Below are 461,373 nucleotides of genomic sequence, written 5' to 3' on the forward strand. Positions count from 1 at the left end.
GCGGGCGCTGGTCACATCATAGCGGTCTTCGGTCACGATCTCCGGCAGAAAGGCATCGTAGAACACCAGGCTGCCCGAATAGCCGATGCTCGCCACTATGGAACAGAAGATGCCCCACCCCAGCAAGCTCACATCGTTGAAAAAATAAAGGCCAATGCAGCCGAGACTTCCCAACCACACAAAAAATTTCATAAACACTTTCTTGTTTCCCGTATAGTCTGCCGCACCCGACAGCAACGGCAGGATGAGCGCCACCACCAGAAACGAAAACGACAGCGCGTAAGAATACAACACCGAGTTCTGCAACGTGAACCCCAGAAAGGTCACCATATCACTGCCGTTGTTCACGGCCACGGCCTTGTAGTAGATGGGAAAGATGGCGGTGGCAATGACCAGCGAATAGACCGAGTTGGCCCAGTCATACATATACCAGGCGCGGATGGTTTTCGGATTGTTCAGGGAAGGTGCTGTGGTTCCGTTCATATACAAAAATCCCCTTCCGGTTTGGTTCAGGATGGGGACGTGGCGCGCGAGGTGGGTGGGGACTCGCCGAAACCAAATTTATAACTTTTGCCGGTCTGTGCCAAAAAGCAAAACCCCGGCGTGGCAGGCCGGGGCTTTTCAAAATAAACGCTAAAACAATGAACACTATGGATTGCCTTTCAAGGCCGAGGAGATGACCTTACCTTTTTCGTTGTCGTTCTTGAAGTCCAGTCCGAGGAAGGCCGCCAACGTGCGGGCCACCTGGGATTGATAGAGCTGGCTTTCGCCTTTCATTTCGCCCAGCGCCGGGGTGTCGGGGCCCAGCACGGCCAGCCAGATCTGATCGGCTTCGGCCACTTTGATGCCGTGGTCTTTCCAGGTTTGCGCGGTGGGGCCGCGACCGTGGTCAACGGTGATGATGAGGGTGGTCTTGCCTTTGTATTGGTCGTCGCTTTGCAGGTAGGCCCACAGTTCGCCAATGAAGCGATCGGTGGCGTGCGCGGCGTTGAGGTAGGCTGCATATTCGCCGCCGTGGGCGAAGTCGTCGGTTTCGTCGAAGGCAAAGAACATGACGCGGGGTTTGGCGCGCTTCAGGTATTCAAAGCCATAATAGAAGGTAAAGGCATCGAGGCGCACATCGCCCAACGGGTTGGGTATAGCCGTGATGAGCTGGTTCATCATCTTCTCGCGATCGTTCAGCTTGTCGCCTTTAATCTCTGTGGCGCCGGTAGACACAAACACGCCGCTGCGCTTGTCGTTGATGATGTAGGGAAACACATCCCACGACGTGAAGGCGGCCACTTTGTTTTTGAAGCCCGATTGTTTGTTCACAAACTCCAGCACGGTGGTGTTGGCGTTGTAGTTCTTGTCGTTTGAATTCACATGCTCGTCGTCGGGCTTGCCGGTAAGAATTTCGTTATAGCCCGGATAGGAAAACCACATCTGGTTGGTCACGTTCACCTTGCTTCCCAGGGTGCGGTTGCCATACAACTGGCCTTGTGTGCCAATGGTGTTCCACACAAACGGGAACAACGTTTTGCGACGGTCGGCCGCATTGTCTTTCCAGTATTTTTCTTTCACATGATCGTCTTTCAGGTGTTGCTGCTGCTTCATGTAGGACGAGTCGGCACCGCCAAACATCTCCTGCCAGCGAAAGCCGTCGAGGGTGATGAGGACAACGTTTTCGGTTTTCGGTTTCGACTGGCCGTAGCACAGCGCCGTTGTCAACATAAAAATCACTATCCAGGTTTTCATCTTTTTTGATTGCTTGTAAAAGTGTAACAGGAAGATAAAAAAAGTGTAGCCCTTTTTTGGGCTACACTTCAAGATTATAAGGCCAACTATTGAATGATCCAGAGCTTTCCGTTCAGATCGTCTTCGCCGCTAAACTGGCGGTCCAGGGCTTGCTTGTAGCTCGTGGGGTTGGCAGCTGCCTCGGCCACAGGATATTGCCAGCGCACAGCAATCTTGTTGCCATTGCCCGAGCCTGCGCCTTGCGAGAAGGCCGGCACGCCCGTGCGGCGTTGATTGAAGAACGCTTCCCAGTTCGAGTTCTGCCAGAAGGCAATGTATTTCTGATTCAGAATTTGCGTGAGGCCATCGGGGCCGCCTTTGTATTTCACGTCGGGCTGCGCCAGGTATGTGGTGAGTGATACGGTGATGGTGCCATACACTTGCGTGGCCAGGTTGTTGGCTACTGTGATGGCGCTGCCTTCGCTGATGCCAAAGAAGTTCATCGACGCGTTGATGCCTTTCAGATACCACGCTTCGGCGTCGCCACCGGCCCAGCCGCGGTTGATGCCTTCGGCAATGTTGAAACACAATTCAGGATAGCCGATGATGATAGACGGCTCTGCTTTCGAACCGTTGAAGTCGGCATAGTAGCGCAAGGCGTTGATGAACGAATACTTACCACCTTGTGCGTTGTTGCCCAGGTCGCCCATGCTCAGGCCTGCTTCGGCACCGGCATACGCGTCAAAGCTGTCGAACGTTTTGCCGGCAGCCAGCAGTGCGGGTGCAGGCGTGGCGGCAATGAACGTGCGCGGATCTTTCAGCTTCGTGGTGAGGTCGAGAAATGCCGAGCCCACATTTTCGCGTTGTGCATCGCGGCCCTGGCTGGTGGGGTTTTTTGGATACGGATTGTAGGTCGAGTTGTAGACATACTGCAGGTTGTCGGCGAGCTTCTCCATGAGCGGATACTTCGCAGGGTCGTTCACAATGGCAGCAAATTTTTGTTTGATGTTCAGGTCGCCATCGGCTTCCTTCTTGCTGAGGCTGATGAGCACACGGAGGGTGAACGAGTTCACCACACGTTGCCACGAGGCCAGGCTGTTGCCGTAGTAGAAATCACCTGTGATGCCGGTGCAATAGGCGCCCACGCAACCGGCGTTGTTGGTGGCAATGATGGCCGACAGGTCGCTGTTGGCTTCGTCGAGCCACTTAAGAATCTGTATGTAGATTTCTTTTTGCGTGTCATACTTCGGAGTCGTTTTGTCCGAGCGTTGCAGCGCTTCAGACAACGGCAGGTCACCCATCTTTTGCGACATCAGGTTGAAGTAGTAGGCCTTCAGAAACTTGCTCAAGGCCGCATAGGGATTGCGATCAATCGACGCGCCCTTTTTGGCTTCCAGTTCCATCTGCACCAGGTTCGACAGCGTGCCCACATACTCGAAGTTGTTTTCGGTTTTGGTGAACGGTGTCTGATCATAGTTGTTGGTGCCGTAATAGTCGTAGGTGCTCAGATAAAACTGGGCAGCACTCTGCGATCCCTGCTTGCCGCTCCAGGCGTTCTGATTGTTCATGTGTTCCAGCACGCCGGTGAGCAACAGCGATGGTGGCACCGACTCGGGCAGGTTGGGGTTCTTCACCAGGTCGTCGTAGTTCTGGCAGCCCACCAGCGAGGCAACGGTCAGGGCTACGGTAAATATCTTTTGAAAAGGTCTCATGTGCGAATTAGAAAGTTAAGTTAATGTTTACACCATAGCTGCGCAGCGTGGGCGACGCCAGAATCTGCGACGATGTGTTGGTGCCTATGAATTGATCCCAGTCAATGTCCTTGCGCTTGGCAAAGTAGAACAGGTTGCGACCCACCAGCGACACGCTGGCCGAGTGAAACACAGTGTTCTTCAACACGGTGGCAGGCAAGGTATAGGTAATCGTAACCTGGCGCAGCTTGGTGAACGTTTTGCTGATCAGCGTGCGTTCGTCAAACTTGGTTTCGGTGCCAAGGTAATCCTGCAACGAATAGGGCGATGTGTTGGGCACCAGCTTCAGTTCGCTGTAGTTTGTGATCTGACCGGTCACGGGGTCAACTTCCGGAGCAGGCGAGTTGGCTGCCAGCATCACACCGTCGCCAATGTAGGTTGGTGTAGGGCTCACGTTGTGATTGTTTTCTTTGTTGGCTTCCCACTCGGCCAGACGGGCTGCGCCGTAGGCACCTTCCACTGTAGAGATCTCGCGACCACCCTGCAACAATTTCTTATACACATAGTCAACACCAACGCCACCCACGCGACCATCGAACTGGAAGTTGAGGGCGAAGTTTTTGTAGCTCACGGTGTTCACCACGCTCCACACCCAATCGGGGTTGAAGTGACCAAGGTTTTGCGCCACCAGGTTGTCCTTATAGGGATCGCCGTTGTTTTTGTGAATGATTTCACCGTTCGCATCGCGGTAGAACTTGTAGCCATAGTTGCCGTCAACACGGTCGCCGATTTTATACTCGATGCGCGCATCGGCACCGGGAATGTAGGCTCCGTTCAGCGAGGTAGCGCCGTCGTAGAATTCTTTGTAACGCTCCACATAGGTAGACCAGTTGGCAAGCACATTCCACGTGAGGCCGCTGGCGTTTTTCACGGGCGTGCCGCTGAGGGTAATCTCCCAGCCTTTCTTCTCTGTCTTGATGCCGTTGATGCGTCCGCCTTCGTTGCCCGATGCTTCAGACCACTGCGACGTTACGATGCCCGGGCCGTTAATGGCGTTGAAGTAGGTCAGGTCAAAGCCAATGCGGTTGTCGAGGAATTTCATGCTGGCACCAATTTCCTTAGAAGAGTTGGCGCTGGCTTTCAATGTTGTTGAGGCAAGCACCTTAGTGTAGTCTGCTGCGGGCAGGTTGTGTGCGCGATAGAGCGAGTAGGTGTTGCTGTTGTAGAGCGGACCGTTATACGACGTGCTGTAGGTGTCGCCATATTCCAACGGATTGCTATAGCCAGCCGCCTGCCATGCGGGGCCGCTGTTGGCGTCGGTGAAGGCGCTCTTCACGTTGGCATAGGATGCGCGCAGTTTGAACAACGAGATCACTTCGGGCATCGGAATGTATTCGTTCAGGCTTGTGCTCACACTCACCGAAGGATAGAACCCGGTGTTGTGGCCGGAATAGAACGTCGAGAATTTATCAAGACGACCGGTGGTAGACAGGGTTGCATAGTGACGGAACGAAAGATCGAGCGAGTAGTAGCCGCTGGCCACTTGCATGGGTGCTGTGTAGTTATAAGACTTCACCAGGTTCAGCGAGTTACCAAAGTTGTATACACCAGGCACGCTCAAATAGTCGGTGGTGTTATAGGACGAGTTGTATTGATACGTTCTCAGGTTGCCGCCCACCAGACCGGTGATGTTGAACGCGGGTGTGATGTCCTTATCAACGCTGATCATGATGTCGGTGTTGTTTTCAAACAGGCTGCGCTTGTCTTCGCGATAGTCGCCTTGTTTCTGGTCGCGACCATAGGCCGAAGCCGAATACGGGAACTTCTCCGAACGCATCAGGTCCCACGATGTCACTTGCGTGCGCACGGCCACCTTGGCCCAATCGGTGAGATCATACTTCAGGGCCATAAAACCATAGAGGTCGGTCTTGTGGTGACCACGCAGCCACTCGTTGGCAAAGAACCAGGGGTTGTTGTAGCGGATGTATTCAAAGTTGCGTTGCTGAATACCTTCCTTGCCGGGCTGCCAGTAGTTTTTCAAATCGTTGATGTCCCAGTCTGCACCGGCCCAGATGTCGATGTTGTAGATGATACTGTTGGGGCCATAGGCCACATCGGGAAAGTTGTCGGTGTATTGTTTGTTGTAGTTGAGGTTGGTCTCAAAACGCAGGCGGGGTGTGAAGTTGTAGCCCAGCGACACGTTAAAGTTTGTGATGTTGAGCTGCGTGTTGGGCACAATGCCGCGTTGATAGGTTTGCGTTGCCGACACCCGGAAGTCAGACTTCTCGGTCGAACCAGCGATGGCGATGTTGTTGGTAGACAGGATGCCGGTCTGGAGAAAACGTTGCAGGTTGTTCTTGCCGCGTGCCGTCCAGGGAGTGGCCGTGCGCACACCGGTGTTCGGATCCATGGGGCTGTCGTATTGAGAAATGAGCTGGCCATTGAAGCGGGGTCCCCACACGTCATAGTCGTTTTGGTTGTAGCCGTTCTTCTGTCCGAAGTCGTCATCGCCAAAGCGGTAGGTGTTGTATTCGCCGGGGCCGTATTCGTTTTGCACATCGGGTATGGTAAGGAAGCCTTTGCTGGCCATGGTGCTCGAGTTGAACTCAATGGCAATGCCGCGGTTGTCTTTTGTACCGCGTTTGGTGGTGATGAGGATGGCGCCATTGCGTCCGCGCGAGCCATAGAGGGCGGCGGCGTTGGGTCCTTTCAATACAGTGTAGGTATCGATGTCGTCGGGGCTGATGTTCCAGGAGTCGCTCACCACGGGCACGCCGTCAATAACAATGAGCACATCTGTTTCACCACGCAACACCAGCTGCGGGCGTCCCATCATTTCGGAAGAGGCACCAACGGTGAGACCGGCCACTTTGCCGGCCAGCGAGTTGAGGGCGTTGGGTTCGCGTGCCTTCACCAGGTCGGCACCCTGCACCTTTTGTTGCGAGTAGCCGATCTTGGCGGCGTCTTTCTCAACACCAAGGGCGGTCACCACCACTTCGCTGAGTTGGGTGGCATCGCTGGCCAACGTCACGTCTACTGCCGTGCGCCCGGCCAACGGAACTTCTTGTGCAACATAGCCCACAAACGAAAACAACAGGGTTGCGTCGCCCGAGGGAACGTTGATGGCATAGCGGCCTTGTGCGTCGGAGATCGTGCCTTGTGAGGTTCCTTTCACAAGAATGTTTACACCGGGCAACGGCGAATTGTCTTCGCCGGAAATGATCTGACCGGTTACCGATGTCTGTGCATAGGCACAAACAGCGAACAGCCATGTCGCGGCGAAAAGCCACGCACGACGGGAGGATGTTGCTAAAGAAATGATTTTCCTTAGTAAAGGTTGGTTCATACAGTAAAGTGGTTAAGGTTGCTGCGCGGTGGCCACCGTTTGGCGGGGCTCATCCGGCAGTCAAAGATTGGGGTTTGCCTTCACGTGGTGTTTAGAAGAATGTTATCTGTCGTTTACCATTGGACATGGAAATGAACCGTTTGTGAATGCACGACCGCGAGATGTTGAATGGTAGTCACCTTTGTTTTTTTTTGTGATGGTGGTGACGGGTTCGGAGGTTACCGGAAGGTTAAGGATGGATATTGTGGGGTAACATGGATGGCACGGGAAGAGGTTGGCTTTTGATGGAATTCTTTTGGTGAGGCGTGTGTATTGTGGAGTGAAACCGGTTATATTTCTGTATGCCCAAATTGCATTTTAATAGTGTTCGGTCCGCCGATCTGCCGTTGCACTACGGGCAGGTGCCGCCATGGCTGGCGCAGCGGATGAGCGCGTTGGGCGGGGCGATTGTGGAATCGATTGTATTGGAATATGGGAAGTCGGCCGTGCTGAGCCGGTTAAGCGATCCGTTTTGGTTTCAGGCCTTTGGCTGTGTGCTGGGCATGGATTGGCATTCGTCGGGGATCACCACGTCGGTGATGGGCGCGTTGAAGAAGGCCGTGAACCCGATGTTTAAAGACCTGGGCATTTACGTGTGTGGTGGCAAGGGACGGCATTCGCGGCAGACACCGCTGGAGCTGATGCAGCTTTCGGAAAGAACTGGGTTGAATGGTGATGCGCTGGTCAGGTCCAGCAAGCTCACCGCCAAAGTAGACAACACCGCCATTCAGGATGGCTTCCAGATTTACCTACACACCTTTGTAGTGACCGACACCGGCGAGTGGACCGTGGTGCAACAAGGCATGAACGACGCCAGCGGCATGGCGCGGCGCTATCACTGGCACTCGGAGCAGGTGAAGTCGTTTGTCGAAAATCCGCACACCTTCATCTATGGAAAAAATCAGGGTGAGATTCTGAACCTCGCCGACACCGGCGCCGCACACGCCAAAACCTCGATGCTGGAAATTGTGAAAGAGAAACCCGCCATCATGCTGCCGGAAATTCAGCGCCTCGTTATGCCCAGGCACCACGACGTGCAGTCGAAAGATGTTGACCTGAAACGACTGGGTGCTGTGTTGACCCTCGCGCAGGAACGTGCCCTGCCCGACTTCGAATCGTTGTTGTTGCTGGAGGGCGTGGGGCCGCGCACCATTCAATCGCTGGCGTTGGTGAGCGAAGTCATTCACGGAGCACCGTCGCGCTTCACCGATCCCGCGCGGTTCTCGTTTGCGCACGGTGGCAAAGACGGTCACCCGTTTCCCGTGCCCACAAAAGTATATGACGAGACCATCGAGATATTAAAGACTTCGGTAGAGAAAGCAAAGATCGGCGATCAGGATAAACAAGCGGCCATCAAAAGCCTGACGCTGGTGGCACAACGCATGGAGAAAAATTTCGAACCCGAAGAAGAAGCCTTCGCCAAAGTGATTGCCCAGGAACGGGCGGAGTCCTACAAGTATGGCGGCCGCACTGTGTTTGGAAAAGCAAAGCCGCCTTCTGATAATCAATTGAATCTGTTCTAACCACGTCGTTGACTGTTGGGTCGCGTATTTGTAGCGATGTCAGCATTCAACAAATCAGTTCTATCAAATCCATCTCAACCACGAAGGTGCGATAACGCAAAGAAAAAACACAGAGCCCTTTGCGTTATCGAATGCACCCTCGGGCTATCTGAACTGCCGGTGGTTAACCTCCACAACCCATTCTTTCGCTCCCCGCTTCTCCCCTTGCTTCACAACCTTCATAACCGCCGCGTTCTTTTTTTGTGTTAACGTTTCAATTTCCTGTTCGCACTTCTGTTCATCAAAAAGATGGTGTATCGAAGCTTTGGAAACCTCATCATAAAAATCGTAGTTGATTTGTTGGATCAGGCGCGCCTGCACCTCGTCGAGGTTATACAGGCCTTGCACTTCCGCCGTGATGCACGCGACGGAAAATTTTCTGTCTTCCCATTGCTGAACAGCAAAACAAAGTCCCATCGTTGCAAACGTGCAGAGGATCCAGACGGCATCTCTCAAATGTGTTTGTAAGTTCACCGGTCAATCTGTTTTAAAGTTTGGATATGCTGTGGCACTCGCTCACATCCAAGAGACAGGTGAAAGATGTCTTGCCACTATCGGCGGCCCGAAAAATTTATGCGGTAGGAAATACTGGCCTCCCATCCCACCCAATGTTGCAGGGCCTGGTAGTCGAGGCGACGGGGATTGATGATGATCACTTTGGTGACAACGGTTTCGGGCTGACGGTCATACGACCCGCTCACGCCTCTGGACGGCAACGCCACCACACCCGACTTTTCATAGTGGCCGATGGTCACATCCTGGTAGTCGAACGTTGTGGTGAGCCGATTAAAGGTGGGGCCTGCGCGCAGGTTCAGGTTGCGACCGATGGTGTATTGCACCATCCATTTCATTTGCCAGTGCGCGGCGGTGATGCGAACATTTTCTTCTACAAAGCGACCATAGAAGTTAGACGTGGTCCTGGTGGTTTCGGTCATCGGCGAAAACGAGATGACGGGGTTCACCGAAAAATTTCTTTTGATGTGCAGCGACGAACCCACACCATAGGAACCCTTATACTTGCTGTCGCTCATCCATGCCGCACCCAGCACCGCATAGAACGGACGCATGCCCGCCTGAAATTCGGCACCCACCGAATAGTCGTTCAACACAAAACCTCCACTGGCAAACCAGCCAAGCTTGTTGCGCCGTGTAATCTTGTTGATGTAGCGGGCCGGCACATTGCGCAGCGTGGCCGCATTAAAATATACCTGAAGGTTTTGCAGATCGGTTTCCAGTTGGTCACGGTCCAGCGTAGCGGTAGAATAGTCGGTACTGTTGTCGCCGGTCCATCGGTGAAGAAACGCTTCGTCGGTGGTTGATTCAGGCTCGGGGGCACTGGGCATGATGCTGTTGTTGGCAGGCTTCAGCACCTTCTCCACAAAAGGTTGTGAAGGCATGGCCAACACCGGCGTGAGTGTTTTGATGACGACATATTTTCCCTGCACCTTGAACGACAAGTTCACGAGCTTGCCCAACAGCACCAGCACTTCTTCGATGGAGCGGTTGTGGACCGACAACGTGACGCGATGGTCCATCGCGATTTTGTCGGTGCTATAAATAAAGTGAAGACCCGACACGCGCTCCAGTTCGTGCACGACCTGCTGAAACGTTTGGCCATGAAAGGAAAAGGAATAGCCATGCGGCGAAAATTTTTCCACCGACTGGGACTGGACGACTTGCGGCATCCAGAAGAGCATTGCCGTAACGATCAGATTACGGGCAACCTTCGCCTTCCAATGTAAAAATTGTTCCACTGCTTGCTACGGAAAGGTTAAGCGATTCCGCCACTAAAGTTAAAAGATTTTCGGCAGAATCATTCTCGAAAGTTGCCGTGAGCCGGCAATTTGTGATGTTGGTGTCCGACACTTTTATAGTGCAGGGATAGGCCTTTTCCAGGTCGCGAATCACATCGCGAAGCGGGGCATCGTTAAAGACAAAGCGGTGTGTAGCATAGCCCCATTCGTTTGCATTGACCGAATCGGTGGTTTCGATGTTGCCCGATTTTTCGGCCCGTCCGGTAGCACCAGCTTCCAGGTAAGTGCTGTCGGTGTCGGTATAGACCAACACCTTGCCTTCCATCACCGACACCACAAGTGCGCCGTCTTTCAGCACCACGTTGAAGGCCGTGCCAATCACTTTGATGTTGCCCACGGCGGTGTGGATGATGAAGGGATTCTTGCGGTCGCGTGTCACTTTAAAAAACGCTTCGCCTTCCAGCAAGTTCACTTCACGATGATGACTGTTAAATTCATTGGAGTAGGAAAGCCTGCTGTTCCGGAACACGGTGGCGATAGATTGATCGGGCAGGTTCACGTGTTGCAGGTTTTCGGCGGTGGCAATGTAGGTGGCATTTTCGTCGCCGGGGGTTGTGCGCAGCACGGCATACAGCACCACGCCCGAAACCACCAGGGCCAGCACAGTGGCCGCCACGCGAAACGCCTGCCGGTTCAGGCGCGCCCAACGCGAGGGCACAGACACCGGCAAGGCCTGCTCTTCTTTCAACTGCGGCGCCACGTCCAGCCAGGCAGCTTTGGCGTTGACACGCCGCACCGGTTGCTGCGGGTGCACATCGCGCCAGGTGTCTTGCAACTCCACAAACCTCGACTGGTGACGCAGGTCCTTCAAGGCATCCTGCAACGCCATGGCTTCCTCCGGCGACGCCTCTCCGCAGAGGTAGCGCACCATGAGTTCGTCCGTTATGTCAATGTCATTTCCCTTCTTCACTCGACTCTGATTTTCATTGTTAAACAAAATTATCCTTCAACTTCGATCGCAATATCTTTAACGCCTTGCTCACCTGATTCTCGATGGTGTTCACCGACAGGTTCAGCCGCGCCGCAATGGCGGCATACTTCATCTCTTCATAGCGACTCATCACAAAGATGATGCGGCACTGCTCGGGCAACGCGGCGATGGCGGCCTTCACGCGTTCTTCCAGTTCGTCGGGAAACACGTCGGGCTGTTGCACCTCGTGCAGCATCTGGAGGGCACCTTGTTCCTGGTGCTTCCACTTGATGGCGCGATGTTCGAGCTGGTTGATGCACTGATGATAGACGGACCTGAACAAATACGACCGCATGGAATGATGGATGTCGAGGTCGGCACGTTTCTCCCACACTTTCACAAACAGGGCCTGCACCACATCCTCTGCTTCGTCCATGTCTTTCAGCATGGTGCAGGCATATTGACACAGTCCCTCATAGCAGGCGTGAAACACCTGCTGAAAAGCGCCCTGGTCGCCTCCACGAATAGCCCTGACAATATCCTGATCGGGCACGGTTGCCATCATCATGTGTTAAAGAGAAACCAAATTAGCGTTTTTTACCTTTACCCTTTGTGTAGAGACAGGCAAAATGGCCGATACCACCATAGGGCATACGGATTTTTTTGAATACGCCCGTCCCAACCCTGCTTGGGCCCAGGCGCCAGCCAAACGCCATTTTTGTTGACTTGCCCTGTAACCAATTTCTCAACCCCACGGTTTAGGGGATATGGATCAACTCAGCATGTTTGGTGAAGGTGGCAAAAGCGAAGGCTTGCCGCAAGATGTATTGGCCTACACCCCTGCCCTCTTCAACGCGCACGAAAGTTCAACGTTTCTCGGCGCGCTCATTGCCGACACGCCCTGGGAACAGCGCGTGGTGAAGATGTATGGCAAAGAGATGCTCACGCCGCGACTCACGGCCTGGTATGGCGACGAAAATAAAAACTATGCTTACACGGGCAACCGCTTCCATCCGTTGCCGTGGACGCCTGCGTTACTGGCCATCAAAGAGCGAATTGAGCCGCTGTCGGGTGTGCGCTTCAACAGCGTGTTGTTAAACTATTACCGCGACGGCAACGACTCTGTGGCCTGGCACGCCGACGATGAAACGGAGTTGGGCAAACAGCCCGTGATCGCCTCGGTGAGCTTTGGACAAATGCGCCGGTTCGACATTCGTCACAAGATTAATCATGACCGGAAATATTCCGTGCGCCTGGAAAATGGATCGCTGTTGTTGATGAAGGGCGATCTGCAACAACATTGGGAACACCGCGTGGCAAAGTCCACCACGCCCATGAAGGCGCGCGTGAACCTCACGTTCCGGATCATTCAGTAAACCTCACACACAACGCTTCCGCTGTTGGTGACTTTACATGATAACCACCAGCGCAGCGCCCAGAAAATTTCCTTTTTTAAACGTGACGCCATCGGTGTAGCCGTTCACGCCGGCACCTTCCTGTGCGATGTAGTGCACGCTGATTTTAAAATTGCGTTGGTTAAGATACCAGTTCACACCGGCGTCGTAGAGACGATCGCGACCTGTGAATTGGCCGGCGGCATCGCCACTGTAGTCGGTGATCATGAAGCAGGGCTCCAGAAAATATTTGTCTGCCACAATGAGGTTGTAGCCAGCGCGAATGTGGCCGGTTTGCGCGTGCGTAGACGTTCCTTCTTTGGTTCTGTCGAGCCAGGCCCACTCGCCATCGAGGTTCAGGTTCTTAAAGTTCAGCAACACGTCGAAGCCGTTGATGTGGCTGTTTGAAAAAATGTCGGTGCCACCTTGCTGCGAGCTGAAGCCCGCAATGGTGATGCCGTTGCGCTTGTTGAAAAAGTTGTTGGTCTCGTAGTTGATGGAATACGTTTTCTTTTCGGGGTCGCCAAAGGTGAGGGCGATGCGTTCCACCATGAGCGGCGACCAGTTCTTGCCCGAGCTTTCCGGAAAGTTTTTGGTGTCGGCTGCCGTGGTCATGTTGTTAAAAATGCCGGCATTGTAGGTCAATGAAAAATTACCCTTTGTTTTTGTACCACCCACGTTCAGCCCTGCGGCGCGGCCGTAGTTCTTTCCGTCCATGTGCTGGCGAATGTAGGTTTGGGATACGGATTTGTCGAGGGAGTTCACGTTGATGTCGCCCGTGATACATTCGCGGCTGATCTGGGGTTGAAGATAACCCACCGTAATAAACGCCATTTCGTTGTTGGTGACGCGCGTGGTCACGAAGGCATCCAGAATGCCGAGTGTGCCGGTGTTGGTGGCACCCCGCACAGAGCTGAGTTTGTCTTTGCCAAGATTGTCTAACTGCACCGTGAGCACATAGCTGACACGCTTGTAGGGCTTGCCCTTAAATCCGAAGCGCGCGCGACGCAACATAAAGCTCATGCGGTCTTGTGCAGCTTCCAGTGGACCATTGGCCGCGAACTGGGCTTTTTCACCAGAGGAGTAGGCGCCCCAAAACTGAACGCTCGCTGTGGGCTGAACAAATTTGAAAAGGCTGTCGGGCTTAATCCAATAGTTTTCCTGTGCCATGGCCGTTGTGGCCAGTAGCATGAGTACAAATCCTGGTAATCGTTTCACGTATTGGTAGATGGTGATTATACTGTTTCGAATTCAGACGCTTCAATGGCTTCGTTGCTCTTTGTGTCTGTGGCGGGCAAGCCGCGTTTGAGGCGCTCGTTTTCTTTTTCGAGTTCCACCTGGCGACGACGCATCTGTTCAGAAGTTGCCTGCAACTCTTCCTGATTCTGACGCAGTTCTTCTTCCTGCGCTTTCATCTCTTCAGACATTTGCTGGCTTTGTTCCAACAGGCGTTTGGTGCGCTCGTTGATCTGCACCGTAGCCACCGTGCTGGCAATGCTTTGTGCTATTTTTTCGATGAAGGCAATTTCGTGATCGCGGAACACTTTGAACGACGCCATCTCCAGCACACCATAAACCGATTCGTTATAGAGCAACGGCACAATGAGCAAGGTGCGGGGCACGGCTTCGCCAAGTCCCGACGTGATGGTCACATATTCCTGTGGCACTTCGCGGAGGTGCAGGGTGCCGCGTTCCAGCACACACTGTCCAACCAGGCCTTCGCCGATGCCGACGCGTTTTTTCAAAAACTTCTTCCGGTCATAGGCATACGCTGCCGTCAGCTCCAGCCACTGATCTTCGGGACCATTGCCTTCTTCGAGAATGAAGAGTGCAGCCTGGTTCACACCCAGATACTTCACCAGTTCTTTGATGATTTCGTGTGCCAGCTCTTTGGTGTCGCTGTTGTTGCGGCGAAGCACATCGCCCAAGGAGGCCATACCTTCGTTTGCCCAATCGCGAATGCTTTTTTCGTCGGCTGCTTTTTTCAGGTTGTCGCGCATTTCCAACAGCTCGTTGCCGAGAATGTCTTCTTTGCTCAGCGGGGTGAACTCCTGTGTGAGGTTGCCTACGCCAATTTCTTTGGCAAAGTTTGTATACGAAGCGAGACCGGAAACCACGGCGTTGAGCGACTGTGTCATGGAGCCTATTTCATCTTTACGATCCACGGTCACTTCGTCCACTTTGCGACCTTCGGCCAATTGTTCGAGCTTGTCTTTGATTTGCAGAATGGCATTGGTCAACGCCTTGCTGAAGTAAATCGATACCGTGAGGCCCACGGCAAGAATGATTACCGCCAGGGCGATAATAAAGAATATCATCTGACCGATTTGTGAATTGAGATCGGCTTGTTTGTCTGCCACGGCTTTGTCGATGGCATCTGTATAGAATCCCGTAGACACGATCCAGCCCAGTGGCTTGTAGAGTCGTGAATATGAAATTTTGTTATCCACTTCTTCTGTGCCGGGCTTCTTCATCACATACTCCACAAACGCATCGCCGTTGGCATTGGAAAGTTCGGCGCGCACCTGGTAGATGTTGCGTCCTTTTCCCTTTTCAACATTGTGTTTCGGGTCGTCCAACACTTTGCCTTTCTGATCTTTCTTCTCCGCATGCATAAGCATGGTTGGGAAAGGAACTTTGTTGTCGGTCACCCAGAAGTAGCCTTCGCCTTTGTCAAAGCGAATGGCCGAAAGTTCTTTCAGCGTGCGTTCCATCAGCGCAGGGCTCATGGTCATCTTCGCCTGTGTAGAGTCGGCGTGGGCGTTATAGCGGTCGATGGAATCCTGCAGGTGTTTGTGTTGCACTTCAATCATGCCATAGGCAATGTCGGTGATGTGCTTGAGGTAGAGTTTCAGTTTACCAAGCTCTTCATCGTGATAGGACGCGATGTCGGTGTTGGCCTTGCTTCTGATCTTGTAGATGGCCACGGTGCTGATAAACACGGTTGGAACCAGCAAGGCCAGGCTAATGAGGAGGGTGATTTTTTGTCTAAGCTTCATAGTGGGGGGAGTCTAACTACGTCATTCAGTGTGTAAAGGTCTATACAGATGGGATGGTGCCCGTATCCCGATTATTAAAAGGGAGGATTGGGTTAGTGAAAGGCCTGTGGGCCGAGCGAGTGGCAATGTGGCAACTGGATTTCATCATCTCTTATTATGAAACCCACAAGCTAATTACCGTTCGTATGAAAAGCTGGTGCGTCGCCTCTGCGGCGCTGTTTATCCACGCTGTTCTCTATACTGAAGATAGTCACCTCTGCACCATAACCAAAAGCAAACACCCGTATTTTTAAGCGCCCAGCAATGCTTTTCAAGCTATCCCATACCATTGCTGTCAATACAATTGAAGCCCTCTAAACGAACAAAGAGAGTTTGTTCATTGGGCGTACATGAATGACGAAGGTGCCACTTCAACGGATTGCAATCAACCTAAAACGAAGCGAGCCATAGATGTTTCCATGGCTCGCGTTCTTTTTTTGTGTTATCGCTTCTCACTTCTTCAACAGCTCGAACAACGCCGCTTCTTCTTTGGGAGCCGTGGCATAGAACGATGTGGCGGGAGTCTTCAACGACTTGTCGTAGAAGTCGAAGAAGACCGTGTCGTCAGGATAAAGAAACGTGGTGCGCAGCAAGGGCACGTTGGCCATCTTCTTCATGATCTCGCCTTCGTCGGGAAGACTGGCTGCGAGGGTGATGATGGTGGCAATCTGATCGACCTCCGTAATTTCCCGGATGCTTTGGGGTGGTGTTTCATCGGAGGCATCCGACATCTTTGCGTAATACTCAACGATCACCTTGTCGCAGGGGCGAAGTTTGAACGTTTCGGTGTAGTGTTTGTTCATTTTTTTTGTGTCCGTTAAAGGCGCCTGCGGCGTGTGGCAGGCCGTTAGCATCAACCACGCGATGCCCGCCGCCAGGATGGATTTTTGTTTCGTCATGGCAGCAAAAGTAGCCAGGTTTTCAATATTCCCGAAGTCCAATTTTTCGGGCCGACCCGAATACACCTACCGCCAAAAAAGGGAGGAAAAAAGCACGGTCCGGGACACGGTTTTCATGTCGTCCTGAATTGGGATGGGCAGTAAAAAAAAGGTTTCTCCCCACGGATTTGTTTCACGCACAATATGTTATTGCTCTAGTATTTTTATTGTAATTTTAGACTCCAAAACGAAATTGGTCAAATAATTAGATGAGTGTGATAGTCATTTCCAAAGACGAACTGATACGGGTGGAGGTCCTCAAAGCCTCCCGGAATCTGTTTCAGCGCTTTGGTCTTTTCAAGACCACGATGGAAGACATCGCCAAGGCCGTTGGGAAAGGAAAAAGCACGCTCTACTACTACTACGAAAGCAAAGACGAGATCTTCGACGCCGTGATCCGCGAAGACATGCAGGAAGTGTTCAGCCAGGTAAAAGCCGCCGTCGAAAAGGCAGGCACGGCCGAAGAAAAGCTGCGCATGTTCACCACCAGCAAGATCAGGGCCATCAACCAAAAGGCCAACCTCTACAGCATCGTCTTCGGCGAGATCTCCGAAAACCCCCAGCTTGTTAAAGCCCTCAAGAAAAACTACGAAGCCCAGGAGCTGCAACTGCTCCGCGACATTCTGCTGTTTGGCATCGCCAACGACGAATTCAAGCGCATTGGCGACGACGACCTCGACGACCTGAGCCACATCATGCTCAGCGCCACCCGTGGCATCGAAATGGGCCTGCTCGAAGATTGCCGCATCAAAAAAATGGGCGACCGTCTCGAAGTGATCCTTGACCTCATCTGTCACGGCATCAAGCAACCTCACTGAGTCGCTCCACTCCTTTCTACATTTCTATTGCCGAATGAACGCTCAGGAAATGAGCGCCCGATAGCGATCCACAAACCCCGAGAAGGTTTTGTTTTTTGCATACAACACACTGAACACCGCGATGCCCAACGCCGCGATGGCAATGCCTGCAAACACATCCAGGATGTAGTGGTGTCCTGAATAAACCGCGGCAAGCCAGATGCCCACCGTGATAATGCCAAACACAAATGTCATGTATCCCATCCTGCTTTTCCAGGCATAATAAAACACCACCAACGGATAGGCCGAATGCAGCGAAGGCATGGCCGCAAACACATTGGAACCCTTTGTGTATAGTGATTGAAAAATGGTGATGTTGAAAAAATGATCGAAGCGAACAAGACCGGCCGTGTTGCCGCGGGTGCCCGACAAAAATTCAAATCCGTGTTCCTTCACATACCAAGGCGGTGCCGCCGGATAGGAATAATACACCACAAAGCCCAACAAGTTTGTTAACAGGAACGTGAGCGCAAACTTCAGAAACTGTGCTTTGTCGGTAAAGAACAAATAGGTACCAAACGCCAGAGGCACCGGAATCCAGCAGAGATAAAACAATCCCGACACCACGTCGCCCGCGGCAAAGCTGTGTTTGTCCCAATACTCGTTTGGTGTGAGCACCGTGTTGCCTTCTTTAATACCAAACAGTTTTGCTTCGGCATGATAGAGGCCTTCGATGTGCACATCGTTGAAACGATAGTTTGGAAACGCCTTCATGTAGTCGAAGATGATCCAGAACACAATGAAGACGGAAAAGCCGAGTATGAATTTACGGGTTGGTACCGACGCTATATAGAGCGCGCTAAACACAAGAACCAACACCAATTGATCGGCCTTGAAGCCGAGCAAAAGAAACGAAGTCAACAAATACGTTGCTGAGATAATGCCGGCGGTCATCGCGTGCCGCCAGAATGCTCCGCGGGTCACTGCTTCCACCGGGTAGTCCAGGTTATTTTTCAAAATCCGATCCGAATATTTTATCCCACAAGGCAGAGCTCACACCATAGCCCTTGTTGGGGTCGCCATAGTGATGCTGCATGTGGTGTTGCTTTAATTTTTTCCAGAATGCGCTTTTAAACGTAGCGTGGTGCATGGCATAATGCGATATGTCATAAAAAAGATAGCCCGCAATGAACGCCGCGAAAAACGCGGGCACCCATAAGGCCGGCATTAACCACGCAAACAAAAAGTAAAATCCGGTAGACAGCGGAATGCTCACCGACGGGGGCAGCACCAGCCGCATGGCGTCGTTGGGATAGTCGTGGTGCACGCCGTGGAAAATGAAATGCAACCGGCTTCCCCACTTCGACTTGGGTTCGAAATGAAAGATGAAACGGTGCATGATGTATTCGGTGAGGGTCCAGAACAACAGGCCACCGCCTGCGCTGGCAATGAACGTGAGCACATCGTTGTGCAACACAAAAACGGCGCGGTACATAAAGTACAGGATCACGGGGATAAAAATGAACAGGGGCACGCTGAAATGTACTTTTGAAAGCGGTTCCAACAGATCGCTTTTGAACATACGCGTCGATTCCTTTGCGTTGGATACATAACTCTTCTTCATGACCTCTAGATTAAGGTTTAAAGGTTTGAATAATTTCTTTTCCGGTGCTGGGGTCAACACCCTTCACCTGAGCGCAAACCACATTGGGAAACCAGAAAGTTCCACCTTCGATTTGCAAAAATACACGACTTACCTCGATTTGTTTACCATTGACGGTTGCCAAAATGTGATAGCGGTTGTCGCGGGCCGAACGCGTGAGGTAGAACGGGAGCTTCTTGTAGGACACAAACCGCAACTCGAACGTGTTGTTCTCCAGCTTTTTGGTCTTCAGTCCATAGGCATAGTGCTGTTGAATATACGAAAGATCTTCTTTCTGGCCCTGCTCGCCATAGCGCAACCAATAGACCGACACCGGGTCCTCTTCGTCGGGCTCACCCTCGCTGAGGTTCACGGCATACATGATGGTGTTGGTGTTGGGTGTGCGCTGAACATAGAACAGCGTGTTGGCATCGCTGGGCGGTGTCGGGAAATGACTGCCCACCGTACACTCGCAGGTTTCCGCTTTGGGTACCTCCGAAACCGGTGCGCCTGCCAGGGTGATCAGCAAACTAATCAGAAAATTCATGGTCCACTCCTTCGCTTAAGATCCTTTCTCGTCCAATGCCTTGCGGGCTTCCTGAAGCCGCTTGAATGCCGTGATGTTGGTGAGCACTGCCATGATCGTTAACGGTATGGTGAAGATCGATATGGTCTCGAATACCTGGAATGGAATGCCCGGCACAAACAGCTTGTAGTCACCTCCGATGTAGTAGGACGTGATGCCACAGGCTATGGCCGACAAGCCCACCAGCACCACGCGCTCGGGGCGTTGCATCAGGCCGCCTTTCACCTCCACGCCAAGCCCTTCGGCCCGCGCCCGGATGTAACTCACCATCATCGACCCGATGAGGGCGATGAATGCAAACAGCGAACTGAGAAAATAATGATGGCCGATCAGGTAATAGCAGATGCCGAGAAACATGATCAGTTCACTGTAACGGTCCAGCACAGAATCATAGAGCGCACCAAAGGTCGAGCTCATGTTGCCGAGGCGGGCCACCTGGCCGTCGAGCATGTCGAACAAGCCGGCAAACAGAATGAGCGCTCCGGCCCATCCCACATATTCCAGCTCGCCGCGGTTGCCTTCTTCGGCACCCGCCACAAAGACGGCCGCCACACCCACGTTCAACACCAACCCCACCGTGGTGACGGCGTTTGGTGTGAAGCCGATGCGCACGAGAAACTTCACAAAGGGATTGATCACTTTGTAAATCAATTGTTGCAACACGATGCGAAGCGGTGGCTTCTGCATGCCTTGTATGGAACCGGGGGTAGTTGTACTCATAATCCTAGAAATCAAATTTAAATCTTGCACGAATGCCCCACTGCGACACGTTCGGGTGGTCGAGGTAAGTCAATCGCTTCACCATATCAACACGGATCAGCTTGAAAATGTTGGCTACACCCACGCTGGCCTCGATGTAGGGTTCTTTTGAAAGGGAAAACGTTGTGGTCTCGCCTTCAGGGTTCATCGGGAACACGAACGTGGTCGGGTTATACTGCGGATTGTTTTCATTGCGTATGCCCCCATACAACACCTTCAGTGTGGCCACTTCGCGCCACTTCAGTTTTTTCAGTAACGGAATTTTATTAAAAATAAATCCATTGAAGTAATGATCAAAATTCACGCTGACATACTGGTCGCTCACAAACTCGAGGAAGTTCATGAGGTTATAGGATTGCAGCTGATAGGAATACGTTTGGTTGGCGCGGTGTATGGCCAGCAGCGGAAAGGGAACCTTGCCAAAGATGTAACCGGTTTCTGCCACCACATCGGTGTAGCCAAACTGCGACAGGTAAAAACGTTTGAACACGTTCACCGCCACCGATTGATAGTTGTATTCACTATTGAACAATCCCTTCACACCCGCAATGGTACGTATCGTGAAAATAGGATACTTGTTGGGAATGGGAATGCGATATGCTTTGCCTTGATAGAATTGCTCGCCCGGCGCCCAACGCAATTCCAATGAAAGTTCGGTGGTCGTGACTTGCGGAACGGTGATGGTTGCATCCTGATTGTTGACCTGATAATACAATCCTCCCGCCGGCGCCTGACGCCAGTTCTTGAAGCCCAGGCGATACGAGAAGTGACTGTCGTACTCATGCACGTAGTCGATGTTGTAGATGTCGTTATAGAGCCACTTGTCGTTCACCCCGCGCTTGAACGACAGGAGGAAGTTGTCTTCCTGCACAAACTGAAGTTCCTGGCCCGGAATTTTGGTGTCGCGCTGGTAGCTGAGCCGCAGCGTGTGCGTAGGAAATTGCCAGATGGATTTGCCGGTGAACGAATAGGTAGCACTGAGAAAATATTTCCACTTCTCGTCCTTGAAGCCATAGGCACCATAGGTTTCAAAATACAGCCGCTCGTTAAACTTGGGCGTGGTGCGACCGCCCACACGGAGTCTGAATCCTTCCACGGGGTTGAAGCTATAGAAGGTGTTGACAGGACCAATCTCCCACCAGCCAAAGCTTTTGTAGCCGGCCAGCAACAACGTGGCAATGTCCATGGTGCGCTTAAACGACGGCACCTTCTGAAGACTGTCGATATTCTGATATACTTTCGATTCGGCCACCGACAGTGAGTCGTGGCGGTTTGAAAGCCAGAAGTCATCTTTGTGTTTTTCCGAATCCTCCAGCGAGGTCTTGCTGTCGCCTTCGTAGAATTTTGGTTCGCGTGGCGAATTCACGGTGAAGTCTTTGTAGGACACCACACGTTCGCCATACAATCCTCCTCCCCCTCTGGAAAGTCCGAAGTCAGCACGCATGCGGCTCTTCACCATCTGATAGCGACCGTCCTTGGTTTGTTCAAAGTCCTGATCGATATACAACTCGCGCACCCAGTTCAGGTTTATGTTTTTGTTCACCGACATCTCCACCTTCTGCACGGCAAAGTTGCTATCGAGTGTCACAAACAATTTTCCCTGGAACAAAAAGTCGGCAGAGTTACGAGGCACAAACACCAGCTCGGCGAGGTTGGGTGTTTGATTCTTCAGTGTGTCGGTGATGTAGAATTTATAGAAGGTCGGTGCGCCATCGGCGATAGGGCTAAGAAACTGATTGGTCAACAACTGGATGTTGTTGTCGTAGATATCAATGTCGTTATACAGGTAGTTGAGGTATGTACTCAACCCCTGGTTGTCGATGTAGTCGTCGAAGCTCACCTTCTGGTGGGCCTTGGTCACATCAATTTTCTTTTCGGGTGTGCGACGGTAGTAGCGGTCGCTCAGGGTTTCCTGCAGATAGATGGGCAAGAGTGCCTTGCCGGGAATGGACGTGGTGTCTACGTTTTCAAAGAGCCACTTGTATTTTTTGAAGAGCTTGCGTTCTCTGAATTTGTCGGACATGTTGCTGAGCGACATCTGGAGCTTTTCGTATTCTTCATATTCGGCATAGTCGAAATGCTCCATGCGGTTCTGACGTTTGTGCGAAATCATTTCGCGCACAAGGTCCACCGCGGGGTTGTCTTTGTTCCGGTAGCGTTCTTTCACTTTGCCCGACGTGACCACCACTTCTTCCAGCACTTTGGCATCGGGCGATAGTTTCACGTTGAGCTCCTGCGTTTCGCCGGGCTTGATTTTTTTCACCAGGGTCTTATAGCCGAGGAATGAAAAATGGAGGTTTACATTTTCGAGGTTCGGGGTGTGGATAACATACTTGCCCTCGATGTCGGTGACACTTCCCACGGTGGTGCCTTCATAGAAAACGTTCACGAACGGCAATGCCTCTTTCGTTTCCGCGTCGGTCACCACGCCACGCACAGTGGTGCTCTGACCATATCCGGCACCATACCCCCATAACAACCCTACGACCAGAACGATTCTATACATAACGAACGCTTGCCTGCTATTTAAATACATATCTTTTTTGCAATTGGTAGTTATACGTAACCCCGAGGAAAATCGCTACAACCACTTTTGCAATTCCATAATTTATGTGTCCGTATTTTGTGACGGTCACCAGGAGTATAAATCCGAGGAGAACATACCCAGCCCAAACGATTGCATAGCGCAGGGCCTGGTGTTTCATAGACGCCTGCGTGGAAAGGAACACCCAATGCCGCCCGATGATGAAACTGGTAACTGCCCCGGCAATGTTCCCGACTACACTGGCCACACCATACCAGATGTAGAACAATTCAACGCACACAATGGTGCAGAGAAAGTCAACAAAGGATGCGATCAGCGACGCTGCTTGTGATTTCAGGAACGTAAGCATGGCGTTGTTGTCAGAGTATGGATAGTTTCACCGCCACCTGCAGCAGAACGTTGGTGTAGATGCCGGCCAACACATCGTCGGCCATCACGCCCCAGCCACGCGGGAGCTTTTCCATCGTCCGGATATACGCCGGCTTGGCGATATCAAAAAAGCGAAACAGTACAAACGCGGCCAGCCCGATCCCGAAGCTTACGGGAAGGAACAACACACTGATGCACATGCCCGCCACTTCATCGATCACCACATAGTGGCTGTCGATGCCCCAGTATTGCTCAACCGCCGTAGCGGACCAAACGCCAATCGCTGTGATGCCCAACGTGATGATAAGCACAGCCACAGGGTTAATGCCCGGGGCAAACGCATACCACGCCACTGCGCAAACCGCGGCGGCCACTGTGCCGCTGCCCTTGCGTATGTAGCCGATGCCTAAGACCGTAGCAATAACCTTGTGTGCTGTCATCTTTCCTGTTTACAATGATTCAACCAAATCCTGGTAGTAGTCCAATCCCAGGTGGGTGATCAGATCTTCGCCCATGATGTGGCGCAATGTGTTTTGCAATTTGATAAGCTGCTTAAAGATGTCGTGTTCCGGACGCAGGCCGGGTGCGGTCTGCGGCGATTTGAAGTAGAACGACAACCATTCCTGGATGCCACTCATGTTGGCGCGTTTCGCGAGGTCGAAGAACAACGCGAGGTCCAGCACGATGGGGGCAGCCAAGATCGAGTCACGGCACAGGAAGTTGATTTTGATTTGCATGGGATAACCCAACCATCCGAAGATGTCGATGTTGTCCCAGCTCTCCTTGTTGTCGCCGTGGGGAGGATAGTAGTTGATGCGGATCTTGTGATAGAGATCGCCATAGAGTTCGGGGCTCAGTTCGGGCTGAAGAATGTCTTCAAGCACGCCCAGCTTCGACACTTCTTTTGTTTTGAAGTTGTCGGGATCGTCGAGCACAAGGCCGTCGCGGTTTCCGAGAATGTTTGTGGAGAACCATCCGCGTATGCCCAGCGAGCGTGCGTGCAGGCCAGGTGCCAGAATGGTTTTCATCAGTGTTTGTCCGGTCTTGAAATCTTTGCCGCCGATGGGCACGCCGAGTTCTTTGGCCAGGTCTACCAATGCCGTGATGTCGCAGCTCAGGTTGGGTGCACCGTTTGCAAACGGCACGCCTTTCTTGATGGCTGCATAGGCATAGATCATGCTGGGCGAAATGAGCGGATCGTTGTTGCGCAAGCCGTCTTCGAAGCTGTAGATGTTTTGGTGCACGTCTGCTTCTTCGATGTACTTTTCGGTAGAGCCACACCACACCATCACGAGGCGTGAGCAGTCATTTTCTTTTTTAAAGTTTTCGATGTCTTCCATCACGGCGAGGGCGAGGTCGTATTTGGTCGCCGCTTCTTTCACGTGTTTGCCATCGAGGTTGCGCACATAGTCCTTGTCGAACACAGCCTTCATCGGCTTGATTTTTTCCAGTTCACTCTGGATGGGTTGGAGCAAGCCCAGTTCCAATACTTTCGCATTCACCGCGGCTTCATAGACGTTGTCGCTATACACGTCCCATCCGCCAAACACGATGTCGTTCAGGCTGGCCAGGGGCACAAAGTCTTTGATTTTGGGGTAGCGGTTTTCGGTGCGTTTTCCCAGGCGGATGTTTCCGGTTTGGGTGAGCGATCCAACGGGTTGAGCCAGTCCTTTCTTCACGGCTTCCACGCCGGCAATCATGGTTGTGGCCACGGCACCGAGACCAGGTATGAGTATACCTAGTTTTCCATTTGCCTCTTCAATTTGTTCTTTCATACTACGGGGTTGGGGTTGTTAAAAAAATCAATTCAGTGGCTTCTATGGCTTCAGCCATGTGTTGTCTTTATACCATTGAATGGTTTCCGCCAGGCCGCTGGCCAGATCGTAGCGGGGCGTGAACCCCAGGTCGCGGTGTATGCTGTCGATGCTGACAGACCAACTGGCGGCGGTGAGCTCGGCCAGCTTGTCCTGGTTTAACGCAGGCATTTGTCCCTGCATTTTTCCAACCGTTTCCTGAACAAAGGCCAAGGCCCGCACCATGCTCATGGGTATGTGAACCTTCAATGTTTTTCTGCGCAGTATCGCTTTGGTCAGATTCGCTAGTTCATAGCGATCGTAGCTATGACCATCGGCCACGTTGTAGGCACCGTGCGTGATGGGACTGAACAGCGCATCGACGGCCACCTGTGCCAGGTCTTTCACGTAGATGAAGCTCAGCGTTTGTGCCTGTTTGCCAATGTAGGGCTCGATGCCCTGGGCAATGGTCTTCAATACTATAAAAATGTCGCGGTCGCGCGGGCCATACACGGCCGTGGGACGCAACACAATGGTGGGCAATGCGGTGAGCGCCAGCAAATAGGTTTCGGCCAGCAACTTGCTTCTGCCATAGCGTGTGACCGGGCGCGGGGCATCGGTTTCGCTAATGGGATGGCCGTTGTGTGCCGGCCCCATGGCGGCGAGGCTGCTGATGAACACAAATTTCTTCAGGGGAATCTGCGACTGTGTTAGCGTCATCCCCAGGTTGCGTGTGTAGTCGGCGTTGATTTGATTATACGACGCTTCGGTCAGCGCTTTGGTGGCGCCGGCGGCGTGAATGATGTACTGATATTGTTTTGCTTCCAGGTCGGCACGCACGGCGTGCAGGTTCGAATAGTCGGCCGTGGTGAACTGGATGGGCAGGTGTTTCAGGTGATCGATGTTGCTTGACGCGCGCACCGCGGCGAAGACCTCAAGGTCTTTACGCAACGCTGCTTCGATGAGGTGATACCCCACAAAGCCGCTCGCCCCGGTGATGAGTACGCGTTCTTTCATAATGCTTTTTCAAAAATGCGATAGCGTTTGTAGGGCACGCCCTTGATGTGCTGGAGTGCCGTGTTCATCAGGTCGTTGTTTTCCAGAATCCAGGACGCTTCCGCACGCTTGTATTTCTTGCGGCGATAGGCTTCGATGATGAGCGCATAGAAACACGCTTCGATGCCCAGCTTGCGATAGCCGTCCAGCACGCCCAGGGCCAACACGCGGATGCCGTTGATTTTCTTCAATCCAAAAAGCAATTTGAACAAACCAAACGGCAACAGTCTTCCTTTGCGGATGGTGATGAGCAATTGGTTGATGTCGGGAATGGCCAGCGAGAAGCCGATCACTTTTCCGTCTTTCTCGGCCACCATACAAAAGTCGGTGTCGAGAATCATCTTCATGTCTTTGGCGAGGTAGTCGAATTCCTTGTCGGTCATAGGCACAAAACCAAGGTTGCGGTCCCACGCCGAGTTGTATACTTCGCGTATCTTCACCACTTCTTCGTCGAAGTTCTTTTTGTTGACGGTGCGCAGTGTGATGCCTTTGTTTTTCAACCGGGCAATCAACGCTTCCTTCAGGCGCACAGATTTGTCGTCGTAGCCGTCTTCGCCAAAGCGATAGGCCACGAGGTCCACTTTCTTGCGAAACCCGGCCTGGTCCACCAGCGACTCGTAGTATTCCTTGTTGTAGGTCATCATGGCAAACGGCGGCGAGTCGTAGCCTGCAATGAGGAGACCACACGTTTCGTTTGTCGAGAAGTTTACGGGACCGATAATGGTTTTCACCTTTTGTTCGCGCAGCCATTTTTCAGCTTCCTGAAACAGGAGCGCGTTGATCTCGCCATCGTTCACTGCATCATAAAAACCAAAGAAGCCATCTTCGGCTTCGTTGAATTTGTTGTGATTGTTGTTGAGGATGGCGGCGATGCGGCCCACGATTTTGTCTTTATCGTAGGCCAGAAAGAGCTGAAGCTTGGAGTGCTCGTGAAAAGGATGTTTGCCCGGCGTTAAGAGATCGCGCTGTGCAATGAACAACTCCGGCACGTAGCAGGGATCATCTTTGTATAACTCATGAGGAAAATCTATAAAAGCCGCCAACTGCGGTTTTGAATTTACGGGCACTACTCGCTTCATCGTATACGTTCTTTAATTTTCAGCACGCCCACTTGCCGGAACGTGAGGGCCAGTTTTTCGATGGCTTCTTCAATCTGGCTAAAGGTGTGTGTGGCCATCAGCGAAAAGCGGAGCAGCGAGGCTTGCGAGGGCACGGCGGGCGATACCACCGGGTTCACAAAGATTCCCTGTTGCTGCAGCAGGCTGGTGACCATAAAGGTTTTTTCATTGTCGCGAACATAGATGGGGATGATGGGGCTTTCGGTTTCGCCCACATCAAATCCTTCTCCTCTCAGCAAGCTCAGGGCATAGCGGGTATTGTTCCACAATTGCTCCATGTGCTGGGGTTCGGTTTCCAGAATATCGAGGGCTGCAATGACGCTGGCCGCCGAGGCGGGTGTCATGCTGGCGCTGAAGATGAGTGAGCGGGCCTGATGCTTCAGGTAGTCTATGGTGTCGGCATCGCTGGCCACAAAGCCTCCGAGCGACGCCAGCGATTTGCTGAACGTGCCGGTGATGATGTCCACCTTGTCGTCGAGGTTGAAGTGTGAGGCTGTGCCGGCACCTTTGTGGCCGATCACGCCGAGACTGTGGGCATCGTCCACCACGATGGTGGCGCCGTATTGGCCGGCGAGGGCTACAATTTCGGGCAGCTTGGCAATGTCGCCTTCCATGCTGAAAATGCCGTCGACGGCAATGATCTTGATCGACTCTTCGGGCAGCGTGCTGAGACGGCGCGCGAGGTCGTTCATGTCGTTGTGCGCATATTTGATGACACGCGAAAACGACAGGCGCGTGCCGTCGTAGATAGACGCGTGGTCGTATTCGTCGAGGATCAGGTAGTCGTTGCGACCGGTGAGGCTTGACATCACGCCCAGGTTCACCTGGAAGCCTGTGCTGAATATGAGGGCAGCAGGTTTGCGTGTGAAGGCCGCAATGCGGTTTTCCAGTTCGATGTGGATGTCGAGGGTTCCGTTCAGAAAACGCGAACCTGCGCAGCCCGTACCATACTTCTCGATGGCCTTTTGAGATGCCTCCTTAATGCGCGGATGGTTGGTCAACCCCAAATAGGAATTGGAACCAAACATGAGTACGCGCTTTCCATCGATGATCACCTCGGTGTCCTGAGCTGACGAGATGGGCCGAAAATAAGGATAGATGCCCTTCTCTCGGGCCTCCTTGGCCGCTGTGAAATGGGCGATCCGGGCTTGTAAAAGTTTGTTCATGCAGGGTAGAAATCAAGTGTTATCTGAACCTTATAAGTCCGAATTCCGTTTCGTCTGGATACTTAGACGTCGGAAATCGGATTTTATTCTAAAGTATATTTCGAACGATTTCGTTTTCTGGTCCAAAAGTAGAACAAGTTTTTAACTTTGATCTAACGAAAAGATAAAAAAAATATAATTACCAGCCCAGTACGGGAGGCATTTTCAAACACTTGTTTAAATCTGTGTTTGTATCGTTTGCGCTATTCTTTATCTTCAGTTTACACGCTTTCTTTTCCCTTATTTCATACTGTTTCAAACGGGTGAGTCTCTCTCTTTCCGGAACAAATTTGTGGTCATTCGGCCAGTCCGGAACCACCGTGATTCATCCATCACAATCCGCTATTTAATCACTTCTTTTCCAGACCAGCCGGGCAAGGCCAATGCCGTGGCAGCATCCCATGCTTTCCGACGGTTGCCCTGAGCATCGGTGAGCCATATTTCTGTGGCCGTGGCCGGTACCCGGAACGCACGGGTGGATTGCGACAGATAGCCGGAACCATAATATAATTCCCTTCGCTGCTTCTTGCCGTCGGGTAAGGTCACCTCGGCCCAGACATCGCCGGGGCGCGGTTTTATCCAGACGCCTGATCCAGATTGTTCGAATACTTTCACGCTGTCGCGGGTGGCTGTGGCCATCCACAGCGTGGTGCCAGCGGCCCCGGGCAGCGACACCAGACTCTTGGCGTCGTTGTTCACAAAGAAGCCGCTACGGGCCACGGGCAGCGCTGTGAAGTTGCCTGTGCCATCGCCCAGCAGGGTCACGCCTATGCCGGCGTCATAAAGCCCCGAGAGCGGGTCGGTTGCGTAGGCGTTGCCGATGGCCAACAGGTCGAGGTTGCCGTCGCGGTTGACGTCGGTGGCCTGCATGCCGTTGAGCGGCGAGAACTGGACTGTGATGGGGAGTGGTCGTGTCGTGAATTTTCCACCGCCCTGGTTTTCCATATAGATTGAAGCGAAGGTAGTGGCTCGATAGATGAGGGCGCCGTCAAGTTGTTCTTTGGTGAGTATGGCTTGCAGGGGTGCGTTGCCATAGATGTTGTAGCGAACCAGTTTTCGCTTCAGGCTCACGATCTGGTCGGTGAGGGTTTCGCGCGGGTGCGTCAAAAATTCTTTGCCTTGCACATAGCGTGTGATGAGGGGATCGAACGAGCCGTTGCCATCGAAGTCTTTCGCGTAGATGCTAACGGGTTCGGTGGGCGATGCCTGGAAGAGGGAATTGAGACCCAGGTTTCCACACACATAGTCAGTGTCGCCGTCGTTGTCGAAATCGCCTCCCACAATGCTGCTCCACCAGCCCACGCCGTCGGCAAAGGCGGGTGAGAAAGATTTGCCTCCATTGTTTTTGAAGAACGAAACCGGCATCCACTCTCCCACCAAAGCCAGGTCGGTCCAGCCATCGTTATCAAAATCGGTCCATAGGGAGGCTGTCACCATGCCTACACGCCGCAAGGCCGGCAACAACGATGACGTCACGTCGGTGAATTTTCCCTTGCCTTCATTTTGCAACACCATGCTTTGGGGTGCTTCGGGATAGCGCAAGGGCGAGATTCTTCCACCCACAAAAAGATCGACGTCGCCATCGTGGTCGAAGTCGCATGCCGTCACCGTGCTGCCGCTGCTGTTTTCTTTTGGCAACGCCGTGGTGTCCTGCACGAGTTTGTTTCCGGTGTTGCGATAGAAGCGGTCCTGATAGGCATTGGCGGCGAGGCCAAATTCGGAGCTTCCGCTCACGCAATACAAGTCGAGATCGTTGTCCTGGTCGGCATCGAAGAGCAACATGCTCATGTCTTCCGACGTCTTTGGCGATAGGGAGTCGCGTTTGAAGGTTCCGTTTTTCTGCTGATAGAACAACAGCGTGGCGTGTTGTGCGGGGCCGCAAAGCACCACGTCTTCCAGTCCGTCGCCATTTACATCGCCCACCGAAATGCCCGGGCCAGCCTGTGAATATTTCTGCGGCAGCGTGGCCGTGGATTTGAAGTCGATGTAGTCAGGTTCGCTGTGTTTGTATTGGAGCTTCGCGGTTGCCGAAGCGTTAACAAAAAACGGTTGGGATACTGTTTTTTTCTGATCGGCCACGTCTCCGGCGTTCTTGTGGTCCAAAGCGATTACCTGATTGGCTTTCACATTCGTCAGAATCTGCGATTTGCCATCGGGCCAAACAACACTCAACGTGTCCACGGTGTTCAGCGTGTCCAATCCAAAGTGAAGATAGGACTCGACAGACGATTGATAGCCGCGCTGCACCTGATACTCACGGTACTGCTTCTTTCCCCTTGACGTGATCTCTACTTTTGTGCCCAGGCCATTGGCGTTGCCCGTCGGGCCTTTGAATGCTACGCGCAGGTAGTTTCCTTTGCCGTCGCCCATTTCCACGGTGTTGTTGCGATAGAGAAAGGCTTCGTCGTTGATGTTGTTGATGACGAGGTCGAGGTCCCCGTCGTTGTCGAGGTCGGCATAGGCGGCGCCGTTGCCATAGGCTTCCTGCACCATGCCCCATTCGGCCGATTTGTTGGTGAAGCGAAGGTCGCCGTTGTTCCGGAACAGCAGGTCGGGTTTCTTCACCCCTTCGATCTCGTTGACGGCCGTGAGCAATTTTTTGAGCCGCGTGGCGTCGGTGCCGAACATGGACGACTCTTTGCTGTAGGCCACAAAGTCGAGGTTGGTGATGTCTTTGCGATAGCCGTTGGTGATGAGCACATCCTGCCAGCCGTCGTTGTCGAGGTCGGCCATGAGCGCGCTCCAGCTCCAGTCAGTGGCATAGATGCCCGACAAGTAGCCGATGTCACTAAAGGTGCCGTTGCCGTTGTTGAGCTGCAGCACGTTGCGCACATACTGCGGGCTGTATTTCATCTGGATGTTTTTGTGGAAGCGATCGTAGGCGATGGTGGGGAACATGGTTTTCTGGCGCAGGTTGTCTTCGGGCATCATGTCTACCACCACAATGTCGTTGAGGCCGTCGTTGTTGATATCGCCAATGTCCGCGCCCATGCCATTGTATTCCTGGTGGCGCAGGCGATCCATTTCGTTTACAAATGCCCCCTGGCCCGTGTTGATGAACACGTGGTCGTTCGAGAGAAAGTCGTTGGCTACATACACATCGGGAAAGCCGTCGCGGTTAAGGTCGTTCACCACAATGCCCAGCCCCCACCCTTCCGTGAGAATGCCCGCCTCTGCCGACACGTCTTTGAACTGTGGCAGGCCATTCGTCACGCCTTCGTTTCTAAAAAATTTGTCCACGCTTTTGCCGGTGCCGTCTTTGCGTTGTCCGATGGGTGAGTTGCGCGAATAGTTTTCCAGGGCGTTGGTCAACAGGTACATGTCAAGGTCGCCATCGCGGTCGTAGTCCAGGAAGGCGGCTTGGGTGGAATAGCTCTGGTCGGCCAGGCCCACGCGGGCGGCCACTTCTTCAAACTGCGGCACGCCGTTGGCGTTGTTGCCCTTGTTGTGAAAGAGCAGGTTGGGCGATGTCTCGTTGTCGTGCGGGTTCACGGTGCAGACGTAAATGTCCAACCGTCCATCCTGATCAATATCCACCACCGACACACCGGTGCACCAGAGTTTTGTTTCCACGTTGGCGGCTTGTGTGATGTCGTCGAAGGCTAGCGATCCTTTATTCAAATACAATTTGCTGGTCACCATGTTGCCCGCCATGAAAATATCGGTGAGGCCGTCGTTGTTAAAATCGCCTGTGCCCACGCCCCCACCGTTGTACATATATTCGAACGACAAGACGTTGAGGGTGTCGCTTTCGGTGAGCAGGTTGTTGAACGTGATGCCGGTGTGGCCTGACGACAATAGCTCGAAGCGCGTGGGCGTGGTGTTGCAACTCCAGAGGAGTGCGAATAGCACTGCACAGGGTACAAAGTGTTTCATGAAGGGCCGTTGCAAAATAGTATTCGTAAAATAAATAAACCAGGGCAATGCAGCATTGCCCTGGTTCAAAAGTTTTTAGCAATTCTTGTACTCACCTCACATCAATATCCGGCATTTTGGTCGGCTTGCTTGATGTTGGGGTTGGTATTCAGTTCATCCTAAGGTATAGGCAGGATTTCGTATTGTTGGGTTCGAAATACGAAATCGGCTCGGGGTTCAGCTTATACATCACTGAATATTTCTTCCCGCTCACTTTTTGAGACACGCCCTTGAACATGCTCGAGTTGCCCAAATCAAAGCAAACCTCTCAAAAAACTAAGCCTTAAAAAGATCACTCCATTTTTTCACCGTCGCATTGTTCACCAGCGGCTTGGCCCACATGCCAATGCTGAAGACGTAGCCGAGCGTAATGAACATTACCAGCATCGCCATCTGCAGCCCCACGCCTTCCGCAAGGCCGCCAATGATCAACGGCACCACGGCGCCGCCGGCGATGCCGGTGCACAGAATGCCCGACAATGTGCCGTGGTGATTGGGTACCGAATTCATGCCCAACGAAAAAACCACCGACCACATGATCGACAAAAAGAAACCCGTGGCCGGAAACGTTATCAACGCCATCTCTACACTGCCAAACAGCGATGCTGCCAGCGCCACCATGGCGCCCGTTGCAAACACCATCAGCAACTTGCGGCTGTCGAAAAGTTTGAGCAAGGCCAGGCCCAGAAAGCAGCCCACCGTGATGAGGCCCCAAAAATAGGATATGATGCTGGCGCCCGTAGTGGCGGGGTCAACGTTGTGATAGATCTGCAGAAACTTCGAGGTCCAGTTGGCGATGCCTTGCTCGGTGCCGACGTAGGCGAAGATGCCGATAAAGTATAGGCGCACCGTGCGGTTGCGCAACAGTTCGCGAAGGGCTACGCCGGTGTCCATTTTCTCATCGTCTTTTAATTCCACTTTTGGAAAACGGACGAAGAAGATCACAGCGATCATGGCGAGGCACGTCACGGCAAACACCCAATAGAGGGACACCCATTTCAGCTCGGGGGTTACGATAGCATTGAAGAGTACGATGATGCCAGTGGCCTCACCGTGGTGGATGTTGCCCACCAGGGCGCTGTAGAGCCATGGACTGAGGAAGGACGCGGCACCAAAGAAAAAATTTGCCAGCACGGAGTTGAATGCAAAATGAGCTTCGCCGCCCGCATGCCGCAGCAGCGGATTGATAACCACCTGCAACATAGCCATGCCAATGCCAATGGAGAACAGCGAAAGCAGCGCGATTTCGAACGTGGGAAGCAACGCAAACAACAACGCCGCCACACAGGCCAGCGCAAACCCAAAGATGAGCACGCTCTTCTCCGAATATTTTTCGATGAGCACGCCCGCCGGAACGGACATGACGCCATAGGCCACAAAAAACGAAAACGGCAGAAAGCCGGCGAGGCCAATGCTCAGGTGAAAGCTGTCGATGATGTCGGGCACCAGCGGCCCCAGGATGTTGGTGAGAAAAGAAATGACGGAGAAAATGAGAAAGATGAGGAGGACAATGAATGTATTCTGCTTCATAGGTTTTGTAACTCCGGGCGTCCTAACCGGAAAAGTCGGGGCCGGAAATCAGGTTCACGATAAAGGTGCAAGCACGAGTGTTTACATCCTTCACCTTTAACGTCTAAGATACCTCAAAACGCGGCAATCGCAATCATTGATAATATAATATTCATGGCAACGTAAAGCTTTGGCAAGGGGAAAGACCGTTCTTCGCGCCGGGTTGCAAAAAAAACAACGCACAGGAAAGCGCAGGATGGTTTCCCCGAAAGGATTATTTAATTGCAAGACGGTGCCGTTCCATGGCAAAAGCAAAAAGCCAAAAACCATGACATCGATTGCGCATCGTTCGGTGGTGAACATTTTTCTGAAGACGTGTGCCCTTTTGGACGCGCGCACCGTGATTCAGAAATATTTTCGCTTCTCGCGCGCGCTTTTGCTTGAAGTGAGCGGGAAAGTTCCGATTTTAGAGGTGCTCCAACCGACATTGCCTCTTCCGGTTGAGACGCTTCATTGCCCAGATATCGTTCCACCAAATGGATGCTTGTTATGATCAAGATTATTTTACTCAGCGACTTTGCAGAAGAATATTACAAAAATCTGCTGCGGGGCATCACGCGATATTCGAAAGATCATGGCCCCTGGACGTTTTGCCGCATGCCCCAATACTATCGCGAAACCATTGGCATTGATGGCATTCTGGAATGGGCGCACGAATGGGGCGCCGACGGCATCATCGGACAATTTTATAACAGCGAAGAAGTAACGGAATTCACCAAGGCCAACATCCCGGTGATTGCCCAGGACTTTAAAGAACGGTTCACCAACATCCCCAACATCACCGGAGCCTATCACGAAACGGGACGGTTAGGCGCCGACTATTTCCTGAAAAAAGGATTCAAGAATTTTGCCTTCTATGGCTTCAACAACATTGTGTGGTCGCGCGAGCGCGCCCAGGGTTTTGAAGAACGTGTGAAGGAAGCGGGCTATGACGTGCACTATTATGAACACAAAGAATTGCGCACCCGCGACCTGTGGTACTACAAACCCTCCGAGCTGAGCCGCTGGCTGCAATCCCTACCCAAACCCATCGCGCTGATGACGTGCGACGACAACCAGGGCCATCACATCACCGAAGCTGCCGGCCACGCCGGCATCCGCCTTCCCGACGAAGTGGCCGTGCTGGGTGTAGACAACGACGAGATGCTGTGCAACCTCTCCGACCCTCCCCTATCGAGCATCAACCTCGACGCCGAAAAGTGTGGCTACGAAGCCGCCCGCATGATGGAGAAAATGATTACGCAAAAAAACTTTGTCGCCCGCGACATTGTAGTTAAACCCACCCACATCATCACCCGCCACTCTACCGACATCTTTGCCAGCAACGACAAATACATCGTGAACGCATTGAAATACATCCACGAAAATCTCGATAAAAATCTGAAGGTAGACCAGGTATTGCGCGAGGTGCCGTTGTCAAGACGGTCGCTGGAGAAACGGTTCATTCAAACCACGGGCTACCCGGTGTATGAATACATCTACAACCAGCGCATCGAAAAATTCACACAGAAACTTCTGGAAACCGATCTCACCATTTTCGAAATCGCCCTCGACCTCGGCCTGACCGACAGCAAAAACATTGCGCGTCAGTTCAAACAAATCAAAGGGTTGACACCGGTAGAGTATCGCAAGAAATATATGGTATCCAAACAGGACGCCTAGGCGGTTACGGCGCGCTGAATTTTTTTGATGGCCTCGGCAAACTGCTCCATATCCTGGTGCGTGCCAAGCATGGCATGCTGCAAAATCCACACGGCTTCTTCGTAGCACGCCCGCTCCGCCACCTCGCAATGCACGTTGGTGTAGTCTACTTCTTCGGGGATGGCATAGCACATGAAATTCTTTTTCTGGAACACAGGCTGTTCATAGATGGGCTTGGGATAGCCCATAAATGCCGGCACACCTTCGGCCGCGAGTGTTTCGGCAAATTCTTTTTTCGATAGCCCGTTGAATTTTGTTTTGTCGTAGCGGAAAATATAGAGGTGATAGGTGTGCGTTGTTTCGCCGTGGCCCGTGGTGAGCGGCGATATGCCTTCGATGGGGGCCAGCAGTTCGCTCAGGTATTTGCCGTTGGCTTCCCGTTGTTGTGTTTGCGCATCCAGGCGTTCGAGTTGTTTTGAGAGCAGGGTGGCCTGCAGTTGCGTGATGCGATAGTTGCAGCCGAGGTAGTGGTGTTCATACCATTGCCCGCCTTTCACACGCCCCACGTTGCGGAGAGAGTTCATCCGGTCATAGAGTTGTTCATCGTCCGTCACAATGAGGCCACCTTCTCCCGCATTCAGATTCTTGGAAGATTGAAAGCTGAAGCATCCGGCGTGGCCGATCGAGCCCAGCTTCTTTCCCTTGTATGCGCCGCCGTGGGCATGCGCAGCATCTTCGATGACACGAAGGCCGTGTTTTTCGGCAATGGCCATGATGCCGTCCATGTTGCAGGCCAGGCCCGCAAAGTGCACGGGGATGATGGCCTTGGTACGCGCTGTAATGGCGGCTTCAATTTTTTCGGGGTCAAGATTATAAGTGTCGGGTTCGATATCCACAAAAACGGGAACACAGTTGGCTTCAATCACGATCGATGCCGTGGCAATGAACGTGTAGGGCGGCACAATCACTTCGTCGCCGGGCCGCACGCCCATGGCCATCAACGCGAGGCGAAGGGCCACCGATCCGTTGGCGCAAGTCATGGCATATTTACTGCCACAGTAGGCGGCAAAGTCTTTTTCAAATTTTTCCACGAGGCCACTACAGTCGGGGTTTCCCCACTGACCGCTGCGGGCAACTTCTGTCACGGCCTCCACATCGCCTTCGTCAAAAATGGGCCATTGAAATTTGGTGGTCACGGTTTTTGTTCCGCCGTGCAGGGCCAGGGTGTTGTTCATGTTCGTTTGTGTTTCCATCCTAAAGGTGAGCGTAACAAAGTTCAAGGGTCCGCAAAGAAGATTGCGGGAGGCAACGCGTGGGCTCCACGTTCTGTTCCACGCACGTGGCGAAATAGTCGATCTCGTCGTAGAAGCCTTCGCCGGCATCGCCCGCGGTTATTTTTTCGATGCCTTCGTCTGTAACGATATCGATGTGTTCCGGGCGCAGGCTGGCATATTGCACACTGGCGTTTTCGAAGCGCGCCATGTAGCCGGCCTGAAACGGAAATGCGGAATGAAATAGGTTGCCGCCTTCAATTTTTGCATGGGCTTCGGGGTAGTGCCAGTGCGCCACCACATAGTCGTGCATGCTCAGTGTGCCGGGATAGGCCTGTGCGTTAATTTTTTCAGGTTCGCCCAGGGCGTAAAAAAGAAAGTCGATGTCGTGGATCACCAGGTCGAACAAGGCGCCACCCGACGATCCGAAGTGTTGTTGTTTTTCTTTCCATTGTCCCCATGCGGGCAGGCCGGTGAAGCGTGTCAGCGAAATAAATTTCAGTGCACCAAAGGTTTTGTTGTCGATCCAGCTTTTCAGTTTCACATAGGGCGGCATGAAGCGCACCACGTGGCCCACCATGAGCTTCACGTTTTTTTCTTTTGCCTTCTGCATCATGGCGCGTGCTTCGTCGGGCACAAGACTCATCGGTTTTTCGATGAACACATGGCGACCGTGCTCCATCGCTTCCATGGCCAGGGTGAAGTGCAGGTCGGTGTGCACACAAAGTTGCACGATGTCGATGGTTTCGTTGCGCAGACATTCCTGTAGCGACGTGTAGCGTTTCACCTGTCGAAGGTCGTCGAGGTTCACATCGCCGGTCGAGAAATTTCCGGTTTGTGCATTGAGACGTTCGTCAATATCATTCGGGTGACGCGTCACAATGGCTTGCAGCTTCAGGCGTTTGTTGCGCAGAACGTTGGCGGCATGTGTGATGCCCATAAATCCGAATCCAACAATGGCGACGTGTATCATGGTTGTGTTGTTGCTTTCACCCAATCTACAGGAAAAGAAACATATTTTATAGTCTTGCCCGGCTTCACATCGTCGCGGTGATAGCTGTACACCACGTGAATGATTCCATCGGCGCCCACAATCACGGAAGGATAGTGGCTGGAGGTTGCGTCTTTTGTGCGTGTATCGTTCTCGATGTTGCGTTTCCATTTCCACGTTGCGCCTTCGTCGTCAGAGATGGCGACGGCGAGGTTGAAGCGTTCCACTTCCGTGTCATTAAACACCATGAGCCATTCGCCGTTGGGAAGTGTCACCATGTCGAAGCCTGCGCCGGGGTTGGGAAGGATGTCGTCTTTGGCGATGCTCCAGGTCAGGCCGCGGTCGTGCGACTCGGTGCGTTGCATGCGCAGGGGTGGCGGTCCGTTGTCGCGGAGGTAGGCCACCAGTGTGCTGTCTTTTTTGATGGCGATGGTCGGCTGAATGCCCACGCCGCCCAGGATGGGGTTGCTGTATTGCCAATGCGCGCCGTCGTCGTCAGATAGGGCAAAGAGCGAACCGTCAAAGCCGTCCGAATACAGCGGCAGGATCAAACGATTGCCTACGTAGACTGCTTTGTTTTTTGTTTGCCAGCCCAGTCGTCGTGTCAACGGGTAGCCCAGCTTGGCAGAGGTGTCGTGGGCGTCGTCGGTTATTCGTCCGCTTCGCAGCATGTTGGCGCCGCGCGAAAGGCTGTCCATTTTCCGGCGGTAGGCTTTCCAGTCGCTCATCAGCAGAGCTTTGGCGCTGTCGGCTGTTTGAGGCAGCACCGACGTTTTCAAATAGGCTTCATATTGCAGCAACTGATCGTCTACCTGCCGCACAAACTTGTCGTTTGGTTGAATGCCCCGCTCCGTTTTGTCGCCGGCTTTCACCAGCAACACGTTGTGGCCCGTCCACTCGGGCGCGCCCGGCTGATCATATTTTTCGCTGCACTGATATAACAACAAAGACGTTTCCCATTGGTTGGCCAGCACGGCATACCACATGAGCCAAAGCTTGTGTTGACGGTCCATGAACAGAATGGGGTTGATGTCGGGGAAGCCATCCACATCGGCCATGGTGAACACGGGCGACCATGTGGTATCTCCTTTTACGAGGCGCGACCCCACGATGCGCACGTCGTCGGCCCACCGCTCGCCCGAACCTTGAAACCACGCCGAAAGCAAATCGCCGTTGGGCAACTCCACCACGGTGGAGCCATGCACGTGTTGATCCTGGAAGGGAAAAATAATAGCCGACTGCAAGGTGTCGGTAGGTTGCGTGGTATGTCGCGATGGTTTGCAGGCTGATGCTGCCAGCACGCACAACAGGATGACTAAGGTTCTCGGGTGTATCATGGGGTTACTTCACTTCTTTTTGGTTTAGGGCCAGTGTTTTTTTCACTGCAGCCACGTCGTCGGTTTGAATGAGATCGATGCCCAGGTGCAGGGCGCGCTCATAGGCCTGGGGGGTGTCGTTCTCGTCGAGCAGATCGGAGAACACGCGGACGCCGGCGGCATGGCAGCGACTCACGAGGTCGGCATTCAGGGCGCGAAAGTCTACATCGAACGCATAGGGTTTCAGGCTGGCAATCACCTCCGCTTCACGCGCAACGCCCGGGTGACCCGGCATGAGGCGCGCGTGACTAGATTCTCCGCGAACCGCTTGTAATGTTTTTTCGTCGCCATAGAAAACGGCGGAGTCCAGCAGGTTGTAGCGCTGAAGGGTGTTCACCACTTCGCGTGCGTTGATGTCTTTGCTGTCGACATACAGCCGGCTATAGTGCGACGATGTTTTGTTGTGACGGCTAACCAATTCGCACAGGGCTTCAAATGTCGGCACTTTTTCTTTGGCAAATTTTTTATCGAACCACTTTCCCGCGGAAAGATTTTGAATGTCGTGCAAGGTCACGGTGTTCACGGCCGCGTCTTTTCCGGTGGTGCGTTTTAGTGATCTGTCGTGAAGACACACTTGTGCACCGTCGGCCGTGGTGCGCACGTCTACTTCGAGGAAGTCGGCTTTCATTGCCATGGCGACCTCAAAGGCTGCGAGTGTATTTTCGGGGGCCTGTCTTGATGCGCCGCGGTGTGCGGACACCAGCGGCGGGCGTGCCACATGTTTCACGCTCACCACATACGAAAGCAAGGTCATGCCCGCAAATGCAATGGCCAGCATTTTCTGATCGCGTAACGTCTTTAGCACTTTCATACGCGCATCATTGCTCCCAACCGTTTTCCGCCAACGCCTTCATCACTTTTTCGGGTTCGTCGGTTTGAATGATGCTGGCGCCGTGTTCCAATAATTTCTTTAAGGCACGTTTTTCTTTTCCCTTCCGGATGTCGTCGTCGGGCTGGCCCAACGCATTGATCCACGCACGCGCATAACTTTCTTTGATGAGCTGTATCGTTTCGGGCGAATAGAACGATTCGTCGATGTGCACCACGGGCGGATCGAACAGCACGATGGCCGAGTCGGTCTCTGTGTAGCGATGCGCACGTGGCATGATCATGAAGTCGGGATCGGCTTTGTGAATGGCCGAAAGTATGGCATAGTCGCTGTCGAAGAAAAATACGATGTCTTTTGTTTCGGTTTTCCGGATCACTTTCAGAATGCTCTCGATGCGATCGGTTTTCAAATCGAGGTCTACCAGAATTTTTCCTTCGGCCACACCCAGCGCTTCTTCGAGCGACGGAATTTTGAGCGCTGTGCGTTTGCCTTTGTCGATGATGACAAACTTTTGCAGCTCGCTCCACGTCAATTCTTCCGGGTCGCCTTTTCCGTTGGTGGTGCGGTCCATGGTTTTGTCGTGCATGAGAAACGGCACACCGTCTTTCGACACCTTCACGTCAATCTCCACAATGTCGACGCCCAGATCGATGGCGGCCTGAATGGCCTTGAGCGAATTTTCAGGGTAGCGATGATGCTCTGCACGATGTGCCGCCACCAACACGCGACCTGCCGGATCGAGCAACACGCGGCGTATGGCATCCACGTGTTGCTTCTGCGTCCACCCGGCAATGGGAAGAAGTAAACAAAAAAGAAAAACTATGAGACGCTGGCGCATGGGGTGTTACTTTACAAATACTTCGTCGTTGTCGGCCACATACATGCGGGTGCTCTCGGTGTATTCGCCGCCGTTGGGATCTTTGTATTTCAGATCAAGATAAAACGCACGGTAGCCCTTAGGGGGGAACGCCTGCTTCGAGGTGACCAGGTCCGTTTTCTTTTTCAGACCCAGGCTTTTGCCCGTCCATTTCTCGTCGCGGAAATCGGTGTCGGTCGATTCGGTGGTCCACAGGATGGCGTCGACCAGCTGATCGGCCGATGCTTTCACGCTGAGGGTGATGCCTTTTTTGTTGTAGGTCAGCTGTGGTGCGCACAAGGGATACGGTGCATGCATCAGGGTTTCGCCAAAGAAAGCGCTGAGTGCAGTAAGGGCTTGTTTCTTGTCGCCCAGGTCGTGGCCCACGTTGGGCACATAGTGCACGAAGTTCTGACCGGGTATGCTGTCGATATAATGTTTGATGGCGTCTACCGTCCAGTATTCGTCGTTGGTGCCCATGAAGAGCATTTTGGGCATGGTTAATTTTTTGCGATACGAATAGGGATCAACCATCGTGGTGATGGCTTCGCCTTTTTCGGAGCGTGAGTTTTGGGGGATACCCAGCTTCACATAGTCTTCGATCTGCACGCTATAGGCTTTCCACATCGTGATCTGGTATTCCAGGTTCACCGGCATATTCAGGATGTCGATCACCATCGGCGCGATGGCCGCCACACGCGCATCGTTTGCACCTGTGAGCCACGTGGTCCAGCCACGCTTGGAGGCACCCGACACCACGAAGCGGTTCACGTCGTGTTTCAATGTTTCTTTCGCGAAGGCCTGCACGGCGTCCATGGCGCGCACGGCGCTTTTCACCATGGGGAACAGCAAGGGCCAGGAGTAGTCGCCGTCTTCTTTGAAGTTGTGAAGCGTGAACGAGATCAGCGCATCTTCGGTGAGGTCGCCATAGAGGGGTTGGTTGGGCGTTTGACGCAGCACCGCCACGATGGCTTTGTTTTTCTGCGCCACACCGGCCATCGTCTTGTGAAATTCGTCGCCCTGGCTTGACCAGTTGGGCACACCTTTTTTGTTGCTGCCGCCGGTGATGAACAACATTGCGCCGTCGTATTTATTTTCGGCAGGCACAAGAATCGTTAACTGGTGCGTCCACACATATTCGTGCCATTGCTGCGAGATGAGCAACAGGCTGTAGGCTTTCACATCGCCTATGGTATAGCTGTCTTTTACTTCCCATCGAAAAATCTTGTCGCCGTTGTTCAGGTAACCTTGCAACGCGTTGGTGGGCGTGAGTTGCGCCACGGCCGCACCACTGCAGGCCATCAACAGCACGATACAAACCAGAGATGATAATGTCTTTTTCATGTTTCTTTATGCTTTAACGTTTGTTCATTTTTTTATTTTCCGGTCTTCGTCCAGCCACTTCAACACTTCGGCAATATAGATTTCGCCGGTCATTTCTCCGAGGCTTGTGCGGCTCACGTAGTCGTAGCGTGCAAAGCTGTTGAAGTCCACTTTGGTGAGGATGTAGCCAAAGGCGTCGTTGGTGAGGCCGAAGAGAAACGGATGGTCGGTGTGCATATTCCGTTTGATGTAGAAGCCGATGTTGGGCAAAGCTTCGCCGGGTATGGTGAGCACGCTGGCGGTTCCGATTTGCAGGTAGTTGAGCCGTGTGGTGATGCTGTTGTTTTTCAGCGGTGGCATGTTGAGCGGTGAGTGTTCCAGGATGTAGCGCATCATTTCCGACTCTACGGGAAACGACACGTTGCGTGATGCACACCGCAGCACGGGATCGTTTTGCACGCTGGCCGTTCCTACAATGCGCAGGGCTTCGTCGGCCAGCAGGGTGCCAATGCGGGTGCATTCTTCCCAGGTGTTGGCCTCTTTGCCATCGGGCAGCCGCACGTCGGCCGTGACCATGCCGCCTTGTGCGCCGTTCATAAACAACGCCACACCGCCGACACGCGCCTCGATGCTGGCACAGAGCGGCCCGCACAAATCAGGACTGAGAATGCCTTGCCCCGACCCGATCACTTCGGGGTGCACGGCATAGTTCACCAGTGTGACGATGACTTTGTCTTTATTCTTCCCCGACACGCCCACGGCCTGGATAACACCACAGCGCGGGTCGTAGAGTTTGTCGGCGTAATAGTTATAGGCAATTTTTCCTTTTGCTTCGCCCACGGCAATTTTCAACACCGCCGGTTCCAGCTTCGCCACGGCGTCGTTCACCGCCTCGGCGATGAGCGTCACGCAACGATCGAGGTATTTCAAATCGGCATGCGATGTTCCCGTTTCATCCGGAAATCCGTAGGCATCGGGTGCGCTGTGGGTGTGGGTGGCGCCAATCAGAATGTTTTCCGGCGGAATGCCTTTGATGAGCGCGCGCGACCGGTCGCCCAGCACCGACGACCACCCCAGGTTATCGACACTGACAATGGCGACGCGTGTTCCTCCTTTTTCCAACACCATGGCCCGCACAAACAGATCGCCTTTCTTCAGGGTAGACGGCTTTGGTGTTCCGATGCCGCCCGACACCGGCAACAGCGGATCGGGTGTGATAATGCGAACCGCGGCGGCCGCCTTGAGGGCCTGACCCACAGCCGACGACGCGAACATGGCGGCGGCGCAGAAGAGAAGGAGCTTTAGGTTCATGGTGCGAAGGGTCATGGTCTGGTGGCGTGTGTTAAAAATAGCAGCATACCCGGGTGGTTCATTCGTATATCGCGTAAATGAAACGTGAAAACGCGTCAGTAAAAAAATAGCGGAGGGACGCTCCGCTATTTTCCTTTTTTATAACCCAACTATGAAATTCTAATTCCAGGGCTTGCCTGTGCCTTGCAACAGCCAAGGTTTGGACCATGCGCTGTTTTTGGCATCGGCTTGTGAGTAGCCGGTGATTTCCAGTTTGTCGATGGCCGACATGGTGTTGCTTTCGTTCAACAACAGTTCTTCCTTCACATAATAGAATCGTACGGGGAGCACATCGCGTTTTGCTGCGGGGCCGGCCTTCAGGTCGGGAAGTCCGGTGCGTCTGTAGTCAAACCACGCTTCCGTTGCTGCCGTCCAGCTGGCAATCCATTTCTGCTCGATGATTTGTTCTAACGTGCCGTTGTAGGCTACGTCAGCACCAGCCATGTAGTCGCCGAGGTCGTCGGAAACACCCCATGTTTCGAAAGAGGCTTCGATGGCAGCGTTGTAGTGTTCTTCGGCATCGCCGGCAGCCCAGCCCTTCAAGGCAGCTTCCGCCAGGATGAAATGAACTTCTGCAGCCGATACCAGGCGTGCTTTCAACAGATCGCCTGCTGGTTCTTTATACATTTCGTTCAGAAACGATACGTGCGGATTGTTTGACGTCTGACCGGGTGTAGGGTTCAGATTGTAGGCCGAAGGCAAGGCCGAAAAACTGGTGGGCAATCCAACATACTCAGGATCGGTATCGATCTGTGTGGTCCCTACCTTGTCGGGCGACAAGTGACGCACTTTTTTGCCATTGACTTCAACAATCTCGTCTGTGCCCGCAGGAAACGCAGCACTCACTTCCAATGGAATCTCAACTTTCTGTGCCCACACACCCAGGCGTGGGTCGTTAATTTCCTGCAGTCTTTCCACCAGTGTGGCGGCCATTTTTATTCTCTTGTAGTTGCTTTCGCTGGGATCGAACGCTGTGCTGGCGGGCCATGATGTATCGGGGCTGTTGCCTGTGAAAGGCATCGCAGCATCTTCGTCGGCCGAAGTGATGAGGGGATATTGCGAAGGATTGGCCACGATCTTTTCGATGCCTGCCTTGGCAACGGCGGCTTTCTTCACCGAGATGCGCATGTAGTAGCGCAGCAGCAATGAGTTCGCGAGCTTTCTCCATGCCGCGGGATCACCCTCGTAGAGAACATCCACGTTGCCGTCGATTCCAACATAGTCACCTTTGTTCTTCGACAACAATGTGTTGGCGGCTTCCAGGTCAGCGATAATCGCGTCATAAATAAATTCCTGTGTATCGAACTGAGGTTGCAAATTCTCCATGCCTTCGTCGCCCTTGATGGCTCCGGTATAGGGTGCATCGCCCCAGAGGTCGGTAATCAATCCAAACAACATGGCCTTCATAACCAGTGACGCCCCCTGATGAAATTCATATCCCAATTCGGTTGCTCTGTCGTAGACAAGCTTGTTATTCACAAGGATCTTATAATATGGTCTCCAATCCTGACTTCCACCCCAATCGTAATCGTTGTGTTCGCTGGACCATGCGTCCTTTTGCGTGTGTTGCACCACGCCGGCAATGTTCATATAACCAAGGTTCACAAATGCTTTTGCTGTTTCCGTAACTACTGTTGGAAACACAAGGTTTGGATTCACAACGCTTGGCTGAACACCATTTGTATTCACGTTCAATTCCGTCAGATCTTTACAAGACAGTAAGAAAAGCGGAAGGACCAAAACGAGTACTCTAAATTTTTTATTCATACTAGTTTATAATTTAGGAGTATTAAAAAGTTAAGTTAAGCTTGAACCCCACAGGGATTGTCCAAGGTGTCACGTTATAGCGTTCGATACCTTGTTTGAACTGCGTACCTGCGCGAACGCTGGACTCCTGCTGGAAAGCCGTTTCAGGATCAACACCGATTTTCGCCTTTGTCCAAAGCATGATGTTTCTGCTATACAGGGAAATACTTGCGTTTTGCAATCCCAGGCGTTTTACCAACGTGGTAGGAATGGCATAGCCAAGGGAAATTTCTCTCAGCTTGATGAACGATGCATCAAATGTAGCGGCCTTCATGAAATCCCAGGGATAGTTGTCGCCATAAGGAATGATCTTGGTATCGGGACCGCCTAAGTTTTCGGTATATCCGGTGATGTTTCCATCGCCATCATATTGTGCAATAACACCAGGGTTGAAAACGCCGTAGGGATAGGTGCTTCCGCCATACTCAAAGGGGAATCCACCATACTCAGCCGTAGGGCCACCTACAATGTTGAAGTGATCCTGAACTCTAACCAGGTCGTTATCCACCAAATAATTGCGCAGTGCATCGCCCGAAAGATTTCCGGGATTGATAAGCATGTCGAGGAAGCGTTGTGATTTCAAATCCGACTCGCTGTAGCGATAGGTTTGCGACACAAATTGTCCACCACTTCTCCAGTCGAAGGAAAGGTTCAGCGAGAAGCGTTTGTAGCTTAGCGACGTCTGCATACCCACAATAAAATCTGGATTGAAGTTTCCGATCTTGTTTTTCGAATTGGCCGAGCTCACATTTTGCCAGGAACCGTTTTCATCCAGAATAGGATATCCATAGTAGGGCGATTCTTTGTCTGTCACGGTCACCAGTTCCGCATCATACAAATCGCCGATCTTGTCGCCGACATAGGTACGGGCGCCACCTTTGGCATCTTCCCAAAATGTAAAAACATCCTGACCTTCGGCGAGGTCCTCTATGATCGAAACGTTCTTCGAAAAATTGGCATTCACATCCAGACGGAGATCGCCCTTTTCAATGACCGTTCCACCCAGCGCCAGCTCTATGCCTTTACTTACTACCAAGCCTGCGTTAAATTTCATGGCATCAAACCCTGATGATGGGGTCACCGAGTTAGCCAATATTTGGTTTCGGTTCTGCAGATAATAATACGTAGCACCGAAACGAATACGATTGGCAAACATATTCAGGTCGAACCCGTATTCGTAAGACGTTGCCTTCTCCGGTTTCAGATCCGGAATAAAAATTGTTCCTGACTTCGTCAGCCGGGTGATGTCGCCCCACGCTTCAGCGGGGTCCAGAATGTTTATCAGTTGATATGGATCGGCGTCGTTACCGGCTTGTGCCACTCCACCTCTCAATTTTAGCAAGCTGATGCTATTGGGCATTTTAAACATTTCGTTCAACAAAACACTAAGCGACGCAGAAGGATAAAAATAAGATCTGTTTTCTTTCGGCAAAGAACTTGCCCGGTCGTTACGTCCGGTGATATCTAAGAATATCATGTCCTTATATCCCAAGTTCAAGAGACCGTAGAAGCTGTAGATCGCCTTCTCGCTGCGGAAGTTTCCATACTGAAGATTCGATGGCGCGATGTTCGATAGTGTGTAGAGCCCTGGAATGGTCAACCCAGTGCCATTCCTGGTCTGCGCGCTGACAGTGCTGAATTTATACGTACGGGCATTTCCACCAATTGATGCTGTGACGCTCAATGCCCCTAACTCCTTCTTGTAGGTTGCCAGGAAGTCGGCGTTTCTTTCATATTGTGTAATGTCGTTTATCCCATAGGCACCGCGTGATTCACCTGTATAGCTATAACCGATCTTTGTTTCACGGGTCTCCTTATAGGTATCAAGTGCATAACGTCCCATAAAACTGAATTCGGGTGTGATTTGCCACTCTGCCTTCAGGTTACCATAGACACGGTTGCGTTCGAAGGCGTTCTTTACTTCATGCGCCAGGAAATACGGGTTGTTGTATTCACCAGCTGCATTGTCCTGTGTCAGCTGTTGTATTCCTTCCTGACCTTTCACCCAATAGTCTTTCATGTCGCGAATGTCGATGTGGGGAGAAACAGCATACGCCCATTGCAACGGATTTGTGCCGCGATTTGTGCTGGGTCTGTTGTTGGAGTTGTTGCGTGTGAAATCCAGGTTTGTGCTGATCTTAAGGTTCTTGTGCACATTCACCGACGTGTTCAGGTCAAGCGTGTTCTTAAACAAATCAGAACCCGGCACGAGGCCACGGCTCGACATGTTGGAATATGACAACCGGTAGGTGCCCATCTGCGAGTTGTTAGCAACCGAAACGCCATTCGTTGTAGTGATGCCGTTCTGCACAAAATTCTTTACGTTGTTCGGATGCGATGTGAGCGGTGTGGCAATAGGATCGCCGTTTGCGTCCAGAGGGCTGTTCCACTGAATGGCATTGTAGCCCATGTCCAATTGCGGACCTACGCCACCGGCCGATGCTTCGTCGATTTGCAACACGCCTCCGGGATAGGGATTGTTATCCGGCGTGAAGGGCAGCACGCCTGTAGCAAACTTGCTGTGCATTTTCAGATACTTATAAGGCACATCGAACACCGTGTTCGACGTTACATTCACCGTTACTTTCTTTGCATTGCCACCACTTTTTGTGGTGATGATAACCACGCCGTTACCAGCGCGTGACCCGTATAACGCCGCAGCGCTGGGGCCTTTCAACACCGTCATGCTTTCAATGTTTTCGGGGTTGATGTCGGCAATCGCGTTACCATAATCCACGCGGTTGTCATTTCCCACCTGACCAATGTTGTTCGACGTGTTTACAATGGGCACACCATCGATCACAAAAAGCGGTTGGTTGTCACCAACCAATGATTTTGTTCCGCGGATGGTCATTCTCACCGAAGAGCCAGCGGCACCGGTAGAGTTGATCGTTACGCCGGGAACTCTTGCCGCCATGCCGTTCAACACGTTCTCCTGCACGACGCGCGTCATGTCGTCGCCTTTCAACTTGCCCACGGAATAGCCCAGTGATTGTTCTTCCCGCTTAATACCCAACGCCGTCACGACCACTTCACCCAACGACTCGGCACTGGGTTGCAGCACCACGTCGATGCTGGTTCTTCCGCTAACTGCAACTTCCTGCGTGGTGTATCCTATATAAGAGAATACAATCACCGCAGAATTGTCGGGCGCGGTGAGCGAATACTTTCCATCAGAGTCGGTGATGGTTCCTATTTGTGTTCCTTTCAGATACACGTTCACACCGGGTAGTGAACTGCCGTCGTCGGCCGATGTAATTCGGCCGGTAATCGTCACCTCGACGGCCGGCACGTTGGCCCATGCGCTGTTGGCAAGCAGCATGGCCATGCACCAGGAGAAAAATAATCGCCTGCATTTTTTTAAACTGTAAAGTTTCTCATTCATAGAAGAAGGGGGTTAAATATTCAGAGTTAGGATTGTTTGTGTTTCTTCTTTTGATGTTCATTTCATCAGCGTGATTGCAGTATGCCGAAAAGCATCTCTCATTCTCCTCTTTCTGCAAGCTTTCACGTTACCTCAGTGCTCCAACTTCGGGTTACAGCAAGATGCTTATTTAAATGACGTCATTTATCACGGACCGTGTGCGCGCATTTTGCGTTAACCAAGGCAAGGTTTGCGCAAGAGTCGTTTATTTAATACTCACTTAATACAATGGTTTTCAATTCTTTATATGACACCCGGTGAACGACGCAAAATGCTCCCTCGGTTGCGCGTTGGCGGCAACCGTGCCAGCTTGCGACACCTTTGGACATGACTTCTTTTTTGCGGAATAAAACGGACTACAACTGCACTTTCAACACAGACAGCGACACGATCACAACACCGACATCGCCTCGTTCTGGTTGGTGAGGGCGGCCGCACCGAGCAGGGCCACGTTGGGATTTTGAGACGGATACAGTTTGAGGCGCTTCAGCGACTCGGGATAGAGAAAGTCTTCGAGCGACCGGAACATCGATTCCCGGAACAACGCATAGGCTGTCGACAACGACCCGCCCAACACGATGGCTTCGGGGTCGTAGGTATAGAGCACGCTTTTGATAGCCTGCCCCATGTGCACACCGAACTCTTCCCAATAGGCCAACGCTTCCACGTCGCCCTGCAGGGCCAGTTGGCTGGCTTCTTCGCCGGTGATGTTATATTTTACGCGGAAGAGGTTTCCGCTGGCATAATATTCTATGTTGTGATCGAGGTATTTGAGCAAGCCGATTTCACCCGCGCCGCAGTTGCTTCCCATGAACAGCTGGTGATTGATGATGACGCCGCAGCCCAGGCCGGTTCCCGACGAAATGGCCACCGCATTGCGCACGCCTCTGAGCACACCAAAACGGTGTTCGCCAAGGGCAAAACAGTTCACGTCGTTGTTCACAAACACTGGCACGTGGAAACGGTCTTCCATGATGTTTTTGAGCGGCACACGCTCCCACGCGGGAATGTTGGCCACGTTAAACACAATGCCTTTGTCAACGTCTACCACCGAGGGCACGCCAATGCCAATGCCTTTCACATCGGGAGTCATGAGGGGATGAATAAAGTCCATCAACTCGTCGAGCGTTTCGTGCAACGAACCTTTGTTGTTGAAACGCGCCTTGCGCGGATGAAGAAGATCTCCGTTTCTTTCTAAGGCTGCCCGCACGTTGGTGCCGCCCAAGTCTACCCCTATATTCATAACATTGATTTTGAACGGTTCTGTTGAGATCCCGAAGTAAACAAAACTAACTGCAACACGCCGGTCCGCTCGTAGAACTTTGCGTCAATAAAACTTCAATTTGCGTAAAGTAGTCGTCACTCTGCGGTCGCTTTCACACTGCGGCTTGCCTGCCCGGCGCGATCGAAACTCCGCAAGGTCACCGTGCCCGTGGCTTGCACAGGGCCATCGTAGCGTGTGGATGCAGACGACGGTTCGCTTCCGTCGGTCGTGTAGCGAATGATGAGCCCCGGATATTCGGTGTTTGCTTTCAGTTCTCCGTTCTCCAGCACCGCTCCCGGTGGCGGAATGCGGTATTGATAGCCGCCGTTCAGATAGTGAAGGCGCGGCAGCTCGCGTTTTGCGAGTGCGTTGGCAAACACGTTCCAGCCTTTCAGCATGAGGGCTTCGCGTTGGGTTCTGTTCTCCACGGTTTCCCATGTGCGCTCGGCCGTCCAGGCGCTTTCGGCAAAGCCGATCAGTTTTGGCAGCATGTAGTATTCCAGCATGTCGCGGCCCTTCACGGTCTCGCACCACACCTGCGCTTCAAGGCCCAGAATGTTTTTGCGCGCTTCGGGCTTCAGGTGTTCTACTATGATTTTGTTTTTTGGGTAGTCGCCCACGCCTTCCAGTTCAAGCTTTTGGCCCAGCGAATTTTTCTTGGTTGTCTTAAACATGTCGAAGGGTGCGAAGGTCCAGCTGTGGCGTGTGTCCACAAAGCCGGCCCAATACAATCCGGGCTCCTGCGGATCTTTGCTGTAGGCCAGGTCGAAATAAAAATTCGAGACGTTGCAAAGCACCACGTTATAGCCAGCGTTGGCCAGGCGATAGCCCAGGTCGGGATAGTCAAAGATGTTGTTCCAGATGTAGGGCACAATGTTGGCTTTGGCAAATTCGGGGTTGGGTTCATACTTGCCGCTTTCCGTTTTCACCAGCGCCACTTCCTCCCAGCCGTCCAGTTGCAGGTTGCGCGACTTCAGGCGCTTCACCAGCTCGCGCAGAAAATAGGTTTGCAGATTTTTCGGATCTCTGATTTCGGGATGTTGTTTCAGCAGTTCGGCTGCCAGCGGCGAACGCGTCCAGGCGCCTTCGGCCACTTCGTCGCCACCGGTATGAAATTCGTCCAGCGTGAGGCCCGCATCTTTGTAGGTAGCGGCAATTTCGTCTACCACCTTTTCGTAGAAATGAAACACCGACTCGCGCGCCACGCTCACCACGTTGTCGCTGTAGCCTTGCGCCGATTCATACTCCGAACGATCGTCGGGATCGATGAGGCGATATTCGTTTGCTTCGGTTTCCTTGCCTTCTTTCATGAGGCGTTCGTATCGTGCTTCCATCGCCTTGATGGCCGCGCGGGCATGACCGGGAAAATTCAGTTCGGGAATAACCTTGATGTGACGTTCGGCAGCATACTTCAAAATTTCGATGAAGTCTTCGCGTGAATAATAGCCATGACCATAGCGACCTTCTTCCTTGGAAAACGGCCCCGAGCCATAGGCCGGATGCAACGCGGGAGCCTCTTTGCCTGATGTGTGTTGCCGTTGTGCGCCAACGTCTGTCAGCTCGGGAAGATCTTTAATTTCGAGGCGCCAGCCTTCGTCTTCCGTGGTGTAGAACAGGAAGCGGTTGATTTTGTAGAATGACAACAGGTCAAGTGTTCGCAGAATGGTTTCTTTGGTTTGAAAATTCCGGCTCACATCCAGGTGTAGTCCGCGAAAGGAAAACCGCGGCGCATCCTCCACCTGCATATGCCGAAGCCTGACGCCAGCCGATTTTGTCTCGTAGTTTTTTAAGGGTATGCACGCACGCAAACTCTGCACGCCATAGAACACCCCCGCCGCATCGCTGCCCGTGATGACTACACCCGATGACGTTATACCAAGATGATAGGCTTCCTTTGAAACACCTTTCACCGTGAGCGGCTTTTGTTCGAGCACAATGCATTTGCCCTTGGGCGCATCGATCGAGGTTATAAATTCCTTGCCCGTGGCAGCGTTGAGATGCTTCGCGAGGTAGGCCGCTTCCTGTTCCAGTCCCTTGCCGTAGTGAATGATCCACTTGTTGTCGATGTCAACCGAGTCTGTACCGGCTTCATAGTGCACGGGGGTGGGAAGAATGGGTTGGAGTGCCGACGCGGGGACGTCGGTCATTTCCAGATTATTTTTGAACGACAGGGCTGCCGACGGAATTGGCTCTTCGTCTTTTTCGTTGCGATTGATTTGCTCGGCGCGAAGAAAGGGTTTGCAGGTGTAGTCGGTGACGTTCACAATCTTCTTCTCGTGACCTTCGTCATCATAAAACACAAAATACAATCCCAACGGACGGTCCGTTTCTTTGATGACGGCCTCTATGCCGCGATAGGTTATCGCCACTGCTTTTCCGGGCGCTAGCGAAAAACCTTTCTCCGGTTTCAACACATACCAGTCGCCATTGATGTGGTGCAGGATGGCAGGCTGTGGTGTTTTGTTTTCGAGAATCTTCCGTGGGGCCATGCTAAAGAAGAGCGCCCAGTTTTTTTCATCGAGCGCCTGCTCGCTGTTGTTTATGATTTCGAAGCGGGCATCGAACACTTCCTTCTGATCGGTGAAGTTGGTGACTACTTCCCACTGAACGGCAATCTTGCTGGCCGTGTCGAGCGGATCTTTCCCTGGCTGGCACGCGGCACAACACACAAGGAGCACAAAACAGAAAATGCGTTTCAAAACGTTCATAGCCACGGGCAAGCGCTGGTTTTATAATTTTATGAAGATCTTCTTGCGATACAAAATATATGCGGTAACAAAATTGATACACACAAACAACAGCGCATACAATACGCTGGCAATCTTTGGTGCTACCGCTACGTGTGTGAGCGCCAAAAAGAAATGCTCGTTCAACGGCGCACCGCCAAAGGGCACCAGGTAGAACAGATAGGAAATAACATCCGACGTGAAGTAGACCGCGATGGCATTGGCACCGAACACGATGCCCGGCCATGTGCCACGGGTGTAGCCACGTATGTCGACCAGATAGTAGGAAGTGCCCAGCACCAACGCTGCCAAACCGCCTGTCACCATCACAAAAGAACTTGACCAAAGATTTTTATTGACGGGAAATGCCAGGTGCCACACATAGCCGATCACCACGGCAACAAAACCACAGACCAGCAACAGAATCACTTTTTCGTAGGGCGTTCGTTTGCTCATCAGCAGGTGGCCTGCCAACAGTCCTCCAATGCCCGTCACAATCGCGGGAAAGGTGCTGAGAATGCCTTCGGGATCCCACGTACCCTGCCACATGCGGCCCGGCAAAAGTTTGCTATCTACCCAAGCCGCCAGATTATAGCCCGGCGCTAACATCACCTTGCCCTGCCCCGGTGTGGGAATGAGATACATGGCGAGCCAATAGGTCACCAACGTCACGGCTCCAATCCACACCAACGTGCGAAACGACGCGTTCAGAAACAGAAACGAGCACACCATAAACACAATGGCGATGCGCTGCAACACACCCGTCACGCGCAATTCCGAAAAATGAAAGTGCGGCAACAGCGTCAGAAAAAGTCCAACGCCAAAAAGCTTCAGCGAACGGAAGATGATCTTTTTGTAAAGTCCATTCTTCGGTGTGTTTTGTTCTACTGCTTTTGTAAACGCCAGCACAATGGAGACCCCGACGATGAAAAGAAAAAAGGGAAAGATGAGGTCGGTGGGTGTCAGCCCGTTCCAGGCGGCGTGTTCCAGCGGTTCAAAAATAAATTCACCGTTGCCAGGATAGTTCACCAGGATCATGGCCGCTATGGTGAAGCCGCGCATGGCGTCGAGCGAAGTAAGCCGCGACGGCACGGCGGTTGGTGTGAGGTCGTTCATAACATCATAGCTTTATAAATATCTTCCTGCGATACAGAACATAGGCCGGCAGGAAATTCAGCGCCACAAAACACACAGCATACAGAGCACTTGCCCACTCGGCACGCACCCCGGCGTCAACCAAGGCGTTGACAACCCGGTGGTTCAACGTTTCGCCTTGCAGGGGAAAGACATAACACACCAGGGCCAATAGTTCGGCCATCACATAAACAGCAATGGCGTTGGCACCGAAAATGATGCCGATCTTTGTTCCGTTTGTCCACCCGCGCAGGTCCACCACATAATAGGCCGCTCCCAGCAACAGCGCAGCAAAGCCCGATGTGACCAACACAAACGAACTGGTCCACAGGTTTTCATTCACAGGAAACACAAGTCCCCACACATAGCCTGCTGCCGCCGACACCAGTCCGGCCACCATGAGGCCAATCACTTTATCTTTTGGTTCCCGTGCACTTTGCAGCCAATGGCCCGCCAGCAATCCCGAGATGCCCGACACGATGGCGGGGAACGTGCTCAGAATGCCTTCGGGGTCCCACGTGCCTTGCCACATTTTTCCGGGAAGCCATTGCAGGTCTACCCACGCCGCCAGGTTCACACCCGGTTCAAGCATCACCTTGCCCTGCCCCGGTGTCGGGATCAGAAGCATGCACAGGCAGTAGGCTATCAGAATGCCCATGCCCACAATCGCCTGGGTGCGCGCCGTGGTTTTCAAAAAGAGAAATGCGCAGGGAAGAAACACCAACGCAATGCGCGGCAACACACCGGTGTAGCGCAGGTCGCTGAAGTTGAAATACGGAAGCAGGTTCAGGAGAATGCCCAATGCAAAGAGCTTCAGAAACCGGATCACAATTTTGCGATAGAGCTCGCCCTTGGGTTCGCCCAGCGCCACCTTGCGGCCATACGCCAGCACGATGGAGATGCCCACAATGAAAAGAAAAAAGGGTGCAATGAGATCGGTTGGTGTGAGACCGTTCCACACGGTGTGGCGCAGGGGCGCGAACACGTGCGCTTCATCGCCTGGAAAATTCACCAGGATCATGGCGGCGATCGTGAATCCACGAAGCGCATCGAGCGAGGTAAGGCGTTGGGATGTCATGTGGTTCGTCCGGGTTAGAAGGGTTCACTGACCAATACGTTGTTCGTGGCCTGAGGCGCGCTGATCACGCCCAGGAAACGGCCCATCCAATAGGGCAACAAAAACGTGTCGCCCGCGCTGATTTCGGCTGCTCCACTTCCGTCTTTGTCGAGACGGAAAAGATTCCGGTTGTGCTTCAGCTCGGGGCGTTCGTCGGGGGGAAGAATTTCGCGCGTGGTTTCACTGCGGAAATTTTCGGGTACGAGTTCAATATCTTTACGGTGACTGTTGTGCTGGCTCCACTCAATCATGTCGAGCGGAAATTCTTTGAGATACCACACGGTTTCGTCGAGTCCAAAATCAGGTGCACCGGTCATGGCATAACAGAGATTCCAAAGGCCGTCTTTTTCAGAGCGTTCAAACGCCCAGTGGTCGCGGATTGCTTCCTTGTATTGTGCGCGGAGCGAATCGTTGAGCGCATAGGGATACAATCCCCAATAGCCCAGAAAATACATTTCGTCGTCCGAATTGTTCCAGCCATCCGAAAGCATCCGGCTCCAGGCATCGGCGTCTTTGGGCGCATAGGTGATGTCGCTTATGGGGCGTGTCAGGTTTTTCAGATAGCCGTCGCGATACAACAGCTGTTCCACCTTGTCTTTGTATTCTTTCTTCTTTGTGAAGTGATAGGCCGTTTGCATAAACGCAATGATGTTGGACGAACCCAGGCGGCGGTCGCCTACCATTTCCGGAAAGCGGTTGATGTAGGCTGGATTCCAGCGGCCCCACAGCGTAGGGCGACCGTCGTAGTCTACCAGCGTGAGATCGTTGGCAAGAATGTAGGCGCTCAGCTGATCGATGAGGTGAACAGCGCGTTGCTTCAACGCCGCGTCGTCGCTGTATTCGGCCACTACGGTCAATGCAAAATATTGTCCCACCGTTTGGTCGCTGCTGGCCGATCCGCGCCAGTCCCACGCGGGCGACACGTGTTGCCAGCTGCTGGGCACGCGTGCATAGTCGGGATACCAATAGTCGAGAATGTTTTCGCGATACTCTTCGCGGATGATGGCGATGCCGGGCCGCTCGAACGTGCGACCGAACAATCCCTTCACCGGTGCCAGCGTATGAAGTCGCTCCATGGCTTCAAAAGCTTCTACACAATTCTGCAAGGCTTCGGGGTCGTGCGTCACTTTGTGGCGAAACACCTGGCTGGCCAGATACATCGCCGTCCAGAGGTTGTCGCTGTCGTGATAGCTGACCTGGGCGGTGGCTATGTTTCCGTCTTTCAGATTCGTCATGTCGCAATTGAACCCATAACGAATGTGTCGTTGCCGCACCTGCGCTTCATAGAACTGCGCCTTGTCGAACAGCGTCATCTTTTCAAAGCGTATGCAGGCAAGTCCGGTGGATGTCAACACCAACACGTCGTTGCCGTTGGCGGCAATGTCCTTCACGTGGTTGTCGGGAAGCCACCGTTGAGAAGCGTAGTAGTTGAACTTGCCATCGTCGCGCAACATGAAGGCGCCTTGTGTTGATCCAAACCAAAGATGGTTGTTTATCTCTTTTACGGTGGTGAGTGTGCGTGCAGGCAAAGCCTTGTGCAGAGAACCTATTTGCGTATGACTGTCTGCGTCCCAGGTGCCGTAGCCGTTCGATGTGCCCACCACGATCCGGTTGTTGTGGGTTTGCGTGAAGCACGTAAATCCTTCGCCGCTAAAGGCACGCACAAGGGTTTTCTGCTCCGGCGAAAAAATCAGAACCGACTTTTTTGCCAAAATCCAGAATTGTTTTCGCGATGCGTCATATTGAATGTCGAGTAACACCTCGGGTGTTATGTCTTCCCACAACACCTTGCTGTCCTTCACATACTGCAACGAACGGCCATCGGAAAGTAAAAAGTCGAATGCCGAACCCGCTGCAAAAAAACGGGGATGCGGCATGGTGTATTTGCAATACACCTCCCCTGCCCAGGCGTTGGCCAACACGGCGTGATCGTCGAAGTAAACAAACTGCCGATCCAACGTGGTCAGACCTTTTATGTTTTTATCCTTCAGTGGCCGATAGGAAGTTTCCGGCACAAGGGTGCCCGGCACCAACAGTTGTCCATTGAACGGTTTCAACAAACCCTCGCGCGAAAGCACCTGAACATTGCCATTCCGGTCGGCACATACTTTCTGTAATTCCGTAGGTCGGCCAGCAAGTGTATACTTAACGCCGTAGTCCTGCGTGTAACCAATGTCCTGATAAACGGGCATCGCTGTCGACACACTTGTTTCGCGCGGTGGAGCAGAACATCTCCACAGCAACAAACCAACCATCACGACAGCGAGTGCGCGCAACATCATTTTCCGGCTTTCGTTTCGGTGGGTGCGCTAATCACGTTGAGGTAGCGGCCCATCCAATAGGGCAACAGCCAGATGTCGCCCGCGCTATACTCCGACGCGCCACCGTCGCCACCATCCAGTTCAAAGCGGTTTGCATTGTGACGGTTGATGGGCAATTCGTCGGGCGGCAACACTTCGGTCGTGGTTTGTTCGCGGAAGTTGGGCTCTATGGGTTCGATGTCCTTGCGATGACTGTTGGCTACTTTCCAGTGGATCAGGTCCAGCGGATATTCCTGCAGATACCACACGGCCTCTTTCAAATCGAAGTCCGACGTGCCGGTGAGCGCAGTGAAAATATTCCAGGCGGCCTCCTTCTCGGGTCGTTCCATTTGCCAGTGGTCGATGATGGCGTCTTTGTATTGTGTCTTCAGGGTGTCGTTGAGGGCGTAGCGATACAGTCCCCAATAGCCCACAAAATACATTTCGTCGTCGGAGTGATTCCACGACTCCGAAAGCATCTTGCTCCAGTCGTCGGCATCGGCGGCGGCTTTGCCGATCTTGGCCATGGGATACATTAGGTTTTTGAAATAGCCGTGCTTGGTCATCAACTCAACAGCTTTGTCTTTATAGACTTCTTTCTTTGTGAAATAATAGGCGGTCTGCAACATGGCGATGATGTTGGCTGAATTTATTTTCCGATCGCCCACACCCCAGGGTCTCTTGTTCACATACTCGGGATTCCATCTTCCCCACACCGTAGGCTTTCCATCCCAGTCCACCATATACATGTCGTTGTCCACGATGTGTTGCATAAGCGAGTCGATGAGGGTGACGGCGCGCTTTTGCAGCGAAGGCTGATCGGTGAGCAATTCGGCCATCACGCCAAACGCAAAGATGTGACCAATGGCTTCGTCGCTACTGGTGGTAGCTTTCCAATCCCACTCGGGATGGCGTGCGCGTTGCCAGGCCTTGTCATCATATTTATATCCGCGACGCTCAAACGAACGCGACGGAAATCCTTTCAACTCGTTCACCGTGTAGAGGCGCTCCATGGCTTCGGTGGCTTCGGTGATGTTTTGCAGTGCGTCGTCTTCTTTTGTCACCACATAGCGAAACACTTCTGCACCCAGATACATGGTGGTCCACAGACCGTCGTTGTCAGAATCTTCCAGCGAACCGGTGGCGAGACTGCCGTCGGTCATGTAGGCCATGGTGGCGTTGAAACCGTGGCGTACGTGGCGCGCACGAACTTGTCGTTGAAAGTAGTTTGCTTTTTCGTGAAGGGTCATGGACTTGAACACGATTTGTGCCAGGCCTTTGTCCGTCAGAATCAGGATGGACGCCTCGGGGCCTTCGGCTATGTCGATCACGTCATCGCCGGGGAGCCATCGTTTCGAAGCGTAATAGTCAAACTTGCCGTCGGTGCGCACCTTGAACGCACCTTGCGTTGTGCCAAACCACAGGGCTCCGCCAATTTCTTTCACCGTGGTGATGTCGGTGGCAGGAAGTTTTGTTTGTTTTTCACCTTTGGTTTGTGCCGTAGCGGCATCGATGGATTGATAGCCATCGTGCGTGCCCACTACCAACGTCTTGCCACTTTCAGTGAGTGCGAAGCTTGTGAGGTCCTTGCCGGAGAAAAATGGTTTCACCGAAAGATCGTTCACGGAGAAAACACTCACACCGTTTGCGGTCAACAGCCAGAACGTATCGGCGGTTGTGCTGTAGTCAATATCCAGAATGGTTTCGGACTGTTTTCCTTTCCACACCGATTTTCCATCCTTCACATATTCAAGCTCATGCCCGTCGGAAAGAAGAAAGGCTTTGTCCTTGCCACCTTTCAGCAGCGAAACGGTGGGGATATTATAAAGTGTGTAAAGTTCCCCAGCCCAGGCGTTGCTCAACAGGGCTTTGTCGTCGGCATACACAAATTGATGCTGATATAGGTTGAGTGCCGTAATCTTCTTGTCGGCTATGGGGCGATAGGTTCTGTCGGCAACCAGGGTGCCCGGATAAAGGAAACTACCGGCGTAGGGCTTCAGCAAGCCGGCCGACGAGAAGATCGAGATCACACCATTGCGATCGCTCACAACTTTTTTCAATGCGACGCCTTCCTGGGTCACGTTGTATTTAATGCTATAGTCTTGTTGAAAGGCCACGTCCGCATGCACGGGTTGTGTCGAGGATGTGGCGGATTGATTTGGTGTGCAGGACTGAAGACAAACCTGAAGGATAAAAAGAAGGACAATGGTCCACGGTGCGCGTTTCATGAATGAGCTGTTTCGGTTAGGTAAACAAGAATATTAAAAATTACGGCGGAAGAAATGTGATTTTACGTTTAAGAAGGATGCCTTTGCGCAAGGGGCGCATTTTCCTAGGCTTTCGGCTTCGCGGGTGGCTGAATCATGTCGAGGTATCGGCCCATCCAATAGGGCAACAGCCAAAACACAGGCTCGCGTTCCATATAATGATCGCCCCCCACAATGCCCCACGGATTTTTATCCCAACGCACGGTGGCGCGTATGCTCGCCGGTTGAAGCGTGTTCACCTGAAGATCGCCCATCACCGGCACATGCACCACGCGAACATCTTCGCGCCGGGTGTGATCGATGGTCCAGTCAACAAGATCCAGCGGCGTGTCGGTGAGAAATTCAACAGAGGGCTTCAACTCTTTTTTTTGTTGACGGGCATATACATAGATGAAGTTAATCAGAGGATTGTGATCGTCTTTGCGACGGGCCAGCCATTGATCGATGTGGTCTTCATAAAACTTTTTAAGCTTCGGATCGTCTTCGCCCTTCAGCAGGATGGGATATTGGTAGGCGGCGAGGATCACATCGAAGTAGATGAACCACGCCGGGTTCTGCTGTGGAATCTTCGCCATGTTGTCGAGGTAACCCTCGGTGTTGATGAGGCGGAGATATTCGCTTTGGAATTTTTCGTCGCGGGTGATGTAGTAGGCGAACTTGAGAAACGACAACACCTCCATGGAGTTCAGGCTTCGGTCGGGCGACCATTCGGGATCGTGGTTCAGGCGATCGGGCGACCACACACCCCAACGGGTGGGCTGGTCATCCACGTCGGTGAGGGTGAAGTTGTGTTTCATGAGGTGGGTCACGATTTTTGAAACGTGGCGGCGTATTTCCTCTTTTTCGGTTTCGTCGGCCACCAGGTCATAGTAGGTGAAATATCCAAACATGTGGCCGCAGATTTCGTCGCTGCTGGTGTCGCCCTTCCACATCCAGCGTCCGTCGCGCGATTTACGCCAGCGGATCTCTACGGGCTTGAAGCGTGGCTCTTTCACTTCCTCGTCGGCGCGTTCGCGCTCGGTGTAGGTGCGATTGCCGTCGTGATAGAAGCTCCATGTGGTGGGCACGATGGTGCGGGCAAAAAAGCCGTCGGTTTCGGTCACTTCCTGCAAGAGCTTCAGAAATTGAAACGCCTTGCGCGCTTTGGCTTTTGCGTCGTCGCTCTTGGTGGCGGCGTAGCGAAAACTTTCCATAGCCAGATAGTTGCTGGTGTATTCGCCATCGTTGTCGTCGTCTTCGGCCGCCCATTTTGTGGTGTCTCCTTCTGCGGCAAGGCGGCATTGTCCGGCAATCCACGGATCGCGGATGTGGCGGCGCATGAGCACGTCATAAAAATATTGCTCCTTGCTGGCCAATGTCATTTGTTTTTGCTTGATGGCGCTCACGCCCCGCGCGGTGCCGATCCACGCATTGCCCGATGCATCGAACGTGATGGCGTTCACTTTGTCGTCGACCAGCCAACGCCGGCTGAAGCGAAGCGATGGCGTGAGGTCTGCGGCATAACGCACCACGCCCACATCGGTGCCTACCCACATCACTCCCGAAGGAGAACGGCGCACGGCATTCACATTTATAGAAGGAATGCCCTGCTCCGGAAGCAAGGCGTTTATCTTTTTATTATCCTTAAGAATGGCAACACCTCCAAGGCCTCCAGCCCAAACCTGCCCGCGATCGTCAAACGCGGCACCGCGGATGTAGGCGCTCACCACATCATCCACACTGGAAAACAGGCGCGTGCTATCGGCGGTGGCGTGATACAGCCCAACATCCGAAGCCACCCACAATCCTCCGGCCTGGTCGGAGATCATGTCGCGGATGGAACGTGCCACGGTGTAGCTTTTTTTCTCGCACCGGCCATCGTCACACAACCAAACGCCACGCGGTCCACCGGCATACACGCCTTCCTTGGCAACGCACAACACACCCAGCGGCGACACCGGGCCTTCCACTTTTGCCGTCACATTGTTCTTTATTTTATAGAGGGCATTCCACGTACTCAACCAAACGGACGAGTCGTTGGCGATCGCCACGGCAAACGAAGGACCTTGGGCCGCGGCTGGCAAGGCAGCATCCCATGTCAGCGATTTATCTTTTTTGATGAACACACCCATTGGCGTAGCGATCCACACATTTTTCTTGCTGTCGACCGCGAGGCTGCGCACTTCACCCAGTGCAGCGGGCACCGGATAAGCTTCGTGATACTCCTGCCAGAACGCGGTGTCCTGAAACACAGTCACGTCGGTGGTTGTCGTGGTGGGTGGTGCGCTTTGCTTGCAGGCCATGGCAACAAGGGCCGTCAACACCAGTAGGGATAGTCGCTGCATTGTAGGGATGATAATGTCTCACGTCGCACAATACGACGCTTAACAAGGATATCAAAAATAACAGCCTATGCGAGGGGGATTTTGCGTATATGAAAGGGAGGTTAACGCAGAATGTAAACCGGGCCATTGCGTGCGCTGCCCGTATGGAGCAGCGCACACCGTTGCCTATTTCTGAATCACGAATTCGTCTTTGACAACGCCTTCGCTATTCACCGACTTGTATACCAACTTGTTTCCGTGAATTTCAACGCGTTGATAAAAATATTCGCCGTTGTATTGCTTCACGGCATACGGCTCCGCAGCGATAGCATCGTGCCGGTAGGGTATACTGATCGAGATCGCATACACCGTGCCTTTGTCAAACCCGTCAACCACTTTGCCAGCGGCCATGGGGCGCGACCGCATGTAATAATGAACGTGACCGCCCATCACCATGTCAACATGATACTTGTCGAAGAGTGGCACCCAGGCGGCCTGAATGTCAGGATAGGGTTCTTCAAAATTGTAGGGAGGAAAGTGGAACATCACAAACTTCCAGGTGGCTTTGGTCTTGGCCAATGTCTCTTCGATCCACGGCGTGTGGTCTTCCACATCCTGCGTGGCGTCGATCATGATGAAGAGGGCGTTGCCATATTCAAAAGAATAGCTCGATTCTTCGTCAACACCTTTGGGAGCATTTTTTGGAAGACTGAACAGATCATAATATAACTGTGCGCCCATCCCATCCTGACGGTCGTGGTTACCCGGCACGGGCATGAGCGGCTTTCGGGAGAACACGTCGTGCGAATTGCCATAGAGGTGATCCCAGTCGTCGCGGTTCAGGCCGGTGCTCACAATGTCGCCGGCAATAGAATAGAACGCGGCGTCTTTATTTTCTTTGTCGGCCAGCGACACCAGCTTGCCCGAGTCGGGAAAAGTATGCGTATCGCCAAACCATACGAAGGTGAAATCTTTCACGTGCTCTCCTTCCGTTTCAAAAGAACGCACGTCAGACCATCCGCCTTTGTCGCCGGAGCCCACGCGATAGCCATAGTGCGAACCGGGCTTGAGCGTTGTGATCAGCGCCGTGAAATGATTGGAGTAGCGGTCGTTATAGAGCATACGATCCTGCGTTTGCTTCATCGTTGCTTTGGCAACCAGCGTATCGGCAGTGCCTTCCAACCAGTATTGCACCTCTCCTCCCGACACCGACGGCATCGTGCGCCATTGCACATCGATGCTGGTTTGGGGTGAGCCACTCCAGGTCAACATGATCTGATCGGGCGATGAGCTGCTGGGGAATGCCGTTTTGCGAAACGCGTCAATCACATGCGCTTCGCGGGCGCGACCACGCACCGTAGTGAACAAGGCCTGACCGTTCAACGCGTCCGGAACCTCTGTGATGGTGAGTCCCGACCAGTCGTGATAGGTGAAGGCTCCTACCCGGAGCGTATCTAACGGGTAGCCTGGATACACGTCTGTGATAGCGAGTGCGTCTTCTTTCTTCTGGGGCGCCACGCTGATGAAATACACCGGACGGTGTTTATCAAATCCATTGATGCCCAGGTTCACCGAACCGGCCGGAAAATTCTTTTGCCAAACATCGTAGGTATATTCTTCGTTCTTCACCACCATAGGCGTCTTCACAAATCCCGACGATTCCAGCCAAAAGGGAACGACTGCCTGTGCCTGATGCCGCATGAGCGACACCGTGACCGGAACGTTGACGGTGAACGACTGGTAGCGCGTGGCCAGCACCTGCTTCTCTTCGTCGCTCAGAAATTTGTCTATATAGGCATCATCAATTTTCGCAAACTCCGACTCCTGAACTTTCGCGTAGAGGCGGGTGATGACGGTGTCCATTACTTGCGAAACCGTGCGATCGGGCACTTTCGACGCCTGACGACAGGAAACAAAACATAACGAAACAAGTGTAGCAATAAGGATGAAGCGCATATAATGACGATTGTCTTTTTAAAGTGAAAGAGCCGGAAAATGCCTATGAAAACACCTCCGGCTCTCTACCATTTACCCAAACTAAATTTCTCCATAACCCAATAAGACGTTCGGATGCATAGGACGAACGGTTCTCGTGTCATGTTTCTCAAAAGTAGGATTAGGATGGAACAGTGACGTGAGGTTTTGCGCATAGAATACGTCAAAACACGCAATTGTTTGTTTATGCGTCTGGAATATGCGCATGATTAACGCTTTAATCCTGTTCAAACGAATTATCGCAGGCGTTCACACGCGATCACAAACCAAGCGCTGCAACCGATGTTATCTTAATGTTACGCGCACGCCAACGTCGCGACGGCCAAAACTAAACTGGCATTGCCACGGCCTTTGCACGTTCATGTGAAAGAAAAATAAAAAAAATAGCGCTGCTTAGAAAATTTCACTTAGCAACGAATTTGCGCATATTATATACGTTGTAAGTCAAATGATCTACGTCTGTCGCCAGACATCCGCACAGTAAAAATTTCCTACACCCCGATTTGGATTTTCCCGGGACTCAACAGCTTGGAAAGTTATTCCATTCGATTTAAAATTACCCGGCACTCTTTTGAAGACCGCTTCCCGAACCGATGGATTTTTGTATACCTCACGTATGGCGAAAATTTCTACCTGTAGCAGCACTGACGATGTTGGCGGGTGTTGTCGATATGTCGGCACAAAACCTGGAAACCATCGGCAAGGCAAAGCCGCTAAGCATGAGCGGTGGCATTTCGTTGAACCAGATATTTTATGCTGCGCAAAACATCGACAACCGACGCGATCCTTATTCCTACTTTGTTTCCGGAAATGTAAATTTTTCGTTGTACGGATGGAACGTTCCCCTCAGTTTCACAGTGTCTAACCAGAACACAACGTTTCAGCAACCCTTCAATCAATACAGCCTGCATCCCACCTACAAGTGGATCACAGCGCATGCGGGTTACATCAGTTCTTCCTACTCGCCCTATACCGTCAACGGTCATATCTTTTTGGGTGGTGCCGTTGACCTTGCGCCAGCAGGAAGCTGGAAATTCAGTGCCCTTTATGGACGCTTTCTTAAAGCGGTAGAGCAAGACACGGCACGCGTGAACACATCGTCGCCGGCATTCAAACGCATGGGCTATGGCTTCAAAACGGGCTATGACAAAAATGGGAATTCTATCGAACTCATTCTATTTCATGCCCAGGACCAGGTCAATTCTATACAATCGCTTCCAGACAGTCTGGTCATCTTTCCCCAGGAAAACCTGGTGATCAGTCTCGGCGCAGGCAAAACATTTTTTGAGAATTTTCTATTAAAGGCCGAACTGTCGTCCAGCGCCATCACACGCGATGTGCGTGCCGACCGCGAAGACAATGGCAATGCACTGGCACATGCGGGATTTCTTTTTTCGCCCCGCACATCGTCGGCATACTACAAGGCCTTCAAGTCTTCTTTCGACTACCGGCACGATGGCTTTACGGTGGGCTTTGCTTATGAGCGCATCGATCCGGGCTACCGAACACTGGGCGCCTATTTTTTTAATAACGATCTGGAAAACATAACTGCCAATGGCACGGTCGATCTGCTCGAAGGAAAGCTAACGGTAGCCGCAAGTGCCGGCACACAACACGACAATCTCGACCAGGAAAAAATAAGCACCATGCGTCGTCTTGTTGGCTCGCTCAACATGAATTATACGCCAACCGAAAAACTGAACCTGTCACTCTCCTATTCAAACTTTCAGACCTATACCAACATCCGCTCAACATTTGTCAACATCAACCAGTTGACGCCTTACGACAACCTCGACACGTTGAACTACACCCAGATTGCCCAGAACGCCTCGGCCAATTGCCTCTACACCCTCGGCGGCCCAAAAGAACGACGGCGAAGCATCAACCTCAACATTACCTTCCAGAACGCCGCCGACAAACAAGGCGGAAACAACAGGGGTGGCAGCCAGTTCTACAATTTCAATTCGGGATACTCCCTCGGGCTTGTCCCGAAGAACCTAACGTTTTCGTTTATGCTGAATGGGAACATTAACCGAAGTCCTGCCTTGAACACATTCACCGTGGGACCAACGGCCAGCGTAAGCAAAATGCTGATGGAGAAAAAACTCCGCATCATGGTGTCGTCGTCGTACAACACCGCATACAGCAACGGCGAGCATAACGCTTCGCTATTGAACGGGCGCGTTTCGGGGACCTACACCGTAAAGAAAAAACACAATCTAAATCTGAGCATGGCGATGATAAACCGTGCAAGCCAGGCGGCCACATCCGCAAAAACATTCACAGAGTTCACCGGCACGTTGGGTTATAGCTACGCATTCGCGATCAACTAACAGCCTATCCTAATTCTCACTATTGATTTCTTAGTCCCAAATCAGAATACACGCTGCTTCACAGATCAGCTTGTGGCCGTTGCACTTTAGTCTTATCCTATAAAAAGAATGAGACGTTGTTTAAACAACATGTACTGTTTTGACAACTTATCAAACAATCACAACGGGTAGTCTACGCAACCATAATTTTCATCAACGAATATCTGACAACTCCGACAGCACTATCATGTTTCTCTCGTTTTGCCTTTGTATTGAGAAACACGATAAAGAAAAATAATATAAGAACGCACCGTGTATCATTGAACAAATTCAAGTTGATGCGCAAGTTGACTTTGCTTTTTTTATTTCTGGGTCTTTGGTCGCACCATGCTTTCGCGCAAAGCTATCCCGTTCAAAGCACCACCGTATTGTCGCCACCCTACAGCACCTACCTGTCTGACTATGCAGCGCCAGGAGCGCAACATTTTGCAACTACCCTCCTGCTCAAAGACACGCGCGTGGCAGAATATCCTACCAAACTCAGGCTCACCATCGAGGGCACGGGCATCACCATTCGCACCAAACAAAACTTTGTCCCCCGGCAACCGCTAACGCTTTATGGCGGTGTGCCGGTGACCGTGTATGGCGATGAGCTGGAAGAATATTTTACTCCTGCCAACCTCGACTTTGCAGGCATCAGCCGAAGCCAATTCGAAAAGAGCGCGAAGCTTCCGGAGGGCATCTATCGTTTCAGCGTGGAAGTGCTCGACTACAATCGCGGCACCGTGGTGAGCAACAAAGGTGTGGCCACGGCATGGGTCATCCTAAACGATCCGCCGCTGCTAAACCTGCCGCGCAACAACGCCAAGGCGAAGATTGTGGACCCAACCAACATGGCGTTCACGTGGACACCACGGCACACCGGCTCTCCCAACGCCGCCTTCACCACCCACTATACCTTTCGCCTGGTAGAGATCTGGCCCGCCACCCGAAGCCCATACGACGCCATGCTGAGTCAGCCCACGCTTTTCGAAATCACCACCGACTTCACACAACTTTCCTATGGCCCCGCAGAGCCCGCGCTTATACCCGGCCGAAAATATGCATGGCAAGTGCAAGCCAAAGATGTAGACGGTCGCGATCTTTTCAAGAATCAAGGCAAAAGTGAAGTCTTCGTTTTTCAATTTGGCGATGCCTTGGGAACGCCGGAAGGCCTTTACCTGCAAACCGCCAACACCACGTCGCTGGCCGTGCGATGGGAGCTTACAACGGCGGGTGCCGATGCCGTTACGTTTCGCGCGCGCTACCGTCCCAAAAACAACCGCAGCCACGACACGTGGTACGAAACAACCTCCGAAAATCAATGGGCAACCCTGCAGCCCTTGCAGGCCGATACGGAATATGAAGTGCAGGTACGGGCCGAGCAAATTGGACAGATAAGTGAATACTGCCCGGCAAAAGTTTTCAAAACAGCCCTGCCGGGGTCGAACCAGTTTGTGTGCAAACCCGATTCGCCGCTACCACCGGTTCCTCCCGGCACTACCCCTCCCAACCTGCGCGCAGACGATGTGATAAAAGCAGGTGGCTTCGATGTGAAGATCACGGACGTGAAGGCCTCGGGCAGCGGCTTCTCCGGCACCGGGCTGGCTGTGGTGCCATGGTTTAAGTATGCCAAGGTCAAAGTAAGTTTTAAAAACATAGGCGTAAACGATCAACGCATGCTCTCGTCGGGCGAAATCAAAAGTGTATGGAATGCTGACAGCAAATTCTTACTCACCATTTCCAAACCGACAGATGTAGCAAACGCGGCAAAGACAGGCGAACTGCCCGTGAACATTGTCGCTACCGAAACACTCATCGAAATCACCGGCACCTCGATTGTGACCGTAACAAAAAATGAAAACGGCGAAGTAGAAATCCACACTGCCAATGGACAAAAACAAACGCTCGACAAAGGCAAAAGCTACTCCATAGCCGACCCCATGGGCAACGGCTATGTAGTGGACAAAGACGGCAACATTACCAAAACCACTGCCGACGAAGCACGCGCCGCCGCCACCCGCGGCGACAGGAACTATGACCTGGTGCTTCGGTTTGAAAAGGGCAACGGCAGGTTTGGCTTCGACGCCAAGAAATACGATGCCCTATCGCCCCTATATCAACACCTGGAAGACGGAACAGCCATTGCCTGGAAAGCCACAACAGCATCGGCGCCCGATGTCGTAGCCGCCACGTTGGAAGGCACCGGCATAGACCCCAAGAAGGTGAGATTCGAATTGAGTGGCGTGCCCCTGACACCAACCGTCGCCCAAGACAACAACTACACGCTGAGCGTAACCGGCAAAGCCGAAGGTACACAAGAGGAATTGCTGGCCTTGTATTCGCCCGGCGGCACCGAAAAGAACAAGGTGCTGGGCAAGCTCAACCTGACCAGCTACAACACCCTGGATAAAAATGTGGTGATCGTGCCCGTCATCACAAACAATCAAGATAAACTTCCCCAAGGCCTCAGCAACGATGCCATCAAAGACGAACTGAACGCCATCTACAGCCAGGCCATTGCCCACTGGAAAGTAAGTTTTGCACCAGCCCTGAGCGTGGCCCTGAATCCCACCTTCGACGACGGCAACTCCGGCCTGCTGAGCAACTACACCGCCGACATGAGCAAGGTGATCAAAGCGTTTGGTCCCCTTCAAGCCGACACTTACTATCTGTTTCTCGTATTTGGCCCCACCCAAAGCGGCCCCAACGCCCTGGGCTATATGCCGCGCAGCAAGCAGGCAGGCTTTGTCTTCCTGAAAAACCACCGCGAAAACTCCAAAGCCATCATGCGCACCATGGCCCACGAGTTGGGCCACGGCGTCTTTAACCTCAAACACACCTTCAGCGAGTTTCCCGCCCTGCAACAAAACACAACCGACAACCTGATGGACTACGGCAGTGGGACAACGCTGTGCAAATATCAATGGGATTTTGTGCACGATCCACAGATGGCGTTGCCGTTGTTTGAGGGGGATGAGGATGGCGAATCTATCGCCTCGGCAAGTCTGGCCTGTATAAACGCCGAGATAAAAAACAAATTAAAGGGCAATGTATTCTACGACCCAGCAGGTGAGATCATCGACATCGGTTCAGCCATTCCACACGCTTTTTATTCCATGTCGGAAGAAGATGTCAAACTCAGGGGAAGGCTCGCGGCGTTCAAAGTCGGCGAGGTGATGTATCGGGTTTACTTCTACCCAAAAGACATGCGCTTTGCTGGATATGCGCCCGTAGGAAAAGTATATGATAATATTGCCTCGTTCAAAGCTGATCGCTTCACAGGCACAACAGGATCGGTAGCCAACGTACAGGAGGTGAAGGTAGGTTCAAATTGTGCTTATTCCATTTTCAAAAATGGAGCCTTGGTGGAGACCGGAAAAATGAACCATTGCAAGTGCGAGGAACTCCCTGACACCAAGCCTACAACACCCACCAATGAATCGCTCACGGGTCTGGCTGGGGGATTTTACACCAATCACGAAAAAACGCCGGGAATTGATAAGGAAGTTTTATATAGAGTCTCAATGCTCATCGGACAAATGGGCGATGACTTCTATAAAAAATATCTGCCCGATGCAGAAACGATGCCCTTGACAAACGACAACCTCTTGGTGATGGAGGAATCGTTAAAGTCGTATATCGAACTGCAAAACAGGCTGTATCAAAAAGCAAATCTCTCCAGCTTCGAAATGCTGGTCACGTTTCTCAAAACATGCTATGAAGAATACAAAATGCAACTTAATGGCGAGGTGCGCGACATCGTGCCCTATTGCTTTTGGAAAAAAGCTGACGTGTCGCCAGGGCTATACTACTCAGTTGTCGATCCTGCCTTCAATGCCGGGATTGTAGATGGAGCTTGGGAAATGTTGGTAGGCCTCAGGGATATGGCAAATTTTGTAGACTGCTGGATGCCAATGGCCAGTGTCACTTTTTGGCTGAGCGGAGAATGCCAGATAACACGAGATAAAACACTCAATTTCTTTTCGGCGATGGGCGATGTGGTAAAGGACGGGGCGAAGTTTGATGCCTTCAAGTCGACTGTCTCCACTCAATTTCAGGACTATCTTGGATCGCTCGATGGCTTCCTGCCTAACAATCGTCACGAGCATGGAAAGCTTGTGTTCAACATCGCCAGCCTGTTTTTTGTCGGGGGCGAAGCGAGCGCAGTGGTCAAAGGTGTCAGCATCACTGAAAAGACCGCACTGGCAATGGAAAAACTGGGTGCCGTCATATCAAAAATCAAACTGCCGGCCATTGTTAAATTCATTCCCAAGTCACTCAAGGGTGCCGCAGTGGGCGCAGCCATGGTATTGTCGGTCTCGGCCGGTTCTGTGACAACAGAATTGGCGACCTTTTTCCCAAAGGCTACAGAGTTTGTCATAAACATTGCCGACAATGCGGCAACTGCTGCTGCTAAAGTAGCTGAAGTCACCGAAACAATTGCCGCCAATGCTACCAAAATCGAGGGTGCAATTGCAGCTGCTGAAAAAAGCACGATCACGTTAGTGGACGAAGCAGGAAAGATAGCAACGTTAGGCGAAGGAGCGTTGGCCGTTACCGATATCGGAAGCCATGTGATATTGTCCGTTCACGTGGGACAGAATCTCCAGCACATCAAAGCCTTTGAGAAGGCTACCGCTGCTGTGATTGTGTTGACCACCATGGGCACTCTTGGGCAAAAAGCCAAAGATGCAACATGCACATTCTGCACGCAAGCTATGACATGCGGTTGCTTCGAAGAACTTTCCATAGCCTTCACCAACTACCTGACTACCCTAAAGGAAATTTGTGAGCGCAACCCGGAGAACGGCCTGGCCATTTGCACAAAACTGAAAACGGGAAGCTTCCCGACCAAGCCGTTTTTGGCGAACGCGTCAGAACCAACCACCGACGGGAACCACCTGGCAAACAACAAGGCATCCTATACGGGATCTATCCTCGACACGTACAATTACCTCTACACCCACCACACTTCCAACGATCCTAAAGCACCCTACGCACGTGTGGATTGGAGCGCCCTGACAAGCTTTGGAAAACTAAAAGAAAACGTTCAGGCTGAAGTAGTACAGTTCTCCGACAACACCAAATCGAAAACGCTGATAGAATTTTGCGCAGACGTACGCGATGCACAAGGCTTCCTTGAATTTATAAACCACCCCGACAATTTCAATTTCGTTGATGGCTTTCTGATCTACCGCGAAGCCAAAAACCTAAGTGGTTCGGAGCAATCAGACCGGCTTTCTACCCTTCAGGAAGAACTCAACGAGCTTCAGGTGGGCAATCTCATCAACAGCACGGTGTTTGATAAAACAAAATTTTGGCTGGACAAGGCTGTTGACGTGGCCGCACGCAGGGGGAAATTCGCAGAAGGCAAAGCGTTTGAAGCATACATCGCCAGCCAGTTGAAAAACCCAAACAGCAAGGTCTACCTGGATCTTAAGTCCAAGCACATCGCAGATTTGGATGAACGCAGCATTTACCAGCAGGTTCAGTTTTGCCTGGGCGGCGACTGCCAGTCAAAAGGCAACTACTTTGTGGCCGACTTTGTGTTTGTGAAAATTAACCGGGACGACAGGGGGCGTGAATATGTTGACGTAGTTCTAGCTGATTCCAAATTGAATAAAACTACGGGCTTTACAAAAAATCAAGAGAAAGGCATGTATATCGAAAAACTTGACATTAAAGCCGTTTCAAAAACCGTTAAAAATGGCAATCAAATTGAAGCTAACCCATTAAAGGGGAATGAAATTCCACAATTTGAAGATCGAACATTGCAAGGAACCAGATTAAATCGTTCATTCTTTAAGATATACGGTGACGGTTCATCTTCAGGCTATAGGGGCATTAGCTATTGATTACTCAACAATTACAGCATCATGAAAATGAATATCGAAAACATTGACAATCACTTAAAAAAACTAATTGGATTTGAGTCACTAGGTTTCTATGAGCGGAAAAAATTCGCAACAAGTCACTACTTGATAAAATCATCTCATGAAGCAATCTTTCAGCTATCCTATCGCTATGATCAAAAAGGAGACCAATCATTAGATCTGTTTGGAGCTTTTTTTTATGACATTATTTTCCCGGCAGTTAATCAAATACTGAAGACCGTTCTTACGGAAGATAATTACAAAGATAACTTTAACTCACTGATTACAGTTGATCTCTTTGAAACAACAGTAATCGAAGACAGCGATACCTATAGCCTTAGACGATCTCTTGAGCGCAAGGCGAACCTAATGCCAATTGTTGATGGAGGTATATATTACGAAGATCGACTTATCGAAACGTGTAAATTTCACAAAGCCCTACTGGACCAATTTGCGTTTCCTTTTTTTGAAAAGTATGGAAGTTTAAAGAGTGTCAATGAATTAATCGACAGCACTCCCCAAATGAAAATCGGGAGTAGAATCCTGGGAGAAATGCCACTAAAGAAGCTCATTATAATGTTCCTGAACAACAACACAAAATATCAGGAATACAAGGAATGGCTCTTGGATACTTCCGAAAAGACTTCCGAGAAAGATGATTTCTACAAGCTTACCAAAAACTTGACTGAATATTTGGAGAGCAATCGTTACACCGACATCCATCTGGATATGATTGATGTACCGACCGAACTATCAAAATCCGCTGAAATTTATATTCACTCCACTCCGCTTCTCGAACCCAACCCAAAACTAACAGAAGCCTTCACCAAACAAACAGCAATTCTCGCCGGCATAGGCATTGTTCTGAACGATCAATTTACCCTAACCAACTACAGGCAAGATGCGAATTGGAAAAGCTGGGGCATGGACAACGAAGACGGGGCCGGGCTGTTATACCACCTTTTACTATTTGCCGGCACGCAGGTGCACAACCCTTTAACAAATTCGTATGATGCAGTCTCAAACCATGCCTATTATTTCAATGCCGAGTGGGATGGTTTTGTAGACTATGGCGAGATACTCGAGCGGCTTAATTTGCTCACAGGCAACGCGCTTCCGTTCAGAGAAATCACTGGCCGGTTCGATGATGAGATGACGGGAGTTACATTTTATTATAAAGACGTTTTGTTTACCTGGAAAATGGAATACAAAGATGATTGGACCGACGAGGCCATCTTCGAGCGCTTCATCGGCTTGGTAAACTCAGACCTTACTAAGGAATTCTATATTTTGAGAGAAGGCCAGGGTGGCGTGATCCTCTACTTATCAGACCTTGAAAAAAGAGCATTTGAAAATATATTCCCCACAAGAGCCTTGGAACTCCTGGGGGTTGAATTGTAGATTATTTGCAAAATGGAGCATAGCAGAATAATAACGCAGTTTGCGGAAGGTCAAACAAAACTAAAACAAGTAGGCATCGTCTTGAACAGCAAATTTTCATTGACCGACTTCCGCAGCCAAGCATCCTGGCAACACTGGGATATGGACAACAAGACCGGCAACGACTTTTTGTATTCCTTGCTGCTGTTTTCAGGTCAAGCTATTCAAGACACAACAACCGGCACCCACCAACCCATTTCCAACAACGCCTACTACTTCAGTTCCGAATGGGATGAATCGGTGAACTATGGCGAGATCATCACCCGGCTAAATTTGCTCACCGGAAATGCGCTTCCATTAACCGAAGTTTCCGGACACTTCAACAGCGGTTTTACGGGCGTCACCTTCTTCTACAGGAAAGAATTTCACCGGTGGGAAATGGATCGCTTCGACAACTGGACAGACGAATCCATCTTTCCCCGTTTTATAGCGCTGGCCAAATCAGATTTGAAAAAACAATTTTATATGCACTACGATGGCCCGATTGGGTTGATCCTTTATTATACCGAAACAGAAGTGAGAAACTTTCGCCGCCAGTTTCCGAATACGAAAATCGTAACCTTAGAATGATATTGATTTCCTTGAAAACGAATAAAAATCCACCACAAACTGCACTCACGATGCTGGTGCTGATTGTGGTCATGCTGCAGGCCACAAGCCTGAGCGCCCAGCAACTGCCGGAGCAACTTCGGCTTTACTTTGCTGAAGTGAGGCAAGGGCACTACCCGCCCATACCCAAGCCCTTGTCTATAAGCGAAAATTCCAAGACCATGGTGGGCGCGCTGTCCGCTTACCTCAATGACACGTTGCCAGAGGTGCGGTCGAAAGCGTATACTATTGTGCAGTTGGCAGGAAAAAATGCACGAGACTTTTCTGTGCGCCAACAAGCGGTGAGCCACCTGTTGGCGGGATGCAACGATTTGGATGTGGGCAACCGCGGCACTGCAATCGGTTATTTGAAAACGTTCCGGAAAGAAGATTTTACTGCCGCCGCCAAAGACAGTCTGCGCAGCCTGTTCAACCGCAAGGGCCCGCATATCAACGAACTGATAAGGCTGATCGGTTGGTTGGAACTGAAGGACATGATAGAGGCGATTAGACCCTATACAAAACCCGGCAATACGCAACCTATCCGTTGGGCATCCCTGGTGAGCCTGACCAGGATGAACGACGAAGCGGCCACAACAGAAATGATGCGTCGCGTCAGCAAATTTCCGGTGAACGACAACGTGGTGTATGAACTGTTCCCCGACCTGATCTATTCAAGGCATCCCATTGCCATTGCGTATATGGTGGATGTGTTGAACAGCGACGCAGAAAATTGTCTTAGCGCCGATGCCGAGCGCGAAGCACCGATACCATGTGGCTACCGCGTGATGGAACAACTGGCTCCGATCATTGAAAAATATCCATTGACGCTTGACGAAAGTGGCGACCTCAAAACGAAAGACTACACCACCGCGCTGCAAACCGTGAGAGCATGGTTTGCCAAAAACGCAAAGACTTATGTGATCAACAGAGATTTGTTCTAGCCATGACGTTATAAATGCTTGAAAACAATTTGCAATGTCCGCGACAGAAATTAAATTGAGATAATTAACACCAGACGAAGCAGTCTACCGGACCCTCCCCTGCCTGCGTCGTAAGATTTTGACCCTCCTTTGACCAGCAGTGCCGACCCACTGACTATTGGCCATTGATGACATGCCATGCTCCCTGGCGGGTAGCCAGAAAGCATAATCGATTCAAATTGTGCCGATATGGAAAAATACTATCAAAAAATTCTTTTTTACATTTTCGTAGCTGTCTTTCAATGGACATGGATCCTCCCTGCAAGGTCAAGCCCCGTTGACTCAACCACGGTGATCCACGCCACCAACACGATACCACCTGCTGTTAAAGACGAACTCTACAGAACTTTTGAAGGGCTCACACTGACCACGGGGCAAGATAAGGCTATCGATCCCATTGTCATTTCGCAAGTTGTGGCCGACACCGTGGAAGTGAAGCGCGCCTATGCCCGGTCGTTGTTGGAGAAAGTGAAAAAAGACCAGCGCTTTGTCGAAGCACTGGATGCCCTTTCGGAAATTGAATTGCCCGTGGGCCTGGTCAAGTCCGGTGGTGCGGCCGACTACAGCATTCTCATCGACCGGATCACGATCACGCCAAAAGGTGCCATCCTTGATGTTTATGTTTCGCTCGCGCTTCCGCAGTCGGGCGATCACATTGCATTTCACGGCAACATACCCCTTTCCAATGACGGCGGCATTGCTGGCAACGCCAAAGTATTTTTAGTGGGCGATCACAACCTTAAATTCGGATCGTCCACACAACTCACCATCAAAGGCACCGAGCACACCTATGTAGAGTTTGACTGCAACGGCTTCAAAGGCGTAAGCATCGAGGCCATCCTGCAATTCTCGCGCGACCTCATTGTGCCCGAAGACGAAAACGGAAACCCCAGCAAAAATGAAAACGATCGCGTAAAAGTAGCATTAACCACATACGTCCAAAACCTGAACGACCTGATGTTGCGTGTCTCTATCCCGGCCTTTCAAATCAAGGGGCTTAATGGCTTTGGTTTTAAAGTAACGGAAGCCTTTCTGGACTGGAGCGACCTCGCCAATCCTCCCGGCATACAATTTCCCAAAGACTATCCATCGCCCTTTGTGCAGGCAGGCCAGCCGTTGCTATGGCAGGGATTTTACTTACAAAAACTGGAAATACGTTTCCCTCCCGCATTCGCGAAAAAAGACAGCCCCGGTCGCATAACCCTTGGTGTGGAACAGATGATCCTCGACGACCAGGGATTTACCGGGGAAGTATATGCCGATCATATATTCTCAGCAGGCGATATGAGCGGCTGGGCCTTCACGCTCGACCACGCCGAGCTGGCATTTGTGACCAACCAGGTGAAAGGATTCGAGCTGAGGGGAAAAATCTCCGTACCCAACCTCAAAAAGCAGAAAGACAACACCGCCACAGAATTTGGTTATATCGCCTCGCGTGACGTGAAAGGCGACTACATGTTTGCCGTGTCTATCCGTGAAGCGTTGCGACTACCCTTGTTCGCGGCCGACCTCACCCTACTGCCCGGCTCGTCTATTTCAGTGAAGGAAAAAGAAAACAAATTTTATCCCACAGCCATTCTCAACGGCGAGCTCACCATCAAAGCCTTAGAAAACGGACCCAAGGCCAGTTTCAACGGTATCGGATTCGAAGGCCTTCGCATCAGCAGTGAAGCGCCTCACTTTGATATCCAGTCGGTAAGTTTTGGAAAAGAGGGTAATGAACAGTCGATTTCAAAATTCCCGATAACCATCAAAAACATAGCGCTCAAAAAAGACGGACCAGACCGCATAGGCATCGGACTGGATGTTACGATCAACATCGCGGGCAAGTCGAGCGACGAAGGTTTTGGCGGCACGGCATCGCTAACGCTATGGGGCAAACGCGGAGAAGAAAACATTACACTGGCCAATGGAACAACAAGCACTCAAAAAGGAAGCTGGCAGTTCGATAAAGTAGAGTTGAGTGGCGTGGGGATAAACTTCAAAAAAGGTGGCGTGATCGAGATTGCCGGCATGATCAACTTCTTCGACAACGACCCGGTGTATGGCGATGGCTTCAAAGGATCGGTGTCGGGCAAAATACAAATCATCTCCCTGAACATTGAAGCCCTGTTCGGCCGCACACCCGAATTCCGCTATTGGTATGCCGATGCGTTGGTGGAGTTTAGCAGTGGCATTCCGCTGGTGCCCGGTTTTTCGGCCTATGGTTTTGGTGGGGGCTACTATTCACGGATGAAACAAAGCACCGATGGCAGCGGAAGCAGCATCGGCAGAAACGCCTCGGGCATCACCTATGTGCCCGACGCCAACACCATTGGCATAAAAGCACTGGTGAAATTTGGTGCCACCGCCAGCCAGGCGCCCTACAATGGTGACGTGATGTTGGAAGTAGCGCTGAACACACACGGCGGAATAAACTCTGTGACCTTCACGGGAAATCTGGTGGTGATGGCCCCCGTGTTGCCCGGTGCGTTGGATAAACTCAAGTCGTTGGCGTCGGCAGCCATCGGAGGCAAAGCTGATCAGTTGATGAAAGTGGTGGAAGGACAAGTTTCGGCCAGCGTAAAAATATTGTTCGACAATGTGAACGATGTTTTCCATGCCAACATGGACATCTACATCAACATTGTGGGCGGCATTGTGAAAGGCGTGGGCGCTAACAACCGGGCCGGGTGGGCCGTGATGCATTTTTCGCGCGACGAATGGTATGTATTGATCGGCACTCCCGACAAACCCATAGGCCTGGAGTTGTTGTGGTTGCTCAAGATCAAAAGTTATTTCATGATCGGCCAAAACCTGCCGGGCAGTCCGCCACCACCGAAATTGGTATCCGAGATTTTGGGAGGCAAAGACCTTGACTACATGCGCGACCTCAACGCGGCCAAGTCGGGCTTTGGTTTTGCCTTTGGCATAGACCTAAGTATGGACACGGGCGACGTAAGCTTCCTCATGTTCTACGGAAGGTTTGCAGCCGGCATCGGCGCCGATGTGATGGTAAAGAAATATGACGACCAATATCATTGCATAGGCTCAGACGAAACCATCGGCATCAACGGCTGGTTTGCCAACGGCCAGGCCTATGCGTACCTGATGTGCAAAATCGGAATCAAAGTAAGACTGCGGTTCTACAAAGGAAACTACGAGATCCTCAACTTTGGTGCTGCCGCGGTGATGCAAGCCAAAGGCCCCAACCCGTTTTGGATGCGCGGCATTGTGGGTGGATACTATCGTATTTTGGGTGGCCTGGTGAAAGGTCATTGCAATTTTGAAATAACCATCGGCAAAGAATGTAAAATAGTAGGCAACAGCAATCCACTGGCTGATGTCGACCTTATTTCCGAGTTGAGTCCGAAGAAAGGTGAAACCAACATCGACGTGTTCAACGCTCCTCAGGCAGCATTCAACATACCCATCGGCGATGTGTTTGCCATCACCGACATCGAAGGGCGTCGCCGATCGTTCAGAGGCCGATTGGTAGAATTCGCCGTAACAGAGGGTCAATCCACACTTCCCGGAAACATCCACTGGAACGACAACAACGACGTGGCTGCCTTCGACACACACGACGTGTTGCCCTCCAACAAAGAAATAAAAGTGCGCGTACGGTTGACTTTTGAAGAGCTGGTGAATGGCAGCTGGCAAACCTTGTTCTTCGAAGGAAAAAGAAGTGGAAGAAACCAAAGAAACAAACTTCACCTCGGGTGTTGGTCCGGACCACATACCGCCGTCTAACGTGCTGGTTTCTTACCCGATGGTGGAGCAATTGAATTTTTATCCCAAAGAATACAACCAGGGTTTCATCCAACTGCGCAAAGGGCAACCCGATCTCTTTAATCCTGGCCCCGAGTGGAAACAAGCGCTCTACTTTACCAATGTGGATGCAAAAACAAACCTATCCGCCACACTGAGTTATAGCGCTTCCGACAAACGCATTTCGTTCACCATACCCAATGGATTTCAAAATGACCGTCTGCACAAGCTGGAAATTCTGAACGTGCCCAGCGCCAATGCCCGGCTGGACGCCAACATCCAAAACGTGGAATCTAAAATTGAATCGACGGGCGATACACTCACCACAAAAAAGATTGAAGGCGATTTGGCCTTGCGCGATGCAAAGACCGTTTATGGCGCGCCCTTCCGCACCAGCAGGTTCAACACATTTGTCGAAAAGATGAAAGACATCAGGCTTCACAACACCATAAACGACCCGGCCGAAACAGGCGACCTCACCGTGCTGCGAAACTACATTCTTGGCGCCGAAGCCCTGGAAAAACTGGAGTTGGAAAAAATGGGCGAAGTAGGACCGATCACAAAAGCCGACGCCGTTTTGCAGGGAAATCATTGGTACGAATCGATTGTATATCCGCTCGTGTATCAAGGTTACCCATTGAATGGAAAATTCACAACAGACCGCGACACCACCGAATATGGAATGCCCGCAACACGGGCCGGCTATCTGAAACAACTTACGACCGCACCAACTCTGGACCCTGCTGCGCAGACCGCCACAGCTCCGACCCTGAGCGGCTACTTGTGGTACGACATCATGCGGCCGATGAAAGCCGACTTCAAAGACATACAACGCAAAATTGCCAACTATGTCGCAGACAAACCCAGCCTGATGAACGATCGATTTGAAAACATTCTCACAAAACCGTTCCCGTTCTACAGGCAAGGAAAATATTATATCCGAATCCGGTATCAACTACCCGGAACAACCCAAACAACGAGCAGTTATGATTTTGAACTATACAATGCTGTGCCGGATTAAGAAAGGGCTGGTGGTACTGTTCGTACTCCTCAGCCGATATAGTGTTGCCCAGAATGTGGCCGCAACACCACCGATGGATATTGGTGTGATCGCTCGCCCGTCTACAGATTCCATTGCGTTGCGCTGGGCGCCGGTGAACGTAGACACATGGCTGTTGGCCAATCAGTATGGCTATACCGTGGAGCGGTTTACGTTGGTGCGAAAGGGAAAACTATTACAATCGCACGAACGCAAGCGGCTCACGTCTGTCCCGGTCAAACCTTTGGAGGAAGCCGCTTGGGAAAAATTCACAAACAACAAGTATGGCATGATCGCCGCCCAGGCATTGTATGGCGAAACATTCCAACTAGACGTGGCCAACAGCAACGTGATGGACATTGTGAACAAAGCCAGGGAAGACGAACAACGGTTTTCAATCGCACTCTTTTGCGCCGACATGTCGCCGACCGTTGCCAAAGCGATGGGACTTTATTTGAACGACAGGTCAATAGAACGCGAAGTGAAATACCTGTATCGCATTTCGGTGATCACGCCAACCGACACCATTACGGGCAGCGCTTTCGTTGATACTGCCGAACGGTACAAGCTACCCTCTGTAAAAGACCTGGCAGCCGAAACTTCGGGCAAGGTTGTCACCCTGCAATGGAGCCAACTGCTGCTCTCTGATTATTATACTTCCTACGTGCTGGAACGCTCGGGAAATGGCGATGCGTTTGCCCCCATCAGCGACCTGCCCGGCGTAACGTTGAGCAAGAAGGGAAGGGAAGGCAAATTTCAATATGCGCTCGACACGTTACCTGCCCTGCAAGTAAACTACCAATATCGTGTGCGGGGTGTCACGCCATTTGGCGAATACGGTCCATTTTCGAACGTCGTGAATGTGACTGGTGTTAAAACGACATCATCGTCGGTGATCATCACGTCGGCCATAAGCCCAGACAATCGTAGCGTTGACATTCAATGGGAATTTCCTGTAGCAGAAAATGATGCACTGACAGGCTTTGACGTTACCCGGTCGCCAACATCTTCCGGACCATACAAAGCCATTCACAACGATCCGCTCCCCGCTACAGCAAGAACCTTCAAGGATGTAAAACCGCTACAGTCTAACTACTACAAGGTGAAAGCCAAAACGCTTTCGGGCAAAGAAATAATCTCGATGCCATATCTGGCGCTGTTGGTGGATAGCATTCCACCAGGAATACCCATTGGCCTGAGCGGAAAAGTGGATGAGTTTGGAAACGTGCGCGTCTACTGGAAAAAAAACAAAGATGCCGACATACTGGGATACCGGGTTTATCGAGCTTATTACTCCACCGAAGAGTTTTCTTTACTGACACCCGAACCGATCGCCGACACCACCTTCGCCGATAACGTGCAACTGAAAACACTGAACGAAAAAATTCACTACCAGGTCATGGCCATAGACCGCAGTCAAAACCACTCGGCACTATCGCTCACCCTAAGCCTTGCTCTGCCCGACAAGCTCCCTCCCATGCCACCGGTATGGCTGCCCTCGAAATCGACAAAAGACGGCGTTGTGTTGCGCTGGCAACCCAGCGGAAGCGTGGATGTTGTCCGATACGATGTCTATAAAAAAGGCGACCAACAACAATGGATAAGATTAACATCACAAGCCGCAACCGCAGATAGTCTATACACCTACACCGACGACAACCTGCGCGACAATCGCACGCACCACTACACCGTGGTGGCCGTAGACGAAGCGGGTCTGGAGTCGCCTCCAACATCTGTAGCCACCGGGTTCAAGTTACCTGTGCCGTTGCAAGCTATTGAGATGAATGTGCCGACTGTCGATCGTGAAAACAAACGCATCACCATAACCTGGCAACAATCCAGTCCGCCCGCGACCAGCTTCCGGGTGTATAAAAAAACAAATGACGGTCCGATGCAACTATACACGACGGTAAAAGAAACGGACTTTATCGATACGGCATTGATACCGGGCGATCGATGCACCTATCAAGTAGTGGCGGTCTTTGAGAACGGCGCCTTATCGCAGTTTGGCAAAATGGTGGAAGTGCAATTTTAAAAAACATTCGAATCATGAAACGTATCGTATTGATGACATTGGTTTGTGTAGCGACGACCTGTTCGTTCGGCCAGGGATGGGTGATTGAATTTCAACGCCCTGAAGAATGTGGGTACCTTGCACAAATGTCTATTGGCTTGAGTGGAAATGGATTTTCGGTTACAGAAATCAACGAAACATCCAATCCACCGCGCATAAAAGGCGAGACGTGGAACCAAGGGAGGGGCAAAATATTACACGTAGGAATATCCTTTTCCTTTGGAGGTGTTTCGTGCGGTACGTTCGATTTCGGAAGCGGAGAGTATGAAATCAGTGCAAACGAAGGCAACTGCGCCTTCTCAGGTCAGGTGCAGGTGCGATCAACAAACAATCCAGCCAACTCCTACTATGTTGATTTTACATATTGGCCACGCTTGACCGCTAAACCTACAGTAACCTGCAGCACGGTTACGCTGTTGACGAACCAGTGCGAGAGCGGTCCTCAGGCTTGGGAAATCAGCGATAACCCAGCCGCCCCGTTCAGACCATTATCGGTAACGTCGTTGACGGCTCAGGACTTAACCAATCTTGGCTTCCCAGATCCATACGCAACCTTCCATGTGCGCGTGAACGATCGTGACCGACCGGGAAGAATGAGCGAAATAAAAAGTTTCAAACTCTTAGCACCACCGCCAACTGTGTCAGTCGCATTGCAAACCGATGCACGTTGCTTTGGTCAGTCAAACGCTTCGATCACGTTCAACATTACAAATTCGAATTCAGCGATCAACCGGTTCAGGGTAATATGCAAAAACCTATCCACCGGCTTTGAATTTCCAAAGGAGAATTTATCCTCAGGCAACAATCTACTTGATGGATTAACGGGCGACAGTTGGGAGTTTAAGATAATTAATAATACCAGGGATGATATCTACGGTGCATGCTTTACCACGCAAACAAGACAATTGAATCAGCCCGATGTTGTAGCTATCTCTTTCAACACACCGGGTTACAACGGTTTCCCGATAAAATGCAGTGGTGGAAGCGATGGCGAAACCACTGCGATAGGCACAGGTGGTGTTGGCGGTTACAAAGATTTCAGCTGGAACACCGGGGCCACTTCCGACCATCTTACGGGACTTGCTGCAGGTACATATACAGTATCGCTAAGAGATGCCAACGATTGCCCGGCACAAGGGCAGGTGACGATAACCCAGCCACCTCAGCTTCAGGTGTCATTATCTCCCTCCGCGACCTACAACGGTTACCCTGTCAGCTGTTGGAACAAAGCGGATGGTGCGCTGCAAGCAAATGCTACTGGCGGAGTTTCTAACTACACCTACATCTGGTCTACAGGGTCCTTTGCCAGCGCCGCTACCGGGCTTGCTACGGGCAATTATCGCGTGACGGTGACCGATGGAAATACCTGCACGGCTTCGGCTACTATCGCACTAACAGCGCCAGCGCCCATTAACTTCACAATAAACCAACTAACAGCGTTGGCCTGTGCCAACGATCAAACGGCTTCGCTGGAAGGACGGTCAGTTGTTAATACGATCGGAACCGTAAATTATCAATGGTCATCCGGAGAGACTTCGCCTTCTATCATCAATAAGGGTGCGGGCAATTATTCTCTTACCGTATCCGACGACCAAGGTTGCAGCACGACAAAATCAATGACGATCAATGCTCCAGCAGCGTACACGGTATCGTTGGCCCCGACCTCGAACTTCAACGGCAGCCCCATCAAATGTCACGGCGACAACAATGGAGAACTGATGGCCACCGTAAAAGATCCTGCCGGAACAATCATGAGTGGTGAATATTATCTATGGACCCGCGATGGCGTAAAATTAACGGAAGGCGTCACGGTTGCCTCGATCGATCAGTTGGTAAAAGGACAGTACAAGGTAACCATCACCTACAATCGCGTATGCCAGGTGGAAGCGTTATTCTTGCTTTCCGAGCCCGACGAAATTACCGTGAACGCTCAAGCAACCACAAGCTACAACGGCCAGCCGGTAAGTTGTTACAACGCGACCGACGCCAACATTCGCGCCACAGCGCATGGCGGCACGGGCAGCTATTTTTATCAGTGGGATACCGGAGCAAACACTGCGTTGCTTAGTAATGTCGGTGCTGGAGAGTATACCGTAACGGTGAAAGACGCCAATCAATGCGAAAGCCAAACCGCGATTACCGTAGCTAATCCTGACGCAGTTGCAGCATCGGTTTTATCAGTATCCGACTACTCAGGCTTTGGCATTTCATGTAAAGGAGCCCATGACGGAAGCATCACTGCAAAAGGCACAGGAGGCACAGGTCATTATACCTACAGGTGGTCTACGGGGCAAACGACCGCGTCTCTCACCAATTTGATTGCAGGAACCTATAACCTCATGGTGTCAGACAACAACGGTTGCCAGGGAACACTGCAGCAAATCTTAACCGAGCCGGCTTTACTCATTGCATCTGTCCTCGACAAGAAAAACATTTCCTGCTACGGCGGCAACAACGGAGAAATTGAAGTAACCGCACAAGGCGGAGCCGGTAACTATTTTTTTTCAAAAGACAACAGCACAAACTGGCAGACCGCGCAAACATTTTCCATGCTCACACCGGGTTCGTATACCTTAACAACGCGCGACGCCAACAACTGCGTAGCAGCCACAACGACCTCGCTGACACAACCCAGCGAGATCGCCATAACTTTTGTGAATGTTCAACAAGCGTTTTGCAACAACCCCGCAGGAGCGGCACGCGCGGTGGTAACGGGAGGCGTGGGCAACTATACATACGCCTGGCAAGATGATCAATCGACGACACTCGATACCGACGACAATCTATCCAACGCGAAGGGCGGCATTTATACCTTGATTGTTCGCGATGGCAACACATGCGAGATGCGCTCCCATGTTGCCATCACGAGCACCGACGGAGCAACGTCAACATACGTGTCTACACCCGCCAACTGCTTCGACTCTGCAGACGGCACGGCCATCATCACCATCACCCAAGGCGATGGCCCTTTTTCCATCCAGTGGCCAGACCAGCAAACCACATTGGCTGCTACACAGTTGAGACGAGGCACCTACAACGTGCTCATCACCGATGCGCACCAATGCACGGTCGTGCAACCCGTGGAAATAACAGCCCCCGATTCCCTGGGGCTGGTGCTAAAAACAGCGATGCCACCCTCGTGCCAGGGCCGTTGTGACGGACAGATAATATTAGCCGGTGCCGGGGGAGTTGGATCATACCGCTACAACTGGAATGGTCAATCACTACCCAACCAAACCCAGCTGTGTGCCGGGCAGTATCCCGTAACGATAAAAGATGGGCACGGCTGCGAATTTACTCAAACATTAACGTTAGCGCAGCCCGAACCCTTGAGCATAAATGTGGTAAACCAAACATTGCCCACCTGCAAAGACAAATGCGACGGTGCGTTGCAGATAGAAGGTAAGGGTGGCAACGGCGTATATAGCTATGCTTGGGCTGCTGGAGGAACCACAAACACAATCGACAAAATTTGCCCCGGAAGTTATACAGTCACCGTCACAGATCAGAAGCGCTGCACGAGTAGCCACACCGTAACGTTAGACAACGTCCCCCCCATTCCTGTAGACCTTGGGGGTGGCGTGACTTTGTGCGTAGGCCAGACCTACACCCTTCGCGCAGGCACAAACTGGTCACACATAAATTGGACCAGCGATGTGGGACTTGCTAGCACAGCGGAGAACATCACAATCAAAGACCCGGGAAGCTACTGGCTTAAAGTAACAGACTCACAGGGTTGCGTTGGTCAGGATACTTTTCTATTACAAACATCTTACGATTTGCTGAAGACAACATTCCTGCTGCAGGACGAAGCACAAGTGCGGGACACTGTTACCATGATCGACATATCGTGGCCATTGCCCGAACAGATTGCGTGGCACTATCCACCAGAGATGAAAGTGCTGCAAGACAAAGGCGATGTTCTCTTTGGTCAATTTGCAACGACGGGCACCTATGAGATTGGCCTTGATGCCTATCTGGGACAATGCCACGACCAGCTAACAAAAACGATACGGATAATAGACGCAGACGATGAGCAATCAGGAGGCCGTTTGGGCTATGAGGAATATGTAGTATCGCTCACGATGTATCCCAACCCAAACAGCGGCACTTTCGAAGTGGATGTTACGCTGGCAGAAGTAGCGCCGATTGCACTGAGCGTGTGGCATGCTCCGACATGGAGACTATTGGACAAAACCGAGCGCAGCGGCAAGGATTCATACAGGGTTGCGTATCAACTCAAGTTGAGTCCCGGCACATATATCCTGAGGCTTGATCACAGTCATGGGAAGAAGTATGTCAGGTTTGTAGTTTACTGACAGAGATGTTTTGTTGTGTGCATCCTGCTAGAAAAAACGCCGACAAGCCAACGCTCTCATAATATTATGTCCTTATCTGCTAACGACACCTTAAGCTCCGGCGTAAGCAGATGTAGAATGATCCAGGCCAGTAAATAGGCAGAGCCCGCCACGACAAATAGTGGTCCGTAGGCATGCGTCGATTCCAACAGGAAGCCCGCTGTGGTCGCGCCAAACATTCCGCCGATGGCGCCCACCGTGCTGCCAATGCCAACCGCGGAGCCAACGGCATGTCTTGGAAACATGTCGCTGGGCAACGTAAGCAAATTTGCCGACCAAGCCTGATGGGCAAACAAGGCCAAACCAATCAACGCCACGGCCACCTGCAAATCGTCTGTCTGCGAGGCAAAATATACCGGCGTGACGGTGAATGCCGCCAGCAGCATCGTCACCTTCCGACTCCGCGCCACCGACCACCCCCGCCGGATCAGGAACGACGACAGCCATCCGCCCACCATACTCCCCACATCAGACATCACATAGATGATCATGATGGGCACGCCAATCTTGTCGAGTGTGAGGCCAAACTGGCTGTTGAAGAATTTCGGGAGAAAGAAAAAGTAAAACGAAAAAATGGGATCGGACAAAAACTTCGCCCACGCAAACGCCCACGTCTGTTTGTATTTGAAAAGCTGTCGCCACGGAATGTCGTGTGTGGGCTCTGGTGGATCGCTTTGAATGTAGGCCAACTCTGCCGCGCTCACCTTAGGATGGACATTCACCGGCCGATAGGTTGCTAGCCAAAACACCAGCCATACAATGCCCGACAACCCCGTGAGCACAAACGCCCACTCCCACCCGTAGCGAATGGCAATGACCGGCACAACCAGCGGTGCCACGATAGCGCCAATGCTACTGCCCGACAAAAAAATGCCCGTGGCCAGCGACCGCTCTTTTATGGGAAACCATTCCGCCACCACTTTCACGGCTGCCGGAAAATTGCCTGCCTCGCCCAAACCCAACGCAAAACGCGCCACGCCAAAACCAACGGCCGTGCGCGCGCCGGCATGCACCACTGCCGCTATGCTCCACACCAACACCGCGAACGCGTAGCCACGCCGGCTCCCGTAGTTGTCCATGATCTTTCCCATGAACAGAAAGCCAATGGCATAGGCCACCTGAAAGGCTGTGACGATGAGGCCATAGTGCGAGTCGCTCCAATGCAATTCGGCTTGAAGCTGCGGCGCAAGAATACCCAACACTTGCCGATCGATGTAGTTGATGGCGGTGGCGAAGAAGAGCAGGGCGCAGATGCGCCAACGGTAGTAGCCCACGGCGACGCCTGAGTTCAATAGTTCTGTCTGTGCCAATGCCGATCAATAGTAAGAAACTAAGATAGTTTGTTTAATCGAATTTCCGCTGCATACTATTGCCTCTATGCATATGTAAAGTACCAAACACCATATGATGTTCCTCACCAATGGCGTTTGTCGAAAACCGTTGGCGAGTGACGAACACCCGCTGCATTGATCTAATAATCCGCCATTTTCAGAAGGGTTTGCGTTACTTCATCACGGCATAGCAAGTGTCTATGATCGCGTGTTAATCCTTAACATTTACAAATATGAAAAACATTATCGTTTTCGCCGGCTTCGGTCTGGCGCTGTTTTCGCTTGTGGGTTTCGGGATGCTGTCATCCGATCGTAGCGGCGACATCGACGCATCGGAAGCTGACGCAATCCAGCGCATGATCGTGCAGGAAACAGCAGCCTACTTCAACCGCGACAGCACCGCCCTCTTCAGTTTCTACGCCGACGACGACATCACACAAAGCACCTGGAACAACGCGGAAGGGTCGTATGGAACCTATAAGGGGCTTATAAACATCCGAAAAAACTTCTCCGCCTATTTCCGCAAAAATCCTATCCCGCAACCTCAACCCAATATAGAAAGGTCGCAGTGGCAGTTCAGAAAACTTTCATCCGATTGGATGTGGGTGAACTTCCTTCAGAAAACCGATGGCCCAAAAGGCGAACGTTATACTAACTACGAAACGCGTCTGCTCAGGAATGTGAACAATCAATGGAAAATCGTTGTCATGTATTCTCTTGGCGATCATGGCCATCCACATCCGTAAGCGATTGGCATGGTGGCGGTGCGTTGAGGCAAACACGCACTGACTAAATTCTTTCCTTGCTTAGTGTTGTAAAAAAAGCGGGGCCTCATCATAAATGATGAGGCCCCAACCCGTTTGCGAAATATCCTAAACCTGCCGTAAAACTAAGCACAGCATTTTTCGCGCACGGAACCTGAATGTTACACTATTGTTAATTTTGGAAAGAAAAAACGCCCCTCCACACGAGATTCACGAAAAAACGCCTAAAAACCATACATAGCCACGCCGTTGCTTGAGACGGGCTTGATGGCGAGAGATAGGCAATGCGTTGTATGAACCTGCCGGGAAGGGCACACATCACCAAAAAACTTACTTCGTAAGGTTCCGGAATCCAAAACTTGAATCAGGTAAATATTTATGACGAACATTACTTTCAGAAACCAAAACATAAACAATGAAACACGTTACCGTTGAGATTCATCAAAGTCCCATGCATTTTTACACGCTGCTCGCCGCCGGTCTCCTCTTTCTTAATGCCTGTAGTGACGACGTGGTGGATGCTGTGACCGAACAAATTCCCGACACCGAAAGCATCTTCACCGTGAAAGCGGGAGGCACCGGTTCGGACTACCCCACCAACATCACCGTGGATGCCGATGGCAACACGTACATGACCGGTCAATTTGCCGGAAAAGCATTCTTCGATACAAAAGAGATTCAATCAACCGGCGCAGAAAATATGTTTCTCGCGAAGTTCGACGCCGAAGGCAAAGCCGTGTGGGTGAGCCAGGGTGGCGGCGAAAAACACGACGAAGGTCGCTCCGTGAAAGTTGACGGCGACGGCAACGTGTATGTGACCGGCTACTTTCAAGGTTCCGCCACATTTGGCGCCACGGCGTTGCAAACCGCAGGTGACCTCGACATCTTCCTGGCCAAGTATAATGCTTCCGGCGATTTGCTGTGGGTGAAGAAAGCCGGTGGCGAAGGCTACGATCGCGGCTATGCCCTCGACCTTGACGCCGACGGCAACGTGTATGTGGTAGGTCAATTCACAAGACTTGCCTTTTTCGACGCCTCCACCGTAGTGTATGCCGGCGATGTTACCACCGGAACATTCCTGGTGAAGTATAATCCTTCCGGCGACGTGGTGTTTGCGCGCAGCTCCACCGGCGTAAGCTATAGCGAAGGCAATGCATTGGTGGTATCAGCCGCCGGTGAAAGCTACCTCAGTGGAAGCTTTACGGAGACCATGAAGTTCGGCACCACCACGCTGGAAGCCCAGGGCAAGCTCGACTTGTTCATTGCAAAATATAACGCCGACGGCACACTGGCGTGGGCAAAACGCGAGGGCAGCTCAGGCACAGAAGCCAACCGCGGCATGAGCCTCGATGCCTCCGGCAACCTGTATGTGACCGGCTTTTTCGAGGGCACCACCACGCTGGGCACCACATCGTTCGCGAGTGCTGGTGATCAGGATATTTTCCTTGCCAAATATAATACCTCCGGCGATAACCTGTGGGCCATCAAGGCGGGTGGCCCCGGCAGAGACCGGAGCTATGCCGTGAACCACGACGCCAACGGAAGTCTTTACCTCACCGGCGACTTCATGGGATCGCTTTCCATTGGCACCAACACCCTTGTGGCATCGGGCGATGCCGAGATATTCGTGGCCCGCATCAGCGCGGCAGGCGACGTGGCCTGGTCTAAGAAAGCAGGAGGCATTGGCGAAGACGGCGGCTACTCAGCCAACGTAGACGCCAACGGCGATGTGTATCTGGGCGCCTACTTTCAGGACGTGGTGTCGTTTGGCGCCACCGAATTGACTTCGTCCGGCGATCACGATATCGTGCTGTGGAAATTCAAACAATAGCGTAGAACTGGAATGGCCTTTTATTTCAGGAAGGTTGCTCCAAGTTCATATCATTCTTAAAAAACGGGCCCGACAAAATCGGGCCCGTTTTTTTTCAGCGCTTTTTTGTGGAACCCACTGTAGGAATTTCGCAAGGCCCGCACGTATCTTGTTGCCATGAATTTGAAAGCACTGACGTTCGGGTTTTTGTTTTGTTTTTATAACGCGCTCGTGGTGGCGCAGGGAGCCTTTCAGGTTGTGCCCCTCGGCGTGAAAGGCGGCGCGGACGAAAGCAATCTTTCCGCTTATCTAGTAGGCGCGCCAGGCGCAAATGCATTTGTGTGTCTCGATGCGGGCACCGTACGTTCGGGAATTGACAAGGCTATTGCCACGGGCGCATTGAAAGGCACAGCATCCACTGTGCTGAAGGAAAACATAAAAGGTTATCTCATTTCTCATCCACACCTCGATCACGTAGCCGGCATGATTCTCAACTCGCCCGATGACTCGGCAAAACCGTTGTATGGATTGCCCTTTTGTCTCGACGTGATCAAGGAAAAATATTTCAGCTGGAAGAGCTGGGCCAACTTTGGAAACGAGGGCGAGAAACCCACACTAAACAAATATCGCTACTCACCGCTGGTGCCCCAGCAAGAAACTTCGCTGGAACAAACTACCCTGAGTGTCCAAGCCTTTGAACTTAGTCACTCCACCCCAGGCCAGAGCACTGCGTTCCTTATCCGGCAAGGCGACAACTACCTGCTCTACCTCGGCGACACCGGTGCCGACAACATTGAACAATCGAACAAGCTTGCATCGCTCTGGCAACACATGGGCCCATTGATCAAGACAAAAAAATTGAAAGCCATTTTCATTGAAGTATCGTTTCCCAACGAACAACCTTCCAAGTTGCTCTTCGGACATTTAACACCCGCGCTGTTGTTTCAGGAATTGTCGGCGCTTGACAAAGCCGCTGATCATTCGATCAAAGGTCTGCCCGTGGTAGTCACACACATGAAACCAAACGATGATCACGAAGCAAAAATCAAGAGCCAGTTGCAGACGTCGAATTCGCTGGGTGTTAACCTGATTTTTCCGGAGCAGGGAAAGGCGATAGCGTTTTAAGTTGTATTTACGCGTCATCAAATTCGTTGACACAGTCAACGGTCATCACAACAACATTCATAAAGTTGTAGAGAACTTTCCCCAAATCATTTCATCGCGCACACGCTCCTTAAGCGCTACATTTCCCAATACAAGATTTATACTTTCAGTTTTGGCACGTTCGATTACTCCATCGTTGTTCAAACTGTGATTTCAAGCGATTCCGGCACTGGCTAACTTTTTGACTCCTGCGATCACGACTCGATGACGGTACCGCTTCACTGGCGCTTCGCCATCCACACTTTTTGGTCAGCACCCTAAGGCTGCACAGGAGACGGGATGAAGGGATGATTTTTTTGAAAAGGTGACTTGATTCAGTTCAATTTTTTATTAAACCAAAAAGTATGATGAAACACTATGTTTTACCAGTGGCGTTGGCCTTTCTCTGTGCAGATGTTTATGCGCAGGACGCCAAGACCGACTCAGAAGACATGTATGAACTGTCGTTGGAAGAATTGATGACTATCAACATTGTTTCCGCTTCGAAAAAATCGGAATCAACGTTTGAAGCACCCGTTACGAGTTATGTAGTCACCCGTCAGGACATCCTCAACAGCGGGGCCACGTCCATTCCCGATGCGCTGCGCTTAGCGCCCGGCCTTATCGTGCGCGAAATTGCCAATGGCTCCTATGACGTGTCGATCCGCGGTGGCAAAGACAACCTGCCCTCGCATCAGTTCACCTATCTGAACACGTCGATCCTGGCCATGATCAACGGCCGCCCGGTGTTTAACTATCTGCAAGGCGGAACGTATTGGGAAAATCTCCCGATCGACATCGCCGACATCGAACAAATTGAAATTGTATACGGACCCAATGCGCCACTCTACGGTCCCAACGCGGTGGATGGTGTGATCAACATCATCACACGCAAAGGCGCCGGCGACGCAAAAACATATGCCACGGCCACAACACAGTTTGGCAAGAGCAGTATTTTCTCTGCGCTGGTCGGCACAAAACTTTCAGACAAATGGGAGCTCAGCGTATCGGCCAACAATACCAATCGCAAGCGTGCCGTCACCGAATTCTTCGACTCCAATCAGGACGCGTTCATCACCGACCTGAAGCAATCGACCAACCCGGTTTTGGCAACCGATCCGTTCAGCTATTATCCCGATCCCTCGGTGAGCGCGAAGCGCAGCGGTGCAAACTTCAACTTATACTTCACGCCCACATCCAAAACGGTGTTCACGCTGAACTCCGGCTACAACGACAACCGCACCATTTCGGGAATCAACGCGGGCTCGACTGTGAACCAGATGAGCAACTCCAGCTTTCACCACCTGTTGAAAGCAGAAGTGAACAACTTCACGTTCCAAACATCCATTCTCAGCGGCCGACAAGCACTGGTCGGAAACGTGTCGGAATACAACTATGACTACGTGACGATCGACAACTATCTCGACTACAACCTGAAGGTGAACGAAAAGCTGAGTCTTCGTCCTGCGTTGAGCTATCAGAACGCAACCATCGACGACAGGAAGTTCACGGTGGATGTGAACAAAACCGGCTTGTTCAACAACAAGGCCACCATGTATAACTATGCGGCCTCGTTGAAAGCCGACTACTCTCCCATCCCCGCCGTGCGCATCATCGGCGCCGTGCGTGCCGACAAGTTCAAAGCTCCGGACGATACTTACATTTCGTATCAGGGCATTGTGAACTACAAACTGAACAGCAAGAACATGGCGCGTTTCCTGGCCGGCCGTTCTTATGCCGGATCGTTTATCAACCAGGCCTATTCCAATTTCTCTGTCAGCGACAACGCCTTTGCCAAAGTGATCGCCATGGGCAACGACGATCTGAAGCTGTTGCAAAACAACATCCTGGAACTCGGCTACCGTTCGCAGCTGACACGCGCCATCAGCATCGACATTAGTTTGTTCGATCAGCAGTACAGCAATTTTTCTGCGCAACTCACCCGCGTCACAAAAGAGCCTGTATTTTTCCCCGTGCCACAACAAGGCGAGTTTTCATTGCTCTATCAAAACATCGACCTGAAGTCGCACCAGCAAGGCGCCACCGTAACGGTGAATATGTTTGTGGGCAAAGTGAACATCCGTCCCTTTGTGACGCTGCAACAAACCAAGCTCACAAACTACAGCCCGTATTACAACGAGTATCATCCGATGTTCTATCCTGTCTACAACATCGACAACAAAGCTGATCAGAAAAGTGACTACACGCCGAGCAGCTTTGGAGGTTTGTATGTGAACGTACCCGTGAGCAAATGGAATTTCAACGTGAGCAGCTACTACTATAGCCACTACAAACTCAACGGCATCAGCAGTGTGAATCAAAGCACCGGCGAGCTCATTGCCCGCGACATCGAAAACATCGACGGCAAACTGATCTTCAATGCAAACCTGGGTTATAAGTTCACACCCAACTTCACCGTCTTCGCCAACGGCCGAAACCTCTTCGGTCAGAATGCGCGCGAATCCTACGGCTCCGATCAAATCGGACGTATGGTGATGATGGGGCTGAACGTGAATTTGTAAGGACAGACCATCACACCCGAACCCGGAGCACCGACCTTTTTGTGTCGGGGCTTTGGGGTTTGAGTTTTTTTTGCAAAAAGACTCATTCGACCATCCCAACCCTGCACCTGGGGTGTGGGAATGGGGAAATATTTGTTTCATTTTGGGCTTTTCTCGCCAACCTAACCCCGCGTTCTACCGGGGTCCCCAGGCAAAAACCGGGTTTCGGCTCAAAATTGAAGGCTTACCCCGGTGCCATCCCACGGTATATATACCCGGTACTCAATTTGCAGTCTACTTGGGTGACACCCGTGTGTTTACCCTAACCACCTCACTTATGAAAACTCAAATTTTTGGCGTGCTGTTGGTCGGCTTGGCGATGTTGGGATGCTCGAAAGACCCTCTGCAACAAATTACGCCGCCCGATACCAATACTCCTCCGGACGACACCACCGCCACACATCCGACAACACCCGACAAAGGCACGCACACCCCCATTCCACTCGGCACCAATGCTGCACCGTATGGTTATTACGTCTATACACCCGAGAACTATGCCAGCGATACCACTACCGGAAAAGAATTTCCGGTGCTGATCTTTCTGCATGCTTCCGGCGAGAACGGCAATAGCCAAACGTCTCCTTCTGAGTTAGATAAGATTCTCGTGAGCGGACCGCCGCTCATGATCAAAAGCAACACCTGGTCACCTCCACATCCTATGGTGGTGGTATCGCCACAGTGCCACGAAGGATGGTGGGATCGCGACAACTTGCGCATATTCATTCGCTTTATCAGCGAGACCTATAGTGTTGACACTACGCGCATTTACCTCACCGGTGTGAGCATGGGTGGCAACGCTGCCATGGACCAGCTCAATTCATTCGAAGACAATCAGATTGCTGCCGCGGTGCCCATTGCCGGCGGTGGTGTGATGAACGACTTGTTCACACAACGCATTTCGGAGGTTCCCGTGTGGATGTTTCATGGTCAGGAAGACAAGACGGTGCTCCCGGACTATTCTATGGCCCTGGTGCTTGCTGTGAATGACCTTGACCCTCCTGTGCACGCCAAGCTGACGCTCTATTCAGGCATTGGTCACGACTGTGGCGACATGACCTACAATGGCACGGGCATGGGCAAAGAGAATCCTTCCTTCGATCGTTTCGATATGGATATCTTCACCTGGATGTTTAAATACACCAAGCCTCCGACAGGACACTGATACGTCAAAAAAACAAATTAGCAGGCCTTGCCAGATTTACCCTGGGAAGGCCTGATTTTTTTTAAGCGATATTAATACAACTTCAGACCGCATTACCCTTACAGCCCACGTACAAATATTTCGGGATTGAAAAATATATAAGCAAGTCATTACTTCTATTCCAGTCAGGCTTTACCTTGAGGAAGAATACTTCGGGTGATTTCTTTCCTATCGGACATCCATCCTAAAGGGTTAATGCATGAACGGGCTAAAAAAACTTTCCTTCTTTTTTGTTCTACTGCTTTCTTGGTGTGTGGTGACTCAGTGCACCACAGATTCAACCCCTCCTCCATTGCTGGAGTTGCTGCCGCCCGAACACACGGGCATCGACTTTTCGAACACGCTCTATGAAGATGAGAACCTGAACATCCTCTCGTTTGAATATTTCTACAATGGCGCGGGTGTCGGCATCGGCGATGTGAACAACGACGGCCTCGCCGATGTGTTCTTCGCAGGCAACATGACCAGCAACCGGCTTTACCTGAACAAGGGAGATCTGAAATTTGAGGACATCACCACCACGGCAGGTTTTGCCGCTGCCGGAAAATGGGCCACAGGGGTATCGATGGTGGACGTGAATAACGATGGCCTGCTCGACATTTATGTTTGTTATGCCGGACCGCTGGCCGATCCAAAACGAAGAACAAACGAACTTTACATCAACAACGGCAACAACACCTTCACCGAACGCGCGCAAGCCTATGGCCTTGCCGACACCGGCCACACCGTGCAGGCTGCGTTCTTCGACTACGATCGCGACGGTGACCTGGATGTGTATCTGCTCACCAACATCACCGACAAAACCGGTCCCAACGTGATTCGCCCCAAGCGCACAAAAGGAGAAATGGTGAACACCGACCGTCTCTATCGCAACAACGGCAACAACACCTTTACTGATGTCTCAACCCAGGCCGGTGTAACAATAGAAGGTTATGGACTGGGCGTGGCCATTGCCGACGTGAACAACGATGGCTGGCCCGACGTGTATGTCTCCAACGACTACCTATCAAACGACTTGCTTTACATCAACAACCACGACGGCACATTCACCGACCGCATGGCGCAACACTTCAAACACACCAGCTACTCGGCCATGGGCAACGACGTTTCGGACTTTAACAACGACGGCCAGCTGGATGTGATGGCGGTTGATATGTTGCCGCCCGACAACAAACGTCAGAAGATGATGTTTGGCTCCACGAACTATGACCGCTATCGCTCCGAACTACAGTACGGATACACGCCACAGTTTATGCGCAACACGCTGCAGCTCAACGATGGCAACGACGCCAACGGACAACCGCTGTTCAGCGAAATTGGCCAGCTCGCCGGTGTTGCCGCCACCGACTGGAGCTGGAGCCCGTTGTTTGCCGACCTCGACAACGACGGCTGGAAAGATTTGCTGATCACCAATGGCTATGCACGCGACATCACCAACCGCGACTTTGTGAGCTACCGCATGCAGGAATTTATGCAGCAGGGAAATGACCTTTCGAAAAAGAAAAAACTTTTGCAGGCGCTCACCAGCATCGACGGCGCGCACCTTCCCGTCTTTGCATTCCGGAACAATGGCGACCTCACCTTTTCTGATCAGTCGGCCACATGGGGTTTTACTATACCAGCCTATTCCTGCGGCGCCGCCTATGCCGACCTCGACAACGACGGCGACCTGGACTATGTGACCAACAACATCAACGCTCCCGCATTTGTGTTTGAGAACCACGCCGACACACAGACCAAAAATAATTTCCTGCGTCTTCGCCCGCATGGCCCCGAGGGAAACAGACAAGCACATGGCCTGAAAGTGACCGTCTATCAGCAAGGCGACACACTTCAGTACCAACAGCTTTCTCCCTATCGGGGCTATCAGTCCACCGTGGAGCAAGACCTTCATTTTGGATTAGGAAAAACAACGACCGTAGATTCGATTGTTGCCGTATGGCCCGACGAAAAGTTGCAGGTGCTGACGAACGTTGCCGCAAATCAAACACTCGCGATTGACTACACCAATGCGCACAAGGGAACCAGCCATACTCACATAACTCCCGCACCTGTTTTCATTCCGGTTAAAGATCGTGCTGACCTGGCCTTCCGTCATCACGAAACGGAGTATGCTGACTTTAAGATACAGCCTTTGTTGCCTCACAAATATTCTGAGAATGGGCCGGGCATCGCGGTGGGCGATGTGAATGGCGACGGACGCGACGACTTTTTTATCGGCGGCGCATACAACCAATCCGGTCAACTTTTCACACAACATGCAGACGGCAGCTTCACACAGAAACCGTTGACTTCAAAAACAAAATACGAAGAAGACATGGGCGTGCTATTCTTCGATGCCGACAACGACGGCGATCTGGATTTGTATGTGGTGAGCGGCGGAAACGAATTTGAGGAAGGCTCCCCCTACTATCGCGACCGCTTCTATAACAACGACGGTCGTGGAAATTTTATACTCAATGCAAAGGCACTCCCCGCCGACAGCGCCGCCGGCTCCTGCGTGATTGCCGCTGACTATGATGCCGACGGTGATCTCGATCTTTTTGTTGGAGGCCGTTCCGTGCCACATCGTTATCCGCAAGCCGGGCAAAGTTTTATTCTGCAAAACGATGGCGGACATTTCACCAACGTGACCGACGCTGTGGCACCGGGCTTGCAGCAGATCGGCATGGTGACCGCCGCCCTGTGGACCGATGTGGACGATGATCAACAGATCGATCTCATGCTTGTGGGTGAATGGATGGGCGTGACGATCTTCAAAAACAGCCACGGAAAATTTCAACCCGCCACGGGCAACACCGCGGTGCCGCCTTCAACCGGATGGTGGAACAGCCTTCAGGCTGCCGATGTGGACGAAGACGGAGACACGGACTATATTCTCGGAAACCTGGGGCTGAACAGCCGCTATAAAACCTCGCACGACCAACCCGTCAGCGTTTATGTTGACGACTTTAATCACGACGGAACACCCGATCCGTTGCTGGCCCACTACATTCAGAACGTGAACCGCCCCGCACACCCGCGCGACGATTTGTTTCAACAGATTGTGCAGTTCAAGAAAAAATATCCAAGCTATGCCACCTATTCCGAAGCGACGATGGAGACGTTGATGGCCGGCACAAACACAACACCCCGTGTGTTTTCGAGCGAGACCTTTCAAAGCAGCTACCTGGAGAACAAAGGCAAAGCAGGATGGACACTATCGCCCCTCCCCGTGCAAGCGCAATTCGCACCTGTGTTTGGCATGGTGACCGACGACTTTGATGGCGACAACCATGTTGACATTCTCCTGAGCGGAAACGCCTACGACACCGATGTGTTGTCGGGACGCTACGATGCCTTTAAAGGATTGTTGTTGAAAGGTGATGGCCAGGGAAATTTCACCGCGCTATCGCCCTTGCAAAGCGGCGCACTGATCGACGGCAACGCCAAAGGCCTCGCACTCCTCACTAACCCCAACGGCACAACACTTGCTCTTGCCGCACAAAACAACGACAGCCTGAAAGTCTTTAAAAACACCCGAACGCACCGTGTTATCACGATACGCAACAGCGACGTTGCCGCGATACTCACGCATTCAAACGGAAAGAAATCAAAGCAAGAATTTTATTATGGCAGCGGCTACCTGTCGCAATCGTCGCGCCGGCTGAAGATACCGGACGATGTTACGGCCATTGTGATTTTGGATAGTCAGGGGAAGTCAAGACAAGCAGATCTTCCGAAACCATGACGGGTTGACTCATTGCTTCACCCTCGAGAAGTAACGCAGCTCATAACGAGACTGGTTTTTTCCGGGGAACACGAATGGCATTTCCTTGCGCAACACCAGTTGGTCCTTGTCGAGCTTTACGATCAGAAATTTTCCTGTTCTCTTTTTTTCAAGACTACTCTGGACGAGGCTATCGGACGTGGGCATCTCGTACAGGAAAAAACGGAATTCCGTGCCGCGCGTCATTCTCAGGCGGCCATCGGGTTGATAGTGTTGCAGTGGTTCCTCGTCGAGGTCTTTGCGCATATAGCCAAACCCATTGTAGTAGCTATACACAGAATCTACATGCCACGAGCCCTGCAATAATTCACGTTTATCAGAACAGCTTGCCAGCAGAACAACACATGCAATCGGAAGGATTCTCGTTATCATGGACACAATATAAAAAAAGTGGCATAAAGCAGTCGCCGGCAAGATACTGAATTTACAACCCCGTAAACTGACTTCTCCTGCCGGTTCCTGCTTTACACCTTTTTTATACGCCTTGGACTCCTATCCATTCTCTGCCCGGGCGTGTCGGGCAAGTGGAGTAATGACTTGATTAATAGTTTGTGTTCTGTTTCAATACGCCGGTGCTCAAATCCACTTCACGCTGCGGAATGGGGAAGTAGTAATGCTTGGGGCGTATAAATTCGCGACCGGGTTTGAATGGCCCGCGGTCTTTTGCATAGTGCGCCACGATGTCGATGAGGCCTGCTTTGTCCCAGCGCATCAGATCCTGGTGACGATCGTTTTCGCCGGCAAGTTCCACACGACGTTCGTGCATGATGTCGGTCATGGTTGCACCTGATATCGGATCAAGTCCCACGCGTTCGCGCACCGCGTTCAATTCAGTATCTCCACTTTGACCTGAACGAATCTTGGCTTCGGCCACCAACAAATAGACGTCAGCCGAACGGAGCCAGGGTGCATTGAGGCTTTGGCTCATGTCGCCTGCTTCGGTGAAGTTGGTGTATTTGCGGAAGGCATAGCCTGTGAGGCGTGTATCGGACTCGGCGAACGTGTGCGTCACATCGGTTGTGAGTTGCACTTCATCGCCTGGCTGAAAGATGGAGTAGCCGAGGCGTGGATCGTTGGGTTCAAATTCGTCTACAAGGTCTTGAATGGGTTCGTGAAAGCCCCAGCCACCCAAGCCACCGGGTGTGTGATAAAATGCAGGGGAATCGTCGGTTGTCCATCCACCTTCATACTGCAAGCTATAGAGCACCTCAGGGTTATTCTCCGTAGCAAGCTGAAAATTGTCACCAAAGCTGTCGGCCAGTTTATAGGCATCGTTGGTGGTGATCTTGGTACCGGCGGCAATAGCTTTGGCCCATTGTTCCTGATACACATACAACTTCGTGAGGAAGCCATACGCAGTGCCTTGTGTTACCCGTCCCACGTCGGAGCCGGTATAAGACTCGGGCAACAGGTCCACAGCTTTTAGCCAATCGGCCTCAACCTGAGCCTGCACATCGGCCAGACTAGACTTGGCTTTGTTGAAGTTGTTCGCCAGAACGTCTTCTTCCAAAATCACGGGAACCTGTTCCCATATCACGGCCAGTCTCCAATAGGCAAAGCCTCTGAGGAAATAGGCTTCTCCCAAACTACGCTTGCGCAAGTTTTCGTCCATCGTCACTTTTGGTGAGTTGATCAGCACGGCGTTGGCGCGCGAGATCACTTCATACTTTGTGGACCATGTGTTGAGAATGTGCGAATTGGAGGCGTTGTAGGTAAACAATTCCAATTGTGCCTCCGAGTCGCCGTGATCGCCAGATCGCACCATGTCGTCGGAGCTGTTGTCGAACGTATACTCCGTGTGTGCAAAACCGTCTTCGTTCAGCAGTGGCGAATAGATCGCGTTGGTGGCCGACACAACATCATCGCCGTTGCGCCAGAACTGTGTTGTGGTAAGTTGACCATAGGGTGTAGAGTCCAAAAGATCTTTCTGACAACCGCCTAAGATGGCCATACAGATTACTGCAGCGCCCGTTATTTTTTTCATAAAGACTTTATTATTTCTCATACGCTTAGAAGGTAAGGGTGGCACCAAGGGTGAACGTGCGCGACAAAGGATACTGTGCATAGTCAACACCCAATTGCGGATATTGTCCCGCCTGACGATTTCCACTGGCAAAGCCAAGTTCCGGATTAAGGCCCTTATACTTTGTGACGGTGAACACGTTCTGGCCCGACATATAGAAGCGCGCGCTAGTCATACGGAGCGCATTCGTGACAACTTTCGGAATGGTATATCCCAGTGTGATGTTCTTCAATCTGAAAAATGCACCGCTCTCCACAAATAAATTCGAGGTGCGGAAGTTAAGATTAGGGTCTTCCGAGCTCAACCGGGGAAGTGTGTTGCTGGTGCCATCGCCCGTCCAGCGCCCGGTCACCTCCTGATAGAGGTTGAATGGATATTGCGCGTTGAGTCCTTGCATGCGATCAGCATTGTAGAGGTCTACACCGCCCACACCGAGAAAGAACAGGTTCAGGTCAAATCCCTTGAAGCCAAAGCTTGCGTTTATACCATAATTCACCTTAGGCTGTGGACTTCCCAGGATGCCGCGATCTTTGTCGTCGATGATGCCATCGCCGTTTTGATCTGTGAACCGAACATCGCCGGGATGAATCTGCCCTTGTGTTCTGCGGCTGTCGTTGGCGATGTTGGGATCCGAATCAATTTGCTGTTGATTCTGATACACACCGTCGGCATGCCATCCATAGAACGTGCCGAAAGGATTTCCAACATAACTACGTGTAATCTCTTGGTCGGTGCGCCCGTAATTTTGTGATGCGAGGAAGCTTCCGGGGGTTAACAGCTGTGTGATGCGGTTTTGAATGAACGTGGCGTTGCCGCTCAACGTGAATGTGAAATCACCTGTGGTTTTGCGATACGAAACTTCAACTTCTAAACCTTTATTACGCAGTTGTCCCACGTTCTGATCGGGTATGGCCGCCGATCCCAATGTGCCCAGCGACGGTGGCGACAGCAACATGTCTTTGGTGTCTTTCACAAAATACGCCAAGGTGAGCAACACTCTGTTGTCAAGAATGCCTGCATCCAATCCAATGTTGGTCATCTGAGCGGTTTCCCATCCTATGTTCGGATTAGAAAGCCGATTCTGGGCCGTACCCGACACTTGATCCTGGGTGCCAGTGTTTCCAAATGCATACGGATAGCCTGTCGTTAGCAAGGCGAGGTACTGATTCCGGTTAACGTTCTGATTACCCAATCCTCCCCAGCCGCTGGTAAGTTTCAGGTTGCTGATGAACGATACATTATCTCTAAAAAACGATTCTTCTGAAACGCGCCACCCCACCGAGAATGCCGGGAACGTTCCCCATTGCAAACCATCTCTAAACCTGGAAGATCCATCGGCACGGAACGTACCGGTCACCAGATAACGATCCTTGAAAGAATAGTTTACGCGACCAAACCACGACTGCAATGCGTCATAGCTGCGGCCCCCATTGTCACCGAGTTGATTAACGATGAGGCCGGCTCGCGACATGTAGCGCAACGAAGGATCTTCACTGGCAAAGTTGCGTCCTACTTGCTTGGAATAAATATCGTTATACGTCTGCGACGTGTAGCCAGCTACTACGGCTACAGCGTGGTCACCAAACGTTTTATCGTACGACAGAAAATATTCCTGCAAGAACGACCAGTTTTTATCGTTCGTGAGGGTCAATTGGTTGAAGTTCGTTTGACGATACTGGCTGTCGACTTTCACTTCAAAGTTATAAGTGTCAGAGAATGTTGCATCCACGGCGAGGTTCGCTTTTGCCTTCAGGCCGGTGAGTATTTCATATTCAGCAGTTGCGCTTCCCAAGATACGATTGCGGCTGTTGTTCTTATCCTGCGTGTCGATGGTATAGAGCGGGTTGTTGATGTCGCCAAAACCTGCGATGCTAGAGCTGTAGTTGCCATAGGCATTGCGTACGGGCAAGCCGGGATGGAAACGAATAGCACTCCACAACAATCCATCCTGTGCCGACAGTGTATTGGGAGCATTGTCGTTGGTGTTGGTGAACTGTAGGCTTTGCCCGATCTTCAAACGCTCACCGATTTTGTGGTCGCTGTTGATGCGGAACGTATACCGTTTGTAGTACGAATTCCCGATGATACCTTTCTCGCTATACTTTCCACCAGAGATCGCAAACGATGAATACTTGCCGCCACCGCGGATCGAAAGATCGATGTTGTCGGTTGTGCCTTTTGTGAACACTTCGTCCTGCCAGTTGGTCTTCTGTGTTTGATATTGAGGGTCTTGCCACAAGGCCGGAATCGCAGCGCCGTCGTTGTTGAACGACTCCTGCTTGAGTTGCGTCAGCGTGGGGGCATCGAGCACATCCAATGTTTTGATACGGTGCGAAACACCAGTATAGGCATTGACCGTGATCTTCAGCTTGTCGTCAAACTTGCCACGTTTAGTCGTAATCAGCACCACGCCATTGGCGGCACGTGTTCCATAGATGGCCGACGCCGAAGCATCCTTCAACACATCCAGCGACTGAATGTCGTTCGGGTTCACATCGTTCATGTTGCCCGCAGGCACACCGTCGATCACGATGAGTGGATCAGCATTGTTCACCGTGCCGAGGCCGCGAATGAGGATGTTGCCGGCGTTGCCGGGAGCCCCACCGTTGCGCACCACGTTCACACCGGCTGCGCGACCCTGAAGGGCTTGTTGCGCTCCACCGGTGGGCAGGTTTTCAAAATCAGATCCTTTCACGGCAGAGATAGAACCGGTCACGTCTTTCTTTTCCTGTGTGCCATACCCTACAACCACAACTTCCGAAAGTGTTTTCGAATCGGGCTCCATCTGCACATTGATGACCGTTTGATTGTTCAGCGGAATTTCCTGTGTGAGATAACCAATGAAGGTAAGCACCAGCACGGCATCGTCTTCCGGAACGTTCAGCGAAAAATTTCCATCGGCGTCGGTCACGGCACCAATCGAGGTTCCTTTCACCACCACGTTCACGCCCGGCAATGCGCTTCCGGTTTCATCCTTCACGGTGCCGGTGATTACAGTAGCCAGCACAGCAACGGGTTCATAGACAAAGAGCGGTTGATTGGCCACCCATGCCACGCCGTTGAATGCGGTCCGTGGCGCAGAGGCTGTGAGCATGCTGGTTTGTCGGTCGTGTACCGAAGGCGTCAGGGTGATTTGTCGCTTCTTGATGCGGTAGGTCACGTTGGTTCCCATCAGCAGCTGGCTGAGCACCTCTTCGATGTTCTCGGACCGGATGGTGATGGTGACTTCCTTCTGGATGTCTTGCAGCTGGCTGTCGTTCACCACAAAGTGGTAGTGCGTTTGCCGTTCAATTTCCTTGAGTGCTTTCTTTAACGGGATGTTTCTCAGGTTCAACTCGATCATTCCGGATGCGGGCAGGCCGCCAGGGCGTGCCTGAACATTCCATCCCAGGAAGGGCAGCAGCAATGCCATGCATACCAGCAAGCTTTGTCTGAAGCGGTTTCCCGGTTTCCTTTTTTCGCGGTAATTAATCCCCATAGAAATTGTTGTTAGTTGGTTAAGATTTTATTGGGTCAGTACAATCGTGTTCTTGTCCTTGTGCACTTTCACCCGCGACACTTGCTGGATCAGGTCGAGCACTTCATCCAGGGTTTCGTCTTCCACGGTGATGGACAGACGTTCGTTTAACGACACATTGGCATCGGGCACGATGTTCACGTTGAACCGGCTTTCCAGTTGCAGAATGATGTCGCGCAGCGGCGTGCCGTCGAACGTGAGCTGTTCTTCTTTCCAGGCAGAGAAGTTGGCCGGGTTAACTTTTTTGCGGACCACCTTATTATGATCCGAATCGAGCGTGATCTGGTCGCCAGGGTGCATCACATAGCGCGACTGGTTGCCATCTATCAGCAGTTCAATCTTGCCCTCGGCCAGTGTGGTCTTGGTGGCTGCGTCAGTAGCATAGGCCTTCACATTAAACTTTGTTCCCTTCACATGCACCTGAATATGGTTGGTCTTCACAACAAAGGGATGGTTGTTTTTGCGCACATCAAAAAACGCCTCTCCCGTCAGCAACACTTCGCGGTGCTCGGCGCCAAACGACGCGGCATACTCCAGGGTGCTGTTGCGGTTAAGCCACACAAACGAACTGTCGGGCAGGCGAATGCGCATGCTGTTCCCACCGGCATTGTAAACCACCGACGGCGCGGCGGTGAAGTCGCGCAACAACAGGATGATGGCCAGGCCAGTAAGAGCCAGCAAGGTGATCGATGCAGCCACCTTTAGTAAGAATGTATAGCGGTTTGACTTTGGCACTGCCGGATGCTGAACCAATCCGGGGGTGTTCAGTCCTTTCGACAGTTGATCCCATGCTGTATTGATCTTGGGCTGGTTGTAGCGCGGCAGCGTGATGGACGCCTGGTAAGCATCGTTTATTTCATAGAAGTACTGGCGGTTGGCATCGTCCTGCTTCACCCATTCGTGCAACTGCGCGATTTCTTCTTCGGAGGCATGCCCTTCCAAAAAACGGGTAATGATTTCTTTGATGGGGAGGGGGGCTTCTGCGTCCATGGCGTCGTGTTGCCCGCTAATACAACAAACCCCAGGTCTTACCCTGACAGCGCCCTGAAATTTATTTGAACAGCAACAGCAGCGGCAGCAGTGCCATGTGTTCGCGAAGGTGGAGCCTCAGCTTGGCCAGGGCACGCGACATCTGTGTTTCAACCGTCTTTATGGAGATGTTAAGCTTGTTGGCAATCTCCTGGTATTTGAGGCCTTCGTGGCGGCTAAGTTCAAATATCTTACGGCATTCGGCTGGCAGGTCCTCTAGGGCGGTATAGAAATCCTTTTCAAGATCTTTGGCCAACAGCGCATGATAGGAATGCGACGCGTCGGTAGCCGTTTGCTGAACATAGAGAAAACGCATCAGTTCGGCGTGATGGGTCTTTCGTTTCTGAGACTTTAAGTAGTTGAGACACCGGTTCTTCACACCCGTGAACAGATACGACTGAAGGGACTGGTTTTCGTCGAGGACCTGGCGATTTTCCCACAGGGCCGAAAACAGTTCCTGGACAATTTCTTCCGATTCGGCGGGATCGTTCAAAAATTTACGGGCATAGGCACACAAGGCGGGATATAGTCTGCGAAACAACAGCTCAAGTCCTTTGGGGTCGCCCTGCTTTATGCTGGCGATCAGATCGGCATCCACGTGTTCAACTACCTTATCCATGCCTCATTCAAACTTTAACAAAGAAATCCCCTGTCACGTGTTTGACGACATTGTGCAGGGTGCAATTTCGAACTATTATCATTCTTTTGCGGACTTCAACACGTTTGATTCAGCCAGCCATGCTGCCATGCAGGAAGATTGAAAGGTGTCTGAAAAGCGGGCTCATGTGCTTTTGCTGAAATGTGTTTTCAACTTGCTAAGAAATACTGATGAAAGTGAAGCGGTAAGTTCTTTTATTTGCGAAACCGGTTTCGTAATCATAACAAAAACTTAGCACGGCTTTCAGACCAAGTGTCGCAAACTATGGGTATAACGATCAAAAAAATTGCTTCCGAATTAAAGCTCGCAGTGTCTACGGTTTCGAAGGCTTTGGCCGGCAGCCATGAGATCAGCCCCGAAACGCGACAGCGCGTCGTGGAATACGCACGGTCGGTCGACTACATCCCCAACGCCTATGCCAGCAGCCTGCGCAAACGAACAACCGGCAACATCGGGGTGGTGCTGCCCGAAGTGGCCGACAGCTTTTTCTCCGACGCCATCAACGGCATCGAATCGGTGGCCCGCCAGAAGGGCTATCACGTCATCATCTATCTCACCCACGACGATCAGCAGAAAGAACAAGCCATCCTCAACGACTTTCGCAGTGGCCGCGTAGACGGTGTGCTCATGTCGGTTTCGCTGGGCGACGGCTCACACACCCACATCGAAGAGATGGCAGCACAAAAGCCCCTTGTGTTCTTCGACCGTGCCTGGCAGGACGTGACCGCAGCCCGTGTGCTCACCGACGATGTGGAGTCGGGTTATAACGCCACGCATCACCTGCTGGAAAAAGGATGCCGCCGCATCGGCTTTCTGTCGGTACACAAAAATCTGAACATCATCCAGCAAAGGCTTCAAGGCTACAAAAACGCGCTGGCCGATCATGGTCGACCTGTGCGCGACGAAGACATCATCGACTGCACCCACCCCGACACGAACTACGACACCCTGAAAACCCTGCTGACCAACCCAAACCCGCCCGACGGCCTGGTGTGCTCCGTAGAGTCGCTCACCTTGCTGGCCTACCGGGTTTGTCATGCGTTGAATCTGGCCATTCCCAATGCCGTGCGTGTGGTCGGCTTTTCAAACCTGGGCATCGCGGCCTTGCTCAACCCTCCCCTTACCACCATCACCCAACCGGCTTTTGCCATGGGACAGGCCGCTGCCACATTGCTGTTCAACGCCCTGGAGCGCCGTACAAAAGCCGATGTGCCCGAATTGAAAATCCTGCCGTCGGTGTTGCACGAGCGGGCGTCTACGCAATGAAACAAGGCGGATCGGTACTATTATGAACACTGATCACTAAGGCGACGATTTCTGCTTCTCGCGAAGTGGTCGCCCCAAAAATTTGAACGCGTCCAGCATCATGGCGGTGCCGATGATGCCGGTGGTGCCACCCGCAATCAGAAGCCCTTTGCCCAACTCGTCGTGCTTGCGCCCCAGCATGAGGCCGCCTGCAATGGTCACGGAATAGCCGATGGTGGCCACCAGAATTCCTCGTTTAAATTTTTGCTCGCCCTTGGCCAGGTTCACCCGAATGTTTTGCACTTCGGCCCGTAGGGTCAATACTTCTTTTTTAAAATCTTCCACGTCAGCGGTTTGCTGGGCGTGGGTGGAAAGTGAAATCAGGAAGAAGAAAATAAAACTATATCTCATGGTTTATACGGTTTGGATCTATCGTGTTGCGTTTCGGTGTCATAGGTTCAACCAGGCTTTAAAGTCCGGCGCACGGTCGCGGCTCACCACCAGTTTGTGTTCGCATGCCTGGTTCATCAACACTTCCAGCCCCGTGCTCATCTGGCCTTTCACTTCCCCGATGCAGTCCACGTTCACAATAAATTTCCGGTTGATTCTGAAAAAATCTTTCGGGTTCAGGGTCTGTTCCAATTCTTCGAGCGTGTGATCGATCAAATATTTCCGAAGGTCTTTGCGCGCAATGATGTACACCATTTTCCCATCGGCATAGCAGTAGGCGATGTCGCTCGCATTTTTAAAATGAAGCCGGTTGCCCGACTTCAGGATGAAACGTTCCTTATACGTCTTCATTCCCTGCGACACCAGGGCCTGGATGGCTTTCAATTCCTCGTAGTGAATTTTGCGCGGCAGAATGAGACGCCTGAACTTGTCCAGCGCGTGTGCGAGGTCGTGCTTTTGAATGGGTTTGAGCAGGTAGTCAATGCTATGCAGCTTGAACGCCTGAAGCGTATACTCATCGTAGGCCGTAGTGAAGATGATAGGTACGTCCACCTGCGCGCGTTGAAAAATTTCAAAGCTCTTGCCGTCGGCCAGTTGTATGTCGAGCAGCATCAGGTCGAGAGGAACATTTTTGCTGAGGAAATGCAACACATCCTCCACGCTGTCCAGGGTGTTCACCACCTCGGCTTCGGGGTCGCATTCCAGCAGCAACTCCTGCAAACGCTCGGCTGCCAACACTTCGTCTTCTGCAATTAAAACTCTCATTGGTCAATTTGTAGTAGTGGAAAGGTCACTTTGAATTCCGTATCAGTTCGCTCGATACGCACTTTCTCGTCGGACAAGAAACCATAGCGCCGCGCAATGTTTTGCAGACCGATCTGGCTCGATTGCTCCTTCACCTGTTTTTCTTGCAGCGTATTGACTACGGTGATCGATTCACCGTCAGAAATCAGCAGGATGTGTAACGGCTGCTTTTTGGAAACCACATTGTGTTTGATGGCATTTTCGATAAGCATCTGCAACACCGCCGGGGCAACATAGCGTGTGTTGTCAACCACAATGTTGCGGGTGAAGACAATGTTCTCACCGAAGCGGATCTTCAGCAGAAACAAATACGAGTCGATAAACGCAAGTTCATCCTGCAACGGCACCACCTTCTTCTCCTGGCTATACAATAAGTAGCGATACACATTCGACAGCTGCCCGATGAACCGCGCCGACGTGTCGGCATCTTTATACACCAGCGTCGACAACACATTGAAACTGTTGAACAGGAAGTGTGGATTGATCTGGTTTCGAAGAGACTCGAACTGGGCTTCGGCAGAAATCTTTTTAAACTCTTCCGCCTCCAGCTCCGTTTTCTTCAGCCGGTTCATGTAAAACACAATGGCATTAAGACAGTTCAGAAACAGGTTTATACGAAACCCAAACACCATCAGCAACAAAATGTGCGTGGGCTGCGGCACCGGCGACATGCCCATGACCACATACAATAACTCCAGCGACACCATGCACACAACAGCCACGATAACCAAACTGAACACAAACTGAATGACCAGTATGTGAATCTTGCCCTTGAACAAACCGTGCAGGCGACTGAGGTTCCGTTCCACCATGCGGTTCAGTTCCCACACGCCCAGCACAACCAAAGCCAGCACACCAAAGAGAATAACATCGGGAATATAGAATTCGAAAAGTTTTTCGCCAACGGTGAAATAGATATTAATAAAAGAATAGAGCGACAGCAACAGAATAAAAACATACCGATAGCGAATGCTGAACACGGTGCCTGGAGTTTTGTAGTACGAAATAATTACCGGGCCGGCCGCTTTCACGACCCACCCGGTAATTTTAGAATTCAGAAAATAAGCGTTTACTCTGGAATCAATACTTTGTCGATCACGTGGATAACACCGTTGGTGGCGTGAATGTTTAGCATGGTGGCCTGCAACTTGGCGGGCGCTTCACCGGTTTTCGCACCGGTCACCGTGAGGTTGGGCAGATCGATGGTGACGCTCTTATACAATGTAGCCACCGAACCCGACGACAGATCTGACGAAAACACGCGGGCTGCCACAATGTGGTGTTTCAAAATCTTGGTAAGCGCAGCCAGATCCACCGTGGCCAGGTCAACACCCAAGGCTTCAAAGGCGGCATCGGTTGGAGCAAATACGGTGAGGTTGCCCTCGCCCGAAGCGGCTGCCAACAGATCATCATCTTCACCATCGGTGCGGGCCAGCGCCTGCAGGAGCTTCGTGAATTGTTTGCCCGAAGCGGCGTTGGCCGCATCACTCACAATTTGCGCGATGGTTTTGGAGGGTGGCACAAGGGCACGATCAATCACATGCACCACGCCATTGGAGGCTTGCACGTCGGCTGTGGTCACTTTGGTGGCTCCGTTAATAAAAACACCAGACGACCCTTTGGAGAGATAGATCTTTCCATTCAAGGTCTCGGCCGAAGAACTTCCCGCTGCAATGTTGGCCGCCGTAACCTTCGAAGCCAGCACATGATATCTCAGAATGCCGCTGAGCGTGGCATTTCCCTCGGTTGTATTAGGAGGCAACGCCGTGATGCCTGCCGCGGTGAAGGCCGCATTGGTGGGCGCAAACAACGTGTAGTTGGCGCTTTTGTTGATGAGCGTTTCCACCAGACCAGCCTGCTTCACAGCAGCCACCAGCGTGGTGAAGTTCTTATTGAAAAATGCGGGAGCAACAATGGTTCCCACCACGGGCACGATAGACGGTGGCACCAGCACAGCATCAATCACATGCACCACACCATTCGAAGCTTCCACATCGGCGGTGGTCACGTTGGTGGTTCCGTTCAATTTCACACCCCCGGTGGTGGTCACGGCAATGTCCTCCCCCCCCACGGTCTCAACAGCTCCGGTCTTCAACTCGGTCGATTTCACCGCGCCGGAAACCACGTGATATTCCAACACGTCGCGCAGCACATCTTCGGGCAGATCGTCAAGACTGGTCTGCCCGGTGGCCGTCAGCAACGTGGCAAACGCCGCATTGGTCGGGGCAAACACCGTGTATTTTCCGGAGCCGCTCAACGTGCTCACGAGGTCGGGATATTTTGTGAGCGCCGTAACCAGTGAAGAAAGGTTTGAGTTCGCCTGCGCCAGGGCCACAATGTTTTTTGCTTCGGGCGTGCTGTCATCATCATCATCTTTGCAACTGCCCAGGACCGCGACCATCAAAACGGCCGCCAGCAAAAGCCCTTTGTACTGTAGAATCCGTTGAAGGATTGAATTACCATGTTGTTTCATATCCATGTTGATTTAGTTGGTTTATGAAACATTAAACCCACGCACCCGGCATTCATCTTCAGCCATCCCCCCGAAGGGCAGTCTTTCAAGCGTGACCGTGAAAAATTCAGGAGTGAACGGACAAACAACAAACCTGGTGCGAGGCCTCCGACTCGTACCCAACATCATCCCAGTCTCCGACTGCCCTACCACCCAACAAAAAAGGATTGTAAAGGATGCAAACTCAAAGAATATCACTTATACTTACCCCGTCAACGTGAGCCTGATGCTGCCGTTGAATTCATCAGAATCGGAAGTATGAAGGTTGCCATTTTTATTCCCTGCTACGTAGACCAGTTCTATCCGCAGGTTGGCATTGCCACACTGGAATTGCTTGAAAAACTGGGCGTGTCTGTTTTCTATCCGGAAAAGCAAACCTGCTGTGGCCAGCCCATGGCCAACTCGGGTTTCGAACATCTCGCCACATCGTGCAACGATTTGTTTGTTGAGAATTTCTCAGGCTACGACTACATCGTGTGTCCTTCCGGAAGTTGCACGCTCCACATCAAAGACCACCTGCACGCGTCGGCCAATGAGCCCGCCGCCGAAAAAATTCGCAGCACCGTGATGGAGCTCACCGAGTTTCTGACCGATGTGCTGCACATCAAAAACCTCACAGCCCACTTTCCCCACAAAGTAGGACTGCACCAAAGCTGTCACGGCCAGCGCGGACTTCACCTATCGCAAATGTCGGAACTGGTAAGTCCCGGTTTTTCCAAACCACAGCACCTGCTCAACCTCGTCCAGGGACTTGAACTCATCCCGCTCGATCGCACCGACGAATGTTGTGGCTTTGGCGGAACGTTTTGTGTGGCCGAAGAAGCCGTGTCGGTCAAGATGGGCAAAGATCGTATCGCCGACCACCTTCACCACGGCGCGGAATATATCACGGGGGGCGACATGTCGTGCCTCATGCACCTCGAAGGCATTCTGCGTCGTCAGCGCAGCACCACAAAGGTTATACACATTGCCGAAATATTAAATGCAGGCTAGCGATGGAAGCTCAACAGCATACCGCATCAAAAGATCACGCCACCCTCGCCGACACCTTCAACCGCGACGAACCCCGCGTTGACTGGCACGACAAAACGTTATGGTTCGTGCGCCAAAAGCGCGACAAGGCGGCCTGGCAAATTCCGGAGTGGGAACACCTGCGCGAAACGGCATCCCAAATCAAACACAACGTGCTGGCTAACCTGCATCACTACCTGCTGTCGTTCGAACAGCAGGCACAGCAAAACGGTGTCACGGTGCACTGGGCGGCCAATGCCGAAGAGCACAATCAAATTGTGCACAGCATCATTCAAAAAACCGGCATCACCCGCGTGGTGAAAAGCAAGTCGATGCTCACCGAAGAATGCCACCTCAACGACTACCTCCAGGCACAAGGCATCGACGTGGTAGACACCGACCTCGGCGAACGCATCGTGCAACTGGCCAACGAGCCCCCCAGTCACATTGTGTTGCCCTGCATCCATTGGAAGAAAGAAGAAATCGGCGAGCTTTTTCATAAACATCTTGGCACTCCCGAAGGCAACAGCGATCCGCAATTTCTAACGGCTGCGGCACGCGTTCACCTGCGCGAGCGTTTCATGACCAGCCCCATCGCCATCACGGGCGTGAACTTCGCCATCGCCGAAACAGGCGAAGTGGTCGTGTGCACCAACGAAGGCAACGCCGACCTGGGCGTGCAGCTGTCCGATGTGCACATCGCCTGCATGGGCATCGAAAAATTGATACCCGAGCGAAAGCACCTCGGCGTGTTTCTCCGCCTGCTCGCCCGCAGCGCCACCGGCCAACCCATCACCACCTACTCCAGTCACTTCCGCAAGCCACGCCCCGGCCAACACATGCACATCGTGCTGGTCGACAACGGCCGGAGCGAACGCCTGGGCAGCGACGATTTCAGAAACGCGTTGAAGTGCATCCGCTGTGGTGCCTGCATGAACACATGCCCGGTCTATCGGCGCAGCGGCGGCCACAGCTATCACTATGCCATCGCCGGCCCCATCGGCTCCATACTCGCGCCCGCACTGGACATGAAAAAGAACGCCGACCTCCCGTTTGCCTCCACCCTGTGCGGCTCGTGCAGCAACGTGTGCCCGGTGAAAATCGATATTCACGATCAGCTTTATAAATGGCGACAGGTGTTGGCCAAAGACGGCTATGTGGGCAGCACAAAAAAGAATGGCATGAAAGGAATGGCCTTTGTGTTGTCGCATCCGCGAATCTATCGCATCTCGGGAAGCGTTGGCCGCTGGGTGAGCCGCCACATGCCTTTCCTGGTAAGCAACAGTCTCAACCCCTGGGCTAAGCAACGCGAAATGCCGACAGCTCCAAAACAATCGTTCGGCGAATGGTATCGCACAAACAAACGCAAAGCATGAGCAGCAGAGAAAAAATACTGGCCACCATAAAACAAAACCAGCCCCCCGCCGCTCCACTGCCCAGCCTTGCGCTTAGCGACCTGGCACCCGTGGCCCCGGGTTTCGATGCCGTCCAAAAATTCACGACCGTGCTGCAAGGTATCGGGGGATCAATTGTCGAAGTAAAAAATTGGGATCAGATTCATGCACACCTGTCAGCACAATTTCCGTCGCCTGCCCGCATCATAAATCTCATCCCCGAGATTCACCTTGGCGATTCGTTGAACGCACTGTCCGCCAAACCACACACGCTCGAAGATGTGAACCTCGCGGTCATCAAAGGACAATTCGGAGTAGCCGAAAACAGCGCCATCTGGATCACCGACACCGACATGGGCGATCGTGCCCTGCCTTTCATCTGCGAACACCTGGCGTTGGTCATCCGGGCAAGTTCCATCGTAAACACGATGCACCACGCCTACGAGCGCATCCACACCGGCTATGCCTTCGGAACGTTCCTCGCCGGCCCCTCCAAAACCGCCGACATCGAACAATCGCTGGTGCTGGGCGCACACGGCGCAAAGACGTTGACTGTATTTTTGCTTCCGTGAAATCGCTGGCCTATCGTCGCGTCGAATACGTGATGGGTTTCTTGAATTTTTCCATTTCCTCTCTCCGCAGCATGAAGCTCAACGCAAAATAAAACACGTTAGCATCGATCGGCGCATAAGGCTGTGTGACCACGCCATTCGCATCACGTTCGGAATAGTTGTTATTGTAGAATCTGGAAAGGTAATATTTGAACTTGATGTTGGCGCCGTGTGGCAATTGAGCTCCCACAAAGAAACCATGCTGAAAAAGATTCACGCGATCGCTGAACCACACGTTGAATTTGTCGGTCTTCTTTTCGTTTTCAAAAGTCTTCTCCTTGTAGTTGAATGCCAACTCGATTTCATAGCCCGCATACACAAACTTGCCATCCATGTCGCCTACTTTGAACGCCAGTGGAATACCGACATTGTAAGTGCGCGCCTTCTTGCGGATGCCTGTGCCTGGCACATCATAGATTAATCCCACGTTGCGCAGGGTGAGCCCCGAGAACCATCCAAAGTGTTCATTCCTATCCATGTGCACCCACGTTTGCACGTTGAAGAACGGTGAGAACCGCAGTACCGTGCCACGCTCCGCACCGGCGATCGAAAGGTTGGCCAACGAAAAAATAGCCTCACCCCCCGAAGACACATAAGGCCTTCTTTTCGGCGTGGTCTCTTTATTGGTGTCGGTTTGTGCCAGAGTGGTTATCACAATACTGCAAGCAACCAGAACGAGGAAGTGTTTTTTCATAGTGGTGGGGATAAACCTCTTTAACAAAGAGACAATCCAAATGTTCTGCACCCTCAGCACCACAAAACAAAAAAGCCGGTGACGGCTTTTTGTTACTTAAGGCAAACATGCAAGAAGAGCGAACGTCGAGAACGCGAACGATCACGCGCAATAAATCTTCAGGCTCTCCAGAAGGCTTTCATAGTTCATTTCAATTTTTGTGGACGTGTCCGACAGCATTTCGCGATAATATTTCACCAGCGTAGAAAATCGCTCGTTCCGGTTCAACATGGCGGCCACCGTGCCAACGATGGGCCGTTCAATGATGTCGTTCAGATACAGATTTTTGGGACGGGCATCCCGATTCAGTTCCAGGTCGATGGCCGCCGAACAGCAAAGCGTTTCAAAAAACGGCAGCGCGTTTGTTTCCATGATGCCTTCAAAAATAAAGAGTGCATTCTCCACATCATCGGTTGTTCGCACCGACAAAATATCATTTTCCAAACCCAGGTTACACAAGTTTGCCCCGATGGTGGGGTTGCAATTAAACAGCGTCTCGGGGCAACCCAGAAACGGATTCGCGAAAATGTTTATCGAGTTGATGCGTGTATAGAAGAAGGGCGTGATACTCAAAACATTTTCTTCAACCTGTTGAGAGATGTAAACCTGGTTGTAGCCATAGAGTGTTCCGCGGTGAAACAACACTGTATTTCCTTTACGGTGATAGCGGAAGCCCATGGGTTTTAACAACAGCCTGATCTTTTCAAGGAAGTAATTGTTCTTCATTTGCAGGCTATGGCGATCGTTTCCTTTCATAAATAGAGTATAATTAGAGTCTTGATTATTTTTTTCATGTAGCAAGTAATGCATCAGCACTGCAACTGTATTGCAGTGCTGCGTATCAGAAATAAGTATGACAGGGACGTGCCGTGAGGTCCACACGATAGCTGAGCATAAGCTCGTGCGATCCCCCCGCAAAGGGCCCCACGTTGCCCACATTGAAATCGTAGGCATAGCCAAACCGCACACGCTTGCTCATCTGCATTTCAAACAGCGACACAATGTCGCCGCTGGTGCGGTACGACAATCCCATGGAAAGAATCTTCTTATAGAAGAGCGTGGCGTTAATATCGGCATTCACGGGTGTTCCCTTTTGCAGGCGAAGGAGGAGCGACGGCCTGAACATCATGTCGCGCGACACCTTCAGTATCTTTCCGGCGTTGAGAAAATAATAACGCGGTGCCTCTGCAACGCTGACGCCGTTCGAGACGAGCGTGTTTTCGAAGAAGTAAGGAACCGACAAGCCTACGTAGAACTTTCGCGTGTTATAGAACACCCCAAAGCCAAAGTTCGGCGTCCAGGTTTTCACGGTACCCAGCGCCTCATCCACATCCATCGTGAGCTTGTCGTATGACGACTTGCTGAAGTTAAAGCCGCCCTGCAGGCCAAACGCCAGTTTCCAATCCTGACTTTTGATCTGGTAGGCATAGCTGAAGTTGACCGACAAATTCTCATGCACACCAATGCTCTCTTTCGATACCAGTATGCCAATGCCGATGGGGCGTTTCACCGCGCCCATGTGCGCCGACAGCAACTGCGTTTCGGGTGCACCGGGAATTTTAAGCCATTGAGAGCGATTGACAAGAACACCGTTGAATTGGTTCTGATTTCCTGCGTAGGCAGGATTGATGGCCAGGGGCGTGAACATGTACAACGAGTACAACCGATTCTGCTGACCAAAGGCAAGCTGAAGGCCCAAAGCCAGGCGATCGTGAGGGCGAGTTTTGAAATGGTTTTCATAAATGGCGTTTTTTTAGATTTTGCTTAGCCCGTTGACAAGCCAAGTGCCACTTATTCAAAACTCTGATGATCAGATAATTAACTAAAAAAAGACGTATTTTAAGGATCGCAAGCCAACGATATTTCGTTGGCACCGACGATATTTCGTTGGCAGAATGGAAAATTGGCCATGGTTTGACGCGTTAAAAAAAATCGATTTTTTTTCCCACTGCAAATTTCTTTCAGTGGCGGGCATGACCTTTGGTCCATTCTTCTGCGAGAATAGATGGCGCGAAGGCATTACCCGTTTCGGGTGATGCCTTTTCTTATTTATCAAAGCGATGAAAGGGGTATGTCTTCGACTAGTTCAGAAACATGACCTCGCCGGTGTCGAGGTCGTATAGCGCTCCTACGATTTTGAGTTTGCCTTCGCTTTCCAACTTGGCCAAAGTAGGGCTGTTTTTTCGGATGTCGCTGAGCGATGTTTGAATATTGGCTACGGTGACGGCGTGCACATAGGCTTTGTTCGACGAAGCTTTTTCGCCGGCAAACGAATTTACCTGATCAACAGCCCGCCCGATTTTCCGTACCAGAAAGGCGATATTGCCGGTTTCTATCCGATCGATGCCGGCTTTGATGGCCCCGCAGTTTTCGTGGCCCATCACCACAATCACTTTCGCACCCGCCACGGCGCAGCCAAACTCGAGGCTGCCAAGAATGTCTTCGTTCACCACATTGCCGGCCACGCGGGCGACAAACATATCGCCGATGCCTTTGTCGAACACATCCTCCACGGGAATGCGCGAATCGAGACACGACAGCACAACTGCCTTGGGATGCTGACCGTTAGCGGCATCGCGCACTTGTTTGCTATGGTTTCGCAGGGTGAGGCGGCCGCCACAAAAACGAACGTTGCCGTCTTTGAGGCTTTGAATGATCTGCTCGGATGTGAGCCGCGCCTGGTCTTCGGCCGTTAAAACGGTCTCGGTGATAAGTTCGTCCAGGTTGCGTTCGTCGCATGGCGACTTTGAACAAGCGGCACTCAGGCATGCAAAAACCGTTATCGCCCCGTATTTCATTATCAGTGTTTTCGTCATAGTGGTTGGTTTTTCGAAAGATTAAAAAATTTGTGGCCGGATATAAAAAGGAAAAAGGCGATAACATCAGTTAACGCCTTCAACATTTAGCTAGTCGCCTTTTTCCACGTCTATAAGTTTGGCTTTATGATGTAAAGGTGCAGCATCAAACTGCAATGGGATTGCAGTTTGATTTTTTCGCAATATTTTTTTTAAAAAAATTTTCGGCACGGGTTCTTTCCCGTGCTGATCGATAGCCCGTACAAAAAGAAGTTCGACGCATCGCTTTATCGAATAAGAGAATAAAGACAACGCTTTGTAGGATTATAATGCCAAATGACCAGTCGTTACGGAGGAGCAATGTGATTTGCTTCCACAAACAGGCAGGAAACAGGGCATCACAATTCAGGATCTGTCGTTTAAATTGGCCGACATGAAAAAATCGAAATTCAGTCAGCCTCAGATTTTGAAGATCCTTCGGCAGCAAACCAAAGGCAAGAAAGTCAGAGACATCTGCACGCAGCATAATATCAGCGAACCCACATTCTATCTCTGGAAGAAGAAATTCCTGCAGCCCGTGTCGCGCGACAAGGTCCGGCTTCGGGATCTGGAAAAAGAAATGTCGCAATACAAGAAAATACTGGCCGAACAAACGCTGCTTATCAACCTACTGAAGGATCTGCTTTACAAAAAGTCGTAGATGTTTCCCATACGTCCGAAGAGTCTTCCGCGATTTTTTTCCATTGCGGATACTAATGTGGCAACAGAAAATTCCCACGATCTGCGTCATCGACTGTTCGATGCATTTGTAATACATTCGTTATACACAAAACTGTCTATCGCTATGGAACATGCAGCGCACACCCGAATTTCGGAAAGCCTTTTCAAATGGATTTTGCTCACCGGTTTGCTGGCAGGAACATTGGATATTCTTGCCGCCTTTCTAAGCTTCTATGTGACGAATGGAGGGATGCCCATCACAATCCTTCACTACATTGCCGCCGCAGTTTTTGGAATGGAGGCCTTCAAAGGTGGTGCGCCAATGGCGTTCGCGGGTCTTCTCTTTCACTACATCATCGCCATGGGATGGACCACGCTCTACTATATAGCCTACCCTTACCTCTCCGGTGTGCTCTCTAAAAACAAATATGTGTCCGGAATTCTCTACGGCGCCTTTGTGTGGCTTTGTATGAACCTGGTGGTAGTGCCCCTCACCGGTCTGAAAACAGCGCCGTTCGATCTGGCGAAAGCCGGATTGCAGATGGCCATTCTCATGGTGTGCATCGGCTTGCCCATCGCCTTGCGGGCACACAAGTTTTTTACGTTGCGCGGAAAATAGTTTCTCCACGCATTATCGCTTCCGTCACGGCTTGGGAGGAACAGTTTCTTCGGCGGGTGGCGGAAGTTCTGCATAGTGCCGGGGCAATCCTTTTAACGGAGGCACGTCTTTATTGTGTTTGTTGTACAGCAATTTCGAATCGCTCACAAAGGTGCGATAGGCTGCTTTCGACACCTCGCCTTTCACGGCTTCGAGCGCCTTCGCTTCGTCGGCCAGCACTGGAATAACATAATAATCCTTTTGTGCATCTACTGTGCGGTGCACCCATTGCAGCGCATAGGCTGCGCTGTCGATGGTGGTGATGGCGCTGTCGGGTTTGTATTGAATCTTTTTAAGTTCCAGGTAAGCCATCGCGCCACCGTCTGTGTAGCGCTTCCGTTGTCCGGACACAAAATTGCCCAACGAGTAGGCAACAAACTGATTTTTATCCTTTCGCCATTCCATCGGCTGAATCACGTGTGGATGGGCGCCGATCACGAGTTGTGCGCCGTGTTTGAAACAAAACTCCGTCAGATCTTTTTGCACCTTGTTGGGGAGGCTCTGGTATTCGATGCCCCAGTGTGTGAACACGATGATGACGTCGGGATGGAGTTCTTTCGCTTTTGCCAGATCCCTGTGCATGATGGCTGTGTCGAGCAGGTTCACCACGTTCGATTTGGGAACGGCGATGCCGTTGGTGCCATAGGTGTAGTTGAGCAGCGCCAGGGTGAAGCCGTTCTTTTGCAGGATGAGGGGCGAGTCGTTGAGGCGCGTCACAGTGTCGACAAACGTGCCGGTGTGAGGAATGTTGAAGCTGTCGAGCATCATCACGGTTCGCTCCAGTCCTTTTTTGCCGCGGTCAACGCAGTGATTGTTGGCGGTGACCAGGGCATCGAAGCCAATTTCTTTCAACGTGCGGGCCAGGGCATCGGGAGAGCTGAACTGCGGATAGCCGGTATAGGGCGAGCCGCCCAGCGTGACTTCGAGGTTGGCAATGGAAAGGTCGGCACCCTCTATATAAGGTTTCACATATTGAAAGCACGAAGTATAGTCGTATGATTTTGTTGCAGGTTCGTAGGCGGCGGCGATCTGTGTGCCGTGGCCCATCACGTCGCCGGCAAAGAGCAGCGACAATCGCGTGGTGTCTTGTGCCTGTGCGGCGAGGGTGGTGATGAACAACAGCATGACGGCGATCTGCGTGAGCCGGCATTGAAAATTTGATGTGTGTGTTTGCATAGTAGTTATGAGGTCGTGTGCAGGGTTGGGGTCAGCTTGTTGTGCTGACTTCCATGATTTTATTTTCCAGGATAATAAATACTTTATCGTTCTTCCGCGGATAGATGCGGGCCATGCCGGTGAACATGCCAAAGGCGGGCAAAAGTCCGGATTGTGCTCCGAAGTAAAAACAGGGCAGCGTGACTGACTGTCTGCCTTTGCCCCGAAGGTTCACGCCCGGGTGAATGTGGCCCGCCAAATTGTAGGCGCCTTCTTCAATTTCTTCCAGCGGATGGTGCGTGAAGATAAAAGGACCGATCCGTAATTCATCGTGAAGCTGAATGCCTTTGCGGCTGTACTGGATATCGCTCATGATGTCGTGGTTGCCCAGCACGAGTTCGAACGAGATGTGACGAAAGTGTTTAACCACCTCGCCAAACACTTCCCATTCGGGATTGTAGTGGCTGTGAAAGAGGTCGCCCAGGCAAATGATGCGTTTGGGTTTGGTGGCTTCCACCAGTTCGAGGAGCACTTCAACGTTTCGGTCGTTGGCTTTCACCGGCAGGGGTATGCCCGAACGGCGGAAATGGTTGATCTTGCCCACGTGCAGATCGGCCAGCAAAAGAATCTCTCTTTCGGGCCAGGAAACTGCCTTCTGCGGCCACAATTCCAAACGCTCTCCTAAAATCTCCGTTTCCATGAACGGGTCAATCTAATCATCAAAATTTAATTATCATAAGCATTTTCAACACACTGAAAGTCAGTGAAATAGAGGGATTATAGACAAGTTTTAAGAAAAAAGTTAACATATAGGTAACATTGTGGACGGGAATTCGCCCTAGATTGCACACCGAATTAATGGTTTATGTTCGAATTAGACTTCGCCTATTCAGCCCTGCTCATTGTTTGTCTCATTGCTGCCTGCTCCTTCGAATTTGTTAATGGATTTCACGACACGGCCAACGCCGTGGCGACGGTTATCTATACGAACTCGCTGAAACCGTGGGTGGCCGTGATCTGGTCGGGCTTCTGCAATTTTATAGGTGTTTTCTGGGGCGGCATTGCCGTGGCCGTGGGCATCATCAACCTGTTGCCGGTAGAGACGCTGGTGGACCAAAATATTGCCCATAGTATTTCCATGGTGATGGCGCTGTTGCTGACTGCCATTTTCTGGAACCTGCTCACGTGGTATCTGGGCATTCCCTGCTCAAGCTCACACACGCTTATCGGCTCTATTCTCGGTGTTGGCCTGGCCTATTCGCTATTGCCTGAAGCCGCAGGCGATGCTGTGAACTGGGGGAAAGCACAAGAAATCGGTGTGTCGTTGCTCATCTCGCCGCTGTTTGGTTTTTCGATGACCATCATTCTGATGTACCTCATCCGGACGTTGACCAAGAAAACATCGTATGGTGATAGTCTTTTTAAAGAGCCCAAGAAAAATCAGGCTCCTCCCCTTTGGATCCGGAGCATACTGGTGCTCACCTGCACGCTGGTGAGTTTCTTCCATGGCTCGAACGATGGGCAGAAAGGCGTTGGTCTCATCATGCTCATTCTCATTGGCGTGGTGCCTACCTATTTCGCGTTGAACGAATCGTTCACGCCCACCAACCTGCCTGCCGCGCTAACAAAAATTGAACACGTCATTTCCAGTATCGACTCCTCACACTTGTCGAAATCGGACCGCAATAAACTAGCAGAAGCCACACTCATCAACACACGCCTTCAACAACGCTTTGCCAACCTGCACGATGTTCAGGACATTCCCAAAGCCGAACGTTTTCTGGTGCGCAAAGACATTATGATTATGGACCGCGAGCTGGGCTCACTGGCAAAGAAAGAAGATGTGAAGTTGAGCGAAGCGGAAAAAAAATCGTTGAAAGACGAGTTGAAGAACGTTCGCAAAATTACAGACTACTCCCCTACCTGGGTGTTGCTCATGATTTCCCTTTCATTAGGCCTTGGCACCATGATCGGCTGGAAACGCATTGTGAAAACTGTAGGCGAAAAAATTGGTAAAGAACACCTTACCTATGCACAAGGCGCCAGCGCCGAAATTGTAGCCGCCAGCACCATCGGTATGTCGTCCTATCTGGGTCTTCCCGTGAGCACAACACACGTGTTGTCGTCGGGCATTGCCGGAAGCATGGTGGCCAACCGCGGCGTCAAAAATCTGCAGCCCGACACGGTGCGCAACATTCTCATTGCCTGGTTCCTCACGTTGCCGGTGGTGATGATTATGGCCGGCACGCTGTTCCTCTTGTTCCGCGCGATCTTCTAATCTAACGAATCGAATTGCAGCGCCATGCGCTTGACGCGATCCTCCAGTTTTTCGGAGGTGAGTTTTTCGCGTGTGCGGTCCACCATGATGGGGAACGCAAAGGGCGTGGGCTTGTCGGGATGGGTGATGATTATTTTTTGCTGGGCGATGCGCTCCAGTGCCCTTCGCAGACGTGCCTCTTCCAATTGAAAATCCATCACTTCTTCGTAGGCCTGTTGCAGCAACAGGTTGTGGGCCTCGTAGTCGTGGAAGACGTTGAAAAAAAGTTGTGATGAAGATTGCAGGTACCGGTCTTTTATGGGCTTGCCCGGATAGCCCTTGAACACAAGACCGGAGATGGCGGCGATGTCTCTGAATTTGCGTCGCGCCATTTCGGTAGAGTTTATGCTGGCCTGAATGTCTTTCAACAAATTTTCCACGCCCAGCACGTTTGTTTCGATGGCTTCGTCGATGGGAATGGGTTGGTCAGACAGCAACTCGAAGCCGTAGTCGTTCATGGCGATCGAAAAGGTGATGGGCTGAATCTGCGCGATGCGATAGGCCACCAGCGCGCCCATGCCTTCGTGCACAAACCTTCCTTCGAAAGGATACATGAGCACGTGATAGCCTTCGGTGCTTTTGAAATATTCGATGAGGAATTCGCTTTTCGACGGCAGATGTGAACGCTCCTGCTGCAAGGCAAACAATGGCCTCAGAAAAACAAGCTCGTCGTCTTTCTCCACACCCCGCACCACTTCATCGAGTTTCAGGCGAATCATTTCACTCATCTGCGACGACAACGGCATGCGCCCGCCCTGCCACGACGGCACCGCACCCGACTTCTTGCTGGACTTGCGCACCTGCGCTTCCATTTCTTTGATGCGCACCAGCTCTAGGTTGCGCCCGGCAAACCAGAACACATCGCCGGGGTTGAGACGTGAAATGAAATACTCTTCTACCGTGCCCAAATATTTTCCCGACACAAACCGGACAAACAGCGAGCTGTCGCCCACAATGGTGCCGATGGACAACCGGTGACGCATGGCAAGCGTGCGGTTTTCGATTTTATAAAGTCCTTCGTGGATGCCCACCTTTCTATACTCGTCGTAGGCCTGCAACGAGTCGCCGCCGGTGGTGATAAAGTTGAGCAGCCAGTTCCATTCATCTTCGCTCACGGAGTTGTAGCAGAATGTGGTTTTGATTTCGGCGAAGATCTGATCAGGATAAAATCCGTCGGATACCGACAGCGTGGTGAGGTATTGGATGAGCACATCGAACGACCGGATATAGGGCAGGCGGTCTTCGACAATTTTTTGTGTGATGGCTTCGCGGATCGCGGCGGCCTCCATGAGCTCGAGCGAATGTGTGGGCACAAAGTAGATGCGGCTCACCGCGCCAGGCTGGTGACCACTACGGCCGGCGCGTTGCAGAAAGCGCGCCACGCCTTTGGGACCTCCCACCTGGATGACGGTTTCCACCGGACGAAAGTCCACGCCCAGGTCAAGGCTCGAGGTGCAGACCACGGCTTTGAGTTTGCCTTCGTGCAGTTGTTCTTCCACCCAGTTGCGCAGCTCCTGGCTGATGGAACCGTGGTGCATGGCGATGAGGCCCGACAGTTCGGGAGCGGCATCGAGCATGCGGTGATACCAGATTTCGGCAAACGACCGCGTGTTGGTGAAAATGAGCGTGGTGCTGCTGCCTTTCACGATGTCGATCACTTTTTGAAGCAGCTGGATGCCGAGGTGACCGGCCCAGGGCAACGTGTCGAGTGTGTCGGGAAGAACGGACACCACTTCCACTTTTTTTTCTATGTCGGACCGCACAACGGCGTAGTCTTTTTCGTGATAATAATTTCCCAGCAACGCTTCCAGCGCCTGGTCCATGTTGCCGATGGTGGCGGAGATGCCCCACACTTTGAGGTGTGGCGAAATGGTTTTGAGGCGCGACAACGCCAGCTCCACCTGCACGCCACGTTTGGAGCCCATCAGTTCGTGCCACTCGTCGGCTACCACGGCGCGGAGGCTTTTGAAAAAATCGGGATACTCTTTCTGCGCCATCAGCAGGTGCAGGCTTTCCGGGGTGGTGATGAGCAGTTCTGGAGGTTTTTCTTTTTGGCGTGCGCGTTCCTTCAGCGAGGTGTCGCCGGAGCGCACGCCCACCTTCCAGGGCAGCCCCAGGCCTTCGATGACGCGGTTGCCCGACAGTTCTATTTCTTTTGACAGGGCGCGAATGGGCGTGATCCAAATGATCTGCAGGCCGTTGTTCTTTTTTGTTTTATAGTCAGGGTTGTCGCGGATAAATTCCAGGAGGGCGGGCATGAGCAACGAATAGGTTTTGCCGCTGCCGGTGGGCGCGTTCACCAGCCCGTGCCGGCCGTCTAAAAACGCCTGCCACGCTTCGAGTTGAAACGGAAACGCCTTCCACCCTCTGGCAGAGAACCAATCTTTTCCTATTTTTATGACGTCAGGAGCCATGAATCGCTAAAGTATGATATCCATACCTTCCAAAAAACAATTTCTGGAGAGACCTGTTATTGCAGGTAAACTAGGATAACGTCTGGACGATGGGTAAATATTCAATCAAGGAACTCGAGCAGCTTTCAGGAATAAAAGCCCATACCATCCGCATCTGGGAGAAGCGCCACAACCTCATCGCGCCTTCGCGCACCGCCACCAACATACGCTACTACTCCGATGAAGATCTGAAAAAGATCATCAACGTGTCGCTGCTCAACAACAACGGCATCAAGATCTCGAAGATCGCCGACATGACGCCCGACGCCATGAAGGAAAAGGTGTTGCAGATCAGCTCGCTTAACAACGACACCGGAGTGCACATCGATCAACTGGTGGTGGCCATGATTGATATGGAGGAGGAGCTGTTTGAGAAAATCCTGAACAACCTCATTCTTCACTATGGTTTCGAAAAAGCCATCACGGATGTGATCTATCCCTTTCTGGAAAAAATCGGCATCCTCTGGCAAACGCACAACATCACGCCGGCCCACGAACATTTTATCTCAAACCTGATCCGCCAAAAAATCATTGTGGCCATCGACGGCCTGCCGTTGCCTCCCAAGACGTCGAAAAAAATTCTGTTGTTTCTTCCCGAGGGCGAGATGCATGAGATGGGGCTTTTGTTCTATCACTTCCTCACGCGCAAGGGTGGCTACCGCACCTACTACCTGGGGCAGAATGTTCCGCACGAAGACCTTGTTTCGGTATACAAAGCGCAAACACCCGACATTCTTCTGTGCAGCATCACGTCCACTCCCGATTTGCCCATTGAAGAATATCTGAACCGCCTGGTTCACGATTTCCCGGCATGCCCCATTCTGGTGTCGGGCTACCAGGTGCAGCGCTACAAGGGCGAGAAAATTGCGAACGTGCAGACGTTTTCCACAGCGTTGGAACTGCGCCAATATATCTGAGTTACCCCACTTCCCTTCCCATTTTCATTTTCGTTCAACAGGCCTTCCCAGACCTGAATAGCCCCTCGTCCCCTGAAATCAGCCTTTCGCCCCTATAAATCAAGTTTGTTTAACATTTAATCTAAAAAATATAACAAAAAGATTGGCCAAAAGCGTCTAAAGGGTAAATTTGTTTAATATTTAACCACTAATACTTAAACATTAAAACTCACTGGATATGAAAGCTGTCGAATTCACCCACGAAATAGCTGGCTTACGCAGCACTCTTCAGACCTTTACCCGCCGGTTCACGCACGATCGCGACGAATCGCTGGATCTTGTTCAGGACACCATTCTGAAAGCCCTTATGTATCGCGACAAGTTTCGCGACAACACCAACCTGAAAGGCTGGCTGTTCACCATCATGCGCAACACGTTCATCAACAACTATAGAAAGAATCAACGCGCCAAAACTTCGAAAGACACCACCAAGGATTTATACTTTCTGAATGTGGAGGAAGAACATACCTTCAACCGTCCACAGGAGAGCATGCAATTCCGGGAGATCTGGAGCAACGTGAACAACCTGAAGGAAGAATTGCTGACGCCGTTCAAGATGCACACCACCGGCTATAAGTATCATGAAATTGCCGAGCACCTCAACATTCCTATAGGCACGGTGAAGAACAGAATTTTTCATGCGCGCAAAGAGATCCAAAAACGGCTTCACGGATATTGATTATTGACTAACTTCCCTGAAAAGGATTTATGGAGACGCGCCGCGTAGGCATTATTGGTTCGGGTTTTTCAGGGATATCGGCAGCGTGCTTTCTGGCACAAGCCGGATTTGAGGTGACCATCTTCGAGAAGAACGATGGGCCCGGAGGACGTGCACGAAAGTTTGAGGCAGCGGGATTCATGTTCGACATGGGCCCTAGCTGGTATTGGATGCCCGACGTGTTCGAAGATTTCTTCGGCCACTTCGGCAAACGTGTTGAAGACTTCTACACGCTTGAACGACTAGACCCTTCGTATCGCATTGTGTATGGTCCGGGCGACAGGCTTGACATTCCGGCAGGCATCGACAACCTCTGTGCGTTGTTTGAATCGATCGAACCCGGAAGTGCTGTGCGCTTGCAGCAATTTTTGAAAGAAGGAAAATTCAAATACGACCTTGGCATGCACGAACTGGTTCACAAACCCGGTCTTTCACTCCTGGAGTTTCTCCACAGGGATGTGATGAAAGGTGTGTTGAAGCTTCATGTGTTTGATTCTATCTCAGCCTACATAAAAAAGTTTTTCAAATCGCAGAAGCTCGTGCAGCTGCTGGAGTTTCCCGTGCTGTTTCTTGGTGCCGCACCCGAAAAGACGCCGGCATTGTATAGCCTCATGAACTATGCCGACATGGCGTTGGGCACGTGGTATCCCAAAGGCGGCATGCACAAAGTAATTGAAGGTATGGTGACGCTGGCCACTTCGCTGGGTGTGAAGTTTTCGTACAACAGCAACGTGGAGCAAGTGGAAATGAATGCCACCAAAGCCAAAGGTCTTCGGGTGAACGGTGTGTTTGAACCGCTCGACTATGTGGTGGCGGGCGCAGACTATCATCACGTTGAACAAACGTTGTTGCCGCAGTCCTTCCGTCGCTATACCGAACAATACTGGAACAAGCGTGTGATGGCACCGTCGAGCCTGATTTTTTATTTGGGTGTTGGCAAGAAAATAAATAACCTGCTGCACCACACTTTATTTTTCGACGAAGACTTCAAGCGCCATGCGGCGGAAATTTACGACACGCCACAGTGGCCCTCGGCACCGCAATTCTATGTGTCGTGTCCCTCCAAAACCGACAACACGGTGGCGCCCGAAGGTTGTGAAAATATTTTTATTCTCATTCCGGTGGCACCGGGATTGACCGACACGGAAGAAACCCGCGAACATTATTTTTCGATGGTGATGAGGCGCCTGGAGAAATTTACCGGGCAAGCCATTTCCGAACATATTGTTTTCAAACGGAGCTATGCCCATCGCGATTTCGTTCTCGACTACAATGCTTTCAAGGGCAATGCCTATGGACTTGCCAACACGCTGATGCAGACGGCTACCTTCAAACCGTCGATCATCAACAAAAACGTGAAGAACTTGTTTTATACAGGACAGCTTACAGTGCCCGGACCGGGCGTTCCTCCGGCATTAATCTCCGGCCAGGTTGTGGCCAAAGAACTTATAAAAAAACATCACGAATTCGTAAATTATAATTCATGAAGGAATTGTTTGACACGGTGTCAATTCGTTGCAGCCGCATGGCTACGCATGCCTATAGCACATCGTTTTCGTTGGGGATACGATGTCTTGAACGGGAACTTCGAAACCCGGTGTATGCAGTGTATGGCTTTGTTCGTTTTGCCGACGAAATTGTGGATACGTTTCACGACTACGACAAAGCCGAACTTCTGAAACGCTTCCGCGAAGACACCTTCCGGGCCGTGCGCGAAAAGATAAGTCTCAACCCAATTCTCAACAGCTTTCAGCATGCCGTGAACCGCTATGCCATCGAAGACGAGCTGATTGAACAATTTCTGAAAAGCATGGAGATGGATCTCTACAAAACCGTGCACAACGAAGCGACCTTCAAAGAATACATTCTTGGTTCGGCCGAAGTGGTGGGTCTCATGTGTCTGCGCATTTTCTGCAAGGGCGACAAACCTTTGTATGACCAGTTGAAGCCATTTGCCATGAGCCTGGGATCGGCGTTTCAAAAAATAAACTTTCTGCGCGACCTGCAGGCCGACTATGTGGGCATGGGTCGAACCTATTTTCCCGAGGTGTCGCTTGATCATTTTGACGACTCGTGCAAGAAGCGTATTGAAGAAGGCATCAAAAAAGACTTTGAAGCGGGTTTTCTGGGCATTAAAAAATTGCCAAGGTCGGCACGATTTGGTGTTTACGTGGCGTATGTATATTACCTTGCGCTCTTCAAGAAAATAAAAAACACACCGTCAGACATTGTTATGCGCAGCCGCATCAGCATCCCGAAAAGACACAAAGCCGGGCTCCTCGCCTATTCGTTTTTGAAACATCAACTGAACCTGCTGTGATGGAACACGTGATTTTGGTGGACGAACACGACCGTGCGCTGGGCACCATGGAAAAAATGGAAGCACACCGCAAGGGCATTCTTCACCGCGCCTTTTCGATACTGCTCTTCAATTCCAAAGGCGAAATGTTGCTGCAAAAGCGATCGAAGGCAAAGTATCACAGCGGCAGCCTGTGGACCAACACCTGCTGCAGCCATCCCCTGCCCGACGAAACCATGGCCGACGCCACACGCCGGCGCCTGAAACAGGAAATGGGCATCGACCTGCAACCCGAATTCGCCTATGCCTTCATCTATAAAGCCGCCCTCGACAAAGGGTTGATGGAGCATGAATACGATCACGTATACATCGGCACTTTCGACGGCGAACCTGCCGTGAACACCGCCGAAGTGGAGGACTGGCAATTTGTGAGCCTGCCCACCCTTCGCGAAGCTGTGAAGCATCATCCCGAAGACTATACGGCCTGGTTCAAGATCATATTGAATCACCCGGCCCTGAACGAAATCGCTGTTCCCTAAATTTTCCTTTGCGCGTCACATTGGTTATTTTGGTAGAATAAACCTCTCCTTGTGATGCGACGCATTCTTCTACTTCTTTTGCTGACGTGGCCCGGCGCTTATGTCTTTGGTCAACAAAAAGACATCGACAAAAAACTAAAGGGCTTTGACGACTTTGTGACGAAGGCGATGCACGACTGGAATGTGCAGGGCCTTTCGGTGGCGGTGGTCTACAAAAACAACGTGGTGCTGTCGAAAGGGTATGGCTTTCGCAACACAGCAGGAAAACTTCCGGTGACGTCACAAACACTCTTTGCCATCGGCTCCTGCACGAAAGCTTTTACGGCCGCGGGACTTTGCCTGCTGGAAGAAGACGGCAAGCTTGAACTCGACAATCCCGTGCGCAGCTACCTTCCGGATTTTAAACTGCAAGACGAATACGTTTCGGCCAACATGACGCCACGCGATTTGCTGTGTCACCGCTCGGGACTCCCGCGTCACGACATGTTGTGGTATGGTTCGAACTTTTCGCGTGAAGCGTTGTATGAACGCCTGCGTTACCTTGAACCGAGCAAGCCCTTTCGCACCACCTACCAATATCAGAACCTCATGTTTATGACGGCCGGCTATCTCACCGAAAAAGTGAGCCACCAGTCGTGGGAGCAGTTCACACGCGAGCGCCTCTTTGCTCCCCTCAACATGACGGCGTCAAATTTTTCGGTGAACGATTTGCAACAGGCCAAAGATTTTTCGACCGGCTATGTGGATCAAAAAGGTGTGGTGCAGCCCATGCCCTACATGAACATCGACGCCCTGGGGCCAGCCGGCTCGATAAACTCAAACGCCGACGACATGAGTCACTGGCTGCTGGCCCTCATTAACGGCGGTCAGTTTAAGGGAAAGAAAATTCTTTCGCCCAACACAATACGCCAACTTCAGACACCGGTGATGGTGGCCGCCACGCAAGTGCCGTTGCCCTATGACGAGGCCTTCTACAACCTGTATGGATTGGGATGGGTGATCACCTCCTATCGCGGCCATGTGCGCGTGGACCACGGCGGCAACATCGACGGCTTCTCAGCCTCTACCTGCTTCCTGCCCCGCGACTCTGTGGGCGTGGTGGTGCTGACCAACATGAACAGCTCCGTGCTGCCCACCATTGTGCGCAACCAGGTGATCGACCGCATGCTGGGCCTCACCCTTGTGGACTGGAACAAACGCTTCCTGGACGAACGCAACAAGAACAGGGAACTGCAGGAGTCCATAAAAAAAGAAGAAGACGACCGCCAACGTGTGACGGGCACGACGCCTTCGCATACGCTCGACAAGTATGCAGGCCACTATGAACATCCGGCCTACGGCACCGTGTCGATCGCCCTTGACAGCAACGTGCTCCGCGCCAACGTGCACGGCCTGATGACCGACCTGGAACACTATCACTACGACATCTTCCGCGCCACGGACCAGAAATATTTTGAAGGCGAAAAATTCCTGTTCACCACCGGCATGGACGGCTCCGTGGCCGAACTCCACCTGAAGCTTGAGCCGGCCGTGAAAGACATTGTGTTCAAGCGGATGCCCGACGCCGTGGCGGTTGCACCTACCACGCTGGCCTCGTATGTGGGCGACTATGACTTTGGAGGACAAGTGGCCAAAGTGTATCTGAAAGACACCACGAAGCTTTTCCTCTTTGTGCCCGGGCAGCCGGAGTATGAACTGGCGGCTATCAAACAGCATGAGTTCAAAATAAAAATTCTGGAAGGCTTTCAGGTCAAATTCGAAACCGATCCAAAAGGCCAGGTAACAGAGCTGCTGTCTATTCAACCGAATGGAACGTTCAGGGCCAAACGAAAATGATATGAACATAGTGGCCGGACCGGTGTTTAGAGAAAAAAACTATTTGTGAAGTCATCCCTACTTGCCGCGGCGCGTGCCGTTACCCCATCGGTCACATTGTTTTGGTTTCGGAGAGACCTTCGCTTGCAGGACAACGCGGGCCTTTATTACGCCCTGAAGGAAAACAAAGATGTGCTGCCCGTTTTTATTTTTGACACCACCATTCTAGACACCCTCGAAGACAAGGACGATGCACGCCTCACGTTTATTCATCAGTCCCTGGAAATTCTGAAGCAACAGCTGGAAGAGCTTGGCAGCTCGTTATTGATTCTGCATGGCGACCCGGTGGAGCTTTACAAAAAACTAAATCCCAAAGCGGTCTACACCAATCACGACTATGAACCCTACGCCCGTGCACGCGACCAGCGCGTGAAAGAAATTCTCGAAGCAAAAGACATTGCCTTCCGCACCTATAAAGACCAGGTGATTTTCGAAAAGGATGAAGTGTTGAAAGATGATGGAAAACCCTACACAATTTTCACGCCCTATAGCCGCAAGTGGAAGGCTGCAATGAAACCGTTTTACCTGAAAAGTTATCCGACAGAAAAATATACACGGCACCTTTTAAAAACCACCCCCCTCCCCTTCCCTACACTGAAAGATCTGGGCTTTGTGCCGTCGACTATTGAATTTCCCGAACGCGTGGTGAAAAAATCGATCGTGGAGAAATATGACACACAGCGCAACTTCCCCGCGATTCGCGGCACCACGCGCCTGAGTGTGCACCTGCGCTTTGGCACGGTGAGCATTCGCAAGCTGGCGGTGCTGGCGCGTCAGAAAAATGAAGTGTGGCTGAACGAACTTATCTGGCGCGATTTCTACCATATGATTCTCTGGCATTTTCCAGAGGTGGAAACCAAAGCCTTCAAGCCTGCCTATGACCGCATTGTGTGGCGAAACAATGCCGACGAGTTCGACGCGTGGTGCCACGGACAAACCGGCTACCCCATTGTGGACGCGGGCATGCGCGAACTGAACACCACCGGCTTCATGCACAACCGTGTGCGCATGGTGGTGGCAAGTTTCCTCACCAAACACCTCCTCATCGACTGGCGCTGGGGCGAAGCCTACTTTGCCAAAAAACTATTGGACTACGACATGGCCGCCAACAACGGCGGCTGGCAATGGGCCGCCGGATCGGGCTGCGACGCCGCACCATACTTTCGCGTCTTCAACCCACACCTGCAAACCGAAAAGTTTGACAAAGACATGACTTACATTCGGAAGTGGGTGCCGGAGCTTGATACCCAAGAATATCCCAAGCCCATTGTTGATCATGCGTTTGCGCGCGAACGGGTGCTGCGGGTGTATAAGGAAGCATTGGGCTGATTGCATGTTGGTGTCCCACCAACATGCAACATCTTTCAATAGAAAAACACTTCGTCAATAAACACCCATCCCTTATCACCCTTACCACTATGCCATGTCGGAAGTTTGGGCACAGGCTTGGCCACGATCTTGTAGAACGGGTAGGCTTCGGTTGAGAGCGGGATGGTGAGCGGGGCCACTTTGTTCGCATCGTAGCCCTGGGGTTGTTCCAGCTTTAGGGTGGTGATGTGTTTGATGCTTTTCTCGTCTTGGCCTGCCCACACTTCCACTTCGGCGGGAGGAAACGCATAAGCCCCAAGGTTTCGGCCATAGCTGATCACCATGCGGTGAGGCTTGTCGTTGGCGAAGGTGAAGGTGGCGCTGAATGCTCTCTCGCGATAGCCAAGCCACGACGGTTCCTTCAACACGTCGGCCAACCCCTTGCGATGGTCGGTTAGGCTTTGTGCGCCCTCGCCGGGATATTGCGGGTCAGGTGCCGTTAGCAATGTTGTGTTCGTTGGCTTGATGCCCTCCACGAACACGGTGGTTTCGTAGAGTTCGCTGCAATACCACGTGTCTTTGCAGGCGCGTGCTTTGATGACGAAGGTTTCTGTGGCGTCGAGTGGTTCTTTGTAGAGGATGCCGCTCACGCTGTCGGGACTTGTGCCATCGAGAGCGTAGCGAATGGTGACGCCGGGCATGGTGTGTTTTAGCACCACTTTTTCATCGCGTTTTGTTACGCCATCGTTTTCCAACGCGGGTTTGCTGAGGCGCAGAATGGAGTTGTCGTGAAAGGAATTCCGGACAAACACGATGGCCGGATGCGCCTTCGCCATGTCGGCAACTTCAGCCTCTGTTATCGGCGTGTTCCAGACGTATACTTCTTTTAGTGCGGGAGCAGCAAGCGCGGGCTCCAGATCTTTGGCGTGTATGTTCGTGCCCGACAGCGAGAGCAGCTTCAGTTTTTTCAAATCCTTAAGCGCTGCTAACGTCTTGCCTTCGAGTGCCGAGAAATTCAGATTCAGTCGCTCCAGGTTTTTAAACGTGGCCAGCAGTGAAACTTCTTTATCGGTCACGGGCATGCGCGACAAATTCACGACCACCAGCTGATCGGCCACGGTTTTTAATTCTTCAAGACTTTTCACTTCGTAGGCTTTCTTCACAAAGAAGTCGGCTTGCAACGCGGGGCTGCCCTGATATAATGGAAAGACAGAACGGAACGGCGTGTTCATTTTCGCGACCACGTCTTCCGATGCGGCTTTGAATGTGTATTCGGTTTTTACTTCACTTGTTGTCTGCGCAGGTGTGAACGCGGCCGCGATAAATTTCACGGAGTCGGTCGGTTTGTAGTCGGCCACTTTCATGTCGAAGCTGGCGCCGGTTTTTATCCAGGCTTTCAGCAACGCAATTTCGGGTGTGGTCAGTTGTGGTTTTCCGTCGGGGGGCATGTGTTCGTCGGCACTCAGCGGCAGGTAGAGCGCTTTTATCATCCGGCTTTCGTCAGGGTTTCCGGCAATCCATGCTTCGCCGTTTTTTCCGCCGGCTTTAAATTTATCGGCCGACGTCATGATGAGTCCCCCTTTTGCTTTTGAATCGTTGTGACACGAGAAGCATTTTTTTTCCAGCACCGGTTCAACGGCAAAGTGATAGAACGATGCATTGTCGGCTGTTAAAGGTTCCTTGTTGGTGGAGGTTACGGGGGCCATCACAAAGTTTTCGCCATGGGTGAGTACCGATCCGGTGTGCCCTGCGGCAAGCATAAAAAAAACGGCCGCTGCACCGGCTCCAAAAAACACGGCCTTCTGTTTTTGCCAGTCATAGAACAGCGCCATGAAATAGCAAAGAAAACTAAACACCACGCCACTCACCTTATGTTGCGTGAGCACCGTGCTGCCATAGTCGCCTTGCAGGCTAAGAAAGAAACCAAAGAGCGCGGTGAACGATGCCGACAGCGACGTGACCACAAGACCAATTCTGATGACCGTTGTGAGCGAGAGCGATGCCGTGGTGTCGAGTGTTCGTTGCACCAGCATCAGCAACACCATAAACAACAGGATGCCTATGGGAATGTGCAGCACCATAGGGTGCATGCGACCGGCCACCTGTAGCCAGGGCGGCAGTTGCACTTTTGATTCAACCAGTAGCAAAAAGACTAAAAGAATCTGGATACAAAAAATTGTATGCAGGGCAATGCGCAAGAGTTTCTCCATGTGTCGGGTAGCGTCAGGCCAGTATACCGTTTACCACCTTGCCGGCCACATCGGTGAGGCGATAGCGCCGGCCGAGGTGTTTGAAGGTGAGTTGTTCATGGTTCAACCCCATGAGGTGAAGAACCGTGGCATGAAAGTCGTTGACGTGCACGGGGTCTCGCACGATGTTATATCCAAATTCATCGGTTTCGCCATAGACCAGTCCGGGCTTCACGCCGCCACCGGCCATCCAGATGGTGTAGCAGCGCGGGTGATGATCGCGGCCATAGTTATCTTTCGACAAGTCGCCCTGACAATAGTTGGTGCGCCCAAATTCGCCTCCCCAGATCACAAGCGTTTCGTCAAGCAAGCCACGTTGCTTCAGGTCCATCACAAGGGCCGATGTGGAGCGGTCAACATCTTGCGCCTGCAAAGGCATTTCGCCCACCAGGTTGCCGTGTTGATCCCAGCCTTGGTGATAGAGCTGCACAAAACGCACACCCGATTCGGAAAGCTTCCGCGCCAGCAAACAGTTAGACGCATAGGTGCCTGGCACCAGACAGTCGGCGCCATACATCTTGATGATATGATCAGGCTCTTGCGACAGGTCCGAAAGTTCGGGCACGGCCGTTTGCATGCGGTAGGCCATTTCGTATTGCTGCACGCGCGCCTGTATTTCAGGATCGCCAAATTCCTGGTAGTTCATGTCGTTGAGCTGCGCAAGTTTGTCGAGCATTTTGCGCGTGCCTTCCCGATCGCGTCCGTTAGGGTCTTTCAGGTAGAGCACGCGCTCTTCGCTGCTGCTGAATTGAACACCCTGGTGAATGCTGTCGAGAAATCCGTTCGACCAAAGTTTTGAATACACGCCCTGACCGTTGCCACGCCCGCGCGACAACAGCACGCAGAACGCGGGAAGATTTTTATTCTCACTGCCCAGGCCATAGCTCAGCCATGCACCCATGCTGGGGCGATTGCCCTGCTGTGCACCCGACTGCATGAAGGTGAGCGCGGGGTCGTGATTGATGGCTTCGGTGTTCATGGTTTTGATGAAACAAACGTCGTCCACAATCTTGGCCATGTTGGGAAAGAGTTCGCTCACCCAGGCGCCGGACTGGCCGTATTGTTTGAATGAAAAATTGGAGCCCACCAATGGAAACTTGGTTTGTCCTGCGGTCATGCCCGTGAGGCGTTGGCCCATGCGCACAGAGGCAGGCAAATCCTGTCCGGCCATTTTGTTCAGCAGCGGCTTGTAGTCGAAGCTCTCCAACTGAGAGGGTGCTCCGTTCTGAAACAGGTAGATGACGCGTTTGGCTTTGGGCGCAAAGTGTGGCAGGCCTGCGAGCAGCGAAGCTTCGTCGCCACCCGATTTGAAGAGATCGGGAACGAGCAACGATCCCAAGGCCACGGAGCCGATGCCGAGGCTCATTTTTCCCAAAAAATGCCGGCGCGTGATGTGGTAGCGCTGCTTAATGAATTCGTTATTTTCCATACCTCAAACTTTTGTGATGGATTCCTCCATGTTATAGATGGTGTGCACCACTTGCATGAGGGCGGCAAGCGAGGCTACGTCGGTGATGTTCGCAAAGGGATACTCTCCTGCGTTGATATATTGCTTCGCCTTTTCGGGCGAGGCCTCAAAAACTTTTTTCTCGTCGTCGAAATAGGTCATCAGGATTTTCAGTTCTTCCGCTTTCGGATTGCGCGCCACGATGGCACGGAAGGCGGTCACTGTTTTTTGTTCGACTGTTGATTTTTCCTGTAACAGTTTTTCGGCAAACACGCGCGCCGATTCCAGCACCACAGGGTCGTTCATGAGCACCAGGGCTTGCAACGGTGTGTTTGTGCGCAGGCGTTTCACTTCGCACTGGTCGCGGTTGCTGCCGTCGAACACCAGCATGCTGGGTGGCGGCACGGTGCGCTTGATGAAACAATAGAGGCCGCGGCGATATAGTTTATCGCCGTGATCCTGCACGTAGCGCGCCAGCACACCCCTGCCCGATGTTGACGATTCCCAGATGCCTTTGGGCTGATAGGGTTTTATGCTGGGACCGCCGATGTCTTTGGTGAGCAGGCCACTGCTGGCCAGCGCCATGTCGCGCACGTTTTCGGCCGACATGCGGGCACGGGTGCTGTGCGACAACAAAATGTTTTCGGGATCGGTGGCCAGTTTCTTCGGGCTCACCACCGACGACTGTCGATAGGCGGCCGATGTCACAAACTGTTTCAGGAGGCGCTTCACGTCCCATCCGTTGTTCACAAAATCCAGGGCCAGCCAGTCCAGCAGTTCGGGATGCGATGGCATTTCGCCTTGCATGCCGAAGTCGCCGGCGGTTTTCACGAGGCCGCGACCAAAAAATTCCTGCCACATGCGGTTCACAAACACACGGGCCGTGAGCGGGTTCTTCTTGTCGGTGAGCCAGCGGGCAAGGCCAAGCCGGTTGTTGCCATAGACGGTGGAGTCGAATGGCATGATGGCCTTGGGCAATCCAACGGACACCCTATCGCCGTGTGCGTCATAAACACCACGCTTCAGGATGTAGGTGGGGCGTTTTGCCGGCGCGTCTTTCATGATCATGACCGGCACCGCGGCGGTGTCTTTCTTATTGATGAAGGTTAGAATCTTTTCAACATCGGCCGTGCTGATTTTCATGTTGGGCGGATCGGCCAGCGACGCCAGCGTGATGTCGCCCACAAGGCCTTTCTCGGGCACCTGATTAAAGAAGGAGAATGTGCTGTAATAGTCCTGTTGCAGGATGGGATCGTATTTGTGATCGTGGCACTTGGCACATTCGAACGTGAGCGCCAGAAATGCCTTGCCGAACGTGTTGGTGCGGTCGGTCACATATTCCACGCGATATTCTTCGTCGATAACGCCTCCCTCCTGCGTGATCTTGTGATTACGGTTGAAGCCGGTGGCCAGCAGTTGTTCTTTTGTGGGGTTTGGCAACAGGTCGCCGGCCAGCTGCCAGGTGATGAACCGATCGTAGGGATAGTTGGCGTTGAAGGCGTGGATGACCCAGTCGCGCCACGGCCACATGGTGCGCAGGCCGTCGTCCTGGTAGCCGTGCGAGTCGGCATAGCGCGCGACGTCCATCCAGTACGTTGCCATCTTCTCGCCATATTGCGGTTGTGCCAGCAATTCGTCTACCACGTGGGCATAGGCGTCGGGCGAAGCGTCGGCCATAAACTTGTCTTGCAGGGCGAGCGACGGTGGCAGGCCGGTCAGGTCAAAGCTCACGCGTTTGAGGAGGCGTTCCTTGTCGGCCTCTTCGTTTGGCTCCAGGCCGTTGGCTTCAAGCTTTGCGAGGATGAACTGATCGATTTCGTTGTGACCCCACGCCGTGTTCTCCACGTCGGGTGGCGGTGTGCTCTTCGGTGGAATAAATGCCCAGTGCGGTTTGTATTTCGCACCTTGCTCGATCCATTTTTTGATGAGCGCAATTTCGTGCTCATTAATTTTGAGATTGGATTTCACGGGGGGCATCACCTCGGCGGTGTCGGTGGTGACAAGGCGGAGATAGACTTCCGATTTTGCCGGATCGCCGGGCAAAATGGCATGGGCCGAGGGATTGTCTTTCAGCGCGGCCATGGCACCTTCGGGGGTGTCGAGCCGCAAATGTGCTTTGCGCTGATTGGCGTCCGGGCCGTGACATTTGAAGCAGCGGTCTGACAGAATGGGGCGGATGTGCAGGTTGTAGTCAACAGAATCCGACACGTGCGCCGTTGTGCGTTTTTCGCTGCACGAAAGGTTGAGCATTGCCGGAATGAGGAGGGTCATTGCTGCTGCTGAAAAAGTTTTTCTTTTCATGGCATTCAATGAAGTGGTCTAAAGGTTGAATTTTATTTTGAAACACTCAAACCCTTTCGGGTAAAAAATGTTAAGTGAAATGTATGAAAATTTATTCACTAAAACGTGTGCAAGTTCTTCCGCTTGCGTTGCCCGATGCGTGGCGCTTCTTTGCAGACCCCAAAAATCTTCAGAAGATCACACCACCACACATGGGATTTTCCATTCTCTATCAGTCAGGTTTCGGTGCGATGTATGCGGGACAACTGGTCCGGTATCGCATCCATGTGTTTCCGTTTGTGCCCATGCAATGGCTCACCGAAATCACGCACGTGAACGAACCGCACTACTTTGTTGACGAACAACGGTTCGGACCCTACGCTTTCTGGCATCACCAGCATCATCTGAAAGCGGTGCCCGGCGGTGGTGTGGAGGTGACCGACGAAGTGAATTATGCGATTCCGCTGGGGTGGCTGGGCCGATTTGCCAATGCCCTGTTTGTAGAGCGCCAGCTAAATGCTATTTTTGATTATCGCTACAAGGTATTGGAAGAATTTTTCAACACCGCTAAAATGTCTGTCCAAAAGCCGGTCTCTGCATGAATCTCATCAACTTCCTTGTATACTCGGGCATCGTGATCGGCACATTTCTGTTCTGGGAATTTGTGGCCTGGTTCTCTCATAAATACATTATGCATGGATTTCTGTGGCGCTGGCACAAGTCGCACCACACGGTTCACGATCAGGCGCTGGAGCGCAACGACCTGTTTGCCTTGGTGTTCAGTGTGCCCTGCATCGGCCTCTTTTATTATGCCACGCTGGTGGTCTATAACCCCTACCTGGTGGCCGTGGCCATCGGCATTTTCTGCTACGGCGTGTTCTACCTCGTCTTTCACGACATCATTGTGCACCAGCGCATGAAATGGCGACCCGAGAAAAAAAGCAAATATCTTCAGCGAATCATCAACGCACACTATATTCACCACAGCAAACACACCCGCGAAGGATGCGAAGCCTTTGGTTTTTTGATTGCACCAAAAAAATACGAACCTCGGAAATTCAACTTCAAAAAAGACCGGCAGGAAACCCAATAAGAAACCACTATCGCCCTTGAATTCGAAATACCTTTACCTATCCCTCGATATTTTCGCCATCCTCATTCCTTTAGCAGCCAGCTTTTATCCCAAGGCGCCCTTCTATAAGAAATGGAAATACCTGGGCATCGCCATGCTCATCACCGTTCCGATCTTTGTGATCTGGGACGAAATCTTCACGCGGATGGGCATTTGGGGCTTCAATCCCGACTACCTCATCGGCATAAAAATCGGCTCGCTGCCACTGGAAGAGGTCCTGTTCTTTATTTGCATTCCCTACGCCTGTGCGTTCACCTACTTTGCATTAAATCACCTCATTGAGAAAGACCACCTCTTTCCACATCAGGAACTCATCTCCAGTGCCGTCATTATTCTGCTGCTCATCGGCGGCATCTTTCACATCGACAAAATGTATACCGGCACTACCTTCATTTTCGTATCGCTGTTTCTTGCCTATCTGATGCTAAAGATCCGGCCGCGCTATATGGGGCGGTTTTACTTTGCTTTTTTTGTGATCCTCATTCCCTTCTTTATCATCAACGGCATTCTTACCGGCACGTTCCTCGAAAAGCCTGTGGTGTGGTATAATGATCATCACAACCTGGGCATCCGCATGGGCACCATTCCCCTGGAGGATCTTCCCTATGGCCTGCTGCTCATTCTCATGACCGTTGCGCTGATGGAGTGGTTTGAAGATCGCAACTACTACCGCGCAAAATTCAAGGCAAAAAAATAAGCCCCTCCGTTGGGGCTTAGCAAAAAGCATTCAGTGTCCGGCCTAATCCTACACCGCTTCCAGTTCGGTGTGTTTGGCCAGCTTCACGGCTTTTGATTTCTTTTTCTTGCCGCTTCCTTTCACGGCATCTTCCATGAATTTTTCGGCTTTCTTTTTCTTCTTCTCTTCCCGCTTCATGCTGTTGATGTACATGGCGGCAAGCTTCTTGGCATTCCGCTGCAAAAGCTTCCTGGCTTTTTTGCTGGCTTTGGGCAATTCAAGGGTGTTGAGCGCTTCCTGCAGGGAGTCGTTTATAAGGCTTCTCAAAGCCTTTTTGGAGGTCTTCGTGTTCTTTTCCTGTTCCATAAAAATTGTGGTTGATCTTCCTAAAATACCAAATGTTAGTGGAATATGAACGCCACATGAAAAACTTAACATTGGAGAAAAAAAGCTGTGAAATCTGATCAAAAACAACGAAACCGACGTCCGCGCGAATACCCTTCCGGAGGTTTAACCGGTTCGGGACTGAAGCCCAATATTTTTCAGGCCGTCTATTTCGCAAACAGGGTCAACGCAGCTGCACTCATGGTTCTGATGCCGGTTTTGATGGCTGGCTCGGGCAATGGCGCAAAGCCCGACGAATGCAGCGACGGCAACGGCTGTCCCGACTTCTCGGCGTCCTTGACTTTAGCCGGATCGACGGTGCCAAGCCAGAACATGCAGATCGGTACTTTTTTAGACTGCATGCCGAAGCGACTAAAATCTTCGCCCACCATAGACGGCGGCATCTCTTTCACATTGTCGTTGCCAAGCACCTGCTGAAACACGGGCACCAGCTTGTTGGTGAGGTCGCGGTCGTTGATGGTGGCGGGCGTTTTGGGATCGTTGATGCTGATTTCGGGAAGACGGTCTTCGGGCACGCCGGCTTGCAGTGCCAGGTGCCTGGCTTTGTTTTCGATGGAGGCAATGATCTGTTGTCGCACTTGCGGGGAGTATGATCGCAGGGTGAGCTGCAGTTTCACGTCGTCGGGAATGATGTTGTGCACGGTGCCGCCGTGAATAGACCCTACAGTCACCACGGCGGGCTCGAGCGGATTGATTTCGCGGCTCACAATGGTTTGAAAGGCCAACACCATTTCGGCACTCAACACCACCGGATCTACCGTGAGGTGGGGCGCTGCCCCGTGACCGCCCTTGCCATGCACGGTGATGTTCATCATGTCTACGCTGGCCATGAAGTTGCCGGGGTTGTAGCCGAGAGTTCCTGCCGCCATGGCGGCATGGTTGTGCAACGCCAGGGCTACATCGGGATAGGGAATCTTGTCATAGAGTCCATCCCGGAACATATACTCCGCCCCAAACCCGAGTTCTTCGGCCGGTTGGCCCACCATCACCAGGGTTCCCTTCCAGAATTTTTTTGCGTTTACCAGCGCGCGGGCGGTGCCCACAAACACCGTCATGTGCACGTCGTGGCCACAGGCGTGCATCACGCCCACGTCGGCACCCACCGCGTTTGTGCCGCGGGCCTTGCTGGCATAGGGCAATCCTGTTTTTTCTTCGAGGGGCAGGGCATCCATGTCGGTGCGGATCAGCACGGTGGGGCCTGTGCCATTCCGGAACACGCCGGCCAATCCAAACCCGCCAATTTTTTCGGTCACCTCAAAGCCCAGTTGCTTCAGCTCTGCGGCCATGCGCGCCGCGGTCTTTTCTTCGTGCAGCGACAGCTCGGGATTTTCGTGAAGGTGCAGATAGAGTTTTTCGAGTGAGGGATATTCTTTCGTTACCGTTTCCTGCACCTGCTTAAACGCCGGCGATTGCGCGGCCGCCAGTGAGACAATGAGAAACTGGACGGCAAAGAGACTCTGTAATTTTATCATGGTGCAATTTCGATCTTCCTCCGCCATTAACGCAAGGCCTGGTAGACACTGATTCTGAATTTATGGACAAGGTCGCTGTAGTGCGCATAGGGTTCCACGTTGGTAAACACCAAAAGGATCAGGTTTTCTTTGGGGTCGATGGTGTATTCGGAGCAATACATGCCACCCCAGGTGAGCGAGCCCGTGCTGGCGTTGTCGCTGTAGCGGCTTTGTTCGGTCATGATCTGGAGGCCAAGGCCAAATTTATCCTGGCGCGTCCACACGTCCGACGAGCCGATCTGGTTTCGGAACATCATCTCCACCGTTTTTCGTCCGAGGATCTGACGATTGTTGAAGCGGCCGAAGTTGAGGAGCATCTGGCAGAATTTTGCATAGTCCTCCACCGAGCTGATGAGGCCCGCGCCGGCCGAGAAGTAAGTTCTGGCGCCCGTGGTGGCAAAGAAGCGATAGTCGTTGTTGGCGCTCACCACCAGGGGCTTGTCGGCCCACTGCTTTGAATAGAGCTCCACCAGGCGACCGGCTTTGTCGGCTGGCAGATAGAAGTAGGTGTCGTTCATGCCAAGCGGGGCGGTGACGGCCTCCTTCAAATACACATCAAGTTTTTTGCCGCTGAGAATTTCGATGAGGTAGCCGATCACGTCGGTGTTCAGTCCATACACAAATTTTTCGCCGGGATCGGCAATGAGTGGACGGGCGGCAATTTTTTTCACCACATCGGCCAGCACGTCGGGTTGGGTTGAGTTGAAGAAGGGAACCTTGAAGGCGGGCAGCTTGTCGAGCGGATGTTCGTAGGGTATGCCGGCCGAGTGGCTCAGCAGCTGACGAATGGTGATCTCGCTTTTTGCAGGACGCGTTTCATAGTTGCCCGTGACCGCATCAAAACTTTCGAGCACACGTGGTGCCTTGAACTCGGGAATGTATTTGCTGATGGGATCGTCTAACAAAAATTTGCCTTGTTCAAAAAGCGTCATCAGTGCCACGGTGGCAATGGCTTTGCTTTGGGAGGCGATGCGAAACAGGTCGTCTTTCTGAAGCGGCGTTTTGGTTTCGAGGTTGCGATAGCCATAGCCTTTGTAGGACACCACTTTTCCGTTGCGCGCCACAAACACGGCCACGTTGGGCGCCAGGCCTTCGGCCACGAAGCTTTGCATGAGCGCATCAAGACGCTGCAGGCGCTCGACGCTGAAGCCGGCATCTTCCGGCGATTTGATGGCTGAAAAGGACTGGGGCGACAGTTGCGCGTTTGCCTGAACGAGAACGGCCAGCATCATGACCAGCCAAAACCTGACTTGTAGTTTCATGGGGTTGCGATAGGATTTCAAAGATAAACGAAAACCGTTCGGTGCATCTACCGCCGGTCATATACCGGAGACACTTATCCTTAAAATCTCATCGACCCCACCCGGGCAATGTTATTCCTTTATTTTCGCTCCCGACCCAAACAAACCACCAAACTTAGAGAGCAAGCCCAGCGCGCTTCCCAACGCAATGAGGAAGGTGTTGAGATTATTGAAGAGTTGCTTTTGTGCGACGGCAATGAACACCACTATGCCCATAAGCCCCAACACCAGCACAAGCCGTATGCTGTGCCATGTGCCTTTGTTCTGCACAACTTTTTCGATGTGTTCTTCGTCTTCGGCGTCGAAGGCATTGAGCACAAAATTATTGAAGCTCTCGTTGAAGACGCGTAATGTTCCATCGTTGCGCACGATGCCTTTTTGCATGAGCATCCGCAGCGTCTTTTGATCTTTGAGGTTCACCACACCGTCTTTGGCCAGATCGAACAACAGGAATTTTTCGGCTTGTGAAAGCGCATTCCACACGGCCTCATAATAGGGCTCCACAGTTTCTTCCACGTTCAGAATAAAATCATCCTCCTCCGGCAAGGCCGGTTTAAAATCGGCATTTGAAAATTGGGAGAGATAGAAACACGACAGAAGTTCGTTGCAGGCCTTCTGCGATTTAACGCCGGCTCCCTTTCGCAAACTTATCTCGCGCACTTCGTCGGGTGTCGGGCAAATGGATTTGAAGGCCACCTCAAAATGCCCCAACACGCTTTTCCAATTGCGCAGGGCAATTTTATATTCCGCTATCAAATCGCTGCTGCCTTTGTCTTTATCCGTCGCCGCGCCGTTTTCTTCACCGGACTGGCAACGTGCAATTTTCTTGTGATAGAATTCAAAAAGTGCACCGGGCGGAACAGACGACGTGATGATGATTTTGATGTCCGTTTTTTTTGTGATCAGTGCCTGCAGAAAGCCAAGCTTCTTTTGATTGAACGCATGATCGTTAAGGCCGTACTCGAAATGCTGAACAATAATGATTCGGTGCGGAAGGAAATGCGCAAACGTTCCGGCCCGGCAATTCACGAGGTCGATATCATTGCGAATGGCAAACGCACCCCGAATGGCCTTGTTCACTTCCGAACCCGGCAAGCCCACCACAAACACGCGGTCGGCGCCATCGACCGGTTGTTTGATCCGTTCCAGCAGCTCGTTAAACTTCTTTTTGTCGCTCGCCATGTCGCCAGGCAAAAGACCGGTTCCAAAAATGTACTTCACGCAAATGCGGATAACATTGATGATGAGCAAAAGAAAAAGCACAATAAACAACGTCACACCAATGCCATAGAAAACGCCGGCCGGTCTGAACGTTGGAATAAGATTTACTTTGCTCGACTCCTGGTGCAATCCCCGGCGCGGGTCATGGTTGTAGACGAGCTCAATCGTTTCGCCCGAGGGCGATGAATTCCAGCGCCACTTCCGGTCGTCGGCCTCCTTGAATGCACCGGCGCTGGAGGCACCGAGCGCGCCCGTGATGCGTGGCCAGAACTCAAAAAGCAAACGCTGAATCGGCGCATCACGCCACTCGGCACCACGCTCCGCTCCGTTGAACGGCAAACGCGACGGCGACTGATAGACACCCGCCTGGTCGATGTGATCGCGTAGTGCTACCGGCACCCCTGGTGCACTGAATTCCTTTTGAACATAGTCGAATTGTTTCAGACGCACATCCTCGCGTTCGGCTTCAAGCAACTGCATGTAGCGTGTCCACACGATGCCTTCTTCACGATACGACAACCGGTAGAAATAGGTGACCGGAAGAATGCTGACCAGCGTGAGCCAGAACATGAGCACGCGGGGATAATAGTATGTGCCGTCTATGTCTTTGGAATTGGGGCCTCGGGCAGCTTTTCGTATCCACCGAGTTTTGGCCTTATACCAGTCAACAATATCCTGCAACACTTCTGATCGTATCTGCATCGCCATCACAACCAGAAACGCTGCTGTTGCTATTTGCAGCAGGAAACCCATCGGAGCATTGTCCCACACGGGAAACGTGATGTAGTCGAACAGCATGATCAACGCCGCGCTCAACAGCGCAAAGATTATTTTCTTTCCCTGCGTGATCTCACTCATCACGAATGTGTGAAACACCAAGAGCATAACCGGAAGCACCACGAACCAGATACCCATCACCACGTTGGGTGTCACACAAATCAGCACCATGGAAGCGACAAATATAACAGCTTGGGTCACAATGCCCCTGCAATAGACATCGTCTTTGTTTTCGGCCGGGAAAAGCCAGCGAAGCACAAAGGGTTTGAATTTTAGTTTGGTGGTGCTGCTGGCGCAGAGGAGCAACATGAACAACTGCACGCCCTGAATGATGAAGAGCAGCATCAGAAAAAAGAACGCAAAGAATATGGTGAGCACAATGGGCGTGCGCTGAAAATCTTCATTGTGAAACACCACAAGGTGAAGCGGAATGTTATCGATGGGCTGAACATACATGCGGCCCGGACAACCATCATACTCCGTCGACAGGAAAGCGGACGAGCGACCGGCAATGGCAGCCGTCAGTTTTTTCTGCCGGTCGGCCTCCAGCAAAATATTTTCCTGGTGATTTTTAAACGTGGTGGAGTGAAACCAGACTTCACCCGTCTCGTCAATGAGGCAGAAGCCATAGCCCGGCGGTAGCATGGGATCCATGATGGAGTGCAGACGCGTAGACATAGCCAACACCTTTTCGGCATGCCCATCGCCGAGCCGAATGCCAAAGCCTGCTTCTGGAGTGTGATCCGTCCACGACTGAATGGACTGCAGCGCGAACCTGCGTGTGGGGTCGATGCCCCGGGCGCCGTCTTTCGGGGGCAAATACCAGAGGCTGTCGCCCATGGCCCACCGATAGTATTTCCGGTTTTTCACATTGGGCATAGGATAGTCGGGCTTCACACTTTTGGTGGTGACCGAGATGATTGGGTTGCCCGCATCATTCACCCAGATAATAAAATTGAAGTAGGGAAAAAACCGAAGGGGCTTTACCTTGAAGATATCCCACACTTTTCCATCGCGCGGCTTCAATTCACCTTCGGGGCCAACGGTGTCAGCAGCTTCAGCGCTCGACCAGGGTTTGAGAAAATTGCCATACAGCACCGTTTGCATTTCCCTATCCCTGGGATTTGGATTGGCTTTTTTATCCGCCGTGTCCAGTTCTTCACGATGTTTGATCAACAAGGGTGATTGGTTGACCTGAACGTCCTGTAGCTGATCGTAGATGGCATTCAGCTCGCGTTGAAATCTTGTCTTGACCTGATCGGAAAGACTCCTCAGTTCCAGGTCTACCCGACCTTTCGATTGCAGATTGTCGGTGGTGGACCACAGGATGAGAAACATAACGGCGCTTCCAAACACAATGCAAAAGCCGGCAAACCAAACATTCATGAGGCTGAGTCGCTCGAAGGTGTTCATGAACAACAGCTTCAGCACCGGCATGCTCATCAACAGAAATAACACCACCAGAATGGCCACCGTAATGACCAGGGGATCGACTGCTCGAACCACGTCGTTATAGTTCTCTGCCTTTGTTAGTCCGCAAAGCATCCAGCTTTCGTCGGGGGCGAACTGAATGGTGTGCACAAACATTTTATAGGTGGCATCCGCCAGCGTGATCTCGCAGAAACGTGTGGTCAGCAGTCCCCGTTGTGTCACCAGCAACGAATCGATGTTCTGAAGATCGATGCGGTTCTCGAAGGTTTGATAGGTTTCATCGGCCGACATCAAGGGGTCCTTGTCATGACCATGTGTAGACTCGTCATATCTTTTGATGATGACAAATTCATCAAACGCATTGGGCTTGTAGGCGAAGTCGGTGGTGGCGATGCTGAACACGCCAACCCTGTCGGGGCGTCTGAACGATGGGAAGGAAAAGTAAATGCTGTCGAAGTGTGTATGAACAAGATCCTGCAGCGACTTTTTGTCCATGAAATTATTGTAGCGCACTTTTGGCAAATCGTTTTGCACAATGGCCTTGATTTTTTTTCGAACCCGAGCACCGTACCGTTTCCAGAAATCGGCCTCCTTGCTAGTGTCGGTTTGTAACGTTTTGAGGATATCGTTTTGGAGCTCGTCCAGTTTTTTTGAAATCTGGTAAGTATCGTTGCACGAGTCGCAGGTATTGTCGTGCACCAGTGCTTGAATCCTCGCCAGTTCGGTTTGTTTGTCGCGTGTAACAATCTGTTGAAGTTCCTTCAGCGACGCCTCCCGTTTTGCTTTGTCTTTTTCGTTGCGGGCAAACTCCTTCAATATTTTCTCGCGGCTGAACCACGTTTTGCGAATGGCATTCTCGTAGTCACGGCGTGTGTTCAGCATGTTTTGTCCATACCGTGCCAACGCCCTGTATTTTTCTTCGCGCAGTTTATCTTCGCGTCCTGCCACATACACCAGCAGGTAATATGAAAAGAACGCACCGATCACAAGCAAGGTGGTCAGGGCCACCCAGAAGCGATGATTCAGGGTTGGTAATTTCATAGCCGTTCGAAATTTTGATTAACGACGATACAGTATAGTCCCGCTTGCCACCAACATCATCCGCAATGCTCTAAACACCGACGCCGTATTGCTGGTGGAGCATTGCCATACACACACCCGCTTCATGTTGGTATGCGTATTCGGTAACCCATCACACTCCCCATTTATGGGTAGGTGCGGCTCAATTTTCTTATCATCGTTGCAACATTAAAACAAAAGCCCACCGGATGTTGTCTTTCAGGCAACACCGTGATGGGCTCTCACCCTAATTTAGCACAAAACGCTGAATCCATTACGGGCAAATGGAAGTTGTCTTGTCGTATTCATGTTACAACGCTGAAGCGTCCATCCTAACTCAAAAAAAAATACGAAAAAAGTCTTCTAAATATCCAGGCACTTGTCGTATCTTCATTACAAGCCCATCGCACTGCTTGTTAATTGCAGGGTGACGGGCTTTTTATTTTGGAGCGTAGTTAGAATTGCCGGAAAAAAAATTTCTCGTTCGCATTTTTCCTATACCCGGGGCGATTGCGTTACATAGATTGTATAAAATAAAGAAGAAGAAATTTTGTTTGACCACCAGACGCACAACCACTAAGTATTGAATAGATCCTGGAGTTTACGTTGATCGGAAATCACAACACTTAGTATTGGAAGGACACCCCCTCTTAATCCTCGCCGATATGATAGTAGTATTATGTTATTTCTTTTATGGCACATTCGCGTATCTGACGTTGTGCACGTTGCACTTCGTGACCGTTACCATCGCCGGGCGCCTGCGAAAAGAGCCGCACTATGCTTGGCCCAACGAGAAGCGAAGAATAGCCGTCTTGATTCCTTGTTATAAGGAAGACGGCATTATCGCTCAAACGGTGGCCGCGGCAAAATTTCACGACTATCCCGAATCGCATTTTGATGTGTTTGTGATTGCCGATTCGATGCGGCCGGAAACGTTACAAAAACTGAAGGCCATGGACGTGACAGTGATCCCCGTGGCGTTCGACATCAGCACAAAATCAAAATCCATCCACACCGCCCTGGAGGTGATCGACTCCACCCTGTATGACATCGCCTTTGTGCTGGATGCCGACAACGTGATGAGCCTCAATTGTCTTGAGAAAGTAAACGCCGCCTTCCATTGCGGCGTGCGCGCCCTGCAATGTCACCGCGTGGCCAAAAACATGGACACGCCTGTGGCCGTACTGGAAAGCATCAACGAGGAAATCAACAACTATATCTTCCGCCGCGGCCATCGTGCCCTCGGTGTGGGCTCGAGCAGTGCCGGCTCCGGCATGGCCTTCGAATTTGGACTGCTGAAAGAAATCTTCAACAGCGGCAACATTCTCAACGACACCGGCGAGGACAAAGAGATAGACCTGCAACTGCTGAAAAAAGGCATCGTGATGGAATACATTTCCGACGCTTATATCTACGATGAAAAAACACCGGACGCGAAAGGCTTCTCGCGGCAGCGCCTGCGCTGGATTGAAGCACACTTGTCACACCTGCGCCGCCTGGTGGACAAAGACATCCGCAGTCTTCCCAAAGACCGGCACCTGCTCACGCGCATCATCAGCTACCTCATTCTGCCCCGCACATTTTTTTTAATGCTGGTGTGCAGCCTCATAGGTGTGGCGGTGCTGGAGGGCATCTTTCACTTTGATGTGATGGACCCCGACAAAAAATGGTGGATTGCCGTCATCGCCCTTTATTTTCTTTCACTGCTCCTGGCTTTCCCCGCACAGCATTTTAACACCAAGACGCTCTGGTCTATGCTGAGTCTTTTTTCGCTGGGCACAGCCATGTTCTTCAATGTGTTCAGGATGCGCCTGCACCGGAAAGAGTTTATTCACACAGAGAAAAAAGTAATGCGCACCTAGCGCGATAAAAAAAATAATCAACCTGTATCCTACGCCGCATCGCCAACGGCCTTTTGTCAAACACAAAACCACGGCGACGCTGTCTACGGATGGGGCATTTTCGATGGGGCTCCGTTTCTTTGTTTAGACAATATCTCTATCTTGAGCGATTGTTTAACTCCACACCTAAACTCATGAAACGTATTTCCCTACTCTTGCCTGCACTGGCGTTGATGCTTTTCATTAGCGGCTGTCAACGGCCCAAAGAAACGGTCGCGGCGCATCATCCCGACTCAACCTTCGCGAAACTCTCGGAAGAATTCCTGAAAGGTTATTTCACCTTCCGTCCGGGTGCTGCAACCTACCTGGGGCTGCACGAATACGATCGCGCAAAGCGCGACTATTCAAAAGCCTCCCTGGCCGCCGAACTGCAACGCCTGAAAACCTTTGAACAAAAACTCGCACCCCTGGGCGATTCACTGAGCCCGAAAGCACGTTTCGATCATAAACTTTTGCTGGCGGGCATTCGCCAGGAAATATTTACACTGGAAGACCTCGGCATCTACACCAAAAACCCAATGACGTATGCCGGCGCCATCAGCCTCAATCTTTTTGTACAGCGTGACTTTGCACCGCTAGACGAGCGCGTGAGGTCTATCATCGCCATCGAAGAACAAACGCCGGCCATCTTTGCAGCAGCGCGCGAAAATCTGGCCGACTCTCTGGCAAAGCCCTATGTGGAAACCGCCATTCTGGTGGCTCGTGGCGGTGCCGACTTTATGGAGAAGGAATTGGTTGAAGCCTTAGCGCAGGGTGTGACCGATTCGTTGAAAGCGACGTTCACCACCGTAAACAAAAAGGCGATCGAAGAGCTGAGAGGTTTTGCAACATGGCTCGAAAAGGAAAAGATGCCGAAAGTGCACCAGCACTATGCCATCGGCAAAGCGAACTACAAAAAAATGTTGCTCTACAACGAAATGCTGGACGTGAACCCCGAAGATATTCTGGCGCTCGGTTTGGCGGAGCTGAAAAAGGAACAGGAACTCTTTGCTGAAGTGGCCCGCAAAATCAATCCCAACAAAAGCGCCATCGCCGTGTTCGAAGATCTGAAGAAAGATCACCCCACGGCCGACAACCTTATTCCCGACGCACGCAAAAACCTGGAGAGCATCCGCCAGTTTCTGCTCGACAAAAAAATCATCACCGTGCCCTCGGAGGTGCGCGTAGAGATTAGAGAAACACCCCAGTTTGCACGCTCCACCAGCACCGCGTCGATGGACACTCCCGGGCCTTTCGAAAAAGCCACACAGGCATTCTACTACATCACGCCCGTAGAAAAAACATGGACAACCAAGCAGAAGGAAGAATGGCTTTCACAGTTCAACTATTATGTGACCGACATCATTTCGGTTCACGAAGCCTACCCCGGCCACTACGTGCAGTTTCTGCACGTGAACGCGTCGCCCACATCAAAGATTCAGAAAACATTCGGAAGCTATGCGTTCATTGAAGGCTGGGCACACTACACCGAAAAGATGATGATCGAGGAAGGTTTTGGTGCAAAAGATCCCCTGACACAGGCGAAGTATCACCTCGCGCAGCTGGACGAATCGCTGTTGCGCCTGTGCCGTCTTTGCGTGAGCATCAAAACCCACACCGAAGGCATGAGCCTGGCCGACGCCACAAAATTTCTGCAAGACAATTGCTACTACGACTACAAGCCTGCCTATCAGGAAGCCCTGCGCGGAACATTCGACCCAGGCTACCTCTCCTATACACTTGGCAAGTTGCAGATCCTGAAATTGCGCGAAGCCTACAAAGCCCAGGAAGGTGCTAACTTTTCGCTACAGAAATTTCACGACCAACTCCTCGACAACGGCATGCCTCCTGTGGAGATGCTGCGCGAGATGATGCTGAAGGATCAATCCGGCGGAAAGGCTTTCTAGTCAAAAAAACATAATCACAAAAAAGCTTCCCGGTGCCAAACACGGGGAAGCTTTTTTTATGATGCCGCATGCCAAAGCATATCAGCTATAACGATCGTTGCGCCAGGGATAGGCGGTGTTGGAATATCCACGTTCTTCCCAAAAGCCCGGTTTGTTGGCTGTTAAAAATTCGATGCGTTTGATCCATTTGGCGCCCTTCCAGGCGTAGAGCTGTGGCGTGATCATGCGCACGGGGCCGCCGTGTTCTTTCTGTAGCGGCTTGCCTTCGAAGGTATGCACCAGCAACACGTCGGGCTTCAGAGCTTCTTCGAGCGACAGATTGGTGGTGTAGGTGTCGTAGCCGTAGCACAGCACGTGGGTGGCGTTTTCTTTTGGATGCACCAGCGCGGCAAGGTCCATCAGGCGCACGCCCTTCCACTGCATGTCGAGTTTCGACCATGTGGTGACACAATGAAAGTCGGAAACGTCGTTGGTTTGTGGCAGCTTCATGAACTCATCCCAGGTCAGCCGCACAGGGTGCTCCACGGCGCCGTCCACCGCGAGGCGCCAGCGATCGGCCGTCACCGTTGGGTGATGACCCAGGTCAAGGATAGGCCACTTGGTGGTGAGGATCTGGCCCACGGGTGTGGTGGGCATGCCGTGGCGATTGGGCGGACCCGACCCTTGCGGGTTGTTGTCTGACACCGAGGGTGTGTGTTTGATTTTTTCTTCGAAGCGCGCCTTCAGTTTCATGCGGGCGTCCACGATGCGATCGAGTTTTTCGGGCTCTTCCATGCCCGAAGATACTTTGAAAACCTGAGAAAGAGTTACCCGGGAAAGTCAATGGCCGAATCACGCCTTGTGTTTTCCCTTCGCTTCCGTTTGCATTCGCACGCTTGTAAGGTTTTCGGAGTTGTGTGAATGGCCGGCAAATGAAAGGTAAGAAACGTGTTTTATATTTGACCGCCAAAGGCCCAACGACTGGGGCAGACGCAAACACAACCACATCATCTCGCTATGGAAACCAACATACTCACCGTTCAGGGTCGCATCCGCCGCTCCATTTTCTGGATTCGCTGGGGCGTGGCCGCCGTCATCAATTTCACCCTTGGCGTGGTGATGGGCGCAGCACCCAAGTCTGACATCATTTTGCTGGTCCTTGTGGGGTCGCTGCTCACCTCAACGTTCATCCTGATTCAAGGCGCAAAACGCATGCACGACGTTGGCAAAAGCGGCTGGTATTTTCTGATCCCCATCTACAATGTCATTCTTGCCTTTACGGACGGAACCGTGGGCGCCAACGAATATGGCGAAGACCCGAAGGGACGTGGCGACGCGTGGCAGTGTCCGGCATGCCAAACGCCAAACGAAGCCAACACCACGGTGTGCATTCAATGCCAGTATCAACGGTTCCCCGCGACCCACGGAAGCGTGGAGCAAGGACCTTCGGATAAACGTTTGCTCACCTACATGGCGCTGCTACTGCTGCACGTTGTGGTGATCGCCGGCATGCAACGGCTTTTTCTCGGTCTTGGCAGCATGCACGCGATTCAATATTTCCACGTCGCCACAAGCCTTGTCTGGACGTTTGCCCCACTGCTGGTGGTGCTCAGCATCCAAAAGAAAAACCTGCGCACCATTGCGCTTGTTGTCTATGTGATCTACGCGTTATGGGTTGTGTTTCAAAACATCATGTGGCTGCAACGCATATAGGCAGGGCATAGCGATTTCTATTTCTTTAAGGCCATTCCAACCGGGGAATGGCTTTTCGTGTCAAATGATAACCCTAAACCAAATCATTTATGCGAATTGCCCTTCTCCTCCTCGGTCTCCTGGCATTTGCCTGCGACAACAAAAAATGCGACCCCTCGCCTGCAGGCGAAGCATGCGGTGTCGCTAATCCCGTCGAAAATCTTGTGTGGCTGCGCGACCGGATTACCGAGTTAAAAACGAACAACGCGGAACTTGCAAAATACTTCTACGTGCAACAGTCGACCTACCAAGGCCAGACGGTTTTCATCTTTGGCAACTGCTGCCCCTTTTGCGATTCCATTTTTTTAGTGCGCGATTGCGCCGGCAACACGCTTGACATTGCGAGTGGTTCGGTGGATGGTGCGACCACAGTGATCTGGAAAGCGGAAAACTCTTTGTGCACGTTTCCCTGAGAAACCCTAAACTTTTGTTACACCGACATCCGGAAGTGATCATAAAATGCTTGTTGTCCCTTGGCCGTGATGAGCATGGCGCGGGTGTGTTTCTTTTTCCGAAGCCAATCCAATACCACCATTCTGTCTAACAGCGCCGCGCCCAACGCTCCGGCCAGATGATTTCTGCGCTCACTCCAATCGAGACACGGCCGTAGCAACGTGCGGCGTTGTTGTTTCAGACCTTTGATGTCAACACCAAATTCAGAAAACCACTTCTCGCCTTTCGGGCTCATCACGAACGCCGTTGACGAAGCGATGATGAGTTTTCGTGCCACTAAATTTTCCGCGAGCATCACGCCCACTTTGCCGGCCAGATGATCATAACATGTCCGGCAGTATTTCACGTCCGGTATTTCGCCAGGGGCGGCAACGGACTTTGATGTTTTTGGTGGGATGAGGCTGGCCATTGCCTCGAGTGCGTAGGCCACATCCTGGCGCGAGAGTCTGAAATAGCGGTGCCGGCCTTGCTTCTCCACCATCAGCACATTGGCCTGCACCAGCTTGGTGAGGTGCATGCTGATGTTCTGTGGCGAGGTGTTGGCCGCCACGGCCAGCTCGGTGGCGGTGAGGGCCTTGCCGTCCATCAGCGTCCACAAAATGCCGGCGCGCGTGGTATCGCCTATGAGGCCCATCATGTCTTTAAACTGTTCTTCCATGATTTGTTTGTTGAAGCATGTCGATGCGTTTTTGTGGTCGTTGCGAAAATACTACAGCGCGTGCCTTCCACACTTCAGTGTCCGCTGAAGTGTTGTGTTTCAAATCTACTTAATCTTGTCCTGGAAATATAAATGCCATGACAAACACAACCTTTCTTCAATCCGAAACAGACGATCCGTTTGTGCTCTACCGGAAAATGCTGTCAACGCATCCGTTTTATTGGGACGAACGCAACCGGGTGTGGGCCGTCTATTCGTATGCGCTTTGTCACACTGTGCTGAACGATGCACGTGCTGTGATTCCGGATGTTCATGCCACGGCTCCTGCTCCCTTGTCGCCGGCGGCAATGGCCATCGTTAAAAACCTTGCACGTCTTAGCAACGCCCCTCACCACGCCACCGCGCGGGCTGTCGCCATGGTGGCGTTTGAAGCGCTTCGCCCAGTGGCCGTGGCCGACACGCTTTCGCATTTGCTGGACGATGCAGGCGACCTGTCGGCCTTGGACTGGGTTGAGGCGGTGGCGAAAAAAGTGCCCGTTCAACTTTTGCTCCGCGGATTCAATTTCAGTCCTGCCGATGTGCGCGTCCTGTCTGACACCATGCCGCGGCTGGTTAAAATCATGCAGCCCGCCAAAACACCTGAACAGGTTCTCGCGCTTAACCAGTGTGCCCATGAAGTCTATGCTCATGTGGAGCAACATATTCTGACCACAGGGTTAGTGAAGAACATTCTCTCAGCCATTCCGCCCTCCGAAACACTAAACACAGCAGAAGCCATGACCATGCTGGTGAGCAACATCATCGGACTTTTCATTCAAAGCTATGACGCGGGCCGTGGCATGCTGAGCAACACGCTGTTGCAATGGCTGCAACGCGACACCCGTTTGCCCGCAATCACACATCGCGACGGACTGTATCGATTTGTTTGCGAAACCACGCGCTATGCGCCAACCATACACAACACTCGCCGTGTCGCAGCGGAAGACATTACACTGAATGGACATGTGATTCCAAAAGGTGAAACCATGCTGGTAGTGATGGCCGCCGCGAACCGTGATCCGTTGCGCTTCGAACATCCCGACACATTCGATATCTACCGAAGCAACAACGACGACAACCTCACCTTTGGTAGTGGTGCGCATCAATGTCTCGCCAAACATTTCATGCGCCGCTTGGTGACGGAAACGCTCGTCAGTCTTTTTGATCGCTATAAAAACATAGCACTGCACACGACCCGTGTCACGTTCGAGCCTCTCGTGAATGCCCGCATCCCCGCACACTTGATTATCGCACTAAAACCCTAACTTGTCTTTACTATGGTCGCTGTTATTTTTGAAGTTATTATTCCGGAAGAAAAACAAGGCGAATACCTGCAAATCGCTGCACGCCTGAAACCGTTGCTGGAACAGGTGGATGGTTTTCTTTCTATCGAGCGTTTTCAAAGTCTCTCCACGCCGCACAAAATTCTGTCGCTTTCCTTTTGGCGCGACGACGAAAGTGTGGCACAGTGGCGTACCCTCGAACTGCACCGTGAAGCACAAGCGCAAGGACGCCAGGCCATCTTTACCGACTACCGCCTGCGGATCGCCACCGTGATTCGCGACTATGGCATGTTCGACCGGAACCAGGCACCAGCCGACAGCCGCGCGGCTCATGGATAATAAGCCACGAAGATTTAGCCTGCTCTTTCCTTGACGGGTTCGGGGGTATTGGTGTAACTTGAATGTATCATGAACACCTCTCTGCTCTCCACGTCCGGCTTCATCGTTGTGACACTCGTCACCTATGCCGCGTTCTTCCAAATGCTCCGTCAAAGCCTTCAGGCGGCTCCCCTTGAGATTCTTCAGAAACAAAAAGTCTTCCGGAACAGCCTGCTGGCCGTGAGCGCGTGGGCTCTGGTTTCGGCTGGTCTGGCGCTCAGTGGTTTGCTCGCAGACTTCAGCAGCTTGCCTCCCAAAATGTTTATTGTGCTCGTGGTGCCGCTGGTGGTCATTGTTGCTGTGGTGAGAACCAAAACCGTGGGCATCCTGCTGGCGCACACAAACGCGTCGGCGCTGATCAAGCTGCAGGGCTTTCGCATTGCCGTAGAATTTCTGTTGTGGGCACTCTTCATCCAAAACCTGGCGCCTGTGCAGATGACCTTCGAAGGCCGAAACTTCGACATCGTATCGGGGCTGACAGCGCTTCCCATGGCGTGGCTGGTGGCGCAGAAGAAAATGTCCAGCATGGGCATTCTGATCTGGAACCTGCTTTGTCTCGGGCTGCTCATCAACATTGTGGCCGTGGCTGTGCTGTCGATGCCCACACCGCTTCGCCACTTCATGAACGAACCGGCCAACACCATTGTAGCCCACTTCCCCGAGGTGTGGCTACCGGCTTTGCTGGTGCCGATGGCGTATGGTCTTCATTTTCTCTCCATCCGAAAGACACGCATTGATGCCGCGGGGAAATAATGCCGTGGCTTCCAAGAGTGGGAAAACTTTGGCGATGTTGGGGGTTGCAGAACAGGATAAGTGGTGTGCGGCGTTTTCAAAAATACTATTAACTTATCCCTCTCAAAAAAATCATCAATCACCGCCTAGACATTTACCATCATGACCTGGAAGAAACTCATCGTTTATGCGCTTGTGCTCACGCTCTGCTCGTGCTCGAAAAAGGGAGGAAAAATTATCGGCACCGTGGAGCGGCTTGATCCCGAACTCGATGCCCTGGTAGACTCCGATGCCGAACTTGAAGTGATTGCCGAAGGGTTTGACTGGAGCGAAGGCCCCTTGTGGCTGCCGGAACAGAACATGCTCATCTTTTCGGATGTGCCCACCAACACCATCTACAAATGGACACCCGAGAAGGGAAAAGAAATTTACCTGATCCCTTCCGGCTACACCGGCAGCATACCGCGCGGTGGCGAGATGGGCTCGAACGGTCTCACCCTGAACCCCGATGGCAAGCTGGCGCTGGCCCAACACGGCGACCGTCGCATCGCACTCATGAACACACCGCTGGATGCACCCGCCCCAAACTTTGTTTCGCTTGGCGACAACTACGAAGGCAAGAAACTGAACAGCCCCAACGATCTTGTGTTTAACGACAAGGGTGACGCATTTTTTACCGACCCTCCCTATGGCCTGCCCAACCGCGAAAACGACACGACCCGCGACATCGCCTTTCAAGGGGTTTACAAAGCCTCCAACGGAAAGCTTACACTCATCACCGACTCTATCACGCGTCCCAATGGCATTGCGTTTCTGCCCGGCTACAAGACGCTGATCGTCGCCAACTCCGATCCTGACAAAGCCATCTGGTATGCTTACGACCTGCTCGACAACGACTCCATTGCCAATGCGCGCATCTTCCGCGATGCCACCGCAGAAGCCAAAGTGGAACGCGGTGTGCCCGATGGGTTTAAAGTGGACAGCAAAGGAAATCTCTATGCCTCCGGCCCCGGCGGCTTGTGGATCATGAACAAGGACGGCAAGGTGTTGGGCAAAATAAAAATATCGGAAGCCACCTCGAACTGCGCGCTGTCGCCCGACGAGAAAACATTGTATGTTACGTGCGATATGTATGTGGCCCGCATCAAGCTCAGAGAGTAAAAACAGAATTTAATTTTTCCGTGCCGGCGTTTCACATCGCAAAAAGATTATGACTGTGTTGATCGACGTATTGGGTTGGGTGGGGTCGGTGCTGGTGGTGTCTGCCTATGGATTGAACACGTATAAAAAAATCGCTTCCGATTCGTTTGTTTTTTATTTGATGAACATTGTCGGTGGCATTTTCCTGGTAATCTATTCGTTGGAGAAAGGGGCGTATGCAAACACCTTCATCAACATTGTTTGGGTCATTATCGCCGTGCCCGCCGTGCTAAAGCTTTGGCAACGTGTGAGGCGCGGAACATGAGGCTGCGGCTCTCCGAAAATTTCAAAAAGTTCACGATAAATACTACACTGCCTTGTGCAGGTTGGAAACGGAGTGTTACTTGCGCACCCTAAAAAAAAAAAGGAGGCATGGAGAGTCAGCTGAAAAACATACGAATACAACGCCTGGTGGCCATCCTTTCGGTGGTGCTGTTGCTGGTGAAGCTGGTGGCCTACTACCTCACGCATTCTGTGGCCGTGCTCACCGACGCCCTCGAGGGAATCGTGAACGTGGTGGCCGGGTTTGTGGGACTCTATAGTCTCATTGTGTCGGCCAAGCCCCGCGATGCAGACCATCCCTATGGTCACGGCAAGATCGAATATCTTTCCGCCGCGCTCGAAGGCAGCATGATTGCCATTGCCGGTGTGCTCATCCTATACAAATCCATCACCAACATCATTTCGCCACAACCGCTGCATCAACTCGACATTGGGATGGTACTGGTGAGCTTCACGGCCATTGTCAACTATGTGGCCGGCTCGTTTTGTGTGCGTGTAGGAAAACAAAGCCACTCGGTGGCACTCGTGGCAAGCGGGAAACATCTGCAATCAGACACCTATTCCACCATCGGCATCCTGGTTGGGCTTGCGCTGATTTATTTCACGAACATTTTCTGGTTCGACAGCCTGGTGGCCATCATCATGAGTGTGGTTATTCTGGTGACCAGCTACAAGATCATACGCACCTCCATTGCCGGCATCATGGACGAAACAGACCATGAGCTGTTGAGCGCGCTGGTGAAAGCCCTGAACGAGAACCGTCGCGAAAACTGGGTCGACCTTCACAACCTGCGCATCATAAAATACGGCAGCATCCTCCACCTGGATTGCCACCTCACGGTGCCGTGGTATCTCAACGTGAACGAAGCTCACCAGGAAATCGATTTCCTCGCCGACCTCGTGCGTGCCCGGTTCGGCGAATCGCTGGAACTCTTTGTGCACTCCGACGGGTGTATACCTCAATCCTGCCGCATCTGCACCAAGGCCGTCTGCCCCGTGCGTCAACACCCTTTTGAGAAGCGAATCGAATGGACGGTCGAAAATATTTCGCGCGACCGCAAGCATACGCTCGACAGCTGATAGGGCCGTGACGGGGATATAATATTCAAAAAGACATCCAACCGTGGAAGAACGTTTTTAATACACTTCAGGAATCATTATTTTGACTCCCGAGTCTCATTACCCCTAAACGTATCCCTTCTCACATGAAACGATGTTTACCCTTCTTGCTGGCTGTGGTGGCCATGGCCTGCACAACGCCACCGCCGTCTTCCGATCGCACACTCTATAAATGGATTGACGACGAGTGGGCCTTCCGGATGAAAGAATCTCCCCTCTTTGCTACCTACAACGGCGACACCACACAAGGCAACAAGCTCGACACGTTTCGCCCTGAAGACATTGCCCGTCGTGAAAAATTCTATGGCGATCTCCTGCAGCAAATCAGCCACTATGATCGCACGTCGCTGGTCGCCGAAGACCGTGTGAACTTCGACCTCTTCCGCTTCTATGTGCAGGATGAGGTGGACTATTACACCTACAAAAGCTATCGCATTCCCATTCTTGCCGACGACGGCTTTCACATCAGCTTTGCGCAGCTACCATCATCGTTGCCCTTCTTCACCGAAAAAGATTACCTCAACTACATCGAACGTCTGAAAGCCTTTCCCGCCTATGTTGACCAGAACGTGCACTGGATGAAGATGGGCCTGGCCGACGGATTCACCATGCCCAAGGTGGTGCTCAACGGCTATGAGGTCACCATCAACTCACACATTGTTGCCGACGCCGAACAAAGCGTTTTCTTCAAGCCATTCAAAAACATACCGGCCAGCTTCACACCCGAAGCGAAAGACAAACTGATTGCCGCCGGAAAAGAAGTGATCCTCGCCAGCGTGGTGAAAGGCTATCAGTCCTTTCTCGATTTCATGACGAAAGAATACATTCCGCACTGCCGCGAAACCATTGGCGCATCGGCCCTGCCGGGTGGCGACAAGTATTATGCAAACCGCATCCACTACTACACCACCACCGACATGACGGCCGAACAGGTGCACGAACTTGGCTTGAAAGAAGTGGCGCGCATCAAAGGCGAAATGCAGGAGGTGCTCATGCAGGTGAACTTCAAAGGCGACCTCGCGGCGTTCATCAAATTTCTGCGCACCGATCCGCGCTTCTATCCCAAAACAGCAGAAGAGTTGTTGAAAGAAGCTTCGTTTATCGCAAAGAAAATGGACAACAAATTGCCGTCGCTATTCGGCAAGCTGCCACGTCAACCCTATGGCGTAGTGCCGGTGCCTGAACATCTGGCACCCAAGTACACGGCGGGCCGTTATTCCGGATCGCCACGCAAAAGCGCAGAGGCGGGCCACTACTGGGTGAACACCTACAACCTGCCCAGCCGGACACTCTACACCCTCGAAGCCCTCACGCTTCATGAAGCCGTGCCAGGCCACCATTTACAGATCGCCCTAACCCAGGAACTGGAAGAACTTCCCAAGTTTCGTCAGCAGCTTTATGTGAACACGTTTGGAGAAGGTTGGGGATTGTATTCCGAATGGCTGGGTCTTGAAGCGGGTTTCTACACCGATCCCTATTCAAACTTCGGACGCCTCACCTACGAAATGTGGCGTGCTTGTCGCCTTGTGGTCGACACCGGCATTCACACCAAAGGCTGGACGCGCCAACAGGTGATTGACTACCTCGCGTCGAACACAGCGCTCTCCCTCCACGAATGCACCACCGAAACCGACCGCTACATTTCGTGGCCGGGCCAGGCCCTTGCCTATAAAATCGGCGAACTCAAAATCAAAGAACTTCGCAAAAAAGCCGAGCACGCCCTCGACGAAAAATTTGACGTCCGCGCCTTCCACGACGTGGTGCTGAGCCAGGGCACCGTGACGCTCCCCATCCTCGAAGACATGGTGAACGAACACATTCAACAAGCGCAGAAAAAATAACCGCGGACCAAAAACAAAAGAGGCCCCGACATGTCGGGGCCTCTTCGCTTCTTTATTAAACTTTACTCCTTTATTCATATCTCAACGATTCCACCGGATTAGAACGCGCAGCTTTGATAGACTGATAGCTCACCGTAAGCCATGCCAACAAAATAGCCGCCAGTCCACTGAAAACCAGAATGAGCGGATCCACCGGGATGCGATAGGTGAAGCTTTGCAGCCATTGATTTGAAACATACCAACCCACAGCAGCTGCAGGCACAAAGGCGATGAGCACCAGCTTGGTAAATTCTTTCGACAACAACACCGTGAGGCTGAACACCGTTGCGCCCATGGCTTTGCGTATGCCAATTTCTTTTGTGCGCTGTTCAGACGTGAAGGCCGCCAAGGCAAATAATCCTAACGATGCAATGAAGATGGCCAGCGCCGAGAAGATGCTGAAAATATTGCCCATGCGCTGCTCGGCACGGAACAACTCGTCAAAATTTTCGTCAAGGAAAGAATACTCCAGGGGTTCGTTGGTGGAATGTTCCTTCCAGAGTTTCTCCAGCGTCGCCACTACCGTTTTCGGGCTACCTTCATAACGAATCAGGAGGTTGTCCGAATCCTTTGTGAGCCGTATGGACAGCGGGCGCACTTCTGTTTTGAAGGATTCGAAATTAAAATTCTTCACTACGCCGATCACTTTTAAACGCTTTGTGGTGACGCCGTTGTCATCACCGTTGAACAGGATTTCTTCTTCCAGCGGATGCTCAAATCCAAATTCACGCACGGCCGCTTCGTTGAGCACGATGGCCATGGTGTCGCTGGGGAAATCTTTGGAAAAGTAGCGACCTTCTTTCATCTCGAATTTCATCACGTCCATCTGATCGTGATCGGCAAAATACAAGCCCATGATGTGGTCTTGTTCCGAGCCGGCCGATTTGAATACCGTGGTGTTGTTTACGCCAGGAAAATTATTATTGGTGAAGCTGAGTTTCGCCACACCCGTTTGCTGGGCCAGCGCATTTTTGAACGCTTCCTTGTTGGTGCCCAGGCGGCCGGTGCTTTGCAGCACGATAATATTATTCTTGTCGATGCCCAGGTTCTTTTCCTGCATGTATTGAATTTGCTGATACACCACCATGGTGAAGATGATGAGGAAAATGGACAGCGCAAACTGAAATATCACCAGGAAGCTGCGCACGCCTTTGGTTTTCATGCCGGCGCGCACTTTGCCTTTCAACACCTCCACCGCGTTGAACGAGGTGAGGTAGAATGCCGGATAGCTTCCCGCAACAATGCCTACAAAAATCACAAGCGCCACAATGGCACCAACCAATTGCGGACTGGCCAGCGCTTGCATGTTCATCACTTTTCCACTCAACAGGTTAAACGCCGGCAGCAGAAAATAGCAAGCCACCAACGCCAGCACCACCGCCACAAGACTGTAGAGCACGGACTCCGCAAGAAACTGACCGATCATCTGACCGCGAAGCGAGCCCAGCGTTTTGCGTAGCCCTACTTCTTTTGCTCTTCCCGCAGAACGGGCCGTGGAAAGGTTCATAAAATTGATGCACGCAATGAGGATAATAAATGCACCGATGCCCCCAAAGAAATAAATGTAGGTCACGTTGCCACCGGGTTCCAGCGAATCCTGTGTGGTGGCCCGCAAGTGGATGTCTGTTATTTTTGTGGAGAAATAGCCATACGCACCGCCCTGTTCTTTCATTTGTTTAATGGTGACACCCATAAACTTTTCAAGCTCGGGGCCGATGTATTTTTCTACCAGGTTTTCATATTTCTTATTCACGTCTTCCACATTGGCATTGGGTTGCAACAGGAAGTAGGTATACATGAAGTTATTGAGCCAGATGCCGTTCTTCAGATTTTCGTTCGACACGGACGAGAGCAGCACATTAAAATGTACGTGTGAGTTTGACGGCGCGTTGGCCGCGATGCCCGTTACCTTGAATGTTTTTTTGTCGTCGCCAATCACCATCAGTTTTCCCATGGGCGATTCGGTTCCGAAATATTTCTTCGCCATGTCTTCGGTGAGCACCACGGTGTTGGGTTCTTTCAAAGCAGTTTTCACATCGCCTTCGAGCAGCCGGAAGCTAAAGAATTCGAAGAAGTTGGAGTCGGCAAAGAACACGCGTTCTTCGGTAAACACTTTCTCTTCATATTTCAGCACAGGCTTTCCAAAACGTGGCGTGATGCGGGTGGACGCTTCCACTTCGGGAATCTCCGTGGCCATGGCGTTGGCCAGGGGTGGGCAGGTGTTGGAGGTGCGCACATCCTGGCCTCCAATTTTGCCATGCAAGCCGGCCTGATAGATGCGGTCGGCCTTTGCATGAAAAGTATCGTAGCTCAATTCGTCTGTGATATACAGAATGATGAGCAGGCACGCCGTGATCCCCGCGGTCATGCCGAGGATGTTGATGGCGGAAAAGAACTTGTGCTTCAGGATATTCCTGACGGCGACTTTAAAATAATTTTTGAACATACGATATGAAAGGGTTACTAGGGTTATCCGCAAGGGCAAGCATGGCTCGCCGGGTTTTGGGTGGTGTAGGATCAGACGTTTTTACACGGCCTGATGTTACACATACCCATCGTTTTATTGCTTCTTGTTTTTCAAGTCTCCTTCTCCCCCAACCATCCGGGTCATTCCACCCGCAGAGTATTCACAGGGTTCATCTTCGCCGCGCCCAACACCTTGTAGCCAATGACCACGGCCGACACGAAGAACAACAGAAACACAGACACGGCTACCGTCACACTCGTCATGGGGAGATAATATTTCCAGATGCTGCCCATAAGCGCATCCACGCCGAAGTAGCTCGCCGCCGATCCCAGCACCGACGCAACAACCAGGATGACAACAAATTCCGTGTTGATGATGCGTGTGATGTTTGACACCGACGCGCCCAGCACTTTACGGATGCCGATCTCCTTCATTTTCTTTATGATGTTGAGCGACACCAGCGTGAACATGCCCGTGGCCGACAGCAACATCGCCACCACACCGAGAAAAGCAAAGATCTTCACAATGTTGTTATTGACCGTGGTCGCCTCCACGGTGACCTCGTTGATGAAGCGACCGTTATAGAGCCGGTTGGGGAACACTTCTTTCCAGGAGCTTTCCATGGTTTTGTTGATGTCTACCAATTTATCGGTGGGGCCGTTCACCACCACGTGGGTGTATTGGTCGGGGCCGATGTAGCGCATCATCATGGGTTCCATTTCGTCCCACAGGCCGTTGGTGTATACGTCTTTCACCACACCCACCACATAGAGTTTCACGGTGTCCATCCAAACGATTTCCTTGCCAATGGCTTTGTCCCAGCCAAAGTCTCTCACCAGTCGTTCGGAAACAATGACAGCTTCTTTCTTGTCGTTCTCCGAATCTTTGATGAAGTCGCGGCCTTCGGTGATGTGAAGGTCCATGGCGGCGATGTAGCCATCGCCCACGTTAAGAATGTCTACGTCTTTTTGTTGTGATTCGTATTTGATAGGATCGTTATAGCCCGACGAAAAAAGGCTGTGTTGCGAACCGGCTACTGCGCGGATGTCTTTGTTTTGCTGGATGGCATTGCGATAGGTTTCGAACTCCGACTGGTTGCTCACGTAGGCAATGATCACGCTGTTGGGATTAAAGCCCAGATCGAAGTCGCGCTGATAGTTGGAGTTTTGATAGAACGCGATGGCAAAGATGATGGCGATAAGCGAAATGGAATACTGCAACGCCAGCAACACGCGTGTGAAATAGTTGGTGCCACCAAATTTGAGTTTACCCTTCAGAATGCTCACCGGCTCAAAATGACTGATGTAGAACGCCGGATAACTTCCCGCCACCAGGCCGGTGAAGAACAGAATGCCAATGAGAAACAACAGAAACGATGGGTTGTCGAAATAGTGCGAGGTGAGTTTGATGTCTTCCCATAAAGCATTCCACGAATCCAGCAACACTTCACCCATAAACAGTCCCAACACCAACGCGATGAAACAAATGAACATGGTCTCGCCCAGAAATTGCACAATGAGCTGGCTGCGCAAACTTCCCATCACTTTGCGGATGCCGATCTCTTTCAACCGTCGCGACGAAATGGCGATGGCCGTGTTGGTCATGTTGAAGCACGCGATGAGCAGGATCAACACCGCCATGATGACGGGACTGACCACCGCCGCCGGCGGACTGGAAGGCCACAACCTCGACCATGTGTCGTTGCTGCGGTCGCGGTTGGCCATGCCCACAAACGGATCGAGCACAAATTCTTTGATCACAAAATCCTCGCGCACTTTGTTGTTGTTTTCGGTATAGGTCTGGAGCTGCTTTTGCACGGTGGCAACGCGGGCAGGATCGGCAATTTCCACGAACAGCATGTCGCGGTTTTTCCAATCGTTTTCCTTCATGTTCTTGTCGTCGTCATACACGTTGTCGAAGTGCATGTAGGCATTTTCGCGGAAGCTCGAGTTGGCGGGTTGTTTCCTGAACACGCCTCCCACTTCCACTTCTTTGGTGTCGGCGCCGTTGACCTGCGTGAGCATCTTGCCCACCGCGTCGGTGGTTCCAAAAAGCTTGATGGCCATTTCGTCACTCAACACCACTTTCGATTTGTCTTTGAGTGCGGCCGGACTGCCGTTAATAAATTCGAAGCTGAACATGTCGAACAGCTCCGGGTCGGCATAAGCCAGACCGGCGCGGAAAATATTGTCTTCTACTTTAAAGTCGGAAAAGGACCACCACATGCGCATGGTCTTGTCCACGTCGGGTATGTTCTGGCGAATCACGGCACCCAGGGGAAGCGGCGCGTGTCCATAGAGGGTACTCTTCTTTTCAAATTCGCGTACGGAGCTCACGCGGTAGATCTTCGGGGCATTGACGTGGTGGGCATTGAACCGGGCGTCGTACTCCCAGTTGAAATAAGCCACAATGCAACAGGCGATGGCGATGCCCATGCCAAACACGTTGATGACGATGAACATCTTGTTCTTCATCATGCTTCGAAGGGTGATGCGTAGAAAATTTTTGATCATGCAGGGTTTTATTTTTTTCAGATGTCAATAAGACTCTCTATCATCGGCATAGGTTGCATCCCCAGTGTCAACAAATATGCCAGCCCGAACATGTGCGTATTTGAGCAACGAAAAGGGATCGCTGCCCGGACAATGTTCAAAAGTGTACAGTGATGTCCGGTTAAGTTATGCAAGATGCAACATCGGTGTCATGACCATGCTGACCCAAGGCGGGGGAAATGAAAAACCAAAAGGCTTAAAAAAAGAAAACCCGATGAATGACTCACCGGGTTTTGCAGTATTTTAAAACACGCCTGGCGTTTCTTCTGACCGCCACAATCGCGTTGCCAGACGGCGTTTGTTTCTTAGATGTGGAACTGTTCCTTGATGTTCTCCGTCACCACTTTACCGTCGAAGAGGTTGATGATGCGGTGTGCATAGTTCGCGTCGTAGGGCGAGTGAGTCACCATCACGATGGTTGTTCCTTCTTCGTTCAACTGCGACAGGAGCTTCATCACTTCTTCGCCGTTGGCAGAGTCCAGGTTACCGGTAGGTTCATCGGCCAGGATCACTTTAGGTTTTGCTACGATGGCACGCGAGATGGCCACACGTTGTTGCTGACCACCCGAGAGCTGTTGGGGGAAGTGGTTTCTGCGGTGCATGATGTTCATGCGCTCCAGCACTTCTTCCACGCGTTGTTTTCTTTCGCTGGCTGGCACCTTCATGTAGAGCAAAGGAAGCTCAACGTTTTCGAACACGGTGAGTTCGTCGATGAGGTTAAAGCTCTGGAACACAAAACCGATCGAGCCTTTGCGCAGTTGTGCACGCTGACGTTCGGAGTATTTGGCCACTTCGTGTTCGCCGAAGTGGTACTCGCCACCCGACGGGTTGTCGAGCAAGCCCAGGATGTTCAGCAGCGTTGATTTACCGCAACCGGAAGGACCCATAATGGCCACAAATTCTCCCTCTTTGATATCGAGGTTGATATTGTTGAGGGCGGTGGTTTCTACTTCTTCAGTCGTGTAGACTTTTTCGAGGTTCTTGAGTTTGATCATGGCTGGTTATTTTCTAATGGATGATTAATGTTCGTATTTGGTTCTGACTTATTACTTCTTTTTTTTGCAAAGGTTACTGCGTTAGACAACAATTTGCTTTCAGATGTTACAATCGTGTCGTGAATTGTAGAACAACTTTCTAGTCGTTCAGCACAAGCACCTCGTTGGTGCCAAAGTTCTCATACGACGATGTAATCACTTTGTCGCCGGGTTTCAGGCCTTCGAGCACTTCAAAGTTTTCGGTGTTCTTGCGGCCCAGCTTCACATCGCGGCGCACGGCTTTGTTCTCGCCGTCGAGCACATACACCCAGTTGCCACCGGTGTCTTTGTAAAATCCGCCCACAGGCAAAAGCAGTTCTTCGGACGACTGTCCCAATTCTATTCTCAACCTCACCGACAAACCGCGGCGAATGCCTTGCGGAACCTCACCCACGAAATCCATATCCACATCGAACCTTCCGTTTATGATGGTAGGATAAATATACATGATCTGCAGGTTATAATCCTTATTGTTGAAGGTTGTTGTAGCGTGCAGGCCGGTGGTGATGCGGGGCAGATACAATTCGTCGATCGGCACCTTCACCTTATAGCTTCCCACCACATCCACCTGACCGAGGCGCTGGCCGGGGTTAACGTTTTGACCGGCATCCAATTGCGGACGCGACAGCTGGCCGTCGAGCGGGGCGCGGATCACGAGGTTGTCGAGGATCTTGCCCACCCCTTCCAGACTTTGGCTCATTTTCCGTTCGGAGAAGTTCATCTGCGTGATTTGGCGCTGACGGTCGAGCGAGTCGTTTTTATACACCTCGTAGGTGATCTTCTTGTTCTGCAAGTTGTATTTATAGTCCGCCTCTGTTTTTTCGAACTCTTGCTTAGAGATCAGCTTCTTTTCAAATAGTTGCTTCTGACGCTTGTATTGCGGCTCCAAAATTTGCAATTGACTTTCAATGAGCGCCAGCGTTTGACGTTGCTGCAGGTCGTTTTGGGTAATGCCCAAACGCGTTTCGCGAACACGGTTGATAGATTCGTTCAGCGAAGCTTCCTGCCCCAAGACGGTTAATTCACGGTTAAGGTTGCTCAGCTCCAGAATGACATCGCCGGCTTTCAGCATCGCGCCGCTTTCGGCCACCACTCGTTTGATGGTGCCGCCTTCCACAGCATCAAGATAAACCGTGCGGCTGGGTTCAACCACGCCGGTTTGGGGGATAAATTCCTGGAACACACCGCGCTTCACATCGGAGATGGTGATCTTCTCCTTGTCGATTTTGAGCGTCGATCGCCGGTCGGCAAAAATGAATTGATAGCCAACGAATCCTACGAAGAGAGCAATTCCGCCGTAGGTGGCGATACGTTTAACGGTCCAGGTCTTCTTCTTAATTTGCTTGTCCATTCTGTCTAATTAAAAATTTCAGGGTTTTCGTGAGCGGGCAAGGGTGCGGCAGTTTGAACACCTTCGCTTCACCGGGTCACGTTCATGGCTGCTGAATGCCAACAAGTGTGCCAACCACGGGAAGGCCTTTTTTGAAGTCCTTTTCAGGATCGAGGTGTTCATTTCTCGTTCACATGTGAACGTGTCTGTCCGCATTCGAACGCAAAATCACTCACAAATGGCTATTTTTAGCAAAATTGGCCGGAATTGGGTTTCGGTATGGCCTTTGCCCATTAGCGGACAGCTGTGTTTGTAAATGATACAGTTTTTAGGCCTAAAACGTAAACTTGAATGGAACAGAAACAAGGAAAAATTCTCATTGTAGACGATAACGAAGATCTTCTGAAAGCCGCCAAAATGCACCTGAAGCGGCACTTTGCACAAGTCGACATCGAAAAGAATCCCGAGGCCCTGCCCGCCCTCATGAACAACGAGGACTACGACGTGATCCTGCTCGACATGAACTTCACCAAAGATGTGAGCAGCGGCAGCGAAGGCTACTACTGGCTGGAACGTATCCTCCAGCTCGATCCGTCGGCCGTGGTGGTGCTCATCACCGCCTATGGCGACATTCAAATGGCCGTGAAAGCCATCAAAGCCGGCGCTACCGACTTTGTTTTGAAACCCTGGGAGAACGAGAAGCTCCTGGCTACCCTCTATTCCGCCATGCGCCTGCGCGAATCGCGCGACGTGATCGAAAGCCTGAAAATCAAAAACCACGAAATCAACCAGGCCCTCAACGACCGCTACAGCGAAATCATCGGCCAGAGCTCGGCCATGCAAAAGATATTTCAAACCATTGACCGGGTGGCCAAGACCGACGCCAACGTACTCATCCTTGGCGAGAACGGCACAGGCAAAGAACTGATCGCCCGCGCCATCCACCGGAACTCATCGCGAAAGAGCGAAAACTTTGTAGGGGTCGATCTCGGGTCGATCACCGAGACCTTGTTTGAAAGCGAACTGTTCGGCCACAAGAAAGGCGCCTTCACCGATGCCAAAGAAGATCGCGCCGGGCGATTTGAGCTCGCCAACAACGGCACACTGTTCCTCGACGAAATCGGCAACTTATCTATGCCACTGCAGGCCAAGCTGCTCACCGTGTTGCAAAACCGGAAAGTGAGTCGTGTTGGTTCAAACAAAGACACACCCATCGACATCCGTCTTATCTGCGCCACCAACATGCCGCTCTATGACATGGTGAAAGAGAACCGCTTTCGTCAGGATCTTTTATATCGCATCAACACCATCGAGATCGAGATCCCTTCGTTGCGCGATCGCTTCGAAGATATTCCGTTGCTTGCCAACCATTTTCTGAAACACTACGCCACCAAATACGACAAGCCCGTTACCAAGATCAGCGAAGGTGCCATGTCGCGCATGCACAAACATCCGTGGCCCGGCAACATCCGCGAGCTGCAACATTCCATCGAACGTGCCATCATTCTCAGCAGCAGCAACGTGTTGCAACCCGAAGACTTCAACTTCTCGTCTACTTCTGCTTCGAAAGACGAAAGTCAGCTGAGTTTGGAGCAATACAATCTGGAAGAGGTGGAGAAACTGCTCATCCGCAAAGTGTTGAAAAAGTATAACGGCAACATCACGCAGGCGGCATCGGAGCTTGGTTTGACCCGGTCGTCGCTCTATCGTCGTTTGGAAAAGTATGGATTATAAGTAAGGTATAGCGCCCTTTTTGCGCGATCTGTGGTGGTTATTGTCTATGTATACCGGATTTCCGGTAGCATCCGCCGGGGGACTTGCGGTTCTTCACCGCTTGTTCCGTCTCCGAAAATGCCCTATCTTCAGAGAGCATCCCAGGTCAGCCATTAACTATTACCCATGTAAGAATTGGCTGTGATCTTCTAAAAAGGAAGGTTTCCTTTCTATTCTATTTGTATCGTTTAAAACAAAACAATTAGTTATGAAAAAAACTACAACTGTTATTGCGCTCATGTTTTTTGCTACCGTTGGTGCGTTTGCCCAAGGTGTAAGCGGCGGTCTTAAAGCCGGCTTGAACCTTTCGAACGCCACTTTTTCATCGGACGGCTTCACCGCAAGTCCCAGCATGCTCCCCGGTTTTCACGCTGGTGCTTATTTGACAGCCATGTTCTCTGAACATCTCGGCGTGCAACCTGAGTTGCTGTACTCAGGCCAAGGCTACAAATCAGGAGACGAGAAGTACAAGCTTAATTACATCAACATTCCCGTGTTGGTTCGCTACAACGTGAACGACATTGTAAGCTTCCATGCAGGTCCTCAAATTGGTATCTTGGCTTCTGCAAAAGTTAAAGATTCTTCAGGCAGCGTTGACATTAAAGATACTGCAAAGAGCAGCGATGTAAGCATTGCAGCAGGCGTTGGTATCGACCTTCCTATCAAACTCAACTTCTCTTTCCGTTTTGTGAAAGGCTTGAGCAACATTGCTAAAGATTCTGGTGATGATTTCAGCGTTAAAAACTACGCGCTGCAATTCTCTGTAGGGTACAAACTTTTCGGCAACTAAGCCATCCCGCAGAGTCTAAATACAAAAGCCGTCTCGATCCAATCGGGACGGCTTTCTTTTTCTATCGGTATGCAATGCTTTCCGCTCCTACTCCGCACGTTTTTAATGAGTGTGCCCTCGTAGACGCTGCGATCATGGTTGAGTGCTAAAACCGCAACGTAAAAACCGTCTCCACATCCGGTTCCGAGACCACTGTGATCGACCCATTGTGCATCTGCATGATCTGTCGCGACAAACTGAGTCCAATACCCGAGCCTGAGCGTTTCGTGGTGTAGAACGGAACAAAAATATGCTCAAGCGCCTCTTTGATGATGCCCGAACCGTTGTCTCGTATTTCTATTTTCACCACGTTCTCGTCATAGCTTCCCGTCATTTCAAGACGCGGGTTTTCTGTTTCGGCCAATGCTTCAATGGCGTTCTTCAACAAATTGATAAGCACCTGTTCGATCATCTCCACGTCGGCCTGAATGGTCAGGTATTCCGACGCGCAGGTAACCTGAAAGTTGATGTGTGTTTTTTTCAGCTCCGTCTTCATGAGCTGTGCCACGTGTTCAATCAAATCTTTGAGGCGCACCGTAGCCATTTTGGGTTTGGGCAAAGATGTGTATTCGCGATAGGCATCGATAAATTTGATGAGCCCGCGGCTCCGGTTTTCGATGGTGCTCAACCCCTCGCGCAAATCTTCGGCGCCTTCCTGCTGCAACTGGTAGTGGTCGTCTTTCTTCTCCATGTCGTGATCCAGAATTTCGCGCAGCGTTGACGTGAGCGACGAGATGGGCGTGATGGAGTTCATGATTTCGTGACGCAACACACGTGTCAGGTTTTGCCAGGCTTCCAGTTCCTGCTTTTGCAATTCGGGCTGGATGTTCTGCAACGTCACCAGCTTCACGTCTGTGCCGCGGATGCGCAACTCGGTGGCCTGAATGGTGAGGTAAAGTTCGTTGCTGCCTTTATATAATTCGCCCTTGCCCGGCTCCACGCTGTTGATGGAGTGATAAAGCTTTGGGTCGATGGTGATGAGTTCGTGTATGTTTTTGATGTTGGTGATGCCCATAAACTTTTTGGCGTTGGCATTCACCAGCTGCACGTTGCCTTCGGTGTCGAACGAAAGAATGCCGGTGCGCACCTGTTGCACCACCGTGTTCAGGTATTGGCCGTGCTCCTCCTTTTCGGAGCGTGCTTTGCGAAACGCTTCCAGCACTTCGTTGAAGGCGATGTTCAGATCCTTGAAAGACTGCCCCAGCTTGTTGTCGGACGCGAAGCCTGAAATAAAATCGGAATACTTCACCGACTCCAGAAAGCGTGTGAGCTTCCGGTTGGTCTGGCTCACAAAACGAAAAATTTCCGTGAGCTGGAGAACAATGATGATGCCCGTGAGCATGGCCGCAAACAGCATGTTGGGTCGTGTCACCATATACATGAACAGCGCCATGGTGAGTCCGAGCAAGATCACCCGCAAGATGACGCGGGTTCTGAAGTCATTAAATCCGAAGTTCAAAGGTCTCTCCTTTTCAAGTTTCCGCTTTCAAGTTCACAGTTTCGGAGGTGTAAAACAAACGCCACAGGTCCGCAAGCGTTCAGCAACGCCTGCGACATTTCTTTCGCGTCATCCTATACCAGGCCTACGCCCCGGGGCTTCTTCAATCAACCCCTGGCCTATTCATAGCGCAAGCTCTTCACAGGGTCGTTTGCAGCGACTTTAAAGGAATGGTAGGAAATGGTGATCAGCGAAATGGCCAGGCAGATGATGGCCGCCAGGATCAACGTCACAAAGCCCACGTCTACGTGGTAGGCATAGTTGCTGAGCCATTGCGTCATAATATACCAGCCCGCCGGACAGCCCACACACGCGGCAATAGCAACCAGCACGGTGAACTCCCGGCCCATAAGCTGCACCAGGCTTGACATGGAGGCGCCCAGCGCTTTGCGTATGCCCAGCTCTTTGGTGCGACGCTCGGCAGAGAAGGCTGAGAGGCCAAACAAGCCCAGGCACGAGATGAAAATGGAAAGGATGGCCAGCGTGTTAAACACTTTTCCGCGCTGGGCTTCGGGTTTGTAGAAGTCTTCCCAGTTCTGGTTCAGGAACGTGTATTTGAAGGGATAGCCGGGTGCATAAGCTTTCCAGAGATCTTCTGTGGAGCGCAGCCCCGCCTCTACTTCCTGCGGTTTGAGGCGCACCAAAAGACAATAGGTTTCTTTAACATCCATGCGCAGAATGAGCGGGTCCACGGCGGTGTGCAGCGAGCCGAAGTTGAAATCTTTCACCACGCCCACAATCTTGCCCTTGCGATCCCACATGGTGAGATCCTGGTCGGTAGCACCTTCTTTGAATCCCATTTTTTCAGCGGCCTTTTCGTTCACGATATAGTTTGCCGTGTCGGTCACGCGGGTGCGATCAAACGGACGTCCATCCTTCATGGTCATCTTCATGGTTTGAATAAACTCGAAGTCAACGTTGATGTTGCTGAACAATATTTTCTCGTTCGGGTCCTTGCCTTCCCAGTTCACCCCCACCGTGGAGTTACCAATGTCGATGGGTAGCTGGCTGGCCGACGTCACGCTCTCAATGCCTGCCTTTGTCATGAGCTGGTTCCGGAATGTTTCAAGCTTCGGGCGCACATCGCCTTCCATCCACACGTAAATCACATTGGTGCGATCGAAGCCGATGTCGCGGTTTTGCATGAAGTTCATCTGGCGGAACACCACCGTGGTGCTGATGATGAGGATGATGGACATGGAGAATTGCACCACCACCAACACTTTCCGGAATGTGGCTGCCTTGCTGCCGCTTTTCAATTGCCCCTTCAGCACCTGCACCGGCTTGAACTCGGAGATGACCAACGCCGGGTAACTTCCGGCCACAAACGACGTGAACAGGATGATGGCCCCGAAGATGAGAATGATGCGGCCGTCGAGCAGGTTCAGGCTGAGCGCCTTGCCGGTGATTTCGTTGAACACGGGGATCAGCAAAAGGGAAATCATCAACGCAATGGCCGCGCTGAGACACACGGTCACAAACGACTCGCCCATAAATTGCTTGAACAACTGGCTGGGCACTGCGCCAATCACTTTCCGAAGCCCCACTTCCTTGGCGCGCTTGGTGGCCTGCGCGGTAGACAGGTTCATGAAGTTGATGCAGGCGATGAAGAGCACAAAGATGGCCACCACAAAAAAGATCTGCACATATTCAATTCTGCCACCCGCCTGTTGGCCGTTTTCAAAATCGCCATAGAGGTAGGCTTCTGCCAAAGGCTGAATGAACAGCGCCACATTGTTTTGTTCCTGGTGCGCTCCGATTTCGTCCTTGAATTTGGCCGCAAAATTTTCGCGATTGGTACCTTCTTTTAGTTGAATGTAGGTGCGTATATTGTTGTTGCCCCATTCGTGCAGCCAGGTATTTTCATCCCAGAACACTTCAAACGGCAACAGGTAGGCAAATTGCAACGATGAATTTTTGGGAAGATCTTTTATCACACCCGTCACCGTGAACGAAAGTTTTGTGTTCATCAGCAACACTTTGCCCAACGGCTCTTCGTCGCCAAAATATTTCTTCGCCATCGACTCCGTGATCACGATGGAGTTCTTGTCTTTCAAGGCCGCCGTCTGTTTGCCCTTCAAAAATGGAAAGCTGAACATCTCCACAAAATCCTGATCGGCATACCGCCCTTCCTCATAAAATATCTTGCCGTCGACTTGGAAAAGGTTGTTCACTTCCCACGTGAAGCGTGTAGCCTTCTCGATCTCGGGATACTTCTCTTTTATGAAGGGCGCCATTGGCCCGGGGGTTGACGCGAACGTGTAGATTCTGCCATCGGAATACTTCTGATTCTCCATGACGCGATATAGGCGGTCTACGTTGGCGTGAAAATGATCATATTCCAACTCATCGTTCACCCACAAAAAGATGAGCAACGCGCTACACATCCCGAAGGCGAGCCCCAGAATGTTGACGGTGGAGAACATCTTGTTTCTGAAAATATTCCGGACGGCGATGAGCAGATAGTTTTTTATCATGACAGCGGTTTTTGTTCAAAGACTTCGAATCCCCGGCAGGGTTGCATAAGGTACTCGTAAATACGGGATTGGTTACACCTCCCTCTACAAATCCACGATTTTCCCGTAAACACGGGGAGGCCTGCCTCAAACACTTGCACTCCAAATTTAACAGGAATGTCTTAACTCTAAAAAAGAACACCTCCACCGGGAGGTGTTCTTTGGTGACACGCCTGTTGCAACCTTTTCGCTACTTGCGCGTATCGGTCACTTCGTCAATCAGGTGAACAACATATTGTCGGTGCGCCTTCGTGGCCGCATCGGGAGATGCTGTTTTGGCCAGTGAGGTCTTGATGCGCGTCAGCTCCGAAAAAGCTTCGGCCTTGGCCACGTGGCTGTAGGATGAGTTGATGGCCTGAATGCTGGTGAGCCGGTTCACATATTCTGTTTGCAAATTCTGTCGCGCACTGCTCACGCTCTTTCCGAGGTCGTCTTTAAAGATCGCGTCGGTGAGGTCGGTGATGACTTCCGAAAGCTTGTAGGTATTTCCATAGAGTTCAGAATCCACAATGCGCTGCAAGGTGTTTTGATGCAGGAGGTGATCGAGCACATCGCGTTGCACGGCCAGGATGCGGTCGTGAATCTTGGGATCTTCGTTCGCGCCAAACAGGTTGAAGCCCCGGCGCTGCACCTGCAACATGGCATACAGCTCGCTGGTGCCTTTCAGCGCATCGGGACTAAAGCCATAACGATTCAAAAACGTCATGGCATCTTTTTGCTTTTGATAATTCACCGCTGCAAACGGCGCAGAGGCACCGGGTTGCCCCACCACCGAACGGTCCACATACACGCCACCGATCTGGCGACTCACAACCCGCAGCCCTATGCCGATTTCACTGGTCAGCACCAGATAGGCGTTGCGCACACCCTGATACGACTCGCCGGGTTTGGCAAATTTTTCCTTTAACTTAGGCAGGGTCAACGTCACCAGTTTCAGACGGTCCACGCTGTAGGCCAAAGGGTCGCTCGACATGTCGTCGATCATCACACGGGGGTCAATGCCTCTACCGGCTGTGCGCATGTCGTCGGCGTCGTTGCCAAACAACAAGGCATGATCGGCCGATTTCGAAAGCAGCTCCGCAAGGGCCTTCTGTTCTTCGCCCGCGCCAAATTCTCCATAGCCAAATTGAATGGCCCAATGATCGTAGGGTCCGGGGATCACATCATAATACAATCCTTGTTGTTTTGGATCAAGCGCTACGTTCACGTTGCTGTAGTCCATTACCGAACCGGTGAGGCCTGTTTCGCGACCGAGTTTTTCGTCGTTGATCTTCACGGGGTCGTGCAAGTTGCTGGCCTTCATGTTGTGGTTCAGGCCGAGCGTGTGGCCCACTTCGTGCAGCGTGAGCATATAGATGGATTGTTTCAGCAGTTCGTTTTCTTCGGCGGCGCCACGGTCGAGCGCGTTGATCACTTGCTTGCCCAGCATCACGGAGCGTTGCAGGTGCGATGCAAACGTGCAATAACGTCCTCCGCCTTTTGCGGCATCGTCTTGCAGAAAATCCATGGCGGCCGTTTCAAACAGCTGGCCTTCGCGCAGGCGGTTGGTGATAAACACATACTCCAGCATCACATCGGACCCGAGTATCTGCCCCGTGCGCGGGTTCACAAAGCTTGGGCCATAGCCGCCAAACTGCGGTGTGGGCGACGATGTCCACCGGATCACGTTATAGCGAATGTCGCCGGCATCCCAGTCGGCGTTGTCGGGTTGTTCTTTCACCACCACGGCGTTTTTGAAACCGGCTTTCTCAAAGGCCTTGTTCCACTCCAGCACGTCGTCGCGCACGTGTTGACGAATTTCTTTGGGCGTGGTGTTTTCGATCCACCACACAATGGGCTCCACCGGTTCGGACAGCGCCGCCGATGGATCTTTCTTCTTCAGAAACCAGCGATCGATCGGATCGCGATAGGGTGTAGCTTTGGCCGACGTCATGTCGGTTACTTGTTCCGAGAAAAAGCCTACGCGCGCGTCATCAAAACGCGGCTTGAAATCGTTTTGCGGAACCGCGATAAGACTGTTGCGTATCCGGATGCTCACAAACCGCGGATCGGTGAGGCTGGGGTTGCCGTAGTTCATAGGATAAGGATCTTCAAACACCAGCTCCGCGATGAAGTCGCTGTTCTGCGGATAATTTTTTATAGCTACGAATTTCGATTTCTCCTTGCTGAGGCTTCCGAGTTTGAATTGCTGCCCCGGCTTCTCTTCCGGATCGGGCGATGGCTTCACCTGCTCAAAAGCTTCGGCCAGAAAAAGCTTGTCGGCTTCCATCAGGAAACTGGAGTTGTCTTTGCTGACTGCGGCTATTTTTTCGGAATAGATGATGGGCACGTTTATGTTGGCCTCGGCGGCACGCGACAAAGCGTTGTCGGGACTGAAGTAGTATTGCGTGTTTTGCAAGGCAACTTCCAGTTTATCGAACCGTTTCGTGATCGTGAAAATTTTTCCATACCCATAAGCGCCACGAAACATATAGGAGCCTGCGGCAGGAGCATCGACGCCCTGCGAAAAATGAATAAACTCTTTTCCCAGTTGGGCTTTGGTCACTTCCAGGTAAACCTTTCCGTCGGTGGTATCCTGATAGACCGTGAAGAGGCCCGGATATTTTTTTGACTTCTTGGCGATGTCTTCAATTCGCTTGACTTCATCTTTCTTTTCTTCGTCGCTATTCTTATCGACTTTTGCGACTTCTTTCGAAGGCTTAGACTTGGGTTGAGCCTGTGCAACGGGCACCACGGCACAGGCAATTCCGAAGAGGAACATGGCCCGGAGGAAATCTTTTAAACGCATAGGTAATGAGGTTTTTTTGAAATTTTAAGATAGGGGTTTTGCGTCAGATTTGATATGACGTCCTGATCTAAAAAAATTCATCCACCACGTTAGGGCATGGATAAGAATCGGGACTACCGCATTCCAGGGATTTGCTTTGACCATTCAGCCTTTGACAGGAAGGGCATCATGTTTAAACGCCAACCGAAACCGGCAGCTCTACATAAAAAACAGTGCCCTTGCCCACAGCGGTTTCAAACCAGATGCGTCCCTGCATTTGTTCGATGGCTTGTTTGGCGATGGCAAGGCCCAGACCCGATCCCGATTTTTTTGTTGTGAAGTGCGAAAGAAAAATGCGCTCGGCCACCTGGGGTGCAATGCCCCTGCCGTTGTCGCGGAACGCAAGCCGGTAGGTATTTTCGTGTTGCGTCAGTTGAATCGTTACCCGAAGCGCATGCCCGGGCCGCGCCGCCTGAAACGCATTCAGGATCAGGTTGGAGAACGTGCGCCCCAGCAGTTGTTCATCGCCTTGTACAAAGGCCTCGCGAACGACGCTGTCGAAGTGAATGTCGCCCGACGACGCATGCAACACCACCGTGCGCTTCACCAGCGCCACCAGCTCCAGCCGTTGAATGACCGGCTCGGGCATTTTGGCAAACGTGCTGAACGACGACGCGATGTCGTTGAGCGTGTCCACCTGTGTGAGCAACGACGACACCGCCTTTTCTGTTTTCTCCGGGGTGTTGGTGCCCGCACCAACCGATCGCTCCAATTGCTGCAATGTGAGCTTCATGGGCGTGAGCGGGTTCTTGATTTCGTGTGCCACCTGCTGGGCAATTTCACGCCACGCAGTTTCACGTTGCGTCTGTTCCAGCTCCGCCTTGCTTTCGCTAAGCTTGAACAACATCTGGTTATACTCCTTCACCATCAACCCAATTTCGTCGTCGGCCTTCCAGGTGAGCGGCTGGTTCATTTTGGTGAGTGATGTGCGCTGCAACGATTGGGTGATGAACTTCAGCGGAAACGTGAGCCACCGCGAAACAAAATACGAGACAATTACCAGGGCAATAAAGATCAGTGCGAAGATGTTCAGGATGTTCGACACGAGGTTGATCTGCACACGTTCGAGCGAACTGGCCGATTGAAAAAACGGAATGCCCAGAATGCCCACCAGCTTGCCCGTGAGCGGTGCATTGAGCGGCGCATACGATACAAAATATTCAAGCTTGCCCACGCGCTCCGACTCGATCACCACACGGTCGCCTTTGTTGATCTTCTGCAACGCGCTGGCATTGATGTAGCGCGACATCAGGTTGTTTTCAAAAATGAGCGGTTGACTCGACGCCAGCAATTCGCCTTTCGCGCTAAACACGTTGGCGTCGAGGTTGGTGAGGCCGGCCAGTTCGCCCAGCTGGTGTTCGAAGGTGGTGGCGCTTTCGTTGCCGCCGTTCACGTAGCGGTCCAGTTGCACCGACAGTTGGGTGCTCACGGTTTCGGCGCGGCTCAGGTATTCTTCCACCAGTTGGTTTTGGGTGGAGCGGTTCGTCAGGTTCAGCGTGGTGGCGCTCACCAGAATGAGCGGGAGAAAAAACGAAAGGTTCAGCAACACCTGTATGCGAGCGGAGAAGTAGATTTTTTCGCCCTGAATATAGTTCGCGATGCCTTGTGCCATCAACAACATGAGGATGATGATCAGCCCCAGCACGAGCAGAAACGAAAAGTTAGACAACGCCAGCATCACCGGCGGCTGCTGCGACGACACCACGGCCACCCGGTTGTTTTGATACTCCTGCGCCGCGTGTGTGAACCCGTCGGAGCTTATCCCCTTTCGATACAGATCGGGTTCGCCCAGCCAGTCGCGGGGAAACGCTTGTGCATAGTTGAATTTTCCGGAGCTAAACAAAATCGCGTCCTCCGAAAACACAGCGTAGCTGATGTCTTGTGTGTGATAGAACTGCTGTGTCCGGTTGTCGACCAGCAGTTCGGGATACACGTTGTCGGGAATCAGTTTTTTCAACGAGAGGTCCAGCATCACATGTCCCAGCAGCGAGTTGCCCCGTTTGATGGGCGTCAGCACCAGGTATTTCTGGGTGACGTCTTTGGCCGGGCTGGTCACAAAATACACCCGCTCATAGTCCGTGCGAAAAGCATCCTGATCATAGATCCCGATCACCTGCGACAACGACGACGACGATCGGTTGTCGAGCGGCTCACCCCGTGAATTAAAAAGAAATATCTCTACATCATATTTATTGAAATAGCTGGGTAAAAACACCTGCCGTATTTTCTGACGGATCACATCGCGACTCAGAAACGGAACATTGATGCGCGATTGAATGAAGGCATCGTCTTCGATTTTCAACGACGTTTCCCGCAGCAGGTATTCTCCGAAATAGTCGCGGTCCACCAGAAAGTTTTCGGCAAACTTGAACTGGCTGCTGATTTTTTCCTGTCGTGTAAAATAATGAATGCCATACGCGCCGTTGGCCGACAGAAAGAAGATGGAAATGAAGAGGTAGGCAAATGTGGCAAAGCTCAACCGCCGGAGGCTGGCATAGAGCTTCATGAAATAGACCACCAGAAAATAGGCCGTACCCAAAATCAACGACGACATATAGGATTGTCCCGACAAAGCATTGATGCCCGCAAAAATAATTCCGGCAACAAAAAACGAACCCAGCACCCGCAGGGTGTTTCCATCGGCAATGAGCAGGCGCATGAACGCATGCCCAAAAAAGAACGAACACGTTCCCGCCAGCAACACAGCCAGCGTGGCCATCACCCTAAGCTTGTCGAACTGCAATGACTGCGAGATGTCGATGACGATGGACGAATTGTTATTGATGGTTTGAATAACCACAAACGGAAACAACGCCGCGAACAACACGCATACCCCTGCCACCACCGACAGCAACCATGCCAACACCTTGCGTTGATACATGAAGGGATAGCTCTTGAACCGTTGGTAGTTCCGGAAGGCATAGAAGCACAGCAACAGCAGCGCAAGCTCGTTCAGCAACAAATCGCCCAACGACGCATTCAACGTTGACGACGCAAACACTTTCGGGTTGAACAGATCCGTGGCGTATAGGCCATTCGGAAAATTGAACCGGATCATGAGAAAACGAAGACCGATCAAAAATCCATAGAGAAAAAGAAATGCGCCTTCGGGATAGGGAAGCAAGTCGAGCAGGCTATACACCAACGTCACCAGCAATAGAATGGCCGCGGCAATGAGCACGATGGCCACCACTTTGGGAGGATTGCGAAAAGGCTCCAGGCTGTCGAAGCCAATCTTGAACGGACATTGTCCCTCCACACACACCGGTGCGCCCATGCCCGAACCGGATTCATATACGGAGATGTCGCCCGACGGAAAGACGCGACGATTCCACCACGGCTCCAGGTAGTTATTGGTGATGCTGAACTTTCGCGACAGCGGGATGACGCCCACCAGGAACAACGCGTCGTTCACTTTCCACTTCCGGGCCAGGTAGTCGCCGTTGCCGCCCTTGAGCAGTCGCAGCGTGAATGCATCGGCCACCGACGCTTGTGATGGCACAAAGCTGTTGTCGGTCCACGAAAGCAGTTGTTGGGTGTCGTATACAAAGAAGGCAAAGCGTCGTCGCGAGGGCACATCGTGTGGTTCTTGTTGTGCCAGCGCGTCCAGCAACGCGGCGGCTTCCACATCCATGGCCTGCAATTCGTTTTGCAGACGATGTGCGATCGGTTCGGCTACCGCCTCGGGCGACACAGGCTGGTCTGAAAAATAGGCCGTCATCAACCCGGCGATGAACAACAGCAGACTGCCCGCAGAAAGTATGAGATACTTCGATTTCAAACGTCGATCGGAATGATGATCGATAAAGTTAAGAAATTACTTTGTTTGCGACAGCCGCGCATCGTATTTGATGCCGCCGAACAGGTAGAGATACACAATGCGCGAATAGCGATAGTTGAACGGCACCAGCAACAACATGCCGCCGATGCAAACCGATATGTAGACCATATCCGAAAATTCGCCGAGGCTGTAGAGCAAAAAACTGGCAAAGGCAATGAAGCCCACAGTAAAGCCGTAGCCCACATACATCGCGCCCTGGTAAAATCCGGGTTCAGGCTCCAGCCTAACCCCGCAGTGCGGACACAAAGTGTTCATCACGTTGAACCGCGTCAGGTTATGGATGGGGTATGTAAACAGGTTTCCCTCGCGGCAGCGTGGGCACTTACCGTGCAGCAGCGCCGGCAGATACTTCTTTTCGTGCATTCTTACTTGATTTATACCACAAGTATCCCAACACCATCACCGCCAGATACGGCATGGACAACAAGTAGAGAATGCCTGCATTGATGCCGGCCGCGATGCCTGGATTACCATTGGAGTAGTTGTTCTCCAACGTAGACCGGCACATGGCACACTGCGAAAAGGCCTGCACCGAGGTGAGGATCAAAAACGCGATACTGAGGATGGTTATTTTTTTCATGGCCGTGTGGGTAAAGGTAATCAATTTCAATGGGTGTAGTATGGGCTGATCATCAGATACACCACCACGCCCGTCACTGCCACATAGAGCCAGATGGGGAACGTGATTTTTGCCAGCTTCTTGTGTCGCGCGTAGTCGCCGCGCCACGCCCGTGTGTAGCTGAAGAGCACCAAAGGAATAACCGCGATCGATAACAAAATGTGCGTGATCAGAATAAAAAAGTACACATACTTCAACGCACCGTCGCCACCATAGGGTGTGGGGTCGCTGGTCATGTGATAGAGTACATACATCACCAGGAATGCCGCCGACAAAATCATGCAGGCTTTCATGAGGCGTTCGTGCAACGTGCGATTGCCACCCTTGATGGCGCGCACTGCGCTCACCAGCAACACGGCCGTCAATCCGTTGATGGACGCATAGATGGGTGGTAGAAACGACAGGTCGTAGCCCTGCACACGCACCTTGAATAACACCGCCACCACCACGGGAATGACAATGGACACGGCAATGATCAATTTGTTATACGGCTCTTTCTTCTGGCCCAGGTTGGCTACGTTCGGCTCCATCTCAGTATTTCTTTAATATGATTGTTAGTTCAGTTATCAGTCGGTCCATTTCGTCGAGGTCGGCGGCTTCGTATTGTCCTCGCAGTGCTCCCTTCCTGTCTACCAGGGCGAGGTTGAAGGGTGGCTTCAGAAAGAACACACATTGCTTCCAGGGCGAGGCGTCGTTGTCTATGTGAAGGTAGGCCACAGGGTCTTTTTCGAAGACGCCCTTCACACGCTTCATCTGGTTGTCGGCTTCCTTCGAAAGCGTTCCAAACGACACCAGCACAAGGCTGTCGTTTCCAAAGGGAAGCTTGGTTTGCACACTGTCGGCGATGCGGTAAGGCAGCGTCTTCACGGGCGCACACGGGCCAAGTGTTTCAGGATAGGTTTGGGTGTACAAAGGTGGTACGGCGAACTCGTTTTTTCCAAAAAACTTCAGGAAAAGAAAGATCAAAATGGGAAGCAGCAGGGCCAGGAACAGAAAAATGGCTTTGTTTCTTTTCATACAGAGCGAAGCGTGGTTCGCGAAATTGGTTTGCCGGCAGGGCGCCGCGTGTCGTCAAAAAAAAGAAGGCTTAAGTGCACGCACTCAAGCCTTCGGTATGTGTTACGTTATTTTGTGTCGGATCAATGACGCACCAGGCCAATCGCCATGCCTTCATACACAAAGGCTACCAACATCCACACCACAAAGATCAGGGGGATGAGGATAGACCAGAACAATACTTTCGCTTCGTAGCGCAAGTGCATGAACTCGCCTACGATATAGGCTGCTTTCACAATGGTGAGTCCGATGAAGATCGCCGTCTTCAAAGGTCCGTGACCCATGGTGAAGGCGATGATAAACTCGACTGCTGTAATGAGACCCAGATATCCCGCTACGGTCCACAATTTTTTGATCTTCTCTCTATCGGGAGGAAGAACGGTTACGTGGGTTTCGTGTTCAGAGTGTGCCATATTGTATAACTATTATGCGTTGAATCGTTTTATTGAATGATTTAAACCAGGTAGAAGAACGTGAACACGAACACCCACACAAGGTCTACAAAGTGCCAGTACAACCCTACCTTCTCCACCATTTCGTAATGACCTCTGCGTTCATACACGCCCGTCACGGTGTTGAAGTAGATGAGGAAGTTTAAGCACACACCGCTGAACACGTGAAAGCCGTGGAAGCCGGTGATGAAGAAGAAGAACGCTGCAAAATCCGATGGCCCATACTGGTTGTGCACCAGGTTGGCACCAAAGAAGGTTGTGCCTTCTGCTACGGCGTCGCCATGATGTGCGCCATGGATAAAGTGTGTCCACTCCCAGGCCTGGCAGCTCAAGAAAGCAATACCGCCAAGAAGTGTCCAGAGCATCCATTTCTCAACCGCAGCGCGGTCCATGCGATGTCCGGCTTCAACCGCCAACACCATGGTTACCGAACTCATGATGAGAATGAAAGTCATGATACCCACAAATACCAGTGGCAGGGAAACACCTTCGAGGAAAGGAACAGATTCGAATACTTTTTCAGGAATTGGCCAGTAGCTCTGTGAAAACTTGAAGGCGTTCACGGCGCCTACATACGCCTGATGTGAAGAACGCACCAACCCGTAGGTGATGAGCAATGCCGAAAAGGTAAAAGCATCGGACATTAAAAAGAACCACATCATGAGTTTGCCGTAGCTGGCACCCATCGGTGAGGAGCCACCGTCCCATGTGCTTTCGTCGCCGTGTGCTGCTGCTGTACTTGCCATAGTATTAGTTAGTATATACGTTGTTGATTAAGCGGATAAACGTGTGTGTTTCGGGTGCGTGAGTGATATGCTTTTACCGGCTTTTTTATTACCGGTTCAATAATAGAAAAACAAACAAATATAGCCAAAGTCCATCCAAAAAATGCCAGTAGGTGGCGCACATTTCGATCTGCGAAAGCTTTTTTGAATGCACTTTATAGCGGAAGGCGGCCACCAGCACGATCAGCAAAAACACCACACCACCCACGATGTGCAACCCGTGCACACCCGATATTACATAGACAAACGACCCCGACGGATTTCCTACGAAGTAGACGCTCTCGCGCACCAGCTCGTTCCAGGCCATGAACTGCCCGATCAAAAACGCCACACCCAACAGGGTGGTGATGCTGATGGCCAGCTTGGTCTGTTCCAGGTTGTCGCGCTTCGCTGCGAGATAGGCCCAGTGCATGGTGCCACTGCTGATCACAATGATCACCGAGGTGATCCAGAACAACTGTGGCAATTCAAACACGGCCCAGTTTCCGTCGGCACGGCGCACCAGGTAGGCGCTGGTCCAGGCGGCAAAGATCATCGTCACACTCACCATGAAGATCCACAGCGCGAACTTTTTGGGGTTCATGCCGAGGGGCTTCTTTGCTTCTTCTACTATTCTTATTTCCGCTGCCATACTCTTATCTTTTTTATCTCCCCTTCACGTCAAATTTTATCCAGCACGTAGGCGATCTGCACAATGGGCAAATAGAAAAACGATGCAAACATAATCTTCAGAGCCGACTTCCGGTCGCCCGATTTCATCAATGAAAACGTCATCGCGAAAAACGCGACGCCACAAAGTGTTACTACAATGGCCGACTTAATTCCGGTGATGCCAAACGTGGCAGGAAGCAACCCCATCGGAATTAGAAACATGGTGTAGATCATGATCTGCACGGCCGTGTTCAAATCCTTTTGTCCGCCCGAAGGCAACAGTTTGAAACCTGCTTTTTTATAGTCTTCGTCTGCTACCCAGGCAATGGCCCAGAAATGGGGGAACTGCCAGATGAACTGAATGCCAAAAATGATGAGGGCTTCGTGCGAGATCACACCCGTAGCGGCCGTCCATCCCAACAGCGGAGGAAGCGCGCCGGGAAATGCGCCGACAAAAACAGCCACAGGGCCAACACGTTTCAGCGGGGTGTACACAAAGCCGTAGAGTATCATCGACAACACCGACAAGGCGGTGGTGAGCGGATTGGTGAAGGCTATCAGAATGAGAACGCCCGCAACGGTACAGGTAATGGCCACGGCCACCGACTCTTGCACCGTGACACGATTCGTGGGCAACGGCCGGCCCATGGTGCGCGTCATAAGCACGTCGAGATCTTTTTCAATGATTTGATTGATGATAGACGATGCTCCTGAAAGCAGAAAACCTCCCAGGAAAAGCATGGACAAGGTGAGCCAGTTGATGTCGCGCGATGCCAGCACATAGCCAAAGGCGCACGAGAACGCCACCAAAAAAGACAGCCTGAACTTCAACAGTTCTTTATACGCCCTTGCTTTCGCAAGCACGAAGGGCAATCCACTCAACTGATCTATTTGTGCAACCATCATAATGTTTAGACCAAGGCTGGTTCTTCTTTTCGATTCATCTTCAGCAGGAACAAAAACTGCATTCCAAAGGTGAGCGTTGCGAGCAACAGGTGCACCGGCTGAAGGAAGGCAGGCACGGCAAAATAGGCCATGCTCATACCCGACAAAATCGTCCCCAAAATTAGCAGGATTAGGGCAAGGGTGAAAGCTTTTGCCCCCTCAGTTTTACGCAATCTCAGGATTAATCCCACATGCATGATGAGCACAATCCAGGAGAACGAACGGTGTATGACGAACTCCCCTCCCAGGTTGGCAATCCACGCGTCGCGTGCCACCAGCGTGGCCACCTGGTCGATGGCTTCACGCACCTGTGTGCCCAATAAAATCTGCACCAGCAACACCGCCATAGACGCCAGCAGCCACCAGAATCCCAGCGACGAATTGATCTCCGGGCGGAAGCTGCTCTGGTCTACCAGGTAGACCAAAAGGGCCACGATGAGCAGGGCCAGGAACATGTGAATGGTGATGGTCCACGGGGTGAGATTGCTCGACACCACGAACGATCCCAACCATCCCTGAAAGCCCACCAACACAAACGATAGAAACGCCACTACTGTAAAACGTCGCTGCGTGTTCCAATAGCGGAGCGACACCACAAACACGGCAAAAATGAGGAAGCCAATGATGACGCCCACGATGCGGTTCAGGTATTCGATCCACGTTTTCACGGGATTGAAGTCGCGCTCCTGCAACACCGCCGGGTCGCTCAGGAGGCCCTCCGCTGTTTCGTTCATGCCCAGGGCGTTGAGGTATTTGGCAAAACGTTTATTCTTTTTGTCGCGGTGGTTGGCGTAGATCTCTTTATAGTTCTCCGGCAACTCCGACACCGACGTGGGCGGAACCCAGTTGCCAAAGCACTTCGGCCAGTCCGGACAGCCCATGCCCGAGCCGGTGCTGCGCACAACACCGCCCACAAGGATCAGTATGTAAACCGCAACCAGCGTGGTGAGGGTAAGCCTGCGAAATGATCTCATAGTGTATTCGCTGCGCCGATGGAAAAATGATGTCTCAGAAGATGCTGTAAAAAATCAAGGTTCAAAGCGATGGGCTTGTCCATCGCTTTGAACCTTGAACCGGAAATTCGTCGGGAGTCAATTAGTGCTTGTCTCCTTCCACCACAATCGCTCCGCTGCCATTCGACGACTCCAGTTTGATGAGGTCGTTTTCGTGCGGCAGGTTTGATTCCGGTGTTTCGGAATAGGGTATGTGCTGAGGAATGTAATCTTCTTTTGCACCCGGCTTGCTGTAGTCATAGGGCCAGCGGTATACCGACGGGATCTCTCCCACCCAGTTGCCGTGTCCAGGGTTGCGCGGTGTGGTCCACTCCAGCGTTGTCGAATCCCAGGGATTGATCGGTGCCAGTCGGCCACGGAACATGCTGTAGAAGAAGTTGAACAGGAAGATGAACTGCGACGCCAGCGTGAGTATGGCCGCTATGCTCACCAGCATGTTCAGGTCGGTGAAGCCGTTAAACGTTTCAAAGTTTGTCCAGCTGTAGTAACGACGGGGGAAACCGGCGATACCGATGTAGTGCATGGGGAAGAACACCATGTACACACCCACAAACGTGAGCCAGAAGTGAATATAGCCCAGCGTAGGGTTCATCATGCGACCGAACATTTTCGGGAACCAGTGATACACACCGGCCATCATGCCGAAGAACGATGCGCTACCCATCACCAAGTGGAAGTGGGCTACTACGAAATAGGTATCGTGCAATTGAATGTCGATGGCCGAGTTGCCCAGGAAGATACCGGTGATACCGCCTGTGAGGAAGAACGACACCAGACCGATCGAGAACAACATGCCGGGCGTGAAGTGGATGTTACCCTTCCACAGCGTGGTCACATAGTTAAAGATCTTCACCGCCGAAGGCACGGCAATGATGAGCGTCAACAACATAAAGATCGAGCCCAGGAAAGGGTTCATACCGGTCACAAACATGTGGTGAGCCCACACGATGAACGACAGGATGGCGATGAAGAGCATGGAACCAATCATGGCTTTGTAACCAAAGATAGGCTTGCGCGAGTTGGTGGCGATGATCTCAGACGAAAGTCCAAGGGCCGGCAACAACACGATGTATACTTCAGGGTGACCGAGGAACCAGAACAAGTGCTGGAACAGGATCGGGCTACCACCATCGTGGGCGAGGGCTTCGCCACCGATGTAGATGTCGGAAAGATAGAAGCTGGTGCCAAAGCTGCGATCGAAGATCAGCAACAGGGCCGCGGCAAACAATACGGGAAACGAAAGCACACCGATGATGGCCGTGAAAAAGAAGGCCCAGATCGTGAGGGGCATGCGTGTGAACGACATACCCTTGGTGCGCATGTTGATGACCGTGGTGATGTAGTTGATGCTTCCCAGCAACGAGCTGGCGATGAAAAAGGCCATGGCCACGAGCCACAGCGTCATGCCAAGACCCGAACCTTTGATGGCCTGGGGCAACGCACTCAACGGAGGATATACGGTCCATCCACCACCGGCAGGTCCTGTCTCCAGGAACAACGACACAAACATGATCACGCTGGAAATAAAGAAGAACCAGTACGACAACATGTTCATGAAACCGGATGCCATGTCGCGGGCACCGATTTGCAGGGGAATGAGGAAGTTCGAGAAGGTACCGCTCAAGCCAGCCGTGAGCACAAAGAACACCATGATGGTTCCGTGCATCGTTACCAGCGCGAGGTAAAATTCAGGGTCAAGCTTTCCTTCGGGTGTGATCCAACCGCCCAGCACCGGCTTCAGCCAGTCGAGGTTCATGTCGGGGAAACCGAGTTGCAGACGGAAGATCACCGAAAGTGTTCCGCCCAGCAATGCCCAGAAAATACCAGTGATCAGGAATTGCTTGGCAATTATCTTGTGATCCTGGCTGAAAATATAGGTGGTCCAGAAATTACCTTCATGGTGCTCATGCTCTTCATGATCATCATGGTGGTGAACGTCTTGATGGAGGTGAATATCGGTCGTTGCCATGTCGTTGATAAAATCTTTTTAAACCTATTGTTTTACTTCCGCTACTGTCACGCCGGGATCTTTCTGCATTCCTGCTTTGATCATCGCCGCTTCTTTCAATGCATCCGGCACCTTCTTCAGGTAGTCAGGATTTTGTTTCAGCCATGCCTCTTGCGAAGCCTTCCATTTATCATACGCCTCTTGCTCTTCTACCACAACAGGCATTTTCATAGAGAAGTGACCGCGTCCGCAAATTTCGGTGCAGGCCAGTTCGTAATTGAAGTTGGGGTTTCCGGTTTCATCACGCATCTCCTGCGTGGTCTTGGTTGCCTTGAACTTGAATTGTGTAGGCATGCCGGGCACGGCGTCCATCTTCACACGGAAGTGCGGGAGGAACACGCTGTGCAATACATCTTTTGCGCGGATCTTCAACAGGATCTCCTGGTCAACAGGCAAGTGCAGTTCCAGCGACTTGAAGTCGTCGAACGATTGCTTGTCGGTGAGGTCGAGACCAAATTCGTTTCCGAAGTTGTCGATCAGTTTATAGTTCACTTTGCCAAGGGCTTTGTCTTTCACGCCGGGGTAACGGGCGGTCCAAGCAAATTGCTGAGCCACAAGCTCGATCACTTCCGCATCTTTCGAAGCAGGTCCGGTGATGTCGTTCCAGGCACGCAGACCGGTGAAGATCAACACCGCCAACACGATGGCCGGAATGATGGTCCAGGCCAATTCGAGGTAGTGATTGTCGGGGAAATATTTCGCTTTGCGTCCTACTTTGTATTGATACTGGTAGATGAACACAAACATGATGATGCTGATGATCACAAACGCTGCCACGGTCACCCACATGGTGATCCAGAACAGTTTGTCGGTGACTTTGCCGTGCTCGGAAGCGATGGGCAGCGTGTATTCATGAAAGCGGGTGATCGAGTACCAGAAGAACAGAATCAAGCTTCCGACCAGGAACACGATGAAAAGCGCGGCGTTCACTTTGTTCGCCGTACTTGACTTTTCGTCAACCACACCTCCTTTAGCAATGGCTACCAGGTTGCTCACCCGGAAGATCATATACAAGATCCCCAGAACCAGAACAACACCAAGAATAATAATCAAACTCGTCATATCAGTATCTATACATTAAATGTGGTGATGAAGACTTTCTTGTAACATCGGATCGTTCTTGCCGTACAAAGGCAATTTCGTCAAACTATTCAGCACAACCAGCAGGAACACGGCCGCGAAGATGATGAACACACCGATCTCCAAAAACCCTACTGCTCCATCGTGCTTCATAACACCGGGCGTCACCATGTTGAAAAAGTCGAACCAGTGTCCAACGATGACGATGGGGCAAACCACCTTCAGCATCGACAGGTGTCGCTTCGCGTCCCGTGTCATGAACAACAGGAACGGCAACACGAAATTCACTATGATATTCAGATAGAAGATCCAGCTGTAGGGGCTGTTGTTCATGCGCTCTACGAAGTATACTGTTTCTTCAGGAATGTGTGCGTAATAGATCAGCAGGAATTGTGCGAACCAGATGTAGGTCCAGAAAATCGAGAAGGCAAACACAAACTTGCCCAGGTCGTGAAGGTGATTGGCGTTCACGATCTTGAGGTAGCCGGCGCTCTTCAAATGGGCAGCGATCAGCGTGATCACGGCCAGGCCTGTCACCCACCAGCTGGCAAACACATACCAACCGAACATGGTGCTGAACCAGTGTGTGTCGATGCTCATCACCCAATCCCAGGCGGCAATGGATGAGCTTGCTCCGAAGAACACGAGGAACCAGGCAGACGTGCCGCGGTTTCTGTGCCAGAAAGAAGTTGTGCCTTCAATGTCTTCGGCGATGATGTTCTTGCGCAGGCTCAGGAAGAACCAGTACCACAAACCAAAGAACAACAACATGCGAATGATGAAGAATGCGGGGAACGTTCCGCCGGCCAAGGGCCAGAAAAAGAACGGTGCTTTTTTATTGATGATTTTATCAAACTGAGGTCCACCTTCCTGATAGAGGTAAGAATGTGTCCAATGGAAAACGTCGTGTTTGGTAATGAACCACAAGGCCAGCATCAGCAAACCTGCAAAGGGAATCCAGGTGCCCATGGCCAACGCAATGCGCTTCACGCCTACTGACCAGCCGGCCTGTGCGGCATATTGAATGGCTACGAAAAACAGACCGATAAGACCAAGGCCTGTGAAGTATACGTTGTTCATCCAAAGTGTGGTGAACAGTCTTTTTACCCAATAGGTAGTTTCGTGGTGCTCACCGCCTTCGGCATGATGGCCTTCGGAAGCTGCTGCACCGTGTTCGGCACTGGCTACCATGTCGTGCGATGTCGCTACAGCTGCATGGTGCTCAGTTGCTCCCGCGCCGTGCTCTTCGCCACCGCCGGAAGGACCCTTCATTGCGAATAAAAGTCCTATAACGAAGAAGAGAACACCAACACCCAATAAGATGTAGAGCTTCGTCCGCGTCTCTGGCCTAAATACATAATGTTCTTCCGTTACTTCTACTTGATGATGAGCCATTGTTTTATCGTTATCCGTTTCTGTTCTACGTTTTGCTTGCGTATCGTCTTATTTCTGGAGGGTCTTCACGTATTTGGCGATCTTCCAGCGGTCTTCGGGGCTGATCTGCGATCCGTGTGCCCACATCAGGCCTTTGCCCATGGTGATCACGTGGAAAATGTGTCCTTCGCTCACACCTTTCAGCGCGTCGCTGGTGAGGTTGGCCACACCGTTGTAGGTGGAGCGTTCTTTCTCTTCGCCATTCACGTCGATCTTCACACCACCGGCAGCAACTTTGCCGTCGCCTTTGCCTTTTGCACCGTGGCAATGGTCGCAATAGGTTTCATACAATACTTTTCCGTCGGCAATAACGGCTGCCGAAGAATCCAAAGGGTTTTTCACATTGGCGGCAGCATAAGCCAGGCTGTCTTTGCCAAGGCGATAGGGCAACCATCCCTGCTTGTTGCGCGACACCGTGTGCGGGGCAGGCTCGCGCATGTTCATGTGATAGGGGTTATACAAATTCGAGTTAAAGAATTCCGCATGACCGTTGGGATATTCAATAGACGTTACCCAACGTCCGGCCTCTTCGTCAACGATCTGAGAATAGGGTTCGTAGGCCACGGAGTGATACATGTTGGGAGCATATTCTGTTCCCTGGTTATCACCACCGGCACCGCAGGATGTTAACAGGGCGGCGGCAGAAAATGCTACGAACAATGTGGATAGACAGCGCATAGTATATATTCTCGGATTATTCAAAACTCTTTTCATTCACTTCACTTGCTCCGGCAGCTTTCAGGATGCTGGCGATTTCTGCTTTGCTCTTGCCGTGGTTCAGGTCCAGGTCGATGGCCATCACGTGTTTGTCGTCGGTGCTGCGCACGTCGAACTGGCGGGGCCAGCGATACGGCTTCAGATCACTCACGATCATGAACGTGGCCACCATGCCCAGGGCCGACAACAACACCGTGAGCTCGAAGGTCACGGGGATGAAGGGAGGCAACGACACAAAGTTCTTTCCACCAATGATCATGGGCCAGTCGTAGCCCAACATCCAGATCTGCATGGTGAGGGCCAGGCTCGTGCCGGTCAAACCAAACAGGAAGGCAGCGATGGGAAGACGGCTTCTTTTATAGCCCAACACTTCGTCGAGGCCGTGTACGGGAAACGGAGAAAACACCTCGTGGATTTTCACACCGCTTTCTCTTACAGAAGTGACCCCGCTCAGCAGGACATCTTCGTCTTCAAATACTCCTACTAAAAAATTTTTATCTGCGTCCATTGTCTCTATTTTAACAAGTGCATTAATGATGCGTGTCGTCTGTTGTTTTTTCCGATCCTACCTTGATGATGCTCTTCACTTCGGCCATGTTGATTACCGGGAAGAATTTGGCAAACAACAGGAAGGCACAGAAGAACAAACCAAAGGTGAACAGGTACTCCCCGATGTCATACATGGTCGGGTGGAACATGGTCCAGCTCGAAGGGATGTAGTCGCGGTGCAGCGATGTCACGATGATTACAAAGCGCTCGAACCACATACCGATGTTCACGATGATCGACAAGATGAAGGTTGCCGCGATGCTGGTTCTGATTTTCTTGATCCAGAAAAGCTGAGGCGAAATTACGTTACACGTCATCATCGACCAGTAGGCCCAGGCATAGGGACCTTGCACGCGGTTGTAGAAAGCATAACCTTCATATTCCACGCCCGAATACCACGAGATAAACAACTCGGTGATGTAGGCCACCCCTACTACCGAACCGGTTACGATGATGATGATGTTCATCAACTCGATGTGGTAGATGGTGATGTAATCTTCAAGTTTGAATACTACGCGGGTGATCAGCAAGAGGGTCAACACCATGGCGAACCCGGAGAAGATGGCACCGGCAACGAAGTATGGCGGGAAGATGGTCGTGTGCCATCCGGGGATGACAGACGTAGCAAAGTCCATGGATACGATCGTGTGAACCGAGAGCACGAGGGGTGTAGAAAGACCGGCGAGGATCAAGGCTACCGACTCGTAGCGCATCCAGGTTTTGGCACCGCCTTGCCAGCCAAAGCTGAGGGCGTTATACACTTCGGCGCGGATCTTGTTGCCTTGCACCACAGCACGGTCGCGGATGGTAGCAAAGTCAGGGATCAGACCGATATACCAGAACACCAGCGATACGGTGAAGTATGTCGAGATGGCAAACACGTCCCACAACAGTGGCGAGTTGAAGTTTGCCCAGAGTGAACCAAATGCGTTTGGCAGGGGAAGTGCCCAATAGAAGCCCAGCCAGAGACGGCCCATGTGCATAAGCGGGAACGTGGCGGCGCAAATAACGGCGAAGATCGTCATGGCTTCTGCAGCACGGTTGATCGACATTCTCCAGCGCTGACGGAACAGCAACAAGATGGCCGAGATCAGTGTACCGGCGTGACCGATACCAACCCACCACACGAAGTTGGTGATGTCCCAGGCCCAACCTACGGTCTTGTTAAGACCCCACACACCGACGCCATGCCACAACAACGTGCACACGCAATAGAAGCCATAGGCAAAGAAAACAAAAGACACCGCCATGGCCATCCACCACATGCGGGTGGGCTTACCTTCCACCTGGCGGCTGATGTCGTGCGAAACATCGCCTACTGTCTTGCCACCGGTTACCAGGGGATCACGAACTACTGACGTTACCTGCATTTATATTAAAAGTTATCCGTTATAAACTTAATTCGATATTCGTTTTTCAGTTTCTGCTTATGCTTTAGCAGCATCCTTGTTTCTCACCTTCGTCAGGTACCAGATGTTTGGCTTCACGCCAATTTCTTCCAACACCTGGTAGGCGCGCGGGTTGTCGGTGATCTTGTCGATGCGATGCGGGCGTTCCGGATCGGCAGGTCTGATCTTCAACAGCTTCGAGATTTTGCTTTCAGGATTGTTGATGTCGCCGAACACGATGGCTCCGGTAGAGCAAGATGCCTGGCAAGCAGTCACCACTTCGTCTTCCTGCATCGGTCTTCTTTCTTTCTTGGCGGTGAGTTTGCCAGACTGAATGCGTTGCACGCAGAATGAACATTTCTCCATCACACCGCGTGAACGAACGGTCACATCGGGGTTCAACACCATCTTGCCAAGGTCTGTGTTCATGGCGGGGTTAACCGTTTCGAACTGCTTGTTGTCGTGGTATTTGAACCAGTTGAAACGTCTTACTTTATAGGGACAGTTGTTGGCACAATAGCGTGTACCGATACAACGGTTATAGGTCATTTGGTTGAGACCTTCCGTGCTGTGCGTGGTTGCAGCCACAGGACACACGGTTTCGCAAGGTGCGTTGTTACAGTGTTGGCAGAGCATGGGCTGGAACACCACTTCAGGGTTTTCGGCAGCTTCTTCAATGCCTTTCCAATCGTCGATCTTCGCGTCGCTGCTGTAGTAGCGGTCGATGCGCAACCAGTGCATTTCGCGACGGTTGATCACTTCTTCGCGACCTACCAGCGACACGTTGTTTTCTACGTTACACGCCACCACACAAGCGCCACAACCGATACACGTGTTCAGGTCTATGGCCATGCCCCAATGGTGATCTTTGTATTCGTGTCCTTTCCAGATGGAAACTTCGCCGGGTGCTACTTTGTGTTTAGGATCTGCCCAAGTCGAAACCGTAGGATGGAAACTGCGGTCCCAATGTTTATCCTGGAATTTCTCCAGTGTTGTTTCCTGCACCACCGTTTCGCGACCCATGTAGGTGTTGTGCGTTTGGGTTTGTGCAATCTGATAGTCTTCGTTGGTTTTTTCGAACTTCACGTTGTTGAGTGTGTAGCTCAACGAACCGTTCACTGTTGCCAGGAGCGGGTAAACATTTTGTCCGATGCCGTCGGCAACTTTACCGGCTTTCGTGCGGCCGTAGCCCACAGGGATACCGATGGTTCCAGGCGTTTGACCGGGCTGAACCAGCACGGGCACTTTCACGGGCTTCTTGCCTTCTACTGTTACAGTGAAATATTTGGTATTGCTTTCGGCGAAGTTGATGTCTTTTGCATCTTTCGGCGACACCGTCACATAGTGATCCCAAACGGCTTTTGTGATGGGGTCGGGAAGTTCTTGCAACAACGGGTTGTTGGCTTGCGATCCGTTGCCCACGTTGCCGCTCTCGTAGATCACCAGCTCGAAGCCGGCCGATTTAGGTGTGCTGGCAATGGTGCTGGCGGCAGCATTCACGTCGCCGGCAAACGTCGGAACAACTGCTGCCGAAACGGTGGGCACTTCCAGGATACCGTCGTATAATGCTTTATCCCAGAAGCTTTGGAAGTCGGGTGTTCCTTTGTAGAACCAGGTCTTCCAGTTGCTTTGAACAAATTCGAAGTAGTCTGCATTTGCTTCGCCGCTCCACAGCAAGAGAGTTTCTTGTGCAGCACGCGTCTTGAAGATCGGCGTGATGGCGGGTTGGCCTAAGCTGTAGTGATTCAGTTTGGGCTCGGCGTCGTTCCACGCTTCGAGGAAGTGGTGATCCGGTGCGAGGTACTGAACCAGTGCGCCGGTTTCTTCTTCTTTGTAGCCTGTCGATACGGTGAGGGCAATGCCTTTGAGGGCTGCGCCAAGTTTTTCGCCTTCGGGGTGATCGTAAACCGGGTTACAGTTGTAGAAGATCACGCCGTCGATTTTGCCACCTTCGGCTTCGCTCACAAACGCGGCCATGGCTGCGTCGTCGCCTTGACGGTAGTTCACCGGAAGGTTTACGTCGATGGTGGTGCCGTAGCTGCTGAGCAGGTCGTTGATGCCATTCACGATAATCTGGATCGACTTGTCGTTCGATCCGGCCACCACGAGGGCTTTGCCGCGGGCTGCCCACAGATCGTCGGCTGCCTTGGCTACGTTTTTGATTTTATCGTCGCCGCCGGAAACGGTAGGCTTGCCGGCTTTGGATGCAATGAGGTTATAAAGAGCAACCAGTGCTGCGCCTTCTTCCGAGGGTTTGATTTGTGTTCTGTAGTCGGCGTTGGCACCGGTGATCGAGAGGATAGACTCGAACTGGTAGTGACGCGACATTTCTCTCTTTTCTTCCGATACGTCGCGGGTGATGGCGTATTGCTTGGTGAACTCGATAGGCGAAATCCAGCTTCCGAGGAAGTCGGCGGCCACGCTCACAATCACACTCGCTTTGCTGAAGTCATAGGAAGGAATGAACGCTTTGCCAAAAGAGGCTTCGTTGGCTTTCAGGATTCCGTAGGCAGAGCTTTGATCGTATTGAACAACTTGCGTTGTAGGATATTTTGCTTTGAACTTTTCGATGGCCGCGCGGGTGCTGGGGCTCAGAATGGTGTTGCTAACGATGCGGATCTGGCCGCCTTTGCCGGCGATTTCGCTCAGCTTGGCTCCCACTTGTTTGTCGAGATCTTCCCAGGAAAGTTTTTCTCTCTTCTTTCCTTCGGCTGCTGCGCCGCGGGGGCCGGTGAGGCGGGAGTTGTCGTAGAGCGAAAGCAGGGAGGCTTCCACTTGCGCGCTGGTGCCGCCTTTGGTTACGGCCGAAAGGGCGTTGCCATCAATTTTGATGGGTCGGCCTTCGCGGGTCTTCACCACGATGCTGCAATAGTCGCCGCCGTTGGTGTAGGTCGAAGCGTAGTAGTTGGCGATGCTCGGATCGATTTCAACGGGCTTGTTCACATACGGAATGGCCTTGCGGACAGGCGCTTCGCAGGCTGCCAGCGCTACCGCCGACACACCAAAGCCCATCATCTTCAAGAAATCCCTACGGGAGTGTCCCAGATCTTCTTCCGGCCCTGGCTGAGCAAATTCTTCGTGAGCATGCTTTACAAACTCCGGGTTGTTGGCCAGTTGCTCAATGCCTTTCCAGTATACCTTCTTTGATTCTTCCATAAATCGTTATCGCGATGCGTTGACCGTAAATACTCTATATATTAATAATGACACTTGGAACATTCCAATCCACCTTCATCCTCTACCTTCATCGGTGTCTTCTTGGACTTGTTGTGCAGCTCTACAAGTTTGTCGTAGTAGGCGTTGCCTTTGGTGTTGACATCGGTCTTGCGATGGCAGTCGATACACCAGCCCATGGTCAGCAAAGAGTGCTGGCGAACCACGTCCATCGTTTCGATAGGACCGTGACATGTCTGACACTCCACACCCGCCACGTTCACGTGCTGCGAGTGATTGAAGTAGGCCAGGTCGGGAAGGTTGTGAATACGAACCCACTCGATAGGCTTCTTATTTTCCCAGGCGGCCGTGATCTTGGCAATTTCGCCTTCGCCGGTTTGAGTACCTGCCTTGATCTGGTTGTGACAGTTCATACAGATGTTTACCGAAGGAATGGTAGCGCTCTTGCCTTTCATGACACCGACGTGGCAATACTTGCAGTCGATCTCCATTTGGCCGGCGTGAATTTTATGCGAGAAAGCGATGGGTTGCTTGGGCGCGTAGCCCTGTTGAACTCCCACAGAATACAATCCGTTGATCACCGCTTTGAATCCCAGCGAACCACACAGGAACACTACGATGAAGATGAAACCCGAACTGCGGGTAACCGAACCGAACGTGATGGGTGAGTTAACAATTTCTTTGTCCTCTTCCGAAAGCTCCTTCTGATCGAGGAAACGCTTGAGGGCCGAAACGAGGAAACCTAAAATAACCAGCAACAACACCAGGATGAGGAGCATGCCTCCGAGGATGACGTTGAGGTAGGTTGACGAAACGCCACCACCGTCAGACTGACCTGGCGTAGGCGTAGGAACTTTTTTCGCATCCTCCTTCTTCTCCGTCTCTGCTTTGACGTAGGCGAGGATGTTCATGATGTCCTCGTCTTTAAACGACGAAAACGCCGTCATCTGCGTTTTGTTGTACTGGTTGTAAAGTTTGTTGGCATAGTCGTCTCCACTCGCGATAACGCCGGAGGAGTTCTTCACAAACGACTTGATCCAGTCGATGGAAGGGGCGCGGTTGTAGACGTCTTGCAACGCCGGGCCCACTAACTGCGTTTTCACTCTGTGACAGGCCTTACAATTCGCATTAAACAAGGCTTCACCTGCGCTGATAGCAGCGGGCTCTGTGGAAATATCCTGAGCGTTAGAAGTGAAACTGAGAAATGCGAAAACGAAAACCAGGGAGAGGAACTTGCAAGCGGAGGAGATAAAATTTCTATTCATGTTTGGTTCAGTGTCCGTTTTCAAAACAAGCGGCACAAATCTACTATCGGAACTCATTTTTTCAAATTTATTTAGGCCGTTGCACAATAAATTATGAGGATTTTTGACCCCATTTTAAAACCTGCGAAAGGTAATTAGGGAATGCTTCTGAGAGGCTAAATTCGAAGAATATCAGTGTAATTTAGAATCATTACAAATTGAAACGGCGTGCTTTTCACCACTCGTTTTGTCAATTTTTCACCCACACCTACACAAGGGCAACGGAGGTCCGGGAACTTTTCGATTTTGCCAACGATGGCAGACCGGATGTGCGGCTGATTTCGGTTTTGAGCTGCTTCACGCACACACATTCAACGCCACGTCCGCCTTTCGCGCCTTCAAACACTACGGCAAGTCAGGTGCGATCAAACTAAAAGACAACGGCGGCACAGTCTCATCCTGCGGTCTTTGACCACCCTTCTTCGATGCCCAGCCCGAACAATGCGAAATCATATTTCACCGGATCGGCCGGGTCGAGTCGCGCGAGGTTGGATGTAAGTTCGAGCGCGGTTTGCCAGTCGGTCTGTTTGCGACGGATCAGCTTCAGCCTCCGCCCTACCCGATCCACATGCAGGTCGCACGGGCACACCAGTTGCGCGGGCGATATGTTTTTCCATAAGCCAAAGTCCACCCCTTTGTCGTCGTCGCGAACCATCCAGCGCAGGTACATGCTGAGGCGTTTGCAGGTCGACTTGCGTGCCGGTGTGGAGATGTGCTTGCGGGTGCGATGAGGATAGTCGTCGAGACTAAAAAACAGATCGTGAAAGTTTATCAGTGCCGGTTCAATGGTTGTGGCCCCGGCGGGCATGGCAAACGCCTGCTCCAACGAGTCGTTTTGTTTATAGAACCATTTGAGGAACGCCACAAAATAAAGCGTGTCGGTGGCATTGAAGGTCCGGTGCTTGAACGCCTCCAGCGCCTTCAGGTCTTTGGCTTTGTGATGAAGGATGAACTGATGTGGATCGTTGTCCATGAGGCCCAGCAGCTCGTTGCATTTGCGCACAATGGTGACCCGCTGCCCCCACGCCAACACGGCCGCAAAGAGGCCGGCAATCTCGATGTCCTGCTTTTTGGTGTAGGCATGTGGAATGGAAATCGGGTCGAGCTCGATAAAGCCCGGGCGGTTATATTGGTCCACCTTCTCGTCGAGGAAGGCCTTCAGCTCGTCGCCTTTTAATTTTTTAGCCGCTGTTGCGCGCGTTCCCATGCCGAAGCTAAAGTCGCATCACCGTCCAAAATCATCCTGCACCCGCACGATGTCGCTTTCGTCGGAAGGATTTGCCGCGTCGGTGTGTTGCCAGATCTCGGCAATCATGCCCCAACCGTTCAAGCCCACCAGCCGATGCCGTTGGCCCTGACGAAGACGGATCACCTCGCCCAGAGCCAGCGTCTGCACACTGCCCTGCTCGTCGGTCTCACTGGTCACCACCCCGGCCGTGCCCGCCACCAGCTTCCAGATCTCCGCCCGTCGAAAGTGATATTGCCACGACAGCCGCGTGTCGGGCTGCACCATCAGAATTTTCGGACTAAGCTTTCCGCTAATGCGCAACGTGTCCAGTTCAATGTCGGGAAAGAACAGGTCAGCAAAAGCCTTTGCCTGCGCTTCATCCAGCACAAAGAACCCACCCCAGGGCCGGTTAAAGTCCTTATCGGCCACACGGAACCCCGCATCCCCCAAATATTTTTCCACCGCAGCAAACACCGCAGCCTTGTCGCCAGTCAATGTCAAAGTTGTTTTCATGCAATCAGTTTCGTTAAACGAAGTCGGGAAATTAGGGGAAAAAATTCATTAATACGGAAGACATGGAACAAGAAGAGGCAACAAATCAAAATCGATCATAGAGACGAGAATTAGGGTTTGCCTTTGTCGAACGGCAAAAACGAATTGTAAATAGATTTGTGAGAACGTATCGGCCATCGGGTTATGATTGATGTTGCACGTGTTTAAGAACAGGTAGCTCCTCCGGAGCTCAAATACATGTTAACGGGATTCTATAAACAGGGAGCTCCATCCGGAGCTTAATCCAGATGGACATGTCGATAGTCTCTCGTTAATTGAGTAAGCTGGTGCGGTGCATTCAATACAAGTTAGCGCCAATTTTCATAGACAGGAAGCTCCTAGCGGAGCTATTTCCTATTCGCCGACTCTCTTCCAAAATTCGTTACAATATCATCAACATTTGTAGTCAATTATTTTTTCAATAACAGCAAACACCCCCAACTCACTGCCTATCCGCGTCATATTTTATTCCACACGCCTTCCGTATCCGATCCAGCGTTTCCATCAGCAACAAACTGTCGGCATGGCGCATCACCGGGCTTTCGGTGAGGCCTTTTTGCAAACACGTGTTCACGTGGCGGGCTTCAAACTGGTAGCCGTAGCCGGTTTCGCGATAGACTTCTAATGTTTCGGGGGCTTGTCTGTTTTTTACCAGCTCGAGGTTGGAGGTCGCGTTGTGGAAGCGGTTGGTCATGCGGATGTAGCCTTCGGTGCCGATCAGCGTGGCCTCTACGGGGGTGTCGGCGGCGAAGGTGGCGCTGAGGACGGCGAGGGCGCCGCTCTCGAACGTGAGGGTGATGGCGATTTGTTCGTCCACGCCGGTGGCGTAGGGTTTCATTACGGCCTTCACGTCTACCGGGCGGCCCAGCAACGATGTGGCTAGAAACACGGGGTAGATGCCGATGTCGAGCAGGGCACCGCCGCCCAGGGCAGGGTCGTACAGGCGCTGGGGTGCGGGGGTGTCGGCGCGAAAACCGAAGTCGGCCTGGATCAGTTTCAGGGGGCCGATGTCGCCGGCTTTGATCATGGTGCTCACCTTCTGGTATTGCGGGAGAAATTTGGTCCAGAATGCTTCCATGAGGAACACGTTGTTCTTCTGGGCAGCGTCGATCATGTCTTGCACCTGGTAGGTGTTGAGGGCAAATGCCTTCTCGCACAGCACGGCTTTTTTGTGCTGCAAACAAAGCAGGGCATGGTCGCGGTGAAAGCCGTGGGGTGTGGCAATGTAGATCACATCCACGTCGGGACTTGTCACCAGGGCCTCGTAGGTGTTGAACACAAAAGGGACGGGATGTTCTTTCAGAAAGGCATCCGTTTTTTTAGCACTGCGCGAGGCGATTGCCACGAGCTCAGCATCTTTCACCAGGCGCAGGTCGCCCGCAAACTTCGCGGCAATTTTGCCACATCCTAAAATGCCCCAGCGTATTTTTTCCATATACTTACGACTTGATTGTTTCGGACCGTTCTCGTTCCTATTTACCCTTAACGGGAATTTCTGAAAGAGGGCTGGACCGTTGCGCCGTGAAGGTATGAAAAGGAAAACGCATTTTCAGTTCAAACAATTTGTGGTGCAGCACGACCGCTGCACTATGAAGATAGGCACTGATGCCGTGCTGCTTGGCGCGTGGGGCAACGTCACTCCCGCGACGCGTGGTATGATCGATCTCCCTTCGCCGGTTCGCATACTCGACATCGGCACCGGCTCGGGCGTGATCGCCATCATGGCCGCACAACGCTCGTCCGACCAAACTCAAATCGACGCCGTGGAAATTGAAACACAGGATGCGTTGCAGGCCACCGAAAACTTTGCGGCGTCTCCGTGGTCAGCACGCCTGCACCTCCACACAACGCCCATCCAGGACTTCAGCCCCGGATATCAATACGACGTCATCGTCAGCAATCCGCCCTACTTCATCAACAGCCAGGAGCCGCCCGACAAACGCCGCCTCGAAGCACGACACACCGTATCGCTAGACTATGACACGTTGCTTACTGTTGTGAAAAGACTTTTGAAGCCCGAAGGAAGATTCAGCGTGATCCTCCCCTACACGGAAGGTTTACAGTTTATGACGCTCGCCCAAAAAGCGGGAATGTTCTGTCGCCGCCAGTGCAGCTTTCGCACGCGTCTTGAAAAACCGATTGAGCGCTGGATGCTGGAATTTGCCTGGGCAAACGGCGAGGTTGAAACCGATGAAGTGCTTTTGTATGATGAAGGTGTTCACTGGTCGGCCAGCTATGTGGCGTTGACCAAAGATTTTTATCTGAAGATGTAAAGCATACTGGAGCTCCCGGGGTTCATTCAATTCCTCTCCCCTACCAACTGCTACTCGAGCCTCCACCGCCCGAACTTCCTCCACCCCAACTTCCACCGCTGCTACTACTACTCGACGATGAACTGCTGCCTGAACTACTGGAAGACGTTGACGCCACTCGCATCGGGATTTTAAACTTTCGAACACTGCGCTTCTGACAATGCTCACACTGATAAGTCTTTTCCCCCTGACCGCTGGCGCTATAGGTTGCGTCTATCAATGTTCGGGTGCTATAGAGGTGATAGGTCTTTGCTTTGCATTTCGAACAGACCGTGTAGTCGGTGTTTGCATCGGGGTAGGCCAGCAACTCTGCCGCCTGACACGCCGTGCACCTCCACACATCATAGTCTATGGAACCGACTCTCTCTTCCGCAATCTGTGCGGCTTGCAAAAACGCATCGTCTGCTTTTTCATCCAGCTTCACCGCCTGTCCGCCGCATTGTTTGCAGGCACGCGGCATGTTGCGATAGCGCTTCATGTTGCGTCGATACATAAAGTAAACCAGCAGCATGGGCACCGGAAAAAAGATGGCCGACCAGATCAGTCGTGTGCGTTGTGGCGCGTAGAAATAATATGCACCTTGATTGTCGCCGACTGTCAACAGGGGCTGGACAAGTTGTTGTATGCGGTAGCGTCGCTCCAGAAAAAGAAATACCAGGAAGCCATAGGCGGCCAAGGCAAACACCACGATGTTCCATTCAAAGAAAAAAGCCGTCAGCAAAAAGGCATACGGCAGGAAGATATACAACACAAGCCATCGCGCCCGCGAAAGTCCGATCCAGTTTTTGTCTTCCGATGGTTTGAACCTGTTGTTTGACCGCGCAATAAAAAACGCAAACACCAGCACAATCACCAGCGTCACCATAATGCCTGCGTAAAGAAACTGAGTACCGCCGTTGTCCTGGGTTTCGCTTCTGATCTCCTCGGCAGCCTGGGGATCGGTGAGTATTGAAACAACCCTGCCAACACCTGCAATCATACCGGCGTCGTAGTCGCCCGCTTTGAAAAAAGGAACCATGTCTTGTTGCTGTATGTGCTTGCACACGGCGTCGGTGAGTGTGCTCTCCAGGCCATAGCCCGTGTGGAAACGAACCGTGCGCTGGTCCTGCACAAAAAGAATGAGCAACCCGTTGTCTTTGTCGGCCTGACCAATGCCCCATTTCACAAAGAGCGCCTGTGCAAAATCAAAAATATCCTCCTCGCCAATAGAATTCACCAGCACCACGGCCACTTGCGCCGTCGTCTTTTTTTCAAGCGAGTCGAGCATCGTGTCAATCTGCCCGGCCGCGCTTTCGCTGATGATGTTGTCGGGATTGCTGACGTAACTGTTGTTGATCAGCTTCACATTGGGCACGGTTTCCACCGTATAGCCCTGCGCCCATGAACCGAACGAAACCAACAACAACATCAGGGCTATAAAAAACTTCATGGTGCACGATTAAAGAATGGTCAAATGTAGAGCTTTCCTTCAACGCACGTGCAAGAGACTAAACTTTTGTTCGGGAGAAAGCATGCGATCGCGTAAAAAAAATAAAGCGAGCTGCAATCAACGTGCAGCTCGCCTGAATAATAAAGAGGGAAAGATCAATCGCTAGATCAGGGTAGAAGGAAGCGACTAAATAGCCCTCAGTGTCTTTATAAAAAGTCCGCCACGATTTTGTCGATGTCGGTGGGTTGAATGCCCTGATGCTCTGCAAAAATACTATTTGCTTCGTCAATGTCAAATGTTCTTTCGCCGCGGGCCTTCACGTGCAACATAAACAGATCGTAGAGCGTGGGCTTGGGCACCGATGTCATGGAAATATTGAGGATGGTGAGCGACGACAGGTTGTTGTGAACATTGTTATTTTCAGAGGGTTGATCTCTAAGCCCTAAATCGGTCCAGATGATATTCCGTTCCTGCAAATCCACAATGAGGGGTATCGCCATTTTCGTGTTCGCCGTCAGGTCAAATTTATTTTCTACGGTAACCGGTTCGTATACTTCACCGCTGTCGGGATGTTGGCGCATCATGAATCCGGCAAAACAGATAGGCAGATCGCAATAGGGTTGATTGGTGAACGAATTTACACACATCAATACATACCGCACACCTTTCTCCACAAACTTCGGAATCTCTACGTCAATAAATTCGGACGCACCATCCGGGGCCGACGTGATGTCGCCACTGTGATAGCCGCCAAAATCTTTCAGGTTATAGTATGCAATGGTGGTCGTGAACTTGCTGTCGGTATCCAACGCCAGCACCGACAGATCAAGGTCGGTGCGATCATGACCATCTTTCCAGTAAATAAAAAAACGAAGCGTGTCTCCCACCGGCAACGGAATCTTGCTGCCACGCGAAATGGTTTTCAATGCCTTCGAAGCCGAACGCATCGCCAAAGGCACCGTGTAGTTTTTCAACGCCTCGTCAACATAGACTTTCCCCAGCGGTGCATATTTTCTGAACCGCTCAATCAGTGCACCTTCGCAAATATCAACCACTTGTTCACAGAGCTCTGCGGCAATAGGCGGCAGCTTATTGTCGATGGCCCTCACCCTGCCCACGTCGCCTTTCGGGAAGAATGTGCGCAGCGCGCGGGGCGTGTTCCGCTCCTTGAAATGATTGATCACTTGCAGCAACACCGGCGTTGACACGGCACCGGCCACCGGCCCAAAGGCGTTCAGCACTTCACGTGCGTCGGCGCTGTCGCGGATAAGTTTGTCGAGCCGTCGCGCCAGTTCGCCCGGTCTTGCTTTCAGGAGTTGGATCAGGCTGGTCGTGTCTTTGCGCAGCAACGCCTTCTCCACGCTTCCATAAAAAGTTTGAAACGGCTTGTCGTTGCGTATACAATCAAACGCCTCGTAACATTTTGGGAAGTTTGTTTTATACTCAAACGGATGCAGGCGCTCGCCCAATCGCTTCCAACGGTTTTTGTATCGCAGCATGTCTTCAGTAATGTTTCCACTCTGCTCCAGCATTTGCAGCAACAATCTCCTGATCCGTTTCGGCAGGCTTTTGAATTTGGTGTTTGCCGCCAGGCTAACGTCGCCGCCCGAAAGCGCGGTAGCAATGCGCAACACATCCGTAGCCGTTTTCACGTACGTTTGCACAAACACGGCAACGTCTACATCTTTCTTGAGGAGTGCTCCCACAAACAGCGCCACATTTTCCTTTGATGGAATGGCCGGTGGCACAAGCTTCATCACGCCCTCGCCATACGCATCCACAAACCACAACACAATCTGCTTGTCGGCTTCCGAAATCGACGTCTTGGCGTTGAGCAGTCGGGTCAGTATGGAGTCAAAATCTTCTTTCGATCCCAGACCAATCACCTTCAGGCTCGGCACATCTTGCAGCGCTTCACGTTTGTGCTTCTCGTAGTGTGGCAACAGTCGCACACCAAGGGCATCGCCCATATAGTGCCAGAATGCATTCGAATACAATTCCTCCTCGCTCGCCTGCTTCACCTGTTCGGGAAAGTTGGGATACATAGGATCAAAAATCACATAGGCTCCCACCAGGGTTTTCAGATCGGCAATAAGTTGGGGATAGAATGCTTTCAGCTGCGCCACCGAAAGGGTGCGGGTCACTTCCACCAACTCAGGCGAGAACGTAAACCCAAGACGCTCTATGTTTTGAAGCAGGTTCAGAAGATAGTCGTTTGGCAACACATCGCTGCCGCGTTCGAGGTAGATCTTTTTCCGGCTGAGGTAGATGGAATTGTTCATAGCAATACGCGCTCACGTGAACCACAAATCTAACAGATTCCGGCAACTCGCCTTCATGCCACACGACCGTCCAAAAAACAAAAAAACCGCTTCATCACGAAGCGGTTTCTCTTTTGTTCCGGCAAACGTCTATGGGGCACGTTAGCCTTTCAGTTTCTTCAACTCGCCTTCATAGAACGCGATGTTGGGCTTTTGATTTTCGGGAAGGTTCTTGATGGCCAGCTCCCAGTTTTTGATGGCGTTCTTTTTGTCGCCCAGCGCGGTGTAGCCACGGGCCAGCCCCACATAGGGTGTGAACTTATCTTCGGGATGTTTCTGTGCGTTCATCTTGAATACTTCCATCGCTTTTTGAGTTTTGCCCGAAGCGAGCAACGCCTTTCCATACTGATGCACGGCCTGCACCGTGGCCGTGGGTTGCTTGATGGCTTTGTCCATGATCAGGTCCGACTCGGCGTCTTTGCCCATGGCTTGCAACACCAGCGCTTTGGTTTGCAGCGACGAAAAATCTTCGACGCCAATAAAGCTTCCGCTGATGGCGTTGTCGGCCCAGCGCAGGGCTTCGTCGAGGTTCACTTTGTTTTGGGCGCAGAATTGTGCGGCGGTCATCCAGGGGCCGTTGCTAAAGCCCAGCATGGTGCCTTCCAGTTCGCCGCGCATGGTGTTCACATAAATGTCGTTCACGTTGGGCACTTCAACTTTGAAGGGAACGCGTTTGTTTTCCCATTGCAGATAGGCCGTGGCCGAAGTGAGCTGGCGATCGTCGAAGCCGTAGGTGAGCCATTCGGTATAGGCAGCATCCACGGGAGTGGTCTGCACGCGCAGTGCATCTTCTTTCGGGTTGTAGAAATAGCTTCCCCAGCTGGTGGAGTTGTGCGAGAAGATCCACGTCCAGGGGCCTTCTTTTTCCACGTCGAGGAACACGCCATAGGTTCCCGCTTTCAGGTCTTTGCCGCCAATTTTCACATCGTGCGAAAAGGTGATGGTGGTGTTTTCGTTCGAACCTGCGCGCCACGGTGCCGACTTCGAGGTGCCATAGCCTTGATCGATAAAGCCATAGTGAACAAGTTCGCCCCAGATGTGGCCTTTGCGATCTTCGCCGTTAGGGCCATGCACATCGGGACTGTTGTAGGTGATGGATACAGAGACCGGTCCGATCCATTGCGTCACTGTGCTTTTCTGATTGCCTCCACTGGGGGGCACCGTCAATTGCGCAAACATGAGCGTGGCCACGCACATGCCGAGCGTCAGGGTTAAAAGTTTTTTCATAACTGAGTTATTTGGTTAGGGTGAAAGTAAAGTTAAACGAATCAACTCCACTTAGGGTGTCACCCGCCTGACGGTATTTTGAATAAGGGATGTTATTAAAGCTTATGAAAAGCTTTTTCGGGCGCGAGAATCTGCAAGGCGCCGGGCATGATTTTGATATCGAACTGATCGTGTTCGCCACACGGTTCGCCATCGACGTGATAGGCCACCGGGACTTTTGTTTTGAGTATGATTTCGGGCGCTTCCAGGATTTCGCAGAAGGACGATTTTTCCAACTGACCGGCAAAAAGTCCGTACACAAAATCCATGCGATAGCCCGGCACTTTCTTCATGATGTTCACATGCAGCAGGCCGTCGTGCACGGAAGCGGCAGGTGCCACCCGTGCGTTGTTGCCATATTGCGACGAGTTGGCCAACGCAATGATGAACGCATGGCGATGAAACGTTTTTCCATTCACCGTCAACTCTGCATCAAACTCGCGGGCTTTCAAAAACTCCTGAACGGTTAACGAAACATAGCCGGCCAATCCCCGCTTGGTGCGACCGCCAAACAAGTTGGCAATGTGCCCGTCGAAGCCAATGCCCGACACGTTCAGCGAAAGCTTGCCGTTCACCATGAAGGTGTCCATGCCCAACACACGACTCTGAAAAAGTTGTTGAATGGCCACCGGTGTTTTCACCGAGATGCCCAGGTGCCTGCCCAACCCGTTGCCCGAGCCACGCGGAATGATGCCCATGGGCATGGGGGTGTTGATGAGGCCTTGTGCCACCTCGTTCAGCGTGCCATCGCCGCCCACAGCAATCACCCATTCAAATCCTTTGGGCGCTGCTTCGCGGGCCAGCTCGGTGGCATGACCACGGTCGCGCGTGAATTCGATGGTGCACTCCACATCGTGCTGCTCGCATGTTTCGATGATGCGCCCTTCCAACTGAGGCTGGTAGCCTGTGCCGGCAAATTTGTTAACGATGAATAAGACTTTCTTCATTGTCAATTGTGGCTTCAACATTACTCATTTTTCACGGCAATGCGGCACACCACGATCAAGTTTTAATGAACGCGTTGGCATCCGGTCCATGACATGAACGGTCGCGTGTTGCACAGGCGAAGTGCGCCTCATGTCGGCGTGGACTTACTTCCAATAAAAAACAAAAGGGAACAGGAGAACTGCGGAGAATTACTTTTTTACTTTCTCCTCGATGTATTTCACGGCCTGACCAAAGGTCTGCATTTTGTCGGCGTCGTCGTCGGGAATGCGGATGTCGAACGTTTGCTCGAACTCCATCACGATCTCTGCATAGTCCAAGGAATCAATGCCAAGGTCTTTCACGAAGTTGGCTTCAGGAGTTATTTCCGATTCTGCAATGCCCAGTTTCTCAGTCAATATTTTAGTCACTTTCTGCGGGATGTCTTGCATGGCGATAAAAACTGTTTCGGTAAATGTATTAAATCCGTGTTTGCCCTCCAAACAGAGCCCTGGTTTCGGGTGAGTTTTGGCCTTCGCAGCGAAACAATGCCTGCGTCCACCCCAATCCACAGACAACACGGTGGCCATGCTTTTTGTTCGATACTGCGGGAGCGAATGTTTGGTTATGTTTTGTCAGAAGCGCATGAAGAACTCCGTGCCTTTGCCCACGGTCGATTTCACGCTGAGGGTGCCCTGGTGCTGGCGCATGATCTGGCGCGACAAGCTGAGGCCGATGCCCGAGCCGGTTTTCTTGGTGGTGAAGAACGGAATGAAGATTTTTTCCATGGCCTCGGGGTCGATGCCCGAACCGTTGTCTTTCACCGAAATGACGGCGCGCGACTTCTCGTTCACAAAAACCTTGATCTCGATTTTTTTATTCTCCTGGTCTTCGAAGGCCTGAATGGCATTGCGCACAAGGTTGATAAGCACCTGCTCAATCATATTTTTATCGGCCGAAATCGTAAGGTCTTCGGGATAGACGGAGATGGTCAGTTGAATGCTGCGGTCGGCCAGGTCGCGACGGTGCAGCATGGCCAGTTCTTCCAGCAACGTGCGGATGTCGATTTGCACGGGCCGCGGTTTGGGTATGCTGGTGAGGCTGCGGAATTCTTTCACAAAATGGATCAGGCCTTCGCTGCGCTTGCTGATGGTTTGCAACGACAGGTGTATGTCGCCAAGCTGATCTTTGGTGAGGGGTTCGCTATTGTCTTCGCGCACATGAGGCTTCAGTTCTTCCTCCACAATGGCCGCCAGCGACGAGATGGGCGTCACGGAATTCATGATCTCGTGGGTGAGCACACGCACCAGGTTTTGCCACGCCTCCATTTCCTTTTCTTCCAATTCGTTTTGAATGTTCTGGATGGAAATGAGCTTCACATTTTCGTTGCGCAGCGTGAGTTCAATGGCATAGATGGAAAGTTGCACAAGCTCCTCGCCTATCTTGAGGCGCACCAGTTCGCGCCCGCCGGTTTTCAATTTTTCAAACACATTCACCAGCGTCTCGCTCACTTCGTTGAGGTCGCGGATGTTCACGGCACGGTTAATCTTCAGGAGCTTGCGTGCCGCACTATTAAAGATTTCGATGTTGCCGTCTTCCTTAAACACGATGAGGCCGATACCCACGTGCATCACAATGTTTTTGAAGAACAAAAATTCAGAATCCTTTTCGCGTCGGGCGCTGCGCAGCTTCAGCATGGCCTCGTTCATTTCCTGGTGCAGACGACGCACGGCGGGGTCGTCGCTTTCGGTCTTGAACGAATACGATAGGTCGTCGAATTGAATGGAGTCAAGAAACGACGCGAGGTTTTCGTTGGAGCGGTCCATATATTCCACCAGCAGTTTCACCTGGTAGGCGCTCAGGGCCAGAAATATCAAAGCATACATCCAGTCGCTGCGTGCCGACGATGCAAAAAAAGCAAAGAGAAAAATCGAAGCAGCCAGGAAGGCCACCCTTGGAAGAACAGGTGTTTTCCAATTAAAGTCCATACTTCTCCATTCGACGGTACAGCGATGCACGCGTCAATCCCAATTCGTCGGCAGCTTTCGAGATGTTGCCGTTGTGCATTTGCAAAGCCTTGGCAATGGCAGCGCGCTCCACCTCGTCGAGGTTCAGCGTGTTGTTCACCGGCCCCGAGGTGAGCGAGCGGCTCAGCAGGAAATCGCTTTCCTGCAATGTGGCCGAGTCGGTCATGATCACGGCGCGCTCAATGGCGTGCTGTAGCTCGCGGATGTTTCCGGGCCATGCATAACGCTTCAGGCGGTCGAGTGCTTCGGGGGCAATGGTGTTCACCTGCTTGTGATATTTTTTTGCATAATATGCGAGATAATGTTGTGCGAGCAACGCGATGTCTTCCACGCGTTCGCCCAGCGGAGGCACACGGATCTCCACAGTGTTGATGCGATAGAGAAGATCCTGACGGAACGTTCCCTCCTGCACCATCTTGTGCAGCGGCATGTTGGTGGCACAGATGAGGCGGATGTTCACGGGCGTTGCCTGGTTTGATCCAACACGTGTCACCACGCGCGCCTGCAGTGCGCTCAGCAATTTACTTTGCAAGCTCAGGCTCAGGTTGCCGATTTCGTCGAGAAACAATGTGCCGTCGTTGGCCAGTTCAAATCGTCCGGGGCGGTCTTCGCGGGCGTCGGTGAAGGCGCCTTTCTTGTGCCCAAACAATTCGCTTTCAAACAAGGTCTCTGTGATCGCGCCCATGTCTACCGACACAAAGTTGTTGTCTTTGCGCAGCGAACGTTGGTGAATGGCGCGGGCAATCAGTTCTTTTCCCGTTCCGTTTTCGCCCAGAATCAACACGTTGGCTTCTGTCTTGGCCACCTTGTCGATCAGCGAAAACACTTCTTTTATAGAGCCGCTCTCGCCAATGATGTCGCCAAACGGTTTGCTGATTTGTTCCTCCAGCATTTCCTTCGCTTTTTTCAGCTTGTCTACCTGGTTGTAGGACTGCTTCAATTTTATGGCGGTGGCAATGGTGGCAATGAGCTTCTCGTTTTGCCAGGGCTTTAAAATGAAATCGGTGGCGCCTTGCTTCAGGGCGCGCACAGCCATCTCCACGTCGCCAAAGGCGGTGATGAGGATGACCACGGCCGTGGGGTCGTGCGCCAGAATCTGCTCCAGCCAATAGAAACCTTCTTTGCCACTGGTGATGTCTTTGCTGAAGTTCATGTCCAGCAGAATAACATCGTAGGTATCGTTGTTGAGTAGAAAAGGAATTTTCTTCGGGTTCTTCTCGATGATGACGTGGTGGCTCTGCTTCTTCAGCAACATCTTGGCTGCCAGCAACACATCTTCATCGTCGTCAATCATTAAAATTTTACCACCTTCTGGATTCACTGTGCGATTAGATTTAGGGTGAATGATCTCTTGCAGGGAAATACTGTGCCAACTTGCAAATCATGCGATTCCGGCCGATAGCGCATGCCTGGGCTTTCCTTGAGCCTACAAATATGTTCAAAAATGAACAGTTATGTTACGGTTTTAGGGTTTTAGCCCAAAAAAATCGATGGTTTTGTACCGGATGATGTAGGTGCGCTGGTCGGTGACCAAGGCAAACTGGCCTGCTTCGGGCAATGCTTGTTCGTGCGTTTCGGTGGTGAAGAGGTTAAAAAATTTCAGCTTGTCCTTTTCAATATAATACAGCTCCTCCCCCAGAAAGTTGAAGCTTTTGGCCGACGTGGCAACGGTGCGCAGCCATTTGCCCATGCCATTAAACACCTGAATGCCCTTGCCTGGCTGCAACAGGAACACAAAGCCCTGATATTCGCGCATGAAGGTGATTGACCTGGGATCTTTATACAACTCCGCAGGAATCTTCACATCCACTTCCACAGTCTCCGTTTTTTGAACCACCTTCTTCAGACTTCCGTCTACAGCATCGAGTACCCAAATGTCGTGATCGCCCGACATGGTGACCAGCCAGGGCTCAATCACGAACGACGAATCGAGATGATAAGAAACCGTGGGATCGAACGAAGGGCTGTAGAGTGTGTAGTGCCGGTCTTTCCGGAAATAGGCAAACAATCGCGCGCCGTCGCGGGGGTCGAATTGAGTGAGTTCGTGGTTGTTCAATTTATAAACAATACCAACCGTTCCTTCGGATGTGAAGCGTTGCACCTGGCCGCGCTTGGTGATCACATACAGATCGCCCGGGCGGTCCACGGTGGCAAACACAATGGTGTCGCTCACGTCGATGGTTTTGATTTTTGACTGGGCGTGTGCGGCAACCGTTGCCAGGGTAGACGTGAACAGAAAGAGGAGTGTGCGGATGGTCATGAGGGTGGATTGAATGTTTTTAGCGTCACGTGCCGGCCGTCGTATTCGGCGTAGGTCTTGAAGTGAACCCATTCGCCGGTGTTGATGTAGCGACTGCGTTCGCCAATTTCCAGGTCGAGCGGCAAGTGGCGGTGGCCGAAAATATAGTAGTCGAAATGCTCTTCACGCTCTTTGTCACTGCAATACACATAGAGGAATTCGTCTTCTTTCTTCCCAAACTGCTCGCCCCCCTTTTCGTTGCTGATGCGACTCTTGCGCGACCAATAGTTCGCAATGCCTATGCCAAGATTAGGATGGAGTCTGGCAAACAGCCACTGACAGGTTTTGCTGTTGAAAAACTTCTTGATGATTTTGTAGGTGGTGTCGCCCGGCCCCAAGCCATCGCCGTGGCCGATGAGCAATTTCTGATGGCCCACTACCAGCGTCTGTGGATCGCGATACACCGGAATGCCCAGCTCCGTGGGGAAATAGTCAAACATCCACATGTCGTGGTTGCCGGTGAAAAACACGATGGGGATGCCCGCGTCGCGCAGTTCGGCCAGCTTGCCCTGCAGGCGGATGAAGCCGCGGGGAATGGCATGTCTGTATTCAAACCAGAAGTCAAAAATGTCGCCTAGCAGGTAGATGGTGTGGGCTTCGTCTTTCACACTGTCGAGCCACGCCACAATTTGCTTTTCGCGTTGCAAACTTGCCGCGGGGGTGGGAACACCGAGGTGGAAGTCGGAGGCAAAGAATATCTTTTTGCCGTTTAGGCTCGCTACGGAGTCGATCATAAAAAAACTCAGGTGCTGTTTAGGCACCTGAGTTCAAAAATAAGATTAATAAATGGGAAGTCCTTAGTTGGCTTCGTCCGGCTTGTCGCCTTCCAGCGTTGGTGTAGGGTCTACGCCGGGCTGCTCGTTTTCGATTTGTTTCTTCTCATACTTACCCTGGCCGTTGGTGAACTGCTGGTAGGTGGTGAGTTTTTCAAACGGGCGCTTGCCAATCAATCGCTCCAGGTCGGCCTGGAAAAGAATTTCTTTTTCCAGCAATTCCTTCGCGATCAGGTCGAGGTATTGACGGTGCTGAATGAGCAACTGCTTGGTGCGCGTGTAGGCTGCATCAATGATGTTTCTCACTTCTATATCAATTTTCTCAGCAGTGGCTTCCGAATACGGCTTCTGGAAAGCGTAGTCGGCCTGCTTCGAATCATAGAACGACATGTTGCCGATGACGGGATTCATACCATAGATGGTCACAATGCTGTAGGCCATTTTGGTGATGCGCTCCAGGTCACTCAGTGCACCGGTCGAGATTTTGCCGAAGACAATTTCTTCTGCTGCGCGGCCACCAAAGGCCATACACATCTCGTCGGTCATCTGCTCGGTTTGATACAGGAACTGCTCCCTCGGGAGATACTGCGCATAGCCCAATGCAGCCACACCGCGGGGCACAATGCTCACTTTCACCAATGGATCGGCGTGTTCCAGGAACCAGCCTGCCACGGCGTGTCCGGCTTCGTGGAAGGCCACGATCTTTTTCTCTTCGGGCAAAATGATTTTGTTTTTCTTTTCCAGACCACCAATCACACGGTCAATGGCGTCCTGGAAGTCTTGCATGTCTACAGCTTTCTTGTCGCGACGGGCAGCGATCAGCGCGGCTTCGTTGCAGACGTTGGCTATTTCGGCGCCGGCAAACCCGGGGGTTTGTGCAGCCAGTTTCTTGGGATCCAAACTAGGATCGAGCTTGATGGGCTTCAAATGCACTTTGAAGATGGCTTCGCGGCCCACAATGTCTGGTTTGTCGATGCTGATCTGGCGATCGAAACGTCCGGGACGCAGCAGGGCCGAATCCAACACGTCAGGACGGTTTGTAGCCGCCAGGATGATTACCCCGGAGTCGGTAGCGAATCCGTCCATCTCCACCAGCAAGGAGTTCAATGTATTTTCGCGTTCGTCGTTGGCACCGGGCAATTGGCCACGGCCACGTGAACGTCCGATGGCGTCAATTTCGTCGATGAAGACGATACAAGGCGCTTTTTCTTTGGCTTGTTTAAAAAGGTCGCGCACACGGGCCGCGCCCACACCCACAAACATTTCTACGAAGTCGGAACCCGACAGCGAGAAGAACGGCACACCGGCTTCGCCTGCCACCGCTTTCGCCAGCAAGGTTTTACCGGTTCCGGGAGGGCCTACAAGGAGGGCGCCTTTTGGTATTTTTCCACCCAGCTTTGTGAACTTGCTGGGCGTTTTCAGAAAGTCTACGATTTCTTTTACTTCTTCTTTGGCTTCGTCCAAACCGGCCACGTCGGCAAAGGTGATTTTCACTTTGCTTTCGGCATCAAACAAGGCGGCTTTCGATTTACCGATGTTAAAGATCTGTCCGCCGGGGCCTGCACCGCCGGTCATGCGGCGCATGAGCATCCAGAAGCCAAAGAGCAGCAGGAACAAGAAGCCCCATTGCACGAAATAGCCAAAGTAGTCTTCACGGTCGCCGGTTTTGTATTCGGGTTGGTGATCGGGTTTCTGCTTGTCGCGGAACGTACGGAACTCCTGGTCGAAGTTTCCGGAGTCAACCACTTTCACTACGAAATGCGGTCCTTTGTTGTCGGCACTGCCGCCCATCAGTCCTTTGGTGAGCAGTTCTTTATACTTGGCGTTGTTGAGCGCTTCCTGCTTCAGTGTTACTTCTACGAACTTACGATTCTGTATCAGTTCAACTTTCTTTACATCACCACTTGACACCATCTGCTTGAATTCGTCATAATCCAGGTCCTTCAGGTTGTTTGAATTGCTGAAGTACATGACCCCGAAAATGACGGCCAGGGTGGCCAGGATAACCCAGATCTGGTAGTTACCCCGAGGTGGCTTGGTGGGTAAAAGTGGTTTGTTATTTTCTTTCTTGTCAGCCATTTCTATGTTTCTCTCAATTTTAAAAATATCAAATCAATAACGTGTCGAGCGTATTTAAGTTTTTAGAGGTCTTCAATTTCGGTAATGTCCGCGTCACCCCAAAGCCTTTCGAGGGCATAAAATTCGCGACGATCTTTCCGGAAGATGTGCACCACTACGTCGATGTAGTCGAGAAGCATCCACTCTTTATTGTTTTTTCCTTCGGTGTGCCAGGGATTTTCTTTCAACGTTTTGAAAACTTCCGCGTCCACAGAATCGGAGATCGCGTCCAGTTGCTTGTCGGAATTGCCGGAGCAGATCACGAAGAAGTCGGCCACGGCGTTTTTGATATTGCGGAGGTCCATGATGACGATATCTGAAGCCTTTTTCTCCTGCATCCCCTTCACGATCACATCGCTAAGCTTTTCTGCAGTGGCTCCCTTCCTTTTTTTGGCCATTAATCTATCTTCGTTTTTTGTTTAACCCACAAAACTAATCAATTTACTTTGTATAAAATTCCTGCCAACACCCTTTTCCTCGGAAAGAACCTCGTTTTCGTGCCGGAATGTCACTCTACCAACACCCTGGCCCTGCAACTTTGCCAGACCTCGTCGGCCCCGGAAGGCACACTGGTGATCACCCTCAATCAAACTGCTGGCCGCGGCCAGCGGGGAAACACGTGGGAAGCAGAACCCGGCAAGAATTTCACGTTCTCGCTGGTGTTCAAACCGGCAACACTGGCCCTGAAAGATCAGTTTTACCTCAACATCTTCACCTCGCTTGCCCTACACGACTACCTCGTTGGCAAAAATGCCCCATCTCCCTTCGTAAAATGGCCAAACGACCTCTACACAGGCTCCAAAAAAGTGTGTGGCATACTAGTGGAAAGCCAAATTTCGGGAAATTCGTTCTCGAGCGTGGTGGTGGGCATCGGCTTCAACATCAATCAACAGAAATTCGCAACCGACACCGCCACGTCCCTGGCCGTTGCTTTGGGCCGAACGTTCGACCTCCAAACCGAGCTCGAAATTCTGCTCAGCCACATCGAAGCCCGCTATCTTCAACTGCGGGAAGGAAAACTCAACACGCTGCTGGCCGACTACATGAAGGTGCTCTATGGTCTTCACAAACCCATGCTGTTCACCACAGGCGAAGAAACACACGAAGGTGCGATTGTAGGCATTGACGATTCGGGGCGATTGCGGGTGATGATGGGACAGACCGAACGAACCTTTGGCGTGAAAGAAGTGAGCTATCGCGTACAGTAAAACAGCGTTATACCTCCTCTCCCACCATGTTGCTATCCTGCCGCACCGTGAACGTGAAGGTTGAACCTTTGCCCAACTCGCTGGTGGCCCATATGGAGCCGCCGTTTTTTTCGATAAATTCTTTTGTGAGCAACAGACCAATGCCTGCACCTTTCTCTTGCAGCGTGCCCGGGTTAGAGAAGTGGGTTTCTACATTAAACAGCTTTCGCAAATCGGCCGAGGTCATGCCCACGCCCGAGTCGGTCACCGAAATCTCTACCAGGTCGCCTTTCAGTTTTTCGCGTACCATAATGAGGCCACCGGGCTTGCTGAATTTGAGTGCATTGGCCAGCAAGTTCCGGATGATGAGGCTGATGTGGTTTCGGTCTACCAGCACCGAAAGTGTTTCGTCTATCTCGTTCACAACGGTCACTTCTTTCTGTCGTGCAATTTCGGTGAAGAGCTGAATCTTCTCTTCCACAATGGGCCGCACCTTCAAAAATGTAGGATGACTTTGCAGGCCGTTCAGCTGCGACTGCGCCCAGAACAAAAGGTTGTCGAGGTCTTCGCGCACGGTGTCCAGATTCTGGCGGAGCTTTTGTGTGGTGGTCAGAAATTCTTCGCGCGAAAGTTCTTCCACGCTCATGATGTCCATCAGGCCACGCAAGCTGGCCAGGGGGCTGCGCAAGTCGTGGCTGATAATGGAGAACAGTTTGTCTTTGGTGATGTTGATGTTGCGCAGCTGTTGTGCCTGGTGCTCGATCTCCATGTTCTTGGCATTGAGCTCGTCGTTGGCGCGTTTCTTCACGCGGTTGTTATAGAGTAACACAAACGCCAGAATGGCCATGAGCACAAACGAACCGGCAGAGAAATAGATCCAGATGCGCTGGCCGTTGAGTTCTTCTTTTTTGAGAAGCGAATCTTTCAGCAGCAACGCAATTTTTGCTTCCTTCATTTCCGAATCGAAGCGTGCCTGCATGAGGGCCATCTGCTCGCCGTTGCGCTGGTTGTGCAGCGAATCGTGCACGGCCAGGTATTGCGTTTGATAGTCGAAAGCTTTGTTGATTTCTTTTCGGGACGCATAGATTTCCGACACCAGTTTGAGCGAACGTTCCAGTTCGTTCTTAAAATCGTATTTGCTGGCCAGCGTGATGTTTTGCAACAGGTATGACAGGGCGCGATCGGTGTCGTGCAGGAGGTAGTAGGCTTTGCCGATGCGGTGGAGTGTCGACACTTTCAGAAAAACGTTCTGGAGCTGATCGGCAATCTTCACCACATTTTCAAATTTCTTCAACGCACTCTCATAGTTTTTCTCGTGCACGTCGATGTCGCCGAGAGTGCGGTTGGAAAAGCCTACCAGAAAAAGTTTGTCTTTGCCGTGGCTCCATTTCAATGCACGTTCTGCATAGACGCGGGCCGAATCGTATTGCTGCATGCCGAGAAACGAGAATGCCACATTGTTGATGCTGCGCGACATGGACAGGCTGTCGCGGATGGTGGTGCTGATTTCGTAGGCTTTTTTGAAGTTGGCAATCGCCACCACATATTGCTTTTGTTCGTAGCGTATGGCCGCCACGTTGTTGAGGCAGCGTGAGATAGCCGAGGCGTCGTGAAATTTTTCGGCGATGGCCAGGGCCTCCGTCGACAGTTCGAATGCTTTTGAATAGTCGCCTTTGCGATAGTAGATCCAGCCGAGGTTTTCGAGTGCCTGCCCCTTGCCGCGTTCGTAGTTGATCACCACGGCGAGGTCGTGCGCCTGCTGACCATAATCAAGGGCTTTGGTGTTGTCGCGTTCGCGAAGACTGGTCACCAGTTTGTTCAGCAGCCATACCTTTGTTGTGTCTGACGGAATATTTTTGACAAGACTCTCCAGGCTATCTGTTTCGCTCGTTTGCGCAAAGCAGAAAACCGGAAGCAGGGACAAAACAAGGACAAAGATTGCCCGGTATCGCATAGGGGGATAAAGTGACTTTTCCAGTCATGCAACTTCGGGACACCCTTACTCAAATTCTAGTCAAAAAAGTAGTAAAACCTACATGTCCGCTGCTTTAAAAAAGAATCCACAAAAACTCCCCTAACCCGCTGGATATTAGTCAGAATCGCTGGCAGGCAGCGTCCTCCTGCTGGCCAATGGGCGCTCCCGGCGGCGGTGTGAGCAATTTCTCGCGTTTGTAGTCTTCGGGATTGTTCTGGAACGTGCGGATCCGGTTCAGGGCGAAGGTGTAGTGTGCCCTCCAGTCTTCGTTGGCGGTGATTTTTACTCGTTCGGTCATCCAGTTCCGCAGTTGCTCCACCTTCAAATAAGCAATAGCCCGCACTTGATTTGACGCGTCCGGATCGAGGGACAAAGTCATCAAATTATCCAGCAAAACGTTGTTTACGGTGATCTGGAGTGCGCCTTCGTATCCGTTTTTCGAGGCACTTTTCACGGTGGCCGCGATCACTTTGTCGAGCACGCTTTCCAGCGACGGTTGCTTTTCATCGCGGGCATGATACTCCACCAGGCGGCCGGCCCGCGACGGATGCAGCAACAGGCTCAGCGTCATGTCGGCAGCGCTTTCGGCGGCGGTCAGCGCGTCGAAGGTCAGCTCGGTCCTGATTTTCACCACCTCGCGGTGGCGGTCGAAGCCGAGGGGACGCGGAGGTATGATCTTCAATAAATCTTCTGGAAACATCAGACTTGCAGGGGCAATTGTTTTCAATAATACATCCAGGGCCTTCATTTGTTCGGCCGGCGCCACCATTTCGGTCACCGGCTGGCCGTCGCCGCGAAGGGCGTAGCGGTAGTTCAGGCCACCAATCAGCTTCACGCAGGCTTCCGTTTGGTAGCGGTGAAAGAAGTACATGGGCACCAGCGCTTCTTCAAGTGTGGCCATAGGCGCACCGGGTTTGATGTTGTTGACGCCAAAGTTTTTCAGCACCACCGTGCGGATGTCGAGCACGCGACTCAATTCGTCTGCCGGATTTTTGCCGTTGTCCCACAAGTGGGCATAGGGATGCGAACCACCGGTGGGGCGTGCATCCTGGTCGGAAAGAAACGTGAGGCCGGTTTTCAGCGATTGTTGTATGATGTTGTTCAGCGCCGATTTTTCGTCGGTGCCCGAAGGGAAATCCTGGTAGCCATAGGTGATTGCCACTTTATCCCACGGGCCAATCTTGTCGTCGTAGGCATGGCTGAGATCAACTTTGCCATTCGTCAACGCCACATACGGATGGGGATAGTCCATGACGGAGGCCAGGTTTTCGGTGCTCGACGAATAGGCATGGGCCAGGCCCAACGTGTGCCCTACTTCGTGCGCAGCCAGTTGACGCAAGCGCGCCAAAGCCATGGCTTCCATTTCTTTCGACACGGGCTTGCCCTCTTCATAGGGCGCCAGCAGTCCTTCGGCAATGAGATAGTCCTGGCGAACACGTAGCGACCCGAGGGTCACGTGTCCTTTAATGATTTCGCCGGTGCGAGGGTCGATCACCGAGGCGCCATAGGACCAGCCGCGCGTGGAGCGATGCACCCAGTTGATCACGTTGTAGCGCACGTCCATGGGGTCGGCATCTTCGGGCAGCAATTCAACACGGAAGGCATCTTTATAGCCCGCCGCCTCAAAGGCCTGGTTCCACCACCGTGCACCATCCAGCAACGCCGAACGGATGGGTTCGGGTGTGCCTCGGTCGAGGTAATAGACTATAGGTTCAACGGCCTCGCTAAGCGCCGCTGTGGGGTCTTTCTTTTTCAGGCGATGGCGTGTGAGCAATCGTTTCTCGATCGGTTCGGCAATGGGTGTGGCATAGTCGTAGTACGAGATATTGAAATAGCCGGCACGCGGATCGAACGTGCGTGGCGCATAGTTGTTGTCGGGCAATTGAATGAACGATTTGTGTTGGCGCACCGTCACGCTGGAAGGTGATGGCGTCACGCTGCGGATGTAGTTGCCCGCAGGATCGCCGGCAAACGTCAGCGTGGCTTCAAATTCTGAATTCTGGGGAAAGTTTTTTGTGCGTGGCAAATAGAAGGCCGAGCGTTTCGTATCCAGGCGATAGTTACCTTGTTTGGTTTCGGCCAGCGTTTCGCTCACACCCTGTGCATCCTCCATCAGGAAATCGGTGGCTTCCACCAACACCTTCCCGCCTTCTTCGGCCTCCACCTTGAACCCGTGCAGCACCGACTGTGCAAAGGCTTCTTCCACCGCCCTGCGTTCGTCTTTGTTAGCGGAAATGGCGCGATAGAAATAATTCGGTTGTACCAGCAATACCTTCGGACCACGGCGTTCGAACTTCACCACCTGCTCTGCTCCCAACTTTCCACGATCGAGACCTATATCGTTTGAACCCACCCCTGTGGCAAGGGAATAGACATATAAAAACTCTGTATCAAACTTGTCTATGACGAGAAAGATCTTGTCCTGCTTCTCATCATAATAATATTCGAAATAGCCTGGGAATTTCTGAAGCCCCGCCACTTTCGCAGCGATGGGCGACGAGGTTGCGGCAGGTTCAGGATCGCCTTTTTTGCGTTGTGCCACGGCGGAAAGTGAAAGCATGAACAACAACAGAACGAGGGTATGACTCAGCTTCATAAGGTTAAGGTTAACGCCTTGAAGCTAGAAAAAGAAACGCATGTTCGGAAACAACTATTCTACAAACGGAAGATCGCTGCAAAAGAAAAGGACCGGCTTCGCAGCCAGTCCCTTTCGTTGGTATAGGGTGATGCACCGGTTTAGGATGCATCGTGAAAACCGGTCACGGCTTGTACGTCAACACATATCCCTTGCCCGCATTGTTGAACGGACCCTGGCCATAGCCTGCGTCGGTCACAGAAGGGATGGTTAGTGTCTTGGCGTTTTCATCGTACTGAATGGCACCGCGCCACTGCACACCATAGTCGGGATCGGTCCCCGAAAGCTGGATGTCGCTGCAAACGTCTGTGAAGAATCCCACCACAAGCAGATCGTCGAAGCCGCCATAGAAGTCGAGATCATAGTCGAGGTTGAAATTGCTGATGGTGTAAACCCCGCCGCCGTTGGCCGACACCTGCACGGTGTAGGTGGCGTTGGTTGACTCAACATGCACCTGGTAGTTCCCCGTTTGAATGGTCGAAGGACAACTCACGCCCCACTGCACATTGCATCCTCCAAAGGAAGGTTGAGCGGGTTGGTTGCATAGTTCCGAATTGAGGGCCACGGTCAGTCGTCTTCCGTCGGCTGTGTTGATAGGGAACGTCACGTTAAATGAATCGCCCACGTCGATATCGTCGACAGAATTCAGTTTAAGTGCGCTCACAACATCGGCTCCCGAAATTTTCACGGTCGAGGGGAACGTGGTCACCGAGCGAATCAACACCGGGGCAAACACCGAATCCACATACTTGTCCTGGAAGGGATCGTAGTTGCGGCCTTTGTCGGTATAGACCAGCATGAGATCAACCGAATTGATGGTGGTCACATCAAACCCATCCACGTCGATGGCAAACTCCACATACTCATCGGCCAGCGGATTGAGCGCGTTAAAGAATGTGCGATCGCCATTGCGTGTGATCTTGGTGACGGCGCCGATGTTGTCGTCCATCTTCGGCCTCACATTATCATCTTCACGACACGATATGGCCGCCAGCAGCACGAGGATGAATGCACTTATGTATTTCAATATACTTTTCATGATTTTACTTTTTTGGGTTTAGTTAACATCCCAGAACACGGGCACCGAAACCAACGGCGCAGGATTGGGTGCATTCGGATTCGAAGTCAGCTCGGTGGGGCCAAGCGGGAAGCGCACGGGAAACGGTCCGTTGGGTGCAAGACTGGCCGGCAGATCGGAAGGGAATCCCGTTCTGCGATAGTCGTTGTAGGGCTCCACGCCGTTGCCAAACTGTGCAAAGTATTTTTCTTTGATGATCACATCCAGTCGTTGTGCGTCGGTAGTCGCATCGTCGTAGGCATCTTCGATGTTGGCAATGTAGTTGGCCACTTTTGCTTTCAGGGCAGTGTTGGCGGGCGACGGCGCGTTTTCATCTTTGGCTGCGCCAAAGGCAATCACTTTGTCCATCGAAGCCTGAATGCCTTCGGCGAGCAGAGCTTTCGGATCGCCCGGTGTGCCCAGGGTGAGGGCGGCTTCGGCCAGCATGAAACAACGCATGGCATTGGTGATCCAGGGAGCAACACCTGCGCCGGTAGCAGAAGTAACAACACGTTCGTTGCGCGCGTCATTGTCGTACGAGCCACCGATGGGATACACGCCGAAGGTGGCGCGCAACGTATTGTCGGCAGGCTGCCCCGAAGGATCGCCGTGGTCGCGGCCAATGTAACCGTCTTTCACATCATCGGGCAAAGCTTTCAGCAACGGCCAGAAGGGACAGTCGGTGCGCTGTGCACAAGGTTCCGTTTGAAAATCAAGCTCGGCGTTGGTGCCCTGGCGATAGACGTAGTACAAAATGCGAGGGTCTTCCTTGTTCAGCATAGAATACATGAAGTAGTTGCTCATGTAGAATCCCTTGTTGCCGGCCACGTATTCCTGCTGATAGATGGGGTGCTGGTTGGCCGGCGAAATGTTCGGGCCAAACTCAAACTGAAAGTCATCGGAATTGTCGCCGATGAATTCGGTGTTTGCATCGTTGAGCATGCTGGTGATCTCTGTGCGGGCGCGGTTTGCGTCTACCAAGCGCAGGTTCAGGAGCAGTTTCAACTTCAGTGTGTTGGCGGCGCGGCGCCATTGGTCAAGGTCGGAGCCGTAGATCAAATCGCCGTTCACCACTTCCTTGTTGGTCTCCGACTGGTCGAGGTCGGCCTTGGCTTCGTCCAATGTTTTGAGCATACCGTCATAGATGCTTGCACCGGTGTCGAACTTGGCATTGAGAATGGTCTCGCCTTGCAACGCTTCCGAATAGGGAACATCTCCCCACAGATCCACAATGGTGCTGAACAAATACGTTGACATGATTTTTGAGATGCCTGCATACCCTTTCAACCCGAGGTCGTTAGATTGTTTGATCACCTGTGCAAAATCTTTTAGGGGATCGGCATACAGCTGATTAAATTCTGTGTCGGTGAGGTTGCCCTGAATGTTATAGGTGCTTTCGTTCAGGCTATAGAACTGACGCGAAAAGATGGAAGCGTTTTCGTTTGCCGTGCGCATGGACCAGAAGCCCGCCTCCACAATGGCATTCGGAAACAGCAGATCGATTTCGGCCGTGCTGGGGTTGTTCGGATTTTCGTTCACATCCAGAAAGCTGCTACAGGCGCCCATCGCCGACAGGCCCGCCGCCAGGAAGAATATTCGAATGAGTTTTGTTTTCATAGTGTTCATCGTCGTCTTAGAATGTAATTCTCAGGTTCACGCCATATCGCTTTGTTGTGGGGATGATGCCCAGGTCAACGCCTTGCGCATTGCCCGTGAGGTTGCCTTGCAGCCCTTGCACATCGCCAGCACCCAACGACGTGGTTTCCGGATCGAAGTGAAGATCTTTCGGCATGTTCACTGCGTTGAACCACAGGTTGCGGCCGCTCAGTGAAATGTTTACGGAACCAAACGGTGTTTTCGAAAGCCATGCCTTAGGCAGTTGATAGCCCAGGCTGATTTCGCGCAGGCGTATCGTTGTGCCGTCGAACACTGAAAATTCTTCGGGGCCACCCGAACCAAACGTGTTGATGAAGAACCAGTCGTTTGTGGTAAGCTGTGTGCCGTTGGGAATGGTGTTGCCCTGATCGTCGAGAATAGCTTTTTGCGTGAGCGGATCACCCAACACGCCGGGAATTACCATGGTCACTTCACGGCCGTGCGGGTTGTTGGGGATGGTGCCCGGTGTGAGACCACGGCCATACACCTGGTTATAGGTTCCCGACCAGATGTCGCCACCTTTTTTATAATCCAGCAAAACACCCAACGTAACACCCTTCCAGCTAAACGTGTTGGTCACACCCAACATGAAGTCGGGATTGGGATCGCCAATGATTTCTGAATTGGGCGACGTGATGAGTTTACCGGTAGAAGGATCGACCAACAGTTTGCCATCGTCCGAACGTGCGGCCACCGTGCCTTTAATTTGTCCGAAGGGAGAGCCCACTTTGTGCACCACTTGCACGCTGTTGCTATAGCCGTTCACAAACACTTCGTCCAAACCGTCGGCGAGCTCAACCACCATGTTCCGGTTGCGTGTAAACACTGCGTTGATGTCCCAGCGGAAACCGTTTGCCAGGCGAACTGGGTTGAGGCCCAGGGCCACTTCAATACCTTTGTTGGTCACCTTGCCAATGTTCACAATGCGGCTGGTGTAGCCCGACGAACCCGGTGCCGTGATGGGCACAATCTGGTTTGTTGTTTTGCGATCGTAGTAGGCAAAGTCAACACTGATGCGGCTGTCGAAGAAGTTCAACTCCGTGCCCAATTCCCACTCGGTGGTGAACTCGGGCGTGAGGTTAGGATTGCCAAATGCATCGCCCACCGTCTGCACATTTTGTCCCTTGAAGGGGAAACCGATGGCGGCGATGTTGTTGCCCAGGCCGTTGTTAGTGAAATAGTTGAACGCCTGTGTCTGATAGGGCGACACATCGGCACCCGTGCGGCCAATGCTGGCGCGCAGCTTGCCGTTGGTGAGCACATTGCTGTTGAGCTTGAAGGCATCGGAGAAAATGAAAGACGAACTCACACCACCATAGAAATAGCTACGCGAGCTCTTGGGCAAGGTCGACGTCACATCGTTGCGGCCGGTCAGGTTCAGGAACAAATAGTCTTTGTAGGAGAACGACAAGTCGGCGAAGTAGGCATAGAACCGGCGCTCGGAAACACCACCGCCAAAGGGCGTCACGTTTGCCGTGTTGTCGAGGTCGATGATGCCCGGCACAATGATGCGATTGCCAAAGAAGGCCTGACGATCGGTTCTGCGTTTGTTGAGGTTGTGGCCCACAATGGCCTTCAGCGAAAGATCTTCGCTCAGGTCTTTGTTCACCGTGATGAGCAAGTTACCATCCAACTCCATGTTGCGTATGTCATCCTGTATCACCTGCCCCAAGGCGTTTGACGTGGAGCCGATGGGAAGCGTGGTGATGTTGTGTTGATTAAATCCGTTGAAGCCCATCTGATAGGTCACGTTCAACCAGTCGGTGAAGTCGTAGCCCAGCGACAGCTTGCCATAGAAACGATCTACCTTCGACGTGTTGCGCGAGTTGTAGGCCAGGAAGTAAGGGTTGTCGTTGTCGGGACGGTAGAAGGCGGGATAGCCCGTGGCATCCTGGTAGGGCAAGCCCTTGAGGTCGACGTTTGGCGGAATAAACAACAGGCGTTGTGTGATAGACGTGGCGTTGGTATACAAGCCCGACGTGGGCGGCGAATTCAGATCGGAGTTCACATAGTTCATACTGCCCACCACATACAGCCCGTTGTCGAGCTGCACGTTGCCACCAAAGTTCACCGACGTGCGCGTGCCTTCGTTGCTGGGCACAATGCCCACGTTGCGTGTGCGCGAGATGCCACCGGTGACACGCGCCTTTTCATTTCCACCCGAAACCGACACGGCCGTTTCAAACACGGAGCCGCGCTGAAAGAAATTCTTTGCCGAATTGTAGGGACGCAGCAACACCGAGTCCCCTGCATATTGCGGGAAGTAGGGTTTGCTGGTGGGATCGTTGTAGCGATCGTAGGGATGCGCCACCCAGGCCAGACCCGTTGACGGATCGATGCTATAGATGGTGTTGGCGTTTTGCGGAATCTTCCACACGGGATCGTTCAGATCGAACGGCGCGCCCCAAACACCAATGTTGCCGTCTACATAGAGGAAGTTGTTGCCCTGCGTGTAGCGTGTTTGATATTCGGGAAGGTTGGCGACTTCTTCAACTGAATAGGATGTGTTCAACGAAATTTCCAGGCCTTTGTGCGTGGCCTTCGAACTGGCCTTGGTGGTGATCACCACCACACCGTTGGCTGCACGCGATCCGTAGATGGCCGACGCTGCGGCGCCTTTCAGAATGGTCATCGACTCGATGATGTTTGGATCGATGTCGAGCGAACGACTCGATGCCGTAGTGGCACTGGTAAACGAACCTGTAGCAAATGCCTGTGTGTTGAACGGAACACCGTCAACCACAAACAACGGCTGGTTGTTTCCCAGCAGCGACTTGTTTCCGCGAATGGTGAAGTTTGTTCCTGCACCCACCGCGCCCCCGGCACCCACAATGTTGACACCGGCCACCTTGCCTTGCAGCGACTTGACTACATCGGGTTCCGACTTCTGCGCAATGCGATCGGCTGTGACATTGCTCACGGCATAGCCCAACGCTTTCTTCTCGCGTTCGATGCCCACCGCCGTGACCACCACTTCACCCAACTGGTGCACATCGGGCGACATGGCCACATCTACGGTGGAGCGTCCGGCCAGATCCAACTCCTGCGTCACTAACCCGATAAACGAAAACATGAGCACGCCGCCATCAGACGGAACACTCAGCGAATACTTGCCTTCGGCATCGGTGATGGTGCCCAACGACGTGCCTTTCACACTGACGTTCACACCGGGCAAGGGAGTTCCTCCCTCCTGCTCGGTCACCTTGCCGGTGACCGTGCGGTTTTGCGCCAGCGCCGTGCTCCAAACAACGGCGAGGCACATCCCACTGACTAGTAAAAATTTCCTCATACTTTTTAGGTTTGTTTTTGGTTATTCAGAATCCATCCACGTTGGTGACTAACACCTGGCAGGATGAAAAACAAAACTCCCAAAACCAACTTCCAAAAGAATGACCTATTGAATGGTATATTACCGCGACAACGCTAACGCGAGATGGGTTACAGAATTACAGGGATGCGCGAATGGAGGCGATGGATTCGAGTGCGGGGTTTGGTTTTTTGGGGCAGGGATGTGCGTGAATCATACTTTCCTTCCGACCAATAGTGAACAACGTTGTTACCCTATTTCCCTTCTTTAAACAATGAAGAAGGAAAGTGATACGGAAGATTCCCTTCATCGGCCAGCTCAAAGCTACAGTCGTCCTCTTTGACTATCCTAGCTATTAAATAGCCGGCATTTTTTACACCTATGCCGATATCGACCCGTTAGATTCATCCCAGGTCCAGTTTTGTATATGGTTTTGACATCGTCTTTCTATTTGCGACATCTTATCAATGGTTCCCTTGCGTTCACCTCTTGTACAGTTACCTGATTCCTTTATGGAACCTTTCGTGTACCGCTCACAACAAAAGCTCTTTACTAATGCTGCGTACACTGGTTTGAAATCTACTCCAGCATGCCGATTTCGAGGGGGCCTCCCCCATCTTTTACATAGCTCCTTCTGATGTTAGTCATTCATCAGAAGTTCATGGCGCCAAACTATACAGTTTTTTCTTAATCTGGATAGAGCTATGCAGTATGAAAGTCGTCACCCGCGCGGAAAGTCGACGCAGAGTTTCCAACATGCAACAGTATAGCAACTACGACCAAAAATCTATATTTTAGAAGTTAATAGTTAAACGAAGCCTTTCAGAAGGGCCTGGAAATGAAGGCAGATAAATTTAACTCACTTAATGATTGAGTAGTAGTTATTATGAAGGTGCGGCGATTATTCAAAAACTTTTTGATCTGGACCAGCCATTGGGGTGACAGAATTAAACAACACAAGATGTATAGACTCCTCTGCCTGATCTTGATGCTAATTTCATCATCATCTTTTGCTCAAAAGGCAAATAGTGATAGCGTATACATTAACCACGAATTCAATGGCAGAGAATTTAATTATAGTAAGCATGCCAATTTGTATTTTGAGAAAATACTTGAAAATCGCCACTGGAAGATTCACACCAATTTCAATTTATACGAATGCGCAGTTAGAAGTCCAGTGCAATATATAAACAAGTCATTTTATTCTAATTTTCGTTTTGAGTATGTTGATTTTTATGGTTATGTGCAGTTTTTTAATGACTCGATAAAAAGCCGCCCATATTTAGCACGATCAGTATTTCACCAGGGGCTAGATTTTGGAGAAACTGTTTTTGAAGAAGGTCTCGCTCTGGAAGAAGATACTATATATGGCAATTTTACCTTAGAAAGATCTAAATCCTACGGACCGATCAATATAAATTTATCAGAATTTAATGGAGGCATTACTATTGACGACGCCACCTTCGAACAGGATATTTTATTCCAGAGCTGTAATATTAAGAACAGGATATCGATGATTAATTTGCAATTATTAGGTGAATCGTCACTAATTTTTTTCGAGAATCATTTGCCTGAGTATCTGTTTTTCCAAGGAGTCAAAATAGAACAAGGTGAGATCGACTTGTCAAGGTTGGCATTTAAACCAGGTGAGGTTCATAGAATTGCACTATACAGGGCTGACATCACTAAGTTTCATTTAGATTATATTCACTTCAAGCTGTTATTAGTAGATCAGCATAATAAGGAATTAAGTATCGAAGAAATAAATACGATTTATGAATCATTACTGAGAAACTTTAATGATCGTGGTCAGATTCAAAGCTTTGAACTACTTGACATCGAGTTTAATGACTATAAGTGGGCGCATGGCAAATTCCCTTGGGTTTGGTGGATTCCTCACTATTGGAATTTTTACGGACACAGAAAGGGAATGGTGTTTCTATGGGCTTTCGTCTTTCTATTCATGTTTTCCTTCTTATCATATTTTATGTATGACGGGTTGAACGACAGAAATCATGGAGTGTATGTAATAGAGTCTATTCCAACGGCCAAAAAGATTAATAATTATGAAAGGATGTGGTATTCATTTATTTATACCTCCTGTATTTTTTTTATGTTTAGCTTGAAGATTGATAAAATCAGGTTTAGAAAGAAGGCAATGACGTTTTATCTAGTAGTTGTTTCAATAACGGGCCTTATTTGTATCGCCTATATGGGTGCATACGTTCTTGATAAATAAATTATATGTCTCCCTTGTAAGTTAGACCATCAATTAACATTCATCACCTTCTTTTTCACTAGGTAGCGTTGGCGCTCACGATGGAATACGCAGCAATGGCTCCGTCCTCAACAAAGAGGAGGCCAAACACAATACAGAGGCCAACGCTTCACACAACTACTGACCATTGCCCTTCTGGTGTTGCTTTATTGCGATCAGAAAAAGTTTAACCAACAAATGAAAGCAACACAATCCTTTTGAAGAGCATCATCAAAGCGTAACCCTCTCTTCAGCTCTGTCACATCACCACCCCGCCTCATGATTCCGCTTATACTCCGCCAACACCTGATTATAAACCCGCTGCCCAGGCTTTATCTTCTTCTGATAAGCCGCCACCCGCACAGGATCTTTCACAAATTCACTCGCATAAGCCTGTGCTTCCGCAAAAAGTGAGCGCCCGTTGTTCTGTCGATCGGTCCATTCCACGTTGCTCATGTCGGCGCGTTTGGTCAGGTAGGTTTTGTCGCCGTAGCTTTTCAGCACCATGTCGTCGGCGTGGCCTTTCAGTTTGCGGCGGCCGTTGGGATTGTTTTTCAGATGTGCCATAGAAGTATGTTGTTTTTGGTTTGATACAAATGCCTGTTCGTGCCGGCCTGGGTTGGTAGTGGGTGTAGGGTGGCTGTACTCATCCTCCGTTTATCCTCCGTTTCGAAACGGAGGATAAACGGAGGATGAGTACAGCCACCTAGGAGGAAAGTGCCAAACACATTAAACGCACATACAACCCGAAGCAATAGCCATGGCCGCGCGTTATCAACTTTTGTGCCGGACAGCAATGCGCTTTTAGAGGTATGAAGACAGTTTTTTGGGAAGAGAGGTGGATGAGCCAACGATGCTTCGTTTGGCAGCAACGAAATATCGTTGGCATTTTAAGCTTCGAGGAAGGGACCTGGGCCGTGGGGTGTTTGGCCTGATCAAAAAAAAAGCCCTCCCGTCTGGAGAGCCTAGTCCTTTAGAAGTTCTTTCATTAACCTAAACTTATGAAGAAATTTTTTTCTGCTTGTTGCGAAAAAGGACCGCGACAAAGGTGGTTCGGCTATGTGAATTCTCTGTCACCCACATGGGATGAATTTGTTACCAAAAAAGTAAGCCCGGTTTGGCGACTGACCAGCGTTAGGTTGGGGATAGAGAAAATTATGAATGAAAAAAGCGTGTGACTTACCCTGCTGCCTTCCAGTTTTCGATTTTGGAATTGCCGCGCAGGGAATAGTTGAGCAAGAGGGGTTTGCCTTCGTAGCGCACCAGGGCGTCTTCGTCGAGGCTTAGGAGTTCGATGGTGCGGGTGCGGCCCAGGGTCACGATCGATTTGCCTTTGGCCGATTCGCACCACACCGACTGGGTGATGAGGTCGCTGAGGTCGATGGTGCAGTTGCCCTCGATGCGTTTTATCATCAGCTTTTTGCAGATGCCCTTGAAGGCGATGGAGCCGTCGCCGGCAATTTCAAGCTCCACGGTGTTGCGACCGCAATAGATGAGGCCGGAGAGGTTGAAGTTGCCACGGGCCACCAGCGTCACGTCGCCATGGTTGCCAATCACAATGGAGTCGTCTGTGAAGTCGCCGATGAATTCGATCTTCCGCGGTTTTTGTTTTGGCATCACCCTGGGCATGGCATCTGGGGTTAGGTGGTTGTGGTCGGTTGTCGCTATCAAAAAACGACGGATACCACCTCAACTTCAATTTCCATGAACAGAATATAGATTTATTTTGACCGCGTTTGCAGAAAGAAAATGACTGTCAACATCTTATAAAAAAACGCGCCCAAAAAAATATTAACGCGATATGTCTCTTTCGAAAGGATAATGGGGCGAGCACCTATCGGCCTCGTTGTGTTTTGAGCAAGACCGTTTCATTTTTCTCACCGCAACGCCTCCACAATGCGTCTGCCCTCCCCCACATTTCTCACCCGCCGTGCGTTCGGTTATGCACGTTGCGGTGCCGGCTGTTGTCGGTCACGTTGCTTTGATCTCCATGATGCGGCGGTCGAACTCGTCGTTGTGCAACGTGGATTTGTTGCGGATGCGGGTTTTGTAGGCGTAGATGGTGTTGACGGAGTAGCCCAGAATGCGGGCAATGTCGTCGGTGTCGGTAATGCCCATGCGGATGAGGGCGAAGATGCGAAGCTCTGTGTTGAGGAGTTGGCCGTCTTTCAGCAAAAACTGGTCTTCGGCATTAAAATAGGAGTTGAACGTTTTCACAAAGTCGGGAAACAGTTTCAGAAACACCTTGTCGAAGCCGAGGTAGAGCTCGTCGCGTTCGCGCTTGGCGTTGATGTTGTTGATGATGAAGCGTATGTCGTCGTATTTTTTCTGCGTAAGCTTTTGTTCGACGGAGCGCTTCACGGTTTCGATTTTGTCGAGGTATTCGGAATTGATGGAAAAATAATAGCCGATGTATTCTTCTTTGATGCGGTTGGCCTCGGTGAGCTTCAGGTTGGTGTGTTGCAAGGTGGTGTTGGCCTCCACGATGGTGAGGTCGGCCGCTTTCAGTTTGCGCAACTGGCGGAAGATGATGTAGGCAAAAAGCGTGACCACCAGTAGCAACAGCGACAGGCCAAGGCCGTAGACCAACCAAAGCCTGCGTTGTGTTTCGGAATGCGTGAGGGCGGCCGAGGCAATCATGGGCAATATCGAACCGATTTCCACCATGCGTTGCCGCGCGCCATAAAACTCTGCGTCGTCGAGGGCCTGGCGGATGAAGATGTAGGCATTGGCCACGTCGCCACGTTCGTAGAGCATCCGGGCCAGTGTGTACATGGCGGCGGTTTCTTTGGTGGCCGCGCGAATGTCTGACAGGGCCGACAGCAATGTGCACTGCAAGGTTTTGTCGAGTTGATCCAGGCCGCGATAGGCCACACCCAGGTCGTAGTAGTTCACGGCGCGCTGGGGATCGGTGAGGGTGTGTGTTTTGAAAAGCTCGCCCACGGTTTCCACTACCCGCGCGTGCTCGTTGAGCAAGGCATGTTTCAGCACAGTGACGTTGTAGAAGCGATACGATTCGGGGGCCGACCATTGCAGCGCCGAGTCGATATAGTGCTGGGCCTCGGCCACATATTCTTTGTGATAGTGATGATAGCGGTTGTAGGCGTTCAGGTCGGTATAGGTTTTGGCCAGCAGCCAATAGTAGTTTGCTTTCACGGTGTCGGCCAGGTAGCGCACCTCCACCACATTGAGCGAATCGAAGGTTTCCTTGAACATGCCAGCCGAGATAAGGATAAAACCCAGCTTCACCCGAGCATAGCCAAGCCGCGATTTGTCGTGCAGGCGTCGGCCCGTTTCGATGAGCTTGACGGCGTATTTAAAGGCAGAGTCGTTAATGAAGGTTTTGTACTGATGATAGAACGCGTTGTATAGATCAAACTGCTTCTCCTGCGAGAGACTGTTCACCCCGATCAGGGCCTGACGAAGCTGTGCGATGTTTTTCAGCTTGTGTTGCACATACACGTCTTTCTGTTCGATTTCCTTTCGCAACACGGCAATCAGACTGTCGTTCACGGTGCGCGCCAGGCCACCGGTTGCCAGCAACAACAACATCCCCAAAATCCATAAACTTTTCATAACCCATGGGCCACAGTCAGTAGCGTGAGCACAGCCCTAAGGTCGAAGTTAACAATTTGGTGCATCGGCAAATGGCCGGTTATAAAACAAATTTTGTCCAGTCTTTCCTTGCGTGTGCGCTGGGCCGTTGGCGCCATGAAACCCCTAGGTGATTTTAAAAAATAATTTTACCTTCCGGGTGCCGTTTCACAACGATTGGGTGTGGCACCCGTGTTTTTATCCGATTTGATTCAATCTTATGTTGGTTTTAAGGCGAAAGACAATTCCCCTATTCGATGCAGACAAAAATCTGTTTGTTCGTTTTCACCTCGACACAGCCACAAAAAAAGAATCGCGTCTCGCCATGTGGCTTAGAGACAGCACACCTTCGCCTATGCCGTGGCATGGCGAGGTGGACATTGCCGAAAAAAGGTTCAAGCTGTTACGCTGGACGGGCTTTCAAAAAAGCAACATCACGTACATCTCGCACATCGTTATCCATGGAAAAGAAAAAACGGTTGACGATGAATCGTTTCTTCAAATCTCGTTCGCACTGGGCAATATGGCATTGTTTTTCATTCTTTGGTGTGTTCTGATCATCACTATCGAGGTCGTCAGGAAGCCGTTCGATTTTTGGCTATCGCTTGTCGTGGGTTGTGCGTCTGTGTTGGTGACGTTGTTTCTGATGGTCGATCTTAACAAATCCGAAAACGCCATCGACGACTATATCGAAAAAATCAGAAGTCAGGCATCCGTTAAGCGGGACATGTGATGCTGATTTGGGAATTGGGCAAATGTCGAATCGAAAATCGGGTTGAATTGTAACGGCATGGCCGTAGTAAAACCAGCCTTCGAATTAGGTAGCTCCGATGGAGCTCGTCATTTAAACAATTCACATTCTATAGACAGGGTGCTCCTAACGGAGCAGATGAAAAGGGAATATATCGGGCTGAATGTTCGCGTGGATGTTCACGATGGGAATGCCTTTTGAAGATCACAAGATTGCGGCGGCGAAACTGCAATTATGTTGGGGCATTCAGACATGACCATCCGGGGTGCCGCCGTGGTTGGAAAGACTGCGGCGGCATGCCCGTTGTGATCGCGTTTTCTCAGATCAGCTTTTCGAGGTTCGCTTTGGCGATGGCTTCCGATTTGCTGTTGACCTGGAGCTTGGAATAAATGTTTTTGATGTGGGTCTTGGCCGTTTCCTTGCTAATGAAGAGCTCTTCGGAAATCTGGGTGTAGGTTTTTCCTTCGGAGATCAGTTGCAGGATTTCGGTTTCGCGTTTGGTGAGGGGTGAGTTGGGGTTCACATGAAAGTTGTCGATGACCATGCGGGCTATGCGGCTGCTCATGGGCGCGCCGCCTTTCACAATCTCTTCCAGTGCCGACAGCAGTTCCATGTAGTTGGCACTTTTGGTGATGTAGCCCGAGGCGCCGGCCTTCAATGCTTCAAACACCAGTTCACTATCTTCATAGACCGACACCATGATGATGTCGGTGTGTGGGCTTTTGTCTTTGATCACTTTGGTGCCGTGGATGCCGTTCACACCGGGCAGTTCAATGTCCATGAGCACGATCTCGGGTTTGTCGCGGTTCAGGTTGGCGATGGCGTCTTCGCACGAACCGTAGGCATTCACAACGGTGAACTTTTGTGAGCTGTTCACAATGAGGGTGAAGCTGTTTCGGATCTCCTGATCGTCTTCCACAATCATGACCCGTTTCTTAAATGGCAAGCCCATATTTCAGTGTTTTGGTGAGTTTAAAATTGAGGACGATTTTCGTTCCCTGGTCCTTGGCACTTTGTATACGTAAAAGCGCATTGATCCTGGTGGCTCTTTCACGAATATTTTGAAGACCATTCGATTTTTCGATGTTGTCGGTCAAAAAACCTATACCATCGTCTTCGAAGGTCATCTCAAATCCTTCTTCGTCGCGCTTCAGCGTGAGCGCCACATTTTTGGCGCCCGACGATTTGAAGGCGTTGGTCATGGCTTCCTTAAAGATGAGGTTGGCCTCGCGACTGAAGCCATAGGGCAGCTTTATCTTTTCCTTCACTTCGTTGTAGGCGCGGAAGCTGATGTTCTTTTCTTCAAACAATTTCTCTCCAAAGTCGCGGATGTGAATGAACAACTTCGACAGCTCGTCGTTCACCGGGTCGATAGACCAGATGAAGTCGCGTGTGCCGCTATAGAGATACTTGGCCGAGTCTTCCACTTTTGTGTAGAGGTCGTGGCCGTTGGTGCCGTTGTAGCCGTTGCCATTGGTGTGACCGTTGGCGTTCAGCTTCAGCAGGCTCACGTAGTTGATGATGCGCGTCAGCTGGTTGCCCATTTCGTCGTGGAAGTCGCGGGCAATTTCCTTGCGCAGGGTTTCCTGTTCTTTCTGGCGGATGCGTTCCATCATCATCACGCGGTTCACGCGTTGTTTCACCCGCACATACATCACCAACGTGACCAGCCCGGCCACCAGAATGAACATGCCCACCAGGAAGCTTGCCGTTTGATAGAACGGCGAACGCACCGTGAAGCTGTAGGCAATGCGTGTGTCGGCCCAGCTGCCTTCGTTGTTGGTGCTCATGACGCGGAAGGTATATTCGCCGGGGGGCAGGTTGCTGTAGGTCACCTGTTCAACGGCCGAGGGTCGCGACCAGGTCTTGTCAAAGTTTTCGAGGATGTATTTAAACTTCAGCGATTTTGAGTAACGCTTGTCAACACGGTTGAATTGAAACGTGACGTGATTCTTGTCGGGTGGCAGCGATGGTTTGTAGGGAATTCTGAAAAAGCCATAGGTGCTGTCGGCATAGTCGCGCGCCGAATATTCGCCATAGAGCAAAAGCACGTCGGTGAGGTGCACATCGAACGAGCGGGGTTTGTCGGTGTTTGCGTTGTTGAATTCATAGAGGCCGTCCACGAGGCCGAAGTATTTTTCGGTCGGGCTAAGGTAGAAGGCATTCTGATTGGTCTCCACACCGGCGAGGCCGTTGTCGTAGTCGTAGTGCAGGTTTTCGCTCACGTCGAAATGGCGGTCGAGCTTCACGCGGTTAATTCCTTTTTCGGTGCCCACCCAAATATATCCCTTGTCGTCGATGGCAGCGAAGTAGATGAAGTCTGACGACAGACCATCGCGTGTAGTGATGAGTTTGCGCATGGCGCCGTTTGGATTCAACACCATGATGCCAGCGCCGCCCGTGCCCAGCAACAACAGCGAGTCGTTCAGGGGATTGATGCTTAGCACGGATGTGTTTTCAATTTCCGACATCAGCACTTTGTCCACCTTTCCGTTGTGCAATGTATTGAGGCCAACTTCGGTGCCGATGAAAAGTGTTTTGCTTTTCGGGTTGTAGTGTGTGGTCCAGATGCCGTTGGTGTAGAGGCCGTCTTTGGTGGAAAAGTTTTTGAAGGTCTTTCCGTCGAAATAGCTAAGGCCGTTGCCGGTGGAGACATAGGTACCCTTTCCATCGAAGGCCACGGAGGTGACGGACCATCCGGGCAATCCGTCTTTGCGTGTGAACCATTGGAAACAATCTTTGGCTGCATCATAGCGGCCCAGGCCAGAGGCGGTGCCGGCCCAAATGGTTCCGTCGGGCGCCTGGCGCACGGTGAGCACGGCGTTGCGGCGGGTGTCTTTCGGATCGCTATAGGATTTCATTTTGCCGTGGTTGATCTTCCACAAGCCTTTGCCCATGGTGCCGATCCATCGTGCGCCGTCGCGGTCTTTGGTGATGGACATTACGCCGCGCAGGTTTTCGGAGCTGCAACGTTTGAAGTCCTGCATAAAATATTTGTAGAGGCCCCGGCCGTTCGAGGCAAACCAGGTGTTGCCTTCGGAGTCGACAAGGGCATGATACATGTCAACATCTTTCACCACCGTGTCGCGCCTGAAGGGAACAACGCCGGGTGGTGTCTCCTTCAGCAACGCCATGCCGGTGGTGGTCCAGAGCACGTTGCTTTTGGCGTCTTGGAGCAACACATAGTTGGGCATTTCCCAGGGCACTTTCACCACGCCCCTGTTTTTGATGTCGAGCTTGTAGACGCCCTTCGGGGTTTTGAAAAATACGTCGTGTTTATAGTTGAACAGGTTGTATACTTTGCCCACATCGCCCGACGGAAACGTGACGAGGCCTTTCAGGGTTTGAATCACAAACACGTTGCTGTCGCCGCTGGTGTAGTAACACACTTCGCCACCGGGTGCCTTGTGGCCTCCCCACAACATCACGTCTTTATACAAGGGTTTCTCCCATGACATGAGGGTGTCGCTATAGATCCGGCTCAGCTTTCCACTGGTGGAATACATGAAAAGGGTGTCGCCCAGCATATACATGCTCATAAACTGGCGGTCGACCAGCGTTCCGGGGGGCGCGGCAAAGCGGCGGAAGTGCAGGCCATCGAAGCGTGTAACGCCGCGGGGGTGAAGGATCCAGAGGTTGTCATGCCGGTCGAATTGCAGCGACACCACCTGGTTGCCCAGAAGGCCATCGAGTGTGGTGTAGACTTTAAAATCGCGGCCGTCGTAGCGGGCCAGGCCGCCGCCGGTGGTGCCACTCCAGAGGTAGCCGTTTTTATCTTCCACCATGCCCATCACCTGCGACTGGGGCAGTCCATCTACGGCGGTGTAGTTTCGGATGGAATAGAATTCGTCCTGGGCCAGCAGCTCAGATGCCGCGAGGCACAGTATAAGCAGAAGAAAAGCCCGGCACATACAGATCACCTCGCAAAGAACGTGCTTCTGCTTTTCCCGGTCATACCCCGTGCGGCGGGATAATTTTCCCGGGGCCGGCGAATATCTTTTCCGGTCGGTGTAACCGTTGGTCATTTTTTGTAGTCTTATGGTCATCACCCTATTCCCTTCGCTATGTTTAAAAACTATCTTCTCATCAGTTTACGAAGTTTACAAAAACATCGTTCTTATTCCGTCATAAATATTGCCGGTCTTGGACTGGGCCTGGCCACCTGCCTGCTGCTGGTGACGTGGGTGGTGCACGAATTGCGCTACGACACCTTTCACGAGCACGCCAGCCGAATCCAGCGCGTGTCGCTGGAATATAGCTTTGGCGGGCAAACCTCGCGCACGGCGGTGTCGCCTACTGCCTTACTGCCTACCCTACAAAAGAACTTTGCCGAAGTGGAAAATGGTGTGCGCATCTACAATCCTTCGTCGTGGAATCCCTTTGTGGTGAAACACGACGACAAGATTTTTCAGGAAGAGAAATTTTTCTATGCCGACAGCACATTCTTCCAGGTGTTCACCTTCCCTCTTGTGATGGGCAACACGGCCACCGCGCTCACCGAGCCCAACACGGTGGTGCTCACGCGCAACATGGCGAAGAAATATTTTGGTGAAGCCGAAGCTCTCGGAAAAACCCTTAAGATCAACAACAACACCGAATATCTGGTGACGGGCGTGATCGACAACGTGCCCAGCAACTCGCTGCTGCAATTCGATTTCATCGCCTCTTTTGCATCGCTCCCGGCATCGAAAGAACAAATCTGGTGGAGTGCCAATTATCAAACCTTTGTGTTGCTGCAACCCGGCACCAACGAGGCGGCGCTGTCTGACAAAACTCAAACGCTGGTGAAGGAAGCGCTGGCCAACGAGCTCACCAACCCCGGCGATTATGTGAAATACAATTTCATGCCCCTCACCGACATCTACCTCCGCTCCGACATGGACGAGGCCACCCCGGTGGGCAACATTCAATATGTTTATATCTTCGGAGCCATTGCATTTCTGGTGCTGGCCATTGCCTGCATCAACTATGTGAACCTGGCCACCGCACGTGCAGCCGACCGCGCCAAAGAAGTGGGCATACGCAAAGTGATTGGTGCACTGCGTCAGCAGTTGCTCACACAGTTTATTGGCGAATCGGTCATCATCACGCTCATTGCGCTGGCGCTCTCGTTTTTCCTGGCGCGGCTGGCTTTGCCGGCGTTTGAAAGCATTACCGGAAAATCGTTTGCCGGAGCGTTGTTGTTCAGTCCGGCCTTTATGGGTGGAGCCTTGCTGGTGTCGATCATCATTGCCATGGTAGCGGGCGCTTATCCTGCGCTGGCCATCACGTCGTTTAAGCCGGTGAGTGTGTTGAAGGGAAATTTCAAAACATCGGGCAAGGGTGTATGGCTTCGCCAAGGCCTGGTGGTGTTTCAGTTTGGCATCTCCATCATCCTCATCATTGGCACGCTGGTGGTGATCAAGCAGCTGAATTATCTGCAAGAGAAAAAATTAGGCTACGACAAAGACAACACAGTGATATTGCCACTCGATCAAAAAACAGCCTCGGTCTATACTGCACTGAAGTCTGAAATATTGCGCAGTGGCGCTGGACGCGCCGTGGCACGCGCCACCGAATCGCCCACGGTGATCAACGGCGGCTATTCGCTGAACCTGAAAGGCAGCACGAGCGACCGCGGCATGATTGTGACGGCCATGTCGGTTGACGACGCCTTCATTCCCGCCCTCGGCATCGAGCTCGTGGCAGGCCGCAACTTTGTGGAGACAGATGCCGCCACCACAAAAGCCGACACGACAGGCGCGAGCTACACCTTTGTTGTGAACGAGTCGACACTGCACGAACTGGCCCTTCCCCTCGACAAAGCCGTGGGCACCCCGGTAGACATGAACGGACGCAAAGGCGAAATTATCGGGGTGGCCAAAGACTTTCACTTTGCGCCGCTGCACAAAAAGATCGCGCCGCTAGTGTTGTTCAACGAAGACAGCCAATACAGCTTCCTGTTTGTGAAACTCAACGGCAACCCCACCGAAGCGCTGAGCAAGCTTGAAAAAATCTGCAAGACCACGTTGCCACACCGCCCGTTCGAATACACGTTTCTCGACCAGCAATACAACGCGCTCTATGCCAACGAACAGCGCATGAAAACGCTGAGCACCACGTTCGCCGGCATCACCATCGTGATCGCCTGCCTGGGTCTTTTTGGCCTGGTGGCTTTCTCGGCTGCACAGAAAACAAAAGAGATCGGAATCCGCAAAGTGCTGGGGGCCACGGCCGTGAGCATTGTGTTTCTGATCACGCGCGACTTCTCGCGTCTCGTGCTGCTGGCCATTGTGATGGGCCTGCCGGTGGCATACTGGATGATGCACAATTGGTTGAACGACTTTGCCTATCGCACAGAGATTGGCGTATGGCCGGTTTTGGCGTCGGCGCTGGTGTGTTTGGCGATTGCCTATGGAACGGCAGCGTTTCAGGCGATTAAGGCGGCTTTGATTAATCCGGCGGATACGTTGCGGAATGAATAAGTTGATAAAAATATTGCCTGGCCCGCGTTGGTGAAAAACACCGGCGCGGGCCAATTATTTTGTGACTTTCCGCCTACCTTCGCGTTATGAGGGCAATTGTTACTGCATGACGGAAGCCGAGATACAGCAAGAATATGCGGTCCTGGAAAGGGCGAAGAAGAATCCCAAAGCCTTCGGCGAGCTCTACGAAAAATATTTCGACCGGATTTTCAATTTCGTGTACCGTCAGATCGACGATGAAGATGTGACGGCCGATATCACCTCACAAACTTTTCTTAGTGTGCTGAAGCACCTGGATCGTTATCAGTTCAGGGGTGTTCCGTTTTCGGCGTGGCTCTATAAGATTGCGAGCAACGAGGTGAACAAGTATTATCGCAAACGCAAACACGACAAGGTGTTCAGCATCGAAGAAATTCGCGTGCGCGAACTCATTGAGCAGGCGCACGAAGATTGGGACGAAGAGGTGGTGGAGAAACTGCTGGAATATCTGGGCGATCTGCCCACCGACATGCTGGAAGTTTTGCAACTGCGGTTTTTCGAGGACAAAGATTTTAAAGAAATTGCCTTCATCCTCGACATCACCGAAAGCGGTGCCAAGATGAGAACCTATCGCGCGTTGGACAGACTGCGCAAGAATTTTAAATTACGAATCAAGTACGATGGGAAGGAATGAGATACGACTTCGGCGGCAAAAAGTGAGTTCCGGCAGCATGGCACGCCATCGGAACTATAGCAAGCTCATGGCTCGCCACGAACGCAACCAACGCGTGCAACGCACCATCCGCGCGGTGATCTACGTTGTTGTGGTGATCGTGCTCATCATTCTGATAATTTTGTTTGTGATGGTGAAACACCTCGAACAGCTGCAACAGAAAAAAACACCGGGCAAAAACATTCAACAGACCGAATCGAAAACGGCGCCGTGATTTTTTCACAGCGCCGTTTTTTTGTTGTCACGTTTCTTTAAGGGATCAACCTTCGCTCAGCCCGTTCGCGCATCAGAGCACGCGCTTCAGGATCAGGAAAATAACACCCAGCAAAAACACAATGATCGAGATCTTGTTGATGCCGTGCATCATCCTGATGTTCATATCCGAAAATCGTTTGGGATCTTTCTTGCGGAAGAAATAGCCGCCCACTTCGCCAAGCGAAAAGAAATCTTTCACCGTGTTTTTCTTGTGGGGTGTGCCGGTGTTGTCGTTGCTCGTTTCCATAGCTGTGTTGTTTTGTTCGTTCGCCTCTGTTCCTATTGTCAATTCAATTCCTTTTTCTTTCTAGGAGGGCGCGCCGTGCAGTTGGGGTTCAATCCAGTCGCCATGTTCGCGAATGAGGTTGATGAGCTCGTCTACGGCTTTGGCGGTGGGCACGTTTTTGCGCACCACTTCTTTTCCTTTGTATAACGTTATGCGACCCGGGCCGGAACCTACATAGCCATAGTCGGCATCGGCCATTTCGCCGGGACCGTTCACGATGCAGCCCATGATGCCGATCTTAATGCCCTTCAGGTGACTGGTGCGCGAGCGGATATTGCCCGTGGTTTCCTGCAAGTCGAACAGCGTGCGGCCGCACGACGGACATGATATGTATTCGGTTTTCGAAATGCGCGTGCGCGTGGCTTGCAGGATATTGAACGCTGTTTCGTTTATCTTCTTGTCGGGACCACAGTTTTCGGCCGCAATGAAAATGCCATCGCCCAGGCCATCCACCAGCAAACCACCAAAGTCGGTTGCCGAGTAGAGTTGCAGTTGGTCGATGCTGAGGTTTGCATACGCCTTTCCAATGATGACGGGCACATCGCAGTGGTTGTTCATCAACGTCACAAACAGGCGGCGTTGCTCGGGCATGCCGTGGTTGTTGTAGGTGTCGATGAAGAGCACGGCGGTTTTATCTGCGTTTACTGCAGCCATCAACGCGTCGTTCACGTCACCCAACAACGCATAAACAAAATTCAGTGTATCCGATTTCTCAACGCCCTTCAAATAGTGTTCGGCGCGAATGAAGGGATAGGCACGTGTCTGGCCTTTTTGTGTGAGCCACGTTTTGTGATTATAGATGAGGCCCAGGGTGCCGGGGATCTCGAAGTCGATGGTGGTGTCGCCCAGAAAAACATAGTCGCAGGCCATGTCGCTGATGTTCCATTTGTCGAGGGGCACCGAATAGTGATAGCCCACGGCAAAGAGCGACGCGTGTGTCACTTTTTCTTTTCCCGAAAAGTCGGCGACCACGCGGGGCACAAAATGTTCGCCGCCAATGTTCTGCACCGCGCGTGTTTTGCGGCGGTTGTATTCAAACGGTGTCACCGGGTAATGATCGATGGCCGGAATCGGATCGTGTGGCGCACGGGTGTCGTAGCGTTTGGCAAGCTCGAAAGCCACGGGCACTTCGGCTTCGGGTTCTTCGGTGAGCGAGACGCGGATGGTGTCGCCCAGGCCATCTTCCAACAACGTGCCGATGCCTACGGATGATTTTATTCTCCCGTCTTCGCCGTCTCCGGCTTCGGTCACACCGAGGTGCAAGGGATAGGGCTTGAAACCTTCTTCATCCATTTTCTGCACCAGTAGGCGGTAGGCTTGCACCATCACCTGCGGATTGCTCGACTTCATGGACAACACGATGTTGTAGTATTGTTCGTCTTCGCAGATGCGCAAAAACTCCAGCGCCGATTCCACCATGCCCATGGGGCTGTCGCCGTAGCGGCTCATGATGCGGTCGCTCAGGGAGCCGTGGTTGGTGCCAATGCGCATGGCCGTGCCGTGTTCCTTGCAGATACGCACCAGCGGTATGAATTTCTCGCGTATGCGATCCAGCTCGGCCTGATAGGACGCTTCGGTATAGTCAATGTTTTCGAATCGCTTTTTATCGGCATAGTTGCCGGGATTGATACGCACCTTTTCTACGATGCGGGCGGCCAGTTCGGCGGCGTTGGGTGTGAAGTGGATGTCGGCCACAAGGGGCACGGTGTAGCCGCGCAGACGGAGGCCTTTTTTGATTTCGGCCAGGTTCTGGGCCTCTTTGATGCTGGGGGCGGTGATGCGCACATATTCGCACCCGGCGTCGACCATGCGGATGGTTTGCTCAATTGACCCCTGCGTGTCCATGGTGTCGATGGTGGTCATGGACTGGATGCGGATGGGGTTGTTCCCGCCCATAGGCAGGTCGCCGATCTTCACTTCCACGGTTTGCCGGCGGCTGTACTGAACCAGGCTGTTGCAATAGTGTTTCGCGGCTGCGATTTGGTCGTTCACGTGTTCACGGATTTGAAATGCAAAAATACGATTTTAGTCTTGAGTCCTGAGTTGTTAGCAGTGAGTATTTGGTAGCATGGTAGCAAAGGCAGAACCATCGATTATGGCGATTAGTTATGGGTTAGTCCCTTTTTTTGTCACGAATGCCAATAAGCGATGTCGCCGAAGCCAGGTCTCCCGCCAAACGGCTGGGACTGGCGTGTTTCGAACGAACCAAGCTCGATATTCACCCGGAAGTGGGTTTTGTGCCGGCATTTGCCCAAGAAACTCCAAATGCCCCCGAATAGTTACGGCCAACCACCGAATTGAATGAAAAGACCATTGGGCGACTTTTTTTTCCATAGGCAAGGAAACTTGAGCGGCTGTGCTGTTAATAGTGTAGTTGTAGCTATGAAAGTCCGCGTATCTTTTCTGACCATCCTCGTGCTGGCGCTCACCCTAAGCCAGGCGCATGCCCAATATCCACCCGGCGAACATTGGTATCAAAATCCATTGGGATTCAAGCCTTTGAAACTGCACACCTCCATGGGCATGGTGTTGCCTACCGTGGGGGTGGTGGCTTTTTTGCTGTTCACACCGCGCGACTCGGCGCTGCACAACCGTTTCTCGTTCTATTCGGATGCAGGCTTTTCGTGGGGCTATAAATATCCGCACACCTTTTTGCCGCAGACCAACATGGGCATCAACTTCTTTATGCGCCGCTGGATGTCGCTGGGCATAGAGACATCGCTCTATTTTCCTAACGACAATGTGAACAGCACCGTGGGCATGGCATTGCGTCCTTTTGCACGCTTTTATGTACTGCGCACGAAACACGCACGGCTCTACCTGGAATCGGGTGGCGGGTTGGTTTATTTCTTTCAGCAATTTCCAAAATCAAATCTGCAAGACGAGCGCACGGGCACCCGCATGAACTACACCACCAAATACGGCCTCGGTGTGGAAATGAATATCGCCCGCCGCACTTCCCTGATGACCGGCGTGCGACACCTGCATGTTGCCAATGGCGATTTGAACGGGTCGGATCGAAACCCGGGGCATGATAGCAATGGATTTTTTGTGGGGGTGATTTATCGGTTTAATAAGGATATACATAAGTATTGAGGGTGTGATTCAGTCGGAGACTGAATTGATTGTGGGTACGAGTCGGAGACTCGCACCAGAGCATAAATTACATTTCAAATTCTTACCTTACATCAACATACATAAAAATACCAATCACAATTTTTGTTAAAAGAATTGAAATATGAATACACTGAATGAATACAAAGGCTATGTGAGCACGATTGACTATAGCCAAGCCGATCGCGTATTCTACGGAAAGCTTTCTGGCATTAGCGACACCGTGGCCTTTGAAGGATGCACGATTGACGAGCTCGGAACCGCGTTTAGATTTGCTGTTGATGATTACATTAAGACCTGTCAGGAAATAGGAAAAGCCCCTGAATAAATTCTCCAGGAACCATCCTCGTTGGCGTTATTTTTTTTGAGTCTGCCTATTTCAAAAAATCATTCTCACCTCACCTATTTATCCAAGCAGTTGAGGCTTCTTCGTATACACATCCCACATGAACTCGCCGAAGATGGTGTTGGCCCAGGCGAACCATTTGCGGGTGAAGTTGGTGGCGTCGTTTTTATGGAAGGCTTCGTGCATGAAGCCCGTGCCGCCGTGACAGGATTTGAGAACACGGATGCAGGCGCGGATTTCGTCGTCGCTGGTGCTGGTGAGGCCGCGAATGATGATGCTTAGTGGCCAGATCATGTCCATGCCGGCGTGCGGGCCGCCAATGCCTTCGCCTGCGGTGCCTTTGAAGAAGAAGGGATTGCTGTCGGAGAGCAGGAGGCGGCGTGTGTTCTGATAGATTTTGTCGGTGGCAGGCACGGCGCCCAGATAGGGTAGCGCGAGCAGGCTGGGAATGTTGGCGTCGTCCATGAGGTTGTAGCTGCCGAAGCCGTTCACTTCGTAGGCATACACTTTTCCGAATTGCGCATGCTCCACCACGGCGTACTGGTTCAATGCGGTCTCCACTTCTGTTGCCAAGGCCAGTAACGTTTCGGCCAGCGCAGCATCTTTGCTGACAGCCTTCATCATCTCTGCAGCCTGTTTCAAACTCACCACGGCAAAGAAATTTGCCGGTATCAAGAACGGAAATATCGTGGCGTCGTCGCTGGGGCGGAACATGGAGCAGATGAGGCCCACGGGTTTCACCGGATAGCCATAGCCACTCAGCGGAACGCCATCGGTTGCCCAGTAGGTGGTGCGTTGAAAGTTGTAGGGACCTTTTCCATTCTTGCGTTGCTGCTCTTTAAATACCTGCAGGGTGCTTTGTATGCTTTGCTTCCACGCGTCGTTGAACGGTGTGGTGTCGTTCGAGATTTTCCAGTAGTGGTAGGCCAGGCGGATGGGATAGCACAGCGAATCGATTTCCCATTTGCGTTCGTGGATGCCGGGCTTCATGTCGGTTAGGTCGCTTTTCCATTCGCTCACTTTTGTTTCGTCGTCATAGAACGCGTTGGCGTAGGGATCTTTCAGGATGCAACGTGTTTGACGGTGGATGACACCGGCCACCAGGTTCTGCAACGCGGGGTCCGATTTCATGAACGACAAGTAGGGCCAGATTTGTGCCGTGCTGTCGCGAAGCCACATGGCGTCGATGTCGCCGGTGATGATGTAGGTATCTGGATTTTTGCCCTGTGCTTTCAAAAACACTGTGGTGTCGAGGGTGTTGGGAAAACAATTTTCAAACAACCATCCCAGTTCAGGGTCTTTTACGCGCGTTTTGAAATCGCTAATCGCTTTTTCGATGGCCGGACTGGAGAAATGGCGCTGTGCTTTTGCTGTGCGTACCACTGGAAATTCAATGGTATTGTTCTGTTTCCATGCATCGGGGGCGAGCATGGCTCCGGTTCCGATTGCGCCCAGGTGTTGAAGAAATTCCAGTCTGTCCATTTCGTTTGTATATTTTTTCTAAACAATCGTGTTCGCCATTTACACTTCAACATCGTGCAATCGCGTGATGTCTTTGACCGGAAGTGTTGGTTCAGGTTGCTCTATGTCTATGATCGCTAAGTTTCGGAATTTTTTGGCACGTTGGCAAGCCTCTTTGTGCAAACACTGGAAATGAAAGCACCATGGCGTTCACCGAAGCGAAATAAAAGCGTGTGCGTCTCTCTAGATTGACTTCAACAGCATCATCAAATTATTCTCCTTCACCGGCCCCCATTGTTGTTGCGCATAGGTTGTGTAGTAAGCATGATTCTTAAAAAAGAAAATATTCTGCTGGTTCCAATTCTCCAGGGTGATGACCTTGTTTAGCTGGCGTTCAAATTCCTGTTTCAGGCGCAGCGACCACATCTCATATTCCTCCGAGCCCAGGTGGCTAAGATCGGCGTCGCATAACATTTCTTCCAGCAGGCTTTTGGGACTGGCCGAAAGTTTCGTGGCGATGATGAGGCCTTCAATCTTCAGATAGAACTCTTGTGGCAGGTTGAAATCGCGCAGAAAGCGAAGCGCGATCTTCACACCTTCCTCCTCGTGTTTCACTCCGGTTTCCGTATAGCCGGTGTCGTGAAACCATGCGGCCGTTAACAATGCTTCTCCGTTTGCCTGGGATGTGGCATAGTGTGCAATCAATGAACAGCACGCGCGCACCACGTTCACCGTGTGGGGCAGGGTGTGAAAGACACGTGTGGGCGGGAGCTTTGTGTTCAGGAGCTCCTTCACATACGCCTCAACCCTGTTCAGGAGTTCGGAGTCATAGGGATTCAAGTCCTGCATGGTGCGTCTGCGGTAGAAGTGATGATTCGTTGCTTATTCAAAACACGATCGTAAAAGTGTGCATGCCGTTTTCAAACGTGTAGTGCAGCGTATAGGCCGATGTATCGCATATGCGCTTCACAATTGCCAGCCCCAGGCCGGTGCTGTTTTTGTTCATGCTTTCTTTGCTGAAGCGATCGAACATTTTCTCCACGTTCATGTTCACGGCCTTACCGGTGTTCGCAACCGTGAGCGTTCGTTTGTTGAGGTTGACCATTACTCTGCCTTCCCGCACATTGTGCCGGATGGCGTTGTGAAAAAGATTGGTCAGCAACACCTCGATCAGTGTTTTGTTTGCATCGATCTTTAAGTGTTGTGTGGTTGTGGTAATGATGATGTTCTCCACGTCGGCCATTGGCCTCAACTCTGTCAACATTCCTTCGATGACAGACGACAGTTCCATTTCTTCCTTATCGTTGTATTGCTCGTTGTCGATCTTACTGAGCAATAAAAGATTTTTGTTTAACCGCGACATGCGTTGCGCCGTGGCCTCCAGCTCCATAATGATCTGCGCTTCCGACTCAGTGATGGCCGGCTTCTGCATGAGCATGTCGAGCTTGGATTGAAAGATGGCAAGCGGCGTTTGCAATTCGTGCGATGCATTCTCGATGAACTCCTTCTGTTGAAGAAACACTTTTCGGTTCCTGTCGGTGAGATGGCTCACGGTGCTATTCAGGTCGTCGAATTCAATGATGTTTGTTCTATCGGCACGAATGGGTTCGTTTTTGTCGAGCTGATAGGCCTTGAGCTGATTCAGTGTTCTATAGAAAGGCTCCCACAGTTTCCGCGACAACGAACGATTCAACAACAACAGCCCCGTGGCCAGCAGAATGATAAGCGCCGATTGCACCAACCCAATCGCCACCAGCAACTCGTTGTTATCGACCAACGACATGCGCATGGTCAGGATGTAGTGTTTGCCCTTGATGTCGACACCCGACGACAATTCCCGAAAGGGACGAAAATCCTGTTCGGCGCTGTCGTAGATGGAAACAGATTGGTAGTCTTTCAGGGGTGCGCGTCCGTTGGAGGGTTTGATGTCTACATCGTATGAAAGCTGATCAACAACTTCCAGGTCGGTTTCGAGATCGTCGAGGTAACTAAAGTTCTGGATGTGGTTGAGGAATTGATCGGTGTGCAGGGCCAACGCTTCGTCCACTTCCTCGTTGAGTAGTTCACGAACCGAAAAAATGGAAACGGGTATGCTGATGAGAACCACCACAAGGGAATAGAGGAGCGAGCTGCGCAAGGTTACCTGAAGAAGTCTCATACCGAAAATTTATAGCCGAGTCCGTAAACCGTTTTGATGTAGTCTTCACTACCCGCGTCGGCCAACTTGCGTTTCAGGTTTTTGATGTGTGAATAGAGAAAGTCGAATTTGTCGAGCAGCTCGGCGTTGTCGCCGGAGAGGTGTTCGGCAATGGCATTCTTCGACACCACGCGGTTTTTGTTGGCCAGCAAAAACATGAGCAGGTCATACTCCTTGCGCGTCAGGTCCACCTCGGTGTTGTTCACTTTCACAATTTTTCCCGGCAGGTCGATATTGATTTCGCGGAAGGCAAGTTTGTTGCTCCCGCCAAACTGTTTGCGCCGTATGATGGCCGACACCCGGGCGCTCAATTCGGGCAGAAAGAACGGCTTGGCCAGATAGTCGTCGGCACCCAGGTTCAGGCCCAGCACACGATCTTCAAGCGAATTGTTTGCCGTGATGATGATGACGCCGTCGGACTTGTTGTTTTCTTTCAGCTTCTCCAGAATCCGGAGACCACTGCCGTCGGGAAGGTTGATGTCGAGCAAAATGCAATCGTAGTCAAAAAGCAGAATCTTGTCTTCGGCGTCGTGTGCAGAATAGGCCGTTTCGCACACGTAGTTTTCCTGACGAAGAAACTCCGCCATGCTTTTCACCAACTCCTTTTCATCTTCTATAATCAGAATCTTCATGCCGGCCCAGCGGAAATTTTATTCGTCCCAAATAAAACTCACATTCTGTAGAAATTCTGAAGCAGGTCATTCCCTTCGATTTCCCTTTATAGCAACCCAAAGTCTACAGCATCACGGATCGCCTTCACGCCTTAGACCTGGGATGGAGTCTGTTTTCGGCATGAACGCCCCACCGTTTTCGATACTGTAAGTACGGCCAAAAAAACAGGAAAAGCCATATCGCATCCACCTGAGCTACCACGTTTGGTTTTGGGCATTGCAGCCAAATTCCTGCACTGACGGTTCTACCAAATTCAAATATCCTGTTTTTACAGGATGTTTTTTAACAGGGCGTCACAAGATCTTTGTCAAGGATGTGAACTCCACAATCATCCTTAACGGAATCGCTATGTCAACTTTGCTTCGTTTGTCGCCCTCGTTAACCATGTCGGTCTTCCTGGTCGTCTGCCTCAAAAGCCTTGCTCCTGCTGTGCACGGGCAATCGCTCGATTTTCAAAACACGATCTACTTCACGGCGTCGGGCACAAGCCTCACGTCGTCGGGAGAAACACTGAGTGCGTTCAATTTCACGGGAGCCAGCGCAACGCATCCGCTGTTCACCAACGGCATCTATTATCCCGTGCAAGACTATCTGGGACAGAACATCTGGGTGAGGGTTCGTCACCTTGCTGACGATCCCAATGGCATCACGGTCGGGCACGCGGTGTCTTCAACCGAGGGTTCGCCATTTCGATCCAATGGTTTCGGGGGTTGGGCCGGGTTTCTGTTTCAGTTTGATATTTTCAGAGACGGAGCACTCACGGGCACACGGCAAAACAAACTCAATGGAAGTTTCAAGACCACCATCACCGTGGAAAGCATTGAAACGCTTAGTGATCCCGAGTGGGTGTTCTTTGAGATCAAAGACGATCCAAATTCAGCGTGGGTGCTAAACTCCATCAACTTCACCGGTGTGAACCCCGACAGCAATCCGGGCTTCAGTAAAAGCAACATCCCCTACGACGTCTCAGACGGATTCTCGCCTAATTTTCCAACCACCAGCAACACGGTTTGCGTCATCGACTACCCCGGAGGCGGGTTCTCTGAATTCAGTATGAGTGCCAATAGCGTGTCGCAATTTCAGTATGGCTATGAGTATCCTTCGGGTGGCGGCTATCAAGGTATGCGTTTGTCGTTTGGTGCGGAGCCGCTGGTGCCCACCATCATCAGCTTCACGCCCACCGAAGGCAAACCCGGCACGGTGGTTACGATTACCGGAACAAACTTCGATCCCGTGCCATCGAACAACGTGATGAACTTTCAGAACGGCGCGGTTGGGACCGTAACAACCAGTACTACAACAACCATCACCGTGATTGTTCCCGACAACGCCGGTAGTGGGCCACTCTCCGTTACTGTTTCGGGATTCACAGCCGTGAGCGAACAAAGCTTCACCGTGCTGCACGACGACTCAGCTCCGGGCGACGTGGTGGTCTTCAACGCCGTGTCGCCAAATGGTGATGAAAAGAATGACGTGTTCTTCCTCGAAAACATAGACGTGCGCTCCGACACCCGAAAGAACAGCGTTGTCATCTTCAACCGTTGGGGCGACGTGGTGTTCACCGTGAACGACTACGACAACCAGTCGCGTGTGTTCAAAGGCCTTTCATCCGATGGGAACAAACTTCCTACAGGCACTTACTACTACCACATCGAAATGCCGGATGCCGACCGCACCATCCGTGGTTTTCTGGAATTGAAATATTAAAACGACATCATGAGATACACTCTACTCCTTTGTTTTGTTCTTACGGCAACCTTCTGCGATGGCCAACAGGATCCGCTATACGCGCAATACATTAACAACCCGTTTGTCATCAATCCGGCTTATGGTGGGTTTGGCAACACGCTGCATGCCTCCGTCAGTTACCGGCAACAGTGGACGGGCATGGTCGGTCCCAAAACCATGAACGTCAACATCCATGCTGCCCTGCGCAACAACATGGCCGCTGGGTTCATGGTGGTGTCGGATAAAATCGGCAGCAGCAAGGTGACGGAAGTGACCGGTACCTACACCTATCGCATCGCGCTGAATGCGGCGGGCACCAACCTTGCGTTCGGCCTTCAGGCGGGCATGGCCAACTATCAAACCGACAACACCGGGCTCAACATTCAGGATCCCACCGATCCGTTGTTTCAAGGCAAACAAAGTGAAACCGTGCCCACACTCGGCGCGGGTTTGATTCTGAACAATGATCGTTTTTTTGTGGGGTTGTCCGTGCCACGCATGCTCAAGTCGTCAGTAGAAACGCTGGGGGTTAACAATACCTTGTATTCACAGCATGCCTATGCCCTTGGGGCCTACCTGTTTTTTCTTTCCGACCATCTTCGCCTCAAGCCTGCTGCGCTGGTGAAGTATGTGGCCGGCGCACCGCTGTCAGTTGATTTGAATGCATCGCTGATTGCCCATGGAAAATATCAGGCCGGCATCCTCACACGCAACTTTAATACCTATGGCCTTTTGTTTCAACTGATCGTGAAAGATGTTTATCGCGTTGGCTATGTATTTGAAATTCCTACAGGAAAAGCTGCAGGCTCACAATTCACAACCCATGAGATTACTTTGGGACTAAGAATGAAAGCATTCAGTTTCCACGATCTACCTTCTGCGCTAAGCTTTTAAGATTGTATGGATTGGTTATAATAAAAGACGCAAGGCGAAGCTTTCACCTTGCGTCTTTTATATTTCGCCGATTGTTGATCTTCTGCAACGCAAACTAAGGGGTCACCGCATTCAGTTCAAGGGTATGTGAACCCAGACCCGGTGATGACACAGTGATTTTTATCACACCGGTGCCTGTTGCCTGAACATAGGCCAGCAGTTTCCCCTTGAACAATTTGCGTTTCGATGCTTTGTAGTCTTCGTGACTGGAAAGGCTGCCGCTCTCCAACCCGATGAGCCGACCCGGCCCCTGAATGTTCACATCAACTTCGTTCTCCGCCTTGAGGACAAAGCGGCCATTCTTATCCAGCACGGTGATGTCGATGTGCGAAACATCGTCTTTATCCGCTTTCAGTGTTACGCGATCTGCTGTGGCGTGAAGGCTGGCTGCACTTCCAGGGGTTGTGAGTTTGAAATTCCCTCTCTCTTCATTTTTTGATGATGTTTTCACTTCCAGCTCACCGGGTTGAAACACCGTTTTCCAGACCATCATTTTTTGTGGCGAGGCGCTTCTCGATTTGCTTCCCAGCGACGCTCCGTTCACAAACAGTTCGGCATTCTCGGCGTTGGTGAAGCAGAACACCGCTACAGAGTCGCCCGGTGTTCCGTTCCAGTGCGCATCGCCAAAACCACCGCGCCCGCGACCGCGCGATGTTTTGGAAACCTCGGCTACGGAGAGAAACGTGGTGGGCTCTGCAGACCAGAGGCTCTTGCGATAATAGAATTCAGTCTTTGGATTTCCCGCCATGTCAATCACACCGGCGCCACTGCTGCGCACCGGCCACGCCGAGGCTTCGCCAAGGAAATCGAAGGCGGTCCATAAATATTGCGCGGAGATATAGTCAAGTTCTGCCACGGGTGCCCAGGCATCGTAGCCTTTTCCATTCTCGCTGCCATAGATGACACGCTGTGGATATTTTGCATGATCGTCGGCATAGCGATACTCCTGATAGTTGTAGCCCACAATGTCCAGCGCATCGGGATAGTCGGTGAGGTTAGACATGACCACACCAGCCAGCGCGGCCGTGATGGGTCGCGTGGTGTCGAGTTGTTTAGCAACCTGCACGAGGCGTTTGGCGATCACGCCCATCTCGCTGGCTGGCGGGTTGCCTGCCTGATAGCCTCTTCCGTAGATTTGTGGATTGCGACCCGTGTTCAGCACTTCGTGTGTGTAGGGATCGTTGGGATAATCGATCTCGTTACCAATGCTCCACATGATGATGCAGGTGCGATTACGGTTTCGTTTGATCATGTCCTGCAAATCGCGATCGGCCCACTCGGCGAAATACTTGCTGTAGCCGTCTTTGCCCGGAGTGCCCACGTTCCATCCCTTTATCCATTTGTTTTTTCCGATGGCCCATTCATCGAAGGCCTCATCCTGAACCAGGAATCCCATTTCGTCGCAGAGATCATAGATATAGTCCTGGTGCGGGTTGTGGCTCATGCGAATGGTGTTGCAGCCCAGCGTTTTCAAGGTTTGTAGTCTGCGTTGCCAAACAGCCTTCGGCACAGCAGAACCTAATGCGCCCGCGTCGTCGTGAAAACAAACGCCTTTGAGTTTTATGTTTTCGTCGTTCAGAAAAAATCCTTTGTTTGCGTCGAAGCGAACGTTCCGGAATCCAACCTTCTCTGTGACCTCATCCGTTTTTTTTCCATTCACCACCACGCTGGTGCGCAGAGTATACAACGCCGGATATTCTACCGACCACAGGTCCGGATTTTTCACCGCGAACTCAAGTTTGCTTTCGCTCTCCCCTTCTGCCTTGGCTTGCACCTTTTCTTCGGCATGCGCCACACTAACGCCTTTGTCGTCTACAAGATCCGCCACCACGGTGGCACTGGCCACGGTCTTTGATTTGTTCACAACCGACACCGTAAGCCGGGCGCTGGCCTGCTCAGCAGAAACCTGCGGCGTGGTGAACACCGTGCCCCACACGGCAATGTGCACCGGCTCCACCGCCATGAGATACACATTGCGATTGATGCCAGAGCCGCTATACCATCGCGAGTCGCCGAAGTCAGTGTGATCCACCTTCACGGCAATGGTGTTCTGTCCGGTTTGGCGGAGGTGTTTTGTGATGTCGTAATAAAAAGACGCGTAGCCATTGGGGCGCTTCCCTACATACTGCTCATTGATCCACACCTCGCTGTTTTTATAGACGCCGTCAAAGTAGAGATAGATCGTCTTGTTTTTTTGTGCGGGAAGCAACGCGAAGGTTTTTCGATACCACCCTATGCCTGTAGGCAGGTAGCCCGTGCCGCTGGCCCACGCGTCGCTGAACGGCCCTTCGATGCTCCAGTCGTGCGGAAGGTCCACCGTGCGCCACGATGCATCTGACGTGGCCAGCTTCTCGCCCTTTGCCACATCGCCTTTAAAAAACTTCCATTGATCGTTGAACCGGTAGCCCCGCGATTGCTGTGCCTGCGCGCCTGTGACACACACGGCGACAACAAACAGTACACTGATTTTTATAAGGTTAATTTTCTTCATCTGAATTGCGTTTTATAAATTTAAGGAAGCTCACTTACCAACGTCACGATCGATTTCCTGGGGATAATGATGGCTTCATCGCCGCTCACCTTTGCCAGGGGCTTCAGGTCTTCATCGGCTTTTCCCGCGGTGATATACGGCTGCAACGACGCAATCTGTTTTCCCTTCAACGCCAGCTTGATGGAAGTATCAAGGTCTGCATAGTTGATGATGACGGTGACCACCGTTTTGTCTGCTTCGTTGATGTAGGATGAGACCATCAGGCCCTTCGGGTTGCTGACATCACCCGTAGACGACGACACCCCCACGCGCACCGCGCCGGGACGAACGAACCGGCTGTAGTTTCCAAAAGCCCACAACAGCTTTGTGTCTTCGATGTTGCCGTTCGCTTTGTTTTTGTCTGCATAGATAAGTCCGTCCTTGTAGTCATAGACAGAAATCGATGTCCACCAATGCCAGGCCGAAGCGTTTGCCACGGTGAGGTCGTGATGGATGAGGCGGGCCACATACAACGCGGGAACCATGCCGGTGTCTTTTCCCGGGCCGGGCACTTCTTCCTTATCGCCCAGAATGCAATATTCAGTTTGCCAGAATTCCAACGGCACCGACGCGGTCTTCATTTTTTGCTGCACGGTTTCACGTACCTTAATCATCACATCAACCGGCGCCGACGTGAAGTAGCTGTGCGCAGAGATCATCTTGTCGACCGAGGGCAGTCCACCCAAATAGCGCGACGAGGATTGCAGGAAAAAATCCTCGATCTGATTCCCGCGCGTGGGCTTGTCGCCATTTTCATAGAGGTAGTTCATGGCGGCAGCTTCTGCGATCTGGATTTTGGATGGCAGGTGATCGGCCGTGATCACGGAATCCAATTTTGTGGTGATGTCATACACTTCCTGGTTGGTGTAGGGTGTGCCCTCCTGGTTGCTGCCTGTCCAATCCCATTGGGGTTCGTTAAAAGGGCTGAGGTAGTTTAGCACAATGCCTTCTTTCTCAAAATGTTTCACCACGTTCGATAAGAATTTCACATACGGCACATAGTTCTCCTTGCCGATGTTGGCATGTTCGCCGTCGCTTGAAAATGCTTTGCCGTTCTTCGTCAGTTGCACGGGCGGGCTGTTGGTGAATCCCACAAACAGATTGACACCACGTTGCTTGGCCGATTTCAAAAACCATTGTTGCCCGGCTTGCTTGCTCCAATCATAAGACTTGTCGCTTTGCAAAAAGCCTTCGGCCCTTCGCCACTCGTCGCCAATGTTGTCTTGCGCTGCGCTGCCGCCACCGATGTTGAAGCGCCACAACGAGAGGCCTATGCCCAACGGTTTTCCCTCGGCATCCACCGCGTTGCTAAAAAGCCAGTCGGCCATTTGATTTCGTTTTTCGTCGGGCCATGTGCCCAGAAAGTTGCAGGCCCAGGCATCGGAAGATCCAAAATTTCGGATGGTTTGTTTGCGGTCCGACACATCGATGGTGATGACCGTTGCTTCTGCGCCGACAACCGATTGATCGGATTCGCTTTTCGAACAACCACCAGCCACTATCGCCAGCAGCAAAAACAGGTTTTTAAATCGCATTTGTAACACGTTCTTCATGAGTATGATTTTGGATCATTGTTTAGTTTTATACCGGAACACCAGGGGCACGCCGTCGTTCACGCCCAGCACAACCCTGCGTTCGTTTGTTTTTGTTTTCAACACTGCCAGCGCGCGAACATCGCCCGGTGCATAAAATCCTGTGGCCGGAAACAGCGTGGGTGTATATTTTCCAAGGCCTCCCCCTTTCAATATCAATCCTGAACCTGCGTCGCTTCGTCCGGCCTGAACCCGATAGGGATAAAAGTTTCCTGCCAGCAGCATGTCGTTCACACCGTCGGCATCAAAATCGTCGAAGGCCATGGCCGAGTTCATGCTGAATTGTGCCTCCACGGGCAGCGACATAGTTTCAAATTTTCCGTTGCCCACATTCTTAAAAATGCAGCTTGCCAGCATGACGGCGCGAACAACACTGCCTTGTTTCAATTGTTCCGCGCCTATCACATCTTCCAGCTTTGCGTTCGCATACAATTCGTAGGACGTGAATTTTCGTTTCAAGGCGGGGAGTTGTTCAAGCATTTCGTCGCGCGACGGATAGGGATAGGGTTTCCCCTGCACATGGGTTGACAGGATGGGATCAATTCTTCCATCGCCGTTAAAATCGCCATAGTGAAGCGTGATAGGTTGGTCTGGGGTGGCCTTCAGCGACAGGTTCAATCCGGCATTGCCTGCAACAACGTCAAGGTCGCCGTCGGCATCAACATCGGCCGATATCAATCTGCACCATAGCCCGGCTGTGTTCGCTGTTCCGGCCGTCACGGTGTTGTCTGTGAGCACACCTTTCATATTTTCAAACACCATCACCGGCATAAACTCGCCAGCCAGGATCAGGTCGGGCCATGTGTCGTTGTTGTAGTCCATCCAGACTGCCGATGTCACCATGCCCGGCTTTCTTAATGGCTGCGGTGTTGCGTTGGTGAACTTCAGCACACCGCCTTGCGAATCGTTGCGCAGCAAAAAACTGACTGACGGCATAGGAAAGTTTCCGGGGATTGAACGCGCACCGATAAAAAGATCAAGGTCGCCGTCTTTATCATAGTCTGCCGCCGACACGCAACTTCCGTTGGAAATTTCGTGTGGCAAGGCTTCTGTCGCCACAGCAAACTTGCCGTGCCCCACATTCTCATACAGTCGATCCTGTAACAAGGGCGCAGCCTCGGGTGGAAACTCGGTGCCGCCACGAACAACATAAAGGTCTTCGTCGCCATCGCCATCGGCATCGAACAGGAGGGCACCGGTGTCTTCACCCAAACTGTCGGCGCGCCATGGCTGAGCAGGCAATCGCACAAAACCCGCATCAGTGCCACGATATAGTTTTCCGGAGTGTCCGCTGGCCCCGCCCACAAAAAGGTCATCGTTTCCATCGCCGTCTATGTCGCCCGATGCAAGACAGGGGCCATAGCGCGACACTTGATAGGGCAACAGAAATTGTATTTTATAGTCTATAAAATCATTCTCCACATAGCGGTCGGCAGCGCCGAAAGCGAATTCATTTTCAAACCATGAACTTGTTTCCTTTCGCGTGGGCGTAGTCTTCTCAACTGCTTCCTCAACCGTCAACACAAATGTGGTGTCGGCCTTCAGCTTCGTTCGTGCAGACACTTTTCCGCTGGGCCACATCACCCAAAGTGAGTCGACTACGGTGGTGTTGCCTAAACCAAAAATAATCTCGGCGGGCATGCACGATTGAAAACCCCGTGTCGGAAAGAGCTCCTGCACCTGAACTTGATTATCCGTCACAATGCCAATCTTTGCACCGATAGCAAATGTGTTTGCCCCCTCGCCCTTAAGTTTGATTTTTATAAAATGTTGTCTCCGGCCATCGGTATTGTTCCGAAAAAGAAAAGCCTGTTGATTGATATTATTGGTAATCAAATCCAGGTCGCCGTCGTTGTCGAGATCGGCATAGACAGCGCCGTTGGAGATCGATTTCTCCTGAAGTCCCCAGGCTTCTGTTGTATTTTGAAACGTGAGGTCGCCGTTGTTCCGGAAGAGATAGTTGCTGATTCGCGAGGAAGGAAGTTGCTTCACGATTTCATAAGGCTTTCCGTTTTTACGGCTGTCCTGGTACACATACTTCACAAAATCGAGGTTGGTGAAATCGCGCAAAAAGCCGTTGGTGATGAAGAGGTCTTTGCGGCCGTCGTTGTCATAGTCAGCCAGCAGCGGACTCCAACTCCAGTCGGTGTTCGACATGCCGGCGAGTTGACCCACTTCGCTGAACACGGGAACGCTGTCGCGCATGCCCATATTCAACTGCAACACGTTGCGCATGTTCTGGTGGTGATAACCACTGTCGCGCAGCAAATTGTATTTATCAAATTCATCAGGCCCTTTCAATATCTTTTGGCGGAAGTTGTCTTCCGGCAGCATGTCCACCACCACCACGTCGGGCAAGCCGTCGTTGTTATAGTCGGCAACGTCACAGCCCATGCCGTTGCGGGCAATGTGGCGAAACGATTCTTTCAGCCCTTCGCGAAAGGTGCCGTTGCGTTGGTTCAGGTAGAAGAAGTCCTGTTCTTCATAGTCGTTGGTCACATACAAGTCGGGCCAGCCATCTTCATTCATGTCGGCCACGGAAACACCGAGACCAAAGTTCACACCACTGCCATGTATGCCCGCCGCTGCGCTCACATCCTGATATTTTCCGTCATCGTTCCGATAAAGACGATTGCCATATTGTGGATGACGCAGGGCGCGTAATTTCTTTGAATTAAAAAAAGGATTGTACGTCAGCCGCGCATGGTTCAACAAAAACATGTCGAGGTCGCCATCGCGGTCGTAGTCAAAAAAGGAAGCTTGTGTGGAGTACGTGCCACAGGCATCCAGTCCGTACTCAGCGGCGCGTTCCGTGAACGTTGGGGTGTCGCCGCCATTGTTAATAAAGAGTTCGTTGCAACGATCGGTGTCGGTTCCGGGACCGGAATAACACACATAAATATCCAGTAGTCCATCCGCATTCACATCGGCCAGGGTCACGCCGGTTTTCCATCGCGGTCTTCCTCCTAACCCAGCGGTTGCGGCAATGTCTTCAAATTTCCAGTTTCCTTTGTTCAGGTATAGTGCATTGGGAACGGCGTTTCCCGTAAACAGCAAATCAATTTTTCCATCGTTGTTCAGATCTCCCGCGGCCACACCACCGCCGTTGTAGAGATATTCATAGGTAAGAATGTTAAAGGCATCGTCTTCCACCACGGTGTTGGCAAACGTCACGCCCGTTTGGGTTGGGTTGGTCTGGGTGAACAACGTTTCCGTTTGCTGTTGACAGGCCCACAGAAACATGGGCAACAGTGTCCACCACCCTTTGGCCATCATCTGAACGTATCTCTGAAAAAGCGGGAAGTGCACAGGCATGGGGAGATAAAACAGTGTGCCCCAGACGGGACACACTGTTGTAAGAAAAATTGAAACGATTAATAGTTCGGATTCTGATCCAGTTGATTGCCGGACGAAAGAATTTCAGCGCGCGGGATGGGGAGCCAATAGTGTTGCTCTTCAAACTTGCGTCCATCGAGGGCCACTTTCTTCGCATAGGTAAGCGAGTTGTCTGCATTCTTGGTGATGGAGATTCCGTAGGCTGGTTCGTTCTCGGTGTCGATGGCAATTTTCCAGCGACGCACATCATAGAAGCGATGCTCTTCAAACGCCAACTCTACCTGACGTTCGCGACGGATGGCTTCCCGCATTTCCGATTGTGTTAATCCAGCAGGCAGATCGGGCATGCCGGCACGGTCGCGGATCTGATTGATGGCATCATACACCGAGGCGTCGGCGCCAGCCACTTCGTTTTGTGCTTCAGCATAGTTCAGCAACACTTCTGCATAACGAAGGTAGATCCAGGGTTGCACACCCGCCACATCCCAGGGATTGTCGATGGGAAGTTTGTCGTCCAAAAACTTCAACAGGTAATAACCGGTCTTCGACGCGTTCCAGTTGTCGCGACCATCTTTGCTGTCTTTGCCGCCGGGCAGGAAGGTTTCGATTTCGCGACCTCTGTAGTCTGCACCGTTATACAGGATGCTGGCGTAAAATCTGGGGTCACGATTCGCATAAGGGTCTGCCACATGCGCAGCGTTGTTCCAGTCGAAAGGCACGGCCGTGTTGGCATCCACTTTCACCTCATAGGCATCCACCAGATTTTGCAGGGGCGAGTTGCCTGCCCATCCGCCAAAACCGTTGGGGCCGTTCGAAATTTCGAGACACACGTGACGCGCACCTACAGCATAGAGGCGTTCAAAAATGATCTCGCCGCTCGACGGTGTTTGAAACAAACTACGGTAGTCGGCGTGCAAAGAATAACCCAGGGTCATCACAGCCTTTGCTGCATCCGCGGCCTGTTGCCAGCTACCTGCGCTATACAACGGGCTGGCGGCATACAACGCCAATCTCGACTTGAGGGCCAGCGCTGCACCTTTGGTGGCACGCCCCAGTTTCCAGTTTGAATCGTTGTTGGCCGGGAGACCACTCGCAGCCTGATCCAACTGCGTTGTTACATATTGCAATCCTTCAGCGATGGTCGATTTCTGAAACAGCTTGGGATCGGAAAGATTGTCCTGGAGCGCATACACTAAATCACCCATGAGCACTACCGAACCGTAGTTGCGAATGAGGTCGTGATAACGATAGGCACGGATAAATTTAAGTTCAGCTTCGAGGCGTTGTTTGCGTGACGCACTCATCTTCAAGGCTCCGATCTGAGCCAGGGCATAGTTACATTCGCGAATGCTGCGATAGCTTCTTGACCAAAGGGTGCCGGCGATGCCGGTGTTCTCAGGCGCAAGTTGTCCACGCTGAACCACCCACGTATTGTCATCGTTGTTATAGATCGCTTCGTCGGTGAGCGAGGCCCACAGCGCGTATTCAAAACCGCGACCAAAACCGGGAGGCGTTCCTTCAGCTTCCTTGTCCATGAGCCGAACGCCCATGTAGCGGTTGATAACAAAGTCTTCGAAGAGCGATGAGTCTGAAGCAATGGCTTCGTCAGATATACGGTCCGTTGGCTTTACGTCAAGGAGGTCGCCGTTACACGCCGACAACAGTCCGGCAATTCCCAACGCACCGGCCAGTATTGTGTATGTGAATTTTACTTTCATGGTCTTCATAATTTAGAACTGGATGTTTACACCAACATTGATGATGCGCTGCTGCGGATAGAACTGACCGCTTTCGCTGCTGCCTTCCGGATCGTAGTCTTTCACTTTGGTGATGGTGAACAGGTTGAATGCATTGGCATAGAGACGCAGGGCGCTGATTCTATACTTAGACAACAAGGTTGTAGGAACGTTGTAGCCAATCGACACGTTCTTCAAACGAACAAACGAAGAGTTGTTCAACCAAAAGTTGTTTTTGTAAAGACCTCCATTCACCGACGATGATGCACGGTTGTCTACGCGTGGATAACTTCCTTCAGGATTGGTGGGGCTCCAACGATTGTCGGCCCATGTGCTGTAGAAGTTTCCTACCGTTCCGGATTCTGCCAACACATATTGATTTACACGACCCTGGCCTGCAAACAAGAGGGCAATGTCGAAGTTTTTCCAACCGCCCGACAAATTCACACCGTATGTGATTTGGGGAATGTTGCCATATTCGGTTCGCACCTGATCGTCGGCTGTGATTTTGCCGTCTTTGTTATAATCCTCGTAGATCAGATCTCCCAGCTTTGCATTGGCCAGGTGTGGATTGGAGTCGATGTCGGCTTGTGTACGGAAGATACCGATAGCGTTGTAGAGCAGGTATGTGTTTAGTGGTCTGCCGGTCTGACGTTGATAGTCGAGTGTGCCGGAAGCTTCATCAATAAAGATAATCTTGCTCTTTGCCAACGTCATGTTAGCAGAAGCACCATACCAAAAGTCGCCTTGACGTTTGTTGTAGCCAATGGTAGTCTCAAAGCCCGAGCTTCTTACTTTACCGATGTTTTCAAATGGCACAAGCGGTGCATAGTTCGCGCTGTTGTCGTTGAAGGGATTCGCGATACCCGACACACCCGGGATGGAAGCGTTGCGGGGAGTCAAAATACGGGAACGATCTTGTGTGAAGTAGATAAATTCAAACGTAATGTTTCTCGCCACGGTGGCGTTCAGACCGATGTCTGTTTTCTTTGCTACCTCCCAGGTAATTTCGGGGTTGGCCAGTTTTGTCAGGTCAATGCCGGGATGTTTGTCGCCGCCGATAACATACACGTTATTGAACGAGTAGTTGTTAAAATACTGAAACTGCGTGAGCTTGTCATTGCCAGCAATCTGGTTTGCGTTGTCATTTCCAAGTTCACCGTAGGATGCGCGAATTTTCAAATCGTTGATGGCTTCTACGTTGCTAAACCAACCTTCTTCCGATATGCGCCATCCGGCCGACACGGCAGGGAAATAGCCATAGCGATGTCCGGCAGGAAAGTTTGATGTTCCGTCAATACGCATCTGCGCTTCAAAGAGGTATTTCTCTTTGTAGTTGTAGGCCAACTTACCAATGTAGCTCTTGCGTGCATAGTTGAAGCTGCTGCCGGTGTTGTCGCGGTCGGTTGCCGCAGAACCACCTTGCGAAAGCTCAGGGGTTTGGATGGTGGGGTAATTCAGGCGTGTGGCGTTGAACGTTTCACGATGCACCTTGCTCTGCTCGTAGGCTACAAAAGCGCTCACGTAGTGATTGCCCAATTGTTTTTCGTAGTTAAGCTTCAGGTTGTCGGTGATCATGCTGGTGTTGTCTTGCGACTCCACCATTTTGCCAAGCCCGGAAGAACCACCGGTTACCACGGGCGAGTATGTGCCATCGCCACTGTTGTAGCGATATAAGGTGTAGGGCTGAGAGAAAACCTTTCCAAAATTCCAGATCTTATCCACCGAATAAAAGCCATCGATCGAAAGGCCTTTCACAAATGGCAACGCATAGCTTGCGCGGAGAATTCCGTTAAACACGTTTTGCGGATTCATGTTTGTTCCACCCATATCGGTAGCCATCACCACGGGGTTGTTGTTCTCCACACCTGTCGACGGCAATCCGTTTGGATAGGTAGCGATGGTGGTGGGATAGGCGCGATAGATCGAGCGGAATATATCGTTGGCACCATACGTAGGATACTTGCGATCTTCCTGGCGACCCGACAACGACAACGACACTTTAAAATCCTTTGTCACGTTGGCGTCGATGTTGGAGCGAAAGCTATACTGATTGTATTGTGTTGCGCCGTTTTTATACAAACCATCCTGGTGTGTTTTACCCAGCGACACATAGTAATGAACATCTTCCGTTCCACCTTTGATGGAGAGGTTGTGTTGGTTTTGGAGGGCTACTTTTTTCAGGGTTTCTTTGGCCCAGTTGGTGTTGGGATAATTCAACGGATCAGATCCATCTCTGAACTTCTGAATTTCCGCTTCCGAATAGTGCTGGTTCATGCCCCCGGCATTGTTGGTGTAGTAGTCGATCTCGTTTTGGATCGTAGCATACGTAGCAGCGTCGGCCATGTGGGGCAAACGCGTGGGTGAAGAGAAACCCTGGTTGAAGCTATAGGCAATGGTTGGTTTGCCCGACTTGCCACGCTTGGTGGTGACGAGGATTACACCATTGGCCGCACGGCTTCCATACACTGCAGCAGAAGCATCTTTCAGAATCGAGATGCTTTCAATGTCGTTTGGATTCAGACGTTCCAAACCACCGAGTTGTCCGGGAATACCGTCAACAACAACCAGCACGTCGTTGCTACCGGTTGTGGCCTGACCACGGATAGTAAAGGTACTGCCGTCGTAGCCAGGTTCGCCACCACGGTTACTCGCAATGATACCCGAAAAACGACCGGCCAACGAGTTAGACACGTTGGGCTGTGGACTCTTCACGATGTCGTCGCCTTTCACTTGCGAGATGGAACCGGTGAGCGTTTCTTTCTTTTGCTCGCCATAACCAACCACCACAATTTCAGACAGGGTTTCGACGTCCGACTCAAGCGAAATGTCGATGGCGGTTCGGCTGCCCACCACGGCTTCCTGCGTTTTGTATCCGATGAAGGTGAACACCAAAACGGATTCCGCATTGGGTACGCTGATGGAATACTTTCCATCGGCATCCGTAGTGGTGCCGATGCTGGTGCCTTTCACGATGATGTTGACGCCAGGCAAGGTTGCTCCATCATCGGAGGAGCTTACCTTTCCCTGGATGGTGATGTCGACCGCACGGGGCGCTGCCTGCGCCGCTACCCAGAGGGTCATGAGCATCATGGCCGTGGACAGCAATCTTTTTAGTAGATGTTTAAGATTCATAGAGTTTTGTTTGTGAAATGGGAATCATTTAAGTTCTTCGACGGGCTCAAAAAGCGACAGGGCGTCGCTATCCCGAACTGAAAAATTGGCGTTTCATAGGCGTTAGAAGCGTTAAGGTTATTGACTTCCGGCCTGGGCCTCGTATGTGGCGCAAACCTTTGCATAAAAGTCTCCGAAATCGTTTCCTGAAAGGAGGGGTAAATTGAAAAATCGTGAGGGGCAGATGCGTTTCGGCCCGAAAAAGGCCTTCCTGATGCATTTAAACGCTGAAAATGTTAAAAATGTCCGACCCAACCCTGCTGTCCACAGCATGGGGGGCAGTTGTTCATTTGGGGATGGGCCCGAATTGGCTTAGGATGCGCACGATGCGTGTCAGCCGAAGGCCGGGACCGTGGGGCACAAGGGTGCCAGCGTCACGTTGCTTTTCGAAAAATTCAGGCAGGACTTCAACAAAAAAATCGGGCCGGTCATTCGGCGCCTTCGGTGTTCTTGCTGTATTCGGACGGGGGGTAGCCGAACTCTTTCACAAAGCTTTGACGGAAGTATTTGAGGTCGGAGAAGCCCACCATATAGACCACTTCGAACACTTTGTATTGATGTGACTTCAGCAGACGGGCCGCCTCCTGCATGCGCAACGAGCGCAAGTATTCCACGGGCGTGAGGCCGGTCAGCATCTTCACTTTTTTATAGACCAGCGTGCGGCTCATGCTCAGCGCTTCACACAGTTCGTTCACGTTGAACGCCGGGTTGTCGAGGTTGGCTTTCAGGGTGTCGTAGATGGAATGCAGAAACTTTTCGTCCACGCCGTTCACGTCTTTCGGGCTTTCGGCCACCGGTGTGGCCTGGGTGAAGAGGTTGCGATAGAATCGCTTGAGGTTCTCGCGCAGCTGCAGCAGGTTTTGGATGGTCAGCGACAACATCTCCGGACTGAATGGCTTGGTGATGTAGGCATCTGCGCCGCCTTCGATACCTTCTTTGTGATGCGTGTGCGACGTGCGTGCCGTGAGCAGAATCACAGGAATGTGGCTGGTGCGGAGGTTGGCTTTCAGTTCGTGTGTGAGTTCGATGCCATCCATCTCGGGCATCATGATGTCGCTGATGATGAGATCGGGGTGATATTCGAGGGCGAGGGCCAGCGCGTCTTTTCCGTTGTCGGCTTCCAGAATGCGGTAGCGTTTTTCAAAATATTCTTTCAGGAAAGCGCGGATGTCTTCATCGTCTTCGGCGATGAGCACGCTTTGCAATCCTTTTTTGGCTGCGTTGTCTTCTTCCGATTCAGCAAGCACCAGCGTGGGCAGGGGCGCATGGTCTTCGTGCGGCGCAAACAGAAATTTCTCCGAATCCTTGGGGGCGCACAGGTCTTCGGGTTTGAAATGATCTTTGCCCAATAACAGCGAGATGCTGAACACGGAGCCTTTTCCCTCCACACTGTCCACCAGAATTTCGCCATGATGCAAATGCACCAGCTTCTTCGCCAGGGCCAGCCCGATGCCCGAACTCATCGGCCCCGAGTCGTCGCCTTTATAGAACCAGTTAAAAATGTTATGCAGCTGTTTCCTGGGAATGCCGATGCCATTGTCGGAGACGCGGATCACCACCCTGTCTTCGTGTGGTTGCACGGCTATGCTCACCGCGTTTCCCTTGCCGATGTATTTAAAGGCGTTCGACAGAATGTTGGTGACTGCCATTTCCAGCTTCTCGGTATCAAACCATACTTTGATGGAGGGCACTTCGGATATGAACTGGAAGTCGATGTTTTTTCGCAAGGCCAGTTCCTTGAAGGTGATGTATACTTCCTCCACGAATGTGACCACATTCTCTTCGCTCACCTTCAGCACCACGTTGCCGCTTTCAATCTTGCGGTAGTCAAGCAGTTTGTTGATGAGGTTGAGCAACTTGTGGGCGTTGCGATAGACCATCTTCAACTTGCGCCCGGTAGACGTGTTGCCTTCGCGCATCACCATCTCTTCGAGCGGGCCGATCATGAGCGTGAGGGGCGTACGGAATTCGTGCGACACCTCGGTGAAGAAACTGAGCTTCTCGCGCACGCGTTGCCGTTCGCGCTTGCGCTGCGCCTTTTCAATTTTCAGACGCTTGCGCAAGGTGGCCTGCTTCCGCCGCACCAGCAGCACCGTGCCGCACATTCCACCCAAAACCAGCACATAGAGCAAATAGGCCCATGGCGTTCTCCAGAAGGGTGGCAGAATGGTGACATCAACACTGGCATAGGCATCGCTCCACGTGTTGTCCTGGTTGGAAGCTTTCACTTTGAAGGTGTATTCGCCAGGTCCGAGATAGCGGTAAGTGGCAGATCGCTGGTTGCCCACATAGTTCCATTCGTGATCCAACCCCTCCAGCATGTAGGCATACTTGTTCTTCTCGGGATAGCTGTAGTTCAATCCCACAAAATCAAACGTGAACACCGATTGATCGTGTTTCAAGGTGATGTGTTGCGTCTGGCTGATGACCTGATCCAACACAAAATCGTTTTCATTTTTGGCGTTCACCTCCACCGGTTTGTTAAAGAGTTGAAGACCGGAGATCATCACCTCGGGTTCCTTCAAGTCTTTCATCACCTTCTCGGGATAGAATATGTTGAGGCCCATAGTGCCGCCAAAACACATGTAGCCGGCAATGTCGTTGTAGACCGCCGAGCCGGTATTGTACTGCCCTTCCTGCAAGCCGTCGTTCACGTCGTAGTTTGTGAATTGCTGTTTGTCTTTCTCGAATTTCGAGATGCCTTTGTTGGTGCCCATCCACAGGTTGTCGGCGTTGTCGATGAGAATGGAATAGATGGTGTTGTTGGCCAGCCCGTTTTTGTTGTCGTAGCGTTTAATGGTTTTGGTGCGGGTGTCGTAGCTGTGAATGCCCCCGCCGCCCGTGCCGATCCACAAATTGTTCTGGCGGTCCATGCTCAAGGCAAACACCACGTTGCTGTGCAACTCGTCTTCTTCTTCGGAGGGATGAAATAGACGCTTGCTCACTTTTGTTTCGGGATCGAACTGATGCAAGCCGTCGCCATAGAGGCCCAGCCACAGTTTCCCGCTGCTGTCTTCCGTGATGGCGCGAATGTCGCCATATTGCAACGACGAATTTATGCCGGGGGGATTGCGGTAGGTTTGCGTGGCTTTGTCCAGCAAACACAATCCACCCCGGTTCGTGCCCACCCATATGTTTTTCTTGGAATCTTCAAAGATCACCCGCACATCTCTCCCACCGGTCTGCGACGGACTGCCGACAAACGGATAGTTTACAAATGCATCACGCTTTTCGTCATAGCGAAAAATGCCTTTCGAATAGGTTCCGAACCAGAATGTGTTTTCATGATCGCGCAGCGCACTCAGCACAGAGTTGTCGGTGAGGCTCCCCTTTGCACCGTCGGCGGTGTAGTGGCGCACGGTTTCGCCGTTCAGTTTTGATTTGTAGATGCCGTTGGCTTCAGTGCCAAGCCATAAATAACCATTGGGGTCGTAGGTCATGCCGCAATACTGCACAAAGCTGGATGCGGTCTTGAAATATTGCTTGGTCTGGATTTTCACAAAGCGTTCTTTCACACTGCTCTTCATGTAGATGCCGTCGCCAAAGGTGCCCATCCACAGGTTGTCGTCTTTGTCTTCGTAGAGCGACTGCACGGTGCGTTTGGAGATGTCGTAGTCTACCAGGTTTTCGATATGACGAATGATCACGTCTTCCGGGGCGCGGCTGGTCAGTTGACGCAGGTCAAGCACAAACAACCCTCCGCCCTGCACACCAATCCATAGGTTCTCGTGACGGTCGGCCAACAGGCTGAAGATGTTTCCCCCCGCGATACCCGAGCTTTTGACGTTGAACGTATAGAACCGGTTCTCCTGACGTTTGTAGAGCACCAGCCCGTCGGCCGTGCCAATCCACAGGTTGCCCGAAAGGTCTTCGGCAAAACAACGCACATTCAACGACGGCAATGCTTTGTTGTCAGACAGGGTCTCCTGCCGTTTCACCACTACGCCATTGCTCACTTTAAATACTTCGAGCCCGCCATCTTGCGTGCCCACCCACAACAGTCCGTATTTGTCTTCGTGCAACGCCAGCGTCTGCGTGCTGGAAAGACCCGGCAATGTCATTTGGTTATAGGGCGTGAACACGCCCGTTGTTTTGTTGAAGGAGGCAAACCCAGCCGCATACCAGGCGATCCACAAATTGTGTGCACTGCCTTCGGTGATGAAGCTCACATCGTTTTGCGGCGACGAGCTACCGCCTTTTGTTGGATGGTGTTGATAGAGCGTGAATTGTTCGCGCAACCGGTCAAAATGGTGAAGACCTTTGCGCGACGATACCCAGAAGGAACCTTCGGAGTCTTTGAAAATATTTTGGACAAAATTGTCGGCGAGGCTTTTCGAATTGTCGGAGTCGTGTTTGAAGATCTTGAACGAATAGCCGTCGAAGCGATTGAGGCCGTCTTCGGTGGCAAACCACATGAGGCCCTGATCGTCTTGCGTGATGCTGTTCACCACGCCCTGCGAAAGACCGTCCTTGATGCCATAGCGTTTCACACGACTTTCCGGCTCCTGCTGGCCAGCAGCGCTTAATGTCATCAGCAAAAACAAACCGGCGATCAACCTCATGGTGGTCAGAAATACTTTTTCCAAACATACTGAAAAAAGAAAGACAATCGCAGGGGTGTTGTCGCTCATCCCAAACCTGCACGCTCTATATTATTATAATAAGGCAGCCAGACGGTGTGGAGTTGCGGTGCCCGATCAGGCCTTGTGCCCGAATCAACGATCGGCTATTCGTCACGCAAGCTCTTCACGGGATTCATCGTTGCTACGTCAAACACCTTGTAGCCTATGGTGACAAGCGCTACCGCGAATAAAATTCCAATAGAGACCAGAAACGTTAGTCCGTTCACGCCCTGGTAATATTTCCAGATCGTGCCCATGATGGTGTTGCACCAGGTGAATCCCGCCCAGGCGCCTACAACAGAGGCCACAGACAGCACGATGATAAATTCCATATTCACTGTGCACATGATGCTGCCCACGGAAGCGCCTACAATTTTCCGGATGCCCATCTCCTTCATACGCTTGATAAGGTTCAACGACACCAGGGTATAAAGCCCCGTGGCCGAAAGTAACATCGCCAACGCACCCAGGAAGCTGTAGCCATACACAATGCTCATGTTGAGCGCGCTTGCCTGTTGCAGCACCGACGACAAACGGTAGCCGTTATACAGACGATTCGGGAACAGTGCATTCCATTGCGTATTCATAAACGCGTTCACCGAAGTGACATGGTCCATGCTTGTGCTCACCACAATCTGACTGTAACGTTCCGGCAACACATAGCGGATCATCATCGGTTCCATTTCACGCCAGAGTCCTTGGGTATAGACATCTTTCACGACACCTACCACGTAAAGCTTCAGCGAATCGTGCCAGACAATTTCTTTTCCCAGCGGGCTCTTCCAACCAAAAAGGTCGGCCATCTTTTGTGTGACGATGACAGATTCACGTCGATCGGTTTCTGAATCTTTAACAAAGTCGCGACCAGCCACAAGCTTAATGTCCATTGTTTTCAAATAGTTGTCGCCCACTTCAATGATGTCTACGTCCACGTGCAACGAAGCATGCTTCACGGGTTCGTGTGCCCGGTTGGAAAAGATTCCGCTTTGGGCGCCGGCCACGGAAAGCACTTCGGGATTTTGTTGCAGTGCGTTACGATAGGCATTAAATTCATGCTCGTCATTCACCCAGGCAATAATGGACCCGCGAACATCGAAGCCCAGGTCATACTGTTGTTGATAGCGCGCGTTCTGCAGTAACCCAATGGCGCTCACAATGGTGATGAGCGAGATGGCAAACTGCAAACCCAACAGCGTGCGTGTGAAATAATTTGTGCCGCCCAGTTTTAATTTGCCTTTGAGTATGCTCACCGGCCTGAACTTGCTGATATAAAATGCAGGATAGCTTCCGGCCAGGATGCCCGTGAAGAGAATCATGCACGCCAGAAAAATCAGAAAAGACGGATCGTCAAAATAGTGTGGCGTCAGGTGAATGTTGTTCGCGGTCATGATATTCCAACCTTCAACGAGCAAGTCTGCCATGCCAACACCCACAATCAGCGCCAGAAAACAAATGCACGTGGTTTCGCCGATGAATTGCACGATGAGCTGCCAGCGCAGAGACCCCATGATTTTGCGCATACCAATCTCTTTCAATCTGCGCGACGCTATGGCGATGGCAGTGTTGGTAAGATTAAAACACGCAATCAACAGAATGAACACACTCATGATGGCGGATCCGACAATCGCAGCGAGTGGCGGCGCAGGCCAGGTGTTTGCCTGAACGTCTAGTGCCCTGTCGTGATCGGCCATGGTCGCAAAAACATCGAGCGTATATTCTTCTACCTGAAAGTCGCTTCGCACGGCATTGTTGTTCGCTTTGTATCGTTGCAGCTGTTGGTGCACGTGGCTTACGCGCGCGGGGTTGTCGAACTGCACAAACAGCGTGCATTCTTTTCTCCAATCGTCTTCGCGAACTTCCGTGTACTCGTCTTTGTGATTGTCGAACGGCATGTATGCGGAGCCTTCCTTCTTATAGAAACTGGAGTTCTTGGGCGGCTCTTCAAACACACCGGCAATGCGCACTTCCTTCAGATTTTTTCCATAGACCTGCGTAATGGTTTTTCCCAGCGCCTCCCCGGCGGAATGAAACAATCGAATGGCCATCTCTTCGCTCACAAATACATTGGCTTTGTCTTTCAGATCCGATGCAGTGCCCGCGATGAAACGAAATGTGAACATGTTGAAGAACGCAGGGTCCACATACGAAAGGTTTGCCGCAAACAGATCGTCGTTGCGTTTGAAGGTTGAGCCGGAGCCGGCATACCGCGATGATTGATTTATCTCCTTCATATTTTTATCCACCACCTCGCGCAAAGGCAACGGTGCGTAGCCATAGGGCGTCAGGGTGTTTTCAAATTTTCGCACGGCACTGACGCGATAGATGGTCTTGCCGTTCTCATGCGAAGCATCAAAGGTGCTGTCGTATTCGTAGGCAAAGTAGCTCACGATGCAGCAGGAGATGGCGATGCCCATGCCAAGCACGTTGATGATGATGAAGACCTGGTTCTTCATCATGTTTCGAAAGGTTATGAGGAGATGGTTTTTTATCATGATGGTGCGTATGTCAACAAATATGCCACAATAAACCCGCACTGGAACGGATCAAAAGCTATTGCCTGCAGCACTCGTCCGCATGTGAACATTTTGCGACCGGAGGCGATCGACCGCGCCGTGTTTGCCATTCCTGATCCTATCGGATTTGGATTGCCCGTATGCCCTCGTCTACTTCTGGTAGAGTTCCATTTCGTTCAGCGCCACACAGAAATCGGTTATCCATGCGCCGGCAGCATCCACATACAGAATGTTGGGTTTGTTTCTCTTGTTGATGGTGCCGTCGGCGATCCACGCGCTCACATTGCTCACCAGATATTTATTGCCGCGCAGCGAAAGGTCAATGATGCTGCGATGCTTTCGGATCACATTGGTGAGCAGGATGGCACCGTTGAGAATGGGGCTTATGTTGTCGCTTTGAAAGTCGTTGCACACCATGGCTGCCTCGTCGCTGCTTTGGCTCAGTTGCCAGTCGAGCCGGATCAGTTCGTTGTTGCGTGCGCCTTCATTCAAGCCCTTGAAAAATGTTACCTGCCGGGCCAGCAATTTCGAAATATCGTTGGTGGCTGCGTACTCGCGTCGCAGGTTGAGGAAGGCCTTTGACTGAAGGGGTTGCATGGTCGAAGAGTCGATGCTGTGGGTCGGGTAGGCATATTTTTCGAACGTGACGATGGCTTTGCCAGCCAGTTCGCGCAACGTCACGCGGTCAATGCTTTGTTGTCGGTTGTTAAACATCACGTCGGTTCCCAGGGCATCGGCAATGAACCGGGCAATGTCCTGAGTCGGTGTTTCTTTCTGGCAGAAGTGCGACAACGTTAACACAACAAATTCCTTTTTATTCTCCTTCAGGAAATTTTTAAGCCCGAGCAGCACATCCGAAAATTTCTCACCATAACCACCGCCCATAGCATCGGCCATGCAATCGGACGAACAGTGTTTTGTATACAATACCCCTTTATAGGGACCGACGCGAAGATCAAACATCCGAAGCCCTGCCTTGAGTTGCCGTTCGATAGTTTGAGTTTGCGTCAACACATTGCATTCGTTTATAGAGCCAGCATTGATACCGCCCGTGCCGCTGAGCACGCTCATGCCCGCGTCGTGTGAACCGGGCATCACAATATCCTTCAGGGTATAGTTCGCTTTCGCGGGAAACAAAATATCTTCCTGCCAGCGCGCGGGATTGTAGTTGGAGAAATAGCTCAGGTAAAATTTATTATCCTTTCCCACAAACGACACCACAAACTTCTTATCGTCCACGGCGCACAACGAAACGGGCACGTCGGTGGAATATTCATCGGGCAATTCGGTTTGACTTTTGGGAATCTCCGTTGTGCCCGTTGCAGCATAATAGAGATGATCATCTTTTTTGTCACCTCGCCACACATAGAACAGGCGTGTAGAATTGAAGACGTGGTAGAGTGCTGGTGAAATTTTTGTTTTGAAATGAATGGTCGTTTTGTCACTCCACGTTTTGGAGTCGAGCGCATAGTCGGCGCTGTAGAATTGTGCGTCCTGGTTTGCGCCCTTGAAAGTGACACGGGCGGTGTGGTCGTTCAGTGCCACAACAAACGGATAGTCGCTGCTGCCCGACACGGCAATGGTGTTTTGTTCTTTTGCGCGCAGCGTGCCGTCGGCCGTGGCTTCAAGCAGCGCGTGCACCATGCTGTTCTTGTCATCGGCATGTGATACCATGAGGATGGTGTTGCCAAAGGCCGCGCACGACACGCCGCCCTTCAGCTTCACGGTGTTGGAGAATGCCACGGTGTTCACGTGCGCAACGTCGAACGTGCTGTCGGAATTGTTGATGATGTAGCGTAGGCTCCCGTCGCTGGCAATCCAGAAGGCATAGAGTCGGCTGCCCAACACGCGCAGCACAGGTGCCGCGTTGGTTTGGCTGGTGTTCACAACCTGGATGTCTTCCGAAAATTCCGTAGCGTCCTGCTTACCCAGGTAGGCCACGCTCACCACCGCGTCGTTGCCCATGCTTTTCCAAACCACAAAGAAGCCATTCTTGAAACGGGTGATGTCAACCGCTTTGTCGGTGCGGGCATGTGGCAAATAGTTGACGGGGCTTCCAAAGGTGAGGCTCTGTGCACGGAGGTTGACCGGCAACAGAAAAGTCACAAGCATGAGCGCTCCAAACAAGTTAAACTTCATAGTGTTGAAGGTACTAAAAATGAAAAAGAACTTAACACCTCACCCCAACCCTGCCCGCGGAAATGTTTTCGTCCAGGAAATAAAGTAGATTTGCAGAAACCCTCTACCGGCATGCGAGCCAAAATTCTAACCTGTTTTACCCTGTGCTGCTGCGTGCACGTTGCCGTTGCGCAGGACGCCAACTACTGGTCCACACCCTATTCTCCTGCGGGCTTTCTTGTGCCCGGGGCCGTCATCGCTCACAATGGCGACAGCGGCGTGTTCTTCTATAACCCTGCCCTACTGGCCGGTTCGCGCAAAAATTCGGTGTCGGTAAGCGGCACCGTCTACAACTACGATCATTATACGATAAACAATGCGCTGGGTGCCGGCAAAGATCTCCGAAGCCATGGCGCGTCCATCATTCCACAAATGGTGTCGGGCACACTCGCCCTGAAAGGCAAGCGCTCGGTCACGTTTGGCTATGCGTTGCTTCATGTGCCGGTCATCAACTTTCAGGCGTCACAGCAGCGCGACGACAAGTTCAATGTGCTGAACGATTCCTATAGCCCGGGCGACGAAAGTTTTGTGGGACAGGCCAACATCAGCAGCACCATCAAAGAAACCACCGGCATTGTGAGTGCAGGCTTCAAGATGTCGCCAAAGTTTTCGGTGGGCCTGTCGGCGGAAGTGCAGTTGCGAAAACATGTGTACAACAGAAGTCTCACGATGCGGGCGCTCTACAACGCAGGGGGATTGTTTGGTGAATTTGCAAACGTGCAGGAAGCCTACATCGCCAACTATTCACACATCGGTCTGCGATTCAAAGCGGGCTTTGCCTACGACGCTGGCCGTCATCACCTGGGCTTGCTCATTTCGTCGCCCCTGGTTCATCTCTATGGGCGTGGCTACATTCAATCCGACTTCATCATCAGCGACCTGATCGTCGACAATGCCGCCGACACGTTGAATCTGTTTGCCAACACACGCCAGGAAAAATTGAAGGCACGCTGGAAAATGCCGGTGAGCGTGGCCCTCGGCTATGCCTTCGACTACGCAAAGGGCAAGGTTTATGTAGCCGCAGAATACTTCCGCAAAGTGGATACCTATGGCGTCATCACACCGCGAAACGAAGTCTACATACGGCCCGACGACGAACCCCAAAACTATACCTCCGAACTGCTGCGCTTCAAAGATGTTCGCCGCGCGGTGTTGAATGTAGGCGTAGGCCTCAGCTACTCATTCAACCCCCAACTGACGGGATTGGTCGGCGTCTACACCGATTTTCGCTATGCCGACAATGACCTCGACCTCAAACAAAATTCCGGAAACGGAAATGCTTACAACATCTCGTACTGGAGCCATCTCAACTCCCAGATCGGTGTGAACATCCAACGCCGGAAGTTCAACCTGCGCACCGGCCTGCTGCTCACCTATGCGTCAACCAATAAGTATCCGCAGTTTGTAGACTTTAGCCAGCCTCACGAAGACAACTTCCTGGCAGGGCAGCCCGGCCTCACCACGGCAACACACTTTTCGGCGGGGTTCCTGTTTGCATACGTACACAATCTTTAAACAGACTCTTTCTCATTGGGCATCTTAACCCTAAATAGGTAAGGTCCGGGAAGCAGTTGCCCTTGTCGCATTCTGCAAACATTCTCCCTCACCTCATCACCGTGCTTTTTTCAGGAACGCGCAAAAATAATTGAGCAAACTATTGCGCAGGTATTTGCCTGCCTATATATTAGCAGGCAAATACCTGCATATCCCATGAAAGCCCGACGAGATGTATTTCAAGCCATTGCCGACCCCACGCGCCGGCAGATCATTCACATGCTGGCCGACAAGCCTTTGAATCTCAATTCCATTGCCGAGCAATTTGACATGAAACGCCAGTCTATTGCCACGCACATCAAAATTCTAACGGAGTGTGGTTTGCTGGTGGTGCGGCAACAAGGAAGGGAGCGCTTTTGTGAAGCACGCCTTCAAACGCTGCACGAGGTTTCGAGCTGGGTTGATCAATACAAGAAATTCTGGCACCAGCAGTTCGCGTCGCTCGAAAAATACCTGGACAAGGTTCAAACCATGCCCGCGCGCAAGTCACCGACGCGTGAATCGTCCGTGAGCAAATCGCCGAAGGGCAAAACAACAAAAGGTAAAGCAACAAAATCCCGTAAGAAATGAATACAAAAACCAACCTCGAACACGTCGACCTCGTCATCACCCACGAGTTCAATGCACCAAAGAAATCAGTGTTCAACGCCTTTGGCAGCGCCGAAGCACTTGCCGAATGGTGGGGACCTGTGGAGTGTAAAAACTCCGTCATCAAACTTGATTTCCAACCGGGTGGCATCTTCCATTTCAAGATGGAGAAAGACGGCGCCGTGAACTATGGCCGCTTCCTCTTCGGCGCCATCGAGCCATACGATTTGCTGGAGTTCACCAACGCCTTTGCCGACGCGGCCGGAAATGTGGTGAAGGCCCCGTTCGACATTCAGATTCCTGCAGAGATTTTCTATAGGCTTCGTTTCAAAGAATCACAAGGCAAAACCATCATCACCTTAACCGGCACGGCTGTGAACGCGACGGCCGAAGAAACCGCGACGCTCAAGGCGATCACCGCCAATGTGCAGGAAGGATTTGCCGCAACGTTCAGGGCTTTGGAGAAATACTTGAAAACGGTGCGGGCATAATCCATAAGGAATCGAATCACTTCTTTCGCTGTGGTTGTTGCTGTGTAGAGCAATGTATCCCGCCGCCGCTCCAGTTCAAGGCCATGGCGTCGATGAAAACAATTTCGCGCCCGGGAAAGTGTGTGGCGAATATTTTCCGCACACGCTCTTCCTTCTCCGGCGAGGAACCTGTGTTGGTGTAGGTTGGTACAAGCACAAGGCCGTTGGTGACGAGGTAGTTCATGTAGCTTGAGGCTGGCACCCGCAGCACCGTGTCGCCTGCATGAGGCGCTTCCGATGCTTTGAAGGAGCGCACCCTCATGTCTAACGATGTCTTCCAGTCGTCGACGGTTTCGCGTGCCACCACTTTTTTGGCGACCAGATCGGGCAATGGAACTTTCACGATGTTGAAAGATTTGCCGTCCTGATCGCGTGCAGCTTCCAGAATCTCCAGGTTCTCCGACATGCGCTCGTGGTTCATTTTGTTAATGGTGTTCAGCGCTTTCTCTTCCTCATCAACCCAGGCCAGCAAAATGGTGTTGGCATTGGCAAAGCGAACAAACTCGTCGGTGTGGCCGCCGGTGCCGCCGCCCACATAGTTATCTGCGATTCTTCGCATAAAATGCCACGGGTCGTCGGCAAGGCCCTGCTTCATCCAGATGATATTGTTAACACCAAGCACTCTCTTAAATTCAGGTTCAAGTTCTTCTTTGCTTTTGCCGGGGTTGCGTTTAAAAACCGTGGCTTCGCAGAGAATGAGGGTGCCCTTGCCATTCACTTCAATGGCACCGCCCTCGTGCGCGACCCAGGTCTTTAGTGCCGTGGCGTTTTCGGCAATGGCCATAAGACTGTCTACCTGGCCTGTCATTTTTGTGCGCACGGGTTTGAAGTATTTGTTAACGCTGTCCACGTTGTTGTCGAATTTTTCCTGCAGCCACTGTGGATAGCCATAGCCGTTCCACGCAAAGTCGGCTACGCCAAGTTCACCTTTGCTGTTCACCAGGAAGGCGGCGCCGTGGTCGCGTATCCAGTAGCGTTCGCCGGGCATCACGTAGAATTGCAGACGGGTGGTGTCGATGGAGTGTTCTGACAAAATGTGTTTGGCCACGCGCATCAGGCTGTCGGAGTCTACGGCAATCTTCACCTGCACATGGGGCATCAGCGCGTGAATCACGTTGAACACCACCGGGTGATAACTCTCGTATTCATCTTCCCAACCCAGCCACACCGCGTCGTGAGGTTCCCATTCGGCCGGCATGTAGAAATCTGTCTTTTCTGGTTTCGCGCATGACGCGGCGACAACCACGATCAAAAGAAAACGAAAGAGAATATTCATTGGAAAGAGGGTTTATTAAAGGTAAGCATAGTCAAAAATTAAACACCGTACGTACCGGTAAAATGTTCATGCAAATGATTTTCTTTGAAATCTCAAAATCCCGATCGTCACGTGATAGCCAACCCGCTCATTTCATATTTCGATGCCCTCGTGCCCCTGACAGCCGACGAACAAGACGACCTCGCCGTGCGTGTGGCCGAACAGGTTTTGAAGCGAAAAGAATTTGTTCTGCAAGCCGGCACAGTGTGCCATCACTATACGTTTGTGGTGGAAGGGTGTTTAAAAATGTATAGCATCGACAACGCCGGCAAAGAACACAATCTTCAATTCGCCGCCGAGAACGATTGGATGGCCGACATCAGCAGCTTCTATTCCGACAAACCCAGCAAGCTTTTCATTGAAACACTCGAACCTTCGCGCATCCTGATCATCACCAAAGATGACTTGCTCTTTCTCTACAAGCAATACCCCAAGTTTGTCCGCTATTTCAAGGTGATCTTTGAAAACAAGTTTGTGGAGATGCAGAATCGTGTGCTCCAAAACATCAGCTCCACAGCCGAAGAACGATACCTCACCTTCCTGGAACAATACCCGAACCTTTCCAATCGCATACCCAGCACGCAAATAGCATCCTACCTCGGCATCACCCCGGAATTTCTCAGCAAGGTGCGCAAGGACCTTGCCGGCAAATGATAGGTGGACAGGCGCGGGTCATATAGCGGCTCAGCCTGATCCAAAAAATATCATTCAAACCTGAATTCTTAAGATACATTAAGATCTATGTTTTGCAGGCGGCGCACCTTTGCCCAAGACAAAACCAATGACGAAATGAACAATCTGAAAGAAGAGCGCAAAGGATTTGATTCCTTGGGACTTAGTTATGCCGTGGAAGCCGACGTTCGTGTAGAATCTGCCATCTTCGGTGGCGTGACCAGCTACTGGTTCACACCCCCAAACATTGCCAGCCCCGAAGTGGTGATCTATACTCACGGCGGCGGATACATATACGGTTCCCTCAAATCGCACCGTGCCATGGTGAGCCATTTCGCGAAAGCGCTGGGCCGCAGAATTCTGTTTGTTGAATATTCGCTCGCGCCCGAAAAAACATTTCCCACGGCGCTGAACGAGACCGTTGCCGTGATCCAGCATTTGCACCGAACATTTCCCGAAGTTCAGTTCAGCCTCATGGGCGACAGCGCCGGTGGAAACCTGGCCCTTAGCGTGGCCCTGAACCTGAAACAATTGGACGCACCGGCACCTCTATATCAAATCCTGCTCTCACCCTGGCTGAACATGGACACCGTTTACCCCAGCTATTCGCAAAACGAAAAACTGGATCCCATCATCTCGAAAGATTTTCTTCGCTATGCTGCATCCCAATATGCGGGAGGTAAAGACATAGGCCACCCACTGATGTCGCCGATCCATGGCGACTTCCGTGGTCTTAGTCCCACGCTGACGTTGGTGGGTGCGAAAGAAGTTCTGCGCGACGATTCCCTGGTTCTTCACGCTGCGTCGGTGAAAGCGGGTGCCACTTCGGTATTGCAGGTTTTCGAAAACGCCAACCATGTGTGGATGCTCACAGACATTGAATCGAAAGACAGCAAAGATGCCCTTCGCGCCATGCAGGAATTTCTTACCCTCCAGGAGATTGCCGACATTAAAGTGATGCCCTAGGATGCGTCGTGTGTGCGGGGAGCTTGAATGAATACCTCTATGCCATCCGTTCGCTAGTCGGCTTCATGCTTATTTTTCCAGCGGTCATACCGTTTCCGTAGCAAGTACACGGCGTTTTGACCTCCCTTCTTCTGACCGAAGGTGTTGAGGTCCAGATGGGGTTTTGACTCACGTTCCTTTTTATAGATGGTGATGAAGGCGCTTGTGGCACGTTGCTCCCCACACCGGTTGTCGCCACCAGCGTCCGACCCGGCTTCAAGTGCCTTCATCAACACGTCTTCAAAAGAGAGATGTTGACGTTGGCCGTCCACTACGGCGTCCATCACGTTCTGTAGCACCGAGTCCGTTGTGAGGGTGTTGCCCTGCACCGAGATGCCGGGTGCTGTGAGGGCGCCGCCCAGGCTATGCGTTTGCGTGCCGGTGTAGGTTGAGGGTTCAAGATGACGCAGGGTTAACACAGCATACTGTTGCCGTTCAGGATCGAACGACGGGTTGCGCAGTGCGGCGATGATCTGGTCGGGTGTTGCGTTGGCCACGATCATCTCCACGCCCCGCTCACGGGCATCGTTGTTGCTCATGGCCTGCACCACAATGGCCCCAACGCCCGGCACAATGTGACCGATGCCATAACAGTTGGGCGAGCACGACGCACCGGCAATGCCAATGGTGCCGGTGGCCGAGTCGATGATGATGACAGACCATGTTGCCTGTGCCGTGTGGCTGATTATTAATTGCATCAACAGGGCTATTGCCGCGAGCTTTAAATAGCGCATAGTTAGAAAGTACGTCAGACAAATTTACACTGGAATCTGATTGGTCCGGCATACACCGACCAGCCATTGTTGTATCCAACCGAAAACCCGACTTGGCCCGCAAACCTCCCTCATCGAAACCGGGCGTTCGCTAAGTAAAAGGTCCTGTTCACGAAGTGTTGCTACAGGCGCCTTAAGCACGTGGATATATTCGAACATGACTCCACGAAAGATTCTATCGCTGCTGCCCGTCACCTTGCTTTGGGTGCCGCTCATTTTCTTTTCGCTCCTGCTCTCGCACAACGCCATGCTCTATTTCACGCACGGCGGTGAATACGGAATCCTCCCCGAAAAACGCGTCGCCCAACAAGACATTGTGTGGCTGACGGCCTTCTATGTGCACCTCCCTGCGGGTGTGTTTTGCCTGCTCAGCCCCTTCTTCCTTTTCACGCGACGGTTCTTCAAAGGTGCGCTACCGCTCCACAAGACTATCGGGAAATTATATGTTTGGATCACGTTGTTTATTGTTTGTCCTACGGGCATGTACCTGGCCCTCTACGCCAAAGGAGGGTTCATCACCCAGGTGGGATTTATGTTGCAGGGTGTTTTGCTGGCCGTGTTTACCTATCGCGGGCAGCAGGCCATTCGCGGCGGCGACAAGGTGGAACATTTTCATGCCATGATCCGCTCCTACGCCGTAGCCACAGTTGTGCTTACGTTCCGCATTTACCACATCGTGTTCTTTCTTCTCAACGTGCCTTACCAGGACAACTATGCCATCTCGCAATGGCTCGGGTTGTTTGGCAACATGCTTCTGGCAGAGCTCATCATCTTGTTTACCCTGCAGTCAAAAAAAATAAATACACTAAAATCCCTACCACTATGAAACCCATCCGAAAAATCTTTGCCCTGTGTGTCATTGTCCTTTCGATTATTGTCTTCTGGCTGATGCCCGGAGTCAACACCGCCAAAGACACCACCTATGTTCGTCGCTATGAAGATACCAGCCGGGAGTCTGACTCGCTGGATCAGAAACACAGTTCAAAAAGCAATAACACGAAAGTGGTGCGGCAAAAGAAACTTTACAAAACAGAGAAGATCCGTTCGATGGATAGGTTCGCCAAAATTTCACCAAAGGTCTATAGTCGGGCCATGCAGTTTGATGAGATCCAATACCTGACGAAGGATTCCATTCGCAGCCGCGATTCACTTCGCAGTCTGGTGTTGCGGAATATGAAGACGCGTCGCGTGGATACGGCAACGGTTGTGCATTAGTACGTTGGTTTTTCTGGCGTGAGGGGCCATACCTCACGCCAGTTTTTTTCATCCCCCCTACTCCTGTCTCAGCGACTGGGTTGGGTTGGCCGTGGCGGCGCGGAAGCAGATGAACCCAACCGTGGTGATGGAGATGAGGGCCAGAATGACGAGCGGCACCAAATACACATCCCAACCCGGCGAAATATGAAACGCAAAGTCCGACAGCCAGCGATTCACGCCAAAGTAAACAAAGGGAATTGCAACGACATAGGCCACCAGCAACAGCTTAATGAAATCGCGCGAGAACAGTGCAAGAATAGTCGGCACCGAAGCACCTAACACTTTGCGTATGCCCACCTCCTTGGTGCGATGCACCACAGCGAAGATTGAAAGTCCCAGCAACCCCAGGCAGGCGATCACAATGGCAAGACCGGTGAAGATCCCAAACACAGCGCCCAGGCGTACGTCGGAGTTGTATTGACGGTTAAAATATTCGTCCAGGAAAAAATACTCGAACGCGTTGTTGGGAAACGCTTCGTCATACAGTTTCTTCACCGCATCAATGGATGCCGTCATGTTGCCGGCCTCGAGGTGCACGGAGATGTAGTTCCAGGAGAAGAACTCGGGCTGGATAAACATCATGGGTTCGTAGTTTTCGTGCAGCGAAACCTGGTGATAGTTTTTGATGACGCCCACAATCTCGCCGTGTTGCTCGCGCGGGCCCATGCCGAACGCCACCTTTTCGTTCACGGCGTCTTCGGGTTTGGCATAGCCCAGTTTGCGGCTCATCAGTTCGTTGATCAGAATTGGAGCTTCCTTGTCGTATACAAACAAATCCTTGTCCGTGAACCCGCGGCCTGCCACCAGCCCAATGCCAAAGGTGGACAGAAAGTTATCGTCGATCGACTTCTGATAACAATTGAAGTCCGACTCCGGTCCCTGGCTCAACTTGCGTATGCCGTTGCGCGAGAGCAAAACACGACCGGGCACGCCGTTTGAAACGGATGCATTTTTCACGGAAGCCAGTTGACCCAATTCGCCTTTGAACCACGTGATGTGGGTCATGATGGTGGAGTCGAACACCGCCGGTGTCTTCAGCACCAGCACCTGGTCTTTTGCATAGCCCAGATCCTGATTCTGCATGAACGACAGCTGACGATACATGGTGATGGTGCCCGCAATCAGAAAAATCGACAGCACATATTGAAATGACACCAGCCCTTTGCGCAACCATTGGCCTGAAGCCGATTTATAGAACTTTCCTTTCAACACCTGCGCGGGGTTGAACGACGACAACATCAGCGCCGGATAGGCTCCCACCAAAAGTGTTCCCGCCAGCAGAATGATTGCCGCCAGAATCAAAATGCCCGGGTTGGCAAGCAGGCCCTGCTGATAGAGCACAGCGCTGATCTGCTTTTCGACAAGCTGTTCGAAGAGCGGCATTGTCACCAAAAGAATCGCAGCCGCCAACAACATGGCCATCGCGTTTACCAGGAAGGCATCAAAGAAAAACTGAACAACCAACTGTCGCTTGCTGGCACCTACTACTTTGCGTAGCCCCACTTCCTTGCTTCGCTCCAGCGATTTGGCCGTCGACAAATTGATGTAGTTGATCCACGCCACCACCAGAACAAAAATGCCCAGCAGTCCCAGGAAATAAACAATGCGCTCGCTGCCGTTGGTGTCCTGCTCCAGTGCAAGGTTTGACATGAGGTGTATGGAAGGCACTTTTTGCAATGCCATGCGAATGTCCCATTTGTATTCGCGCTTCACGTCGCCGAGATACTTATCGACAAACGCAGGAAACTTGTTTTCGAATGCCGCAGCGTTTATGCCGGGCTTCAGCAACACATAGTTATAGAACTCGGGCCACCGCCATTGATCATAGCCCCACTTTTCGCCCAGCGAAGAAAACGACACCAGCACGTTGAACGAGAGGTGAGAGTTTTGAGGAATGTCTTTCATCACACCCGTCACGTTAAGGTTGAGCTCACGGTTCAGGCTGAGCTGTTTACCCAGGGCTGGCTCGTTGCCAAAGAATTTTTTGGCGACCGATTCAGCGATCACCACCGAGTTGGGTTCTTTCAACGCGGTGGCAGGGTTGCCTTGCAGCATGGGATATGAAAACATGGTCAGGAATGGCGCATCGGCGAGAAACATTTTCTCTTCGTTGAACGCCACGGCGTTGCCACTTTTGTCTTGTGTGGAAAGCGTGACGGAGCTGATAAAGAAATTGGTGCGGGCCAGGCGCGAGAAGGCCTCCACTTCGGGGAAGTCGGCTTTCATGGCCGGGGCTGTAGCGGGATGGTTGGTTGCCGACTCGTGTTGTGAGTGGTCGGCGTCGAGATTACTAAGCGTGACGCGGTAGAGCCGGTCGGCATTGGGGTTGAACACCTCATAGCTCCGCTCGAACTGAATGTATTGATAGATGAGGCCGCACACCGACAACCCGATGGCCAATCCCACAACATTGATGGTTGAAAACACCCGGTTCCGCACAAGGTTGCGCCAGGCCACGATCAGATAATTCCGAATCATACGCTATATGTTTCCACTGGTGTTGCCAAATTCATTCCACCTTTCGCAACCCGCTGCAACGGATTGTTTCGGCCCTCTTGCTCCCACGGTACGGGTGAGGTGTATCCGATTTTGAAGTGCAGGGGTCCGAAATCGGGCGGTTGCCGGGTTGGACAAGGACCCCTTGCCGGATAATTCCGAATTGCATTATGGTGCAAAATGAAATTGTAAGCCGTAGGACTACTTGTCCTATGGTGATGGGACTATCCTTCCTATCACTATGGGAGGGTAAGTCCTATCACTATGGGAAAGGGAATCGTATTGTAATGAAATTCGTCTTCCTATTGTAATAGGACTTTTTCATCCCCCTGGAGGGAGACATCTATTTTGTTGCTAGCCTCTATTACTGAACTAGTCGCGCACAAAAAATCCCGTGCAATACTTCTCCCCCACCTTCACCCTTATAATGTACATTCCCGGAGACAACGACCGAACGTCAAACGCTTCGTTCTGATTGGTCATGGTCGCGCGATCGTACACAGAAACGCCCGGCAAGTTCACGATCTGAATAACGGCGGTCTGTGCCACCGCATCGTTCGCTTTTATGTTGACATGATCGGCGGCGGGGTTTGGATAGACCTGAAGGCCCGTCTCATCGCCTGACGATGCATCCGGCAATTCGGATGTTGATGTAAACGTATTGGCTGGGACTCGTGAGGTAGCACCTGATGATGTGCTTTCCGAAATGTCCAGCACATTGATGTAGGTGAAGGTGGAGCCTGACGCAACGTTGAAGGCAAGGGTGATGGTGCCTGAGGTGGGCGCAACATCGGCAAACACAATGGTCTCGGTGGTGTTGTTGGCAGTTTCAAGAAGTTGTTGCTGGCCGTTGATGGTGAACGTTGCTATGCGCGAGTCGCCCACCGACATGCGCGAGCCAAAAATGCGCAGACTGTAAAGCTTGCCGTTGTCGAGTCCGTTGATGCGATAGCTTCCACCGGCACCCCATCCGTAGTGACTGTCGCTCACAGCAGAAACGGGATAGTCGAGCAATGGCTGTGTGCTTCCGACCGCGTTGTAGGCACCGTATCCGTTGGAAGGATCTTTCACGATTTCAAAACTCAACGTCGTAGACGCTCCCGTGCTTTCTACCAGGTTGGTGATGGACCCTGTTGCGGGCGAGGTCACGTTGTTCCAGCCGGTGAGCAGTGTCTCCGTGCCGGGCGAACCAAAGTCGATCAGGAATCGTCTGCCGCCTTTCGACTCTGCACTGACGGGTGTTGTCGTGGCACTGACTTCTGTGGTGTATGCAGATCCTCCCGCGCTGTTGACGGCTTTGATGCGATAGAAATATTTTTTTTGAGCCGACACGCCGTTGTCAGCATAGGTGGTGACATTGCTCGCGGTGGTGGCGATCACCGCGAAGGCTGCGCCCGTGGTGAGTGATCGTTCGATTTGAAATCCTGTTTCACTCGAGGATGCATCGGTCCAGCTTAGGTTGATCAATGTTGCTGATGCAGCCGTTGCCTTCAGCGTGGTGGGCGCGGCAGGGAGAGCAACACCTTGTGTTGTGGCGCTGGCCTCGGCGGTGTAGCTGGAGTTGCCACCGCCATTGACTGCGCGTATGCGATAATAATATTTTGTGCTGGCGGCAAGGCCGGTGTTGGCGTAGGTGTTGGTGTTTGGTGCCGTGGTGGCCACGAGTGTGAAGCCCGTTGCCGTGGTGAGCGATCGTTCAATTTGAAAGCCCGTTTCGTTGCTGGCGTTGTCTGTCCAGGTGAGGTTGATCTGGGATGATGAAACCGATGATGCCGACAGTGTGGCCGGTGCAGCAGGAGGTGACTGCGGCGTGAGTATGGTGAGCAACAGTTTTGACATGGCCGTGTTACCGGCCTGGTTCAGGTGGATGTTGTCGCCTGAGTTGTAGCTACCGTTCAGTGTTGTGCCCGAGCTCGCTTTTGTGGCGGTGTAGCCATTCACCTGAACATTCGGTTTGCCGTTGTAGTACGCCTGCAAGGCCGACACATTCACGTTGCTCGCCACCACACCTGCCAGGTTCACGGTGATGCCCGCCGACTGAAGTGTGTTGATGATGTAGTCGATGTTCGCTTGCACGGTCGACAGCGCGACACCGTTGGCCAGATCGTTTCGGCCAATGGAGAGCACCACGGCTTTGGGTTTCAGTGCAATCACTTCAGGAATTCGCCTCACCACATCCGCTGAGCGATCGGAGATGCCGGCGAGAATGTTGAACGATTTGCCCGCGCTGGTCATAGCACTTTCAATCCAACGCTGACTGTTGCTGGAGGCGAACAACCCGTGCATGTTGCTATCGCCCACACCAATGTAGTCGGCGTTCTTCATGGCCGTGGTCGACACTTCCCAATTTGTTACCTCACTATTGGTACCCCCAAACTGGTGAAGACAAAACTGGCCGGTGTTGTGTGCTTTCACATAGTTGCCGGCAGTGAAGGTGGGAAAGGTGAGCTTGGTGGTGAACAGTTGTGTCTTGCCGGTGGCACCATCAAAAATGGTGTAGGTGAACGCGTCTTTCGCCCGCGTCACTTCCACCCAATAATAGGTATTTGCCGTGGGTACGTATTTCGTGGTAGACACCATTTGCAGCGATGTCGTCGACTTGTAGTAGAGATAGATGAAGTTTTGCCCACTGTCCCAACCCCAGCGCATGGTCGTCGAGTAAGGGTCGGCCGTATTCACGCTCTGCACACCAATGCCGATGCCGTAGCTGCTCGCATTCAATGTGGAAGGTGTCTTTACTCTGACGCGTACATTCCAGTTTTCAAGACATGTGTAGCGAAAGGGATTGGCAGGATCGTCGTGATAGATGTAGGAGCTGAACAGCGATGGATTTCCGGTCAACACCAGTTTGTCGGTGTCGCGGCTTATGCCCGTGCCTTTTGTGGGGAACCGTGTGGCCGATGAAAATGCTGTCTCGGAAAAGATCTGACCATAGGCTTGTGTGACGGGAAGTGTCGTGGCGTTTGCTTCGGGAGTGTAGGATGAAGAACCCGTTGCGTTGATGGCACGAAGACGATAGTAATAGGTCGTGCCTTCTGCAAGACCAGTATCGTTGTAGGATGTAGTGCTTGCCCGGGCCGTATACAACAATGTGTATCCCTGTTGACTTATGAGCGATCGCTCTATCTGAAAACCTGTTTCATTGCTTGAAACATCTTGCCAGTTTAGGTTGATTTGGGTTGAGCTGACGGCCGTGGCGGTTATGGCCGAAGGCGATGCCGGGGATGCCGGCGGGGCGGCGAGTGTGATGGCTGTGGCCTCCGGCGTAGATGCTGAACTTCCGCCAGCGTTCACCGCTTTCACTCTATAAAAGTACGACGTGCTGGCAGCAAGGCCCGTGTCGGAATAGTGCGTGGTGTTCGCCGCGGTGGTGATGATCCGAACAAAGCCTGAACCTTCTGTCAACGAACGCTCAATTTCAAACCCGGTTTCATTGTCGGAGCCATCTTGCCAGGTTAAGTCGATCTGTGTGGCCGAACTCGCTTCGGCCACCAACGTAGTGGGTGCTGCGGGTAGCAATGGCAGCGTGGTAGCGTTAACTTCAACACTATACGCCGAACTACCGGCTTCGTTCACAGCTTTCAGGCGATAGAAATACTGTGTGCCTGGAAGCACGTTTGTATCAACCTCTACCGTAGCCTTTGCATCGGCAGAGGCAATGGTTGTGAAATCCGAACCTGACGTCGCCGATCGCTCCAACTGAAAAGCCGTCACCTCTCCCGATTCGGTCCACGACAGGCTGACTTGGGATGAGGTGACGCCGACAACGGCTAGCGTTGGTGTGGCCGGAGGACCATGCAGCGTGGTCACCTGAACTTCTGCGGAGTAGGCCGAATTTCCTCCCGCGTTGAGGGCACGCACGCGATAGTGATACGTTGTGTTTGCCGCTGGTGTAGCATCCGAGTAGGTTGTTACATTCGCCGATAGCGTGGCTACCAAAGCGAATCCGGTTGTCGCCGTCAGTGAGCGTTCCAACTGAAATGCAGTTTCGTTGTCAGCATTGTCCGTCCACCCCAGATCAACCTGCGAGGCCGATTGTGCATTAGCCGTCAGTGAGGTGGGCGCAGCGGGTGGCGGCACAAGCGTGGTAGCACTGACTTCGGCCGTGTAGCTGGAACTTCCCTCGGCATTCACCGCTTTGACACGATAGTAGTAGGTAGTGCCTGGCGTAAGGTTGATGTCTGAATACGTTGTTGTGTTGGGTTCCGTAGTGGTCAGCACGGCATAGCCCGCGCCGGATGTTGACGACCGTTCGATTTGAAAACCCGTCTCGTTGGCCGATGCGTCGGTCCAGGCCAGGTTCACTTGTGTGGACGTACGGGCCATGGCCGTCAACGCTTGTGGTGCAGGAGGAATCGCCGTTCCTTCTTCCACAATGTCGAGCACGTTGATGTAGGTAAACGTTGAGCCTGTCGCTACGGCAAAGTTGATGGTGAGCGTGCCCGACACCGGCACCATCCCTTTGAACACGATGGTCTGCGATGTGTTGTTGGCGGTTTCCAATATTTGCTGCTGGCCGTTGATGGTGAACGTGCCCTTGCGCGAGTCGCCCACATAAAGCCGCGAACCGAAGATGCGTAAGTTATAAACCTTGCTGTTGTCTAACCCGCTGATGCGATACGAACCACCAGAGCCCCATCCGAAATGACTATCGCTCACCGCCGACACGGGATAGTCGAGCACTGCCGTTGTGCTTCCCGAGGTGTTGTTAGCCGCGTAGCCGTTTGAGGGGTCTTTCACAATCAACAGACTGAGCGACGACGGTGCGCCCGTACTTTCCACCAGGCTCACGGTTGTTCCCGTTGCCGGCGTGGTCACGTTGTTCCATCCCGACACGGTGGTCTGGACGGAAGGCGATCCAAAATCGATGAGAAATCTGCGAAGCCCGGTAGTGGCCGTAACCACCGGCGTGTAAGCCGAAGCACCCGAGGCATTCGTGGCACGGACCCGATAGTAGTATGCCTTGCCGGAAGCGAGTCCAGTGTTGTTGATATAGGTCGTGGTGTTTGCGCCAGTCGTTGCCACCAGCGCGAATCCACTCTCCGGCGATGTCGATCGTTCAATTTGAAAGCCTGTTTCGTTTGAGGAGAGGTCCGTCCAATTCAGCACGATGCCTGTGGCGGATAAGGTTGATGCGTTAAATCCACCGGGAACAATCGGTTGCGCAAAAGCTAGCACGCGAATGAGCACTAGCATTCCGCAGATCAGTACAATCTTCTTCATGAGGTCTTTGAGATATTTTATCTAATCCTGGGGGGATAAAAAAAAATGCAAACCCTTTTGATTGCCCACTACAACTACACCGCCCGGATTAAAGTATCAAAGTTCGTGAGCGGCTCCGACGCTCAGTCCCTCATGGTCTACCAGTAAAACTTAAAATGCTCCAACAAAAATGTGAGAAGGTCAAGGGTTTCGGCGAAGATAGTATAAACGTTATAATCCAACACCATATCAAGCCACACTGCTCTTATTAACTTTTGGTTAACTCTTAAAACCTACGTTGTGAAAACCAGAAAGTATTGTAAAAATGCGAAAGGCCGGAAATGCTCCTGATGACTTTTCGAGTAGCCAGTATTGGATCGGGGCGCTTGCTTTTTGGAGGTGTGCCCGGGCAGTCAATTGCCGCTAAGCCGAGGCAACCCTTGGGACTCACTAAAATTCATACAACATTCAAACAACAGACTTCATAGAAACAAACACTATTTTCTTCCCATCACCTGCTCGTGCGCTTTTGCCTCTTCCAAGAATTTGCTCAAGTTCACATCCTTGAAGAACGCCTTTGCTTCTTCATGCTTCTTGATCATTTCGCGGTTGCTTGTGATTCTATCTGTTTCTTGTTGTGTCAGATACTGTTGTGGTGCGTTTGCCCGGATGGTTTGTTTGTTCGCTATGGTTTTCATAAATATGTGTGTTTCGTTACTCTAAAATACAACTACTTCGCCTTCACCATGAAGCTCCGATAGTTTTTATTTTTCCGAAACGGTTCTGTCCGATCGCGCAGTATACCAAATACCCAAAAGCGTTGGCGAATTTCCGATAAGTGTTTTGAGAGCATCATCCTATACAATCTCGTTCTTGCCGGGGAGTTCCCCTGAAAAACAACATAGGCCGATGGATAGAAACGACACAGCACGATTACAGATTCTGCCACCGTGCGCAGAACCTTATCGCGATCGTTGTTATTTGAGACCACATCGCATCGAATATCGCCCATATCGTTGTCCACATCACCAAGAGCGAGGTTAAAGACCAAAGAAAACGTCTGAAGGGGTTCATACCAAATCGATTTCAGAATCTTCCCCTTAGGACCGTCACTGAAAAACTCATACGTCAGTCGATCTTCGCTGACAACCATTGGGTAATGTGGCATTTCCATTTTGATAACGTTAAGATTTCCTGGAACACACGGAAATCATTCCGTGTGCCAGACAAGAATAGAATGTGCCACTGAATTAATTTTGCAGTCAAAAAAAACAGGACAAAAAAGCTCAAAGTAATCGTCTCATCACCCCCTGAACGATACAAACTGTATTAAAAACAAAAATCGGGAAAGTCCTTAGACTTTCCCGATTGCATGTAAATCTCACACTCTATTTCAACCGATCAGTTCACAATCAGGTTCTGTGATGTGTTGGACTTTGTGTTTTTCACTTTCACGATATAATACCCTCGCTTGATGTCTTTCGACTCTACCGTGATATTTTTCCCGCGCGTGGATGTTTCATAAACCTTTCTTCCTTGCGGGGTGAAGATGCTGATGGATGTCTCCTCCCCGTCCACGTTGATGAACTCCAGAGTGATTCCCTTGTTTTCGGCCACGGGATTGGGATACATGAGGAAACCGGCGGGGTTGATTATTTTCTGCACCTCGGCCACCTCCCCGGTTTGATGATAGGAGTGCGTACAATACTTGGACATGTCTATGCCCACCTCACCTTCCGATTGCACCGAGCGTGCGCCGGCCAGCGTGGCAGAAGTGAACCACTTGGTGTTGATGCTGGCTGTGCCGGTCACACCCGTAACCAACTGCAGACGATAATCGAAATGTGCTGTGCGTGTACTTTCACCGTTGTATATGTAGTCGGTGTTTGTGATTACGGCGATTACCACATTGTTGGCCGGTGCCGCATCCAGTCGCAGGCTGCAATTGCCGCTGGAGACATATTGACTGTATACAGGTGTGCCTGTGGTTGTGCGGTATACAAGCTGACACGTCATGTTCGCGCCGATGGGCTGGAAGTTAACCGTCACCATGTTGCCCGTCACCAGCAGGGGTATCTGGTTTGCTCCCGACCATCCCGGCAACGTGCGGGCTTCGGGTGTGAGCGTGCCGCTGTTGTTTGTTGTTTGCACATAGGGTGTGGCAGACCATGCTGCGGGATTCATCCACGACGGTTGCCACTCGGCAGTGACCGACTGACCAAAGTGCGCATTCATGAGCGCCAGGATGGCCGTGTTCCAGGGGCCGAAGTCTACCAACGCCTGCTTGGCACGATACTCGGTGATGAGCCTGCGAATCTGCGTGGCACCAATTCCCGATGCAATGCCTTCGAGCACACGGTTCGGAGAATTTCGCCAGATCCAGGGCACTGCGCCATCGCCCAAAGCATTGCCCAAAAATGTCGGGAACGAACTGCTGTATTGATGACCACCTAGATAAGTTCGCCACGTGCAGATCTGTTGATTTCCGTTAAACATGTTTACACCTTCTGCCGATGGTCCACCAAAGCTTCCATCCTGAAGCCATCCCGAATAACATTCGATGGGCATGAAGGGTGCGATGAAGTCTGTGCCGTTCAGATCACCCATCGTGCTGAAGTTGTTGGTGCGCCGGGCATCGGCCGTTTGTTGCAGCCACACATTGCCACCTTCGTGAAACCAGGCTGATTGTTTTATGCCGGGCAGGTCGGCCAACAACGCATGGATGCCTTCGTGCGTCATGGCGCCCTTCTGAGACTCTCTATCGGCATAGGTACACGCCGGATCAAAACTGTAGACGGGATAGTATGACGCAAGCACCATGGGCCAGCTTGTGCCGTTGTAGGTTATTGCGCTTTGCCATCCACCCAGGGCGGTGTTGGGTTCATTGTCGGTGCAAAGTCCCGAGCCATACAAATAGACTGCGCTGCGATAGCCATTCTTTGCACGCAGATCGGGTGGCCATCCCATCTGGTCGCGGAAGTAGGCGAAGTCTGTGTTGAGCCGCGCCAGCATGGGCGTGACTGCCGCCGAAGTCACGAGCGAATTGGCCGTGGGGCCTTTCCGGAAACACCACCAGTCAGACGATTGTGTGGAGACCACTTGCGGGCAATCGTTCAGGACCTGGGTTGGGGTTTGGAGCGCGGGGAATTCGTCGCGGAAGTTGTAGCTGATGTTCGGAGAATAGACCGGCCATGTGTAGGGATTGCCCGTGCTGGTTCCGCTGAGGGTGACCGTCAAGTTTTGGGTGGTCTGTGTGCCGCAGGTGTTGGTGTAGCGCGCCACATAGGTTCCGGCTTGTATAGCCTGAACGTTGCTGATCAATATTTCGCGTGTGGTGGCGGTGAAGCCGTTGGGACCGGTCCAACTCCACGAACCACCCGACGCCGGTTGCGGGCCGAAGCGCACAGAACCACCGGCGGCCAGGGTAGCCGCTGCCGTTTGCGTCCACGAGCCACCGTTCACTTGCGTGTAGGCTGTGATGGCCGTGCCCGCGCAATTGCTGACGGGTGTTCCCATCACCCGCCATTCCAGGATGCCGGTAGACTGCGTGGTGTTCCGCATCGTGATGCGGATCCTGTTCAGACTCACGCTGGCAAACGTGGCCACGTTGAACGCATTGGTGACCAGGGGCACATTCCCGATGTTTACCCACGATGCACCATTCCAGTATTCAACATAGGCCGTGGTGGGTGTGAGCACGCCGCCGCCATCGTTGAACCAATATACTTCCACCGACGTGACGAGGTAGTTTTGTGTCCAATCATACTGCACCCATTGAAGGGAGTTTGGGTTGTTCCAGTTGCCATAGGCGCCGTGCGATTTGTCGTTGGAGTTGGCCGGTGTGAATCCGTCTTTCACAGCCGCCAGTGTTTCCCACGACGACACAAACGACGTGGTGGGTGTGGCCGATAACGCGATGTTTGATTGCGCCCGTGCATGGAACGCAAGCATACTCAATGCTAACACCAGAAATGTTAACTTCTTCCAGTTGAATTTAGTCATGTGTATAGTTGTTTAAGTTACGAGAAAATGCTTCGAAGAAAATTTGAGATCGCATTCCTTTCCCATGCCGCCAGACCAACTGCGATGCAACCGCGGCTCACCGCCTCACCGGTGAGAAAATAAAATGATGACAATCAAAATTGAAACTTCACTCCATTGCGCCATAGACAATTCAACAACCTGAATGACATTCGTGCGAACTCATTCCAAATAACACCGGAACACTTCTGCAATGGAGGTGTGTGCTAACAGGAGATGAAGTTAATTCATCGTTTGCACCACGGCTCCCTATATCTTAACAGATGGTGATAGAATCTTAACCAGTTTATTATGGTGCACGGAATGTGCACAGGGGATACAAAAGAAAAAGGCATCGTGCTTCGCGATGCCTTCAACCAAATTATAAATTAACCCAGAACTAAAACTATAGCGATGTAAAAGTACGTTGTTCCGCCGGGAACCATTTTACAAATATTAGCTAAAGCCGATAGTATATTACCATCAACCAAACCCGACGACACACTACTTTTATTTGCTGCTGATCCTTGCGGCCCATCCTCCGCCGGAAGCCATCACAACCTTGAGCACATCGGCCGCGGTCACTGCTTTTTGTAATGCGTTTGTAGTCGGTTGCTTCGCGGCCGGCATTCACACCGTCCTGGAAAATTTCGATCTCAAAGGTGCCCTTGCCCAGAAACGACAACGGCACGTTCAGGGTCTGGCCTTCCCAGGTGGCAAGTGCACCCACGTACCAAACGTCATCCTTCTTCCGCGCAAGGGCGGCGTACAGAAACCAATACCGTCTGAACCTATCGTTTCTCCTTCAACCGGAGCACAGTGGTTGACCAGGGTTTACAGGAATATTCAAATTCCGAAGCAACGTTTCGCACCACATCTTCCTGTGGAACGAATTGCCTGGGTTGCTCAAATGAATTTTCATCATCTGGTGAAGAAGACGATATCACGATCGCTTTGCCATTCGATTCCAAAGACGTGTTGTTTATGCGTAGGGAAACCTTTCGGGAAGTGTTTGTGGCATTCACCAATTTAATCACCACTTCATGGGTTTGCTCGTCGCGACCGGCAATGCCAAAAAAATCGAGCGGCTTTGTGTACATCATCAACAGTTTTCCATCCAGGAAACATTCCACGTTTGTGTTGTTCACACGCAGCTCGATGTCATACCAGCGATTCAGTTCGACAGGCTTTTCCAGGCGCACGGGTTGCGACACAATTGCGTCCGCTCCTTTCGTCACTGTTTCAAAAGCTGCCACTTTGTTCAGCCAGGCGCCGATGTGCGCGCGGAGATAATTCTGGTTGTCGCGAAACGCAAAGGGAATCATGAAGGCGTTGTAGCCACCCGTTTTTCTTGCCTTCAACTTCAGCACATAACGATCAAACGACTTCTCTTTCAGCACTGCCAACGGCCATGGCCCATCCTTGGTCTGCGTCAGCATGTTGTTTTGCGCCGACCATTCGCCACCTTCAAAATTCCAGTCCTGCCCTTTCAGGGATTCGCTTTTGTATAGCACATTGCCGTCTTTGACTATCTCGATGTCTTTGTATTCGGCTTGCGTATCCCATGTACTCAAGCCAATGCCTCCCTCGAAGAAAGGTTTGCTGGCGTCAACGGGCACGTTTACATTCGTGGCGAGGTTCACCGTAGCCTTGTTTTCGTTCAGCATCTTGATGGTGTAATATGAAATGCGGGCAAAGCTTTTTGCTTCATCGAATCGGATCAGGTTCACGGGCCAGTCGGTGTCGTGAACGTTCTCCAGCAAGGGCGCATAGCTGCTCATGGTGATGAGGTCCGAATTTCTTTCCATGCCCAGGATGAACGTTGCGTCGTTGAGCGCGGCCGTCATGTTGCCTGTGCCCACACCGCTGTTGCAGGCGTATTCGCCCACATAGAGCTTCCAGTCTTTTCGTTCGTATTTGTCATACCAATCCGCATAGGCCATCGCCCACCCGGCAGCTTTGTAGGCATGCTCGTCAGCCATGTCCATTTTGCTAATGGTGGCTATTGTTGGTTTGCTCAGGTGGGCGATGCCCATTGCGGCCACCACCTGTAGTTGTGGATAGCGTGCTTTTATGGCGTCATAAAAAACATTGAAACGTTTGGCATACTTCTCTCCCACCTGCTCGTTTCCAACCTCCACATAGTGCAACGGGAATGGTTCGGGATGGCCGTTCTTTGCACGCAACGCTCCCCACTCCGACTCCTTGGGGCCGATAGCATATTCGATGGCGTGAAGAATGTCTGTGATGATGGGCGTCACATCCTTGTCTTCAACATACACTCCGCTTCGCATTTCGCAAGCGACGCCACAATTAAACACATACATGGCTTTCGCGCCGATGTCTTCGCAGAACTGCAGGAACTCGTGATAACCCAAGCCGTCGCTCGACCAATATCCCCACGGGCTATAGGTTCCGGAGCGCTGCTCCACGGGGCCTAGCGATCGCTTCCAATTGGGTGCACTTTGTGTGCTGATGCCCTCCACAAAACAACCCCCGGGCCACCGGACGAACGCCGGCTTCAGGTCGGCCAGGTATTGCGCAAGGTCGGCCCGTAAACCATTCTGCCTGCCCTTAAATGTTTTTGTCGGAAAGAGCGAAACAAAGTCGAGCCAAACCTTTCCGGGTTTTGAAAAGGAAAGTTGAAACGTGGCCTTTGCATCGGTGGCGTCTGCGCGAAGCGTGGCTGTCAATTTTTTCCAGTCTTTTGAATTTACGTTTTCAAATACTTTTTCGCCCAGCGTTTTTCCATCACCGCCCACCAGCCTGGCCGTGATATTGCCGGTATAGTTTTGCGTGCGGGTATAGAATGTGAGCGCATAGGTTTCGCCTTGCTGAACATTAATTCCCCAAAAGCCTTCGTTGACCACAGCAACCTTGCCCGTTTTGCCCAGCCGGGTAACTTCAACTTTCAAGGACCGGGGATTCTCCTTGTACAACGGATCGCTCAGGTCGAGTGAAATTTTTCCCGTTGCGCCGCCGCCGGTTGTCAACGTCCATGCGGGATAATCGGACTTGGCTTCGAAAGGCATTTTCCAATCCGACACTTTTTCCGAGCCGAAGTGGGGTGTGCGCGGTGGAATGATGAAGCCCGAGTCGAGCGTGCAGCCTTCGGGGATGCGGCTCTCTTCAAAGCCACGGTTCTGAATCAGCTCGGCATAGAGACCACCTTCGCCACCGTGACTGATCTCCTCGAAAAAAATGCCATGCAACTCTTTTGACACGGGTGCGCCGGTTTTGGCTGCATCCACAATGATGGTGGGGCCCTGTGCCGTGCAAACGTTCCAGACAAACAGGAGAAATGATGTGTGAAGAATCTTATGCATACTATTTTGTCATCCTATTTCCAGGGTTCACGCTTTGTATCGCTGCAGGTGACAGACCGGGGAGATGGAAACGAAAGGTAGTATCAATGTTAATTGTCCGTTTTACAAATATTGCCTGCCCTCAATACGATTTTACCCGTATTCAAATGATTGCAGGCTTGGGTTGGATAGCGTAGTACAATCTCCAAACCCCGTTGCGGCTGATCTGATATTATCCTACCCTAATACTTTATTAACTGTACATTTGACAATTATTAAATTTTTGCGAATATTTAGCTAACAGAATTTAACACACCCCCCAATTCTATGAAGATTCTACCCTTTAAAATCCCAAAGACGTCACAAGAATCTTTCAGGCTTCAAGAGGACCAGGAGATTCATTTTTACGACAATCTTCATCAACACCCTGAAATACAGCTCACCCTGATCCTGAGCAGCGAGGGAAAAGTGATTGTTGGTGATTTTATAGGAGCCTTCAAGCCGGGCGACATTTTTCTGATCGGCCCCAACCTCCCCCACGTGTTTCGAAACGATCAAAAATATTACGACAATCCCCGGGAGGGACAGGCGCATTCGCTTACGGTGTTCTTTGAATGGAAATCGTTTGGCGACACCTTCCTGTCTATGCCCGAACTATCGCACCTCAGCGACTTCTCCCGGCAAAGCGAACGCGGGTTGTTTATCCAGGAACCCATCAAAAGCCGCATCGCGCAATTGATGAAGTGTATGTTCCGCAAAACAGGAATGGACCGGCTGATCGTGTTGCTGAAACTGCTAAACATCATGTCGGCACACAACAACATGGAACCGCTGGCATCGTCGGGTGTGTACAACGAATTTGACGAACTGGACGGGCGCAAACTTGCGGACATCTACCGCTTCACTATGAACGAATTTCATCGCAAGATTTCGCTCGACGAAGTGGCCGACCTGGCCCACATGACCACGAATTCATTTTGCCGTTATTTCAAAAAACGCACACGCAAATCGTATGTCGATTTCCTCACCGAGATACGCATCGGGCACGCCCGCAAGCTTTTGCAACAAGACGACCTGAGCATCTCGCAGATATCCATTGAAGTAGGCTTTAACAACCTTTCGAATTTTAATCGCAAGTTCAGGTCGGTTTGTTCCATCACACCAACCGAGTTCAAAAAGCTTAACGAAAACAAAATGGATATCGCCGCGGTGCACGCTTAGACAAGCGTGCGTCGTTTAACATTTCATTCACTATCTTTTTTACGGCTGAGCAAACTTCCAGCGACTCTTATATCCTGGCGAGAGCTTTTCTCCGATCAGAATCGCACGGACAAATTCTATGGGAATGCCATTTTCCTTTAGAATGCGATCATGAAAATCTTTCTCCTTCATTTTCCCTGACGCAACAAGTTCTTTGCGCAAGGCATACAACTGCAAGCCGCCAATCATGTAGCTCACCTGATACAAGGGGTCGTAGCCCGCAGTGAACGACCGACGTACTTCTGCCTCAGCGTTTGCATACTCGTGGCCCACACGGCTCACCAGAAAGTCGATGCACTGCTGTGGTGTCATTTTTTCGAGGTGATAGCTGAGCGAGAAGATGATGCGGGCACAGCGATGCATGCGCCAGAACAACATGCCAATGCGGTCTTCCGGACTTTTTGCAAATCCTTTGTCCCACAAATTCATCTCCCAATACAACGCCCAGCCTTCGGTCCAGAACGGTGTGTAGAACGCGCTGCGATAGGGTTTGTAACGGCTCTGCATATACTGCTGAAGATGGTGCCCGGGAATGAGTTCGTGTTGCACGGTGGCGCGTGAGAAGTGTGGGTTGTTGCCCCGCATGCTCATTAATTTCTCGCCGTGTTCCATGGTGTTGGTGGGATACGAAATCAGAATTTCCTCACCGCCAAGAAAGAACGGGTTTATCTTCTGTGCTGCAGGCGACATCATGCCCATGCGCCACGTTTCTTTCGCCAATGGTGGGATGGTGACCAGGTCGTTTGTTTCCAGAAAACGAATGGCTTCTGTGGCCAGGCCAAACACCATGGCTGGCTGCTCGCCCGGAGCAACATAGCTACCCTTCACTTTCTCAAGCGCCGCTTTCCAGTCATTTCCAAAACCCATCTCCTGCGAGGCCTTCAACATCTCGGCATCACACCACGCAAACTGTTGCTGCGCAATGGCGATCAGTTCTTCCGGCGAATAGGGAATGAATTCCAGCTCCAGGCTTTTCAATAAAGCACTCTTCCCAATGGGCTTGCCAATGATGCCGCTGCCATCGTCTTTCACCGATGTGTTCTGATAGTTGTCTTTCAGAAAGGAAGCATACGCTGTCAAGGACGAATCAAGCTTGTGAAACGGCTTCACCGTCCACCAGGTGAACTGAGGATCGTAGCCTTTGTAAAAATCAAACGACTCGTGCAATGCACTTTGCAGAGACTTCACCACCAGCTTTGCCTTGTCTGCTTTTTGCCAGCTGTTGAACGGCGCCTTGGCAAATGTTTCTTTTGCCTTTGCAATGGCTTTTGTCATGTCTTCAAAATCCTGCGCCGTCTGTGGACTGTTGACGGTTTTCCCTGTGGCACGCTGTTCAACAAACGCATAGAGCGGCGTGGCAAATTTCAAGACACTCGAAACCTCATCAAACTTTTGTTCATCCAGCGAATGAAAGTAGGCTTCCTTTTCAATCTGGTTTTGCAACAGCACATAGTCCACTTTTGCTTCGGCAGTCAGAGACTCGTAGGGAAGATTCTTTAGAACATTTCTGTAACCTTCGTAGAAAAGATTGAAGCGCGTGTAGTATGCCTTCGACTCTTGCACGGGATACTTTCTATAGAGCGCATACTTGTCTTCACTAAACTGCTGAATCAACTCCGCCACATTTTGCCCGTGACCGGCAGTGACCATAAAAAACAAAAACAGACTGAGAAGACGGAGTTTCATGTGTGCCGTTTAGATATTAGATTTTACTATCGCGATTCTTTCACCAACCTGACCCCGAACAAGGGACCGGCTTGATTTTTTGCTTTGGCCTGGAAGGTGACTTTCACACTTGTTTTTCCCGTCACCAGATGGGTCGGAACTTTGTAAGCGATATCGTAGAACTTGCTTTCTTTGAATTTATTCAGATCCACACTGGCAATCTTTTCGCCATCCACAAGAATGTCGAAATTGCGTCCACGGTTGTCCATGCCCCAATAGGTGGCGATGAGGTTGTAGGAAAAACCCGAAGCCACCTTCATGGTGAAGCTGAACGAGCCGCCATCATTTGCCACTCTGAATTTACGCGTGTGCGACTCTCCTGTTTCCAAATTTTCGCCGGTGAAATTGTGGTCGCGTTCGGGTTGCATTTCGCCGACGCGCAATTCGTCGACGGTGCTTTTCTCCAGCTCATAGGCTGCTTTCTTTTTCTCTTCGTAGCGCTGCTGTTCGTCTTTCCAGGCGAGTGGCGAAAACACATCCCAATACACCGTGTAGAATTCATCGGCCACGCTATAGAACGGTTGAAGGGTCACGTCGCTGGGCGCGCCGATTTTGTTGGTTTTAAAAACCAATGCGTCTTTAGACTCTGCTACAAACAACTTGTTTGCGTCCGCCTCATCCGAAACCAGCACAGGAATGCCCGTGGCAGGATCAGGTTCTGATGTTCCCAGGTTGCCCGCCAGCAATATCGGACCATAGAAAAACGCTTTACGATCCTTATTATCAGGCATCGCCACTGCGTGCAACGACGATTCGAAATCAACGGCAATCTCGTCGTTGTTCTTCCACTTTTGCGTCAGGGCAATGTATCCGTCCTGTGCCACACTTGCCGCAACGGCTTTTCCGTTTACGCGGACCACGATTTCTTTCGGTGCCCACTGCGGTTTCCGGATGCGGATGGTTCGTGTTTGCGCCTGGCTGGTTTGAATGGTGAGCCTGATGGTTTTTTCCTGGGGAATCTTGCTGTTCAAGGTCAGTCGGAAATCCTTTTCTTTCCAGTTCAAAACTGAAGGAATGAAAAGGTTCACATACACACTTCCGTCTTTTCCTCTGAAGAAAATGCTTTCACCATACTTCACATGGTTTTCGATGCCCGATCCCACACAGCACGTAAACGTGTTGAACTCATCGCTAAATTCTTTGCGCGTTCCCATGCGTAAGGGCACGAAATAGCACATCATGCCGGTCTTGTGATTCTGCGATGCCAGGATATGGTTGTACAATCCGCGTTCATAATATTCCATCAGCTCGGCCGAAGGTTGCAGCGCAAACAAGTGCCGGGTCAGCTTCAGCATGTTGTAGGTGTTGCACGTTTCCATAGTGTTGTCTGTGAGCTTGTCGTTGAGCTTGTCGGCTTCGCTCAGGTATTCGTAGTTGCTGTTTCCGCCGGGCGCGTATGAGTGGTGGTTGACAACGGTCTTCCAGAAAAAATCGCCAATCACAAAATCGCTTTTTGCGCCGGTAAGTTCATAGCGACGCACGGTGCCGATCACTTTTGGAATTTGTGTGTTGGAGTGTCGTCCGGGGAGAATATCAACGCGTTTGGCCAACGAGTCAAGCACCACTTTGTCGTGGAACTTATAAGAAAGATCAAGGTACTTTTTGTTTTTGGTGAAGGCGTAGGTATTTACCAACACTTCGTTCATGCCACCGTATTCGCAGAGCAGCATCTTTTGAATTTGTTCGTCGTTTAGATTCTTCAGGGTCGTTTCGGTCCAGTCGGCCATGCGTTGTTCGATGGCGAGGGCCTTGTCGTTATTGCAGTAGAGGTAGGCATCCAGCAAGCCGGCCATCACTTTGTGAATGGTGTACCATGGCGACCATGAGCCGTTCAGGTCAAAACCACGGGAGCGAATTTGCCCCTGCGACACTTCCATGAACACCGAATCTTCGCGGGGAATGGCGCCGACGTAACCTGTCTTGCGGGCCACCTGGCATGCTTCCAACTCGTCAACAATGTAGTTGACACGCTTTAGAAACTCCGGGTTTCCAGAGACAGCATATTCAATGGCGCAGGCAGAGAGATAATGTCCGAGCGTGTGGCCTGCAAGACCATCGCTCTCCCACCCGCCATATTTCTCGGCCTTCGGTTTCAATCCCGAGTGTGTTCTGAATTGTGACAGCAACCGGTCGGGTTCAATCACCAACAGGTATTTGATATCGGCGTCGCGCGCATCGGTGAACACGCTGGGCAACAGGTTCACTTCATTGAGGGCGAAGGGATATGCGGCAATGGCCACCTGCGGTTTCACCTTGACCCGTGCATTGTTTTCGTCAGGCAAATAGGATTGCCCGTTTGCGTCGCGCACTGTCGCGACCACTCCGAACAACGAAAACACTGCAAGGGCCACCGCATGACGGCGGGTATGAGAAGAGATGAATGAAAGCATGACTATTCTTTAATGAACTTACAAATCATTGAAACTATACGAGGCGCAACCTCAATTCAAAGACCACTCCAAAATGCCGCCGGAAAATTCTTTCGGTAAGGTCACTTCCAGGCGCAGCGCCGTGGTCGTGACCGGCTCAAACGATACGGTGGAGTATTGATCTTTCAAAATGTCGTAGCCCTTGGTGGTTTTCACCGGTATCCATTGGTCACCGCTTTTGTAAAGCAATTTCCATCCTGCCGGGATTCTGCAGTCCCCGAAAGGACTGTCGTCAAACCAATACACTTTGGAAGAACTCACGGTTGACGATTTTTCAAAATCATATTGCACCCATTGCACAGTGTCTTTCAAGGGCCACCAGTGGTAGTAGATGATGCTGTGGTCGTTGGAGTTCTTGGGTTCCATCTGGTCGTTCAGCGCCATCAGTGTTCTTGACTTGTGTGAAGCCGAGATGGTGCTGCCCGACGCTACGGTAGGTGCAGGTGTAGGCTGGGCGGCTCCCGGCTGATCGGGTATCCACACCACCATTTCGCCCGCGCCGCGGTGTGCCCAGGTGAAGTACGGAATAAGCTCCACGTCCACGTCGTTTGTTTTTATGTCGGCGGCAATCACACGCGCTGTCGATTTTCCTTTTGCCTTCAGCACATACATGCCGTTGAAGAAATCGGCGTCATACACAGCCTTCACATCGGCGTTGTCGGGAATCACGAGGTTCACCACTTTCTTGTCGGCGTTGTCGGGCCATTCGGCGCAATACACCAGCGGACCGCGTTGATAGGCATAACGATCTTTGTCGGCTTCAATTTTTGTGTTGCCTTCAATTTTCCGAACGGGCATGGGCAGGTGCACACGAATCTCGTCGCCCTTCTTCCATTTCCGGTTCATCACCACATAACCCTTGTCGAGTTTGAACTCCACCGGTTTGCCGTTCACCGACACCGAGGGTTGTTCTTTCATCTTGTCGTGAAAAGTATACAAGTCGCCAGGAATTGGTTTGTCAATCGCCCAGCCCGGAATGCGCACGCGCACATCGAACGCGGCCGCCTTGGCAGGACTCACCAGGATTTGCACATCGCCCTCCCAGGGATATTTTGTTTTTTGTTCGAGTGTTACCGGGCTTTTGTTCACCGTGAAGTTGACGGTGCTTTCGCCATAGAGATTCACATAGATCGAGCTTCCTTTTTGCGCATAGAAGTAGCCGCCGACAGAAGGCACGAACCGTGTCACGTTGCTGGGGCAACAGGCGCAGGCAAACCAGGGGCTCCGCTGATGCTGACCGTGCGACTCCAACGGGTTGGGATAAAAGAAACGATCTCCGGTGAGCGAAACTCCCGAGAGAAATGCATTGTATAATGTACGCTCCAGCACGTCATAATATTTTGCGTCGCCGTGCAACAGGAACAAGCGGTAGTTCCAATACACATTGGCAATGGAAGCACAGGTTTCGTTGTAGGCCGACATGTTGGGGAGATCAAAGTCTCCACCAAAAGCTTCGCCGTTGCCGGTGGAGCCGATGCCCCCGGTCACATAAATTTTCTTTGACACGGCATTTTCCCAAATGTCGTCGATGGCCTTGATATACTGCGCATCCGAAGTCAGGGCTGCAATGTCGGCCATGCCGGCATACATGTAGGCAGCGCGCACGGCGTGGCCCACAGCCTCATGCTGGTCTACCACTTTCTTATGAGCCTGGTTGTATTCGTCGCCTCCCGGACCGCGCACATCGAGAATAAACTTGCCGGTTTCGAGATACTTTTTGTCGCCCGTTACTTTATACAATTTGGCCATGGCCAGCTCAATGATCTGGTGACCCGAGTAGGTATGCAGTTTGTCAGGACCGAAGTCCGCACACACGCGGTCGGCCGCTTTGATGGCGATGTTCAGCAAAGTACGTTTGCCCGTGGCGTGATAGTGTGCCACACCGGCTTCGATGAGGTGGCCGATGTTGTAGAGTTCGTGGCTGAGAATTTCTTCTTTCTCCCACCGTTTGGTGCCTGCCCACTCGTGACCGTTGGCGCCCATGATGGTGCGGTTGGTGTATATGTAACCATCGGGTTCCTGCGCTTTGCCAATGATGTCGATCAGGGAATCCACTTTGGCTTCCAGGGCAGGGTCTTTAAAAATTTGCAGCGAATAGCTTGCACCTTCAATGATCTTATAGACGTCGGTGTCGTCGAAGGTGAATTCGGTGCAGAAGGTGCCCGTCTTCAGACCTGCGGCGATCTCGAAGTTTTTCACGCGGCCCGTCGATTCACATTTTCCCAACGTGAAGGGAATGGTTACTTCATGATTGGTTTTGATGCGGGGCGCCCAGAAATTGTCGCGAAGGTTCACGGCATTGAACAGCACCGGTTGTATGGGATAATCGCCGGCTTGCATTTTTGTCGTTTGCGCGTCAACACTCAGCGTGCTTAGGCTACAGCAGAAAAAAAAGACCGCGCGTTTCATCGTCATCTTCATATCCATTTTTTTATTGCTTTTAATGTCTCCAATAATTGTCTGATCGAGGGTATCAAACCTAAGGCTAATTTGCCGTTGTGTTTTGATTTATATTAACAACTACCGGTAGGATTTTAACCCCACCCTAAACCCACTCATTTTGAGGGATACGATTCCTTCCACGACGGAGGCTCGCGATGCAGCAAGGTGCGCACAAAGAAGTCGCGACGTTTGCGTTCGCCATACTCTCCGCCACCCGAATGGCCCATGCCGGGCACGGTGATCAATTCAAAATCCTTTCCGGCTTTGATCAACGCATTTGCCAGTTGATAGGTGGACGCCGGATCGACGTTGTCGTCCAACTCTCCCACAATGAGCAACAGGTTCCCGCCAAGCTTTGGCGCATTCACAACGTTCGACGACTCCGCATAGTGTGGACCGATGGGATAGCCCATCCACTGCTCGTTCCACCACATCTTATCCATCCGGTTGTCGTGACAGCCACAAGACGCGACGGCAGCCTTATAAAACTCAGGATGAAAGATGACACCGCCCGCAGCATTCTGTCCGCCTGCCGATCCGCCAAAGAGGCCCATGTTTTCTGTGTCGACATAGCGGTACTTTTCTCCGGCAGCTTTTATCCACGCGATGCGATCGGCAAAGCCTGCGTCTTTCAGATTCTTCCAGCACACATCGTGAAACGCTTTCGAACGCCACGACGTGCCCATGCCATCGAGCTGCACCACGATGAACCCCAACTCGGCCAAAGCACTCATACTGTTGTATCGTTCGGTGAACGACTTACCAACATAAAAACTCTGTGGTCCTGCATAGATCATTTCGATGACGGGGTACTTCCTGTTTTCATCGATTTTTGATGGTCGTATAATAATGCCCCAGATGTCAGTCTTCCCATCGCGTCCTTTTGCCGAAAACACTTCGGGCATTCGCCATCCAGCACCAAGCAGGTCCGTGAGGTCCGCTTTCTGAATTTCCATCCGCGTCTTGCCCGTAGCCGTTTCGATGACGCTGCTGATCGGTGCCAGATCGACGCGCGATGCGTGGTCAACAAAATACAGGTGATCGTCTGAAAAGGATGCGACATGATTTGTATTTGACGTAGTGAGTCTGCGGAATCCTGTTCCGTCAAGGTTCACGACACAATACTGCACTAGATACGGGTCCTGATCCTTATCGAGCCCGGAGGCCGCAAAGATCACCTGGCGTTTGGCCTCATCCACATGCACCACTTCGCGCACAACCCACTCGCCCGACGTGACCGGATTAACTGGTTTTCCAGTTGCTACATCATAGAGATACAAATGATTCCAGCCACTTCTTTCGGAAGCCCAGAGTATTTGATTGCTTTCGGAAAGATCGTGGCGATATCGCTTGCCACTGTAGTCAATAAAGGTTTCGCTCTTCTCGTCAACAACAATGCTGACGCCCCCCGTGGTGGCGTCGACTTTTAAGATCCTGTAGGTTTGATGTCCACGCTCGTTGAACTCGAAGGTAAAGAAGCGGCTATCCTTGTTCCAGCGCACGTCTCCCAATGAGAATTGCTGAGCAAACAGTTCGTCAGAGATGGGGACATGTTTTTTCGAATCTATCAGGAACAGCTGCGGTTGTTTGTGTGGCAGTGCATCGCCGGGTTTGAGGTATTCGCGTTGCTGAAGCTTGGGCTGCAGTTGATCGGTGGGCGAAGATTCGATCATGTACATGACGCGCGTTTGTCCCCGCGTTACCTTATAGGCCACCAGCTTCTTGCTGTCGGGCGACCATGTGATGTAGGATGAATAGAAGTCGCCGCTGTTGCCGTCATAGCTCAGCTGAAACGTTTCTTTTGTCTTCCGCGATTGGATAAACACATTGTGCTCTTTTACAAAGGCAAGCCACAAGCTGTCGGCCGATTTTTGCGGATGACTGGAACCTTCGTCGAAGGCATTTCCCCAATACGATTCGGGTTTGCTCTCCGGAATAACTTTCTCGACAGCACACTGGCACGCGGGCAAAAGACAGCTGATGCGCGCGCTGTCGATCGTGAATTTTATGGACTTGTGATCTTTTGCAAACTCGACATCCTGAAGCGGCAGATCCTGTGCACGCATCGGTTTCCGCAGTTTTGCCGAAAGCGCCTGTGCCATGCGTGCATGATCGAAGGCTTTGCGCTGGCTGTTCTTCTCCGCATCAACCAACATAAATTCCTTCCCGGTTCTGGTGTTGTTTTTGTACCAGAAGGTGTGGCTACCGGCGATCCATTGAAACTTGTCAGGGGCGTTATAAACTTTTCCCTTATACAGCGTCCGGCAGGAGTCTGCCCTGCGGTAATCCTGCAACGTGCCTTGTCCGTTCAGAGAGAGGCAAAGCAGTGTGAATGCCGCAAGTGCGAATATTTTTTTCATAACGGATCAGTTAAATCTTTCGGGATTGAACGCCGCGATGTTCATGGTCAGATTTTTTTCATTAACGATCTCCGACACCAGTTTGCCGGTGGCAGGTGCAAGGCTCACCCCCATCATGGAGTGACCGGTGGCAATGATGAGATTTTTGAAACGACTGGAGCGACCGATGTAGGGAAGTCCGTCAGGCGAGCACGGGCGCAGTCCATTCCACACCTCGCGCACATCGGGCACCGCCACGTTCATGTCGGGATAATATTTTGGGATGGTTTCCACAATTCCCTTCACGCGATTCATGTTCACGCTGCGATCGGTCCCGTTAATTTCCATCGTACCTCCGAAGCGAAGCGCATTGCCCATGGGCGTAACGGCCACACGCCCTTCCAGCAACAGTGTGGGCACCTGAATATTTTTCTTTACGTTGGGAAGTGTGAAGCTGTAGCCCTTGCCCGATTGCATGGGAAGATCCAGATCCAGCTTCGAACAAAACAAACCCGACCACGCGCCAGTGGCAATCACATATTCATCAAACTCCAGCACCTTGTCGCCAATGGTGATGCGTTCAATTGATTTTTCGCCGGTAACGAAGTCGCTCACGTCGTGGTGTGTTAAGATCTTCACACCGTTTTTTTTCAGGTGTTCCACGAGGTTCGATACCAACAACTGTGGAATGAGGTGTGCGTCGCCGGGAAAGATCACGCCGCCCCGCGCGGTTACCCGCACATCGGGCTCAAGGGCCTGCACGTCGGCGGGTGTCAACACATGTGCTTCCACGCCGTGGTGGTTGGCGAGGTGTGCTGCTTCAATTTCTTCTTTCTCGGTTTCGGCGGTTTGAAAAAGCATGAGCAATCCTTTTTCCTGATAACCAAAGTCAAATTCTTTGGCGCTATTCATCTCGCGAAACAATTGTTTGCTCAGCATGCTAATCTCTTTCAACAACGGCGCCGACCGTTGCACGTGCTTTTCATTGGCATGTGCATAAAATTTTAATCCCCATTTAATGAGATCGCCATTCAATCGCGGACGTACATAGAAAGGGCTTTTCGAATTGAACATCCAGCGTATGCCTTTGGCGATCATGCCCGGTGCCGCCAGGGGCACAATGTGACTGGGCACCACCATGCCAGCGTTTCCGATAGAGCATGTATCGTCCATGTTGCCTTTGTCGAAAACCATTACGGTGTGACCCGCCTTCTGAAGATAATACGCAGTGCTCAACCCGATTATTCCACCACCGATTATTGCAATATTTTTCATGTTGTTCAATTCGCTAAAAAGTAGACATCCTGCAGTTGGAGATGCGAAATATCTCCATCGCCGAAGACGTCTTTGTTTTTTACTATATCACCTGGAAGCCGTGTGCATACGGGTCGCTGTCGTCCATGATGATGGTGTTGTAGCCCGTCACCATCGCCCACCCTTCTATGCTGGGCACGATGGCCGGCTTGCCGTTCAGTGATGTTTCTTCTTCTACGCGGCCGATAAATTTCGAGCCGATGATGCTTTCGTGCACAAAGGGTTCTCCCACATTCAGGTTTCCTTTGGCATGCCATTGCGCGAGGCGCGCCGATGTGCCCGTGCCACAAGGCGAGCGATCAATGGCCTTGTCGCCATAGAACACGGCGTTGCGCGCGGTCGATGTTGGATCGATCACCGCACCTGCCCAAAGAATGTGACTGCATCCGTTGATGGTTGGGTTTTCGGGATGCACAAAAGAATACTTCGCGTTAATGTCTTTTCGAAGCTCGCGGCTCCAGCCGATCAACTGCTCCGCACGAAAATGCTCAAGGCCCGGGAAGTTTTTCTGTACATCAACAATGGCGTAAAAATTTCCGCCATACGATACGTCCACCGTCAACTCACCAAGGTCGGGACAGATGGCTTTCAGATTCTCCGCGGCGAGGAATGACACGATGTTCCGGATTTTTACCGACGTCACCTTCTGTCCCTTCTGGGTATATTCGATACGGATCAAGCCCGCGGGAACTTCCACCAGAAGTTCGCCCGGACGTTTGGGCACAACCAGTCCTTCTTCGATGGCGATGGTGACCGTGCCAATGGTGCCATGACCACACATGGGCAGGCATCCACTGGTTTCGATGAACAACACCGCCACATCATTTTGCGGATCGCACGGCGGATACAAAATGCTGCCGCTCATCATGTCGTGGCCACGCGGTTCAAACATCAGTCCCTTGCGTATCCAGTCGTATTCGCGGAGGAAGTGTTGTCGCTTCTCGCTCATGTTCTTTCCCTCCAAAGAAGGTCCACCCCCGGCCACCAGGCGAACCGGATTGCCGCAGGTGTGTGCATCTATACAAAAAAAAGTCTTCTTCATTCCGTATTAAAAAAATCAGTTTAAAACCAAGACCGGCTCCACGGTCCATTCGTTGTCTACACAGCGCAAAATTTCCAGCGGGTTTTCATTTTGAAGCTCCGGGGGCAACAATGCCTCGGGCGCGTTTTGAAAACTGAAGGGCCTCACAAAACGATAGATGGCATCGTTGCCCACCGACGTGAACCGCGAATCGGTTGTGGATGGGAACGGACCGCCGTGGTGCATGGCCTTGCACACTTCCACGCCTGTGGGAACACCGTTAAAAATCATGCGTCCACACCGCTGTTGCAGTGCGTTCACAATTTCAGAATACTTTGCTATTTCGATTGCGCTGCCAAAGAAGGAACTTGTGAGCTGACCCGACAATACGTTGATGGCCTCGCCCAGTTCAGCCACATTATTGCAGGTCACGATCAGCGAGAACGGGCCAAACACTTCCTCCTGCAATTGCGGGTTGCTTACAAAATCGACAGCGTTCACTACCGCTACCGTTGCAGCACCGGAAGTATCGTCGTTTGCTTCGGCCACGGCCGAGAGAATGGACACGCCAGCTTGTGCCAATGCTTTTTTCTTCAAGGTTGAATAGTTGCTGGCGATGCCGGAGTGGAGCATCTTACAAGGTACGCTATTTCCAATTTCAGCCGCAAATTCATCGAGGAATCTCTTCAACCCTTCGCACTCCATCACGAGTATCAATCCCGGGTTCGTGCAAAACTGACCCACACCTTGCAACACGGAAGCGGCAAGGAGCTTGGGCAAGGTTTCGTTTGTGGCGATGCTTTCGGGCAACACCACCATGGGGTTCACACTTCCCATCTCGGCAAAAACCGGAATGGGTTCCGGTCGCTGTGATGCCAATCCAAACAACGCCATCCCACCCTGACGCGAACCCGTGAACGCCACCGCCTTTGTGAGCGGATGGCTCACCAGCCGTTGTCCCACTTCAATGCTTGAATCCTCGACGTGTTGAAAAACAAATTCCGGCATATCACATTTCCCGATTGCTGCGTCTATCACACCGGCCACGCGTGCCGATGTTTTGGGATGAGCAGGGTGACTTTTCACAACCACACTGCATCCAGCCGCCAGGGCCGACGCGGTGTCGCCACCTGCTGTGGAAAACGCCAGGGGAAAATTGCTGGCACCAAACACCACCACGGGACCAACCGGAACCAGCAGTTTTCGCAGGTCTGGTTTGGGCAATGGCTTGCGGGAAGCGTCGCCGTTGTCGATGGTGGCCTGCACCCAATGGCCAGCGGCAACCAGCGCGGCAATGGCGCGAAGCTGTCCGGTGGTGCGCCCCACTTCGCCTTTGATCCGGGCTTCGGGTAAATTTGTTTCTTCCTGCGCCAGCTGCACAATGGTTTCGGCATCTGCTTCCAACCCTTCGGCTATGGCCCGGAGGAAGGCTGCGCGTTGTTTTCCACTCACATTTCTATATTGATCAAACGCCTGCGCCGCGTGTTGCAGAACCTCATTCACGTTTGTTTCGCTCATTGTGCGGTGGCCGTTGCTTTTGCTTTTTGACCGTTGCTTCGATTCAACACCGGACGTTTTTTAAGCGCTTCGCGAATAACACCCAACACAGCTGTGCGTTCGTCGCCAGCGAGGATGAGGCGCGGCGGGCGAACAGTTTCGGTGCCCAGACCCACTTCGGCTTCGGCCAGTTTGATATACTGCACCAGTTTGCTGAACGTGTCCAGTTCCAGCAAGGGCATGAACCAGCGGTTGATCTCTACGGCTTCCTGAATTCTGCCTTCCATCACCAGATTATAGATGGCCACGGTCTCTTCGGGAAACGCGCATACCAATCCGGCCACCCAGCCCTTTGCACCTTGCACAAGGCTATCCATGGCAATGGTGTCTACACCGCTCATCACGCTGAACCGGTCGCCGAATTTGTTGATCATGCGGGTCACGTTCACGATGTCGCGCGTGGATTCTTTCACGGCGTCGATGTTCTTTGTGTCGGCGAGGTCTTCGAACATGTCGAGTGTCACGTCCACTTTATAGTCAACCGGGTTGTTGTAGATCATGATCTGCAAATCCGTTGCCTGCGCGATGGATTTGAAATAGGTAACGGTTTCGCGGTGGTCGGATTTGTAGCGCATGGGCGGCAACAGCATGAGGCCACTGAGGCCATTGCGTTGTGCGTCTTCGGCAATTTTTATAGCATCGCGCGTGGCGCCTTCTGCAATGTTGAGCACGACGGGAACACGTCCTTCCACTTTCTGGACGGTGAAGTTCAACAAGTCGCTCTTTTCTGCGCTGGTCAGTACACTTGATTCTCCCAGCGTTCCACCGATGATTATGCCGTGCACCCCTGCAGCCAACTGAGCATCCAGGTTTTTCTCGAATGTTTTGAAATCCAACTGGTCATCTGCGGTAAATTTTGTTGTTACTGCAGGAAAAACTCCCTTCCATGTAATCATGATGAAATGTGTTTAATTATGAAAACAAATTTATGGGCTGGCAACAGCGCCGTTTGTACTTGAATTACCTTCTACTGATACGATTTATTCACATTTTGAATGTTTTCCATCCCTTCGTTGAATATTGGGTATCGCTTTTCATGATTTTGCCTCACTCACCGTCTTCATCCGCTGGTCGTTGCGCCGCATCATGAAGTAATAGACCGGAATGCCCAGCAGGATGATGGCCAGCCCGGGCAGGGTGAAACTCGTTTCAAAAATCAGGAGCAGCAACGCCAGGGCGGCAGCGATGATGATGTAGAGGGCGGGCAATACGGGATAGCCAAAGGCTTTGTATGGACGCTCAACGCCGGGCATGGTTTTGCGTAGGCGGAAAATTCCGAAGATGGTGAGTGCGTAGAATATCAACACACCGAAGATGACCAGCGCCAGCAGTTCGTTGTATTTTCCCGTGAGGCATAGCAGCGAAGCCCACACCGCCTGCATCCACAGGCTGTTTGCCGGCACGCCGTGTTCGTTCAATTCGCGGGCGTGCGAAAAGAATACGTTGTCTTTTGCCATGGTGTAGTAGACCCGTGCGCCCGACATGATGAGGCCGTTGTTGCAGCCAAAGGTGGAGATCATGATCATGACGGCTATGACAATGGTGCCCGAAGACCCAAAGATGCGCTCGGCCGCCACCACCCCAATGCGGTCGCTCTTTGCAAACGCGATGTCGTGCAACGGCACCACGGCCAGGTACATTACGTTCGCCAGCACATACACCACCGTGACGATGACCGTGCCCAGCAACAGGCTCAACCCAATGTTGCGTTTGGGGTTCTTCACTTCGCCGGCAATGAACGAGATGTTGTGCCACGAGTCGCACGAAAACAACGATCCCTTCATGGCGATGGCAATGGCCCCGAAGGCGGCAAGGCCCGCCAGGGGAAGTTGACTCACGGCATCACCTTCTTTTGTGAGCGACGACAGCGTCCACGCGTTTTGCCAATTGGCTTCCCAGATGCTGGCGTCGGCTCCCCACCAGAAACCAAAGCCAATGAGGGCAACGAGTGAAATTATTTTGATGAGCGTGAGCGATGTCTGCACAAACACACCGTGACGAACGCCGCGGGTGTTGATGAACGTGAGCAGCAAAATGACGCCGATGGATAACAGTTGGGATGCCGCAAGGTGAAATGATCCGATGTTGAAAAGAATAGCATCCTCTCCCACCCCCGGGATGAGGTAGGACGTGAACTTGGCAAAGGCCACACCCACGGCCGCGATGGTGCCGGTTTGAATGATGGTGAAAAATGTCCAGCCGTAAAGAAACCCCATCAGTGGACTATAGGCCTCGCGCAGGTAAACATACATGCCACCTGCCTTTGGAAACATGGCCGAAAGCTCGCCATAGCTCACGGCGGCTATGATGGTGACCACGCCCGCCAGCACCCACATGCCCAACAGCAGGCCGGCACCGCCAACGCTGCGCGCAATTTCTGAGCTCACGATAAAGATTCCCGATCCGATCATCGACCCCGCCACAATCATGGTTGCATCGAGCAACCCCACGTTTCGCTTGAATTCGCGCTGCGCTTCCGCCATACTGTTTTTTACGTTCAGGTTAGAATACTACTTTGAAAGATACGTCCCAAACCCATTGGGGCCCGTGTAAAAATTAGCCTTACCTGATACGATTTTCACCACTTGAAAATACCTGTCCGACCCAACCCCGCACGTAAACGTTTGAAGAAAAATGGGTTATCCACAAACGGCCAAAAGAAGACCCAACCGGCTCCGCTTTTCCGGACGGTTTTGAGATTTGATCTTGTGCCCGAAAGATTTTAGGTTTATCCGGGCATAGTCTTCCGGGACGGCCTTTTCACAAACTTTTTCACCATGCATACTCCCGCATTTTCGTCCGAAGTATATACCCGCCGCCGCGACGTGCTGAAACGCAACGTGGCATCCGGCATCATCATCTTGCCCGGCAACAACCTGTCGCCCATGAACTATGCCGACAACACCTACGCCTTCCGGCAGGACAGTTCATTTCTGTATTACTTCGGCCTGGATGTGGAAGGCCTGGTGAGCATCATCGACGTTGACAACGACCGCGAGATCCTGTTTGGCAACAACGCCACCGTAGACGACCTGGTGTGGACGGGGCCCAAACCCACCGTGCAAGAACTGGCTCACCTTGTGGGCGTGCGCGATGCACAACCGCTGCGCGCACTGGCCTCGTTTCTTCAAAACGCAACCGCAAGAAAACAAACCATCCATTGGCTCGCACCATACCGCCCCGACATTGCCATCGCACTTTCCGAATGGCTAACGTTGCCCCTGCAGGCCATTCAAAAAGATTCGTCGCGTGTGTTGGTGCAGGCCATCATGAACCAGCGCATTCAAAAGAGCGACGAAGAAATCGCGGAGCTTGAAAAGGCTGTGGACGTGAGTGTGGACATGCACGTGGCGGCCATTCAATCCGTTCGTGCCGGCATGTTTGAATATGAACTGGTGAGTTGTGTGGAAGCTGTGGCCACGGCGCACTATTGTCGCACGGCCTATCCGTCGATCATTACCACCAACGGGCAAACGCTGCACAATCACTATTATGGAAACTCGCTGGAAGAAGGACGCATGGTGCTTTGCGACAGCGGCGCCGAACTTCCCTCGGGCTATTGCGGCGACCTGACGCGGACATTCCCCATTGGAAAACGCTTCACCACAAAACAAAAAGAAGTCTACCAAATCGTGCTCAACGCATTGCTCACTGCCGAAAGTCTATTGAAGCCGGGAGCGCTTTTTAAAGACATTCACCTCACCGCGTGTCGCGAATTGACCAGAGGCCTTCAGCAACTCGGGCTTATGAAGGGCGACGTGGAAGCATCGGTGCATGCAGGCGCGCATGCATTGTTCTTTCAATGTGGTCTTGGTCACCTCATCGGGCTCGACGTTCACGACATGGAAAACCTGGGCGAAGACCTGATCGGCTATGATGATGAAGTGGTGCGCAATCCACAGTTTGGCATCAAGAGCCTTCGCCTGGGGAAACGATTGAAAGAAGGCTTCACCGTTACCGTTGAGCCGGGGTTGTATTTCATTCCCGAACTGATGGAGATGTGGAAGCAGGAAAAAAAACTTGACGCGTTCATTAACTACAACGCCCTGGATGAGTATAAATCATTCGGTGGTATCCGTATTGAAGACAACTGCCTGGTGACAGCAAGTGGCTCCCGGATTTTAGGCAAACCACTTGCCAAGACAATCGACGAGATTGAAGCTTTGAGAGGCTGACACTGGGACTTTGTTCTTTACTTGCAGCCAGGCAATCTATGCCTTGGCAGCAATCACGCTGTTTGTAAATCTTAGTCGCTTGCTCAGCACCAGCATTACGATACCCGCCAGGCCCACGCCGATGGCAATGCCCAAAAATAATTCTACCATGGCACCGGGGTTCCGCAAGATCCTTTCATTGCTCATGTTGCTGGTGAGCAATCCGGCCAGCAAGTTGCCGAGCGATAGCGACAGAAACCAAACGCCCATGAGCTGTGCTGCAAATTTTTGAGGGGCCAGTTTCTTGACGGCGCTTAGTCCAACGGGATATAAACAGATCTCGCCGAAGGTGTGCAGCATGTAGGTGAAAATAAGCCACAGCGGCAAAGCCTTTTGTCCTTGCATCACCACGTATGCGGCACCCGTCATCACAAAAAAACTGGCGGAGATAAACAACAGGCCGAACGAAAGTTTCACCGGGATGGCCGGGTCTATGTTTCGCTTCGAGAGCCACAACCAAAGCCACGCAAAAAAAGGCGCAAAGATCAACACACCCACAGCCGGAACCGCCTGCAGCCACGAGGCCGGCATAACAAAACCTCCCAGCGCAAGATCGGTATAGCGCAAGGCAAACAAGTTTAGCGACGAGCCTTGTTGCTCGTAGCCCATATAGAAGATAACAGACATTACAAAAAAGCTCAGAATAGCCAACACACCGCGGCGCTCCGCCGCATCAAGCCCGGCCACAAAAAGGAGGTAACCAAAATACAGCACCGCAGATCCCACAATGATGTAGACAAAAGCCTTGGCGATCCACACCGGATCGACGACCACAATTTTGAACACCAAAGCCAGCACCAGTAGCCCGACCAATGCCGAGACAATGCCCAGCGTGCGCGCATTCTTTTTGCGTTCTTCGGGCGTGCGTGTCATGCGTTCTTCGGGGAGATATTTTTCAGTGATTTTGTATTGCACCAACCCGGCCAGCATACCTGCACCGGCAAGCGCAAAGCCGTAGTGCCAGTTCACCTTCTCGCCAAAGTAGCCCGTGATGAACGGCGCCACAAATGCACCAATGTTGATGCCCATAAAGAAAATGGAAAAGCCCGAGTCGCGTCGCGCATTTTCTTCGCGCGCATAGAGCTCGCCCACCAGGCTGCTGATGTTTGGCTTCAGCAACCCCGTGCCTACGGCAATGAGCAGCAGGCCCACAAAAAATGTTTCGGTATTGGAGAAGGCCATGAGCAGGTGCCCGAGGCAAATGGTGCACGCGCCATAGAACACACTCTTGCGCAGGCCACACACATTGTCGGCGATCCATCCACCGGGCAGGGCCAGCATGTAGACCATCATGGTGTAGATGCCGTAGATGGCACCGCCAGTGTCTTCGTTCAGCCCAAGGCCGCCCTTTTCAGCACTGGTGATCATGAACAGCATGAGCAGTGCGCGCATGCCGTAGTAACTGAAGCGCTCCCACATCTCGGTGAAGAACAACGTTGCCAGTCCGCGGGGATGTCCGAAAAAAGTGGGTTGCATGGTGAATTTATCGAATGACGAAACTAGGGTTTGGAATGGGATGTGTAATAAACAAATTTTATCATCATGTAATAGAATTTTAGCCGCTCTTTTTTCGACCGGCGCGCAATCCCTTTCACACTCCGTCTCAAAAATAGCGGAGGGATTTATTTCAGATAAGATAATACCAGCATGAAATAAAAACGTACCATTTACTTTTTGTCTTTATAGCCAAATTCGCTGTAGGGCAAACGTGATTAGTTTTGGAAAAATCACCGTCATAGCCCCCGTCACAGAGAAGGTTGCACCTATGGATATCGACAGCTATACAAATCATCAGAAGATTATCGTCGCGGTGGATTGTATCATTTTTGGCTTCGATGGAAACCAGCTGAAGGCCTTGCTCATCAAGCGAGGCTTTGAACCTCAAAAAGGAAAGTGGTCGCTCATGGGCGGCTTCATCAACAACAACGAAGATGCCGACTGCGCCGCCGTGCGGGTGTTGAACAAACTCACCGGCATGGACAATCTCTACATGGAACAGCTCCACGCCTTCTCGCGAGTCGATCGCGATTCGGCTGGCCGGGTCATCTCCATTGCCTACTTTGCCCTCATCAACATCGCCGACTATAGCGAACAACTTCAGGTGGAACACGAAGCAAAATGGTTTGAGCTGAGTCAACTGCCCGAGCTCATTTTCGATCACACCGCCATGGTGCTGAAAGCGCAGGACCTCTTGCGCGAAAAAGTGGCCCGACACCCCATAGGTTTCGAATTGCTCCCCGACAAGTTCACGTTACCCCAACTGCAGTCGCTCTACGAAGCCATCTACGAAACCTCGCTCGACTCACGCAATTTCTCAAAGCGCATTCTCTCCCTGGGCGTGCTCAACAAACTGGACGAGAAGGAAAAGAAAAGCTCCCGACGCGGGGCGTTCTATTATGTGTTCGACTCCATCAAATACAAAAACCTTGAGGCCAGTGGCGTCAGGTTTGTCTAGACTCCTCTCTTCTCTAAACTCCTTACCGCTACATTCATTTTCATAAGCTTTCTTGTTGGAAGGTGTGATCCTCATATCATATCATCACCCGTGCCATTTTCATCCAAACAATTCATCTGACACTTCAGCATTCTACCCGATGGGCCACAAAAAAAAGCGGGCTCACGTTTTGAACGTGAAGCCCGCTTGCCCTTAAATCACTATCAGTAACCCGGATTCTGTTCGAGATTTGGATTCGTTTCCATCTGTGGTTGAGGGATGGGGAAGATCACACGAAAATCGCCGTTGGGTTTGTGTGTGAGCCAGCGTTTGGTGGTGTACACACCAAAGCGGATCAGGTCTTGCTTGCGATGGTGTTCGCCAACAAATTCCCAGGCAAGCTCATCCAAAAATCTTCCGTATTGGATTGTGCCCGCGTCCGCCTCAGTTACGGCACCGTTTTCATATTTGCCATAGGCATAGGTGCTTCCACCGACCAGTTGAGCTCCGGTCACGGTCGCTTTGTCGGGATCAGCCTTGAACGCTCTCTTCCGAATGTCGGTCACAATTGCTGCCGCTGCGTCTGCCTGACCTTTTCTCATGAGACACTCTGCCTTTATCATCAACACATCCGCATAACGATAGAGGGGCACATCGTTGTCGGGCGATATGGTGAACCCGATGGGTATTTCGTATTTCACAAAACGATAACCTTCCCAATATTCTGCGGCGTCAACACTCGTCATGTAGTTGGGATATTCAAATTGTTTGTTGCCATCCATGATGGGTTCGCCCGAGGCTTTGAATTGCAAACCACCGCGCCAGCTTTCTTCGAGGCGGCTGTCGTCTTCATCGTAGGTGTCGATGAATTGCGGAATGCCACAGCTTCCACCCCAGGGTTCGGGCATGTTGTAGGTTGCCGCGCTCAACGGGTGAAGTGTTTTGAATGGATAGTAGGTATTCTGATCGGCCGTGAACTCCTTGCTGAAAGGGATCGAAAAAATTTCTTCGGGTGTGTTGGTGTTGTTCACCAAAAAGTTGCCCGAGTAGCTTGACATCAGCGAGAATTTTCCACTGGCGATGATGTCTTCCACTTCTGCCAGCGCATCGTCCCAACGGGCCGTGCCCAGATATACCTGCGAGTTCAGATAAAGTTTTGCCAGCGTCATCTTTGCCACCCACTTCGTCACACGACCGTAGGTTTTCTGGCTGTTTTCTTCGTTCAGCAAGGGCAGCACTTCCTGTAATTCTTTTTCAATAAAGTCATACACTTCCTGTCCGGTGTTTTGTTCGGGCAGAAATCCTTTGGGCACGTCGAACTTGGTGATGATCGGAACGTTTCTGAAGTTGTCCAGCAACAGGTAATAATAAATAGCGCGCAAGGCTCTGAGTTCGGCCAGCACTTTGTCTTTGTTTTCTACCTGACCCAACGCTTCAATCTGAAACGCCGCCTGGTTGCACATGTTTATGCCGGCATAGGCGCGCTCCCACAAATTGGCACCGTGCTCAATGGCAGCACCCCATGTGTGTTTGTGCATGTCGATATACAAATCGCCCCAACCTATACCTACGCGAAAGGGCGTCACAATCAGGTCCGACGACTCTTCATAGATGTCGAACAAACCATTCCATCGCCAATACACAATGCGAAGCTGTGCATAGGCCGGTGCAACGATGGTGGTGAGGTCATCGGCGGTAAGCTCGGTTTCGTCGGCCGAAATCTTATCATATAAGGTTTCATCGAGGTTGGTACAGGAAAACATACCGATTGCAATCAACACACCTGACAGCACTCGTTTCATTGTATTTATTTTCATAGTCAGTTTGCTTTAGAAATTAACATTCACACCAATTGTGTAGGTTCTTACCGTAGGGAATTTATCACGGTTATCGATGCCTTGCATCCGGAGGTCGGTGCGGGCAATTTCCGGATCAATGCCTTTATAGCCTGTGATGGTGGCCAGGTTGGAACCGGAAACATAGAGGCGCAGCGAGCGGATAAACTTCAATGCCGCCACGTTCACGTTGTAGCCCAGCGTTGCATTTTCAACTTTCACATAGTCGCCGTTCTCGATGTAGTAGCTCACAAACGCCTGGTTCAGATAGCCCAGTCTCCGTTTTCCATACACGTTGTCCATGGCCGAGCGAAGCACGTTGTAGTTGATGTTGGGGTTCTCATAGAACATGCGTTGCTGGTTCATGATCTGGTAGCCAAAAGCGCCACTGATCACCACGCTCAGATCAAAGCCCTTGTAGCGCAATGTGTTTATCCAGCCTGCGCGATATTTGGGAATGCCGTTGCCCAGAATCTGGCTGTTGTCGTTGGTGGCCATCGAATTGCTGGTCATGGTTTGGCGTGTGCCGTCGGGCAGTTCAATCACCCACAGACCATCATCGGTAATGTCGACTGATTTCAAGCCCCAGAAGTTGCCCATAGGTTGTCCGGGTTCGATGCGATGCGACACCATCGAAATAGGTTCGCTAATGCCATACTCACTGATGTAGTCGTCTTCAATCTGGTAAAGATCATTCGACAAGCTGGTCAGTTCGTTCTTGTTATAGGAGAATGTCACGGTCGAATTCCATTCAAATCCCGAGCTGTTCACCGGTGTTGTTTTCACCAGCACCTCGATTCCTTTGTTTTGCATTTGGCCTACGTTGGCCAGCATCTCGCCAAACAAATAGGGAGGTTGAGGAACGGAGTAGTCCCACAGCAGGTCTTTGGTTTTCTTCACATATCCATCGATGCTACCCGAAACCTTATCATTGAAGAAAGCAAAATCGAAACCGATGTTCACTTCACGCGAAGTTTCCCACTTAAGATCGGGGTTTGAATTGCTTTCGGCCACAAGACCGTTGATCCACTTGCCGTCGTCCAGCACGCTCACACCTGCATAGGTCAACAGCGGCTTCGACTGATAAGAGTCTCTGGGAATCACACCGGTCACACCGTAGCCGGCGCGAAGTTTCAAAAAGCTCACTGCCGACGATCCTTTCAGAAAACCTTCGTTGCTCAGGGTCCATCCGGCGGAAACCGCAGGAAACGTTCCCCACTTGTTGTTCGCTCCGAATTTGGATGAACCTTCGCGACGCACGCTGGCCAGCACGTTGAACCGATCGCCAAAGCCATAGTTCAAGCGACCAAAGAAACCGATCAGTTTGTTATCGTTTTTGTAGCTGCCCATGCGGGCTGTGCCCAAACGCATCGCGTTGCCGGTGCCTAGGTTGTTATAAGCATACGCATCGGTGGGAAAATCAAAATTGTTTGCCCATCCACCCTGGTTCACGTTATACTGGTAGCTGTAGCCCAACAATGCTGTGAAGGAATGTTCGTCTATCACTTTCGAATACTTGGAAGTCAACTCCAGGTAGTTTGTTTTGATCTGGTCGTCGCCGCGCGAAGCAAAACCATTTCTGCGGGGACCCTTCACCGAGTTGTAATGTTTTTTGCTTTCGTAGTAGCCGCGATAGTTGTTCTTGATTTCAGTAGCCAACATCAGATTGGTTTGCCATCCTTCTGTTGGTTCGAGGGTGATGTTGGAGGTTAAACGTGTCCAGTTGTTTGTGATCACGCCCGAAGTCTCGTTCACCAATCCCACGGGGTTGATGTATTGCAAGCGATCGGTTTCAATCCACTTGCCATTCGCATCCTGAATGCCCAGCATCGGGTTTCTTACCAACGCATTTCTGTAAATAAGGGGATTGAACGAGCCGCTGGCACCATCGCCCAGTGCGCCGATATCCTGCGCTCCACGAAGGAGGTTGGCACTCAGCTTCAACTTGTCGTTGAACAGATACTGATTCAGGTCCAGTGAAATTCTGAGCTCCTTGTTAGAGGAACCCTGGAACACGCCATCCTGATTAATGTAGTTCACACTGGCCGCATAGTTGGAAGCCGGTCCTCCGCCTGCCAATGAGATGTTGTGATTTTGCATGTAGGCCTTGCGCGAAATTTCGCCCAGCCAATCGGTGTCGGTCACGCCGCCGTTTGCTTCCGCTTCGCCAACAAAACCATTTCTGAACGTAAACTCCGGTGCATATTTCTGGTAGTCACTGGCCGTCAGAAAATCTGCTTTGCGCGCCATGGTCGACAACGCTGAGTAGTGTGAATACGTGAGCGTGGGTGCCTTGGCACGGTCGCCGTTTCGTGTGGTGATGAGAATCACGCCGTTTGCACCACGAGTTCCATAGATAGCAGACGCCGAGGCGTCCTTTAGCACGTCGATAGACGTAATGTCGGAAGGCGACACGGTATTAAAATCGCCGGGAACACCGTTGATCAAAATGAGTGGTGTAGCCGAGCCTTCCAATGTAGCAATACCACGCAGGGAGATAGTAGGTGCAGCCGAAGGATCGCCTGAGCCGTTGGTGATGGTGAGGCCCGCCACTTTTCCTTTAATCAATTCGGATGCGTCGCGCATGGCGCCGGCCGTAAATTCTTTCTCCTTCACACTGGCCACCGCGGTGGTCACTTCGGCTTTGCGCTGTGTGCCGTAGCCAATCACCACAACTTCCTGAAGCGACACCAGGTCGGGCATCATCATCACGTCGATGTTTGTCTGGCTTCCCACCGTGATTTCTTCCGAGAGGTATCCCACAAAGCTGAACATTAAAACAGACTCAGCGCTCAGCACGTTCAGCTTGAACTCACCGTTCGCATCGGTGGTCGTGCCCTGGCTGGTTCCTTTCACCAGCACACTAACGCCCGGCAAACCTTCCTTTTCTTCTGAAGTAACTTTACCGGAAACTGTAATTTGCGCAAATGCATTCTGAAATGACAACATGGATAGGCACAAGGCCAATGTCATCATCAAGAGTTTAGTAATAGTTTTTCTCATGTAGTAATTGGATTGAGATTAGAATATTTGACATGTTGAAAGTAGGTAATCACCCGACACGCCTTTTTCCAGAAATTATCCTCATGTAATACAAATTTATCCTCATGCGCTTCCGGGGGTTGCCCGACGACCATATTGTGGTGTCGCGCCCTGAAAACGGCGTTGCAACGACTTTTAGTCTTGATCAGGGAAATGACGCGTCCATCCCAAGCCTGCACGAACACAACCGACATGGCGTACAGCAAGATGGGGTATGCAGAATTTTGATTTATCAGCGACCGGTGCCTGACCGATTTTTACAACGGATGGGGCAAACGCAAAAACGCATCCACCGGGTTGCGATGGATGCGTTTCATGTTGTATGTCTATTTATATAGAGAATAGAGACAGCCGCGAAGAAGGCAGGCCTACTCTACCCAGGGCACTTTTGCAGACTTATAGTAGTCGATGTCAAGCGCCTTGAAGCGGGCGGCGTGCTTGCCGAGGCGCACTTTATATTCTTCCCAGCTTTTGGTTCCGGTAGACCAGCCCAGTTCGGCGTAGCCCGGCAGACGGGGAAACACCAGGTATTCGATGTCATTCATGTTGGCCACCGTTTCTGTCCACAAGGGAGCTTCCACGCCGAGGATGTCTTCCTGGTCGATGCCATGCGAGTAGGTGATGGGGTCCCAGCTATAGGCAGAGTCCACATCGATGTAGGCTGCCCAGTGCAAACCAATGCGCGAGGTGGAATCGTATTGCATGTCCAGGTAGGCCTTGGTTGCTGGCGACATAATCAATTTGCTTCCCTTGTCGATTGCACTAAGGGCGTGTTGTTCCTTGTTCCAGTGTTGCACGATCACGTTGTTGTCGATGTTGCCTTGCGCAATCTCTTCCCAACCCACCATCTTCTTGCCGTTGGCTTTCACGATCTCGGTGAAGCGATTCACAAACTTGATGTATTCATCTTTCTTCGTCACGTGGGCTTCGTCGCCACCAACGTGAAAGTACGGACCGGGCGTTATGGCCGAAAGTTCGCGCACCACATCGTTGATGAACCGGAACGTTTCTTCCTTGTCATAACGAAGCGTGCTGAACCCTACCTGTATGCCTGTATACAATTGTGTGGGCTTGTTCTTTGCTCCCAGTACATTGGGCGACGACAAGTCTAATTCTATGCGTCCTTCTTTGGGCACTTGTATGCCACCGTTCAGTTCACCATAAGATGCCAGCGCCGAGTTGATGTGACCGGGCATGTCTATTTCGGGAACCACGGTAATGAAACGGCTCGCGGCATAGGCCACGATTTCGCTATACTGTTCTTGTGTGTAGAAACCACCTTTGCCTCCGCCCACTTGTGTGCTGCCACCGTGCGCCGTGAGTTGTGGCCACGATTTGATTTCGATGCGCCAGCCCTGGTCGTCGCTGAGGTGAAGGTGAAGGATGTTCATCTTGTAGTAGCTGATCAGGTCGATGTAACGTTTCACATCGTCGATGCCAAAGAAGTGGCGCGCCACATCCAGCATCGATCCGCGCCAGGCATACAGGGGCACATCGCGAATGGTGCCCGTGGCAAGTTGCCAGGTGGCTGTTGTGGCCGCGGGTGTTTTCTCGATGGCCGCGGGGAACAACTGACGCAGCGTTTGCAACCCGTAGAATATTCCGGCGGGTTGCCCTGCAATGGTCACCAGTTGGTCGGTGACGGTGAGTGTGTAGCCCTCTTTGCCCAGCGTGGTGTCGGCTGCGGCAGTGGTTAAAAATATTCCGGACTCGGGGGCTTTCTCGCTTGTCTTAATCGCAAGCTCGAAACCAGTGCCTTTGTTGAGCATGTCGGCCAGGTATTGTCCGAGCGGCTGAACATCAGCTCCCGAAAGGGTGATCGTGGTTTCTTTTGTCAGCTCAAATGCCTTTCCGCCAAGCACGGCAGAGTCAGGCTTTGGAATAACATTTTGAAACTGAGCGATGGCTTCGGGTGAAGCATCTTTCGCCTTCTTGCACGACGATGCCGCGACAAGAAGCACTATACATAAAAGAGTTTGTGTGGAAGAAAAGAACTTGAGCATGGGATAATTTAAATTGAGCGTTAATGATAATAACAATGTGTTAATTATCATACGATCATTTCGAAATTATAGCGTGTGCGCTAAAGCACACCGCGCACACATCACACGCACTCCGATCATCCACAAAATTGTCCCTTAATCCAACCTAATCCTCACGATAGAATACCGTGTTCTTAATTGTCGTCGTGACTATATCTTTTTCAGTCGCGAAGCTGCGTCGGCGTCCAGAAGAATTTCGCAGTTCGGGTGGAGCTGCACTACCGAGGCGGGGATGTCGGTGGTCACGGGGCCTTCAATGGCCTTCGCCACCATGTCGGCCTTGTGTGCGCCTTTCACGATGAGGATTAGTTTTCGTGTGTGCATGATGTTCTTGATACCGCGTGTGAGTCCACCGAGCACAATGTTTTCGGGCACCTGTGTTTCTCTTCGCACGCGTGCTTCAAAATCCGGATCCATGGGCGACACCCACGTTTCACTTTCGAACGGTGTGCCCGGTTGATTGATGCCGATGTGACCATTGGCCCCCAACCCTAGCATCTGCAAGTCTGCACCTCCACGTTCGGCCAATCGCTTTTCGAACAATGCCGCTTCGCTTTCAAAATCGTCCGACAACGTTGGCGGCATGATGAAATTTTCTTCGGGTATTCCCAACGGTCCGGCAATCTGATTCAGGATCATGGTGTAGCAACTGCCCGAATATTCGCGCGGGAGGTTGGTGAGCTCGTCCACATTAAACAACGTTATGCGCGACACATCAAACGGATACTGCGCATAAATTTGCGACACGATGGCGTGCATGTTCAACGTTGTTTGTCCTGTCGACAGCCCAATAACCGATGTGGGCTTCTCCAGCATCTGCCCGATGATGCGCCAGGCTGCCGCAACATCAAATGCTCGTTCGTCTTTCGCGATGGTGATTTTCATGAATGTGATCGTTTATAATGTCTTAAGTTCTTCTGTGAAAAAATTATCGATGGCCGCTGCCGCTTCTGCTTCATCTGCACCGTCTACCAGCACGGTAACGGTGTCGCCTCCTTTGGCGCCGAGGGTGAGAATGTTAAGCATGCTGTTGAGTTGAATCGTGCTTTCACCTTTGCGTAAACTCACAATCGATTTATACTTCTTTACCAACCTGATCAACGCGGTGGCTGGCCGGGCATGGATTCCTTCCGCTGCCATAATAACATAGTTCCTGGAAATCATTTCTGTGTCTGTAGATAGTCGATTATCGTTTTTGAATTATCCATGGCCATAACGTTTTCGCAAATTTCGGTGGCTTTGCTGAAGGCATTGTGAATGATCACATTTTTTATGGCGGGGATAGACGCTGCACTCATAGAGAACTCGCGAAGCCCCATGCCCATCAACACCAACGTTGCCTGTGGATCGGAGGCCAGCTCGCCGCAGAGGCTCACGCCGATCTTTTGTTTGTGTGCTTGCTCAATCACATAGCCTATCAATCGCAACACGGCCGGGTTGAAAGGGTCATACAACGCCTTCACCTTTTCATTGCCGCGATCGACCGCCAACGTATACTGACATAAGTCGTTGGTGCCAATGCTGAAGAAGTCAACTTCCTTTGCCAGCAGATCGGCCATCACTGCGGCCGATGGCACCTCGATCATCATGCCGACGGGAATTGTTTTGTCAAATTCAATTCCTTCATCGCTCAGTTGTGCTTTTGCCCGCTCCAGAATTTCTTTCGCCTGTCGAAGTTCCTGCAGGCTGCTGATCATCGGGAACATGATCTTGAGTGTTCCAAAAACACTGGCGCGCAAAATGGCCCGCAGCTGTGTTATGAAAATATCCTGACGGTCCAGGCTGATGCGAATGGCGCGATAGCCCAGAAAGGGATTGTCTTCTTTTGGAAATGTGAAGTAGTCAAGAGGCTTGTCTCCGCCGATGTCGATCGTTCGCACGGTGACGGGTTTGCCTTTCGCTTTCAATGCCGTCTTCTTATAGAACTCCAGTTGTTCGTCTTCCGTAGGAAACGCGGTCCGGTTCATGAACAACAGTTCCGTTCGAAAGAGACCGGCGCCCGCTGCGCGATAGGTCAACGCATCGTCCATGTCGTCGGCGTTGGCGATGTTGGCCAGCAGGGTGATGGCTACACCGTCGGGTGTTATGGCGGGGATGTCTTTTAATGAGGAGAGAAATTTATGTTCTGCATCGCAGGCTTCCTTCCTTGCTTTATATTCTTCGAGCCGAATTTCGTCGGGGTTCACAATCACGATACCCGTCGTGCCGTCAACGATCACTACGTCTTCTGTCTCAATGATGTCGAGGGCGGTGCCACAGCCCACCACGGCGGGGATGTTTTTCGATTTGGCCAGGATGGCCGTGTGCGACGTCTTCCCTCCCACGCGGGTGGCGAAGCCAATGATGCGGCTCATGTCGAACGCAATGGCATCGGAAGGCGAAATGTCTTCGGCCAGCAGAATGGTGTTGGGTGGAAAGGTTTGTTCGTTGTTGCCGGTGTGAAGCAAGTTTTTCAGAATCCGGTCGCCAATGTCCTGTATGTCGGCGGCGCGGGTGCGCAGGTAGTCGTCGTCCATGTTGCGGAACATATCCACCGTTTTGTGAATCACGTCGATCACGGAGTCGATCACATTCTTTTTATTTTTTGTGATCTCGCGAAACACGTCGGCTTTGATCTGCGGGTCGGTCAGGAATTCAATGTGGGTTTCCAGGATGTCAACTTCTTCGTTGCTCAATCCGCGCTGACGTTTCAGAGACTTCACCTCCTCAACCGAAGCCTGCACCGCGAGCTCAAATTTTTCGATTGCCCGCAGCACCTCGCTTTCATCTTTCAGCAAAATGCCCGTCGACACTGCGTCGCGCTTCCGCAGCACGTGTGCCCGCCCAATGGCAATGCCCGGCGACGCCACCACACCGCGAATCTCCCCTCCTGTGTTATATGGTCCTTTTTCCAAGTTGTCTCTTCTTTAAATAATAATCACGAAAACACGTGCAACACACTTCCCACAAAACCGGCGGCCAACAAGCCCAACAACAAGTAGGTTGTCTTGATGTTTTTCTTCAACAGAAAAAACACCACAAACGTGAGCATCAAGGGCACAATGCCCGGCACGATCTGATCCAGGATGCTTTGCACCGAAATCTCGGACCCCTCGGTCCCAATCTGTAACGGTGTCTTTATCGACATGAGCAAGGCCGGCATCGCGCCCACCACCATCAACCCGACAATGGCGGCACCCGTCGTGAGTTTGTCCATCACGTTGCTGCTTGCAATCTTCTGAAGAAACTTGTTGCCCTGGGTGTAGCCAATAAACGTGAGGTGATAGCGAAGCACAACGTGGGGCACATTAAAGATCAGGAGAAAAAGAATGGGGCCGGCCACATTCCCCTTCAACGCCAGCGACGTGCCCACGCCCGCGGCAATCACCTTGAAGGTTCCCCAAAACAATGAATCAAAAATGCCAGCCAGTGGTCCCATCAATCCCAGCTTCACCGTGTTGATCGATTCAGCCTCAAACTCTTTGGACCGGCTGTTTTGTTCTTCCATGGCGGCAGCAATTCCGAGAATCAGCGTTGATCCATAGGGGCTCGTATTAAAAAATTGCAAGTGTCTTTTCAACGCCAGCGCCATCGATTCTTTTGTGGTATAGATTTTCTTCAGGATGGGAATCATCGAAAACGCAAAGCCCGTGTTCTGACAGGTTTCGAAATTAAAATTCGCTTCCAGCGCAAGCGACCGATAGAACAAGCTCCTTACGTCGCGCTTCGAAAACGAAGGCGGCAACACAGGACTTTCATCGTCTGACGACTCATCTTCAGGTGCAGCGTCGCGGTGCGTGATGTTTGTGATGATGAGTGCCATGATCACGCCCAGTCCACCAATGGCAATCATGGGCAATTTCAAATAGCTGCTAAGGATGAATCCGAGAAAAAAGTAGGGCGCCACTTTTTTATTGAACATCACGTTCATGAGCAGGGCAAAGCCCAGGGCGGGCAACATGTTGCCCGCAACCTGCAGGCCGTCGTGCACCCAGGGTGGAATGCGTTCGAGCAATGCCTTCATCGCGTCGGCGCCGAGTTGCAGGGCGAGGAACACGATGAGCCCCATCATCAAAGGCTTTAATAAACCCGACACAATGTGGAGTCGTTGCAGCTTTTGATAGTCGCCCGCTTCGGCATGCTGCATAAATTTTTTGTTGAGGCCCGAGCGAAAAATGAACAATCCGCTCACGGCCATCTCAGCAAGTATAGAGATCGGAACCGCGAGCGCCAACGCCACAGCCGCTCCCTTTCCCGAGAGAATGGCGAAGGCCGTACCCAACACACCTCCCGTGATGACATCGGGAGGAATTGCCGCGCCCACTTTGATGTTGCCCATGAAGATCAACTCCAACGTTGCCCCGATCACAATGCCCTGGTTGAGATCACCCAACACCAGCCCCACCAGCGGCCCCAGCACCAGCGGTCGGTTCAGCAGTGTGGTGCCCAGGAAATCTTCGGAATGCCCGAACATGGCAATCAGTGTAATGAGGATGAACGTTAAGGTCATAGCGGTGGGTTTGCCGGAGTGTTCTACACTTGAATCATGGACGACATCTTCTGCTTTTCGTCAGAGGGCACCTGTCGTATTTCGAGCTCGATGTCGCGGCGCACAAGTTCTTTTATGATGACGATGTCTTCGTCGGTCAGCGCCACGGCTTTCGAGATCTGCTTCGCGCCTTCTCGGGCCCGCAGGCCTCCAAAGTTGATGGCGCGAATCTCCTGAACACCACTCGCCAGCGCGAACGCGTCTTTCACGGTGTTCACGAGCACCAGTATTTTAAGCGCGGCATTCTTGTCGTCGTTCAAAAACACTACGGTGTCGGCTATCGACTTGATGAGTTGTTTCACACCCGCTGGCTTTGCCAATCCCAGGGTCATCTTCTGAAAATCGTCTTTCACAATTTTGTCGTTTGCCACAATGAGGCAATCCACTCCCAGCGACGGCACCCAGGTGAAGGCCACCTGGCCGTGCACAAGCCGGTCGTCTATTCGTATCAGCTTAATCATGATCGTTCTCCTTATTAATTAATGTATTCACATACGTTACCTGTTCGCGTGCATGCATCATCGCGTTTTCAATCACTTCGGGCACTGGTGTGTCGGCGCTAGCCAGCATCACCTCGATGAGCAACGGCAGGTTCATGCCCGACACCACGTGTACATTCGGCCGCAAGGCATAGCGCAGCACCTGGTTGGTGATGCTTCCGCCCATGAGGTCGGAAAACACAATCAGCTCATCGTCGACCGTCACGTTTGCCAACACCGCGTTAAGCTCGTCTTCAATTGACGAATTGTTGTCCACATAGGCATCGATCACAAACACATTGTCCATCTGGCCGATGATGATGTCGAGCGACGATTTTATCCCCGATGAAAACGTGCCGTGCGCTGTTATCAGAAATTTTCTCATGACTATTTTTTGTTTACGGCCCAGTCGATTGTGTTCGCAAAAAGTCGTTTGAATTCCTTGATCTCAAACAGGCCGCCGTGATGTCCAAACAGAAAATAGATGTTCTTGGCTTTCTTTTTTGGATTGGACCAGATCACCGGGTGATCGCCCATCTTCACGTCCGTGGTCGGGGTGTAGCTGTTCTCGTCGACCGTGGCCAGCACCTCCACATTGGGTCTTGGATTTTTATCGAACGTATACCACTCTTCGCCGGGCAGGTTGAAATGCGAAGGCAGCTTGCGAAAAACAGGATGATGTTTTTTCTCGATGTGCACCTCGCCTGCTACACGTTTGGCCACGTAGCTTTTCCAGCGGATACCACCCAGAAATTCGGAAAACCAGTTCCACATCGGGTAGCCATCAAACTCACCCAGCAACGACGCATGGTGAAATCCGATCCACGCGCCTTTGCCGTTTTCGATGTAGTCTTCGAAGGCCTCCTTCGAAGCATCTGACCAGCGATAGGGCGGGTAGTTCAACTGAATGAACAGCTTGTGGTTTGCCAGGAACGTTTCGGAGATGGTGTCAGCATCGTTGATGACAACGTAGTCGAAGTTTTTTTCCTTGCTGTAGGCGTCAATCCAGGTCAACGCGGCGGCCACAAAGCTCTCGTGTATTTCGCCGCGCTCGGCCAGCACCACGGCTTTGAATTTCGGTTGCGCCATGGCTGTCTGGCCTGCGCCAACACACAACAGCATTACAAAACAGGTTAAGCGTAGTTGTCTCATGCTTCTAGTATTTTCTTATTTTGATTCCAGTGCGGTGAGGGCTTGCATAAACCAGGCCGTGTGCGGTATCCATTGTTCGCTCCAGCGCCACTCGTTGCCGTTGTCTTCATACTTGAATGCTATGCCGGAGCCGTCTGCTTTATCTTCCGCTCCCGTGATGCCGTTTGATATGCCTCCCCTTCCGGAACCATGTCCATACATGGCCGCCATATAAGGCACATTCACCTGGCCATAGCCATACATCATGCACAGTTGATAAGGATTGTTGCCCAGCACCCAGTCCATCAAACCACAAACGTAGGTTGCTATGTCGGCACGAACGCCAAGCACATTCTTTTCCGGATACACCAGTCTGCCACCTCTCAACAACACGGTGGCCAACGAACCCACGCGTGCATTCTCACCTTGCCACCACCAGCCACTCTCGTTCTCGTGCGGGATGAAAAAGCCATTTTGAATTTTGTTGTTCAACCGAAACGTTTGTCTGGGATACTGAAATGGATTGGCGACTTCATTCGAAACCTTGAGTTGGTAGTCGATAAATTTCTTTATAGTGGTCAACGCCTTCTCGCGAAGGGCCTTGTCACTTTCCACATCGAGGTAGCGAATCAGCGACAGCACGGGCAGGCCTGCGTCTGATGCATGCCAGAAGGGTCTTGTTTTTTCGTCGTTGCTCCAGAAGAATCCTTCGGGCGAAAGACGCCCTTCCAGTTTTTGTGCGCGACGTCTGGCTTCTTTTTGATACGCTGGTTTTTTTGTAGCAATCCACAACTCGGTGCCGGCCATAAGGGCGGTGTAGTCGTCTAGGATGTTTTCCTTGTGATCGTCGACATATTTTACACTATTCTTTTGCAGGTGGTCAAACGCGCGCTCGGCCGCTTGCAGGTATTGAACAGGTTCGTATTTGCTTTTCTGCTTCCATTGCGAAATGCGCGCAAGCGCTGCCACGCCCATGCCCCCGCCTTCGCGGAAACCGCTTTGATAGTCAGACGTAGTTTTACTATCGGCCAGCAGGCCCACCACGCGACGCTCTTTGGGATCTTTCTTGAAGTAAGAAAAAAGCGTCATGTAGAAATAGCCTTCAGGTGAAAGTGACTTCATGATGTAGTCGGCGCCATAGAAAGCTTCGCTCACCAGCGAGTCTTTAACCTTTGTGTTGTTTAGCACTTCGGGAATGGCTTCAACGGTTTGGATCATCGACCAATCTACCAGCGGTGTTTGCTGGGGGTTCATGAAATTGGTGTAGGCCAGGTGCGAGAAATATTTGCTTACGTCGCCCGATGCATCGCACCAACCGCCGCGCAGGTCAACCGTTTTCTCGCTGCCAAACAGTTTCACATGCTCGTCGCCCATCAGTTCTTCTTTCGAATTTGCTTTCTGGCATTCAAAAAAATTGGCGATGGCCGGAACCAGCTTGCGTGTGAGGAGTTTCGAACCGATCTCAAAGTCAAAAGACTGATACGACTTGCCCTTTAACGAAACGCGGATGGTATAGAAACCCGGTGTGTTAAAGTCACTGAAATCAATCGTGCTATATGCATACTCGTTCCAGTCTTTCACGGCCGCGCTCTTTTGGATCTTGCCGCTGTACACTTCCTCAAGTGTGAGCGCATTCGACAGGGTGAACGTTGCGTCGGCGTTGACAGCAAAGTTGCTCCGGAACATGGCGCGCTTGGGCAACCCGGTGTTGTAGCCGATCTGGTTGGTGAGAATGGACGCGTCGCTTTTCAAGAACGCATCCAGCTGTTTTTGCTCTTTGCCTTCATTCTCCGCCGCCCATGCAATGGCGTTCTGCAAAAGTTTTGTATAGTGAACATTGGTGCACGACGTGGAATCGTGCCCCACACTAATATATACTACGCGATCATATTCCGGATTGGTCCACACCACCGGATGATAGCCCATGGGCACCTTAGGTTTGTAGGTTGCTTCGTCGGCCACGGCCAGGATGTTGGCATGGGCCGGAGCTTTGTCAAACTCATACCACTCGTCGCGCAAGGTAAATGTTATGGGCAGACCTTTTGTGATGGGATGATTGCCGTTTTCAATTTTCACTACACCATCCTGCAGCGGCGGATGCGGTGTGTAGGAAGCACCGCCCAACAACTGGCCATACCATTTCCAATTGCTCCTGCTGCGTTGCTCAAACTGATTGCCGATGAGGCCCGCCGCGTGAACACCGATCCACCCTTTGCCACGCGAAATAAATTCCTGAATGGCATACTGCTGCGATGTGGACATGTCGAATGGCGCAAGGCTCAGCTGGATGAACACCTGGTAGCCCGACAAGTTGAGCGTGTTCACCTCGGCCGTGTCGCGGGTGAAATGAATGTCGAGATTATTCTCCGCAGCCAGCTTCCGGAACATGGGCTCCGATTTGTCGACCATGGGACTGTGATATTTGTCGGTGGCGCCAATCACAAACACCTTTATTTTTCTGGCTGGATGTTCTTCGGTTTGCCCGAAAGATGTGGCACAGAAAAACACGGCGGGAAAACAAAACAGGAACAGGAATGTAACTCTGACGTTTCTCATAAGCGCTGTTGTGGGTTCAATACGAAATACCATCTTGCAAGGCCAGCTCATACTTCTCGAAATCGATCTGATAGAGATGGGGTGATTTATTGGCCGTGCCCACACGTTTCTCGGGAAGCTTGATGAGGAAATCGTAACTCATCAACAGCTTGTGAAAATTTCTTCTGTCGAATGTCCGGTTCAGGATGGTCTCATACAGTTTTTGCATTTCGCGCAACGTGAACTTTGGTGGCAACAGGTTGGCGATTGGTAGATAACGCAAATCTTTTCGCAGCGCCACCAACGCCAGTTCGATCATGTCGTTGTGATCGAACAACAAATCGGGAATGGCCGGAATCTCGCACCATTGATAGGACGCCGCCAGGTTGGGAACCACTTTTTCAAAATCCACCAACGCATAGTAGCCAATCGACACAATGCTCTCGTGAACAAGCTCATACTCGCGACTCTCTTTCGACTTATTGTCGAACAGGCGCGCGGCCTGATCGTCGGTATAATTCTTATGGCGTTGGGCGGCGCCAAAGGTGTGGAACTGTTGCAGGAACACATCGTGTATGCCGGTGGTCTCCTTCAATACACGCGATGCTGCGTCGGCAATCAACTCTTCTTTATAGATCCTTCCGCGGGGCAAACTCCAGTCGATGTTATTCCATTTCAGCAGCAAAACCTTGAGCTCGTCGGCATGAAAACCGAACATCACGCAGTCGACCGAAACGTCTTTGATCGTATTTTCTGAAGGTGTGCCCAATCGTTCCTCTGGTTTTAAAAAGCTCAAAATTTGACGCTTCAAAGCGGTTTTTTACCCTTAGCGTAAATTCTACGCACTAATATAGAAGGTCTTAGCGTAAATATTACGCACTAATGAAAATATTTGTCACCTTGTTGAACCTAACCCTTAAAACCTATGAGGCACTCTGTACGCATCGCGTTCCTGATTCCACTATTTATTGTCGTTATGCTCGCGGGGTGTAGCGAGAAAAAAAACACAACGCCCAACGTCACCAACACGTCAACCGCGGTTCCGCATCCCTTAGATCCTCTTGATGAAAGTGAGATCAACGCGGTGAAACAACTTCTTCTTTCGGAAAAGAAAATTGATTCAACGTATCGCTTTTTCATCATCAACCTGAAGGAGCCACCCAAAGCAGAAGTTCTGAAGTTTGCCGAAGGCCAGCCGTTCAGAAGAGAAGCATTGGCCGTGCTCTATGATTGGAGCAGCAACAAAACCTATGAAGCCGTGATCGACCTCGTGGCCAAAAAGGTGATTTCATTCGAACACATGGCCGGTGTGACCGCCGGCGGCCTGAGCGGCGACACGCTCACGGACATCTTGTTGAAAAAAGATACAGCGTGGCTCGGCGGTTTGAAACGTCGCGGCATCCATCCCGACTCAGTGAAAACATCGTATGTGTTTGCCGGCGAAATGGGCATGGCGCCGGCCGACCACCGCGAGATGATCTGCACGCCTCAATATATCAACAAGAAATATCATGAATTACTCATCGACGGCCTGGTGGCCTATGTAGACCTCACCACACAACACGTATTGAAAGTGATGGACGATGGCAGCAAAGGTTACTACAAACCCGAAGACATTAACTACTTCGATGCCACCGCAGTGAACAACACAACATCCGAAAACAAACCCCTTCTGATTACCCAACCCGAAGGCACCAGCTTCACACTGAATGGCTTTGAGGTGAAGAGCAGCCGCTGGTCGTTCCGCCTGGGTGTTGACAACCGCGAAGGCCTTATCCTCTACAACACACAGTATAACGATCACGGTGTGATGCGCCCCGTGCTCTATCGCGCTTCCATTGCCGAGATGTATGTGCCCTATGGCTCGACCGACCTAACCCATGCCGCCTGGAACTATTATGACGTGGGCGCCTATCGCATGGGACAGTCCGATCCAAAGATCATGAACGGCCTGAAAGCCGTTGCCGATGTGCCCATGAACGCGAAGTTTATCTCCACCTTCTTTCACAACGAAAAAGGCGAGCCTCACAAACTCGACAGCATCGTGGCCGTGTATGAAGAGTCGGGTGGACCGCTGACACGCCACGGCAAATTTTCGCGCGAGGCCCGCAACATTGTGGTGAAATATTTCACGCGCGTGTGGAACTACGACTATGGCATCAAGTGGATCTTTCACGAAGACGGCACCATTGACCTGCGCGCCGAACTGACCGGCATTGTGGGCATCAAAGGCGTGAACCGAACCAGCGACCTGCCCGGCGGAGACGACGCCACGTTCGAAGGAAACTACTACGGCACACTGGTGGCTCCCCACGTGGAAGCGGTGAACCACCAACATTTCTTTTCGTTCCGCCTCGACCTGGATGTTGACGGCACCGAAAACCTGGTAGAAGAAATGAACACCGTGACCGTGCCCGCATCGGCAAACAATCCGCACAACAACGCCTTCGCGAAACAAATGTCGCTGGTGAAAACCGAAGGCGAGGGCCAACGCAACCTCAACCCCGCCAGCAACCGCCACTGGATGATTGCCGACTCAAAAGCCGTGAACGCTCTGGGCCAATTGAAAAGCTACGTGATCATGCCCGGCTCGAACGCGATGCCCTATGCCGGCATTCCCTCAGGCCCGCGCAAGATGGCCGACTTCCTGGAAAGCCAACTGTGGGTGACAGCCTACAACGAAAGCGAGCGCCACCCCGCCGGCGAATACCCCAACACCCGCGGCATCAAAGATGGCATCGCCCAATGGACAAGCGACAACGAAGATGTGGTGGGCAAAGACGTTGTGCTATGGTACAACCTCGGCATCACGCACATTGTGCGTCCCGAAGAATGGCCCATCATGAACACACACACGATGGGCTTCACACTGGCGCCCTTTGGCTTCTTTGATCGAAACCCGGTGATCGACCGCACATCACATCCGCGACAGAAGCTTCAGGGCAACCCCGTGCCGCCCGATGTTTCGCTTTGTGTGCCGTTGCCAAAGGAAAAGAAGCTGGCTTCGGCGAAATAGCCGTGCAGAAAAAAAATATTTTTAAAAAATAACTGGCGCGGGCTTGAGAAATTCGCGCCAGTTTCGTTTCATCGGGTGTCTGCAAAGGCTTCAAGAATTGGTTTTGCACGACGTAACTATGAATTCCTGATTAATTCATATCTTAGTGTCATGGCAAAGGAAAAAGAATATCAAAATCAAAATTTCACAGGGAAAACTGTTGATCTTGAACGCACGCTTGTTGCCAAAATTTCGGGTACTGGGAAAACAGAAATCAAAAAACGACGAAAAGCAGGTCTTTCGGTGTTTTATTTGAAGCAAGGCAAAATTGTAGAGGTGAAGCCCGACCAAACAGAAATCGAAGTCCAATCCGTTGACTCTCGTTGGGTAAAAATCGAAAAAAATAAACGCTCCATACTTATTAAATGAGCCGCTTGCGAGTAATTGCAGGACCAAACGGATCTGGCAAATCGTCCATATTCCAACTGATAAGGGACTTCAAAGAAAATAGCAAAAAAATCCAGACAGGCCCATTTGTCAACTCCGACTTTATTGAACGCACATTTCGTGAAGACGGATTTGTTCGCCTCAGCGACTACCAAATCACTGCACCGTCTTCCCGGATTATTGACGAGTATCTCGAAATTTCTACGTTACAAGATCCATACGATCCCCGCGTTATTAAGAATCTAGTTGTCTTAGAAGATGGCTGCCTCAAAGCCCTTGGAAAAGACTCTACGCCATTGTTGGGAATGGTTGTTTCAGATCTTATCAGAGAAGAGTTATTGAAAAGGGAAATTTCCTTCACTATGGAATCGGTATTTTCACATATCGATAAAGTCAATTTCATGCAGCGGGCAAAGGATAGCGGCTTCAAAGTGTATTTGTATTTTGTCAGCACTGAAAGCCCTGCAATCAACATCAAAAGAGTAGCAGGCAGGGTCGCAGCAGGCGGACATGACGTACCCACTGATAAAATATTAACACGATATGAACGGACCATGCGTAATCTGGAACCTGCCCTTAAAGTCGCATATAGAGCCTACATTTTTGATAACTCCGGCAACGAGACCATAAAAATTGCTGAAAAAGATAACGAAGGCAATCTGTTTCTTGAGGAAAGGGTGCCGCAATGGCTTCTTACATTTCTCGGGGACTGGGTTAATTAGAGCAACGTAAATCCAAACGAAGATGTCCATATTTCGGCATCTTTGAAATCGACGAATCGTTACCGATGAAGGCATTCCTCCTTCATCCCTCCTATCAGGGATTCTACTAAGCTCCCTTCACCCCATTCTCGCCCTCCATCCCACCGCTGTATCAAATCACACAGCAATTGAACCATTCCTGTTACACGCTCACCTCGAAAGAATCGACCTTCACATCCTTTGCTTTCCTGACGTTACAGACAACCACACAAAACCAATTAACGCTTATGAAAAAAACTCGACTACTCTCCTGGAGCTTTCTCCTGCTTGCGTTTTGCCTTGCGATGCACGCCGATGCTCAGTTCAGTCGCGTGGCCTTGCCTGCGGGCCTTCAGCCGACCTCATCGGAAATGGTGATCTACCAAAGCAAGATGTATATGGTGTTGCAAAATGCCGCGCATAACAGCTATTCGCTGCACAAATACGATGGCGCCACGTTCACGACCATTCCCCTGCCCGCTGGCTATAGGCTTTATGAGGACACACACTTTGAAGAGATGAAGGGCAACCTCTACTTCATGCCCGATCACGACGCCAGCCTGCCCACGCCCGCAGAACTGATGCGCTACGATGGCACCACACTCACTCCTATTGACGTGCCGGACGCGCTTGTGCCACGCGACGAGATGCAATATTATTTCCACCGCCCCTTCGCGTTCGACGGCAATCTTTACATGGAGGTTCTCTATCTCGATTCCATCGCCTTAGATCCCTTTACCATCACCTATTGGATCAAGTACGATGGCGTTGTGTTTTCACGTATGCTGGTAGATGGGATCTTCACCTGTCAGCCGTCGGACGGCACCCCGATTGGTTTGCCCAGCGACAAAAAACTGTTTCAGGGCAAGATGTTCATGCGCTATTACCATCACATCACCCGGGAACGCAATTTGTTGAACTTCGATGGAACCGAAATCGACGTCGACTCCGAACACCCGGTTGCGTGGCCCGGCGGATGCGAGATGGAGGTGTTTAACGGAAGTCTCTATGTGCCCACCTTCACACCCACGTCGCCGGGGCGCCCCTATGGTGGCGGAATGAATCGCTTCAACGGCACCACACAAACCGCCGTGTCCATACCACCCACCTTGCGCTATGCTGAAACAACGCTTGAAGTATATGGCGAAAGAATGTTCGGCGCCATGTACGACGGCAGCAGTGTGCCGCGGTGGTATGCCTTCAACGGCACCTCCTTTGCCCTCGTGCCCACACCCGCGGGAACATCCATCTATGCCAAAGGTGATCAACGGGTCTTTCAATGCCAGCTCTACATCACACTGCGCACCAGTGCCGCGGGCGCGCCACCAATGTATGCACTATACACCTACACCGATGCGCTTGTCTGTGGAACGTCCGTCATCCCCGAGCCATTCGATCGCTTCAGCAGCATCGACATCCGGAACTATGGCCACGAGCGCGACTGGTGCTGGACCGGCATCAATGTGGTGTGGACCCCCATCGCGCCCTGCACACCACCCGATTGCATTGACCCGTTCATGAAAGTATCGCTGTTTGAAAAACCGGAAAACGTAACGTGGAGTGCCTCCTATCAAAAACCTTTTCAAGCCTTGTTCCCCATCGAAGACAAGAAACCCCTTGTTGAAACCCTCACCATGGGCAACGCAAATGCTGCACAGAATGTGATCATCTTCGACAAAGACCTTGTGCCCAGCGGCATCGAAAACATTGCATTGCAACTGAAACCCCAGGAAAAACTTTTCAACCTGACGGTGGAAACCGAAAAAGACAAGACCGTGCCCTTCACCATGACCCTTCTCGACGCAAACGGAAAGTCGCTGTGGCAAGGAAAGTTTGTGGCGCCGCTGGCAACGCGCATCGACGCCGTGACCAGCCAACGCGGCACCACGCTGCGCTTCGCCCCCGTGCTGCCGCTGCAAAGCATCACGTCGGTGTCGGTCTATCCTAACCCAGCCGCCAGCAACACGGCCATCGACATCAGCACGCGTGGCACCAATCAAACGGCCACCATCGCCATCAGCAACCTTAACGGAAAAGTGGTATACCAAAAAGAAGTGAACGCACCCGCAGTGGACCATCCCGATCTTTCACAAATTCCAAAGGGACTCTACATTGTTACCGTGACCACCGGTGCGGGATATGCACATAGACAAATGTTGGCGATCAAGTAGATGCCGTGGCGTGTGAAAACGCGCGGTATTGAGGAAAGCACCCGTCTTTTGGCGGGTGCTTTTTTATGAACACAAACTCAATTTCCGCTTCAAAATCTTACCTGTCGTCGGCAACGCCGTCATGAATTCGATGTGGCGGGGATATTTATAGGCGGCTACATGTTCTTTAGTCCAAAGCCCGAGGTCTGTTTCGGAAACGGTGTGGTTTTCTTTCAGCACCACGCAGACCTTCACTTCTTCGCCCAGCGATTCGTGGGGAATGCCGATGAAGGGCACCATGAAACTATTTTTAAGTTTAAAACTACTTATACTCCACCCCTCCCGTAGAGCGCAAATACAATCGCTCTGAATAAGGTAGTGACAAAATCATGCGCGGCTCCAGCGCCATCTTGACCTGGATGAGCACAGCCGTACGGGCAGTGCCATCAACGGTTTGATTGCGGGCCGAAATGAGGCCGTCGGCCGAGGCGATGAAGGGCAAGGCAAGCCCAACGCGCAGATAGACGATTGTAGCACCGGGAATGGTTAGGCCCGGGGTAGTGGTGACAGTAGGTTTGACAACGAAGAGGCCAAAGAAAAAATAGAACATCACAACCACCACAAACACAATCATGATTGCACGAACCGATTTGGGCATAGATGGTTTTGCTAAGGACTTCATGGTGGCGTCGGTAAATGATGTGGAGACAAAGGTAAGGCGACGTGCGCGATTTTGTGTTGTTTGAATTTGGGGAGGTGAAAATAAGATTTAAAGCGCGGTTTTTGGCCTTCGCTATCTCACGCCTGTAGTGGCAAATACCAATACAAGCTCTGTCATTACAAATGGTGCAAAACCAGCCATTTTCACCCCAACCACCCCTTCGCTCACCAAACGCACACACCGTACATAAAAAAATTATTCAAACAAAAGACTCCACTTTCGCCGCTTCTGGGTTAAACCCAAACGAATATGCTGGTTTTGTAAACACCACCGTTGTGGTCGTGCTCCTCTTTATGAAACCAAAAATTCTACATGTTTTTTTTATTTGAGAATACTTTACATTCATAGTGAACATCATTCACAAAATTGCCTTTCTGAAAATCAGACGCTCTCGCACTGTACTTAAATTAAAAAACTGATGCGCAGGAAAGTAGCACATCAGACAAGTGGCTTTTTTATTTCTCTTACTCAGGAATAATCACCGACTTCAGATGACTCAATTCGTAATTTATATCGCGCTCTGTGCGGCCAACATCATCCTGGTCCAACTGATAAACTACACGATTCTTTCGGATCAGCTGCGATTTGATTTCCTCGCCCAAAATTTCACACCGGAACAAATCCGCCTCATTGTGGTGAACTCAAAAATCTGGGGCTGGGTTGGCTATGCCACTATTCCCATTCTAGTGGCATTCAAAGTAGCCGCCATAACCTTTTGCTTGAGCCTCGGACACCTTTACTTTTTCAGCCGGCTGGAATACAAAAAAATTCTCAACGCCGTGCTTCGGTCAGAATTCATATTTCTCGCACCGTTAGCGTTGAAATTGTTTTGGTTCAACTTCATTGAGGAAGACTTTGCGCCGATAGACTTTCAAACCTTCAGCCCACTTTCGGTGACCGTTTTTTATGAAGCACATGCGCTCAGCTCGTGGATCATCTACCCTATGCAAACCATTAACCTGTTTGAGTTGTGTTATGTGTTCTATCTTTCAGTCAGGATAAAAAAAGAAATGGCCGTCAGTTTTTGGGATTCGTTGAAGATAGTTCTTATTCCATACCTCACGCTTCTGGTTTTCTGGCTGGCAATCGCTACCTATCTCACGATCTCGCTTTTTCCGTGATGTGTATGTCCAAGGAAACAACACCCGCCTCCGGCGTTTTAATTGTCCTTGCCGCCGGTTTCTTTCTTTCGATAAACACTACTTTTAGAGGGACTAAGGTCGCTTTCCGCTCAAAGAACGTGCATCATCAACCCGAGCCGAAAGGGAGCTTTTTTATTTTGACAATTTTTTTACTACTCTTTATGGAAATTAACGGCGCGCAGCATCTGGTATAAAAACATCAGCCATGAAGAAAAATTTCGCTCTTTCCATTCCCGCCCCTTGCTCCGAGCAATGGGATAGTTTCACCCCGGCCGCCAATGGGGGCTTTTGCAGCGTGTGTAGCAAGGTGGTGGTCGATTTCACCAAGGCCGGCGATGCGGAAGTGGCAGCTTTTTTCAGTTCAAAACCTGAGCATGCCTGCGGACGCTTTCGTACCGACCAGATGAAAGCCTATGCACATCAGCCCTACCCGCGAATTGCCCCGGGGTTCACGTTGCTGAAGGCTGGGTTTTTGAGCTTGTTATTCTTGTTGACAAGCAAGCCCGCGTCGGCACAAACCACGTTGGCCAAAGCAAACACCGAAATTGCAGCGCATCCACAACACGAACAGAAAAACTCTCCGGCCAACACGGGCATACGCGTGAAAGGTGTTGTTATGGCTGAAAACGATGTGGCCCCCGGCATATCAGTCTACTTGAAAGGTGGAGAACGATCAACCAGCACAGACGAACAAGGCCGATTCGAGTTTCCTGGCGAATTGAAGGAAGGCGATGTGCTGGTGTTCAGTTTCATAGGTTATGAATCGGAAGAATATGTGGTGCCTAACAAAATCACCACCGATTTGCAGATCACGATGACGATGCGCTACCTCACCTTGATGGGCGCTGTGGCCGTGGTTGAGCAGCCTGAGCCAACGCCCTCGGCCTTGCGCAGGTTCTGGAACAGCGTTAAAAACATATTCTGATCGCTCACCCTCTCAAATTGATGAAGGCTCCAGTTTTTTTACTCTGCATAGTTCTCGTTTCTGTTGGCGTCGTACTGAAGGCACAAGTCAGCGACTTCGCGCATGTAGACTTCCGGAAGGCCGACAGTGTGGCGGCATTATATCCCAATCATTCTTTGCACGACCTCCGTAGTCTTGCACTGAAACTAACAAGTCCGCTCCCGACCGATGTTGAAAAGTTTCGCGCCATTTATATGTGGACGTGCAACAACATCGAAAATGATTATGAGTTGTATTTGAAAAACAAATTCGAACGCGAAAGACTCACCACCCTCGAAGACCTTAAAGCCTGGAACGCCAAATTTAATCCGACAGTGTTTGATGCGTTGCTGAACAAGCACCGCACCGTGTGCACCGGCTATGCCCACCTGCTTCGCGAGCTGTGTCTCCGTGCAAACCTCACCTGTGTGATCGTGGATGGCTATGGACGCACGGCTGTGGCAAACATCGGAGGCAAAGGAATTCCAAATCACTCGTGGAGCGCCGTGAAGTTCAATGGCAAGTGGTATCTGTGCGATGCCACGTGGTCGAGTGGTGCCATTGACACTGAGCAGGGCAACTTTGTGAAAAAGTATGATGCGTCCTATTTTCTGGCAGAGCCTTCGCTGTTTGTTCGAAATCATTACCCATTAGACTCGTCGTGGATGTTGTTGAAAAACAAACCCACACTTGCCGAGTTCCTGAACCGGCCGCTTACCTATACAGGAATATATTCCTACGAAATCAATCAACTCAGCCCTGAAACGTATCGCATCACAGCATTGAAAGGACAGCCGGTTTTATTTCAGTTCAAAACCAATGGCGAGGCGCCTATCCGAAGTGTTCAGTTAAATATCAGTCGTGCAGGTAATTTGCGTGTGGCTCACCCCAAGCCTTATCTGACTTCGGAGGGGCTTTACTCCGTTCAACATACGTTCACGTCCAAAGGAGCGTATCAGGTTCAAGTGCTGCTGAACGCTGCCTATGCGTTCTCGTATGCTGTTGAAATCCATTAAGACACTTTGCTCTCAACGATTAACATACAAGACTCCGTTAGACTTTTGCCTTATGATGTCGCCGTGCTTCGTTGTTGCGCGCTGCAATCATTGCTCCGGACAAAACGTTGTGCTATATCTACCGGTTGATCTGTACAGACAACGTTAACTCAATGCTTTTAAAGTTTGTATTGTCATGAACACTGGGTGTGCTCACGTTGGAGTATCGGACGTATGTTCTTAGCGCATGATCTGCTACTGTGAATTTCGCACCCAAGCCCGCAAGGAAGCCAAGGCCAATCTTTTCAACAGGCTCAAGGTGGCCCTCTTCGGTGTTCACCCGGTCTGCCAGCACATTCTCGAGACGCCATCTGAAATCCTGAGCGAGAATGTACTGACCTTGAAATCCAGCATCCAGGAAAAAAGCACCCATGCTATAGCGCATCAACAAGGGGGTTCGCAGCGCCGAATAGCTAATGTATAGATCATTGTTCGTGTCGCCTTTCTGATAATATGTATAGTTCTTATACTTCAGATAAGACAGTTCAAGCAACACGCGCCAATGCTCGAAGGCCCTGGGATGAAAAACGGATAGATAGGCACCAACGGAATAGGCAACGTTGCGATCGACGGAGGCGCCTTCGGGCAGGTTGTTCAGCGTAATGCTCGTGAATGCCGGCCCGCCCAGCACGCCAAATTCGAAGCTGCCTTTTACTTTCACCGGTTGTGACTCTGTGTAGGTACTGCCTGTGCATGCATAATATTTCCGGAACGCTTCCTTGTAGACGCTCACACTCACTACATTTTTTTTCATCAAATCATCGGTCACATGATCACATCCTTTCATCAAGGCTTTCAGCATGCCCAGGCCGGTATAGTCCTTTTTAATCGTGTAGTCCTCGCGCACATCTGCTCTCGTTATCTCATGGATTTTGCCCTCTTCGGTTTCTGCAAAAAGGCGCGATTGGTATTGTAATAGAGATAGGTCGCTTTTATAAATTACTCTGAAAAAACCAGCAAATTCTTCACCTTTTTTATTTTTATAGACCTGCCGCACATAAAAGTCTTTATCTTCAAACACAAATCCAACAATGGCATCGGGCGCGAACGACTGCATCTTGCTGTCGAGTGTTGGCTTGAACACGCAAACGTCAAAGCTCCGGTCGTTCGAACGGTGTTCCAGATAGCCACGCACGGTATCGTGGGCCACGGTGATGTAATAGCCCTTCACAAAATTTGTCTGTGCTTTCAGGCCAATGACTCCGAACAACAAGAAAAAAATAACTACTTTTGCGACCTTCATTTTGGTTTTCACAATTTAAGAGCCGCAAAGCTATACTTTTATCTTAACGTTTTAAACAATGTATTCCAAAGTTCTCGGGCTATTGCTAGTCATCTCGGCCATCTTTTTATTTCGTTGTGGCGACACTGATGTGAACGAGACACGCCCTTACCCTTCGCTCGACACCAAGCCTGTTTCTTCTGTCGATGCAAACGGTGCCATCTTCACGGGCGAAATCATTGCCACCGGCACTGGCGGCATTTCCGATCACGGCTTTGTGTATGACGATATCCCCAACCCGCAAGTCGGCCTGTCGGAGATAATTTCTTTGGGCGAGACCGCTAGCACAGGCACTTTCGTGACCCTGGCAAACCGAAACCTGAAGAAAGACAAAACCTACTATGTGAGGGCCTATGCTTACCCAAAAAACAAAACGTTTGTGGTCTATGGTCAGCAAGTGGAATTTGTGAGCCTTGGCGGAAAGGCACCTGAACTAAAAGACTTTTTTCCAAAGCAAGGTCTCCTTGGCGACACCGTTATTTTTGTTGGTTCGGGTTTCAGCACGGTATCCTCCAACAACTCAATTTCCTTCAATCGCCGCTATGCAACCCTATTCAAGGCAACTCCCGACACGTTGTGGTGCACGGTGCCTGCTACGGCATCGGCAGGCGAAAATGAAGTGGCGGTCACGCTAGACCAAATCACCATCACGCATCCTACCAGGTTTGTATTAAAAACTCCAGTCATTTCTACAGTAACACCCACCGCGGTGTCATCGGGCGACACGCTCACCATAACAGGTATTGATTTTCCGGTCGACAGAAAGATCGTTGAGACCAGCATATTCCAACGGCGGCAATTTGTATTGAGCACATCGCGCACGCAGATGAAAGTGATCGTTCCTCCGGATCCTGTGGTAACAGAAGGGCCCATAACGATAACATCCGGCACGCACACCGCCGCGTCGCCTGGCAAAATTGTATTACAAAAACCTGTCATCACTAACTTCACACCATCCGTCGGCACAGGAGGAACAGAGATAACCATTCAAGGAAATTACTTTAACCCGCTGGCCGCCAACAACGCGGTGTCGATCAATGGCGTGAGGCTCACGATACTTGAGTGGTCGCGAACGATGCTCAAAGTAAAAGTTCCTGCAGGCATCAAACCGGGGTTGTATCCCATTTCCATCACAGTGTCAACACAAACCGCCGTGTCTACCGGCATGGTTGAAATCAAGTAGATCGTATGCTTGTCGGCTTCGGCGTGAGGAAACATAAACCTTCTTCACCACCAAGGAAACGCAATATGGTCGTGCTCCCGACGGGTGCCTATTCATTCTCTTATGCCGTCGAAATCCTTTAAAACACGCCATCCTAAATCTTCCTTTACCCCGCTTTCCCCCCGCAAATCGCCACCTGCTCACTCATACCGACCATCCGCTCAAGTCCACGTTTTACGCCCCCAAATCGCGTAAATTTGCTTTTTCAAGCAAAAAATGAGACCCCGCAATACCCGTTGGTTATTTGGCCTGCTATTATCGCTGTGCGCCGCCGCGGCCCCGGGCCAGGGGAAAATCACGGACAGTCTCGAACACAAACTCGAACGCGCCAAAGGCTGGGCCAAAGTGGACATCCTGAACCAGCTCACCTATGAATTCATCTCGGTCGACAACGACAAAGTGCAGCTCTACAGCAACCAGGCCCTGAAACTATCCCGAACACTACACTACACAAAAGGCGAAGGTGTTGCCCACACCTATCGCGGCGTCTACGAATACTTGTCGGGTCAATTTGCCGAAGCCCATCGAAGCCTGCACACCGGCATGAATCTGTCGAAGGAAATGGGCGACAAACAGAATGTGGGCTACTCGCTTCTCCAACTGGGCAACTGTAGCCTCGAAGAAGTGAACATGGATTCGGCCTTTCTCTTCTTCACCAAAGCCCGCGAGATTTTTAAAGACAGCTCAAGCCCCAACAACCTTTCGAAAGTTTATCGCAACCTCAGCGCGCTCTATGGGCAACGCTTCCAGCAAGACTCACAACAATTCTATCTCGACCGCTCGATTGTGATCCGCCGCTTGCTGCCCGACAAAACGTTGCTGGTCGATGCCCTGGCCTTGCAAGCCACCAACAAGTTGAACGCGGGCAACCTGGCGGGTGCGGAAGTACTGTTACGTGAAGCCGAAGAAATTATTGAACACTATCCAGAAGACCTCGAAAACCTGCACGACGTGCGACACATCCGCGCGCTCATCCTGTTTCAGAAAGGAAACTTCGAAGAAGCCAGTGTGCTGTTCGATTCGGCACGAAACTACTATTTCAAAACATCACTGCTCCGCAAATACGTGACGCTGCTCACAGACCTCGGCAAAGTTTTTTCGGACCGTGGCGAGTACGAACTGGCACTCAACAATCTCTACGACGCCCTGCGCCTCAGCCAGCTGCGGGGCTTTGAAACCGAAACGTATATCATCCGCAATCGCATCGGGCGCGTGAACTATCAGCTTGGTGATATGACCCAAGCCTTGCGACTCACAAACGAATCGCTTCACTCGCGACCCAAAAAACTTTTAACCAGCGAACTTGCCGAAGCCCTCACCTTGAAAGGTGTGGTGCAAACCGAGCTGCGCGATTTTGATGAAGCCAAGTTTTGTCTAGACTCTGCTTTCCGCATCTACAAACGCGTGAACAACGAGAAAGGCATGAGCGAAATTCTGATGAGTCTCGCCGAACTGGAGACCAACCTGAACCACTATCCGAAAGCCCTCGAACTCTACGGCGAAAGTCTGAAGCTTGCCGCTGTGGCCAACAACATCTATGCGCTGGCCCTTTCCAACTGGGGCATGGGCGATCTCTATTTCAGATTGGGTCACTATGCCAAGGCCGCGAGCTATCTCGATCGCTCCGAAGAATATTGCAAGCTCATTCACGCACACGAAACGCTGATCCGAAACTACACCACGCGACGCGACCTGCTCGCAGCCCAAAAACGTTATGAAGACGCGCTGAAGTTTTCGATGCTGGCCAGCCAGCTCAAAGACTCCATCCACCACGTGGACCTGGCCCGTCGCTTTGTGAACCTGGAAAAAATTCAGGAGATCGAACAACGCGACCGGAACATCAAGAGCCTGCAAAAAGACAAACAACTGGCCGACGACAAAATAACATTACAGGAATCGCGTCTGCGCCAACAATACATCCTGCTGGTGACGGGCTTCTTCTGCATTGCCCTGCTGGTGGTGATGGTGGTGATCTACAGTCGTTTCTACCGGCGCATCAAATCGCTGAACGTGGTTATCACCGACAAGAACAAACGCATTGCCGCGCAGGCGTCGAAGCTTCAGGAAGTGAACGGGGAACTGAACCGGCTCTACAACGAAGTGTCGGAACAGAAAGAAGAAATTCAGGCGCAGGCCAACGAGCTCACGGAAAGTAACAAGAGCATCATCACCATGAACCAGGGTCTGGAGCGCATCATCGCGCAAAAGACCGTGGAGCTCCGCAGCACCAACGACGAGCTGGCCAAACACAACAACGAGTTACTCCAATTTTCCTATACGGTATCGCACAACCTGCGCGGTCCTGTGGCGAGACTTCTCGGCCTGTCAACACTGGCTCATTCCGAAACCGACATGGCACAGGCACGGCAATGGCTGAGCCTCATCAACAAAACCGCCGGCGAACTCGACCTCATCATCAGAGATCTTAGCAAGGTGCTTGACCTGCGCAACGAGCCGCAGCAATATCGCGAACGGGTGGGCCTTGATCAGGAGTGGCGACAGAGTGTGAGCCTCTTGCAGGAAAGCCTGACGGGGCACGAAGAGATTATTGCCAACTTCAACGACCTTCCCACCATCATCACCGTGCGGGCCATGCTGCAGAGCATACTCTACAATCTGCTGAGCAACGCCATCAAATACAGGTCGCCCGACCGAAATCTGCGCGTGACAGCGCTGAGTCGCTGCATTAACGGCAAAGCCATCCTCGAAATAACCGACAACGGTCTGGGATTCAATCCACAATTGCACAAAGAAAAACTATTCAAACTCTACACACGCTTTCACTCGCACGTGGAAGGTCGCGGGTTGGGCTTGTATCTGGTGAAGTCCCAAGTGGATTTGCTGCACGGCACCATCGAAGTGGAGTCTACTCCCGGTCATGGCACCTCCTTCCGCATCGTGCTGCCCATGGTGGCCGAAGAAGTTTTGCATTACGCGGGTTGATCACTTGCGGCGATCGTCGCCCTAATTTTTTGGATCATTCACCTTCGCCGTTTCTCATCAGTCAGAAAAGAAACTTTCCCATTGGCTATGCTGTAGACTGCGCCCTGCACAACAATCTCCCCTTGCTGCACTTTGCGCGCCATAGCTTCGGTGCCGTGTGTGATCTTGTGCATCTGGTGAAGCACGTTTGCTTTCACCACTTCGGTCAGGTAGTCGGCGTGTGTGCTGTCTTTGCCGATTTGTTTTATTTCGTTCTCGTTAATCAGCGTATCAAGAATGGTGTTGATGTGATTGGTGGGGTGCAGGTGTTCGGCAAAAGCTTTCACAGCGCCACATCCCTGATGCCCCATCACCAGAATGTATTTCACATTCAACTTGTCGGTGGCGTATTCAATGCTGCCCAACCCGATGTCGGCAATGACGTTGCCCGCTGTGCGAATCACAAATAAGTCGCCAAGGCCCTGGTCAAACACAATCTCGTCGGGCGCGCGGCTGTCGGAACAGCTGATGATGACGGCGAAGGGATGTTGTTCCTTTGCCAAAGTTTTTAACCGCCCGATGGAAACGTTGGGATGGGTTGGACTGCCGGTGTAGAATCGTTCGTTGCCTTGCTCCAGGCGTTGGCGGGGTGAAGATGGTGTGTTGATGGCTTCTGCAGAAACAGAAGCATCGGCCGTTTTGGGTTCGCATCGCGCGAATAGCAAGGCAGTGAATATGGCAAAGGTAAACGTGAAGCGTGTTGTCATCGTTAAAATCTGAACGTTGTGGTGATGCCCGTATAGAAAATGTCTTTGCCGCTTCCGACGGCCTTCAAATATTCGCCCGACTTAAACCACGTGGTTTCGCTGCGCAGATAGATGAACTTGTTGGGCGCGAACTCGAACGTGCCGCTGATCTGGTGGCCAATGAAACGATCGCGGCTATCGCCGGAAGGATAGATCACTTGCGTGCCGGGATTGTAGATGCCGTCGTCGCTGCTGTAGCGCCAGAAGATATCATAGTCCAGCGAGAACGACAGACTCGTGCAGAGCGGAAGTGCGAGCGACGGATGGATGTCAAAAAGATTGGAAGGGCCGATGAGTGCCGCATAGCCAAAATAAGCTCCGCGCGGATAGAGCGGGTTGAAGGAATTGATTTTTCCATCGCCTTTATTTTTGTCGCCGCTAATCAATTCTGTCTTCAGGCCAATCGTGGGTGCTGCGTCGCCTTTGCCGAGGGCATAGTTGAGGTTGTAGGAAAGCGTCCAGGCGCGAATGGAATTGTCTTCCATGTCGCCAAACTGAAAGACGGCTTCCACATCATATTGCAAACGCGAGGCGCTGGACCAAAGTCGGGTTCCCACGGAGTGACGTCGCTCATGACCGGTCACATCGCTCCACGTGGTCTTCTTTTTTTCGATGCCCAGATAATAGACGTCAACATTTTTGAGGACGGGGATGTCGGTGGCGGTGAAATAGGCGCCGCCAAATTTCACGTTGTCGTTCAGAAACTTGTCGTCGAAAATGCCGTCGCGGCTTTGCACATAGTCGGCGAAGAAAACGTCGGCTTTCACATGACCATGCTTCAGCATCACCTTCGCGGCATCGAACGATTGCCGGTTGTTAGGGCCTTCGCGCGTGCTCACCAGCCGACTCGATCCATAGTTAAACTCCTGTCGCCCCACACGCGACACCACCGACCATTCGGCCGATGATGCCAACGCCACATCCAAAAAAATCTGGTGCAGGTCCAGCGGGTTCATCTCAACGGGCGATGGATCGATGCGCCCTGCTGCCACACTGCTCTGCAACTGCGTGAACACGCGCACGCGCCGGCCCAGGTGCAGGTCGGCATGAAGCAACAGCCGGTTCAGCAAATAACCATCGATATCTTCGGGCGCATCGCCCCAGGCTTCGTTGTTGAATTTGAAATACTGATAGCGCACTTCGCCGCCAAAAGAAAGATAGCTCTTCGCCGAAGGTTGACGCGGCATATATTTCATCTGCTCATACCACGACCGCGACGAATCTTTCAGAAACGAATAGTTCTCGTCATAACGAAGATGCTTGAACGCCTGCTGTGCCATCGATGCTGTTGCACAGGCCATCCAGAAGATAAGTATGACGGATAGTTTTTTCATAAGGTAGTTTTTAAAAATAACTTTTGGCGCACGCTTCAATCACTTCTGATATCCGCCATAGTACTTCACAGGCGACCACGTGGGAATAACTTCAGGAACGGGAACATCCCAGGCTTTATAGTCACCCGTCGCATACACCACTTTTCCGTTCACAATGGTGAGCAACGATTCAATCTCCTTCACTTCGTCAGTGGGAATGCTGAAGTAGTCGCGGCTCAACACAATCATGTCGGCAAACATGCCTTTCGCTATTTTTCCTTTGTCGTGCTCTTCACCCGAAAACCACGCACTGCCTTGCGTATAGAGCGACAGCGCTTCGTGGCGCGACAGCACATCGGCCACGGGCCAGAACTGAAAACCGCCAATGGTTTTGCCGGTGAGTTGCCAATGCATAGCCATCCACGGGTTGAATGTGGAGATGCGCGTAGCGTCTGTGCCCATGCCCACGGGAATGCCCATGGCAATCATTTTCTTGATAGGCGGAATCTGATGATCGGCTTTGCCATAGAGCTTGTCATACAATTCTCCCTGATAATACATTCTGAATTGAACAGCGATGCCTCCACCCAGTTTCTTCACCCGCGCCAGTTGAGCGTCGGTTATGGTTTCGGCATGATCGAACGCCCAACGCAAACCCTTAAAGGGAATTTCTTTGTCTACTTTTTCGAACACGGCCAGCATGCGCTCAATCGACTCGGCATAGGTGGCGTGAAGACGGAACGGCCAACGGTTTTTCACCAGCACACGCACCACGGCTTCGAGATCCTCTTCCATCTTCGGGCTCAACACCGTTCGCGGTTCCAGAAAGTTTTCAAAGTCGGCGGCGCTGGCCACCAGGTTTTCGCCAGCACCTTCCATAGAGAAGCCGGTAGTCATCAGCATGTGGTCGTTCTTGTTCGGGTAGGTCACCTTCACCCACTTCTCATAATCTTCCAGCTCGCGTCCCTTCACTTGCGCGAAGAGATAGTAGGATGTTCGGATGTTCAGCTTGCCTTCCTTGCCCAGCGACAACGCCACCGAATAGTCGTCGGGATAGTTTTGTGAACCACCCGCCGCGTCAATGGCGCTGGTCAACCCAAACCGATTCAACTCGCGATAGTATTGAAGGGTGGAGTTGAGTTGTTCTTCACGGCTGAGCTTTGTGGTTAAGCCCAAGGTCATGTAGATGGCCTTTGGTGTTTCCTTCGCATAGAGCATGCCGGTGGGCACGCCGTTGTTGTCCAACTCTACCAAGCTTCCCTCATAGTGCGTGCCTTTTGTATAGCCAAGCACTTCAATGCCTTTTTTGTTGACAAACGCTTTGCCATAGAGGTAGGTGATGAACACCGGTTTGTCGGGCACAGCTTCGTTTATTTCGGCCAGTGTGGGTTGACGTTGTTCTTCAAACTGAAATTCGTTCCAGCCGCCAATCACTTTAATCCACACACCGTCGGGTGTGCGCGCTGCTTGTTCTTTCAACATTTCCATCGCGCGCTTCAGGGTCTTCACACCATCCCAGCGCAGCTCGGCGTTGTAGTGAAGTCCTTCGCGAATGATGTGGATGTGGCTATCGTTGATGCCCGGCACCACCGTGCGACCATTCAGGTCAATGAGTTTGGTGTTGACATCTTTATACTTCGCCAGGAGGTGGGCGGACGGTCCCGTTTCGAGGATCATGCCGCCGCGCACCGCCACAGCTTCTGTAAACTGATTTTCTTTTGTCATCGTGGCAATCTTGCCGTGATGCAAAATCAAGTCGGCCTTTTGCGCATGAACCGGCAGCAAGCCTGTCATCAGCAAGATGTAGCACAACCCGAGAGTGTATTTTAGTTTTTTCATGAAGATGATTTGAGCGTGAACGAGAAATGTTGCCCTGCTATTTTTTCAGCCGCACGGCGTGAATGTCTTTGTAGGCATTGGGAAGATTGAAGTTGTCGTGAAGCCAATGAAACAGCACGTAGCCTTTGTCATATTCTTTAAGCGTGACCGACTGAAGCGTTTGTTCCAAAGTCAGTCCTTTGTCCACGGCTTCTGTAACCTGTTTCTTCAAAGCTTCCACATAGTCGATGGTGTATTTGATGCCGGCCTTTGTGGTGATGCGTCCGTGGCCGGGAACAACAATGGCGTCGCTGGGCAGAAAGTCATACATCTTTTTCAGGTTGTCGGCGGGTTCCAGAAAGAAGCCATCGAACAACCACGGAATGGTCGGGCTCTCGCCAATGAACGGATTGCCCGCCCAGAAAACTTTCGACGATGGCAACCACACAAAAAGATCGGCAGGCGACTGGGCTGTGCCACCGTTCAAAAACTCCACCACCTTACCGTTGCCCAGATCTATTTTCAGATTGTTGTTTTTAGCCAGTGTGATATCGGCCGGGCGATACACGGCCTTCTCTATTTCGCGACCCGTACCAAACAACATCACCATAAATTGTTTGATGTATTCAAAATTTTTCGAGAGATTTTCTTTTGCAAATTCGTTTTGAATGATGATTGTTGACGAGGGCAGCAAATAGTTTGTGAAGCAATGGTCGCCGTGGTCGCTGGTGTTCACGGCATAGAGAATGGGTTTCGCGGTGACGGAGCGCACAAGTTTCATCTGCTGATCGAACAACCGCTTTGTGAGCATGGTCTCGATGAGCAACACGCCCTTGTCGCCCACCACAAACCCGCCGGTAGTGGCTTGCGGAATTCCCTTTGCCGTTTCGGTGTCAACGGTGGTGGGCAGGATGGCATACACATCGTCGGCCAGCTTCTGGAGTTTGAGCTCCACGGTGTTGGCATCCCAGATGGGAACCTTGGGCGGCATGGGCATTTGCGCACGGGCGGGGAGCGCAGCGAGCAAACTTCCGGCAAGCAGCAAGGTGAATGAAATCAATATCGTTTTCATGATGTCCGTTTCTTTTTAGTTAGCATCGGGCGAAAGAGAATTCTTCGCCCGATGTGTTTCCTATTTTGCAAGGAAGAATTCTTTCAGGGCGGTGAGTGTTTGTTCGGTTTGTTCCTGCACAATCCAGTGACCTGAATTTTTGATGGCCACGCCCTTCACATTTTCAGCCACCAGCTTGGTGTGTGTTTCGAGAAAGGGGGCGGCAAAATATTCTGAACCCAATGTCACCACCGGCATCTTGAGTTTTGTTTTCATGAGTTGTTGATTGTCGATCGCGTCCTGGCTGAAGGCGCCAAACCAATGGAAGCTTCCGGTGGTTCCACCCGATTGTGCATAGGCTCTCACAAATTCATCCACTTCGTCTTTGGTGAACGCGTCGTTCACGTGACCCACCACAGGCCAGAAGGCGGTGAGGAAGGTGCGCTCTTGTCCGGCCACCAATTCGCCCGACACGGGCATGGCAAAGAAGCCAAACCACCACGCCGATCCTTTCACCTGCGACCACACGGGTTCAACACCGGGCAGCAACGCATCCATCAACGCAAGCTTCTTCACTTCGGTGGGGAACTGTGCGGCATAGGCATAGGCCACCATCAGGCCGATGTCGTGACCCGCGAGGTTCACGCTGGTGTAGCCCAACGACTTCACCAACTCGTGAACGTCTACGGCCATGTTCTTTTTGTCGTAGCCACTGTCGGGCTTGTCCGATTCGCCCACGCCACGGAGGTCGGGTGCGATCACTGTGAAATATTTCGACAGCTCCGGCAGCAGGCGATTCCACATGTACCAGTTCTGACCAAAGCCATGCACCAACACCAGCGGCTCACCTTGCCCACCAATGACGTAGTGAATGTTGACGCCGTTCACCAGCGCCGTTTTATGTTCGAAGTTCGCGGGGGGCGATGCAGGTTTCAGCGCAGCATCGGCGTTGACAGCCACAGCCGGTTTTTCTTCGACCGGCGCACTTTCAGGCTTCGGGCCGCAAGCACTCATCAGGAATAGGAAAAGAACAGGAAAGATGCCTGCAACGCGCGTGATGCTGGCGTTGGGTTTAGGTTGGGGGGTGTATGTATACGTCATTTGATTTTTGTTTTAGAATTAAAAAGAGATTGGTTTTGTCAGCCGTGTAGGCACAACGATTAAGGTTTTGCCGAAGCTTTGGCGGCGGCTTCAATCACCTTGGCCACCGCTTCGGGTTGCGACATGAAGATTACGTGGCTGCCTTTGAGCTCTGTCACCACAGAACCTGTTCGCTTATACATGGTTCGTTCTATCACGGGGCTGATGCTCTTGTCGTCGGTGGCCACGATGGCAAACGACGGTTTTGTTTTCCAGGCGGGTTGTGTCACGGGCGTGATGAATGCCTTCACGTTAATGGGTGCGTGCGAGGCATACATGAAGTCTGCTTTCTCCTTGCTCACATCGGCGGCAAAGCCTGCGTGAAATTTTGCCTTGTCGTAATAGATAAGGCCTTTGTCGTCGGGGTTCATGATGCCATTCTCAGGAGCGGGCGGGGAGGTCTTCACCAGGTCAAGCGTTGACTCGCCCGCGTCGGGCGCGAAGGCGGCCACATAAACAAGGCTTGTCACCTTCGACGAATTGCCTGCCTGTGTGATCACTGTGCCACCCCACGAATGCCCAACCAACACCGTCGGGCCATCCTGTTTGTCGAGGGCGCGCTCGGTGGCGGCCACATCATCTTCCAGGGATGTAAGCGGATTTTGTACCAGCGTCACCGTGAAGCCGTGGCGCACCAATATCTTATACACACTTTCCCAGCCCGAAGCATCGGCAAACGCACCGTGAACAATGACCACGTTCTTGGCACTGGTTTGGGTTTGTGCATTTGCGGGCGCGCTCATGGCCACAGCACCGAAAAACATTGCAATGGTTAGCAGGCTCGACAAGCCTGCATGCTGTAATTTTTTAGTTTTCATATTCATAGGTTTGGGTTGATGAAATAATACTTGAATTTTCTTTTTGTGTATTTAATGCCGTGTAAAACTATTGCCGAAGCACGCGAAGGTCCACTACCAAAACAGGGTATGCTTTGTATATTCTACCGTGCCACCACAACCTGCGCACGAAGACCATCGGATGCATTTCTGGTCGCCGACGAAAGCGACGCACCAATCTGTTTGAAGGAAGAAAAATTTATTCCTGCGTAGTGCTTGAAAAATTTACTGAAATGCGCAGGCGTTTCGAAGCCCAGCTCATAGGCCACCTCTTTCATGTTGCTGTCGGAATATTTGGCCCTGCGTTTGGCTTCCTGAATGATGCGTTGCCGGATGTGATAGCCTGCCGAAAAACCCGACACACGTTTCACCACTTCGTTGAGATAGTTAGGCGACACATAGAGTTGTGCGGCATATTCCATCACCGACTTCTTCTGCTTGAAATCTTTTTCGATGGCCGCCATAAACTTGCGCACCAAAACATGACCCGTCACGCGCGACGATTTCACAGACACCTGCTCAAACTGCCGGAACACGTGCAGCAAAAATATCTTGAGGTAGCGGCGCAGAAATTCATGCTTCAGCGACTGTCGTCCGTTTGCTTCGCGAATCATCTTTTCCACGATGTCGTGCATCTCGCTGGCGATGTCGGGCTGGAGGGGAATGGCCGCCAGGCTCGAGAACATTTCGAAGAGCTCGCTGTCATACACCCCCGACACATCGTCGATGCCTTCGCGCAAAAACGAATCGCGAAACGAAATCACCACGGCCTTCATACCGGCCGTTTGCCGAAGTTGATGAACCTGCCCGGGCGAGCCACAAAACACGCTATCTTTGCGCATCGCATGGTGAAGCCCGTTCACCTCGTGCACGGTGGCGCCTTCGGTTAACCAGAGGATTTCAAAATTGGTAAGCTTTCCATCCGCGGGCCATGCGTGCCCGATGGAAGGAAGCGTGTAGATATTCAGGAAATTGTCGTCCTGAATGTCAATTGGAGTCAAGAGATCTTTTTCCATAGGTTGAATTCAGATTATTGTCTTTTTATCCAGTTCAGAATGTAGGTTGCTTTTTCTTTCCAGCACGCCTGCACCAGCACAGCGTGATTGGCAGACTCGAACAGCTTATAGTCTGTTACCGAACTGATTTCAGTATATTTTTTATAGTTGCTATAGTTGAGCGACGCCGGAATGGTATGGTCTTTTGCACCAGCCAGGAAAAGCAAAGGTGCATGTGCCTTGCCGAAGTCTACCTTTGCCGCTGCGGTGATGGTGTCGCGCACCAGCAGTTTCGATTCGGGTGTGGCCAGCTTGTAGTAAGTTTGTGTTTGTTCTTCCATCGACATGCCGTTGGTGAAAGCAAACTGCCATTGTTTGAACGACATGAGGAAGGGAACTTTCACCGGCGTGAAAAATCCAAGCGGCCCCCATCCGGCTTTCAGAAACGACAGGTTGAATGTGATTAGGCCCTGCGGCGGAACAGAGTGAATGGCCACACCCAGCGCTGCGAGCTCGCGCTGCACCAGCAACTGCACAATGAGGCCGCCAATGGAATGTCCGATAAGAATGGGCTTCTCCTGTTGCTGACTAACAATGCCGGCAAAATAATCGGTGAGCGCGGCCAGCCGCGTGCTGGCCACTGCAGGGTTAGGATGCGCATTGCGCATCGCTTCTGCATCGTCAGTCTTGTTTGGCCACTGGGGCACAATCACTTTATAGCCCTGGCTTTCGAAATGCGGAATCCAGTTATCCCAGCAAAGGTGCGTGATAAAAGCTCCGGTAATAAAGACAATGGTTTTGGAGGGAGGGGTTTTCATGCTGCATGTTTGGCAGCATACTACCCCAAAGGAGTGCCAATCGATCAATCAAGCTTTTCACACGTTGCCGGCCACTGGGTTCCGCGGACCACCGCGACATTTCGCGGTGTGTCGTCGACGAACCGCGAAATACAACGGCTACACCAGCCAACGTTCGACATGGTTAGTCGATGTACTCGCGGCGGATGCCCAGCTTTTTCATTTTTGATTTCAACGTGGATGGCGGAATGTTGAGCATCTCGGCCGCAGCACCCGGCCCCCACACTTTGCCGTTGCATTTCTTCAACACGGCGAGGATGTGATCGCGCTCCATTTCATGGATGGTTTTTATGCGTGTGTCGTCCACAGTGGCGGCGTGAGGGCTACCGGCCTGAGGCAACGCCACATCATCGATCACCAGCCCGGGCGCCAGCAAGATGCTTCGCTCGATGAGGTGTTCCAGCTCGCGAATGTTGCCGGGCCAGCCATAATTCATCAGCTTCTGAAAGGCCTTCTCGGAAAATCCGGTAATGCGCTTGCCACTCTTCTGGTTGTAGCGCGCAATGAAATACGAGGTCAATGCAGGAATATCTTCCGCGCGTTGGCGCAGCGGCGATAGCACAATGGGAAACACGTTGAGCCGGTAGTAAAGGTCCAACCGGAAGCGACCTTCGGCCACTTCTTTCTCCAGGTTACGGTTGGTGGCCGCAATGATGCGCACGTCTACTTTAATGGCCGTGCGCGAACCGATGCGCTCCACTTCCTTTTCTTGTAGCACACGCAGCAACTTCACCTGAAATTCCAGCGGCAACTCGCCAACCTCATCCAGGAAAATAGTGCCACCATCGGCCTGCTCAAACTTGCCGATGCGCCGTTCGGTGGCCCCGGTAAACGATCCTTTCTCGTGACCAAACAATTCCGACTCGATGAGTGTGAGCGGCAACGCCGCGCAATTCACTTTCACAAACGCCTTGCGGTGCCGCGCCGACAGCGTGTGAACGGCATCGGCAATTCCTTCTTTGCCCGTGCCGCTCTCGCCAAGAATAAGCACCGCCGTGTCTGACGGCCCAACGATCGACACGTGATCCAACACATTCAACAACAAGTGACTCCTGCCCACAATGTTTGTGAACGCATGCCCCACGTTGGCATTCGTCAACGCCGGCGACACCGCGGCCGTGGCGTTCACTTTCGACAACGCTTCCTGCAGACTCCGTGCCCAATGACTCTCCAGTCGCCCGGCCAGCAAAACATGTTCTGCATCATAGGCAAACGGACGACGGCTATAAAAACAAAACGTGAACACTTCGCCACTAAACAAACGCAGCGGCACGGTGAGGTGCGACTGCATGCCAAACGTTTTAAAAACCGTTTGTTTGAATGCCATCGTGCTGTCGGCTTCATACACATCCTGCTCATCATAGATCGTGGCACGACTGTCTACCCTGCTCATGCCACACAACTGCACCAACTGATGCGTGCTGGTCTGTGTGACAATGGAAAGTTCGTTCACACCCAGTGTTTGATATTCATCAAACCCAACACGCAAGAAACTCAACGCCGTGGACCGGTCGGTCAAGCGATTGAGACCAGCACCCAAAAAGTCGAAGGGGAAATAGGGTTGAATGAGTCCGCCCAGTGCCAGCAGCTTTTGTTCCCACGATCCTTCACCCGTCAGAATGCCCGCCAGCTGTTCCTGCAAAACCGACTCTTTTCTGAACTGCGATTCCAAACTATACTCATGCCGGTAGCGGGCAATCTCCAGCGTCACCAACAGATCTTTTTCACGAAAAGGCTTCACCAAAAAACCATAAGGCTGCGTGGCCTTTGCCTGCGACAACACTTCTTCGTTTGAGTTGGCCGACAAATAGACAAACGGAATGTTTCGTTGCTTGAGTTCGATGGCCAGCTCTATGCCCGTGCGCTCATCTTTCAGAAAGATATCCAACAACACAATGTTGGGCGCCTGCCGGGCAATAATGTTCAGCGCCTGCTCTACGGAGCGCGCAAGGTCGCACACTTCATAGCCGGCTTTGGTGAGCAGAAGCCGCAGGTAGTCGGCTTCTACAAACTGATCTTCCACGATCAATATTTTCTCTTTCATAGCGATCCGTTAACGTGATTTGTTGCTACTGTATTCTTTTTTAGTGACGGCGCCTCATAGGCAAAGGTCACACTAATGATGGTGCCCTGATGCGTCTCCATAGAAAAAACACCACTGATGTCTTCGCTCAGGCCCCGCATCAGGTTCACGCCCATGGTGGTGTTTTGTGTATTAAAATCCCCGGGCAGTCCCACACCGTCGTCGGCAATAGAGAGACACATTTTGTTGGCCGACATGTGGCGCAGGCTTATGTTGATGGTGCCCTCGCGTCCGTCGGGAAATGCATACTTGATGGCGTTGGTGATGGCTTCGTTCAGAATCAGGCCGATGGGCAGGGAATGTGAAAAGTCAAGATCAAGACGTTCGCTTGTCACCACAAACCGGATATGCCGGGTGTCGAAACTGTCTTTCAGATACGACACCAGCTCGTGAATGTAGTCGGCCATCACCACGGCCGAGAGGTTTTCTGACTGGTAGAGCTTTTGGTGAATGAGCGACATGGTGTGTATCCGGTGCTGACTGTCGGCCAGCGCACGCAGGGCTTCTTCGCTGCGCAGGTAGGCCGTTTGTGTTCCCAGCAATCCCACCACCATGTGAAAATTGTTTTTTACCCGGTGGTGAATTTCGCGCACCAGCCAGTCCTTTTCGTTCACCAGCAATTGCAGCGAAAAATTCTTCTGGTTAATTTCTCTTTGTTGTTGTTCAAGCCGCAGGTTGGTGCGTTGCTTCACACGATTTTGATTGTAGACCAACCCCAACACCAGCACCAGCAATGCCAACGCGCCCAGTGTCAGGTTTCGGATCACGCGCGCCTGCAGCAACGTGGCGTCCTGCAGTTTGCTTTGTTGGGTAAGCAGGGAAATGTTTTCGTCTTTCAGCCGTATGTCTTCGTCCTTCTTTTCGATTTGATACTGCACGTGCAACTCTTCGATCTGCCTGCTTTTCGCCGCATCAAAAATGGTATCGTTCAACAATTTGTATTGTTGAAAATGATGAATGGCACTCAAAAACCGACCGGCGGCAGAGTCGGCCTTGAAAAGCATGTAGTGGATGTCTTTGTGCCTCGCCATGGATGTGCCAGCCACCAACGTTAGTGCATGCCGGAGATAGGGCTCGGCTTTTTTGAATTGACGGTGGTCTACATAAAATTTTCCCACGTCATACTCGCCGATCATAATCACCTCGCTGCTCCACTCGCTTTCGCGATAGCGACGCGTCATGTCCATGAAATTTTTCTCGGCCCTGTCGTAGTCTCCAAGATCGGCATAACAATTGGCAAGGCTTTGGGCCATGATGGCCGCCTCGGGAGAACCCGCGGGAGGATTTCGTTCCTTTAGCCCCAACAGCAAAGTCAGGGCTTCGCGTGACTTCTTTTGTTTGATGAGCTCCGTCACCAGCAGCGACGCCGTGCGGTAGATTACATATTGCCTCACATTTCTCTTCTCACGTGTGGCCAGACATTTTTTATAGTAGAACTCACTTTGGGCTGGCTGATTCAGTTCCTGATAAAGAAGACCAAGCTCGCCATAGCACAAGGACGAACGTGTGGTGTCTCCGGTGTCGTGCATGGCTTTGAGTGCGTCCATAGCAAAACCAAGACCTTTGTTCAGATTGCCACTGTAGCGATACACTACGGCCAGCAGATAATAGGCATACGGCAACTGCACACACTCGTGTTCACGTGACAGTTCAATGACATCCAGAAATTCCTGTTCAGCATGGTCATAGTCTCCCCAGCGCGAGTGGGCATCGGCCATTTCCAGGCGTGCCTCAATCTCCCGGTTATAATTGCCAATGCTATGATACAGCCTCACGGCATGTCCAAAGGCCGTGTCGATCCTCACCGGGTCGGTCTCCATGTCGGAGAGGCTCATGGCTTTCCGGAACCAGGTGGCGGCTTCTCCACCCAGGTCACCAAGGGCATGTTGCTCGCGCACGATCCGGCTAAACATGGCTTCCGATTTATCAAACTCCCTGCTTCGGTTGAATGCCTCACCCAACAGACGATGACTATCGTATCTATGCCCTCCGGTTTGTTCGTGAAGCGAGTCGCTGAGCTGCACGGCCGTTTGCAGGTATTGGATGGCCACATGGGTGTTCTCGTCGCTGAGTCGTGAGTTTCGGAGATAGATTTCGCCGAGGGTATTGAGCAACCTCAACCGGCTTGTGTCCGGTTTGCTCTGTCGGAGTTTTTGCACCAGCCCCGCAGTCGCATCGTGTAATTTAGGTTGCGCATAGGCCGATGCCAGCAGGCCAATCGAACAGAAAAAGACCAGGCAGGTACGCACTATGCCGTTAAATTCAGTCACCGTTTGGCGCATGAAAGAGGGAATTGGATAGTTAAAGAACGGACAAGACGACGTGCTTTGGAAATTTTTTTTCGCCAACAGCCCTGGTGTCACACTCCCAACCCCACTCTCCCTCCCGATGTTTATCGCAAACCGCGAAATATCGCGGTGGCTCTTTTGCTTAGCCTTGTGTAAAATTCTGATGCTTAATGATCTAAAGCTATGGCACACAATTTGAAAACGCCTGGCACACCATAGGGAACAACACAATATTTATTTTTAATAAACAAGATGCTCGCAGTCGTTTGCAATGATGTGCCGCCATGGGCCGACGTTTTCGCAGTGGAATTGTCAAAAGACTAGTGACTCACCGATGTAGCCTTCGCGCCTGTTACCGTAGCAATTTTTGATGCCGTTTCCTGGTAAGGAAAGGTGACGCGGATGGTAGTGCCCAGATGACTTTCCATTGAAAACACGCCGCTGATGTCTTCGGTCAAGCCCCGCATCAGGTTGATGCCCATGCTGACTTTCTGCGTTTCAAAACCCGGTGGAAGCCCAACACCATCGTCGGCAATGGTGAGACACAACTCGTGGATAGACAGGTGTCGCAGGCTTAGGTTGATGGTGCCCTCGCGCTGGCCGGGAAATGCAAATTTGATGGCGTTGGTGATGGCTTCGTTCAAAATCAGGCCGATGGGCAACGAATGCGAGAAATCAAGATCGAGGCGTTCGCTGGACACCACAAAGCGAATGTGTCTGGTGTCGAAGCTGTCTTTCAGATACTCCACCAGTTCGTGGATGTAGTCGGTCATGGCAATGGCCGAGAGGTTTTCGGTTTGATAGAGTTTCTGATGGATGAGCGACATCGTGTGTATGCGATGCTGACTGTCGACCAGCGCACGCAACGCCTCTTCGCTTTGCAGGTATGCGGCTTGCGTGCCCAGCAGCCCCATCACCATGTGAAAATTGTTTTTGACACGGTGATGGATTTCGCGCACCAGCCAGTCTTTTTCGTTCACCAGCAGTTGCAACGAAAAGTTTGTCTGATTGATTTCTTCCTGCTGACGTTCGAGCCGCAGGTTTGCGCGCTGCTTGATCCGGTTTTGATTATAGACCAACCCCAACACCAGCGCCAGCAACGCCAACGCACCCAGAGTAAGATTGCGGATCACGCGCGCCTGCAACAGCGTGGCGTCCTGCAATTGACTTTGCCGCGTGAGCAACGCAATGTTGTCGTCTTTGAGACGGATGTCGGCATCCTTCTGTTCGGTTTGATATTGAATGTGCAGTTCTTCGATTTGCCGGCTCTTCACTTCATCGAAGATGGTATCGTTCAGCAATTTGTATTGCTGAAAGTGGTGAAGCGCGTGGGCAAACCGGCCACCGGCCGAGTCGGTTTTGAAGAGCATGTAGTGTATATCTTTTCGCCGCGACATGGAAGTGGTGAAAGCCTCCTTCAACGCATGCTGAAGAAAGGGCTCTGCTTTTGTGAATTGTTTACGATCGACATAGAACTTTCCCACATCATAGTCGCCGATCAAAATCACTTCCGAATTCCATTCGCCTTCGCGATAGCCGCGCACCATGGCCATGAAGTTCTTTTCGGCGAGAGCATAGTCGCCGAGGTCGGCATAACAATAGGCCAGGCTTTGAGCCATGGTGGCTGCCTCGGACGGACCGTTGGGCGGATTTCTTTCTTTCAGCCCTTCCAGCAAACGCAAGGCTTCGCGCGTCTTCTTTTGTTTGATGAGTTCGGTAACCAGCAGCGACGCGGTGCGGTAGATGATGAATTGTTGGACGTGCATCTTCTCGCGCACGGCGAGACACTTTTTATAGTAGAATTCACTTTCGGCCGGCCGGTTCAACTCCTGGTATTGAAGTCCGAGTTCACCATAGCACGTGGCCGCACCGGTGGTGTCGCCGGTGTCGTGCATAACTTTCAGAGCTTCCATGGCATAGGTAAGGCCCTTGTTGAAATTGCCCATATAGCGGTGCAAGGCTGACAGCAAATAGCAGGCATGCGACAAATGAACACATTCGTGTTGACGCGACAGATTGATGAGGCTCAGAAATTCGCGCTCTGCAAGTGCATTGTGTCCCCATCGCGAATGCGCATCGGCCATTTCCAACCGCACTTCTATCTCATCACTGAAGTTGCACACGCTGTGATACAACCGCGCGGCGCGCGCATAGCTTGAATCGGTCTCTTCCCACTCAAGCTCCACGTTCATGAGTGCATTGGCCTTTCTGAACCAGGTTTCGGCCTCGCCCTCCACATCACCCAACGCATGCTGTGCCTTTGTTATGCTATTGAACACACCTTCGGCCTCATCAATCTGTTTGCTCGCGATCAAGGCCTCGCCCAGAAGACAATGACTGTCGAGTTTCCGCCAGCCGGCGTGCGCCGGAAGCGAGTCGCTGAGTTGGACGGCCTTGCGCAAATAGTAAACGGCGCGCTGAAGATCTTTTTCGCTGCGACGCGAAACGTTGAGGTGGACTTCGCCTATCTGGTTTAACAACCTCACACGCCCGGTGTCGGGCTTGCTGCGCCGGAGCTTCTCCACCATTTCGGCATCGGCCTTTGACTCCTTATTCTGGCCGCACACCGCCAGCAACATGCCAAACAAAAAGAACACGATGAGGCAGACTCGTGGCATGGCATGAAGTTGCGTCACCTTTTGGCACATCAACAGTAGGGATTTGAGTGTTAAAGAACGGATAACAAATGCGGCTTTGAAAGTTTTTTTCAACCCATTGCACCGGATGGTAGCCCGCTCAACCCAAACCTTGCGTTATGCTAACGGAAATTCGGGATACTCCAGCGGCAAATTGCCATTTTGAAGCATGGGGAATAATCATAGGAAAAACGCCACTTTTGCCAGCACGTTTTCAAAACAGAAAGGCACAACCGATGGCAAACGACTGGTTTTCGAAATCTCTTTCCGTTCTTTTTTTCATGACGCTTGTCTGCTGCAGCCATGACCCCGACCCACAAAACCAACCCAACCCCGGAGGCGGCACCGTCACACCCAAAACCTGCCTCGTGAAAACCGAACGCTCCGCCGCATCAGAAAACACCGTCGCGCGCAACGGCCAAGGTCTTCCCATCACACTAACTTACACACCCTCGGGCAACGCCACGGTGACGTGCTCCATCCAATACGACGCCCAAAACCGCATCGTGAAACTACTCCAGGGGAATGCCTACATCGAATATGCATACGACGGCACCAGGCCCGTGACAGGCACTGTATACACGCGAACAGACACACAGGCATCCTTTCAGGAACTCTGGCAATTTGTTTACCACTACAGCGCTAGCGGCCAACTCGCAACCACAACAGACCAAGCCGGCACAACACACCGCTTCACCTACGACGCCAGCGGAAACATGATTAGCCAACACACCAAAACCACCTCAACCTCCGAAGTACTAACCCACGCCTACACAACCTTCGACACCAAAAAAAATCCGGATACTAAAATCACCTTCGACCAACTGCTCATCCCAAACGGCGCGCAGGGCGACTATTCGATGACCATCCTTAGGCTACCCGCCGGAAGCGCACGCAACGTTACGCAAGAAACTGTGCGCCTTGACAATGGCGGGTACGAGGTGAGGACGTTTGCGTATCAGTATAATGATTCGGGATATCCGATAGTGATGCTTGTGAACGGTGATGGTGGGAGGGAGACGGTGAGGTGGGGGTATGAGTGTAAGTGATCGGGGTTGTAAGATCACCGCGCATCCGAGAAGCGAATGTTCGCTCTCACTACCATGGCTCTTGTGATGCAACCTGTCTCAAGATCAAACAAAACAAATGCGTTGCCTTTCGTGATGATGCAAAACACGTTCAAATTGGCCTCGTCATAACTTCTCCATTTGATGCCGACCACGTTGAGGAATTTGATGAACTCATGAATCGTCGTCTTTTCGGTTACTGTGTTTATTGCGTCGACGTTGTTCAGATCAAGATCAAACACGATGTTTTTCTTTCCGAAGAAAACAATGCCGACCTCATCAATCTCGCCATTCATATAACCGATCCTTAGCCCTTGGTCGTATTCATAAAACCCATACCGTTCTTCACCCACGATGGAGATGGGTTCGCCAAGTGTTTTCTGAGCGACTTCAGTTTTTTGATCTAGGCCAACTCCGGCTAGTCCCCATCCGAATTTTAGAAATTCTGTGAACTCTCCTTTTTTGATCACTTTCAGATATTGGGAATTTTGCCGCTAGTATAGTCATTACTTTCTTAATGCTGGCAAATTAATGTGAACAGAAGGGGTTGCGACGCGGTCTTGACAATGATTGCGAGAATACATATTTTAGATTCAAGATTCCCTGCCCCACCTGATCCACTCGATCGCTAGCCCACCTGGAATCAAATTATCAGCGTACCCCCATGGCACGCAGTATTCGGCTTTCCTATCAATACTAATCATAACATGCAATCAGTTGTCAAAACTGCTATACTCTTCAAAAATCAGCGCCCGACAGGATCAGCTCCACTTCCGAACATATAATCGTAATTCAAAAGAAAAACATGATGTTATCAATAAACTAGGATTTAAATTATGGATTTCAAAATATCAGACATTTACATTGGCGTTAACGACGGAAAAAAAGAAGCCCTATACAAAAGCGACTTTGAAAAATATTTCATTGATTACAATAACATGTATGACGAAGTTCTTAAACCGGAAAAATATCTAATCCTTGGACAAAAAGGGTCTGGGAAAACAATCCTTGCTCAATATATAAAGAAGCAGTCAAAAATTAATGCCCTGTGGTTTTGCGACATCAAATCATTTAAAGATTTCAGATTTCATGAATTGGTTCATCTAAAAACGAATGACATTGCCCCGAATGAATATTCGGCCATATGGCGATGGATTATACTTGTTGAACTCTCCAAACAAATTCTTCAAGACAATGGAATCCAAGACAAGGAGAATTTGGCTAAACTTGAAACCTTTTTCAAAGAAAACTATTACTCCATTGATATTGATAGTAAAAAAGTTGTTGAACTAACAAAAACAAGAAAAATAAATGGGTCAATATTAAAGTCAATTTTGGCCCTTGGCGGTGAACTGAGCTCTGAATCAACACATAGTGAAAGTTCATACTTGTCGTATCTTGAGGATCTAGAACGTGTCCTTCTCAAGCTTTTATCCACATCAAAAAGTCGCCACACCATATTTTTTGATGAACTCGACGATAGATTTCAAAATGACATATTCTACAAGAATTCAATTATTAGCTTGATAAAGTCTGCCGACAGCATCAATTGTACACTAGTTGAAAAAAACCTTGACGCTAAAATTATTCTATTAATTCGATCTGATATATTCTCTATTCTGAATGACACTGATTTGAACAAGATAAAGTTATCAAACTCAATCGAAATTACTTGGGGAGAAAAAGTTAGCGCCGCATCCCCCCTAATTAGTCTTTTGATTCAGAAAGCCAAACGCTCGAATAGATATTTAGATCAGTTTGAAGATATTGAAGTATTCAACCAGCTTTTTCCTCAGCACATCAATGGCGTAAAGCCGGAGAGATTCATGCTCGAACGAACTCTTTTCCGCCCAAGGGACCTTGTCACATTCTTAAATCTCATCATAACGCGCTATCCATCATCAAGGTATTTTGGATGGAAAGGTTTCTTAGAAATGAAAAACAAATACTCAGAATACTTCATTGATGAGATTCGTAACGAAATGTCTGGTCATCTCGAAAGTGAAGAAATTGATCAAGGGTTAAGACTTTTGAAAAACTACAATAGGTACTTCTTTATGTACACTGAGCTAAAAGATTACTATGCTAGCCAGAGGGTACATTATCCAAAAATCGAGTTGGACAAACTCTTAGTTCTCTTCTTTAAATTCAATGTTATCGGCAACAAATGGCATAACGCGTATAAAAATAAAGAGTACTACACTTGGGCACATCGAGATCATAAGGCAGAATTGGATTTCGGAAAACAACTAGTTATTCATCTAGGTCTTCGTGAGGAACTTTCGATGTAAACACATTCTCTTGGATTATACTCCAAACCAAGAGTCAAGTTCAATTGAAATTCCGGCTTTTGCCTTTAGGTTGGCTTGGCCGATAGCCATGCCCACGGTAGTCAAATCCAATGTACTCAGAGAGCTATTTTTCCAGACATCAAATAGAATCTCAAATCCAGGCAACATTAAAAACTCTTGTTCGATCACTGAATTATCAAAAGTATTTGCCTGAAAAAAAGCTTTTAATTTTGCCAACACCACTCCTTCAATCCCATTCTTTGCGCAATAGCTCTCCAAATCACGGTCATTTAAGGCGTTAATCTGGAACAGAGATTCATCTCTGTATGACTGGCGAATTAGCTCCGGATAAGAGCTAAGGTTTTCTTGCAACTTGGCCTCAATCTCCTCCTTTGATAAACCTCTTTGAAAAAGGCCTCCATAACTAGCTCTTAGAATTTCTCCAATTTCCTGAGTCATGATAGTTACCGAAGCACATGCAGAAAACTCCAAATGCTGGTATAAAGAACTATTCGATTTTAGACAAAAGGCAAAGGGAGAAATCATTTTTGTTAACATCTCACATAGCTCATTTGGACTCTTAACTTTTTTGTTCGACGTGTATTTAAGCACAAAAACAACCGTCAGAGTATTTACTTGATCCGTAGTTAGTTTGGCGACTGTGTTGAGGCTTTCATCAAGTACTATTTGATGAAAATTTCGTTGCTTTTGATAGCTCCGATCTATCAACATCTTTACTAAAAGATCGGCCAAATCTCTGTCCCCCGTTTTTGCATAGTTCACCTGCGCATTATAAAGGGCAAATTGCATACCCGGATCTTCCACTGTGTTGATGTTCTCAGGGGCGGCTTTCTTTAATTCCTCCAAAAAACATTCGACTAATTCCTCGGCTCTCTTGTGCGAAACCGCTGCGGCCTTTGTCGATAGTTCAAGAAAATTTGCATTGAACACGTCTTGAGCTATCTCTTTTGCCTCTTTATAGCTAAGCCCGTTGTTAACTACGATAGTTCCACCCTGAAAATTAGTTGAACTATTTCCCCCTTCTTGGGTTTGGTTCTTATCATTGATCATTTTCCATTGATGTTAATATCACCCCCTGCTTGATAGTTCTTGGAATTTCTTCCACCTCTTTGCCTCATTCCAGACTTTGTTTTTTTGCCAGTAAAAAATTGTGCAATCAAAGTACCAACTAAACCAATTGCTGTTATTAATGGCTCCCAATCTCGGCTGTTGTAAAGCCACAAAACAGAAAATGCCAGCGCGATAAGATTCAATAGGATAAAGAAGAGCTTCATGATTTTTTTTTATTAAGCGTACTGCCAAGTGACGGCTTTCCATGAAGTAAAAATAGCACTATTTCAAGCTTACTCTAAACAATAAAGAAAGGGCCTCACGGCCCTTCTCCAACAAACACCCAAGCAGTGCACTACTTCGGCGCATCCGAACTCACATCCCCGTTCCTCCGCCGTCCCTGTTTCCTAAACCTGTCCTGTAATTTATCAGCCACGCTCTGAAGACCCGGAGTTCTCTTGCTGGCTGTTCTCACATAAGAATAGGTTTCCAATGCCGATGTCATGGCTTCGTTTCCGGATGCCATGTGGGTGTGGTCCACTTTTTCGCACAGGATGTCGAGTTTGAATTTGATGCGCGACAGGAATTCGAAGAGGGCGGCGTCTTTTTTAAATTCTTCGATGTTGAAACTGCTGGGCACTACCGTGGGCAAGGCGATCACGGCTTCGAGGGCATCCTTAACAAAGTCGGCGCTGCGCGACCCAAGTTTGGTGATGGCACGGCGCTCCTGAGATTCCAGCGTGATAAGAAAAGGGAGCTTTTCTTCTAACGTGGCGATGGCTGCAAACACGGCGTCTACGTCGGCTTGAGCGATGGATACTGAAAGGTTCTGGTACATAAAATTTTTGGTTTTAAGTTGTTTATGCCAACCCCTTTGCCAAAGTCTGTGCCGCTTTTTTTTCTTGATTTCCAGCGCGCATTCACAGTTTTCCATTTTTGGGCCAACGATATTTCGTTCGTGCCAACGAAATATCGTTGGCTATCCTCTTCTTTAACTCACGGTATGTCCTGATTTTCGAAACCACGGAGGGAGGCTTCTCAATACTTGGCCTTCAAACCGAACCCGCGGCGCTTCGCACTAAACGGTGTGTGTTCCGAGCTTACCCGGTTGACTTCCCTGTCGAAACTGGGCCGGCTCGAACTCAGCCGAGCGAGTTCCTAACTGACTGTGTCATGTTGCGAACTGAACTGACTGAGCTCTGAACTGAACCAGTTCAGTTCGGAACTCCGCGAATTGCTAACTGATGCTAACCAGGTGTAGCGCGAAGCTGACATCTTGACTCTTAACAAATGAGCGGGTTCACTTCGGAAGCAAACCCGCTCAGAAAATAACTGACACGGTTCAGCTCTGAGCTCACCCGGTTCAGTTCGGAGCTCAGCCGAGTCAGCTCGGAGCTCACACGGTTCAGTTCTAAGCTCACCCGATTCAGCTCGGAGCTTACCCAGTTCAGTTCAGAACTCACCTAGTTCAGTTCGGAGCTCACCGGGTTCAGTTCGGAACTCGCCCGATTCAGTTCGGAGCTCACCCAGTTCAGTTCGGAACCAACCCGGTTCGCTTATGAACCCAACTGGGTATGGACGGAACCGGTCGCGCTATCCATGCGGGTTGGATCGGTGTTGCATTGGGCTGTTGCTAATGCTTTGATGCGATCAAGCTTTCGCGTTCGTTCATCAGTTCAATGTAGGCTTTGAGGGTGCGCTTGGCGATGGTGCGCGTGTTGTCCGTCAATCTTTTGGCGTGTTTGTCGAGAATGGTGCTGTAGCGAACAAAGGCGTCGTCGCTGCACGGGCTGATGCCGAGGTTTCGGAGAATGAGTTCGTCGAGGTGTGGTTGGAAGTTGTTGTCGTTGAAGCCTGCTGGTTCGAGCATGGCGAAGAGCTTTCGGCATTTCAATTCTTCGCGCAAGAGATAGAGGAGCGTTTCTGTTTTCTTGGTGATTTTCACCAGAGGGCGGTCGCTGGTTCTGCGTTTCATCAGTCAAAGTGTTTGGTTCTACTTAACGGGGTCGAAAGCAAGATAACAAATACTTACCACTCGGTAATGGACTCAGGAGGAGAATTTCTTGAGTTTGCTGGTTCTTAAATACCCTCATGGCTGGCAATAAGGATACTGAACTAGTAGAAAAAGTGGTCGCTAAAATCAAGAAAATCCGGGAGCAGCGGGGCATTTCTCAATCTCAATTCCTTTCAGACACAGGCATTCACATCGCTAGGATAGAATCAGAACACAGGGACATTTCCATCACTACCTTAAGCAGGATTTGCAACTATTTCGGAGTGACGATGCAGGATTTCCTGAAAGGAATTGGATAATCAATAGACTGGTCAGCAGAAAACTAAACGTCAGTTTTGAGGCTGACGATTTTTTTCAATGCGTTCAATAATAGGCTCCATTGTTTTTCGCACGCCCCGGGGCACGTGTTGGCTTTTGTAGAGGCAATAGAGAAAGTCGCTGTATTCGCTGTCGGTCAGCGCGTCTTTCAGTGCGGCAGCGGCCGTGAGTTCGTACTTCTGTCGCAAGTTCGCGATGCTTCGTTTTTTCAGATTCAGAGGATTGATGTGCACGTAGGTGTCCTTTGCAAACGAAAAGCCATTTTGGCCAATCACAACCTGCTTTGGAATGTAGTAGCAATGAATGCACCCTGCATCGTCTTTGATGCAGCGCTTTGTTTTGTAGTGATCGGGAACGTAGTCTTGCGATGTTGTGAGGGGAGCTATGATGGCATCGGTGTTTGTTTGCAGAAGCACAATCAGAAACTTGGTCTTGGGGGCGACTCCATGGCGTTCAAAATCAAAATTTTGAATCAGAAGAATGTTGGGTGGTGCAAACACAACGTGTCAGAGGTTGAGCGATTCTTGAGCGTTTTTGAAAAGTTCCAGTTTGTGAGGATCGCCGGCGATCAGTTGCGACAGGTCTATGGAATAGGGCGATGTGTTTTCTTTGGCAAAGGCTTCGTCGAGATGCTTTTCGTTCACAATCTTCCGCCAAAGGCTTCCGTCTTCGTGCAGCAAAGCGATCAGGGCATCGCTTTGATAGTGACCATAGGCACCGAGCACGCGATCAATAAGTCCCATTTCAAAGTCAGAAAACTCAGCATCGTCAAAACTGTTTTTGGCCACGATCTGCTTTTGTTCGGCATCACCTTTCTTCACTTCGGCAAACGACGACAGCATTTCGGCTTCATCGTGCACCAGGTCTTTATATACAGAGTAGGCTACAGGTCCCATTTTCCAAACCCGATAGTCGAGCCCCGTCACGGGCGTGCCGGTTTCCTTCACCGAAGTTTCGTCTATAATATAAAGCAACTTCAACAGTTTGGTGAGGTAAACTTTCTGGTGATGTTTTTTCTTCACGCCATCAACAATGTAGATGATGAGGTTTCCAATCTTATCGAGATTTGGGAGGGAAATTTCGTTGGCGTGTTTTTTCATAACGTTAAGGTGGTTGTCTCTCACAATCAAAACAACACCACAAGCTTACTATTTTTTTTCTGGCTTGTCAATTTCAACCTCCCCATCTTCCCACAACATCACACCCCACAACACCTCATCCACCAACACCAAACCAACGCTTTCCGGTTTTTACAAAACGCTTAAGCACAACATACCAACACATACAGTCTCCAACGCAATTCCTCCAACGCACAAAAAAAATTATTATTTTTTTTTAAGTCCGCACATCACAACAACAACTTTCCAGGCATTGACCCCCCATGTTTAGTGCCACACCTCAAAATCTTACCAAGCAACGGCCCGCACTCCACATAAAATCATTACCTTAAACCCCGAAATTCCGAATCTTCCGAAACGTTGATTCCATCAGCAAACACACACCACTGCCCATGAACGACAGCACCATAGAAAGCCTCAAAGAAGCCCTCAAGCACTCGCCCGAAAATGTACCGTTGCGCACGTTGCTCGCCGAGACGCTTTTGTCGATGAACCGGCTCGACGAAGCGGAGGCCGAATATTCTCAATTGCTCAAAATCACGGGCGACACCAAGGCGCGTGTGGGGCTGGCCACCGTGTTTTTCAAAAAGGGGAACTACTCCGCCTGCAACGTCATTCTCGAAGAGGTGATTGAAAGCCACCAGGCCGACCTGCAAACGCTCACGCTCTATGCCAAGGCGCTGCTCAAAGAAGGTGAGCTTGAAAAGGCCATGGCCACCTACAAAAAAGTGCTGGCCGTTGACTCGCGCTATGTGGACGAAGAGCTCGACCGCGAGCTGCGCATGAAGCGCCCCACCGAAGAGCCCGAAGACATTGAAGAATATGACGGCCGCTTTCTGCAAAAGCCCTCCATCAACTTTGCCGATGTGGGTGGCATGGAGGCGGTGAAAAAAGAAATCGAACTCAAAATCATCAAGCCGCTGTTGCACCCCGACCTCTACAAGGCCTATGGCAAAAAAGTGGGTGGCGGCATTCTGCTCTATGGCCCTCCCGGCTGTGGCAAAACCTATCTGGCCAAGGCCACCGCAGGGCAGGTGAACGCCAAGTTCATTAACGTGGGCCTCAACGACATTCTCGACATGTGGATTGGCAACAGCGAGAAAAACCTGCACGAAATTTTTGAGCTTGCCCGCCGCAATGCGCCCTGCGTTTTGTTCATCGACGAAATTGACGCACTGGGTGCCAGCCGCACCGACATGAAACAGTCGAGCGGGCGCCACCTCATCAACCAGTTTTTGCAAGAGCTTGACGGCATCAACAATAACAACGAGGGCGTGCTCATTCTCGGCGCCACCAACACACCGTGGAATGTTGACCCGGCGTTTCGTCGCCCGGGCCGCTTCGACCGCATCATCTTTGTGCCACCGCCCGACGAGGCGTCGCGCAATGCCATTTTGCAACTGAAACTTAAAGACAGACCCATCGATGCTATTGACTATGGCCAGCTGGCAAAGAAAATCGAAAACTATTCCGGTGCCGACATCGACGCCATCATCGACATCGCCATCGAGTTGAAACTGGAGTCGTCGTTTGCAGACGGTGTGCCCAAGCCCCTCGACACCAAAGACCTTTTGAACGCCATCAAAAAACACAAGCCCAGCACACAAGAGTGGTTTATGACCGCCAAAAATTTCGCCATGTTTGCCAACGACGCCGGGCTCTATGACGACATCCTCGCCTACCTAAAAATCAAAAAGTGACATGACAGATAGCAGCAAAATATCGAGAATCAGCATCCTGATTCAACAAAAGAAATACGCAGAGGCCGAACGCCATCTCAGAATTTATCTCACCGAAGATCCGAACAACATCATGTTGCTGTCGTTGCTGGCCGAGGCCAAACTTCTCCAGGATCAGCTAGACGAAGCCCTTGCCATTGTGAACAACGCCATCGGCATCGCCCCCGACGCCGACCACCTGTTCTACATCCGCGCACGCATCGACATCCAGCAAGACCGCTACGACGACGCCGAACAGGACATCGCCCACGCCCTCGCCATAGACCCCAACGACGCCGACTACTACGCTTTTCACGCCAGCATTAAACTGGACCGCAAACAATATGACGACGCCCTGAACCTGGCCAACAAAGCGCTCGAACGGGATGCCGAAAATCTGTTGGGCCTCAACATCCGCAGCACCGCGCTGCTGAAGCTGAACCGCAAAGAAGATTCGTTCAACACCATTGAAGGCGCGCTGCGCGAAGATCCCAACAACGCCTTCACGCATGCCAACTATGGCTGGGGTTTGCTGGAGAAAGGTGACCACAAAAAAGCATTGGAGCATTTCAAAGAGTCGCTAAAGATCGATCCCAACTTCATGCTCGCGCAAGCTGGCATGGTAGAGGCACTGAAGGCGAGCAACCCCGTGTACAGATTGTTCCTGAAATATTCGTTCTGGATGGGCAACATGACGTCGAAATATCAGTGGGGTGTGATTTTCGGTTTCTATTTTGGCGTGAAGTTTTTGAAAGGCATCGCCAACAGCAACGACACGCTGCGTCCCTATCTGATGCCGATCGTGGTGGTGCTGTCGCTGCTGGCATTCAGCACGTGGATTATGAACCCGATTGGCAACCTCTTTCTGCGCCTGAACCGCTATGGCAATTTTCTGCTCGACAAAAACGAAAAGATGAGCTCAAACTTTGTGGGCATCAGCCTGCTGGTGTGCATTGCAGGACTTCTCTCCTACTTCATTTTGAAAGACGACAAACTTCTGACCATTGCCGCCTTTGGCCTCGCCATGATGCTGCCCTTCGGCTCCATGTTCGCCCCCTCTAAATATAAACACGCGCTGCTGATCTATGCCGTGGTGATGGCAGCGGTTGGCCTTGCGGCGATAGCCCTCACATTCCAGACCGGCGAGATGTTTAATGTGATGACGCCCGTGTTTTTGATAGGCTTTATCGGCTTTCAGTGGGCTGCAAATTATCTGATGATTAGTGCGGGGAAGAAGTAGTCTAGTCTATTCAAAGCAAACTTTTTGAAACACTTCTCCTTCAACCCCGGCAAGCTGATACTGCTACTGGCCGCATGTTATTTTATACTGAAAATCGCGACGTCCTATCTCTACAACAATAGCCAGACCGAGCTGACCGAGCTTGGGCAATCGCTCGCCATTGTAGACCACCAGGTGGACTCCCTCAAAACCATTCGCAACAAAATCGAACTATACGATTCGCTACGGCATTTGAAACCCCAGGGCAACCTCGACAACCCCTACGAATTGAGCGAGGACACAAAAACAATGTTACGCACGGGTTCGCTGGACAAGGAGCAGATGGCGTTGGCCGTAGACTCGCTCGGGCGCAGCATTGCCTTCCGCGAGCATGCTTTCGATTCGACCTCGCCCGACTACAGCTTTGCCTTCAGGCAGCGATTGGATAGCCTCTATGTAAAGCTGAACATGTCGCTCATCAAAAATCTGGAGCAACAAAAAGCAATTTCAGAAAATGGAATCTTTTTGCTTGACGCATTCGAGTTGCTGGCAAAGATCCTGTTCGGACTGGCCATCGTTGTGCTGGTGGTGTGGGCTGTGAAGACAAGCTTTGGAACGAGGCCGCAGTGATTGTGGAATGCGTTTACTTTCTGCAATAGCCGTCCGATTTCTCGACGGGATATTTTTTATCGAGATCTATATTGTTGAAGGGATTTTCTTTTCCCCAGGAGAACAGTTTTTCGAAGAGCGGAAGCAGCTTATTGGTTTTTATCTTCTCGAGGAAGTACACTTCATGTTCCTTTTCCTTGATGCCCATGTCGTATAGCAACTGGTCGTGCGTGTGGATGCCCACCTGGTTGAAAAACTGTTTCATCCGAAAATATTCACACACGTTGCCGCTTTCCAGCCGGCCAGCAAAATAGAACGGCATAAACCATCCGATCACATAGCAGCTTGCGGATATAATCTTTCCGATCACGTGAAAACGAAACTCATAGCGCTTTGAAACGGGAATGTTGTATTGCTGCATGATGCTGAGCACTTCCTTCCGGTGGTTCCATTCGTCAATCTCGATCTGGTGGATCTCCTTTTTCTGATTGGCATCCTTCACCGAGCCGGCATGTCCCTGATAGGCAAATGCGGCGGCCTTTTCGGCGGAGTAAGCTTTTTTCAATAGATCAACAAGTTCGGCCTGAAGCTGCATGGCTATCGTATGTTAAAGGGTACGGCCATAAAGGTAATCCGGCAATTGATATGAACCATGCGTTTTTGTTATGAGAGGGGCTGTTTTCCCAGCTACGGGCCACCATCCAACCTGTGGCCATCCCAGGCCTGCAAAATTCCTTTGCTCGCGTTTACCTTTTTGCCGCTATCCCCATCCATACACGCAAAAACGTTACGCCAACCCTATGCGCAAAGCTCTACTCTCGCTCCTGCTCGTTTTCTCGATCGCTGTTACCCACGCCCAAAAGCAATTCTGGGGCACCACCAGTTCGGGAGGCGCCCACCAAAACGGCTTCATCTTCAAGACCGACTCCATTGGCAACAACCTGGAAATCATTCATAGTTTCGAAAGCGCCGTAGATGGCGAGAACATTGGCGCGCTGCTGCTGGCCAGCAACAACAAGCTCTACGGTCTTGCCGCCTCAGGCGGACGGCCCGGTGCTGGCGCATTTGGAGGCGGAACCTTTTTTGAGTATGACCTCGACACTGATCGCTTTCGCGTGGTGGCGCGCTTTGGTCCCGACAACACAAACTTCCCCAACGTTTTCACGCCGCGTGCCGAAGGGGTTCCAGGCCTCACCGAAGTTTCGCCGGGCTTGCTCTACGGCTTGTTGCAGCAAGGGCAGTATGTGTTTTCATATAACATCAACACCGGCGTGTTTGGCCATCCTTTCGATTTGCCGCTCTATCAGGGAGGCACCACCAACAGCACGCTTCACAACCGCCTCGCCGAAGCGTTCTATAAAGCCGCCGATGGAAATCTGTATGCCGCAAGCCCCACCAACTCAAGCTGTCCTATTCCTAACCCGAACATGGGGTCCATCATTCAGGTGAAGCCGGCTACCAACGCGCTCACCATACGTCACAAAAGCAGTTGTCTTGTGGATGCGGGCTTTATTTACAACGGCCGTTTTGCCGAAGTGAGTGGCAAACTCTACTCCACCACACAACTGGGTGGTGTCAACAACAAGGGCGTGATCTTCGAATACAACATCGCGGCCAACACCTACACCAAGCTGCACGATTTTGCGGGAGGTGTTTATGCCTACGAACCCTCGTCGCTGGTGGTGGGCAAGAACGGCAAGCTCTATGGCACGGCCCATGGTGGTGGGGTGCCCGAACCCAACCTGCCCTCCGGAGGCGGCATCCTCTATGAATTTGATCTCACCACCAACACCTTTGTCAACAAGCACAATTTCCTGATAGAGAATTCGTGGGTGGGTGGCATGGGCACTTTTCCTTCGGGTCTTGTGGCAAGCACCAACGGAAAAATCTATGGCGTCACCGAGTTTGGCGTGTTTGAATACAACACCGTGACCGAAGAAGCGCGCGTGGCCGGGCGCTTTAACGACCGTGGCTTTGCGCCCTCGCTGTTGCAAGTGTGTCGCAAGCCTGCCTATCAATATCCCGCAGCCCTGACCTACGACATTTGCAAGGACGCCGCATTTTCGCTCGACCTGTCCAGCACCAACGCCACGTCTGTGACCTGGAAACACAACGGTGTGTTGGATGCATCGCGAACCACTACCCTGCTCAGCATCCCTTCGTTCGACGCGGACGATGCGGGCACATGGCAGTGCACGCTCACCAACGAATGCGGCACCACCGTGGCACAAACCATCACGCTGTCACTCAACCAACCGTCACAACCCGCGATCACGCCCAGCGGCCCCACAACCTTTTGTGCAGGCGAGAACGTTACGCTGTCGGCACCCGATGGCTTCCATGAATATGCATGGTCGAATGGTGAAACAACGCGCGCCATTGAAGTGAGCGAAAGTGGCGCGTTCAGTGTGATCGTGAGCAACGGTTGCGAAAGCCCCGCATCAAACGTCACCACAGTGACGGTGAATGCGCTGCCGGCGGCACCTGTAAAAATTGAGGCTCCATCTTTTAATATTCTGAAAGCAATCGGCACCAGCGCTTCCTATGCCTGGACGTTGAACGACGTGCTGCTGAATGCACACACGGCCGAGATCAACGTGACACAATCCGGAACCTACACGGTGCGCGGTATTAGCGCCGACGGATGTTTGTCGTCAGGGTTTGCATCGTTGTCGTTTATTGTCACGGCTATGGAGGTGGATGCTAAGGATGCTGTTGTTGTCTATCCTAATCCAAGCCGGGGTGTGGTGCATGTGCAGGTCAGCAACAATCTTCGGGGACAAGCGGAGGTGTCGGTGTTTGACACTATGGGAAGTTTAGTTTTTTCGCAGGGGGTTCGTTTCGATGATGAAGCGAGTACGATCAATCTTGAGGGGCTTCCTTCGGGGTTGTATCATTTGATGTTGCGGAAGGGTGAGAATTTGGTGTTGAAGAAAATTGTGTTGCGGTAGTGATCTTTTGATTTCCTCTTTGTGAGGGTGTTGTGAGATAGTTGGGTTAGTGCGTTTTTTTTGTTTGTGTTTCATAGCTCCGCTCATGGCCGCGGGGGCCGCGCATGTCCCCATCAGGGCTTAACACTACCCGCACATGCCATTGCCAGGCCGAAGGTAGAGTTAGACCATGATGGGAACATGCTGGAAGTGGGTGTGAGTGTGTGGTGTGGGGTGCGTTAAGGTGACGTTGGAATGGATTGAGGCGGTGTGTGGTTTAGGTTGTGTTTTACTTGGGGGAGGCTGGTACTTAACTATTGAGGGTTGGTCATTTTTACTTGAAAATTTCGGTGAGGATTGTGGAGAGGTGTTGGGCGTCTTTGGCGTGGTAGTATTTGCCGCCTGTGGTTTGGGCGATGTGTTTCAGGTCGCCGTCGAAGAATGTGTTTTCGATGAGCATGACTTTGCCGGTGGCGTCTTTGCCATAGGGAACTGCGCCTTGCTTGCCTATACCGATAGTAAATATTTTTATGTTGGCGCGTCGCGCCATTTGGGCTGCTAACTGTGGGGTCATCACGCCGCCGGTGTTGTCGCCATCGCCGATCATGACGAGGATTTTTTGTTGGGTGCTATCGGGAACAAAAGAATTTTGAGCAAGCCAGATGGCGTCGCCCATGGCGGTGCCGGATGCGCCTTTGATAAAGTCGATGTCGGTTAGCACTTTTCCGTTGTTGCACGGCTCGCTGTCGGGTGGGAACAAATGCCAGGCTTTCGCTGCAAAAACAATCATGCCCAGATCGCATACATTGGGACGTAACAGAAATTTTGCCAGGCCGCTTTTCACAACGACAAGCCGACTTGGCTTATAGTCTTCAAGCGACATAGAGGTCGACACATCAACGGCTATGAATTTTGTTTTGTCGCGGGCGGGCATCACCACTTTGGGTTTGTTGGCGGCATCTGCTTTTGCAACCACTATTTTTTTTGACGACCGCAGTGTGCCGACCTTGCCCGTTGTGGGATTGAAATAGTTGATGTTGATCTTATCTGTGAGATCGTAGGTTCCCGCCTGTTGAAATGTGAGCGCGTAGGTAAAGATTCTATCGGTTTCAAGCTGACCTCGTCTCAGTGCATTGTGATCTTTAATATCGCGCAGCCTCACCACCGCGCCATCCACGACTAGCTGCGGTGGGGTTAAGGGAAAAAGAAGCCCTTTGCCACGAAGGGTGACATAGTAGTTGACCAGCTCGCCGGCCTTCGGGTTTTCCGACAGTCGCTCGTCGATGCTGAAGTCACCGACAATGTTGAACTCTCCCGATTTAAGCGAAGTTGCCACAGCCGGCAGCGGGTTCACGTTTATGGTGACCGGATCAGATTTGAACGTGAGGGTGTCACTCGGCCCATAAATGGTTGGGGAGCCGAGTTTAGGTTGCAGCAGTTTCAGCTTGAGCGCCGGAAAGTGAACGTCCTGAGGTTTGAAGGGACAATAGCTTGCGCGATAGATGCAATATATCATAGCGCTGTCGCCGGCAATGCTTTTCCGTTCGCCCACCACCTCCTGTAGACGGGAGTCGACCTGGAAGCAATGACTCACCGCCAGCCCGGAGGTTTGCAGGTCAAACAGTTGTTGCGGGAGATCATAGAACCGAACGGGCGCACGGTTGTCGTGATACACGTTCAAATCAAGCGACACCGTGGTGCATTCACCTTGCATAAGGGTATCGCGGTTCGTCGTGAGTGTGAATGATACTTTGGGGTCGGGATATTTTTCGAGCTGTTTTGTCTGGGCGCAGAGAATAATGGGGAAACACCACGCCAGGATAGAAAACCGGATATCGTTCAACATAATGTCTGGTTTAGGTATTCTAAAGTACACTCTTTTTGAAAAATATATGCCACCGGTCTCCTCACCCAACAGAAACTTCGACTATTTTACATACCAATGAAGACCCACCCTCTCCTCATGTTGATGCTGTTGGCACAAACGGCTTTTGGTCAAGCGGCCGTGGTGCAGCCGAAAGGCGACAGCCTGGTGGTGCTGGAGAAAGACATTGTTACCGACCTGTTTGCCCTCGGCACAACACCCCTGCAACACCTCACGCAAGGCACCCAACCCAAGCCTGCCATCGAAAAGCAGCCCGTCCGAAACCTGCACGACAACACCCGCATCGACACGGCCTTCCGGCTCGCGTTCGACAAAGACATCTTCATCGCATTGAAGTCGTTCGACGGATCGAACAAAGTGATTCATGCCGATGTGGAGTCAACCCTTTTCAGTACGCGTCATGGCGTCCGTGTAGGCATGACCAAGGATGAGGTAACGAAAACGCTGGCTGTCTATAAACTCGCGTCCATTCCCAAATACCTGGTGCTTCGCGACCCCGCCACATCGCACTATGTGATTCTCTACTTCAAGGGCGACGTGCTTGTGTTTGTGGAATACTTTGCCCCTGCGCGATGAGCAACCCAACCCTAAAAATCAGTTACTGATTGCCGGTGTGAGGCGGGTACAATCGATTGTGAGGTTAACTTCATTTCAAGCGTTTGCATAGACGGAATATGCGATTAACGTACATCGGCGCCTGTCTCTCGCCCGGCTGTGATATTTTTGTGTTGACACGTGAAGTAATTCACCTACAAACATGATCCGTATGTCAACTCGTAACGATATCGTCAGAAAAGCATCTTTGTTCACCATGAACGGACTGGCAGACCCCAGACTGATGCCTCAACCCATTGCCCACGAAGACGCCAGCCGCAGAGAAACAACAACACCCGACACCATGAACGTGTGGCGTGGATTGTTTCAGCGTTTGTTCGGTCGCATGAGCAAGGGCAACGCCTGAGCACGTTTGTTAAACATTGCGCGTGATGGGTAAACATCGCGCGTCGGCTCATTCTACAACTATTTCAATTTCTTTCTCCGTGCGCTTCACAAGCTGAATCGTAAAGGCATCTCCAGTCTTGCTGCGGGTCCATGCCACGGGTGTTTTCGTTGAGACCTTTTTGCTTCCTTCTGTAATAGCTTTGCCCTGATAGAAAACTTTCGGCTCACGTGAGGTACCATTCAAGGTTATCGAATAGGTTCTCTCCACACTGCTGCCTGCATAGTGCCCTTGCATGGCACCTACTTTCACCATGACCTTCCTATCCTTCTTGTTCCCTTCGCACGTTATGGTGGTTTTGCCTACCTCGCCTTGCTGATACTTTGTCGACACGCCGTCGTCTTCAAAGAGCGTAAACGTTGAGAGCGTGTCGGCAGGAAAAATTTCGAACATAAGTTGATCTGGCACGGTCGGGTCTATCCATTCCGTTGCTTGTCGTGTCGGGATGATGGCGCCACTTTTCACGAACAGGGGCAACGTGTTGATGTCTGCTACATCGTAGGTGATGACGCCCCCGTTTTTAAAAACTTCGCCGGTGTTGTAGTCGATCCAATCATGACCTTGCGGAAGATAAATCTCCATCGTATTGAAGTCGCCATAAACAGGCGCCACCAGCATTTCATTTCCCAGCATGTATTGATACGGCCATGCATCCGACGAACAGATGTAGTCGTTCGGGAACGCCAGCAACATGGGGCGCACAATGGGCATGCCCGTTTGGTAGGTCACGTGTGCATAGGAATAGAGGTAGGGTAGCAGCCGGTAGCGCAGTTGCAGATATTTTCGTATGCTCGCTTCGGCGGTTTCGGTTTGCGTTGTCTCGGTCTTCTTCACCGCCGTGATGGTGTCTCTTCCCGTGATCCTGATCTTGTTCGTAAAATCAAACACATCGATGTTACCCGACCAGGGTTTGGGATTGTGCGATCGCGCAATAGCACTCAACGCTGTGAACTGATTCCAGCGTGCCTGCGCGCGCCAGCTTGCGGCCACCCCATCCGAACTCAAGTAGGTGTAGCCACTCAACGGCCCGAACGTGTTGTTGGTGGCCTTCAGTTGAAATCGCAGTTCATTCCACGACGACGATGCATCTTCGGTCCAGTGAAACGGATAGCGGCGGGCGCCGATCATGTTCTCCGTGGGGGCCACGCTGTAGCGAAAGTCCCAGGGGTTCAGGGCCACCGTTTTGCGGCATCCCAGAAACATCACGCGCTTGCCGGGTTGGTGTTGTTCGGTGAGGTTCCAGATGTAGCTGTCGGTAATGTCGTTGATGCGCGTGTCTTGCCAGCTACCCACAATGCCCATGTCGAGCTTTTGTTTGTAGGCGTTGTTCCAGGCAGCTTCGTCATATACCGTTTCGGTCCAGCCCTGATGTTTCCGGTTTTTAAAATCGGGCGCGCTGTGGTGAATCAGCATCACGTCGATGTGAAGGGCTTTCAGTCTTTGAATCATCTCCTCGGGAGAGAAAGGTTTCGTGTAGCTCGATGACCAGTTCAGCGACTTTCCCCATGTGGTTTCCTTCTGCCCTTCGCAGCCATCGCCCCATTCAAAGTCGATAATCAAGTTATCGAGAGGAATGTTCTTCGCGCGAAACTGTTGCGCCACGTCCAGCAATTGCTGCTGTGTTCCATCGCAGGCGAGGTGTTGCGTTTGAAAAAAACCGTAGCCCTTGCGGGGCAATAGTGGTTCAGGACCGACGAGTGTGTTGTACTGCTCATAGATCGCGTCGTAGGATGGGCCGTAGATAAAGTACAGATCTTCCAGCACATCCTCTTCGAGGTAAACATCGGTGTAACGCTGAGTGGTGTGGTTATAGAACCAATGTGCAAAGCGACTGTTCTTGTTCGATTCATTCAGGGCGCTAGCATTGTCGAAAAAAGTATAGCCGTCTTTGAACATGCCGTAGGCCGGTCCATCAGACGGAAAGAGTTTCTTTTTTCTATCAACCGACCACACGGTCCACGACAGGCCACGCTTGGCAATCTGCACAACGATCTTGCCGGTGTTGATGGTGAAGGTGTTTTTGTCTTCCTGTTTTGTATACGTCACTTCTTTCCACGGGGTGGTCTTTCCAATAGCAAAAGGGATGTCATACTGTACCGGAAACTTCTCCCCTTTCAAATGCGAAATGCGCACGCGAAACATGGTGGGCGAATACAAGGAAACTTCAAGGCTATCCTGAAGCACCACTTTGGTCGAATAGAAAGTACTGGGCGATGATGGCTGGCCAAATCCAATCACACATTGAACACAGACCAACACCATCGCAAGCAATGCCTCACCTGTCATCATCATTATTTTATTACGGTTCATCATATTCTGATTGTTCATTCTACAGAAACACCTTTCAGCACAAACGAATAGCGATATTCGACAGGCTTTATTTTGTAGGCATCGTGCACCGGTGCGCCCCATGAGTTGTCGCCGCCCACGCCCATTTGTTTCAGGTCGATGTTCCAGGTCACAAAGTCGCGTTGCACCACATCATAGGAATGCTTCGACACGTTGGGCACCAGCCCCGATGCAGACTTACCTTTACCTTCCTTAAAATCAAGTTCATCCTGACTGAAGGGCCACGCAGAGGAAGACAACAGTTGATCGTCGGTCTCCAGCTTCAATCCAATGCCATCGGCGCTGGCAAGCGTCATCCAACGCACGTCGGTTTTGTTTCCGGTTTCCTGCGGCCTCGGATAACGATAGACCTGATCCCACAACATTCCCTTGTAGACACCCACCGCCGCGCCCGACTTCCGGTCGGCATAAGATTCGTACGGACCCCGACCATACCAGCTCATGTATTGAAACTCCTGTGGCAACGTGAGCTGCATGCCCAACCTCGGCATGTCGGGCAATGCTTTTGCCCCGGGGAGAAAATGATATTCAACCTTCACCTCTGCCAACGGACGAATTGTGTATCGCACTTCAACAGTCGACTTCACGGCAGGCAGAGAAAACGTTGACGACACAACTACTTCGCTCGCATCCTGCTTATCGATCTGACAGCTGATGAATTTCGCATTTCGTCCCGCGTCTTTCCACACGGCAGCCCAAACCTGCATGTTGTTGCCCAGGTCGTTGTCGGTTGGTGCGCGCCAGAATTGAGGGCGCAGTGGCGTGCGTAACAGCTTTTTGTTTTTGACGGTGAAATCTGTTAATGTTCCGTCGGTCAAATTCAGGGTCACTGAAAAGTCTGCTCCGGAAACCGTAACATCTGTTTTGGTCTTCACCGTCTCCAGTTTTTCGGACGACGCCACAGGTACCGGCCGCTGTCTTTCTTTGATCACAAACTGTTCCCATGCTGTTTCAAATCCGACAGGCAAAAAGGGAACATCCGAATTAACATGCGCGCTTAGTTTGAGAATATATTCGCGTGTGTCCGTAGCCATGGATTGCGGCAATGGAATTTTCACACGTGTGCCCGCACCGGGCAGTGCCTCAACCTTGTTCAGCCATCCTTTGGAAACTACCACGCCATCGGCCGTCAGCTGCCACTGAAAGTTCAGTCTGCTGAGATCAGAAAAGACAAACTTATTGAGAATTTCAAACTCCCCCGCAGACGCATTCACGGCCTGGAAAGAAACCGGTTGATACACTTTCTTTACTTCAAAATAATGTGGTATCGGCTCGCGCAGACCGGTCACCAGTCCTTTGTTGATGAAGGCACCGTCGGTGGGAAGGTCGGGGTGATAGTCGTGACCGTAGGCCATATACCTCACACCTTTGCTGTTGGTGTATTGCAGGCCTTGGTCGGACCACTCCCAGATGAAGCCGCCCTGCAGCACGGGATACTTTTCGATTTCATTCCAATAGTCCTGCAGGTTGCCGCCGGAATTTCCCATCACATGAGCATATTCACACATGATGAGCGGACGCGAGGGGTTCGATTTTGCATACTCCACAATCTGTGGAATGCGGGCGTACATCGGCGAGAAAATGTCAGTGTACGCATGCAGCTTCGCCGGCTCATAGGCCACAGGCCGTGTGTTGTCGTGCCGATGAAGCCACTGATAGGTGCTGTCAAACACAGGGCCGTCGCCCGATTCGTTGCCCAGCGACCAGATGATGATGGACGGATGATTCTTGTCGCGCTCGAACATGTTGCGCGTCCGGTCTTTGTGTGCCGGAAGCCAGCTCATTTCGTTACCCAGCTTCGTACTGTCGTCCAACGCCAGTGGCTGGCTCTCGATGTTTGCTTCGTCAATAACATAGAAGCCGTATTCATCCATGAGATCATACCACATCGGGTTGTTGGGATAATGACAGCCGCGCACGGCATTGATGTTGGCTTGCTTCATCAACGCAATGTCACGGAGCATGATGTCACGGGTGATGTAATGCCCCTGGGTGGCGTGTGCTTCATGACGGTTCACGCCTTTGATTTTGATGGCCTTGCCGTTGATCAGCAGTTGCGCATTCTGTATCTGCACGGTTCTGAAACCAACTTTATCGGATATTACTTCTACAATTTTCTTGTCGGCATCTTTTAATGTGACCACCAGTGTGTAAAGCTCCGGCGTTTCTGCGGTCCACTTTCGTGGATTGAGAATGGTTTGCGGAAGGGAAATAGTGAACGGTTTGTCCGGCACAATTTGCAGGGGCTGCGATGCGTTCCAAATCGTTTTCAAATTGTTTTCATCGTCGAGCAGCGAAATGTCGGCTACTCCCTTGAAGGTTTTCGCTGTCAGATTTTTGAATTGCACATTCAACAGCAACTTGCCGTGCTGGTAAGCTTCATCCAACCCAGCCTTCACAAAGAAATCAGACACGCGCACTTTTGGTGCAGCATAGAGGTAAACATCGCGTTCGATGCCCGATACTTTCAGCATGTCTTGAGCTTCGAGGTAGCTGCCATCGCTCCAGCGGAAAATCTGGAGGGCAATTGTATTTGTTCCGGCCTTCAGGAATTTGGTGATGTTGAATTCGGCTGGTGTCTTCGAATCTTCGGAGTAGCCCACCTGGGTTCCGTTTATCCAGACATAGACGGCAGAGTTCACCGCGCCGAGGTGAAGAAACACTTCCCTCCTACGCCATGCGTCACGAAGTTCAAATGTTCTTCGATACGAACCCACCGGGTTGTAGTCTTGCGGGGCATCGGGCCAATGGGTGTCGAAGGGATATTTTTCATCAAGGTAAATCGGGTAGTCATAACCTTCCACTTCCCAATTGGCCGGCACCTTAATATTCTCCCACGGGGTCACATCAAATTCTTCCTTATAGAAACCCTCCGGCCTGTCGGCTGGCTTCTTGGCAAAGTTGAATTTCCACAAGCCATTCAATGATTGATACCACGCAGATTTTTCTTTTTCATCCTGCACAGCCTGCTCCACATTGTCGTATGAAAAAAAAGTTGCGTGCGGGTCTTCCTTGTTTATTCTGAACACGGTGTGGTCCTGCCACGGATCGCGTTGTGCAAAAGCCTGAGAGAATGCAGTTACACACACGGTGAATACAAAAATCCGCGTGGCACTCGAATAAAATTTCGTCATGATTTGTTTCCGGGTTATTGAACATGCATAACATCTTCGCGCAACACAGCCGCTATGGCATCGAGCAGGAAGTCGGCGTTGGAAGAAGAAAACACGAGTGGTGGTTTTATTTTCAGCACGTTGTTGAAGGGACCGTCGGTGCTCATCAGAATACCTTTGTCGCGCATGCGGTTGGCGAAATAGGATGCTTGCTCCGTGGCCGGTGCTTTGGTGTCACGATCTTTCACCAGCTCAAAGCCAATGAACAACCCAGGCCCGCGCACATCGCCAACAATGGGAAACCGATCCATCAGGTCGCGCAATCCCGCCTTCAGATAGTTGCCGACGAGCTTTGCATTTTGTTGAAGACCTTCGTCTTTAATCACCTTCAGCACTTCCAAGCCAATAGCGCACGACACCGGGTTGCCGCCAAAGGTGTTAAAGTATTCCATGCCGTTCTTGAATGCATCGGCAATCGCCTGCGTGGTCACCACCACGGCCAGGGGATGGCCGTTGCCAATCGGTTTGCCAATGGTCACGATGTCGGGAACAACATCGTGTTGCTGGAAGGCCCAGAAATGATCGCCCGCTCGGCCACAACCGGTCTGCACTTCGTCGGCCAGACAAACCCCACCGGCCTCGCGCACGTGTTGATAGGCCTGCTTCAAAAAGTTTTCCGGAAGCTCCACTTGTCCACCACAGCTGATGACGGATTCAAAAATGAAGGCCGCCGGGTTTCGCCCTTGTGCCTGCATGTTCGCGATGGCTTGCTTCACATGTCCGGCATAGTGGCTCGCCACGTGCGGGTCGCCGGCGCGATATAGGCCCCGATACACATCGGGTATGGGCACGACGTGAACGTGTGGTGCCGCGCCCTTTCCGCCCGCGCCGTCAAATTTATAGGAACTGATTTCAATGCAGCCGCCGGTGTTGCCATGATAGCCCACTTCGGAAACAATCATGTCTTTCTGCCCCGTGTAGTTTCGGGCGAGGCGCATGCCCAACTCGTTGGCTTCGCTGCCGGAGTTCACGATGAAAGCCACGTTGAGTGGGGGTGGCATGGTTTCGAGCATGGCTTCTACGAACTTCACAATGTTGTCGTGCAGGTAGCGTGTGTTGGTGTTGAGCACGGCCATCTGTCGTTGGCCTGCGCGCACCACACGTGGATGTTCGTGTCCCACATGAGCCACGTTGTTCACGGTGTCGAGATATCGTCTTCCGGCATCGTCGAGCAAATGAACACCGTTGCCGCGCACCATCTTGATAGGCTCGCGATAGGAAATGCTCATGTTCTTGCCGAGGTGCTCTTTGCGATAGTCCACGATGTGTTGTGAACTCAGGCTTGCCAGTTGTTCGGATGGCTTGCCGGTGAGCAACAACCACGGATCAGGGCAAATGCTTTTCCAGAGGGTGCGCTGGTGCGCATAAGCCACCCCGGGAAAATCGCCTTGCTTGCCTAACATGTCGAGCACGATTTGGAAGTGCAGGTGCGGGGGCCAGTTGCCGTTTTCACGACGGCCACCAACGTGACCAATCACGTCGCCGCGACGAACTGTTTTTCCCACGTTCAGCGCAGTCAACGAGTTTGTCGACAGGTGGCCATAGAGTGTGTAGAAGATCAGGTCGTCGGCTACTTTGTGTTCGAGTATTATCGTAGGACCGTAGTCGCGTTCGGCCGCGTTGTTGGCAAAGCTGTGAACCGTGCCGTCGCACACGGCAAAGACTTCGGTTTGTTGTTGCGTGAAGAAGTCCATGCCGATGTGAACCGTCCGCCAGGTTTGTGAATCATTTCCTTGCGTGGCAAACGCGTCCGTTGTGTAGAGCGCACGGGCTTCGTCATAGCGGCCAATGGCGAGCGTTGCATCCGCGTCGGCCATCAGGGTTTGCACTTGTTTGTCGAGCATGTCTGCATCGAGCAGGTTTTGTGAATTGCCTGCATCGAGGCTGCCCACACTCAAGTCGAGCCATGTTATGTTCTTTGCGTTCTTCACCGGGAAGTTCATGGCCTTATAGTGCGCCGACGCCCACTGCACAAATTTCTCATGTATCGTGCAGGCTTCCTTTCCGCAGGCATTCCGGAATGCATAGTGTGCCAGCTCCGGTGCAATGGCACGAAGTTTCTCCAGCAAATCCCACGCAGGCTTGTCGCTGATTTGCAGGTATTCATTTTCGGGATGCTCCACCCGGTTCAATGCTGCACAGGTTATGCTGATCAGCAATCGTGTTGCCACCAGGGAAAAAATCACAGAAAGCTCTTCGTCGGTCAGCGGACAGACGCTATTAAAACCTTTCACCACCTGACACGCCGCGTCAAGCGGATCAGGTTTGTCCATCGCGGCATAGGCAATGGCAATGGCCAGTTCGTTCACCGTGTGGGTATAGACCACATCGCCAAAGTCGATCACGCCGGGCACACGCGGGTCGGTTGCATCGTTGCTCACCAGAACATTATAATCGTTGGCGTCGTTGTAGTTCACGCTTTTGCGCAACGACGGCATCAACGGCACCACGCGTTGTTCGAACAACGTGTAGAAATGATGAACCCATTCGTTCCGTTCGCCGTCCACAACAAGGTTGAGGTGCGGCTTAATCCACATGGCTTGCGACGGGTCCCACTTCATGAAGCGATGCGCCTCTGCATGATCGAAATCAGACAAGGCAACGCATAGCTTGCCACACATCGCACCCAGCTGAATAAGCAACGCCGGGCTATGCGGATTCACTTTTGCCCAGGGTCGTCCATCCACCCACGTGAGCAGTCTCACCATGCGGGGTTGGGATGAGCCATCGGCAATCTCAAGAATGTCGCGACCGTTTTTTGCATTCACCACCGTCGACACCTGAAGGCCCACGTCTTTTGTGGCGAGGTGGTGCATCACAGCATTTTGCAACTCCAGACACCCGCGTTTCTCTTCCGCGTTGGCGATCTTTAAAATGAACGAGCGTCCGTCGGTGGCGCGCAGGAAGAAATTAAAATCAAGTTCGCCAGGCAAGGGTTGAACCTCCGCTTGCAATCCAAAGTTTTTCAGCACGAAGTCGGCAATCTCGGGGGAGGAATAAGTTTTCATGGTCATCTCTTGTGGTGTTCGCGTGGGAATTCTAAAAAAAGTCACCCTCTTGCGAGGGTGACCACTTCTACCAATCTACCGGATAAGGAAACCGGCTTTACCATTTATCGTTTTGAACAAGGTTTTTGTTTAAGGAAATTTCTGAAGCCGGTATGGGGCTGATCTCGTGCTTTCCTTCCACAAAATTGTCGGCAAAGGCTTTTCCATGATCAGAGAGTGTTGTTTTGATACTCTCTTTGGCCACGCTGCCTTTGCTCCACCTATACAAGTCCATCCAGCGAATGCCATATTCCATCGACAACTCGCAAGGGCGTTCGTGATGACGGATCTGCTCGCGGAGCGCATCTTTTGTGAACGTGTTGTCGAGTGGTTCAGCATGCGCACGAACTCTCACTGTATTGATGGCATCAATGGCATCGGCGGTGTTGTTGTTTTCGTTCAGCGCTTCGGCGTACATCAACAACACGTCGGCATAGCGAATGAGCGACACGTTCGTGCCCACGTAGTCACCCTGTTTGTCGGTCCATGCATTGTATTTCTTGAAGTATTGCGGGAACGTGAGCGATCCTTTCACGTCGGCATAGGGAATGGCATCGGTTTCGGTAGGACGTCTGATGGTGGAATTGGGATCGTCGAAGAAAAGAGATTCATAGACACGGTCGCTGTATTCATCGCTCGTCGTGAGGTCGGTTTTCATTTCTTCCAAAATCCAGTCCGATGCGGAGAACAATTCCCAGCCATCCAACGCCGCGGGTGTGATTTCCCAGTTGATAGGCTGACGTTTGTCTACACCACCATTGCGATCGCCAGAGAACTGAATTTCGAATACAGACTCCACGCCGTTTTCGCCCACGCCGTTGAAATTGTCGGCATAATTTGGTAGCAGGCTGTACGGTCCTTGCTCTACCACTTCCTTAAATTTTGACACCGCTTCGCTCCACTTCTCCTGGAACAAATACGCCTTCCCTAACAAAGCTTTTGCCGACCACCTCGTGGCGCGACCGGTCCACACGTCGGCGTGCGATTGGGGCACGGTGGTCTCAGCTTCTTTCAAATCCGATTCAATCAATGCCCAGATTTCGCCAACAGCTGCCTGCGATGGAATGAGTTTGTCCACATCCGTTTCAAACACCGTCACCTTGGGGATTTTCTCAAAGCTGCACACCAGGTAGAAGTAGTTGAGCGCGCGCAGAAATTTTGCTTCTCCAATGTAGGCTTGCTTCAGCTCGTCGCTGAGGCCGGGCACGTTGGGTGTGTTTTGAATGACCTGGTTTGCACGGGCAATGCCGGCATAGCGTGTGAGCCAGTTGTTTGAGGCTGTGCTTTCATCTGCCGTGTTGGTGAATGAGGCGAGTTTGCCGGCATAGCCGGAGCTTTGGTTGTTGCTGATCTCGTCGGTGCGGATCACCATGCCCAAAAATACTTCTTCAAAAAATGTCCACTTGCTTCCGTCCCAGCTGGCCAATGCCGAGTAGGCGGCGGTGAGTCCTTGTTGCACGTGTTGTTCCGTTTGCCAGAACGAGTCGTTTGTCAAGTTTCCTTTGTTGGGAACTTCCAGGTAGTCGCTGCACGACGAAGCCACGAACATGATGGCCAGCACTGCGAGAATATAGTATGTTTTCATAGTCTGCTGTTGGTTGAATTAAAGACCGATGGTGATGCCTGCTACAAACGAGCGCGAGATGGGGTAAAACCCTTTATCAACGCCGCGCGAGAATTTGCCCGTGTTGGAAAGTCCCGGATCAAAGCCCATGTAGTTTGTGATGGTGAACAAATTGTAGCCGCCCGCAAAAACGCGCAGTCGGGTGAGGCCGATGTTTTCTGCCAGGGGCGCGGGAAGCGTGTAGCCAATCTGAAGGTTTCTCAATCGCACATACGAAGCGTTCTCCAGAAAATAGTTCGAGGCCGTTGTGTAGTTGCTGTTGGGGTCGGTATAGTTCAGGCGGGGAACGTCGCTCGAAGCGTTTGTCGGTGTCCACGAGTTCAACAGATCGGGCGATGCATTGAGGCGATACATTTCCATCTTGAAGGCGTTATACATTTTGTTGCCAGCCGTGCCGTTGAACATGACGGTGAAGTCAAAATTCTTCCAGCTCGCATTGAAGGTTAAACCAAACGATGCTTTGGGCAAGCCGCTTCCAAAAGAACGTTTGTCTTTGTCGTCGATCACACCGTCGTTGTTGATGTCAACAAATTTGAAATCGCCGGGGGCGGCGTTGGGCTGAAGCAGTTCGCCGTCTTTGCCTTTGTAGGCATCAACCTCTTGCTGGGTTTGAAAAATGCCTGCCACTTCTTTCATATAGAACTCTCCCACCTGCGTGCCCACGGCGGTGCGCGTGGTGGCGTAGTTGTTGAACTCTACATAACCGTCGATGAACTCCTGGCCTTCATAGCCCAACTTTGTGATTTTGTTTTTGGATGTGCCCACGTTGGCGCTGATGTTGTATTGGAAGTCGCCCGCTTCGTTTCTATACGTAGCCGTCACTTCAAGACCTTTGTTTTCGAGGTTACCCGCGTTGGTTGTGGGTGCCTTCTGAATGCCGGCCGATCCGGGCGGGCGACGTTCCACCAGCATGCCTTCCGTTTTCGACTGGAAGTAGTCGATGGTGAACGACAGTTTGTTCTCTAACAATCCCAAATCCAACCCGATGTTGCTGGTGGTGGTTTGTTCCCATTTGATGTCGGGTGTGCCAATGCCCAGGGCCGAAGCACCGGTGGCCACCGTTTGTGGTTTCGACAATCCGAAAGGATAGTTCACGGCGCTGGGAAAATCAGGGTCGCCACTGCCCAGCGTGATCAGCGATTGATACTTGTAGTCGCCAATGCTTTGATTACCCACCACGCCATAGCTGAAGCGGGGCTTCAGCTCGCTGATGAAATCGATATTAAAAAAGCTCTCGCGGTGAATGGCCCAACCGCCGGACACGGCATAGAATGTTCCCCAACGATTTTCGGGACCAAAGCGTGTCGATCCGTCTTTGCGCACACTGCCTTCAATAAAATACTTGTTGGCAAAGCTATACGTTGCACGACCAAAGAACGACAACAGTCTGTTCTCCACAATTCCACCATAAGCATTGCGTGTGCCAATGCCCGCATCAAGCGCAGGCACCAGCGACGACGGCAGTTCAAGATTGGAACCACCCACCGAGCGCATAACATACCGCTCGCTCGATTGGCCTAATAGCACCGCAATGCTGTGGTCATTAAATTCTTTCTTGATGTTCAACAGGTTGTTGAAAATGGACGAGTTTATTCTGGCACGTTCCTGCCACGTGCGCGGCGTCTCAACCGTGGCGCCGGGGCCAAAGTTGTAGGCGGGCAAGAATGTGTCGTTGTAGGTGTTCTCCGAGTTCACGCCCAGCTTGAATTGGTAAGTGAGCCACGACAACACTTTCAAATCAGCACCCCAGTTCAACTGAAGGTAGTCATCCTGGTTCGTGTTGTTTTGCAACATCTGCGAACCAATGGGGTTGCCCGCGCCCACCACACCCAGCAACGGGTCCTGACCCGCATAGCCGTTGGGACTGGTGGCATCATAAATTTCTTTGTGTGGAAGCGCTGTATACAAAGACATGATGGGCGAAAAATCGGCGTTGCCCTGGCCGAGTGCTTCCGAATAGTTCTTCAGGTCTTTGCGCACAAACGAAACGCCGAGGTTGAACTTCAAGTGATCGTGCAGCAGGTTTTTGAACTCCAGGTTCAGGCGCGAGTTGTACCGATTCAATCCGGTGTTCACAACGGTGCCGTTGTTTGAATAGTAGCCGCCCGCAAAACTATAGGTCACATCGTCGGTGCCACCGGCAATGCTCAGGTCGTGTTTTTGTTCGAGGCCTGTTTTGAAATAGGCATCGGCCCAGCGTGTGTCTGCAAACTTCGAATTGTCCATCGTCCACGTGGGGGGCGTGAGGCCCGCGTTGTTGTAGGCGTTCTGCATGATGGCGTTCTTCTGCGCCTTCGACACTGCCGACACACCGTTGAGGTTGACATCGTTGGCGCCTACAAAAGAGTTGATGGTGATTTGCGGCTTGCCCGACTTGCCACGCTTTGTGGTGATGAGAATAACCCCGTTCGATCCGCGTGCGCCATAGATGGTGGCGGCCGATGCGTCTTTCAACACCGAGATGCTTTCGATCTCCGCGGGGTTGAGATAGGATGGTTCGCTGGGAATACCGTCGATGACATAGAGCGGCGAGCTTCCGTTGATGGTGCCCAGTCCACGGATCTGCACCACCGGTGCGGCACCCGGTGCACCTGTGGCATTGGAAACACTCACGCCGGCCACTTGTCCCTGTAAGGCATTGAGTGCATCGCCCGTCGGCACTTTCATGAAGTTGTCCATGTTGGTAGACGCCACGGCACCGGTGAGGTGACTCTTTTGTTGTGTACCAAAACCGACCACCACCACTTCCTGTAGCGCGGTGACATCCGATTCCAGCTTCACAACCAACGTGGTTTGCGCAGGCAACACGGCCACCTCTTGTGTTTTGTAGCCAATGAACGACACAACCAGCGCATTGTCTTCCTCCTTCAGCACGATTGCAAACGCACCGTTGGCGTCGGTGGTGGTGCCGTTGGTGGTGCCTTTAATGACGAGATTCACACCGGGCATGGCTTCACCCGAAGTAGCGTCCGAAACGGTTCCGGTCACCGTGCGGCTCTGACCATAAACGGTTATCAGCGTACTCGAAATGAGCAAATGCAGCAGCAGCATTTTTCTCCAAATTTGTAAACCTGTCTTCATACTCGTATGGGGTTAGTAGATATTTCGTGAGGTCCAATTCCCCGCAAAGGGATAAACGAAAGTATTCTACAGGTCCCCCAAAACTGAAATTTTCCACCTCTACATGAGCTCTACAACGGGCACGATATTTCACAAAGTGGTCCATTTCGTTTAGAAATCAACTTTCCCGGATACACTGCGCACCCCAACACAACGACACACGAGCATCGCAACCCGGCAAAACAGAAAGGCACAGTTCGATACGGACTCTATAAAGAAGACATCCGTTTGCGATGTCTATTATTAAGGAGTCTCCCGCAGCATCCTCATCGTTCGCGCGTGGTTCGTCAACATAAATCATGATCCTCCTCAACATTAATTGCACACCGTAGAGTTGTTGTAGAGGTGGCCTACACGTGGTATTGGGGAGGTCGATCCTATATTGCCCATTATCTATACCGAGCATGGAATCATCAGGAGAAGGTTTGAACCGGGCCATTGGCATCAAGAGCCTCGCGGCCAGCGTTGTTAATTTGACGGTGGGCGCCGGCATCTTTGTGTTGCCGGCCTTGGTGGCCGAAAAGCTGGGCCATGCCAGCACCGTAGCCTATCTCATTTGCGGCGCGCTCATCTTCATGATCATGATGTGCTTTGCCGAAGTGGGAAGCCAAACGTCGACCAGTGGCGGAATCTATAAATATGTGGAGAGTGCATTTGGTCCCTATGTGGGTTTTCTCACCAGCAACCTGTATTGGTTCGGGTTTGGGATGATCAGTGACGCAGCCATTGCCAACGCTTTGTTCGAAATGATTGCGCTCTATGTTCCCGACATCGACACACTCTTTGGTCGATTGCTCTTTTTCCTGTTGGTGTTTGGTTTGCTGGCGTGGATCAACGTGCGGGGTGTGAAGTATGGCGCAAAAGTGATTTCGGTGCTTACACTGGCCAAACTGTTGCCCATCGCGTTGCTGTTGTTCTTTGGCTGGCCAAAGATTGACACTGCAAATCTGAGCGTGTGGGGCGACTTCGAATTTAATCATTTGGGCGAGGCTTGTCTCATTCTGTTCTTTGCGTTTGTAGGTGGCGAAGCGGCGTTGACCACCGGTGGCGAAATCAGGAATCCGAAACGCTCGGTGCCGCTGGGATTGCTTTCGGGAATTGTGATTGTAATTCTCATTTACCTCGGCATCCAGGTTTTGGCACAAGGCATTCTGGGCGCCGATCTTTCGCTCTATAAGGAAGCACCGCTTGCCCGGATCGCGACCGTTATCTTCGGAAGTGTCGGTCCCACGCTTATTGTGCTAGCCACGGCGCTGGCCATACTCGGCGCCATCAGTGGCGACATCCTGGCAATGCCCCGCTTTCTGTTTGCATCTTCAAAAGACAAGCTCATTCCCGATATGTTGTCGTCTATACACCCGCGGTTTCGCACGCCGTATATTTCCATCATCACCTACTCGTTTCTGGCCTTTGTGCTGTCGCTGTCGGGTAGTTTCAAAGGGTTGGCCATTCTTTCCAGCTCGGCCAATCTCATCACCTATTTTGCCGTGGTGCTTTCGCTGTGGAAGCTCAAGAAAAATGATCGGTTGGCCGCAGACGAGTCGGGCATACGGGTGCCGGTCTTTCTCATTCCGCTCATTCTCATCACCATGCTTTGGCTGCTCTCGCATTTATCGATTGGTGAATATGCGGCGCTCTTTATTTTTTTGCTGCTTTGCTCTCTATACTATTTCAGAAAGGCGCTTGCGCTATGGCTGAAGAAAATACTGGTGGCGCAGCAAAGCAATTGATGTACTTAATCCTGCGGGGTTAAGCGGTTCGCACGGCATGCCTTGCGGGTAACATCCACGTGTTAAATATTCTTACTTTTGCAGCCGATGAAGCGTCTTCTATTTCACTGCATTTTCGTGTCATCCCTTCTCCCCTTTGCGGGCCGAGCCCAGTCGCTTCAACATCCGTGGGACGATGCCGCAAGCCTCGCGTCGATGACGGTAGAGAAGCGCATCGAAGCCTATCTGGCCGCCGCCGACTTTTATAAAGATTCATTGCTCCTTTCCACCACCTATGGCAACCAGGCTTTACAGCTTTCTCTGGAAAACAAAAATCTTTCGCTGGAGGCCCGCTCAAAACAAACACTGGCCACCATCTATCTCGACCAGGACCTGTATGACAAAGCGCTGATCTTTGCCTACGAAGCCCTGGCCGATTACCAAAAGCTCCGCGATGAACAAGGACAATTGCTTGCCAATGGAATTTTGGGTTGGGTATATTACGATGCCGGGCAAACGGACAAGGCGCTTGACTTTCATCAAAAACTCTTAGCGGTCTATCGAAAAAAAGGAAGCAAAGAAGATGTGGTGTGGACCACAAATGCGATAGGTCTTGACTACAGCCAATTGAAAAACTACAGCCTTGCGCTGAAATATTTTGAAGAGTCGCTTGCCCTTAGCCGCACCCTGAACCAGCCCGAACGCATCTCGGCAAGTCTCAACAACATCGGCATGGTGCAGACGGCGCAAGGTCTTTATCGGGAAGGCCTGGCTTCGTTGAAGGAAGGTTACCGGCTGTCTATTCAACTGGGCAACGTGCTGAAACAAGGCGAAAACCTCAATCAATTGGGGAACACGTATTACCAGATGAACAAGCTCGACAGTGCCGAATATTATTTAGCAAAAGCCCGCACCATCATCACCACATCCAAGGCCAACGCGCGGAAAGAAAAACTGATCGACAACTATGAATTCAGCACCAAAGTTTTTCTGGCAAAGAAAGATTATCAGAACGCGTTTCAGAATCTCACACTATACATGAAGCTGAAAGACGAGGTGATTTCGTTGGAGAAAAGCAACAACCTCACCAACGCGTTGATGGTGCACCAAACACAACAAAAGGAACAGGAAATAAAACTTCTGGAAAGTGAGAACAAACTAAAAGTATTGCAGCGCGATGCCCTGGCCGGCGCCATCCTGCTGATCACGATCATCGGCGTGTTGTTGTATAACAAACAGGTGACCACACAAAAGAAAGAACGCCTGATCCTGGAAGCACAACAGGCGCTCACGCAAAAAGAACTTGCCCGCGCCTCGCTGGAGAAAGAGGCGCTCGAAAAAGAATTTCTGTTGTCGGAAGCACAAAAGCAATTGGCCCAAAACGACCTGGAGCGCGCAAACCTCGAAAAGGAAGCATTGCAGGCAAACCTCGATTTCAAAAATTCAGAATTCACCAACGCGGCCATTCACTTGTCGCAACGCAACGAGCTGATCCGTTCGTTTCTCGACGAGCTGAAACAACTGAACCTGCGTTCGCCTTCCGAATCGTCAAGCCGGATCACCAAGATCATCGACCACTTCTCGCAGGTGCAAGGCATCAACAAAGACGCCGAAGCGTTTCACCTGAACATGGAGGCCGAATACAAAGACTTCATCTTCAAACTCACCAACCGTTTCCCCGAACTGACCGACAACGAAAAAAGATTGTGCGCGCAGATCCGGCTAAACCTTTCCATCAAAGACATCGCGTCCATCAACAACATCTCTGTGAAGTCGGTGGAGATGGCGCGCTACCGCCTTCGCAAGAAGCTCAACATGGAGCACGACGAAAACCTGGGAAGCTTTTTGAATAGTCTTTGAACAACAACCTCTTCGGTTCTCACTCCGTCATTTCCAGATCGAACGTGATGCCTTGCGCCATCGGCAGGTTTGTTGCGTAGTTGATGGTGTTGGTCTGACGGCGCATGTATACTTTCCACGCGTCGCTTCCACTTTCGCGGCCGCCGCCGGTTTCTTTCTCGCCACCAAAGGCACCGCCAATTTCGGCTCCCGATGTCCCGGCGTTCACGTTGGCAATGCCACAATCGCTTCCCGCCGACGACAGAAACAACTCGGCCTCGCGCAAGTCGCGTGTCATCATAGCCGATGACAGGCCTTGCGGCACATCGTTTTGCATGCGGATCGCTTCTTCCACCGTCTTATATTTCATGAGATAAAGAATGGGCGCAAAGGTTTCATGCTGCACCACGGCATAATGATTTTGCACTTCGGCAATGCAAGGTTTCACATAGCAACCACTTTCAAAGCCTTCGCCTTCCAGCACACCGCCTTCCACTATGAACGTGCCGCCCTCGCGCTTGCATTGCGCGATCGCCGACACATAGCCTTCCACGGCAGCCTTGTCGATCAACGGGCCGAGGTGATTGGCGGCGTCCAACGGATTGCCGATGCGCAGCTGGCCGTAGGCTTTCACGAGTTTCTGTTTCATGGAATCATAGATCGCTTCGTGCACGATGAGACGGCGTGTGGTGGTGCAGCGTTGACCGGCCGTGCCCACCGCTCCAAACACCGATGCCATCAGGGCCATGTTCAGGTCGGCTTGCTTCGAGATGATGACGGCGTTGTTTCCACCCAACTCCAACAGGCTTCTTCCCATACGTTTTGCCACGGCAACGCCCACGGCTCTTCCCATGGCGGTGGAACCGGTGGCCGAGAGCAATGGCACGCGAACGTCGTCACTCATCCACTCGCCCACTTCCTTTCCACCCATCACCAGGCAACTTACGCCTTCGGGCACCTGGTTCTTTTCCAACACGCCGGCAATTATATGTTGACACGCTACAGCACACATCGGCGTTTTTTCGGAAGGTTTCCACACGCACACATCGCCGCATACCCAAGCGAGCATGCTATTCCAACTCCACACCGCCACGGGAAAATTGAATGCCGAAATGATGCCGACAATGCCCAGCGGATGATATTGTTCATACATGCGATGTGAAGGTCGTTCGCTATGCATCGTCAATCCATAAAGTTGTCGCGAAAGGCCTACGGCAAAATCGCAGATGTCGATAATCTCCTGCACTTCGCCCAGCCCTTCTTGCAGACTCTTGCCCATTTCGTAGGACACCAGTTTGCCTAATTCAGTTTTGTTTGCACGGAACGCTTCTCCCATCTGGCGCACAATTTCTCCTCGCCGGGGCGCGGGCCACTGGCGCCATTCGTGAAAGGCGGCGGTTGCCTTTGTCATCACGGCTTCATAGGTGGCTTTGTCTGCCGACGTAACGGCGCCAATATATTTCCCGTCTACTGGCGAATGAGACGCAATCGTCAATCCTTTGCTCTCCAGCCATTGTGTTCCGGTTGATACGCCGTGGGTATGATTTTTAAAATCGAACGCACGCTGCCCTTCCATGGTCTTTGTCATGTTGCTGTACTCTAAAAATGAAAGAAAAACTTAGCTGATCTTGGTGGTTTGAGAAGAGTAGGTACTCTCAAAAATCCGGTTTGCATTTTGGGCCTCAAAGCCTTCGCGCCGGTGTTGACGACCGATCTCGTTAGGAGCAAGATTGCGAAACTCCGGAAGCACGCGTCGCTCTGCGAATTCAACATACGATCCGGAGATGGTGTGTTTCTCGCCATTGGCAAATTCGGCTTCGATCATCTTGGCCACTGTTGAACTTTGCAACAACAAACCGTCGGGACTTTCTTTATACTTTCCACCCGAGTCATTCAGCACAAAGCCGTTTCGTTCCAGGAAGGCATTAAATTCCTGAATGGTGTTATAGCCCGGCTTCAGGGAATGAACACTTATAGTGAAGTGATTCAGGTAGTATTTATTGTACATCACCCAGGCCGCATACTCGCTCTCCTTGTGCAGCGCCAGATAGTCTTGCAGGGTTGGGATGCTCCAGAAGTGGCTGTGTAAAAAGGCGTCGACCTTGGCCACGTCGTTCAGGTCAAGGCTATCTACCGGGTCGCTCGTTAACGCGCCGGTGTATTTGCGGATCAGTGCTTGTGAGGCGGGCGACAAATCGTCGACGCGCAGTTCGCTGATAAAAATGCGGGGGAAATTTTCAGCGGGTGGTGCATACCAATAGGCATTCAGTTTCTTCTCCGGAAAAAAATAGTATTCTCTTTTGGTATAGCCCAAATGAAGGAACACCTTCTCGAGCGATTGAATGCCCAGATGAGGCACACCCAAACTGCGGAAGGCGATGTGATCGTTTTCAATTTCATGGTCGTGCTGAATCACGCCTTCTTTCTTCATGGCGGCAATCACGGCCGACACATCCGGCACTCTTTCTTTATAGCGGCTCATCAGGCCCTTCAGGACACCCTCCAATAGTTCGTTCATAATGCGGTGCTTTTTTTGGTTTGCTTTGGGAACAAAGATATCAAAGCCCGCCAAAAAACCCCTGCATTCAAACCTCTACATAGCCTCTACCGGCTTCAATTCATTGAAATAGATTGAGAAAAAACCAGGCGCCATTGTCTTTTTTCGTATTGAAAAAGAGATGCGCTATCTGTTGTATAGCCGAAATTGGTGAACGATAAGCAAACAGGCGCTAGAGTTCGTTGTCGAGTTGCGTGGCGATGTAGGTGCGTTCGTGTTGGGGGAAAGTGGCCGTTCTTTCTTTGGCCTGGCTGTTCATGCGGGCCTTCTCCTCTACTTCGAGAACGATGAATTGATGTTCTTCCACCTTCAGGAGATTATCGTAGGGACCTTTGCCGGCGATGAGTTTCACAAACACGGGTGTTGTTTCGATGGCGATGAACAGCAGCATGATGAAAATGTGGGCCCAGGCCACGGCGCTGCTTTTGGCGGTGAGGTGGCTAAGGGCTTCGATGCGGGCCGCGGGGCCGTCGATCTTGCTGCGTTCGAGGGTGATGAGGGCGTCGCCCATGATGCGGTCGTTTTCGGCGATGCTTTTTTCGAGCACGGCGATGCGTTCATAGTTACGGGTTGTGAGCACGCTCAGTTCTGCTTCGGCTTTGTCGGCGTCTGCTTTTTTGATCTTGTAGATGGGGCCCAGATTTTTCTTGCGGCTGCCGCCGGTGCCGTCGGCTTCTTCCTGTGCGGTGCGCATAAGGGCGTCGCGTTGCTGGGCCTTTTGCATCACTTCGGCTTTCAACGTGTTCACGGCGGCTTTCAGACTGTCGCTCACAAAGGTGAAGCGGCTTCGCGCTAACGCTTCCTGTTCGAGGTAAGCCTTTTGTTCCATGGCCACCAGTTCGGGTGCAATTTCTTTTTCAAATATCTTAAGCTCCAGCGGCCGGGCAATGACAATGGAAATGATGATGGCCAGAATGATGCGTGGCGTGGCCATGAGCCACTCGCGCGCGGGCTTACCTTCCTTGCGCATGCTGCTCACGATGTAACGGTCGAGATTAAAAATCATGAGTCCCCACACCATGCCGAAGAGCGCGGCGAGCCACGCGTTGTCAAACACCGTGTCCAGTGCATAGCCGCCCGACAAACCTGCGAACAGGCCCGTGAAGAAGATGGTGGCGCCGATGCCCGCATACTTGCTGGTTTCGGACGGACACTTCTTCAGCATCTCCAGGTCTGCGCCGGAGCACTGGAGAAAGAACGTCGTGATTTTTTTCATATACATGGTAACGGCGCCAAAGCTGTGGATATTGCCAAAGCATGATTCAATAAAAATGCCATGATTGAAAAGGCTGCTTTCTCTTCGAGAAGCCGGACAGAGGTGTTCGATGGTGTACAAATGTGAACACGGGCCTGTACGATTTGAATGGGTTTCAAAAAAAAATCAGGAGCGCGTGTGGCATTGCCTGCGCACACGCTACTCCTAATCAACCTAAATCTAACACAAAAACCCGTTTCTTACTTTTAAGCTTGCACATGCCAACCCAACCCCGCACGCTCAGATAATCTTTGCCCGTATGGCCTTGGCCACTGCCTCGGGGCCACATTGCACGTGCAGCTTCTGATAAATGTTTTTCAGGTGACGTTTCACCGTTTCGGGTGAGATGGAATATTCGATGCCGATCATTCTATAGGAGAACCCGCGTGCCAGCAAATTCAGCACTTGTTGCTCGCGTTCGGTGATGTGGTACTCGCCTTCCGACAGCTTCGGTTTGTGAAACGCCGTCAACACCTTGCGCGCAATGCCCGGCGACATGGGCGCGCCGCCTTCAATCACATCGCGAATGGCGGGAATGAGTTGCAGAGACGTGTCGCGCTTCAGCAGATAGCCGTCGGCACCATTGCTGAGGCAGGCAAAAAGTTTTTCGTCGTCGTCGAACACGGTGTGCATGATCACTTTGATAGTGACGTCAAGTTCCTTGATCATCCGCACGCCGTCGATGCCGCTGCATCCGGGCATGTCAATGTCCATGATGACAACGTCGGGGCGTAGGGTGAGAATTTCGGCCGTCACATTCCGGCAGTTGGAATAGGAACCGCTCACGTGGAAGTCTTCCACCGATCCCAGCAGCATGTTGAGCACATCGCGCAACTTCTCATTGTCTTCGTAAATCGTAACCGCAATAGTCTTCATGCGCAAAGTGGTAGTGGAGAAAACTTGAATACAAGTGACACTATTCCGGAGAGATAGTCAATAACCCATTCGGGTCACCCAGACGCAGGGGGAACTTCAGCACAATGGTGGTTCCCTTTCCCGGCGTCGACCGGATTTCTATTTTTCCTTTCAGGTTGTCGGCCCGCACCCTCAGGTTCTGTAGCCCATTGCGGTCGCTGGCAGCTTCCGGATCAAAACCTTTGCCGTTGTCGCCGATGGTGAGCAATAGATTTTTGTTTTCGATGGCGATGTTGATGAACGCCTCGGTGCAACAGGAATATTTCACCAGGTTGTTGACCGACTCTTTAAAGATGAGGTAAAAATTACGGCGCTGTTCCATCGACAACCGCATCTGCTCCAGGTGTTCGGGAAGGGTGTAGCGGAAGTTGATTTGTTTCGCTTCAAACAGCTCCGACGCATAACGTGTCATGCGGGCGATAAGGTTGGAAAGGCTGTCGTTCTTGGGGCTGATGTTCCAGACAATGTCGTCGAGGGTGCCGCTGATTTGCCGGATCTCTTCCACCATTCGCTCCAGCATGGGTTTGGATGGATGCTGGCTTGCGAGGTTGGTTTGCGCCATGGCCCCCATAATGCTGATGCTGCTGAGCGACGATCCCAATTCATCGTGCAGGTCGGCCGAGATGCGGTTCCGTATGTTTTGCAGGTGCAGCAATTGATTGATGCGGTAGCGATACAACGCATAGAGCAACGCCGCCACAATCAGCACCATCAACGTTTTGAACCACCATGTTTCATAATAGGCCGGCAACACTTCCACCTTCATCGTCAGTGTGCCATAGTTCCAGTTGCCAAAGGCATCGCCGGCTTTCAGGTGCAACGTGTAGGTGCCCGGATTAAGGTTGGTGTAATAGGCCTGGTGTTCCGAACCGCTGGCGTGCCACTCCTTCTCAAAGCCTTCGAGGTAATAGGCATACTGATTGTCCTGATGTTTCCGGTAGTTCAATGAAATGAAGTCGACACTGAAGGTATTGTCTGCGCGGTCCAGCACAATACGTTTGTTGAAATCGGGATAACGTTCCTGCTCGTGCACTTTGAAACTGCTGATGGCCAGCGGCGGCGCTTCCGAGGGGCGCAGCAATTGCTCCACATTCACAAAGTTGAAGGCGTTGATCTGTCCGATAAAAAGGCGGCGGCCGTCGTTGCTCAGGCCAATTCTTCCGGCGGTGTTGTTGCTCACCAACCCGTCGTTGGTGGTGAAGCGGAGAATGCGTTTTGATTCAGGATGGATGCAATACAATCCCTCATAGTTTCCCATCCAGAGGTTTCCGGAGCGGTCTTCCACAAGGCCGCGGTTTTCGCGATCATAAAATCCGTTGGCCGTAGTGAAGGCCGTGATCAGCTTGCCTTCGCCCGACATTTGTGTGAGGCTTCCCCAACGCGCCGCCCAGATGTTGCCCTGCCGGTCTTCCATCATCGACGTAACGGCCCAGTCGGCAATGGACTTTGGAAGAATGGAGGAGTCGGGTGAAAGAAATTTTGCCTGGCGTTCGTCGGCGCGGATCACACCGTTGTAGGTTCCCAGCCAGGTTCTGCCCTTGCTGTCCATGAGCATGCTGGTCATCAGGTTGTTGTTGCTGAACACGGCGTGTTGCACGGCGGCACTCCACGGCGATTCGTCTTTTTGTCCCTCGGCATCGAGCACGTGGATGCCTTCGTCTGAGTTGCCGATCCACAAACGGTTCTGCGAATCAAAGCCTCCGTTCATGAAGAAGGGCACCGAAAAGAACGTGTTGGCCAGGTTGCTCAACGGCGAGGTCACAAATTTTTCCTTGTCGGGATCATACACAAAAATGCCGGGGCGCACATAGTCGCCGCGGTTTGTTCCGATCCAGATGGTACCGTCGTTGCGCTGCGCCATCCACCGTGTGTCGGCCGTGGCGGCGGGATAGGGTATCATCAAAAACTTGTCGGTGCTTCGGTCCCACCGGATCATTCCCGTGTGCGACAGGCCGAGGTAGTGAATGTTGTCTTGCCCAGGTCGCTTGTCGGAAAGAATCACGTTCACATCCACGGGGTGGCGAACGAGTTCCCTGGGAAGCGCGCGCGCCTGAAAAATGTTTCCGTGGGGATGATACTTGATGATGCCCTTCGACGTGCAAACCCACACGATGCCTTCTTCGGGGTCGCGAAAAATGTCGTAGACTTCATAGGGTTCTTCAATGATGTTGTGGAAGTAGTAGAATTTTTTCTGGTCGGGTCTGAAGATTCCCAACCCGTGTTCGTCGCCCACCCAAAAGATGCGCCGACCATATTCGTCTACGCCTTCTTCCACTGCACGCACTTCTTTGATGAGGCGTTCGGTTTCAAAAATATCACGCTCGTCGGTGCGGGTGTTGTAGCGGATCAGGCCAAGGTTGAATGACGCGATCCACAGAAATCCATCCTTGTCGGCATAGGCCTTGTTTTGCATAATCAATTCGCGGCGCGCCGGATCTTTGCAGTCCGATCCCCACACACAGATAAACGAATCTTTTTTTGCGTCATAGCGAAACAGCCCGTTGTCGCGACCGATGGCCCACAGCGTGTGGTCGGCGTCTTCGGCAAACGACGCCTTGTTCCACACAAAATTGGTTTGCGTGAATGGATAATGTTTTAGGACATTGGTTTTCAAATCAAGACGATTCACGCCAAAGCGGTTGCTGAACCATCCCGTTCCGTTTGAGTCTATGAAAAAGTCGCCGGTCTGTATGTTCTCTGTGGTGTGCGGAAGCGAGTCCATCTTCATGCGTTGGGCATCGATGCGGCACACGCCACTGCGATCGGATGCGAACCAGATGTTGTCGTCTTTATCAATAGCGAGACTGGTCACAAAATTTGTTTCGGGTTCGCGAAAGCTTTGAAAGGTGGCGCCATTGTAGCGCACCGGACACAACCGCGTTCCAAACCACATAAAGCCGGTGTGATCGCGCTTTGCCGACAGCACCGTGTTGCTCGGCAATCCCTCTTTGGTGGTGATCACTTCAAACCGGAATGCCGGCAACTGCGCACGACTGGGCGCCAGGGGCCACACCACCGCGAGCACGAATGCGACACGAAAAAAAATTACGCGATTCATATATGCATCCGAAGATAGCAAAGAAAATGAACAGCGCGTCCATTCCGCCACAATACGCTTGTGGTCACACGCTTCCTACTTCACTTCCACGCGCATGTTTTTGCTGAGCGGCGATTGCCCGCCGTCTTTGTAGACCGCTTTCACGGCGTACTCATAGTTTCCCTTGCTAAGATTTTTGTCGGCCAGCGAAAATTTATCGCCCGGCACCTGCTGATACATCTCCATTCCACCGCCATTGTAGGAACGATAGATCAGAAAATAATATTCTCCCGGCGTGGCATACTTCCAATTCAGGCCCACCGATTTTTTATCGTTCTCCAACTTGGCAACAAACCCTTCTATTTTCCTGCGCACACCCGAGTCGTAGACACGTGCCTTCACCGGAAACGACCGTTCCGAAATGTTGCCATCGTCGTCGGTTGTGATGAGGCTGTATTCATACCACACGGTCTTCTTCACTTTAGTGTCGGCATAGCGGGCAATTTCTTTGGGCAGTTTGGCAACTTCCACCCACTCCTTTCCCTGTTCTTTGCGGTAGAGGGTTTGGCCCGTTGCGTCGCTGCTGCTGCTCGGCGCCCAGTTCAGCACCACGGTGGTGTCTGAAACCTGGAAGCTGATGAAGACGGGGGCAACTGGCGGTATGCGGTCGGGCTTCTTCAGTTCAAGAATGTCTGAATAAGCGCTCGGGTTACGATTCTTGTCGAAAGCGACGATGCGGTAGTAAATTTTTTCTGTCAACGTATTTAATGACACGCTGTCGGTGTAGACAGAGTCGGCCAGAAAGTTTTTGGTGAGCGGGTTAAAGGTGTGGTCTTTGGCGTTGGCGAAATAAACAAGATAGCCCATGAGGTCGCGTTCCTTGCCCAGCTTCCAGCTGATGCGGGCAATGCCGGTGGTGTCGATCTTACCCCGAAGACCCAGCGGTTTTGATGGCGCCACGGTGTCGATCATGGTGACGTAGGCTGGAATGGAAATGCCTGCATTGCGCGCCGTGTCGATGGCCGACACCACATAATAGTTTGTTCCCCACGTAACAGCGGCAGTGTCGGTGAATGCGATCATGTCTTTCGCAAGCAGTTTCAGATTCAACGGCACAAACGGTCCGTTCATGGATTCGCTTCGTCCCACGATGAAGCCGGCGAAATCAGTTTCCTTCACGGGCTTCTCCCACGTGATCTTCACTTTCTTCTTTCCCAGGTGCTGTGCCGCCACATGCTGCGGCGGGGTGGGCGCTGTTTGATCTTTGCCCATCACCGGCATGGCAGGCGATGGTTTGCCCAGATCGCCAAAGGGTGTGATGCCGACAATTCTATAATAATACTGCTTGTAGTTTTGTGGCAGCGAGTCGTTCAGCACGATCTCGTTGTTCAAGACGTCGCCCGTTGCTTTCGGCTGCATATAGGGTTGATAGTTTCTGCGCTTGAATGTTTTGCCGGCGTCGTCGGAGCGCTCATAATAATAGGATGTGAAGTTGCTCGATGCCAGCGTCCGGTTCCATTTGAAGGCCACCTTGCGATCGGATTCCGTATAGCGAATCTCCGGCATGTCGGGGAGCGCTGCAGGGGTTGTCGTTTTTACCAACACGGCAGCCGAGTCAGACTTTATTTTTGTGGGATCGGTGAGCGCGTGAATGGAGTAGAGGTATAGCTTTCCCTTCTTCGCGGTCTTGTCCACAAACCGAAGGCCGAGGCCGTTGGCAATGAACGGATGTGCATCGGCCACAAACAGCGCCATCGAAAAACGATTCTCCATGTCATACTTCTGGTTGAGTGCTTCCTCGATGTTGACCGTGGTGCTCTTGCCACGCTTGTCTGACTTCACCACGGGAATGTTCGACTTTCCATAGAGCAGGGTGAACGCCACCGCCGCCAGTGTGTCTTTTGGTTTTGCTTTTTGCTTCCACTCTTCCTGTGTCCAGGGTTTCAGGGGTGCGATGTTCAGTTTTTCGCGCGGGGGTTTTGTGGTCGAGTTTTGCACCAGCTCCATGCGCTCGAGCACATAGCCGACTTTGTTATAGGCTCTCCATAACATGGGATCCGACGGCGCCCAACGCAGCACCACAGAGTCGCCATAATATTTCCCCACCAGATAAACCGAAGCTTTGTGCATAACGGAGTCGCCGGGAAGTTTCTTCGGTGTTTGTGCATGGGCCGTTGCCAGGAGTGTTGTGCACAGCAGACAAATAAGATTGAACCGTTTCATAAGCGTGTCTTTATTTTTTTATCAAAAGCGTCTTGGTGTGAATGGCCGGGGTGTTGTTGATGGGCGCAAAATCCAGGGGATTGACATAGTATGAAAACTTCCTGCTGTTGTAGTTAAAACTCAGCTTGATGTTCATGGGTGCGTAGACCGAGAGCGGCACAAATTCGTCCCACGCCAATTTTTCCAGGGGGTCGAGCACGCCCTTCGCCGCCAGAAAAATCCAGTTGTGAGCGTCGAGCATATCGGCTGCACGCATTCTCACATTCACCCACTCCACGGCAGTGAGGGAAGCAATCTGGTAACTCACATGCAGCTGCCGGTCATAGCCCTTCACCAATTCATAGTTCGCACCGGAAATCGCGATGCTGCTTTTCTCCGTGGCCACGGGTTGATAGGCCGCATCTTTGTTCACCATCGTCGACGCAGTCTTCACCGAGAATCCTTTGTTCAGGGCAGTCGCGCCAACTTGGGCATAGGCCGCCGGGGCGAGACACGCAGACAGCAATAAGAGTATAAGGACGTTGAACGTTTTCATTTTTATGTTCTGTTATTTTTGATAAATGATTTTCGTAAGATCTTTCGACGACACCGCGGTGGCATTCATGACCTGCACATAGTTGTTTACCACCTCGCTTTGAATCTCCACGTTCGACAACGGTGGATCTATGGTGTTGATCAGAAAATCGATGGGTCGTGTGGCCGTTTCAAAACCAATCACTTCGTTGAGCGGCGTGGAGAACGGACGGATGTAGCGCGGACTCATCTCGTCATAGAAGCCTGCATAGAACACCTGACCCCACGGACGATAGAAACTAACCTGCGCCTGACTCTCGGACCACCGGTTCTTGGGCCTGGCCTCCGACACAATCACCAGCGGACCAACCCGACGGTCGACCGCCTTCTTATCCAGCCCATAGGCGAAGCCATGAATATCAAACACATCAAAGCCTTCCGTCATGCCATAGTCGGCACTGTAGAGTTCAAGAATACCCCACGCCGCTTTCTGTGCCGTGGCCGAAGTTTCGGAACGCGAAAACTTTTCTGCCAGCGTGTTATACTTACTGGTTTTGAAATAGTATTGAAAGATTTCGCGGTCAGCGGTTTTCTTGATGCTCGTGGCAATGTTAGACACCGCGCTGGATTTCACATCCACAAAGTTGTTGATGCCCACGTAGCGATTCTTGGTGTCGTAGCTGAAGTTGCTGGCCGAGGCAATGCCGGTGTATGTGCCACTGGCCTTCACGCCACCAATCATTTGTGTTGACGCCGAGGTGTTGATCACCACTTTTGCACGCATCACAATCGTCATCTGAACAATTTGATCGTTGGGCAACGCTGGCATCGGAAACGAGAACATGGCGGCGGCATCATTGTAGGTGAGCGGAACTTCCACCGTGGTGGTGACGCCCTTCGACTGATAGGCTTTGAAAATGCCTACCACCGTATAGTTGGTCATATTCATCAGACAAGGAACGTCCTTGGTGATTTCGATATAGCCAAAGGCAGCCTCCTTTTGCAATAAGTAGCGTTGTCGCGCAATGGGATAGGATGCCATCACCGCGCCCTTGAGGTCTGTTATGCACTCGCCCGTCTTGAACGCAAGCTCTTTATATTCCTCCACGTTGTTGCCGCGGTATTTGCAGGGAATCTTGGTCCCGCCTTTTATTTCGAACGCCTGAACCTTGACGCGAATCTTGTAGGGATTCTGAGGATCGAATGCCTTGGCTGTATAGATCGTGGCAAGCTTTGCCTGATCGGTAACCCTGAACTCGCGATTGTTGTCCTTGCTCCAAACTACCGCACCCGTTTTCTCGTCGACCACATCAAACTGCAACAGTTCAATGAGGTAGGTGCGCTCCACTTCATTACCATCGTCGTCTAGCGTGGGGATATTAAATTCCTGACTGATGGGATAGTTGAACGTGGCTTGCGGATCGGCCATGATCGAAACGTTGGTGCCTCCGGGACTCAGCTCGCTGATGAGCGGCACACCACCAAACGGATCGGACTGCGGCACACATTTGTCGCCCACCTGCACGTGGAAATTCATGTTTCCGGAAATCAATCCATTCAACACATCATACTGCCCGTGCAACCAGCCATCGAACCACGTGGGATTGGGCAACCCGGCACGAAGCAACGCTGCCGCTTCCAGGCTCGCGACTGAAATGCGACCCGTAAAGAAAAAGGTGTCAACATATAAACCAAAGGCAAATTGCGCCCACATATACATCTGCCCGTTGGCATACCAGCCGTTGATGCCGGGAAGGTCGTTGCCGCCATTGCATCCCGACGTGATCTGCCGGAGCGCAATATCAAATCCAATTCCCGCGCCCAGCTTCATATAGAAAATGAGAAACTTCAAATCGGCAGGACCATAGCTCATGCTGGCACCAAACGCAAGGCCGGCCCCGGTTTGTGTTTCCGCAGCGCGCGGCCCGTCATATCCTTTTATCTGCGCCAGCACCTGTGGCGGTGGCGGCGGAATGCCAGGGATGCCGCTGTTGCCCATCATGAAGTAGCCATCCACATTGATGAAGTCGAGCACACTCAGGGTCACCCGGTCGGAGGGCTCTCCTACTTTAAAGAAAAATTCTTTTGTCGAACCATTCACGTTGAGGTGAAGAAAGCCGTGGCCGTTAATGATGCTGATGAGGTTCACGTTCACGCCTACAGCCGCGTCGAAGATGTCGTTGGCAAAATCGTAGCTCACAATGCCGGTGCCTTTAATAAACGCTTTGTCGGTTTGCATCAACGGACTGAGCATGGCGGCATCCACCTGCAACTTCATCATGATGGGCGCCATGGTTTTGGCATTGATGGTGGCCTCGAAGGTGCCCGACACCTGGAACGACGAGCCGTCGCTCACGCCCATGATGATGGTGGCCTTGAACCCCGCCGCATTAGCATTGGGTGTGTAAAGGTTGGTGAGGGGTGGTGGTGTGGGACTGTATAAATCTTTTGCGTTGAGCAATGGTTTTTGCGCAAGGTGATAGTAGGCCCCGCCGCCAAATCCAAAAATGCTGAGGGGAATGGGTGGCGAGAGCGCGATGCCGGGAGGCGGCAATTGCAGGCGGGCGTCTACATACCAATAGGAGAATGACGTGTTACCAAACAACACCTGCGCCTTTGCGGAAAATCCGGAAAGAAGCGTGGCCGTGAGACTTCCCCTCACACCGTTGCCAAACTCAGGATCTTTATCAAAAAAATTCACATCACCATCGATCGACACCGGCCCTATCGGTCCTTTCAAACTGATGGCCTTGAATGCAACTTTCTCATATTTCCAATCAGGACGCCCCGCAGTGACACCAACCTTACCCAGAATATCAAATGCAAAATCGGCTTCGGGAATGGAGGCAATATCGCAGAGTCTCACTTTCATAGTGAACCCTATGCCGGCCTGCGTTCCGGCGAACACACCGTGAACATCCTGCAAGCCGATGGGGAAACCCGCCAGCGATTTGTCGGGACTGGCAAATCCGGCCACAAATTTTTCAACACCCACATAGGGAACCACCGTCTGGATTTTCAACTTCTCAAATTCAATGGCCCGGAAATTTATTTTCGACAACGGACTGAGGTCGGCAATGATATCCAGGCTGCCGTTGAGTGTGGCCGATGCAAAAAAATCTTTTCCACCACCGGCCGTCACCAAAATGCTGGAGGTGTTGAGCAGGTTGAATTTGGAATACCACAACGGCACGTCAAGGTCGTTTTTGGGTTTCACCACAAATTGAAACTCAAGCGACCCTGCGGGTTTGCTGAGTGTTGAAGTGTAGTCAAGCTGGCTCTTGGGATTCGTCGTGGACGATCCCGAGATGGGCAGGATAACTTTTCCATTCATGCCGCCCTGCACAAACGAGTTGTTGAGAAAGTCAACACCAATGTTGTCGACCGAATAATACCATCCTCCCAGATCGCCATCGCCAATGGCCAACACATTCACGGCATTTACCGACCCACTAAGCCCCTGGTTGTCGATGATCAGATTCTTGACCGCGGCTGTCAACGGAGGACCGCCGCCTATTTTTTTGATAACGGCCGGAAGCTCTACAGAAAGTGTAGGAAGATAGAAGCCGTTCCAGTCGGGTGTGTTAATGTTTGTCTTTGCTGCAATGACGGGCATGCCCACCGGGTTCGACGTGGACGAGTGATCGTAGGTGCCACTGCCCACTATCGAGAAACCAAAGTCTTCGTTGCCGCTGAGGTAGAACGGATCGATGTTCACCTTCGCCATCCAGTTGCTCCACGACACGGCGCTGGCCGTGAGCGTGGCTTTTACCTGGCTCACTTTGTCGACCTTCTTCACCAGCATGCTGGTCGGGAAAGCATACTCGGCCTGGATGCGCAGTTTCTTGAAACCGTCTTTGTCGAACACCACATAGGTGCCCGAGTCGAGCGGATTCACCGGCATGGCCGTCACACCTTTCAGCATCATGTTGAGCGGAGCGATGTTGAAGTCTGCTGACAGAAACAACGTTCCTTGTCCACACAAGCCGGCGTTGTCCATACAAACCCCGCGCGCACCCAGTGCGATTTTTGTAGCGCCGTCGGGAATGTTCACCACGGTGGCCGCTTCGAAGGTGGCTTGTTGAGGTGTGAACGTGGCGCCTGTGATGGCGATGACGGTTCCGATGCCACCAATGTTTTTATCCAGACCAAGCGGCATTTCAAACCCGGCATTGTCAATGGCCGTGTTGATGTTCGACACCAGCTGCTGCACGTTGGCTTTGAAATATTCATCCAGCTTCTGCGCATCCGACGACGTGAAAGGAACCGACTGTATGTTGGGGGCAGGTGCCGCCGGAATAAAATTCACATCCGATTTTACTTTGGCTTTCACCGTTCCCGCCAATGCCTGGTTGGATCCATTCACCTGCAGATCGCTAAACTCCACCAACAGGGGAATGAGCTTGCTGTTGATCATCGGGAAATTAATTTTGCCACGTCCCTTCAACACACCTGCATCTTCTCTCGACTCCAGCACCGTCATCTCAAACTTTCCGATTTTCACCTTGCTGCCCACAATGGCTTTTGAATTGTCTACCGCACCACCGGGAACGCCTTCCAAACACCCGCACACAATGGCACCGGGTGGTGCTGCATTCATCACCTTAAACACCATGTTGGGGAAACCCGCCGCAGCCGCTTCGCCATAGGTGAACGTGCTCACCTCACTGCGACCACCATTTCTAAAAACCGTTCTGCCAAAAGGATCATAGGCCGTGACCATGAACGCATACTTGCGCCCCAGCACCAGCGTGGGTTGTGCGGGCCCAAACAGAAAAGCATTGCCCGTCACATCCTGTTCAAAAAATGGCGGCACAGTAGAAGATTGCATCGCGTCGTTGATATTGCGTTCGCGGTTAAAGATGTCTACGATCTTCAGCTTGAACATCGTAGACGGCGGCGCCCCCGCGGGGAAACTCCACGTGAACACCACGTTCTGCGGACCATTCACACGAATCACTTCATCAAAGAAAGGTTTGATGAGCATGGGCGGCTCCAGGTTGGTGAGCCGAATCATGTTGCTGCAACCCGAAGGCTCGTCGGTCGACAACGCAATCTCCGGACGGTTGTAGTCATAGGCCCTGGCGCAGATGCGATACATCCCCTCCGGCAAACCGTTGCCCGCACGCAGATCGGCCGCCGACGCGCCACGCACTTGCAACTTGTCGATGTCGAACAGTTCGCGGATGGCAAGTGCGTTCAGCACTTTGGTTTCGCCCGCCTGCAACGTGATGGGTTGTGGTGAACGATATTGCGCACCCGCGCGAACCTCAATGCCATTTTCGCCAATGATCGCACCCCGCAACTGCACCTCGTGGTTGAGCTGCGAGCGCGAAATGAGTGTGATGATGACTTGCTGCGGATGTTCCTGAAAGTAATCGACCTTTGTGGAGTAGGGTGGCGCAACCACCACCGACACCATCACTTCGTTCTGGGCCTGCGCACAAAACGAAACGAACAACGAGGCGAACACGGCCAGTGCCATGTACAGCTTTAGGATGGGCAGCGCGATGATCGGGTGTGAGGCAACCGCTGCAAGGTTATGTTTTGTTTTCATGAGATCATTTTTTAAAAATTGATCATATAGGCCACTTCACCGCGAAACTCGCTGAACCGGGGATTCTCGGGCTGCGACTGTCCGGGATAACTTCCGATGTAGTTCATGTTGGTGTTGAAGCTGTGATGCGTATTGACGCGATAGGTACACTGCAACCCGTCGTTGAGCAGCAAACTGCTTTTGCCCGCAGTGGTCGATTGCATGACGGACACCGACAATCCAAGGGTGAGCTTGTTGTCCAGCATGTTTTTATTTCCACCCAGGGTCACGCCTTTGTTGCCGGTTTCGGTAGTGGCCGAGTTGAGCTTTGCCGAATTGAGATTGACGAAGAGCGTAAGATTTTTCTGCGGCAGAATCACCTGGTAGTTCAGGAACATGTTGGTGGAATTCAGATTGTTGTTGGAAGCCGTAGCGGAATTGAGATCGACTAGGTTCATGTAGTTCCAGGAGAGCAACACGGTGTGGGTAATATTTTCTTTCGCCACCATGTAGCGTGGCATGATGCCGATGTTGCCCGTGGTTTGGGTGATGAGGAACGTATCGGCCACAAACACACGCCCCGGCTTTTGCCGTGTGGTGAAGTTGGTGTAGGTAAGATCCACGCCCAATCGCTCCGTGATAGTGGCCGACACATTGCCCGACCCAATGACGCGGCGACTGGTAGACTCTTTCTGATTCTGAAGATTGTCGCGCTGAAGCCCCAGGCTTCCGGCGATGTGTATCTTTCTGTTCAACAAAGAAAAAGACGGCGAGATGGTGATGTTTTCCAGATCGTTGTTGAAGAAATAGGAGCCCATCGATTTGAAGTCGGGATCGATTCGTTTGTATTGCACCTTCAGCGACAGGTCTTTCACACGATAGCCAACCGCAAAACTGTAGGCACTATAAAATTCCGTAGAGCCGTTGATGTTGATAAACTTGCCCAGCGTGTTTTTCAGAATCTCCGGAATAGAATCGAAGGCGATGGATGATCCGATGTTGTTGGTATACAAACTCAGCCCCGCATCGCCCTCCACAAACAGGTTGTGAAAGGTGTAGGCGCCCGAAAGACCAAACACCACATTTTCGGCAGGACTCACCCGTTGCACTTTGGTGCCCACATCACCCACGCTGGTGCTGTCGTCTTTGGCGTGGATCATGATGAGGTCAAGAAAATTGCTTCCCTTACCGACACCGATCTTCGCGGCATATCCCCTGCGGTTATATTGATAGGCATCGAACGAACCCGACGTGGTGTCGACGGCCGTGGCGCGGTTCAATCGTCCATACATAAAACCAAAGCGAAAGATGCCGGGTGTGAGATCAACACCGCCTCCCAGCATGGTGTGACCGGCCAGCGTATAGGGCGAGTAGTTTATGTTGCGATAACCACCATGAACTGTCACCCACTTGTAGCGCGGACTCATGCCAAACTGATTGAACGGCTGGCGGAACGAACGCTCCTGCTCGCTGTACACAAAGTATAGCGGAATGGTGATCCCATACAGACTCACCACGGGCGAACCTGTCAACACATACGAAAAAGGTTTCCGCCGTTGTGGAATTCCCGACGCGGAATAGAACATCATTCGCGCACTGGCACCACCGGAAATGGTCACCGCTTTTTCTTTCGCGATGTTCTCCAGGTCCTGCGCCGTCACCGACACCTGTGCGCCGGCGAGGCAGATCATGATAAGCAGACTATAGACACTTAGCGTTTTCACGGGAGCATCAGTTTAAATCAATTCGTAGCAAGCGCGTGTTGGCCGCGAGGTAAAGCACATCGTCGATCATGATGAGGCTTCCCGCATAAGGCATGTAGGCCTTCTCGCCAATCCCTTCAATGGGATCGTTCTCCGTGCCGCCACCGGCCACCACATCCACCGAATTGTCGGGCGACACCGCGATAACTTTGTAGGCATAGGCCGAGTTGTCGTCACGGCCGGCATACACCGAAGTGTAGATCGTGCCTTTCGAATCCACCACAACCCCCATGGCATTGGCGAGCTTGAAGGTTTTCTTATGACAACCGTTATACACGTCGTCATACCCTTTCACAAGCGTAGAGACCACGCCCGCGGCCGACACTTTGCGGAGCTTCGGATACTCCTGCAATTCGGTCACAAAAAGATTTCCGTCGCTGTCAATCGCCACGTCCTGCATGTTGCTGAACGACGCCTGCAACGCCGGACCATCTTTGCCTCCCACACTGCCGTTGCCGGCGATGGTGGTTACTTTGCCAAGCGTGTTTCCATTGTCGGGGGTGATCATGCGAATGCGGGCATTGTCCACATCCACCACGTAGAGATTATCATTTTTGTCGATGGCAAGACCGCGCGGGTAGCCAAAGAAAGCTTCTGTGCGCAGGCCATCCTTGAAACCGGGAATGGGCCGTGCATACTGAGGATCATAAACACCGGCATACAACGTTACTGTGCCGTTTGGATCAATTTTACGGATGCAGGCGTTGGCAGCATCAGCCACAAAAACATTTCCCTTGCTGTCGGCCGCTACATCGAGTGGATAGTTGAACAACACATTGCCCGGGTCGTTGCCATAGCCACTCATGCGCCCGGTGTCGCCACCGCCTGCATAGAGTGTTGATGTGCCCGTGGGTGTTTTGCGTTCGATGCGTCCTGAAGTGGGCCGGGCCGTGTAGATATTTTTGGCAGCATCGGCAGCAATGCCTTCGGCGATGTAGGTTTCGCCGCGAAAAAATCCATAGGTATCGGCAATCGTCACCGTGCCCCGAGGCACATTGCTGAACAGCGGTCCAGTGCCCACGGCATCGCCAACACTCACCGTCACCACACCACTGCCCACACGTGAGGGAACGATGGCTTTGAGATAAGTTTCTGACGCCAGATACACCACCGACTGAATGCCGTTGATGCGCACCGTGTTTTTCGCCGTGATGGCGCTAAAGTTTTTTCCGGTGATGGTGATCGTGTCGCCAACGCTGCCACACAACGGCGCTACATCCTGAATGGAGGGCACGGGCGTGGTGGGATTGATGTCGTACTTGCCCGCACACTGCGCAAGCACCAGTAACAAAATTCCGTCGAACACCCTGGAGAACGATTGTCGTGCCCGGGGTGATAATATAGAGAGGGTCTTCATTGTTTTGTATTTTAGATTTTCGCCAACCTATCCCGCACGTCTTCAGACAGAAAGAATCGCGCAGACATTAAATCTCCGTTTTTCAAAAGGCGCAACGATCCCGTCAAATCACTTTTCTGATTTGCGTCGTCGCATAAGCGTGACGACCGTCGTCGCTATTAAGTATTCAGGAACAACCAGTCAGAAACTGGACAGGGCTTCAGAGAAAATTCATTCACGCAATCAACATCAACCACGCAAGGGCAACCTGGTGCATTCTTCACAACATCACTCCCATCATCACTCCACCAGGCCGCGGCTTCGGTCGCGCGCGTTATCTTTCAGGCGCTCAAGGGCAAGTAAATCCATTCTGCACGTAAGGGGTTTTGACAGCGGTGTTCTTAATGCTATAACTCCCCGTAATGACAGCATCTTTTGCCCACGCATTTGGCGCGCCCGCCTGAATGGCCGTGATGGATGCATAGGTTCCATTGGAGGTGATGTCCATGGCAGGGCAAAGCACCACGGGGTCGCGCTCGTAATAGCCGTTGCCCGGTCCCCACTCCCACAGCAACCAGCCCATGTTGTATTTTGCCGCCTCGGTGAGCAAGGCAACATAGTTCACTTCGCCTTCGGTGGAGCAGCTTTTGGTTTCGTCAACACCCTGGCCTGGCCAGCCACCGTTGGCCGCCACTTCGCCCAGCAACAAGGGCACGTTGGCATCGTTGGCTGCTTTAAGTTGGTCGGCAATAAACGCCGGTGTGGCATCAGCAACCTTCGACCAATAGGGATGCGCCGAAATCATGATGTTATGAAGCGGGTCGTGCTGAATGAGCTGCGAGGCCACGGGCACCACCAGTTCCAGGTTCTTTCCGCACTCGGGTGCGTCGATGATAAGCGGGGCGTTGATGCCCGCGTTGCGCAGTTTGGTGATGGCACCTTTGTAGGCCGTCACAAACTGGTTAGCCGTCACGGTGTTGTCGCCGGCTTCGTTGGCCACGTTCACCAGCAGGGCGTGTTCATATTTTTTCACCAGCGCCAGAATGGGCGTGCTCACCCAATAATTCACCACGGCGTCGAGACCGCCGAGGTCGCAGGTGGCGTCGTGCATCTCCACGATGGGGATCATCTTTTCATTCATACAATTCTGGATCAGCAACTCCAGTTGTGCAGGGTCTGTGGCCGCGCCGCTGCTGTAGGTGCGACGCCACACAATGCGCACGGCGTTGGCCCCCGACTTGGCGATCTCCGGAAAGTAGGCCGTGCCGTTGGGATCTTCTTCATCGAACACGCTCATCTTGTTCACGCCCTTCAGCACCACTGCAGCCCCACAGGGGTCGAGCAGCGACTTGCCACTGACGGTGAAGGTGGCCCCGCCTTCCGGCGTGGTGGTCACAGGCTCATCGTCTTTACACGCATACGCAAAAAACATCACAGCCATAAGAGACGACAGGAGCCTAACGGCCACCCTACCCTCCCTTGTTTTTGCATCGGCTCCCGACTTCTTCAAGGTTGCTTTCATAGTGTTGAGAATTTTAGATCAAAGTACGCTTCGATACCAACGGCATTCAATCACCTATTTGGGTCACCAGACAACAGAAAGCGGGGATTTGCGGGTGGGATTGGGGGAAAACGGGGGTTGATTGGTGGTGGCAATCACCACTCACCCCACCTTTGCTTTGGCTTGCGCAGAAGTAATAACCGGCACGATCTCAAAATCGGCAAGATCATTCCAATGGCCAATCCACTCCTGCAATTTCTCTAGCGATTCACTCTCCATAACCTGGAAGCACACGGTAACATCTTCGTTGATCCAACTGTTGATATAGCTGACACCCTCGGGAAGCATGCGACCTTTTTTGTCGAACCGATCGTAGAGGGTTTTGATTTTTCCGGGGTGGAATTTTTCGATGATCATGTATTGCATAGCGAATTCTTTAAACTACGTTCAAGAGCAAACGGCGAGGTACCTGAGAAAACTAATTGCGCCCTTCTTCAACCGATTCCTGCAAGTGCTCAAGATGATCCAGAGCAATCCTTTTCGCATTTTTATTCAACGGCGATTCAATGAATGCTGTTGCCAACGCCAGCCAATCGGGGCGATTGTAGCTCTTTAGAAGGGCGGTGAAAAATTTATATTCCGTGAAATGCATGATACCCGCCGAAAATCTGGCGCGCCACGTTTTTTCAAGACTTGCATCCGAAATATTGTTATCAATTTCGGGAATGCAATAGTTCACTAGCACCTGTTCCAACTCCTTCTCTAATTGAGTTAAATCCGGATAGTCACTTATCCTCCACCACACGTCTTTGTTTTGAGGGAGTAAATAACCTACCCGTTCGTCCCAATGACATAGCTCCACCCCTGGTGTTCCCTTCACGCTGCTGCCAAAGAAATTCGCAACGCGTTCAGATCCAATATAAATATTGATGGTGAACGTTCGCTCACCGGGTTCGTGGCCTCTTTCCTTTTGAAAATCGATTATAGCGCAATTGTTCTCTTTGGTAATATAAAACTTGTTTCCCTTGCGCATGAAACCCCGAGACTTCAGCATTTTTGCTAACGTATTCAACAGAAGTTTATAAGAGTCCATAGTGAGTCGACAAAAGGCTGCGGAGAATAATTCGACTACAAAATAGCCATAAAAAGATTGACCAAAAAAGAAGATGTTTCGTGGTGTTCAAGTATAAATCCCTCACCATGCCCAAGCGAACTCGGCTTCGTGACTACGCTATTTTTGCGGCCATTCATTTACCCGGTCCAGTTTCTTTACACGAACTTCGCATGTAGAGAAATTCCTAGACCTCACGCTTAACGCAGCTTTCCAACGCACGGGTTTCTTCAAATCGCAATTTGATCTTAAAGCTACATTCCAACAGATGCCACAATGACACAAGCCACAACAAACATAATTACACACAAATACCCTAGCGCTTCGGCATATCGGTTACAATATTCAGAAAAGGTCAGTTTTGTTTTACTAAGGCGCCACAACAAATAGCTGACCGGCATGCCAACAACCATAACAACGAAAAGCTCGCCAAGTATCTGATAGAGTATATCCTTCACAACCTTCACAACCTTCACAACCTCTAATTAAGTCCACACAGCCATCCCGTCTTTGAAGCGAGAATTGGGGACCACAAAAATATTCAAAAAAAGCCCTTCTGAAAAATGAAAACTGGTAGATTATTCCGGCAAGAAATTCGGACAAAAACTATCGAATAAGTCATAGCACGCCCACATTTAGCAAAGACGCCAACCCACCCGCGTAGAAAATTTGTATGGCTTAAAAAATACTCTTCTCCAAAACAAACACAACATAATACCTAACACGCGAGGCCACGCTGCGACAGCGCAAGAATAACTGTGCGGCCACCTCGCTTCGCCTGCCCTTGGGTCGAGCGATTGGATTCCTAAAAATAGGCTTCATGACATTGAGGGTTTGCCACAAAGTAAAGCCCCGGGCCTATGGCTGTCAATCACCTTTTTGGGTCATGATCTTGCAAGTAGCAGATTCCCCTTAGACGGGATATTATCTCCACCTGCTTCGATTTTTCAATCAGTGTTTATTCGCCGACCCACGTCTTGACACTTCAACCAATTTCTCAAACGCTTCCCAATCAACCTTCGCCAACATAGCCTTTGCCTCTTCATTCTTCTTCAGCACATAAGGATCGTTCTTAAATCGATTGGCCAGTCTCCTGGACAAAACTTTGGGCATCTTTTCTTTTCTTAAGCGCCTCTTTGTAATTGCCTTCCTCATAATTTTTCTTGTTTGTTACTCTATAAAGTTAAAATGCTTCCACTATAAAACCATCGTAATTTTCATTTTTACGAAACAATTCTGTATTCGTTCCCTTTATCCCATATACGTTAAACTTTCTCTGAATTTCGTCGAGGTTATTAGAGATCAACATGCGATACAATCTCGTCCTGGTGGGTGTATTGCCGTGCGCCACGATCCATACACCCGGATATCGGTCGATAAAAAACTCCACCGACTTCGCCACAGTCATCAGCACTTTGTCTCTATCGCCATTGTCCGAAACACTACTGTGCGTCAATTGTCTTGTTCGCCGTTCAACATCGCCAAGCGCCAAATTAAAAACTACAAAGGGCCGGGTTTTGATCAATGTATACGTGATAACCTTAACAATCCTTCCCCGGGGCCCTTCACTAAAAAACTTGAAGTGCATAAGATCATCACTCGGAAAAAGTGGATAGTACGGTACATTCATATACATCGCATTTAAAATTACACTACCCACAACACAATCATCTCCACACCACAAGAATACTTCCCCACACTGAAAAAATCTTGCAGTTCAAAAAAGACGAGAAATATTTTAAAGGGACATCATTCAAACACAAACAGATGGCTATGCACTTATTTCTAAATAGACAATGAATGTTTTTTTTGGGCCGAATGTAAACTACTAGCCATCACAATATCCTTAAACCGATCCTCCACCAACACCGGCTTCCACCACAAACACGTAATCGTAATAAACGCCGGATGACGCCACGAATCACCATCAACAACTTCAATCATAACGGAACAATTTTGACCTACCCGAAAATAAAAATGGCCACTGCAATTACTTTGCAGTGGCCATTTTTCATCTCAAGGCCATTCGCCCACAATCAAGCACAATTTTATCGTGCACAAATTGTCGGCGTCGCGCCGACAATAATTATCCCAATTTCTCCAAAACGTCCATAACCTCTCTCACCGCTTTCCGGCTCGATTCCATCAACGCTTTTTCTTCACTGTTCAAATCCAACTCAATGATCCGTTCCACACCATTCTTACCCAACACCACCGGCACACCGAGGTAACAATCCTTAATACCATACTCCCCTTCAAGCTTAATACAAACAGGGAACACGCGACGTTGATCTTTCACAATCGCCTCTACCATCTGTGCTGCTGCCGAGCCGGGTGCATACCATGCCGACGTGCCCATCAGTTTCACCAGTTCGCCACCACCTACTTTGGTTCTTTCGAGGATAGCGTTCAGTTTATCTTTGTCGATCAGTTCTGTTACGGGAATACCAGCTACTGTGGTGTAGCGTGGCAGAGGTACCATGGTGTCGCCGTGACCGCCGAGCAAAATTGCCTGGATATCTTTGGGTGACACGTTGAGTGCTTCGGCGAGGAACGCGCGGTAGCGGGCGGTGTCGAGGATGCCGGCCATGCCCATGATGCGGGTGCGGGGCAGCTTCGAGGTGAGGTGCGCCTGGTAGGTCATTACATCCAACGGGTTGGACACAACGATCACGATGGCGTTGGGCGAGTGACGGATCACATTTTCCGTTACCGACTTCACAATGCCGGCGTTGGTTGTAATTAAGTCATCGCGGCTCATGCCCGGCTTGCGGGGAAGACCCGAGGTGATCACCACTACGTCCGAGTTGGCCGACTTTGCATAGTCGTTGGTGGCGCCCACGGTGCGGCTGTCATACAGGTCGATGGGGGCTTTCTGCCAGATGTCGAGTGCCTTGCCTTCGGCCAGACCTTCTTTGATGTCCACCAACACAATTTCGTTGGCCACTTCACGGTAGGCCAGCACATCGGCGCATGTAGCGCCCACATTGCCAGCGCCCACTACAGTTACTTTCATTTTAGAATTCGTTTAAAGTTTATTAGAAATGATTGCTCTTGATTCCAGAGGCCTTTTGATTAGGCGCGGCAAGTTATCAATAAGGGAGGATTTTGGAAATAAATTCATGGAAAAGCCTGGGGGTTGGGGGCTGGTGTTTTGGATGTGCGTTGTGCCATATGTTGACGGTTGTTGTTTGTGCTGAGCGGTTTGTGAGAGCAGGTGTTTTTGTGTGTCTGTCCCGTTCCGACGCGTCGGGGCAAGTTTGCCGCAGGGGCTTAACCCTAACCGCACGTGCCTTATGCTGGCCGAAAAAGGTCCGTCGTCGGTGTTCGGAACACCGTGTGTCAGGTTCGGGACGGCAAATTTGGCAGAGGGTGGAGTTAAAAGATGCGATGACGGATCTTTTATATGCGATGTCGGTATTCAAAGATGCAGTGACGCATCTTTGAACTCCGACATCGCATCTCCGGGCTTCGGTTTTGGGGGTGTTTTTTACGATGCTGCTTAAAAAAAATGAAAGGTCGCGGCTAAACATGCGGTCTTCGCATAAAAACATGGCGTGGACGGATGAAATAGTTGCATTCCAAACCAAAAACCTGACAACGCTGCATCTTTAACATCCATCACTGCATCTTTGAACTCCAGTGTTGGATCTTTAACATCCGTCACTGCATCTTTGAACCCCAGCGTTGGATCTTTAACATCCATCACTGCATCTCTGAACTCCAGTGTTGGATCTTTTACATCCGTCATTGCATCTTTGAACTCCGACGTCGGATCTTTTAATTCCGGTGTCGGATCTTTTAACTCCGGCGTTGGATCTTTTTAGTCCGATGATGAATCCACACCGTCTTAGGCCTGCGTGGTGAGCACAAACTTGAGGGTTTGTTTTGTGGCCTCCGTCACTTTGAAACGATCGTCTATGCGGTGGCCTGCCACCCACACAATGTGGCCGTGCGACTCCAGCACGGTAGCCGATTCTTTGTCGGCTATGGAGAGTTTTTTGTCTATGAAGAAATCGCTGAGTTTCTTTTTGTGGTCCATGCCCAGGGGATGAAAGGCGTCGCCGGGTTTCCACTTTCGCCACAGCAGCGGATATCTCAGCAAGCTTGCGTCGAGCACGGCTTCGGTGCCGGAGGTGCCGCGCTCGTTTGGCGCGCAGGGTTCTATGCGAAGGTGCCAGGGACCCAGCGTCGACTCGGTGGTGTCGTGGGCTACGGTCACATCGTGCCAGTGATGTTGATGCGGCGTGATGATGAGCACATCGCGATCGATCACCAGCAAGTGCGTGGCCGACAGGAATTTTTTTCCAGGCTGTCCTCTCAATGCCTGCACCACTTCTTTGGCTTGCTCGAAGTTGAACCCAAAGGTTTTGACAAAGCGCCACAACAACGACTGTGCCTGTGGATGCGCTTGCAAACCTTGTTTGGTCAAGGTTATTTTATCGCCCGCCTGGGTTATGTATTTCTTGCCCCACAACGCAAACGCTTCGTGCAGCACGGCCAGCTCGCCCTGAATTTTTTCGATGCCCGCCTGCCACGTGGTTTCGAGTGAAGGATTGAGTTCTTTGAGCAGGGGGATGATCTGGTGACGGATAAAATTTCGTTGGTAGTCGTCGGTGAGGTTGCTTTCGTCTTCGCGCCACGACAGCTTTTTGTCGGCGGCATATTTCTCCACTTGTGCGCGGGTGGCAAAGAGCAGGGGGCGGATAATGGTGCCGTTCTTCACGGGTATGCCGGCCATGCCTTCGGTAGAGGCACCGCGGGTGATGTTGAGGAGAATGGTCTCCATCGAGTCGTCGAAATGATGGCCTGTGGCGAGATACGCATAGTGGTGGGTGGTGCGTATTTCTTCGAACCAGGCGTAGCGCAGTTCGCGCGCGGCCATTTGGGTTGACAGTCCGTTTTCCCAGGCATAGGCTTCGGTGTCGAAGCGACGCACAAACACGGGAATGTTCAGGGCTGTGCAGGCGTCGTGCACAAAGGCTTCGTCGCCATCGGAGGCTTTGCCGCGAAGTTGGAAGTTGCAGTGGGCCACGCCCAGGTTGTAGCCTGCCGCATGAAAAAGATGGAGCATGGCCATGGAGTCTACACCGCCGCTCACGGCCAGCAAAAGGGTGTCGCCGGGGGTGCAAAGGTCAAACCGGGCAATGTGGTTCAGAAATTGCTCCTGCATGCTGCAAAGGTACGACGACCAGGGCGATTCCTGTTCGATCCCCTACTATTTTAACCATAAGCATCGTAGCTTGCACCCCATTTTATGACGGTATTCTGCACATCGGCCTTTCGTTTTCTTCTCCGCCCCGGCATGGCCGGCCTTGTTCTGCTCATGGTGGCCCTTGCCGCCGCGCCCGCCCAGGCCCAAAAGAAGGTGAAACTGAAGCAAGCCGACCAGCTTCGCGGCACGGGCAAAGGCGACGATAGCTATCAGCGGGTGCTCGGCAACGTGATTTTCGTGCAGAACACCACCACCATTTTCTGCGACTCGGCGCACTTCTACAAATCCAAAAACTATATCGAAGCCTTTGGTAGTGTGCGCATCCTGGAAGGCGACTCAGTGACCATCACCGGCAACAAACTGGAGTATGACGGCAACGTGAAGAAAGCCAAACTCCGAAACAATGTGGTGTTCACGAAACTGGCCACCTCCACACTCTATACCGACAACCTCGACTTCGACCGACCGAAAAATCTGGCCTACTATTTTAATGGCGGAAAACTGGTAGACAGCATCAACGTGCTCACCAGCCGCAAAGGCTACTACGACCTCACGTCGAACATGGCCTCGTTCAAAAAAGACGTGCACGTGAAGAACCCCGACTACACCATGACGTCGGACAGCTTGCAGTATAACTCGCGCACCAAGATCCTTTTCTTCCGCACCCCCACCAACGTGGTGGATAAAGACAGCAGCACCTTTGTTTACAATGGCGGCCAATACGACACCAAGACACGCCGCTCGGACCTGAAACTTGGCGAAGCCGAATCGACCGACTACAAACTTATGGGCGACGACTACCAACTGGACGACATCCGGAAGATTTATAAACTACGCGACAACGTGGTGATGACGTCGAAGAAAGAAAACATCGTGATCTATGGCCAGGCTGCCGACTACTATAAACTGAAAGGCCTCTCCAAAGTCTACAACAACGCCTACCTCGCCAAGGTGGACGATAAAAACGACACGCTCTTTATCTCGGCCGACACACTGGTGTCGATCGACAGTCCCGATCCGCAGAAGAAACGTTTGCTTGCCTACAACCACGTGAAGATCTGGCGCAAAGACCTGCAGGGCCTGGCCGACTCCATCGAGTATCGCTCGGCCGACAGCACCATCTACTTTTATAAAGATCCTGTGCTGTGGACGGAGGGCAACCAAATGACGGCCGACTCCATCCGCATGCTCATCAAGAACGGCACCATAGACCGCATCTTCATGAACGTGAACTCCTTTGTGATTTCGAAAGACACGCTCATCAACTATAACCAGATCAAGGGACGAAAGATGACGGCAGAGTTTCAGTACAAAAAAATCAGCCAGGTGATTGTGGAAGGCAACGGCGAAAGTATATACTCCATTCTATCGGAAAAGAAGGACGACAAGCCACTCACTTCCATGGGCCTGAACCGCATCATTTGCAGCAACATCACCATACGGTTCAAAGAAGGCAAGGTGAACAACCTTAGCTTCTATACAAAACCCGAAGCCCGCTTCATTCCTCCGCACGAACTCAAAGTCGAAGACACGGTGCTGAAAGGTTTCCTCTGGAAAGAAGACGGCAAGCCCAAACGCAACGATGTGGTGAAGCCGTTCAAGCGCAAAGAGTCGCCCAGCCCAATCCAGCCCTGAGGCACTGCCCCTGAATATGGGGGTGCTTCAAAATCATTATCGCACCACAAAGCTTCATCAAAAAAATTACCGCGCATGTGCGGAAACGATTGTGTTGAAAAAAAATGAGACCGCCGAACGAAAAACTTGGCTTTCTATTATGACAACCCGTTAAAATGTTTAAATTTTGTGAAACACAAAAAAACGTATGAAGTATTCGGTGTTGTTGGTAATTATCCTTGCTGTGTCCCGTGTCGGATTCAGTCAAGGGTTTGAGATCACCAGCCTCCAGGAATCCTACAAGGGCGTTATCGGCGAAACCATCAAAGCTCCCCTCCGCTTCCGCAACACCACCGACAAAGCCATCACCCTCATCATCCGCAAAGTGACCGGCCAGATCGGCGGCACACAAAAAAACTACTTCTGCATCGACAACAACTGTCTCGACCAGAAAGTGGAAGACTACATCGTGAAGGTTGACCCCGGCCAAACCCTGGCCAACTTCAACATCTCGCTCGAAGCGGGCTTTGTTTCCGGCGCAAGCACCCTCAAATACATCGTCTACAACAAGTCCAACCCAGGCCAGCCCATAGAGTTTGAGTTAAACTTCGATGTGGAAGAAAAGCCCGAGAAGCAAAGCCTCTACACCTCCCGGTTCATAACCCTGCACGACGTCTACCCCAATCCGGTGATCGACCATGCCCAGGTGGAATATAAAATCCTGAACGACCGGATCAAGGCCAAAATCGTTGTACACAACATCCTGGGCAACCCGGTGGGCGAATACAGCCTGCCGTCGCTGGAAAGCCTGGTTCGCATAAAAACCGACGATTTGAGCGCCGGAATCTATTTTTATACCCTCTATATCGACAATGAGGGGGTGATGACACGAAAGCTCATCGTAAAAAAATAAAACTTCTTTGCCCGTTCACGCATCTGTAAAGGAAAAAATGACGTTTTCCAGTTCTGGCTGTTTATATTATATTTGCGGGCTTATGCAACGTGTATCCTCATACCTTTCCCTGGCGCTGATCCTGATCATCGCTGTTTCGTGCAGCAAATTCCGGAAAATCGAGAAAAGCCAAGACTGGCGCGTCAAGTATGACGCGGCGTTGAGCTATTACAACAAAAAGGACTATTACAAGGCTTCGGTGCTGTTCGAACAGATCATTCCGATCGTGCGAGGCCTTCCCGAAGGCGAAAAAGTGCAGTTCTACCTGGCCTATTGCCAGTTCTATGACAAGCTGTACCTATTGTCGTCGGAGCAGTTCAAAACGTTCTACGAAACCTATGGTCGCAGCAGCATGGCCGAAGAAGCCCGCTACATGTATGCCTATTCGATGTATGCTTCCTCGCCAAACTCCAATCTGGACCAATCGAGCAGCGAAGACGCTATGGCGGCCATGCAGCAGTTTTTGAACCGCTACCCCCAAAGCCAATTCCGCGACAAAGCCGTCGAGGTGATTTTCACCACGCAGGAAAAACTGGAAAAGAAAGGGTTCGACAATGCCTATCAGTATTACCGCATGCGCAGCTACAAGGCGGCTATTGTGGCCCTGAATAATTTTAAAGACAACTTCCCCGACTCGAAATACCTGGAGCGCACCTACTACCTGGTGATCTCTTCGGAATATAAGTTGGCCGAGCAAAGCATCTACTCCAAGCAACTCGATCGCTACAAGGGCGTGGTGGAACACTACAAGGAATTTGTGGACCGCTATCCGGGCAGCACCTATCTCGAGGACGCCGAGCGCATGTATGCCGACAGCCTGGGGAAAATCACTAAATCAAAAAACAATAATTCGTAATCATATGGCAGTTCAATCATCAGTAGTAACCCGCGATGTAGAAAAAATCGCAGACCAAACCGGTAACATCTATGAATCGGTTGTGGTGATTTCGAAACGCGCGCGTCAGATCGCCGTGAACATCAAGGAAGAGCTCAACAACAAGCTGGCTGAGTTTGCCACCACGGTCGATAACCTGGAAGAAGTGTTCGAGAACCGCGAGCAAATTGAAATCTCGAAGTTCTATGAGCGCATGCCCAAGCCTACGACTACGGCAACGGAAGAATTTATCGAAGAAAAGCTGAACTTCCGTCTGCGCGGCGAAGGCGATACCAGACAGGAACTTTAATCACGGTCGGCCATGCCGAAGGGCAAGCGAATCGTGGTAGGCGTTTGTGGTGGCATAGCGGCCTATAAGTCGGCTGTGCTCGTGAGGCTTCTGGTGAAAGCCGGAGCCGAGGTGCAAGTGATCATGACGCCCGACGCGCATGAGTTCATCACGCCCCTCACCCTCTCCACCCTGTCGAAACGCCCCGCCCTCACGGAGTTTCAAAGCTCCGGCACGTGGAATAATCATGTAGACCTTGGGTTGTGGGCCGATGCCATACTGTTGGCACCGGCCACCGCCAACACCCTCGGCAAAATGGCCAACGGCATCTGCGACAACCTGCTGCTGGCCGTCTATCTCTCCGCACGCTGCCCTGTTTTTCTGGCCCCGGCCATGGACCTCGACATGCTGCAACACCCGGCCGTTCAGGCCAACCTTCAAAAACTGAAAAGCTTTGGCAACCACATCATCGACCCCGCCTTTGGCGAGCTGGCCAGTGGTTTGGTGGGCAACGGCCGCATGGCCGAACCCGAAGCATTGATAGCCCATCTCCAAAACTTCTTTACACCACAGAAATTAGCAGGCAAGAAAGTGCTGGTCACCGCCGGACCTACCTATGAAGCGCTCGACCCCGTGCGTTTCATCGGCAACCACTCCAGCGGCAAGATGGGTTTTGCCGTTGCCGAAGCGTTGGCCAACGCGGGTGCGGAAGTGAACCTGGTGTCGGGCCCCACGCAACAACATACGCAACACGCGGGGGTGAGCGTTACGTCTGTGACCTCCGCCGAAGAAATGTATAACGCCTGCGCCACACTCTTTCCCGCTGCCGACATCACCGTGCTGGCGGCCGCCGTGGCCGACTATCGCCCCGCGACAGTGGCCGATCAGAAAATCAAAAAGAAAGACGACGTGTTTAATCTTGAACTGGTGAAGACGCGCGACATCGCCGCCTCGCTGGGCAAACTGAAACACAACGGACAAATCATTGTTGGCTTTGCGCTGGAAACAGAACACGAACAGGCCAACGCACTAAAAAAACTGGAGGCCAAAAACTTTGACCTCATTGTGCTAAATTCCCTGCGCGACAACGGCGCGGGATTTGGACACGACACCAACAAGATCACCATCATGGACCGCAACCAGCAGGTGAAATCTTTCGACCTGAAATCGAAAGACGCTGTGGCCCAGGATATCGTGGCCGCCATAATCGAAAAATTGCATGGGTAAATACACACTTCTGTTTTTCCTGCTGCTGGGCACGGCAAGCATGGCATGGTCGCAAGAACTGAACTGCCTCGTCACCATCAACTCCACGCAAGTGACCACCAGCGATCGCGGCATTTTCCGCGACATGAAAACAGCCGTGGAGCAATTCATGAACACGCGCAAGTGGACCAACGATTCGTATAAGCCCTACGAGAAGATCAACTGCAACATGCTGATCACCATCACCAAGATGCCCGCCATTGGCAACTTCACGGCGTCGGTGCAGGTGCAGGCCGCGCGCCCGGTCTACAACACGAACTATTCCAGCCTCACCTTCAACTATGCCGACCGCGACTGGGAGTTTGAATACATCGAATCGCTGCCGCTTGAATTTAACGACAACACCTTCACCACCAACCTCACCTCCATGCTGGCCCTCTATGCCTACATGGTGATTGGTGTAGATGCCGACACGTTCAGCGAACTGGGCGGCACACCCTACTTTCAGAAGGCACTGGCCGTGGTGAACAACGCGCAACAATCTAACCGCGCCGGCTGGCAACCCCTGGGCAGCAACCGGAGCCGCTACTGGATTGTGGAGAACTATAACAACGCACAATCGGTGGATATGCGCAAAGCCCTGTATGCCTATCACCGGCTGGCACTCGACAACTTCGAGAAGGATCCGGACAAGAGCCGGGAAACAATATTGAAGAGCCTGCGCGATGTCAAGAAAATGCGCGACATCAACCCTGCCTCCATTCTGGTGATCAGCTTCTTCGACGCCAAGAGCAAGGAGCTGGCCAACGTGTTTTCGTCGGGCAGCATCCAGGTGCGGCGCGAGGCCTACGACATCATCACCACCATCGACCCCAGCAACCGGGCGGCCTACGACAAGATGATCCAGAACTGATTTCACCTTTCACGTGTTGGATTCATGCCCCGATTTCGGCAGCTTTGCCGGAACGACGCTGCACATGAGCACCAAACAATTACGCCTTAGCGACACTGAGCAAATCCGGAAACGGATCACGGAATTTTTGGGTAAAAAAATTAATATTGTGCTCACAGACGACACGGCCATGGTAGGCGAACTGGCGGCTGCCAACGCCACCGAAATAACCCTGGTGAACATGCGTCAGAAGAAAATGATCTACCGTTTAAACACCATCGCCGAAGTATACGTCGACACACGCGCCTAATGCTGAAACACCTCACCATACAAAACTACGCCCTCATCAAGCACCTCGTGCTGGAACCCTCGGCCCGTCTCAACGTGGTGACGGGCGAAACCGGTGCCGGAAAGTCCATCATGCTCGGCGCCATCGGCCTGCTGCTGGGCAACCGCGCCGACACCAAGGTGCTGTGGGACGAAGAACAGAAGTGCATCATTGAAGGAACCTTCTTTATCAAAGACTATAAACTCAAGTCGTTGTTCAAAAGCGAAGACCTCGACTACGACGACACCACGGTGATCCGCCGCGAGATCAGCCCCGGCGGAAAATCGCGCGCATTCATCAACGACACCCCGGTGACCCTGGAAGTGATGAAACGTTTGGGCACGTTGCTGATGGACATCCACTCGCAACACGAAACGCTGCAACTGGGGCAACAGAGCTTTCAACTGAAACTGGTAGACGCCTACGCCGGCAACACCACGTTGCGCGAACAATATGCCGCCGACTGGCAAGCCTATAGCAAGACGCGCAAGGAATACGACAACCTAGTATCCGAAGCCGACACGCTGCGCCAGGATGCCGACTACATCCGCTTCCAACTGGACGAACTGGTGCAGGCAAACCTGGAAGAAGGCGAACAGGATTCGATGGAGTCGGAACTGAAGATCATGGAGCACTCGGGCGAAATAAAAACACGCTTCCAGCAAGTGCTCGACCTGGTGAACAATTCGGAGTATGCCTCGCGCACCAGCCTCTCGGAAGCACGCGGCCACCTGAACGCGGTGGCAGCCTATGCACCAGCCTACGAAAACCTGCTGCAACGCCTCGACAGTTTGATTATCGAACTGGATGATGTGGCAGCCGAGATTGAACGCGAAGAAGAGAAAATAGAATTCGATCCGCAGCGTGCCGAGTTTGTGAAAGAACGCCTCAGTACCATTTACAAGCTGTTGAAAAAACATAAGGCCGCCGACCTGCGTGCCCTCATGGCCATACAAGAAGAGCTGTCGCAAAAGAACACGCTCACCTCCACCCTCGACGAGTCGCTGGAGGCCGCGAAGAAAGCTTTTGAACAAGCCCACAAAACCGTGACGGCCACCGCCAAAAAACTGACAGAGTCGCGCGTGAAAGTTTTTACTCCCCTTTGCAAACAACTCACCGGTTTGTTGCAAGAGCTGGGCATTCCCAACGCAACCCTTCAAATCGACACACAACCCGCAGAGCTTTCCGCACAAGGCGCCGACCGCATAGACATTTTGTTCAGCGCCAACAAGGGCGTGAGCCCACGCCCGCTGGCCCAGGTGGCATCGGGTGGCGAGTTCTCCAGACTCATGTTCGGCATCAAGTATGTGATGGCCGAGAAGGCCGCCATGCCCACGCTGATACTCGACGAAATAGACACGGGCATCTCGGGCGAAGTAGCCATCAAGTTGGGCAACCTCATGAAAACAATGGCCACACGCCACCAGGTGATTGCCATCAGCCACTTGCCCCAAATTGCCGCCAAAGGCGACGCACACTACTTTGTGTATAAGGACAACTCTTCCGCAAAAACCATCAGTTCCATCAAACTGCTGGGCGAAAACGACCGCGTGGAGGAAATAGCCAAGATGATTGGCGGTGCCAAGCCTTCGAAGATTGCGTTGGAAAATGCGCAGGAGTTGCTGAGTCAATAAACTTCCGGATGATGTGCCCGGGCTAATGCTGCCTCAGACGACTGATGGCTAAGGCTGTAAAACTTGTTGACGTCCCCACGAAATTCCGTAATTGTTTTCGTAGAGCTTGTAGAATCCAGTATTTCCAAAGAAAATATTAATCAGAATAAACGTCTCCCAAATTAAGTCACGCAACCGGCCGGTGGGTTGATTTATCATAACTCCTAACTGAGCGATTTTCCCATAGTGAAGCGGACGCGAATGCGTCATATGATCGTCGTAGCTTGAAAAATATTCTACGATCTCCGTAATGCGCACAGTCTCGACATCCTGTTTTCCGGCAAACATGTAGTTCGTCAGCCACGTTGTTACCAGCTGCTTGGAAAGTTTATCGGCATCTTCACAAATCTCCAAAAGATGTAGATCCAGCTTTTGCAATAGTGGAACATAAGCGGGCAACGTTTCTGGACCCTCCAGTTGTATCTTTTGTTTTGCATTTTCAAAACCATTGATAATAGAGCGCGCCGGAATGCCGTCGAGTTGTGGATCTATCGGCCCTAAGGTGGCGCTGGAGTGCAGGGTTATTTCATTTCCCGAGAGCGCCAGCATTGTCGCTGCGGAGTATGCAGAATGAGGTATGATAAAGTGCACCTCTCTGAATCTGTTTCTCAAAATGCCAACGATTCGTTCGGTCGCATTTGGATCGCCCCCGGGGCTGTGCAACAACACGTCTATAGATTCGTGCGCCGCGGGTATCGCATTTACCAAATCAGTAAAACCTTCAATGTCATCTAAAGCAATCGAGCTGGGGAGTTGCGTCTGGTCGAGAAACCTGGCTGCGTAAACAATCAACGGGCGACCGCGAAGTGCTTCGATCTCGGCATAGCACCGGGAACGAAATTCTCTTAGCCTGTCACCATCAACTTCTGGTGTCGGGTTTGAATGCAAAAATGTATACCAATCTTGAGTGGATCTAAATCTAACAATGGGGTTCTCTGCTGACGCTGAAACCGATTCTCTTACCTGAGCAGAGCTAACGCTAGAATTTTCTAAAGTTGGTACCGGGGCTGGTTGTTGTTCCTGACTTGACATTTATTTTGCCGGTTGATGAATCGCTGCTAATGCTAACCGTGACCTTTGTTTGCCCCATCGCCACATACGTTCTCTTCAATATTTCCTCAACATTTTTATAGTCAGAAAGGACCTTCTGAGTTTCTTGGGAGAGTTCTCCAAAATGCGTGTTGATCAATAAATTTTTCATAAACAGGTTAGTTTGGGATCGGATTTCTTTTCCTTGCCCGCATGCATAGGTAAATAAAATTATTCGGAAAACGATCCATGTTCCACCCACCCGTCAGACACTTCGAAAAAACAGGACTTTCAGTTAGACTTAACCATCAACAGAATCACAATTTGTGCCGACGAATATCGGAAAATCACTAACGATCATGCGGGGCTCTCAAAAAAACAACTCCTCTAAAATTTTTTAAAATTATTTTTTCCCGATCCGGAAAAACACCCCAAAAACTCGCCACTATAGCTACTGCGTCGCCACAGGCGTCATCGCTTTCACATTGTCTTTTTCCTTCTCTTCCCGCTTCTTCTTTTCTTTCTCGTCCTGGAGTTCATCTTTTATGCGGCGGCCCATGGTGTAGCGGAAGCGTTGCCAGAAACTTTCGCGCACGGTGATGGACACAAACTCTTTGCGGAAAGCCGAGTCGTAGTTGATGTTGGGTAGCGGGGTGTCATCCATTTTCAGGATGTCGAACACGATGGGGATGACTTTCACGCCGGGGCAATATTTTTTGGCAAAGCTTTTCAGCAGGCGGCCCTGATAGGGATCGGTGGCGACCGCTATTTTCTGAAAGCCCATTTGTTTGGCCATCTTCCACGAATAGTATACATTTTCGGTGCTGTGCTCGGCTTTGGTTTCAGAGAAGGTATGTTCGGCGGGAATGCCCAGGGTGTCGGCAATGATTTTCATGGCGATGCCTTCCACGTAGGGACTGTAGACGGCCGAGCCGGAGAAGATGATGTTTTTGGTGAAGCCGCTGTCGTAAAGATGTTTGGCCCAATAGATGCGCATCTTCATGACCGACGTTGTTTTTTCTTTTTCGTAGGGCACACCCGGCACAATCACCACGTCGTAGGGCTTGTCTTTTTTGGCCTGATCGTAGGCTTTGTGCGCATAGTGCGAGAACGAGCAGTGTGTCAGCAACAGGGCCACGGCCAGGCAAATGTGGAAATAGACAAAAAATCTCAAAAACTTCTTCAGGCGCTTATTCATGTTCTCTCCGGCAGTTATTCTTTTTCATTCACTCTCAGTTTCCAAGCAGCATCGTAGGCCAGTTTGCCATCGTCTACCATTTCGCGAATCACGTCCACAAACAGTTCGTGGTCGCGGGGGGCGATAATTTCTTCCAGTTCTTCCACGGTCATGGGTTTCTTTTTCAACACCGTGGCCACTTCGCCGTGCAGGTCTTCGTAGGCCTCCATGTTTTCGTGTTTCCGGTTTTGAATACAAACATCGCAGATGCCACAAGTGTTAAAGGTCTCCTCGCCAAAATAATCCTGAATCATCTGCATGCGGCAGCGGTGGGCGGTGGTGGCAAATGCCACCATGGCCTCCATTTTGCCAATAATCAACGTTCTGCGCGCTTCCATGCGCGCCAGATTCAACGACAGGCGTTGGGCGTCCTGCCGGGGCGTGAGGTAGGTGAGCTGCGGTTTGTCTTTCACGGGCTGGTAGACCAGCACCTGCAGCTCGTCGAGGTGTTTCAATATTTTCACCATTTCGGCCGTGGAAATCTTCAGTCCTTTGGCCAGCAGCGGTTCCGATATTCTGGCAAAGCCCGACATGAGCTCGCCCCCAAAAAGGCGCAACAGCATTTTGATGGGCGCATCAAACTGGGCATGGGCTACCTGGAATTCATAGAGTTTGCCCTTGTCGAGCGCGAGGTGTATGCGCGGGGGGCTGTAGAAACTTTCGTTGAATTGGATGAGGCCTTCTTCTTCCAGCTTCTTCAGCGCGGCATAGACTTCGGCGGCATGCACGTTGAAGCGCTCCGTGAAATCGTGGAGGTCGAAGTCGTAGCCCTGGCCTTCGCCGCTACCTTCGGCCAGCTGATAGTAGTTGGCAAGGGCCTGGTATATTTTTCGGAGATAGGCCGGTGCGGGTTGCGACTGCTCGGTTTTGGTTTTCAGGTTCAACACGTCGGCGTCGTTATAGATCATGACGGCGTAGGCGCGCTGGCCATCTCTTCCACCACGTCCGGCTTCCTGATAGTAGGACTCGATGTTTTCCGGAAGGTCGAGGTGAATCACGATGCGCACATCGGGTTTGTCGATGCCCATGCCGAAGGCGTTGGTGGCCACCATCACCCGCTTTTCGTTTTTGATCCACTCTTCCTGCCGGCGGTTGCGTTCTTCAAAGTCAAGGCCTGCATGATAGAACGAAGCGCTGATGCCTTTTTTCGAAAGCCATTCAGCAAAGTCCTGGGTGGCTTTGCGCGAGCGCACATAGAGGATGGCAGAGCCGTTCACTTTGGTGAGTATTTCCAACACCTTGCGTTCCTTGTGTTCGGCCTTGCGCACCACAAACGAGAGGTTGTGACGGGCAAACGATTTTTGAAACACACCCGCGTGTTTGCGAAAGGCCAGCTTGTCCATGATGTCGTCGCGCACCTGCTGTGTGGCCGTGGCCGTGAGGGCGATCACGGGCACCTCGGGCTTCTGCTCGCGCAGAGCAACAATTTTCAGATACGATGGCCGGAAGTCGTAACCCCACTGCGAAATGCAATGGGCTTCGTCTATGGCGATGAGGCTCACCTTCATTTGTTTGACGCGCTCCATAAAAAGCTCGGTGTGCAAACGCTCGGGCGACACGTAGAGAAATTTTATGGGACCATAGATGCAGTTGTTCAGCAGGATGTCTATTTCGCGCCACGGCATGCCGGAGTGAATGGACACGGCGTCGATGTTGCGTCGCTTCAGTTGCTCTACCTGGTCTTTCATGAGGGCGATGAGGGGCGTCACCACAATGCAAAGCCCTTCGCGCAACAATGCGGGCACCTGAAAACAGATGGACTTGCCCCCGCCCGTGGGAAGCAACGCCAGCGTGTCGTGACCTTGCAGCACGGAGTGAATGATCTCCTCCTGCCCCGGCCTGAACTGGCTGTGGTTCCAATACTGTTTTAATATGGTGTGAGGCGTCTCCAACAAAAACGAAGATAGGCGAAGGTTGGGCTATAAAAAAAAGACCCGGCAAGTTTCGACACCGGCCAGGTCTGGTTATGCGATGCGGGTTCGCCTATTTTGCCTGCGACTGCGATTGCATGAGTTTCATGCCGGCCTCACCCAGGTGTTTAAACAAAATGGCTTTGTATTCCTTGGTGTTCAGGTAGCCCCCGTTGGCGGCAAAAAACTCTTCAAACGGGGTGCCCCAGTCGCTGTTGCTGGGCATGATGAATCCGAACTGCTCGGCGGCCTTGTCGGCCAACGGGTGGCGCTTCACAGACTTCTTTAACTGCACCGCTTCGAGATAGAACGCCAGGTCGAGGTAAGCCATGCCTTTGTTGTCTGACAGCATTTTCTCGAGTGTTTCCTGGCTGGTGGTGGTGTAGGTGATTTTGAGGTCAGGGAAATATTTCTCCTTGAGTTCAAGCGTGCGCTTTTCGTTGAGCGTGCCCTTGGCGGTGTAGGCCGTGAGGCCCGAGAATGTTTTGGGCATGTCTTCGAGCTTGTTCAGGTTCGACACTTTGTTTTGGGTGACCAGAATGGCAAAGTTGGTGATGAAGGGCGGGCTGAATTTCACTTCCTTCTTGCGCTCTTCGGTGATGGTGACGTTGCCCAGGCCCACCACGCCGCCTTTCGATATCTTCACTTTATCGTACATGCCCCGGAAGTTGGAGCCGTCGCCTACAAACTTGAATTCGATGTCAACTTTTTTATTGTCTTTCACCCAGGTTCTGAAGTCTTTCATGATGTCGATGCAGATGCCGGTGAGCTGACCGGAGTTGTCTACATAGATGAAGCTGGGCGTTTGCACGTAGGCGAGCGTCAAGGTGCCTTTTCCGCTTTTTTTGGTCTGCTTCCAGGTGTCGCCCGTATAGGATTGGGCCATGGAAGCCGACGCGGCCACGAACAGTAACAAGTTGGTAATAAGGGTTCTCATGGGTCAGGTTAATTCAACCCCTGAGTTAGAAGATTCGCGATAATAATTTCGCGTTGCTGTAATATCGACGTTAGTTTTTCAGTCATATTACAGATTACCATGTTATTTTTTCTTTCCGGAGAAAAGCATCCACACCACGCTTGCAATCATCGCTTGCGCGGGCTTCGGCGTTGCGTTCTGCTGCAAACGTTAGCGCTTCCGACAGGGCTAAACTCTGCACGTGCGCGATCATTTGCTTGGTCATCATCATGGCGTGGGTTGAGTTGGTGCGGATGAGATTGGCGGCAAACTCATGTGTCTCGGCTTCCAGTTTTTCTCTTGGCACAACGTGGTGAATAAGCGACAGGTGTTTTGCTTCGTCGGCCGTGATCAGCTCGCCACTCAGCAACAACCGCTTGGCATGCGACTCGCCCACCTTGCGCAACAGAAACACCATGACAACGGCGGGTATGAAACCGATGCGCACTTCGGTGTAGCCAAACTTGGCTTCGGGTGCGGCAAACACAAAGTCGCACACCGCCGCCAGCCCACAGCCCCCCGCCAGCGCATGGCCCTGCACCTGGGCGATGATCACTTTCTTGAGCGTGTACATCAACAGAAACAATTCTTTCAGGTGGCTGGAGTCGGCCAGGTTTTGTTCGTACGAAAATTCCTGGAGCTTTTGCAGATAGGCCAGGTCGGCTCCCGCGCAAAATGCTTCGCCTTCCGCTTTCAGAATAATCACTTTCACCGTGGGGTCGTCGCCCAGCAGAGCAAAAGCTTCCTTCAACTCTCCCACCAGCTCAAAGCTCAGGGCATTGCGTTTCTCGGGGCGGCTCAGTGTGATGACGCCGATGTGGTTGTCGATGGAATAGTGGATGTAGTTCATGGGTATCATAGCGATAGTCTGGTATTGTTCATGGGTTTATAGATTGACCGCCGGCAATGCGAACGCGCCATCGTGAAGCACGGCGTGCAACGGTAGCTTCAGGCGCCCGGCTTGCGTCCGCAGTTTTTCTGATGTGTAGAAAGAGTTGCTGCCATCTAGGATAATTTGGCACGCATGAATGGCGCGCAGCTCCTGTAAATCCCTCACGGCATTGCGGCTGATCATGATGTAATCAACAGCCAACCCCGGCGAAAGTTTGAAGCCCCTGGCAAAAATCCGGAGAATGGTTTTTCCCTGCCACACCATCACCTCGCATCCCTCGCCCACGTTTGCCCGCGTGGCTTGTGATGCGTGCACGGCCGCGCCGGCGCGAATGCGGTTGGGGGCTATGTGAAAACGAATTTTGCCCGCGTCGTTGGCCAGCGCGGAGTCGCCCCAGAAAAACACTTGTCCTTCGTCCACAAAATCGACGGCCGAAAATCCCGGCGTCTTATACACGGTGAAGGTGTGTTGTTCAACCTCGTTGCGAATGTATTCAAACTGCAAAACAGAAAAGAACGTGGCGGCGCATACGGCCACACCCAGCCAGCGCAGTTGTTTTGTTTCGAGCAACAACACCAGGCAAAGCAACACCAGCGCGAGCAGGTAAAATTGTGCGGGGGTGATGTAGATGTTTTCGATTCGGCTGAGCGGCAGATTCTCCACACCAAACACAAACGCATTCATGATCTTGACAATCCATCCCAACACCATGCCCAGAAAGTTTGCAATTACCGGAACGGCACCGACCGCCAACACCACCAAACCCAACACCAGCACACCAAAGGAAGCGGGAATGGCCACCAGGTTGGCCACCAGAAAATAGTTGGGAAACTGATGGAAGTAGAGCAACCCCAGGGCAAACGTTGCACCCTGCGCGGCGATAGACACACTCGAAACTTTCCACACTTCGTCCACCACACGCGCACGCGGTTCCCACAACGCATACAACGGCGGATGAAGATAGACGATGCCCGCCACGGCCAGGTAGGAAAGCTGAAACCCCACCGACATGATCATGAAAGGATCGTAGAGCAACAAACAAAACGCCGACGCGGCCAGCGTGTTATACATGTTCGTTTGCCGGTTCCACGGCTTGGCCAGCGCCATAAACGAAAACATGGCCACCGCGCGCAACACCGACGGCGAAAGTCCCGTCACAAAGGCATAGCCCCACAACACAACAATGCTCACCACGGCCAGCACCCATTTGCCCCGCGCTGTTTTTTGAAGCGGCCGAAGCAGCAACAACAACAGCCAATAGACAATGCCCACATGCAAGCCCGACACCGACAACACATGCAACGCACCCGTGGCAGCATAGGCCTGCAACAGTTCATTGTCCAACCCTTCGGTAACACCCAACACCAATGCCGACGCCAACGTGCGCTCGCGAAGGCCGGGCACATATTTCTTCAACGTGCCATCGGCCCATTGCCTCACGGCTATGGCGTGGCGCATAATAACACTGGGGGGCGCATAGTCAACACGCAACGCCGCATGCTTGCCGCGCACAAACTGCTGATGATAGATCTGACGGTAGCTTAAGAACTTCTGATAGTCAAACTCGCCCGGGTTGCCCGGAGGGGAAACAACCTGCGGTGTGCCGCGAATGAGCAACACATCGCCATATTGAAAGGGTTCTTTAAAATCCTGTTTCGAAAAGTAGAGCATCACCTTGCCTTCGCGCGCCTGCCACGCTCCCTGCGTGTTTACGCGAACCACGTCGCCCACCATTTTCCACGACTTGTCTTTTTCTTCGGGCGCTGTAGACACAACGGCCTGGTAGTACGCCACGGGCGTTTCAAGTTTCAGGAGATGATCGGCGTGACGGGAGGCTGTGTGTGATACTGTGGCGAGATAGCCCGCAAAGAAAATTGCCGCAAGCCCTACAAAGCCCGGATTGATTTGCAGTGTGCGATAGGCACCTCCAAAAATCAGGTAGAGCGCTGTGCATGCGGCGAAGAGACTGGTGGCCACGCTCCACTCCATGGCATCGGGCCGGTGAATGGCCAGCAGGATGCCGCCGCAAAAAAACACCACGATGCGGACGAAGGCGTATGGTATCCACCGGATCATGGAGAAAGATACAGAATTTCTCTAAGTAGTTTCCGCGAGCATGTGCTAAGTAGTTTCCTTGCCGTAGGCTTCAATGATGTCGCGCACGAGGCGGTGACGCACCACGTCTTTTTCGTTCAGTTCCACAAAGCCGATGCCCTTCACGTCTTTCAAAATGCGGGTGGCTTCTTTCAGTCCGGAGCTTTGGCGCACGGGCAAGTCGATCTGCGAGATGTCGCCGGTCACAATCATTTTCGATTCGGGGCCCATGCGGGTGAGAAACATTTTCATTTGCATGGGTGTGGTGTTCTGCGCTTCGTCGAGCAGAATGAACGCATTGTTCAACGTTCGTCCACGCATGTAGGCCAGCGGCGCAATCTCGATGATTTCGCGTTCCATGTAGAAGCCGAGTTTTTCGAACGGTATCATGTCGTTCAGGGCGTCGTAGATGGGGCGCAGGTAGGGATCGATTTTTTCTTTCAGATCGCCGGGCAAAAAGCCGAGGTTCTCGCCCGCTTCCACGGCCGGACGGGTGATGATTATTTTTTTGACCTGTTTGTTTTTCAACGCCTTCACGGCCATGGCCACAGAGATGTAGGTCTTGCCGGTGCCGGCGGGGCCGAGGGCAAACACAAGGTCGTTGTCTTTCACCAGCTGCACCAGCTTTTGCTGGTTGGCCGTTTTGGGTTTGATGGGATTGCCCTTGGTGCCATAGATGATCACGTCTTCGGCAGCCTGCTGTTCGGCCTGCACCTCTTCGTGTTCGCGTTCAATATAGGCTTGCACGTTCTCTTCGGTGACGCGGCCGTATTTGTGATAGTGGTCAACGAGCGATGTGAGCAAATCGTCGATCTGCCCGATCTCGGCGGTGGGGCCTTTGATGAGAATCTGGTTGCCACGCGAGATGATCCTGCTCTTGGGGAAGGCGGCCGACAGGGTGTCGATGGTCTTGTTTTCCAGCCCCAGAAAGTCGACCATAGATATATTTTCCAGTGTAACTACTTTTTCAGTCAAACGAATTAGAATTTATAGGTAAAAAACAATGTGGATTAAAAATGTTTACTTTGCCAAATCAAAATTAACGAATATCTGCGGCAGCATCAACCATGGCCATTGTTACGCTTCTTACGGATTCTGGCGAAAGTGATCATTACGTGGCCGCTGTCAAAGCTAAGATTATCAGCCTGAATCCAGGCGTTCGCATCGAAGACATCAGTCACCAGATCAAACCTGCCGACATTGCCCACGCCGCCTTTGTGCTGCGGGCGGTTTTCCGCGATTTCCCCAAGGGCACCGTGCACCTGGTGGGTGTGGATTCAACAGGAAACCGGGGCGATGCGTTCATTGCCCTGCAACTGGAGGAACATTATTTTGTGGGCTGCGACAACGGGCTGTTCGGCCTCATCAGCGATCGGCCGCATCAGCAACTGGCCGAGCTCAACACCATCAACCCCGTGACCACCACCTTTCCGGAGCGCGACATTTTTGCGCATGCCGCCGCCAAGCTGGCCAGTGGCGTGTCTATTACCAACCTGGGCAAGCCCATGCCCATGTTCAAAAAAATGATCGACCGGCAGATGAAAGCCACCAAAAAGCAAATCACGGGCAGCATCATCCGTGTCGACAACATGGGCAACCTCATCACCAACATCACCAAAGACGCCTTCGATGTGCTGAGCCAGGGCAAAGGCTACACCATTCAGTTTGGCGGCGAAAAATTCAGACGCATCCACGCCCAATACAGCCAGGCCGAAGAAGGCGAATGCTTCATTGTGTTCAACAGCCTCAACCTGCTGGAGGTCGGCATCTATAAAGGCAACGCTGCCGAATTGCTCGGACTTGGTTATGGAGGGGCAGTGAATGTGGTGTTCGACGAATGACGTCTGTCTTTTTTGAACACCGCTACTTTCCGTACCTTTCTTCTCACCAAACGCTTTCCGCCTATGCTCATCCGCATCGTACGCATGCATTTCCTGGAATCGGGTGTCGACGAATTTCTGACGCTCTTTGATGAATACAAAACCCGCATCCGGAATTTTGAAGGCTGCTCGCACCTCGAGCTGATGAAAGACGCCAACGAACCCAACACCTTCATCACCTACAGCCACTGGCGCGATGCCCACGCCCTGGAAAACTATCGCCGCTCCGAGCTTTTCAATTCTGTGTGGGGCACCACAAAAACACTTTTCGCCGAACGCACCCAGGCGTTTTCAATGGAGAAATTTATTGAAGTGTAGGCGCCGGTTTGCACGCTGCCAGCAGCCCCGGACGAAACCTGACGAAACAAATCCATTCCTCTGATTTTTATCAGCCGGCTTGCACCCGCACATGTGTTACTTACAACAAAAAAACACATCATGGCTTCCGTGCACAAGTTTCACATTCCCGTCATGGGCTTGGCGTTCACCATAGACTCGCCCATCAAAGTGGCGCGCTTCGGCATCACATCAACCCTTTCTATCATCGAAGACAAACTCGTTGAACTGATGCGCGCGCACTACTGCCAGACGCGGCACGAACACTACGAGCCCATCACATCGCACCAGCCCGACTATCGCGCCCGGCGCATCCAGGAATATCTGAACCTGATGAACCGGATTGTGGAACAGCAAATGGAACAACTGAAAGCGCTGCCCTTCGAAGAAGGATCGGAACTCTCCAAATATTTCGAGATGCTTCCGTCGAAAAGCGAATTGCGCACGGTCTATGAGCTGATGCTGGGCGCACAACCTCCCCAGAAAGAACAATTGCAACAATACCTGCGCACACAACTTGTTGCCGGCGCCATCGATGTGAACATCATGACCAAGGTCGACAAAGACAACCCGCAAACCCAAAGCGACACAACGCCCGATTCGTCTGATGCCCTGGCGGCGTTGCGTGGTTATGCCAACAGTGTGCTGGTCAATTCGTCGGTTGTTTTTTCGGCCGGCATGAACCCGCGGCTCTTCAACTACCTGGAGCGCCTTCCGGCGTTTGATGCGCGGGCGTGGGGTGTGTTTGATAAGAAGATTGTGATTAAGGTGAGCGACTACCGGTCGGCCCTCATCCAAGGAAAGTTCCTGGCCAAGAAAGGCGTTTGGGTGAGCGAGTTCCGCATCGAGTCGGGACTAAACTGCGGCGGCCATGCGTTTGCCACCGACGGCAGTTTGATGGGACCCATACTGGAAGAATTCAAAACCCGGCGCAAGGAACTTGCAGAGGCGTTGTTTCAACTCTACAAGCCCGTGGCCGAAAAGAAAACGGGACTGGTCTTTGCACGCCCCCATCCCGTGGCCATCACCGTGCAAGGTGGCGTGGGCACCCACGAAGAAGCCGAGTTCCTGCTCAAAAAATACGACATCGAAAGTGTGGGCTGGGGCACGCCCTTCCTGCTCTGCCCCGAAGCCACCACCGTTGACCAGGAAACGCTTCACCTGCTTTCGGCCGCAAAAGAAAAGGATGTGATCTTAAGCAAAAATTCACCGCTGGGCATCCGGTTCAACTACCTGAAGGGAACCTCGGCAGAGAAAGAAAAACTGGCGCGCATTGCCAAGGGAAAGCCGGGAAGCCCGTGCACGGAAAAGTTTCTGGTGAGCAACACCGAATTCACCAGGGAACCCATCTGCACAGCATCGCACAAATATCAAAAACAAAAAATAGCACAACTTCAAACACTCGACCTTTCGGTGGAGGAGTATGAGCGTCAATATAACGAAGTGGTGAGCAAAGAGTGTTTGTGCGTTGGCCTGAGCAACGCCGCCGTGGTGGAATATAACTTGCCGCCCATTAAAGGACTCACATCTGTCAATATCTGCCCCGGCCCCAACATTGCTTATTTCAGCAAGATTGTGACCCTGCGCGAAATGACCGATCATATTTATGGAAGAGTCAATGTGCTGGTTGATCAAACCAGGCCACACATGTTCATCAAAGAATTGCAACTGAACGTTGCGTATGTGAAAGAACAGTGGCTGGCGTTGAAGAAGGGCGACGCGAAATCTTTGAAAGATATTCTTGATTTCACCACCCAACTCCTGACCGGCATTGACTATTATCATTCTATTGAGACAACCCTTCACAACACAGAAGGCTTCAAGAACCAACTCAACAGCCTCAGCGCCGAAATCAAAGACATCGCAGCGCTTGCCAATGCTTCAGCAAAAGATTCACTGGTGGTTCGTTAAGTTGATTATTATCTGGAATGATCTGACCCTTCACTCTGAGCGAATTTTAAATAAACCGTTGTCCCCTTTCCCGTTTCACTCTCAGTTTCGATGTCGCATTGAATGGCGTGCGCCAGGTCTTTGACGATGTGCGAACCGAAGCCATGCTTTGTGCTGGTGACGGTTTCATTCTTAAACATGTTGGCCAGGGCTTCGGCACTCATGCCGGGTCCGTTGTCGGCAATGGATAGCACCAGGTTGTTTTCGGTTTGCCAGGCTTTCCACTCCACTTTTGCGTGGGTTGTTGCGTGGAGCGCAGTCACGGCGTTGTTGGTGATGTTATAGAGAATGGCGCGCACAAAATTTTCGTCGGCATACACCTCAAGGTTTTCGGGGTTGGTCAGCAACAGGGCAATGTGGTCGGGTGCGCCTACGGCTTCTTTGGTTTGTTGAAACAACTGGTCTATGGCGATGTGTTTTGGTGCGGGGTGGAATTGGTCCATTTGTGATTTGCTCCACAACAGCATGTCTTCCATGTTGTCGAGAAGGGTTTCGGCGGCGTCCACAATTTTCTGGCGGTGCAGCTGCACTTGTTGTGGGGTGAGCATGTCGGGTGCTTCTTTTTGCAAGTGAAGGAAGCTGATGAGGCGGGCAATGGGACCGCGCAGATCGTGGCTGAGGATGGCGAAGAACTTTGCTTTGGTTTTGTTGGCTTCGTCGAGCGCGTGGTTGGTGGTCTGGAGTTTTTCGTTGGCCACCTTTCGCATCCGGTTTTGGCGGTAGAGCAAGAGCCCGGTCACGGCCAGAAAGGCCAGCCCGGCCAGCAGTGTGATTTGTTGTTGGCGTTGGGTTGCCAGCGTTTGTTTGTTCAATTCTATTTCCTTGTCGCGCAGGGCCACTTCGCGCTGGCCTTCCACGGCGGCAATTTTATTTTTGTTTTCCTGCGAGTAGAGCGAATCGCGGAGGTGGTGATAAAGTTTGAAATTCAGAAAGGCATTCTTGTGATCGCCCTTCAGCGCCTGCAATTCGGCGAGGTCGCCATAGAAAATATATTCGGTATCCTTGTCGCCAATTTCGCGGCACGCCTCAAGGGCATGCTGGATATAGGTCTCGCCCACGTTGAGCAACGCCTGGTTGCTGGTGGGAATCTGGTGTTTGTTCCTGAACGCAAGCGACAACGTGTCGCCCGACTTCACCATGTCTACAAACACCTGCCCGAGCTGCCCTTCGGTGATGGCCACATAGGGCGAATGGCTGCTCACGGTCAAATATATTTTCCGGGCACGGTCCAGGTATTCAAGACTCAGCCTGTAGTTCTTTCTGAACAACTTGCCCAGACTGGAACATACATTGGCCTGCCCCATTTTGTTTCCCAACTGGTCGAACAGCGCCAGGGCTTTCAAATTGTAGGTGGCCGCGTTGGCAGAGTCGCCCATGTGCGAATAGGTGTCGCCGATGTTGTAGAGCTCGTTGGCGATGCTGGTTTTGTTTTTGGCGAGCTCTTTTTTTGCCAGGGCTTTGAACGAATAGTCGAGTGACTTTTCATAGTCGCGCTGCAAATAATAGATCACCGAAATGGCCGACAAACAAATGGCCACTTCCCAATGGTTGTCGGGCAAGGTTTCCTGAATCTGCAGGGCTTGAAAATAATACTGTATGGCCTGTGGAAAATCGCTGGTGCGTTCATAGGATTGCCCGAGCGCGTATAGCGACATACCCTCCCCTCTTTTGTAGGCGATGGACTGATAGGTTGCTATCGCATCCTTCAAATAACCGACAGCCTTCTCCGGACTTCCGTTAAAATTATAGACGTTGCCAAAAGCAAGCTTCGCATCGGCAATGCCCCGCTGCCATTTCATTTTTGTGGACAACTGCATCACGCTGTCGGCATAGTGCAATGCCTGATCCTGGTCGATGTCGATGTAGAGGTCCGACAGGCGGGAATACAATTTCGCTTTGAGGGTGTCGTTGTGTGTGGCCTTCAATTTCGTCTCCAACGAATCTACCAACCGTTGCCCGTGCTGCGACTTTGCCGGGGCAAACAGAAACAACGCGAACGCAACCAGAACAACTCCTCTCATATGGCCTACGGTTGACGCCTGGATGAATTTGAAAACAAGGGCAACGCGTCTTTATAGCTCCTGCCCACGGGAAGTCTGTGCTCGTTGATCTCCACATGCGACGTGGTGACTTTGCTCACAAACTCCTTCTGCACAGCATAGCTCCGGTGAATGCGGACAAACGCGTCGAAAGGTTTTTCTTTGATGAGGTTGCCCAACGCGGAGAGCACACAATATTTTCGCTCGGCTGTGACAATGCGGGTGTAGTCTTTCAGCGCTTCGAGATAAAGCACATTGTGCAGTTGAATTTTTATCTGGCTGTGTCCTTCCTTAATGAAGATGGCATCGCCGCCCAACGCGGTGTCTACCAGCGTGGCTTTGTCTTTCAGGTCCAGGTATTGTTGCACCCGTTCCACCACGCGCTCAAACCGGTCGGCCTTTACGGGCTTCACCAAAAAATCGAGCGCTTCTTTTTCGAAGGCTTCCACGGCATATTCGGGAAAGGCGGTAATGAAAATGCAGACCGGCACATGTTTCAACTTTTCGCGAAGCTCCAGGCCCGAAACGTGTGGCATGTCGATGTCGAGAAAAAGCACATCGGGTGTGAGATGCTGCATGGCATTCAACACGGCCTCGGCGCCGGCAAACACACCGTCCACTTTCAGGATGGGATGCTTGCGAATGAAAGACAGCGTGGTGAGGCGGTCCACTTCATCGTCGTCTGCCACAATACAGGAAATGGGTGCTCGCATCGTTTGTCGCCGGGGGTCAGGGATATCAAAAATAACCTTTTTGGATGTAATTCTGTCGTTCGTCTAGTTAAACTGTTGTTGGGCTATTGGTTGAAAAAATCTGCCGGTGTGGAAATAGTTTCGACTTTCATTTCCCCTCTCCGTATGAAACATCCAACCCAATCCTTCTCTTATGCCACAGCCGTTGTGTCGGTGCTGATACTCGCTGCGTTGTTTTCGTGCAACAATCCGGAAGACCCTTCCGACAAACCTACCGAAATAGCGGTGCTCGAAATTCTGCCCGAGAGCGGACCCAAAAACACCGTGGTCAAAATTGTAGGCAAAGGGTTTGGCCTGGTTCCCGCCGACCATGTGGTGACCCTGAATGGAAAACCGTGCGCGGTCACCGACGCCTTTGCCGAAATGTTAACCATCACCATTCCTCCCGGCGCCGGTTCGGGAAAGATCAGGATTGAAATTCACGGCAAGGAAATTTTCACACCGGTGTTTCACTACATCAACACCGAAGTGAATGTGATCACCGTGGCCGGTGGCGAAGAAGGTTTCAAAGACGGCAACGGCACGGCCGCACAATTTAAAACACCCGTGGCCGTGACCGTAGACACACTCGGCAACATTTATGTAGTGGACCAGGGCAATCATAAAATCCGAAAGATCAACACCGAAGGTCTTGTCTCCACCTTTGCCGGAAGCGGCCGCGGCTATGCCGATGGCGCCGCGCTGAGCGCGCAATTCAACCTGCCTTCGGGCATTGCCATCGATGCCAACCAAACGTTGTATGTGTGCGACTCTTACAACGACAAGATCAGGAAGATCACCGCGCAGGGTGTGGTGAGCACCGTGGCCGGAAGCTCAACAGGCTATCAGGATGGCAGTCGCGATGAAGCCAAGTTCGACATCCCTTATGGCATTGCCGTGAACACACGCGGCGATGTGTTTGTGGGCGACTACCTCAACAACCGCATCCGCAAAATTGCCACCGATGGAACGGTGACCACCTTTGCAGGCAAAGGAAACTTCCAGAACAACGGCGGCGCATTTGCCGACGGTGTGGGAACAGAAGCCTATTTCTATTATCCCACCGGACTAACCATCGGCACAAACGACACGCTGTTTGTGGCCGACCAATTTAATCACCGCATCCGCCGCATCAGTCCCGCGCGCGAAGTCACAACCCTTGCCGGAAGCGGCCCGGTGGGAAGCTTCAACAACGGCTACGCCGATGGTCCCGCAGAAACATCGCGGTTTGCTTATCCCACCGGGCTTTGTTTCAATCCGCGCGACAGCACCATGGTGGTGGCCGATGCGGGCAACAACCGCATACGCATCATCAACAGCGAAGGCGTGATCACACTCACCGGCAACTATGGCTATGCCGATGGCCCCAGTGCCGAAGCCAAATTCAATTCGCCCACCAGTGTGGCCGTTGACCGCGACGGCAACATTGTGGTGGCCGACTCACAAAATCATCGCATCCGCAAAATCGTGTTCGAATAAAATAACCACAACAACGCTATGAAATCAAACGCTATATTTTTGATCGTGTCTCTTGTGCTGGGGGCCGTGTTTTTTCAACACTGCCAAAGCACCGACAACGAACCCCAGAAAGTTGATCCCACCTTTGTTATCACAGGCATCAATCCCGAAACCGGCACAGCGGGCACTGCTGTAGTAATTGCCGGCACCGGTTTCAGCGCCACGGCAACCGACAACCTCGTGACGTTGAATGGCAAGGCTTGCGTGGTCACCGTCGCCACGGCCGAGCAACTAACCATCACCATTCCACCGGATGCCGGAACCGGAAAAATAAAAGTTGCGCTCAACGGCAAAGAGGCCGAAAGCAACGTGTTCACCTACACCACATCCTCGGCATCGTCGGCGTGTGCGCTCGATGTTTCTTTTGATGCCGATGGATCGGTCGCCACCGACATTGCGGCGGGCGAACCTGGAAGTTTTCGGTTTGTGAATAGCAACGCTATTCAGCCGGATGGAAAAATACTGGTGATTGGCGAATCGATACAGGCCAATGGCGACAGACCTTTTGTGGTGTTGCGCTACAATGCCGATGGATCGCCCGACAATTCGTGGGGTGGCGATGGTCAGGTATTGACGGGATTGCCGGCCGACTATGACTATGCCAATGCAAAGGCCATCGTTGTTCAACCCGACAACAAGGTGGTGGTGGTGGGCGAAGTGAAATATGGCAACGCCAGCGACATGATGATTGTGCGCTACCAAACCGATGGAACGCTCGACAACTCCTTCGACGGCGATGGCATTCTGGTGCATGCGCCGTCGGTGCCCGACTACAGCACGTCGGCCGCCCTGGGCGTGGCACTGCAAAGCGACAACAAGATTGTTGTGGCGGGCGTGTATCAACAGTATAATCTTAAAGCGCAGGCCGCGGTTTTGCGTCTTCTCCCCAACGGTTCGCCCGACAACACATTCGACAGCGACGGCCGCAAGGATCTGAATTTTGGCGACACCGAAACAAGCAATGTGCTTAACGATGTGAAACTGCAACCCGATGGAAAGATCGTGGTGTCGGGTTCTGCCGAAACAAACTTTGTTTCCGTTTTTGCACTGGCGCGCCTCACCACCAACGGCGCGCTCGACGCCGCCTTTGGCGCGGGAGGCAGCGGGAAACAAACGACTAAAATTTTCACCACGGAAAACAGATCCTATTCAAGCCTCATACAACCCGACGGCAAGATTCTGTTGGCCGGCTACATTCGCGGCGATGGCTCTGTGTCGTCTATCGGTGCCATGGTGCGCTACAACGCCGATGGATCGAAAGACGAATCGTTTGGCTCATTCGGACACGTGGGCTACATCACCGACGTGACCATCGGAGTTATTCAGGATTTTGTGCGCATGAACGACGGCAAGCTCATTATTTGCGCCGGCTGGTATGTGGCACGCCTCAATGCCAACGGCACACCCGACAACAGCTTCTGCGACGGAAACTACATCTTTAAAATTGCCGACAAAAACGCATCGCTTCAAACGCTGTCGTTGCAAACCGACAATGCCCTGGTGGCTTCGGGCTTGCACCTGCGCGAAGAGGCCGACGGCAAACGATATTATACATACTACACCGCGCGGTATATGAATGCCAAAAACTAACTGCCCCGCTTCGTTGGCACGCCTTGACGTTGACTTCGGAAGAAGCATGGGGCGTGAGGCCGACATTAGAATGTGGTTAAATTTTCTCTTATCGTTTTCTAATCTGGTTGCGGTTGAAGTCTTCCAGCGTGCAGGCGGATAATGTTGTCGGCCAAAACTGATTGCAGGTGCTGTTTGATTTTTTCAGGCAAGCACCTGCAATCACTTGTTTTTACCGTCTCTTTAGATTTCACTACCATCGCTTCACCTTCTTTGAATGCTTGTTCGCGTTCGAAGGATTGTTCCCGGTCACGATTGCCTTCCCGCCCTGCAATATCTATTGACGCGACACACCACGTTGGTAAAACAAATTGCGCCCTTTGCCGTTTAGGTAGTAATACTATCATTTTCAATGGCAATACTTACTCTCCAGCTGAATAGCAACCTTTTTCTGCGTGATCCCCAAAACACAGCGCTAGGCCAAAAAATTATTTCGCAAAGCGTGGAGATGATTCATGAGTTGGGATTTGAATTGTTCACGTTCAAAAAACTGGCCGAGCAAATCGACTCGACCGAAGCCTCGGTGTACCGGTATTTTGAAAACAAACACCGGCTCTTGCTCTATCTCATTGATTTATATTGGACATGGCTGGAGTATCGGCTGGCGTTTGAGATCAACAACGTGACCGACGCCAAGGAACGACTTCGAAAATGCCTCACGCTGTTGACGCAGGAAAGCAAGTCTGTGATTCAACTCGACTTTGTGAAGGAAGAAATTCTGCGGCAGATTGTTATGACGGAATTTGAAAAGACGTATTTAACCAAGCAAGTGGACGCCGACAACAAAGAGGGACTGTTTTTGCCCTATAAGACCATTTGTAAAAAAATTGCCACCATTCTCCAGGACATAAACCCGAACTACCCCTTTCCACATTCGCTGGCGAGCACGGCGTTGCTGGCACTCACGCATCAGATTTATTATGCCCAGCACCTCCCGTCTTTGTCGGACATTAAATATGATCCGAAGAAAAACAACAAAAAGCTTTATGAATTTCTCGAAGGATTTCTGCTTCATTCAATCCGAAAATAACGTATGACCAACGATCAAATAGTCCGCATCCTGCGCGAGGCCGCCCTGGCTTTGAAACATGATTTTGATGCCGCCAGCCTGCGCTTCGTCGACATCAACAACCGCAGCTATGTTCTCACCGACTTCCCGGAATTTAAACGCGACCTTCTGGAGGCGGGGAGCAAAATCCGGATGTTGTTCCTGGAATACTCCCAGGAGGCCGCGTCGTTTCAGGAATTCCTGAACCAGGAAGACAGCCCCCTGTTGTTGTTTCAAAAAACAGGCGATGTGCTGGAGCCCGTGCTGCTCACGCCCGGCAAACGCAAAGACAGACGCGCCATTCACATCACAGAAAGTACGGCCCTTGAAAAGGATTTTGATTTCACGCCCACAGCACAATCCTGGCTCACCAACGAACAAGGGCAAATTATCTTTTTTGTGGTGGTGGCCTATCAGAACCTGGTGAGCGAATATGACTTCGATCAATCTTCGAAGGGCGAAAGCCTGACCCCTGTGCGAAGATTGCTGCGCCTCATGTCTACCGAACGGAAAGACATTCTCTACATTTTGTTTTATGCCATCATCATCGGGTTGACGGGCCTGATCTTGCCCCTCGGAATTCAATCGACCGTTGAACTCATTTCGGGTGGTGTTGTGTTCAGCTCCGTCTATGTGCTCATTGCCATGGTTATTGTGGGTGTGCTCGCCGCCGGTGGTCTTCAAATTATGCAGATTAGCCTGGTGGAATATTTGCAGCAACGCGTCTTCACCAAGGCCGCGCTCGAATTCTCCTTCCGCATTCCCAGGATACGCATCGAATCGATCCTGAATAGCTATGCACCCGAACTTGTGAACCGCTTTTTCGACATTCTCACCATCCAGAAAGGATTGCCAAAACTGCTCATCGACCTGTCGTCGGGCACCATCCAGATTTTGTTTGGTTTGATACTGCTGTCGCTCTACCATCCGTTCTTTGTTTTCTTCAGCCTTATCCTGGTCGCGACATTGGTTATTATATTTTATCTGACGGGTGCCAAAGGACTTGACTCGTCTATCCAGGAATCGAAATACAAATACAAAGTGGCGCAATGGCTGGAGGAACTGGCGCGTGCGCTCAATTCTTTCAAGCTCGCGGGAACAACCGATCTTCCCATTAAGAAGACGGACTATAACGTGAACAACTATCTGAAATACCGGAAGATTCACTTCCGGACCTTGATCACGCAGTTTTCCTTCATCCTTCTTTTCAAAGCAGCCGTGACCGGCGGCCTGCTCATTATGGGAACCATACTGGTTATTGACCGGGAAATAACACTGGGACAATTTGTGGCCTCGGAGGTCATCATTATCCTTATCCTGAATGCCGTCGAAAAAATTATCATGTATATGGACGTGGTCTATGATCTGCTTACGGCCGTTGACAAAATTGCGCAGGTAACCGACCTGCCGCTGGAGAAAGTAGGGGGCATTGACTTTCCAAAATCGTTGTGGCAATCCGGATACTCGATCGCCACAAAAGATTTGCGCTATAAATATCCCAACGCCAAAGACTACATTCTGAAGGGCGTGAACCTGGACATAAAAGCCGGCGAGCGCATTTGCATTACCGGTTCGGGAGGATCGGGAAAAACAACATTAACCAACATTCTCACCGGCATGCATCCGGGCTTCGACGGCATTGTGACCATTAACAACTATTCTATCCGCGATCTTGACCTGGCACACTTGCGCGACAAGATTGCCAAGAACATTTCGCCGGAAGATATTTTTGATGGAACGATCTATGAAAACATTACCGTTGGCAAACCCATGGAAAGTGTTGAAGACGCCATTGAGGCGATGCAAAAAGTAGGACTTGCCGATCAGCTCAACGCATTGCCCGAAGGCCTCAGCACACCCTTGCTGAGCGGCGGCAAAGGCATGTCTTCGTCTATGATCCAGAAAATGATATTGGCCCGCTGCCTGGCAAAAAAACCAGGACTGTTGATTTTGAACGACTTCTTCAGCGGATTGAAAAAGGAAAACAAGCTGGCTCTGGTAAACGTGGTGATCTCCAGCGAAAACCCCTGGACACTGATCGCGGTCTCTAACGACCCCATTGTGATGGCCGCCTGCGATCGCGTCATTGTTTTGCAAAACGGCATCGTGGCCCAACAAGGAACCTTCGAAGACTTAGTGAAACTCGGCACCCTCAATACCTACATCGATTAAAAAATCTCTGCGCCATGCTCAAGCTTTCTTCACACTCCATCGATAAAATGATTTCGCAGGACAAGCTCTATTCGCTGCGGGCTCTCAAGACACCCAAGGCCGGAAAGATTCTGGCCCGCTGGCTCTTTGCCCTCTGCATCATATTCCTGATCTTTTTGTTCTTGCCCTGGCAACAAAACATTCGCGGCACAGGAAAAGTAACAGCCCTGAATCCCATGAACCGGCCGCAGACCATTGAAGCCGTGATTGCCGGGCAGATCCGGAAATGGCATGTGCACGAAGGCCAGCCCGTGAAAAAAGGCGACACCATTGTGACCATAAGCGAAGTGAAAGAAAAATATTTCGATCCTGAGCTTCTGCTTCGCCTGCGCGAACAAATCAACGCCAAAGAAAGCAGCCTCAATTCGAAAGATCAGAAATCGAAGGCATTGACGCGGCAGATCAAAGCCCTTCGCGAGGGCATGCAAAACAAAATTGATCAGACCCTGGCCAAACTGGAAGCCGAGAAATTCAAGTTCAAGAATGCCGAAAATCTCTACCAGCGGAACAAAAAATTGTATGACGCCGGAAACATACCCCTCACCAAGTTTCAGGACATAGAATACAAATATCAGGGTGCGCAGGCCGACCTCACAAACGCCACGATCGAGCTCGATAGAATAGAAGCAGAATATCTCGACAAGATCAGCAAGGCAGAATCGGATTTGAGCAACACCCTCGCCGAAATTTTTGATGGCCAGGGCGACCTGGCCAAGTACCGGAACGAATTTGCCAACACAAAAATACGCACCAGTCAATACCAGATCCTGGCGCCACAAGATGGCACCGTGGTGAAGGCCATGAAAGCCGGTTTGGGCGAGACCATAAAAGAAGGCGATCCGGTTTGCACGATCATGCCCGTGGCCAGCGACGTGGCCGTGGAACTTTATGTGAAAGCCATGGACGTGCCCTTGCTGAGCAAAGGAAGAAAAGCCAGGATACATTTTGACGGATGGCCTGCACTTCAGTTTTCGGGTTGGCCAAGCGTTTCTGTCGGAACCTTCGGCGGCACCGTGGAAGTGATCGATTATGTGAACTCCAAACCCGGCGAGTTCAGGGTGCTGGTGATACCCGACACAGGCGACCAACCCTGGCCAAAGCAACTCCGGAATGGCTCGGGCATTAAAGGATGGGTGATGCTCGACGATGTGCCCGTGTGGTATGAAATCTGGCGACAGCTGAACGGATTCCCGCCCAGCCTTTACGAAGAACCTTTAGACGAAGTGACGAAGCAGAAAACAGACAAGCAGGCTTCCAAAAAATAAAACAAGGATGAACATGCCACGCATACACGTTTGCTTGCCCGCCGCGCTTTTGGTGCTGATGGTGTTGGTGATGCACCAACACACAAAAGCCCAGTCGGCCATGACGCCCATTTTCGCGCTGAGCGATAGCACCCCTACGCTCACGCTCGACCAGTTCTATAAAATCATTTTGCAGAACCACCCCGTGGTGAGGCAAGCCGAATTGCTCGACGACGTGGCGCAGCAAGAACTGAGGCTGGCGCGCGGAAGTTTTGATCCCAAGGTGGTGTCGAGCTTCGACCACAAAGAGTTTCAAGACAAAACTTATTATAGCAAGCTCGACGCCTACCTGGCATTTCCCACCTGGTTTCCCGTAAATCCAAAACTGGGCTATCAACGTGCCACCGGCGACCTGGTGAACAACGAAGATGTTATTTCGGGTGGCGAACAACTCTATGCCGGCGTGGCCATTCCCATTGGCAAAGGCCTCTTCACCGACGAACGCCGAACGGCCGTGCGACAAGCCCAGGCGTTTACCAGCATCACCACTGCCGAACAAGTGAAGATCATCAACAAGATTTTGCTGGAGGCCGCCAAAACGTACTGGCAATGGTATTATGCCTACTACCAGTACAGGCTTTCGAGCCAGTCGGTTGCCATTGCCAGCGAAATATTTTCGCGCATCAAACTAAACATGCAGCAGGGCGAAGCCGCCATGATCGACACCATCCAGGCAAAAATAACGCTTCAGTCCAGGCTGGTGGAGCGGCAGGAGGCATGGCTCGGTTTTCAAAACATGGGCATCACCCTCTCGAACTATATGTGGAACGAACAGGCCGAAGCCTTGCAGCTGGGCACCGCCGTGGCGCCCGTGATGACCAACGGCGATCAAACCTTTCTGAGCACCGAGCTCTTGCAAGACCTGGTGATGAAGGCCAAAGAAAATCACCCGGAACTGGTAAAGCTCTCCCTGAAACTCGATCAGCTGGAATGGGAAAGAAAACTGGCCCGCGAATTTCTGAAACCACAGCTCGACCTCAACTATTCCATGCTCAGCCAACCCACGGCACCCCACCGCGTGGATCCGTTGAACGACTACAAGATCGGGCTGGATTTTTCATTCCCCATTTTCCTGCGCAAGGAACGCTCGAAGGTGGCGCTCACCAAACTGAAGATAGACAACACACAGTATCAGCAAAAACAATCGGAGCGCGAAATTGTGAACGAAATAAACACAACCTTCAACGAGCTTCAGAACACGATCGTGATCCTGAAACAACAGCAGGAAGTTGTTGAGCTTTATGACCGTCTTTTGAAATCCGAACTCCTGAACCTGGAGAATGGCGAGAGCGACTTGTTCAAAATCAACATTCAGCAGGAGAAGCTGCTGCTCTCGCAGTCGAAACTGCTGAAACTCACAGCCGACTTGCAGAAACAAAAGGCGTTGCTGTATTGGTCGGCCGGCATTCGGAACTTAAACTCGCAGCCCGATTAAATCCGGCAGTCGGCGCTTAAGAAATTCTCGGCTACCTGGATATGCCCGCGTTGTTTATCCGGATCAAAATTGTCGAATGTTTTTACCAGCATACCGATTCGGGGATTGCCCGAAAAAAACTGACGCTGCTTGTTCATGAATCGCCAGAAAAGTCCATCCCAGACAGATTGCCAGGGGCCCTTCTGGTAGTCGCTCATTTTCAGAACATAGTTGCTCCCGCTGATGTAGGGCTTTGTGGCCAGCAGTCCTCCATCGGCAAACTGACTCATGCCATACACGTTGGGAACCATTACCCAATCGTAGGCATCTATGAACATTTCCATAAACCATCGGTACACCTCGTCGGGATCGAACTCACAAAGCAACATGAAGTTGCCCAGAATCATGAGGCGCTCGATGTGATGGCAATAGCCGGTATCCAGAACTTTCCGAATGGTATTGTCCACGGGCTCGATGCCGGTTGTGCCCTGCCAAAAAGCCAGCGGTATCTTTCTGGTAAAACCCCAGAAATTACGCGTTCGCATGGGGCCGCCTTTGTGTTCATACACACCGCGAACAAACTCTCTCCATCCGATCAGCTGCCTCACAAAGCCTTCGCATGAATTTAATGGAACATTGTTTTCGCGCGCAAAGCGCAAGGTCGTATCCAGCACATAGCGCGGACTGAGAAGCCCCGTGTTTAACATCGGCGTCAGCACACTATGGTGAAGAACGTGTTCGCTGCGCACGATGGCATCTTCATAAGGCCCAAAAGAAGAAAAGCGCGTTTCCAGAAATTTCTCAAACCATGTTCTGGCATGGTCGTGTGTTACAGGGTAGGGAATTATGTCGGTGACACGCCCATAGTGATGGCTGAATTTCTGGCGCACATATTCATCCGCTTCCTGTGCGTGCGCGGATGCGGGAAAAGATGCAATACGGGGAGGTGTTTTTCCTTTGGGATACTTCAGCCGGTTCTCGGCATCGAACGACCATTTGCCACCCAACGGTTTGCCATTGGTGTCGAGCAACACCTGCAGGCGTTTCCGTTGGTGGATATAGAAATCGTTCTGAAGATAGTTTTCTCTTTTGTCAAAATATGATCTGAGCACTTCCGGTTCGGTCAGGAACAATGGCGTTGCTCGTCTGGTGAGTTTCACCGACACCGCCGCTGCACCCTGGGCGATTCGTTTCTCCAGCCAATAGTCTGTGGTGTCGCAGTATTGTATTTCGGTTACGCCAACATTGAACAAGTGCGGAATCAGCAAACGGATATCGGCGATAGCCTGATGGCTCTCTACATAGACCACACGGTGACCCAGGTTCAGGAGCCGCGCTTGAAAGGCCTTCATGCTGGCCCGATGAAAATGTATTTTCTGTTGATGAAAGCGATACTGACTGAAGAACAGAAACTCTTCAACCAGGTAGACCACAATTCCTTTTTGCAAGACGGGACTGTCTTCAACCAGCTGATGCGGAAAAATCAGGGATGCACTGCTCAAGCGTCTTTTGCTGGCTTACGATTCCGGCACCGATCACTACAATATTTCACGTCTCCCCAATTCCGTTCCCACTTTTTGCGCCACGCAAAGGGATGCCCGCAGACCAGGCAAATCTTCTCGGGCAGAAATTGTTTTTTTACGCCACGCATAGACTGTAAAACAGCAATGCTGGATTTTTGTTTTACAGGAAATGAGGGCGAACCAATAGACGCTGTCCAATTCCTGGATCACCGAAACAAGGTTGTCGTCAACGTCCACCGCGTTGTCAACGCCCAGCGAATAGTCGGTCCACGTGTGGGTTTTCAGGTTGTAGCTTTTCAGATAGCTGCCGCTAAACCACAGGTTGTCGTTGTTGTCGGGAAGAATGCGAAAAGTGACCTGATCTTCAAACCCCGGCACGCGCACAAAAACATCGCGCTGCCGGTCATAGCGGTGAAGCCCACCGTTTTGCGTGCTCACCCACAAGGTATGTTCGCGGTCTTCAAAAACATGCTGAATATAGTCGCGCGCCAGCGAGTGCGGATTGGCCGGATCGTGCCGATAGACTTTGATCTGATAGCCGTTGAACCGGTTCAACCCATTCTCCGTGCCCACCCAAAGGTAGCCCTCATGGTCGCGCACCAGCGTGCTGACGGTGACGGAGGAGAGGCCCGACTCGGCAGACATGCGTGAGAAGACGGGGCGGCGTTCTTGTGCTTTTGTGAGGGTGGATGGGGCGAGTGAAAAAAGCATGATGAACAGACACAGGCGGGTGTGTTTGGCTTTGTCTGTGGTGTTTTCGAGCTTTTGGTGGAGCGCCATTGTTGCAATTTACCCTATTGTGGTGGATAATGGCAAACGCGGAAATGGGGTGGAAATGGTTTGTCCTTATTGCTTTCGAAGCACCCGCGTGTTAGCAGCCAAGTAATACGCTGGGGAACCTAAGCGCAACCTATCTCTCCAAATGCAACAAGCCGTTGACTTGGGTGACAATTTCGCAGGAAGGCGTTTGCATATGAGGTTAACGCGCTTTAATGCAAGGCTTCGCATCCTCTTCGAGCATCTGAAACGAAAACCTTCTTGCGCATTAGCCATCCCTTCGATATTAAATAATGGTAGGAGGCACATTTGCACTACCTGAAGCGCTGGGGGACGACTGAGAGGGCGCTGTCTTTTTTCCTCTCACGTTATTAAGATCATTGGTCAACCAGTGTTCATCACTCCAATTTCCATTTTTCAAATAGTGGCTAAACTCATTCACAGCGAATTTAACCGCAACGAAAAGAGGGCGAAGGCGAACTAAGTCAAGTTCCCCATTCACATCAACTACAAAAATATCATCATTCTCATTACCG

At 51.6% G+C, this 461,373-nt stretch carries 329 protein-coding genes and 4 pseudogenes (2 of these 333 running past the window's edge); 110 read left to right on the forward strand and 223 right to left on the reverse strand.

The genetic code is table 11. The features are described from left to right. From JI741_RS00240 to JI741_RS00255, 4 genes are all read right to left on the reverse strand, one after another. Positions 1 to 483 carry the 5' end (the start) of an MFS transporter gene (locus JI741_RS00240; RefSeq protein WP_202006595.1) on the reverse strand. The gene continues 849 nt to the left of window position 1, outside the view, so only the first 483 of its 1,332 coding nucleotides appear in the window; its start codon is at positions 481 to 483; the stop codon falls past the left edge of the window. A 165-nt stretch (positions 484 to 648) separates the two neighbouring features. Beyond that, positions 649 to 1,737: an alkaline phosphatase family protein gene (locus JI741_RS00245; RefSeq protein ID WP_202006596.1), complete on the reverse strand. Its 1,089-nt coding sequence runs from the start codon at positions 1,735 to 1,737 to the stop codon at positions 649 to 651. Between the two features lie 86 nt (positions 1,738 to 1,823). Continuing rightward, positions 1,824 to 3,428, reverse strand: a complete 1,605-nt coding sequence (locus JI741_RS00250) for a SusD/RagB family nutrient-binding outer membrane lipoprotein (protein WP_202006597.1) — start codon at positions 3,426 to 3,428, stop codon at positions 1,824 to 1,826. Positions 3,429 to 3,435: 7 nt separating this feature from the next. Further along, positions 3,436 to 6,753 (reverse strand): SusC/RagA family TonB-linked outer membrane protein, encoded by a 3,318-nt coding sequence (locus JI741_RS00255; protein ID WP_202006598.1) that lies wholly within the window; start codon positions 6,751 to 6,753, stop codon positions 3,436 to 3,438. Between the two features lie 341 nt (positions 6,754 to 7,094). Between JI741_RS00255 and JI741_RS00260 the strand changes: the two genes are divergently transcribed. Next, complete coding sequence (locus JI741_RS00260) at positions 7,095 to 8,315, forward strand: DUF763 domain-containing protein (RefSeq protein WP_202006599.1); 1,221 nt, start codon at positions 7,095 to 7,097, stop codon at positions 8,313 to 8,315. 144 nt (positions 8,316 to 8,459) lie between these two features. On the opposite strand, the gene JI741_RS00265 is transcribed toward JI741_RS00260, so the two are convergent. The 4 genes from JI741_RS00265 to JI741_RS00280 all read right to left on the reverse strand — a co-directional run bounded on the left by JI741_RS00265 (position 8,460) and on the right by JI741_RS00280 (position 11,646). After that, positions 8,460 to 8,828: a hypothetical protein gene (locus JI741_RS00265; protein ID WP_202006600.1), complete on the reverse strand. Its 369-nt coding sequence runs from the start codon at positions 8,826 to 8,828 to the stop codon at positions 8,460 to 8,462. A 77-nt stretch (positions 8,829 to 8,905) separates the two neighbouring features. Further along, the gene (locus JI741_RS00270; protein WP_236675803.1) at positions 8,906 to 10,039 is read right to left on the reverse strand and encodes a DUF4974 domain-containing protein; all 1,134 of its coding nucleotides are present in this window, start codon (positions 10,037 to 10,039) and stop codon (positions 8,906 to 8,908) included. A 28-nt stretch (positions 10,040 to 10,067) separates the two neighbouring features. Next, the gene (locus JI741_RS00275; RefSeq protein WP_202006602.1) at positions 10,068 to 11,078 is read right to left on the reverse strand and encodes a FecR family protein; all 1,011 of its coding nucleotides are present in this window, start codon (positions 11,076 to 11,078) and stop codon (positions 10,068 to 10,070) included. 19 nt (positions 11,079 to 11,097) lie between these two features. Next, the gene (locus JI741_RS00280) at positions 11,098 to 11,646 is read right to left on the reverse strand and encodes an RNA polymerase sigma-70 factor (RefSeq protein ID WP_202006603.1); all 549 of its coding nucleotides are present in this window, start codon (positions 11,644 to 11,646) and stop codon (positions 11,098 to 11,100) included. Between the two features lie 199 nt (positions 11,647 to 11,845). On the opposite strand from JI741_RS00280, the gene JI741_RS00285 reads away from it, so the two are divergent. Beyond that, positions 11,846 to 12,454: an alpha-ketoglutarate-dependent dioxygenase AlkB family protein gene (locus JI741_RS00285; RefSeq protein ID WP_202006604.1), complete on the forward strand. Its 609-nt coding sequence runs from the start codon at positions 11,846 to 11,848 to the stop codon at positions 12,452 to 12,454. Positions 12,455 to 12,487: 33 nt separating this feature from the next. Here JI741_RS00285 and JI741_RS00290 read toward each other — a convergent pair whose 3' ends face one another. The 3 genes from JI741_RS00290 to JI741_RS00300 form a co-directional block, all read right to left on the reverse strand. Next, positions 12,488 to 13,690 carry a porin gene (locus JI741_RS00290; RefSeq protein ID WP_202006605.1) on the reverse strand — a complete coding sequence of 401 codons (1,203 nt, stop codon included), beginning with the start codon at positions 13,688 to 13,690 and terminating at the stop codon, positions 12,488 to 12,490. 17 nt (positions 13,691 to 13,707) lie between these two features. Then, the gene (locus JI741_RS00295; RefSeq protein ID WP_202006606.1) at positions 13,708 to 15,471 is read right to left on the reverse strand and encodes a cache domain-containing protein; all 1,764 of its coding nucleotides are present in this window, start codon (positions 15,469 to 15,471) and stop codon (positions 13,708 to 13,710) included. 491 nt (positions 15,472 to 15,962) lie between these two features. Then, the gene (locus JI741_RS00300; protein ID WP_202006607.1) at positions 15,963 to 16,409 is read right to left on the reverse strand and encodes a hypothetical protein; all 447 of its coding nucleotides are present in this window, start codon (positions 16,407 to 16,409) and stop codon (positions 15,963 to 15,965) included. A 248-nt stretch (positions 16,410 to 16,657) separates the two neighbouring features. On the opposite strand from JI741_RS00300, the gene JI741_RS00305 reads away from it, so the two are divergent. After that, positions 16,658 to 17,266, forward strand: a complete 609-nt coding sequence (locus JI741_RS00305) for a TetR/AcrR family transcriptional regulator (protein ID WP_202006608.1) — start codon at positions 16,658 to 16,660, stop codon at positions 17,264 to 17,266. Between the two features lie 42 nt (positions 17,267 to 17,308). Here JI741_RS00305 and JI741_RS00310 read toward each other — a convergent pair whose 3' ends face one another. From JI741_RS00310 to JI741_RS00370, 13 genes are all read right to left on the reverse strand, one after another. After that, positions 17,309 to 18,262, reverse strand: coding sequence for a phosphatase PAP2 family protein (locus JI741_RS00310; RefSeq protein WP_236675804.1), 954 nt, complete (start codon positions 18,260 to 18,262; stop codon positions 17,309 to 17,311). Continuing rightward, positions 18,252 to 18,869, reverse strand: coding sequence for a sterol desaturase family protein (locus JI741_RS00315; protein WP_202006609.1), 618 nt, complete (start codon positions 18,867 to 18,869; stop codon positions 18,252 to 18,254). The genes JI741_RS00310 and JI741_RS00315 overlap by 11 nt, the downstream gene beginning before the upstream one ends. Positions 18,870 to 18,879: 10 nt before the next feature. After that, positions 18,880 to 19,434 (reverse strand): DUF4833 domain-containing protein, encoded by a 555-nt coding sequence (locus JI741_RS00320; RefSeq protein WP_202006610.1) that lies wholly within the window; start codon positions 19,432 to 19,434, stop codon positions 18,880 to 18,882. Positions 19,435 to 19,449: 15 nt separating this feature from the next. After that, a complete protein-coding gene (locus JI741_RS00325; protein WP_236675805.1) occupies positions 19,450 to 20,193 on the reverse strand; it encodes a CDP-alcohol phosphatidyltransferase family protein in 744 nt (247 codons plus the stop codon). A gap of 4 nt (positions 20,194 to 20,197) precedes the next feature. Beyond that, positions 20,198 to 22,738 carry a DUF5686 and carboxypeptidase-like regulatory domain-containing protein gene (locus JI741_RS00330; protein ID WP_202006611.1) on the reverse strand — a complete coding sequence of 847 codons (2,541 nt, stop codon included), beginning with the start codon at positions 22,736 to 22,738 and terminating at the stop codon, positions 20,198 to 20,200. A 16-nt stretch (positions 22,739 to 22,754) separates the two neighbouring features. Further along, a complete protein-coding gene (locus JI741_RS00335; RefSeq protein WP_202006612.1) occupies positions 22,755 to 23,126 on the reverse strand; it encodes a GtrA family protein in 372 nt (123 codons plus the stop codon). Between the two features lie 10 nt (positions 23,127 to 23,136). Next, positions 23,137 to 23,586 carry a phosphatidylglycerophosphatase A family protein gene (locus JI741_RS00340; protein ID WP_202006613.1) on the reverse strand — a complete coding sequence of 150 codons (450 nt, stop codon included), beginning with the start codon at positions 23,584 to 23,586 and terminating at the stop codon, positions 23,137 to 23,139. Between the two features lie 9 nt (positions 23,587 to 23,595). Beyond that, on the reverse strand, positions 23,596 to 24,921 hold the full coding sequence (locus JI741_RS00345; RefSeq protein WP_202006614.1) for an inositol-3-phosphate synthase: 1,326 nt from the start codon (positions 24,919 to 24,921) through the stop codon (positions 23,596 to 23,598). A gap of 42 nt (positions 24,922 to 24,963) precedes the next feature. After that, positions 24,964 to 25,956, reverse strand: coding sequence for an NAD-dependent epimerase/dehydratase family protein (locus JI741_RS00350; protein WP_202006615.1), 993 nt, complete (start codon positions 25,954 to 25,956; stop codon positions 24,964 to 24,966). Next, the gene (locus tag JI741_RS00355) at positions 25,953 to 27,074 is read right to left on the reverse strand and encodes a hypothetical protein (RefSeq protein WP_202006616.1); all 1,122 of its coding nucleotides are present in this window, start codon (positions 27,072 to 27,074) and stop codon (positions 25,953 to 25,955) included. The genes JI741_RS00350 and JI741_RS00355 overlap by 4 nt, the downstream gene beginning before the upstream one ends. Continuing rightward, positions 27,071 to 28,279 (reverse strand): serine palmitoyltransferase, encoded by a 1,209-nt coding sequence (gene spt / locus JI741_RS00360; protein WP_202006617.1) that lies wholly within the window; start codon positions 28,277 to 28,279, stop codon positions 27,071 to 27,073. The genes JI741_RS00355 and spt overlap by 4 nt, the downstream gene beginning before the upstream one ends. A 381-nt stretch (positions 28,280 to 28,660) precedes the next feature. Then, positions 28,661 to 32,194 (reverse strand): VCBS repeat-containing protein, encoded by a 3,534-nt coding sequence (locus tag JI741_RS00365; RefSeq protein WP_202006618.1) that lies wholly within the window; start codon positions 32,192 to 32,194, stop codon positions 28,661 to 28,663. A gap of 315 nt (positions 32,195 to 32,509) precedes the next feature. Next, entirely contained in the window at positions 32,510 to 33,763 is a 1,254-nt protein-coding gene (locus JI741_RS00370; protein ID WP_202006619.1) for an MFS transporter, read from the reverse strand. A gap of 169 nt (positions 33,764 to 33,932) precedes the next feature. On the opposite strand from JI741_RS00370, the gene JI741_RS00375 reads away from it, so the two are divergent. Together JI741_RS00375 and JI741_RS00380 are read left to right on the forward strand one after the other, a co-directional pair. Continuing rightward, positions 33,933 to 34,295, forward strand: coding sequence for a hypothetical protein (locus JI741_RS00375; protein WP_202006620.1), 363 nt, complete (start codon positions 33,933 to 33,935; stop codon positions 34,293 to 34,295). Continuing rightward, positions 34,292 to 35,464: an AraC family transcriptional regulator gene (locus JI741_RS00380; RefSeq protein WP_202006621.1), complete on the forward strand. Its 1,173-nt coding sequence runs from the start codon at positions 34,292 to 34,294 to the stop codon at positions 35,462 to 35,464. The genes JI741_RS00375 and JI741_RS00380 overlap by 4 nt, the downstream gene beginning before the upstream one ends. On the opposite strand, the gene JI741_RS00385 is transcribed toward JI741_RS00380, so the two are convergent. The 17 genes from JI741_RS00385 to JI741_RS00465 all read right to left on the reverse strand — a co-directional run bounded on the left by JI741_RS00385 (position 35,461) and on the right by JI741_RS00465 (position 63,736). Beyond that, on the reverse strand, positions 35,461 to 36,678 hold the full coding sequence (locus JI741_RS00385; protein ID WP_202006622.1) for a DegT/DnrJ/EryC1/StrS family aminotransferase: 1,218 nt from the start codon (positions 36,676 to 36,678) through the stop codon (positions 35,461 to 35,463). The genes JI741_RS00380 and JI741_RS00385 overlap by 4 nt on opposite strands. Positions 36,679 to 36,697: 19 nt before the next feature. Continuing rightward, positions 36,698 to 37,687 carry a Gfo/Idh/MocA family protein gene (locus JI741_RS00390; RefSeq protein WP_202006623.1) on the reverse strand — a complete coding sequence of 330 codons (990 nt, stop codon included), beginning with the start codon at positions 37,685 to 37,687 and terminating at the stop codon, positions 36,698 to 36,700. Further along, positions 37,684 to 39,042, reverse strand: coding sequence for a sialidase family protein (locus tag JI741_RS00395; protein WP_202006624.1), 1,359 nt, complete (start codon positions 39,040 to 39,042; stop codon positions 37,684 to 37,686). Before JI741_RS00395 ends, JI741_RS00390 begins: the two co-directional genes overlap by 4 nt. 4 nt (positions 39,043 to 39,046) lie before the next feature. Continuing rightward, positions 39,047 to 39,892, reverse strand: coding sequence for a glycerophosphodiester phosphodiesterase (locus tag JI741_RS00400; protein ID WP_202006625.1), 846 nt, complete (start codon positions 39,890 to 39,892; stop codon positions 39,047 to 39,049). Positions 39,893 to 39,899: 7 nt separating this feature from the next. Next, on the reverse strand, positions 39,900 to 40,748 hold the full coding sequence (locus JI741_RS00405) for a glycerophosphodiester phosphodiesterase family protein (protein ID WP_202006626.1): 849 nt from the start codon (positions 40,746 to 40,748) through the stop codon (positions 39,900 to 39,902). A gap of 6 nt (positions 40,749 to 40,754) precedes the next feature. Beyond that, entirely contained in the window at positions 40,755 to 42,110 is a 1,356-nt protein-coding gene (locus tag JI741_RS00410; RefSeq protein WP_202006627.1) for a PhoPQ-activated pathogenicity-related family protein, read from the reverse strand. A gap of 24 nt (positions 42,111 to 42,134) precedes the next feature. Beyond that, a complete protein-coding gene (locus JI741_RS00415; RefSeq protein WP_202006628.1) occupies positions 42,135 to 43,400 on the reverse strand; it encodes a hypothetical protein in 1,266 nt (421 codons plus the stop codon). Positions 43,401 to 43,559: 159 nt separating this feature from the next. Continuing rightward, positions 43,560 to 45,206 (reverse strand): SusD/RagB family nutrient-binding outer membrane lipoprotein, encoded by a 1,647-nt coding sequence (locus JI741_RS00420; RefSeq protein ID WP_202006629.1) that lies wholly within the window; start codon positions 45,204 to 45,206, stop codon positions 43,560 to 43,562. A gap of 22 nt (positions 45,207 to 45,228) precedes the next feature. Next, positions 45,229 to 48,630 (reverse strand): SusC/RagA family TonB-linked outer membrane protein, encoded by a 3,402-nt coding sequence (locus JI741_RS00425; protein ID WP_236675806.1) that lies wholly within the window; start codon positions 48,628 to 48,630, stop codon positions 45,229 to 45,231. A 430-nt stretch (positions 48,631 to 49,060) separates the two neighbouring features. Next, positions 49,061 to 49,912 (reverse strand): ROK family protein, encoded by an 852-nt coding sequence (locus JI741_RS00430; RefSeq protein WP_202006630.1) that lies wholly within the window; start codon positions 49,910 to 49,912, stop codon positions 49,061 to 49,063. Between the two features lie 116 nt (positions 49,913 to 50,028). After that, positions 50,029 to 52,641, reverse strand: coding sequence for a family 20 glycosylhydrolase (locus JI741_RS00435; RefSeq protein ID WP_202008069.1), 2,613 nt, complete (start codon positions 52,639 to 52,641; stop codon positions 50,029 to 50,031). Positions 52,642 to 52,662: 21 nt separating this feature from the next. Further along, the gene (locus JI741_RS00440) at positions 52,663 to 53,775 is read right to left on the reverse strand and encodes an acyltransferase family protein (RefSeq protein WP_202006631.1); all 1,113 of its coding nucleotides are present in this window, start codon (positions 53,773 to 53,775) and stop codon (positions 52,663 to 52,665) included. Between the two features lie 4 nt (positions 53,776 to 53,779). Beyond that, the gene (locus tag JI741_RS00445; protein WP_202006632.1) at positions 53,780 to 54,871 is read right to left on the reverse strand and encodes an acyltransferase family protein; all 1,092 of its coding nucleotides are present in this window, start codon (positions 54,869 to 54,871) and stop codon (positions 53,780 to 53,782) included. Between the two features lie 14 nt (positions 54,872 to 54,885). After that, complete coding sequence (locus JI741_RS00450; RefSeq protein ID WP_236675807.1) at positions 54,886 to 57,102, reverse strand: hypothetical protein; 2,217 nt, start codon at positions 57,100 to 57,102, stop codon at positions 54,886 to 54,888. 86 nt (positions 57,103 to 57,188) lie between these two features. Then, positions 57,189 to 59,438 carry a hypothetical protein gene (locus JI741_RS00455; protein WP_202006634.1) on the reverse strand — a complete coding sequence of 750 codons (2,250 nt, stop codon included), beginning with the start codon at positions 59,436 to 59,438 and terminating at the stop codon, positions 57,189 to 57,191. A gap of 104 nt (positions 59,439 to 59,542) precedes the next feature. Then, the gene (locus JI741_RS00460) at positions 59,543 to 61,801 is read right to left on the reverse strand and encodes a ligand-binding sensor domain-containing protein (protein WP_202006635.1); all 2,259 of its coding nucleotides are present in this window, start codon (positions 61,799 to 61,801) and stop codon (positions 59,543 to 59,545) included. A 165-nt stretch (positions 61,802 to 61,966) separates the two neighbouring features. Continuing rightward, positions 61,967 to 63,736 (reverse strand): purple acid phosphatase family protein, encoded by a 1,770-nt coding sequence (locus JI741_RS00465; RefSeq protein ID WP_202006636.1) that lies wholly within the window; start codon positions 63,734 to 63,736, stop codon positions 61,967 to 61,969. A gap of 632 nt (positions 63,737 to 64,368) precedes the next feature. Here JI741_RS00465 and JI741_RS00470 point away from each other — a divergent pair. The 9 genes from JI741_RS00470 (at position 64,369) to JI741_RS00510 (ending at position 86,195) form a co-directional block, all read left to right on the forward strand. Continuing rightward, positions 64,369 to 66,108 carry a hypothetical protein gene (locus JI741_RS00470; RefSeq protein ID WP_202006637.1) on the forward strand — a complete coding sequence of 580 codons (1,740 nt, stop codon included), beginning with the start codon at positions 64,369 to 64,371 and terminating at the stop codon, positions 66,106 to 66,108. A gap of 317 nt (positions 66,109 to 66,425) precedes the next feature. After that, entirely contained in the window at positions 66,426 to 71,984 is a 5,559-nt protein-coding gene (locus JI741_RS00475; RefSeq protein ID WP_202006638.1) for a fibronectin type III domain-containing protein, read from the forward strand. Positions 71,985 to 72,005: 21 nt separating this feature from the next. Continuing rightward, entirely contained in the window at positions 72,006 to 73,403 is a 1,398-nt protein-coding gene (locus JI741_RS00480; protein ID WP_202006639.1) for a hypothetical protein, read from the forward strand. 81 nt (positions 73,404 to 73,484) lie between these two features. Beyond that, entirely contained in the window at positions 73,485 to 74,012 is a 528-nt protein-coding gene (locus JI741_RS00485) for a hypothetical protein (RefSeq protein ID WP_202006640.1), read from the forward strand. Continuing rightward, on the forward strand, positions 74,009 to 74,974 hold the full coding sequence (locus JI741_RS00490) for a hypothetical protein (protein WP_202006641.1): 966 nt from the start codon (positions 74,009 to 74,011) through the stop codon (positions 74,972 to 74,974). The genes JI741_RS00485 and JI741_RS00490 overlap by 4 nt, the downstream gene beginning before the upstream one ends. Before the next feature lie 228 nt (positions 74,975 to 75,202). After that, complete coding sequence (locus JI741_RS00495) at positions 75,203 to 78,745, forward strand: hypothetical protein (protein ID WP_202006642.1); 3,543 nt, start codon at positions 75,203 to 75,205, stop codon at positions 78,743 to 78,745. After that, complete coding sequence (locus JI741_RS00500; protein ID WP_202006643.1) at positions 78,681 to 79,784, forward strand: hypothetical protein; 1,104 nt, start codon at positions 78,681 to 78,683, stop codon at positions 79,782 to 79,784. Before JI741_RS00495 ends, JI741_RS00500 begins: the two co-directional genes overlap by 65 nt. Beyond that, on the forward strand, positions 79,750 to 81,837 hold the full coding sequence (locus JI741_RS00505) for a fibronectin type III domain-containing protein (protein ID WP_202006644.1): 2,088 nt from the start codon (positions 79,750 to 79,752) through the stop codon (positions 81,835 to 81,837). Before JI741_RS00500 ends, JI741_RS00505 begins: the two co-directional genes overlap by 35 nt. A gap of 944 nt (positions 81,838 to 82,781) precedes the next feature. Further along, positions 82,782 to 86,195 (forward strand): SprB repeat-containing protein, encoded by a 3,414-nt coding sequence (locus tag JI741_RS00510; RefSeq protein WP_202006645.1) that lies wholly within the window; start codon positions 82,782 to 82,784, stop codon positions 86,193 to 86,195. A gap of 56 nt (positions 86,196 to 86,251) precedes the next feature. On the opposite strand, the gene JI741_RS00515 is transcribed toward JI741_RS00510, so the two are convergent. Continuing rightward, complete coding sequence (locus JI741_RS00515) at positions 86,252 to 87,526, reverse strand: MFS transporter (protein WP_236675808.1); 1,275 nt, start codon at positions 87,524 to 87,526, stop codon at positions 86,252 to 86,254. Between the two features lie 272 nt (positions 87,527 to 87,798). Between JI741_RS00515 and JI741_RS00520 the strand changes: the two genes are divergently transcribed. From JI741_RS00520 to JI741_RS00545, 6 genes are all read left to right on the forward strand, one after another. Next, the gene (locus JI741_RS00520; protein ID WP_202006647.1) at positions 87,799 to 88,311 is read left to right on the forward strand and encodes a Cif family virulence factor; all 513 of its coding nucleotides are present in this window, start codon (positions 87,799 to 87,801) and stop codon (positions 88,309 to 88,311) included. A gap of 433 nt (positions 88,312 to 88,744) precedes the next feature. Further along, entirely contained in the window at positions 88,745 to 90,160 is a 1,416-nt protein-coding gene (locus JI741_RS00525) for an SBBP repeat-containing protein (RefSeq protein ID WP_202006648.1), read from the forward strand. Between the two features lie 156 nt (positions 90,161 to 90,316). Further along, a complete protein-coding gene (locus JI741_RS00530) occupies positions 90,317 to 91,264 on the forward strand; it encodes an MBL fold metallo-hydrolase (protein WP_202006649.1) in 948 nt (315 codons plus the stop codon). A 383-nt stretch (positions 91,265 to 91,647) separates the two neighbouring features. Further along, positions 91,648 to 93,804, forward strand: coding sequence for a TonB-dependent receptor plug domain-containing protein (locus JI741_RS00535; RefSeq protein ID WP_202006650.1), 2,157 nt, complete (start codon positions 91,648 to 91,650; stop codon positions 93,802 to 93,804). Positions 93,805 to 94,120: 316 nt separating this feature from the next. Continuing rightward, on the forward strand, positions 94,121 to 95,005 hold the full coding sequence (locus JI741_RS00540; protein WP_202006651.1) for a carboxylesterase family protein: 885 nt from the start codon (positions 94,121 to 94,123) through the stop codon (positions 95,003 to 95,005). 238 nt (positions 95,006 to 95,243) lie between these two features. After that, complete coding sequence (locus JI741_RS00545; protein WP_236675809.1) at positions 95,244 to 98,774, forward strand: VCBS repeat-containing protein; 3,531 nt, start codon at positions 95,244 to 95,246, stop codon at positions 98,772 to 98,774. 9 nt (positions 98,775 to 98,783) lie between these two features. On the opposite strand, the gene JI741_RS00550 is transcribed toward JI741_RS00545, so the two are convergent. From JI741_RS00550 to JI741_RS00570, 5 genes are all read right to left on the reverse strand, one after another. Beyond that, on the reverse strand, positions 98,784 to 99,185 hold the full coding sequence (locus JI741_RS00550) for a hypothetical protein (protein ID WP_202006653.1): 402 nt from the start codon (positions 99,183 to 99,185) through the stop codon (positions 98,784 to 98,786). Positions 99,186 to 99,354: 169 nt separating this feature from the next. After that, on the reverse strand, positions 99,355 to 100,797 hold the full coding sequence (locus JI741_RS00555) for a RagB/SusD family nutrient uptake outer membrane protein (RefSeq protein WP_202006654.1): 1,443 nt from the start codon (positions 100,795 to 100,797) through the stop codon (positions 99,355 to 99,357). Positions 100,798 to 100,822: 25 nt separating this feature from the next. Next, positions 100,823 to 104,314: a SusC/RagA family TonB-linked outer membrane protein gene (locus JI741_RS00560; protein ID WP_236675810.1), complete on the reverse strand. Its 3,492-nt coding sequence runs from the start codon at positions 104,312 to 104,314 to the stop codon at positions 100,823 to 100,825. Positions 104,315 to 104,341: 27 nt separating this feature from the next. Beyond that, on the reverse strand, positions 104,342 to 105,343 hold the full coding sequence (locus JI741_RS00565) for a FecR family protein (protein ID WP_202006655.1): 1,002 nt from the start codon (positions 105,341 to 105,343) through the stop codon (positions 104,342 to 104,344). Positions 105,344 to 105,404: 61 nt separating this feature from the next. After that, the gene (locus tag JI741_RS00570) at positions 105,405 to 106,001 is read right to left on the reverse strand and encodes an RNA polymerase sigma-70 factor (protein WP_202006656.1); all 597 of its coding nucleotides are present in this window, start codon (positions 105,999 to 106,001) and stop codon (positions 105,405 to 105,407) included. Here JI741_RS00570 and JI741_RS00575 point away from each other — a divergent pair. Further along, on the forward strand, positions 106,000 to 106,143 hold the full coding sequence (locus JI741_RS00575) for a hypothetical protein (RefSeq protein WP_202006657.1): 144 nt from the start codon (positions 106,000 to 106,002) through the stop codon (positions 106,141 to 106,143). The genes JI741_RS00570 and JI741_RS00575 overlap by 2 nt on opposite strands. Positions 106,144 to 106,304: 161 nt before the next feature. Beyond that, the gene (locus tag JI741_RS00580; protein ID WP_202006658.1) at positions 106,305 to 107,306 is read left to right on the forward strand and encodes a LacI family DNA-binding transcriptional regulator; all 1,002 of its coding nucleotides are present in this window, start codon (positions 106,305 to 106,307) and stop codon (positions 107,304 to 107,306) included. 36 nt (positions 107,307 to 107,342) lie between these two features. On the opposite strand, the gene JI741_RS00585 is transcribed toward JI741_RS00580, so the two are convergent. From JI741_RS00585 to JI741_RS00600, 4 genes are read right to left on the reverse strand one after another with little or no spacing between them, the layout of a single operon-like run. Next, positions 107,343 to 107,696 (reverse strand): hypothetical protein, encoded by a 354-nt coding sequence (locus JI741_RS00585; RefSeq protein WP_202006659.1) that lies wholly within the window; start codon positions 107,694 to 107,696, stop codon positions 107,343 to 107,345. 39 nt (positions 107,697 to 107,735) lie between these two features. Continuing rightward, complete coding sequence (locus tag JI741_RS00590; RefSeq protein WP_202006660.1) at positions 107,736 to 108,500, reverse strand: LytR/AlgR family response regulator transcription factor; 765 nt, start codon at positions 108,498 to 108,500, stop codon at positions 107,736 to 107,738. Next, complete coding sequence (locus JI741_RS32985; protein WP_202006661.1) at positions 108,497 to 109,570, reverse strand: sensor histidine kinase; 1,074 nt, start codon at positions 109,568 to 109,570, stop codon at positions 108,497 to 108,499. Before JI741_RS32985 ends, JI741_RS00590 begins: the two co-directional genes overlap by 4 nt. Before the next feature lie 38 nt (positions 109,571 to 109,608). Beyond that, positions 109,609 to 111,018: a fasciclin domain-containing protein gene (locus JI741_RS00600; protein ID WP_202006662.1), complete on the reverse strand. Its 1,410-nt coding sequence runs from the start codon at positions 111,016 to 111,018 to the stop codon at positions 109,609 to 109,611. Between the two features lie 291 nt (positions 111,019 to 111,309). On the opposite strand from JI741_RS00600, the gene JI741_RS00605 reads away from it, so the two are divergent. Genes JI741_RS00605 through JI741_RS00615 form a run of 3 tightly spaced genes read left to right on the forward strand, consistent with a single transcriptional unit; the run spans position 111,310 to position 114,028 of the window. Continuing rightward, positions 111,310 to 112,044, forward strand: a complete 735-nt coding sequence (locus JI741_RS00605; RefSeq protein ID WP_202006663.1) for a (Fe-S)-binding protein — start codon at positions 111,310 to 111,312, stop codon at positions 112,042 to 112,044. Positions 112,045 to 112,046: 2 nt separating this feature from the next. Beyond that, positions 112,047 to 113,438 carry a lactate utilization protein B gene (locus JI741_RS00610; RefSeq protein ID WP_202006664.1) on the forward strand — a complete coding sequence of 464 codons (1,392 nt, stop codon included), beginning with the start codon at positions 112,047 to 112,049 and terminating at the stop codon, positions 113,436 to 113,438. Further along, on the forward strand, positions 113,435 to 114,028 hold the full coding sequence (locus tag JI741_RS00615; RefSeq protein WP_202006665.1) for a LutC/YkgG family protein: 594 nt from the start codon (positions 113,435 to 113,437) through the stop codon (positions 114,026 to 114,028). Before JI741_RS00610 ends, JI741_RS00615 begins: the two co-directional genes overlap by 4 nt. Before the next feature lie 10 nt (positions 114,029 to 114,038). Here JI741_RS00615 and JI741_RS00620 read toward each other — a convergent pair whose 3' ends face one another. The 4 genes from JI741_RS00620 to JI741_RS00635 form a co-directional block, all read right to left on the reverse strand. Continuing rightward, on the reverse strand, positions 114,039 to 114,761 hold the full coding sequence (locus JI741_RS00620; protein WP_202006666.1) for a hypothetical protein: 723 nt from the start codon (positions 114,759 to 114,761) through the stop codon (positions 114,039 to 114,041). A gap of 141 nt (positions 114,762 to 114,902) precedes the next feature. Continuing rightward, positions 114,903 to 115,556, reverse strand: a complete 654-nt coding sequence (locus JI741_RS00625; RefSeq protein ID WP_202006667.1) for a hypothetical protein — start codon at positions 115,554 to 115,556, stop codon at positions 114,903 to 114,905. A gap of 85 nt (positions 115,557 to 115,641) precedes the next feature. Further along, entirely contained in the window at positions 115,642 to 116,499 is an 858-nt protein-coding gene (locus JI741_RS00630; protein ID WP_202006668.1) for a PorP/SprF family type IX secretion system membrane protein, read from the reverse strand. A 382-nt stretch (positions 116,500 to 116,881) separates the two neighbouring features. Beyond that, positions 116,882 to 117,616, reverse strand: coding sequence for a carbonic anhydrase family protein (locus tag JI741_RS00635; protein ID WP_236675812.1), 735 nt, complete (start codon positions 117,614 to 117,616; stop codon positions 116,882 to 116,884). Positions 117,617 to 118,028: 412 nt separating this feature from the next. Between JI741_RS00635 and JI741_RS00640 the strand changes: the two genes are divergently transcribed. Together JI741_RS00640 and JI741_RS00645 are read left to right on the forward strand one after the other, a co-directional pair. Continuing rightward, positions 118,029 to 118,295: a transposase gene (locus JI741_RS00640; RefSeq protein ID WP_202006669.1), complete on the forward strand. Its 267-nt coding sequence runs from the start codon at positions 118,029 to 118,031 to the stop codon at positions 118,293 to 118,295. Between the two features lie 144 nt (positions 118,296 to 118,439). Beyond that, positions 118,440 to 118,934, forward strand: coding sequence for a DUF1440 domain-containing protein (locus JI741_RS00645; protein ID WP_202006670.1), 495 nt, complete (start codon positions 118,440 to 118,442; stop codon positions 118,932 to 118,934). 24 nt (positions 118,935 to 118,958) lie between these two features. On the opposite strand, the gene JI741_RS00650 is transcribed toward JI741_RS00645, so the two are convergent. After that, a complete protein-coding gene (locus tag JI741_RS00650; RefSeq protein WP_202006671.1) occupies positions 118,959 to 120,149 on the reverse strand; it encodes a CapA family protein in 1,191 nt (396 codons plus the stop codon). Positions 120,150 to 120,180: 31 nt separating this feature from the next. Continuing rightward, on the reverse strand, positions 120,181 to 120,828 hold the full coding sequence (gene pdeM / locus JI741_RS00655; RefSeq protein ID WP_202006672.1) for a ligase-associated DNA damage response endonuclease PdeM: 648 nt from the start codon (positions 120,826 to 120,828) through the stop codon (positions 120,181 to 120,183). Between the two features lie 165 nt (positions 120,829 to 120,993). On the opposite strand from pdeM, the gene JI741_RS00660 reads away from it, so the two are divergent. After that, positions 120,994 to 122,406 (forward strand): inorganic phosphate transporter, encoded by a 1,413-nt coding sequence (locus tag JI741_RS00660; RefSeq protein ID WP_202006673.1) that lies wholly within the window; start codon positions 120,994 to 120,996, stop codon positions 122,404 to 122,406. Here the strand turns inward: JI741_RS00660 and JI741_RS00665 are convergent. Next, positions 122,403 to 124,859 (reverse strand): ligase-associated DNA damage response DEXH box helicase, encoded by a 2,457-nt coding sequence (locus tag JI741_RS00665; protein WP_202006674.1) that lies wholly within the window; start codon positions 124,857 to 124,859, stop codon positions 122,403 to 122,405. The two genes, JI741_RS00660 and JI741_RS00665, sit on opposite strands and share 4 nt — an antisense overlap. Positions 124,860 to 124,948: 89 nt before the next feature. Here JI741_RS00665 and JI741_RS00670 point away from each other — a divergent pair, with 89 nt between their 5' ends. The 7 genes from JI741_RS00670 (at position 124,949) to JI741_RS00700 (ending at position 132,614) form a co-directional block, all read left to right on the forward strand. After that, positions 124,949 to 125,815, forward strand: coding sequence for a MerR family transcriptional regulator (locus JI741_RS00670; protein ID WP_202006675.1), 867 nt, complete (start codon positions 124,949 to 124,951; stop codon positions 125,813 to 125,815). A 217-nt stretch (positions 125,816 to 126,032) separates the two neighbouring features. Continuing rightward, the gene (locus JI741_RS00675) at positions 126,033 to 126,533 is read left to right on the forward strand and encodes an RNA polymerase sigma factor (RefSeq protein ID WP_202006676.1); all 501 of its coding nucleotides are present in this window, start codon (positions 126,033 to 126,035) and stop codon (positions 126,531 to 126,533) included. A 29-nt stretch (positions 126,534 to 126,562) separates the two neighbouring features. Next, positions 126,563 to 128,059, forward strand: a complete 1,497-nt coding sequence (gene crtID, locus JI741_RS00680) for a bifunctional phytoene desaturase/3,4-desaturase (protein ID WP_202006677.1) — start codon at positions 126,563 to 126,565, stop codon at positions 128,057 to 128,059. After that, positions 128,056 to 128,892: a phytoene/squalene synthase family protein gene (locus JI741_RS00685; protein ID WP_202006678.1), complete on the forward strand. Its 837-nt coding sequence runs from the start codon at positions 128,056 to 128,058 to the stop codon at positions 128,890 to 128,892. Before crtID ends, JI741_RS00685 begins: the two co-directional genes overlap by 4 nt. After that, positions 128,892 to 129,410, forward strand: a complete 519-nt coding sequence (gene idi / locus JI741_RS00690) for an isopentenyl-diphosphate Delta-isomerase (protein ID WP_202006679.1) — start codon at positions 128,892 to 128,894, stop codon at positions 129,408 to 129,410. Before JI741_RS00685 ends, idi begins: the two co-directional genes overlap by 1 nt. 54 nt (positions 129,411 to 129,464) lie before the next feature. Continuing rightward, complete coding sequence (locus JI741_RS00695; protein WP_202006680.1) at positions 129,465 to 131,246, forward strand: serine hydrolase; 1,782 nt, start codon at positions 129,465 to 129,467, stop codon at positions 131,244 to 131,246. Between the two features lie 45 nt (positions 131,247 to 131,291). After that, on the forward strand, positions 131,292 to 132,614 hold the full coding sequence (locus tag JI741_RS00700) for a cryptochrome/photolyase family protein (RefSeq protein WP_202006681.1): 1,323 nt from the start codon (positions 131,292 to 131,294) through the stop codon (positions 132,612 to 132,614). Between the two features lie 35 nt (positions 132,615 to 132,649). On the opposite strand, the gene JI741_RS00705 is transcribed toward JI741_RS00700, so the two are convergent. Genes JI741_RS00705 through JI741_RS00715 form a run of 3 tightly spaced genes read right to left on the reverse strand, consistent with a single transcriptional unit; the run spans position 132,650 to position 138,560 of the window. Further along, the gene (locus JI741_RS00705) at positions 132,650 to 134,803 is read right to left on the reverse strand and encodes a c-type cytochrome domain-containing protein (RefSeq protein ID WP_202006682.1); all 2,154 of its coding nucleotides are present in this window, start codon (positions 134,801 to 134,803) and stop codon (positions 132,650 to 132,652) included. A 13-nt stretch (positions 134,804 to 134,816) separates the two neighbouring features. After that, complete coding sequence (locus JI741_RS00710) at positions 134,817 to 136,271, reverse strand: DUF1501 domain-containing protein (RefSeq protein WP_202006683.1); 1,455 nt, start codon at positions 136,269 to 136,271, stop codon at positions 134,817 to 134,819. 3 nt (positions 136,272 to 136,274) lie between these two features. Further along, entirely contained in the window at positions 136,275 to 138,560 is a 2,286-nt protein-coding gene (locus JI741_RS00715) for a PSD1 and planctomycete cytochrome C domain-containing protein (protein ID WP_369411708.1), read from the reverse strand. Positions 138,561 to 138,673: 113 nt separating this feature from the next. Between JI741_RS00715 and JI741_RS00720 the strand changes: the two genes are divergently transcribed. Genes JI741_RS00720 through JI741_RS00730 form a run of 3 tightly spaced genes read left to right on the forward strand, consistent with a single transcriptional unit; the run spans position 138,674 to position 140,398 of the window. Beyond that, the gene (locus JI741_RS00720) at positions 138,674 to 139,171 is read left to right on the forward strand and encodes an SRPBCC family protein (protein WP_202006685.1); all 498 of its coding nucleotides are present in this window, start codon (positions 138,674 to 138,676) and stop codon (positions 139,169 to 139,171) included. Further along, positions 139,168 to 139,662, forward strand: coding sequence for a sterol desaturase family protein (locus tag JI741_RS00725; protein ID WP_202006686.1), 495 nt, complete (start codon positions 139,168 to 139,170; stop codon positions 139,660 to 139,662). Before JI741_RS00720 ends, JI741_RS00725 begins: the two co-directional genes overlap by 4 nt. Before the next feature lie 16 nt (positions 139,663 to 139,678). After that, the gene (locus JI741_RS00730) at positions 139,679 to 140,398 is read left to right on the forward strand and encodes a lycopene cyclase domain-containing protein (protein WP_202006687.1); all 720 of its coding nucleotides are present in this window, start codon (positions 139,679 to 139,681) and stop codon (positions 140,396 to 140,398) included. Positions 140,399 to 140,446: 48 nt separating this feature from the next. Here the strand turns inward: JI741_RS00730 and JI741_RS00735 are convergent, their stop codons facing one another. From JI741_RS00735 to JI741_RS00750, 4 genes are all read right to left on the reverse strand, one after another. Beyond that, entirely contained in the window at positions 140,447 to 140,743 is a 297-nt protein-coding gene (locus JI741_RS00735; RefSeq protein WP_202006688.1) for a hypothetical protein, read from the reverse strand. 185 nt (positions 140,744 to 140,928) lie between these two features. Continuing rightward, positions 140,929 to 142,254 (reverse strand): amidohydrolase, encoded by a 1,326-nt coding sequence (locus JI741_RS00740; protein ID WP_202006689.1) that lies wholly within the window; start codon positions 142,252 to 142,254, stop codon positions 140,929 to 140,931. A gap of 26 nt (positions 142,255 to 142,280) precedes the next feature. Then, complete coding sequence (locus JI741_RS00745) at positions 142,281 to 143,555, reverse strand: serine hydrolase domain-containing protein (protein WP_236675813.1); 1,275 nt, start codon at positions 143,553 to 143,555, stop codon at positions 142,281 to 142,283. Positions 143,556 to 143,666: 111 nt separating this feature from the next. Beyond that, a complete protein-coding gene (locus tag JI741_RS00750) occupies positions 143,667 to 148,064 on the reverse strand; it encodes a hypothetical protein (RefSeq protein WP_202006690.1) in 4,398 nt (1,465 codons plus the stop codon). Positions 148,065 to 148,747: 683 nt separating this feature from the next. Between JI741_RS00750 and JI741_RS00755 the strand changes: the two genes are divergently transcribed. Both JI741_RS00755 and JI741_RS00760 read left to right on the forward strand, forming a co-directional pair. Continuing rightward, positions 148,748 to 149,944 (forward strand): glycosyltransferase family 2 protein, encoded by a 1,197-nt coding sequence (locus tag JI741_RS00755; RefSeq protein WP_202006691.1) that lies wholly within the window; start codon positions 148,748 to 148,750, stop codon positions 149,942 to 149,944. Positions 149,945 to 150,117: 173 nt separating this feature from the next. Beyond that, the gene (locus JI741_RS00760; protein ID WP_202006692.1) at positions 150,118 to 151,869 is read left to right on the forward strand and encodes a DUF885 domain-containing protein; all 1,752 of its coding nucleotides are present in this window, start codon (positions 150,118 to 150,120) and stop codon (positions 151,867 to 151,869) included. 81 nt (positions 151,870 to 151,950) lie between these two features. Here the strand turns inward: JI741_RS00760 and JI741_RS00765 are convergent, their stop codons facing one another. Then, positions 151,951 to 152,643 (reverse strand): sulfite oxidase-like oxidoreductase, encoded by a 693-nt coding sequence (locus tag JI741_RS00765; protein ID WP_202006693.1) that lies wholly within the window; start codon positions 152,641 to 152,643, stop codon positions 151,951 to 151,953. 222 nt (positions 152,644 to 152,865) lie between these two features. Between JI741_RS00765 and JI741_RS00770 the strand changes: the two genes are divergently transcribed. After that, positions 152,866 to 153,561 carry a DUF805 domain-containing protein gene (locus JI741_RS00770; protein WP_202006694.1) on the forward strand — a complete coding sequence of 232 codons (696 nt, stop codon included), beginning with the start codon at positions 152,866 to 152,868 and terminating at the stop codon, positions 153,559 to 153,561. An 89-nt stretch (positions 153,562 to 153,650) separates the two neighbouring features. Further along, entirely contained in the window at positions 153,651 to 154,013 is a 363-nt protein-coding gene (locus tag JI741_RS00775; protein ID WP_202006695.1) for a hypothetical protein, read from the forward strand. Between the two features lie 17 nt (positions 154,014 to 154,030). On the opposite strand, the gene JI741_RS00780 is transcribed toward JI741_RS00775, so the two are convergent. After that, on the reverse strand, positions 154,031 to 154,711 hold the full coding sequence (locus JI741_RS00780; protein WP_202006696.1) for an ArsR/SmtB family transcription factor: 681 nt from the start codon (positions 154,709 to 154,711) through the stop codon (positions 154,031 to 154,033). Positions 154,712 to 154,848: 137 nt separating this feature from the next. Between JI741_RS00780 and JI741_RS00785 the strand changes: the two genes are divergently transcribed. The 7 genes from JI741_RS00785 to JI741_RS00815 all read left to right on the forward strand — a co-directional run bounded on the left by JI741_RS00785 (position 154,849) and on the right by JI741_RS00815 (position 161,585). After that, on the forward strand, positions 154,849 to 156,015 hold the full coding sequence (locus JI741_RS00785) for a cytochrome P450 (protein ID WP_202006697.1): 1,167 nt from the start codon (positions 154,849 to 154,851) through the stop codon (positions 156,013 to 156,015). A gap of 12 nt (positions 156,016 to 156,027) precedes the next feature. Then, positions 156,028 to 156,372 (forward strand): antibiotic biosynthesis monooxygenase family protein, encoded by a 345-nt coding sequence (locus tag JI741_RS00790; RefSeq protein ID WP_202006698.1) that lies wholly within the window; start codon positions 156,028 to 156,030, stop codon positions 156,370 to 156,372. A 69-nt stretch (positions 156,373 to 156,441) separates the two neighbouring features. Then, positions 156,442 to 157,164, forward strand: coding sequence for a hypothetical protein (locus tag JI741_RS00795; protein ID WP_202006699.1), 723 nt, complete (start codon positions 156,442 to 156,444; stop codon positions 157,162 to 157,164). A 141-nt stretch (positions 157,165 to 157,305) separates the two neighbouring features. Further along, positions 157,306 to 158,304: an SMP-30/gluconolactonase/LRE family protein gene (locus tag JI741_RS00800; RefSeq protein WP_202006700.1), complete on the forward strand. Its 999-nt coding sequence runs from the start codon at positions 157,306 to 157,308 to the stop codon at positions 158,302 to 158,304. 49 nt (positions 158,305 to 158,353) lie between these two features. Then, the gene (locus tag JI741_RS00805) at positions 158,354 to 158,608 is read left to right on the forward strand and encodes a CBU_0592 family membrane protein (protein ID WP_202006701.1); all 255 of its coding nucleotides are present in this window, start codon (positions 158,354 to 158,356) and stop codon (positions 158,606 to 158,608) included. 107 nt (positions 158,609 to 158,715) lie between these two features. Continuing rightward, the gene (locus JI741_RS00810; RefSeq protein ID WP_202006702.1) at positions 158,716 to 159,705 is read left to right on the forward strand and encodes a cation diffusion facilitator family transporter; all 990 of its coding nucleotides are present in this window, start codon (positions 158,716 to 158,718) and stop codon (positions 159,703 to 159,705) included. Between the two features lie 125 nt (positions 159,706 to 159,830). Then, positions 159,831 to 161,585: a DUF885 domain-containing protein gene (locus tag JI741_RS00815; RefSeq protein WP_202006703.1), complete on the forward strand. Its 1,755-nt coding sequence runs from the start codon at positions 159,831 to 159,833 to the stop codon at positions 161,583 to 161,585. Between the two features lie 70 nt (positions 161,586 to 161,655). Here the strand turns inward: JI741_RS00815 and JI741_RS00820 are convergent, their stop codons facing one another. The 4 genes from JI741_RS00820 to JI741_RS00835 all read right to left on the reverse strand — a co-directional run bounded on the left by JI741_RS00820 (position 161,656) and on the right by JI741_RS00835 (position 169,028). Then, the gene (locus JI741_RS00820; protein WP_202006704.1) at positions 161,656 to 164,070 is read right to left on the reverse strand and encodes an ABC transporter permease; all 2,415 of its coding nucleotides are present in this window, start codon (positions 164,068 to 164,070) and stop codon (positions 161,656 to 161,658) included. Between the two features lie 161 nt (positions 164,071 to 164,231). Then, positions 164,232 to 166,604: an ABC transporter permease gene (locus JI741_RS00825; protein WP_202006705.1), complete on the reverse strand. Its 2,373-nt coding sequence runs from the start codon at positions 166,602 to 166,604 to the stop codon at positions 164,232 to 164,234. A 344-nt stretch (positions 166,605 to 166,948) separates the two neighbouring features. Beyond that, positions 166,949 to 167,638 carry an ABC transporter ATP-binding protein gene (locus JI741_RS00830; RefSeq protein WP_073140006.1) on the reverse strand — a complete coding sequence of 230 codons (690 nt, stop codon included), beginning with the start codon at positions 167,636 to 167,638 and terminating at the stop codon, positions 166,949 to 166,951. Positions 167,639 to 167,777: 139 nt separating this feature from the next. Then, positions 167,778 to 169,028 carry an efflux RND transporter periplasmic adaptor subunit gene (locus JI741_RS00835; protein WP_202006706.1) on the reverse strand — a complete coding sequence of 417 codons (1,251 nt, stop codon included), beginning with the start codon at positions 169,026 to 169,028 and terminating at the stop codon, positions 167,778 to 167,780. Between the two features lie 330 nt (positions 169,029 to 169,358). Between JI741_RS00835 and JI741_RS00840 the strand changes: the two genes are divergently transcribed. Both JI741_RS00840 and JI741_RS00845 read left to right on the forward strand, forming a co-directional pair. After that, on the forward strand, positions 169,359 to 170,741 hold the full coding sequence (locus tag JI741_RS00840) for a sigma-54-dependent transcriptional regulator (RefSeq protein WP_202006707.1): 1,383 nt from the start codon (positions 169,359 to 169,361) through the stop codon (positions 170,739 to 170,741). A gap of 247 nt (positions 170,742 to 170,988) precedes the next feature. Further along, complete coding sequence (locus tag JI741_RS00845; protein WP_202006708.1) at positions 170,989 to 171,570, forward strand: porin family protein; 582 nt, start codon at positions 170,989 to 170,991, stop codon at positions 171,568 to 171,570. 145 nt (positions 171,571 to 171,715) lie between these two features. On the opposite strand, the gene JI741_RS00850 is transcribed toward JI741_RS00845, so the two are convergent. The 24 genes from JI741_RS00850 to JI741_RS00965 all read right to left on the reverse strand — a co-directional run bounded on the left by JI741_RS00850 (position 171,716) and on the right by JI741_RS00965 (position 202,681). After that, positions 171,716 to 173,068 (reverse strand): sensor histidine kinase, encoded by a 1,353-nt coding sequence (locus JI741_RS00850; protein ID WP_202006709.1) that lies wholly within the window; start codon positions 173,066 to 173,068, stop codon positions 171,716 to 171,718. Between the two features lie 158 nt (positions 173,069 to 173,226). Next, positions 173,227 to 175,584 (reverse strand): ABC transporter permease, encoded by a 2,358-nt coding sequence (locus JI741_RS00855; protein ID WP_202006710.1) that lies wholly within the window; start codon positions 175,582 to 175,584, stop codon positions 173,227 to 173,229. 229 nt (positions 175,585 to 175,813) lie between these two features. Next, complete coding sequence (locus JI741_RS00860; RefSeq protein WP_202006711.1) at positions 175,814 to 178,411, reverse strand: zinc-dependent metalloprotease; 2,598 nt, start codon at positions 178,409 to 178,411, stop codon at positions 175,814 to 175,816. A gap of 172 nt (positions 178,412 to 178,583) precedes the next feature. Next, positions 178,584 to 182,231, reverse strand: a complete 3,648-nt coding sequence (locus tag JI741_RS00865; protein ID WP_202006712.1) for a sensor histidine kinase — start codon at positions 182,229 to 182,231, stop codon at positions 178,584 to 178,586. A gap of 36 nt (positions 182,232 to 182,267) precedes the next feature. Next, on the reverse strand, positions 182,268 to 182,654 hold the full coding sequence (locus JI741_RS00870; protein WP_202006713.1) for a DUF983 domain-containing protein: 387 nt from the start codon (positions 182,652 to 182,654) through the stop codon (positions 182,268 to 182,270). Beyond that, entirely contained in the window at positions 182,614 to 182,871 is a 258-nt protein-coding gene (locus JI741_RS00875) for a hypothetical protein (protein WP_202006714.1), read from the reverse strand. Before JI741_RS00875 ends, JI741_RS00870 begins: the two co-directional genes overlap by 41 nt. A gap of 26 nt (positions 182,872 to 182,897) precedes the next feature. Continuing rightward, positions 182,898 to 183,440: a DUF420 domain-containing protein gene (locus JI741_RS00880; protein WP_202006715.1), complete on the reverse strand. Its 543-nt coding sequence runs from the start codon at positions 183,438 to 183,440 to the stop codon at positions 182,898 to 182,900. A 1-nt stretch (position 183,441) separates the two neighbouring features. Then, positions 183,442 to 183,927: a hypothetical protein gene (locus JI741_RS00885; protein WP_202006716.1), complete on the reverse strand. Its 486-nt coding sequence runs from the start codon at positions 183,925 to 183,927 to the stop codon at positions 183,442 to 183,444. Positions 183,928 to 184,049: 122 nt separating this feature from the next. Beyond that, on the reverse strand, positions 184,050 to 184,379 hold the full coding sequence (locus JI741_RS00890) for a cytochrome C oxidase subunit IV family protein (RefSeq protein ID WP_202006717.1): 330 nt from the start codon (positions 184,377 to 184,379) through the stop codon (positions 184,050 to 184,052). Positions 184,380 to 184,420: 41 nt separating this feature from the next. Continuing rightward, a complete protein-coding gene (locus tag JI741_RS00895) occupies positions 184,421 to 185,164 on the reverse strand; it encodes a cytochrome c oxidase subunit 3 (protein ID WP_202006718.1) in 744 nt (247 codons plus the stop codon). Between the two features lie 88 nt (positions 185,165 to 185,252). After that, entirely contained in the window at positions 185,253 to 185,834 is a 582-nt protein-coding gene (locus JI741_RS00900; protein ID WP_202006719.1) for a cytochrome c oxidase subunit 3, read from the reverse strand. A gap of 29 nt (positions 185,835 to 185,863) precedes the next feature. Beyond that, the gene (gene cyoE, locus JI741_RS00905; protein WP_202006720.1) at positions 185,864 to 186,760 is read right to left on the reverse strand and encodes a heme o synthase; all 897 of its coding nucleotides are present in this window, start codon (positions 186,758 to 186,760) and stop codon (positions 185,864 to 185,866) included. Positions 186,761 to 186,765: 5 nt separating this feature from the next. After that, positions 186,766 to 187,773 carry a COX15/CtaA family protein gene (locus JI741_RS00910; RefSeq protein WP_202006721.1) on the reverse strand — a complete coding sequence of 336 codons (1,008 nt, stop codon included), beginning with the start codon at positions 187,771 to 187,773 and terminating at the stop codon, positions 186,766 to 186,768. Positions 187,774 to 187,894: 121 nt separating this feature from the next. After that, entirely contained in the window at positions 187,895 to 189,781 is a 1,887-nt protein-coding gene (locus JI741_RS00915) for a cytochrome c oxidase subunit I (protein WP_202006722.1), read from the reverse strand. A gap of 24 nt (positions 189,782 to 189,805) precedes the next feature. Next, positions 189,806 to 190,882 carry a cytochrome c oxidase subunit II gene (locus JI741_RS00920; protein WP_202006723.1) on the reverse strand — a complete coding sequence of 359 codons (1,077 nt, stop codon included), beginning with the start codon at positions 190,880 to 190,882 and terminating at the stop codon, positions 189,806 to 189,808. A gap of 15 nt (positions 190,883 to 190,897) precedes the next feature. Then, positions 190,898 to 192,172, reverse strand: a complete 1,275-nt coding sequence (locus JI741_RS00925) for a quinol:cytochrome C oxidoreductase (RefSeq protein ID WP_236675814.1) — start codon at positions 192,170 to 192,172, stop codon at positions 190,898 to 190,900. Positions 192,173 to 192,343: 171 nt separating this feature from the next. After that, positions 192,344 to 193,012, reverse strand: coding sequence for a c-type cytochrome (locus tag JI741_RS00930; RefSeq protein ID WP_202006725.1), 669 nt, complete (start codon positions 193,010 to 193,012; stop codon positions 192,344 to 192,346). Between the two features lie 16 nt (positions 193,013 to 193,028). After that, positions 193,029 to 193,559 carry a DUF3341 domain-containing protein gene (locus JI741_RS00935; protein WP_202006726.1) on the reverse strand — a complete coding sequence of 177 codons (531 nt, stop codon included), beginning with the start codon at positions 193,557 to 193,559 and terminating at the stop codon, positions 193,029 to 193,031. 22 nt (positions 193,560 to 193,581) lie between these two features. Beyond that, positions 193,582 to 194,970 carry an NrfD/PsrC family molybdoenzyme membrane anchor subunit gene (nrfD, locus tag JI741_RS00940; protein ID WP_202006727.1) on the reverse strand — a complete coding sequence of 463 codons (1,389 nt, stop codon included), beginning with the start codon at positions 194,968 to 194,970 and terminating at the stop codon, positions 193,582 to 193,584. A gap of 57 nt (positions 194,971 to 195,027) precedes the next feature. Beyond that, positions 195,028 to 198,144: a TAT-variant-translocated molybdopterin oxidoreductase gene (locus tag JI741_RS00945; protein WP_202006728.1), complete on the reverse strand. Its 3,117-nt coding sequence runs from the start codon at positions 198,142 to 198,144 to the stop codon at positions 195,028 to 195,030. 41 nt (positions 198,145 to 198,185) lie between these two features. After that, positions 198,186 to 199,484 (reverse strand): c-type cytochrome, encoded by a 1,299-nt coding sequence (locus JI741_RS00950; protein WP_439647544.1) that lies wholly within the window; start codon positions 199,482 to 199,484, stop codon positions 198,186 to 198,188. A gap of 376 nt (positions 199,485 to 199,860) precedes the next feature. Continuing rightward, entirely contained in the window at positions 199,861 to 200,673 is an 813-nt protein-coding gene (locus JI741_RS00955; RefSeq protein ID WP_202006730.1) for a TIGR02757 family protein, read from the reverse strand. An 18-nt stretch (positions 200,674 to 200,691) separates the two neighbouring features. Beyond that, positions 200,692 to 201,207 (reverse strand): cupin domain-containing protein, encoded by a 516-nt coding sequence (locus tag JI741_RS00960; protein ID WP_202006731.1) that lies wholly within the window; start codon positions 201,205 to 201,207, stop codon positions 200,692 to 200,694. 481 nt (positions 201,208 to 201,688) lie between these two features. After that, on the reverse strand, positions 201,689 to 202,681 hold the full coding sequence (locus JI741_RS00965; protein WP_202006732.1) for a Gfo/Idh/MocA family protein: 993 nt from the start codon (positions 202,679 to 202,681) through the stop codon (positions 201,689 to 201,691). A 94-nt stretch (positions 202,682 to 202,775) separates the two neighbouring features. Between JI741_RS00965 and JI741_RS00970 the strand changes: the two genes are divergently transcribed. Continuing rightward, positions 202,776 to 203,519: a tRNA1(Val) (adenine(37)-N6)-methyltransferase gene (locus tag JI741_RS00970; RefSeq protein ID WP_236675815.1), complete on the forward strand. Its 744-nt coding sequence runs from the start codon at positions 202,776 to 202,778 to the stop codon at positions 203,517 to 203,519. Between the two features lie 40 nt (positions 203,520 to 203,559). Here JI741_RS00970 and JI741_RS00975 read toward each other — a convergent pair whose 3' ends face one another. The 11 genes from JI741_RS00975 to rsfS all read right to left on the reverse strand — a co-directional run bounded on the left by JI741_RS00975 (position 203,560) and on the right by rsfS (position 217,113). Beyond that, entirely contained in the window at positions 203,560 to 204,987 is a 1,428-nt protein-coding gene (locus JI741_RS00975) for a TPM domain-containing protein (RefSeq protein ID WP_202006734.1), read from the reverse strand. A 206-nt stretch (positions 204,988 to 205,193) separates the two neighbouring features. Then, positions 205,194 to 207,269 carry a TerD family protein gene (locus tag JI741_RS00980; RefSeq protein WP_202006735.1) on the reverse strand — a complete coding sequence of 692 codons (2,076 nt, stop codon included), beginning with the start codon at positions 207,267 to 207,269 and terminating at the stop codon, positions 205,194 to 205,196. 141 nt (positions 207,270 to 207,410) lie between these two features. Further along, complete coding sequence (locus tag JI741_RS00985; protein WP_202006736.1) at positions 207,411 to 208,535, reverse strand: DUF2911 domain-containing protein; 1,125 nt, start codon at positions 208,533 to 208,535, stop codon at positions 207,411 to 207,413. A gap of 95 nt (positions 208,536 to 208,630) precedes the next feature. Continuing rightward, positions 208,631 to 209,521, reverse strand: a complete 891-nt coding sequence (locus tag JI741_RS00990) for a diacylglycerol/lipid kinase family protein (RefSeq protein WP_202006737.1) — start codon at positions 209,519 to 209,521, stop codon at positions 208,631 to 208,633. A gap of 189 nt (positions 209,522 to 209,710) precedes the next feature. After that, a complete protein-coding gene (locus tag JI741_RS00995) occupies positions 209,711 to 209,950 on the reverse strand; it encodes an acyl carrier protein (protein WP_202008073.1) in 240 nt (79 codons plus the stop codon). 183 nt (positions 209,951 to 210,133) lie between these two features. Further along, positions 210,134 to 211,450 carry a sensor histidine kinase gene (locus JI741_RS01000; RefSeq protein WP_369411709.1) on the reverse strand — a complete coding sequence of 439 codons (1,317 nt, stop codon included), beginning with the start codon at positions 211,448 to 211,450 and terminating at the stop codon, positions 210,134 to 210,136. A 25-nt stretch (positions 211,451 to 211,475) separates the two neighbouring features. Beyond that, positions 211,476 to 212,819: a sigma-54-dependent transcriptional regulator gene (locus JI741_RS01005; protein WP_202006739.1), complete on the reverse strand. Its 1,344-nt coding sequence runs from the start codon at positions 212,817 to 212,819 to the stop codon at positions 211,476 to 211,478. 171 nt (positions 212,820 to 212,990) lie between these two features. Further along, positions 212,991 to 213,785, reverse strand: coding sequence for a hypothetical protein (locus JI741_RS01010; protein WP_202006740.1), 795 nt, complete (start codon positions 213,783 to 213,785; stop codon positions 212,991 to 212,993). Next, on the reverse strand, positions 213,782 to 214,558 hold the full coding sequence (locus JI741_RS01015; protein WP_202006741.1) for a UDP-2,3-diacylglucosamine diphosphatase: 777 nt from the start codon (positions 214,556 to 214,558) through the stop codon (positions 213,782 to 213,784). The genes JI741_RS01010 and JI741_RS01015 overlap by 4 nt, the downstream gene beginning before the upstream one ends. Before the next feature lie 63 nt (positions 214,559 to 214,621). Continuing rightward, a complete protein-coding gene (gene ftsH, locus JI741_RS01020) occupies positions 214,622 to 216,676 on the reverse strand; it encodes an ATP-dependent zinc metalloprotease FtsH (protein ID WP_202006742.1) in 2,055 nt (684 codons plus the stop codon). Positions 216,677 to 216,738: 62 nt separating this feature from the next. Next, positions 216,739 to 217,113: a ribosome silencing factor gene (gene rsfS, locus JI741_RS01025; protein WP_202006743.1), complete on the reverse strand. Its 375-nt coding sequence runs from the start codon at positions 217,111 to 217,113 to the stop codon at positions 216,739 to 216,741. A 48-nt stretch (positions 217,114 to 217,161) separates the two neighbouring features. Between rsfS and JI741_RS01030 the strand changes: the two genes are divergently transcribed. Next, the gene (locus JI741_RS01030; RefSeq protein ID WP_202006744.1) at positions 217,162 to 217,923 is read left to right on the forward strand and encodes a biotin--[acetyl-CoA-carboxylase] ligase; all 762 of its coding nucleotides are present in this window, start codon (positions 217,162 to 217,164) and stop codon (positions 217,921 to 217,923) included. Between the two features lie 7 nt (positions 217,924 to 217,930). Here the strand turns inward: JI741_RS01030 and JI741_RS01035 are convergent, their stop codons facing one another. The 5 genes from JI741_RS01035 to JI741_RS01055 all read right to left on the reverse strand — a co-directional run bounded on the left by JI741_RS01035 (position 217,931) and on the right by JI741_RS01055 (position 228,514). Then, positions 217,931 to 219,856: a tetratricopeptide repeat-containing sensor histidine kinase gene (locus JI741_RS01035; RefSeq protein ID WP_202006745.1), complete on the reverse strand. Its 1,926-nt coding sequence runs from the start codon at positions 219,854 to 219,856 to the stop codon at positions 217,931 to 217,933. A gap of 139 nt (positions 219,857 to 219,995) precedes the next feature. Continuing rightward, entirely contained in the window at positions 219,996 to 222,473 is a 2,478-nt protein-coding gene (locus tag JI741_RS01040; RefSeq protein WP_202006746.1) for a zinc-dependent metalloprotease, read from the reverse strand. A 163-nt stretch (positions 222,474 to 222,636) separates the two neighbouring features. Continuing rightward, entirely contained in the window at positions 222,637 to 223,551 is a 915-nt protein-coding gene (locus JI741_RS01045) for a hypothetical protein (RefSeq protein ID WP_202006747.1), read from the reverse strand. 18 nt (positions 223,552 to 223,569) lie between these two features. After that, positions 223,570 to 225,186, reverse strand: a complete 1,617-nt coding sequence (locus tag JI741_RS01050; RefSeq protein WP_202006748.1) for a SusD/RagB family nutrient-binding outer membrane lipoprotein — start codon at positions 225,184 to 225,186, stop codon at positions 223,570 to 223,572. 16 nt (positions 225,187 to 225,202) lie between these two features. Beyond that, positions 225,203 to 228,514, reverse strand: coding sequence for a SusC/RagA family TonB-linked outer membrane protein (locus tag JI741_RS01055; RefSeq protein ID WP_236675816.1), 3,312 nt, complete (start codon positions 228,512 to 228,514; stop codon positions 225,203 to 225,205). Between the two features lie 979 nt (positions 228,515 to 229,493). Between JI741_RS01055 and JI741_RS01060 the strand changes: the two genes are divergently transcribed. Next, positions 229,494 to 230,771 carry a hypothetical protein gene (locus JI741_RS01060; RefSeq protein ID WP_202006749.1) on the forward strand — a complete coding sequence of 426 codons (1,278 nt, stop codon included), beginning with the start codon at positions 229,494 to 229,496 and terminating at the stop codon, positions 230,769 to 230,771. 282 nt (positions 230,772 to 231,053) lie between these two features. On the opposite strand, the gene JI741_RS01065 is transcribed toward JI741_RS01060, so the two are convergent. The 3 genes from JI741_RS01065 to susR form a co-directional block, all read right to left on the reverse strand. Beyond that, positions 231,054 to 231,356 carry a hypothetical protein gene (locus tag JI741_RS01065; RefSeq protein ID WP_202006750.1) on the reverse strand — a complete coding sequence of 101 codons (303 nt, stop codon included), beginning with the start codon at positions 231,354 to 231,356 and terminating at the stop codon, positions 231,054 to 231,056. Positions 231,357 to 231,968: 612 nt separating this feature from the next. Beyond that, entirely contained in the window at positions 231,969 to 232,418 is a 450-nt protein-coding gene (locus JI741_RS01070; protein ID WP_202006751.1) for a hypothetical protein, read from the reverse strand. A gap of 342 nt (positions 232,419 to 232,760) precedes the next feature. Continuing rightward, entirely contained in the window at positions 232,761 to 234,365 is a 1,605-nt protein-coding gene (gene susR, locus JI741_RS01075; protein WP_202006752.1) for a SusR family glycan utilization regulator, read from the reverse strand. A 238-nt stretch (positions 234,366 to 234,603) separates the two neighbouring features. Here susR and JI741_RS01080 point away from each other — a divergent pair, with 238 nt between their 5' ends. Next, positions 234,604 to 235,116, forward strand: coding sequence for a hypothetical protein (locus JI741_RS01080; RefSeq protein WP_236675817.1), 513 nt, complete (start codon positions 234,604 to 234,606; stop codon positions 235,114 to 235,116). Positions 235,117 to 235,453: 337 nt separating this feature from the next. Here the strand turns inward: JI741_RS01080 and JI741_RS01085 are convergent, their stop codons facing one another. Together JI741_RS01085 and JI741_RS01090 are read right to left on the reverse strand one after the other, a co-directional pair. Next, positions 235,454 to 236,086, reverse strand: coding sequence for a response regulator transcription factor (locus JI741_RS01085; protein WP_202006754.1), 633 nt, complete (start codon positions 236,084 to 236,086; stop codon positions 235,454 to 235,456). After that, positions 236,070 to 239,159, reverse strand: a complete 3,090-nt coding sequence (locus JI741_RS01090) for a ligand-binding sensor domain-containing protein (protein ID WP_202006755.1) — start codon at positions 239,157 to 239,159, stop codon at positions 236,070 to 236,072. The genes JI741_RS01085 and JI741_RS01090 overlap by 17 nt, the downstream gene beginning before the upstream one ends. Before the next feature lie 39 nt (positions 239,160 to 239,198). Between JI741_RS01090 and JI741_RS01095 the strand changes: the two genes are divergently transcribed. The 3 genes from JI741_RS01095 (at position 239,199) to JI741_RS01105 (ending at position 242,524) form a co-directional block, all read left to right on the forward strand. Continuing rightward, the gene (locus tag JI741_RS01095; protein ID WP_202006756.1) at positions 239,199 to 241,598 is read left to right on the forward strand and encodes an ABC transporter permease; all 2,400 of its coding nucleotides are present in this window, start codon (positions 239,199 to 239,201) and stop codon (positions 241,596 to 241,598) included. Between the two features lie 106 nt (positions 241,599 to 241,704). Then, positions 241,705 to 242,271 carry an RNA polymerase sigma factor gene (locus JI741_RS01100; RefSeq protein WP_202006757.1) on the forward strand — a complete coding sequence of 189 codons (567 nt, stop codon included), beginning with the start codon at positions 241,705 to 241,707 and terminating at the stop codon, positions 242,269 to 242,271. Between the two features lie 37 nt (positions 242,272 to 242,308). Beyond that, complete coding sequence (locus JI741_RS01105) at positions 242,309 to 242,524, forward strand: hypothetical protein (RefSeq protein WP_202006758.1); 216 nt, start codon at positions 242,309 to 242,311, stop codon at positions 242,522 to 242,524. A gap of 72 nt (positions 242,525 to 242,596) precedes the next feature. On the opposite strand, the gene JI741_RS01110 is transcribed toward JI741_RS01105, so the two are convergent. After that, entirely contained in the window at positions 242,597 to 242,812 is a 216-nt protein-coding gene (locus JI741_RS01110; protein WP_202006759.1) for a DUF6728 family protein, read from the reverse strand. Between the two features lie 60 nt (positions 242,813 to 242,872). After that, positions 242,873 to 244,843, reverse strand: coding sequence for a (E)-4-hydroxy-3-methylbut-2-enyl-diphosphate synthase (gene ispG / locus JI741_RS01115; protein ID WP_369411710.1), 1,971 nt, complete (start codon positions 244,841 to 244,843; stop codon positions 242,873 to 242,875). Between the two features lie 390 nt (positions 244,844 to 245,233). Between ispG and JI741_RS01120 the strand changes: the two genes are divergently transcribed. Both JI741_RS01120 and JI741_RS01125 read left to right on the forward strand, forming a co-directional pair. Then, a complete protein-coding gene (locus JI741_RS01120) occupies positions 245,234 to 245,947 on the forward strand; it encodes an acyloxyacyl hydrolase (protein ID WP_202006760.1) in 714 nt (237 codons plus the stop codon). A 142-nt stretch (positions 245,948 to 246,089) separates the two neighbouring features. Continuing rightward, positions 246,090 to 246,293, forward strand: coding sequence for a hypothetical protein (locus tag JI741_RS01125; protein ID WP_202006761.1), 204 nt, complete (start codon positions 246,090 to 246,092; stop codon positions 246,291 to 246,293). Positions 246,294 to 246,371: 78 nt separating this feature from the next. On the opposite strand, the gene JI741_RS01130 is transcribed toward JI741_RS01125, so the two are convergent. The 4 genes from JI741_RS01130 to JI741_RS01145 all read right to left on the reverse strand — a co-directional run bounded on the left by JI741_RS01130 (position 246,372) and on the right by JI741_RS01145 (position 250,601). Further along, positions 246,372 to 247,793 (reverse strand): glycoside hydrolase family 125 protein, encoded by a 1,422-nt coding sequence (locus tag JI741_RS01130; RefSeq protein ID WP_202006762.1) that lies wholly within the window; start codon positions 247,791 to 247,793, stop codon positions 246,372 to 246,374. A 222-nt stretch (positions 247,794 to 248,015) separates the two neighbouring features. Continuing rightward, positions 248,016 to 248,621 carry an HD domain-containing protein gene (locus JI741_RS01135; RefSeq protein ID WP_202006763.1) on the reverse strand — a complete coding sequence of 202 codons (606 nt, stop codon included), beginning with the start codon at positions 248,619 to 248,621 and terminating at the stop codon, positions 248,016 to 248,018. A 37-nt stretch (positions 248,622 to 248,658) separates the two neighbouring features. Next, positions 248,659 to 249,930 carry a sensor histidine kinase gene (locus JI741_RS01140; protein WP_202006764.1) on the reverse strand — a complete coding sequence of 424 codons (1,272 nt, stop codon included), beginning with the start codon at positions 249,928 to 249,930 and terminating at the stop codon, positions 248,659 to 248,661. Beyond that, entirely contained in the window at positions 249,927 to 250,601 is a 675-nt protein-coding gene (locus tag JI741_RS01145; protein WP_202006765.1) for a response regulator transcription factor, read from the reverse strand. The genes JI741_RS01140 and JI741_RS01145 overlap by 4 nt, the downstream gene beginning before the upstream one ends. A 388-nt stretch (positions 250,602 to 250,989) precedes the next feature. Between JI741_RS01145 and JI741_RS01150 the strand changes: the two genes are divergently transcribed. Next, positions 250,990 to 252,348 (forward strand): T9SS type B sorting domain-containing protein, encoded by a 1,359-nt coding sequence (locus tag JI741_RS01150; protein WP_202006766.1) that lies wholly within the window; start codon positions 250,990 to 250,992, stop codon positions 252,346 to 252,348. Between the two features lie 9 nt (positions 252,349 to 252,357). Next, complete coding sequence (locus tag JI741_RS01155; RefSeq protein ID WP_202006767.1) at positions 252,358 to 253,263, forward strand: PorP/SprF family type IX secretion system membrane protein; 906 nt, start codon at positions 252,358 to 252,360, stop codon at positions 253,261 to 253,263. A 94-nt stretch (positions 253,264 to 253,357) separates the two neighbouring features. Here the strand turns inward: JI741_RS01155 and JI741_RS01160 are convergent, their stop codons facing one another. The 8 genes from JI741_RS01160 to JI741_RS01195 all read right to left on the reverse strand — a co-directional run bounded on the left by JI741_RS01160 (position 253,358) and on the right by JI741_RS01195 (position 274,944). Beyond that, positions 253,358 to 255,793 (reverse strand): glycoside hydrolase family 2 TIM barrel-domain containing protein, encoded by a 2,436-nt coding sequence (locus JI741_RS01160; RefSeq protein ID WP_202006768.1) that lies wholly within the window; start codon positions 255,791 to 255,793, stop codon positions 253,358 to 253,360. Positions 255,794 to 255,813: 20 nt separating this feature from the next. After that, positions 255,814 to 257,385, reverse strand: a complete 1,572-nt coding sequence (locus JI741_RS01165) for a glycoside hydrolase (RefSeq protein ID WP_202006769.1) — start codon at positions 257,383 to 257,385, stop codon at positions 255,814 to 255,816. Between the two features lie 15 nt (positions 257,386 to 257,400). After that, positions 257,401 to 260,700: a VCBS repeat-containing protein gene (locus JI741_RS01170; RefSeq protein WP_202006770.1), complete on the reverse strand. Its 3,300-nt coding sequence runs from the start codon at positions 260,698 to 260,700 to the stop codon at positions 257,401 to 257,403. A gap of 98 nt (positions 260,701 to 260,798) precedes the next feature. After that, complete coding sequence (locus tag JI741_RS01175; RefSeq protein ID WP_236675818.1) at positions 260,799 to 262,478, reverse strand: RagB/SusD family nutrient uptake outer membrane protein; 1,680 nt, start codon at positions 262,476 to 262,478, stop codon at positions 260,799 to 260,801. A 12-nt stretch (positions 262,479 to 262,490) separates the two neighbouring features. Next, the gene (locus JI741_RS01180) at positions 262,491 to 265,631 is read right to left on the reverse strand and encodes a SusC/RagA family TonB-linked outer membrane protein (RefSeq protein ID WP_202006772.1); all 3,141 of its coding nucleotides are present in this window, start codon (positions 265,629 to 265,631) and stop codon (positions 262,491 to 262,493) included. 467 nt (positions 265,632 to 266,098) lie between these two features. Then, entirely contained in the window at positions 266,099 to 270,232 is a 4,134-nt protein-coding gene (locus JI741_RS01185) for a hybrid sensor histidine kinase/response regulator transcription factor (RefSeq protein ID WP_202006773.1), read from the reverse strand. Positions 270,233 to 270,396: 164 nt separating this feature from the next. Next, complete coding sequence (locus JI741_RS01190) at positions 270,397 to 272,748, reverse strand: ABC transporter permease (protein WP_202006774.1); 2,352 nt, start codon at positions 272,746 to 272,748, stop codon at positions 270,397 to 270,399. A 207-nt stretch (positions 272,749 to 272,955) separates the two neighbouring features. Then, entirely contained in the window at positions 272,956 to 274,944 is a 1,989-nt protein-coding gene (locus JI741_RS01195) for a PI-PLC domain-containing protein (RefSeq protein WP_202006775.1), read from the reverse strand. Positions 274,945 to 275,055: 111 nt separating this feature from the next. Between JI741_RS01195 and JI741_RS01200 the strand changes: the two genes are divergently transcribed. The 3 genes from JI741_RS01200 (at position 275,056) to JI741_RS01210 (ending at position 277,616) form a co-directional block, all read left to right on the forward strand. Continuing rightward, on the forward strand, positions 275,056 to 276,498 hold the full coding sequence (locus JI741_RS01200) for a hypothetical protein (protein ID WP_202006776.1): 1,443 nt from the start codon (positions 275,056 to 275,058) through the stop codon (positions 276,496 to 276,498). 195 nt (positions 276,499 to 276,693) lie between these two features. After that, positions 276,694 to 277,107 carry an ArsR/SmtB family transcription factor gene (locus JI741_RS01205; protein WP_202006777.1) on the forward strand — a complete coding sequence of 138 codons (414 nt, stop codon included), beginning with the start codon at positions 276,694 to 276,696 and terminating at the stop codon, positions 277,105 to 277,107. Further along, positions 277,104 to 277,616 carry an SRPBCC family protein gene (locus tag JI741_RS01210; RefSeq protein WP_202006778.1) on the forward strand — a complete coding sequence of 171 codons (513 nt, stop codon included), beginning with the start codon at positions 277,104 to 277,106 and terminating at the stop codon, positions 277,614 to 277,616. The genes JI741_RS01205 and JI741_RS01210 overlap by 4 nt, the downstream gene beginning before the upstream one ends. Positions 277,617 to 277,632: 16 nt before the next feature. Here JI741_RS01210 and JI741_RS01215 read toward each other — a convergent pair whose 3' ends face one another. Continuing rightward, the gene (locus tag JI741_RS01215) at positions 277,633 to 278,931 is read right to left on the reverse strand and encodes an agmatine deiminase family protein (RefSeq protein ID WP_202006779.1); all 1,299 of its coding nucleotides are present in this window, start codon (positions 278,929 to 278,931) and stop codon (positions 277,633 to 277,635) included. Positions 278,932 to 279,015: 84 nt separating this feature from the next. On the opposite strand from JI741_RS01215, the gene JI741_RS01220 reads away from it, so the two are divergent. Together JI741_RS01220 and JI741_RS01225 are read left to right on the forward strand one after the other, a co-directional pair. Next, positions 279,016 to 279,624, forward strand: a complete 609-nt coding sequence (locus JI741_RS01220; RefSeq protein WP_236675819.1) for a Crp/Fnr family transcriptional regulator — start codon at positions 279,016 to 279,018, stop codon at positions 279,622 to 279,624. A 135-nt stretch (positions 279,625 to 279,759) separates the two neighbouring features. Continuing rightward, entirely contained in the window at positions 279,760 to 280,608 is an 849-nt protein-coding gene (locus JI741_RS01225) for an alpha/beta hydrolase (RefSeq protein WP_202006780.1), read from the forward strand. 53 nt (positions 280,609 to 280,661) lie between these two features. Here the strand turns inward: JI741_RS01225 and JI741_RS01230 are convergent. After that, positions 280,662 to 281,252 (reverse strand): annotated as a pseudogene (locus tag JI741_RS01230) (DUF1028 domain-containing protein); the annotation flags it as partial. Between the two features lie 325 nt (positions 281,253 to 281,577). Between JI741_RS01230 and JI741_RS01235 the strand changes: the two are divergent. Continuing rightward, positions 281,578 to 282,246, forward strand: coding sequence for a DUF2306 domain-containing protein (locus JI741_RS01235; RefSeq protein ID WP_202006782.1), 669 nt, complete (start codon positions 281,578 to 281,580; stop codon positions 282,244 to 282,246). Then, complete coding sequence (locus tag JI741_RS01240; RefSeq protein WP_202006783.1) at positions 282,243 to 282,635, forward strand: hypothetical protein; 393 nt, start codon at positions 282,243 to 282,245, stop codon at positions 282,633 to 282,635. The genes JI741_RS01235 and JI741_RS01240 overlap by 4 nt, the downstream gene beginning before the upstream one ends. Positions 282,636 to 282,692: 57 nt before the next feature. Here JI741_RS01240 and JI741_RS01245 read toward each other — a convergent pair whose 3' ends face one another. The 7 genes from JI741_RS01245 to JI741_RS01275 form a co-directional block, all read right to left on the reverse strand. Next, positions 282,693 to 285,155 carry an ABC transporter permease gene (locus tag JI741_RS01245; protein ID WP_202006784.1) on the reverse strand — a complete coding sequence of 821 codons (2,463 nt, stop codon included), beginning with the start codon at positions 285,153 to 285,155 and terminating at the stop codon, positions 282,693 to 282,695. Between the two features lie 390 nt (positions 285,156 to 285,545). After that, the gene (locus tag JI741_RS01250) at positions 285,546 to 290,396 is read right to left on the reverse strand and encodes a fibronectin type III domain-containing protein (RefSeq protein ID WP_202006785.1); all 4,851 of its coding nucleotides are present in this window, start codon (positions 290,394 to 290,396) and stop codon (positions 285,546 to 285,548) included. A 476-nt stretch (positions 290,397 to 290,872) separates the two neighbouring features. Then, positions 290,873 to 291,073 (reverse strand): hypothetical protein, encoded by a 201-nt coding sequence (locus JI741_RS01255; protein ID WP_202006786.1) that lies wholly within the window; start codon positions 291,071 to 291,073, stop codon positions 290,873 to 290,875. A 32-nt stretch (positions 291,074 to 291,105) separates the two neighbouring features. Continuing rightward, positions 291,106 to 291,549 (reverse strand): DUF6934 family protein, encoded by a 444-nt coding sequence (locus JI741_RS01260; RefSeq protein WP_202006787.1) that lies wholly within the window; start codon positions 291,547 to 291,549, stop codon positions 291,106 to 291,108. 227 nt (positions 291,550 to 291,776) lie between these two features. After that, positions 291,777 to 294,377 (reverse strand): T9SS type A sorting domain-containing protein, encoded by a 2,601-nt coding sequence (locus tag JI741_RS01265; protein ID WP_202006788.1) that lies wholly within the window; start codon positions 294,375 to 294,377, stop codon positions 291,777 to 291,779. A 478-nt stretch (positions 294,378 to 294,855) separates the two neighbouring features. Continuing rightward, on the reverse strand, positions 294,856 to 295,167 hold the full coding sequence (locus tag JI741_RS01270; RefSeq protein ID WP_236675887.1) for a glycoside hydrolase family 97 C-terminal domain-containing protein: 312 nt from the start codon (positions 295,165 to 295,167) through the stop codon (positions 294,856 to 294,858). A 19-nt stretch (positions 295,168 to 295,186) separates the two neighbouring features. Continuing rightward, a complete protein-coding gene (locus tag JI741_RS01275) occupies positions 295,187 to 297,721 on the reverse strand; it encodes an alpha-L-arabinofuranosidase family protein (protein ID WP_202006790.1) in 2,535 nt (844 codons plus the stop codon). Between the two features lie 306 nt (positions 297,722 to 298,027). Between JI741_RS01275 and JI741_RS01280 the strand changes: the two genes are divergently transcribed. Next, entirely contained in the window at positions 298,028 to 298,921 is an 894-nt protein-coding gene (locus tag JI741_RS01280) for an AraC family transcriptional regulator (RefSeq protein WP_202006791.1), read from the forward strand. Positions 298,922 to 298,960: 39 nt separating this feature from the next. Here the strand turns inward: JI741_RS01280 and JI741_RS01285 are convergent, their stop codons facing one another. From JI741_RS01285 to JI741_RS01325, 9 genes are all read right to left on the reverse strand, one after another. Further along, a complete protein-coding gene (locus JI741_RS01285) occupies positions 298,961 to 300,646 on the reverse strand; it encodes a DUF885 family protein (RefSeq protein WP_202006792.1) in 1,686 nt (561 codons plus the stop codon). A gap of 26 nt (positions 300,647 to 300,672) precedes the next feature. Then, positions 300,673 to 303,075, reverse strand: coding sequence for a glycoside hydrolase family 127 protein (locus JI741_RS01290; protein WP_202006793.1), 2,403 nt, complete (start codon positions 303,073 to 303,075; stop codon positions 300,673 to 300,675). Positions 303,076 to 303,126: 51 nt separating this feature from the next. Next, a complete protein-coding gene (locus JI741_RS01295; protein ID WP_236675821.1) occupies positions 303,127 to 305,535 on the reverse strand; it encodes a glycoside hydrolase family 127 protein in 2,409 nt (802 codons plus the stop codon). Positions 305,536 to 305,669: 134 nt separating this feature from the next. Next, a complete protein-coding gene (locus JI741_RS01300; protein WP_202006795.1) occupies positions 305,670 to 307,916 on the reverse strand; it encodes a S9 family peptidase in 2,247 nt (748 codons plus the stop codon). Positions 307,917 to 307,922: 6 nt separating this feature from the next. Continuing rightward, on the reverse strand, positions 307,923 to 309,170 hold the full coding sequence (locus JI741_RS01305; protein WP_202006796.1) for an NAD(P)/FAD-dependent oxidoreductase: 1,248 nt from the start codon (positions 309,168 to 309,170) through the stop codon (positions 307,923 to 307,925). A gap of 82 nt (positions 309,171 to 309,252) precedes the next feature. Then, the gene (locus JI741_RS01310) at positions 309,253 to 310,251 is read right to left on the reverse strand and encodes a 4-hydroxyproline epimerase (protein ID WP_202006797.1); all 999 of its coding nucleotides are present in this window, start codon (positions 310,249 to 310,251) and stop codon (positions 309,253 to 309,255) included. Between the two features lie 15 nt (positions 310,252 to 310,266). Further along, positions 310,267 to 311,748, reverse strand: a complete 1,482-nt coding sequence (locus JI741_RS01315) for an aldehyde dehydrogenase (NADP(+)) (protein ID WP_202006798.1) — start codon at positions 311,746 to 311,748, stop codon at positions 310,267 to 310,269. After that, positions 311,745 to 312,680, reverse strand: coding sequence for a dihydrodipicolinate synthase family protein (locus tag JI741_RS01320; protein ID WP_202008077.1), 936 nt, complete (start codon positions 312,678 to 312,680; stop codon positions 311,745 to 311,747). Before JI741_RS01320 ends, JI741_RS01315 begins: the two co-directional genes overlap by 4 nt. Before the next feature lie 141 nt (positions 312,681 to 312,821). Further along, positions 312,822 to 314,270 (reverse strand): APC family permease, encoded by a 1,449-nt coding sequence (locus JI741_RS01325; RefSeq protein ID WP_202006799.1) that lies wholly within the window; start codon positions 314,268 to 314,270, stop codon positions 312,822 to 312,824. A gap of 294 nt (positions 314,271 to 314,564) precedes the next feature. Between JI741_RS01325 and JI741_RS01330 the strand changes: the two genes are divergently transcribed. Next, on the forward strand, positions 314,565 to 315,962 hold the full coding sequence (locus JI741_RS01330; protein ID WP_202006800.1) for an aminopeptidase P family protein: 1,398 nt from the start codon (positions 314,565 to 314,567) through the stop codon (positions 315,960 to 315,962). Positions 315,963 to 315,998: 36 nt separating this feature from the next. Here the strand turns inward: JI741_RS01330 and JI741_RS01335 are convergent, their stop codons facing one another. Next, entirely contained in the window at positions 315,999 to 317,477 is a 1,479-nt protein-coding gene (locus JI741_RS01335; RefSeq protein ID WP_202006801.1) for a peptide MFS transporter, read from the reverse strand. 289 nt (positions 317,478 to 317,766) lie between these two features. On the opposite strand from JI741_RS01335, the gene JI741_RS01340 reads away from it, so the two are divergent. Further along, positions 317,767 to 318,456 carry an NUDIX hydrolase gene (locus tag JI741_RS01340; protein ID WP_202006802.1) on the forward strand — a complete coding sequence of 230 codons (690 nt, stop codon included), beginning with the start codon at positions 317,767 to 317,769 and terminating at the stop codon, positions 318,454 to 318,456. 203 nt (positions 318,457 to 318,659) lie between these two features. Here the strand turns inward: JI741_RS01340 and JI741_RS01345 are convergent, their stop codons facing one another. From JI741_RS01345 to JI741_RS01400, 12 genes are all read right to left on the reverse strand, one after another. Next, positions 318,660 to 320,252 carry a RagB/SusD family nutrient uptake outer membrane protein gene (locus JI741_RS01345; protein ID WP_202006803.1) on the reverse strand — a complete coding sequence of 531 codons (1,593 nt, stop codon included), beginning with the start codon at positions 320,250 to 320,252 and terminating at the stop codon, positions 318,660 to 318,662. Positions 320,253 to 320,264: 12 nt separating this feature from the next. Beyond that, positions 320,265 to 323,273 carry a SusC/RagA family TonB-linked outer membrane protein gene (locus JI741_RS01350; RefSeq protein ID WP_202006804.1) on the reverse strand — a complete coding sequence of 1,003 codons (3,009 nt, stop codon included), beginning with the start codon at positions 323,271 to 323,273 and terminating at the stop codon, positions 320,265 to 320,267. Between the two features lie 407 nt (positions 323,274 to 323,680). Next, positions 323,681 to 325,273: a beta-N-acetylhexosaminidase gene (locus JI741_RS01355; protein ID WP_202006805.1), complete on the reverse strand. Its 1,593-nt coding sequence runs from the start codon at positions 325,271 to 325,273 to the stop codon at positions 323,681 to 323,683. A 231-nt stretch (positions 325,274 to 325,504) separates the two neighbouring features. Further along, positions 325,505 to 326,239: a 6-phosphogluconolactonase gene (locus tag JI741_RS01360; RefSeq protein WP_202006806.1), complete on the reverse strand. Its 735-nt coding sequence runs from the start codon at positions 326,237 to 326,239 to the stop codon at positions 325,505 to 325,507. Between the two features lie 12 nt (positions 326,240 to 326,251). After that, positions 326,252 to 326,518 carry an HPr family phosphocarrier protein gene (locus tag JI741_RS01365; protein WP_255534506.1) on the reverse strand — a complete coding sequence of 89 codons (267 nt, stop codon included), beginning with the start codon at positions 326,516 to 326,518 and terminating at the stop codon, positions 326,252 to 326,254. Beyond that, positions 326,515 to 328,248 (reverse strand): phosphoenolpyruvate--protein phosphotransferase, encoded by a 1,734-nt coding sequence (gene ptsP / locus JI741_RS01370; RefSeq protein WP_202006808.1) that lies wholly within the window; start codon positions 328,246 to 328,248, stop codon positions 326,515 to 326,517. Before ptsP ends, JI741_RS01365 begins: the two co-directional genes overlap by 4 nt. Before the next feature lie 23 nt (positions 328,249 to 328,271). Beyond that, positions 328,272 to 329,843 (reverse strand): PTS system mannose/fructose/sorbose family transporter subunit IID, encoded by a 1,572-nt coding sequence (locus JI741_RS01375; RefSeq protein WP_202006809.1) that lies wholly within the window; start codon positions 329,841 to 329,843, stop codon positions 328,272 to 328,274. A gap of 23 nt (positions 329,844 to 329,866) precedes the next feature. Further along, positions 329,867 to 330,343, reverse strand: a complete 477-nt coding sequence (locus tag JI741_RS01380; RefSeq protein WP_202006810.1) for a PTS sugar transporter subunit IIB — start codon at positions 330,341 to 330,343, stop codon at positions 329,867 to 329,869. Further along, on the reverse strand, positions 330,336 to 330,746 hold the full coding sequence (locus JI741_RS01385; RefSeq protein ID WP_202006811.1) for a PTS sugar transporter subunit IIA: 411 nt from the start codon (positions 330,744 to 330,746) through the stop codon (positions 330,336 to 330,338). Before JI741_RS01385 ends, JI741_RS01380 begins: the two co-directional genes overlap by 8 nt. Positions 330,747 to 330,748: 2 nt before the next feature. Continuing rightward, positions 330,749 to 331,513: a ThuA domain-containing protein gene (locus JI741_RS01390; protein ID WP_202006812.1), complete on the reverse strand. Its 765-nt coding sequence runs from the start codon at positions 331,511 to 331,513 to the stop codon at positions 330,749 to 330,751. 15 nt (positions 331,514 to 331,528) lie between these two features. After that, complete coding sequence (locus JI741_RS01395; RefSeq protein ID WP_202006813.1) at positions 331,529 to 334,048, reverse strand: ThuA domain-containing protein; 2,520 nt, start codon at positions 334,046 to 334,048, stop codon at positions 331,529 to 331,531. 16 nt (positions 334,049 to 334,064) lie between these two features. After that, on the reverse strand, positions 334,065 to 334,796 hold the full coding sequence (locus tag JI741_RS01400; RefSeq protein WP_236675824.1) for an NUDIX hydrolase: 732 nt from the start codon (positions 334,794 to 334,796) through the stop codon (positions 334,065 to 334,067). A 156-nt stretch (positions 334,797 to 334,952) separates the two neighbouring features. Between JI741_RS01400 and JI741_RS01405 the strand changes: the two genes are divergently transcribed. The 4 genes from JI741_RS01405 to JI741_RS01420 all read left to right on the forward strand — a co-directional run bounded on the left by JI741_RS01405 (position 334,953) and on the right by JI741_RS01420 (position 340,380). Next, positions 334,953 to 337,043, forward strand: coding sequence for a copper amine oxidase (locus tag JI741_RS01405; protein WP_202006814.1), 2,091 nt, complete (start codon positions 334,953 to 334,955; stop codon positions 337,041 to 337,043). Between the two features lie 150 nt (positions 337,044 to 337,193). Further along, positions 337,194 to 337,451, forward strand: a complete 258-nt coding sequence (locus JI741_RS01410) for a hypothetical protein (protein WP_202006815.1) — start codon at positions 337,194 to 337,196, stop codon at positions 337,449 to 337,451. Then, positions 337,448 to 338,191, forward strand: coding sequence for an ATPase (locus JI741_RS01415; RefSeq protein ID WP_202006816.1), 744 nt, complete (start codon positions 337,448 to 337,450; stop codon positions 338,189 to 338,191). The genes JI741_RS01410 and JI741_RS01415 overlap by 4 nt, the downstream gene beginning before the upstream one ends. 266 nt (positions 338,192 to 338,457) lie before the next feature. Continuing rightward, positions 338,458 to 340,380 carry a T9SS type A sorting domain-containing protein gene (locus tag JI741_RS01420; RefSeq protein WP_202006817.1) on the forward strand — a complete coding sequence of 641 codons (1,923 nt, stop codon included), beginning with the start codon at positions 338,458 to 338,460 and terminating at the stop codon, positions 340,378 to 340,380. Positions 340,381 to 340,443: 63 nt separating this feature from the next. Here JI741_RS01420 and JI741_RS01425 read toward each other — a convergent pair whose 3' ends face one another. Beyond that, on the reverse strand, positions 340,444 to 340,659 hold the full coding sequence (locus tag JI741_RS01425; RefSeq protein ID WP_202006818.1) for an AMP-binding enzyme: 216 nt from the start codon (positions 340,657 to 340,659) through the stop codon (positions 340,444 to 340,446). Between the two features lie 22 nt (positions 340,660 to 340,681). After that, on the reverse strand, positions 340,682 to 341,017 hold the full coding sequence (locus JI741_RS01430) for a hypothetical protein (protein ID WP_202006819.1): 336 nt from the start codon (positions 341,015 to 341,017) through the stop codon (positions 340,682 to 340,684). A gap of 554 nt (positions 341,018 to 341,571) precedes the next feature. Here JI741_RS01430 and JI741_RS01435 point away from each other — a divergent pair. The 3 genes from JI741_RS01435 (at position 341,572) to JI741_RS01445 (ending at position 344,181) form a co-directional block, all read left to right on the forward strand. Beyond that, positions 341,572 to 342,201, forward strand: coding sequence for a hypothetical protein (locus JI741_RS01435; protein WP_202006820.1), 630 nt, complete (start codon positions 341,572 to 341,574; stop codon positions 342,199 to 342,201). A 226-nt stretch (positions 342,202 to 342,427) separates the two neighbouring features. Further along, positions 342,428 to 343,147: a carboxypeptidase-like regulatory domain-containing protein gene (locus JI741_RS01440; protein WP_202006821.1), complete on the forward strand. Its 720-nt coding sequence runs from the start codon at positions 342,428 to 342,430 to the stop codon at positions 343,145 to 343,147. A gap of 20 nt (positions 343,148 to 343,167) precedes the next feature. Continuing rightward, on the forward strand, positions 343,168 to 344,181 hold the full coding sequence (locus JI741_RS01445) for a transglutaminase domain-containing protein (protein ID WP_202006822.1): 1,014 nt from the start codon (positions 343,168 to 343,170) through the stop codon (positions 344,179 to 344,181). A 118-nt stretch (positions 344,182 to 344,299) separates the two neighbouring features. On the opposite strand, the gene JI741_RS01450 is transcribed toward JI741_RS01445, so the two are convergent. Further along, on the reverse strand, positions 344,300 to 345,463 hold the full coding sequence (locus tag JI741_RS01450; protein WP_202006823.1) for an outer membrane beta-barrel protein: 1,164 nt from the start codon (positions 345,461 to 345,463) through the stop codon (positions 344,300 to 344,302). 58 nt (positions 345,464 to 345,521) lie between these two features. On the opposite strand from JI741_RS01450, the gene JI741_RS01455 reads away from it, so the two are divergent. Next, positions 345,522 to 346,685, forward strand: coding sequence for an IPT/TIG domain-containing protein (locus JI741_RS01455; protein ID WP_202006824.1), 1,164 nt, complete (start codon positions 345,522 to 345,524; stop codon positions 346,683 to 346,685). Positions 346,686 to 346,940: 255 nt separating this feature from the next. After that, positions 346,941 to 349,667, forward strand: coding sequence for an ATP-binding protein (locus JI741_RS01460; RefSeq protein WP_202006825.1), 2,727 nt, complete (start codon positions 346,941 to 346,943; stop codon positions 349,665 to 349,667). 38 nt (positions 349,668 to 349,705) lie between these two features. On the opposite strand, the gene JI741_RS01465 is transcribed toward JI741_RS01460, so the two are convergent. The 11 genes from JI741_RS01465 to JI741_RS01515 form a co-directional block, all read right to left on the reverse strand. Beyond that, entirely contained in the window at positions 349,706 to 350,413 is a 708-nt protein-coding gene (locus tag JI741_RS01465; protein ID WP_202006826.1) for a carbonic anhydrase, read from the reverse strand. A gap of 2 nt (positions 350,414 to 350,415) precedes the next feature. Continuing rightward, positions 350,416 to 351,786, reverse strand: coding sequence for an alginate export family protein (locus JI741_RS01470; RefSeq protein ID WP_236675825.1), 1,371 nt, complete (start codon positions 351,784 to 351,786; stop codon positions 350,416 to 350,418). Between the two features lie 39 nt (positions 351,787 to 351,825). Beyond that, positions 351,826 to 353,604: an amidohydrolase gene (locus tag JI741_RS01475; protein ID WP_236675826.1), complete on the reverse strand. Its 1,779-nt coding sequence runs from the start codon at positions 353,602 to 353,604 to the stop codon at positions 351,826 to 351,828. Positions 353,605 to 353,641: 37 nt separating this feature from the next. After that, positions 353,642 to 354,655 carry an MBL fold metallo-hydrolase gene (locus tag JI741_RS01480; RefSeq protein ID WP_202006827.1) on the reverse strand — a complete coding sequence of 338 codons (1,014 nt, stop codon included), beginning with the start codon at positions 354,653 to 354,655 and terminating at the stop codon, positions 353,642 to 353,644. Positions 354,656 to 354,715: 60 nt separating this feature from the next. Continuing rightward, on the reverse strand, positions 354,716 to 355,735 hold the full coding sequence (locus tag JI741_RS01485) for an alpha/beta fold hydrolase (protein WP_202006828.1): 1,020 nt from the start codon (positions 355,733 to 355,735) through the stop codon (positions 354,716 to 354,718). A 59-nt stretch (positions 355,736 to 355,794) separates the two neighbouring features. Further along, on the reverse strand, positions 355,795 to 356,592 hold the full coding sequence (locus JI741_RS01490; RefSeq protein WP_202006829.1) for an alpha/beta hydrolase: 798 nt from the start codon (positions 356,590 to 356,592) through the stop codon (positions 355,795 to 355,797). 122 nt (positions 356,593 to 356,714) lie between these two features. Further along, a complete protein-coding gene (locus JI741_RS01495) occupies positions 356,715 to 357,626 on the reverse strand; it encodes an AraC family transcriptional regulator (protein ID WP_202006830.1) in 912 nt (303 codons plus the stop codon). 14 nt (positions 357,627 to 357,640) lie between these two features. Further along, positions 357,641 to 358,423 (reverse strand): alpha/beta hydrolase, encoded by a 783-nt coding sequence (locus tag JI741_RS01500; protein ID WP_202006831.1) that lies wholly within the window; start codon positions 358,421 to 358,423, stop codon positions 357,641 to 357,643. Between the two features lie 163 nt (positions 358,424 to 358,586). Further along, the gene (locus JI741_RS01505; RefSeq protein ID WP_202006832.1) at positions 358,587 to 360,506 is read right to left on the reverse strand and encodes a sigma 54-interacting transcriptional regulator; all 1,920 of its coding nucleotides are present in this window, start codon (positions 360,504 to 360,506) and stop codon (positions 358,587 to 358,589) included. Further along, positions 360,503 to 362,827, reverse strand: coding sequence for a tetratricopeptide repeat-containing sensor histidine kinase (locus tag JI741_RS01510; protein ID WP_202006833.1), 2,325 nt, complete (start codon positions 362,825 to 362,827; stop codon positions 360,503 to 360,505). The genes JI741_RS01505 and JI741_RS01510 overlap by 4 nt, the downstream gene beginning before the upstream one ends. 326 nt (positions 362,828 to 363,153) lie before the next feature. Next, a complete protein-coding gene (locus JI741_RS01515) occupies positions 363,154 to 365,451 on the reverse strand; it encodes a histidine kinase dimerization/phosphoacceptor domain -containing protein (protein WP_202006834.1) in 2,298 nt (765 codons plus the stop codon). Between the two features lie 254 nt (positions 365,452 to 365,705). Here JI741_RS01515 and JI741_RS01520 point away from each other — a divergent pair, with 254 nt between their 5' ends. Then, positions 365,706 to 366,518, forward strand: a complete 813-nt coding sequence (locus JI741_RS01520) for an RHS repeat domain-containing protein (RefSeq protein WP_202006835.1) — start codon at positions 365,706 to 365,708, stop codon at positions 366,516 to 366,518. 14 nt (positions 366,519 to 366,532) lie between these two features. On the opposite strand, the gene JI741_RS01525 is transcribed toward JI741_RS01520, so the two are convergent. After that, positions 366,533 to 367,006: a hypothetical protein gene (locus tag JI741_RS01525; RefSeq protein WP_202006836.1), complete on the reverse strand. Its 474-nt coding sequence runs from the start codon at positions 367,004 to 367,006 to the stop codon at positions 366,533 to 366,535. A gap of 366 nt (positions 367,007 to 367,372) precedes the next feature. On the opposite strand from JI741_RS01525, the gene JI741_RS01530 reads away from it, so the two are divergent. After that, on the forward strand, positions 367,373 to 368,827 hold the full coding sequence (locus JI741_RS01530; protein WP_202006837.1) for a P-loop ATPase, Sll1717 family: 1,455 nt from the start codon (positions 367,373 to 367,375) through the stop codon (positions 368,825 to 368,827). A 15-nt stretch (positions 368,828 to 368,842) separates the two neighbouring features. On the opposite strand, the gene JI741_RS01535 is transcribed toward JI741_RS01530, so the two are convergent. The 5 genes from JI741_RS01535 to JI741_RS01555 form a co-directional block, all read right to left on the reverse strand. Further along, the gene (locus JI741_RS01535; protein ID WP_202006838.1) at positions 368,843 to 369,898 is read right to left on the reverse strand and encodes an LPO_1073/Vpar_1526 family protein; all 1,056 of its coding nucleotides are present in this window, start codon (positions 369,896 to 369,898) and stop codon (positions 368,843 to 368,845) included. Next, positions 369,895 to 370,122 carry a hypothetical protein gene (locus JI741_RS01540; RefSeq protein ID WP_202006839.1) on the reverse strand — a complete coding sequence of 76 codons (228 nt, stop codon included), beginning with the start codon at positions 370,120 to 370,122 and terminating at the stop codon, positions 369,895 to 369,897. Before JI741_RS01540 ends, JI741_RS01535 begins: the two co-directional genes overlap by 4 nt. A gap of 131 nt (positions 370,123 to 370,253) precedes the next feature. Next, entirely contained in the window at positions 370,254 to 370,736 is a 483-nt protein-coding gene (locus tag JI741_RS01545; RefSeq protein WP_202006840.1) for a hypothetical protein, read from the reverse strand. Between the two features lie 445 nt (positions 370,737 to 371,181). Next, positions 371,182 to 371,361 carry a hypothetical protein gene (locus tag JI741_RS01550; protein WP_202006841.1) on the reverse strand — a complete coding sequence of 60 codons (180 nt, stop codon included), beginning with the start codon at positions 371,359 to 371,361 and terminating at the stop codon, positions 371,182 to 371,184. 170 nt (positions 371,362 to 371,531) lie between these two features. Further along, a complete protein-coding gene (locus tag JI741_RS01555) occupies positions 371,532 to 371,873 on the reverse strand; it encodes a hypothetical protein (RefSeq protein ID WP_202006842.1) in 342 nt (113 codons plus the stop codon). Positions 371,874 to 371,989: 116 nt separating this feature from the next. Between JI741_RS01555 and JI741_RS32990 the strand changes: the two genes are divergently transcribed. Further along, positions 371,990 to 372,211, forward strand: coding sequence for a helix-turn-helix domain-containing protein (locus tag JI741_RS32990; protein ID WP_202006843.1), 222 nt, complete (start codon positions 371,990 to 371,992; stop codon positions 372,209 to 372,211). Positions 372,212 to 372,241: 30 nt separating this feature from the next. On the opposite strand, the gene JI741_RS01565 is transcribed toward JI741_RS32990, so the two are convergent. Together JI741_RS01565 and JI741_RS01570 are read right to left on the reverse strand one after the other, a co-directional pair. Continuing rightward, positions 372,242 to 372,730, reverse strand: coding sequence for a hypothetical protein (locus JI741_RS01565; RefSeq protein WP_236675827.1), 489 nt, complete (start codon positions 372,728 to 372,730; stop codon positions 372,242 to 372,244). A 6-nt stretch (positions 372,731 to 372,736) separates the two neighbouring features. After that, entirely contained in the window at positions 372,737 to 373,330 is a 594-nt protein-coding gene (locus tag JI741_RS01570) for a Panacea domain-containing protein (RefSeq protein ID WP_202006845.1), read from the reverse strand. 410 nt (positions 373,331 to 373,740) lie between these two features. Between JI741_RS01570 and JI741_RS01575 the strand changes: the two genes are divergently transcribed. The 3 genes from JI741_RS01575 to JI741_RS01585 are packed head-to-tail and all read left to right on the forward strand — an operon-like array spanning position 373,741 to position 376,915. Next, positions 373,741 to 375,048 (forward strand): ATP-binding protein, encoded by a 1,308-nt coding sequence (locus JI741_RS01575; protein WP_202006846.1) that lies wholly within the window; start codon positions 373,741 to 373,743, stop codon positions 375,046 to 375,048. Between the two features lies 1 nt (position 375,049). Beyond that, positions 375,050 to 376,306 (forward strand): tetratricopeptide repeat protein, encoded by a 1,257-nt coding sequence (locus tag JI741_RS01580; protein ID WP_202006847.1) that lies wholly within the window; start codon positions 375,050 to 375,052, stop codon positions 376,304 to 376,306. Between the two features lie 24 nt (positions 376,307 to 376,330). Then, positions 376,331 to 376,915: a hypothetical protein gene (locus JI741_RS01585; RefSeq protein WP_202006848.1), complete on the forward strand. Its 585-nt coding sequence runs from the start codon at positions 376,331 to 376,333 to the stop codon at positions 376,913 to 376,915. A 13-nt stretch (positions 376,916 to 376,928) separates the two neighbouring features. Here JI741_RS01585 and JI741_RS01590 read toward each other — a convergent pair whose 3' ends face one another. Further along, complete coding sequence (locus JI741_RS01590; RefSeq protein ID WP_202006849.1) at positions 376,929 to 377,489, reverse strand: ferritin family protein; 561 nt, start codon at positions 377,487 to 377,489, stop codon at positions 376,929 to 376,931. 205 nt (positions 377,490 to 377,694) lie between these two features. Between JI741_RS01590 and JI741_RS01595 the strand changes: the two genes are divergently transcribed. Continuing rightward, positions 377,695 to 379,845 carry a choice-of-anchor tandem repeat GloVer-containing protein gene (locus JI741_RS01595; protein ID WP_202006850.1) on the forward strand — a complete coding sequence of 717 codons (2,151 nt, stop codon included), beginning with the start codon at positions 377,695 to 377,697 and terminating at the stop codon, positions 379,843 to 379,845. 313 nt (positions 379,846 to 380,158) lie between these two features. Here JI741_RS01595 and JI741_RS01600 read toward each other — a convergent pair whose 3' ends face one another. Next, positions 380,159 to 381,670: a VWA domain-containing protein gene (locus tag JI741_RS01600; RefSeq protein ID WP_202006851.1), complete on the reverse strand. Its 1,512-nt coding sequence runs from the start codon at positions 381,668 to 381,670 to the stop codon at positions 380,159 to 380,161. A gap of 96 nt (positions 381,671 to 381,766) precedes the next feature. On the opposite strand from JI741_RS01600, the gene JI741_RS01605 reads away from it, so the two are divergent. Further along, positions 381,767 to 382,285, forward strand: coding sequence for a hypothetical protein (locus JI741_RS01605; RefSeq protein ID WP_202006852.1), 519 nt, complete (start codon positions 381,767 to 381,769; stop codon positions 382,283 to 382,285). 190 nt (positions 382,286 to 382,475) lie between these two features. After that, positions 382,476 to 382,670, forward strand: coding sequence for a hypothetical protein (locus JI741_RS01610; RefSeq protein WP_202006853.1), 195 nt, complete (start codon positions 382,476 to 382,478; stop codon positions 382,668 to 382,670). 48 nt (positions 382,671 to 382,718) lie between these two features. Here JI741_RS01610 and JI741_RS01615 read toward each other — a convergent pair whose 3' ends face one another. From JI741_RS01615 to JI741_RS01635, 5 genes are all read right to left on the reverse strand, one after another. Next, on the reverse strand, positions 382,719 to 385,001 hold the full coding sequence (locus tag JI741_RS01615; RefSeq protein WP_236675828.1) for a TIM-barrel domain-containing protein: 2,283 nt from the start codon (positions 384,999 to 385,001) through the stop codon (positions 382,719 to 382,721). Between the two features lie 32 nt (positions 385,002 to 385,033). Next, positions 385,034 to 388,192, reverse strand: a complete 3,159-nt coding sequence (lacZ, locus tag JI741_RS01620; RefSeq protein ID WP_202006855.1) for a beta-galactosidase, LacZ type — start codon at positions 388,190 to 388,192, stop codon at positions 385,034 to 385,036. A gap of 14 nt (positions 388,193 to 388,206) precedes the next feature. Beyond that, a complete protein-coding gene (locus JI741_RS01625; protein WP_202006856.1) occupies positions 388,207 to 391,239 on the reverse strand; it encodes an aminotransferase class III-fold pyridoxal phosphate-dependent enzyme in 3,033 nt (1,010 codons plus the stop codon). 97 nt (positions 391,240 to 391,336) lie between these two features. Then, the gene (locus JI741_RS01630; protein ID WP_202006857.1) at positions 391,337 to 392,863 is read right to left on the reverse strand and encodes a RagB/SusD family nutrient uptake outer membrane protein; all 1,527 of its coding nucleotides are present in this window, start codon (positions 392,861 to 392,863) and stop codon (positions 391,337 to 391,339) included. A gap of 18 nt (positions 392,864 to 392,881) precedes the next feature. Next, a complete protein-coding gene (locus JI741_RS01635) occupies positions 392,882 to 395,983 on the reverse strand; it encodes a SusC/RagA family TonB-linked outer membrane protein (protein ID WP_202006858.1) in 3,102 nt (1,033 codons plus the stop codon). 443 nt (positions 395,984 to 396,426) lie between these two features. Between JI741_RS01635 and JI741_RS01640 the strand changes: the two genes are divergently transcribed. After that, the gene (locus tag JI741_RS01640; protein ID WP_202006859.1) at positions 396,427 to 397,752 is read left to right on the forward strand and encodes an APC family permease; all 1,326 of its coding nucleotides are present in this window, start codon (positions 396,427 to 396,429) and stop codon (positions 397,750 to 397,752) included. 117 nt (positions 397,753 to 397,869) lie between these two features. After that, positions 397,870 to 399,591, forward strand: a complete 1,722-nt coding sequence (locus JI741_RS01645; protein WP_202006860.1) for a tetratricopeptide repeat protein — start codon at positions 397,870 to 397,872, stop codon at positions 399,589 to 399,591. A 19-nt stretch (positions 399,592 to 399,610) separates the two neighbouring features. Here JI741_RS01645 and amaB read toward each other — a convergent pair whose 3' ends face one another. The 18 genes from amaB to tilS all read right to left on the reverse strand — a co-directional run bounded on the left by amaB (position 399,611) and on the right by tilS (position 426,490). After that, positions 399,611 to 401,158 (reverse strand): L-piperidine-6-carboxylate dehydrogenase, encoded by a 1,548-nt coding sequence (gene amaB / locus JI741_RS01650; RefSeq protein ID WP_236675829.1) that lies wholly within the window; start codon positions 401,156 to 401,158, stop codon positions 399,611 to 399,613. A 30-nt stretch (positions 401,159 to 401,188) separates the two neighbouring features. Beyond that, on the reverse strand, positions 401,189 to 402,088 hold the full coding sequence (locus JI741_RS01655) for a DUF1338 domain-containing protein (RefSeq protein ID WP_202006861.1): 900 nt from the start codon (positions 402,086 to 402,088) through the stop codon (positions 401,189 to 401,191). A 211-nt stretch (positions 402,089 to 402,299) separates the two neighbouring features. Further along, positions 402,300 to 403,343 carry a DUF4407 domain-containing protein gene (locus JI741_RS01660; RefSeq protein ID WP_202006862.1) on the reverse strand — a complete coding sequence of 348 codons (1,044 nt, stop codon included), beginning with the start codon at positions 403,341 to 403,343 and terminating at the stop codon, positions 402,300 to 402,302. A gap of 279 nt (positions 403,344 to 403,622) precedes the next feature. Continuing rightward, complete coding sequence (locus JI741_RS01665; RefSeq protein ID WP_202006863.1) at positions 403,623 to 404,258, reverse strand: response regulator; 636 nt, start codon at positions 404,256 to 404,258, stop codon at positions 403,623 to 403,625. A 40-nt stretch (positions 404,259 to 404,298) separates the two neighbouring features. Then, the gene (locus JI741_RS01670; protein WP_202006864.1) at positions 404,299 to 407,355 is read right to left on the reverse strand and encodes a ligand-binding sensor domain-containing protein; all 3,057 of its coding nucleotides are present in this window, start codon (positions 407,353 to 407,355) and stop codon (positions 404,299 to 404,301) included. 75 nt (positions 407,356 to 407,430) lie between these two features. Further along, positions 407,431 to 409,557, reverse strand: coding sequence for a hypothetical protein (locus tag JI741_RS01675; RefSeq protein ID WP_202006865.1), 2,127 nt, complete (start codon positions 409,555 to 409,557; stop codon positions 407,431 to 407,433). Between the two features lie 10 nt (positions 409,558 to 409,567). Continuing rightward, positions 409,568 to 410,092 carry a hypothetical protein gene (locus tag JI741_RS01680; RefSeq protein WP_202006866.1) on the reverse strand — a complete coding sequence of 175 codons (525 nt, stop codon included), beginning with the start codon at positions 410,090 to 410,092 and terminating at the stop codon, positions 409,568 to 409,570. Between the two features lie 12 nt (positions 410,093 to 410,104). After that, positions 410,105 to 415,627: a hypothetical protein gene (locus JI741_RS01685; RefSeq protein WP_202006867.1), complete on the reverse strand. Its 5,523-nt coding sequence runs from the start codon at positions 415,625 to 415,627 to the stop codon at positions 410,105 to 410,107. An 11-nt stretch (positions 415,628 to 415,638) separates the two neighbouring features. Beyond that, positions 415,639 to 417,330, reverse strand: a complete 1,692-nt coding sequence (locus tag JI741_RS01690) for a hypothetical protein (RefSeq protein WP_202006868.1) — start codon at positions 417,328 to 417,330, stop codon at positions 415,639 to 415,641. Positions 417,331 to 417,337: 7 nt separating this feature from the next. Then, positions 417,338 to 418,726, reverse strand: coding sequence for an IPT/TIG domain-containing protein (locus JI741_RS01695; RefSeq protein ID WP_202006869.1), 1,389 nt, complete (start codon positions 418,724 to 418,726; stop codon positions 417,338 to 417,340). A 328-nt stretch (positions 418,727 to 419,054) separates the two neighbouring features. Continuing rightward, entirely contained in the window at positions 419,055 to 420,227 is a 1,173-nt protein-coding gene (locus tag JI741_RS01700; protein WP_202006870.1) for a cellulase family glycosylhydrolase, read from the reverse strand. Positions 420,228 to 420,368: 141 nt separating this feature from the next. Then, positions 420,369 to 420,632 carry a DUF3303 domain-containing protein gene (locus JI741_RS01705; RefSeq protein ID WP_202006871.1) on the reverse strand — a complete coding sequence of 88 codons (264 nt, stop codon included), beginning with the start codon at positions 420,630 to 420,632 and terminating at the stop codon, positions 420,369 to 420,371. 52 nt (positions 420,633 to 420,684) lie between these two features. Further along, positions 420,685 to 421,299 carry a DUF4304 domain-containing protein gene (locus tag JI741_RS01710; RefSeq protein WP_202006872.1) on the reverse strand — a complete coding sequence of 205 codons (615 nt, stop codon included), beginning with the start codon at positions 421,297 to 421,299 and terminating at the stop codon, positions 420,685 to 420,687. Positions 421,300 to 422,268: 969 nt separating this feature from the next. Continuing rightward, the gene (locus JI741_RS32400; RefSeq protein ID WP_236675830.1) at positions 422,269 to 422,472 is read right to left on the reverse strand and encodes a hypothetical protein; all 204 of its coding nucleotides are present in this window, start codon (positions 422,470 to 422,472) and stop codon (positions 422,269 to 422,271) included. 28 nt (positions 422,473 to 422,500) lie between these two features. Next, positions 422,501 to 422,947, reverse strand: a complete 447-nt coding sequence (locus JI741_RS01715) for a DUF6934 family protein (RefSeq protein WP_202006873.1) — start codon at positions 422,945 to 422,947, stop codon at positions 422,501 to 422,503. Positions 422,948 to 423,403: 456 nt separating this feature from the next. Next, on the reverse strand, positions 423,404 to 424,333 hold the full coding sequence (gene mdh / locus JI741_RS01720) for a malate dehydrogenase (protein ID WP_202006874.1): 930 nt from the start codon (positions 424,331 to 424,333) through the stop codon (positions 423,404 to 423,406). Between the two features lie 486 nt (positions 424,334 to 424,819). Then, on the reverse strand, positions 424,820 to 425,068 hold the full coding sequence (locus JI741_RS01725) for a hypothetical protein (RefSeq protein WP_202006875.1): 249 nt from the start codon (positions 425,066 to 425,068) through the stop codon (positions 424,820 to 424,822). Between the two features lie 99 nt (positions 425,069 to 425,167). Next, positions 425,168 to 426,490 (reverse strand): tRNA lysidine(34) synthetase TilS, encoded by a 1,323-nt coding sequence (gene tilS / locus JI741_RS01730; protein ID WP_202006876.1) that lies wholly within the window; start codon positions 426,488 to 426,490, stop codon positions 425,168 to 425,170. A gap of 84 nt (positions 426,491 to 426,574) precedes the next feature. Between tilS and JI741_RS01735 the strand changes: the two genes are divergently transcribed. From JI741_RS01735 to recN, 8 genes are all read left to right on the forward strand, one after another. Continuing rightward, positions 426,575 to 428,167 (forward strand): OstA-like protein, encoded by a 1,593-nt coding sequence (locus JI741_RS01735; protein ID WP_202006877.1) that lies wholly within the window; start codon positions 426,575 to 426,577, stop codon positions 428,165 to 428,167. Positions 428,168 to 428,354: 187 nt separating this feature from the next. Next, positions 428,355 to 429,059: a T9SS type A sorting domain-containing protein gene (locus tag JI741_RS01740; protein ID WP_202006878.1), complete on the forward strand. Its 705-nt coding sequence runs from the start codon at positions 428,355 to 428,357 to the stop codon at positions 429,057 to 429,059. 82 nt (positions 429,060 to 429,141) lie between these two features. Beyond that, positions 429,142 to 429,954 (forward strand): outer membrane protein assembly factor BamD, encoded by an 813-nt coding sequence (locus JI741_RS01745; protein WP_236675831.1) that lies wholly within the window; start codon positions 429,142 to 429,144, stop codon positions 429,952 to 429,954. A 4-nt stretch (positions 429,955 to 429,958) separates the two neighbouring features. After that, entirely contained in the window at positions 429,959 to 430,282 is a 324-nt protein-coding gene (locus JI741_RS01750) for a DNA-directed RNA polymerase subunit omega (RefSeq protein ID WP_202006880.1), read from the forward strand. Positions 430,283 to 430,294: 12 nt separating this feature from the next. Then, on the forward strand, positions 430,295 to 431,488 hold the full coding sequence (gene coaBC / locus JI741_RS01755) for a bifunctional phosphopantothenoylcysteine decarboxylase/phosphopantothenate--cysteine ligase CoaBC (RefSeq protein ID WP_202006881.1): 1,194 nt from the start codon (positions 430,295 to 430,297) through the stop codon (positions 431,486 to 431,488). Continuing rightward, complete coding sequence (gene porD / locus JI741_RS01760) at positions 431,481 to 432,380, forward strand: type IX secretion system protein PorD (RefSeq protein ID WP_202006882.1); 900 nt, start codon at positions 431,481 to 431,483, stop codon at positions 432,378 to 432,380. Before coaBC ends, porD begins: the two co-directional genes overlap by 8 nt. A 64-nt stretch (positions 432,381 to 432,444) precedes the next feature. Then, on the forward strand, positions 432,445 to 432,669 hold the full coding sequence (locus tag JI741_RS01765) for a hypothetical protein (protein WP_202006883.1): 225 nt from the start codon (positions 432,445 to 432,447) through the stop codon (positions 432,667 to 432,669). Then, a complete protein-coding gene (gene recN, locus JI741_RS01770) occupies positions 432,669 to 434,321 on the forward strand; it encodes a DNA repair protein RecN (RefSeq protein ID WP_202006884.1) in 1,653 nt (550 codons plus the stop codon). The genes JI741_RS01765 and recN overlap by 1 nt, the downstream gene beginning before the upstream one ends. 48 nt (positions 434,322 to 434,369) lie before the next feature. Here the strand turns inward: recN and JI741_RS01775 are convergent, their stop codons facing one another. From JI741_RS01775 to JI741_RS01810, 8 genes are all read right to left on the reverse strand, one after another. Then, the gene (locus JI741_RS01775; protein ID WP_202006885.1) at positions 434,370 to 435,392 is read right to left on the reverse strand and encodes an SDH family Clp fold serine proteinase; all 1,023 of its coding nucleotides are present in this window, start codon (positions 435,390 to 435,392) and stop codon (positions 434,370 to 434,372) included. After that, complete coding sequence (locus JI741_RS01780) at positions 435,340 to 435,561, reverse strand: hypothetical protein (protein ID WP_202006886.1); 222 nt, start codon at positions 435,559 to 435,561, stop codon at positions 435,340 to 435,342. The genes JI741_RS01775 and JI741_RS01780 overlap by 53 nt, the downstream gene beginning before the upstream one ends. A gap of 279 nt (positions 435,562 to 435,840) precedes the next feature. Next, complete coding sequence (locus tag JI741_RS01785; RefSeq protein ID WP_202006887.1) at positions 435,841 to 436,587, reverse strand: YdcF family protein; 747 nt, start codon at positions 436,585 to 436,587, stop codon at positions 435,841 to 435,843. 14 nt (positions 436,588 to 436,601) lie between these two features. Next, entirely contained in the window at positions 436,602 to 438,518 is a 1,917-nt protein-coding gene (locus JI741_RS01790) for a RecQ family ATP-dependent DNA helicase (protein ID WP_202006888.1), read from the reverse strand. Positions 438,519 to 438,609: 91 nt separating this feature from the next. Then, entirely contained in the window at positions 438,610 to 439,473 is an 864-nt protein-coding gene (locus tag JI741_RS01795) for a substrate-binding periplasmic protein (protein ID WP_202006889.1), read from the reverse strand. Between the two features lie 94 nt (positions 439,474 to 439,567). Next, complete coding sequence (locus JI741_RS01800; RefSeq protein ID WP_369411712.1) at positions 439,568 to 440,350, reverse strand: enoyl-CoA hydratase/isomerase family protein; 783 nt, start codon at positions 440,348 to 440,350, stop codon at positions 439,568 to 439,570. A gap of 27 nt (positions 440,351 to 440,377) precedes the next feature. Then, positions 440,378 to 442,459, reverse strand: a complete 2,082-nt coding sequence (locus JI741_RS01805; RefSeq protein WP_202006891.1) for a ComEC/Rec2 family competence protein — start codon at positions 442,457 to 442,459, stop codon at positions 440,378 to 440,380. A 45-nt stretch (positions 442,460 to 442,504) separates the two neighbouring features. Further along, positions 442,505 to 443,452, reverse strand: a complete 948-nt coding sequence (locus tag JI741_RS01810; RefSeq protein WP_202006892.1) for a PhoH family protein — start codon at positions 443,450 to 443,452, stop codon at positions 442,505 to 442,507. A 92-nt stretch (positions 443,453 to 443,544) separates the two neighbouring features. On the opposite strand from JI741_RS01810, the gene JI741_RS01815 reads away from it, so the two are divergent. The 3 genes from JI741_RS01815 (at position 443,545) to JI741_RS01825 (ending at position 446,604) form a co-directional block, all read left to right on the forward strand. Beyond that, positions 443,545 to 444,318, forward strand: a complete 774-nt coding sequence (locus tag JI741_RS01815; RefSeq protein ID WP_202006893.1) for an SAM hydrolase/SAM-dependent halogenase family protein — start codon at positions 443,545 to 443,547, stop codon at positions 444,316 to 444,318. A 63-nt stretch (positions 444,319 to 444,381) separates the two neighbouring features. Continuing rightward, positions 444,382 to 444,675 (forward strand): putative quinol monooxygenase, encoded by a 294-nt coding sequence (locus JI741_RS01820; RefSeq protein WP_202006894.1) that lies wholly within the window; start codon positions 444,382 to 444,384, stop codon positions 444,673 to 444,675. Positions 444,676 to 444,795: 120 nt separating this feature from the next. Further along, complete coding sequence (locus JI741_RS01825) at positions 444,796 to 446,604, forward strand: hypothetical protein (RefSeq protein WP_202006895.1); 1,809 nt, start codon at positions 444,796 to 444,798, stop codon at positions 446,602 to 446,604. A gap of 8 nt (positions 446,605 to 446,612) precedes the next feature. Here JI741_RS01825 and JI741_RS01830 read toward each other — a convergent pair whose 3' ends face one another. Next, complete coding sequence (locus tag JI741_RS01830) at positions 446,613 to 448,664, reverse strand: tetratricopeptide repeat-containing sensor histidine kinase (protein ID WP_202006896.1); 2,052 nt, start codon at positions 448,662 to 448,664, stop codon at positions 446,613 to 446,615. A 5-nt stretch (positions 448,665 to 448,669) separates the two neighbouring features. Next, positions 448,670 to 449,395: a LytR/AlgR family response regulator transcription factor gene (locus JI741_RS01835; protein ID WP_202006897.1), complete on the reverse strand. Its 726-nt coding sequence runs from the start codon at positions 449,393 to 449,395 to the stop codon at positions 448,670 to 448,672. 144 nt (positions 449,396 to 449,539) lie between these two features. Between JI741_RS01835 and JI741_RS01840 the strand changes: the two genes are divergently transcribed. After that, positions 449,540 to 450,892 carry an IPT/TIG domain-containing protein gene (locus JI741_RS01840; protein WP_202006898.1) on the forward strand — a complete coding sequence of 451 codons (1,353 nt, stop codon included), beginning with the start codon at positions 449,540 to 449,542 and terminating at the stop codon, positions 450,890 to 450,892. A gap of 18 nt (positions 450,893 to 450,910) precedes the next feature. Continuing rightward, the gene (locus JI741_RS01845) at positions 450,911 to 452,521 is read left to right on the forward strand and encodes an IPT/TIG domain-containing protein (protein WP_202006899.1); all 1,611 of its coding nucleotides are present in this window, start codon (positions 450,911 to 450,913) and stop codon (positions 452,519 to 452,521) included. 98 nt (positions 452,522 to 452,619) lie between these two features. Here the strand turns inward: JI741_RS01845 and JI741_RS01850 are convergent, their stop codons facing one another. Beyond that, a complete protein-coding gene (locus JI741_RS01850; protein WP_202006900.1) occupies positions 452,620 to 452,907 on the reverse strand; it encodes a hypothetical protein in 288 nt (95 codons plus the stop codon). A gap of 5 nt (positions 452,908 to 452,912) precedes the next feature. Between JI741_RS01850 and JI741_RS01855 the strand changes: the two genes are divergently transcribed. From JI741_RS01855 to JI741_RS01870, 5 genes and pseudogenes are all read left to right on the forward strand, one after another. Further along, positions 452,913 to 453,590, forward strand: coding sequence for a TetR/AcrR family transcriptional regulator (locus JI741_RS01855; protein ID WP_202006901.1), 678 nt, complete (start codon positions 452,913 to 452,915; stop codon positions 453,588 to 453,590). A gap of 513 nt (positions 453,591 to 454,103) precedes the next feature. After that, positions 454,104 to 454,922, forward strand: a pseudogene (locus JI741_RS33225) (ABC transporter transmembrane domain-containing protein); the annotation flags it as partial. Between the two features lie 264 nt (positions 454,923 to 455,186). Beyond that, positions 455,187 to 455,780 (forward strand): annotated as a pseudogene (locus tag JI741_RS33230) (ATP-binding cassette domain-containing protein); the annotation flags it as partial. Between the two features lie 14 nt (positions 455,781 to 455,794). Further along, positions 455,795 to 457,084 (forward strand): HlyD family secretion protein, encoded by a 1,290-nt coding sequence (locus tag JI741_RS01865; RefSeq protein ID WP_202006903.1) that lies wholly within the window; start codon positions 455,795 to 455,797, stop codon positions 457,082 to 457,084. Positions 457,085 to 457,097: 13 nt separating this feature from the next. After that, entirely contained in the window at positions 457,098 to 458,558 is a 1,461-nt protein-coding gene (locus JI741_RS01870; RefSeq protein WP_202006904.1) for a TolC family protein, read from the forward strand. Here JI741_RS01870 and JI741_RS01875 read toward each other — a convergent pair. The 4 genes and pseudogenes from JI741_RS01875 to JI741_RS01885 all read right to left on the reverse strand — a co-directional run. Beyond that, entirely contained in the window at positions 458,555 to 460,039 is a 1,485-nt protein-coding gene (locus tag JI741_RS01875; RefSeq protein WP_202006905.1) for a cryptochrome/photolyase family protein, read from the reverse strand. The genes JI741_RS01870 and JI741_RS01875 overlap by 4 nt on opposite strands. Then, the gene (locus JI741_RS01880; RefSeq protein WP_202006906.1) at positions 460,036 to 460,188 is read right to left on the reverse strand and encodes a DUF2256 domain-containing protein; all 153 of its coding nucleotides are present in this window, start codon (positions 460,186 to 460,188) and stop codon (positions 460,036 to 460,038) included. The genes JI741_RS01875 and JI741_RS01880 overlap by 4 nt, the downstream gene beginning before the upstream one ends. A gap of 439 nt (positions 460,189 to 460,627) precedes the next feature. Then, positions 460,628 to 460,840 (reverse strand): annotated as a pseudogene (locus JI741_RS32995) (hypothetical protein); the annotation flags it as partial. 283 nt (positions 460,841 to 461,123) lie between these two features. After that, positions 461,124 to 461,373, reverse strand: the 3' end of a protein-coding gene (locus JI741_RS01885) for a hypothetical protein (protein WP_202006907.1). Its footprint extends 386 nt past the window's final position; the window shows 250 of its 636 coding nt (coding positions 387–636); the start codon falls outside the window, past its right edge — the gene reads right to left on this strand; the stop codon is at positions 461,124 to 461,126.

It is taken from the genome of Chryseolinea lacunae (assembly GCF_016735595.1).
Lineage (GTDB): Bacteria > Bacteroidota > Bacteroidia > Cytophagales > Cyclobacteriaceae > Chryseolinea > Chryseolinea lacunae.

Coding starts and splice junctions, on each gene's coding strand:
- JI741_RS01050 (WP_202006748.1), bottom strand. CDS start 225,186: ATGAAAACAAAACTCATTCGAATATTCTTCCTGGCGGCGGGCCTGTCG.
- JI741_RS01045 (WP_202006747.1), bottom strand. CDS start 223,551: ATGAAAAGTATATTGAAATACATAAGTGCATTCATCCTCGTGCTGCTG.
- JI741_RS00570 (WP_202006656.1), bottom strand. CDS start 106,001: ATGGATAAGGTAGTTGAACACGTGGATGCCGATCTGATCGCCAGCATA.
- JI741_RS01835 (WP_202006897.1), bottom strand. CDS start 449,395: ATGCGAGCACCCATTTCCTGTATTGTGGCAGACGACGATGAAGTGGAC.
- JI741_RS01660 (WP_202006862.1), bottom strand. CDS start 403,343: ATGAAAAAAATCACGACGTTCTTTCTCCAGTGCTCCGGCGCAGACCTG.
- JI741_RS01380 (WP_202006810.1), bottom strand. CDS start 330,343: ATGATTAAGCTGATACGAATAGACGACCGGCTTGTGCACGGCCAGGTG.
- cyoE (WP_202006720.1), bottom strand. CDS start 186,760: ATGATGGTTGCACAAATAGATCAGTTGAGTGGATTGCCCTTCGTGCTT.
- JI741_RS00590 (WP_202006660.1), bottom strand. CDS start 108,500: ATGAGAGTTTTAATTGCAGAAGACGAAGTGTTGGCAGCCGAGCGTTTG.
- JI741_RS00450 (WP_236675807.1), bottom strand. CDS start 57,102: ATGCCCGTTTATCAGGACATTGGTTACACGCAGGACTACGGCGTTAAG.
- JI741_RS01055 (WP_236675816.1), bottom strand. CDS start 228,514: ATGAGGAAATTTTTACTAGTCAGTGGGATGTGCCTCGCCGTTGTTTGG.
- JI741_RS01195 (WP_202006775.1), bottom strand. CDS start 274,944: ATGAAGTTTAACTTGTTTGGAGCGCTCATGCTTGTGACTTTTCTGTTG.
- JI741_RS00695 (WP_202006680.1), top strand. CDS start 129,465: ATGCGACGCATTCTTCTACTTCTTTTGCTGACGTGGCCCGGCGCTTAT.
- JI741_RS01435 (WP_202006820.1), top strand. CDS start 341,572: ATGACTCAATTCGTAATTTATATCGCGCTCTGTGCGGCCAACATCATC.
- JI741_RS00890 (WP_202006717.1), bottom strand. CDS start 184,379: ATGGCACACTCTGAACACGAAACCCACGTAACCGTTCTTCCTCCCGAT.
- JI741_RS01495 (WP_202006830.1), bottom strand. CDS start 357,626: ATGGAAAAAGATCTCTTGACTCCAATTGACATTCAGGACGACAATTTC.
- JI741_RS01210 (WP_202006778.1), top strand. CDS start 277,104: ATGAATACAAAAACCAACCTCGAACACGTCGACCTCGTCATCACCCAC.
- JI741_RS01605 (WP_202006852.1), top strand. CDS start 381,767: ATGAAGACCCACCCTCTCCTCATGTTGATGCTGTTGGCACAAACGGCT.
- JI741_RS01340 (WP_202006802.1), top strand. CDS start 317,767: ATGGATATCGACAGCTATACAAATCATCAGAAGATTATCGTCGCGGTG.
- JI741_RS00965 (WP_202006732.1), bottom strand. CDS start 202,681: ATGGAAAAAATACGCTGGGGCATTTTAGGATGTGGCAAAATTGCCGCG.
- JI741_RS00340 (WP_202006613.1), bottom strand. CDS start 23,586: ATGACAGCACACAAGGTTATTGCTACGGTCTTAGGCATCGGCTACATA.
- JI741_RS01165 (WP_202006769.1), bottom strand. CDS start 257,385: ATGAAGAACGTGTTACAAATGCGATTTAAAAACCTGTTTTTGCTGCTG.
- JI741_RS01430 (WP_202006819.1), bottom strand. CDS start 341,017: ATGCCCAAATCGGTTCGTGCAATCATGATTGTGTTTGTGGTGGTTGTG.
- JI741_RS00370 (WP_202006619.1), bottom strand. CDS start 33,763: ATGAAGCAGAATACATTCATTGTCCTCCTCATCTTTCTCATTTTCTCC.
- JI741_RS01090 (WP_202006755.1), bottom strand. CDS start 239,159: ATGACCAACGGTTACACCGACCGGAAAAGATATTCGCCGGCCCCGGGA.
- JI741_RS01385 (WP_202006811.1), bottom strand. CDS start 330,746: ATGAGAAAATTTCTGATAACAGCGCACGGCACGTTTTCATCGGGGATA.
- JI741_RS01310 (WP_202006797.1), bottom strand. CDS start 310,251: ATGAAGAAGACTTTTTTTTGTATAGATGCACACACCTGCGGCAATCCG.
- JI741_RS01150 (WP_202006766.1), top strand. CDS start 250,990: ATGTCAACTTTGCTTCGTTTGTCGCCCTCGTTAACCATGTCGGTCTTC.
- JI741_RS01145 (WP_202006765.1), bottom strand. CDS start 250,601: ATGAAGATTCTGATTATAGAAGATGAAAAGGAGTTGGTGAAAAGCATG.
- JI741_RS01845 (WP_202006899.1), top strand. CDS start 450,911: ATGAAATCAAACGCTATATTTTTGATCGTGTCTCTTGTGCTGGGGGCC.
- JI741_RS00420 (WP_202006629.1), bottom strand. CDS start 45,206: ATGAATAAAAAATTTAGAGTACTCGTTTTGGTCCTTCCGCTTTTCTTA.
- JI741_RS01315 (WP_202006798.1), bottom strand. CDS start 311,748: ATGAGCGAAACAAACGTGAATGAGGTTCTGCAACACGCGGCGCAGGCG.
- JI741_RS00605 (WP_202006663.1), top strand. CDS start 111,310: ATGAAGGTTGCCATTTTTATTCCCTGCTACGTAGACCAGTTCTATCCG.
- JI741_RS00390 (WP_202006623.1), bottom strand. CDS start 37,687: ATGATACACGTCGCCATTGTTGGATTCGGATTTATGGGCATCACACAT.
- JI741_RS00565 (WP_202006655.1), bottom strand. CDS start 105,343: ATGGACGCAGAAGCCCCCCTCCCCATCAAAGAAATCATTACCCGTTTT.
- JI741_RS01460 (WP_202006825.1), top strand. CDS start 346,941: ATGAGACCCCGCAATACCCGTTGGTTATTTGGCCTGCTATTATCGCTG.
- JI741_RS01505 (WP_202006832.1), bottom strand. CDS start 360,506: ATGAAAGAGAAAATATTGATCGTGGAAGATCAGTTTGTAGAAGCCGAC.
- JI741_RS01615 (WP_236675828.1), bottom strand. CDS start 385,001: ATGATGATGACAGGTGAGGCATTGCTTGCGATGGTGTTGGTCTGTGTT.
- JI741_RS00295 (WP_202006606.1), bottom strand. CDS start 15,471: ATGAAGCTTAGACAAAAAATCACCCTCCTCATTAGCCTGGCCTTGCTG.
- JI741_RS01515 (WP_202006834.1), bottom strand. CDS start 365,451: ATGCCACGAGTCTGCCTCATCGTGTTCTTTTTGTTTGGCATGTTGCTG.
- JI741_RS01425 (WP_202006818.1), bottom strand. CDS start 340,659: ATGGTGCCCTTCATCGGCATTCCCCACGAATCGCTGGGCGAAGAAGTG.
- JI741_RS00785 (WP_202006697.1), top strand. CDS start 154,849: ATGACAAACACAACCTTTCTTCAATCCGAAACAGACGATCCGTTTGTG.
- JI741_RS00555 (WP_202006654.1), bottom strand. CDS start 100,797: ATGAAAAAAATAACGGGCGCTGCAGTAATCTGTATGGCCATCTTAGGC.
- JI741_RS00610 (WP_202006664.1), top strand. CDS start 112,047: ATGGAAGCTCAACAGCATACCGCATCAAAAGATCACGCCACCCTCGCC.
- JI741_RS00440 (WP_202006631.1), bottom strand. CDS start 53,775: ATGAACGACCTCACACCAACCGCCGTGCCGTCGCGGCTTACTTCGCTC.
- JI741_RS01450 (WP_202006823.1), bottom strand. CDS start 345,463: ATGAAGGTCGCAAAAGTAGTTATTTTTTTCTTGTTGTTCGGAGTCATT.
- JI741_RS00725 (WP_202006686.1), top strand. CDS start 139,168: ATGAATCTCATCAACTTCCTTGTATACTCGGGCATCGTGATCGGCACA.
- JI741_RS01250 (WP_202006785.1), bottom strand. CDS start 290,396: ATGAAGAAGATTGTACTGATCTGCGGAATGCTAGTGCTCATTCGCGTG.
- JI741_RS01680 (WP_202006866.1), bottom strand. CDS start 410,092: ATGAAAACGTTCAACGTCCTTATACTCTTATTGCTGTCTGCGTGTCTC.
- JI741_RS00285 (WP_202006604.1), top strand. CDS start 11,846: ATGGATCAACTCAGCATGTTTGGTGAAGGTGGCAAAAGCGAAGGCTTG.
- JI741_RS00665 (WP_202006674.1), bottom strand. CDS start 124,859: ATGGCTCCTGACGTCATAAAAATAGGAAAAGATTGGTTCTCTGCCAGA.
- JI741_RS01725 (WP_202006875.1), bottom strand. CDS start 425,068: ATGACGGATGTAAAAGATCCAACACTGGAGTTCAGAGATGCAGTGATG.
- JI741_RS00990 (WP_202006737.1), bottom strand. CDS start 209,521: ATGAAGAAAGTCTTATTCATCGTTAACAAATTTGCCGGCACAGGCTAC.
- JI741_RS01820 (WP_202006894.1), top strand. CDS start 444,382: ATGCTCATCCGCATCGTACGCATGCATTTCCTGGAATCGGGTGTCGAC.
- JI741_RS01685 (WP_202006867.1), bottom strand. CDS start 415,627: ATGAAAACAAAACATAACCTTGCAGCGGTTGCCTCACACCCGATCATC.
- JI741_RS00435 (WP_202008069.1), bottom strand. CDS start 52,641: ATGAACGTTTTGAAACGCATTTTCTGTTTTGTGCTCCTTGTGTGTTGT.
- JI741_RS01285 (WP_202006792.1), bottom strand. CDS start 300,646: ATGAAACTCCGTCTTCTCAGTCTGTTTTTGTTTTTTATGGTCACTGCC.
- JI741_RS00580 (WP_202006658.1), top strand. CDS start 106,305: ATGGGTATAACGATCAAAAAAATTGCTTCCGAATTAAAGCTCGCAGTG.
- JI741_RS00960 (WP_202006731.1), bottom strand. CDS start 201,207: ATGAAAACAACTTTGACATTGACTGGCGACAAGGCTGCGGTGTTTGCT.
- JI741_RS00930 (WP_202006725.1), bottom strand. CDS start 193,012: ATGCGCTGTCTATCCACATTGTTCGTAGCATTTTCTGCCGCCGCCCTG.
- JI741_RS00745 (WP_236675813.1), bottom strand. CDS start 143,555: ATGAAACTACAAGTCAGGTTTTGGCTGGTCATGATGCTGGCCGTTCTC.
- JI741_RS00885 (WP_202006716.1), bottom strand. CDS start 183,927: ATGAAAAGAAACAAAGCCATTTTTCTGTTCCTGGCCCTGCTGCTTCCC.
- JI741_RS01130 (WP_202006762.1), bottom strand. CDS start 247,793: ATGGACAGACTGGAATTTCTTCAACACCTGGGCGCAATCGGAACCGGA.
- JI741_RS00405 (WP_202006626.1), bottom strand. CDS start 40,748: ATGCGCCAGCGTCTCATAGTTTTTCTTTTTTGTTTACTTCTTCCCATT.
- JI741_RS00255 (WP_202006598.1), bottom strand. CDS start 6,753: ATGAACCAACCTTTACTAAGGAAAATCATTTCTTTAGCAACATCCTCC.
- JI741_RS00540 (WP_202006651.1), top strand. CDS start 94,121: ATGAAAACTCAAATTTTTGGCGTGCTGTTGGTCGGCTTGGCGATGTTG.
- JI741_RS00770 (WP_202006694.1), top strand. CDS start 152,866: ATGGAAACCAACATACTCACCGTTCAGGGTCGCATCCGCCGCTCCATT.
- JI741_RS01745 (WP_236675831.1), top strand. CDS start 429,142: ATGCAACGTGTATCCTCATACCTTTCCCTGGCGCTGATCCTGATCATC.
- JI741_RS01200 (WP_202006776.1), top strand. CDS start 275,056: ATGCGAGCCAAAATTCTAACCTGTTTTACCCTGTGCTGCTGCGTGCAC.
- JI741_RS00415 (WP_202006628.1), bottom strand. CDS start 43,400: ATGAACCTAAAGCTCCTTCTCTTCTGCGCCGCCGCCATGTTCGCGTCG.
- JI741_RS01805 (WP_202006891.1), bottom strand. CDS start 442,459: ATGATCCGGTGGATACCATACGCCTTCGTCCGCATCGTGGTGTTTTTT.
- JI741_RS00980 (WP_202006735.1), bottom strand. CDS start 207,269: ATGAACAATTCCATCTACCTCAGCCGGAAAAAGATCTACCTCGAACGC.
- JI741_RS00900 (WP_202006719.1), bottom strand. CDS start 185,834: ATGGCAGCGGAAATAAGAATAGTAGAAGAAGCAAAGAAGCCCCTCGGC.
- JI741_RS00550 (WP_202006653.1), bottom strand. CDS start 99,185: ATGATAACGAGAATCCTTCCGATTGCATGTGTTGTTCTGCTGGCAAGC.
- JI741_RS00670 (WP_202006675.1), top strand. CDS start 124,949: ATGGGTAAATATTCAATCAAGGAACTCGAGCAGCTTTCAGGAATAAAA.
- JI741_RS01155 (WP_202006767.1), top strand. CDS start 252,358: ATGAGATACACTCTACTCCTTTGTTTTGTTCTTACGGCAACCTTCTGC.
- JI741_RS01305 (WP_202006796.1), bottom strand. CDS start 309,170: ATGAAAAATATTGCAATAATCGGTGGTGGAATAATCGGGTTGAGCACT.
- JI741_RS00815 (WP_202006703.1), top strand. CDS start 159,831: ATGAAACGATGTTTACCCTTCTTGCTGGCTGTGGTGGCCATGGCCTGC.
- idi (WP_202006679.1), top strand. CDS start 128,892: ATGGAACACGTGATTTTGGTGGACGAACACGACCGTGCGCTGGGCACC.
- JI741_RS00430 (WP_202006630.1), bottom strand. CDS start 49,912: ATGAATATAGGGGTAGACTTGGGCGGCACCAACGTGCGGGCAGCCTTA.
- JI741_RS00830 (WP_073140006.1), bottom strand. CDS start 167,638: ATGATCAAACTCAAGAACCTCGAAAAAGTCTACACGACTGAAGAAGTA.
- JI741_RS01160 (WP_202006768.1), bottom strand. CDS start 255,793: ATGAAGAAAATTAACCTTATAAAAATCAGTGTACTGTTTGTTGTCGCC.
- JI741_RS00840 (WP_202006707.1), top strand. CDS start 169,359: ATGGAACAGAAACAAGGAAAAATTCTCATTGTAGACGATAACGAAGAT.
- JI741_RS01070 (WP_202006751.1), bottom strand. CDS start 232,418: ATGCCCAGGGTGATGCCAAAACAAAAACCGCGGAAGATCGAATTCATC.
- JI741_RS00790 (WP_202006698.1), top strand. CDS start 156,028: ATGGTCGCTGTTATTTTTGAAGTTATTATTCCGGAAGAAAAACAAGGC.
- JI741_RS00705 (WP_202006682.1), bottom strand. CDS start 134,803: ATGGAGAAACTCTTGCGCATTGCCCTGCATACAATTTTTTGTATCCAG.
- JI741_RS01545 (WP_202006840.1), bottom strand. CDS start 370,736: ATGTACCAGAACCTTTCAGTATCCATCGCTCAAGCCGACGTAGACGCC.
- JI741_RS00910 (WP_202006721.1), bottom strand. CDS start 187,773: ATGAGATCATTTCGCAGGCTTACCCTCACCACGCTGGTTGCGGTTTAC.
- lacZ (WP_202006855.1), bottom strand. CDS start 388,192: ATGACGAAATTTTATTCGAGTGCCACGCGGATTTTTGTATTCACCGTG.
- JI741_RS00765 (WP_202006693.1), bottom strand. CDS start 152,643: ATGGAAGAGCCCGAAAAACTCGATCGCATCGTGGACGCCCGCATGAAA.
- JI741_RS01120 (WP_202006760.1), top strand. CDS start 245,234: ATGAAAGTCCGCGTATCTTTTCTGACCATCCTCGTGCTGGCGCTCACC.
- JI741_RS01630 (WP_202006857.1), bottom strand. CDS start 392,863: ATGAAAACATACTATATTCTCGCAGTGCTGGCCATCATGTTCGTGGCT.
- JI741_RS01710 (WP_202006872.1), bottom strand. CDS start 421,299: ATGGACTCTTATAAACTTCTGTTGAATACGTTAGCAAAAATGCTGAAG.
- JI741_RS01735 (WP_202006877.1), top strand. CDS start 426,575: ATGACGGTATTCTGCACATCGGCCTTTCGTTTTCTTCTCCGCCCCGGC.
- JI741_RS01190 (WP_202006774.1), bottom strand. CDS start 272,748: ATGATGAAGAACCAGGTCTTCATCATCATCAACGTGCTTGGCATGGGC.
- JI741_RS00460 (WP_202006635.1), bottom strand. CDS start 61,801: ATGCAGCGACTATCCCTACTGGTGTTGACGGCCCTTGTTGCCATGGCC.
- JI741_RS01240 (WP_202006783.1), top strand. CDS start 282,243: ATGAAACCCATCCGAAAAATCTTTGCCCTGTGTGTCATTGTCCTTTCG.
- JI741_RS00955 (WP_202006730.1), bottom strand. CDS start 200,673: ATGGGAACGCGCGCAACAGCGGCTAAAAAATTAAAAGGCGACGAGCTG.
- JI741_RS01180 (WP_202006772.1), bottom strand. CDS start 265,631: ATGAATCTTAAACATCTACTAAAAAGATTGCTGTCCACGGCCATGATG.
- JI741_RS01415 (WP_202006816.1), top strand. CDS start 337,448: ATGAGCCGCTTGCGAGTAATTGCAGGACCAAACGGATCTGGCAAATCG.
- JI741_RS01625 (WP_202006856.1), bottom strand. CDS start 391,239: ATGAAAACTTATTCCTCCCCCGAGATTGCCGACTTCGTGCTGAAAAAC.
- JI741_RS01800 (WP_369411712.1), bottom strand. CDS start 440,350: ATGATACCCATGAACTACATCCACTATTCCATCGACAACCACATCGGC.
- JI741_RS01350 (WP_202006804.1), bottom strand. CDS start 323,273: ATGAGAAAAACTATTACTAAACTCTTGATGATGACATTGGCCTTGTGC.
- JI741_RS00750 (WP_202006690.1), bottom strand. CDS start 148,064: ATGAAATTACCAACCCTGAATCATCGCTTCTGGGTGGCCCTGACCACC.
- JI741_RS01750 (WP_202006880.1), top strand. CDS start 429,959: ATGGCAGTTCAATCATCAGTAGTAACCCGCGATGTAGAAAAAATCGCA.
- rsfS (WP_202006743.1), bottom strand. CDS start 217,113: ATGGCCAAAAAAAGGAAGGGAGCCACTGCAGAAAAGCTTAGCGATGTG.
- JI741_RS01665 (WP_202006863.1), bottom strand. CDS start 404,258: ATGAAGACTATTGCGGTTACGATTTACGAAGACAATGAGAAGTTGCGC.
- JI741_RS00505 (WP_202006644.1), top strand. CDS start 79,750: ATGATTTTGAACTATACAATGCTGTGCCGGATTAAGAAAGGGCTGGTG.
- JI741_RS00775 (WP_202006695.1), top strand. CDS start 153,651: ATGCGAATTGCCCTTCTCCTCCTCGGTCTCCTGGCATTTGCCTGCGAC.
- JI741_RS00675 (WP_202006676.1), top strand. CDS start 126,033: ATGAAAGCTGTCGAATTCACCCACGAAATAGCTGGCTTACGCAGCACT.
- JI741_RS01040 (WP_202006746.1), bottom strand. CDS start 222,473: ATGAAGCTGAGTCATACCCTCGTTCTGTTGTTGTTCATGCTTTCACTT.
- JI741_RS00760 (WP_202006692.1), top strand. CDS start 150,118: ATGAAACGTATTTCCCTACTCTTGCCTGCACTGGCGTTGATGCTTTTC.
- JI741_RS01015 (WP_202006741.1), bottom strand. CDS start 214,558: ATGATCGACTCCGTAGCGAGCCTAAACGGCAAAAAGATATTCTTTGCC.
- JI741_RS00470 (WP_202006637.1), top strand. CDS start 64,369: ATGGATTTTTGTATACCTCACGTATGGCGAAAATTTCTACCTGTAGCA.
- JI741_RS01440 (WP_202006821.1), top strand. CDS start 342,428: ATGAAGAAAAATTTCGCTCTTTCCATTCCCGCCCCTTGCTCCGAGCAA.
- JI741_RS01455 (WP_202006824.1), top strand. CDS start 345,522: ATGTATTCCAAAGTTCTCGGGCTATTGCTAGTCATCTCGGCCATCTTT.
- JI741_RS00735 (WP_202006688.1), bottom strand. CDS start 140,743: ATGGAACAGGAAAAGAACACGAAGACCTCCAAAAAGGCTTTGAGAAGC.
- JI741_RS01655 (WP_202006861.1), bottom strand. CDS start 402,088: ATGAACGAACTATTGGAGGGTGTCCTGAAGGGCCTGATGAGCCGCTAT.
- JI741_RS00625 (WP_202006667.1), bottom strand. CDS start 115,556: ATGAAAGGAAACGATCGCCATAGCCTGCAAATGAAGAACAATTACTTC.
- JI741_RS00875 (WP_202006714.1), bottom strand. CDS start 182,871: ATGAAAAAAATAACCATCCTCAGTATCGCGTTTTTGATCCTCACCTCG.
- JI741_RS01570 (WP_202006845.1), bottom strand. CDS start 373,330: ATGAAAAAACACGCCAACGAAATTTCCCTCCCAAATCTCGATAAGATT.
- JI741_RS01360 (WP_202006806.1), bottom strand. CDS start 326,239: ATGAAAATCACCATCGCGAAAGACGAACGAGCATTTGATGTTGCGGCA.
- JI741_RS01640 (WP_202006859.1), top strand. CDS start 396,427: ATGGAATCATCAGGAGAAGGTTTGAACCGGGCCATTGGCATCAAGAGC.
- JI741_RS01065 (WP_202006750.1), bottom strand. CDS start 231,356: ATGGCACATCTGAAAAACAATCCCAACGGCCGCCGCAAACTGAAAGGC.
- JI741_RS01095 (WP_202006756.1), top strand. CDS start 239,199: ATGTTTAAAAACTATCTTCTCATCAGTTTACGAAGTTTACAAAAACAT.
- JI741_RS00395 (WP_202006624.1), bottom strand. CDS start 39,042: ATGATACACCCGAGAACCTTAGTCATCCTGTTGTGCGTGCTGGCAGCA.
- JI741_RS00970 (WP_236675815.1), top strand. CDS start 202,776: ATGAAAAGGAAAACGCATTTTCAGTTCAAACAATTTGTGGTGCAGCAC.
- JI741_RS00715 (WP_369411708.1), bottom strand. CDS start 138,560: ATGACCCTCCTCATTCCGGCAATGCTCAACCTTTCGTGCAGCGAAAAA.
- JI741_RS00640 (WP_202006669.1), top strand. CDS start 118,029: ATGAAAAAATCGAAATTCAGTCAGCCTCAGATTTTGAAGATCCTTCGG.
- JI741_RS01295 (WP_236675821.1), bottom strand. CDS start 305,535: ATGAAGATGACGATGAAACGCGCGGTCTTTTTTTTCTGCTGTAGCCTA.
- JI741_RS00650 (WP_202006671.1), bottom strand. CDS start 120,149: ATGCAAACACACACATCAAATTTTCAATGCCGGCTCACGCAGATCGCC.
- JI741_RS00380 (WP_202006621.1), top strand. CDS start 34,292: ATGATCAAGATTATTTTACTCAGCGACTTTGCAGAAGAATATTACAAA.
- JI741_RS01600 (WP_202006851.1), bottom strand. CDS start 381,670: ATGTTGAACGATATCCGGTTTTCTATCCTGGCGTGGTGTTTCCCCATT.
- JI741_RS01300 (WP_202006795.1), bottom strand. CDS start 307,916: ATGAAAAAAATATTCGCACTTGCGGCATTCACACTGCTTTGCCTCTCT.
- porD (WP_202006882.1), top strand. CDS start 431,481: ATGGGTAAATACACACTTCTGTTTTTCCTGCTGCTGGGCACGGCAAGC.
- JI741_RS01375 (WP_202006809.1), bottom strand. CDS start 329,843: ATGACCTTAACGTTCATCCTCATTACACTGATTGCCATGTTCGGGCAT.
- JI741_RS00780 (WP_202006696.1), bottom strand. CDS start 154,711: ATGGAAGAACAGTTTAAAGACATGATGGGCCTCATAGGCGATACCACG.
- nrfD (WP_202006727.1), bottom strand. CDS start 194,970: ATGCAGGTAACGTCAGTAGTTCGTGATCCCCTGGTAACCGGTGGCAAG.
- JI741_RS01110 (WP_202006759.1), bottom strand. CDS start 242,812: ATGGAAACGAGCAACGACAACACCGGCACACCCCACAAGAAAAACACG.
- JI741_RS00495 (WP_202006642.1), top strand. CDS start 75,203: ATGGAAAAATACTATCAAAAAATTCTTTTTTACATTTTCGTAGCTGTC.
- JI741_RS00530 (WP_202006649.1), top strand. CDS start 90,317: ATGAATTTGAAAGCACTGACGTTCGGGTTTTTGTTTTGTTTTTATAAC.
- JI741_RS32990 (WP_202006843.1), top strand. CDS start 371,990: ATGGCTGGCAATAAGGATACTGAACTAGTAGAAAAAGTGGTCGCTAAA.
- JI741_RS01365 (WP_255534506.1), bottom strand. CDS start 326,518: ATGATTTCCAGGAACTATGTTATTATGGCAGCGGAAGGAATCCATGCC.
- JI741_RS01510 (WP_202006833.1), bottom strand. CDS start 362,827: ATGCGCCAAACGGTGACTGAATTTAACGGCATAGTGCGTACCTGCCTG.
- JI741_RS01850 (WP_202006900.1), bottom strand. CDS start 452,907: ATGATAGTATTACTACCTAAACGGCAAAGGGCGCAATTTGTTTTACCA.
- JI741_RS01635 (WP_202006858.1), bottom strand. CDS start 395,983: ATGAAGACAGGTTTACAAATTTGGAGAAAAATGCTGCTGCTGCATTTG.
- JI741_RS01060 (WP_202006749.1), top strand. CDS start 229,494: ATGTATAGACTCCTCTGCCTGATCTTGATGCTAATTTCATCATCATCT.
- JI741_RS01260 (WP_202006787.1), bottom strand. CDS start 291,549: ATGGAAATGCCACATTACCCAATGGTTGTCAGCGAAGATCGACTGACG.
- JI741_RS01235 (WP_202006782.1), top strand. CDS start 281,578: ATGACTCCACGAAAGATTCTATCGCTGCTGCCCGTCACCTTGCTTTGG.
- JI741_RS00480 (WP_202006639.1), top strand. CDS start 72,006: ATGAAAATGAATATCGAAAACATTGACAATCACTTAAAAAAACTAATT.
- JI741_RS01610 (WP_202006853.1), top strand. CDS start 382,476: ATGTCAACTCGTAACGATATCGTCAGAAAAGCATCTTTGTTCACCATG.
- JI741_RS00535 (WP_202006650.1), top strand. CDS start 91,648: ATGATGAAACACTATGTTTTACCAGTGGCGTTGGCCTTTCTCTGTGCA.
- JI741_RS01420 (WP_202006817.1), top strand. CDS start 338,458: ATGAAAAAAACTCGACTACTCTCCTGGAGCTTTCTCCTGCTTGCGTTT.
- JI741_RS01765 (WP_202006883.1), top strand. CDS start 432,445: ATGAGCACCAAACAATTACGCCTTAGCGACACTGAGCAAATCCGGAAA.
- susR (WP_202006752.1), bottom strand. CDS start 234,365: ATGAAAAGTTTATGGATTTTGGGGATGTTGTTGTTGCTGGCAACCGGT.
- JI741_RS00385 (WP_202006622.1), bottom strand. CDS start 36,678: ATGAACAACACCCTGGCCCTGCACGGCGGAACAAAAACCGTGACCACC.
- JI741_RS01140 (WP_202006764.1), bottom strand. CDS start 249,930: ATGAGACTTCTTCAGGTAACCTTGCGCAGCTCGCTCCTCTATTCCCTT.
- JI741_RS00305 (WP_202006608.1), top strand. CDS start 16,658: ATGAGTGTGATAGTCATTTCCAAAGACGAACTGATACGGGTGGAGGTC.
- JI741_RS01500 (WP_202006831.1), bottom strand. CDS start 358,423: ATGAAAACCCCTCCCTCCAAAACCATTGTCTTTATTACCGGAGCTTTT.
- JI741_RS01255 (WP_202006786.1), bottom strand. CDS start 291,073: ATGAAAACCATAGCGAACAAACAAACCATCCGGGCAAACGCACCACAA.
- JI741_RS01670 (WP_202006864.1), bottom strand. CDS start 407,355: ATGAATCGCGTAATTTTTTTTCGTGTCGCATTCGTGCTCGCGGTGGTG.
- JI741_RS01590 (WP_202006849.1), bottom strand. CDS start 377,489: ATGCAGCTTCAGGCCGAACTTGTTGATCTATTGAAAAAAGCTTACTCC.
- JI741_RS01880 (WP_202006906.1), bottom strand. CDS start 460,188: ATGCGTGGCGTAAAAAAACAATTTCTGCCCGAGAAGATTTGCCTGGTC.
- JI741_RS00925 (WP_236675814.1), bottom strand. CDS start 192,172: ATGAAGGGTCCTTCCGGCGGTGGCGAAGAGCACGGCGCGGGAGCAACT.
- JI741_RS01170 (WP_202006770.1), bottom strand. CDS start 260,700: ATGATGGCCAAAGGGTGGTGGACACTGTTGCCCATGTTTCTGTGGGCC.
- JI741_RS00855 (WP_202006710.1), bottom strand. CDS start 175,584: ATGATAAAAAACTATCTGCTCATCGCCGTCCGGAATATTTTCAGAAAC.
- JI741_RS00975 (WP_202006734.1), bottom strand. CDS start 204,987: ATGAAGTTTTTTATAGCCCTGATGTTGTTGTTGGTTTCGTTCGGTTCA.
- JI741_RS32400 (WP_236675830.1), bottom strand. CDS start 422,472: ATGAGGAAGGCAATTACAAAGAGGCGCTTAAGAAAAGAAAAGATGCCC.
- JI741_RS00615 (WP_202006665.1), top strand. CDS start 113,435: ATGAGCAGCAGAGAAAAAATACTGGCCACCATAAAACAAAACCAGCCC.
- JI741_RS00895 (WP_202006718.1), bottom strand. CDS start 185,164: ATGGCAAGTACAGCAGCAGCACACGGCGACGAAAGCACATGGGACGGT.
- JI741_RS01335 (WP_202006801.1), bottom strand. CDS start 317,477: ATGCAACCCACTTTTTTCGGACATCCCCGCGGACTGGCAACGTTGTTC.
- JI741_RS00685 (WP_202006678.1), top strand. CDS start 128,056: ATGAAGGAATTGTTTGACACGGTGTCAATTCGTTGCAGCCGCATGGCT.
- JI741_RS00825 (WP_202006705.1), bottom strand. CDS start 166,604: ATGATCAAAAATTTTCTACGCATCACCCTTCGAAGCATGATGAAGAAC.
- JI741_RS00425 (WP_236675806.1), bottom strand. CDS start 48,630: ATGAATGAGAAACTTTACAGTTTAAAAAAATGCAGGCGATTATTTTTC.
- ftsH (WP_202006742.1), bottom strand. CDS start 216,676: ATGGCTGACAAGAAAGAAAATAACAAACCACTTTTACCCACCAAGCCA.
- amaB (WP_236675829.1), bottom strand. CDS start 401,158: ATGACAAAGACCATGGAAGGGCAGCGTGCGTTCGATTTTAAAAATCAT.
- JI741_RS00805 (WP_202006701.1), top strand. CDS start 158,354: ATGACTGTGTTGATCGACGTATTGGGTTGGGTGGGGTCGGTGCTGGTG.
- JI741_RS00950 (WP_439647544.1), bottom strand. CDS start 199,484: ATGAGTTCCGATAGTAGATTTGTGCCGCTTGTTTTGAAAACGGACACT.
- JI741_RS00870 (WP_202006713.1), bottom strand. CDS start 182,654: ATGCACGAAAAGAAGTATCTGCCGGCGCTGCTGCACGGTAAGTGCCCA.
- JI741_RS00320 (WP_202006610.1), bottom strand. CDS start 19,434: ATGAATTTTCTGATTAGTTTGCTGATCACCCTGGCAGGCGCACCGGTT.
- JI741_RS01085 (WP_202006754.1), bottom strand. CDS start 236,086: ATGGGCTTGCCATTTAAGAAACGGGTCATGATTGTGGAAGACGATCAG.
- JI741_RS00330 (WP_202006611.1), bottom strand. CDS start 22,738: ATGTATAGAATCGTTCTGGTCGTAGGGTTGTTATGGGGGTATGGTGCC.
- JI741_RS01540 (WP_202006839.1), bottom strand. CDS start 370,122: ATGAAGCTCTTCTTTATCCTATTGAATCTTATCGCGCTGGCATTTTCT.
- JI741_RS00620 (WP_202006666.1), bottom strand. CDS start 114,761: ATGAAAAAACACTTCCTCGTTCTGGTTGCTTGCAGTATTGTGATAACC.
- JI741_RS00740 (WP_202006689.1), bottom strand. CDS start 142,254: ATGATAAAATTACAGAGTCTCTTTGCCGTCCAGTTTCTCATTGTCTCA.
- JI741_RS00245 (WP_202006596.1), bottom strand. CDS start 1,737: ATGAAAACCTGGATAGTGATTTTTATGTTGACAACGGCGCTGTGCTAC.
- JI741_RS01185 (WP_202006773.1), bottom strand. CDS start 270,232: ATGAGGTTGATCGCCGGTTTGTTTTTGCTGATGACATTAAGCGCTGCT.
- JI741_RS00645 (WP_202006670.1), top strand. CDS start 118,440: ATGGAACATGCAGCGCACACCCGAATTTCGGAAAGCCTTTTCAAATGG.
- JI741_RS01010 (WP_202006740.1), bottom strand. CDS start 213,785: ATGACCATCCGCACACTCCTCTTTCTGTTCACGTCTACCCTGGCAACG.
- JI741_RS01700 (WP_202006870.1), bottom strand. CDS start 420,227: ATGAAAGCAACCTTGAAGAAGTCGGGAGCCGATGCAAAAACAAGGGAG.
- JI741_RS01035 (WP_202006745.1), bottom strand. CDS start 219,856: ATGCGATACCGGGCAATCTTTGTCCTTGTTTTGTCCCTGCTTCCGGTT.
- JI741_RS00935 (WP_202006726.1), bottom strand. CDS start 193,559: ATGGACGCAGATAAAAATTTTTTAGTAGGAGTATTTGAAGACGAAGAT.
- JI741_RS01290 (WP_202006793.1), bottom strand. CDS start 303,075: ATGCTTTCATTCATCTCTTCTCATACCCGCCGTCATGCGGTGGCCCTT.
- JI741_RS01405 (WP_202006814.1), top strand. CDS start 334,953: ATGAGGCACTCTGTACGCATCGCGTTCCTGATTCCACTATTTATTGTC.
- JI741_RS00860 (WP_202006711.1), bottom strand. CDS start 178,411: ATGCGTTTAAAAGATTTCCTCCGGGCCATGTTCCTCTTCGGAATTGCC.
- JI741_RS00325 (WP_236675805.1), bottom strand. CDS start 20,193: ATGAGTACAACTACCCCCGGTTCCATACAAGGCATGCAGAAGCCACCG.
- JI741_RS00455 (WP_202006634.1), bottom strand. CDS start 59,438: ATGAAACGCGCACCGTGGACCATTGTCCTTCTTTTTATCCTTCAGGTT.
- JI741_RS00525 (WP_202006648.1), top strand. CDS start 88,745: ATGAAACACGTTACCGTTGAGATTCATCAAAGTCCCATGCATTTTTAC.
- crtID (WP_202006677.1), top strand. CDS start 126,563: ATGGAGACGCGCCGCGTAGGCATTATTGGTTCGGGTTTTTCAGGGATA.
- JI741_RS01175 (WP_236675818.1), bottom strand. CDS start 262,478: ATGAAAGTAAAATTCACATACACAATACTGGCCGGTGCGTTGGGAATT.
- spt (WP_202006617.1), bottom strand. CDS start 28,279: ATGAACAAACTTTTACAAGCCCGGATCGCCCATTTCACAGCGGCCAAG.
- JI741_RS00355 (WP_202006616.1), bottom strand. CDS start 27,074: ATGAAGCGAGTAGTGCCCGTAAATTCAAAACCGCAGTTGGCGGCTTTT.
- JI741_RS00575 (WP_202006657.1), top strand. CDS start 106,000: ATGCCTCATTCAAACTTTAACAAAGAAATCCCCTGTCACGTGTTTGAC.
- JI741_RS00920 (WP_202006723.1), bottom strand. CDS start 190,882: ATGACGAGTTTGATTATTATTCTTGGTGTTGTTCTGGTTCTGGGGATC.
- JI741_RS01855 (WP_202006901.1), top strand. CDS start 452,913: ATGGCAATACTTACTCTCCAGCTGAATAGCAACCTTTTTCTGCGTGAT.
- JI741_RS01595 (WP_202006850.1), top strand. CDS start 377,695: ATGCGCAAAGCTCTACTCTCGCTCCTGCTCGTTTTCTCGATCGCTGTT.
- JI741_RS01785 (WP_202006887.1), bottom strand. CDS start 436,587: ATGAATAAGCGCCTGAAGAAGTTTTTGAGATTTTTTGTCTATTTCCAC.
- JI741_RS00400 (WP_202006625.1), bottom strand. CDS start 39,892: ATGAAAGTGCTAAAGACGTTACGCGATCAGAAAATGCTGGCCATTGCA.
- JI741_RS01280 (WP_202006791.1), top strand. CDS start 298,028: ATGAAGATTCTACCCTTTAAAATCCCAAAGACGTCACAAGAATCTTTC.
- JI741_RS01840 (WP_202006898.1), top strand. CDS start 449,540: ATGAAACATCCAACCCAATCCTTCTCTTATGCCACAGCCGTTGTGTCG.
- JI741_RS01780 (WP_202006886.1), bottom strand. CDS start 435,561: ATGAAAAATTTATTGATCAACACGCATTTTGGAGAACTCTCCCAAGAA.
- JI741_RS01775 (WP_202006885.1), bottom strand. CDS start 435,392: ATGTCAAGTCAGGAACAACAACCAGCCCCGGTACCAACTTTAGAAAAT.
- JI741_RS01520 (WP_202006835.1), top strand. CDS start 365,706: ATGGCAAACGACTGGTTTTCGAAATCTCTTTCCGTTCTTTTTTTCATG.
- JI741_RS00520 (WP_202006647.1), top strand. CDS start 87,799: ATGAAAAACATTATCGTTTTCGCCGGCTTCGGTCTGGCGCTGTTTTCG.
- JI741_RS00545 (WP_236675809.1), top strand. CDS start 95,244: ATGAACGGGCTAAAAAAACTTTCCTTCTTTTTTGTTCTACTGCTTTCT.
- recN (WP_202006884.1), top strand. CDS start 432,669: ATGCTGAAACACCTCACCATACAAAACTACGCCCTCATCAAGCACCTC.
- tilS (WP_202006876.1), bottom strand. CDS start 426,490: ATGCAGGAGCAATTTCTGAACCACATTGCCCGGTTTGACCTTTGCACC.
- JI741_RS00600 (WP_202006662.1), bottom strand. CDS start 111,018: ATGGATATGAAACAACATGGTAATTCAATCCTTCAACGGATTCTACAG.
- JI741_RS00475 (WP_202006638.1), top strand. CDS start 66,426: ATGCGCAAGTTGACTTTGCTTTTTTTATTTCTGGGTCTTTGGTCGCAC.
- JI741_RS00710 (WP_202006683.1), bottom strand. CDS start 136,271: ATGGAAAATAACGAATTCATTAAGCAGCGCTACCACATCACGCGCCGG.
- JI741_RS00660 (WP_202006673.1), top strand. CDS start 120,994: ATGTTCGAATTAGACTTCGCCTATTCAGCCCTGCTCATTGTTTGTCTC.
- JI741_RS01870 (WP_202006904.1), top strand. CDS start 457,098: ATGCCACGCATACACGTTTGCTTGCCCGCCGCGCTTTTGGTGCTGATG.
- JI741_RS01005 (WP_202006739.1), bottom strand. CDS start 212,819: ATGATTGACGACGATGAAGATGTGTTGCTGGCAGCCAAGATGTTGCTG.
- JI741_RS01265 (WP_202006788.1), bottom strand. CDS start 294,377: ATGACTAAATTCAACTGGAAGAAGTTAACATTTCTGGTGTTAGCATTG.
- JI741_RS01325 (WP_202006799.1), bottom strand. CDS start 314,270: ATGGCGGAAGCGCAGCGCGAATTCAAGCGAAACGTGGGGTTGCTCGAT.
- JI741_RS00365 (WP_202006618.1), bottom strand. CDS start 32,194: ATGAAACACTTTGTACCCTGTGCAGTGCTATTCGCACTCCTCTGGAGT.
- JI741_RS01445 (WP_202006822.1), top strand. CDS start 343,168: ATGAAGGCTCCAGTTTTTTTACTCTGCATAGTTCTCGTTTCTGTTGGC.
- JI741_RS01275 (WP_202006790.1), bottom strand. CDS start 297,721: ATGCATAAGATTCTTCACACATCATTTCTCCTGTTTGTCTGGAACGTT.
- coaBC (WP_202006881.1), top strand. CDS start 430,295: ATGCCGAAGGGCAAGCGAATCGTGGTAGGCGTTTGTGGTGGCATAGCG.
- mdh (WP_202006874.1), bottom strand. CDS start 424,333: ATGAAAGTAACTGTAGTGGGCGCTGGCAATGTGGGCGCTACATGCGCC.
- JI741_RS00585 (WP_202006659.1), bottom strand. CDS start 107,696: ATGAGATATAGTTTTATTTTCTTCTTCCTGATTTCACTTTCCACCCAC.
- JI741_RS00845 (WP_202006708.1), top strand. CDS start 170,989: ATGAAAAAAACTACAACTGTTATTGCGCTCATGTTTTTTGCTACCGTT.
- JI741_RS01475 (WP_236675826.1), bottom strand. CDS start 353,604: ATGAAAAAACTAAAATACACTCTCGGGTTGTGCTACATCTTGCTGATG.
- JI741_RS00465 (WP_202006636.1), bottom strand. CDS start 63,736: ATGCGCTTCATCCTTATTGCTACACTTGTTTCGTTATGTTTTGTTTCC.
- JI741_RS01470 (WP_236675825.1), bottom strand. CDS start 351,786: ATGAAAAAACTATCCGTCATACTTATCTTCTGGATGGCCTGTGCAACA.
- JI741_RS01715 (WP_202006873.1), bottom strand. CDS start 422,947: ATGAATGTACCGTACTATCCACTTTTTCCGAGTGATGATCTTATGCAC.
- JI741_RS01575 (WP_202006846.1), top strand. CDS start 373,741: ATGAACGACAGCACCATAGAAAGCCTCAAAGAAGCCCTCAAGCACTCG.
- JI741_RS01815 (WP_202006893.1), top strand. CDS start 443,545: ATGGCCATTGTTACGCTTCTTACGGATTCTGGCGAAAGTGATCATTAC.
- JI741_RS01535 (WP_202006838.1), bottom strand. CDS start 369,898: ATGATCAATGATAAGAACCAAACCCAAGAAGGGGGAAATAGTTCAACT.
- JI741_RS01390 (WP_202006812.1), bottom strand. CDS start 331,513: ATGAGACAACTACGCTTAACCTGTTTTGTAATGCTGTTGTGTGTTGGC.
- JI741_RS01215 (WP_202006779.1), bottom strand. CDS start 278,931: ATGAATATTCTCTTTCGTTTTCTTTTGATCGTGGTTGTCGCCGCGTCA.
- JI741_RS00880 (WP_202006715.1), bottom strand. CDS start 183,440: ATGGAGCCGAACGTAGCCAACCTGGGCCAGAAGAAAGAGCCGTATAAC.
- pdeM (WP_202006672.1), bottom strand. CDS start 120,828: ATGGAAACGGAGATTTTAGGAGAGCGTTTGGAATTGTGGCCGCAGAAG.
- JI741_RS00800 (WP_202006700.1), top strand. CDS start 157,306: ATGACCTGGAAGAAACTCATCGTTTATGCGCTTGTGCTCACGCTCTGC.
- JI741_RS00345 (WP_202006614.1), bottom strand. CDS start 24,921: ATGAAAGAACAAATTGAAGAGGCAAATGGAAAACTAGGTATACTCATA.
- JI741_RS01225 (WP_202006780.1), top strand. CDS start 279,760: ATGAACAATCTGAAAGAAGAGCGCAAAGGATTTGATTCCTTGGGACTT.
- JI741_RS01795 (WP_202006889.1), bottom strand. CDS start 439,473: ATGAGAACCCTTATTACCAACTTGTTACTGTTCGTGGCCGCGTCGGCT.
- JI741_RS00560 (WP_236675810.1), bottom strand. CDS start 104,314: ATGGGGATTAATTACCGCGAAAAAAGGAAACCGGGAAACCGCTTCAGA.
- JI741_RS01345 (WP_202006803.1), bottom strand. CDS start 320,252: ATGAAAATAAATACAATGAAACGAGTGCTGTCAGGTGTGTTGATTGCA.
- JI741_RS00300 (WP_202006607.1), bottom strand. CDS start 16,409: ATGACGAAACAAAAATCCATCCTGGCGGCGGGCATCGCGTGGTTGATG.
- JI741_RS01555 (WP_202006842.1), bottom strand. CDS start 371,873: ATGAAACGCAGAACCAGCGACCGCCCTCTGGTGAAAATCACCAAGAAA.
- JI741_RS00945 (WP_202006728.1), bottom strand. CDS start 198,144: ATGGAAGAATCAAAGAAGGTATACTGGAAAGGCATTGAGCAACTGGCC.
- JI741_RS00350 (WP_202006615.1), bottom strand. CDS start 25,956: ATGAAAGAACGCGTACTCATCACCGGGGCGAGCGGCTTTGTGGGGTAT.
- JI741_RS01100 (WP_202006757.1), top strand. CDS start 241,705: ATGACGGAAGCCGAGATACAGCAAGAATATGCGGTCCTGGAAAGGGCG.
- JI741_RS00810 (WP_202006702.1), top strand. CDS start 158,716: ATGGAGAGTCAGCTGAAAAACATACGAATACAACGCCTGGTGGCCATC.
- JI741_RS01705 (WP_202006871.1), bottom strand. CDS start 420,632: ATGCAATACATGATCATCGAAAAATTCCACCCCGGAAAAATCAAAACC.
- JI741_RS01245 (WP_202006784.1), bottom strand. CDS start 285,155: ATGATTCGGAATTATCTGATCGTGGCCTGGCGCAACCTTGTGCGGAAC.
- JI741_RS01465 (WP_202006826.1), bottom strand. CDS start 350,413: ATGACAACACGCTTCACGTTTACCTTTGCCATATTCACTGCCTTGCTA.
- JI741_RS00985 (WP_202006736.1), bottom strand. CDS start 208,535: ATGAAAAAACTTTTAACCCTGACGCTCGGCATGTGCGTGGCCACGCTC.
- JI741_RS01530 (WP_202006837.1), top strand. CDS start 367,373: ATGGATTTCAAAATATCAGACATTTACATTGGCGTTAACGACGGAAAA.
- JI741_RS01830 (WP_202006896.1), bottom strand. CDS start 448,664: ATGAGAGGAGTTGTTCTGGTTGCGTTCGCGTTGTTTCTGTTTGCCCCG.
- JI741_RS00410 (WP_202006627.1), bottom strand. CDS start 42,110: ATGAAAAAGACATTATCATCTCTGGTTTGTATCGTGCTGTTGATGGCC.
- JI741_RS01675 (WP_202006865.1), bottom strand. CDS start 409,557: ATGAAACGGTTCAATCTTATTTGTCTGCTGTGCACAACACTCCTGGCA.
- JI741_RS01205 (WP_202006777.1), top strand. CDS start 276,694: ATGAAAGCCCGACGAGATGTATTTCAAGCCATTGCCGACCCCACGCGC.
- JI741_RS01485 (WP_202006828.1), bottom strand. CDS start 355,735: ATGACGTATACATACACCCCCCAACCTAAACCCAACGCCAGCATCACG.
- JI741_RS00915 (WP_202006722.1), bottom strand. CDS start 189,781: ATGGCAACGACCGATATTCACCTCCATCAAGACGTTCACCACCATGAT.
- JI741_RS00250 (WP_202006597.1), bottom strand. CDS start 3,428: ATGAGACCTTTTCAAAAGATATTTACCGTAGCCCTGACCGTTGCCTCG.
- JI741_RS00835 (WP_202006706.1), bottom strand. CDS start 169,028: ATGGACAAGCAAATTAAGAAGAAGACCTGGACCGTTAAACGTATCGCC.
- JI741_RS00490 (WP_202006641.1), top strand. CDS start 74,009: ATGATATTGATTTCCTTGAAAACGAATAAAAATCCACCACAAACTGCA.
- JI741_RS00720 (WP_202006685.1), top strand. CDS start 138,674: ATGAAAATTTATTCACTAAAACGTGTGCAAGTTCTTCCGCTTGCGTTG.
- JI741_RS00270 (WP_236675803.1), bottom strand. CDS start 10,039: ATGCCGCAAGTCGTCCAGTCCCAGTCGGTGGAAAAATTTTCGCCGCAT.
- JI741_RS00635 (WP_236675812.1), bottom strand. CDS start 117,616: ATGACGAAAACACTGATAATGAAATACGGGGCGATAACGGTTTTTGCA.
- JI741_RS01105 (WP_202006758.1), top strand. CDS start 242,309: ATGGCACGCCATCGGAACTATAGCAAGCTCATGGCTCGCCACGAACGC.
- JI741_RS00995 (WP_202008073.1), bottom strand. CDS start 209,950: ATGCAAGACATCCCGCAGAAAGTGACTAAAATATTGACTGAGAAACTG.
- JI741_RS00820 (WP_202006704.1), bottom strand. CDS start 164,070: ATGTTCAAAAATTATTTTAAAGTCGCCGTCAGGAATATCCTGAAGCAC.
- JI741_RS01480 (WP_202006827.1), bottom strand. CDS start 354,655: ATGAAAACGATATTGATTTCATTCACCTTGCTGCTTGCCGGAAGTTTG.
- JI741_RS01410 (WP_202006815.1), top strand. CDS start 337,194: ATGGCAAAGGAAAAAGAATATCAAAATCAAAATTTCACAGGGAAAACT.
- JI741_RS00315 (WP_202006609.1), bottom strand. CDS start 18,869: ATGAAGAAGAGTTATGTATCCAACGCAAAGGAATCGACGCGTATGTTC.
- JI741_RS01135 (WP_202006763.1), bottom strand. CDS start 248,621: ATGCAGGACTTGAATCCCTATGACTCCGAACTCCTGAACAGGGTTGAG.
- JI741_RS00445 (WP_202006632.1), bottom strand. CDS start 54,871: ATGACATCCCAACGCCTTACCTCGCTCGATGCGCTTCGTGGATTCACG.
- JI741_RS01330 (WP_202006800.1), top strand. CDS start 314,565: ATGCATACTCCCGCATTTTCGTCCGAAGTATATACCCGCCGCCGCGAC.
- JI741_RS01080 (WP_236675817.1), top strand. CDS start 234,604: ATGTTGGTTTTAAGGCGAAAGACAATTCCCCTATTCGATGCAGACAAA.
- JI741_RS01825 (WP_202006895.1), top strand. CDS start 444,796: ATGGCTTCCGTGCACAAGTTTCACATTCCCGTCATGGGCTTGGCGTTC.
- JI741_RS01740 (WP_202006878.1), top strand. CDS start 428,355: ATGAAGTATTCGGTGTTGTTGGTAATTATCCTTGCTGTGTCCCGTGTC.
- JI741_RS01395 (WP_202006813.1), bottom strand. CDS start 334,048: ATGAGAAACGTCAGAGTTACATTCCTGTTCCTGTTTTGTTTTCCCGCC.
- JI741_RS00755 (WP_202006691.1), top strand. CDS start 148,748: ATGATAGTAGTATTATGTTATTTCTTTTATGGCACATTCGCGTATCTG.
- JI741_RS01695 (WP_202006869.1), bottom strand. CDS start 418,726: ATGAAGACCCTCTCTATATTATCACCCCGGGCACGACAATCGTTCTCC.
- JI741_RS01125 (WP_202006761.1), top strand. CDS start 246,090: ATGAATACACTGAATGAATACAAAGGCTATGTGAGCACGATTGACTAT.
- JI741_RS00260 (WP_202006599.1), top strand. CDS start 7,095: ATGCCCAAATTGCATTTTAATAGTGTTCGGTCCGCCGATCTGCCGTTG.
- JI741_RS01490 (WP_202006829.1), bottom strand. CDS start 356,592: ATGAAAACTAAAAAATTACAGCATGCAGGCTTGTCGAGCCTGCTAACC.
- JI741_RS00280 (WP_202006603.1), bottom strand. CDS start 11,646: ATGATGATGGCAACCGTGCCCGATCAGGATATTGTCAGGGCTATTCGT.
- JI741_RS01580 (WP_202006847.1), top strand. CDS start 375,050: ATGACAGATAGCAGCAAAATATCGAGAATCAGCATCCTGATTCAACAA.
- JI741_RS01865 (WP_202006903.1), top strand. CDS start 455,795: ATGCTCAAGCTTTCTTCACACTCCATCGATAAAATGATTTCGCAGGAC.
- JI741_RS00335 (WP_202006612.1), bottom strand. CDS start 23,126: ATGCTTACGTTCCTGAAATCACAAGCAGCGTCGCTGATCGCATCCTTT.
- JI741_RS00795 (WP_202006699.1), top strand. CDS start 156,442: ATGAACACCTCTCTGCTCTCCACGTCCGGCTTCATCGTTGTGACACTC.